This window comes from Niastella caeni (assembly GCF_004834005.1).
GTDB classification, from domain to species: Bacteria; Bacteroidota; Bacteroidia; order Chitinophagales; family Chitinophagaceae; genus Niastella; species Niastella caeni.
Genome location: NZ_STFF01000003.1, coordinates 115343 through 576715, shown reverse-complemented (window position 1 = coordinate 576715; position 461373 = coordinate 115343). Strand labels below are relative to the sequence as shown.

Here is a 461373-nt window from a genome sequence, read left to right as displayed (position 1 = left end):
TACTGGTAGTGCCAACAAAATATAAACCACTGGATAAGCTTGTTTTACTGTATGATGGACAACCCTCATCGGTGCATGCTATCAGAACTTTCAGCAGTCTTTTTCCTGAATTGAAATACCTCGAAACTGAAGTTATTTCGGTAAGAGAATCAAAGGGTAACCAGCATGTGCCAGATAACCGCCTGATGAAAGAATTTATGAAACGACATTTTCCTCAGGCTTACTACACTGTATTACAGGGCTATGCCGACACCGAAATACCCCAAAAGCTGAAAACGCAGGAAGGCAACATCCTGGTTGTGCTTGGAGCTTATGAAAGAAGCAGGGTCTCCCGTTGGTTCAGGGAAAGCCTGGCAGATATACTGATGCAGGAAATAGATGCACCATTGTTCATTGCCCATAGCAGGTGATAAGGCAGAAAAGACGACCGGTGGCTCTTCGCAATGATGCAATGCGCACTTCCTGTAATAAGCAACTTACCGGATTGTTATTTTAATACCGGGTGATCAATGCCAGCCGGCGGGCATATTCCTGTTCATCTCATTTATCCCTGAAGCAGATAGAAAATTTTGAATATCAATTCTTTTTAAAAGACGCAGGTTTTTATTCCTCAAAACTAATGGCCGGCACGAGCGGGTTTAATGGCTACCATTGCCGGGTATGATTCTGAACAAATGACTATTAAGTGTTATTTGATCGGAGTCAATCATTTTTTTCATAACTTACTTCTAACTTTGTAGTGCCGTTTCTGCTATGAAATTTTACAACAATAATTTCTAAGACCATTACAATGAAACGGATATTATTGGTTGAGGACAATAACGCGATCCGCGAAAATACTTGTGAACTCCTTGAATTGGCCAATTACACAGTGCTTTCCGCGTGCAATGGAAAGGAAGGGCTCGATATGGCGTTAAAAGAAAAGCCCGATCTGATCATCTGCGATATTATGATGCCTGAAATCGACGGGTATCATCTTTTGGAAATACTTCGACGCGAATCGTTTTTTGAAAATACTCCTTTTGTTTTTTTTACTGCTTCAGCTGAAAAATCAGAGATCAAAAAGGGACTTGATGCAGGCGCTAATGACTACATCACCAAACCATTTGATGCTGATGATCTGGTGCAATTGATAGTTAAATATCTGGGCGAATAAGGCCGGATTGCATCAGGGCTCATATCACCTGCCATTATGATGGCGCTATATCCTATTGGTATATTCGAATTTCCAAACCTGTTGCTTTTGCCGCAAGAGGCGCCAAAGTAATTGTAGCAGGCTGGCTCGAGGATAAAGAGCAAACAACGTTAAACAGATCAAACAAGTTGGCGGACAAGGCCTCTTTTCTGCCTTTTTATTTTATTACTTAATTAATTCCCTGACTATTTAATGCTTAGCTGACCATAGCTGAATTTCCTGTATATATCTTCGTTGAATTGTACTATACCTGCGGAGTCTATCCAGGCGGTATTGTACAGTACAAACACCGGAGTGCGTTCTTTAATCGGTATGGGAAGCGGGGCCTGGTGGCGCAAACAGCCCTTCTCTTCGAGCGTATCAATCGCGATGGTGTTTTCCTTTAACAGGAAATGGGCCAGTTCTATCGCTTGTTGAACACGAATACAACCATGGCTGAAATAGCGTTTATTAAAATTGAATAACACCTTCCAGGGCGTGTCGTGTAAATAAACACCATATGGACTATAGAAATTGAGCTTTACAATACCCAGTGAGTTATCGCAACCGGTTGATTGCCGTAATATATACGGGAAATAGGAGGGTGATAGTTGACTCCAGTCAATTGTTAAGGGATCAACGATCTTTCCAGCTTTATTTAAAACCTGCATATTATTAGCCGGCAGATAACCAGGATTGCGCTGTATGAGGGGGAGCAATTCCCGGGTGGCTATTTTGTTGGGCACCATCCAATACGGGTATAATATAACATCTGTGATCACGCTGGCGAGGGTAGGCGTTGGGGTGGATCTTTTGCCAACAATTACTTTTGATTGCAGCAGTACTTTTCCTTTATGTATAACCAGCAGGTTGGCCGAAGGTATATTTACCACAAAAACCGGTGACTGCATGCTGGCGCAACGGAGCCACCGGAACGTATTCATGGCTGCTTTCAATTCCTGTATGCGTATTGCCAGTGATGTATTTAGCGCTTCAATAGTAAGTTTGTTTAAAATTCCATCGGTTGGTAAATTAAAAAGCCGTTGGGCCGATCTAAGTTTCGCCTTTATTACTGCATCGGTAAGCTTACCATTCAATGAATCAATAATACCCAGGTGGTAAAGCCTGTTCACCAATGGTTTATTGGAACCGCTAATACTGATGGACGAAATTTTAATTTCTTTGTATAAGCTGTCGTTTATACTTTGATAAAATACGGCAAGCCAGTCTTTAACAGTTTGATATCCTGCAATATCCGGTTCCAGCTCTTTTATAAGGTTTGGTAACCGATTGTCTGCGATGGCAGTGGCCAGTAGTGTCGGAATATTAAAGCAATCGGGAATATAATTTATTCCATTAAATCCAATGGAAGGTTTACGATTCCCATAGGCTACATCCCTGAAGAAATGGATGGCTGCATCAGTGAGACGAATCTCTGTCATTAACGAATCGTGATGAGTAGGCCTGACGAAATAGTTGTTCCTGAAAAATTGAATAAAATTGAACTGATAGTCTGCTTCCTGTAATCCTACATCTGACGCAGACCCCAGTAACTGCAACAGGTTTTGTGTGTTGTTATGATGGTTGAGCCAAACATAACTGTACTGGTTTATTTTGTAAAATTCCTTTATGTGTTCCGGGTATTGTAAAGGGATCTCTGTTCGGCTAACTTTTATTATCAACTGTATTTCATCATTATTTATTTGTGCGGTAACAGTTAGTGCAATGAATGCCTGGATAAGTGTAATAATTATTTTAATGCGCATTATTGCCTGTTTTAATCATAAGGAACATTGTTGCAATCAGTGTAATAATCCGGCCAAAGACCTGATCCTTGGATATTCTTTTGTGTTGATCTTGTTCAGCAGCAAGTATTCTATTATGTGGTTCAGGTTCACAACACCAATGAAATGGCTGTTATCCATTACCGGAAAAATTCGTTCGTCATTGCGGGCCAGATTTTCCAATACCGTATCGATCTCTTTATCACCATTCAGGTATTCCAGTTTCTCCTTTACCAGGTTTTTTAGCGATTCAGTATAATTCATGTCGGCAAGCGCTTTTATGATCTCCATCCGGTTAATGGCGCCAACCGGATTTATGCCATCCATCAGGATGAAATATTTACTATGATTGCTGTTTAAAATGTTGGAGGCTTCCTGTACAGTCATGTTTGCCTGCAGGCTGTTATAATCGTACATCAACACTTCATTTAGTTTTATTCCCTTTACCAAAGATTTCAATCGCAGGTAATATTCTTCGGCGCCTGCAGAGAAGATAATGAAGACCCCTATGATGGGTAAAAAAGGGTTGATGAATACTATCCCCGCTATAATGAACAGGATGGCAATGATCTTTCCCACAGTGGCTGCTATGGTAGTAGCCTGAATGTAATTCAGCTTAAATCCGAGGAGGGCCCGCAATATTCTTCCGCCATCCATGGGAAAGGCGGGAATTAAATTAAATACAGCCAATGCAATATTTACGATCCGCAGGTTATATAAAAAATCGTGGCCATGCATGATAGTCATATGAGGTTCACGCGCTATCAATGACATGTTTGGTATGAATAACCACAATAAACCGGCTATAACAAGGTTAACCAGAGGGCCTGCAATGCTGATGGCGAGTTCCTGGCGGGGGGTATCGGGGAATTTTTCTATACTGGCTATACCGCCAATTGGCAGCAGTACGATCTCTTTTGCCTGAATACCAAAGCGGGCCGCCATCAGTGCGTGCCCAAATTCATGCAGGGTAACGCATACAAAAACCGCTAAAAGAAACAATACCGACCAACTGATCTGTTCAATATTGTTACCAGCTGTTGCATTAACCAGTAACACCCACCCGATCAACAGCAGGAATGTCCAGTGTATGTGTAAACTGATTCCCCGGACGGTCAGTATTTTATATGATCCACGCATAAGGTATTTTTTAATTGTATAAAGGTCCCGCCCAACCACGAAGCGGGACCCCCTGAATAAAAGACCACTTCCTATTTTACCGTAATGTGCTTTGATAAAGCTGCTTTCTTCGCTTGTTCTGTTTTGGGCAATGTTATACGCAACACGCCGTCTTCGTAAACCGCTTCAATTTTGTCTTTAATCACTTCTTCAGGTAATGTAAAGCTGCGGCTAAAAGAAGAATAGCTGTACTCCTTACGGGTAAAGCGTTCATCCTTTTCTTCTTTCCTTTCTTCTTTTTCACTGCTAATGGTCAACATATTATCTTCAATATCAATGTTGAAGTCACTTTTTTTCAGCCCGGGTGCAGCAACCGATACTTCAAAATGATTTTTATTTTCAGTGATGTTCACTGCGGGTGTTGTCAACGCCCGTCCCATGCCCATCCATTCATTCCAGGGTTTGAAAAAGTCATCAAAGAAAGCAGGGAATAATTCACTTCGTTTTGTTAATTCTTTTGTAGACATATGTCCTCCAATTTTTATGGTTATTAAATAATGATATATCGAATTTAGCATGAGCCGGTGTTCAGATAAAGGACCGTGATCATAAGGAGGAATGAGAATTGTCAGTATAACCGGCTGTTTAATGTTTATGGCTGATGAATGTTTTTCCGGGTTTGAAGCGATGGGTTTTATAAACTTCAAACCAGCCAACACTTAATAATGCAATATTTACGCATAGAAAAAGTTTAATTGCCTGCACAGGCGCTAATCCGAAAATTTCACGAACCGGAGGTATAAGATGAAGAGCTGCCAAAAAAAGCACAGAGATCAGTAATAGCCAACGGGCCAGCCTGTTTTTATACCGTATGGTTTTGATAATATTTTCGGTAAAAGACCGGTTGGCAAATGTTAAAAATACATTGCTGATTATAAGCGTTGTAAAAACCATTGTCCTGGTTTCATTTATCGAGTCGCCTGAATACATGGAAAGATAATAAACCAATAGTACGCCACTGGTTATTATCAGGCCCTGCATAATGCTTAGCAGCAATTCACCCTGTTGAAACAGGCTCAGGCTCCGTTTCCGGGGTGACTGCGACATAAGCTGCTCTTCAACCGGTTCCCGTTCAAAGAAAACGGAACAGGTGGGCCCCATGATCAGTTCAAGGAAAATAACATGAATAGGGGTGAAAATATTGGGATACTTCCAACCCAACAATAAGGGCACAGATGCGGTAAGGATAATGGGAATATGAATAGAGATAATATACCGGATGGCTTTTTTTAAGTTATTGAAAATCTTTCTGCCCTGCTTTAAAGCTTCCGCAACTTTCTCAAGATCATCATCCGTAACGATAAGATCTGCAGCCTGCCTGGCCATTTCCGTACCCTTTTTCCCCAGGGCAATACCAATATCCGAAGCTTTGAGGGCGGGGGCATCGTTAACGCCATCACCAGTCATGGCCACAATATGCCCATTTGATTTTAAAGCGTTAACCACTTTCTGTTTGGCCTCCGGGAACATCCTTACGAACAAACTAATCTCCTCAACCGTTTTCTTTAATTCATTTTCATGCATTTGCAATACCTGGTCTCCGGTAACATATTTCAGATACCCCGTTATGCCCACCTGCTGGCAGATGTTGATAGCTGTTTCAGCAAAGTCGCCGGTCAATAATTTGATATCTATTTGTGCATCGTAAAATTGCTTAAGTACCTGTGCAATATTTTCCCGTGGCGGATCATATAAACATAACAACCCTTTAAATTTCCAGTTGAAATCATCCTGCCTGTTCGGGAATTCGTTTTCTGTATGAACGGCGCTGGCAACACCAATGACCCGGTAACCTTTTTGAGCCTGCTGCCTGGCTTGTTCAATGATTTTAGCCGCATTGTCGTCATTCAACCGGCAGGCCTTTATTATTCTTTCCGGAGCTCCTTTGGCTGCTGCCACGTAAGTTTCATTCTCATAAAAAATATGGGTCATCATAGGAGGATTGCCTGCTAAGGGATATTCGTAAACCTGTTTGGGAAAATTGGTTAAATCATGGTCAGCATATAATGCGAGTGTTTCGAGAATGGCTTTTTCCATAGCGTCGAACGGATTTTGTTCACTGGCCATAGCAGCAAAGCGTAGTGCGCCCGATTTTCTTAATTTTTCACCGGCATCAATTAATGCATCCTGCTCAAAATCATAAATGGTTTTTACGGTCATTTTGTTTTCTGTGATGGTGCCGGTTTTGTCAAGGCATATCACATTTACGGCGCCAAGGTTTTCAATAGTTTGTGGTTGCCGCGTGATGATGCCGAGCTTGCTCATTTGCCAGGCGCCCAAAGCCAGGAAAGATGAAAACGCTACCGGTATTTCTTCCGGAACAGCAGCCATAGCCAGCGTTAGGGCAAACAGCAGGCTTTGAATAGGCAACCCGTTTTTGAGGTAATTGACCATCCAGATCAGCAGGAAGGCGCTAATGCCAAAGATCGCCAGTTGGCGAACAAAGCGGTTTACCTGGGTTTGTAACAGCGTTTTCGGCGCTGTTATCATACTAACGGTTTTGCCTAGCTTGCCCAATATGGTATTGCTGCCGGTGGCCGTTACAGCCGCATAGCACTTTCCTGTATTTATTGTAGTGCCCTGATAAAGCACGTTCTTTCCACTGGCCTCATCTTTGTCTGCCGGCATCGATTCGCCTGTAATGACAGACTCGTTTACCGAAAGGTCGTTTTCCTGTAAAATTGTGGCATCTGCAGGAACTTTATTGCCTTCTTCCAGGATGATCACATCCCCCGGCACCAGTTCTTCGGAGCGGATCTTTTTTTCAACGCCATCCCTGATCACGGTTACTTCCGGTTCTGTGAATTGTTTTAATGCCTGCAGTGCGCGGGTGCTTCGCACATCCTGGTATAATGATATGGCTGTTACAAAACATATCGCTACCAACATCATTATTCCTTCCGTTGACTGACCGAGTATAAAGTAAGCGATACAGGCGATCATTAGCAGGATAAACATAGGCTCCCTGATTATATCAGTCAGTATATGTAATAGCTGCCGTGGTTTTTCCAGTTGGAAGGAGTTTTTTCCATGTTGTTGCTGCAGGGCAGGGATATCTTTTTCAGCCAGCCCCTGTATATTTTCTATCAATGTCACTTTGCCTGGCATATAAAGGGCTAATTATATAATTCCTGCTCTTCTTTTAATTGCATTTGTGCTTCCCAGGTCAGCAGCAATGACCGGATATTTTCTATACAGGTTTTTGTTTCTTCCGTGCACATTATAAGTGCCTGCAGGTAATCTGCCATATAGTTTGTTGCCTGAACGCCTTTGCCATTAGTAGCTTCATATTGCCAGGTGGCAGTAAAGTAATTATAATAAGTTGATAGGTTATTCAGGTAAAAGTCTGTCAGTTCAATAACCGGTATTAAAGAAGCGCATTCAGGGGCAAGATTGGCTGAAGATCCATGTACATAATATGTAGCCAACTGGCCGCATACTTTTTCACCAAAATCAACCTTGAAAGCATGGAGGAAATTTGAGAAAGAATCAAGCATGCCTGTTAAATCACTATAATAACAGGCTGTATAATGTTCATTGAGAAGATATGCTTTGCCAATGTTTTTAAGCGTTATTGCCATGTTGAATAATTTCCCGGCAGCCGGAAAACCTTCATTTTTAAGGGTTAGAATGATTTGGGATATCACTTCGGTATTAAAGAATTTTTCGGTAAGTCTTTCTCCTATAACGGCCATTTCTGCTTTGTTGCCCTCAAAATGCTTTATAAGCAGGTTGCCATATTGATATTCCTGTGTAGGAGCGTACAACTCGCATTTGCTCCTGAACTTTTTTGCAAAGTCTTTGCTGAAATAATGATTCGACATACATAACGCTTTTAAGATTAGCCAATGAAAACCACATTTCAATTTACCTCTTGCGAATGCCTGTTTCATATGACCAGTCTCAAAATGAAGTCTGATTTGTGGCTGATGCGCCTCCTGAAGCTAATCATGCAGGGCAATGATAAGGATCATCGATTTATCTGAATTAAAGATTCAATTTTAATAATAACATAATAAAATGGGTAGCATGCAGCCAGATAAAAAAAAGGAAAAAAAGGCGCCAACGCCGTCATCACCCAAAAGATTTCCCCTGATATGGCTTTGGCTGGTGATCGGGGGCATTTTACTGCTGCCTTTATTGTATAAATGGGCGGGGAGTTCTGTTCAGGAAATTAACTGGATTGAGTTTGAAGCAAAAATTCTAAACAAAGGCGCCGTAGAGAAATTAACCATTGTGAACCAGGATTATGTTGAAATCTATTTAAAGCCGGCATTTATAAGTGACACAACCTTTGCAAAAGCTTTTAAACCCCTGATAGGCAATAAACCCAATCCCGGCCCTCATTATTTAATGACCATTGGGTCAATTGAAAGTTTTGAGCGGAAACTGGATGCTGCCGCCGAACAAAAAAGTTTCGAGAAAAGAATAATCCCAATAACCTATGTGAAAAAAACAGATGTTTTTTGGGGGATTATTGGCTGGATAATACCTTTCCTTGTACTATTCATAGTATTGCAATATGGATATCGGAAAAATGCCGGCGGTTCTTCTCTTTTCAATTTTGGTAAATCAACTGCAACACTGCTCGATAAAGAAAATAAAAGTACTATCACATTTGATGAAGTAGCCGGATTGGATGAAGCTGAGCTGGAAGTAAAAGAGATTGTTGATTTCTTAAAGAACCCAGAGGCATTTACCCGGCTGGGGGCGAAGATACCCAAAGGAGTGATCCTTGTTGGCCCGCCCGGCACCGGAAAAACATTATTGGCCAAAGCTGTGGCAGGGGAGGCGCAGGTGCCATTTTTCAGTATCTCCGGTTCTGAATTTGTTGAAATGTATGTGGGTGTTGGGGCATCCCGGGTACGGGATCTGTTTAAAAAAGCCAAGGAAAAAACACCCTGTATTGTTTTTATTGATGAGATTGACGCTATTGGCCGATCGAGAAGCCGGAATGCCTTTTTTTCCGGCGCCAATGATGAACGGGAGAGCACGCTGAACCAGTTACTTACCGAAATGGATGGGTTTGGAACGAACACCGGCGTAATTGTTCTGGCTGCCACCAACCGTGCCGATATGCTTGATCCTGCATTACTGCGTCCGGGCAGGTTCGACAGGCATATATACCTTGAACTGCCTAATTTAAAAGAACGCGAAGCTATTTTCAAAGTTCATATTCGATCACTTGTACTGGATGATACTATTGATCTGCATTTCCTGGCTGCGCAAACCCCGGGCTTTTCCGGGGCAGACATTGCTAATATTTGTAACGAGGCAGCACTTATTGCCGCCCGTAAAAAAAAGGAACAGATCGGAAAGGCCGATTTCCTGGATGCAATTGACCGGATTGTGGCCGGTCTTGAAAGAAAAAGCAAGATCATATCTCCGGCAGAAAAGAAAATAATCGCCTATCACGAAGCCGGACATGCGCTGGCAAGTTGGTTGTTGTGCAACGTTGATCCGCTGATTAAAGTTTCCATAATTCCAAGAGGTAAATCATTGGGCGCCGCCTGGTACCTTCCTGAGGAAAAGAACCTGAGGACAAGGACTGCTTTTCAAGAACATCTTTGTGCTACATTAGGTGGTCGTGCTGCAGAGGAAATTATCTTCGGAGAAGTTTCTTCCGGTGCGCTGGATGATCTGGAAAAAGTTACCAAAGAAGCTTATATGATGGTAGCTTATTATGGATTTAATGAAAAAGTGGGAAATGTCAGCTTTTATGATTCATCAGGTCAACGGGATGCAGGATTTCAAAAGCCGTACAGCGAAGAAACGGGTAAGCTTATCGATGAAGAAGTACGGAAACTGGCAGATAATGCCTATCAGCAAACAAAAACGCTTCTTTTACAAAACAAACAATACCTTATTAAAGTAGCTGAATTATTGCTACAAAAAGAAGTGATCTTTAAGGAGGACTTGGAAAGAATTATAGGCCGGCGGCATATTGATAATGAGTCCCGCCTTGAAGTTACAGAGCTTGTTTGATTTTTAATTACTCTCAAAAGCTGAGTTTATGGTACTCGCCGGGGGGCTCAATGGACGGTTGAAATGGCGCAGCATTTTTTGAACAAGGCAATTAGTGGCGTTTTGATCAATATCATTCTCATTACTGTTCAGGATCATCGATTTTTTTTTTAGGATCGGAATAACTTCATGGTGAAATTTTACATTATTATACCATTACAAAAATACTATGTCAAATGATAAAGATACTACTCGCCTTCGATGGCGCTCATTTCAGTGAAGGCGCCTTTGGCTTTGCCCGTAAACTGAATGAATCATCACCTATTCTTCTTACCGGAGTTTTCCTGCCGCAAATAGATTATGCAGCATTATGGAGTTATTCAGCCGCCGTTGGAGCGGGCATGGTAATGCCTTTAGCGGAAGAAGAAGATGCGGCTGCGGTTGAAAAGAATATTGAACGGTTTACCTCCTTATGTCAGTTGGCCAATATTGAATACCGGGTGCATAAAGATTTCACTGATTTTGCATTGCCCGGTTTAAAAAAGGAAACCCGGTTTGCCGATCTGTTAATATTAGGGAGTGAATCGTTTTATGAAAACATAGGCGTTAATGAGCCTAATTCCTATTTGAAAGAAGCCATCCATAATGCTGAATGCCCGGTGCTGGTAGTGCCAGAGCAGTTTGAATTTCCCGAAAAAAACATTCTTGCTTATGATGGAAGCGATTCTTCGGCGTATGCGATCAAACAATTTGCTTACCTGTTCCCTGAATTTACTGATAATAAAACGGTATTGATATATGCCAGGGCGAACGATGAAATTTCTTTCCCTGAGGAACAGAATATAGAGGAATTGTGTAGCCGGCATTTTCCCGATCTTACTTTCTTTAAACTGGGCATTGATCCAAAAAAATATTTTGCTTTGTGGAGTAGTGAAAAGAAGGGCAGCATTTTGGTGAGCGGAGCGTATGGCAGGTCCTCATTTTCTATGATGTTTAAAAGAAGCTTCGTTTCAGATGTTATCCGTGATCATAAGCTGCCGGTATTTATTGCAAACAGATAGTGATTTGTAAACTTAAAATTTGAAAAATTATGAAACACACTGTTTTAAGGATTGCCTTAATGGCTTTCACATTGGGTTATACCATTCCTGCGAGTACGCAGGAAGTTTTGCCTGAGGTCACTGTTAGAGCAACAAACTATAAGTATCTTAAATCGGTTGGCGGAAAGGAGGTGGCGCAGCCGGTTCAAGTGCTGCAACGTACAGCTGCCGAATATGATGTAAAGAAATCTGAGTATTATGAAGACGATTATGAATCATATTTTGTTTCCTTCTTCATTCCAGAGGGGCAAATTCTGGCAGCTTACGACAAAAACGGCAAGCTTATCCGTACTGCTGAAAAGTACGAAAATGTAAAATTGCCATCTGCGGTTACAAACGCGGTTGCAGGCAGGTTCCCGAACTGGAAGATTTCAAAGGATGTTTACAGGGTAACATATTATGATGAGAAGGGGTCTGATAAAAAATATAAATTGCTGTTAGAGAACGGAAATAAACGGGTAAAGGTGAAAGTTAATGACGCGGGTGAGTTTTTTTAAATAGCATAATCCATCTCCTGGTGTTTATTATTTAAACCGGTTCTTATAACCTTACCCTTTCATTGAGGATCGTTGCAATTGTTGGTCCCTGATTTTTTATTTGAGCCTGATGTTCATCGATATAATATTTGCATTCATCGCAATATTCTTGGTGTAGTGCCCATACCGCAATTCTATCATATTGAATCGCTGAACACCCAAAACGCCTTTCGGTGGCGTCAGCCGAATGCCTGCTCCCAGAAAATTGCTATTGAACTTCGACAGATCGTAGTTGCTCGTATAATACCCGCTTGTGCCCGTATGCTGCGCATATGGTGCAAAGTAATTTACTGCCGATTGGCTATAAAACCGGTAAAAGGGACTTATGGAAAAGAAGGATGTGATTTTCACCGGCACTTCCAGGTTTACTGTGTGTGATGAAATACCCCAGTCGTCTTTGTAAAAACGATAATAGGTTCGAATGATAAAATGGTCGCCCAGGAAATAGTTAGCCCTGAAGCCCAGCGGTATTTTAAACCGGCTGTCAGGTAGTTTCTCCTGGTGTACGCTGCCATCTGTAAAGTATACCCGATAAAAAGGAAGGCTTAGAAATCCCTGTTGTTGTACAAGATCGGCGAGGAACGACAACTGCAGGTTTTTATTAATGACCTGCGACCAGGATAAAGAAGCGGCAATGGTGGTGCGGTTGTCTGTTCCATTGTCTTTTGCCAAACCTGTGTTCCGTAATTCTTCCGGAGCTATCAGGCGAACCTGATCGAAATACGCCTGTAACCGGGCGGAAAACTCGCCATTTCTGTCTTTTGTTTTTTTCGCGAAACCAATATTGGCGCCGAGTGACTGGTAATCGAATTCGGTTGAAGATGATACGCCAGCGCTGATAGTTCGGCCTTTTTGTTCATTTTCCATACTCCAGGTAAGGGCGGGATAAATACGGGTGTCGGCATAAGAAGCAGATGTATTGGCTTTCAGATCTACTCTGTCAGAAGAAGCCGACGTATAATGGTCTATGCCAACCTCCAGGTCGAATACATGTTTCCGTAGCTTCCGGTCATACTTTACCAGTTTTATATCGAACACATTAGCTATATCGGTTAACTTCTGTGTTCCAATACCACCGGTAACTGCGGCATTATTTCCATTCTGGCCATAATAACTTGACACCAGGTTAATTTCATCTATTTTCAATTTCCTGGAGCCAAACCCTGTTGAGTCGGAAGGCTGCTGGGAAAAAGATTTCAGCAAACAGGCAATACCAAAAGCAGTTAAGAAAAATCTTTTCATACATTGGGGTTTAGAAGTTAATTACATCCGCAGCCGCCGCCGCTTTTACCGGCGTTGGCGCCTGAAGCGCCTTCGCGGTAAGCCTGAAAGCTCAATTCTGTTTTTTCTACTTTTCTGTTGCTCAGGCTCATTTCCGAATCGTTCAATTTACTTTTCTGATATTCCTTAACAGGTTTACACGAGGTTGCCAGTATTGCCAGTATTCCTGTTGCAATAATAATTTTTTGAGGTGTCATTTTACATGAATGTTTTTAGTTGAATAGATGTTGTTGTTGTCATCAACTATAACACATCCCAGGTAATGGATTTGGTTCATCAAATGAAGGCCAGCCTTTACGCCCATAACCATAACGGGCGTAGCCATGGCATCAGCGATCTCTGCATACGGGCTTATTATTGTAACACTTTTAATGCCTGTTACCGGTAAGCCTGTTTTGGGATTGATGGTGTGGGAGTATTTCTTTCCATCTATCACCACATACTTTTCATAATTACCGGAGGTGGCTATGGCGAGGTCAGAAATATTGAGCCATGAAAAAGCGGCACGGGCATTGTCAGGATGAGCAATGCCAATGGTCCATGGTTGCTGGTTGGCCTGCCGGCCCCACGTTATTAAATCTCCCGATGCATTTACAATACCACTTTGAACACCTTCCTGTGTAAGTACAGCTTTTGCCCTGTCGGCTGCATAGCCTTTGCCAATGCCGCCAAAGCCAATGCGCATACCTTTTTGTTTTAGCATCACCGTGCATTCCTGTTCATTCAGGATCACATGTCGATAATTGATCAGCCTCACCATGCTTCTGGCCATTTCGGCATCAGGCAAACGGGTCAGGGTGGCATCGAAATTCCATAAACGTTTATCTATTGATCCGTAGGTAATATCAAAAGCGCCATCGGTAACGGCGGAAATTTTCAGTGATCGTTTGATCAGGTCAAATACTTCCCTGTCAACCTTAACGGCGCCCACACCCGCCATCCGGTTAATCTGATTGGTTTGGCTGTTATCATCGAATGTGGTGAACAACTTTTCAATTCTCCTGACTTCAGCAATGGCCAGGGCAATCTTTTCATTTGCCTGGTCTTTATTGTCACACACCACAGTGAATTCAAACGTATTTCCCATCAGTCTTTCCACCTGTTTGTATTCAACAGGCTCTACATCAATTGCGGTTTGCATTGCAAGCGGATTTGATTTGCTCAATAAATTGAGCGCTGTTATTATTGGAATAACCTTCCCAGGCCTTTATGACCTTGCCCCCGGGGGTTAGGATCACTGTGTAAGGGAATTTGCCTAATGGATTATACTTATCGGCAAGCGCCTCATTGCTTTGCTGTAATGCTTTAGAGAGCTGGTTCTTTTTATTGCGGGGAAAATCAGCATTGTACAGGATCAATGATTGATCTGTCAACTCTTTGAATTCCTGGCTTTCAAATACTTCTTTGTGTAAACGGATGCAGGGGCCGCACCAGTCGGACCCGGAAAAATTTACCAAAATAAACTTGTTTGTCTCCCGGGCCAGTTTTTTTGCTGTTTCAAAGTCGGGTTGCCAGGGAACAAAAGACAGGCTTATACTACCCGCCAATAACAGGATTGCAAATTTCATAAGTGTTTTTATACAGGTTACGATAAATAAAGATCTAACGGTATGCCTTTTCAGGACATACATTAGTTCAGGATAAAATTTACATTGGATAACAGGGGTAGTGAAATTAATGGCCGTGGCCAGGCAAAGGTACCCAAAGCCTGGCTGCTATTTCCAGACTGTATAGGTAATTAACATCTCGATTACAAAAATTATTAAATCCTTGCACATTTGCCCGTTCAATAATTATTGCCACGAAAATGCGTGACTTCATCGGGACATGTATTGTCGTGAATCAGCAGGCGAATTGATTATAGTCATTGTTTAATCTTCACATTTGTTAAAACTTTATAAAAAAATAACATGGACCTTACTCATTTGCATTTAATGATCACACATTTGCCAATTTATGGTTCTATTCTTGGAGCCTTGGTGTTAACATATGGCTTGATCACTAAAAGCGAACATGTAAAAATGGCTGCCTGTTTTGTATTGTTTATTTCTGCATTGGGCGGCGTCATTGCCTTTAGTACCGGGGAAGCAGCAGAGGAAACGGTTGAAAATATACAGGGTATCAGCAAAAACCTAATTGAAGAGCATGAAGAATTCGCAGAAGTAACCTTTAGTGTTATTATAGCCCTAGGCATCGCATCGCTGGCTGGTCTATTGTTAATATGGAAGAAGTCGAAATTAACCAATGCAGTATCAGTTGTAGCTTTAATCCTGTCGTTGGTATGTGTTGGAATGTCTTCATGGACAGGTTATCTCGGAGGCAAGATCAGGCATACGGAGATCGCCAATGAAGCTATGCAGCGGCAAAATGCAGCGGAAACTCATGAGGATTAATATGCTTATGATTGCTCCTGTGAAGCATCAATGTTCAGTTGGTTCAGCTTATTGCCTGCTGTTTCTAAACACAGGAGAATTACCCGGAGCATAGAAGGGGGAATAACCATAGTAGCTGCTTCTGCTTACGCCAATGCTGCCGGAAATGGAAAATGTTCTTTCGTTGTTGATATACATCAGGCCCATATATGCAGCCGGGTTAACGTCAAAGTTGTTGGCGTTCATGAAACTGTTGTTCTTGTTAATTCCCGGTTGATAAAATGCACTGTTGAAATGGAAAAAAGCAGGCGCCGCAGAAATGCCCGCGAAAGCGTACAGGTTATTGTTTAATTGACGGTTAATTAGTACCCCCACCGGCGCCGATAAAAAGGTGCCGCTTCCTCCATTAAAAGCAATAAAGCCTGAAGAAATGCCCGCATATTTCGTAATAAACCATTTCTTGCGAAGGTTATTGGAGTCGGCCACCTGGTGAAAGTGCCTGAAGGCCGGTTGTATGCCATTCATAGTGCCAAATAAAGGCGTCTGTGCCTTCACAGCTACAGCAGATATTATTAGCGCGATAAAAAGAATTGAGCGTATCATCCCTATAAAGATAAGCTTCCTTTTTTATAAATACCAGTACTTTTCATCCCGTAACATTAACCCTGTTTGCTGGCTGTTTCCCTGGGTGTAAGTTTATAGTAAGCCGTCAATGAAAGCCGATAGGTAATCCATAATACCGAATAGGCAATCAGGCCCCTGAGGTTATATTTCACGTCTTCAGGATCATAACGGCCGTGTATTCGAACACGAAAGAACCTGTTGGAATATGCCTGTGCATGTTCTATTGAAATACTAAATACGTACAGTATAATAAAAATAAGAATGTGCCTGGTTAATTTTCCATTGGTAAACAGTACATTAAGGAAACCTGCCGCGAGAAAATAAAAGGCGGCGTGTAATTCCTTGTCATACCGCCTGAAACCGGAGGGCAATTTTATCATGAATCCATAAACGGAAGCTATCAGACATATAAAAACCAGCAATGCTTTGGTCCAATTATTAAATTTAAATGTCATTGGTTGTGGTCAGGTATTTATATGCGAATGTAATATCCTTTTTGCGAATAGTTAATTATTGCGCTTATATTGCCATGCCTGAAACGATGGAGAATAGATATTTACTGTTAAGTAGGAAACGGATGCCGGTTTCAATAACCCGGCTATCATAATCAGCTCATCCCATGAGATATCTGTAACATGCCTTCTTTTTTTAGTGAACGTCACCTCGTATCTGAATTCTTCATTTCTTAACGGATACCAATGAACCACACCCGAAAATGTAATGGTGCTGTCGCGGAATATTGATTTTATTTCCATTTGATCATCGAATGAATGGCCGCCGGGTACCGGGCTGGGCTTCGTTCTTAAGATCCCCAGTTCACGGTCTTTCATGTCGATATCATGGCCGCGATCGGTGAGTATTCTGGCCAGTTGTGTAAATAAGCCGGTGGTATCTTTAAAATGCAGGATGATGCGATTGCTTTTATTCAATACAGGCGTGGCTGTTTCCTGCGCCAGTACGGTGGTACCGATGGTTAGTAAAAAGCAGGATATGAAGTAAAGTTTTTTCATAATAAGGTATTCGAACAAATATAGCTTTCGATTTCTGAGGCAGCTTAAAACGTTTCGTTAAAGGTGGCCGTGGGTTACTTTTTTAACATCTAAGGAATACTTAAAAAATATCATATAATAATAAACCCCGACACAGACTGCCGGGGCTTTCTATTTACAAGTAGTTTTTGTTGGGCTTACCTATCCAGCAGTTTTCTTTCCTTTCGGCGGTGCAACAGCGCCTTTATCGATCCATAGTTTGAACTGGTTGAAGAACTCCGTATAGGAGAGTGGGGGGATGCTTCTGCCGGCGCCCGGCTTCCAACCCCATTTAACCAGGTCGGTCTTCATGTGTGCCATATTTGGTGCCTGTTAAATGAAGTTAGTGTACCAACGTCACGATCCGTTTATACAGTTCTGAAAATTCAAAGGGCTTGGTCATATAATCATTCATACCGGCATGCAGGCATTGCCATTGTTCATCTTTCATGGCAGTGGCCGTCATGGCAATGATGGGGGTGGTAAGGCGAAGGTTATGTCGAATGTAATAAGTGGTGGCATAGCCGTCCATCTTCGGCATTTGCAGGTCCATGATGATGAGATCGTAGCTGTTGTTTTGTTGTAAATGCTGAATGGCTTCCTCGCCATTGTTCGCAATGGTCACGTTTCCGCCGGCTTTGCGCAGCACAAATTCAATCAACTTCTGGTTAATTTCATTGTCTTCCGCCACCAGTACCTGTTTGCCTGCCAGTAACCAGTTGTATTCCTGCGTATGCTTATGGGCAGGAACTTCCGGCGCCATTTTATTGCTTAATCCAAACGGCAAGGTAAATTGAAAGGTAGAACCTTTGCCCACTGTGCTGCTAACCGTAATATCGCCGCCCTGTAATTGCAGCAATTGTTTGCAAATAGTTAGTCCGAGCCCGGTGCCGCCAAACCGCCGCGAAATATCCTGACCGGCTTGCGAAAAGCTGTCGAAAATATACGGTAAGTTTTCAGCGGGTATGCCTACGCCGGAATCCGTTATTGTAAATGATAAAACGATGCCATCGGTTGTTTGCTCCTTTACCTGCACCCGCATGTTTATTTGCCCCTGGTTGGTGAACTTGACGGCATTGCTGAGTAAATTGTTCAGGATCTGGTTCAGCCGGTGTGGGTCGCCAATAAGGCAATCGGGAATAGCGGGGTCGATGGTCACTTGCAATTGCAGTCCTTTGGTGTTGATGGAATGCGTAAAAAGCGACACTGTACTATTCAGTACTTCTTTCAGGCTGAGGTCGATCTTTTCTATATGCAATTTGCCGGCTTTTATCTTTGAAAAATCGAGAATATCGTTGATGATCACAAGCAGGGTATTGATAGACCGTTTTATCATGCCTGCCATGTCTTGTTGTTTTACGGTAAGCGGTGTTTCTAACAACAGGTCGGTCATGCCTTTGATGCCATTCATGGGGGTTCTTATTTCATGGCTCATGTTGGCCAGGAATTGTTCCTGCATTTGTTTGGCCTGTTGTGCATCCCTGATGGCTACAATCAGTTTTTGCTGCGTGGCTTTGTGTCGCGTAATGTCTTTGTTCAGCATTAATAATAGAATGACCACAAACACAAAAGCGGCCGCCCGGCCCATTATTAAGCCAAAGGCTGTACGCGTGTTGGCCGCTTCATTGGCTGCCTTTCTTTTCTTCAGTAATGTTTTTTCTTCCTGTAGCATATGTTGCAGCAGTTCCCTGGTTTCGGCTGCTGACCTTTTTGTTGCCACATAATTACGCAAAGTTGCCAGGTTTGCGTGGAGGTCGTTATTTCCTTTCGTAAGTTGTTGTATGGAATCGAACTGCCAGGCGGGAATAGTGCCGGTTTCAACAACCGCGGTAATGGTTGCCTGAACCATTTCAATGGTCTCGTAGGTTTGATTGATGCGGAAGTTGGTCTTGTCGATGTTCTTTTTACTGGTATAGATAAACCAGCTTGCCACGCCGAGCGTGATAAGGGAGAAAATTAATAACCATGTTATCTTTCTATGTATAACAATGCTACGCTTCAAAATAGACCCCCGGGTTTAAGCCATTTCTGGAAAGGGTTTGTGAATGGCCCTGCATTATAATGCAGTTTCCTCATATTTATTGTTTTTATATGAGAAATTGACCCAGGTTATGCGGGTAATGAAGGTTGGGGACGGGGAGGGGCTATCGAAAGTATGTCTTAATTTAATTGTAAACTAAGGAAACAACAGGGAAAAGAAGTAAGAAGCAGGTGGTAGGAAGATCGCGAATGTCTTACCTCTTACTTCTTACCTCCTATAGCTACGACCTCAAAGGTCATTCTTTTTTGTACTGCGTGTTAGAACTTCAAAGCCAAACCAAGTGTAAGATATGATACGCCATAACCTAATTCGGCAAAAGCGCCAATGTTGTTGGTAAACAGGTAACGGCCGCCTACATAAGCCGAAAAGCCAAGCGCATTGCCATAGCTTCCTGCACGGTAAGTGGAGGACGTTCCATTGTCACTGAACTTATAACTGAGGATGTTGTACGACAACATCAATCCACCATACACATCAAACTTTTCATTGTTGATGCCATTGTAATGATAGGCGCTTCGCACCCCGATGACGGTATAATTCCATTTTTCAGTATAATGATAAGAACCAGCGCTGCCGGAGTTTTTGTAGCTTTTCACGCCGGCATAGCCGCCCAGGCTGATCACACCGGGGCCGCCGGTTTCCCAGATCCCTTTTTCGTATTGTACACTGATGCCCGGTGTTTGCGAGCCATAAGTAAAGCTGCCGAAATGGCCGCCTAATCCTACGCCGGCGCTGATAACATTGGTGCCTTTTTCAAAGAATTGTGCCTGTGTGGTTGTTGCATAAAGAGCGGTTGCTAAAAGAACAAGAGCTAACTTTTTCATCTGATAATATTAATTGTCGTTTCGCCAGATGGATCTTACCATCCCGGTAGAATCGGGATGGACGATTCTATCCGATTATTAAAGTTTGAGTAGAAAGTTGAAGGTAAAGGGGCGTTCATTAAAATGAATGGCCCAGGCCGGGCAGCGTAAGCTCGCCGCTACTGCCTGCCGTGGCATTTGTTGTTTTAACCACATTGCCGTTGGAATAGATCTTCATCACAACGGTTTGCCCGGCGGCGCCCTGCGTGGTGGCTGCAGCGCCTATGCTAATTGCCGTCACCTTGTTGCTGTATGTGATCTCTTTCGACCATGGCAGCGAAACATTGTTGAGGGTTTGGCTGCCGCTTTCATTGTCGATGATGATAAGGGAAAATTTACCGGTAAAATTCCCCGTTAACTCATATTTCACGTTTCTGTTGGAAGGGGTGTTGTTGTTGTCTTTGTCTTTTTTGCAGCCTGGCAAAATGATAGCGAACAGGGCTAACGACAAAACCGACAAAAAGAAATGAGGGAGTGTTTTCATACCGTTTGTTTTTGATAAAATTTGATCAAAATTATAAAGGCATGAAAGCGCAACATATACCTGCCCCTGAGTAATTATAGCTACTGGTTTTCCGGTATTTTTCATTTTTTTAAGAAAGGCATGCTTATTCTTTTATTTTTGAAGTTTAATCAATTGGCAAAACGGGTACTGTAAATGAAAAAAGCGCTTAATACCATTCTTTTCTTTTTTATTGTGTCGCTGTGTTCCGCGCAACTTGTTTATTCGCTGGATGATGATGCGGCGTATATAGCGCGCATGGAAAAAGAAGTGGCTGCCGCTGTTACCGATAGCGCAAAAGCCTATGGGTATCTTAAATTATCTGCTATGTGCCGGCTGATCGGCGATACCGTAAAGATCAAAGATTACCTGAACCGCGGCATTGCATTAAGCAAACCTCATTCATTTACCGAAGCGGCTTCCTGGTTTTACAAAGCGCAAACTTTATATGCGGGCAGGAATATTCCCGCCATTGAAGCTTGCCTGCTGAAAGGCGATTCCCTGTTGCGTTCCTTTGCGCATAAAGAGGCTTACAGAGTAAGAGGGTATATTCTGCATGCATACGGCACGTGGCAGCAAATAAAAGGCAGTGAGAAAGATGCGATGGATGTTTTTGTGAACCGGGCCCTGCCGGTAGCGAAGCAATCGGGCGATGCCTTCCTGATCGGGAATATGGAAAAAGCCATTGCTACCGTATTTATGAATGCCGACCGGCGGGCCGATGCCGCGGCTTATTTGCTCAGGGCGATCAACAATATTGAACAATCGACGGTTGATAACCCGGTGCGCATTGAAACCCTGGTAGAAGTGTACGTGTATGCTGCCGAGAACTATGTGTACATGCATAAGCAGGATTCGGCAAAGCCAAACCTCGATAAGGCAAGCCGGATATTATCATCGAAAGCAAATTCGAACCTGAACCTGGCGTACTATTGTGCCGAAGGTATCTGGTTCCACAAGAATAAACAATACAGTGAAGCGGTGGCCAGTTTTGATAAGGGCATTGCCCTGGGAAAAGCAGAACCGCGGGCGCAATACTCCGTGAACCGGTTAAAAGGCGTCAAATACAAATCGCTGTTCAGTAAGAAAGATTATACCGCTGCTTTGGCGGTTATCCATGACCTGTTGAAAAGCCCGCTTGTGTTTACGCAGGATAAAAAGATGTATTACAAAGACCTGGCTGAGACCTATGCCGCAGCAGGCAATAAAGCGGAAGCTTATAAATGGGCAGATAAGTACATCGTAATAAGCGATAGTTTATACCAGGCAAAATTTCAAAACGACATAATAGAATTTGAGAAGAAATACAATAATGCCGAGAACCAGAAAAAGATCTCTTTGCTGCAGGCTGCCAACGAAAAAGCGGCATTGGTGGCCCGCAACCATAAACTGCTTGCCTGGTTACTGGGCGGCTTCAGTATTTTTCTGTTGGCGTTGGCCATCCTGGGTTGGCTCTATTACAGAAACAGCAGAAAGTTATCGGAGCAGCAGGAGTTGAGCTATCAGCAGCAATTAAAAGATATCAGTCAGCAGCAGCAACTGAAACTGGCGGCGGCATTATTGCAGGGGGAGGAGCGGGAGCGCAAACGGCTGGCAGGTGACCTGCACGATGGGCTGGGCGGTATGCTGGCCGGGGTTAAAATAAATCTGTCGAGGTTATCGCCAGTGGCGAAAGAAGAAGCGTTTACAAAAGAATTGCCGGTGATCATTAACCAGCTCGACAGATCGGTAAATGAATTACGCCGTATTGCGCGGAACATGATGCCGGAGTCGTTGTTGAATTCAGGATTGGAAATAGCCTTAAAGGAGATATGCGAGTCATTTACTACTGATGCATTGAAAGTGGATTTTCAGGCGTACAATATTGAAAAAGACATTGCGCAGGAAATGCAGGTGACCATATATCGCATAGTGCAGGAACTGCTTGCCAATGCGGTGCGCCATGCTGCGGCAACGGCTGTGCTGGTGCAATGCAGTCAGAATGAAAATACATTTTATATTACCGTAGAAGACAATGGCAGGGGCTTTTCTGCAGAACAGATCAATGGAGGCAAAGGGATCGGACTAACGAATGTAAAGAACCGTGTTGATTACCTGAAAGGCACGCTGGAAATTGAATCGGCGCCCGGTGCAGGCACTACCATAAATATTGAATTCCATGTTAGCTGATAAGAAAAAAATAACGATAGCTATAGTAGACGATCATCCGATTGTGCTTGAAGGATTGCAGAAGGTGTTGATGCAGGCGTATGATTATGTGAGCACGATCTGTTTTAATACGGGCGGAGAATTCCTGAATTTCATAAAGCAATCCGGTACCGGTACCGGTATTGTTTTAATAGATATTAACCTGCCAGATATCAATGGCATTGAGTTGTGCCGGCAGGTGAAAACCTTGTCGCCCGGCACTTGCGTGCTGGCGTTCAGCAATCACAATGAACGCAGTACCATTATGAAGATGTTACAAAATGGCGCCAGTGGCTACCTGCTCAAAAATTCATCGGCCGATGAAGTGGTAGCCTGTATAAACGAAGCCCTGGACGGGCAGATCGCGTTGAGCCGGGAAGCCAAAGAAATAATGGCGAAACCCTCAGCCCGGGATTGGCAGGAACTGCCGGCGCTCACCAAACGGGAAAAGGAGATCCTGAAGCACGTTGCCGATGGAAAAACCAGTGCCGCTATTGCTGCACAACTGCATGTAAGTCCACTCACCGTAGAGACCCACCGCCGCAACCTGATGCAAAAGTTCAATGTTAAAAGCATGACGGCTGCCGTTAAAGTGGCTATGGAGAACGGGTTGTTGTGAGCCTGTACGACTATTGCCCGGCTTGCAAGTGCCAGGCAAAAAGCTGATATTTATTGGCGAAAACAATTACAGGGGTGAAGAATATCATTAGATCCATTTTATTATTCTTATTGCTTCAAGGTGGTTATGCCTATGGCCAGGACTCATTGCAGGTTACCATGCAAATGGGCAATGATACGATCCGCGATTATAAAGATGTCTTTCTTACAGTTACAATTCAGTCAAATTATTCCCGCGAAGTGATGATCCCTTCTCTGTGCTATGGAGCGATTATGGATACGGTGAGGTATGTTTTTTATCATTTGCAGCGAAAAAATGGGAGAGAATATGAAGACGTAGCTCCTTACAGGGGTTGCCATGTTACAGTACCTTATTGGGAGGAAAAGCCAGAGGCATTGCCTGGTTTCCAACAAAAAGTCATCCAGAATCATCTATTCGGATATCATATCTGGAAAGGAAAGTACAGGATGCGGGTTATTTGTGCATACACCATTAACAACGTTCGTAAAGAGGTGAATTCAGCATATACTTATTTTTATTGCTCCAGGCATTTTCGAATGTGAATTAATAAGGGGCACTTCATTTCCGGGTATGAGCTACCCTTGCTGAAAAAAAATTAGCAGGCTTTTTTACGCTTTATCATCCCAATCTGCACGATTATCGCCCAAATCTGCACGAATATTGGCAAAACTGCACACTTATCAAAAAAGACAAATAATTGATTTTTGCATGCATGATGCTATCTATCTTCGTGCCACGTAAACCAAACAATCAGAGACCTGCGAGTGAGAAAACATCAGTTATCCCGACTGGTTATTTGTATGCGCATGCTATGCTATCAGGTAACCGTTGCCCAGGATTCAAAATCTGCAATTGATAATCTCATTGATTTACCTTCCTCTGCCGGCGGTTACCCAGTTCATTTATCAGAACAACTAAATATAACACCAACCAATTCTATTTATTTATGAGAATTCCTAAAATTCTTCTGACCTCTCTTTTTTCTTTTATTGTATTGTTTATTCATGCGCAGTCATGGACGCCTAGCAATCCGAATATTTATTTTACCGGCGGGAATGTAGGCATTGGTACCTCCACACCCGAAACCAATCTGCATGTTGCCGGACATTTGGCGGCTACCTATGGAGGTTTAAGCGGATTTACACAATTATGGGGTGATAATGCTATTATTTTTAAAGCCGGCAATACAAGCGGGTTACGATTTGGTTCAGCTACAACGTTAGGAGCTGCTGGTTGGTCTGAAAAAATGAGAATAAGCGACCAGGGCTTTTTAGGAATTGGTACCACTACGCCTGCATCAATGCTCGATATTGTGACTGGCGTAGGTGATGGCACAACAAACGAAGCGAATTGTCTTCGGCTGCGCCATACATCAACTACTAGTAATTCGCAGTTGCTTCAATTGGGGGTAAGTAATGTAGGTATTGGTGGAAATAATAACGGATACGGTTATATCAGTTCTGTATATTGGGGAGGAAGTGAAAACAATCCATTAGTGCTCAATCCCAAAGGCGGGCCTGTAGGCATTGGATTAACAAGTGGTGTTTTATGGAACACCACGGCCAAAGATGCGGTAGCTATTAGAGCTTCAGGGTCTGCGGCAAATAACAGCCTGATGGGTAAACTGGTATTTGCACATGGGGCATCTTATGGAGGTAACAGTAGTTTTATTGCCGGCGTGTATGATAAACCGGTATTTTCATCAGGGGCCGGCATGGTATTTCACACCATTTCCGGACCAGATATTTCCGGGGTTGATGGCGTTGAAAGAATGAGAATTAGTTCAGATGGCAATGTGGGTATTGGAACATCCAATCCCACTCAAAAGTTATCCATTCAGGCTATTACGGGTAATGCAGTGGATATGGCGCTTAGAAACCAGGATGGCACGCCTTTGCTTTCGTTAGCAGCAGATGGAAGTGCATACTCTTCCATTTCCTCTTACTATGGTCTTACGTTTAATTCTAATAACAGCCCATACTACTCATTTAAAATTGCCGGTACAGAACAATTTAAGATTGATGGATCTGGCAATGTTGGTATTGGTACATCGAACCCTCAGGCAAAACTGGCTGTAAATGGCGATATATTTTCCAAAAAAGTAAAAGTTACCCAAACTGGCTGGCCCGATTATGTTTTCCAAACCAACTACCGCTTACGCCCGCTCAGCGAAGTGGAACAATACATCAAACAATACAATCACCTGCCCGAAGTGCCAACAGCCGAAGAAGTGGCAAAGAATGGACTGGATGTGGGTGATAACCAGGCTACGCTTCTGAAGAAGATCGAGGAATTGACGTTGTATGTGATTGAGCAGAATAAGCAAATAAAAAAACTCACAGAAGAAAATAAGGAGTTGGAAGTGCTGAAAAAGGAAATGGAAGAGGTGAAAGCTGCCATCCGGCAAATAAAAAAGTAATGGTAGTTTATCAGCATTAGCGCATTAAACGACTTCTTCCCCAAACCGGTCAATATCGGTAAACAACCTGTTAGCCCGCTTAATCATAACCCACTGGCATTGCGTTAATTTTAACTTTTACTAACTTAAAATTAACGCAATGCTGCTTTACCGGGCAACCAGGCTAATTTTTCTATTGTTAATAGTGGGCTTTCACACTGCCGGGGCGCAATCGCTGCCATTTTATCAACCCTCGCGGCAGGAAGTGCTGACCGCCTACAAGAACGCTGCCCGGCTCGATTCCCTGGTAAAGAATTCCGTCTTAAAGAATAACGTCAGAGCACACTGGCAACCCGATAACAAAGGTTTCTGGTACAAGAACATCCTTGCAGATAGCGCCCTGGAATATTTCTATGTAGATGCCCGCACCGGTGTTAAAACCAGGATCACCGATACCTCTAAATTGGTTTCTACGAAAGACAATGGCTTTATCTCCGGCGGCATCAGAAGCCGCTGGGAACGCCAACGTCCTTCCGATAGCTGCTCGCCCGATAAACAATGGATCGCCACCATTAAAGCCGGTAATGTGTTCCTGCGCCCGGCACAGGGTGGGGAAGCGGTGCAATGCACCAGTAATGGCGATACTACTAACCCGTACGGACAAGTCCAATGGTCGCCCGACAGCAAACACTTCGTCGTGTACCATATCTTTCCCGTTGCTGAGAAACCGGTGTATTATGTGTTGTCGTCGGTAGATACTTCCACCCGTGGTATATTGAGGTCGCATGAGTATGCACAACCCGGCGATCCATTTACGGCCTACGAGATCTTCACCATTAATGTGGCCGATAAAAAGCTGGTGAAGGTGGATACCGAACTGTACGATTTTCTCGATTTCCCCTGGATCAACTGGCGCCAGAACGACAATAACTTTTTTACTTTCGAAAAGGCCGACCGCGGTCACCAGCGTTTCCGCATCATTGAAGTGAATGCCAACACCGGCGCTACCCGCAACCTCATCGAGGAAAAAACAAATACTTTTATTTACGAAAGCCGCATTTTTACCTGGTACACGGCCAAAACAAACGAGATCATCTGGAGCAGCGAAAAGGATGGCTATAATCATTTGTACCTGGTAGATGCCGTAAAGGGCGGCGTCAAAAACGCCATTACCAGCGGCAACTGGGTGGTGCGAAAAATAGACAGCATCGATGAAACCAAACGCGAGATCTGGTTCCTGGCCAGCGGCATGAACCCCGGTGAAGACCCCTACAATGCCCATCATTACCGCATCGGTTTTGATGGAAAGAACCTCGTGTCGCTTACGCCGGCGAATGCCAGTCACCTGTGCACGTTCTCGCCCGACCGGCAATATTACCTCGATAATTATTCCCGGCCTGATCTGCCGTCAGTAACGGAATTGCGTCGCACAAAAGATGGTAAACTGATTTCCGTAATAGAACGGGCTGATATAACCGCTTATGAAAAAAAACTGGGTATTCCCAAACCCGAAGTATTTGTGGCCAAAGGGCGCGACGGCCTCACCGATATCTGGGGCGTTGTTTGCCGCCCACCGAACTTCGACAGCACTAAAAAATACCCGGTCATCGAGAACATCTATGCAGGTCCGCAGGATGCGTTTACGCCCAAGCGTTTTTTTACCAATTGGGAAATGCAATCCATGGCGAACCTCGGTTTTATTGTGGTGCAATGCGATGGCATGGGCACCGCCAACAGGAGCAAAGCATTTCATGATGTGTGCTGGAAGAACCTCGCCGATGCAGGTTTGCCCGACAGGATCGTATGGATCAAAGCGCTGGCTAAAAAGTATCCCTATGTGGATACGTCGCGCGTGGGACTGTATGGTACTTCGGCCGGTGGACAAAATGCAGCCGGCGCCCTGTTATTCCATCCTGAATTTTACAAAGCGGCCGTGTCGGCCTGCGGTTGTCACGATAACCGCATTGATAAACAATGGTGGAATGAGCAGTGGATGGGATACCCGGTGGGACCGCATTATGCCGCGCAAAGCAATATCACCAATGCCGGTAAATTGCAGGGTGCGTTGCTGCTCATCGTAGGCGAGGCCGATACCAATGTGCCGCCGGAAAGTACCTTGCGGTTTGCCAGTGCGTTGATCAAGGCTGGCAAAGTGTTCGACCTGCTGGTGATCCCCGGCATGGGCCACAGCGACGGCGGACCCTATGGGAGGATTAAGAAAAGAGACTTTTTTGTTAAACATTTACTAGGTGTTGATCCACCCGATCGGAACAAGATGGTGAATGGTCAATGATGAATGGTCAATGGTCAATGGTGAATGATCTCACGTATTCCTGGCTTTCACTTTCTCATTTTTCATTTAACATTTTTCATTCTTAATTTCTTTGCCTTTCACTTCGATATTCGGCATTCCATATTCGATATTCAATATTTTAACAATGACCTTAAGAAACCTATTTATACTACTTTTCCCCCTCGCCACCTTTGCACAGTCCAAAGACTATCCCATCCAACCCGTATCATTTACCCAGGTAAAAGTAAACGATCATTTCTGGCAGCCTAAAATGAATATCAACGCCACTGTCACCATTCCTTACATTCTCAAAATGTGTAAAGAGCATGGACGCATCGACAATTTCCTGGCGGCGGCGGGAAAACGCGAGAACAAGGTCTGCTCCGAATTTACCTTTGATGATACCGACGTTTACAAATGGATCGAAGGCGCTTCCTATGCCTTGCAGGTAGCGCCCAATGCCACATTATCTAAATACCTCGATTCTTTGATCGACATCATCGGCCTGGCGCAGGAGCCCGATGGCTACCTGTTCACCTTTCGCACCATTAAACCTGCGAAACCGCACGATTGGGTCGGCGACAAACGCTGGGTAAAGGATTCCATCTTAAGCCATGAACTATATAATTCAGGTCATTTATACGAAGCTGCTTATGCACATCACAATGCCACCGGTAAAAAGAACCTGCTGAACATCGCGTTGAAGAATGCCGACCTGCTGTGCAAGGATTTTGGCTGGGGTAAGCTGGAGATCTATCCCGGTCACCAGATCGTGGAGATCGGACTGGCGAAACTCTATCGCATCACCGGCAACAAAAAATACCTGGACCTCGCCAAATTCTTTCTCGATGTGCGCGGTCCGCATGGGGATGCATACAACCAGGCCAATAAACGGGTGGTTGATCAAACCGAAGCGGTGGGCCACGCTGTACGGGCAGCCTATATGTACAGCGGCATGGCCGATATAGCCGCGCTCACCGGCGACACCGCCTATCTGAAAGCCATCGATGCCATCTGGAATGATGTGGTAACAAAGAAACTGTACATAACTGGCGGAATTGGCGCCACCAACAACGGCGAGGCGTTTGGCGATGCTTTTTACCTGCCCAATATGAGCGCCTATGCCGAAACCTGTGCCGCCATAGCGAACGTATACTGGAACAGCCGCATGTTCCTGTTGCATGGTGATGCCAAATATATCGATGTGTTGGAACGCACGCTGTACAATGGGCTTTTGTCGGGAATGTCGTTAAACGGCACGCGGTTCTTTTATCCCAATCCGCTCGCGTCGGTGGGGCAGCATGACCGCAGCGGCTGGTTCTCCTGCGCCTGCTGTATTTCCAATATGACACGCTTCCTGCCCTCCGTGCCTGGGTATGTGTATGCACAGAACAGGAACAATCTCTATGTGAACCTGTTCATGAGCAACAGCAGCGAAATTAAATTACCGGCAGGGAAAGTACAGCTCACGCAGAACACCAACTATCCGTGGAATGGCCGTGTAGAAATGAAAGTAGATGTAACCAAACCCACTGCCTTTGCCCTGCATATTCGCATCCCGGGCTGGGCGGAAGGAAAGCCGGTAACCGGTGAATTGTATTCCATTGCGGAAGAACCGAAAGCCATTGCCATTACTGTGAACGGCAAACCTTTCTCAATAAAAACAGTTAAAGGATACGCCGTGCTGCAACGCACCTGGCAAAAAGGCGACAGGATAACCGTTGAGCTGCCCATGCAACCGCAACACGTATACGCGAACCAGCAGGTAAAGGCAAATGAAGGGCGCTTCGCCATTCAATACGGACCGGTAGTATATTGCCTGGAAGGGTGGGACAATAAAGACAGCATCGTACAGAATATTGTGGTAGATAGGAACGCGCCAATGCAGGTGAGCTATAAAGGCGATCTCCTCAATGGCATCAACACCATTACCATGGCGGGCAGCAGCGCTAAACGCCAGCTCAATACCGCCGAATTAATTACCAGCAAACAGCAGGTTACTGCCATACCCTATTATGCCTGGGACAATCGCGGTGCGGGCGAAATGGAAGTGTGGATCCCGTATACCCAGGCCGCATCACGGCCGCAACCAGCGCCTACTGTTGCCTATACCAGCAAGGTAACGGCCAGCATCAGGTCGAGAAGCATCATGGCGGTGAACGACCAGTTTGAACCGGCCGATTCAAAAGACAACTCGGTGCCGTATTTTCATTGGTGGCCCAAAAAGAATACCACCGAATGGGTGCAGTATGATCTTAACAGCGAGCGTACCGTTTCTTCGTGCAAGGTCTATTGGTTCGATGATGGTCCCTGGGGCGGTTGCCGCATCCCGGCCAAATGGACCATCTATTACAGAAAGGACGGACAATGGGTACCGGTGAAGAACACGACCGACTATGAAATAGCCAAAGACAAATACAACTCTGTAACCTTTGAACCGGTGGCTACAACCGGGTTGAAGTTGGAAGTACAATTGCAAGTTGATTATGCTACGGGAATACATGAATGGATAGTTGAGTGAATTTGATAATGAGCTAATTTGAAAATTTGAAAATGGAACCCGTGACATCGAGTAACTTATAATTGTTCATAATCATTTTCAAATTCTCAAATCTTCAAATTCTGCAGGCGGATGGGGAGGCGGCGGAGATTACCATCCTGCGTGTGCACCCGGTAAAGCCGTAAAGTGGGGGAGAAGGACGTATCGTGCCTATTGACGGAATTGGCGCTTTTTTACCTGTAAGCGGGCGCGCCAGGCGTACAATATTCAGGTAAAAAATTTAGTAAATAAAATAGGGTGTTTTTCCCGTTTTTTATTATCAACCATAATTACATCTTTATTGAAATTTATTTTCATTGAAAGCGACACAGGTTCAAGGACTTAGTAAATCAGGCTGGCAGTTACCCGGAATAAGTTTTTGCAGAGGGAACAGATTGCTTTAATTTAGTAATGGTCCGGCTTTCTAACAGTTATACCTAATCTATTAATTTAAACAAGTTTTAATGACAAATCTTTACCCTGAATGATCCTTCTGAATATCCCTAAAATTACCAGCCCGGAAAAGAGCGAAACCAGAAATAGCAGATTCTGCGCGGATGAAAATGTAAGCTGGTTCAAATTTTGCATTCAAACGTAAACCTTAATTCAAAGTCGTTTTGTGAAAAGAGTAAGCTGCTCAGCTTTTTAAACTTTTATATAAACTGTTGATCCAATTATTTTCTACCGGTGAAGTTATGACGGAGATGATGTATGAAGTACGGTATGGTAAGCAATTAATTAAAGTGAGGCGGTAACCGGGGGGAACCCGGCTACCTTAACCTACACCTTAAATAATTACCCTGGTTTAAAAACCCGGGTAGTAGTGGGGGATTGCCCGATGTTAGTCCTTGATTAGACGGTAAATCAACACAAGAATTAACACATAAATGGCAAATACCCACCACGAATCTATGGACATCTTGATGGCCATAGGGCTGATAAGGAGAGGCAGAACCTTACAGGGGATGTTTCTCCTTTTTTTAGGCCTGTTCTCCCGGGGCATTTTTGATTTGTTTCGCTTTTGTCTCATTTTGGAGAGAATTTTCTTAAATGGAATGACGAGAGCAGAAAAGTGTAACATGATCAGTAACTCCGGTTTTAATTTCGGAGGCCCCTGGTGGCTCGTTCAATATGTTAAAGAACTTGCGGATAGTATATAGCATACCCATGGCATGGGTCAACTATTGACATTTGTACTGCGCCATAAAATTTTTTGGACCGCTGTCTTCGGCCGTTGCATACTAATCAGAGAGAAGAGACTTCTACGAACCTGAACTATGAACTAGTTAATCGGAGATTCTGTAACCATTTAACCAAGGACCTTTCAGTAGGGGAGAATTATTGGGAAATAATTATCAACGTTGTTGTAATTCGTTACACATTATCGGTTCAACAAGTTTCTGCAGCGAAATTACATTTCCGTAAAATATTTTTTGATACCATAATGTGGTCAGAAGAAAAAACTTAATCTTCGTCAACTCGATAATAAGATTTATCGAACGCACATTTATTTAAAAATGATAACCCGCCTTTTTTCTATTTCTAACCCGCCTGTTTAAAATTATTTATTGCCATTTTATTAATGCCGCTTGCCGAATACGAACACATTATTCGTGCAGGCGATTGCTGCATAAAAACCCAGGTAACGATCGTGTTTGGGATACGCATGCTTTCAGGCGAAGTGAAGTTTAGTGTCTGTGCAATTACGTTTGGGTTATGTTACGCGCCGGCCCGCTTTAAGGTGAGTACGGGCTATGCATACTACAGCGGTAATTATGGGGTTGAACACCAGGAACATGCCCGGCCGGTCGAAATTCCGGTGGAGTCCCAATTTCAACATTTGTCTTTTTGGATTTTTATGGGTTTTGCTTTCGGCTTTTTGACTTGGGCTTTCTGCTGCGTTTTCTATAACGATATAGAAACCTTATCCTTATCCGAAATCTATCATTCTGCTATTTTCCTCATCCAGCCATGCTAAATATTTTCTCTAACGCTATAGCTCAGTTGATATATTGGGCTACTGCTTATGCGTACCATTATCAGCCAGATTTTTCTTCGGGAATTTACCGGTATCTGCCCTGTATGGGGCCGGGTTTTGTTCGGGAATTCTTCGGGTTTTCCTTGGGGTGTGTTCGGGAGTTCCCTATAGCGTTCCGAACAATCTCCGAAGAAAGTCAAAGGAAAAACGGGAGCCAACCCGGCCGCGACCCGAACGTGAGGCCTGCAATTGGGGTACTGTCATTGTGCCAAACTGGTAGCCTGGTGGTAAGGATATGGCCTGGGCATTGTACCGGTATTGCCTACAGACCCTACAGGAACCCTGGTGCGCCAAGGCAATGCGTAGGCCTTCCCCAGGCCATGGCCAGGCAGTACGCAGGCTATAAGATTACCAGTTGAAGCATTTGTCCGGGATCCAATGAATAGTGGTGGATTTCTTCGCAAGTTCTTTTAGACTTCTTTTAGGATCCTCTTAGGCTTCTTCGCAAATTTGCGAAGAACTTGCGAAGGATTTGCGAAGAAGGGTAAGGGCTGTCTTTGCTCAGTCTCGAAGAAGGGCATATGCAATTTGCAATAAACGATCTTCAATAAGTGCTCATACCGTTCTTGACCAACATCAATCTTTTGGGAAAGCCCATTGTAATCAAAGGTAATTTTCTCAACTTGCTATTACCTATCCTGCCAAACCGTTTTTCCTTTTAAACTATGCTTCGTGAATCAGGTGTAATCTGTTTTTAACAAACTGAAAGTAAAATAATTGCAGCCCATGTGTATACCTGGACGCAATTGGTTAGTAGCATGTGTTTGAACAAAACCAACATTTTGTTTAAATAAATCATTGATATATTGAAAGCAGGGCAAAATTCTGATGAGTTGTTGGTAAGGCGATTCAATGAGGGGGACACCACGGCGCTCAAGAAGATCTACGACATGTACTTTACCCATCTGTATTATTTTGCTTACCGCATTACGCAGCATGCGGCGGAGGCGGAAGATATAGCGGTGGTAACGTTAGAGATCTTGTTGCGGCGCAATACCGATTTTGTGACCATGAATAACATCAAGGCCTTTCTGTTTATTACCGTTAGAAACAAGTGTTTGAAGTACCTGGATGCTGTGAAGCGGCACCGGCAATCGGAGCAGGAGCTCAGTACGTTAAGTGACGAGAAAGATGATTATGTGCTGGCGCAGATGGTGCGCAGTGAATTTTTGATGGAAGTGTACCGGGAGATAGAATGTTTACCGCCGGTGCGAAAGAATGTGTTCAAACTGTTTTATATAGACGGGCTGGATAGCCAGGCCATTGCCCGCAAATTAAAGATGACCCCTGCTGCGGTGTACAATAACAAGCTCAAAGCGTTGAAGCAGTTACGGAATGTGTTGATAGATAAAAAGCTGCTGCCGTTTATAGCGGGACTGTTCTGCATAAGAAAATTATTCACCGATTAACCCTGCTTCAAAATTGCCTTTATGCCTTGTTGCCTTTTTCATTGTGCTGTTGGTCGGTCACTACGGTCACTACGGAGATGTTGCGTGTAAAACCAGAAGGAAAGAAGGCCAGATCAAAGAAAGATGTGTGCTGTACATATCCCTGATTTTTTCAATAGTAATAGTAAATAGGGGAAGGTTGATTCAACCAGCTCAGGGTATGCATTAATTGATGTCGTACATAATCAGGCGGTGCTACCGGAAATACTTCACCTTCTAAGTACGGAGTGTTTTTTGCGCGGATATGTTTGTTTAGCGTATCGGCCGCTTTTAACGCTATGCGGTATAGTTCCATAAGGAGGATGTCGCGGTCTTTACTAATTTCAAAATAGCAGTGAGCAGTAGCTACTTCAAAGGGGTGTTTGCACATGAACAGGTTGAAAACGAAGGCCACATGCACCAGGAGTACCGGGTTGCCCTTAGCTGAGCTATATACCTGCATACAAAAAAGCACTTCATTGCTCTCTCTCAGCAAGGTACCTTCCGGCTCCCAGATCTCCGAGAACTCTGCCGCCCGAAGAATGACTTCCATCATGGTTTATTGGTTTAATGGTTATCCGAAGCGTTAATTTAGGAAGAACTTCGGTTGTGCATGTTTTTTTTATTTGGTTTGGGGGGAAGAAGTTGATGGAGGTCAAGGGGGGGAATTAAGCCTTAGGGATATCTTTAATTTAGCTGTTTTTTTTGTTAATTCAGGACTTACTTATGGTTGTCTCAAAGATTGATACTATTATAGGATTTGAAAATATTTTATCATGTATCAATATGGTTCAACTAGTAAAGGTTGTGCTGATAATCATTCGTTTAATTTTAAGAGGTTTAATAGGACAATAAACTTACTTTGAATAATGCTTTATATGTAGCCTGCTTTTTGTGCAAGGCGGCCAACCAATATTTTATTCTTTAGCTGGCCGGCTTGATTAGTAATACTATTTATAACTACATGACGTATGGTGATTTACTCATCATTTGCCTTGAAGTACGATGAATTAGTACAAGTTCTATTTTGGCAGGGACTTCCGTTTGAAGTCGTATAACAATAAAAGGGCTTATTGAAATCGTCTGTATTTGTAGAGTTTTCCATAACTACATCCGTGCAGGTTAATGGACGTGGTGCTCCAGTAGGTCCATTATATGAACAAGTTCCGTTCAATGTAGTTGTAGTACAATACTCTTCAACAAATTTGGCTTTAAAAGCTAGTGCGCCACCTACAACAGCTATAAGCGCAAGAGAAAACAGCATGATTTTTATTTTTTTCATAATTTAAGTGCTTTTTTATCAAAAAGCTAAACTTTGGTTTTAATTTTCCGCCTAAGTGAGATTTATCTGCCGGCAGCGGGTTAACTCGGCAAAATAATGTTGAAGCTGTTCATTAAATCTCTACCGTCTTCGCATGCATCGACTGTAGCAAAAGCAAAAATATTTACTCAATATTTAAATGCAATCTACTTTATGTGAATTTTAATAAAAAGTGTTTTTTAATCATAGTTTGCAATATCTGATCATAAATTGATTTGCTAATTACTTATTACACGCAGAGTTGTAAAAACTAAGTGAAGCATGAGAGATATCAGTTGCATGCAATATGTCTTTGTAACCGGATGTCGGTCTTATTTCCTTTCTTCGATAGCTTATGCCTTTCTTGTTTTAAAATTTGTTACTTTTTGCGGTTAGGTTTTTTGTCAATCAGGGTTTTAAATTGGTGGGAATCTAAAAAAGATTTCCATTTTAATATTGTATAGTTAATCGATAATATAATAATCTATGTTTTTGAAAAGATTTATTACCATTGATTGAATGAAAATAAATATGAAGCGATTAATATTATTTTTTTTGTTAGGTATTAATTTAGATGTTTTGTGGGCACAGCATAATGATATGCTGATTAATAAAAGTATACAAGTAAAGGGAGATGAACGCTGGAACCTGGATAAATTTGTTTGGAGCCATACGCATCAGTTATCATCCAAGCCTGGCAAACCGATACTTGATTTTAATGCCATTGATAATTGGATGAGTTTCCCTGTTGGCAAAAATGTAACTATCAGCCGTAATGGGCAATATATCATTTATGGCATCTCGACTAACAGATTAGGTGAGGTCGATAGTGTTGTGCTGCAATCAACTGTAAGTGAATGGCGGCAAGCAATTGTTGGATCAAATGCAGGTTTTTTTTCTGCAGATAGCAAACTGTATTTTTTTCAGGATAAGGAAGAACTTTGTTTTATGACTTTGGGCAGCGACCAGAACCGAAAGGTGAAAGACGTTTTAAGTTTTAATGTTCCATTGAATGGTAATTTGTCTGGTAAGAATGAGTGGATAGCATATCAATTAAAAAATAAGGACGTGGTTTTGCAAAACCTGCTTACCGGCAAGGAAAAGCGTTTTGAGGGAGTCATTAATTATGGTTTTGATAGAACTGGTAAATGGCTGACCTATCAGTTAGGCAATGATAAAGAGTTGGTAGTTTATAATTTAAGTTTTGGATCTGAATTCACGTTTTCGTCTGTAAATGGATATAGTTTTGATGGTAATGGCAGTGTTTTATTGCTTAAAACCTCAAGCTCATCGGTTAATCGAAGTGGATTGCAATATGTAGATTTATCTGATGGAAAAGCAATTTCGATCTGGGAGACGAGTGATAATGATAATACAATTAGCGATTTGCAACTGGACGGTGCTGGTAAACAGGTTGTTTTTGTAGTTCAAGATAGTTCAAGGAAAAATTCAATATGGTATTGGCGGGAAGGGATGGAAAAAGCGGTGATGAAGCTAAAAGACAATTCAGTCGGGATAGCAGTTGGGTTATTAATACAAGGAAAAGCCTCTTTTACAGATAATAACCACTATATCCAATTTTATTTAGCACCTCAAATAAAAGAGGAGAAAGGAATAGATACTGATGCAGTTCAGGTTGATGTGTGGAACTACAAGGACACTATTCTTCAGTCAACCCAGCCCTACCTGCTCAAGGAGCAGGCAAAGTTTACTGCTGTGTTGGATCTTGCTAATGGGATGGTTATCCAACTGGAAAAAGAGAACGAGAAGCTAATAATCAGGGGTATATCGGGTGATGTCGCAATTGTGCAAACAAAATCCGATAATGACCGTTTTTGGGAAAAGGAGAATGGCAATAATAGAACATTTGTGGTGTTTTTTAATGATGGTAGCCGTAAGCCATTAACTGAGAAAGTTGGAGTTCCCAGTGTACGATTTTCGCCCGATGGTAATTATTTTATTTTTTTTAATGGCGATAAGATCGGTAACTATTTTAGTTATAACCTGCGCAATGGTAAACTGGTCAATATATCCGCCAGAGTTCCCTCAGGTCAATTCGGTATACGAAGTGAAGATCCCTCACTGACGTATATTACAGTGGATCAAATGATCGGTTGGCTGGGAGAAAAGGGATTGCTGGTGGCTGATAATTATGATATCTGGCAGCTAGATCTTGATGGGAAAAAGCCGCCGGTAAATTTTACCAAAGGCTATGGCAGGCAACATAAAACCATATTTCGGATAAGTGGCGAAGCAGGGATGGGCGTTTACAGCAATAAAGACACACTGCTACTAAAAGCATTTAACCAGCGAACCAAGTTCAATGGTTATTATCGCATGGTCTTGGGCGTGCCAGGGAATCCTGAGAAGTTATACATGGGACCATGTTTTATGGAAAACCTGAATGGTATCAGTGGATCGGGTAGTGGAATGTTTCCCATGAAAGCAGCCGATGCAAGTATATGGATCGTGCAGCGGCAAACAGCTACTGAAGCGCCTAATTATTTTGTGACAAGGGATTTTAAAGATTATAAACCTCTAACTCATCTACAACCGCAAAAAAACTACAACTGGCTTACAACGGAGTTGCATTCTTATAGACATTTAGATGGTACTTTGGGCAAAGGTGTCTTGTACAGGCCGGAAAATTTTGATCCCACAAAAAAGTATCCGGTGGTTATTTCTTTTTATGCAGCTTTATCCGACCAGTTGTATCAATTTCTTCCCCCCAATTATATAAGCTCTCCGGTTATATTTGCAAGACCCGCCTGGATGGTGAGCCATGGATACCTGGTATTCGTACCAGATATACGTTTCATCCCGGGCAACTGGGGCCTCAGCACTATGAACAGCATTGAGGGGGCTGCAAGGTATCTCAAAACTCTTTCCTATGTTGATGGTGAGCGTATGGGGGCGGCAGGTCATAGTAATTCCGGAAGATTTGGCTACTATTTGTTTACGCATTCGAAATCTTTTGCGGCCATGTCGATGGGGGGAGGAGCTCCGAATCTATTGAGTTCTGCTTTATTACTTCAATCAAGAGGCAAAGAAGAGAGTAATTTAGAATGGCATGAATGTAGCGCCTATGGATCGGGAGGGCTTGGCAATCTTTGGCAAAACAAGGATTTGTGGATGGATCATACAGCTGTTTTGCATATCGATAAGGCGATTAGTCCTTTATTGATTTTTCAAAATAAAAAAGACAATGCTTTATTAAGTTCAGTTCAAATGTACATAGCCTTGCGCCGTCTTGCAAAACCGGCGTGGTGGTTACAGTATGATGATGAAGGCCATACCATAAGTAAGGTTAAGGATTTAAGGGATTTTACTATTAGATATACTCAATTTTTTGATCATTTCTTGAAGAGTGCACCAGCGCCGCGTTGGATGACTGAAGGTATTCCTTATAGGCTTAAAGGTATTGAGAGTCGTTATGAGCTAGATTGGGAAGGTTCTTGTGGAAAAAAATGTATGGTATGCAAAAAAAGTAGTAGGGAGTTCAAACAGTAATAATTTTGTGCTGATAATCAATTGTATTGCTTTTAAGAAGGTTAATATACAATAAACTTACTTTGAATAATGCTTTGTGGATAGCTTACCTCTTGTACAAAGCGGCCAACTAATATTTTATTTTTTAGCTGGCCGTCTTGATTGATGAATAGTATAATTTTATTACTATGTTTAACTACCATATGTATACTGGTTAATTATTTTTCACGAAGAGAGATGGGAATGTACAAGGCTAACTTGGCAAAGATTTCCATTGAAGGTTGTATAGCAATAAAAAGGCTTTGATCTGTCGTTTGTAGTTGTATTGTTTTCTAATTTTACGGTCGTGGTCCAGAAGGTCCATCATACGAACAACTTCAATTCAACGTCTCTGTTGTATAATAATGTCCAACAAATTTGACTTGCAATGCATTATGATTTGTACCGGATTTCGGTAGATAAAGTTTTTCTTGTATTATTTTTTACTATTTACGGTTAGTTTTTTTGCCAATCAGGGTTTTTTATTTGGAAAGATATATTGAAACTGTTTGTATAATTGAATTAAAGAAAACAAGAGTGCAACAGGGAGTAAATTGTTAAGATTCAATCAAGCCTCACGGTAATCCCATTTTGTGAAATATTTACGTTTTTTTAAAAGGTAACTTGAGTAATTTCTATTCTTTTCAAAATAGTATAGTTAAATGATCATATGGTCAACTATATATTTGGAAAGATTTATTATTATTGGTTGAAAAAAAATAGTATGAATCGATTGATTTTATTTTTTTTGTTAGGTATTAATTCAAATGTATTGGCGCAGAATAATGCTATTTTGGTAAACAAGAATGTTCAAGGGAAGGCCGACGAGCGCTGGAACCTGGGTAGATTTGTTTGGAGTCATACACATCAATTATCCTCCCAGCTTGGGAAACCGATACTTGATTTTAATGCTATTGATAATTGGGTGAGTTTTCCGGTTGGTAAAAACGTAACTATTAGTCCGGATGGACAATATATTGCATACGGTGTTTCGACTAACAGATTAGGTGAGGTTGACAGTATTGTGCTGCAATCAACCATAAGTGGATGGCGGCAATCATTAGGTGGATCAGTTAATGGTTTTTTTTCTGCAGATAGCAAGCTGTACTTCTGTCAGGATAAAGAAGAGCTTTGTTTTATGGCCTTGGGCAACGACAGGCCCCGCAAGGTGAAGGATGTTTTAAGTTACCATGTTCCGCTGAATGGTAACTTGTCTGGTAAAAATGAGTGGATAGCATACCAATTAAAAAATAAGGACGTGGTTTTGCAAAACCTGCTAACCGGCATTGAAAAGCGTTTTTCGGGAGTTGTCGATTATGGTTTTGATAGAACCGGCAAATGTCTGGCTTATCAGTTAAGTAATGATAAAGAGTTGGTAGTTTATTGTTTAAGCACAGGAATCGCTTATCGGTTTTCATTTGTAATTGGTTATAGATTTAGTGTTAGCGGGAGTGCATTATCACTTATAATCTCAAACTCATCAACTAATCAAAGTGGTTTACTGTATGTGGATTTGTCTGATGGAAAGGCCATTCCAATATGGCAAGCGAGTAGTAATAATAGTACGATAAGTGATTTGCAATTGGACGACAGTGGTAAACAGTTGGTTTTTGTGGTGCAAGACAGTTCAAAGAAAAACTCAATATGGTACTGGCGGGTAGGTTTGGAAAAAGCGGAAATGTTGTTAAAGGACAATTCAATCGGAATCGAGGATGGGTTATTGATACAAGGAATGGCTTCTTTTACAGATAATAACCAATATATCCAGTTTTCGTTAGCACCACTCACAAAAGAAAAGAAAGTAACAGATCCTGATGCTGTTCAGGTTGATGTGTGGAGCTACATGGATACCATTCTTCAATCGACCCAACCTTACCTGCTCGATAAGGCTGTAAAGTTTACTGCCGTGCTAAATCCAGAGAACATGAAGGTTATTCAATTGGAAAGCGAGAACGAAAAGATAATAACCCGAGGTATATCAGGTGATGTTGCCGTTGTGCAAACCATATCCAATAATGACCGTTTTTGGGAAAGGGAGAGCGGTAATAATAAAACATTTGTGGTATCGCTTAAAGATGGTAGCCGCAAGTCATTAACTGAGAAAGTTGGAGCTCCCAGCGTACAATTTTCGCCCAACGGTGAATATCTGGTTTTCTTTAATGGGGATAAGATCGGTAATTATTTTAGTTACAATCTGCGTAGTGGGAAGCTGGTTAATATATCAGGAAGAGTTCCCTCTGTTCAATTCGGAGTACGAAGTGAAGATACAAATCGGACATATAATACGGTAGATCGAATGATAGGTTGGCTGGAAGATGAAGGATGTGTGTTAGTAGCTGATAATTATGATATCTGGCAACTTGATCTTTATGGGAATAAGCCACCGGTAAATTGCACCAATGGCTATGGCCGGCAACATAATATCATAATACGGGTAAGTGGTGAAGGAAAGATGGGGATTTACAAGAGTAAAGACACCCTGTTACTAAAAGCATTTAACCGGCAAAGCAAGTTCAATGGCTATTATCGCATGGTCTTGGGAGTGCCAGGTAAGCCAGAAAAGTTATACATGGGGCCATGCTTTATGGAAAATCTGAATGGTATCGGTGGGTCAGGGAGTGGAATGTATCCCGTGAAAGCAGCCGATGCAAATATCTGGATCGTACAACGGCAAACAGCTACTGAAGCACCTAATTATTATGTGACTAAGGATTTTAAAAATTATCATCCATTAACTCACTTGCAACCGCAAAAAAACTATAACTGGTTTACAACAGAATTGCATTCTTATAAACATTTAGATGGTATAATGGGGCAGGGGGTATTATACAAGCCGGAAAATTTTGATTCCACAAAAAAATACCCGGTGATTATAACATTTTACGCATCTTTATCTGATCAGCTTTATCAATTTCTTCCCCCGAATTATATAAGCTCACCAGTTATATTTGCAAAGCCCGCTTGGATGGTGAGTCATGGATACTTAGTATTTGTACCAGATATACGTTTCATCCCGGGGAACTGGGGGCTTAGCACCATGAACAGTATTGAGGGGGCAGCCCGTTATCTTAAAACCCTTTCCTATGTTGATGGGGAGCATATGGGCGCGGCAGGGCATAGCAATTCAGGAAGATTTGGGTACTATTTGTTTACGCATTCTAATTCTTTTGCTGCTATGTCTATCGGAGCAGGTACTACTAATATTATAAATCTTTCGTTGTCCCTTGCGCGTGATAACTTAGGTAGCAGGTTAGAATGGGGAGAGCTTGATTCTTATGGGACTGGGCTAGGTAATCTTTGGTTGAATAAAATTTCCTGGATGGATCATACATCAGTTTTATCTGCAGATAAGGTAGTATCACCATTGCTTCAATTTCACAGTAAGAAGGATGGAGCACCAGTGGAACAGGCAGTTCAAATGTATATTGCGTTGCGCCGTCTTGAAAAGCCAGTTTGGTGGTTGCAGTATGATGAAGAAGGCCATACCATAGGTAAGGTAAAAGATTTACGGGATTTTACAATTAGATACACTCAGTTTTTTGATCATTACCTGAAGAATGCACCTGCACCGCGTTGGATGACTGAAGGTATACCTTACAAACTAAAAGGGATTGAGAGCCGTTTTGAACTGGATTCAAAAAGTTATTGTAGGAAAAAATGCTCAGTTTGCAAAAAAAATAACATGGAGTAAAAATATTGTCCTTCTAATCATTCTTATTGAGGTTTTAGAAATTTGCAATGTGAATAAACTAACTTTGAATAATGCTTTTTGAATAGCCTTACTCTGAGATTAAGGCAGCCAACTAATATTGTATTTTTAAGCTGGCTGCTTTGATTAATAATTACTCTTTTTAAACATATTTGTATTGGTTATTGATTTGCCTTGAAGTACGATGAAAAAGTACAAGTTCTATTTTCGCAGGGGATACCGTTATAAGTTGTGTAACAATAAAATGGATTTGGGTTAGCCTCTGTAGTAGTATGGTTTTCTAATACTATGTTTGTACAAGTTATTGCCTTTGGATTCCATAGAGGGCCATACGAACAGGATAGAACGAACAAGAAAGTATTCGGGGTTGTTGTACAATACCTTTCGACAAATTTTGTTTTAAAAGCCAGTGCGCCACCAATAATAGCAATAAGGGTAAGGGAAAGAGCATGAATTTTATTTTTTTCATAATTAAGTGATTTTTAATCAAAAAGCTAAATTTGGTTTTGAATTCCTTAATTGGAATATGCGTCTGATGCAGCGGATTATCCTGAAGTAGAGTTGTAAAGCTTATGGCCGATTTTAATTTGATAGCAACAGAATTTAAATTATTGTAAACATCTACTTCTGGTAGCATTTATTCGTTATAAGGAATTAATAATGTTTTCTTTAAAAATTTTCTACGAAGTACGATGAAAAAGTACAAGTCCTGTTTTGACATGGACTGCCGTTTGCAGTAGTATAACAATAAAAGGGTTTATCCGGATTGTCTGTAGTTGTAGAGTTTTCCAGCATTACATCTGTACAAGTAATTGGTCGTGGCGCACCAGTAGGGCCATTATACGAACATGTTCCATTTAATGTAGTTGTAGTACAATATTCTTCCCTGAATTTAGCTTTAGAAGCCAGTGAACCACTTATAATACCAATAAGAGTGAGGGAAAACAGCATGGATTTTATTTTTTTCATAATTTAAGTGCTTTTTTATCAAAAAGCTAAATTTTGGTTTTGGAATTCCGCTTAAGCGGGATATGTATTTTCTCGATTGGCCTAGTCTCATCATTTCATACTTTTTGTAAAATCTTCTTTATAGGTTTTCAATGATTTAAGTAGTCATATGCAATCTACAATTAGTATATCCTAATAAAAAGTCCTTTTTGATCATAATTTGCAATATATGGTCATAAGTTGATCTTGTTGCTATCATACATGGTAGAGTTGTAAAACTATGGATTGTTATTCTGGCATTTTCTATTCTTAATCCCATTAATATTTATTTGAAATAAGATTTATTATTTTTTAGCGGTTAGTTTTCTAAAAATTCAGGGTTTATATCAGTGAGATTTTACTAAAAGAACGCTTTCATAATTAATGATGAGAATGGTTTGCATTAAGATTTAAAGAATTCTAAAGGATCAGCCTATAATAACTATGCTTTATATGAAAATAATATTGTTTTTAATAATGTCTATATTTTGGTTGGAGAATTTATTTGCACAATCTGAATCTTCTACCACAGCCTCGGCACTTGATCGGCAAGTTGTTAATATAGTTAATATAATTGACCAAACTACTTCGAAAAATATAACCAGGCAAGGTATTCAATGGGAGGAAAACTCAAGTTGGGAAGAAATTAAAACTAAAGCGCTAAAGGATAATAAGTATATTTTTCTGGATTGTTTTACTACATGGTGTGGTCCATGTAAGATGATGGATGCACAAGTGTACTCGAATGAAACTGTAGGCAATTACTTTAATCAAAACTTTATATCAGTTAAAGTTCAAATGGATAGAACAAAAAATGATGATGAACAAGTTCGGCGCTGGTATGATGCCGCAAAATCTATTAGTATACAATATCATATAGAGGCATATCCAACTTTTGTTTTCCTTTCACCAAACGGCACTGTTTTAGATCAACAAATGGGGTTTAAAACAGTAAAGGAATTTATTTCTATTGCAGAGCAGGCTGTAAAACCTGGAAGAGTATACATGAATCCTTATAAGGAGTATGAGCAGTTAATGGCTACACATAAGAAAGGCGAAAGGAATTATGATAAATATCCTTTAATGATAAATACGGCTTTTAAATTAGGAGATACTGTTTATAATGAACTTATGAAGGAGCTAAGCAAATACATGGCAACTCTAAAACGTGAAGATAGATATACAAAGGATAGAATTGAGGTATGGAAGGATTTAATTCCTGCAAGTACAACCCGAATTTTTAGTTTTTTTTATGAGGATGGGGATATGATTGATAAAGTGATGAACGAAAAAGGTTATTCTGAAAAGGTGGTTGATAAGACTATACAGGCAGAAATGGTAATGTCTTTTTATGTCGAGCAAAACAAGAACCCCAAAATTGTTTTGTCAGGAATGTATATGGGAGGCGGTTCGCCGCAACCCATCGACTATAGTGAGGCTGACTGGAATAAATTGGAGCGTCTGATTCTGAAAAAATATGGTGCTTCTTTTGCAAAAAGAAATGTATTGACAGCAAAATTGGAATGGTATGCCCGTCATAACAATTTAAAGCAATACGTAAAGTATGGGATACTTAAATTGAATAAATATCCACCTGATATAAAGAGTCGTGAAGACGGATTTATGGTTAATCATTATTGTTGGATCGCTTTCTTGGCTTCAACAGAGAAAAGATTACTAGAGAAATATAGTAAATGGATGGAGAAATATGTTAAAAAATATCCAGACCCTTATTATGGGTGGATTGATACTTACGCAAATTTATTGTATAAATGTGGAAGAAAAGAAGAAGCCATTTTTTGGGAGAAAAGAGCATCAGAGCTAACACAAGGAAAGAAATTTGCATCCATAATAGAACAGATGATGCGCGGTGAACCTACTTATGTGAAAGAAGGCGCCATCTGGACAAGTAATTGAGAATTTTTTGTTGCCGTAGGGCTGTTAAAGTTTTTTCTTTTTTGCGGTTAGATTTCCTGCTACTTAAGGTTTTACTTAAACAGACAATACCAAAAATAGTAACTCATGACTGATAAGGCAGGTGACATATCTATGTTGATTCGGAAGCATTTACTGGGCGAATTGACCGGGGAAGAAAGAAGTATAATGAACAGTTGGATCAGTGAATCGGATGAAAACAGGAAGGTTTTTAATGAACTTACCAATGAAGAGGGATTGCAACGTGCTTTGCAGGATCTGTATCAGTTTCAACAAACGCATAATATAAATCAACCCGCATCTGTTGTTGATCTGTACCATGCCAAAACTAAGTGGTTAAAATATATAGCTGTTGTCGCAAGTGCAATAGCAGTGGTATGCATGGTATGGTTATTAGTTATTAATAATCGGAGGGATAAACGACCGGCTGTTACCGAGACAGCAACAAAAAAAACAAACCAGGATATTGCACCGGGGGGTAATAAAGCGGTGCTGACTCTGGCCGATGGTTCCAATATTGTTTTAGACAATATTGCGAACGGGACAATCAGCAAGCAGGGGAGCACTAACGTGGTAAAGCAGGCAGATGGAGAATTGGCATATAATACGTCTCAATCTACATCCCCTAGTAGCCACTCGCCACTAGCTACTAGCTATAATACCGTGACTACCCCACGAGGCGGACAATACCAGCTCACTTTGCCCGATGGAAGCAAAGTATGGTTGAATGCCGCCAGTTCATTGAAATTTCCCGTGAGTTTTTCAGGGAAAGAGCGCGTGGTACAGTTGACCGGTGAGGCCTATTTTGAAGTAGCCCATGTAACGATGCCGGGAAGTGCAGAAAGAATGCCTTTTGAAGTGGAGGTGAATAATGGGATGAAGGTAGAGGTACTGGGTACGCATTTTAATGTCATGGCTTATGAAGATGAAAAAGAATCAAAGACCACCCTATTGCAAGGTAAGGTGAAAGTAATAGTGAAAACACCGGCTTCGGTTCTTCTGAAACCCGGACAACAAGCTTTGTTAACAAAGGCCAATGAAAAAGTACGGGTAGATAAAGACGCTAATGTAGAAGAGGCAGTGGCCTGGAAAAATGGCAAATTTAAATTCGTACGTACCGATCTGAAAACAGTGATGCGGCAATTGGCGCGATGGTACGATGTACAGGTAGAATATGATAAAAACCTGCCGGAGAAATTTTTTACCGGTGAAATCCCCCGCCGGTTGAATGCCTCGGAAGTGTTAAGTGTAATAGAGTTTGCAGGCGTTCACTGCCGTATTGAAGGAAAAAAAATAATTGTGATACCATAGTAGTACCCTATTTATACTCCCCATGTTGGGTGGGAGGTTAGAGGTTGCACTTATCTATATCCCTTAACCAATGCATTTACTTCACAATGCGGTTAGCTATGAAAAGCCCTTGGTGAAGAGCAAAGAGGGCTTTTCATTTTGCCAAAGATACTCCACAAAAAGTTTGGCCTTTAGGCTAAGCCAATCCCTAAGACAACCAACGCGCATATTTTCAATCTGCTACATCTACTTATCCGATCAACCATTAAACCGTGAGCGGTTAACAAAATAAAAACCGTTCCGTGAATCAGACGGAACGGCTAATATTTGGGTTAACCCAATGAACAAATTTCTCTGCTAGAAACTGCTTTATTGTTAAACCCAAACTATTCCAAAGTTATGGAAATAACTGCTTATTGTCACCGGTTGGCCGTTTTCGCAGCAATGAAACAAAGTCAACGGGTGCTAACCAAAAAAATGCTGATGGTTATGAAACTGACTGCCATCATTCTATTAGCCGCCTTTTTACATGTAAGCGCCCGTGGGTTATCACAGATGCTCACAATTACGCTTAAAAATGCTCCGCTCGAGAAAGTCTTCAGCGAAATTCAAAAACAAACTGGTTATTCCTTCTTTTACGAAGACGGCTTGTTAAAGAATGCCAAGCCGGTCGACATAACAGTTGTAAAAGCCAGTATAGTTCAAGTGCTGGATATATGTTTTGCCAACCAGCCATTTACCTATAAAATAGTAAATAACGCAATATCTGTTAAAAAGAAAGAGCTGGCTATAGAATCAGCCATGCAATTGCCACCTGCTTCGAGCGACCCAGTTACCATAAGTGGTAAAGTTACAGATCCACAAGGTAATCCATTAGTCGGCGCCAATGTGAAAGTGAAAGGAACCAACATTGGTACAACTACTGATAATCAGGGCCGGTTCACCCTGGATAATCTTGATGAAAATGCGATTTTGGAAATTTCGTTTGTTGGTCATGATCCTCAAACATTTCAAATTAAGGGCAAACCTTTTTTAACTATTTCGTTAAACCAAAAGCAGTCGATATTGGATGAAACGGTAGTGATTGCATATGGTACTAGTTCACGGCGTGTCACAACCGGTAATATAGCAACGGTGAAGGCGGCGGATATTGAAAAGCAACCTGTGCAGAACCCTTTGTTGTCTTTACAAGGCAGGGTCCCAGGTATTGAAATCAGGCAACTATCAGGTATGAATGGTGGAGGAGTTACAGTGCGAATACAGGGGCGCAACAGTTTTAGGTTTAACGGTCTCGAACCATTCATCGTAATAGATGGAGTGCCCTATCCATACCAACAGTTCACTACACCTTCGCCATCTCCAATGGAAACAATAGTGCAAGGGGGCAGTCCATTAAATTACATTAATCCAGCCGATATTGAGTCAATAGAAATTCTCAAGGATGCTGATGCAACGGCAATTTATGGAAGTAGAGCTGGTAATGGTGCGATTTTAATTACTACCAAAAAAGGGAAAGCGGGCAAGACCAAGATGAGTATTAATGTTCAGCAAGGCTGGGGAAAAATTATCCGGCGAGCAGATATGATGAATACTAAGCAATATCTGGATATGCGTAATGAGGCATTAAAAAATGATGGTTTGAAACCATCATCTGTTCCAAATGCAACCGCTCCTAATTTGTATGCGCCTGATCTCACTATATGGGATACTACAAGATATACAGATTGGCAAAAGGAATTAATTGGCGAAACAGCTAAATATACTAACATTAACACAAGTATTTCTGGAGGAACCTCTGCCGTACAATATTTGATTGGAGCTACCTATAACCGACAAACAACGGTGTTTCCGGGTGATTTTGATGATAAAAAGTCAGGGCTTCATTTTACTTTAAACAGTTCTTCTGTTAATTCAAAATTCCGGGTCCAATTGTCTGGTAATTACATGTATAACCAAAATCATTTGCCTGGTGTTGATCTTACACAAAGCGCCGTGTTGTTAGAACCGAATGCACCACCATTATATAATGAAAACGGTACACTAAACTGGGCCCCTAATGCAGCAGGCAGGAGTACTTGGATCAACCCATTGGCAACCACTTATAGTCGAGATTTTACAAATGACACTAAGAACCTTGTTACTAATGTTAACCTTTCTTATAGCATTTTTCCTGGTTTGGATATAGGTAGCAGCTTGGGATATACGAATTTACAAAATGATCTGTATATGCCTTCACGAGTGGAACGTACTCCGCCAGAAGATAGAGCAACAAGTAACAGGATTTCACAATTTGGGAAAAGAAATATGAGCAGTTGGGTAATTGAGCCCCAGCTAACCTATAAACGAAATATAGGTAATATAAAAATGGAAGGGCTATTCGGTGCCTCCTGGCAAAAGAGTAACAATGAATTCTTACAAGTAACAGGTTTCGGATACTCGAATGATCAATTAATGAAATCCCCGTTGGCAGCAACTACTAAAACTATATCTGCAGCCGGATCAGCTCAGTACAAGTATAATGCTGTTTTTGGTCGGCTCAATGGTAACTGGAGTGATAGGTATTTAATGAATCTTACTTTAAGGCGGGATGGTAGTAGCCGCTTCGGCGACAAAAACAAATTTCATAATTTTGGAAGTATCGGATTAGGTTGGATATTTAGTGAAGAGCGTTTTATTAAACAAAGAATGCCTTTTCTTAGTTTTGGGAAATTGCGCGGTAGTTTAGGAACAACCGGTAATGACCAAATTGGTGATTATGCATATATAAGTACGTATTCCATTAGTAACCTCCCTATTCCATATCAAAATGGAACTGGCCTACAGGTTTTAAGTTTACCAAACCCGCAACTGCAATGGGAAGAAACACTTAAATGGCAAGGGGGGATTGATCTTGGTTTTATAAAGGATCGCATTATTTTAGGTGTTGTTTATGCGCAAAACAGATCTTCAAATCAAATTATATTAAATGTTTTACCTTCTATAACTGGTTTTTCAGGCGTTACTCAAAATATTGAAGCCACAATACGTAATTTAAGTTGGGAGTTTACATTAAACACAGTGAACATCAAGGGAAGAAATTTTACATGGACTAGTAACATAAATTTGACTATACCTCAGAATAGAGTTGTTAAATTTCCTGGTATAGAAAAGACAGCTTTTGTTTCTGGTGATTATGGAGTTATTATTGGTCATCCGGTTGATGTACTTAAATTATATCGATATGCTAGTGTTGATCCAGCTTCTGGTAAATATATGGTATTTGATAAATCTGGTAATCCAACTTTTGATCCGGACTATGAGGCAGACAGAACTGCCCTTGTTTCTAATGTTTCTAAATTCTATGGAGGATTTTTAAATAGTATCAGTTTTAAGAGATTTCAACTTGATTTTCTTTTTCAATTTGTAAATCAAAATGGGATACGAGACTTTTTCTATTGGAATGGTAGTACTGTGCCGGGTCGGTTTTCAAGTGGAATTAGTAACCAGCCGATATCAGTGCTGAATCGATGGCAGAAGCAGCAGGATAATAAACCAATTGGACGGTTTACAAATAATATAGGTAACCTTCCAATGTGGCCGGTGGAAAGTGATGTTTATTATATGTCTGATGCTTCATATATAAGACTGAAGAATTTATCTCTTAGCTGGCAATTACCGCCACAATGGCTGCAAAAAGCAAAATTGCAGGGTTGCCTTTTGTATTTTCGCGGAGAAAATCTCGTAACTATTACAAATTATTCAGGAATGGATCCTGAGACGCAGAGTAGTACAACAATGCCTCCCTTGCAGATGTGGACAGTGGGAATAAAACTTGACTTATAAAAATACTTATTGTCATTTTTATTTGGATTATGACTGTAACTATTTAAAATGATTGCCATGATTTTAAGATTTATAAAAATAAAAGCAAGTATGCCTAAGGATATAACTTGGATTATGTTTATTCTTATATTTCCTCTATTTATACTTCAAAGCGCTTGCAAAAAATTTGTTGAGGTACCGCCGCCTGCCGGCATCATAACTGAAAATTCGGTTTATACTACAAATGCAACGGCTACTTCTGTATTGACTGCGTTATATGGGGCAATGAATAGTAGTCTCATTCAAGGCGGAGGGAGCATTTCTTTCTTTGCTGGTCTTAGTGCAGATGAATATACGTTGAATGGAGGAATTACTATAGCTAGCTATTTAAGTTATTATAAGAATGCATTATCTCAAATAGACCCAACAAAGGCCACAGGAGCTGAGCACTGGTCTCCGCTTTATAACTTTGTATTTAAATGTAATGCCGCTATAGAGGGTTTAAATGCTTCATCTGGCCTAACACCAATAGTCAAAGCACAATTATTGGGAGAATCAAAGTTCTTGCGAGCTTTTTTTTATTTTTATCTTGTAAATGAATTTGGTGATGTCCCCTTAGCTTTAACTGCTGATCCAATAGTCAATACGTTTCTTTCCCGGTCACCCAGAGAAGAGGTTTACAAACAGATTATTCTTGATCTACAAGATGCCATTAGTCTGTTAAGTGAAACTTATGTAGATGTAACTTTATTAAGTTCAACTGTAGAAAGAACGCGTCCCAATAAATGGGCCGCCATAGCCTTGCTGTCAAGAGTTTATTTGTATTCCAACGATTATGCCAAGGCAGAAGAACAGGCTTCTGCTGTTATTAGTAATACAACCTTGTTTGATCTATTACCAAATTTAAATGATGTTTACATAAAAAACAGCCGTGAAGCTATATGGCAACTGCAGCCTACTTCCTTAGCATTCAATACTATTGACGCACAATTGTTAATAATTCCACCAGCAGGGCCTTCTACCGGAAATTCTGGTGCCAATCCCATTTATTTGAGTAAACAGTTGCTTCAAAGTTTTGAAGCTGGCGATAAACGGGCTGAATATGGTAATTGGGTAGATACAACGATTTATAAACTCACTGCCACAAAGAATGATACGGTATCATATCCTAATAAGTACAAGATCAATCTTCCTAATCCAACAATAACCGCAACTACAAATACTTTGAATATGAAGGAGTATTTTATGGTATTAAGAATTGGGGAACAGTATTTGATTAGGGCCGAGGCAAGAGCGCATCAAGGGAAAATTGGAGGGGCTCAAGTTGATCTAAATGCCATTAGAGCGAGAGCTGGACTACCCAATACTGCTGCTAATGATAAATCTACATTGCTTTCAGCAATTCTTCATGAAAGACAGGTAGAATTATTTTCTGAATGGGGGCATCGTTGGTTTGATCTGATACGTACTGAGAAAATTGATGAAATAATGAAGATAGTAACGCCTTTAAAAGCTAATGGGGGTGCCTGGCAAAGCTATAAACAGTTGTATCCTTTGCCAATGATAGAATTACAGAAAGCTCCCAATATATGGCAGAACGAGGGATACAACTAATGTAAATAGTAATGCGCCATTATTAGATGAGAGCCTAAGCCAAGGGAGTTTTCGGCTGGAACACGGTTGGTAATAGCAGATACGCCAATTCTCGACACTATAACAACACTAAGTCAGTTACACGTCTCGATTGAATAATGCAAAATATTAAATAATAACAGTCACATATAATGAGTAAAAAGGCTAGGTAGCGATACAATCACTGCCTAGCCTTTTAAAAATATTAAACCATTTTATGGTTTAATTGTCTGCCTTGAAATATGATGAGAACGTACATGTTCTATTTTGGCAGGCTGAACCGTTTGAAGTTGTATAGCAATAAAACGGCTTACTGACATCATCTGTAGTTGTAGAGTTTTCTATTATTACATCCGTGCAGGTTAATGGACGTGGTGCACCAGTAGGTCCATTATAGGAACAAGTTCCATTCAGTGTAGTTGTAGTGCAATACTCTTCAACAAATTTGGCTTTAAAAGCCAGTGCGCCACCTACAACAGCTATAAGCGCAAGAGAAAACAGCATGATTTTTATTTTTTTCATAATTAGAGCGCTTTTTTTATCAAAAAGCTAAACTTTGGTTTTTGAATTCCGCTAATTGAGATGTGTATCTGCCGGTAGCGGTTAACTCGGCAAATAGGTGAGTAACTGTTCATTAAATCTATACAGCCTTCGCATGCATCAGCTGGAAAAGCTAAAATGAACTTTGTTCGCTATTGTCCCTGCAGGGTTAAGCTAACATATTTCAAAGGCCGGATATATCAAGACAAACCGAATGCTTGATCAGGGCAATCAGTTATTGCGAAATAAATTATTCTTCAGCTACTTTTTTTAGCTGACCAAAAGTGATCTTCCCTTTAAAAGCGTGGTTTAACTTTTTGTCTTTACTATAAATAGCTATATAAGGTATGCCCGTAATTTCAAAATAATTTCCTAAAGCCTGTTGTGGATCAATGGCTATAGTGATATTAGAATATTTGGCCAATTGGTACGCTTTTTTAAAATCTTTAAGCGTTGATGGAGGAAAGCTGGTAACAAAATAAAATTGTATATTTTTTAATTCGTCTATTTCCTCAATAATCTCCAGTGTCTGGTCTCTGCAATAAGGGCAATACGGACTAAAAAAGAATAACGCAATAGGGTTGCCTGTTGGAATATCGCGAGTATTCACCCACGTAACACTATCCATTAATAAAAGTTTAAATTCAGGCAATGGGGTGCCTTCTTTACCTGTTTTTTGAGGCTCTTTCCCAAAACAACCGGCTAGGCAGGCAAGTATAAAAAATGCACTGATTTTTTTCATATCTTGAGAGTTTTGAAATATATTTTTCAATGATAGATATTCATTTCCTTATTGATTGAAGATTGGTTCATGTGATACTTTGTTTTACATAGCTGTTTCTGAAATTAGTGCTACTTGTTTTTTGTTGGTCTCTGATTCTTGACTTAGTGACATTATTAGTGATGAAATGAACAACGTGCTAAATGACAGAGTAATAACAAATGGAAATAATTGGTAGCGTAATTCAATAGGGGCAGATAGTACACTAAAAAAAGCGTTGCTAAACCAAACCAGTCCCATACAGGAAACTATCCTTTTACTAATTTTGTTACATCTTCTAAAACTTTTGGAACCTACAAATGCGATTGTACTAATAAGAAAGAGTGGATTAAGGATTGCTAACAGGTTTGGGAATATATTCGCAATACGGATATCTCTGTTCTTTGCACGGGTTGGTAATTGATTATTTGTCCAGTCAAACCACGTAACTACGATAGGATCAACTTGTTTATTTCCCAGGTTATACTTTTCCATAAAAAAGGCTGGTGGCGCATAATACCTTACAAGGTTAGGCCATATAAAATGTTTAATAAATGACCATGGATGTTTCGCTATTAGCCAGCGGCCATATGATGCATAGTAAGGCGCCATAGTAGCCCACTGCTCAAAAAAAGACGGTGGAGCTGTGGTTATTTTCCAGCTCTTAACTGGATACACTCGTAATGGAGATTTGAAATTCCATAAGTAATAGACGCCGATTTTCTGGTCTGGTCGGATAACCAGGTGATCCAATGAATCCATGTGATGATTAACAAGGATGTGTAATTCTTTGTATTTCCAGGTTATCGATGTAGGATCATCCTGTTGTGAGTGGGCATACCCGTAGAGCGCATTAGCAGCCAATTGCCAACCTCCAAACGCAGCATACTGTACTGTGCCAGTTTTTACTTTATATTCATATTGTGTGCGACCAATAAAAAGAAATAACAGTAATGCAATGGCACCAATACCCACCCATTTTATTCTTCGAGGAATGTTTGTTAAAGCAATAAGTACAATACTAAAAAAAGGATACCAGACGGCTGTAAAACGAACCATAAATGCTAGTAATAGAACGATTGCATGAAGCAATAATAGTTTTTGTTTTGGTTGATAAATGATCCATAGTAATTGTGTAAACCACGTAAGGCTCAATGCTACAAACAAACAATCACTTGAAACAAAATTGGCGATGTGTGGTAGTAAAGGGTTGATAATACTTATTGTCAACAACGCCCTGAAAAGCCACTTTCCCGGTGATAATAGGTATCGGATGGAAAATAAAAAGTACAATACACTGCCCATTAATAGGAGATATTGAAGTATCACCAATACGAAATGAGAACGCGAAAAAATGCTTATTAACCGTAAAAATTTTGAGTATCCAATTGGCCAAATGCTAATGAAGTCATTATTGTTTGCCGCTTCCAGGTAATTATTGGAATCAGGAGGAATAAAGTTAGGGAATGGATAAACGTACTTTAGCCAAGCAAAGGATATTATCATTATAATTATAGAAAACCAAAGTAATTGTTTGTTTTCTTTGTCTTGCCAAATCCATTGTTTAAATGGCATATTTGATATGATGTTATGGAATAACATACTTAGAATTGGGGATTGGTGATTGAGTATTGGTTTGTCCAGTTTAGTTTTTGTACTTTATTTTCTCGTCTTTGCAATAGTATGGCCCACACAGATAATAATATATATGCGGTGTTAAAAGCAATGTGTTGTGGCCAGGTAAGTTGTTGCAATACTCCTCCACAGCTACAGGGTAAGTTTTTGTCAAAAAGCAAAATGCCAGTCACATATCCAGTGAATACAATCATTAGTATCAAGGACGCATAAAGTCCTTTCAATCGCCATCTTGGAATGATAAGCATTAGAGTAACCAAAAATTCCACCCAAGGCAGTCCCCATGCAATCGGCGTTGCAACAGGGGCTAGTATTGGGGAGTGGGCAATGCTTTCTTTAAATACAGTATAATCAATAAGCTTACTTATGCCGGTATATAATAAAAGGATGGCGTATAAAAAAATAATGCTTTCTATGATAGTGGTTCGTTTCATATGTTTATGATTAAATCGAAATTCTATATAGTATACCGCGCTCAGGCAATTGCTTGAGGGAGTTGTTCATTTATCGCCTCCTGCTTGTTCTGTTCCTGCTTCATGGTTCTCATCAATTGTGCCATCCAGTCAACAAGCAGTAGTGCAAATGTGGTCGTTAGTATGATCGGGAATGATTGAAATCGTAAAGCTGCAGAAGATGCGAATATTGTGAACCCCGCATTGATCAACCATACAGCGCCAGCTAAAATAAGTGTCTTGTTAAAAGTGGTATTGTGTTGCCATCCTTTGAGTAGCAAATAGTATAATAATCCGAACAGCATTACACCGTTTATGATGCCTGATAAGATGGGATAAAAGTCCAATATCCATACATTATTATCTAGCATTCTGGTCTTTATTTTGGTACTTTTATAACCAAACCATGTTTTTGCCTGATCATTTACATGTTTTTTTCCTGAATTATATTCATCCAAAAATTCTACTGGGGGCGCATAATATTTATGACTGTTGGGCCATACAAAATGACGTAAAAAGTGAAATGGATATTGACGTATGATGTATATTCCATAATCTTTATATAATGGTCCCATACTAGCCCATTTTTTAAATTCAAAATCTGAGCTTGCATATTTTGTATTTTTAAACAGGCTGTCCCGATAGTCCATCAGCGGCATGCCTCGGCTCCACATATAGAAGGTGCTTGTTTGTTCTTTTTCTTTTGGATCCATTAGCAAATGGCGGGTTCTGGCGTTAAAATCCCGTATCATATTGTCCAATGCCTGGTACTTCTGAGGCACTGGCTTCCATTCGGCACTATCTACGTAGCGATATGCATACATGGCGTTGTTGGCAAATTGCCAGCCACTAAAGGGAGAATACTGCCAGTAGTCTGTAAGTTTTTTGTACCTCCACATGGTAAAGCCTGCAAATAATCCGCACAATACTAAGCCGAGTCCCAATCCTGCAATTTTATTTCTTACAGATAGGTTGGAGAGGCAGAATGCTAGTCCAGCAATAAGGGGATATATCAATGCATTATATCTCACGGTAAATGCTATAAATAATACGATAGCATGATAGATAATGATCTTTTTGCTGGGTTGGTGTATAATCCATAACAACAAAGCAAACCAGATGCAACTAAGACTCAGGAAAAAGCCATCACTGCTAATCATATTGGATAGGTGCAGAAATAGCGGGTTGAACACAATGAAGATCAAGAGAATTGTTTGTATAACTCTGCCTGGTTTATAAAAGTAGAAAATGGTAAACAATAAGTAGAGTACACTACACTGAATGAATAAGTATTGAAAGGCCACCAGTATATAATCTGGTTTAGCAATAATGCTAAATAGCCGGAGGAATTTTGAATATCCAACGAGATATGTATTTATGGTTAGGTTTTTATCAGCGGCATTGAGATACGAAAAAGAATCCCCATGGATATAACTGGCAAAGGGATATAGGTATTTGAAAATGGCAAACTGGATGACAATGGCTGCCGCGGCCACGCAAAAGACAATCCTGTTACGACGATTATTGAACAGGAAATCCTTAAAGGAGAGGTGACAAGCCGGTGTGTTTTGTGTAGTATTCATATATTCATATTTAACTTCATGCTTTACATGTTCATTACTGCTTTCAATTTCCTGTATTGTAATGGCGTTATTTTTTTAAGTCGTAAAAATTGCCGGTGAAAATAAGCGACGGTATTATAACCACTCTCATAGCCGATGTCTGTGACTGGTTTGTCGGTTTGTAATAACTGGTGGCAGGCATAACCTATGCGGACTTCGTTTAAGTAGGTGATATAAGTTTTTTGGGTGCGGCGTTTAAAGTAATGACAAAAAGAAGGTACACTTTTACAAGCGATGGCCGCCACATCTGATAAAGAAACCGGTTCATGAAAAGTGTTAGACGTGTATTTATATATCCGATCAATACAATCCTTATCTGAATGATTAACGTTATGTATCTCCTTTGACGAGAGTATGGCAAAGGGCTTTGCCGAAGCCATTAATTGCAGACATTGTAACAATAAAATTATACGGTTGCCATCAATAGCTGTTTCCAGAGATTTGATCAATAGGTGTAGCTGGTGTGTGGTGGTGTCGGTTATTTGTAAGCCATGAGTCGAAATGTCAAGCAGTTGTTTTATAAGGTGACATTCCGGTAAATTTAAAAAATCCTTTCCCCAACAATCGTCTTCAAAATGAATAATTATAGCGCTGATTTGGGATTTGTCTTTTTGCTGGAATTGGTGTGGGAGATTGCTACCTAGGAAATATATATCACCGGTTTTAAAATTTCCTACATGCTTTCCTATTCGAACATGGCCTTGACCTTCGGTGAAAAGTATCAGTTCATGGGCCATATGTTGGTGCCAACCCGTTTCAAAATTTGGGCTACGGAAAGTAGCGGCAACAAATGATTTATTTGATTTTAACGGTAATTTTTGAACAATGGGTTTCATCTTGCTCTATTTAATATTCATTGATTCTCTATTCGTAATAGATGCTAACGGAGGTTCGGGTATAACTATAATCGATTTTTCTTTAGCGGTTATATTATTTGTTTTTTGATATAGGCGTTTCATTATTGGTTTTTCAACTAATTTGTAAAAGACTAGAGCGATGGCAACCGCAATAATTACTTGTAGCCAAATCATGGCATCGGCAGGAAGGAAAACACCTACTTGTTTATACAAGATTGTAAACAGTGTTAGTACAATCAGGTGTACCAGATATATGGAATAGGAAGCATCGCCCAATAGCATAATCCATTTATTATTAAATAATCGAGTCAGGTAGGCATTTTTTTCCAGGATAACACAACCCGCCACTAAACTACTACTGGGGATGCCCCATAATAGAAAGCGGTCTAAGCTTTGGGTGCCATTTATGGTATTCAGATAATACCAGACACCGCCAAACCCAAATCTTATTAGCAATCCGTAAGATGTAAGGCCGATTATTAAACAGATAATTCCAATAATCACCGGTATTTTTTGGCTACATATATATAATTGGCATACTATAATACCTAGTACAAATTCCAGTATAATAGGATTGGTAATAAATTGTAGTCTAAGATCATCAGTGTTTAGTAACATTCCTATTATAACTAATAATAAAATAAAGACTGGTAGGAGTATTATTTTGTTCTTTGCATTACAAATGATCAAGGAGAAAAATAATATATAAAACAGCCATTCAAAGCATAGGGTCCAACCTACAGATAATAAGGGTTTAAAAACTTGAATATCCCCGGAAACTGGAACGATCAATAATGTATTAAAGAAAGAACCTATCATTTTGATTAATGATGAATACGTATCACCTTTAAAGACCCAGGATTGTATTAATAAAATTGCGAAATAGAACAATGAGGCAATATAGTATACAGGGTTAATGCGGTAAAAGCGTTTTTCTAAAAAAGGCCAACCTTTATCGGGGCCTCTTAAATTATTAGCTATATACATTATGATAAATCCGGAGATAACAAAGAATAGATCTACTCCAATACAACCAAAATTATTTAGATGATAGAAGTTTTGTTGCCAGGATGTGTTGTACTTCATTTGCATATCCATTGAGTGCTCATATACTACCAGCAAAGCAGCCACAGCTCGCAAAAATTGTATGGAGTTGAGTTTCATTGTGAATGTTGAAGCGTTAATCCGCCTTTTCTATAGTTTCGGCGGACAAGTGGTAAATTAAGTTACAAGCTTCAAGTTGTAATATGCAAACGAGTATGATTAGTAACAAGTTGCATCTTTAGTGCTAAGTACTCAGTACTTTCTCCCCCTTCCCCACAAACACCTTATTATTAAACAAAGAATATTTCATTATACAATAAATCGCCCTGAACCCATCCTTCCAGCCAATCTTCTTGCCTTCGGAAAATGTTCTTCCGTAATAACTTATCCCAACCTCATAAATACGTATTCCTGGTACCATAGAAATTTTAGCGGTCACTTCCGGTTCAAATCCGAATCGCTTTTCGTGTAAGTAAATGCGTTGGATGATGTCGGTGCGGAAGAGTTTGTAACCTGTTTCCATATCAGTGAGGTTCAGGTTGCCAAACAGGTTACTTAGGAATGTAAGAAATTTGTTGCCGATCGAATGCCAGAAGAACAGGATGCGGTGTGGATTGCCGCCCATAAATCGGGAGCCGTATACCACATCTGCCGAGCCGAGTACAATGGGTTTCAGCAACGTATTGTATTCGCCCGGATCGTATTCCAGGTCAGCATCCTGTACCAATAAGTATTCGCCGGTTGCCTGGGCAATACCCGTATGGATAGCCGCACCCTTTCCCTGGTTTATATCATGCTTTATATATTTGAAGTAGTTGATGGTCAGGTTGGCATTGCTGCCTATATAGTTCTGGATAACGGCCTCCGTATTGTCGGTACTGCAATCATTTACAATGATCACTTCCTTCTCAATATTGCGTATCAGCTTTACCGCATTGATACGATCCAATATCAAAGTGATGTACTTTTCTTCGTTGTAAGCAGGAATGATGATAGATAATTTCTTGATAGGAGATGCTACGCTGGTGTCGGTTTCGGTAATGAGCTGGCTGTTAGCCGGGTCATTGACCGCAGGCCTGAATAAGGTTTCCATAATAGTTCTAAGTTTTTAGTTCTTAGTTCTAAGTTGTGTTTTGCGTGCAGCCTGTAGCTTGCAGCGTGAAGCTGGCTTTCTGCTTTCGGCTGTTCCTCGAAGATACAATGTGGATGAAGCGATTCCTAACAGTTTCTGGTCATAATTGGCAATACATAGTCATAAAATGACGTGTTTATTACCGTTATACTACGCATTCAACGAATTAGCAAACTCCGTAGGCGTAACGCCATAATAGTTCTTGAACGCCGTGCTGAATGCTCGGGCCTTGGTGTAGTGTAAGGTCAGTGCTACTTCTTTTACATCTTTACCAGCCTCTAATAAGAAACGGGCGCGCTCCATGCGTTGTTTCAGCTTGTAGTCGCGGATGCCGATGCCGTAAATGTGTTTAAAGCCTTGTTGTAATACGTTTCTGCTAATGCCGAACTGGGCGGAGAGATGTTGGGCGGTGTCGCCATTGGCGCAGTGGTTGTCAAGCTCCTGTTTGAAGGAGTAGATGGCATGTATTACATGCTTCTTGAATCTCTTTATTTTTCCTTGCTTCATGGCAGGTCGGTTTAATGGTAAATGGTAAGGGCTTACGGGGTTCATCCTTCCTTGAGCAGGAACTGGCCTTGTGTATATTCCAAAAACTGCTGTGGCGTTTTAAATACCACGCCCAGCTCATGCTCCCGGTCGTAATCATCGCGTACGATCATGGTATTGTTTTTCGTCAGGCGGAAATACAGCGCATAGAAGATGATCTTCACAACAATAGTACAGTAGATCTCGGCCTTGCCTTCATGGTACATCGTCCATAGGTGGGCCGGTGTTAACGCTTTTAGTTCCCGGGGGCCGGCAAATTGAAAGTCGTGCACAAAGGTGTCGAACGGATTGCTGGGATAAATCAAACCAAAATCTACATATGGTTCAGGGGGTGGGTTCAGGGGATGGATCACAAAGACCGAATCATCCAGGTTCATACAAAATTCCAGTCCCTGGGGGTTGTCGTACAAACCCAGGTGATTGTCTAGAAAGGCATATATGTGTTTGCCCGCCCTGGTCATAATGATGATATTACAGATTACCGGGAACTGGTTTCACGTTTGCCGATTGCCGTTTGCCGATTCAAGCTACATATTACTTATATACGTTCTCATATAATCAAAAAAATCCGCCGGCTCGTCAAAATTATTCCCTGTTATCACCACCCGTTTATCCTCTTCTTCATTATACACACAAACCTCCCCGTTGCTCTTCCTGAAACTCAGCTCGCAATAAAATTCGGGCTTATCCGCCATACAAAAAACCGTGGCAACGCCTTCGTGAAAAAGCTCTATCAGCCGGTGCGGACTAACAAAATGTAACTGCTCTACCGTCTTGATCCCCGATAATTTGCTGAATTGTTCTACCGTAACGTCTTCTAAAACGATCTCCAGCGTATATTCCGGTTTCTTGGGAAGATCGGGCCATTTGGCGGCTATATCAAACATCCCGAATTCATCGAGGGTAGTCTCCACCAAAAATGGATTGATATAATGACCCATATTGGCCCGTAGGTATTGTGCGATGGCGTTTCTGGTTGGCCTCATGTGCAATAGTTTAATAGTGGTAAGTATTACCGGTTGTTGCATCATGAGCTACAAATCTGCCGGCCCAATAGCCGGAACCAAGCTTTTATTTTACAACCCAATTTACAACGATACCGGGGTACTATAATTGACTTTTATATTATGATTTGCCCTTTTTGCTCACATTTAGCCCTGTTTGTTAGCGTTATACCCGCCATCCTGCAACCATTCCGAAGCGCTGATGTTGTAAAAGTTACTGAAGGCATTACTGAACGAACTGGGCGAGGCGTAATTTAGAATAAAGGCTACTTCCTTGATCGACTTACCGGCTTTTAATAGTTGCCGGGCTTCTTCCATGCGTAGTTGTAACTTGTATTGCCCAATCGGTTGGTGGTACTTTTCTTTAAACACTTCCTGCAGCGCGTTTCTGCTAATGCCATGCTCCGTGGCCAGGGTGGCCGTGCTCTTGCCATTAGCGGGGTTCGCATCGATAATCTTTTTTATCTGTGCCACCACTGCAACAATCCCCCGCTTATAATTCCTTTTTGGCATACACGCCTGTTTAAATGAATAGTGGTAAATGAATAAAAAGCGCGTCCTGGGCCACATTCATTCAGCATTGTGTTGCCAATTAGTTTCTAACAGCCAACTACAATAGTAATTGTATTAATAAAAACTGCAGGTAAATACGCTGCGTTTCAACAATACAATCACATGAGCGTGCGAAAGTCGCTACAGGATCAGGCCGGTCACCTGGACCCGGTGTTGTTCTCTTTTGTATGCAAGTTACTGAGAGTGTTTTTATTTTCAATTATCTATCAGTTCATGTTTTGCCCACTTCGGTTGTACTTTCACCGTTTTGGCAAAATTCTGAGTAAGGCATTTATTATATTTCCTACCAAATTACCAGACTAATATTTCTGTGGCAATTGAAAAAAAACGTTTTATATATGCTGATACATTGGTTTCGTTCACCTTTATCGAAAAGTAAAATATTTTTTTATTGGGCGGCTTCAATTATATATTTGTGAAATTAGGTGCCCACAGAACGTCTACATAACGAAAAAGCGCTCCTGGAGCAGGTTGCGCATGGGGATGAAAGTGCATTTCGCATCGTTTTCGATCATTATCGCGATGCGATCTATGCTTTTGCGCTCAAAGTACTCCACCACGATACCATCGCCGAAGAGATCGTACAGGATGTGTTCCTGAACGATCTGGATCAACCGCTCGGGCTTATCTGTTGTTCGCAGCTTTGCCGATTTCCTGTACATCATAGCCCGGAACCATACTTTTAATGCCCTGCGCCGGCTGGCCCGGGAAAAGAAGCTGGTCAACGCTTCCTCCGAACAACCCGATATAGCGGGCGTATCGGCTGAGGCCATTATTTTACAACTTGATTACGATCGCCTCCTGCATCAGGCCGTAGCGCTATTACAACCCGACTGGAATATTTGTTTCAACGGTATCTCAACAAAGCGGCATCCGGCGACGAACTCCGGGAGCTGATGGAACTGTTGCAACAATCCACCCATTATTCCGGGATCAAAGCGCTGCTCGACAGCGCCTGGAACAACCTTGCCATAGAATACCATTTGCCTGCGGCTAAAACCGATGCGGTGTTTAACGCTATCCTGGCCGCTGACCGGGCCACCGATGCAGCAGCCGCAATGCCATACCGCCCGGCCCGGCGCGTGTTTATATTGAAACGCCTTGTTGTTGCTGCGGCCATCCTGTTACTGCTCACGGCCGGCTGGTGGTTCTTCTATTTTAATAAACCAACGCCGCCGGCAACTAAAGAAACGCAACAGCCCGGCTATTACGCGGTTTGCGAATATCTCCGCCGTGTTGAGTATGCTGGAGAAAACGGGGAAAGGCAACGAGGCAACAAGACAACAAGGCAACGAAGCATAAAGGCAACGAGGCATAAAGGCAACACGCTGCATGAGTAATGGTTAATGGGTAATCGGGAGCCGTGAATCGTGAATCGGCAACCGGCAACTGGTAACCGGTAACTGGTAACCTGCAACTGCATTATAATCCACAAACCCGTAATAATCCGTAATCCTTTGAATTGCTAGTTCATACATCAGATGTTTAAAGAAAATGCAGCTTCTCTGAAATATGGGAGGCTGTGTTTTTTAAACCCTGAGCCGAAAAACATATCTCAGTAAGCAGGTAACCAGGAGCCAAATCAGCTTTATGCTGTATTTGCTTACAGCTTACGGCTTACGGCTTACAGCTTACCGCTTACGGCTTACAGCTTACGGCTTACAGCTTACAGCTTACAGCTTACGGCTTACAGCTTACCGCTTACGGCTTTCAGCTTGCAGCTTACAGCTTACAGCTTTGTATTCAGCGTGCTTTAAGCATTTAGCTTTTGATTTTCAGCTTTTAAGCTGTATTTGCTTGTGGCTTGCAGCTAATAGCTTTGTATTCAGCAGGAAGCGGGCAACGTGCAGCGTGCGGCCCTCATTAGGATAAGAGTTTCTATTGATTTATGTCAATTTGATGGGCTATTGCTCAAATTCTAATCCGATTATTATTTATCGTGTGTTATTTTTACGCCCAACATCCAGAGAAGCATATTTTTCATAAAAAAGTGATCAGGCCGGTTACAAAACCAGGTCCGGCGTTTACTATTAATATCGGAGCATGATAAAAGGCAACTTGTTTTCTGATACGGAACTAATTGCTGCGATCGGACGAGGAGATGAACTGAATAGCGCCATATTTTTTATTTATCAGCAGTATTCCACTACAATTCAGTCTTTTATTTTAGCCAACAACGGAACTCCACCCGATGCGGAAGATATTTTCCAGGAAACGGTGGTCACCTTCATTGACCTGGTAAAAAAAGACAAATTCAGGGGAGAAGCCAGTGTAAAAACTTTTCTTACCGCCATTGCCCGCAACCTGTGGTTGAATGAGTTGAAGAAAAGAGCGCGGAGCGATGTACGGGAGAAAGCGTTTGAGCACAGCCGCGAATCAAGCGAGTTGGATGTAAGCCAGCATATGGCCGACCGCGAAGTGAAGCAACAGTTTTTGAGCGTGTTGAATCAACTGGGGGAGTCCTGTAAAAAATTACTCACCCTGTTCTATTACGAGAATCTATCAATGAAAGATATTTTGCATCACCTGCCATACGAAAATGAACAGGTGGTCCGTAATAAAAAATATAAATGCCTGCAGTCGCTGACGGAACTGGTGAAACAAAACCCCGTCATTGCCGGGCTGGTAAACCAACAGGTAAAATAATTTTATGGAAGGCCGTAATGAACATTTACTGATCAATTATCTCGACAGGACCCTGGAGGAAAAGGAAATGCGGGAAATGGAAGCGTTGATCAACAACGATCTGGAAACGCGCAAACAATGGCAATACCTGCAACTGGCAGTGGAAGCGGTTGAATATGCAGCATTGTACGATCAGGTGGCGGCGGTAAAAGAGCAATATAAAACCATTCAGCCGGCAGAAGTATTGCAAGCGCCACAAAAACAGGCAGTAAGAATTCGTATGCGCCGCGCGTTTAGTGTGGCCGCGGGTTTATTGTTGTGCGTGATTGGATTAGGTGCATATAAATATTTTACGGTCAGCGCAACACAAGTTTATGAAAAAGCGTTTGTACAATATACACTATCAACTACCAGAAGCGGCGCAACTGTCAATGAGTTAGAGCAGGCGTTTCGAAATAAGAACTGGAACACTGTCATTGCCGCGCTTAACCGTTCTTCCTTAACAGATAATAAAGCCTTATTCCTGGCCGGTATGGCCCATCTGCAATTACAACAGTATGCAGAATCCAACATGTTGTTTGAACAGGTGCTGGCCAACAATGCCCAAACAGGGGATGATTATTTCCAGGACGAAGCCGAGTTTTATGCGGCAATGAGCAACCTGGCCGGGCATAAAACCCGGGAGGCCATTCGCCTCTTAAAGAAGATAAAGGCAGATAAAGACCACCTTTACAACAAACAGGCGTCGCAGATTGGAAATATCGATCTTAAGATATTGACACTCAAGGCCGGCAAGTAATTAGAAATAATTTTTATAAAAAAGATTGATTTCGCGGTTACGTTCTCTTTGCCAGCTTTTACTAATTAATAGAACCAGCTCTTTAAATATTTCCCTTGCACGTTCGTGAGGATTTGAATCATAATATCGGAAACCTGATCCCGGCTTGCCGGTGAGACAGAGAAACCTGGATGGTTCCTTCTTCACGAATATCCCTACACATTCGTGAGGATTTGAATCATAATATCGGAAACCTGATCCCGGCCTGCCGGTGAGACAGAGAAACCTGTATGGTTCCATCTTCACGGATATTAGCTTCGCATTCGTGAGGATCTGAATCATAATATCGGAAACCTGATCCCGGCTTGCCGGTGAGACAGAGAAACCTGGATGGTTCCTTCTTCACGGATATTAGCTTCAAATTCGTGAAGACCAGATCATGATATCGGAAACCTGATCCCGGCCTGCCGGTGAGACAGAGAAACCTGGATGGTCTCCTCTTCACGAATATTTTTTTGGTTCGTTTGGGCGGATCTATATCCGCCAGCTGGCAGATTCAGTCACATACATTTATTTTTACGCTGAACGCAAAACGCGTAACGCATAATGCGGAACGTCCTTAAAGAGATCTCAGGCTTTGGGCGTTTAGCTTTCGGCGTTAAGCTTTTTGCATTCCTAAACCCTAATGTTGATAGCACCCCTTGAAAAACAATGTTACGACCTGATTTAATGATTTTGTTTTCAGTCGGTAATCGGGCGGCCCAGCAATGGAGCCCGGTTACCTTCTTTTATGCTAAATGCAGAACGCTGAACGCTGAACGTAGCATGCTCTTTGTAAATGATCTCAGGCTTTAGGTAGTAGCCTTGAGCCTTCAGCATTATCATACATTATTCATTCGTGACCACGGATGGAACTAATAAAAAGTCGACGTTATTGACCTCAAAGGATAACGCAGCACATGCTGTAGTCCGGAGTACACACATCAGAGCAATTTTTTAATCCGTATTTCTATGTAAACCACGTCGACTTTTTTTTCCTTTAAGCAGTATTATTCCCACCAACACCACTGCGGCCATTCCGCTCAATACAAGCAACCACCAGTTACCTATACCTGCTTTTACCAATGGCTGCGTATCGCCGGTAATAATTAAATGCGCCCAGTAGTTGGGTGTTTTGTGCAAGGCATTGCTGTGCAGGTAATCGAGTTTGGCCTGTCGCAATGCTTTTGATTTGGTATATCCCTTTTGCAGATAAATATGAAATTGACGCAGGATAGCGGCGGTAGCCTCGTCATCGGCTTTCCACAAACTGTTTACGATGCTGGCGCAACCGGCGTAGGCAAAACCGCGCGTAAGGCTCAGCACGCCTTCGCTGTTCACTAATTGTCCGTGCCCCGTTTCGCAGGCGCTGATGATGAGCAGTCGGGTTGCATCCATATTAAGGCCATACAATTCTTCCAGGTACAGGGCATCGTTGTTGGGTTGTTGGGTAGTGGGGTAGAAGGCAATGAACGATGCGGCGGGATTGCCGGTATCGGCAATGGCATGTGTGGCCAAATGCACAATGGGGTATTGGTTCAGGTTAGTTACGAACTGGTGTTTGGTGGCCTGCTGGTCGGTAAAAGACCGTCCGGGTAATTGCGCAATTTCCTGCGCTGATGCGGGCAGTTGTTGCAGGTAATTGTATTCGTGATGCGGGAAGGTGATGCCGTTTTTGGCAAACGGTGCAAAGGCCAGGGTTTGCAAAGAAGCAGCGGGCGATGCTTTGGCTGCATTCGTTACAATAAACTGCGAAGAGAATTGATAACTGATCTCGTTGGTTTCGAGTAATGGCTTTGCATCATTGCCTGCCGAAGCGGGCAACGATTCAAAAGGCAGGTAATACAATAAGTTGTCGGGAATGATGATCCACTCGGTTTTGTCGCCGGCAATGGATTGCAGTGGTTGTACCAGTTGTTTATACAGCAGGGCGCCCCAGTGAGCGCCTTTGAACCGCCGGCCATTTTCTTCGCTTTGCAAAGCGGCGAGCCATTGCCTGATGTTTTGTTGAATGGCAGCAAAGGGATCGATGGCGATCTGTTTAAAGCCCCACTTTGTGATCACAAATACATTCAGCGTGTTGCCCGTTGCATAAAAACTGATGACGGCTTGTTGCGAGGTTATGTATTGCTGAATGGTGTCGGGGTGGGGATACGATTCGCTGTATTTGAGTTTATAGTAAACGCTGTTCTGCTCAATGGCGTGTTGCACCTGCGCCAGTTGTATTTCAAAGGCTGCTTTTTGGCTGGTGAGCGAAGCGAGGGCGGTGCTGTCGGTCGTTTGATCGCTTTTAATACTTAACCGCGCGAGGTTGTATTTGATATTCCGTTCCTGCTGTATCAGCGAGGGATCAATGCCGGGCAATTTGCGAAAGCCTTTTTCTGTAAGCCCGCTGTACATGACCGATGCCTTGTTTCGTTCGGCGATCACAAAGGCCTGTTGCTGGTAGCCTGCCCCGGGATGCAATTGTTGTAATTGCAAACACATGCCAACCGCATATTGGTACACCTGCTGGTTGTTGTTCTTCAAAAACAATTTGGCGTCATCGGTGTCGCAGCTTTTTTCAATGTAGCGTAATAAAGCAATAGCGCTGGTATACGTGGCCAGTGCCGCTGTTGCATGGGCTTCGTTGTGGTTGGCCTTGTACAGCGCTTCGAACGTACTTCCTTTTTTAAGCAGGGCGTCGAACAACCGGTACGAGGTAAAGGTGCCGGTAAAGCTGGCAGGGTTGGCGTTGGGATCGGTATCGCGGAAATGCCCGCTGAATACAACGATGGCTTGCTGGTAAGCCTGTAAAGCTGCTTCGTATTGTTGTTGCTGTACCAGCAGATCACCGCGGTACAGGAAGTTCATTCCGGTGTAAGTGGTGTTGTGCTTTGCTTTATGCGCGGCCAGTTGGTGTTGATAGCGGTTCAGGTAATAGTTGGCCGAATCGGGTTGGTTTAACTGCAGGTGCGTATGCGCCAGCTCGTTGTAAACGCGTGGCATTGCAACGGCATTCACCTTATGTAACCATTCCAATGCTTTTGGGTAATTGCCCATGGCCTTATAGGCCACGCCCATATTCAGAAAGATGTGGTTATTATATACTTTTTGGTTACAGATGGTTTTATATATGGCAATGGCCTGTTGGTACAATCCCAGTTTATTGCAGGCGGCCGCAATGTTGATCTCCACGTACACAATGGAAGCCGCGTCTTTGGTTGGGTTCTTATTAATGATCTCCAACGCATGGGTGAAATAATTGCGGCTTTGTAAATAGTTGCCGTTCTCGTAATACAACACGCCGAGGTCGTTGTACAGCCGTTCTATTACGGGGATGCCGGGAAAGCGTTGGGCCAGGGCTTCTGCCTGCAGTAAATAATAGCTGGCCGAGTCAAAATTGTTGAGGTGATAATATACCGATCCGGTCAACTCTGCTACTTCATACGACAACGAATCGCTCCATTGGGAATTGCGTTTTTTAATGTGTTGCGCGTGCCGGTAAGCTTCGAGAGCCTGCGCGAAGTTGGCGCGGTTATCGAGCAAAATGCCTTTGCGCAAATGGGCAAAGAACAGGAGGGAATCGGGGGCCGTGCCTTGTTGTACTGCCAGATCGATCACCTGTTGAAAGGTGGCCAGCGCCAGGCTATCGGTAGCATCGGTGGGATTGTCGAGCTTAAAAAGGTGGCTGGCCTTTTTGTAAAGGGCCTGGATGGTAGTGGGGTTCACCGGGTTGCCGACGTTATAGGAACACATCAGCCAGCAGGCCAGCAGCAGCCAGCCTTTCCATGCAATACACCGTAATGTGGTCCTCACCATTTTTCCCATGGGTTGGCGAAGATAAGGTGATTGGGTATATGAGATGAATGGCGGTCAATTGCCGGAAGCAAGTGACCGCTGTAAGTTTTAGTAAGACAAGCCTGCAATGACCAGGAACGGCGGCCGCGGTTTTTCAGCCACGAGCCTGTACTCGAACATGTTCTGCCGTTTGGTACGTACTTCCTGTTGTAAGGAAGCAGGGATGCTCGATACCTTGTCGTAATAGATCATCTCTACCGTGATCTGTTGCTTTGCTTTTTTGCTGCCGTCGTTCAGCCGGTAAGAGAACTTTATTCTTTTACTGTCGCCGTTTTTGACATTGGGGCCAAAGAGGCCGTCGCGCAGTGATTTTTTCAGGTTAATAACGCCGCTTTTACTGCGCACACGCAGTTTCTTGCCATTGGCGCTTTCCGACGGGTCATCATCGAACGCGCATTTGTTGTTACCGCCGTTGTTGAGGCTGTCGGGGTAGTCGGTATCGTCGCTCACATCGCAGATGGATGGTGCATTGGGGTCGGCATTGAAAATGGGCATGGCGAGGGTATCATGCTGAGAAAGTACATAGATGCTGTCCATGTACGTCATACCGGCAAGGATCAATTGGCTTATGCAGGTATCCTGGGTGCCTTTCTTAACAAAGCCAATCTTATAGCGTACGCCGGTCTCGCTTTTGGCGAGGTTGATAGTACCATTGTTTTTGTTGATATCGAGCCCTTCGGGCCAGGACAAATAAGTACCCTGGATGCCGGTATTATTCAAGGGTTGAACCTTGTGATCGGCGCCATTACTTTGCGTTTGCAGGTAAATGATACTGTCCCCGTAATTGGGGGCGTTAGGGCATTGGCCTGTACTACTTGTTGTGAAGGTGTTTGCATTCTCAGACGTATTTTCTGGCTCAGCTTTGGCATTATCTGCTTTGTTGCAGGCAACAAACACCAATAGTAATACGAATGGCAGCAAAAGACAAATACACTGTTTGCTTTTCATCTAAGTTTCGGTTTTTAACGGGGGATCTCAATTTCAGGAAAGGTTAGGTCATGTACCAGCGTGTTTTCACCGTATTTGAACGGATATGAGATAACAAATATTCGATTTTTGGGTTATAATACACGAATATATATAATGCTGCTATTTACGATACTGGTTTTCAGAAACTTACAAGTTAGTGATTTTCATTAGTTTAATTGAGGAACGGAAGGAATGACAACTTATGGTTTGTAGTTTATGGTTTATTGTTTGTAGTTGCTGCCGCGCTTTGAAAAGCTTTATTATTTCTAAAACCCAGTTATGCCAGCACGCAGCGAGTTTCCGCCGACAAAAAATAACTGCCCGAATAAATAAACCACAAACCACAAACCACAAACAACAAACAACAAACAACAAACAACAAACAACAAACTGCAACATTATTGCTCTGTTTCAATAACCGGAATTGCATCCTGTTTTTGTATGGTCTTCATCTTATACAAATGAAATGCCGGCAACAGCACGGTATAATTGACCAGGTTGAAAGCGCCAACCAGCCAAAGGGAAATGTTGAATTCATTGAGAGGGGACCTGGACCAGGGTTGCTCCCTGGTATATGCATGCATGGCGATATAAGCCAATACCAGGAATACGATAAAACCTGCGGCGCCAATGGCCAGGATCAAATAATAACCTGTTACGGCAGTGGCATACCAGATCAGCAAACACAATTCCAACGACCAGAACACCCAGTATAGGGAGGAGCCGTTTTGGGCCGGACTGAACAATAAGCCAACCAGGTGCAGCACTATCATTACCGCCAGGATCTGATATGGTTTCTGATAATACAGATTATCATTGAAATAAAAGCGGCCTCTGTCTTCTTCCGAATTGGTTGAACTGCTAATTAATACTATTACCGGAAATATCAGCAGCCCTACCAGGGGTATATTGACGATCCAGTACAGCCAGGAAGTTTTTTGCCGTACGCTGATGAAGTATTCTACCAGGAATTTTCGGTAGTACAATACCACGGCTATCAGGCACAGGAGGCCGGAGGCTATGGTAATGATAAGCATAAATACCGATTGGTCGGAGTAAATTAAAGGTATGGCGGTATGAAAGTAAGTGAGCGGATAAACGTATAACGCTATTACCAGCAAATTGATGCTCAATCGTAAGACGTAAAACAGGCAAATGGCTCCCGGCCCGGTATAGTTGTGTGCAAAATCAATGCGGAATATTTTTTTGAAACTTTTATTTTGAGCGGCGGCGTAAAAACATTCACCCGCAATGATAAATACCATGCACACCGAGGCAATCAGGTACAGGTAGGTGAGGATGGTGAGGCTGCCGGGGCGGTCACCTGAGATCTGTATGCTAAAAAGGTCGTCGAGCTTCAGCGAGCGGTACCAGGTATTGTAGGGTGAATAATTATGAAAGGCGCTGCCCTGGAACAAAAGGGGAAGGGCAAACGTAAACAGGGCCAGAGGTAAGAAATACAGCAGTCCACGTTTGCCGAAACACAGAAAGCCAAATACCAGGGAAGGCAAAAAAGTAGGATTGAGCAATGCCGACTTCAGCACGCGCAGGAACAGATATTCCCTCATGAACGCCGCTTTGTTCAGGAAATAAACAACAACAATGGTGAGCAGTACGATACTAAAAGCGATGGCGGCCTGTTTCCATTTTTTGAATACCCAGCCGATGCCTGCCCATAACAACCCGTTTCTTACAATGAAAGCCGGCATCTCCATTATAAATGCTTTATTGTAATCGTTGGGATAGAAGCTAAAGAGCCTGTAATCGTGGTACAACTGCAGGGCTGCGGTAACAACACCGGCCAAAAAGATCAGTGGCAACACTTTTATATAGGAGCTACGGATATCATTCATAGAAGAAGAGGATTAATGGGGCAAAATACTATGGATGTGGTAGAAATGCAAATAGTACAGGTGACTAACGCCGCCTACAGGTTTTTCCTTTTTGTATTATCTTCAGCGTTCATTAACCAAAAATCTTTTTTTATGAAATTAAAAGCATGTTCGCTTTTTGCGTCCCTCTTTTTTGCGCTCAGTAGTACCGCATTTTCAGCCAACATTCCCATTACCGGTGAACAGATCGTGACTGGCGAAACCGACTGGACCTTTTATGCCACGCCGGTTGCAGCGGGCGCTACGTATAGCTGGCATGTATATTCAGGCACTATCGTGGCGCAAAACACAGATCCGGCTGCAGGCCCTTTGTATGTTACGATCCATTGGTATCAGCCCGGGCTGTATCAGGACTATGTCGAGATATCTGACAACCAAGGGAATTCAGGGATATTTGATGTGTATGTGGGCGTAAACTCCTTTACTACCCACGAGACAATGTCTACCCTTCGACTGCCGCTTAGGGCGGGGGAGAATGTTATGACAGTCCCTATGTATGTAAGGCTTGAGGCTATACGCTACATAGAAGAAAAGCGAAAGAAAGTAGCTTAAAATTGAAAGCAGAAAAATGAAGGTTGATCTTCTCTTTCATCCTTCAACCTTCATTTTTTTCTCACAGATATAAATAGTAATCTTTCAATAATTCCACAAACTCCGGCGTATAGGAGCCATCTTCCTGCTGAATGGTGAGTTCGAACGTGGGTGCAAAATGATCGGGCGTTCTGCAATAATGCAATATGGCCCTGAAAAAGGAATGCCGCGGGCTTTGTTTGATGAACAGCTTTTCGATGAGCGAAAAGTTATGGTAAGCGGCCAGGTTATTGAAATACTCCCAGCGATGGTAGGGGAGCAGGATGCCGAAAGACCCGTGGGGTTGCAGGTTATTACTGATCACGGGCAGCAGTTCATCGAGCGTGAGCAGCTTGCTGTGTTTGGCTATTTGTTCTCCCTCGCTGGCCGATTGCAGGTCGTCTTCAAAGAACGGCGGGTTGCTGATGATGAAATCGTATTTCAGGGGGAACCGGAAGCTGCGGGCGTCGCCGGGGAATGCCTTCAGGCGCTCTTTCCAGCCGTTCTGGCCGATGTTCTCCTTTAGTTGCTTGAATGCCCCTAGGTCAATTTCAATTCCGTGTATTTCGGCCTCAGCGCGTTGAGCGAGCATCATCATAAGCAGGCCGGTGCCGCTGCCAATATCAAGTACCGTGGAATACTGCGGGATCTTGGCCGCGAACCAGGCGCCAAGGGTACAGGCATCGGTACAAACCTTCATCGCGCACTGGTCCTGGTGGATGGTGAATTGTTTGAATTGGAAATAGGAGTTAGCCATGAATCTGTTTGTGGTTTGTGGTTTGTTGTTTATGGTTTGTGGTTTTTCATTCGGGCGGTCATTTTTGTCGGCGACCTGCCGCATGCTGGCAAATCCGGGGACCAAAAAAAATAATAAAGCTTTTCAAAGCGCGGCAGCAACCACAAACCTCAAACTACAAACTTTTTAAAATTCCGCTCTCGCCGTAGGGCTCACCGAAAGTTCACTAAAATCACCATTGAGATACTTATAATACCCTGTCATAGCGATCATGGCGGCATTGTCGGTACAGTATTGAAAGGCGGGAATGAAGGTCTGCCAGTTGTTCTTCTGGCCTAATTCCGTAAACGCTTTGCGCAAGCCGCTGTTGGCAGATACGCCGCCGGCGATGCAGAGGTGTTTGATGCCCGTGGTACGGGCGGCGGCTTTTACCTTGTTCAGCAAAATACTCACGATGCGGTGCTGAATGGACGCGCAGATGTCGGCCAGGTTCTCCTCTATGAAGCGGTTGTTGGCGGCCGTGTTTTCCTGCAAAAAATACAGGATGGCGGTTTTAAGTCCGCTGAAGCTGAAGTTCAGTCCGGGTATTTGCGGCTCAGGAAATTTAAACCGGTTGGGGTTGCCCTGTTGGGCGTATTTATCTATCAGCGGTCCGCCCGGGTAGGGCAGGCCTAAAAGTTTGGCTGATTTATCGAAGGCTTCACCGGCCGCATCGTCCATGGTTTCCCCGATCACTTTGAGCGAGAGCGGCGATTCGCAGAGCACGATCTGGGTATGGCCACCGCTTACAGTTAAGCAGAGGAAGGGGAAATCGGGTTTCGGGTCTTCAATGAGGTTGGCGAGCACATGCGCCTGCATATGGTGAACGGCAATGAGCGGCACGTTCAGGGCCAGCGCCAGGGATTTGGCGAATTGGGCGCCCACCAGTAACGAACCGATCAGTCCGGGCGCCTGGGTAAAGGCGATGGCATTTACGGTTTGCAACAGGCTGTGAATGGAGGCTTCGTCTGCACCCTGAGCGATAGTCGAAGGAGACGCCGCTTTTTGTAACGCGGCATGCACTACGGGCACTATATTTTGCATATGGGCGCGTGAGGCCAGTTCGGGCACTACGCCGCCGTATGATTCATGAATGGATTGATTGGCGATAAAATTGGAAAGGATGACGCCATCGCGGCAGATTGCGGCCGCTGTTTCATCGCAGGAAGATTCGATTGCTAGGATGGTAATACTCACGCAGCAAAGATAGTTACTGTAGTGAATTATTGGTACCGTGGTTTCTTATAAAACAGTTTGTAGTTTGAGGTTTGTAGTTTGAGGTTGCTGCCGCGCTTTAAGAAGTGAATATATATTTTTAGATTAAAAAACTTCTGGAATGGCAGAGGTTCCCGCACAATAATGACTGCACGAATTAAAGAACCATAAACCATAAACTGCTATTTGCTTCTAATAGCAACTACCGGGTCCATTTTAGCAGCTATTGACGCCGGAATAATGCCCGCCATTACGCCCACAATGATACAGATGGTGATTGCCAGGATCAAAATTCTTGGGGCAATAAATACCGCGAAGCCAAAGATGGCATTGGAAGCCAGTGTTAAGATGAAAACAAGGGAGAGCCCAAGCAGGCCGCCCATGATACAGAGGAAGGCGCTTTCGAGCAAAAATTCAGTAAGGATGACAGAGCGTTTGGCGCCGATGGCTTTCTTCAAACCTATTTGTGAGGTCCGTTCGCGCACGGTCACGAACATGATATTGGCCACACCGAACATACCTACTACCAGGCTCAGGATGGCAATAAACCAACCGCCCATATTGATGCCGCCAAAGATCTCGCTGGCGAAACTGCTGAAGGCATCGATATCGTTGAGGGCAAAATCATCTTCCTGCGTAGGTTTTAATTTGCGGATGGAACGCATGGCGCCGGTGAGCTCATCGCGCAGTTGCTCCATGGGCACCGCATCTTTACCCTGCACCATGATAATGGGGTTGCAGTTCTTCTCGCGCATAAATTCTTTCATAAAACCCACAGGCATCAGAATGCTGTTATCGTATTCCCAACCCCCTACAAAGCTTTTGCCCTGTTTTTTGATGAGGCCTACCACAAGGGCGCGTTTGCCCGATTTCAGAACGACGTTCTTGCCAACCGCTTTTTCGGCTTTGCCAAACAGGGTTTCGGCAATGGTGTAACCCATTACCACCACGTTGGCGGCAAAGTCGTAATCGGCGGGTTGCAGGTAACGGCCGAGTTCAATATCTACCGGTTGTATATGGATGAATTCGTCGGAAATGCCGTAATAGTTGATGCTGTTGATCACATCATTTTCGTACCCTACATAACTGTTATTGCTGATATTGAAAGCAACATTGGCAGCGGCCGGCACTTTTTGTTTTACCAGTTGCATCTCTTCGTAGGTAGGCGAAGGACGTTTCACATAGCGCCACCAGGGATAGTCAGGACCACCGGTGTACACCCATTTATCGATGTAAACGGTGTTGGTGCCAAGGGCTTTGATGTCTTTCTGCACCTGGTATTCGAGGCTGTCGACCGTTGCGAGTACGCTGATGATGCAAAAAATGCCGAAGGCCACCCCGGTCAGCGACAGCAAGGTGCGAATTTTGTGCGATTTAAATTCCTGCCAGGTTAAATTGAGGCTACTGCCCAGTATTTCCAGAACACGGCGCATAACCTAAAAATAATATGAATCACCTGATTGTTGAACCATCTGTGTGTTAAATGGTTGCTTTGGGTGAAGGATGGAAGTTAATTAGCAAATCAGCAAATGGGAAAATGGGCAAATGGAAAGGCAGGAAAAGGCAAAATTAGCAAATTAGCAAATGGGAAAATGTGCAAATGGAAAGGCAGGAAAAGGCGGAATTAGCAAATTAGCAAATGGGAAAATGGGCAAATGGAAAGACAGGTAAAGGCGGCAATCGCACTTCGGCGTTGGACATTGGACATTTGATATTCGACATTACTGTCTTCCCTTTCTCATTCCTTATTTCTAATTTTTAATTCCTCATTTCCCCTAAAAGAGAGTGATTGTCCATGTGCGCGTAAACGACCCGCCTGGTTCCAGCTTATTTATGCCTTCTTTCCCGGGCAATTGCTGATTGGTAGCAACGCTATCGGCTATGCCGCACCAGGGTTCTATACAAACAAAATCGGCGTTTTTGGCGGCCCAGATGCCGAGGAAGGGAAATCCGGGGTAATCGAACCGGAAACCATGCCCGGTTTTATCAGAAGCCAGCGTAACAATGGTTGAGCTCATGCCTTTCAGCACCAGCGCATCTTTCTGAAACAGGTCTTTCGACAGGTTCAACCGGTTGGTAGCCTGCAATAAGGGGATGGGTGATTGTTCTATTAAACCATCGGGAGAAATAGGCCAGCGGGGCGCGGTCTCCGATTGATTGAACTGCAAATAATAATCGGTATACGTGGTGCCCGGCACCAGCGGAATTTTGAACGCCGGGTGAGCGCCTACCGAAAAATACATGGTTTCCTTGCCGCAGTTCACAACTTCGTAGGTAACGGCCAGGGAGTTTTGGAACAGGGTGTACCTGATGCGGAACTCAAAGGCAAAGGGAAAGATGGTGAGGGTTTCAGCATCGTTGCGCAGCAAAAATGTAATGGTGTCACCGGTATGGTCTTCCACTGCAAACTGTTTGTCGCGGGCGAAACCATGCCGCGGAAGCTGGTATGATTGTAAGTTATGATAGTAGGTATTATTTTTTAATGTTCCTACAATAGGGAACAATACCGGCGAATGTTTGCCCCATACTGCGGGATCGCCCTGCCACATATAATCGAGCTGATGTTCTTTATGCACCAGGCTGGTCAATTCGGCGCCTTTGGCATTGATAACTGCTTTGATCTGTGCGTTTTCTATGGTAAACATGGCGGAAAGATACTGAAGAAAGGCAACAAGCAACCAGGTGGTGTTCTTCAACTTACTGCAAACACTTATAACTTATCAGTCAAATGGAAAACCTTGAGGTAATTGTAAAACTTTTGATCGCGGTATTGATAGGCGGCATTATTGGCGCTGAACGGGAATACCATAATAAATCGGCGGGGTTGCGCACGCTGATGCTGATCTGTTTGGGTTCAACCCTGTTCACCATGTTCTCCATGGAAATTGGCAAGGAGGCATCTCCCGACCGTATTGCCGGTGGCATAGTGGCCGGCATTGGTTTTGTAGGCGCGGGCGTCATCTTCAGGGGCGGCGCCGGCATCAACGGCGTTACCACCGCCGCCACCATTTGGGTAACGGCCGCACTGGGCATGGGCGTGGGGGCCGGGCACCAGTACGCTGCCCTGATGGGCTGTATTATCCTGGTGGGCATTCTGTATGCGTTTACTGTTATTGAAACCTGGATAGATCGCATTAACCGTTCACACACCTACAAAATTACCTGTGCCTACCGCGAAAAGGTATTTGAACATTACGAGGCACTGATGAAGCAGCACCGGTTAAAGTTTATAAGAGGGCCGCAATGCCGCGACAATCAAACGGTTTCGGGCACCTGGGAAGCGGAAGGTTCAAAGAAATCGCATGATGCATTTATACACCTGATGCTGGCGGATGTTGGGGTGCAGAAGTTTGAGTTTTGAGGCGTGAAACGGGAGACGGCAAACGTGAAAGGCTCGCGTGTTTTGAGGGGGTGAATGGTCAATGGTGAATGCTTGCCCGCTGAAGCCTTGGCGTAAGCTAATTGCCGGGTGCCTGAGCGCCATCCCGAATGTAGGAAACCCTTTCACGTTTGCCGTTTGCCGATTGCCGATTCACTCCATTTGTGTTACCTTTGCGGTCCTAAAAGGCCATGAGTAGGAAGGCACAACTCGATATAAAACAATGAAATACAACAACGAAATTCATAAACGACGCACTTTTGCCATTATTTCGCACCCTGACGCCGGTAAAACCACCCTTACCGAAAAGTTTTTGCTGTTCGGTGGCGCCATTCAAACGGCAGGCGCGGTAAAAAGCAACAAGATCAAAAAGCACGCTACCAGCGACTTTATGGAAATTGAGCGTCAGCGTGGTATCTCGGTAGCTACGTCGGTAATGAGTTTTGAATACAAAAATATCCTCATCAACCTGCTGGATACGCCTGGTCACAAGGACTTTGCAGAAGATACGTACCGCACCCTTACGGCCGTTGACAGTGTTATCCTGGTTGTAGACAGCGTGAACGGGGTAGAGGACCAGACCCGCCGCCTGATGGAAGTATGCCGCATGCGCGATACCCCGGTGATCGTGTTCATCAATAAAATGGACCGCGACGGCAAGAACCGGTTCGACCTGCTGGAAGAAATAGAAAATGAACTGAAGATTTCCCTGCACCCCATGACCTGGCCTATTAACAGCGGTAAAGATTTTAAAGGAGTGTACAACCTGCACGATAAAAACCTGCTGCTCTTCACCGCCAATACCAAGGCTGCAGATGATGATGTTGTGCAGATCTCGGACCTGAGCCTTCCCCTGCTCGATGAAAAGGTTGGTGAGAAAGATGCCTCCATATTACGCGAAGATGCCGAACTGATAGAAGGGGTGTATGGCGAACTGCCCGTGAACAATTACCTCAGCGGCAAAGTAGCGCCCGTGTTCTTTGGCAGCGCCATCAACAACTTCGGGGTAAAGGAAATGCTGGATACGTTTATTCGCATTGCGCCTATTCCTCGTCCGCGTCCTACTTCGGCGCGCGATATTGCGCCAACGGAAGACAAGTTCTCCGGCTTCATCTTTAAAATTCACGCCAACCTCGATCCCAAGCACCGCGACCGCATCGCCTTTTTGCGCGTGTGCAGCGGCCGGTTCGAGCGTAATAAATACTTTCATCACGTACGGCTCGACAAAGATGTACGGTTCAGCAACCCCTATACCTTCATGGCCCGCGATAAGGATGTGATAGAAGAAGCCTTCGCCGGCGACGTGGTGGGTTTGTTCGATACCGGTAACTTCAAGATCGGCGATACGCTCACCGAAGGAGACAATTTCTTCTTTACCGGCATTCCTTCCTTTTCGCCTGAAATATTTAAAGAGGTGATCAATAAAGATCCAATGAAAACCAAGCAATTGGAAAAGGGTCTGTTGCAGCTTACCGACGAAGGCGTGGCACAGTTATTTACCCAGTTCGGGGGAAATAAAAAGATCATTGGTTGCGTAGGTGACCTGCAGTTTGAAGTAATTCAATACCGCCTGTTACAGGAGTATGGCGCGTCGTGCGAGTTCAGGGCAATGCCTTATTACAAAGCCTGCTGGATCACCAGTGCCGATCCTAAAAAGCTGGATGATTTCACCCGCTTTAAATCGAATAACATAGCTACCGATAAAGACGGCCACCTGGTATACCTGGCCCAAAGTGAATGGTTCCTGAATACCGAGCGTAGCAATAATCCGGATATTGAGTTTCACTTTACGAGTGAGATACATAAAGAAGCAGTTTAGGGTTTGTTGTTTGTGGTTTGTAATTTGTAAGAGTCAGTTTATAGTTTATTGTTTATGGTTTATTGTTATTGCAATGCCGCAGTGACGCGAGGTTGGCAACTGATCGAGTTACGGAATATGAAGAACCATAAACGATAAACCAAAAACCATAAACTATGGTAGTTTTCGAAACCGATCGTTTAGTCATCCGTCGCTATACATTAGAAGATGAAGAGAACTTCTTTCGCCTGAACGGTGATGAGGAAGTGATGCGGTATATCCGGGCGCCCAAGGACCGCCAGGAATGCGCCCTCTTCTTAAAACGGAACCTGGCCTTTTACGAGCAATTTCCGTTGCTGGGCCGCTGGGCCATGATAGAAAAATCGGCCGACACGTTTGTTGGTTCCTTTGCCATAATTCCCGTTGAAACCACTGATCACAGCCGGCATGCCGAAATTCAGTTAGGGTATGCTTTATTGAAAGAATATTGGGGGAAAGGCTATGCCACGGAGAGTACCCTGGCGGGCCGTCAGTACGCTTTTGACGTAATGAAGCTGCCCATGATCGTTGCCATTACCGAAACAGAGAACATCGCCTCACAAAAAGTATTGCTGCGAAGCGGATTTATACAACAGCCCAACATAAAGGAAGGCAATAAAGACCTTTGTTATTTTACCAGCGTGAACCCCAATGCCATTGAAACGGAACGGCTTCATTTATTTCCACTTACATTGCCGCAATTGGAATTGTACCTGAAAGCCAATGACGAACTGGAACAGGCCCTGGGACTAACGCCATTCGGCCGCACCATAGCGCCGCAGGTACGCGACCGGGTTACAAAATTCACGCTGCGGGAAATGCAACAGGCTAACGGCTACGATTACATTTTCCATACGTTCTGGCTGGTGGTTGATAAGCAAAGTAAAATGATCGTTGCGGAGCTGGGGTTCAAAGGTCCGCCCAAAGAAGGCGGCCAGGTAGAGATCGGGTATGGCACCATGCCGGCCATGCAGGGCAAAGGGTATATGACCGAAGCGGTGAAGGGCCTGTTACAATGGGCTACCGCTCATGCCGATATTAACGTAGTGCTAGCCGAAACGCATGTTTCTAATTTACCTTCTATTAAGGTGGTGCAGAAGAATGGATTTCTACAATTTGATAAGAGAGGAGAGATGATTTGGTGGAAGAAGTTTCTCTGAGTATATAGGAATCAGACTTCAGGAAATGAGAAATTAAAAATGAGAAACAGAGAAATGAAAAAGGCAAATACAAAATGTCGAATATTGAATGTCCAATATCGAATGTCGAAGTAAAGGAAAAATGAATTTAACTTTCTAATTCCTCATTTTTTATTTTTCATTCTTCATTTCTTGCCTTCACTTCTACATTCAACATTCAATATTTAACATTCGATATTTTAAAACTCCGGATTAACCCCTGTATAGTTCTGCGGCGTTATCTTCTTCAATTCTTTCTTTACAGCCGGGCTTACTTTTAGTCCGTCAATGAACTCGTGAATGGTTTCCTGGTTGATGCCATTCTTGCCACGGGTCAGTTCTTTCAGGGCCTCGTATGGCTTGGGATAATTTTCGCGGCGTAAAATGGTTTGAATACCTTCGGTCACCACCGCCCAGTTGTCTTCCAGGTCGGTATTGATGGCGCCGGAGTTCAACACCAGTTTGCTTAATCCTTTTTCAATAGATTTTATAGCGAGTATGATGTGGGCAAATGGAACGCCGATGTTGCGCAATACGGTTGAATCGGTAAGGTCGCGTTGCAGGCGGCTCACCGGTAATTTGGCAGCCAGGTGTTCGAGCAGCGCATTGGCGATACCGAGGTTGCCTTCGGCATTCTCAAAATCAATGGGGTTTACTTTATGCGGCATGGCGCTGGAGCCAATTTCTCCTTTCACCGTGCGCTGTTTAAAGTATTCCATGGAAATGTAGGTCCAGATATCGCGACAAAGGTCAATAAGAATATTGTTGATGCGCTTCATGGCATCAAAGTGCGCAGCCAGGTTATCGTAGTGCTCAATTTGCGTGGTGAACTGCTGGCGTTGTAAACCCAGCACGCCTTCTACGAATTCGTTGCCGAATTGGATCCAGTTCTTCTCGGGGAATGCAACGGCATGGGCATTGAAGTTACCGGTAGCGCCGCCGAATTTAGCGGTAAAAGGTACCTGTATCACCTGCTCGATCTGGTTGCCGAGGCGTTCTACAAATACCATGATCTCCTTGCCCAGGCGGGTGGGGCTGGCAGGCTGTCCGTGCGTATGCGCCAGCATGGGCACTTCTTTCCAATCGGTGGCCAGTATTTCCAGCTGGCGGTTAAAGTTCAGCAGGGCAGGAAGGTATTCAATTTCAATGGCATGTTTCCACGAAAGGGGAATGGCCGTGTTATTGATATCCTGCGAAGTGAGGCCAAAATGCACCCATTCCTGGATGGCTTCGGCGTCGAGCGCCGCTAATTTTTCTTTCAGAAAATATTCCACGGCTTTTACGTCGTGGTTGGTGATCTTTTCGGTGTCTTTTATTTTTTTGGCGTCTTCAACCGAGAAGTTATCGCACACCTCCTGCAGGGCTTTCTTTTGAGGCGCCGTAAGGTCGAAAAACTTTTTATCGGCCAGGAACCGCACATACTCTACTTCTACCAGCACGCGGTATTTAATGAGGGCAAATTCAGAAAAATATTCATCTAAATGTTGAACCTGGTGGCGGTAGCGTCCGTCAACCGGTGAAATGGCCGTAAGTGCGTTTAGTTCCATGAACAATTGTTGTTTATTAGGGCTCGTCAAGTACCTTTGTGTCCGCAAAATTAAATCAATTGAATAAGATTAAGGTTGGAATTGTTAATTATCTCAATACGAAGCCTTTAATTTATGGAATTCAGCATTCGGCGGTGGCGGAAAGGTTGCTATTGATACAGGATTACCCGGCCAATGTGGCGCGGATGCTGATGGAGGGAACAATTGATGTGGGCCTGGTGCCGGTGGCGGTGATCCCGCATTTGCAGGAGCATCATATTATTACCGACTATTGTATCGGCTGTACCGGTGCGGTGGCGTCGGTAGGTATCTTTAGTGAAGTTCCTATTGATAAGATCGAAAAAGTACTGCTCGATTACCAGAGCCGTACTTCTGTGGCGCTGGCCAAAGTGTTGCTGCGTGAATACTGGCAAATAGACCCGGAACTGGTAGATACCAAATCGGACTACCGCGGTGCTATCAAAGGCACTACTGCCGGGGTGGTTATTGGCGACCGGGCGCTGGAACAACGCAAAGTGTCGCCCTATATTTATGACCTGGGCGAAGCCTGGATAGACCTTACCGGTTTGCCGTTTGTATTTGCCGCCTGGGTGAGCAACAAACCTTTGCCGGACGATTTTATTTCGGCATTCAATTCGGCCAATAAACTGGGACTGGAAAATATTGAAAAAGCGGTTGCCGAAAATCCTTACCGCGTTTTTGATCTGCACAAATATTATACGGCGCATATCAGTTATGAGCTGACGGCAGAAAAAAGAAAGGGGCTGAAAATGTTTTTATCATTTATTACAGAACAAAGAGCTGTAATAAGCAATACGCCCTGATATACTGTGATAATGAGATGATCCCGACTAAAGTCGGGACAAGTTGTGATAATGAAAGGCAGCCATGGCAATTGCTACGCGTGAACTTCCTGTTGCTGTTACCTTTTTTCAATCTCATACCTGATCTCCAGCCGGGGCTTTAATGCATCGTTGGGCGCCTGGCTCGAATAAAAGATCATGCTGTTATAATATTCTTCTACCTGCAGTCGCAACAACATGCCATGGTTCTGTGCGGGGTTTTTAACCCAGTATCGTACAAAGTCGGTTATGTCAATCGCATAGCTCTGCGTCTTCGACTTACTTTGCGGCAACAGTTTTTGCCTTTCCGGTGCTACCCGCGGCTGGTTCTCCCAACCGGTGCCCGCCATTTTCCAGGGGGTTGTTACCCGTTGCAGTAATGCCTTGTTGTTTTCACCATACGTGGGCTGGCCTTTAATTCCATTAATGTTATTGGTTTTGGCATACAGGAATAGTTTGGCGCTGATAATATTGGCGTTGGCAGGAACTTCCTTTACCTCGTACCGGAACAGGGACCGCACATTACAGGTAGGGTACCCAATGCCATCACAGGTCCAGGCGGCGGCTCCCAGTTCGGGGTGGGTGCTATCAGCTTTATAAGGCACATTGCTGTTCAGGAATAGCTGTTTGAATTGGCCGCTGGTTTTGTCGCCCCTAATGATCAATATTTTACTTTCCTTCATTACCGGCCGGGGTGCGACCGCAGGTGGTGGGGCTGGCTCCGACACCGTGGTAGTATCCTCCGCCACTGGCTTTGCTGCTGCCGGAAAACAGATCTCGAGGCGGGGCCTTAATGCAGCCGGCGCTTTGCCTGAATTAAACACCAGGCTGTTGTAATGTTTTTCAACCTGTAACCGTAACAGCATACCGAAATTGCTATCGGGTTTATTGATCCACGATTGCACAAAGTCGGTCACGTCTATCTCGTAGTTTTGAATTGTACTGGCGCTTTGTGGTAATATTTTTTGGTTAGAAGTGGCCACCGCAGGTTGTGCATTCCAGCTTACGCTTGCCGGCTTCCAACTCGTGGTTATTCTTTGTAAAAAGGCTGTATTGTTGGTACCATAGGTTGGTCTGCCCTTGTTTCCATTGATGTTGTCGGTTTTGGCGTACAAGTACAGTTTGGCGCCGGTTATTACGGTATTGGCCGGAATGGAACTTACATCGAACCGTAACAACGACCTGAAGTCGCACAGCTCCTTTTCCTGGGCCACGCAGGTCCACGCTGCAGCTACCAATTCCATGCGGCTTTGATCGGCGGCATTAGGGGTAGCGGTGCTTATAAGCGCTTCCTGGTAACTTTCACCGGTTGGCGTTGCTTTTATATAGGTGCAATTGGGAGTTTGTGCCTGGCTGTTAAAAGAAAACGCAAGAAGTAAGGATAACAAGGATAACGGGTTAAATTTTCTCATAGTAGGAAACAAGATATAACATCATTTTCTTTTTTCATAGGCGGGGTTTATAAGCGCTCACCGTCATTAATAAAAAAAATCCCGGTCGCTGGTAACGGCCGGGATCTTTTTATTGCGAAATATAGGGTTACAATACCATTATCTTAAACGTCCTTACCTCGCTTCCTACCCAGATCTTCACGTAGTATTGACCTGCAGGAACGCTGATCCTGTTAATATAGAAGGTCACTACATTCACTCCTGCATAGAAGTTGATAGAAGGCCGGAGCACTTGTTTCAGGTTACCACGAAGGTCGTACAGGCTGGCCGAGCCTTTTTGTGCTTCGCTGGTGAACACCCATGCCAGTAATGGTCCGGTGGTTGGGTTGGGATACAGTTTAACCTCCACTTTGTTGCTATCTGCGTTATCAGCCTGATAGCATATTTCCAACCGTGGCTTTAATGAATCGGGCGCCGAACCTGAATTGAAGATAAGGCTGTTGTAATATTGTTCAGATTGCAAACGGAGCAACATACCATTGTTCTGTTCAGGATGTTTCACCCAGGTTTGTACGAAATCTGTTACATCTATTACATAATTCTGAGCCGTTGAACTGCTGCGTGCTAATTGCTTTTGTCTTTCGGTAGTGGTAGTTGGTTGATTGTTCCAACCGGTACCACCTGTTTTCCACGGAGCAGTTACCTGTTGCAGTAAGCCTGCATTGTTGCTGCCATAAGTGGGAGCGCCGCTGTAACCGTTGATGTTATTGGTTTTGGCGTACAGGTACAGTTTAGCGCTGGTAATTCTTGTATTGGTTGGAAGGCTGCCCAGTTCATACCGGAACAGCGATCTGAAATTACAGGTAGGATAGCCACCGGCATTACAGGTCCAGGCTGCTGCACCCATTTCAGGTTGGGTGGTATCGCTCTGGAACGGTGCATTGCTATCGAGCCATAACTGTTTGAACTTACCACTGGTCCTGTCGCCACGCACGATCAGCGTTTTGCTATCTGCACAGGTTGGCGTAGTAGACGGAGTTCCAAAAACAGTGATCGTTCTGCATCTGCTGGCTACACAGCCGCCATCATATTTAATGGTAACGCATACATTGTAGTTGCCATGTTTTGGATAGGTATGGGTTATGCTGTAATTGGCGCTTGCATTCGTATAGTTGATGCAGGTGTCTTTTCCGTCACCAAAGTTCCAGCAAATTTGTACCGGTTTTTTATTGGCGGCGTTCCATGGACTGGCGATGAATAATTTACGCAGCGGGTTATTATCACTGATGGAATCAATGAAATTCGCGCGGCAACTATCCGTGCCCGGTGTAGGAACTGTATAACAGATCTCCAGGCGGGGCTTCAATGAATCGGCCGCCTGACCTGAGTTAAATACCATGCTGTTATAATAGCTCTCGGTTTGCAAACGCAACAGCATACCGTAGTTGCTATCAGGTTTGTTCACCCACGACTGCACAAAGTCGGTTATCTCTACCACATAATTTTGGCGGGTATTGGTGCTTTTTGCCAGTATTTTCTGTGTGGCGGTTGATACCGATGGTTGTGTATTCCAACCGATGGTTGCATTGTTCCAGGACGATGTTGCTTTTTGTAACAGGGCCGTGTTGTTGGAGCCGTACGTTGGATTGCCATAATTACCATTGATGTTATTGGTTTTGGCATACAGGTACAGTTTGGCGTCTGTAATAACGGCATTTGCAGGAATGCTGCTTACATCATAGCGCAACATGGTTCTAAAATCGCAGGTAGGAAAGCCGCTGGCGTTACACGTCCAGGCGGCTGCTACAATTTCGGGCTGGGCTGTATCAGATGCGACCTTATTAATGGTACCCATCAGCGCTGCTTTGAACTTGCCGTCGGTTGGGTTGCCTTTAATAACCAGTGAATTGTTGCAAACCACAGGAGGTTGCGGAGCTATAACGGTAATTGATTTACACTTTTGAGCTATGCAACCACCTTCATAAGTGATCTTCACACAAGCTGTAAAGGTGCCTGCTGTTTTGTACGTATGTGATACTGAATAAACATTATAAGTACTGGATGAACTATAGTTGATGCAGGTGTCTGTACCATCGCCAAACGTCCAGCAAACCTGAACAGGTTTTTTGTTATTGTTATGCCACGGAATTGCGGTCAGCAGGTGGCTGGCCGAATTGCTGGACGAGGCCGTGTCTTTAAAGTCTGCTTTACAGCTATCCGCGCTGGTGAGTGTGTAGCAGATCTCAAGGCGGGGCCTTAATGAATCCACTGCCTGGCCCGAGTTAAAGACCATACTGTTGTAATAGGTCTCGTTTTGCAAGCGCAGCATCACACCATAGTTGCTGTCGGGCTTGTTCACCCACGACTGCACGAAGTCAGTTACATCTACCACATAGTTTTGTTTTGTGCTGGTGCTTTGCGGTAATATTTTCTGCGAAACGGTGGTTACCGCTGGTTGTAAATTCCAACCTACGGTTGACAAATTCCAGGGTGAAACCGCTTTTTGCAGCAGCGCCGTATTCGCTGTACCAAATGTGGGGTTGCCATAATTACCATTAATGTTATTGGTTTTGGCATACAGGTACAGTTTGGCATTGGTGATAACGGCATTGGCAGGGATGCTGCTAACGTCATAGCGCAACATGCTTCTGAAGTCGCAGGTTGGCTGGCCGATGGCGTTACACGTCCAGGCGGCCGCTACAATTTCAGTCTGGGCGGTATCAGACCCGTTGGGGCCCCAGGTGCCCATCAGGGCCTGCTGGTATTTACCGCTAAACGGATTGCCGCTTATCACCAGTGAATTATTGCACACAGGAGGGGGTGGTGGCGGAGCAACAACGGTAATTGTCTTGCACATGTTAGCCACGCATCCACCTGCATAGGTGATCTTTGCACAAACCGTATAGGCGCCTGGTGTATTGTAAGTATGATAGGTTGTATAAAAATTGTTTATGGTTGAATCATAGGTGATGCAGGTATCTTTTCCATCACCGAACGTCCAGCAAACCCGAACCGGTTTTTTATTAAGGTTATGTTTCGGAATGGCGGTCAGGATGTGCGTAGCCGGATAGTTTGTGGTGGTTGAGTCTTTAAAGTCTGCTCCACAGGTATCTGCAGGCGGGGGCGGGGTGGTAGGGATGCTGTAGCAGATCTCGAGGCGGGGCCTTAATGAATCCACTGCCTGACCTGAGTTAAAGACCATGCTGTTGTAATAGGTCTCGGTTTGCAAGCGTAACATCACCCCGTAGTTGCTGTCGGGCTTGTTCACCCACGACTGCACAAAGTCGGTTACATCTACCACATAGTTTTGTTTCGTGCTGGTGCTTTGCGGTAATATTTTCTGCGTAGCGGTTGATACCGTGGGCTGTGTGTTCCAGCCAATGGTTGCATTATTCCATGGTGAAATGGCTTTTTGCAGCAAGGCTGTATTCGCAGTACCAAATGTGGGGTTGCCATAATTACCATTGATGTTATTGGTTTTGGCATACAAATACAGTTTGGCATCTGTAATAACTGCATGGGCAGGAATGCTGCTTACATCATAGCGCAACATGGTTCTAAAATCGCAGGTAGGGAAGCCACTGGCGTTACACGTCCAGGCGGCTGCTACAATTTCGGGCTGGGCTGTATCAGATGCGACCTTATTAATGGTACCCATCAGCGCTGCTTTGAACTTTCCGTCGGTTGGGTTGCCTTTTATGATCAATGAATTGGTGCAGGTGGTTGGCGGTGGTATGGTGTAGCAGATCTCGAGCTTAGGCCGTAAGGTAGAATCGGTGGCCGATCCCGAATTAAAGATCATGCTGTTGTAATAGCTTTCCGTTTGCAGGCGCATCAGCATCCCGAAATTGCTGTCGGGTTTATTCACCCAGCCCTGCACAAAGTCGGTTACATCTATTACATAGTTTTGGGCTGTGCTGCTACTTTGCGCCAGCGTTTTTTGATTGGCGGTAGTGGCTGGTGGTTGATTCGCCCAGCCGGTGCCGGCTACCGTCCATTTGGCCGTGATCTTTTGCAACAGGCTGGTATTGTTGCTGCCATAGGTAGGGGAGCCCGTGTAACCGTTGATGTTATTGGTCTTGGCGTATACATACAGCCTGGCGCTCGTAACCACTGCATTGGCAGGTATACTGCTTACATCATAGCGGAATGCGCTTCTCATGTTACAGGTAGGGTATCCAACGGCATTACAGGTCCAGGCGGCAGTACCCATTTCGGGTTGTGCCGTATCGCAATGATAGGGCGCGTTACTATCCAGCCATAACTGACTGAATTTACCGCTGGTTCGATCTCCTCTTATCGTTATACAGTTGGTTGTTTGTGAAATACCTTTAATGCAGAATGCAAGAAGGCTTAATAACAGGTAGACATTTTTCATGCTATAAGGGTTTGTTGCTACGTACATTTTGGCAGGGCAAGATAAAAAGTATTCCAGCGACTTCTTGGTAAAACTAATAAGTGTGCGTTTTTTGCCAAAAACCGTGTTGTTTTGAAGCATAAACGTGTAGGAATATAGGCTATAAACCGGGCGATGAACGGGCTGCCTGCAATTGGTATTCATTTTACAGGCTACTTAATTATAAATCAATATTTTTGGGCTTTAGTAATATGGCTGCTATAGTATCGATAATAATCCCATGTTATAACCAGGGGCATTTTATACAAGAAACACTTGATAGCGTAAGTAATTGTAAATCAGATTTGTATGAAGTGATTATTGTTAACGATGGTTCAACGGATCAAAATACCATTGATTGTCTCAACAAGCTGAGAACAGCGGGTTACCAGGTTATTTTTCAACAGAACCAGGGTTTGCCGGCTGCCCGGAACACAGGCATAAGGGCAGCTACCGGAAAATACATTTTACCACTCGATGCTGATAATAAGATCCGTCCGGCTTACCTTACCCGGGCGATAGAAATAATGGAAGCCGACCCCGCTGTAGCGGTTGTATACGGAAATGCCGCCTATTTTGGCGATCGATCGGGCGAGTGGAAAGTGGGTGACTATAATATGCAAAAACTGATGATCGCCAACTATATTGATGCATGTGCGGTGATCAGAAGGTCAGTGCTGGATAAAGTTGGTTTGTATGATACAAATTTGAATAAGGGCGGGTTCGAGGATTGGGAAATGTGGTTACGCATCTCCTTTGCCGGTTATGAATTCAGGTATGTTGATGAAGTGTTGTTCGATTACAGGGTAGCGGGCAACTCCATGTCGCAGAATTTCAACAGGAATTATGCGAATGCCAATAACATGGAAAATTATATTCATGAAAAACATGCCGGCAGAATGGGGCATCAATGGATCATGAATAACTGGGTAAGGCGATTTAAAAAATCGCCCGTGCTGTTCATTACCAAATTGATCTTAATGTCTTATTTCCCTTCCTATTATAAAAAATTATTAAAACAAAATAAGATCAGAAACGGATTGTAAGAATACCTATGATAGAATCAAAGCATTACGACGCCGACTTTTATTTAGGTCATCAGGATGGGTCTTACCTGTCTGCAAAGAAAGTATTGCCTATTGTCGCAGAAATATTTCATCCTGCATCGGTCATTGATGTTGGTTGCGGAATAGGGTCCTGGCTGAAGGTATGGAAGGAAGATCTGCAGGTGAAGGAGATCAGGGGCATAGAAGGACCTTATGTATCGCCTTCCATGTTAAAGGTTGAAAAGGAGTTAGTTCATTTTCAGGACCTGAAGGAACCAATAAAGGTCGATCAGAAATTCGATCTGGCCATGTCGTTGGAAGTAGCGGAACATTTACCCGCAAGCCATGCAGAGCGGTTTGTGGAATCGTTAACTGCTTTAAGTGACGTGGTGTTGTTTTCGGCCGCCATCATTGGCCAGGAAGGAACGTACCACATCAATGAACAAATGCCGGAGTACTGGTGCAAGCTGTTTGAAAAATTTGGTTATGTGCCGGTCGATTACGTGCGGCCCCTGGTATGGAACGATAACCAGGTGGAGTGGTGGTACCAACAGAACATCCTGTTTTACATTCGTAAGTCCAATTTGCAAAAGTATCCTCAATTGAAAACGGCTTACGAAAACACCAACCCGGCGTCATTGCTCAGGATCCATCCGGTATTATATAACATAAAAATAGAGCGGTTGAATAAAACGAACACCTGGATCGGCTATGTTCGTTGGAAATTATACCCGTTAAAGAAAAGCATTCAAAAAATGTTTAATAAAAAAGGCGTATGAGGGAAGAGGGGCTGGCCAGGTTAAGCGATGTGCACATACCACGGAATAATGCAGATTATATTGTAATGCATTACCTCATTGACGCTTTAAAAATGGCGATCAATAAATATGCAAAGGGCAATGTACTCGATATTGGATGTGGTAATAAACCCTATGAACTTTTTTTTAAAGATAAGATCTACAGTTATACAGGGTGCGATGTAATTCAAAGCGATAAGAACAAGGTAGATGTAATTTGTGAGGCAACCAAGCTTGCATTTGCCGATGAAAAATTCGACACTGTTTTTTCAACGCAGGTGATCGAACATGTGAGCGATCCATTTAAAATGCTGCAGGAAGCGAACCGGGTTTTAAAGAATGACGGACTGATAATTGTGTCGGCCCCGTTTTGCTGGGAACTGCATGAGGAACCCTACGACTTTTACAGGTATTCCAAATACGGGTTGAAGGCCATGTTCGAACAAAAGGGGTTCGAGGTTTTGGAAATAACAGCAAACGGTGGAAAATGGGCTGCTATTTTTCAAATGAACATCAATATGGTGTATTCCACTTTTAAAACAAGGAAATGGCCGATCCGGATCCTGAAAGGGATCTTTATCAACCTTCATTTTACGGCGTTGTTAAACAGGTTCGCCTTATGGGCCGATAAACGCTTTCACGACGAGCTGTTAACATTAAACTATGTGGTTATTGCCAGGAAAATAAAAAATGTCTGATCCAATATTAATTTCAATTTGTATCCCTGCCTATAAACGGGTAGATTTTCTGGAGCGGCTGTTACAGTCGGTTACAATACAAACATTTCGCGATTTTGAAGTGGTGGTAACCGATGATAGTCCGGATGACAGTGTAAAAAAGCTCTGTGAGCAATACCAGGAACTTTTTCCATTGAAGTATTTCCGCAATCCATCTGCCCTTGGAACGCCTGAAAACTGGAACGAAGCCATCAGGCGTGCAACCGGCAAATGGATAAAATTGATACATGACGATGACTGGCTGGTGAATGAACACAGTTTGCAGCAATATGTAAACGCCATCAACAAACATCCGCACGCCACTTTCTTTTTTAGCGCTTACCGCAATTTCTGGTTACACAGCGGCCGGCAACAGGATGTATTTGTCAATTCATCGCGCTATAAACAATTGCTAAAACAACGGGCCACCCTGTGTGCGGGCAACGTCATAGGGCCCCCGAGTGTAGTGTTGCATCTCAACGATAAACAGTTCTTTTACGATAATAAGGTAAAGTGGGTGGTGGATATCGAATTTTATATTCGTTATTTAAAAACAGGCCAACCGGTATATATTCCCGAAGTATTAATAAATGTAGGAATCGGCGAATACCAGGTTACCCAGGAAACTTTCCGTAAGCGCGAAGTGGAAATACCGGAAAATTTTTACCTGCTTAACAAAACAGGAATAGCTGCGTTGAAAAATAGGCTGGTGTATGATGCCTGGTGGCGATTAATGCGCAACCTGAATATACTTTCCGTAGAAGATCTTCGCACAGCAGGCTATAGCGGTGCTGTGCACCCGGTATTGCGTTCCATGATCGCCTGGCAAAAGAATACCCCGCGGTCCCTGTTAACCAACGGCGTTTTTTCCAAGACCATAATGTTTGTGCATTATCTGTTGAACCGTAACCGGCTAAGGCAGTAAGAGCCCGGTTACTAAGCAAGTTGCAATACCTGCCGGTACGATTTGCAGAATTCCTCTTTACTAAAGCGCTCGATAGCAATAACACGGCCCCTTTTACCGAAGGAGACCCGCATGGGTTTATTATTCAATAACTCTTCAACATATTGGCAACCTTCCGCTACTATTTCCTCCTCATCTGTTGCCTGTATCAACAGGCCATTCTCTCTATGGTGAATATAGTTGGGAATACCATTAACCGCTGTTGAGATGATGGGTTTTCCCCTGGCCATCATTTCCATTACTACAATGGGTAGCCCTTCATAAGCGGAAGTAAGGATCAGTACATCGGCCTGCTCATATATTTTTCTCATCTGGGCATCATCCTTTACATTGCCGTAAAATTTACAATACGGATAGTTGGATGGATCGATGACATTATCGACATCTCCCACGAAATTGAATTTTACCGGCAGCTGTTTGCTGTTTATTTTTTCAGCGATCGCAGCTACCAGGTGAACTCTTTTTTGCGGGGCGCCCCGGCCTATAAAATAAACTTCTAAATTGTTATTATCAGTTTGAAGATATTCAGGAATTTCAATGGCATTATCTATAAAACAAAGCTTTTTAAAATAATGTTCCGGCAGCTTGTTTTCCCTGTATTGTTCCGCTACCTGCTCTTTCAACCTTTCTGTACTGAATAACCGGGTAGTGATGCGATCGATAAACCCGATACTGTAAGGCAGCCAGGTAGCCAGGTGACAAACTTCCACACATTTGATCTCTTTACTAAGGTGTGGAATTACTTTATAGAAAAACAGGCTTTCACCGCCAAGTACTGTAGCGCCTTTTTGCTTGTTTATCCAGGTTGCCAATAATCCGCGGTAAAAGAAATTAACGAAATGAAATAGTTTGTTATCGATGAGGCGGTGAAGGTCCAGTGTTCTTACGCCTTCCATGATATATTTATCTTTAAAAAGGCCGTTTTGAGGTTTTTTGGAAAAGATAATGAGTGGCCGTTGGTCTTTTACGCAAGCGGTTATATCTATGTTCACCCGTGGAGCGCCCCCGATATCGGTATTTGGAAAAAAGAGAAAAATATTGTGACTGGTTTTCAGGGGGAAGATATGTCCGCAAATTTTTCCCAGCAGCACAAAAGGGAACATGCCAATTCGCTCTATAAAAAATTTTCTTTTTGCTTCTTTATACGTCATTCTTAAATAAAATATTTGCGTAATAACCCTGGCAAATATAATTCATTAAAAGTGATATTCAGTTCGTTGAAAAAGGGCTCAATGGCCGTTGTGTCTATGAGCGGGCTGCTGCCTTTTTCTGCAAAAGTGTAAATGCCTTTGGTGTGAAAGTGGTTTTCTATAGCTGCGATGATAGTAGTAACCGGGTAGTTTACCGGGTTGGCGATATTTACCACACTGTTTGTAAAAAGCTTCTTTTTAAGCAGGTGATCGCATATGGCATACATATCATCTATGTCGAGTAAATTTCTGGAGGCATTTTTCCAGATAGCGAATGGCGTTTTCTCCTGAATATGCTGAATAAAGAAATTAAATACTGTGTGCGTATTGCTCGTTCTGCCTATGGGATTAGATACCCTGAAGATGAGATAATTTTTTGCGTTTGCGGTAATGACCGCTTCCATTTTTAACTTATGTAACACATAAGCAGATTGGCGCATGGAGGGATCGTAGATACTGCAGGTGCTGAAATAAACCAGCGTTTTTTCAGGGTTTGCCTGGATGCTCTTCGTTAACAGGTTCTCTTCTCTTGAAAAAGCTTCAGGTGCTGTTGTGGTGGAATCAGAAACGCCGGAGGCAAAGATGATATAGTCATTGTTTGTGCTATAGTCCTCAAATCTTTTTGCGATCATACCATTTCCAATAACCATGCGTCTGATTTAAATGTTCTGCTCCATACCGGGGGCTTCCATTTCCCCTGTATATGCTGTGGTTTTTCTTAAAAAGTTAGGCAAAATAATGCAATTTTACAGCAACTGGCAAAGTTGCTGTATTTTTCATCCGTAATCCATATAAATAACCATGCAGACCGATGAGTTGGAAAATGATGGGCAGAACCCTTTTCAAACCAGGATCACTTTAAACTATCTGGTTGTATGATTCGTAGGCGACCATCTTTTTTATTGGTTTTTTTATTTCTGTACGCATGGCCGGTTTATGTATGGTGCCAGGAATATAGTTATACCCGGTATGATAGTAAAGATGGGCTGGGCAGCTCTACCGTGAATTGCATGACCCAGGATAAAGAGGTGGTATGGCATGCAACCCGGGAAACATTTTTAAACTCTCCTACGCTACCTTCCGGCGATTACCAGTTGCAGGCCATTAATAAATTCGATGTTCACAGCAAAATACTTACGGCCTGGTTTACGATCGACAAATTGTTGTACGAAAAAAACAGGTTCCGGCTACTGATCGGGCTGGCATTTTTAACAATAACCGGCTTGCTGGTATGGGTGATCATAAAACGTGTGCGCCAGTCGAAAGGGTTATCCCTGACGGCTGACCGTATTACGATGTTCAATAAGGAGCATGAATAAAAAATCACTTTGCAAATAGATGACCTGGAAGATGAATGTCAAGTTGCAGGAAGAACCAGGGTAACCATTTGTTTTCCGGTGATATAATAAAAAATTGTATGAGGTTTTTTTTAATTATGGTGCTGTTTTGGGGTGTAGGCCCGGCTGTTTTTGGCCAGGAATACGGCTATACGCATTACAACAGCAGGGACGGGCTGGCAGGGTCAACGGTATACTGTATAGTGCAGGACAAAGACGGGTTTATATGGCTGGGTACGGAAACGGGTTTAAGCCGGTTTGATGGTACCCATTTCAGGAATTTCACTAAACGCGACGGGTTGCCTGATAATGAGATCATCCAATTGTTTGCCGATTCAAAAGGCCGGGTATGGATAGCGCCGTTTAAAAAAGCGGTTTGTTATTATTATAAAGGGAAGTTTTATACCCCCGATAACGATCCGGTCTTACAACGTATTCGCGTTGACGATTATGTTATCCGGTTTGCTGAAGATAAAGCCGGCAATATTCTTTTGCAGGAAATCAATAAGCTGCACCTGGTTGACACAAATGGCAAGGTTACAGTAATTGATTCATTCAATGGACAACGGATCGGACCATTCAGCGCCATCACCGCCCACCCCAGGGATGGGTTTATGGTAGTATCGGGAAACAGGTTGCTCGATTTCAGGAATAACCGGTTCCAGGTAAAAAAAACCATCCCTACGCTGGATTATCATCATAGTTATTTCGCCTTTAATTCCCGTATGTTAATGTGGCATTCGGGTCCAAATGAAACGAAAGTGGAGAATTTCGCACTGCATAAATCAGTTTCATTTCCTTATAACCGGTTTAATAATATCAATTGCAGCCTTATTGACGATACCCTGGTGGGGCAAACTTTAACGAGCGGCGCTCTTCTTTATAATATCAACCAGCCCGATAGCCCGCTGCACTTTTTGCCCGGTATACCTGTGAGCAATATGTTAAAGGATGCGGAAGGTAACATCTGGTTCACAACAATGGGGCATGGACTTTACAGATTAAGCTCCCCGTTTGTTTTAAATCTTAAGCTCAGGAAAGATAGTTCCCCGGCCCAGGTATTTTCATTTGCGAAGTTCAGGGAAACCATCCTGGTGAGCTCAGAGTTAAATTTTCTGTACCGGTTAAACCCGAAAACGGGAAGGCCGGATAAAGAAAAAATAAAGCTTGACAAAAAAGTAGGTTTTGATCCTGTATATGCGTTGAGTACCTACAACGAAAAAATGATCGTGTACGGCAGCGGATTCTCGCTGGTTAAATCGGGGATTGATTTTAAAAAAGGGCCGGAAATATTGCGGGTAGTGGTGAAGGGTATTTTTCAATATAAGGACAAAATGTATGTGGCTACAAGAACTAACGTTTTTGTTGTTGATCCGGAAACATTTAAAATAACAGACACTATCTGGCATGAACGATCGACTTCTGTATTTGTAAGCAACGATACCGCTTATATTGGAACTTTAGGCGGGTTATATTGCAGTTTGCCCGACAGATCGATCCAGTTCCTGGGCGACAAAGCGCCGGCATTAAAAAACCGTATTACATGCATTCGAAAAGATAACGCAGGTATTTTATGGGTAGGTACGTATGGTGATGGCCTCATTGGATATAAGAACGGCCGGGTGGTAGCCGCCATTGACCAGCGCAACGGATTAACAAGCGATGTTTGCCGCGTACTTGAACTGTGTGGAAATACGCTCTGGGTGGGTACCGATAAAGGACTCAACAAGATCGATGTAACAAAGCCCGGGTATCCCATTACAAAATATACTACCGGCGACGGACTGGCTTCTGATATTATCAACGCTTTGTATGTAGACAACAGTAAAGTATTTGTTGGTACGCCCGAGGGGGTTACTTTTTTCGATGAAGAAAAAGTGATCAGCCAATCGCGGTGCGATCTGTACTTTACCGACATTACCGTTGGCCGCGAAACGTGGCATTCAGATAGTATACCTGCCATTATAGCCCATGCAAGAAATAATGTGCGTTTCGATTATGTAGGCATTTCCTTTAAATCAACCGGTGATGTGCGTTACCAGTACCGGCTACTGGGGCTCGACAGCGCCTGGCATGAGACCCGGGAAACCTTTTTAAGTTATCCTACATTACCCTCAGGCGATTATCAATTGCAGTTGCAGGCCATTAATAAGTTCGATGTGCACAGCAAACTGCTTACCGCCCGGTTTACCATTGAAAAGCTGTTATACGAAAAGACCTGGTTCCAGGTATTGATCGGCTTCATATTCCTGGCGGCTGTTGGTTTACTGGTAACGGTGATCATTCGCCGGATCAGGAAACGGGAACAGGAAAAAACAGCTTTCAGCAAACGGATCAGCGAGTTGGAACAACTGTCGCGCAAGGCGCAGATGAACCCGCATTTTATTTTCAACAGCCTTAACTCCATTCAGCATTATGTGATGGAAGCAGATGTGGTGGGCGCCAATAAATTCATTTCAGGGTTTTCCCGCCTGATCAGGCAAACCCTTGATTTTTCTTCAAAACCGGAAATAAGCCTGGAAGAAGAACTGGATTACCTGACCAACTACCTCGACCTGGAGAAGACCCGGTTAGAGGATGCGTTCTCCTGGTCGGTGAGTATTGATAAAGCGGTGAAACCTGCGGAGTATTACATTCCGCCAATGATCCTGCAGCCTTTTGTAGAGAACAGTGTGCGGCATGGGCTTCGCTTTCGCCGAGATAAGAACGGAATGGTAACCATTACCGTAAAACGGGAAAACGGTAATTTAATAATTATACTGGAAGACAATGGCATAGGCAGAAAGGCCGCTATGCAGTACAAAAGTATTTCTCCTATTAACTATCAGTCTAAGGGATTGTCCCTTACGGCCGACAGGATAGACATATTCAATAAAGAGCATGAGCAAAAAATTACTATGCATATAGATGATCTTGAGGATGAAGGGCGGTTGGCATTGGGTACAAGAGTGACGATAAGTTTTCCGGTTCTATAATCGTTATTTTTATAAGAGTGTATGAAATTATTTGTACTTACTGTACTGTTTTGGTTTGTATATCCGCTGGCTGTTTTTAGCCAGGAATACGGCTATACGCATTACGACAACAAGGAGGGGCTGGCCGGATCTACCGTGTATTGCATGGCGAAGGATAAAGACGGATTTTTATGGTTTGGCACCGAAGGCGGCTTAAGCCGTTTTGATGGCACGCATTTCAAAAATTTCACCCGGGAAGACGGGTTGCCGGATAATGAAGTGATAAAATTATTTGTCGACTCCAAAGGCCGGGTCTGGATGGCTCCATTTAAAAAAACGATTTGCTATTATTACAAAGGAAAAATTTATACCCCGGACAATGACCCGGTTTTACAACGTATTCGTGTCAGCGATTTTGTTATTCAGTTTGCTGAGGATAAAGCCGGCAACATGCTGCTAATGGAATCTAAAAAGCTGCAACTGGTTGATACAACCGGCCATGTTACTGTAATCGATAGTATCAATGGGGCGCCGATCATTCAGTTAATAAGTGGTATAAGCGCCAACGCGGAAGGAGGATTTATGGTAATATACGAGGGCAACTTGTATAATTACAGAAATAACCGGTTTCAACAAAGAAAAGCAATTCCATCCTTTAGTTTTCATTCAAACATTTTTGCCATGAATTCCAAATTATTGGTAAGGTTGAGGGATGCTGAAACTACGGAGGTGGTATCATTTGAGCAGGATAGATCGGTTGCTTTCCCTTTTAAAAATGTCCAGATCCTGTACAGCATTATCGATGATAGCCTGGTAGGGCGTTGTTTACAAAGCGGGGCTGTTATTTACAATATAAACGGATCTGATAGCCCCCGTTATTTTTTAAAAGACCTGCCTGTAAGCAGTATACTAAAGGATGCAGAGGACAATATCTGGTTCAGCACATTAGGGCATGGCGTGTATAAATTAAGCTCTCCTTTTGTTTTAAATGTAAAGCTCCGGAAAAATAATTCGCCTTCCCAGGCATTGGCATTTACAAGGTATAAACAAAACCTTCTGGCCAGTACAAACTTGCGTGTAATATATAGTGTAAGCAGAATAACCGGCAAGTTGCAAAGGGAGAATGCTTTTTTTGCGGATGGGCTGCTAAACCCAATTACCCAATTAAATGTCTACAAGGAAAAATATATTATTGCCGGAGCCGCAACAAGCCTGTTTAAACTGGGGCCTGATTTTAAAAAGCAAAAGGAAATTTACCCTGTTGTTGTTAAGGGAATTTTTCCATATAGAGATAAATTGTTTGTGGCTGCAAAGGATAATGTTTTGGTGGTTGATCCGGAAACGTTTAAAATAACAGATACCATCTGGCATGAACGATCAACTTCCGTATTTGTAAGCAACGATACCGTTTATATTGGAGCTCTGGGCGGATTGTATTGCAGCCTGCCCGATAAAACGAAACAATTTCTGGGGGAAAAAGTGCCGGCATTAAAGACCCGTATTACCACCATTCAAAAAGATTCAACAGGCGTTTTGTGGATAGGTACCTATGGGGACGGGTTAATAGGGTATAAGAACAATCGGATTGTTGCTTCCCTTAACCGGAGCAACGGCTTAACAAGTAATGTTTGCCGTACTCTTTATTTGCAGGGCAATTTTCTATGGGTAGGTACCGATAAGGGAATAAGTAAAATAAACATTACGCGGCCCGATTATCCTGTTACAAAATATACAACCAGCGACGGGCTTGCTTCAGATATTATCAACGCCATTTATGTAGACAGTAATAAAGTATTCGTTGGTACGTCCGAAGGATATACTTTTTTTGATGAAGCGAAGATCATCAGCCAGTCGCGTTGCGACCTGTTATTCACCGACATTACCATGGGCGGCGTGCACTACGGTGCTGATAGTATTCCTGCCGTTATAGCCCATGAAAAGAATAATGTCCGGTTCGATTATATAGGCATTTCTTACAAATCTGGCGGGGATATCCGCTACCGCTACCGGTTATTGGAGCTCGACAGCGCGTGGCATGAGACCCGGGAAACATTTTTAAGCTATCCGATACTTCCTTCCGGTAATTACCAGTTGCAGTTACAGGCCATTAATAAGTTCGATGTGCATAGTAAACTGCTTACCGCCCGGTTTGCCATTGAAAAGCTGTTATACGAAAAGACCTGGTTCCAGGTATTGATCGGCTTCATATTCCTGGCGGCTGTTGGTTTACTGATAACCGTGATCGTTCGCCGGATCAGGAAACGGGAACAGGAAAAAACAGCTTTCAGCAAACGGATCAGCGAGTTGGAACAACTGTCGCGCAAGGCGCAGATGAACCCGCATTTTATTTTCAACAGCCTTAACTCCATTCAGCATTATGTGATGGAAGCAGATGTGGTGGGCGCCAATAAATTCATTTCAGGGTTTTCCCGCCTGATCAGGCAAACCCTTGATTTTTCTTCAAAACCGGAAATAAGCCTCGAAGAAGAACTGGATTACCTGACCAATTACCTGGAGATAGAGAAGACCAGGCTCGAAAATGCGTTCTCGTGGTTTGTATCCATTGAAAAAGGGGTGGAGCCGGCAGAATATTATATTCCGCCCATGTTATTACAGCCTTTTGTAGAGAACAGTGTGCGGCATGGGCTTCGCTTTCGGCGGGATAAGGATGGGATAGTAACTATTACTGTAAAACAGGAAAATGATAATTTGATCGTTATACTGGAAGATAATGGCATAGGCAGAAAGGCCGCTATGCAGTACAAAAGTATTTCTCCTATTAACTATCAATCTAAGGGTTTATCCTTAACTGCCGACCGGATTGACATGTTTAATAAGGAGCATGAACGAAAAATTACGATGTATATAGACGACCTGGAAGATAATTTTCACAATTCCTTGGGGACCAGAGTGACAATAAGTTTCCCGATTTTTTAATATATTCATTTTCTTTGCTGTATGATTAACGCTTTAATAGTAGACGACGAACCAAAGAACATTCGCATTTTACAGGGGCTGCTGACCGATAGTTGTCCTGATGTACGGATCATCGGCGAAGCCGTTAGTGCTGAGACTGCTATGCCGATGATTGCTGAAAAACAACCCGACCTGGTATTCCTGGATATTGAAATGCCGCATGGTAATGCCTTTGACCTGCTCGACAAGATAATGCCGATCGATTTCGAAATTATTTTTATTACCGCCTTTGATGCATATACGCTTAAAGCATTTAAATATAGTGCGCTGGATTATTTATTAAAACCGGTGAGCATCGATGAATTGAAAACGGCGGTTCACAAAGCCAAAGAACGGATCAAGGCCAAGAACATTAACCTGCAGTTGCAGAACCTGATGTTCAACATTAGCAAGCCAAATTCTTCCCTGCAAAAAATTGCCCTGCCCAATAATGACGGACTGGTATTTATTCAGTTGTCGGATATCATTCGCTTTGAAGCCAAGGGCGGGTATACCTATGTGCATACGACGGATAACCAGAAATATGTATCATCGAGGATCATTAAGGAGTATGAGGAAATTTTACCTGCCGATATTTTCTTTCGCATTCATAACTCTCATATCATAAACCTGAATTTTGTAAAGAAATACCACAAGGGCAGGGGCGGGCTGATAGAAATGAGTGATAATGCCCTGATTGAAGTGGCTACCCGGCGGAAAGACGAATTTCTGGCCCGGTTTGGCATTAAGTAATAATGGATAGAGATATTATATTTCTATAAAGCGAATTGCTTTTTGCGCAATATTGTCCCAATAAAAGTGATCGTAAAAAGCTGGCGGAATATCTTTTTTGTTAGTGGCCAGTTGCATTATTTTTTCGACAAAGCCATGGGCGATGTCATCAGTTAATTGCAGCTTACCGTTACAGATACCCGCATCGACGCCTATAGCGCCATGACTGGTAGAAACCGCACTCAGATTAAAACCCAGTGCTTCTACCAGTTTTGTTTTTATACCCCCGCCTTCGGTAATGGGATTTAAAAAAATATCGGCGCCTTTAAAGTACACGGTAATGTCGTCGACAAAACCGGCAGTGATAAAATTGGGCAGGCTTAATTCACTAATGGCGGGTGGAATGTTTTTGCCACAAATGAGAATGGTATATTTGAACGAACCTTTTTTTTGCAATGCAGGAAGCACTACCTGAATGATCCGTTCAAGGGCATCCAGGTTTGGGGGGTAGTCAAAGGCCCCGTTGAAAAATAAAATGCAATGATCGGCAGGTATATTGTACCTGGCAAGGAGCGTGTTTCGGGCCGCTTCTTTCTCAGCGGGGGAGGGTGGTGTATTCCATTCAATACCAAACGTAATGGTTAAACACCGCTGTGGCTGTAATTTAAAATGCTCGATGGCATACAGCCGGTCGTCTTCATGTATAAAGAAGTTATAGTGCGCGTTTTTGTGCACCTGCTTTTCGTAAAGCCACATTATCTTCCACCACCATTTACCCAGCGTTTTCCATCGCAGCCCTTCTATATTATGCGAATGCACTACCAGTCGCACGCCTGTAAACCATTTTAACAACAGGGCCAGCCAGCCATAATAGGGATGCTCCAGCAAAAGATGGGTGATCTGCCGCTGACGGATGATCTTGCGGATGGTAAAGAAATAGAAAGGATTTATATAGCGCAGAGGGGAGTTAGACAAAATGTTCAATACCTCATATTCAGCAGCCTGTGGATCATTATTTCGGGTAGCGATACAGGTAAAGGATGCATGCCGGGAAATGTATTTATTGAACAGCGCTATTCCTTTTTGCCCGCCTAATACAGGCGGCAATATTTTATAGGAGACCAGTGATGCGAGCTTTACCTGTTTTGCTTTCATAAAAAAAGGGGACTTCCCCAAAAGGTTAGTCCCAGTAGTATTAAATTGGTTGATGGCTGAACCTGCCTTCCGGCAGGCTCAAACCATCAACCATTTCATTATGCCACTGTTTTTACAGATTTTTTCTTTTTCGTCTCAGACCAGGCAATCCAGCCGATATAAGCTACCAGCAGCAGCGTTATTATCCAGCCCGCAATGCTTGTAATGGTGCTGCCGGTGTAATAGACTTTGGGTTCAAACCTGAAATCAATATTGTGCTTACCGGCAGGTATAAGCAGGGCGCGCAGCACGTAATTGGCTTTTGCAATGGGCGCCGGCTTACCATCTATGTATGCTTTCCAGTCTTTATAATAAATTTCACTGAACACGGCGGTATGCGCTGCATTGCTGTTGCTTTCATATTTGATAGCATCATTATCGAAAGCAACCTGTTTAATGGTAGCCGCACTGTCTGCTGCAACCGCTCCGTTTAATTGAGATTTGAACGTATTGTCAACAATGGCTACTTCGGCCGGATTGAAGTTGTTCAACGCTTTCATTTCCTCAACTGGCCCGTTTACATATTTCACACTTTTTACAAACCAGCAGTTGCCCAGGGCGTTCGGGTTACGCGCTGCTTCCAGGGCGGGCTGTTGATTGGGTTGCGTTGGCTGACCCTGTTGTATAAAGTATTTTGTATTGAGCATATTGAGTACGGCCTGGTTCGTGTTGCTCATAAGCTGATAGGTCATCAGGTCATCATAGATGCCTAACCGCGCCGGGTGGTAACCACCAACAGATTTGTGATAATAAGAAGTGCGTGAATCGCCCTGGAACGGATCGCCTACGGTGGTATTCAATACCCGGAAATTGGGATCGGTATCTTTCAGAATAGCCTGGTCGGCGCCCGTTAAAGGAAACTCACTGGCTTCATAACTTTCCCTGCTGCCGAAACTGAAACTATTCAGGTAATTGCTATCCATGCTTAACAGGTCGATAAGCGTTAATAGCCCGATACCAGCCAGCAAAATAGTGGCGTTGATCTTCTTTTTTACAAAAAGGAATACAATGCCCATGGCAATGAGCACAAATACCAGTGAACGCAGGATGGTAGCGCCAAAGGCCTTTTGACGATCTGCGCGCAGGGCGGTCAACAACCCGCGTGCAATGTTAGCGTCGCCTTTGGTTTGGTAAAGAAAGTTTTCAAAAATGCGGTTGTCTGACTTGGCCTGAAACTGGCGGTTGATGGAATCCATTTTGGCCATTATGTTCGGGTCGTTTTGTCCCGCACTCATAACCTGGTTAATAGCCGTGGTGCGTTGCTTGTTCTCATTGCTGTAATCGGAAGTGAAATACAATCCCGCTGCCAGCACAAACACGGCGCCGGTGATAAGGGCCGCTAATTTCAGTTTTTTAAGGTCTACCACGGGATTGGCTATCAGTTTCTCTAATCCCAGGGCAACACCGATGGGCACAACCAGGCCGGTGATCTCAAGCGCCATGGTAGGCACCCGGAATTTATTATAAAACGGAAAGTGATCGAACATGAAATAATTAAAGGCGGCGAAATGTCTTCCCAGGGCCAGCAACACACCAAGTATGGCGGCTGTTAAGATCCACCATTTATGCGTTCCATCAAGGTATACCATGGCAAAAATGAACAGCAGGCAAACGATAGCGCCCAGGTAAATGGGGCCGGCGGTAAACGGCTGATCGCCCCAATATAAATTACCGCTTAACTGAAAAGCTACACTGGCAGACTGTTCTTCGGGGGTGTTTAATTTTTCACCCAGGTATTCAGAAACCTTGGAGCTGCCATCGAGCTTGGGAAACATGAACTGGTCCCCATCCCGTTCCGCATAATGCGCACCGTAGCCCATTACACCCGGGAACATCAGGGTCAGGGATTCCGTCCAGCCATAACTCCAGCCAAATGCATAGTCTTTGCTCAGTCCTTTTGTTTTATCATTCTTAACAACGTCGCTGGCGTTCTCTTTTTTATCCATCACCAGCTGGCCGCCCCGTTTCGATTCTTTTGAATAATCGTACACGGTTAACAAGCTCACTGCATTTACCATGATCCCCAAAATACTGGCTACTGCGATCAGGCCAATTGCTTTTAATGAATGGGCGGCTTTGCCGCTCCTGATACCCTGTACCGTAAAGAACAGCACCATAATACCGATCACCAGGAACATGTAATAGCTTATCTGCTGGTGACCCATCAAAATTTGTATACCGGTGAATAAAGCCGTTACTATAAATCCGCTGATGTATTTTTTATCGAATAACAAGATGACGCCACCCATTACAGCAGGGGTATAAGCCAGCGCCAGCATTTGCGTATCGTGACCGGCCGTTATAAAAATAGGGAAGGTGGTACTATAGGCAAACGCCAACCCGCCAATAACACCTACCCAGGGCCGAATACGCAGGCACATGCACAGGAAGTAAAAACAAATGCAGGCCAGGAAGAACATGTTGATGGGTTTGGGCAATCCCAGTTCCAGTACTTTCCCAATAATGCCAAGGGGATGCCATGGACCCTCCATCAAAATCTGGTATGCCGGCATGCCACCGTACATATTGGTTGCCCACAAAGGAACGTGGCCATGCTTTTCTTTATATTCAATCAACTGGTGGCTCATGCCCTGCCAGTTGGTAGCATCCCCTTGCCTCATCACGGTATCACTTTCCAGCGCCGGTTTACAAAAGAGCAGGGCTACTATTAAAAAAATAGCAGTGGATATCAGATGCGGCATTACCTGTTGCCAGAGTGTTTTCTTCATTATTGCAAATAATTATTAGTTGGGCAAAATAATGCAATTTTACAGCAAGTTAACTATATGCAAAGTTTAATATTTTTCAGTCGGGTGGCTTTTATTTGTAATGTTTGCTTTGTATTGGTGTGGGTTATGCGGTTCTATCCCATTTTGAAGGAAGGCCAGGCCGGCGAATTTGTTTCGCTTATCCTGATTTTAGGCATTTTGATCGCGTTTCTGTTGAATGTTGTGGTGAATTTGTTTGTGCTTGTTTTTATATGGCGGCGCAAAGCGGTGTGGAAACATTTTCCCCAATGGCTTATTATTGCTAATTTTCTTTTTTTATTGCCCCAGATAATACTTTTTATAAGATGATCCAATCTATTATCAAGGATAAACCGACCCGGCTGTTTGTATTTTTTGCCGCTTTTTTTGTTGCCAACGCGTTGATTGCGGAGAGCATTGGTACCAAGTTATTTTCCCTGGAAAAATTGTTAGGTGTTCCGCCTGCCAATTTTACCCTGTTCGGGCAATCGGGATTGACCTTTACCCTTACCTGTGGTGTTTTATTATGGCCGCTGGAGTTTGTGATGACCGATATTATCAATGAATATTATGGGCCCAGGGCAGTGCGCCGCATTAGTATTACTGCGGTGGTTCTTATTTCTTATGCATTCCTTATGTACTTCCTCGCAATTTGGATGCCGCCTGCTGATTTTTGGGTTAGTGGAAGTATAAAAGAGGGGGTGCCGGATATGCAAACAGCTTTTGGCAGTGTGTTTGGTCAGGGCATGCGGATCATCGTAGGCAGCCTGGTGGCTTTCCTGGTAAGCCAGTTAGTAGACGTATACGTGTTTCATAAAATAAAGCAACGCACCGGTGAAAAGCATGTGTGGCTGCGCGCGACCGGTTCAACTGTTGTTTCCCAATTAATAGATAGTTATATTGTTCTTTTTATTGCCTTCCTGGGAAAATATCCATGGCAGCAGTTGCTGGCAATAGGTGTTATGAACTATATATACAAATTCCTTATGGCGCTGCTATTGACACCCCTTATTTATTTTGTAGAATACCGGATTGAAAAATATTTTGGCCCTGAAACGACTAAGAAGATGAAACTGGCGGCGATGGGGAAAGAAAGTGAATAGAGAAATGAAGAATTAGAAATGAGAAACAGAGGAATGAAAAAGTGGAATACCGGAATGAATGGATTTTACTTTTTCATTTCTGATTTTTCATTCCTCATTTTTAATTTCCACTAACCAGCTTCTTTTCCATGACAAAGTCAATCATGAAGTAGCCATTCCCAATATCAATATCTTCTTCTTTAACAACTTTGAATCCCAGCTTTTCATAAAAGAAACGGGCTTTGTTCTGGCGGTTTACGTTCAGGCGTAACGTGTGCATGGATTGCGATCGCAGATGCTCCGTAATATGATCGATCAGTTGCTTGCCTACGCCTTTGCCCTGCGTATTTTGGTGAACGTATATCTTATGCAGTTTGCAAATGCCAGGCTCTATAGTTGAAAAAACGGCAAACGCCACAGGCTTTCCTTCCAGCTCAGCAATTAAAAATGTGTGATGCTGATTCAGCAACTGGTCGCGTAAAACGGCGTTGTTGTAAATAAGGTCGAGCATGTACGCCAGTTGTTCCGGCGACAGGATCTCTCCATAAGTAACAGGCCATATTTCCCGCGCCAGCCGTTCTATTGTTGGAAGGTCATCAACGTTTGCCAATCGAATAGTGATCATACCTCGCAAGATATTATACTTCTGAAAGTGTTTCGTTGTTTTTATGGAAGTTTTGTTTAGAATGCGATTCATGCAGCCGGATCGATTTTACAGACATGCGGATGGCAATGCCCCAGGCCGTCAGCGCGCCTCCGATCAACAATCCGTTCGATACATGTTGCTTTACCTGCTCGCTGTTTTGCAGCATCAGAAAGAAATCGAATGCGCCATGAAAGAACATCGCCAGCAATAATCCTTTTACTATATGCTGTATGGCGCGGGCCGGATCGAATTTCGCCAGGCCAACGTGATAGCCCATCAACACGGCAAAGGCGCCATGCAGGGGAACCGACAAAAACATGCGGATGATGCCTGTTTTAAAACCATAATTCAATACATAACCGATATTTTCCAAAGTGGCAAATCCCATGCTGATCATCACCGAATAAATAATGCCATCGAAGGGTTCGTTAAAGGCTTTGTTGCGATAGGCATAGAACCGCAACATAACGTACTTGCTGCCTTCTTCGCTAACAGCCACTACAATAAATGACAGTAAAAAATAATACCAGACGGTGAAGTCGGGAAACTGAAGGAATAACACCGGCTTTAAACTGGTTTGAATAAGAATGGCCGGAGCAGTTGCCACCATGCCCAGTAAAAAGGAGATCAGTAAGGGTTTCAGCGGCTCCCGGTCGTACTTATCTCTTGAATAGATATACAACGTAATAGCCGCTCCAGGCGCTATAGCCAGGGCTAATAAAGAAAGCATGATTTACTTAAATATGTTTTTACCCGACAAGGAATAACAGAACGTGGTACAGGGCATTGCAATCGGGCTCAAGATACATAAAATACAGCTACACGCCACACGCCACACACGGCAAGCAAATACAGGCCATAAGCTTTAAGCCATAAGCCATAAGCAAATACAGTTTGGCTTACAGCTTACCGCTTACGGCTACGAAACAAAAACATTCATTGTATATAGAAAAAAGGCTTTATTTTCAGTGTTACATAGTCCATTAGAATGAGAAAACTATTTCTTTTAATCTTTTGCTTACCGGTGGTTAGTGTATTGCAGGCCCAACAGTTTGGCGGTCATCCCCCTTCAACCAAATGGAACCAGATCAATAACGATACCCTGCGGGTAATTTTTCCCGCTCAATCAGGTTTGGAAAAGCAGGCTACAGACATTGCCGCTACCGTGCAACGCCTGGCCGTGCAAACAACGCCTACCATTGGCAGCCGCATGCGCAAGATCAATATCGTATTGCAGCCCCGCACCACTATCTCCAATGCGTATGTTGCATTGGGCCCCTGGCGCAGTGAGTTTTACCTGATGCCGCCGCAAAATCCGTTCGATTTAGGCACCACGCCCTGGTATCATATGCTGGCCCTGCACGAATACCGGCATGTGCAGCAGTTCAATAATTTTCGCAAAGGCTTGTCGAGGGTCGCTTACTATTTGTTCGGGCAGGAAGGACTGGCGATGGCCAACAGTGCGGCCATACCCAACTGGTTCTGGGAAGGAGATGCGGTGTACCAGGAAACGCTGAAAAGCCAGCAGGGCAGGGGCCGGTTACCTTTTTTCTTTAATGACTATCGCTCGTTGTGGCTGGCCAATAAAAATTATTCGTGGATGAAACTGCGCAATGGTTCGTTGCGTGATTTTGTGCCTGATCATTATCACCTTGGCTATATGCAGGTGGCTTATGGCCGCGAAAAGTACGGGCCCGATTTCTGGAAGAACGTTACCGATGATGCGGCCCGGTTTAACGGTGTGCTGTACCCGTTTCAACGAGCAATTAAAAAATACAGCCATACCAGTTATACTACTTTTCGAAATGAAGCAATGCAATATTTCAGGGTGTATGTTGATTCAGTTAAAAACGATGCGGTAAGCAATTGGGCGCAGCAACAAAAACATTTTTCGGGCGATGAGGAATTTCCGCAATGGATAGACGCTAATACGGTGGTGCTGGTAAAGAGCAGCTATAAAAAAATACCGGCGTTTTACCTCCGCAACCTGACCGCCGGTAGTGATACCCGCTTGCGAACAAAAGATATTTCGCTTGATAATTATTTCTCGTACCGCAACGGTAAAATTGTATATGCGGCTTATGAAGCCGACGTACGTTGGGCCTGGAAGGATTACAGTGTGCTGAAAGTGTTGGACGTGCATTCAGGCCAACAGCAAACGATCACCCATCATTCCAGGTATTTTGCGCCGGATATTTCTGCAGATGGTAAGCAGGTGGTGGCCGTTGATGTTCAAACAGGCGGCGCCGCTACACTGCATATTCTGGATGCCAGCTCAGGAGCTGTATTGAAAAAAGTGCCCAATCCGAAACAGTTGTACTACAGCCATCCCAAATTTTATAAGGAGAACACCGTGTTATCGGCCATTCGTACTACCACCGGCGCCAACACACTAGGGTTGGTGAATATCAATGACGGTTCGGTAGAGGAACTGTTGCCGTATTCCTTTCACGTCACCGGGTTCCCGTTGGTACATGGCGATACCATCACATTTACAGCGGCGTACCAGCAACGGGACGAACTGTTTGCCCTGGTGAATAAGCAATTGTACCGGTTACAAACGCCAGCCAATACGGGCACCGGCAATTACCAATGGAGCACGATGAACAACAAAGCCGTTTATTCGGCTTTTACGGCAGCAGGTTATCACCTGGTGCAACAACCTATTACCGCTGATAGCTGGAAGCCAATGGATGCCGATGCATTTTCCAGTTCCTTGTTTACCTATGAGCTGGGCTCATTGAAACAGGACCAGCCGTTGCCGGTTGATACCAGCAGGTCGTATCGCATCGGCCGCTACCGCAAAGCGTTTAACCTGATCAATTTTCACAGCTGGCGGCCTTATATTTCCGACCCGGATTATACGTTTTCGCTGATCGGGCAGAATGTGCTGAACACCCTGCAGACCGAAATTTATTTCAATTATAATACCGATGAAAAGTTCAAAGAGGTAGGCGCTTCTGCCGTTTATGGCGCCTGGTTCCCTTACTTCACATTAGGCGTTGCAGGCGCATTCGATCGACAGGAGAATGACAGTCCGGCTGTTAAAACCTGGAATGAGGTCAATGGCCGGTTGGGATTGCAGTTCCCCTTTACCTTTAATGGCGGCCGCTATTACCGCCGCTTAAGTTTCTCGGGCGGTATTAACACGCACCAGGTATATTATACCAATTTTGCCAAGACAAAATACGCCGATAAGCAATTTGAATTTGTAGATGGATCTGTGACGTTCACGATGCAATCGCAGGTGGCGCGGCAGCATATCTATCCGCGCTTCGGCATCAATTTGTTTTCCCGCTACAGAACGATCATTAATAACTACAGCGGATTTCAATGGCTTACCAGCGCCGCTTTGTACCTGCCTGGCGCCATGCCTACGCATAACCTGGTAATAACGGGCGCCTATCAAAAGCGGGATACCATTGGCGATTACGGTTTTTCCAACAGCTTTCCCATGTCGCGCGGTTACCTGGGATATAATTTTTACCGGTTGCCCGAGATGTACAAGTACGGCGTGAATTATCATTTCCCGCTGGTATATCCTGATTTTGGGATCGGCAACATCGTGTATTTCCAGCGTCTTCGGGCCAATGGTTTTTATGATTATACCGATGTGAGGTATTACCGGCAGAATCTGCATCTGGAGCTTCGGTCGGCCGGGGCGGAGTTGTTCTTCGATACCAAATGGTGGAACGAATATCCCGTCAGTTTCGGCATCCGGTACAGCCGGTTATTCGATGGGGAAGTACAGGGGTTAGGGCCGAATCAGTGGGAGTTTATTTTACCTATAAATCTTTTGGGGAGGTAATTTTGGTTAAGAGGATGTAGGTTGAGCTGTAAGCCGCAAGCTGCAAGCTGCAAGTCGCAAACTGCAAGCTGCAAGCGGAAAACCAAATGCTACATTGTATTTTGCTAGAAGCTTGTAGCTGTATTCGGCTTTTTCTTAAACAACCATTTATTCGCCTTATACATCAACCAGGCGCTGCCTGCGCCGATCACTGCTCCGGCCAGCACATCGCTGGGGTAATGCACGCCCAGGTACATTCTGCTATAACCAACTGCCGCGGCATAGGTAAATGCCGGAACGGCCACATACCATTTGGGGTAGGCCAGGTAAAGCGAGGTAGCCGAGGCAAATGCTACTGAAGTATGCCCGCTGGGAAAGGAAGGACTATTACCTGTACCGGCGGCAGAAAGCCCGTTAATCTTCATGTAAGGCCGCGAGCGCTTAAAGGAGTATTTCATCCCATAGGTAATAAATGTGGCTGCTGCAGCCGATTCCGCCAGGTACAAACCCTTTTTAAGGGTCATTTTATTATTGTCGATTAAACCAACCACTGTTACGGTGGCAGGAATGAGAAATGATATTTCCTGGGTGTAATCAGATATGCCCCGCATCACTTTGGTTGTGCCTTCCGTACGGCTCTCCATCATATTCACCAGGATCCGCTGGTCGAAATTCAGCTTTTGCGCTGAGCAGGGTTTAAAATAACAAAAGCATACCGCTGAAAGCAGTATGCTTTTTATTAATATGTTAGAAACCGGGGTTTGTTTATTAGAGGTTTGACAGGCTATCCTCAAGGACCTTGATCTTGGCTTCAGCATCCAGTTTTTTCTTTTGCTCTAATTGAACGACATCCGGCCTTGCAGATTGTACGAACCTTTCGTTACTTAACTTTTTATTAACTGATTCCAGGAACTTTTTCAGGTATTCCAGCTCTTTCAACAGCTCTTCTTTTTGCGCGCCGGTATCTACAGGGCGTTCAGTTTCAATGTAGAACTTGTCTTTACCAATTACGGCTGTAATCGTATTGGCCACCGTGTCGGCTGTAAAAGTTATTTGTTGAATATTTACCTGTTTCATCAGGATGGGCTCAATGGCTTTGTACAGTTCGCTGTTGCCCCCCTGTATGTACAGTTTAATGGGTTCTTTCGGCTTTATCTGGTTCTTCACCCGCACATCGCGTAAGCCGGTAATTACGTCTTTCAGTAATTGGCCTTCCTGCAATACAATGGCGTTGGTGGTTTGCAGCGGTGCAAACTGTTTTACGCACAGGTCTTCGGTGCGGGTAGTGAGCAAATGGTATATTTCTTCCGTAACGAACGGCATATAAGGATGCAGCAATTGCATGAGTTCGGTGAAGAACGAAACCGTTTTGTCGTACACGGCCTTGTCTATCGGCTGGTCCATGCCGGGTTTTACCCATTCCAGGTACCAACTGCAGAAGTCGTCCCAGATGAGCGAATAGATGGTTTTCAATCCTTCGCTGAGCTTAAAGTCTTTATGATGCTGCTCGATTTCTGCTTTAGCCTGTTGCAATCTGTTTTCAAACCATTGAATGGCAAAAGGAGTTTGTCCATTGCCTATTGTCGATTGCCCATTGGTTCTGCCTTCCCACATCTTTACCAGCTTCAGGGCATTCCAGATCTTGTTATTGAAGTTCCGGCCCTGTTCGGGAGAGGTTTCATCGAACAGCAGGTCGTTACCGGCGGGGGAGGAGATCATGATGCCAAAGCGAACCGCGTCGGCGCCGAACTTGTCGATCAGTTCCAGCAGGTCGGGCGAGTTGCCGAGGCTTTTGCTCATTTTTCTACCCTGCTTATCGCGCACCATACCGGTGAAGTATACATCGCTGAATGGCTTTACATCCATGTACTCCATGCCGGCCATGATCATGCGGGCTACCCAGAAGAATATGATGTCCTGTCCGGTTACGAGCACCGAAGTAGGATAGTAATAATTGATGTCGGGATTGCCGGGGTGCGTGATGCCCTTGAACACTTCAATAGGCCATAACCAGCTCGAGAACCAGGTGTCGAGCACGTCTACATCCTGGGAAAGCTGCAAGCTGTTAGCTGCAAGCTGTAAGCTGGCTGCATCGGCCTTTTTGTTTTCGGCTTTCAGCTTTTGGCTTGCGGCTTGAAGCCTGGCCTCATTTTCTGTTTCCGCCACATAGCAATTGCCATTATCATCGTACCATGCGGGTATCTGCTGTCCCCACCAGAGTTGGCGGCTGATACACCAGTCCTTTACATTTTCGAGCCAGTAGCGGTAGGTGGCCAGGAATTTATCGCCCGGGTGAATTCTTACTTCGCCGCTGTTAACGGCTGCCAGGGCTTTATCGGCCAGGGAACGCATGGCTACGAACCATTGGGTAGAGATGCGCGGTTCCACCACGGCCATACTGCGTTGAGAGAACCCAAGGCGGGTAGTGTATTCTTCCTCTTTAACCAGCAGCCCCTGCTCTTTAAGCATTTCAACCACCTTCTTACGCGCTGCAAAGCGGTCCATACCCACGCAAACTTCTGCGGCGGCATTCAGGGTGCCGTCTTCGTTGAGGGTGTCTATGATCCTGAGGTTGTGTTTCAGCCCCAGGTTATAGTCGTTGATATCATGCGCCGGGGTCACTTTCAGGGCGCCGGTACCAAACGCGGGATCAACATATTCGTCGAAGATCACCGGTACGGCCCGGTTAACCAGCGGAACGATCACCTTTTTGCCTTTCAGGTGGGCAAAGCGTTCATCGGTTGGGTTTACGCATACGCCCGAGTCACCCATGATGGTTTCGGGGCGCTGGGTAGCGATGGTGATGAAGTTTGTTGTTTGTGGTGTGTTGTTTGTGGTTCCAGCCTCGTCAACCACCAGGTACTTAACGTAATACAGTTTCCCCTGAACCTCTTTGTACTCCACTTCCTCATCGCTGAGGGCGGTTTTCGCGGCCGGGTCCCAGTTGATCATCCGGGCGCCGCGGTAGATCATTTTTTTATTATAGAGGTCAACAAAAACCTTCAGAACGGCTTTGTAATAATCGGGGTCCATGGTAAACGAAACCCGGTCCCAGTCAACACTACAGCCCAGCTTTTCTATCTGGTGATAGATGATGCCGCCGTATTTTTCTTTCCACTCAAAAGCATATTTCAGGAACTCTTCTCGGGTGAGATCGCTTTTTTTAATGCCTTTTTCCTTTTCCAGCATTTGAACCACCTTGCTTTCGGTAGCAATAGAGGCATGGTCGCTGCCGGGCACCCAGCAGGCGTTCAGTCCGCTCATGCGGGCTTTGCGCACCAGGATGTCTTGCACGGTTTCGTTGAGCGTATGGCCCATGTGTAATACCCCGGTAACGTTGGGCGGGGGTATCACCACCGTGAACGGTTTGCGCTCATCGGGGGTGCTGTTGAAATATCTTTTTGATTTCCAATGCTTACTCCATTTTTCCTCCACCGCTTCGGGTTGGTAATTCTTGCTTAGTTCCATAGATATTTAATCCGCTTTAAGGGAGGGCAAAGGTAGTAAGAAAAGGCAACAAGGCATAAAGGCAACCAGGCAACGAGCGGGGTAAATATTGAATATAGAATGATAAATGTGGAAGTGATGCCTGGAACGTGCTAATCCCGACTAAAGGCGGGACCGGATTTGGCATAAAAAAAGCACTTCACCTGCAGGCGAAATGCTTACAAAATAATTCTCTATCCAATATCATAGAAGGAGATACCGGAAATCTTTTGTGTTTCAGTGAGGTTGAGCCGTTAGCGATTAAGCATACCAATACAGGTACGATAAAAGCATAATGAAGCTAAGAAAACCAATTGCCATTAAAGCAACCTTACCGTTTTCGCCCAGATGGAAATGATGCGTTGATTTTTTCATACGCTACGTTTTTTTTAAAAGTTATAAAATCCGTAGTACGATCTTGCAATCAGTTTTCACAGGCTAACGAAATGTATATAGGGTATAAAAACTAAAGCCTTTGGTGATTCCAGGAAGGATATAAATCAGTTAAGGGTAAAAAGCCAGGCTAATATGAAGTCCACTACAAAGGTAATACACAGCCGTTAAAGCTGCAAATGTTACCATCATAAAAAAGTGAAAATACGGGATGGGACAGGGGAAAAGGATTGGCTATAAGGTATTAGGAGCGAAGGGGAACCGTTAAACCCGGGCTAACGTTAGGGGGCCAGGTTAATGAAGCTGGGCAACAAGTATAAAAGTTGACAAGTTAAAAGTGAGCAAGGAGTATAAAGTTGGGTGTTAGAAGAGGTAATTACAGCCCTTGAGTACAAATTTGGGAATTTTCTCAAAGTGGGCATTTCTGCAGAAAGAAAAGTATGAAGCACAAAGAAGGAGAGGCGTGTACGATTATGGCTTTTGTTAATCGTTGCAACTCGCGTCGGGGGCTAATTGCCAATCGTCAATTGCTTATTCCCAATTGATTCTCCTTTGCGCTTCATACTAAAGATTTTGAACTTCAGATGGTGGCAAAGCAGTTAGCTTTGGGTAAACCAGTAAGAAAACAGTACCAATGCAGTAAAGAATACAACGATCACTGCGATCATGGTCTTTTTTTCTCCTGCTTCATGCAAGTTGAATTTTTGCATAGACAACGGATTTTTTTGAGGTTTAACAATGAAGGGCGGATTAAACACTCATGGGGTAGGATTAATTTGAAGCAGGAAGTAAGATGTAAGAAGTAATCAGTGTATAAATGCTTTATACTCTGTGATTTACCTTAATGCCTCTGTTTAGGCATCGGACTTCAGACCTCAGACTTCGGACTTCTGGCTTCCGGTGGTTCTTTGTAACTTTACGATCAATCTATGTACGCTATCGTTGATATAGAAACTACCGGCGGGTACGCTGCAAATAACGATATAACAGAGATTGCTATTGTGTTACATGATGGACAATCTGTTATAAACCGCTTTGAAAGCCTGGTAAGACCGGTGCGTACCATACCCCATTATATTCAGGTGTTAACGGGTATTACCAATGATATGGTAGCCGATGCCCCCAGCTTTGAAGAACTGGCGCCGCAATTATTTGAGTTGTTGCACGGGAAGATCTTTATAGCCCACAATGTAAATTTTGATTACTCTTTCTTGAAGCATCACCTTGATGTGGTAGGGTATGAGCTGAACTGCCATAAGCTGTGCACCGTTCGCTTGTCAAAAAAGGTATTTCCCGGCATTCCTTCCTATAGCCTGGGCAACCTGTGCCGGTATTTTGGCATTCAGATCCAGAACAGGCACCGGGCCGGTGGAGACGCCGATGCTACCGTACGGTTGCTGGAACATTTACTGCAACATAACGCCGAACCACATATACAGCAGTTTATAAAACGCGGCGCCAAGGAACAATCGTTACCGCCCAACCTGCCCAAAGAGCAGGTTGACCAGTTGCCGTATACGCCGGGCGTATATTATTTCCATAACCAATCTGGTAAAGTGATCTATGTAGGGAAGGCAAAGAACCTCAAATACCGGGTAAGCAGTCACTTCACGCATAATGGCGCGGGTAAACAGCGGCAGGATTTTTTACGCAACATCTACAGCATTACTTATCAGTCGTGCAGTACCGAGTTAATGGCCTTTATACTGGAGAGCATAGAAATAAAACGGTTATGGCCTGAGTTCAATAGCAGCCAAAAGCGGTTCAGCCATTCGTACGGGTTATACATGTTCGAAGACAGCAGCGGCTATATGCGCCTGGCGATAGATAAAAAGAAGAAACACATGCAACCGCTGTATACCTTCAACCTGCTCATTGAAGGCCACCGGCTGGTGAATCAACTGATACAACGGTTTACTTTATGTCCCAGGTTGTGCTTTATGCAAACCGCGCCCGGGCCGTGCACCGGAACCGGTGAATCGGTTTGCCCCGGCGCCTGCGAGCACAAAGAGCCAGCCGCTGTGTATAACGAGCGGGTACAGGTGGCGTTGCAATGGCTGGAAGACTGGCTGCCCACGTTTGCCGTAGTGGATGCCGGTAACGATCGGGAAGAACAAAGCTGCATCTTAATGGAGAAAGGCAAGTTCTATGGAATGGGATACATTCCGGCAGGGGTGGGCATTACGAGCCGCGAAGAATTAAAGACCTATCTCACGCGTTATCCTGAGAATGATTATATAAGAGGGTTGGTGTATCAGTATGCGGAGCGGTACCCGAATAAGAAAGTTTCCCTATAGTGAAAGCTGCACGCGAAATACAAGCCTTAAGCTGTAAGCCATAAGCCATAAGCTTTAAGCAATACAGAAGTAGTTTGCATTTCTGCTTACAGCTTTCTGCTTACGGCTTACAGCCTGCTTTTACTTCAACATTGGACGTTCTACATTCAATATTTAACATTCCTCTTCCCCGTAATTACTGCATTATCTATGCGTAAATTCCCGCCCGGCGGGTGGGCGTTGCCGCGTTATTAAATGCTTAAGTCGGAACCGTTTGAAATAATTTGGTATTAAAGTTGTGAACATTTTGCGATATCTTTTTTTCAGGTAATTGATTTTCCATATTTTTTGTTCAAATAACCCACACTATGAAAAGACGCAATTTGTTACTTTGCTGTTTGCTCGCAGCAGGATGTCGTGAGACAACATCCAACCAAGGAGCCATCAAAGATCCGGTTGCAAAAGCTGATGCAACTGAGAAAACAACTCCCGCTATTAAAGCAGAACCGCCCGCAGCAAAAGTACCGGAATACCGTGAATCGGTGAACCCCGAACCGGTAGCCGAGTACAAGGAAAGAACGGACAACCCGTTAAACGATTGGTATTTCTCTATTAAGCTGTATGAAACGCCTAAAACTTTTCAGTACGTTATGAAATTAAAGTACGAAGAGATGGAAGGTGATGATACATTGAATCTGCCTAACGTAGGCACGCCGCCGCAACCCGTTATTCAAAAGGGGGAGGATAAGTATTCCTGTATCGTTGGTTTTATGGATAATCACAATCAGTTTCGTGAGTACAAGAAAGTGTATGTTAAGAATGATCAACTTAAAGTGACTTCCCTGAAACATTATTCGGCGTATACTTACAGTAAGTAGTTGCAGGTTCCAGGTTTCATGTTACAGGGAACAACAGGGGTAAGCTGTAACCTGTAACATGTAACCTGCATCTAAGGCACCAGCCTTTGTAGCAAATGAATAAATTCTTCCCGCGGAATCATCTGTGCGCCCAGGCTCTCCAAATGCTCGGTATATACCTGGCAATCGATGAGTTGAACATCTTCCTGTTGTAATTGCTGCACATAACTGATGAATGCATATTTGCTGGCATTGCTCACTTTACTGAACATGCTTTCGCCAAAGAAAACTTTCCCCAGTCTTATTCCATACAAACCACCCACCAGTTCATTGTTCAACCAAACTTCGGCGCTGTGCGCAAATCCCTCCCGGTGCAAACGAACGTAGGCCTCTTTCATGGAGTTGGTGATCCAGGTGCCGCTTTGCCCGGGCCGGTCAATGCTTTTGCAATTATTGATAACCTCAGAAAATGCTTTATTAATAGTGAAGGTAAATGCCTGCCTTTTTAACAACTGTTTCATGCTTTTGCTCACCTTTAAGGTAGCAGGCGTTAAAATGAAACGCGGGTTAGGGCACCACCACAAAATATGTTGCCCTTCGTACCAGGGGAAAATGCCCTGCCGGTAAGCCAATAATAAACGTTCGGTTGAAAGGTCGCCGCCAACCGCTAATAACCCATCCGGTTCAGCAAGGTGAACCGGCGGAAAAATTATTTCTTTGTCCAAAGCAAATAAAGGCATGCCGGGATGTGGTTGGTTGCCGTAAAAATAATTAAAAAGGAGAATGTATTCAGGGTAAGATTCCCGATAGCCATCGGGACGGCAGCAGTCAAAAGTTAGTGTATTACGTTGGCGTAATTTCTAGGTCAATACTTCAAGGGTAGCGCCAATACCACGGTCGGTAATGGCATCGCATTGGGGTTTCAGATCGTCGTAAGAGCCTTGTTTAACGGCATATTTTCCCTGGAAGTGGATGATATAAGCGCATTGTTCAGCCTGTTCGGTTGAATGACCGCACACTTCTACCAATGTTTCTATTACCCATTCAAAGGTATTTACTTCATCATTCCAAACAATAAGACTATAAGGCTCATCCAGTGTGGTAAGCACATCGGTTTCCTCTTCATATTGTGGTCGAACTGTTCCGCTGATAGCCATATACAATGGTTTATTCCGTTACAAATTTATAAAAATACCCTACGCGTAGCAAGCTCTTTTACCCCCTTTTTAATAAAGGGTGTTTTACACGTAAATAACTCATTCAGAAGGGGGTGGGTATGGAAAATGTTTATAAATATAGCGGAGAGCCGAAATATTTGGCACAACGAATGTTAGTGAGGTTATTCAAAAGTGATGGTGTTATTACTGTAATCGATGGAGATCTTTCCAAATTGTTCCAGGGCCGATTGACCAAATAATAGGGGGGCTACGGAATTATCAACAACCGAAGCCTGGATGTTATAAATAGTTCTGTTGCTGATTGAAACTTCTTTTAGTCTTATGATTGTACCAACTGAAATATCACCATTTGCATCTACAAAATTGGCTTCGCCCATAATATCATCAGCGGTTAGCTTTCCCTGTTTATACAAATAGGATGCTTCCACATTGGAAATGGAAATAAGCCCGGCGCCCGTATCAAAGATAAAAGTCATGTTGGCTCCATTGATGGTTACAGGGATCTTATAAACGCCGTTTTCTTTTTCCATTTTCACAACGGTTTTTCCACTAAACCTTTTTGGGTTCTCTTCACTCTTTTGAGAAGCGGTTACGTTCTGGCTTCTATTCCTTCTGCCAGATTTCGGGCAGCCTGTGCAGCCTTCCAGCATCAGCATGGCTGATATAAAGTAGAGGGGTAGTTGTTTCATTGAAAGTCTCCGATTTTAGGAAATATCTGTATAAGGAACCGCTGGTTATCTTCTTCATTATTCTGCAGGCGCCCAACGCCGCCCCATCCGTTACCGGATATTTGCAGGTCAATTAAACCATTATATTCAGGCGCTTCAAAGTCGATGCCTTTGGAGTACCAGTAATCTCGCAGATTTAATGCCCGCCAATAGCTTAATTCGTAATTGCGGTAAGCATCGTGGCCGATGCGGGAAGCGTACCCTGCAATTACAAGGATATAAGAAACATTTTTGAGCTTGGGGTTCACTTCCTTGGCCTTTTTCAGGTTATCGATGATCGATTTCAGTTTTTCGCCGGCTTTATCGATCTTATGAATGGTGGTGGGATATTGTTCCAGCGTACTATTGCTTAGCTTCGATTCACCGAGTTTGAATTTTACATCGAACGAGAGCTTGAACCGCTTATACTGCTCTTCATAAGTAAATAAGGACTGATCGCTTTTTAATGGTTTCAGGTTTTCCTCTACGGTTTCAATGATCGCCAGTTTTTCTTTCTGCAATTTGATGGTGGTATTCATTCGTACGTAGGTTAATACGTATAATACCAGCATGATGAAGAACAGGCTGGTCATGAGGTCGGTATAGCTGGTCCAGAAGGAATCTGTTTTATTGACTTTCATTAATGTTAATAGTGGTTCAGGTTGGTTGTATGCCTATATTGATTTTACCCAATCAAATAATTTTTTAAAACTGCTTTTACGGCTGCCACGGGTGAGGATCGCTTTTTGTATGTTGACCATATTGTCATTTAATGTCCGTACTTCATTGGCAACACTACCGATCTGTGCAGCGGTGCTCATCTTCATATCGGTAAGGTGTTTGTTCACTGTTTCCAGGAATGCCAGGTTGTCAAGCTTTTTCCATCTTTCAGGGTACTGGCTTTCCATCAGGTCTATTTCCTTTAATGTTATTTTCTGTACTTCGGTAATGCGATCCTGGGTGAACTCTTTTAATTTGACCAGGCTTTCGTCAAGCGTATTGCCAATGCCATTTACGGCTTGCGTTATTAGCTGATGACTTTCGTCTAATGCACTGTAATGGTTTTGCAGGAATTTGGCCAGTGCCTGGTTTTCTTCAAATACCGAAACGATCTTTTCGCCCAATAGATTCAGGTTGTCTGTTCGTTTCATCATCTCCTCCATCGACTGGGTAAACAGGGTAGCCTGATTAACCAGCTCAGTGGCATTGGTGAGGTATTGGTTAAACGTTTCAAACCGGCCGGTGGTTAACTTCAATTGATGAAGCACCTTTACATTAGCATCTGCATACGATAAAATATCTATTTTTTGCAGGGCATCCAGTATTTTTTCCTGTGCTATAATGGTGTCGTAATTTTTGCCCATTACCGACCCTAATTTGCCAACATTGGTTTTGAACTCTTCATTGAATTTGTGCAGGTTGCTTTGTAAAGAGAACAGGGTAGAGTTGATGTTCTGGTTCAATAGGGGCAGCAGGTCGGTTTGAATGAACGTATAGAAATCGTTCTTCTTTTCTTCTACCAGTGATTTAGCGCCTTTGAAGGTGTAGCCGCTATTGATCACCATAAACAAAAGCCCGGTAAAGCTGGCGATCATGGCTATTTTTACGCCATCCAGTAACAGGGATATGGCCGTGTTCAGCGCAGTTGTGTCGGCTGCGAAATCAACCCCCGCTATCTGGAAGAGCCCGAATACAATGCCCAGGAAAGTTCCAAGCAAACCAAGATACAACGGCAGGGAAACAGACTGGTTAATGTCTTCTTCTATAGCATCGGTATTTCTTTCCACTACATCTTTTATCAGATGAAAATCCGATGCAACGCCGCGGTTCCTGATAAGATACGTATTTATGGCATAAATGATCTTATTGGTAACCTTATTGCCGCCTTTCTTTTTGTTTATGAGATCAATGAAAATGCGATGGTCTTCCTCCTGTAATTTGAAACCGCCCATGCCTACAAATACGGGCTGGCTTACAGCGGGCATGCTTTCCTCTGCATATTTGTCTAAATGCGTAAGCAGCTCGGCGGGTTGTAATTCAAGGTATTGTTTCAACAGGCCGGGTTTAATAATTTCAAAACAATCTGCGTTCGGGAAAATGGTTCTGTAAACAGCGATCTGTTTTTTGGTTTTAAAGAAAATAACAAGCTGAAAGCAAATAATAATGCATACCCCAATAATCTCTGTGAACTGGAAATTATTCATAGTGTATTACGGCTTTGGTTTTAATGACCCATTTATCGCCTTCCAATATTGCGGTGCCTCTTTTCTTGGTTATGATGTTTTTGGTATTTAGATCGGGCAAATTGTCTTCATCACAGGCTGGTTTAATGTAGGATTCGATCCGTTTAACAATTTCACTTACCGGTGCGCCTGCCGTGTGGGTCTCAAAGCTGGCTTCCTGTTTGTTTTTACTAACGGTAAATTTGTACACCGTGCCTTCTTTCTTCAATGATTTAGCTGAATTGGGAAAATAATTGTTTACCGGCCCACTCATGTAAAAGATATCCATGGGGTCTGTTTTTCCCATCAAATGTTCAGAATTGTCATACATAGATCTATTGCCTTTATTGTTCTGGTCCAGTAATTTTTTCAATACTTTCACTTCGGCCGTTAAGGTTTGAAAACAATTACTGCCTTCAATGGTTTTCTCTATGTCTTCACCATTCAACGGGGCTTTATTGTTATTATTCAAAGAAGAAAGAAATTCATCTTTCCTTCGGCGACTGACGGTCTCTTTTTCGCTTTGTAGAAATTCATCAAACGGCTGTAACCTTTGTTCCATCTTACTTTTCTCCTTTCGCAGATATAAAAAGAGGGCGATCACAGCCAGGATCGAAACGAAATTTAATACCAGGTAAAGCATGTTAAAAGATTGTGGAGGTGGCGGATCATTTTGAGCGTTTACTATCTCCTTAGGAATGGTTTCAGTTGTTTCCTGTTCGCCAGGTGGGGGCGGCGTTTTTTCAACTAAATATTGAGCTACGGTTTTTGTTAATGCTTCCTGGTGTATAACAATTGCGTCGTATATGCCTGGGTAATGGGTTTTCAGTTCTTCAAAACATCTTTGTGTTAATTGATCGGCAGCATCTGCCGGCGGATAGGAGGCATATTGACGTACTTCAATATTGTTTATGGGATTGGTTATGTTGTCGAATGCTGTTTTGAATTTGACGCCTAATGTTTTTGACAACGTTTGAAAGTCAGTGACATTGTCAATGGTTATATTCCCGATTTCGGATTTTATTGAGTCAAGATCTTTTTCTTTTACAGCGTTCGCCTTTTTTCTTTCTACAAGGACCCAATAGGTAATTTTGTAATTAATATAATCCTTTGCTTTTTTCAGGGCAGGTTCATTCGTTTGCCGGGCAATACAACCAATGTTTGCAACAAGCACCATCAGCAGGAGCAGCAGCTTCTTCATATCATGGCGGTTTTTACTTGTAAATTATTGTGGATCTTATAAGCAAGCCTGTTAATGGCGCCCGCAACCGGGTAAAAGAATAAGGTTTCTTCAATATTAATGTCCACATTATCGTGGGTTTCTTTTAGCTTTTCTTTTATGCCGCTAATGAGATCTACCTTTATTTTGCTGGTTAGTAGATCCTTGTATTCCTGCTGGCCTTTCGGGTTGATACCGAAATTCTGGTAATAATTGAATTTTGTATTCCAACTGAAAAACCTGTCTATAAATGTGGCCACTTCCTTGTTTACCGAATTAATTACTTCCTGGTTTTCGATCTGCGTATAATGCAGGGAAACATCGGGAATAAGCTGTGGAGATTCTGATCCTATCAATACTGTTTTTATATCTTGTTCCAGTCTTTCGAACCGGCTAAAGTTGGTGCATTCCAATCCTCCTTTGCAGGTGATCTCTTTAGGGCTTTTGAAAAACCGGAATTCTATTGACGGGGATTTTGTTTCATATACATCTTCAAAAATAATTTTGGTATAATCCAGCAAAGACGAAAGATCTGAACCGCCGCCCGCCAGCTTTACGACCTTGGAACCATTGCCACTAAAAGTAATGTATTCAGGAACGGGCAAATGTTTTGCTTTCATGAGCCTGGCTACATGGTAAACGATAGCGGCATAGAAAAAGATAAACACCAGCTTCAGGTCATTGTCCTCAGCCAGCATATTTGAAAACGACAGGGGGATCTTGTTGTCTTTTATCAGTTTGTTATCTTCCAGCGAAAAGAAGAATTCGATCAGTTCTACTGAGCTGGAGTTCTTCTGCTTTAAATTGTCATATATATTGATCAATTGATTGGCAGAGGTGCCGGATAGTGCTTCTTTTATTTTGCCTTCGTATCGTTGTACAAAACCGTTATATGATGAGGTATTGCCATAACCGTCACCAAAGATGGCATTGGCTGCAAAGGTGAATGAGGTTAACGCGATAGGGTTTTCGCTATGATAAATGACGATATCCGTTGTGCCGCCGCCGATATCGATGCTTACTGCCGGCCGGTCGTGTGGCCTTACATTTTCTTTGTGATAATAATAATAGAAAGGTGCAAATGATTCCGACATTTTGTTCAGTTTGGCAGCATTGGGAAAATACCGGTGGTAATAACCTTCCCATGATTTCTGAAAGAAATCCCTTCTGAATTTCGGCATGCTCGATGGGTAGAACCATACAATTTCGGTGGCCGCCAAATCACCGCCGTTCAGGAGAACTTTATTACGGATCATCAGGAAAAGCTGTTTTAAAAAAGCTTTGGTCCTTCTGGCAAGCCTGGCATCGTTGCTGAAGTCGACCCACTTGAGGTTGGGTGTTATCTCACTGCTCAACCTAAGATCTTCTTTTAAATACCAGAAGGGGATATTAAAATCAGCCAGGGCAAAATTGGCTTCATTTGGATTAAAAGAGCCGTTGTCACCAATGATCGTTCGTTGCGGAAATTTATATTGGGTGCTCTGATTGATTATAAAAGGACAGAACTCTTCTTTTATTATGTTGATGATGTCATCGGCGCCGAATCCCAGTTTAGGATTCTTTAAATATATTTCTGTTTCTTCTGTTGGCGAATGCAGCGTGCCCACCTGTACGTCTTTTTCAGTGATATCAAATGGCTTGGCGTCTTCATTTATAACTTTATATTCAACATGCGTATTGGTGGTGCCGAAATCAATGGCAAACTTGAATGATTTTGCCGCAACGGGTTGCGCTTTGAATAAAGGGATCAGCAGGCCGGTGCTGTTATTATTACTAATTTCAATTAAGGAGAAATTGTTTTCGATAATATGGTATTTGGTGGTTACGCCCTGCGCCTGATCTTTACTGCTTCGTAACCGCGGTAACTGTAATTGCAGTGGCTTGCCCGGATTACTCTCGTCAAAAAAGTTTAAGGAGTAATGGTGGTGTTTGGTCAGGGGCTGAACATCCCTGTCTACAAGTAATACGCGGTAATGCGGGTTGATGCCAGGGTTAAGCTTTATGAACGGATAAATAGCCAGCGTAAACTGGTTCTCTGTTATTATACCCTGGTTTTCCTTTTCATTGGCTTTTTGAATTTTGTCGTGAAACTGGTTATAAGCATACAACCTGGTAAATTGAATATAGCGGTTGTTTTTAATGGGGATACGTAATACGGCTTTCACGCCTGCAGGCAGGGGTTGCAGCTCGAATCTTTTTTTGCCATCTGCCACGGTGCCCTGCAGGTCGGCGATCGTAAAGTATTCGAAGAAATTCTTTTTTACAGGTAATGCAAAGCCGTGATCTTTTTCGCTTGCCTTGAATTCATAATGCCCATTAAAAAATTTGCCATTGTCAATAGGGTAGGGCAGCCTGATGAGGTACGGCTCCAGCAAATCGCTTACGGTGAGGTAAGGATATTTTATATGGGTTTGATTGGGCAGCGTACGTTCCTGTAAGGGTCTGTCGTCGGCATAAGGTACATTTTCATGGTAGTTCCTTTGCCAGGTGCCGCCGGCATATTTCAGCGGTTCATTGAACGGCTCATTAGGTAATACACAAGGTGTTAGTCCTTCAACGATCCGCGAAGCTTCAATGATGAAATCATTATCATCGCCGGAGGGTATTACGCCGTAATTTTTTGTTCGGAGCTTGGTGCCCAGGATCTCTGCATTGTTCCCTTCTGCGTGTACAACAATTTCTACATACTCGCTTTGATAGTTCGTTTCATCCATTGCCCTGATGGTATCTTTCATGGCATCGTCAAGCATTTCAACGGTCAGGTCAAGGTAGGTATTGATATCCGGGAACACTTCTGAAAAGCGGGGAAAGGCTGCCCGGAATGAGTAAAAGAATTTAATAAAATCCCTGCCTCGTTTATACAGGGGAAAGTATTTGTTATCGAACACCCGGTCATTGGCAAACGAAATATCAACGAACGACAGATCGTTGGCTGAGGAAAAGAACAGGGTGGCCGGCGACGTGCCGCCAATGATGTTTATCAGTTCAGGACCATGCTTGTAGTTGAGTAAATAACAATGTTTGAGATCGGAAAAATTAAAAGCTTTCTGGTCCTGGAAAAGGAACATTTTTAGCGTTTCGCCTAACAGCTTATGTTTGGGGTTGGAAGAAAGGATCAACTTTCCCAGATCGCTGTTGGCTTCCACGTCGAGCTGCCCGCCATTAAGGGTAATGCCGGAGTTCCATTCCAGCACTTCTATTTTATCGTGGAGGGCATCGATATTGAAAAATATTTCTGCCACATCGAGGCAGTCAGATACCATGCGGTGGTAAATGGTAGTGCCATCGAGCTTTTTTTTGCTGTTCACATATTGAAAGGCGGTCCGCACAAGGTCCATGCGGGCAAAAGGAGAAGGGATCGAGGTGATCTGGGTATGTGCCGTAGAGCCCGCGGGATCATCAATTGAGTTGATGAACGTTTCTGTAAGGGCGCTGGTAATTGTTTGCCAGTGCTCGATGTTTTCACTGCTCCCGGTATGTAACCGAAATATTTTGCTCATACTTGAATAATTAAGATCAAAGTTTAATTTCCTGTAGTGTTACTTCTTCTGTTGCGTTTGAAAAGAGGGCCAGCAATTTCTGACTGCTTTTTAAATGATCATAATCGGGCTCCATTTTTGACAATACGCCCAGGAAATGATCGAGGCCTGATGCATCAAACACTTTTTTAAAGAATCCCTTTTTGGCGGGATTGCCGTTTACCAGGTTGTAGAAATCCTTGCCGTTTTTTGAATTATCGATGGCACTGAATGCAATGTTTGATGCAGCCATTTCATTTAACCAGTCGTCGAAGTGGGTATTGAACGAGTGTATGCTTGTTCTGAACCGGTTGTTCAGCACCTCTTTGGTTAACTTGTTATTGCCATGCGTGGCCCATGCTTCCCCGCTCGCCTTTGCATATTCTTCATAATGATTTTCCATAAAACTTTTAAACAGGGCGAACTGGGTAAGCGGCTTTGCTACCAGTTCTGCCGTTTCTTTCGCCAGGTCGTTAAAGACCACGGAAGTAGTTTCTTTTTGTAACCCAAATTCAAGGTACAGGGGATTAACAGCCTGCCCATTGTTGGTTACCATGTCTTCGTCGGGGATGCTCATAAAGTCAACAATGGAAAGGGCTGCGGCCAGTTCAATAAAATGGGCTTTGTTTTTTTGATCAGCAGCGCCATCGGCGCCTTTTTGTTCATTGGTTACTTTGTCGCCGATATAATAAAGGGTATTAATGGAGTTGTTGCCGGTTACATTGCGGTAATAGTAAGCAAGCGCCGCTTTTGTTTTTGAAATAAAGGTGTTGCTGTCGATGGTGGTCTGGTCATTTTTGTCTACCCCAAAGTAGGGCAGAATGGTGACGGCCCCAATACGTGCATTTTGTAAAAAGTGATGATGCGGTATTGGATGTTTGGCATCGCGGATGTTTTTCAGGATCAGTGGAAAGCCGGCTGCTCCGGTTCCGCCGAAAATAGAACTGATGATAAATACCCGGTCATCCTGTTCAAAATGCGAGGCAAATTTTCTGAAGAATTCAGAGTATTTGAACTTGTTCAACACTACACTACCTATGTTGGGGTTGCCTTTAAAACCAACTTCCATTTCTGCTTCCAGGTTGGCTTTTGAGAAAAGCAGCGTGGCAAAGGCTTTATTGTTTTTATCCAGTTCATTGTACCCGATAAAACCTTTAAAAAGCTGGTCTTTTACGCCGTCAATTTCGAACCTGAAATTGTCTGATACAAAGCCATTATCATCCAGTTCATCCAGCGAAGCAATCTTTGTTTTAAAGAACTGCGTTTGATCGGAATATGATTTTTCCCTGATATCCTTGTACAGTTTCAGTATTTCTACCGTTCTCGTAAGATCGCCGTTGGCGCTGTCGGGATCAATGATAATGGGAATGATCGTATCTGTATTATCTATTTTAACGCCGGAAGCCAGCAACATGGTAAGCGCTTTTACCACTCGTGATCCGGTTCCGCCTATTGCGAATAAGAATAATTTTGCCATAATTAAACAGGGACTTTTTTGTTGACACTACTTTTCCATTTGATCAAAAGGGTTAACAAGCAGCACCAGATAAATGAATAAATGGCCGCCGTTAAGCCAAAGCCAACACAATCGAGCTCTGAGATTTGAAGGTCTTTACAATAATTGCCGGTTATAAGATCATTGTTGGGATACATGAAGGCAACCGTGAAAATGATAGCGGTACCCGTTAGTACATTAATGAGCCACCACCACCAGCGGTTGAATGGTCGCCGGTTAAAGAGCCCATAGTAATAATTAATGATCACGAGCGAATTCACGGTAAACATCCAGATGAATACCATGTAGTATATCGACTTGCCTGTATAATCATTGCACTGCACATCCAGCCCCTGCAGGTGTTCACCCAGCCCGTTTTGCGATGAATACAGGTTCAGCGATTCGAAAAAAGCGATCAGCCAATCCATATTTTATTTTTTGTTTTTTATCCAGATAATGATTCCAAAAAGTGCTGCCAGTACTATTACGATCCACCAGGGGAAGCTGGATGTTTTACCATGCTCCGCATACTTGTTCTTGCTTATTTTTATGGTGATCGCCAATTGTTCTTTGCCTTCGTTATGATTGGCATAAGCTTCACTGATGCCTCGGGCCAGGTATTCGAACCCGAAAGTTTGCCGTTGTTGTGCAGAGTCGAATGGGTTGGAATCGTCGACCGTGGAAGACGCCTGCACCCAGGAGGGAAGCTTTGATTTCAGTCGGATCGATACTTCCTGCAATGGCTTCAGGTCGGAAGTTTTACAGGTGAACAGGTGTGTATAGCCTTTTAAGCTTTCATTGGTTTCGTCGGTATTCCTGGTAATAGAAGTAATGGTGTAGTTGTTGGAGACATTGTAGTTACCGGGATCGGTTATGTACGAGTCATCCATCTTCAGAAAATCGAGATTGGCAGCTAAGGAAAACTGAAAGACTTCCTCATCCCCATTTCTGCCACCGGTTTTGGCGTTATTGATCACCAGGTTGGTAGAAGGTTGTTCAATTTCGTAGTCGCCGATTTTATTATTGCGTACGATCTTGGCCGCGGGCCGGCTGCCGGCTGGCTTTAACAGGTAGTAACTGTTTTCAAAGCCTTTGTAATCATTGAAGTTTATTTTGGAAAGGAAATGCTCAAGCGGCGCCTGGTTGCCGAAAATAATAATGTAGTAGGGGCGCCTGATCTTTTTATTGGAAAGGTCAACCTTAAGCGGACGTTTGCTTTCCATATAGTAGAAGCCTTCAAACTGGGAGTTCAGTTTTAAAATGATCATGGAGATCTCCCGGTTTTTCAGGGCTTCCGACAGGTAAAGCTTTACCGTGTTCTTGGCTGCTTCGAGGTATTGGGTAGAAGCGCCCAGGCTGTCGGAAAAAATAAAATCCGAGATCAGGATGTTAACGTCATTGGTATTGGAGTTAACCGCTTTTTGAATGATCTCGGGAATGAAGGACGTGTGGGTGCCGCAACCCGAACGGTTTAAGCTGGCGGGGTTCAGGTGCGTAAAAAAGTATTCGATCTCATTGGGCATGGCACCCATTTTTTGCGGGCAAAGCTGTTGGTTGATGTAATAGATATTTATTACATCAGTGACATTCTTCGATCTGAGATCGGTAATAAGGCCGAATATAGCGTCTTTAAAATCGGAGCTTTGGGCAACGTAACCGTTCATGCTGCCGGAGTTCTCGATCAGTATGTTGTATTTGGCCCTGACGTAAGTTGGGGTAACAGCGACGGTTTTTCCCTTTTCCGGTAACTGTTTTTCGGTTCTGTTACGTTGTCTGCTTTTTACGGCATCGCTGCAACTAAAAAGCAATAGCATACCAATAACAGCCAACCGGGCTGATAGTGTTGTTAAGATGTAAGTTTTAGGCAAAGTGAAAAGGTTATTGTTTGGTTTAGGTAATTGATATAATACAAACAGGTAACCCAGGTATACGGAGATTTCGGGATTTTGAGATTTCGGTCCCGATCGGATCGGGATCAAAATCAGCAAGTAAACGAACGTTTACGCTTAATGCAACACTGGTTGGGGGAATCGCAATTATTGACTATCCGGGTGAAGAATAAACAGGCGGTTACCTGTTATGTTTGGCTGGGAAAATATGTATAGCGAACCGTAAGTGAACAAATATATAAAATAGAATCAAATATTTCAAAGGCTGCTTAAATTATTCGGAGCAGTTTATGTTGAACCGGTCGTCCAGTAGTTTAAGTCGAACCAGTTCTGCCGTGCCCCGATTATATATTGGAGTACTAAAAGTAATTTTACTCCAATCAGGTTCATTTGAGTTAAACTGAACTACTGTTTGTGGCGACTCGGCCCATGCAACCTGTAATTGGTTTTTAGATTGGTCATAAAACCATTTACCACATTCTGTAATCCGGTAGGTTCCATATATTATTACAGCCGTGCCGTCTTTTCTAAACAGGAATTCTGCTGTATTAGCATCTTCGCCACTTTGCCAGAAATATCCGTCAGCCGTTAGCTGGCGTTCAAAATCGCCCAATGATCTGTTGGTGTTGGCCTGGGTGGTATTATCCGAAGTGGGGAATATTCGGGGTTTTATTCGCGATTCACAACTTTGGCAACAAAATATTGTAACGGCTAAAGACAGGGTTACATACAAGGATGCATTTTTCATTTTGCTGGAAGTTTATAGGTGATTGCTTGGAGATGTGAGGTTACAAAGAATTGATAGAATAATAGCAGGTGTTTTTCACGTATTTTATGTGGGATGTTTAATTAATAACGTGAACAGGTAGGTTGGTTTTGGGCCATGTTGAATTGCAAAGCACTATTGTTGCGCAGTTTCGGTGCAAGGTTGCCTGTTTATTGATGATAGTTGGCTTGCAGCGCTATATTGTTAGTATGCAAGAAGGATTTACAGCTTGATTTTGTGGCCATGTTGAATTGCAAAGCACTATTGTTGCGCAGTTTCTGTGCAAGGTTGCCTGTTTTTGGGTCATTGCAGGCTTGCGAAGGGGCTATGTTGCTTTGTTTTCGCCCGATGTTACGTGTATTTTGGTGATTGTTATCAATATATGGTCATGGTTCTACTAAAAACCAACGTGTTACAGCAAACAGGCGTAATTTTTTTAAAGGAATTTCAAATTCCTTACAACTTTTGGGAATTCCTATAAGGTTTTCTGAATTCCTTAAAACTTTTCTGATTTCCTTCCAGATTTTGCGATTTCCTTGAAGGTTTTCTGATTTCCTGTAAGGTTTCGGAAATACCTTATATCTTTTGTGATGTCCTGTCAGGTTTTGTGAATTCCTTAAAAATGTATGGATTTCCTGCAAGAAATGATAAATTCTTTCGGGGAACTCTGATTTTGCAATAGGGGAGAAGTACTATTTTATCTCGGGGAAGTTTTCAGCTACTTCACTCAGTTGTTTCCGGTAGTCAAAAGGCGATACGCCGGTGAATTCTTTAAAAGAGCGAATAAAGTGCGATTGATCGGCATAACCATTTTCGTAGGCGATATCGGAAAGCTTTTGATAATTGTTTTTTCGAAGCTGGGAGAGGGCTTCCTGAAAACGACAAATGCGCGAGAAAAGTTTGGCGGAAATGCCTATTGATTGCTTGAACCGCCGTTCCAAAGTGCGTTCGGAGAGTTGCAGTTTTTTGTGCAGCGCTGGAAAGGAAATATCTCCTTTACCCTGGAGAATTTCAGCCATGGCAAATTGGGTGACGGTATCCTGCCGGTTACCCATATACTGCAGAGAATTAAACAAACTGGTGGATATGGTATTGATTTGCTCTTCAATGGAAGCGGCAGTCAGAAGTTTCTCGGACACATACCTTTCTTTTTTATGTTGTATCAGTCCCAGATCAACACAAGTACCGGTGAGCTCATTGGCATCGATACCAAAAACAGCCTGCAGGGCATTCGGGTGAAAACACACGCCCACGGTGTTGAGCTGACCGGTTAAATACAATTTGGTGGGTTGAACGGTTTGACCGTATAGGAAGCTACTGGACAATTGCCTGTTATCCTCGGTGTGGAAGGTACCTTTATCAGGCTGTTGGATCATGATGCCGGGGCAGCCATCAGCCAGCGGACTAAATATGATGGTGGAATTACCGGGATTGTTATTTTCCAGCACCCAGAAATACCGTACAACGGATCTCAAATTTTCAGGCGGAGAAAAAATACGATAGTCCATTTTGGCAGAATAATTAGGTAAGATTTAAAAAAGATCCGGTTTAGCGACCCATGCAATTTATCGATTTCCCGGGAGGCGGAATAATTTCAAAAAAAGAGAAAAAATATTCATAATCAATACAAAAAAAATTTGGGAGAAATCAATCAACCCTTATCTTTGCACTCCCAAAACGGAATAAGGGTAGCGAAAAAAGAAAGAAAGCGAGGAATTTGGGAAACAGATAGTTAGAAAATTGAATAAAAATTATAAGGGAGTTTAGCTCAGTTGGTTCAGAGCATCTGCCTTACAAGCAGAGGGTCGGCGGTTCGAGCCCGTCAACTCCCACAGCAGAAAGGTTCACAGCAATGTGAGCCTTTTTTTATTGGTAAAAGTTTGGCTGAGTTGGTTCAGCGCATCCCGTACTTCCTGCACGGGCCTGCGACCGGAATAACATGGTATAATTCAAATTCTATGCAATTCCTATGCACTTCCTATGCAATTACCAGGGGGCTTGTGAGCATCTGCGATACGCTCAACTACCACTACCAGTATACTCTACAGAAAAGTTTCCGGGGTTTAGCTTATTTTTCTCTTAGGCTGTCAATCGCTTCTTGTAAAAGTAAATTAAAACGGTCTGGTTTTTCAAGCATAGGGTAATGTCCTGTGGTTCCCATATTCAGGAGATGATAGTCAATTCCCTTTTTTTGAAACGCTAACGTGTCTGTAGGTGTTAAGTCGCTATTGATTAAATAAAGAGGTTTGTTTAGAGATTTTAGTTTTTGGGCAAATGGATATTTGTCGAGATTTTCCAAACACGTAACTGCAATAATTGTATCTGAATTTAAAATATCTTCTGTAACTCTTTTTTGTATAAGGCTATCAGTGGACGGTGCAAAGAGGGTATTAATGTCTTTAGAAACAGTTCTCTTAAAATCCTTCCTTGCGTTTGTATAGAAAACCGCCCATTCTTTTTCCAATTCAGGGGTAAGGGGGAGACCAATATCTTTTAAATTGTCAATTCCGATAACACAAATAATACGAGATGGATAATTTAATGCTGTTTCTACAATGATTGAACCACTCATTGAATGTCCAATAAGAATTACGTTTTTCAAATCCAATTGCGTTAAAATAGCATGTATGTCATCCGTATAATCTTTAACTGTCCAGGTTTTCCTGTTTTTGCCTGATTTTCCAAAGCCCGGTAAATCAATCGTAACCACTCTGAATCTTTTTGAAAAAAAAGAAACCTGATTTGTCCAATAAGTTTGATTTATTCCCCAGCCATGTATGAAAAGTAAAACGGTGTCACCTGTTTTACTGTCATTGTAATTTATTAAAACGCCCTTGTTGTGTATGTTCATTTTTTTATTTCTCCTATTCTCTGTACAGAAACATTGAAAGAACAATAGGAAAACAATTAAAAACTTTGCTTCTAGTCTCATTGAATTAGGAATTCTGTGTTATTTGTAGTTATCTAATTGCGAAAGGATATAAGCCGGTTGTCTTTGTTAACGATCAGCCTTGTTCCTAACTCGGTAGTGGAAACGCTGATTTACTATCAGGGTGGTTATTCTCTTGTCGAAAAAATCCAATATCCCCGGCATTGCCTTTAATCATTAGGAACTTCGGTTTTGCATAATTATAATTCATTCTTAAATATACAACAACCCTTTAACGTTCATTAAAACCAGCTATTGGCAGGGTAATTTATCTATCAATTGTTTCACAGAAAAAACACGCTTAAGAAATTCTTTTAATTGGTTCTGCAATCTGTCGGCAGACTCCACAGAAAGAAAAGGTTCCCTGGTTAGTGAGCCTTTATTTATGCCCTTTTACGTTTATATACTACATACACTTGGGCAAGTTGGAAGGGTGACCGAATAAAAAGAGGCTGTATCATTGATACAACCTCTTTCAATAAATATGATTTATTAAAGCACTAGTAAGTAAGACTGTCTTTGCTCGAAGTTAAGTTCTTGAGGGGAGGCGCGAACTTATTAAGATCGATACCCACTACGGCAGCTTTATATTCGTTCATATTAGGAATTCTTCCAAGGATTGCAGAAAGAACAACTACTGGTGTGGACGCAAGGAGGGACTCACCTTTTTTGCGCTCGGAATCTTCAACAACTCTTCCCTGGAAAAGACGGGTCGAGGTTGCCATTACAGTATCCCCTTTAGCTGCTTTTTCCTGGTTACCCATACAAAGGTTACAACCCGGGCGCTCGAGATACATCATGTTTTCGTATTCGGTACGTGCCGCGTTTTTCGGAGCATTGTCATTGAATTCAAAACCAGAATACTTCTGCAATATTTCCCAATCACCCTCGGCCTGAAGTTCATCAATGATATTGTAAGTTGGAGCTGCCACTACAAGCGGCGCACGGAACTCAACCTTACCTTGTTGCTTTTCCAGGTTCTTGAGCATTTGAGAAACAATTTTCAAATCGCCCTTGTGCACCATGCATGATCCTACGAAACCAAGATCTACTTTTTTCTCACCACCATAATAAGAGAGTGCGCGAATGGTATCGTGGGTATAGCGCTTGGAAACGTCTGCATTATTAACATCGGGGTCAGCGATCATTGGTTCAGCGATCACGTCCAGGTCAATCTCCACTTCAGCATAATACTTCGCATTCGCATCTGGTTTTAAAGCAGGTTTTTCGCCTGATTTAATTTCTGCGATCCGCTTATCGGCTTTATTGATCAATCCCTGAAGCACCTGTCTGTTGTTATCCATGCCCTTGTCGATCATGATCTGGATCCTGCCCTTCGCAATTTCCAGTGATTTGATCAGGGTGTCATCGTCAGAAATACAGATAGAAGCTTTGGCCTTCATCTCTGCCGTCCAGTCTGTAAAGGTAAACGCCTGGTCAGCAGGAAGCGTTCCAATGTGCACTTCAATAATTCTGCCCTGGAAAACGTTCTCGCCGCCAAATTTCTGAAGCATCTGCGCCTGGGTAGCATGTACCACATCACGGAAGTCCATGTGATCCTTCATTTCTCCTTTGAAGGTTACTTTCACTGATTCGGGAATGGGCATAGACGCTTCACCGGTAGCCAATGCCAGTGCAACGGTACCTGAGTCAGCGCCAAAAGCAACACCTTTCGACATTCTTGTGTGAGAATCACCACCAATGATGATCGCCCACTCATCTACCGTTATATCGTTGAGGACTTTGTGAATTACATCTGTCATGGAATGATATTCGCCTTTCGGGTCACGGGCGGTGATCAAGCCAAAATCATTCATGAACTTCATGAGTTTTGGAATGTTTGCCTGCGCCTTTTTATCCCATACCGAAGCGGTGTGACAACCTGACTGGTATGCACCGTCAACAATTGGGGAGATCACAGTAGCTGCCATAGACTCCAGTTCCTGAGCGGTCATCAGACCGGTCGTATCCTGAGAACCTACGATATTTACTTCAACACGAACGTCGGAACCTGCGTGTAATACTTTACCCGGAGTAGTGCCAACGGCATTTCTGTTAAAGATCTTTTCAACTGCTGTTAGACCCTGGCCTTCATTAGAAATTTCTTTTGACGGAGCAAATACAGGAGCAGGTTCAATACCTAAGAGCTTCGCTGCGATCGTCTGGATCTTTTTACCGAATACGATAGCGTATGACCCCCCGGCTCTGATAAATTCCTTTTTCTGAGGCGTAAGCGCCTTGGAAATGTCAATCAGTTCCCGGTCGCCATTATATAATTTTTTCGTTTTGGTGTTGATCGTAAGAACGGTGCCGGTGGCAACAGAGTATACTTCTTCAAGAATAGGTTCGCCATTTTCATTGCGAACGATCTTGCCATTTGCGTCCACCTTTTTCACCCAGTTTTTGAGGTCGATACCAATGCCGCCGGTAACGTCAACAGTAGTAAGGAAGATGGGTGAAATTCCGTTTGTGCCACCTACAATGGGGGCAATATTAACAAATGGAACATAGGGGCTAGCTTGTTTGCCTGTCCAAAGCGCCACGTTATTTACACCAGACATTCTTGATGAACCTACACCCATGGTGCCTTTCTCGGCAATCAACATCACGCTTTTGTCAGGATGTTGAGCCTGCAGCGCCCTGATCTCGGCTTGTGCCTTTGGTGTGATCATGCATTTACCATGCAATTCACGGTCTGACCGGGAGTGCGCCTGGTTACCCGGAGAGAGCAGGTCGGTAGAAATATCACCCTCGCCTGCAATGAACGTTACTATTTTAATTTCTTCAGGTACCTCGGGCAGTTTGGTGAAAAACTCAGCCTTTGCATAACTTTCAAGTATATCTTTTGCTATTGCATTTCCGTTTTTGAATGCCTCTTTCAGGCGGTCTGTGTCGGCATCATAGAGGAAAACCTGGGTTTTAAGAACTTTTGCGGCTTCTTTAGCAATGGAAGCATTATTACCCAGCGCCAGATCCAGCAACACTTCAATAGAAGGACCGCCCTTCATGTGTGATAACAGCTCAAAAGCAAAAGCAGGTGAAATTTCTTCTACTACAGATGTTCCAAGAATGATTTCTTTTAAAAAGGCAGCTTTCACACCAGCAGCACTCGTAGTTCCTGGCAATACATTATAAATAAAGAAATTGAGAGAATCTTTTCTGTGCACATTTTTGAGATCTTTTATTTGGGCAATGATCTCACTTAACAATTCGGCCCCATCAATTGGCTTCGGATGAAGTTCCTGTCCTCTTCTTTCTTCAATTTCCTTAAGGTACTCATTGTAACGGCTCATATGATTTTCTTTTTAGATGCTAAGCTGCAAATGTAATTAATGTCCATAATATTACACAGTGATCTAAATAAGATTCCATGTAAAAACAGATTGGACTTTAATGGAGCGTAAAAAAGACATTTATCCTTGTTAGTACTTTGGCAAGTACTTGTCTGTTAATAATTTAAGTGGCAAAATTCGTGTGAGCAGCAGGCTTATTGGGTTCTGCAATCAGATACCACTTTTGTAAACGCCAATTCAGGATTTTTTTGATGGCCTGTAAGGTAAAGCGTAAACCGGTCCCAATAAACCCGGAGAGGGGCATAAATACGGGATTCTTCATATATACAAGGTACATGCGCTGTTCCAAATAGCGAAAGGCGGGCTTTTTATTGCCACCCGTGTCGGTTTTCTTCTATTTTCCCTCCCGCAGCGCTTATAATTTTGGTTTCAATAATAACCGCCTTATTATGAACCGGATTATAACCATTGTCGTTTTGTTGCTTTCAGCTATTGTTGCTGCGGCGTACCTTCCGTACAGTCATCCCGGCGCCGTTAGGGGAAATGAAGGGAGTGTATTGCTGCCCCAAATCTCGGGTTATAAAATTTTTGTAGGCGATCCGGTGGCGCTTACTCCCGGCAATGGTTTTCATTTGTACGAACTGGCCACCTCTTTATTTACTGATCATGCCGAAAAACAACGGCTGATCAAAGTGCCCGCAGGTTCCAGGATCACCGCCGCAAACGATGGACTTCCCCAATATCCCGATGGCGCCATCCTGGTTAAGACCTTCTATTACTTTAACGATAAAAGAAATGTGTCAGCAGGTAAACGGCTTATAGAAACAAGAGTGCTGATCAAAAATAATGGCCAATGGTTGGCGGGCACCTATGTATGGAATGCGACACAAACCGACGCGATACTGGTTGCCGGCGGATCAAAGACCAGTGTCAACTGGATAGATGAAAAGGGAAACCGCAAAGCTATTTCCTATCGAATTCCATCTGCAAAAGATTGCGCTACCTGCCACAATGCCAATAACGCCATTATACCCATTGGAATGAAAGTAAGAAACCTGAATATTGAGGTTGACCGGAATAACAGGTCAATTAACCAGTTACAGCATTTGCAGAATGCCGGTATTATGGACCCGGTTAACCCGGACCAGTTTTCAAAATTACCCGCCTGGCAAAATAGAACATACTCAATCTCAGAAAGGGTACGTGCTTACCTTGATGTGAATTGCGCGCATTGCCATAGCGATGCAGGCTCCTGTGCCCGTTCCGCCGTACGCTTTGCCTGGGAAATACCGGTTGAAAATACCCGCATCACGGCCAGGAAGAACCGTATTATTAGTTTAATGTCGACCGGAAGAATGCCACGCATTGGCACTACGATGGTTGATGAAGAAGCACTGACGCTTATTAAAAAATATTTACAATCACAATAACTTAAAACAATAGTACATGACCTTTGCAAACATCGCGCTTCTGGCCGCTGCTTTTACTACAGCGCTTATTGCCGGACTTTTTTATGCCTATTCCTGTTCTGTAAACGGTGCATTGGGCCGCTTACCTGATGCCGGTTACCTCGCTGCCATGCAAGCGATCAACCGGGAAATTCTGAACCCCTTATTTTATATGAGCTTTATGGGCACGTTGATATTATTGCCGCTGAGTACCTGGTTGCACTACAGCCATCCCGCCTCGCTTCGTTTTTATTTCTTACTGGCTGCCACCCTGGTATATACTGTTGGCACTTTCGGGGTTACTATGGCAGGTAATGTTCCCCTGAATAATGCATTGGATAGTTTTAATTTACAAACCTCTGCAGAAGAACTTAACCGGCAACGGGCACTGTTTGAAAAACCCTGGAACAAATTGCATGGCATTCGCACCTTTTTCAATGCCATTGCTTTGATCCTGGTTTTACTGGCTTGCATCGTTAAGCAGGATGCTATTAAAGCAGAATGAAGATATATCAATGAATGTAAGTGTGCCACACTTCAAAGTGGAGGCAACGAGAGGGAGGGAACAGTGCTAAATAAAAAGTAGCAAAGGGAAAATAGAAACAAGCGCAAAGAAAAGGAAGGCGTAACGAGAGCGAGGATGGAGTGAATGCCGAATAAAAAGCAACAAAGGGCGATAAGGGAATAACGCAAAGAAAAAGGCATAAAGGAAGTAAAAAGCCTGGCTTTCTTTATGCCTTTATGCCTCGATGCCTTGTTGCCTTACTTCTTAGGAGGCATATTGCTGTTGCCGATGTCGCGGTAGATCTTCCAGCCGCCGCCTTCGGGTTTCCATACCACCACATATTTACCTTTATCGATTGTTTTATTGCCTTCACCAAGCATTTCATACGTACCCGTTTCGGCGAGAAGTTCTGCATTGCCAACCACATCAACGGTAGTCACTTTTATATCTTTCATGCCCATTCTGATTGCGCCGCCCCAGGCCGAAGCTATATCCCTTCCTTTAAAAGGTTCGCTGCCATTGAACATGGCCCAGCCGTCGGAAGCATAATGTGCCGCCAACGCATTGGAATCGCCTTTCTTTGCTTCTTCCATAAATTTTGCATTATCACTTTCTATCCATTCTCTCGCCTTCCCAAGGTCAAAGGCTGCAGCGCTGTCGGTAGTGGTTTTATCTGCCGCTTTATCGGTGGCTGTATTTTCACAGGAGGTAATAAAGAAGATACCGCCTGCGATCAATAAAAGAGAGCAATACTTTTTCATGTTGATGGTTTTGTACTAAGGTATGGGCTTTATACACCAAAAGGTGTTCAGTATCCCGATTTTGATTTTGATCAAATCGGCTGTGTGCTTTTATCGTTCAAACACTAACAGATAAGTGAAATAATGATTGTTGTCAGGGACCAGGGGAAAGTTGAAAGAAAATACAGGCTTCGCGCCTCACGCTGCACGCTTCACGTAAATACAGCCCAAAGCTGTAAGTCATAAGCCCAATACAGGCTCCGAGCTACCAATACAGCCAAAGCCTGTAAGCTGTAAGCCAAAAGCAATACGGGCTGCACGTTGTACGCTGCACGCTTTACGCAAATACAGCCGAAAGCCTAAAGCGGAAAGCTGAAAGCAGGTTCCCCAAAGCCAGGAACCGAGAACGCAGAACTCAGTAACTAACAAACTCAATAACTCAAAACTGGCTTTTTCGGGAAAATTTTTTATTTGATAAAAAAAGAATAACTTAACAGTATAATAGTTCTTAAAACGATTACCATGGATACGGTAAGAGATATACTGCAAATTAAAGGACATGTGGTATATACGGTAAATCCGGAGAGCTCCGTGTACGAAGCTTTAGAAACGCTGGAAACGAAAAATCTCGGTTCACTGGTTGTACTGGAAGAAAATGGTAAACTGGATGGAATTTTTACAGAACGTGACTACGCCCGCAAAGTAATATTAAAAGGTAGATCCTCAAAAGAGACCAAGGTACGGGATATAATGACCGAAGGCCCGGTGTTTGTTACTCCTGATACAAAGATCGAATACTGCATGCAATTGATGACTGATAAACATATCCGTCATTTACCTGTGCTCGAAGACAATGAATTAATTGGACTTGTTTCTATCGGTGACCTCGTAAAGTATATCATCGATCAGAAAGATTTCATTATTCAAAACCTCGAACATTACATTACGAGCTAATTTTAACCCTTGATCGTACTATTGTTGGCTGTATAGGTTAGTGCCGTTGGTTCACTTTGATGTGAAAGGACTGTAGTGGGCAGTTAAAAAAGCCCATCATGGAAGTATTTTGCTATGCCAGGAAATAATATTCATAGTATTCCTTTATGGCCTTTGCTATTATATGCAATTGCGGTAGTGATTTTGCTCCTTGCCATTCTCGCTCTGTCTTATTTATTAGGTCAGCATCACCGCGATCGTGCTACCGATAAACCTTACGAAGGCGGCATCGAACAAACCGGTTCAGCACGACTTCGTTTTTCTGCCCAATTTTACCTCGTTGCCATGTTGTTTGTGATCTTTGATGTAGAAGCTGTGTTCATTATTCTGTGGGCATTAGGCTTTTACGAACTCGGCTGGCCGGGTTACATTGGCGTTGCCATCTTCATTGGTCAGCTGGTTGTTGTGTTGATCTACGAATGGGGAATAGGCGCGCTGGATATTGGGTTAGATGGAAAGAAGATATTGAAGAAATATAAAGAGTTAAGGGGTTGAATATTGGTGTTTGAAGAAGCAGTTTATTGTTTGTGGTTTATGGTTTGTGGTTCTTTAAGCGCGAGGTCAGAATTAATTTCGAGCCTCAAAGCGCGGCAGCAACCATAAACTATAAATTATAAACCATAAACCATAGAAGCGCGAGTTCAAAAAATGATCTTGAGCTTTTAAGCGCGGCAGCAACTATAAACCATAAACTATAAACCATAAACAATGAAATGGTGGTTAAGCAAAGCAGGTGATAGTGCCGGTCATTTATCCGGTAACGGCAGCATGGAAGAGGCCGTTAAGCAAAGTATTATGCTTACCTCCGTACAAAGCCTCGTGGCCTGGGGAAGAAAAAATTCTATGTGGCCTTTCCATTTCGGATTAAGCTGCTGTTTTGTAGAGATGGCTACCAGCATTACCAGTAAATATGATGTGGCCCGGTTCGGCGCCGAGGTTATTCGCGGTACGCCGCGGGAAGCAGATGTAATGGTGATTGCCGGAACGGTATTTATTAAAATGGTGCCCATCATCAAACGATTACACGAACAAATGATGGAACCCCGCTGGGTGATCTCTATGGGCAGTTGTGCCAACAGCGGTGGTATGTATGATATTTATAGCGTAGTACAAGGCGTAGATAAATTTTTGCCGGTTGATGTGTATGTGCCCGGTTGTCCGCCCCGGCCCGATGCGTTTATGCAAGGGCTGATCCTATTGGCTGACTCAGTTGGAAAGGAAAAACGTCCGTTGAGTTGGGTCATCGGCGAACAGGGCGTAATTAAACCGGCGCTTTCTTCCATGAAAGATAAGAAGCGGGAAGAAAGAATGAATATGGTGAATTTTAAAGGAATAGACGAAATATAAACAGTTTGTGGTTTGTGGTTTTTGGTTTGTTGTTCTTTAATGCGCGAGTTCAAAATTTAATTTCGAGCCTCATAGCGCGGCAGCAGCAACCACAAACAACAAACAACAAACGACAAACAATAACATGCACGATGCGGATACCATATTACAGCATCTGCAACAACGCATAGGCGCTGAAGCATTGCATCAGCAAAAAACGGTTGATGAAATACTCACGGTGTGGGTATCAAAGGAGAAGATCGTTTCTGCCATACAGTTCCTGAAAATGGAAATTCCACAGCCTTTTAAAATGCTGTACGATCTGTGTGGTATCGATGAACGCAACCGGAATCGGTACAACGGTTTGCCAATGGCCGATTTTACGGTGGTATACGTGCTGTTCTCCTTTGAACAAAATTGTTTCATCAGGCTTAAAGTAGCACTGCGCGGCGAATTTCCCGCTGTTCCCTCCATTACTTCCATCTTTAAAAATGCCAATTGGTACGAACGCGAAGTGTACGATATGTTCGGCATTCGCTTCGAAGGGCATCCGCATTTAACCCGTATTTTAATGCCACTCACCTGGCAGGGCCATCCTTTGCGCAAGGAGCATCCGGCACGGGCAACCGAAATGGGACCTTTTCAGCTCTGGGACGAAAAGCAGGACCGTGAACAGGAAGCGCTTCGGTTTAAACCGGAAGAGTGGGGCATGCAGGAACACGGCGACGATGCCGATTTTATGTTCCTGAACATCGGTCCGCAACACCCCGGCACGCATGGCGTTTTGCGCATCATACTTCAATTGAATGGAGAAGACATTGTTGATGCCGTACCTGAAATTGGTTTTCATCACCGCGGCGCCGAAAAAATGGCCGAGCGTCAAAGCTGGCATACCTACATTCCCTATACTGATCGCATTGATTATCTGGGCGGCGTTATGAATAACCTGGCCTATTTGCTGGCAGTTGAAAAACTGGCGGGTATCGAACTGCCCGATCGTGCCATCGTGATCCGGGTAATGTTGTGCGAATTGTTCCGCATTGCCAGTCACCTTGTTTGGTTTGGCACGTTCGCACAGGACCTGGGCCAACTGTCACCAGTATTTTACATGTTCACCGACCGCGAAAAGATCTTCGATATTGTTGAAGCCATCTGCGGCGGCCGCATGCACCCCAACTGGTTCCGCATTGGCGGCGTAGCGCAGGACCTGCCTAATGGCTGGGATACTCTCGTAAAACGTTTTGTTGATCATTTCCCCGCCAGGCTCAGGGAATATGAAAAAATGGTCATCCGAAATAGTTTGTTTAAAGCGCGTACCAAAGGCATCGGCATTTATACCTTGGAAGAAGCCATTGAGTGGGGCGTAACCGGACCCGGATTAAGAGCATGTGGTTTGGAATGGGATTGGCGCAAGAAACAGCCGTATGGCGGGTACGAACGGTTCGATTTTGAGATCCCTATTGCGCAGAACGGCGATTGTTTCGATCGCGCGTTGGTACGGGTAGAAGAAATGCGGCAAAGTTTGCGCATTGTTGAACAGTGCCTGCAAAACATGCCTGCCGGTGATTATAAATCGAGCCACCCGTTGACCACGCCACCGATGAAGAAATATACCATGCAGGATATTGAAACGCTCATCACGCATTTCCTGAATGTAAGCTGGGGGCCGGTGATACCTGCGGGCGAAGCGATGAGTTGTATTGAAGCCACCAAAGGCGCCAACAGTTATTACTGCATCAGCGATGGGAATACAGCAGCGTACCGCGTGCGGATCAGGACTCCGTCATTTCCGCACATGCAAATGGTGCCCTATATCAGTAAAGGGTATACGGTAAGCGATCTGTTAAGCATTTTGGGAAGCATTGATTTTGTGCTGGCTGATATAGACCGGTAATGTAAAAAGCGAGTAGTAAGTAGTAAGTGGCGAGTAGGTAAAAGCAAGTAATGAAGCGAGGAAAGATTGAGGATAGTGAGTGCCGAATAAAGATCCTACTAGCTACTCACCACTAGCTACTAGCCAATTCTTATAAATGATAATGCAACAAATACATACAAAAGAAATTACTAAACCAGAATACCTCACAGATCTCGAGCGAAATGAGATCGATCATGAAGTAGCGCTGGTTCCGCATAAAAGCGCTGCGGTCATAGAAGCATTGAAAATAGTGCAGCACTACCGCGGCTGGATCAGTGATGACAGCGTGAACGCCATTGCCGCTTACCTGCAAATGAGCGCCGCTGAGGTGGACAGTGTGGCCACATTCTATAACCTCATTTTCCGAAAGCCGGTTGGCCGGCATGTGATCCTGGTGTGTGATAGTATTTCCTGTTATGTAATGAAGTATGGCGACATCTATAAAGCGCTGCAGGAAAAGCTGAAGATCCGGTTTGGGGAAACCACCGGCGATCAGTGTTTTACCTTGTTGCCAAACTGCTGCCTGGGTTGTTGCGATCATGCGCCGGCATTAATGATCGATAACGATCTGTACAAAGATGTGACCATTGACATGCTCGATCGCATTTTAACGAAATATACCTGATGTACCATGGAACGACCCCTGACACAATATATTCACCCCGGCTGTCCGCCATTCGATTTCAAGGAATATGAAATGACGGGCGGTTATTCGGCACTGCAAAAAGCGTTGAAAAGCATGACGCCGCAGGAAGTGCAAAAACTGGTACAGGACAGCGGACTGAAAGGCCGTGGCGGTGCTGGTTTCAATACCGGTATGAAATGGAGCTTTGTGCCGATGGGTGAAGATGCGCCGCATCCAAAATACCTGATCGCCAATGCCGACGAAATGGAGCCCGGCACTTTCAAAGATCGCCTGTTGCTCGAAGGCAATCCGCATCAACTGATAGAAGGAATGATACTGGCGGCATATGCCATTCAGGCCGATGTTTCGTACATCTTCTTACGCTGGGCGTACAAAAAAGCGGCGCAGTTGTTACGCAAGAGTATCCAGGAAGCGTATGCCGCCGGGGTACTGGGAAAAAATATCCTGGGCAGCGGGTTCAGCCTCGAAATGCATTTGCACACCGGTGTAGGCCGCTATATGTGTGGTGAAGAAACCGCCTTGTTAAATGCGCTGGAAGGAAAACGCGCAACGCCCCGGGCAAAACCGCCATTTCCGCAGATAAGCGGATTGTATGGCAAGCCCACCATCGTAAATAATGTAGAAACGCTTTGTTGTGTGCCGCATATTGTAAACAATGGCGCCGAGTGGTTTAAAGGATTAAGCAATAGTGAAGACAGCGGCACCAAATTATACGGTGTAAGTGGAAAAGTAAATAATCCCGGGTGCTGGGAGTTACCCATAGGCGTTACTATGCGTGAATTGATAGAAGAACATGCCCTTGGTATGAAGAACGGCTATCAATTAAAGGGCGTGCTGCCTGGTGGCGCTTCCACCGATTTTCTAACCACCGAACACCTCGATGTTAAAATGGACTTTGCGTCAGTTGCCGCTGCCGGCAGCCGGTTGGGTACGGGTACCATGGTGGTGATGGACGATGCTACCTGTCCGGTTGGCTTTGTACATAACCTGCAACATTTTTTTGCGCAGGAAAGTTGTGGCTGGTGTACGCCGTGCCGCGAAGGATTGCCCTGGGTAGAAAAAATGTTGTTGAGCCTGGAGCAGGGGAATGGAACGAATGAAGAACTGGAACTGTTGCAACTGCACACGCAATTGTTAGGACCCGGTAATACGTTTTGTGCATTAGCGCCCGGCGCCATGGAGCCATTGCAAAGTGCGTTGAAATATTTTAAAGAAGATTTTGAGATGCATGTTGCGTTACATAAATGTCCCTATGGGGAATGAGAAATGAAGAATGAAAAATTAAAAATGAGAAAGTGAAAGGCAGGGCTTAAAGCTATAAGCGGTAAGCCGTAAGCAGAAATGCACAAACTACTTCTGTATTGCTTATAGCTTATGGCTAAAAGCTTAAAGCTTGTAGTTGCTTGCAGCCTCATTCATGATTCACCATTCGAAGTTATTATTACGAATGACACTATGTCAACTATATACATCGATAACAAACCATTTGAAGTAAAAGCAGGCAAGAACCTGCTGGAGGCTTGTTTGAGCCTGGGCATCGATCTGCCCTATTTCTGCTGGCATCCCGCGCTGGGTAGCGTAGGCGCTTGCCGCCAATGCGCCGTAAAAGTTTTCAAAGATGAAAACGATACCCGCGGCAGGCTGGTGATGAGTTGCATGGAAAGCATTAAAGACGGTTTGCATTTATCGGTGTCAGACACAACCGCAAAAGCATTTCGCAGCCAGGTGATAGAATGGCTGATGACCAATCACCCGCACGATTGCCCCGTTTGTGATGAAGGCGGCAGTTGCCACCTGCAGGATATGACGGTGATGACGGGCCATGATTACCGCCGCTATCATTATAAAAAAAGGACGTACACCAATCAATACCTGGGGCCCTTCATTCACCATGAAATGAACCGCTGCATACAGTGTTATCGCTGTGTTCGGTATTATCATGATTATGCCGGGGGCAAAGACCTGAATGTATTTGCCGCACATAACCATGTTTATTTTGGCCGCGAGCAGAACGGGGTGCTGCAAAGCCCCTTCAGCGGTAATTTGACGGAGGTTTGTCCAACCGGTGTATTTACCGATAAAACACTGCGCGAACATTATACGCGTAAATGGGACCTCACCACGGCGCCCTCCGTATGCCACCACTGCAGTTTGGGTTGTAATACCATTGCCGGGGAGCGGTACGGAGCGTTGCGTTGTATTACCAATCGTTTTAACAGCCAGGTAAATGGTTATTTTCTGTGCGACCGGGGCCGATTTGGCTATGAGTTTGTAAACAGTGATAACCGAATTACACAACCGCTTATCCGCAACCGCGCCGTTGAAGCAGTGGATGAAACAGTGTTGATGGATCACTTACGAACATTAATAACTAATAATACAATCATTGGCATTGGATCGCCGCGGGCTTCTGTTGAAAGCAATGTGGCCCTGATGCAACTGGTAGGTAAAGAAAATTTTTACCAGGGGATCAGTGATAACCTGGGATTTATAGAAAAGCGTATAGTTGAAGTATTACAAACCGGCGTAGTGAAAACGGCTTCGCTGAACGATATCCAACAATCAGATGCCATTCTGGTATTGGGTGAAGATATCTGGAATACTGCTCCCGTAATGGCATTGGCCGTTCGCCAGGGCGTAATGCACACCGCTGCTGAACAGGCATTGCAGAACAGGGCATTGCCTGCCTGGCACGATGCGGCGGTGAGGGAATTGGTGCAGGAAGAAAAAGGGTTCCTGGCAAATTGTACCATTACAACCTCACCCCTCGATGAGATCAGCACTTCTGTAGTGCATGCTGCGCCGGACGAACTAGCCCGAATAGGTTTTGCGATTACGCAGCATTTGAATGCGTCTTTGTCGCCGGTACAGCTCGGCAACGATGCCATGACAAAAGTGGCGGCCATTGCTGCCGCGTTGCAGCGGGCAAAACGGCCGGTGATCATCAGCGGTACCAGTTGTTATAATGAAGCATTGATACGGGCTGCGTTTGATATTGCTGCTGCACTCAAAGCAACTGCGGACGAAGTGCACATAGCATATGTGCTGCCGGAATGCAACAGCATGGGATTGGCCATGATGGGTGCATCCAGTTTTGAGAATGCGGTGCTGCGGGTTAGTCGAAATACCAATGTCACTGCAATCCTGCTGGAAAATGATATCTACCGGAATATGCCGGCGCATATAGCCGATGTTTTCTTTGATAAATGCCAGCAATGCATTGTGCTCGATTCATTGAATAATCCTACCACGCAAAAGGCTGATGTGCTGATACCGGCCGCCACCTTTGCCGAAGCCGATGGCACCCTGGTGAATAATGAAGGGCGCGCGCAAAGGTTCTACCAGGTGTTTATTCCTGCTAATAAAAACATCCAGGAAAGTTGGAAATGGTTATTGAAGTTACAGGCACTAAAGAACGGAACAGGAAATGGTCAGGCGCATCATCCGGAAGACGTTTTAACGCTGTGCGAGCAGTTAATGCCGCAGTTTACAGGTATTGCCAGTGTAGCGCCACCGCATGATTTTAGAATACATGGACAATCGTTACCACGTGCACCACACCGTTACAGCGGGCGCACGGCCATGTTGTCGAACCTGGCGGTGAGTGAGCCCAAGCCGAAGCAGGATGGGGATTCGCCGTTCACGTTTACAATGGAAGGTTTTTCAGGTATGCCGCCATCACCACTAATTCCATTCTTCTGGTCGCCGGGTTGGAATTCAATACAATCAGTGAACAAATACCAACAGGAGCCGGGTGGCGCTTTGCGAAATGAACATGCCGGTCAACTGTTATTCCAATATAAACAAGAGGCAGCACCGGTTTATTTTAAAGATATGCCGGAAGCATTTGTTGCGCGCAATGAAAAGTGGTTATTGCTGCCGCAATATTACATAATGGGTTCTGAAGAATTGAGTTTCTATACCAGTGGTGTCGCTGAACTTTCACCGGACGTGTACATCGCTATATCAGAAAAGGATGCAGAGCCGTTAGGCGTTGTGAACGGATCGCTGATCTCGATAAAAGTATTTGAACAGACGTACGAATTACCGGTAAAAATTGAAGCTGCATTACAACGGGGCGTGGCATTAATGCCTGCAGGTTTGCCGGGTATACAGGTAATGCCCTGGAACGGGTACGTACAATTAGTAAGTGTAAAATTATAAGATCAATCTGGTTACCGGTTACCAGTTTCCGGTTGCCGGGCTTAAAGTAATGGCAGTTTTAAAATTGGCGGGCATCCCGCATTAAGGTCCTGGTAACTGGCAACCGGCACCCGGTAACAGAAACAATTAATTGGTAAGGTGCAAAGTTCACATTTGATACATGAATACAACAGAACACATATTAATCGTATTCGGCGTTTTATTCGTGCTGCTCAATATTGCAGCCGGACTTATTTGGGTAGAACGCCGTTTGCTTGCCTTATGGCAAGACAGGCTGGGACCGAACAGGGCTGGACCGCTGGGTATTTTTATTGTGTTGGCCGATACGCTCAAATTATTCTTCAAAGAAGACTGGGTCCCGCCTTTTGCCGATAAATGGGTGTTTATCACAGCGCCGGCTATTGTTGTCGCCAGTGTACTGATGAGCTTTGTGATCATTCCGTTTGCTCCGGGTATTGTTGTAGCTGATCTCAATATCGGGATCATTTTCTTTTTGGCTATGTCGTCGTTGGGCGTGTATAGCATTGTACTTGGTGGTTGGGCTTCCAATAATAAATATGCTTTGCTGGGCGCTTTGCGTGGCGCCTCTCAAATGATCGCGTACGAAGTGTTTATGGGTTTGTCATTGATGGGCGTAGTGATGTTGTCAGGGTCTTTTAACCTGGGTGAAATTGTTGCGGCGCAAAAGAATTTGTGGTTTGTGGTTACGCAGCCGGTGGGGTTTGTTGTTTTTTTGATTGCCGGTATAGCGGAAACGCATCGCCTGCCTTTTGATATTCCCGAAGCGGAGAGTGAACTTATTGCCGGTTATCATGCCGAATATTCAGGTATGAAGTTCGGTATGTTCTTTATCGGCGAGTACCTGGGTGTTACATTGATCTCCGCCATGATCGTGACGTTGTTCTTTGGCGGCTGGCTCGGGCCCGCGTTCTTACCGCCACTTGTCTGGTTCGTGATCAAACTGTTTTTCTTTATTGGCCTGTTCATTTTATTGCGCGCTTCGCTTCCCCGCCCGCGGTACGATCAGTTGATCTCCTACGGCTGGAAGATCTTGCTGCCGCTTGTACTGTTGAATGTGTTGGTCACGGGGGCGATTGCGTTGTATCTAAGGGGCTAGTGGCGAGTAGTAAGTAGCTAGTAGGGAAAGGCAAGTAGTGAGTAGCTAGTAGCGAGTAGCGAGTAAGAAATACAGGGGGTGGCAATTATATAGGGAGCTAAACATAAAGCCCCACTAGCTACTAGCCACTTACTACTAGCTTTAAACCAGTAACATTTGTAAGTAGGAATAAAACTTAATAACATGCTCAGTCATTTAAGAACAATGTGGTTGGTGTTTCTGCACCTGTTTCATAAAAAGGAAACGATCGAGTATCCCGAAGAGAAAGCGCCATTGCACCCGCGGTATCGCGGCCGGATCGTGCTTACAACTGACCCCGATGGTGGCGAACGGTGTGTGGGGTGCTATTTGTGCGCCGTGGCTTGTCCGGTTGATTGCATAGCACTGCAGGCAACGGAAGATGAAGAGGGGCGTCGCTACCCGGAATTCTTCCGGATCAATTTCTCGCGCTGTATTTTTTGTGGGTATTGCGAAGATGCTTGTCCAACCTACGCCATACAATTGATCCCCGATTTTGAAATGGCCGAATATAACCGGCAAAACCTGGTGTTTGAAAAGGAAGATCTGCTGATCAACAGCCAGGGAAAATATCCCGGTTATAATTTCTATCGTGTGGCGGGGTTGGAAGCGGGCGTAAAGAAAAAAGGGGAAGGGGTGAATGAGGAACCGCCGGTGGATGTACATAGTTTATTGCCATAGGCATTGTTAAGTGACTATTGAATAGTGGGAGGCATCAATGATCGTAGGTAAGCGTTGCCAGTTTCCGGTTACCGGTCGCCAGGCAAATCTGTCGATGCTCTTGTGTTTTTTCCGGTAACAGGGTACCGGTAACTGGTAACCATTCTGTTCTTTTTTTAATCATAAAACTTTCACTTTGTCTACACTCTTTTATATATCATCATTAGTCGCAATAGCATCAACCATCATGGTCATAACGCGGTATCATCCCGTACACGCCCTGTTGTTCCTCGCTGTTTCTTTTTTATCGGTGGGGATGATCTTCTTATCGCTGGGGGCGCCATTTGTTGCTGCGCTGGAAGTTATCGTTTATGCCGGCGCCATCATTGTGCTGTTCATATTTGTAGTGATGATGTTGAACCTGGGCCGGGAAACTGCCCAGCAGGAAAAAGAATGGTTAAAACCCAAAGTGTGGGTCGTGCCTTCCATACTTGTGTTGATCCTGCTTGCCGAAATGACCATCTTATTATTTCAGGGTCCTGACCAGGCGATGCAGGTATCGGTCGTAGATCCGCGTAAAGTAGCGCTGTCTTTATATGGTGAGTATATTATCGCTGTTGAATTGACCGGCTTCCTGTTAATGGCCGGCATCGTTGGTGCAGCGCATATTGGCAAGCACCAACGAAAAGAACTGCACCGGTTCTTACAGAATGGTGAAGAAGAGAAGGCAAGACAATTGCGGGAACCTGAATCTGTAACAAACGAACAAACTGTTTTACATGATTGAAAGTGCACATATGGTTTTACTGGTGGCCACGGTACTGTTTACCCTGGGACTAATTGGGGTGCTCACGCGCAAGAACGTGGTCTTTATGCTGATCTCTGTTGAGATCATGCTGAATGCGGCGGGACTGGCGTTTGTAGCCGCCGGTTCAAGATGGGAACAGCCCGATGGCCAGGTGATGTTCCTGTTCATTCTGGCCATGGCCGCTGCGGAAGTGTCGGTGGGGTTGGCGCTTGTGCTGCAAATTTATCATCAACATAAAACACTGGACGTGGAGAACCTTAAAGAGTTGAAGGATTAAAGTTATTAAGTTATTGAGTTTGTAAGTTCAACTAAAAACTCAATAACTAACGAACTCAATAACTAATGAACTGAAACATGGATCAATTACTAGCATACATACCAGCATTCCCATTATTGGGTTTTCTCATACTATCACTATTTGGCAGGAATTTACCAAAACAGCTCATTGGTGTCATTGGCGCGGGCACGGTATGTATAGCAGCATTGATTACAATAGTAGTGGGCATTGCCTTTTTGCAAACAACTCCGGAGGGCGGTGCATTCAGCCAATTGTTGTGGTCGTGGTTCAGGGTGGGTAATTTGTCAATTGATATTAGTCTGCGCGTGGATGCACTCACACTTGTTTTTATTTTTATTATCACTTTCGTTGGGGCGCTCATTCATATCTATTCGGCTTTCTTCATGTGGCACGACCGGGATTATGCCCGTTTTTTTGCCAGCATGAATTTATTCGTGTGCGCCATGCTGTTGCTGGTAATGGCCGATAACCTGGTACTGATGTACCTGGGTTGGGAGGGAGTTGGCTTATGCAGTTATTTGCTCATTGGGTTCTGGTACGAGGTGCCCTCCAATTGTCGCGCAGCCAATAAAGCCTTTCTCATTACCCGCATCGGCGATACCGCATTGCTGATCGGCCTGTTCCTGTTGTTCCAGGAACTGGGCACCTTGAACATCCCCGGTATTCTGCAACGGGCGCCGGATTATTTTGCTTCAGGAAGTAGCAATATAGAGCTCATCACAATATTATTACTGGTGGGCGGCATGGGTAAATCGGCGCAAATGCCATTACAAACCTGGCTGCCCGATGCGATGGCTGGCCCATCACCGGTAAGCGCCCTTATACATGCGGCCACCATGGTAACTGCCGGCGTTTATCTGATTGCCCGCATGCATGTATTGTTTCAGTTGTCGCCGGTAACAATGGCGATTGTTGCCATCATTGGCGCCATTACGTTATTAGTGGCCGGTTGCAGCGCGCTGGTGCAGACTGATATTAAAAGAATACTGGCATACTCAACTATCAGCCAGATAGGCTACATGTTCCTGGCATTGGGGATAGGTGCGTGGAGCGCCGCCATTTTTCATTTCTTCACCCATGCGTTTTTCAAAGCATTGCTATTCCTCGCGGCCGGCGTGGTGATCGAAGCCCTGCATCATGAACATAATATTTTTATGATGGGTGGGCTCCGTAAAAGAATGCCGGTTGTCTTTTTCACTTTTTTAGCCGGTGCAGCCGCATTGAGTGCTTTGCCGCTCGTGAGTGCAGGCTTCTTTAGTAAAGACGCTATTCTCTGGTATAGCTGGAGTGCAGCCAACGGAAATTCTTTTCTTTGGTTGATAGCGTTGGCCGGCGCTTTCATTACCGCCTTGTACAGTACGCGTTTAATGCTGGTTGTTTTTTGGGGTGAAATGAAAACGCCCATCCATGAGCAACCGGCGCAGGGTATGGTCATTCCATTGATCGTGCTTGCGTTCTTCTCCGTTGCAGCCGGTTTTATTGAATGGCCGCATAATATGGTCCATCTTACCCTGTTTTCAGACCACGTACAAAAGGTATTGCCTGAAACGGTAATGAAACAGGGGCTGCCGTCTGAATATTTATTCCAGGCTATTGCTGCGTTTATGACATTCGCAGGTGTTTATATGGGTTATATGATGTATTACGGTAAACCGGGCGTACGGTGGCAGCAGTCGCCGGGCTTATCAGCTACCCGCGAGTTTTTATTCAGTGGCTGGAAGTTCGATCAGTTGTACCAATTCCTCTTTGTAAAACCTTTTGTATTTATAACCCGCATTAATAAAAGTGACGTGATCGATAGAATGTACAATGGCATTGCTCAGGCCAGTTTGCGATTGAACAGTTGGTTCTCTATTTCGCAAAACGGCTCGCTGCGGTTGTATATCGTGGGCGTGCTGGCCGGTATCTTATTTATAATAACCCTTCAATTATTGTTATGATACTGGTATGGATGATAGGCATTTTACTCGTGGGCGGCATTGCCTGTTGGCTGGTGGCGCAACGCAATACATTTGTTTGCCGGTGGATCGCCCTGATCGCTGTCATAACGGCTTTTCTGATCCCTGTCGGCTGGTATGTGCAACATCAACCCGTAATTGTTGCCGGTGATAACTGGCTGGTGCATTTTCAGGCTGACTGGATCCCTGCCTTTGGTATCAGTTTCCATCTTGCCATGGATGGGCTCAGCTTTATTATGTTGCTGCTTACTTTCCTGCTGGGCGTGTTGGCGGTATTGTGTTCCTGGAATGAGATCAGGGAGAAAACAGGTTTTTATTTTTTCAATTTGTTATGGACGCTGGCCGGCATTGCAGGCGTTTTTGTCGCTATGGACCTTTTCCTTTTCTATTTCTTTTGGGAAGTGATGCTGGTGCCTATGTATTTTTTGATTGCCATCTGGGGCGATTTCAATCGCCGGTATGCGGCGTATAAATTTTTCATCTTCACCCAAACCGGTGGTCTATTGATGCTGCTGTCTATTCTGGCGCTGTACTTTATTCACGGCCAGCAAAGCGGGGGCAACTACACGTTCGATTATTTCGCTTTGTTGAATACTACGATGGTGGGCGCCACAGCCCGCTGGATCATGCTGGGGTTTCTCATTGCTTTTGTGATCAAGTTACCCATGGTGCCTCTGCACAACTGGTTGCCCGATGCACACAGCGAAGCGCCCACGGCAGGTAGTTTAATATTGGCGGGATTGTTATTAAAGACCGGCGCGTATGGTATCATCCGGTTTGTATTGCCGTTGTTCCCGCAGGCATCGTTCGATGTAGCCTGGTTTGCCATGTTAGTGGGCGTGGTGGGAATTGTGTACGGTGCGCTGCTGGCCTTTGCGCAAACCGATCTCAAACGGCTCATTGCATATACGTCGGTTAGCCATATGGGATTTGTGTTGCTGGGTGTTTTTGCTTTTCGCGAAATAGCATTGCAGGGGGTGGTGATGCAATTACTTACCCACGGCGTTAGCACCGGCGCCTTATTCGTGCTGGCCGGCATGTTAAAAGAAAGATTGCATACGCGCGATATCAATCAAATGGGCGGCTTGTGGACGGCCATGCCGCGAATGGGCGGAATTGCGATGGTGTTTGTAATGGCTTCATTGGGTTTGCCTTTCCTCGGCAGTTTTATTGCAGAGTTTTTGATCCTGATGGGCGCGTTCCCAGTGAGCCCGGTCCTCACCATCATTGCCAGTGGGGGATTGGTATTGTCGGCGTTGTATTCTTTGCGCATTGTACAGAAAGTATTTCTTGGACAGGCGCAGACAGTTGGCGAACCGCCCCGGGATCTGAGCGCCCGGGAATGGGTCATTATGGCCAGCCTCACTGCGGCGATCATCTTTCTGGGACTATATCCGCAGCCGGTGTTGGATATGGTGAGGAATGTGATAGGAGAGATGGTCGTGAGAAGATGAAAAATAAAGTAGGTAAGACAACAGAAGCGGGTAGCGAGTAGTAAGTAGTAAGTAGCGAGTAGGGGAAAGCAAGAATACGCAAAGATAGCCAGATGTAGTGAGCAACGAATAAAAGCCTTACTAGCCACTTACCACTAGCCTTTATCATACACGATTTATCAATTACAATATGACATATCAACAATACCTTGCCTTGCTTCCTTTTATAATACTGGCAACCGCAGCCATTGTGGTGATCCTGCTCATCGCCTTCAGGCAAAGTCATACCGTTATACAGGTGACAGGCTTTATGATGATGTGCGGTGTGGTGCTTGCCATGTGGTATGTGCGGGATACCTTGCCGCGTGAAATACCACCGTTGTTTGTGGTAGATGGGTTTGCTGCTTTGTTCACCGGCCTCATCATTTTCTCGGTGCTGGTGGTGGGTTTGCTTTCCTATATTTATTTTGAAGAACGCGAAGAGAATCCCAAAGAATATTACATCCTGTTATTTCTTGCTACATTAGGCGCAGCCGTATTGACCATCAGCCGCCATTTTATTTCGCTGTTCATTGGGTTGGAATTGCTGAGCGTAAGCCTGTATGCCCTCATCGCTTACCTGCGTAACCGGAACAATGCGGTTGAAGCAGGTGTAAAATACCTGGTGCTGGCGGCATTGTCGTCTGCCTTCCTGTTATTCGGCATGGCCCTGATCTATATGGAAACGGGCAGCATGGAGTTTTCAGCCATCGCCCGCGCGATCGATGCCGCAGGTATGTCAGTTTTATTTGTGATGGGCATCGGGTTGATCGTTGTAGCTATCGGATTTAAACTGGCCCTGGTGCCATTTCATTTGTGGGCCGCCGATGTATACCAGGGTGCGCCGGCGCCTGTGACGGCCTTTATTGCAACGGTTTCAAAAATTGGCGTGTTTGCCGTATTGGTACGTTTTGCAGAAGCGATCCACCTGGAAACATATCCGCTGGCGGTTACCATTTTTACTGTTATTGCCATCGCCTGTATGATCGTTGGTAATATACTGGCCCTGATGCAACAAAACGTCAAACGCCTGTTGGCGTATTCATCCATTGCGCATTTTGGTTATTTGCTGGTGGCGTTTTTGTCGGGCGAAGCCGGTGTTGGAGCTGCCGTTTTTTATCTGCTTGCCTATTCCATTACTTTATTATCTGCCTTTGGCATCATCACTTTATTATCTACCCAACGCAGAGATGCAGATGACCTGAGTGGTTACCGCGGATTGTTCTGGCGAAGCCCATTAATGGCGGCCATCTTTACCGTTGCGTTGTTATCATTAGCCGGTATTCCGTTAACAGCCGGGTTTCCGGCCAAATTCTTTATACTAACCGCCGGCGTACAACAAAATATGTGGTTGCTGGCCATTGTGCTGGTGCTCACGAGCGTTATTGGTTTATATTATTACCTGCGTATCATCAGCACCTTGTTTGCCGCACCGCCATTAACACCGGTAAAGGAACGCACCTTGCATCCGTTCTTTTATTTTGCAACCTATGCTTCGCTCGTCGTGCTGATGTGCCTGCTGGCTTGGATCGGGGTGTACCCGGGGTTCATTGTTGAGAACGTGCGTGAGTTTTTGTTGATTCATTAGATAAATAAGAAACAGTTTATAGTTTGTGGTTTATGGTTTGTGGTTCTTTAGTTCGAAAAGTCGTTAGTAATCGGCGGCCGCGCCTTTATGCAGGTAATTTTCAAAGCGCCAGAAAGTCAGTTTTAAAGGTATATGCTGGTTTTTTAACCGGTTTGTGTATTAAATCTCAAAATCCCGAAATCTCAAAATCTCGAAATACAATAATTAGCAATAGTTACTTTTTGAATGTTACGTAAACAGTATCTCCTTTGCTAACAAAGCAGGTATCTACTTTCACGGTAACCATACTATCGGGCAAGGCTACTTCTACTTCATAGCAGCTTCCGAGGAAAGCTACTTCCATTACTTTTCCGGCTACTGCCGTTTTGCTTTTTTTTGCTGAAAGCGTAAACGCTTCCGGCCGTATAAACAATTTCTTACCCTTACCATATATATTTGGTATTTCTCCAAATGCCGCTGCCTGCGTTTTGGTGAACGCATTGTATTTGCCGAATAGCCCGGCTGCATATTCATTAACAGGTTGCCGGTATATTTTTTCGGGTGTGCCTTGTTGTATGATCTGTCCGCTTTTCATGATCAGTATTTCATCGGCCCAGCTAAGCGCATCTGCCGGATCATGGGAAACGAGCAAACAGGTAATGCCCAGCTTTTCGCCCATCTTACGGATCACAGTCCGCAATGTATTTCTATGCAGTACGTCGAGGTTGGAAAACGGTTCATCCAGTAAAAAAAGGGAAGGAGCGCCTATGAGTAATCGCGCCATGGCAATGCGTTGTTTTTCACCGCCTGAAACCTGGTCGGTTTTGCGTTTCAATAGATGGCTGATATGACATATTTCATACAGGGTTTGTGCTTCCGCTTCGGGCAGGGTATTGGCGTATTCCAGTATCTCTTCTACCCGGTAATTGTTGCGTAGTTCAAAGTGTTGCGACAAATACGCCATTTTTGGATGGCCCGGGATTAGTTTTTCATTCGGGCCTTCTACGTGTTTGTTTTCAAACAATACTTCACCGCTGTCAGGTTGCACCAGTCCGCCAATGATCTTCAGCAGCGTGCTTTTGCCCGAGCCGGATTCGCCAACGATCGCCAGCTTTTGAAATTTCTTTTGCGTGAAAGAGATCTCCTGTAAAACAACATTTCCATTTATCTGTTTACTGACCGCTGAAACCTTTAATAACGCCATAGGCTCAAAAGTAATTCAAAAGCAGTTACCAGTTACCGGATTCCGGTTGCCCGGACCTTAGCGCAGGAATGCCCGCCAATAATAAGACTGCTATTGACGAAAGCCCGGCAACTGGAGTCTGGTAACTCATATCCCCATCCTGTGTTTCAGATCATGAAACCTCGGGTCTGCTTTTACTATTTTGTAGGGAGGGTATTCAATAAAACAGGCAACGGGTCCCATTCTTTTATCAATGCATTCATTGAGGTAATAAAAAACTTTGTCGAGGTCGCCAAGGCCCAGCCAAACGGCGGCCAGATCGCCATCGACTACAGAGTCAGGCTCTTCCTGCTGCCTTTGTTCCAGTTTATGCACGCATTCCATCGCTTTGTCGGTCATGCCCACGCGGCTGTAGGCAACACCGAGACCCATTAACCCTTTCAGCGGATGATTGGTAAGCCGGTGCACTTCTTTAAACAATTCAAGAGCGGTTTGCCAGTCGCCTTTCATCCCAATGGCCCAGGCCTTCATTTCAATACCACTACGCATTTCGGGGTTCATCTCCAGCAGTTTTTCTGCCTGGCGAATGGCATCATCGAACCGTTCTTCAAATATATACATCGTGCCGAGCGACTTGATAATCGCGGGCGAAAGAGGATCGATCTGTTCCGCTTCTTCCAGCGTTTTCACTGCCTGATCTTTTTGCGCCATGGCGATATAATAAAAACCAAGCAGGTCGTAGGCTGTGGTCTCTGCCGGGTTCAGTTCAATAGCTTTTTGCAGCGCTTTGTAGGCTTCCTGCCATTTCCATTCATAAAACAGATTGGGCATTGCCTTGGCAATATGGCCTTCTGCAACGGAGTCGTCGAGCTCCAGGGCTTTATCGGCATATTGATGGGCGATCTCAAAAGCGGTGTGCGGGATCATTTGTCCCATGGCACCAAGTGTGGCATATGTTTGCGCCACCATGGCATAAGCCTGCGCATAGCCGGGTTCAAGCGCAATAGCCTGTTTAAAACAGTCAATAGCCTTGCGATTGTCGGCCGGTGTAAGCTTATTTTTAAAATGTAAACCTTTCAGGTAATGCGTGTAGGCCGTAATATTTTTAATGCTTGATTTTATAGATGGCACCTGTTTCTGGCCGCCTGAAAGGTTTTCTTTTAATTTATTGGCGATAATACCGCTGATCTCGTCCTGCACTTCAAAAATATCATCGAGTTTGCGGTCGTAGGTTTCACTCCAGATGTGAAAGCCGTCTGCGGCATTGATGAGCTGGGCGGTAATGCGAACACGGTTGCCTGCTTTGCGCACGCTGCCTTCCAGGATCTTATCAACGTTCAATTGAATGGCAATGTCGCGAATGTCGTCGTTCTTTCCTTTAAAGGCAAAGGCCGAGGTGCGTGATGTTACCTGCAGGCCGTCGACCCGGGTAAGGGTGTTCAGCAGTTCTTCGGTAATGCCATCGCTGAAATATTCATTTTCAGGGTCGGCGCTCATGTTTACAAAGGGGAGCACCGCCAGCCGGTTTACCGGAGCGGCCGTTTTGCCCCGCACTTCATTGCGACCGGGCACCACGATGCCATTGTTGGCAATGGCAAAGACCCGAATGGGTTGTTTTATGTTTTTTAATTCAAAATATCCCAGTTCCCTGGTTTGAATATGTTGCTGATTGCGGACTTCGTCGTACACTTTTTCAGAAACAAAAACACCGCCGGGCACGGCCAGCGATTCGATGCGGGAGGCCAGGTTCACGCCGTCGCCATAAATGGATTCTTCTTCAATAATTACATCGCCGGTATGGATACCGATGCGCAGGTCAACCTGTGGAGCCTGTTGCAATTGCTGCTGGATATCAATGGCAGCGTGCACGCTATCGATTGCACTGTGGAAAATACTCAACGACCCGTCGCCATAATATTGTAAAATTTTACCATTGAACCGGGCGATAGTTGTTTCTAAAACTTCCTTGAGCCGCTGGCGCTTGTGGCGGGCCAGTTGCTCGTTTTCCTGCATAAGGGCGGTGTACCCTGTCATATCGGCAAATAAGATAGCTGCAAGTTGTCGCATACAGTATGCAATTTAAGTAATATGTGGAAAGTAGGAAGAGAAGTATATGACGAGTGGGGGAAAAGCTAGTGGTGAGTAGTAAGTGGCGAGTAGGGAAAGGCAAGAAATGCGTGAAGATTGCAGATATAGTGAGTGACGAATAAAAATCCTCTACTAGCCATTTACTACTAGCTACTGGCCAATGCACTATTGGCCATTCACGATAGTAGTATTTGATTTGTACACATTACAAGAGATGGTATAGTTCTTGGTATGATGGAGCAATTGTGAAAGTAAACCATCAGCAATGATCAGGAATATATTTAACAATAACATATATAAACAACCGATTAATGATCGCACATTGAAATGGGTTGTTTCGTTAATTATAATTGCCTGTGTGGCGCTGTTGCTGACGATTGCTATTCTCAGTATATCATTGCCCAATTCGCATATTAGCATATTAACACATTAGCTAATTAGCACATTGACTATCCCGGAGGCGTAGTGTATTCTCAAACCTTAGGGGTTTGGCCATTACAACCATTATCCTTTATAGCATAATAGCCATGAATGCATTGTAAGTCTGCTGCGGTGGACAGCTAAACGGAAAAGGACCCGTCATAAGGCGGGTTCTTTGCATTTGTAAACCAGACAACGATCGAACTTGTAAGCAATGGCGCTGTTTGGGTAAAATGGAAGTAAATAAAAAAGCCATGAATAACCCGTTCCGGCCTGGCCGGGGAGCGGGTTATTTGTTTTATTGACTATTATTATATGTACGGGGTTTTGGCGTTCCCTTGAATTCAGCTACTAAATCATGTGAAAATCAGGAAAATGCATGTTTAATTAATTTAAACTGATGCTTTGCTTTAATCATTATCCGACATTTAGTTGACTCCGTGTGCAATTGTGCCTAACTTGGTAATTAAAATATAACAGGAAATTTGCACGTCTGTCATTTGGTATTGTATATTTGCCTCATAGCAACACACTCCAAGGGAAAAAGTAGATCCATTTTTAAAACCCAACCAAACGCTGTTTATGATTTGTAACCAAAAAGCCCAGACTTGTCTTTTTACTGCTAATTATTCCAGTCATTCTAGTTGCTATAATAAGTCCCAACGTCTACCTATTGTTTTATTTGAATTATTATCGACTTAGGAATTCGGTTTAATCACTGTTACCCAATCCTTCTATTTTTTGGATTATATTATTCCTGTTATTGCTTATAATTATAGGTATAGGACAGGCATCTTCTGCTCAATTCGTAGATATATAAACTAAATAAGCTTCTTCTTGCGTAAGTGGATAGGGACCATATTGATTGTTTTGTGTAGCTGGTTAACGGCATTTAACCAGATAAAAACAGATTCATCTGCAGACCTGGAAAATGATGAGCCCACGACTTATTTCCTGGAGCACCGTGGTTGTAAAACGGTTGTCAGAATACCCGTCTATGCTTATGTATATGTTCCCGTGATGAAAGAACCCGTAAAGATGGTTGAGCCCGCAAAACCACAACGGATCCCATTCTTACAGGTGCATGGCAATGTCATGTACAACGTTAATTATTATTCTAATATAGATACACCTTTCAATGAGCAGCATGTTTACCAGCATACTATTCAAACGTACCTCGATATCACTGTAAAGGGGCAATATCCCATGCGGGTATACCTTACCAACCGGTTCAGCAATTCAAACCTGTTCCGGAATTTTTCTGATCTTAATTTGAACTATAACAATACACAGTTCACACAAAAGATCAAAACACAGGTGCGGGAAAAGTTCCTGGCTTCTTTACCATCACCCAAAGTTCCCGACAGCCTTCAGCACGAACTGGATCTTGCTATTAAGAAATTGAAGATGCTGGAGGGCTGGATAAAGAATCCCGGGCTGATACAAAAAATGGTAGAAGAAAGAGAACGGAAAATGCGGGATTCCCTGAAAGGTAAAATGGATAGCACTTTCAGGTTGCCCACAGTAGAAGTTCCAGCCGTTAAAGATTCTTTGCTGGCCCGGCTCGACCTGGATTCGAATTCCATTTACCAGCAATACACCCTGAAGAAGCAGCAGGCCGATTCATTGCGTAACCGGGTAGTGGTTTTACAGCAAATGATCAAAACGGCCAAGGGACAAACGCAGGAAGCGATACGCAAGGTGTGTAGTGATATTGAACAGGCAAAAAGCCCGGCTAAGCTGAAAGAGATCATGGCAGACCACCATATTGGGGATTCCATTTTGCCTAAAGGCTATAAAACTTTAATGGCTATTCGCTCTTTTGGCATAGGAAGAAGTGTGGTGAACTATTCTGAGTTATCTGCAAAGAATATTTCGGTGAACGGGTTTCAGGCAGAATACAATCCTGATGCCTATTATGCAGTAGCCACCGGCAGTGTTGATTATCGTTTTCGCGATTTTATTGTAAAAGGACCAAAGCAATCCGGCCAGTACCTGACCGTATTACGATATGGAAGAGGATTGAAGGACGGCAACAATATTATTTTTACCTGGTTCGGCGGCCGCCGGCAGCTATACAATGCCGGTACCGTAGATACATCACAGGGACCATCGCAACCTGTAGCGGTGCAAACGCCTTCTTCGGCCTTAATGGGTTTTACACTGGAAGGGACCTGCCGGCTTACCAAAAATATTATGTTGACGGCCGAAGTGGCCAAATCATCTTACCCGGTATATGCGCTGGACTCAGCAGGCAAAAGCAGTCTGCCATCGCAGATGCTGGAAATGAGCAACCGCCACAATGAGGCCTATTCATTGAAAGCGGATGGCTTCTTTCCGAAAACACAAACCACGGTGCGTGGTACCTTCAAAAGACTGGGCGCCAATTTTCAATCGTTCAGCACCTTCACCGATGGTTCTGCACAAACCGCCTGGAGCGCGCACGTGCAGCAATTGTTCTTTAAACGGCAATTGACATTGACATTGGGCGCCAATACCAATGATTTCAGTAATCCATTCATAGGTAGTCAATATAAAAGCACTACCGTTTTTAAAAGTGTGCAGGCAACGTGGCGCCGGGCGAAATGGCCGGTGGTTTCAGTAGGATATTTCCCCAGCAGCCAGATCACCAAACTGGGTGACGGGCAATACCAGGAAAATCTCTTTTATACATTGACCGGTAACGTTACACATTCTTATAACGTACGGCAGTTGATGATGAATTCTTCCCTGGTGTATACGCAGTTCTATAACCGGTCAACCGATTCGGGCTTTGTATATTTTAATACAAAGAATCTGTTGTTAAGCCAGTCTTTTTTCCTGCAACAGCTTACCCTGCAGGCCAATGCATCCGGCGCCTTCAACCAGGATTACAAACTGTACACGCTGGAAGGAAGAGCGCTGTATAACATCAACAAGTATATTTCATTGGGAGCAGGCATCAAATACAACCGGCAAACGGTTTTCAATATAGATCAGCTGGGTTATTCTGCTGAAACAACCTTGCAGATCCCCAAATTAGGCCAAATACAATTTTCAGCCGATAAAGGATTTATCCCGGGCATGAATAAACAACTCGTGCCGAATAATACCGGCAGGGCTACTTATTTTAAAACTTTTTGAACAGGCTCTTATGTATAGAAAATGGATGCTTTTTAGTTTACTGTTGGCAGGCGTGTTTACCTCTTATGCGCAGGTTAGCATGACGCTACAAGTACCACCTGCCGGTGTACTGATAAAAAATCAGTTATGGAACCTGGTGCTGGTGAATGCCGGTAATAATAGTCAGTTGGTAAAAGTGAACCTGGTGTTGCTGGATGTACAAACGAACCAACCCGTTATAACTGCAACTTCGGCGCCGGTATCATTGGGTAAAGGCGCCCGGCAATTGCAGGCGCGTGACCTGTCGCCTGTGCAGTATACCTACAGCATTCCGGCTGCCCGCGTTGATATGGATCCGAATGGTATGTTGCCCGCCGGCCGGTACCAGGCATGTTACACCGTGGTGGGCGTTGATAAAGGAAATATAACGCTGGTAGAGAATTGCATTCCTGTAAATGTAGATCCGTTAAGCCCGCCCTTGCTGAACACGCCGGCCAATGAAGATAAATTAATAACGCCTTATCCGCAGTTTACGTGGCTGCCGCCTACGCCGATCGGTCTTTTCAACGACCTGGGTTATGCAATGGTCCTGGTTGAAGTATTGCCTGGCCAGGGTAAAGCGGACGCCATTCAACAGAATATTCCTTTGAACGCTTCTGTATATACGAAAGACCTGTTCTGGAATTATCCGGCCTCATCGCGGTCGCTCGATACCGGCAGGATATATGCCTGGCGGGTGGTGGCCATGAACAGTGGTAAACCCGTTGCCCTTAGTGATATCTGGACATTCAAAGTGTCAAAAGTTAAACCCGGTTTGGTAACCGAGAAAGAAGTGCCGTATGTAGCAATGAAACGTACGCAGGATGCCGTCATTGCCACTGCCGGTAATGTATTGCGCATCACCTATGATAATGCAGCAGCAGATACAACTATAAAATATACCATCACCAGCATAGAGGAAGCCGGTAACCCGGTGGTGCAGGAAGGAGAACTGGCAGTGAAATACGGTCAAAACCAGTTGCAGGTGCCGTTGAGGAAGAATAACAGGCTACAATCTAATAAAGTATACCTGTTCCGGTTTGCCAGTAGCCGTAATGAAAACTGGAGCGTGAAGTTTACCGTGAATAGGCAATAAGCAACCCTTCGACTTCGCTCAGGGCCAATGGACAAAGCCAACAATAAAAAATAGTACCCACTTAATATACCCCAGCATTATGTTATTGAGTTTAGCTTTAAGGTATCAGAAACACATCGCCTTGTTCCTGTTGAGTATTTCATTTGTTCAGATAACCATCGCAGAAAGGATCAGCTATTGGTATGCACCACGAAGGTCAGCCGTTCGCTATTCTTCTGGTGGCGCGCTCAATGCTTTCACTGCTTTAAGTAATGTGGGGCGCAACGGTGCGCCAGTCGCAATTGTAAAGAGAGAAGGTGTTCCTGCTACCGGAAAAAATAAGGATGGCGTTTTCACCGGCGGCCCCACACAACCCGAGAGCCAGTCGTTTTCATCGGTTAACAGTAACAACATGGTTGACCTGTTCAGCGGTGATTTCAGTTATAATATTCCGTTGCTGGATGTTGGGGGTTATCCGGTGAATATTGCTTACCACAGTGGCATTACTATGGATGAAGATGCCAGTTGGGTAGGGCTTGGCTGGAATATCAACCCGGGTTCCATTACCCGCAACATGCGTGGCGTGCCCGATGATTTTAATGGAGGCACTGATACCATGAAGAAGGTGTCGTCAATAAAACCCAACAAGAATTTTGGCGTAACGGTAGGAGCAGATTTTGAATTGTTTGGTCTTCAGGCATTCAACAAAAATAACCAGATCGCTTTCGATACCGTTAGTAAGGGCATAACCATTGGCGCGAGTTTAGGCATCTTTCACAATACGTATAATGGCTGGGGAGTTGAGAAATCAATAAATGCTTCTATAAGTGCAGGTTCAAAATCGTTCGGTAACCTGAGTGCGGGCTTGTCTATAACCAATAATTCACAGACCGGCATCTCTATTAATCCCAGTTTATCTACCCAATACAAATGGCATAATAGCAATGATGATGGCGGCGGCGGTGGCGGCCTGGGGGGATTTGCTTCTTATAATTCAAGGACCGGTCTGAAAACTTTACAATTAGGACTTAATTCCAATGGATGGCAGAAAAAGAAAGGGGAGAATGGGGTCAGGAGTGCTTCCGCCGGCTTTGGCACTCACTCTTTTGCATGGCCTGCTTACTCGCCCATTATTACCATGCCCATGACCAATACGAATACCAGTGTTACGCTTAAAGTGGGTTATGAAGTAAAGGGGTCTCATCCTGAAGTTTTTGTCAATGGGTATGGAGGAAAAGAATATATAGCCTCTGGTGATACTTCAGTGGCTATTCCGGTGTTTGGCTACCTGAATTACCAGAACATGGTCGGTAACCGCAATGCATTGAGTGACTTTAACCGGGAAAAAGAATTATCCTACCGGGAAAAGCCGGCCATTCCACATATTGCAGTCCCTTCCTACACCTACGACGTATTTTCAATTTCGGGTGAAGGTACGGGTGGTGCATTCAGGCCATACCGCGGCGATATCGGTTTCGTCGCCGATCACCGCATCACCAGTAAAACAATTACCGATGCTGTGAGTCTTGATATTGGTTTAGGTGATGTGGTGCATGGTGGAACCGACATGAACAGTAATTATTCCTATACGCAAACGGGACCGTGGCAGTCGGAAAACGTTATGGGCGAAACGATCAATTTCCGTAATAGCCAGGGACTTTTTGAAGCGGCTTATTTTCGCAATCCTGCAGAAAAATCGATCAATACAACGGCTTTTTATGACGCTATCGGTGGCGATGACGTGGTAGCGCCCGCCTTATCGCACAGAAGCTGGAGTAGTCCTACAATTATTGCTTCCAATACCCTTAACCGGTATAACAAAAAGAAAAAGGTTGGCAGCATTGACCTGAATGCGGCGAATGCCGTTCGCAATACCCGCGACAAACGGTCGCAGGTAATTTCCTACCTCACGGCCGCCGAGGCTTCCGTAGTGGGTTTGGATAAATACATTTATCATCATACCATAAACAAATTCGGTTCGCGTCATTGTGATGATGTTTCGGTAGGCGATACGTTGGGTATTGGCACCGGCGTGCTGGGATATTATTATCCCAACAGATACTTAAAAGCACCTTACTGGCTTCCCATACAACATAACCGGAACGTTTTCTTTGACTGGGAGAAATGGACGCCTTACTGGCTTGATAAGGGGGGGTATCCGCAAATCAAGATTGACAGAAAATTTCCAAATGATAACTTTACCGTTCGCTGGCTGGGCCGTCTCAAAGCGCCCGTAACCGGTATTTATGATTTTGGCATCCGGGTTGACGACAGGTGCAGGTTATGGATGAATGATTCTATCCTGATTGACAATTGGCGGCCTGGTTCAGGACCGGATTGGACAACGGTGAAGGTAAACCTGGTAAAGGACCATTTTTACAACCTCCGCATCGAATATATAGAACTGGGCGGCGATGGCCATGCAATTATGCAGTTTGCCTGGAGAAGACCGGATCAACCCAATCGGCCATTTAACAGGGTCAATAAAGATACGGTTGATGGAAAATACCTGTATCCGCCGACATTCGTTGATACGGCCATTATAGATGAGGTTATTACCCGCGAAGACCGGGTAAATAATTTCCGCAAAAGCAGTCATATTTCCGAAGTGGATGTGTTAAACCCTGATGGCCGCCGGTACGTATATGGCATTCCGGTATATAATATAGTGCAGAAGGAAACAAGTTTTTCGGTGAACAAAGATGGCGAGGAAAATACCCAGACGGGCATGACTGCCTATTCCGGCACAGAAAACAGTACGCAGAATAACAGTGGTAAGCAGGGCTATTACAGCCGGCAGGAAACGCCGGCCTATGCCCACTCATTTTTGTTGACCGGCATTTTGTCGCCAGATTATGTAGATGTAACCGGCAATGGCATAAGCGACGATGACCTCGGAGATGCCGTAAAATTCAATTACGCAAAAAGCGCCGGTATTGCCAGTCCGTTTGAATGGCGGGCACCGTATAACGACAGCGCCAATTATAACGAAGGACTGAAAACCTATAACCGCGATGATAAAGCGCATTACATCAGTGGTAAAAAGGAAATGTGGTACCTGCATACCATAGAATCAAAGACCATGATCGCCACCTTTACCCTGCAGCACCGGGAAGACCTGCTGGAGATCAGTGAAAGCGGTATAAAGTCAAACAGGGATAAGGCATTTTGCCTGAAAAAGATTGACCTGTATTCCAAAGCAGATTTTTTAGCGCATGGAACAAGTGCAACGCCTGTTAAAACCGTTCATTTTGAATACAGCTATGAATTGTGCCGGGGTATTAACCGCTATGGTAATAATGCAGGCAACGATTCGGGCAAGTTAACCCTGAAAAAGATCTGGTTTACTTACAACGGTAATGATAAAGGGAAACTCAACCCATACATATTTTATTATCACAACAACAACCCGCGGTACACTACCAATGCTAACGATAAATGGGGTACTTATAAAGATCCGGCTCAAAATCCGGGTGCTACAACCGGCAATCCGTTAAATAATGCAGATTATCCGTATGCTTTACAGGACAGCTCCCTGGCTGCGTATAACGCTGCTGCCTGGACGTTGGATTCTATTAAACTTCCTTCCGGTGCACGAATTAAAGTGAAATATGAAAGCGACGATTACGCTTATATACAGAATAGAAGAGCAGCACAAATGATGGAGCTTGCCGGATTCGGGTCTAATACGGCTGGCCCTAATAGCGACAGATTGTATTCTCCCACAGACCTGTCGTTGGGAAATATCGATTACCGGTATGTGTATGTAAAAGTGCCGGTTGCAGTGAGCACAAAACAGGAATTGTTTGCCCGCTACCTCAACGGAATGAGCAAATTGTATTTCAGGTTGTTTATGAAAATGCCGCCTACTGATAAATATGGTACCGGTTCGGAATATGTGCCTTGTTATGCACAACCGGATACGGCTTCCGCTAACTGGTACGGGCTTACCAGTGATCCGAATGTTATCTATATCAAAATAGCCGGCGTGAACAATGATGGGGACGGCCCCGGGTCATTAAGTCCCCTGGCGCAGGCTGCTATCAATTATCTGCGGTTGAACCTGCCTTCCAAGGCTTATAAAGATTCAGAGCCCGGTGATAACCTGAACGCACTTGAAGTGGTGCGCATGATGGTGCCCCAGTTGGCTGACGTTAGTAACATGCTGCTTGGCTTTAATAAATCGGCCAGGTTGAAGAACTGGGTATCTCATACTACGCTTTCCCGTTCCTATGTACGACTGAACTGCCCTTCGCTTAAGAAATTGGGCGGTGGCTTACGGGTAAAAAGCATCCTGATCTATGATCACTGGAATGCCATGACGAAAAAGAAAGAAACAGTTTTCGGGCAGCAATACGATTATACCACCCTGCAATCAGTGAACGGAAAAGATACGCGCATTAGCAGTGGGGTGGCAGCCTGGGAACCGGTTATCGGCGCAGAAGAAAATCCATTCCATTTACCGATCGAATACCAGGAGAAGGTGTCTATGCTCGGCCCCGCTTCGGGTCAGTATAGTGAAGAGCCGCTGGGCGAAGCGTTCTTCCCCGGAGCTTCTGTGGGCTATAGCAAGGTGCGGGTAAGAAGCATACATACCGATAAAACCCGTTCTGCAAATGGTTATTCCGAAACAAGGTTCTATACAACATACGATTTTCCCACAACCTGGGACTGGTCGATGTTCGATGGCGATACCAAAAAGAGATATAAACCTGTATTGAGAAATTTCCTTCGGCTCGATGCCAAAAGCTTCCTGAGCATTTCACAGGGCTTTAAAGTGGAGTTGAATGATATGAATGGGAAATTGCGGTCAGAGGCTTCCTATGGGGAAACAGATCCTGTTCATCCGGTTTCGTATACCGAGAATTTTTACCGGGTTGATAACGGAAACGTAGCGTTCAAACATCTGAACAACGTGGTTACCACCATCGATCCTTATGGGAACATCGATACCGCGGCAACCATTGGGAAAGATATAGAATTGATGGCCGATATGCGTGACCAGACCTCTGTATCTATTGGCGCCAACATCCATTTAAACAGTGATATGTTTACAGTTGCCGCTTTACCGGCGGTGATCCCAACCCTGTTGAACCTGGCCCAGAAAGAAACAACCCGGTTCCGTTCGGCGGCAATGACTAAAGTAATTTACCGGTATGGTATTATAGACAGTGTAGTGCATATTGAAAAGGGCAGCAAGGTTTCTTCCGAAAACCTGGTGTACGATGCTGAAACCGGCGATCCGTTACTGATAAGAACACGAAATGAATTCAATGATTCAATGTATCAGTTCACCTACCCGGCGCATTGGGTATACAAAGGCGTGGAGCCTGCTTACAAAAATATCGGCGCCATCCTGAATCACCTGGAGGTGAGGAATGGTAAAATAATAAACGGTACCAACGGGAATGATTCCCTGTACCTGGCTGCAGGAGATGAATTACTGGTATACAGTAAAGAAACCATCAGCACAACAGGATGTACTACCAATGCTTTTGCAACCTTTCCCGATAGATATAAATTATGGGTAATTGATTCCAACAGCGTACGTGGTGGCGAACAACGCCTGTTCCTGGTTGATAAGAATGGAACGCCATTTTCAGGTAACGATATTACATTGAAAGTGGTCCGCTCAGGGCGTCGCAATATGAATGGCGCGGTTGGCTCTGTAGCATCGCTTAAAAGTCCATTAGTGCGTGATGGGGAAGGAAAGTACCGACTGGTGTTCGATACCGCTACGCGGGTGATCAGCGCCGGCGCCAGTGAAATGCAGCAATATTGGAAAGTGGCGGATAAAAGGAAATCTGATCTTACTAAGGATTGTGTTCCCACTTCCAGCGACAGCGCCAGGTTTGAAGCGGAAGCCTGCTCGTGCATGAAACCATTCTTTGATTACCTCATTACCTCGCAGCAATTATTTGTAAGAGGTTTTGGGCAACGCAAAACGATCGGGCAGTTGGTTAATGAAGCCAATCTTAATGTATCCGGTTGTCCCATTTTGCAGGAAAATCTGAACAGTTATTTCAGTCCGGTTTCAGCAGATCCCAATGGCTCCATCTATACCTGCCGCATTGGAAATGTAGAGCTTAACCTGGTGCGCCGCAGGGCTTCCATGGAATCCTTCTTTAATTTAACTTCCAGCAGTTGTACATCCGAAGGGGTGGTATTTAAAAATCCGAACGTAGTAATTCAGCAACCCGATACCGTGACCGTGCGTATTGCGCCTGATTTTTCAGCGAGCCTGCTTTCAATGCAAAATTGTCCAACGTTCAGAGATTCGCTTACGCTGACAGATTCAGTATCGGATCGCCTGCTGGTAGAAACCAATCTTGATCTGGGCGGATTCGAACGCAATGCCATTGCCATCATGCGATTTAATAACATCAGGCATCTTCCGGACGCTGCCAACATCTTATCGGCAAAATTGATCTTACAGGCCGATCAGCGTGGGCATCATACGCTTTGGCCCAATGCCAATTCGGTAAACCCGGTCGATACCCTGAGCATATCGCTGGCTACACCCGGCTGGTACCCTAAAGTGCCGATAGACACCTTTCATAGCGAAGCGCTTAACAGTGATTGGCATAAAGAAGTCGGCAGAACGGTCCCATTCCAGAATGATACTATAGATGTGAAAGAATACCTGGAGGGTTATCGCAATTATACGTATGCTTCGCGGTCGTTCATTTTAACACAGGGATCGCAGGATTTTCATAAAGATGTATCCGATACTGCCGGTATGCCCGGTTACCTGCAAAGTGGTTATGGTAATTATTATTCAACTTATTATTCGCAACGCCATGCAGACTCCGCCAAATGGCCGGTGATGGAAGTGACCTATGTGGTATTGCCGGCAGAACCAGACACCATGGGCGCTGTGCTACGGTATAATTCTACCTTACAATGTACTGATATCAACAGCGCTTTGTGCTATAGCGCTGTTACAGATACAACGGTGAATCCCTATCAGTATGGCATCCTGGGCAATTATCGTCCATTACGCAGTTATGTATATTATAGTCGTCGCATGGAATCAGATCCATTGCAGCCGGTCAACATCCGTACCAATGGCGCCATAAAAGATTTCGCTCCTTTCTGGATCTTGCAGGGCAATCGTTGGGCGCCATCATACGACACCACCCGCTGGGTATGGAACAGTGAGATCACCATGTTTAACCGAAAAGGATTTGAGCTGGAAAGTAAAGATCCGCTCGGCCGCTATAATGCAGGTATCTACGGTTATGGTTTATCAATGCCGGTGGCTGTGTTGCAAAACAGTCATTTCCAGGAAGGCGCTTATGAAGGTTTTGAGGATTATGGCTTTGAAACAAATAACTGTGATAACACCTGCCCGGTTGCCAGGTCGTTTGACTTCTCCGCTTACAAGTCATATTTGAGCACGGCTCAGGTGCATACCGGTTTATATAGTTTGAAAGTTGATAAGGATAGCCTGTATAGTATCTCTGCCAGTCTGCAACCGGCAGCAGATACCACGGAAGCTCAGTTAACTTCCGCGCTTGCGTCCGATGCCTGCGGTACAAAGTTCAAAGGCATGCTGGCATCAAAGAACACCATCCTGCCCAACTTTTCGCCAATACCTGGTAAACGGGTGATCGTGGGCGGATGGGTAAAAGAAGACAATAGCTGTTTGTGTAAAGGGTATACCCGCAATCACATCCTGGTAGGCTTTGTAGAAGGCGGCAATGTTACCAGCATTCAACTAACTCCTTCGGGTAACCTGGTAGAAGGCTGGCAGCGCTATGAAGCGGTGGTTGATATTCCTGCCAATGCTACACAAATGACGGTAACGCTGCAGGCATCCGATTCGGCCGCTACCTATTTCGACGACATCCGCATTCATCCCTATAATGCTCAAATGAGATCGTATGTCTACAATTCGGTAAACCTGCGACTGATGGCAGAGTTGGACGAAAATAACTATGCCTCATTTTATGAGTACGACGATGATGGTACGCTGGTACGGGTTAAAAAGGAAACGGAACGCGGTATACAAACTATTAAGGAAAGCAGGAGTGCGTTGTTGAAGGAAGAACAGTAATGAATGTTGAATATCGAATGTTGAATATTGAACCTGCCTGCCGGCAGGCAGGTGTTGAAGTAAGAAAAGTGTGGCGCATTTAATAATAGTATGAAACTTTAAATATGAAAAGGATCTTCTTATTGGTAATAATGGGTTGTACGTTGGTAAGTATACCTGCGTCTGCATCAGATACCACGAGTGCGGTAAAACAGTTGATGCTGAAAGTACAACAGTCGTACAAGTCGGCGGCTTACTTAAGCTTTCATGTGTTGTACCGGTATGCCAATAAAAACCAGCCGGATAAATACATTGATACCATGTCGGGTGAAGTGGCATTGGATAAGAACCGGATGCGGTTTTCCCTGCAAGACGTGGAAACCATTACGAACGATAAGTATACCATACAGGTAATGAAAGATGAAAAGCTCATCTACCTGTCAACGCCCCGGTCAGCACAGGTAACAGATCCGGTAGCTATACTCGATTCCCTACTGGCGAAATTAAATGGAGTAAGTGTGCAGGTAACCCATAAAAAAGACATCGCTACGTTGAATGTCAATTTCCCGCCCGGACAGACCTATAAAAATATTACGATGGTCATTAATGAATCAACGGGGTATTTTCAAAAGGTTGTGTATGAGCTGTCCACAGAAGGGCTGGTAGAAAAAGATCAACTGATGGAGCAGGGCAATAACGGCGAATACCAGTCTGAAGGACGCATAGAGATCGTATTCAGCCAATACCGGAAGGGACAATTTACCGATGCTTTGTTTAACGAAGCCCGGTATTTTACCCGGCTTGGCCAGGGGAAATATGAACCATCGGAACAATATAAAGACTACCAGATCTTTTTAGCATCACCAAAACTGTAACCTTTTCCAACGTTCTAAACCAGTACCGTAACCTTTTTCAGGTAATAAGAATTTGAGAAAGGATAAAATAAGATTCAAATGCAGACCCATTCCTTTTACCGCATATTACTACTGATCGGCTTTGTTTGTACCGCGGCTATGGCACGTGCTGGCGACGGCGGCGGCGTTGTGGCAAAGGCTATCCTCGATGGCAGCAAGAACCAGGTACGTGCAGATTCTTCCCGGACGGTAGAAGACTCGGCATTCTTTAATGCCGGCTCTATTGGCAACCTCGATACGGGATATTCGGTGCAGAATGTTGTTACGCTGAAAATAAATGAGGCATCGCCCAGGTATTTGCGAACAGCTTTTGCCGTTACAGTGCAGTTGCGGATCATTTACAGCAATGGGTCTGCAGTAGATTCAATAGATAAACCATTTACCATTAACTATGATTCGGCGCACAGCTATAATGCGCGCAGCAGCTTTGTGTTCTATGGCGGAAGGCGGGTAACGGTAAAGGTATTGTCGGTAGATTCAGGCAGCGCCACCTGGGATGTAACTTCGGTGCTATTGATCGAAAACCAGCTAACGGCCAAGCCCAAATATATTTTTTCCTGTACCAATACGGTTACCAATATTACGGTAAGTCCGTCAACTGATCCCAAGGCTGATGAATTGCCGGTAACCTGGACAGTTATACGAGGCGCCGATCAGTATGACCTGGAATGGACGTACATCGATTCCACCGCATTGGCTAATAATAAATATGGCAATCCGTTAAACCCGGCGCGGGTATTTTATAACAATGCTACCCGGGTAACTACAACCGGTAACGCCTATAATATCCCGCTTATTTATGATAACACTGGTACGCTCTTCATCAGGGTGCGACCGGTGCAGGTTGGAAAAGCCAGTTCGGTATTGGCCGCCATCTGGAGTACTGAGGCTACTCCGGCCGTTATGGGGCAATACCAGTTTACCGGCCATGAACGTTCGCTGAACTGGCAATCGAACATCAGCTTTGCCGAAGAAGGAAAACGAAAAGTAGTGGTGCAGTATTTCGACGGCAGCCTGCGCACCCGCCAAACCGTTACCAAAGACAATACTACCAATAACACGATCGTTGCAGAAACGTATTACGATTACCAGGGACGGCCAGCCATACAGGTAATGCCGGCCCCTTCGCCGAAAAACGTTATTCAATACGCCGCCGGTTTTAATGTTGGGATCAATAGTGCGGAATACAGCCAGCGTAATTTCGATACGCTCATCAGTGCCGACCAGTATTGTGAAGCGCATGCCGATGAAATGAGTACCGACTCGGGCGCCAGCCGGTATTATTCTCCCAACAACCCTAACAAGACCATTGGAATGAACCAGTTCATTCCCGATGCACAGAAATATCCCTTTACTGAAACAGAATATACCCAGGATAATACCGGCCGGATCAGCCGGCAGAGTGGCGTAGGCCCCGATCATCGCCTGGGAAGCGGCCATGAGACCAAGTATTATTATGGCACGCCCGACCAGCGGGAACTGGATGCCTTGTTTGGGACTAATGTGGGTGATGCCTCGCACTATTTTAAGAACATGGTGCGGGACGCCAACGGGCAATATAGTGTAAGCTATGTAGATATGCATGGCCGTACCATCGCCACCGCATTGGCAGGAAATGCGCCGGAAAAAATGGCGGCTTTGTCGTCGAATGTTCCAGGCTATATTATTGAAGATCTGGCTGGTGCAGGTACCCGGTACCTGGATAACCGGAGCATGATAAACCAGAAGTCGTTATTGGTGCCTGCCATCGGGAACTATACGTTTAAATATAGTTTAGATCCCGCTTCGCTGATAGAAAAAAATTGCGATACGCAGGATGTGTGCTATTCCTGCCTGTACGACCTGCAGATAACGATCACAGATAACTGTAATAACCAGTTGTTGCCGGGCAAAAAAGCCTTTGATACGGTGCTGCATAATTTTTCCCTGAATGCTATTGCGCCTGACTGCACCCCTTCGCCTATGAACCTGACGTTTACGTTGGTGCTGCCCGAGGGAAGCTACCAGGTTACCAAGAAGTTGACGATAAGCCAGGATGCTTATGGGTATTACCGCGATAGCATTTACCTGCCGAATAATACCTGCAGGTCTTTGCAGAATTTCATCAATGAGCAACGCACCCTTATTGCCGAATCCAATGATGATTGTGTGCCTGATTGCCAAACCTGCCGCACGAATGTGGGCACGCTGGAACAATTCAGGAGTAATTTTATAGAACAGGCAGGTATACCACCGGCCGAAGAAGCGGCCTATACCACACAAATAGCCGAAGCCTATAAAAATGCCGTAGAAGCCTGTAATACGTTGTGCGGCGATAGTGCATCGGTAGACAATGATGTTCGTGCAGCTATGTTGCAGGACCTAACCCCGCCTTATGGACAATATGCAGATACAACAAAAGAAGCGATCGGGGACAAATATTCAGTTTTTTATATTGATCCTAAGGATACGCTTACTTATGTGCCGGTATTCAGACTGCAGGACGTGAACTACCTGGATGCAAACGGCCAGCCCGACAAAGTGTATGATATGCAAAGTGACCTGATGGTGGATCCGGGCACGTTAAACATGGTGGAGTTTGCTCAAAACTTCCGCACCACCTGGGCAGAAGCATTATTGCCTTATCACCCCGAGTATTGCAAACTCAAAATGCTGGAATCATTAAAGGCAAGCAATGTGTGGGACCGAAAAATGGAAGCAACAGAAAATTTCCAGGATGCCCGGGCTGCGGGGTATTTGAATCCTACCGGTAATTCAGGCTATCCATACCAGATCAATACAGGTAATATTGACCCCTTAATTACATTATATCCGGCGAAAAAGGCAGCGCTCGAAAAGAAGTTGACTGAATACATGACCCTGAAAAAAGGGGCCATATCGAGGTTGGTGAATATGTGGAGCATGGCCAATATTATAACGAAATGTGATGATGCAAATACAGCATGCGTTGATTATTACAATACGAACCAAACACGCAATTTCGATACTACCTGGTGCGATGGCGACCTGGACAGGGCCTGGCAAAATTTCAGGCAATTGTATCTTTCAGCCAAGCAGGAGATCATCAATCAACTGGTGAATACGCCTGTTAATTGCACAACGGCTAACCCGGCTTATAATAAAATACCTACCCGTGCGGAACTGGTAAAAGCAGGGTACGAGCCACATTTTAATGAGGATTATAAAACCGTGATCAGTGAGAACGGCCTTGATTATGCCAATAATCCAGATCAGGCTACCCAGGCATCAACGGCTGCACAGCAGCAACTAAACGAGTTTTACGAAAATAACAGTAAAGCAATGGCTGCAAAATGGGCAGCCGAGTTATCGCCCTGTTCTTATACCGATGCCGCTTTACGTGATACCATTTTGCCCCTGTTGCAGGGACTCTGCCGTAAGGCCAGCGATATAGACCATCCTTTTGGGGCAAGTACCCTGCCTGCGGGTATTGACTACCAGGGCTATCATAGTTTCCAGGAGATCATTGCAGCCTACAATAACGCGCACAATATTACCAATGGACTGGATTGTAATGCCGAATTGATCACCGCGCCCGCGCCTTACGACAAGCAACCTGTTTATTCGGATAAGCCGGTGATCAGCAAACCAGGCGATTGTGAGTGCAGGCTTATTAATGAGCACTTTGCAAAATATATGGCTGGCAGGGTGCTGCGGGGAGATGCATCGTTTGCAGACTATATGCAAAGAACGCAGGGGGTTACCATGAGCAATGCTGATCTGAATGCATTGCGCCAATTGTGTAACAATGCGCCGGTTTCAGGAGAAGCAGGTGTTTCATGTTCTTATTTAAGCAAGCCCATTTACCTGCCACCTGCTTTGCAGTGTAATACGGGAGAAGTGTGCTCCTCATGCACGGTGGTCAATGGCTTGTACAATAATTATAAACAGCAATATCCCATTGATACGCCGCTGCTGGCCGATGCAGATGATACGGTACAAACAAAACGAAATATTCTCTTCCAGAATTACATGAATAACCGCCTGGGTTATTCGCTGCAAGCCTGGGAGTACTTGCAGTTCCTGAAGCAATGCGCCGATTCTGCCGGTAGTATCACCGAGGTAACAAAGTGCGTTGACCAGCATATCGGTAATATGTTTATGGCAGCAGTGCCTGGCAAACTGGAAGACGTGCAGGCTACACCGGATCATGGATTTATTATGGCCGGAAAAACAGGGTCGAATGCAGTATTAATAAAAAAAGACAGTACCGGCGCCATACAGTGGTCGAAACAATATGATGGCAGCAATGAAGATTACTTTAAAAGAGTAAGACGTACATCAGATAACGGCTACATCGCCATTGGAACGACGAAATCGGGCCACTACGCCACAGGCGCCATCATGGTGGTGAAAACAGATGCAGGCGGTAGCGTTACCTGGAAAAAGGCGATTGGGTTTGGAACGCCGTTGGGCGAACGCGGCTATGATATCATTGAAACATCCGGCGGCGGTTATGCAGCGCTGGGATTGTATAACCAGCATACCGGCCATGGAGAATTTGTGTTGACCAGCTTGCAAAGTGATGGAACTATTAACTGGACGCACCGTTTTGGCACCAGCCGTTTGCAAAACAACAGTTACGAGTGTTATACCCCTGGCGCCGATACGGTTACCTATGATGGATCACCTTCTTATGGATTGCTGCAACAGGAAGATACCTTATTAGTTACCGGCGCCGCCTATGACCTGAATATGGGCGGGAGATATTATGGCGCGGTATACCGGATAGATAAGAACGATGGAAGCTTGTTGGGATCATGGCATTATGCCGATAGCACCAGCGATACCAAGAGTGTTTGGTTCAGGGACATATATGCAACAGAGAACGGGTACCTGGTGCTGGCCAATAATGCGGAGAAACTGGGAACAACCAATGCACAGGTGGCTGTGGTGAACCTGACAAAAGCAGGGGAGGTAGTATCGTACAAGCGTTTCAATGTGCCTGCCGGCAGCAGTAAAATGGTAACATCCGCTGTATTTCCTACAACTGACGGCGGTTACATAGTGGCGCAAACCGGGAATAATGGAGCGCATATTGTATGGCAACGGATGGATGCAGCCGGATCGTTACTATGGGCGACAGAAACGGCATTGCCAGGTACACAAACTGTTGGCCGCATTTTACAAAACAATGATACCAGTTTTACCGTAGCAGGCGATAATAACAGCCAGTTGCTGGTGATGGTGATGAACCCCAGCCATGGCTGTTACGACAATGCAGTGACCCTGGGAACAACCGATCCAACATTGGGGCGTATAGGCTGGTCGTCGGAAAGCAGTCAGTTCGTATCACCGGTTTATACAGACGTTACATTATCCGGGTTGGCATTAACATTGACAAAAGATTCAAGCATAGCATGCCCGGGCAATGGCAATTGTTATAATATTTACGATGGCCCGGTATTGTGCGGCAAGTCACAGCCCGTGTTGCCACCTGTAATGGAGGATTATGCCGGCGCCTGTTCAGACAGTACCTTCTTTGCTGTTAGTAAGGGAACAGAGCTGCATAAAGTATACCTCGATTCATTGACCGGCGCATTTGAAAGGAACTATATAGAAAAGTGTTTGAGAGCTTACCAGTATGAATCATTTACTGTAACGCATACAAAGAATGAATATCATTATACTTTGTATTATTACGACCAGGCAGGAAACCTGGTGCAAACCGTACCACCAGCCGGGGTGCATGAAATAACCGATTCGGTGGAATTAGACCAGGTAAAGGCCGCCCGCGCCGCGGGAACAGAATTGGTGCCGGCCCATACGCTGGTAACCGATTACCGGTACAATACGCTGAACCAGGTAGTAGCGCAGCATACACCTGACGGCGGTACCAGCAATTTCTGGTACGACCGGTTGGGGAGATTAAGTGTGTCGCAGAATGCGAAGCAAAAGGACAGCACCCAATATAGCTATACCCAATATGATGTTTTAGGGAGAATTACCGAAGTGGGACAGCTTACAAGCAGTACAGCCATTACGGATACTATCAGCCGCGGTCAGTCAACATTGGCGCAATGGTTAACCAATGCGGCGTCTACCGTAGAGCAGGTAACTAAGACAACTTACGATGTTGAATACACTCCGATACAACCAGTGCTGACAGCCCGAAATCTGCGTAACCGGGTATCGTGGACGGCATTGTTCAATACTGCGACCGATCTGGCTGGTAATAACTTTGCTACAGCATCATTTTACACTTATGACATTTTGGGCAATGTAGATACGTTGTTGCAGGATTACAAGCGGGGAGCTATGGCTGATAACAGCAACCGCTTTAAGAAAATTGCCTACGACTTTGACCTGGTAAGCGGCAAGGTAAACCAGGTAAGTTATCAACCGGGGCAGCCGGATGCATTCTATCACCGGTATGTGTATGATGCAGAGAACCGAATTACGCATGTGCTTACCAGTGCCGACAGCATCAATTGGGATAATGATGCCTTCTACCAGTATTATGATCACGGACCATTGGCCCGCACTATTATAGGCGAGCAGCAGGTACAAGGGGTTAATTACGCCTATAACCTGCAGGGCTGGATGAAGTCGATGAACCCGGATGTATACAACGGAAGCGGATATACCCTAAAAGCCGATGGCAGCACGGGTAGTGTAGTAGGAAAGCCGGCATATAATGTAATGTTGAACTACTTCAATGGGGATTACAAGTCCATTAGCGGTGCCACACCACAGGATGCATCGGTGAATACGACATTGGGTAGTGAATATCGCCCGCTGTATAATGGTAATATCAGCAGCATGGCGGTGAATATTGAGAAGCTCAATAATCCATTGTTGTATAATTACCAATATGATCAATTGAATCGTTTGGTAGCAATGGATGCCTGGCACAAGACGGGCAGTGCATGGAGTAACATTACCAAATTAAGCGATTTTCAAGAGCGAGTGAGTTATGATGCCAATGGAAACATCTTGGGTTACAAGCGGAATGGAAACAACAACTTTGCCAGCAAACCGCTGGGTATGGATAGCCTGACCTACAAATATGTGATGGGAACCAACAGGCTCGATCATGTGAAGGATAGTGTGTCAGCCGCCAACTACGATGTGGATATCGACAACCAGATTGCCGGCAACTATGCGTACGATTCCATAGGTAATTTAATAAAAGACAATGCGGAAGGTATCACCAGCATCAGTTGGACGGTATATGGAAAGATCAGCCGGATTATTAAAAGCGATGGTACCAATATATCGTATACGTACGATGCCGGTGGTAATCGTATCAGCAAAGCGGTTATTAAAACATCACCAGCTTCAGCCGATACCACCTGGTATGTACGGGATGCGCAAGGAAATGTGATGAGCGTATATGCATCGGGTAATGATTCCCTAAATGATGGTCACCTGACTCAAACCGAGCTGCATTTGTATGGCAGCAGCCGGGTAGGTTTGTTGAGACGTGTTGTTGACGTGGCCATTGATTATAATCCGGCCGATACATCGATGCCGTTGCTGGGTACAGGGTATAGTCTTATCTTTGGTAGAGGTAACAAGCTCTTTGAACTGAGTAACCATTTAGGCAATGTTCTTGCCACCATATCGGATAGAAAATTTGGCGTACCTTCCGGCAGCAGTTCTTTGATAGATCACTATGAGCCGCATATAGTGACAGCCCAGGATTACTATCCGTTTGGAATGCTTTCTCGTGTTGCGCTTCCTAATAGTAATGTACCTTATAAGTTTGGATTTAATGGACAGGAGATGAACAATGAAGTGAAAGGGCTGGGAAATAGTTATACAGCACAGTTTTGGGAGTATGATTCGAGGATTGGAAGGAGGTGGAACGTGGATCCTAAAATAAAACATTATGAAAGCTCATATTCTGCATTTGCAAATAATCCTGTATGGATTAAGGATCCTAATGGGGCTGATTCGATTTTTTACAATAAAGATGGGACTGAGAATAGACGTTTTAAGATGAAGGGTGATCATACCTACTGGCTGCAGCATGAGAAGGGTAATATATTAATCGGAGGACAAACGTATTTTCAAGGCAATTCTTATTATTCTTTTTTTGGAGATGCGGACAGATTTGATGCACCGACACTCTTTGAAAACGTTGATAAGGAGACTCTTCCAGATTCTAAGTTAGAAACGATTGATGCTCTTGTAAAGCAAATTTACAAGGGGGAGTCGTATTTTGAAGTTTTCTTTGGTGTAGATAAGCATGTTGCAAAAGGGAAGTTTGACTACAAGAATGGAAAAATTTTTAATAAGAATTGGCAGAATCAAAACGTAGAACCAAGTAATCTATATACAGCATACCTTATAGATGGTAAGCTTTATAACCGAAACGAGGCAGGCTTATTATTGTGGGGTGCGACAATAGGAAAGACAAGTGTTGGATATACTGGGGTGTATTTAGATAATAAAATAGCCCATAAGGCTACAGAAGGAAACGATGATGAACTTAATGAGATGAACTCTTGGAGAAAAGGAATGTTGATAATGCAGAAAGCTAAGAATGTAGAAAAATACACAAACACGTTTATGTATGGTGTTTTTGGGATACACTATGATTATAAGACGAATGGCGTTGATCCCACAAATCCGGCTTCCTCTTCAGATTTGAAAATTAATTATAAAAAATACAAGTTTAAATAAGATGTTTAAAAGACTGTTTTTTTATCTGTTTCTGTTAATAATTTTGGGGTGTAAATCAGGCAGAAGTAAAGGCTTGCTGATCAAAGATGATTTCTTTAAGCATAAGAAATTGTTTGCTGATATTCAAAAACAGGCTTGTAAGATAAGTGCTGAAGATAGTATTAAATCGATTATGAAAGAGAATGAATTAGGTATAAATAAAGGCCGGTTTTGGATTAATTTTAGTTCAGATAGCAGCTTGTTGTATGATTCAATTCAAAATATAAATCTGGTAAAAAAAAACAGAGTAAAGCCACTTTTAAGTTTTTTGGAATCTCGTGATATTGATTATTTGAGTTGCACTGATTCTGTTTTTGTATTGGGATATTTTGATATAAGTGCTAGGTCTGAGATTTATTTATACTACACTCATAAAATTGATAGTATATATGATGGAAATCCTGGAGTTTTAAATATATCGGAATTGTTGGTAAGTAAAGATGAGGATGAATGGGCTGAGAAGCTGGATGCTAGTTGGTATTTGGTGTCGGTGAAAAAAAATTTATAAGATCGTTATGGGTAATGTTTTGCAACCCCAAAAAACTTTACATAATAAGGCGCCGTGCAACTTCCATGAACTTTACACAATAAAGCGTTCGGATATCCGAACAGTATTAATAATAGAGAGCTGTCCATCCAACGGTTAACAAGTACGGCTAAAAGCAAGGGAAATAAAGTCGGGGGGGTATCAATTTTTATAAAATCAAGTGTTGTTTATCAGAAAACTGACGCCAGCGGCCAATGTAGAAACCTGGCATCGGAGCTTGTTTTTGCAATGTTGCACAAAATGGTTTGTGTAATTGAAATGAGTTTATTCCTAATGCCGATTGCATAAGTTGTGATAAAGCGTTTATTGCGATGATCCTGATCAGTGCTTTGTTGATCTGTATTAGTTTCTTGTTGTTGGAAACCTGCCTGAGTGTTTGAAATAATTGCTGGTTCTGACAGAACCAGTCATAACCAAAATAAGTTGATTTGCCTATGTGTTTCCAGTCGAGCCTTGTTAACCGGGGAGTGTATTGCAATACATCAGCAGGCAGGCATTTCAGATAAAAGGCTACGGTATAATGGCAGGGTGATAGGATGTTTTCATGAGGTAGAAATGCGGTGTAAAGTTACCGAACCCTTCATGATGCAGGCGAAAAAGTATAACAATGTGTGAATTCAATGCTACCTCGATGATACCTCTTTAGGTCCTCTTTGGGTCCTCTTTGCCTCCTCGGATTCCGAGGAGGCAAAGAGGTGGAACAGAGGAGGAGCCGAGGAGGCAAAGAGGAGGCTGTGTTTTTCATCACACGTTTTGAACTGTTCGTCACACCATTTATCGAACACCGTCCCAAAAAAAAGATGTTTTCGAGGAGAAAATGCTATTCATCACACCACTTTCCGAAGGCCGTCACATCTAAAACAAAACACCATCACATTTTTGAAAAAACGGCGTGGTGGCTGGTATACATTTGTGTTATCAATCACTGCCAGTGGCATTTTCGCTCAGAGCTATCGGGAAGATTAAAAAATAGATCAAAGCTCTTTGACATAATAAGTTGATTAGAATTACCGAACGTACAAGAGTGCGACGCAACCGGAGCTAAATAGTATTACAAAAGTTGAGTACAATAAGTAAGGCGCTCCTCTTTAGGGCCGGGGTATCGTTAATACGGTGTATGACCTTCCTTATACCGGCTTTGAAGGTATAGGGGATCAGCGGTTGGTGATAAGCCAGAAGAATTTGCACAACCGCGTGAGCTATACTACAATTACCGATACCGGCACAACCAATATGTATAATCAGGGGACATTTTACACCTATGATATATCCTGGGTAATGTAGAACACCTGTTGCAGGATTATGGCGGCAGCAGTTTTGCCACTTCTGGCAATGTGATGAACAAGGATGAGAGCCGGTGGAAGAAGGTCAGCTATCAATACGACCTGATCAGCGGGAAAGTGAATATGGTGAAATACCAGCATAGCTTTGACAGCCTTTCCCGCATGAATGAAAGTCTGAAAGAACGAATAGCGTACGATGGTAATGGAAATATCCTGAAGTACCTACGCCGGCAACTATGTTTACGATTCCATAGGCAATTTAATAAAAGACAATGCGGAAGGTATCACCAGCATCAGTTGGACAGTATATGGAAAGATTAACCGGATTATTAAAAGCGATGGCACCAATATATCGTATACGTACGATGCCGGTGGTAATCGTATCAGCAAAGCGATTGTTAAAACATCACCAGCTTCAGCCGATACTACCTGGTATGTACGGGATGCGCAGGGTAATGTGATGAGCGTTTATGCATCGGGTAATGATTCCCTAAATGAAGGCCATTTAACGCAAACTGAGTTGCATTTATACGGCAGCAGCCGGGTAGGTTTGTTGAGACGTGGCGTTGATGTGGCCATTGATTATAATCCGGCCGATACTTCTATGCCGTTGCTGGGTACAGGGTATAGTCTTACCTTTGGTAGAGGTAACAAGCTCTTTGAACTGAGTAACCATTTAGGGAACGTACTGGTAACCCTGAACGATAAAAAACTGGGGGTATCTTCAAACAATAATACGGTTGATTATTTCAACTCACAGATCGTAAGTGCGCAGGATTATTATCCTTTTGGGATGTTGCAGCCGGGAAGGGTATTTAATACGAGTGGGTATAGGTATGGGTTTAATGGGAAAGAGAATGATAATGAGGTGAAGGGAGAGGGTAATCAGCAGGATTATGGGATGAGGTTTTACGATCCGAGGTTGGGGAAGTTTTTGAGTGTGGATCCGTTGGCTAGTAATTTTCCTCATATCACTCCATATGCTGCTATGAATAACAATCCTTTGTTTTATGTCGACCCAACAGGGGCCGCAGCTGAAGATTGGGTAAAACACGATGGTAAAATGGAATATGATAGCAGAGTAACAGATCAAAAAAGTGCAGAGAGGATCTATGGTGGTAATGCAAAGTGGATTGATCCCAATAGCAAAGATGCTACTTATAAAGCTTCAACTGGAGAGACGATAACCTTAATGGAAGGTGGTTACTTTACAAGTAACGGAGTCCTTAAAAAATCTCGTGATCAAGCTCCAGGAGCTCCTAGCACAGCTTTCGTAGTTTCTTCTTTTTTAGTTGGGCAAGGTGATTTTGCAATGGGACAAATCGATAATGGTTTTGATCATGTTAATTACAAATCGACAACAGGAAAATTAATGCGAATCAGGCGAGCCGATGGTAGCTTCAGGTCGCCTAGAGCTTGAACGTTTGGATTGTATTCTTCTGGAATTAAAGGGACGGCATTTAGTTTGTCCGTCGCAAGTAATGTTTTTACAGCGGTTCAGGTTCATGACCAATATATGAAAGGAGGGGTTAAGAATATTAATCCCGTTGATGCGACTAGCTTGACTTTAGGAACAACTGGGGTGGTTGTAAATGGATTGGGTTTGCTAGGTTATGAAGGAGGCGCGGCATTATCAACTATAGGAAGGTTTGCTGGTTTTGGAGGATTGGCTATTACAGCTTACCAAAGCTGGTCAATGATATATCAACCAATATTTGACTTAGATAGATATTACCGTCCTACTACAGGGGACACAGAGGCTGATCAATTATTGGGATCTGAAAATGATAAAGGTATATATAATTGGACTGACTATTTTGATCAATAACACTTATGTTTGACAAAGATGTAATGTGTTTTTTTAGGAATTAATGTAATGTTATGATAGGATTATATTATAAAATTTGGGTTGATTGCATCACAAAAGGGAAGCAGAAACCTGGCAATGAATCAAAATGGCCAATTATTAGTATGATATGTATGTCTCTCTCTATGGCTTTTAATTTCCTTTTATTTATGACCATATTGGAGAGACATATATTAGGTAATTACTTTTATAAGTTTGATTTTCCATTTTTGAACAGCTATATAAATAACGTTTTGTCTTATCTGATCCTATTTATATTGCCTTGTGTGGTTGTAAATTATTTATTGATATTTCGTAATAGGAGGTATAAAAAGTTATTGAAAAAATATCCTTATTATAATGGTAAACTTTTTCTTGCCTATTTTTTAATGTCCATGTTTCTACCCATTTTGTTAATGTGGGGAGGTATTATTTATGTTTATTTAAGGAATTAAATACAACTTAATGAGAACGGAGATTAGAAGGATACCGTAGATAATTAATGTTCCCCCACGTTGCGTGTAAGCCTGCAGTGTGAATTAACCAAAGCGAGGCAGGTAGGGTGAAATTGGATTTGTATAAGTGAGGAATATAAATGCAACATGGATACTGCTAAATAATAAGATAATAAATTATCGATATGAGAGACTATTACATAAACATCCAATAATGGGATCGAGGTCTTTAATAATATCAAGACTACTTTAGTAAAAAAATAAGATAATCATAACGATAAGAATACTATTCTTTCTGGCAATGGTGTGTCTGGATAAGGCCCTGCGCGCACAACATCCCTTCATCTATCCCATCAAAGCCGATAGTGTAAAGATTACTAACACCTGCGATACGGCAGAACTCATCATTGAGAATCATACCCAGAACGTGCCTGGCTTATTGTATAAAAAAGGCAGGGAAGGACAAGGTTAGCAGAGGGTAAATGGATGATAGATTATATGGTATTGGTAGATGTCTAGGTTGTTGATTGCCTGGTACAGGGCAATAGGTTTGGATTAACAGTTAATATGGTATAATCGAAGCCCAAGAGGTTGGTAATAATAAAGTTCTTTGACATTAGAAAGCCGGGCAGATATACGGAAGCACAAGAGTGCGACGCAACCGGTGCATAATAGTAGCACAATAGCCGGGTACAAAAACAGGGAAACCGGCATGTATAGTATCGCTGAATTATTGAGAGACTGAACAATTCTTTGTTCTATAATTACCAATACGATCAATTGAATCGTTTGGTAGCAATGGATGCCTGGCACAAGACGGGCAGTGCATGGAGCAACATCACCAAGTTGACCGACTTCCAAGAGCGCATCAGTTACGATGCCAATGGAAACATCTTGGGGTACAAGCGGAATGGCAACAACAGCTTTGCCAGCAAACAACTGCTGCAAATAGTACAAATACAGGAGCAGCAAATGCAAATAAGTCAGGGGAAACTGTAACTATAACAAGAGTGCAAACTCAACATAAGTTATCTCAAAGAATTTCAGTAAGTAATAATGGAGATATCACCATAACAGGAAACACAAAATTATATATCACAATTGATGACCAAAATCATGTTAATTATTATTATAACAAAAAGGGAGGGTCGGAGGGAGGTGCTTCAGTTGTCTCATTTCAAGTGGCAAAGGAAGTTGCAGATGAAATTAGAAATATGGCTGTCCCGCAGGCTAAGGCTCAATCATATCCAAATAGACCAGAGATTTCAGACCCTACAAAATCAAAAGGCGCGTTTGGGTTACCTGCAAATTATATTGAAAAGTTAAGAAAGGGAGCAATAAAAGGAACTGGAAAAATCGAAACACCATTATGATTGATAAAATACAAGAAAACATTGATAACAGTTTTTTGCTTGGCTGTGTGAAGTATAAGAATAATTTATCATTTTATTTAATGCCAATAGCTTATTGGATATTAAATTATGCCCAATATGATCCTTATTATAATCCAGAAGATTGGAAAGATGGAATTGTGTTTAGGAATGACATTCTAAATGTTAATGATGAAAGCATAGGGTCGTTTATTGAAGCTATTCAGGATTATAAAATTGATTTAGATTCTATTGACATTAAGAAATATAATTTTAATGATATCTTTTATTTTTTTATAGATTTTCATTCAAAAACGTTCATTAGTTATTTTGATGACATAGAAATTGAAAAATACCTTCCAGATGAAAAATGGGTTGGGATATTTGATACTCCTTTAAAATATTTGCCACAAGAACTAAGCGTTTATTTTTTTTAACATGCCCTGCAACGTCTATGATCTTTGCACAATAAGGCGTTAGGATATTTAGTAATATAACAGAAGCACATAAACTAAAGTTGGTGGCTTTTTTCTTATAATCAATTTCAGGAGATCAACACATGGCTTCCTTTTTTTATTTCACCCCTAAACGCTTTTACATGACCATGGCAATAAACACAGAAAACCGGGAGTGTATCCCTGACAATATGATCAACTAAATTTTTGGCTTCTGGGTGGCTTTAAAATAGAAGGACTGGAAAGAATGTGTGTAACCCTCAAAGTAGAATACAAACAGGTAGCAGTACGGCAAAACCTTGATCTGTACAACAATGAAAGCCTGGATAAACTGGTAAGGCGCTGGTTGGAAAAACTGAAGCTCCTGGAAAAAGAAAAAGAACCGGTAAAGCAGTTAACTGAACTTGAAAGGAAGGAAGCTGAACAGTTTCTACATCAGCCTGATCTTTTACAACGAACCAATGTACTGATTGGGCAAAGTGGGGTAATAGGTGAAGAGAACAACAGGCTACTGATGTACCTTGTGTTTACCAGAAGGAAAAGGGAAGAACCATTGCATGTGATAAGCCGGGGTCCATCAGGGACAGGTCAAACACATTTACAATTAGGGGTAGGAGAACTAAGGCCACCTGAAGATGTAATAAAGACCACCAGCTTATAAGAAAACGCTTTTGTTATTGATGAATAAAGGGATGCCTTATGATAAGGCTCACAAAAGCATTAGAAATGGATATGCAGGAAGCTTTGGACGCCTCCGATGGAGAATTGAGTAAAGAAATTAATCGTAGATGAGATAATAATAAAAATCAATTTAAAATGAAGGAGAAAGATGAAGTTTATGTCGCGTTATTAATAATTAATTTAGGTGGTACATTTTCCAACTCTTATGGTATGTGTAGATTGCTTGATAGGAAATTTGATATTTATAATTGCGTTAGAGTTGTTAGTGATTTAATTAATGAAAGTTTAGTTGATTATGTTGAGAAGGATGGCGTTATTTATAAAACGGCTATTAATTTCAGAAGAGATCAAATAGTATAATAAATGAAGAAGTGTCTTAAATAAAATGATTGAATTAAATAAACAAAAAATAATAGTCAACAACTTTTAACAACCCGCAATCCCCAACCAAACAATATGAGAAAATTCTTATTCCTCCTTGTCCTCCTGTGCATTGAAAAATCTCTGCACGCCCAGCACCCCTTTATTTACTCCATCAAAGCCGATAGTGTAAAGATCACCAACACCTGCGATACGGCAGAGCTCATCATTGAGAATCATGCCCCGAACGTACCTGGCTTTTTGTATAATAAAGGAAGGGGAAGGACAAGGTTAGCAGAGGGTAAATGGATGATAGATTATATGGTATTGGAAGATGTTTAGGTTGTTGATTGCCTGGTACAGGGCAATAGGCTTGATTAACAGTTAATATGGTATAATCGAACCCCAAAAAGGTTGGTAATAATAAAGTTCTTTGACATTAGGAAGCCGCGCAGACATACGGAAGTACAAGAGTGCGACGCAACCGGTGCATAATAGTAGCACAATAGCCGGGTACAAAAACAGGGAAACCGGCATGTATAGTATTGCTGAATTATTGAGAGACTGAACAATTCTTTGTTCTATAATTACCAATACGATCAATTGAATCGTTTGGTAGCAATGGATGCCTGGCACAAGACGGGCAGTGCATGGAGCAACATCACCAAGTTGACCGACTTCCAAGAGCGCATCAGTTACGATGCCAATGGAAACATCTTGGGGTACAAGCGGAATGGCAACAACAGCTTTGCCAGCAAGCCGCTGGGCATGGATAGCCTGACCTACAAATATGTAATGGGAACCAACAGGCTCGATCATGTAAAAGATAGTGTGTCTGCCGCCAATTACGATGTGGATATTGACAACCAGACCGCCGGTAACTATGTTTACGATTCCATAGGCAATTTAATTAAAGACAATGCGGAAGGGATTACCAGCATCAGTTGGACAGTTTATGGAAAGATCAGCCGGATCATCAAAACAGATGGCACCAACATCTCGTATACATATGATGCCGGTGGAAACCGTATCAGCAAAGCGATAGTAAAAACATCACCAGCTTCAGCCGATACCACCTGGTATGTGTGGGATGCGCAAGGAAATGTGATGAGCGTTTATGCATCGGGTAATGATTCAGTAAACGATGGTCACCTGACCCAGACTGAGCTGCATATGTACGGCAGCAGCCGGGTTGGTTTGTTGAGACGTGGCGTTGACGTAGCCATTGATTATCATCCGGCCGACACTTCTATGCCGTTGCTGGGTACAGGGTATAGTCTTACCTTTGGCAGAGGTAACAAGCTCTTTGAACTGAGTAACCGTTTAGGGAACGTACTGGTAACCCTGAACGATAAAAAGCTGGGGGTATCTTCAAACAATAATACGGTTGATTATTTCAACCCACAGATGGCTCTAAGCTTAATGTCATTAGTGCCTGATGCCGACTTTGTTACAAAACCTTTGAAGTTTGCAGGTAAGTATGCCGATGAGGATGCTACCCTTGTTAAGCAATCTGGAATAATCCCTGGTAAAAGGGAAATTATGACAGTTACTAAAACAGGTCTTCGTACTGATGCATATAAGGTTGCATCGGCTGCGATTGGGGACTTAGGTGATGATGCTATTCCTTTAATGGGCAAATCCACTTCCAAGTATCCAGATGCAAATAAAATTGTAGTAGGCATGCAATCTGCAGATGGTAGTAGAGGATGGCGAATTGACTTTGATCCTGAAAAAGGTGCTCATTATAATTGGTTTAATAATAACACAGGAGAGAGGGGCGCAGTTTTCTTTGAAGGAACAGCAGATCAGGTTCACTATTTGAAACAGCAAATGACAAAAACATATTAAATGAGAAAATTTTGGTTATTGGAGAAGCATAAGCAAGAAATAGAATACACAGAGCTTGATAGTAAGGCTTTGCGATTTAAAATAGATGCTGACACAGAGTTTAAATTCAGAACATCAGATAATAACCCATACAACACTGTATTTGATTGGGATCGTATAAAGCCATCTTATAGCTTTTTCTTTGATTTTGACAATAATGAAGATATTATTAAGAAGAAATTAGATGAAAGCAAGTTGAAAAATTCATCTTTTGTTTACATTGAAACCTTGTCTGATATTCCAATAATAAGAACCAGAACTGAATACTTTATAGCAAACTGGATTGATTTTGTTAATGCTAACGCCGGACAAGGTTCTATTTGTATTACAGATGATTTTAAACTATTAATGGAGTTTACAGATGATTTTAAGTATTATTTGTTTAGCAACTTCATAATTACCCCATGATGGTCCCGCACTGAAAAAAGTTTGCAGGGCTGGATATGCGGTTAACGTACTTGTTTTATATAACCTACAGAAACCTTTACTCCGAACTGGCGCAAGCATGCCAGGATTATTATCCGTTCGGGATGTTGCAGCCGGGAAGGGTGTTTAATACGAGTGGGTATAGGTATGGGTTTAATGGAAAGGAGAATGATAATGAGGTGAAGGGAGAGGGGGAGCAGCAGGATTATGGAATGCGGTATTATTATCCGAGGTTGGGGAAGTTTTTGAGTGTGGATCCGATTACAAAAAATTATCTGTGGTATACTCCTTATCAGTTTGCGGGAAATACACCAATAATGGCCATAGATTTGGATGGGCTTGAAGAATGGAAAGTAAATGGTGGGGGAACTGTGACTGGTCCATATGCGAATCAGGAGGCTGCTCAAAATGCTGCTATTAAAAACCCAAGTATAGTTAAATTCTATAAGGCTTTGCCAGAAATTACTGTTACCCCTGTGAGTATTAAAACATTGTTAAAGAAATATCCACATAGGTTACCAATGGCACTATCGGGAGCATATTCAACAGCATTAAGTATGTATTCGGGGAGTTATAGCACCGATGCTTCAGTAAGCTCAGACGTGATGAACAATCTTTCAGAAGAGCAAAAGCAAAAGGATTTTCTAACGAATGCACCAAAGACTAACGGCATCTTGATTTGGGAATATTTGACAGGGACCGGCAAATATTTAAGACAATTTGATGAAAGACACCCGGTAACTGAAGAAATAAAGTACTCTCTGTCAACAGAACGGGCAATTGCTGCTTTTGTTAGAGACTTTCAAAAGGGTATATTTAAAGACGGTGATACGCGGTATTACTACGCATCATCGAGTCCTGATAAAACTGACAAATTAGGTTCATTAAAAGCCCATGCTAGAGGGTATATGTCAAATGTCTCAGTTTTTTTAAGAGGTGGGATGGAATATTATCAAACCAAACATGGAAATAATGTTTCGGTAAGAGTAGTAGATGCATATACGGTAGCTTCAATGATAACTAGAGATGATTCAGACAATATAAAAAGGCGAAATAATAAAGTAACGCCATTGGGTACAACAAGGACAGAATGGAGTTTCACGCTTGAGAATATAGATTTTAATTACAACTTCAAAAAATAGTTTATGCGATTTGTAGGAATTATAATTGTATGGGTGTTTTTGTTCTTCGGTTGCAACTTTGATCATGATGATAATACGCAGGTTCCTGTTGTAAATAATTATTATCTGAACTTTACTCCCTCGTCAAGTATATTAGTGTACAAAGAATCTGGTGCAAATACTGATCATGTTGTAATCCACCAATCAATAGATAGTATAAGTTATAATGATAAATACATCTTTGCTCTAACTAGTCAGGGTAAATTTTTGATTATTGATGTTGATTCAGTAAAGAGTATGGAAGAGTATTCTTCAAGAAGTGAGTTTGATGCATTTCTTAATAGGCTAAGTATTAAAAAGGTTCCCTTGAAGAAGGTTGATAATGTTTATTTTTAGTGTCTCTTGCGTTCAGGTATTTAATGAATATTAGAATATATGAAACTTTGTAATCTCCATGGACTTTATATAATAAGTCCTCCACGCCCAGCATCAGTACATCTACACCATCAACGCCGATAGTGTAAAGAATACCAATGCCTACGATATTACGAAGTTGATCTATTGAAGAGAATATTTAGCAACGATAAAGGGTTCTGAGCAAAAAATAAGCGTATATGGAAATGAGATAGGAAAGGATTCCATAGGAGAATAATTAATATAAATGAAGAAGTGTTATAGATAAAAAACAATTGAATTAAATAAGCAAAAAATAATAGGCAACAACTTATAACAACCCGCAATCCCAACCAAACAGTATATGAGAAAATTCCTTTTCCTCCTTGCCCTCTTGTGCATCAAAAAATCGCTGCACGCCCAACAACCCTTCATTTACTCCATCAAAGCCGATAGTGTAAAGATCACGAACACCTGCGATACGGCTGAGCTCGTCATTGAGAACCATACCCAGAACGTGCCTGGCTTTTTATTTAATAAAGGAAGGGGGAGAACAGAGTTTAGAAAAGTTGTTAAACTTAATGATTCCACACTGATTATAGGAGGAGATACAATAATAATACAGGGAAATGTGTCAGCCGCAAATGGTTTGCAATTGGTGAATAAACAAGTACAGTTAGGCGGGCCACTTACTCAATCTGTTACAACTATTAATGGTAATGGAAATAAAATGGTTGTACTCGATAGCCTGTCGTTGTTTTCAGTTAATTCCGATTCCAAAATAGGAAAGTTAGGCGTTAATATCGATCCTTCTTCTTTAGGATCAGCGGTATTTGGAGCAAAAGCCAATAGCAGCAACAATGCTTTTTTCCGATTTTATAATACGCTTGGTGGAACGAGATTCGCTCTTGACCTGGTAAACGATGAAGGTAGATTTGATATGCAAGACAATAATGGTATTACCAATATCAGACTGCAAGCTAATGGTACATCCTATTTTAAGAGCGGTTATGTAGGAATAGGTACCAACTCTCCTGAAGACAGGCTGCACATATCAGGCACGGCAAGGATTACAGATACATTGAAAATGCCGAATGTGATAACAAAATCCGATACCTCAAGCTATAAACCTATGATAGTTGACGCCAATGGTAACGTATTTAAAATGAATAGCTGGAACATTTCCTCAACCCGCAAAAGCGCCACCGTTACCGGCAGCAGCTATACTGTTCCTGCCGATATTGATGTGGTGTTTGTTAACTATACCGGCGGACAAGCAACCATTACATTGCCAACAGGTACGTTAGACCGGGAAATAACTATCAAAAATTTACATACCAGCAATACGGTTATTATATCCGGATTGGATACCAGCGAATCTAATTCCATTGCCACCCGCGGTGCTATCACAGTAAAGTATACCGGTAGTGTGTGGGTGGGAATAAGTAAATATTAATTAAAGTAGTAACCGAATATTATAACATAAAACCATTCGAAGTTTATGAGAAAGTTCCTGATTATCGTTATTCTCTTGTGCATCGAAAAATCTCTTCACGCCCAACAACCTTTCATTTACTCCATCAAAGCCGATAGTGTAAAGATCACCAACACCTGCGATACGGCGGAGCTGATCATTGAGAATCATACGCAGAACGTGCCTGGCTTTTTGTATAATAAAGGCAGGGGAAGAACGGAGTTCAGACGAGCGGTAAAGCTGAACGATTCAACCCTGGTGTTGGGCGATGATACAATAATTATTCAGGGTAATATAATAGCTGATAATGGACTGAGTATAGATGGAAAATCAGTACAATTAGGGCAATCTGTTGGTGCAATAAATGATCCGGCTGCACTGAAGTCAAACAGAGAAATTCCAATGGAAGGGTTTGATGTTCGATTCAAAAATATTAATGATACGGGTTGTTTAAAATTGTATACAAGCCCAACTAAAACAGTGACCTCGCCAATAATTCAATTTTTGGATGGATATGGTACTGAATTGGGAAGGATTAGTTTTTTCGACACTGCTAATAATGCCAATATGATGATTGGCCGGAAAGCCGGTAGCGCTCAAATAGCAGGAGCAATTCGAAATACATTTATAGGATTTGAGGCAGGGAAGAGTGTTACTTCTGGTTCAAGAAATACCGCAGTTGGTCATAGGGCATTAACGCTTGCAACAACTGGTAGTGGAAATGTTGCGGTAGGAGGATTTACGTTGGAATCGTTGACTACAGGTTCAAATAATTTTGCATTTGGATACACCTCTGCCACAAGTCTTACTACAGGCTCAAATAATATTTGCATTGGAGGAAGCCAGGTTGTAACCTCCGCGCTTCAAAAATTGAAAACAGGGAATAACAACCTTGCCATAGGGATTGGCGCCCTTGCAGAAGCAGGTGTTACCACATCCAACTTTTCAGATAATATTGGAATTGGTTTCAAATGTTTTTATAGTAATACATTAGGCAACAGGAATATTGGAATTGGGGATTCTTTGTGTACCAACAGCCTGGTTGGGGCCGATAATGTTTTATTAGGGTCAAAGTCGATAAGTAATGGATCGCAGGTTGGTAATGCGAATGTTATTATGGGGGCAGGTCTTATCAGTAGCGGAGGTGCTATTGGCAATAATAATATTATTTTAGGGGCTAATTTCACAACAACATCTTCTGTAACAAATACAGTAATTATTGGTCAGGGAATAACAAATAACCAAAGCAATATTGTTAGATTAGGTAAAAGCGACCAGAATGTAATAATCGGTGCCACGTCAAATCAAACAGATAATGGTAACAGGGTACAAATCCTTGGCACCGCTTTCATCAGCGATACCCTGAAAATGCCAAATATTGTTGCTCAGACTGATACTGCAAACTGTAAGCCCGTGGTTGTTGACGCTAATGGTAATGTATTTAAAATGGCAGGCTGGAACCTTCCTCAAATTACCCGTACACCCGTAAACGATGCTGGTTATTCCGCGCTTGCTTCGGATTACCTGATTGCTTTTACTGCACTGACTGCTGCCCGGACAGTAACCCTGCCGGCTGCCTCTTCTATGACAAATCGCATAATGATCATTAAAGATGAAAGCGGCGCTGCAACAACATATAACATAACCATAAACGTAACCGCTGGCGGTACTATTGATGGTGCATCTTCCAAAACAATCTCAGTTAATTATGGTTCGATAGAAGTATACAGTAACGGCTCTCAGTGGTTTACAAAATAATTTTTAATAGAATCAATTCCCGATCAAAACAGTTAAAAAGGAACTCATGCTTTTGAGTGGAGAAAATCTATTTACCGGGTTTGGTTCTTCTTCTCGACTTGAAATGCAGATGACCCAAAATGCTTCTGCAGTGAGAGCAGCAGAAAGGGCACTACAGCATCAACAGCTAAGCAAACACCAAGTGCTAAAGGGTATAATAGAGAGCTGTCCATCCAACGGTTAACAAGTACGGCCAAAAGCAAGGGAAATAAAGTCGGGGGAGTATCAATTTTTATAAAATCAAGTATTGATTATCAGAAAACTGACGCAAGTGGCCAATGTAGAAACCTGGCATTGCAGGGTGATAGGATGTTTTCATGATGTAGAAATGCGGTGTAAAGTTACCGAACCCTTCATAATGCAGGCGAAAAAGTATAACAATGTGTGAGCTCAATGCTACCTCGATGATACCTCTTTAGGTCCTCATTGGGTCCTCTTTGCCTCCTCGGATTCCGAGGAGGCAAAGAGGTGGAACAGAGGAGGAGCCGAGGAGGCAAAGAGGAGGCTGTGTTTTTCATCACACGTTTTGAACTGTTCGTCACACCATTTATCGAACACCGTCCCAAAAAAAAGATGTTTTCGAGGAGAAAATGCTATTCATCACACCACTTTCCGAAGGCCGTCACATCTAAAACAAAACACCATCACATTTTTGAAAAAACGGCGTGGTGGCTGGTATACATTTGTGTTATCAGTCACTGCCAGTGGTATTTTCGCTCAGAGCTATCGGGAAGATTAAAAAATAGATCAAAGCTCTTTGACATAATAAGTTGATTAGAATTACCGAAAGTACAAGAGTGCGACGCAACCGGAGCTAAATAGTATTACAAAAGTTGAGTACAAATAAGTAAGGCGCTCCTCTTTAGGGCCGGGGTATCGTTAATACGGTGTATGACCTTCCTTATACCGGCTTTGAAGGTATAGGGGATCAGCGGTTGGTGATAAGCCAGAAGAATTTGCACAACTGCGTGAGCTATACTACAATTACCGATACCGGCACAACCAATATGTATAATCAGGGGACATTTTTCAGGCACAGGTCTATGATGAAAATAGCCAGGGATCTTCTTAAAAAACTGGGGTTGTATGAATATTTCCTGTATTCCTGTTTGCTGTTTATACCAGGTTGTTTAAACCACAGGTGATCCGTGATCATAATAAAGAGGTTAATTTCTACATGTCATTCTTCCGGTTCGTTATATACCTTTTTGTTTGAATTTTACAATTTATTAACCTTCCATTCGTCTGCCCCTTTAGGCGCAGCAGGGGCCGCTTTATTTTAAAAAGAAAGGGCATAAGTGTGAACCTGTCATGTAATATTTGGGTAGGCATTGCTACAAACGGTCGTTATTTGCATGGCTGTATATGATTATTGCATTATATGTGCAAAATGTGCTATAAAAAAGATTCTTTAAAAAAATTATTACAACCCAATAGGGGTGAATAGTATCCCCGTTGTCTAATTTTCTCAAACCACAATTTTTATGATTCGACAGTTGATGCGTTTTTCTGTTACTTGTTTTATCCTATTATTCGCCCTGGGGGCTTTGCAGGCACAAACCGGCAAATACACCATAAATGGGTATATTAAAGATGGATCCAGTGGTGAAGTACTGATCAATGCTACCATCACCCTTCAGCCTTCCGGCGTAGCAGTTATGACCAATTCATATGGTTATTACTCCATTACCCTGCCGGCCGGTAAGTATACCATGCTGGTCACCTATTCAGGGTTTAAAGCGTATCAAAAAGAAATTGAATTAAAAGGCAATACCACTATCGATGCTTCACTGGCCACTGCCGGCAAAGACATGCAGGAAGTAGTGATCACCGGCGAAAAAAGATTGCGCCGTACCAATACGGTAGGTATGGGTATTCAACAATTAAGCGCCGCTCAAATAAAAAAGATCCCGGCATTCATGGGCGAACCTGATGTGGTAAAAGCCCTGCTTACCTTACCTGGTATTACCACTGTAGGGGAGGGTTCTGCCGGTTTTAATGTGCGTGGTGGTAATGTTGATGAAAACCTCATCATCATGGATGAAGCGCCTGTTTACAACTCTTCACACTTATTGGGTTTCTTCTCTGTGTTCAACCCCGATGCGGTAAAGAACGTGACCATGTATAAAAGCGCTTTTCCTGCTGAATATGGCGGCCGTACTTCTTCGGTGCTGGATATCCGTATGAAGGAAGGAAATAACCAGAAGTTTGCGGTGAATGGCGGTATTGGTAATGTGTTCAGCCGTATAGCTGTGGAAGGCCCGCTGCAAAAAGACCGCTCTTCCTTTGTGGTGGCAGCCCGCCGTTCTTATATAGATGTGCTGGCTAAACCCTTCCTGAAGGCGGAAGACCGCAACAGCACAATGTATTTTTATGACCTCACTGCCAAAATGAATTATCAATTGAATGAAAAGAACACCATTTACCTGAGTGGTTATTTTGGTCGTGATGTATTTGGCTTTGGCGAACAGGTGAAATTCAAATGGGGTAATACCACCGGTACTTTCCGTTGGAACCATTTGTTCAATCGCAAATTGTTTTTAAATACCAGCGTATATTATTCTAAATACGATTACAGCCTGAAGTTTAAATCGGATGATGAAATTCCGCAGGGGTACGACTGGACCTCAGATATTCAAACCTACGGTATAAAACCGTCGCTTACCTGGTATGCAAGCAATAAGCACACGATCAAGACCGGTGTGAATGTGATCTATTACGATTTCTTCCCCGGTAAAGGCGTAGCTACCAGCGATGGTGCAAAAAATGAGATCTCATTAAAGCGCCGCTTTGGAGCAGAGACCGCTGCTTTTTTGGAAGATACCTGGAAGGTGAATTCCAAATTGCAGTTACAGGCCGGCGTTCGACTGAACCGCTATGCTTACCTGGGCAATACATCTGTTTTCTATTTCAGAGATACCACTGCCAATATTCGCAAACCGCTCGATAAGGTTGAAGAAGTGAGCAGCAAAAAGCCGGTGGAAGAATGGTTTTTCTTTGAACCACGCGTTTCATTGAAGTATGAGTTAAAAAAGAATACCTTCCTTAAAGCTGGCTATACCCGCTCTACGCAATATATTCACCTGTTGTCGAATACAGCTTCGCCCACACCGGTTGACTTATATTTCCCCAGCACCAACAACATCAAACCTTCTATGACCGACCAGTATTCTGTTGGGTTTGTTACTCTGCCCGAAGGATGGCCGGTAGAGCTTTCTGTTGAAACTTTCTATAAGAAGATGAATGATCTGCTTGATTATATTGATAATGCTAACCTCGATCTGAACCAGTTTGTTGAAGCCGACCTGCTCACCGGTAAAGGAAAATCGTATGGCGCCGAGCTGGAAGTGAAAAAAGAAACCGGTAAATGGCAGGGATGGGTGAACTATACCTGGTCGAGATCATTGCGCAAAACGCCGGGCATCAGCAATAATGACTGGTATTTGAGCCGCTACGACCGTACGAATGTGATCAATGCCTGTGTAATACACCACCTGAATGATAAATGGGAGTTCTCTGGTAATTTCACGTATGGTTCCGGAACGCCTTCCACTTTCCCCGATGCCCGTTTAGATATTCAGGGCTTGGCCATTCCTTACAACAGCTCTAACAAACGCAACGATTTCAGGTTGCCGGCTTACCATCGCCTCGACGTTTCGGCTACCATGAAAGGACGCCAGGGCAAAAAAATGAAACAGGAGTGGGTGTTTGGTATTTACAACTTATATGCACGCCAGAACGCATACAGCATCTATTTCCGGCAAAACCAGGACGAGCCTGAAAAGAAAGAAGCTGTCCGTTTATCCATCATAGGATCACTGATACCTTCTGTAACCTGGAATTTCAAGTTCTGAGCGGAGTCGAAGAATTGAGCGGAGTCGAAGAATTGAGCGGAGTCGAAGAATTGAGCGGAGTCGAAGAATTGAGCGGAGCCGAAGAATTGAGCGGAGCCGAAGAATTGGCGGAAAAGCACCGAGCGAAGCCGAGGTGCATAAGATAAATGATAAAATAATAACACAATGCGTAACTCAATAATCAAATATATTTCAATAGTATTATTAGGAGCTTCTTTTACCGCCTGCGAGCGGGTCATTGACCTCGATCTGCCCAATGGCGAAGACCTGCCTTATGTTGATGCCTGGATCACCAATCAGCCGGGTGTTCAAACCATTAAATTTTTGAAGGCTACCGATTATCTGAGCTCGAATGCAGCGGAAGTGATTTCCGATGCACAGATCACCGTGACAGACATTACGGCAGGTAAATCGTATCCGTTCACGTATCAGAACGGCGCTTATCACTATGATGCCGGTAGCAATCCCATTGGTGTAGTAGGCCATTCGTATAAATTAAGTATTAACTGGAAGGGCGAGCAGTTTGAGGCAACCGATGATCTGAAACGCAATACCACCATCGATTCCCTGACGTCTGCGTTTAAAGAAGCAGATGGAGAAGATGAAGAAGGCTATTACGTAAAACTGTATGTGCGCGATTTGATCGGTGCTGTTGATTATTACTGGATCCGGACTTATCGCAATGGAGCACTTAATTATCATGTTGGTGAAATGCTTAGTGTCGACGGATCATTTGGTGGCGATGAAGGGATCACCGATGGTTTTGCCTTTATTCCTCCGTTCCGTGATGGCGTTACATCGGGCGAAAAACCATACGAAAAAGGCGACAATGTAAAAGTGTTGATCCGTTCTATGTCGGAACCATCGTATGAGTTTATGGAACAGGTGCAGGCGCAGTTAACCAATGATGGTTTATTTGGAAAAGTATTGCATAACGTTCCGGCCAACCTGAAGAACCTGCAATCAACCAGCAAAACAAAGATCTACGGTTGGTTTGGTACTGTTGCTGAAACATCGGCTACCAGGAAAGTAGAGTAAGGTTGATAATCTGGTAATTTAATAAGTTGAAAAGGTCAGTGGTCTGTTTGTCCGGACTACTGGCCTTTTCATTTTGCCTAGTTACCATACCCTTTTTTCAACTTTTTATGCTACCTTAGGCACAGCGATACATCAATTGCTTTCTGGTTAGGTTAGGCTCACCTTCATCACATTCCCATAGTTATATTAGTAGCATTTTAATTGGTTATTGTATTTACTATACAGTAATAAAACCTTTGTCATGAAACAGGTAGCCGAATTCTTCAGGAAATTATTAGATACATCAGATTGGCCTCCACGCTGGCATTGTGGTAAATGGACTGAATTTCATGGATGGTTGTACATCATAAGCGATATGCTGGTGTGGTCTGCTTACTTTGCCATTCCCCTCATCATTATCCGGTACATTTCTAAAAAGCATGACGCCCGGTTCATTCGTATTTACTTTTTATTTGCCGGTTTTATTCTCGCCTGTGGCGCTACTCACTTTTTTGATGCCGTAACTTTTTGGTTTCCCCTATACCGCGTGAATGCGCTGGTGCGGGCATTTACCGGTATTTTAAGCTGGACAACCGTTTTTTACCTGATCAAAGTATTGCCGGTGGCTTTTACCTTACGGTCGTCGGCCGAACTGGAGGCAGAAGTAGAGCAGCGTAAAAAGGCGGAAGAAAAATTCAGGAACCTGCTTGAATCGGCGCCCGATTCCATGGTGATCGTGAACGAAGATGGGATCATTCAACTGGTAAATGCGCAAACGGTAAAAATGTTTGGTTATACCCGCGAAGAAATGATCGGTGAGAAAGTAAACAGGTTGATGCCCTTGCAGTACGACGATTTCAAACAAATACAAAATACCGGTTTAAAGCCCATAACAGAGAGAGAAGAATTGGTTGGCATTCGTAAAGAAGGGGAACAATTTCCGATAGAGATCACGCTTAGCCCATTGGTGACGGAAGAAGGCTTATTGATCTCGGCCGCCATTCGCGACATTTCCGAAAAAAAGCTAATGGAGAAAACCATTCGCGAGGCCAATATTAATTTGGAAAGAAAGGTACAGCAACGTACAGCAGAACTGGAAAGAAAGAACAAAGAACTGGAACAGTTTGCGTATGTAGCGTCGCACGACCTGCAGGAACCGCTGCAAACCACGTCGGGCTTTGTTCAGTTATTGCGTAAACAATACCAGGGCCGTTTGGACCCTTCGGCCGATCAATACATTGATTATGTTGTTCAGGCTTCGGGCAGAATGAAAACCCTGATCAAAGACCTGCTTGATTATTCCCGTATTGGCCGCGAAAAAGAGTGCCGCCAGGTCGATTGCAATGTGATCGTAAAGGAAGTGCTGGCAGATCTGCATACAATGATCGAAGAGAATGAGGCTATTATTAAGACGGGCGCATTACCGGTTCTTTGCAATGCTTATCCCACCGAATTGAAATCTCTTTTTCAGAACCTGGTAAGTAATTCAATCAAGTTCAGAAAGCCTGACCTGAAACCGGTATTGTATATCGATGCCCTGCAAACCAATGGGGGATGGCAATTTTCTGTACGCGACAATGGCATTGGTATCGAAGACCAATACCTGGAAAGGATCTTTGTAATTTTTCAGCGCTTGCATAACCGGGCAATGTATGATGGATCGGGAATAGGCCTCGCGCACTGCAAAAAAATTGCAGAATTGCATGGTGGAAAGATCTGGGTGCAATCAGAACCCGGGGTAGGGAGTACGTTCTATTTCACTATTGCAGATAGCGCGCTTTAAAGATTTCGGATTTTGAGATTTAGGGATTGGGGGATTGGGAAATATAGAAATCACAAAATCCCGCAATCCCGAAATCAGCAATTATGGACTGGTTTCCTGACGTAAAAACGCTTTAGTGCATGTAACGTATAAGTGAAAACGTATACATGGGGAATTAATTATATTTTAATTCGCGTTTATATTTTACCTTTATTCGGTTCACAATTGACCAGTAAGCCAGTAACCCTACGAAAATTATACGGGCATAAAGAAACTGCGGTTTCCTGATTTTACCCAGAGATGTTCGTGAATTAGTCATCGGAAACTGCGTCCAACATCCCCCGCTTCGTATTGATTTTTTTTTTGAACAGGTTACTGTTTAAATTTAGCAGGCTGTCGTAATGCCATTGTACACAACTGGCTGGTTTGTAGTGCAACGACCTGCAGTCCTATAAGTATGTTTAAACGTTGACTCTTTTATTAAATTCCCATTTTAACTTATACTGAAAGCATCTTTGTTATGAAGGTGAAATTAAATTGCATTTTATTAGTTGATGATGATGAACCTACTAACTTTTTAAATAAGATAGCTGTTGAAGAGTTGGAGTGTACCCATCATATTAAGATCATTCCTGGCGCCCGCGAAGCATTAGACTATCTTTCCTGCGCCGGTCAGCCCGCACCCCTGAACAAAAATTGTCCCACCCCGGAAATTATCTTCCTGGATATTAATATGCCGGCCATGGATGGGTGGGAATTCTTACAACGGTATGAAGCGCTGCCGGAAGAACATAAAAGCAGTATCATTGTCATTATGCTCACCACTTCCTTTAATCCTGAAGATGAATTGAAAGCCCGCAAAATACCATCGGTAAAGGAGTTCAGGAATAAACCGCTAACAAGTGCATTGTTACAGGATATATTGCAGCGATATTTTCCGGATAATTACAAATAGAGATGCTATTAAGAAGCAGTTTGTTGTTTGTGGTTTATGGTTTGTTGTTCTTTTATGGCGGGAGTTCAAATTTAATTTTGAGCCTCAAAACGCGGCAGCAACCACAAACGATAAACTACAAACCATAAACGGTATTATTGGAAACCAAAAATTCCAAGCCAATCGATAGAAACTTTCTACCCCGGTATTTCAATCCTCAACGTGCATCCCTTCCCTGGGGAACTGATGATCTCCATTTTACCATTTTGCATTTCAACCCGGCTGATGATATTGTTCAGCCCGATGCCCCTGTTCTTTTTGCGGGTATCAAACCCAACCCCATTGTCCTTGATATTCAGGTGAAGCCAGTTGCGCTGGGTCTTTAATTCAATTAAGGCTTCCGTAGCCCCCGAATGTTTTAATATGTTGTTCAACTGCTCCTGTACAATGCGGTACATAATGAGCTTCTTGTTGTTCGACATATTTTCAATATGCTGGTCGTTGGCTTTTATTCTTATTTTTAGTTCGGGCGAGATCGTTAGGTTTTCTATGAGCTCTATCAGCGCTTCTTTTAAGCCAATGTCGCCAAGCGATGGTGGCACCAGTGTTTTGGATAGAATGCGAATTTCATTAATGGCCTTGGTGATATTTTCGTAACTCTTGCTCAGCAGTTCTTTGCGAAGGTCCTCTTCGTTTAACGCCATATCAACGCATAGTTTGGCGGTGGCAAGAATTTGATTGATGTTATCATGCAATTCGCGGCCAATTTCCCGCCGTTCCTGTTCCTGGGTTTGAATGGTAACCTGCGTAATGAGTTTTTGCGTTTCGATCTGGTTGCGCACTATCTCTTCCTGCATTTTCTTCCGCTCGGTAATATCCATCATGGCGCCCAGAATGCGATAGGGTTTGTTGTGTTCTGTCTTTAAGATGTAACCCCGGTCATAAACAAACTTGTAAACGCCATTGGCCGATTTATACCGGTATTCTTCCTGCCAGTGGTCCCTTCCTTCGCGCATACACTCGTCAATGGTTTGTAATATTCTTTCGCGATCGTCAGGGTGAATGTTTTGATGATGCCATTCAATATTATTCTCTACGTCGGCCTGATCAAAACCAAATATAGATAAGATGCCTTCGTTCCAAAGTACATCGTTGTTGCGAAGGTCCCAGTCCCAAATAGTATCGCTGGTGGCTTTAATAAGCGTGTTATACCGTTCGAAGTTCTCCACTACTTTTTGCAGGATCTTTTTACGTTCAATACTGTACTGAATGGCTTTGGCCAACAGCTTATCGTCATATTCTCCTTTTACCAGGTAATCCTGCGCACCGAGGGAAATGGTGTTCAGCGCAACCTGTCGGTCTGACAGGCCAGATAGCACAATAATAGAGATGTGCCGGGCTTCTTCATTGAGCCGTATAAAGGAATTGATGCCATCACTATCAGGGAGGCTCAGGTCAAGAAAAATAAGATCGGGCTGATGTTCGTGTATTAACTGTAAAGCCTCGCCGAGGCGTTCGGCGCGAAATATATTTTTAGTGGGAAGCTGACTCAGCTTGATGTATTCACAAAAAAGTACGAAATCACTTTCATTATCTTCTACCACCAAGATATTCAAAGGAGGACTAGTTGACAGCATAGCAAAATTTTGAGCAGTGTATTTAATTAATATACTACCCCAGAGCTTTTAACCATGTTTTCCTGTAGGTGAATTTATATTAATTATTGCATTTATTCAATAAAATTAATACCACTCCACCGGCTACTGTTAACCGGATGTAATCTACTCCATTTGGGCAAATTATTTCGCATAATCATTCGATATTCATATAGGGAAGCACTTATTGAATGCAAAAAATCGATAATTTGTTTATGTCTTATAAACGCGACCCCCAAATCACTACATTTGTGGCTTATGGAAAAACCTTCTAGCTACTGCGAAGCTGTTTGGCAAATGGAAGCCGGTAATGTGCATATTCATTATCATGATAAAGAATACGGTTTCCCCATACAAAACGATAATGAGTTATTTGCCCGGCTTATCCTGGAAATTAACCAGGCGGGGTTAAGCTGGACGACCATCTTAAAGAAAAAAGACAACTTTTTTAAGGCTTTTGATGATTTCGAAATTCAGAAAGTAGCGCGGTACAGCGATAAAAAGGTAGAAAAACTGATGCAGGATGCCGGTATTATACGAAACCGGCTAAAGATAGAAGCGACCATTGAGAACGCTAAACGCATATTGCAGATACAAAAGGAGCATGGTTCCTTTAAGAACTGGCTCGATGCCCACCATCCGTTAACGAAAGAAGAATGGGTAAAGCTGTTCAGGAAAACCTTCCGGTTTACCGGGGGAGAAATAGTGGGTGAGTTCCTGCAAAGTACCGGTTACCTGCCCGGAGCGCATATCGATTCTTGTCCGGTTTATAAGGTTGTTTTGAAACACAAACCGGCGTGGCATATGAAGAAAAGTTAATGAGTTCATGAGTTAGTCAGTTATTAAGTTTGAATACAGAAACTAAATAACTGAACAACTGAATAACTTGTACGTTTTAGACTGGGGGGATTACAAATTCCACTCAATAACTTTATTCACCCATTCAGCCTTATACGGCGCCACTACCTTGATGTAGTTATCGGTATAGCCTTCCATCATGCCGCTTTTTTCGTTTTCTTCAAACAACACTTTGCGGGTTTGGCCGGCAAACTGCTGGTTAAAATACTGCTGCTTCATGTAGGAGAGATTGCGCAGGGTTTTATTGCGTTCATGCCTTACGTGTACGGGCACAACGGGCCCCAATGTTAAGGCGTGGGTATTATCTCTTTCGGAGTAGGTAAATACGTGCAGATAGGTAATATCGAGTTCGTGCAGGAAATCGAATGTTTGCTGAAAATCTTCATCCGTTTCGCCGGGAAAACCAACAATTACGTCAACACCGATAGCCGCATGCGGCATCAGGGTTTTGATCAGTTTCACCCGCTCGGCGTACAACTCGCGACGGTACCGCCTTCTCATTAAACCCAGAATGCGGTTGCTGCCGCTTTGCAGGGGAATATGAAAATGCGGCATGAAGGTATTGCTGTTGGCCACCAGCTCAATAATGGCGTTGGTGAGCAGGTTCGGTTCAATGGAAGAAATGCGGAATCGTTCTATGCCTTCCTGTTGGTCGAGCGCGCAGGCCAGCTTGTAAAAGTTCTCTTCCCCCTCTCCAAAATCGCCCAGGTTCACACCTGTCAGCACGATCTCTTTTACTCCGTTAACCGCCAGTTGTTTAACGTTCTCAACTACACCTGCTATTAAATCGCTGCGGCTTTTACCCCGTGCCATGGGAATGGTGCAGAAAGAACAATTATAATCGCAGCCGTCCTGTACTTTCAAAAAGGTACGGGTACGGTCGTGGATGGAGAAGGAAGAATGGAAGCCGCTCACTTCTTCAATATCGCAACTGCAAATTTTGGTGGCATCGCCTTTGGTCAGTTCCTTTAAATGCTGGGCTATGTTGAATTTTTCGGCAGCGCCTAAGACCATATCCACCCCGGGAATGGAGGCAATTTCTTTGGGCTTTAACTGGGCATAACAGCCCGTGATCACCACCAGGCTTTCGGGCGCTTTGCGCTGGATCCGGCGTACCAGTTGGCGGCATTCTTTATCGGCATTATCGGTTACAGAACAGGTGTTGATAACATACACATCTGCATGATTATCAAAGGCTGTCTTTTCAAACCCTTCATTTTCAAGCATGCGCGAAAGGGTAGAGGTTTCAGAAAAGTTCAGCTTACAACCCAATGTATGAAATGCCACTGTTTTTTTTGAGCCCATAGAGGCCGCAAAGATAATATATAGTTTGTGGTTTCTGGTTTAAGGTTTGTGGTTGCTGCCGCACTTTGAGGCTCGAAATTAAATTTGAACTCCCGCATTAAAGAACAACAAACCACAAACAACAAACCACAAACAACAAACCACAAACAACAAACCACAAACAACAAACCATAAACTGTAAATTGCCTTTCTTTTAGTTCATTATGAAGAATATACTATTCCGAGTATTCATTTTCACTTTAACCATTTTAGTAGCCTGTCAGGGAAACCCGGGTAATCGGGGGAGCCAGGATAATGTGGCCACCGAAAATGATGTAATTGACCGCCACCCCAACAAACTCATTTACACCAAACACGCCCGCTGTCGCATGGATTGCCGCCATATTGATGAGGCCGAAGTACAGGAAATTCTTCAGGAAGGCCGCATCAATTACCGCAAAAGTGAGCCCGCCGGCCGGCCCGATCCCAAATATGCGTTGGAAGGAACTACCCATGACGGTCAGCAGGTTCGGATCATTTTCGCGCCCGCCAAGCGGGGTATGGTAGTTATAACCGTCATTGACCTCGGTACCGACTGGAGCTGTAATTGTAAATAAAACTCCAATCACCAAATTCCAAGAACCAAATTCCAGGCACCCAAAACCATAAAGTAAAGTTTGAAGGTTTATTTGTGATTTTCGGATTTGAGTTTTATTTGGTTCTTGTGATTTGAGACTTGTGATTTGCGATTTAAAATTGATCCGGCTCAAGAGTTTTTTTTATTTAACTGTCCACTTTCTTAAGATGTAGTATATATGTAGTATTTTCCTAAATTATTAGTTCCGTTCACCTATTGATACACATCCATGAGATTCTTCCGATTGTTCTATTGCTTTTACGCATTGGGTACTTTTATCCTTTGCATGTTACTGGTCATTCCCCCGGTAGTGGTCGCTTCCTTTTTTGGAAAAGTGCGCGGTGGCAATTTTATTTACCGTGTTTGCACGCTTTGGGCCGATGTATGGTTCCTGCTGATCGGCATCCGTCACCGTAACCAGTACGAGTATCCCCACGATAAAAACAAACAATACATTTTCGTCGCCAATCACATTTCCTATCTCGATGCGCCGGTCATTGTAAAAACCCTTCGCCAGAAGGTGCGGGTATTGGGCAAGGTAGAAGTGTCGAAAGTTCCCCTGTTCGGGTTTATTTACCGCAATACCGTGGTAACCGTAGATCGCAGCAGTGCTACGCAACGGGCCAACAGCGTACGTATTTTGAAGTCGGTGATCAGGAAAGGCATTTCTATTTTTATTTTTCCCGAAGGCACTTTTAATGAAACCCATAAACCGCTCAAGGAATTATACGATGGCGCTTTTCGCATAGCCATTGAAACGCAAACGCCCATTAAGCCGTTGTTGTTTTTAGATTCCTGGCATCGCATGCATTATCGTAGTGTGTTCAGCCTGAACCCCGGCCGCTCGCGAACGGTATTTTTAAAGGAAATACCGGTTGATGGACTAACGGGCAAGGATGTGGAGGCGTTGAAACAGCAAGTGGCTAAGGTTATGGAGCAAAAGTTGATGGAATACAAAGCTGGTTGGATAAATACCAGTTATTAAGTTCATGAGTTGTAAGTTCGTGAGTTGATCAGGTTGAATAATACCACGAAACTCAATAACTTAATAACTAACGAACTAATGAACTATCTTGGTGGTGAAATGAGTAGCCCCGTTTTGTTTGCAGAAGTTATTATTCCCCTGGCGTTGCCAAAGAACTATACCTGGTCGGTGCCCGAATTGTTGCGGGAACAGGTAAAGGTAGGCGCCCGTGTAGAAGTGGTGTTGGGCAAGAACAAAAAATACGCCGGCGTGGTAAAACGGCTTCATACGGAAGCCCCGCCGTTCGAAGCCAAGGATATCCTCAACATCCTGGATGCGGAACCTGTTATTTTTGAACAACAACTGAAATTGTGGGAGTGGATCGGCCGGTATTACATGTGCAGCGAAGGCGAAGTGATGGCCGCTGCCTTGCCCGCCCATTTTAAATTAAGCAGCGAAACAATACTGGTATACAATGAAGAGTTTGGTGAAGACTTTTCTACCCTCGATCACGATGAATACCTGGTAGGCGAAGCCCTGTTGCTTAAAAAAGAATTGAAACTGGCCGAGGTGCAACAGGTCCTCGATTCGCACCGGGTATACCCTGTTATAAAACGGTTGATCGAAAAGAAAGTGTGCTTTGTTTGGGAAGCCCTGAAAGAAACCTGGTCGCCCAAGAAAGAAACGTTTGTTTTACTGAACGCCAAATACGACAATGAAGAATCGCTGGCGTCTTTATTAAATGATGATAAAAAACTGCAACGCGCCGAAAAACAACTGGAGCTGCTGCTCAGCTACCTGCACCTGGTAAAAACAGCAGGCGAGGTAACCAAACCCGAACTACTGAAAAAAAGCGGCGCTTCGGATGCACAGTTAAAAGGACTCGTTGATAAAAACATCTTGTGGCTGGAGAAACGACAGGTGGATCGCCTGCAATATCTGCCCCGCAACATCTCTATAGATTTTGATTTAACGCCCGCCCAGCAACGGGCATTCGATTCCATCACCGAACAGCTGGTAAGCAAACCCGTTTGCCTGCTGCATGGGGTAACAGCCAGCGGTAAAACACAGGTTTATATCAAGGTTATTGAACGATACATCAGGCAGGGAAAACAGGTGCTGTACCTGTTGCCGGAGATTGCCCTGACCTCCCAGGTCATTCGCCGCTTGCAAAAGCATTTTGGCGGGTATATCGGCATCTATCACAGTAAATTCAACCAGAATGAGCGGGTAGAGATCTGGAACAAAGTAAAGACCGGTGAACTGAAAGTAGTGCTGGGCGCCCGTTCTTCCATATTTTTACCTTTTACCGATCTGGGATTGATCGTGGTGGATGAAGAACATGATACCTCCTATAAGCAGCAGGACCCTGCGCCGCGCTACCATGCCCGTGATGGCGCTATTTATTATGCCTCATTATTCAGGGCGAATGTGTTGCTGGGCAGCGCTACGCCATCGGTAGAAAGTTACTTTAATGCACAATCGCAAAAGTATGGACTGGCCATCCTGGGCGAACGGTTTGGCGGTGTGCAGTTGCCGGCCATCGACATCGTCGACACCAAAAAAATGTATGGGGCCGATAAAAACAAGATCATCATTACACCGCCTTTAAAATCGGCGATTGACCAATCGCTGGAACAGAATAAACAGGTTATTCTTTTTCAGAACCGGCGTGGCTATTCGCCTTACCAGGTTTGCCAGGTTTGCGGATGGATACCGCATTGCAAGTATTGCGACGTTACCCTTACATTTCATAAGAACACGCATAAACTGCATTGCCATTATTGCGGTACCGTGTATCCGCCGGTGCACAGTTGTATGGCTTGTGGCAGCGATAAATTCACACAACGCAATTTTGGTACGGAACGCATCGAAGAACAACTGGAAGAATTGTTTCCGAAAGCCCGCATTGCCAGGATGGATATTGACAGCGTTCGCGGAAAAACGGCGCATGATAACCTGATTCAGCAATTTGAGCAGGGCCGCCTCGATATACTCGTAGGCACGCAAATGGTAGTAAAAGGCCTCGATTTTGAAAATGTGATCCTGGTGGGCATTCTCGATGCAGACAGTTTGCTGAGCTTTGCCGATTTCAGGGTGAATGAACGGGCTTTTCAATTAATGGAGCAGGTGAGTGGTCGCGCAGGCCGAAAGGATAAACAGGGCAGGGTATTTATTCAGGTGTCAAACACCCAGCACCCGGTGCTGTATTTTGTGCAACAGCACGATTACGGTTTGTTTTACCAGCAGGAAATAGAAGGCCGCAAAATGTTCTTCTATCCACCTTTCTCCCGCGTTATACAGCTCACCTTTAAACACAAACAAAAAGAAGTGGCTGATGCAGCCGCACAGCTTATGGCATTCGCTTTAAAAATTGATTATGGTAAATACCTGGTTGGTCCGGCGGAGCCGGTGGTGAACCGGGTGCGTAACCAGTTTTTGATGGAATTGCTGGTGAAATTGCCTAAAGACGGCGAGTTGATACAACGATGCAAACGGTATATTCAGGAGCAGGTAGCCATTTTACACAACGATAAACGGTTCAGAAGTGTGGTAGTGATAGCAGATGTGGACGCGGTTTAATTTGAAAATTTGATAATTTGATAATTTGATAATGAAATGCCACATAAAAAATGTGCTAACTGAGTAGCAGGTTGCAGGGAAATCCACCTGAAGCCTTGGCCTTTCGGGAAAGGCGTTAGGCGTTTCGCGTTCTGCATTCCGCAATTCAATTAGCACATTATCACATCAGCTAATTATCATATTAAATTAACCGGGCAATGGTTCGCCTCCGCCGCCATTATCTTCCGGACATATTAAAAATCCTTTATTGGTAGTGCCATCAACGAAATTCTCATTGATCGAAGAAGCAGTTTCATTGATCTGCTGAGGCGTGTACTGCGTGCTGCAGCCTCCTAATACCTGTTCTCCTATTACAAGGAAATCCGCTACTGTATAACCAGCGAACGTACCGCTGCCAATGATCATACTACCTAAAGAAACAGCCGATTCACCAAAGTTGGCATTTGCGGCGTCGAATGTAACCGACAATTTCAGGGCTACCAGTTGTCCTGCCAATACATTTTTGAGCGAAGCAGGATTGGTATAGCTGGCCGTTAATGCAGAAGCTTTTCCGCCAACAGGCAACAGGTTGGTAACGGCTTGTGCAGAAGTTAGCTTAACGTAAAAGTTGTCTGGATAACAACCTACCGTTAAATACTCCCCAAAAGCAGCCTGAAAATTCGCATGTAAATAGGTCCCGGGGTTGTTTCCGGATGGTTCAGAACCCCAGCCGCCCTGAGTTTGGGTACGAAACATGCCACATTCCGTTGGAAAAAAATAAGTAGTTGACGATGTAGATTCCAGGCTGGTTAATTCAGTTCTGTTTTTGTTTGCCATCTCTTTTTGGCAGGCAAAAAGAACGCTGGCAACCAGTACGGCTGCCGAAAAACGCAAGATCGTTTTTTTCATAATTAAATGATTGTTCAGAGGGTAAGTGATTTATTTACAATAACAAAAACATAATGAATTAGAAATATAAATACTTCTAATTATTAAATTTTATGACAATATAATAGCGATTTTTAGTACTTGCAATCGTATTATATGCAATGTGAATAAGTAGTATACAATGTGAAAATCAGCAAATTAGCAAATGTGCAAATGGAATAAAATTTATCTCATTTTAGTATTAAAAGCGAGGACCACATTTAAAGCATTTTCACATTAACTCTTTCATTTCATCAAATTCATACAAATGCACTCCGGCTATTTCTTTATTGGCGGCGGCCACCATGGCTTTGGCTACATCGGCAGCCGCTATGGGCCGGTATTTGCGCCAGGCGCCAATGAGCAGGAAAGAAATGGCGTTCATAAACCCCTTGCCAATGTTTTCTCCCGTTCGGAATTCTTTTCTTTTACCCAGCAAGATCGACGGCCTGAAAATATGGATGCTTTCGAAGGGGAGGGCGGTCACATCTTCTTCGATGCAACCTTTTAATTGGAGATAAAAATTGGCGGCCATGGGATTGGCGCCAATGGCAGAAACCAGCAGGAATTGATTAAAGCCATGCTGAATGCCCAGGCGGGCGGTAATGATGGGAATATCATAGTCAACTTTGCGGTATTCGGTCTTATTTCCTTTTACTTTTTTGCGGGTGGTACCAATGCAGCAAAAGATCACGTCCCCTATATCGATTTTCGCTGCAATGTCTTTTTCATCGTTAAAATTAACCACCTGTATGTCGGCTTTGGGATGATTCAATGAAATCGGTCTGCGTACCAGTATTCTTACCTTGCTAAAAAATTCGTTGTGTAACAGTTCCTGTACCAGGTGCTGACCAATTAATCCGGTCGCGCCCAGCACAACGGCGGTTTTTCGATGCATAATTTGTTATTTTGCCCTGCTGATGACGCAAATTCAACAAAATATTCCGCTTAGGCAATACAACACACTGGGTATTCATGCAATAGCCAGGTTCTTTGCCAATTTTACTTCGGTTGATGAATTGGGTGAATTGATCGAAAATAATCCCGCAAAAGGAGTAAATCCCCTCATTTTAGGCGGGGGAAGTAATATTCTTTTTAAAAATAATTTGAATGGTCTGGTGTTGAAAAATGATATCCCGGGTTTGGATATCGTTAAAGAAGATGCCAATCATATTTATGTAAAGGCCGGTGCCGGGGTGAACTGGCATAGCTTTGTACAGCATTGCCTGCAGCGGAATTGGGCCGGGGTCGAAAACCTTTCGCTCATACCCGGATGTGTAGGCGCCAGTCCCATGCAAAACATAGGCGCTTACGGCGTAGAGATCAAAGAAGTGTTTGAAGAGCTGGAGGCCTGGCACCTACATGACAAAAAAATACATGTATTCAGCGCCAATGATTGCGATTTTGGTTATCGCGAAAGTGTGTTCAAGGGAAAGTACCGCAATCAGTATATTATTTTGAATGTTACCTACCGGTTGAATAAAAAGCCGCGGTTCAATACCAGTTATGGCGCCATTGAACAGGAACTGGAGCGCATGGGCGTACAACAGTTAAGTATACAGGCTATATCGCAGGCGGTGATCAATATCCGCACTTCCAAATTGCCCGACCCGGCAAAGATTGGCAATGCCGGCAGCTTTTTCAAAAATCCATCTGTAGCGGCGAATGTATATGAACAGTTGAAGGATCAGTTTCCCTCTATAGTTGGCTATCCCAATGCCGATGGAACCATTAAACTGGCTGCTGGTTGGTTGATAGAACAAAGCGGCTGGAAGGGCTATCGGCGTGGTGATGCCGGCGTGCATGAAAAACAAGCCCTCGTACTTGTAAATTATGGCAATGCTACGGGCAATGACATTTACAGCCTGAGCGAAGACGTTATGAAAAGCGTTCACGCCAAATTTGGTGTTAGGTTGGAACGGGAGGTGAATGTGGTGTAAAGAAAGTAATTTGTAGTTACTACGCTAACATATAATTGAGATTAGTAATTTCTTTTCTTTGCCGGAAATTGCTGTATGACGCTTGCTCATTATGACTACCTGGTTAGTGAGGATTTTTTGAGTTATGAGTTTTTCAGTGAAGGCCCGAAGGGAAAGATTAGAAAAGTTGTTTTATTTTCCAGGGTAAACCTTTATGGGAAATTTTACTTCAATTTAGCATTTGGTGATTTTAATGAAGCGGGCAACTTCAATGATTTAGTTATAAGTAATAACCAGGATGCGGAAAAGGTTTTAGCAACAGTAGCCCAGGCAGTAATTAAATTTACGAATGTATATCCTGAGGCGCTTATAGTTGCCGAGGGAAGCACACCCTCAAGAACTCGTCGCTATCAAATGGGAATCAATAAGTTCTTGAAAGAGATTGAACTGGATTTTAAGGTATTTGGGCTTTTAAATAATGGCGGGTTTGAACCTTTCAGGTCTGGTGAAAATTATAAGGCCTTTGCTGTTACAAGAAAAAATATTAATTTTATTTAATAATACTTGAATATGCCGGGTAAGAAAAAAAAATATAAAAAGGTAAGTGAGATAAGTGATAAAGTTATGTATCTTACCGTGAGGGACTATACTAAAGATCCTTTTGTTCTCAAAAAGATAGAATCTTCAAAAAAACTAATCGAAAAATACGGCTTACCAAAAATCTGATTAACGGGTAATACATGATCAATTTTATATAAAATGCTCATTTGTAAATATACAGGTGAGCTTTTTTATTTTGTAGAATATGTTGCTCCCTTCAATTCCCCTCCACCACTTTCTTTAACGCCACCAGAATAGGTTTGAGCGTGGCAGGCGTAAAGCCGAATGGCCGGTTGTCTTCCTGAATGAGTTCAACTTTTGTTTGCCCATTATCAGTTGAAAGTATATAGCTGGTTACATTATAGTTTTCTATTTTGTCTTCAATGCCCGGCGTGGGTGTAAACAAATTATATTTTATCAATTCATTGGTACGCATTTCTAAAATCGTTCCCCATTGCTCCAATACTTTTCCTTCGCTTTCTGCAATAAATTTAATGGCATGACCGGCCTGCCAGTCTGATTGTACCCTTCTTCCAAATTGCCATAAACTTACCAGCTCAGGCTGGGTAAGCGCCTCAAATACTTTTTGTGCATCGGCATCGATGAGAACAGATGTGGTGTGGATAGCCATTGTGATGGATTTTAGTTTACTATAATGCTTAACCGGTAAAATGGTTCATTAGAATGGCGTTTTTTTTTCCGCCTAATTCACCAACGCATATACCGCAAAACTGGCCAGCCAGTGTTCGCCGCCATAATGGCCGCTGGCTATGTGGGGCAGACTGCTACTTATTAACCGGTTCGCTGCTTTGAGTAGCATTGCGCGGCGTTTATCTGTTTTAGGCAGCGCATTTGCCAACCCCTTTAAACACCAACTGCGACTGAAACACAATCCATCGAGATGAACGATCTGCAGATCAGTACGGTCACTCACCACCGGTATCTTCATTACATTTTGTAACCCGTTTTCAGGCATATATTGGTTGAACCATTTCATGAATGCAACAGGTTCCAATACCCGGCGCATAAGATCAACTTCTTCGAGCGAAGGTGACAGGAAATCTGAGCCATCGGGCTCCCAACGAATGGGCGCCTGTACATCTTTTCCAAATACATTGATGGCTGTTTTTATAATAGCCTGTTCAAAGTTTTTATTGCCGGCTGCCCTTGCATAATCCAACGCAAACACCAGCCCGAATGCAGTATTGGGATGAACGCCGGTGCGGTTAGGGTAGGTGAGCTTGGGCAGGTAAGCCGTCCACAGTTCAACGATCTTTTGCGTGAGGGGTTGTAATGTGGCATGCCATTGCTGCGCTTTTTCGTCTTTCCATTCCAACAGTTCCTGGTCGAGCCTGAGCAACCAGGCCCAGCCATACGTACGCTCCCACGATTTTGATAATGGGGCGGTAAAATAGGCTACTTCAACAGCTATTTTTTCCGGCGTAATATTTTCGTTAAATACTTTTTCTATGTCGGTCTTTTGCTTAAGATCGGGAAACTTTTTTAACAGGCGGGCCAGCATCCAGTAACCGTGTACACAACTGTGCCAGTCAAAGCATCCATAAAAAACAGGATGCAATTGCCTGGGCGTTAACACCTGGTCGCTGTCGCCGCTGGCGGTATGACCGGTTTTATTGGGATATTCCTGGTAAATGCATTTTAGCGGTAAAGAGGCGAGGTGAGCCACTCCTTCAGCGGTTAAGGAAAACTGCGTGCTGTCGGCGCTCATGGTGTAAAAGGTTGGCTGTTGTGCCCTGACTGTTAAACAGAAACAAATGGATATAAGTGAAGCTAGAATTGCTCTCATAGACCTAAAAATAACGAATATCGAATAATGAATGTCGAATGTAGAAGTGAAAACCCGGTGCGCGGCAATTACTTCAACACCTGCCTGCCGGCAGGCAGGTTCGACATTGGATATTCAACATTCGATATTCGATATTACTAGTTAAAATCATCGCTTTCCAATTCATCGTCGGTGAACGACGTAGCATTGCCAAGCATAGATCCCATGAGGTCTTTAAATTCAATACGGCTTTCGAGTATTTTTTTGCTGATCATGGAGAAGGCTGCCAATCCGTGCAGTACAAACTCCATCAACAACGCGGCTTCTTTTTCATTAGCCTGTTTAAAATACTTTTTCACCAGCGCATGCAGTCCATCCACTTTATACAATTGCTGAATTTTATCTGCATCTTTTGTATGAAAAAGCAGGTTCAGCGAATTGCCTTTATCGAACCAGGATTGTATGGAGCGATAGGGGTTTTCTTCGGCAGCCTGCTGATTGCGTTTTTTCTTCAGCGTTTCAGGATTGGGAAAATACTGGATGAACTGCGACCGGATGGCTTTATCCAACAGGTTCATGGCTACCTGGTACGGGCCTTCCTGTTCGCCTTCATATACCAGTTCTATTTTTCCGGTGATAGATGGAATGAGGCCGATCATATCGCTGATCCATACCTGTGTGGCATTTTCTTTATTGATGATAGCCCGGCGTTCGGCAGAGCTGATGGCATTTTCAAATGCTGAAATGCTTAAACGGGCGGAAACGCCGCTTTTCTTATCAACCAGCTCACTGGCGCGGGCTTCAAAGGAGATCTGCTCTATCAGCCGTTTTACCAGGTCGCTTATTTGCACTTTGCTCTTTTGATCGTGCAGAATGTCGGCTTCCTGTTCGGTAATGGTGAGCGCCGTATCGATGGTTTTGGGATAGTGCGTTAAGATCTGGCTCTCGATGCGGTCTTTTAATGGCGTAACGATAGAACCACGATTGGTATAATCTTCGGGGTTAGCCGTGAATACAAACACAATATCCAATGGCATGCGTAGTTTAAAACCACGGATCTGCACATCGCCTTCTTCCAGAATATTAAACAACGCCACCTGTATGCGGGCCTGTAGGTCGGGAATTTCATTGATCACAAAGATGCCGCGGTTGCTGCGTGGAATGATGCCATAGTGGATCACCCGTTCATCGGCAAAGTTCAAACGCAGATTGGCTGCTTTAATGGGATCGATATCGCCAATGAGGTCGGCTACGCTTACATCGGGCGTGGCGAGTTTTTCGCCATAGCGTTCGCTGCGATGGATCCAGTTAATAGGGGTGGCGTCACCGTATTCCGCCAGTATGTCTTTGGCATGGCGGGAAATGGGATTCAACGGATCGTCGTTGATCTCACTGCCTTCAATGACCGGTACATATTCATCGAGCAATTCGATCATCTGCCGGGCCATCCGGGTTTTCGCTTGTCCGCGCAAACCAAGAAATAAAATGTTATGGCGTGAAAGCAGGGCTCTTTCAACATCGGGTATCACGGTTTCTTCATAGCCAATGATGCCGTTGAAAGTGCTTTCGTTCTTTTGCAATTTGCAGATAAGGTTTTTTCTGATCTCGTCCTTTACTGATTTTGGTTGATAGCCGCTCTTCTTTAGTTCACCCAGGGTTTTTATTTTTGGTATACTCATATCTTATTTTAAAATTTCGGGATTTTGAGATTTCGGGATTTATTGATTTGATCGAAAGCAGAAATTATAAAAATCTCAAAATCAAAAAATCTCAAAATCAGCAATAAATTAATATACTGTCTTTCTTTTCCCATTTTCAAAATCACGGAATATGAAGGCGCCGAGCCGGTCGAGCGAGGCGAAGAAAGCCTTGCCGCTGTTGGTTTCGGTAAATTCCTGTACAAACCGTTGCAGGTAAGGATCGGTAGCGATCATGAACGTGGTAATAGGCACTTTTAATTTTTTGCATTGCGCTGCCAGGTTCAGGCAACGGTTGGTTATGCGACGGTCTAACCCGAAACTGTTCTTATAATACCGTTTGCCAATTTTTAAACAGGTAGGTTTACCGTCGGTGATCATGAAGATCTGTTTATTGGGATTTTTACGGCGGCGCAAAATATCCATGGCCATTTCCAAACCGGCTACGGTATTGGTATGGTAGGGGCCTACCTGTAAATAAGGCAGGTCTTTAATTTCAACCGGCCAGGCGTCGTTGCCGAATACCACAATATCGAGCGTGTCTTTGGGATATTTGGTGGTGATCAATTCGCTGAGCGCCATGGCTACCTTTTTCGCCGGTGTAATGCGGTCTTCTCCATACAGGATCATCGAGTGCGAAATATCGATCATCAGCACGGTAGAGGTTTGCGATTTAAAGTCGGTTTCGCGAATGGCCAGGTCGTCTTCCTGCATGCTGAAGCTATCAATGCCATGATTGATCTGTGCATTGCGGATAGATGTGGTGAAATCGATCTGCTCCAGTGTATCGCCGAATTGAAAGGGCCTGGTTTCCGGATTGATCTCATCGCCGGAGCCGGGTTTAAACGTATGGTGATCGCCTTGTTTGGTTTTCTTTAGCTTACCGAATATTTCTTCAAGCGACCTTTTCCTAATGCCCTGTTCGGTTTTTGAAGTGATCTTTATTTCTCCGCTTACCTGGTTCTCCTGGATGTAACCCTTTTCTTTCAACTCTTCAATGAAATCGCCCATGCCGTATTCTCCGTTCGTAAGCTCATACTCTTTATCGAGCTGGTTCATCCAGTTCAACGCTTCGCTTACATCGCCATTGGTATAGGTAAGCAATTGCATGAACACATCGAGCAACTGCTCGAATTTCGTTTTACCCTGTTGACGGGGATCGAATCTGGTGAAATGATGTCCTATCACTGCTAATCTGTTTTTTTAATAATAAGATCAGGTTCCTGGTCCTTCGCGACTTCGCTCAGGATCCGTATCAAACCCCTTCCACTCTGCTCGGGGTTTACCCAATTTAAGCATTATAATTCATTCAGGAGTACAACAAAGATTGGGAGGAATTGTTGGGGGCGCCCTTTAAAACAGGGAGCTGACTAAAAAGTCTGGCCCCGCCTCTTTTTCATGGTTAGATGGATTGATTGAATACAAAAATAAAGGGGCTAACCTTTTTGGTCAGCCCCTGCATATATTTTTGATATATACTTGTTTACTTCACTGTATCTACCGTTTTGGGTGAATCGGCCGCGGGCAGGGTAGCCGGTGCATTCTCTATGGCACTTTTGCCATTTCCAACACCACCACCATATTGTTTTTCCCAATCAGCCATTTGCATTAACATCTGGAACGAGGAAACAATATCCTGTGCAAACACTTCCTGCTTTTCTGACAGCACGCCGCCCTTGTTGTTCAGGTAATTGGCAGCTTGCATAGCCAGTGCTTCGTTGTTCGATCCTTCATCGCCCAGTGAGCGGTAATATTTCATTTGCTGCTCCAGGTCTGTTTTTGCAGACTGATGTACCCGCTTCGCCAGCTCCATATCGCCACTGCGATAAGCGGCATACAGGAACGTCATGGTAACCCGGTTATGGAAGTTGCCGCGGTTGCTCGTCATACCATAAGGCACGTTGCTTTCCAGCACCTGGCTATCATATTTACGTAACTCCTTGCGGGCTGAATCTTTTTTGTTTGCATCAACCAGCGCCATTCCCAGGAACGCATGCGTTTGGCGAATGCTGTTTATGTGGCGGCGATTTTCTTCATCAAAGTAAACAGATGGTTTGTTGGCATTGCCGTAACCAAATTTCTCCATGATGTTTTTGTAAGCCACATCAATTTGTACGTTGGTGCCTTCCACTGGAACCAGGCGATAGGAGAGGCCTTCCATCCGCACATATTTTTCCAGGCCCAGGTCTTCCAACTCTTGTGTCGACGTAAAGTAAATAGGCCGTTTCCATTTGTTGCCGGCAATAATGGCCAGAACAGCGAGGTCGTTCTTTTGCAGGTAACCTCTCTTGATATCCAGTTTCAGCTCGCTTACCACGCTGTCGCCGGGGTTGAGCGGCATGTTTTTCTTTATCCACTCCACATCAACCGGAACGCTTACTTTGTTAACCGGCAGAATATTGCCCATGTCTTCATCGTTCAACGGCACGGTGTATTTAGGATCGTCGCTGGCGGTTACATTTTTCAACAGGTCGTACAAATCGTAATATTTATTTTGGTCGTACCCTGCCAAAGGCGCACTGTAGTTGGCGCGGCCGAGGTAAGAACCGGTAAATACAACATTTCTTTTATCACCTTCAATTTGTTGCGGTGTAAAGATCACGTCTGTTGGTGCGCTTTCATTTACTTTATAACGCAGCTCATTGATGTACCAGTCGGTGCCCAGCAGGCTATAGTTGATCACGCGGAGATCAGGACGTATTTTTTCTACTTCCTGCGAATACCACAGCGGATAGGTATCGTTATCGCCGAAGGAGATGAGGATACCATCTTTGGCGCAGCTTTCCAGGTAATCTTTACCAATGTCGCGGGCCAGTGTTTTTTTGCTACGGTCATGGTCGTCCCATTCCTGCGAAGCCATGAGTACCGGTACGGCCAGCAGGCACAACCCAAATGCTGCGTAGTCTGGCACTGCGCCTTTTACGTATCGGCTCAGTTGTTCTCTCACCCAAATTACGCCAAGGCCGATCCAAACAGCGAATGCATAGAAAGAACCAACGTATGCATAGTCACGTTCACGTGGCTGTTGGCCCGATTGGTTGAGGTAAACCACAATTGCCAAACCGGTAAAGAAGAATAACAGGAAGTTGATAAGCCAGTCGCGTTTATTGCGGTTTAAATGGAAGATAAAACCGGCAATACCTAACAGGAATGGCAGGAAGAATAATTTGTTATTGGCTTTGTTGGCAGAACCGGCCGTTACGGGCAATTCTTCGGGGGTACTATGCCCGAATGCTTTATCAACAAAATTGATACCGCTGTTCCAGTTTCCATCGCGGCGGTTGCCAAAACCTTGCAGGTCGTTTTGTTTACCGGCAAAATTCCACATGAAATAGCGCCAGTACATCCAACGGAATTGGTAGTCGAGGAAGTAACGGATGTTATTTCCGAATCCCGGTTGTTCCTCGGCGTTCAAACCTCCAAACGTGCGATATACATACTCCTGGTTACGCTCGTTGCCATTATCCCACATGCGCGGAAAAATGTGCGGTCCAATCTTGTCTACGTTCCAGTCAGGGTGTTGTTGTGCCAGCCCTGCTTTATCTTCTTCAGAAGGAGGCGCGCTGAAATTTTGTTTACGGGTTTTACCGGCCGTTACGTATTTGTCTTCGCCTTTTACATACAATTCGCCGGTAGTTTCAAAGGGCGAGCGGTATACGAAGTCAGGACCGTACAGAATTGGCCAGTCGCCATACTGTTCACGGCTTAAGTAACCAACCAGGCTCACCGGGTTGTCAACATTGTACATGTCTACCGAAGGATTGGCAGATGACCGCACCAGGGTAGTGAAATAGGTTGAATAACCGAGGATGAGGAAGATGGTTGACCAAAGACCGATCTTCAGGAAAGAGATAATATTATTTTTTGCATAGTAGCAAATGGCAATAAGAACACCCAGTCCTAGCAACAACGCAATAAAAGTTCCCGCGGAATGAATGAAGGGGAAACAGAATAATAAGATAATGGCCGATAACCAAACCGGGAAAACGGTAAACTTGCGGACCTGGGCATCGGTGAACAGCAGACCCACGATCAACAGGGCGCTGAGCAGTAAGAAGTAAGTGCCAAATCCAACGAAGAATGGCGTACCCAGGTTATTGACAAAGAAAATATCGAATAAGCCGGCGCCTTTAATTGACCATTGGATGATGGCAACCTGTACCAGGCCGGTGATCACACAACCGATAAAGAAGGCGGCTACGGTTCCCCACCGGGTTACTTTATAGCGTTTGAAATAATACACCATTACGATGGCGGGAATGGTCAACAGGTTCAACAGGTGCACGCCGATCGACAAACCCATCATATAAAAAATAAATATCAGCCAGCGGTCGGCCCGGGAGAATTTATGGCCGTCGGTTTTGCTTTCCTGGTCAACTTCGTGTTCCCATTTAAGGATGGCCCAGAAAACCACAGCGGTGAACAGGGACGACAGGGCGTACACCTCACCTTCTACGGCGCTGTACCAGAACGAATCGGAGAAAGTATAGGCCAGGGCGCCAATAGCACCGGCACTCATTACAGTGAACAGTTGCTGTTTGTTTAAGTCGGCGCCATCCACTTTTACCAGTTTGCGGGCAAAATGGGTGATGGTCCAGAAGAGGAATAATATGGTGAAGCCACTGGCGATGGCGTTCATGAAGTTTACGCCGAGTGCGGCATTGGCGGGATTATCGCCAAATAAAACGATAAAAAAGCGGCCCAGCAAAACGAATAGAGGCGCTCCGGGCGGGTGGGGGATCTGGAGTTTAAAGGCACTGGAGACAAATTCGCCGCAGTCCCAAAAACTGCCGGTTGGTTCCATAGTGAGTACGTACACGCTGCAAGCAATCAGGCACACGACCCAACCCACTATGTTGTTCACTCGGTTAAAATTCATAAAGTGTTGGTTTAAAAGAATGGGCAAATATAAGTTCTAAGTTTTAAGTTTTGAGGTCAAAGTTTATGTTAACTATTAGATTGTTTGGGGGTTAGAACGGGTTGCCGGTTGCCGGGTACCAGTTTGGAACCGGTAGGGGCCGGGGATGGGGTGAATAATGGCAGGGTAAATAAAACTGGTTGAAAATGCGGGAAATATTGTAGAATTTACATGAAAAGCTTAATCTTTGCCGTTTTGTATCTAATATAAATAATAAAGATTATACCCTATTTAAAATAGCCAGCCTGTATGATTAAAAACCGGTTCCTTAGAAAGTTGTACGTATGGTATCGCGAACGGTATTTCTGGAAATTAAAAAAGAAAAAGGTAGAAGAGATCTTTTCCGACGTTTATAAAAATAATGAGTGGGGCGGAACACCCGGAACATTTCATTCCGGAGAAGGTACCCATAATCCTAATTTTTTGGTATACGTAGAAAATGTGGCTGCATTTATCAATGAGCATAAGGTGAAATCTGTTCTTGATATTGGCTGTGGCGACTTTAAAGTAATGTCGAAAATTCTGGAAAAGGTAGACGTCAATTATACCGGTGGCGATGTAGTTAAAGAATTGATAGAACATCATCAACAACACTACGCAACTGACAAAACCAGGTTTATTTCTTTGAATGCGATTGAGGATGATCTTCCCGATGCGGAAATGGTAACAATAAGGCAGGTTTTGCAACATTTAAGTAATGACCAGATCCTTAAGATCTTAAGTAAATTATCAAAATTCAGGTATGTGCTGATCACTGAGCATATGCTACTCGGGGACCTTGTTGCTCCTAATATTGATAAAATTCCCGGCCCGCATATCAGAACCAGGGTGTTCTCAAGCGTTGTTATTGATGCTCCTCCATTTAATGTGAAAAATGCAAAAGTTCTATTTGAATATCGATTCGATGAGAAGATAAAATCCAGGTTATACCCCGCGGTGATCAGGGCTTACCTGGTGACGAATAAATAAAAGAGTAGGATCAATTCAAATACCGGGAGCGTACAGAAGGAAAGCGAAGCGTTCTTTCAACATCAGTACGGCTATAGTATGCCTATGGTACAGCTGATCTGGATATTTCACCCAAAAAGGATTTTCACCGTTTGGTAGAATAACCGGCTTTGGAGATGTTGCGCCTGTTCGGTAAAGCCCTGCAGGCCGAACAAGCCGGCGGCATTACCCTTATTGATGGCTATTTCAAGGTAACCTGCCGCATTGAAGAGAGCCAGCTTTTCCCCTTCAGACACATCGGCGTACGTTTCGCCAATTTTATCGATCACTTCATTGCGTTTAAAAACGATGCGAAAAGGCCGTCCTTTGCGATGTTCTTCAAACTGGTCGCGGGTAATATTCACGACGATATTCTCGAAATGATCTATAAAGATGATCTGTCCTTCCATCCAGTTCTCGCCCAACAACGGACGTAAATGGTTCTTTTCAATAAAAGGCACATCCGGAATGCCAATATCCTGTAACCGGGCGCCGCCGTGCAGTTGTTGAATGGCGTCACCCATAACCTGTGTGAGGTACAACGTATTCTTTATAGCCTTGGGATCAAGCGGCAGACCAATGATCATTTCCGGTTTGTCTTCCAGGATCATGGTGAGCAAACCATTGTCGGCGCATAAAATATATTGCTCCTGGTGCCAGGCCAGTAAAAGTTGCTCGGGTTTCTTTTCAAACAAATTGAGCAGCAGCAAATGAAAAGTGTGGGAAGGGAACTGCTTTATGGCATTGCGACAAACATATGCTGCCTGCGGATAATTGAATGGGGAGATGGTATGCGAAACATCAACCAGCGTAAACGCCGGATTGAGTTGCAATAACCGGCCTTTTACCGCACCCACCAGGTAGTCTTGCATACCAAAATCAGAAGTGAGGGTTAGTAAAGGCATTCGAGGAATTAAAAATTAAAAATTAGAAATGAGAAATGAAAAAGGTAAAGCAAGACCTGCAGTTCGTTATTTAGTTAATTCGTTGTTTTTAAAAAAGAATTTGTACACCAGCTTATCTGTTAGCGAAGGAAAGAGTTTATTCATAAAGATGGTTCTTTTACCATTAAAGGTAAGCACCAGCGTACGCTTACGGTGTTCTATGGCTTTTAAAATTTCACGGGAGCATTCTTCAGCACTCATCAAACTGGCTTCATCGAGCGGGGATTCGCCTTGCGGGATACCCTGTTCATTAAGGGCTGCATTGCGAATATTAGAAGCAGTAAAACCCGGGCACACCCACATAACATGTACACCGGTATGTAATAATTCGGTACGAATGGCTTCCAGCCAACCCTGCAGGGCAAATTTAGAAGCAGAATAGGCGGCGCGGCCCGGTAATCCCCGGTAACCGGCAATGGAAGAAACGCCTACGATGGTTCCCTTTCTTTCTAAAATGGAGGGTAATGCATATTTGGTGCAATACACGGAACCAAAAAAGTTAACATCCATTACTTTTTTGATCACTTCAATATCGGCATCGTTAAATAAAGCGCGCATGCTGATACCGGCATTGTTGATGAGGATATCGATTCCGCCGAACGTTTTAATAGTAGATTCAATAAAGCGCTGGCAATCGGCCTCTTTGCTCACATCGCAGGTAATGGTATGCAACATGACGTTGGCGTGCTGTAATTGCAGTGTATATAATTTATCATAATTGCGCGCACAGGTAGCCACTTTTGCACCTGCGGCGATACAAGCGTCAACCAAAGCCTTTCCGATCCCATCGCTTCCACCCGTAATAGCTACAACCTTATCTTTTAAAAATGACATAGCGTTACATTTGTAATTACAAAAATAGCGGAGTTAACCCGCTGAAAAAATACAAGTTGAGAAAATAGTTCATGATTTTTTTTCAAAAAATTTGGTGGGATTTGATTTTCCCCTATTTTTGCACTCCCAAAATAAACGCACCGATACAAAAACGGTCAGAAGAAAAAGAAAATGAAGGAGTTGGAAAGAAATTTTGGGTAAGATCTTACAGGAAAAAGTAATAAAAAGTTTATCTTGCGGCTCAATTGAAAAACATTGAGATCTAAAGTTAATCTTAAAGGTTATAAAAGTTTTTAGGTTGATCTCGTAGCTCAGTTGGTAGAGCACAACACTTTTAATGTTGGGGTCCTGGGTTCGAGTCCCAGCGGGATCACAGAAATGGTAAGAGGCTATCAAATTTGGTAGCCTCTTTTTTTATGCCTTGTATGTACATGCTATAGGATCAAATTGAACTTTTTTTTCACATGGAAAAAAGATAAAAGAGCCCTGCCTACGAAATACAACTCTCGACAAAATTGTATGCCCTCTGTGCAGATGCGATAATCCCCAGCTTATAATCCTTCTTCAACCTCTTCGTTACTACTGTAGCTTCCAACCCCGCCTTTTATCAATACTTTGCCTCAGCCTTTAAATAGATCTTTTTCTTTTCTGCCTGCTTTTGAATGCTTTTATATATTTTATTTGTAAAAGAGCTATCTACTTCTGTTGCTTTACGACCTTTCAGGTCCTTTTCAATAAATTCCTGTCTTTGTTTTGTAAACTTCCTCAACTCATTATGTAAGCTATCCCGCTGAGTAATTTTTTGTTCAATGAATTTTATCCGCTGGGCAGATGTCATGTTTTTCATAACATCTGGTAATTCTTCGCTTTTGATCGTATCTGGATTGACTGACTTTTCTTTATAACTTTCCAATAATTCCTTCTTCCCGTAATATGCTTCTTTCCCGGTTTTGGTTGAATTAAACTCTGCCCGTTGCGCCTTAATATTTACTTTAACGGCGCCACTTATCGATTTGCTCTTGGCTATTTTTTCAGCGGAAAGGAATTTCTCCGCTGCATTGCCATAATAAAGCCTTGTTTCATCCAACTTATCAGATATGTCAGCAATCGCAGAATCATAAGGAGTAGTTACAACTATATCATTGGCGTTCATGCCCACTTGTGTATAGCTGCCCTGATTGCATAATGCAATTTCCTTCCAAACACGCATTGCCAGCTGATCATTGCCCATCAGGATTGTATTTAATACAATGTCCTTTTGTTTAGCCATAGAACAACTAACAGGATATTTTACATCATTCCGGTAGTCCATATGCGGAGGGCAATCTCCTACAAGAAATACCGTTTTATATGTATGGGTAGAACTATCCCACTTAAATTTTGTAATCGATTCATGTAATGCCTGATTAACACTTTCCGGAGTATCTCCTCCACCATCGGCGTTTATCTGCATCAATTTTTCATATACATCATCTATGTCACTGGACAGTGCAACCTGCCTGGTTACAAACACATCCCCTCTGTCGCGATAAAATAGGAGCCCAATCTCAATAACAGGAGCAGGATCAGCCTGGGCAAGGCTTCCGGCTATTGACCATATTTTTTCCTTGGCAGCACCTATCAGGCCGCTCATGCTTCCTGTAGCATCTAAGGCAAATACGACCTGTATCCTTGATTGAACCGAATCTGGCTTGTCTGAAACTTTGTCAGATTTTATCTGCTCTGGTCGCTGGTCTCCATTCTTAAATGCATAAAAGCATAGGGCCCCTATACACAATGAAGCACTAAAAAATGTTATAACAGAAAAGAAAGATCTTTGATTCATGGGCGGTTAATTTTAGGTGATGCCTGATAGGATCCCCAAAAAAACTGTTTCCATAAAACGGATTGTTAAGTAAAATATAAAAGGCGCAGGTATAGGCGGTTTCTAAAAAATAACACCGGGTAATAACTGTCTTAAAAAAAATCCAGACCTTTGCCTTTCCATTTTAAAATACGAATGATGAAAGCAGCGTTTCCGATGGCCTTTGCTCACTAAGTTGTACCAGGATCTTTTCGCTGCATTCCATATGTAGCCCGCTCCGATCCGAATAGCACTCCCGGAATTCACCAGGAGAAACCCAATTTATTTACTTTTCATTTGTTAGGAGATGCCCAATCCATATATCTCATTATTACAGACCGCCTGGCATTATGCCCGCCATGAACAAAAGAAATATGTACTTGTATATACGTTATTTTTTTTCTCCAATGTGATCTTCTCTATGAACCCCATTCTTTTTGGCTGGTTCGTAGGGAAAATTCAGCAGGATACCCGGCAGGTTTTTTATTATGCCTTTATATACGCCATTACCTATTTTGGAATGAAGCTCGTACAATGGAGCTTCCACGGCCCTGCGCGCATTATGGAGCGTAAGCTGGCCTTCAACCTCAGCCGGAACTTCCTGATGGAGCGTTATCACCAGGCCCTGCACCTGCCGGTAAAATGGCACCAGGACCATCACAGTGGTTCCACCATCAATCGTATCCGGAAAGCCTATGAAGCCCTGAAAGAATTTTTTGACCAGGGATTCATGTACATCCACGCGCTGGCAAAGCTGGTGTTTTCGGTGATCGCCATGCTGTATTTCTCTCCGCTTTTTGGCAGCATCGGAATACTGCTCGGTATTTTCACCATTTGGGTGATCATGAAATTCGACAAACCTTTTATTAAAACACTCGATGAAGTGAATGAGCGGGAACACGTTGTTTCTTCCACGCTGTTCGACAGCCTGTCGAACATAATGACCGTGATCACGCTTCGTCTTGAAAAAAGCATGGAAAGCGGATTGTTGAGCAAAGTGCAGTTGATTGCACGGCCATTCAGAAAGAATGCTGCCATCAATGAATGGAAATGGTTTGTAGCCGATATGCTGGTTACCATTATTTATGTTGTGATCGCTGCGGGGTATGTATACCAGAACTGGGAATCGGGTAAAGTGTTCCCGGTGGCTGGACTTGTTACCCTGCTGGGCTTTGTTAACCAGTTCACCACCGTATTCCACGATGTTGCGTGGCAATACACTCAAATTGTACAGTATAACACACATGTTGAAACGGCCCGGAATATTGAAAAGGCTTACGAGGAACAGCACCGCCCCGACCAGCACATCGATTTGCCAGCTAACTGGCAAACCATTGAGATCAGCAATCTCAATTTCTCGCACCGTACCGGGTACGACAGCGAACACGCCCCGCAAAGCCTGCATAAACTGCACCTTACCATAGGCCGCGGAAAAAAGATTGCCCTGATCGGTGAAAGCGGTAGCGGCAAGAGTACCTTGTTGGCTTTATTAAGAGGGCTGTACAATCCCGAAGCGGGTATGCAGTTACTGGTAGATGGCAAACCTTTTTCACTGGCCACCATCAATGAAACCGTAACGCTGTTCCCACAGGAGCCGGAGATCTTTGAAAATACCATTGCATACAATATTACACTTGGACTTCCCTTTGCCAACGAAGACATAATGGACGTTAGCGAAAGCGCCCATTTCACTGATGTGATCCACCATTTGCCCAAAGGATTGGAATCGGACATCCGGGAAAAAGGGGTAAACCTGTCTGGAGGACAGAAACAGCGGCTGGCATTGGCCCGCGGTATTCTGGCAGCCCGTGAAAGCGAAGTGGTGTTATTGGATGAGCCTACCAGCAGCGTTGATCCGAAAACGGAAGCAATGATATACCAGAAAATGTTTAGCGCTTTTGAAAACAAGGTGCTCATTTCCTCCATGCATCGCCTGCACCTGTTGTATCAGTTCGATTATATTTATGTGCTGAAGCAGGGGAGGGTTGCCGCGGAAGGAACGTTTGAATACCTGCGCGAACACAGTCCCATTTTCCAGGAACTGTGGAAGCATCAGAAGGATGTGGTTAAATAAGGGTAAATGACATCAGGGATGTAAATAGTATGAAATAAAGACACTATTTACTTTGTCGCTTTTTTATTGTTTTTACTTCAAGATCAAATACCAGCGGGGTAAACGGAGGAAACATTGAATTACCTGTTTCTCCATAGGCCAGTGCCGATGGTATGATCAATGTAACACAGGCACCCGCGGGAAAACGTAACAACGCTTCGTCGATTGCCGGGATGGTTTTGGGCAAACCTGCTATTGAACTATCTGGCCTGTAACTGCGAACTTCATCATATATGCCTGCCTTAATGGCTGTATCCTTGTTACTGGTATCAAAGATCTTACCGGTAATATACCTGCCTGTATACTCAAATTGCACAGTGTCGCCCGGCGTGGACGGTGGTCCGTTCCCTTTTTTTGAAACAACGTAGTATAAGCCTGACGCAGTTTTATCAGGTGTTAGTTTGTTAGAGGAAAGGTACCTGTTAATTTTTACCGGTTCCTGCAACCTGCCATTGGCAGCCTCCGCCGCCAGAAATTGCTGAACTACCTTTTGAAATGTGCTGTCAGTCATATTATTCCGGGGAATGACCTTTTCTACTTTAACGGTAAATAACAGGTATTTCCCTTTGGCATGCGCGGGCCGGGGCACATTCAATATGATTTGCATAGAATCAAAGTTGAGCATGAACGTAGCGCTGTCACCCTCGCTCAATAACCCGAGCCCGGCAAAGATATCACCTGCAAAAAAGGGCTTTTGTTGTTCAAGAAATACCGGATGCCCGGTTTCATAAGAGCTGGCCAGGAATGCACCATTCTGTGTACGATGGATAAAGTGAACCGATAGATAGTCGCCGTTTTGTATATGTGCACCAGGGTGGTCGTTATGAATAATATACTGCATGTCTGCCGGTCCTTTTTTATAACCTGTGCAACCGGCAAGTAGAATAACAATGCCTGTTAAAAGGTGCATGATCTGATTCATAAACAAATATTTATTTAACAAAAGCCACCTTTGGGAAAGGGTGGCTTCTTGTCAGGAGGCTTGCGGTTTAGTTATACGCCATCGCGTTGCATGGCTCCTACAATGCGTGCATTGCGCTGACCATTAACGGTACTCCATTCATTGTTATAATTTAATCCATATGGCCAGAAAGAATGTCCGTCGGCGCTTAATGTGGAAGCAGGGCTTTCGCCTACCATGCTTCTAAGCATAGCCAGGGCATAGGCTCCTGTGTACTTACCGTTTACAACCAGTTGGTTCCAGCGGCTTGTTGTGCCAATGCCCTGGGTATGTGCTATTTCGTGCATGGCTGTACGCTGGTTCATATACGACCTGTTAGCCCCGAAACGGATAGTGCCATTCACGTTTCCATCTGCTGTAGGAACCCCGGTATTGTATTCTACCCGAAGGTTGCCGCTGCAATAGGTGGTTTGTTGGTTATACATGGTTACCGCGGCGTTCATGGCTGCTGTGATCCTGTTATAGGCGTCTAACTGGTCGGCAGTGGGGTTGGCAGCCCTTACCAGGTACCAGGTGATGGTGGCCTCTGTAGCAGGAGTGGGTGTGGTTGTTACCGTATTTTCTGTTGCAGGATCGGGAGAGGTTACTGCTTTATTACAACCTGTATTGCTTGCGATCGCTATAAATAAAAGCAAGATGCTTGTAATTCGTATTGGCAAGGCAAATCGATTCATAGTTGAAAAGTTTAATAATTAATGAATAAAAACCAATTCAAGCCTCCTGATGGAAGAGCACAATGAATGAGCTTGGGTAATTAAATTACGAAGCAGGAGAATATAACCCGGAGGGGTAATTGGTTTTTAAAGGGGGACATTTTAGGATTTTGGCCTAAAATCAGGTCCGCATCATTTAATAGAGGTAGAAAGTAAATCATCCAAAACTTGTCTCGGTTCCTCGCGATTACTGAAAACAATTATTCCTTCTTTATTAATTAAAAAGACAGATGGAATTGAATTGCCGCCAAATTTCCTGTAAATATCTCTTGAGCGGTCTAAGAGGGTCGTCCAGGTTATGTTATTGGCTGCCATAGCTTTTTTAAAGGCAATGGAATCAGAATCGATACTTATGCTTATTACTTGTAATTTATCTGTACTGTGAGATTCACGGATCTTTTTGATATGAGGCATTTCATCCAGGCAGGGACCGCACCAGGAAGCCCAGAATTGCAGCAGCACATATTTCCCCTTATAATTGCTTAAATGAATGGTTGCGCCTGAAACATCTTTTGCTGTAAAATCGAGTGCTTTGCATCCTTTCCTGCAGTGCATGGCGCCTTCCATAGTATTAAGGATCTCTTTTCCCTCAAAACTATTTTTTAAAGCAGCAGGAAATGATGCGAATACTATTTTCAGGGTGTCATAATATTTTTGGATAAATGCAGGCCACATGAAGTGACGTTTAAATTGCCAGAAATAATAATAGCTGTCATTGTTCTGGCTTACAAATTCAAGGCGTTTTTTAACTATATTGCTCCATTTGGCATTTATAAGTTGTAGTAACGAATCTTTATATTTTCCTTCTGTGGCGCTTGCATATTTTTCATTCAGCTCCTCCTCTTCTGCGGTTTCCTTTTGTGTAAACAAGTGAAATTTTTTGTGTTCCGGAATACGCCTGATCTCAATGGCATTTGACAGTTTGAAACTATCAAAAGGAAAAGCCAGCGAATCACCCTTTCTGCACTCCGAAAAAACAAGGGAGGAATGTCCTTCCTTCAAAAAAAACTCATTGCTGTGAAAGGTGCTTTCTGTTTTGGGGTATAGCACCGCCAGTGTTACATACTTTGAATAAAAGACGCCGGAAATGGTGGTTTTATTTTTAATAAGCGCTTGGGGCACAGGGTACATCGTTTTACCATCTTCATATAGTATTTTAACTTTTCGGGTGTCGATGCTTTCCGGAAAGCGGATCAGGGTAGTGAATTGCTTTTGAGCATGGCAAACCTGGGCAAACAAAACCAAAATAGAAATTATACACCTTGTCATTGTGTAGTGTTTTAAATTTCCGCTTTTCTGGTTTGTTCGAACGTTTTTAAAGATAAGATATGTTAGTGGATAATTGAAGCCAGCTAGGTTTTTATTTCCGGCTGGGCTTTATCTGTTTCTATTTCTAATTTTTTCAAAGCTACGGCATAATCATTCGGCTGCAGGGAAGAGCCTTTATGGGCGCTCCAGGCTTTTGCAAATTCAGCGCCCAGGTATAAAATGATCGCAGAATAATAAACCCATAATAATAAAATGACAAGTGACCCGGCTGCCCCGTATGTAGTGCCAATTTTACTTTTTCCAATGTAAAAGGATACCCCGAATTTCCCCACCATAAATAAAATGCTTGATGCCAGCGCTCCTGGTAATACATCTTTCCATTTTGTTTTTGCATCGGGAAGAACTTTAAAGATCAGCAAAAACAAAGCGGTGATAACTATAAAGGAAATAACTAAATTCAAAATATAGAATAATACAACAGTTACATCAGGTAAACTTGCTTTCAATCTATTACTCAATCCTTCAACAACACTTGTGATCGCCAAAGAAACGAGTAATAAAAAGCCCAGGCTAATTATAACTGAAAAAGATAAAAACCGGCTTCTGAAGATCTTCCATATCCCTTTTTGGGGTTTGGCCTTAAACCCCCATATGGTATTTATTGAATCCTGTATTTCGGCAAACACAGCCGTTGCGCTAAACAGCAGCGTTGCAATTCCGATTACCGCAGCCATTGTTTCCTTTCCGCTCAAAGAGGCGTTTTTAATTATTACCTGAAGCTGCTTCGCTGCATCCGCACCAACAAATGCCTGCATCTGGTTATCTATTGTTCCCTGTATAGCTTCCTCACCTAAAAAGAAGCTACATAAAAAGATAATTACAACCAGTAATGGCCCGAATGAAAAAATAGTGGTGTAAGCAAGCGAGGCGCTCAGTTTGGGGATCTTATCTTCGGCAAAGTTTTTAAAAGATTGCACAAGTACTTTCCATATAGCTTTTAGTTGTTTCATTTTTTAAACGGCTTATGGTTTCAGCTTTGTACTATCGCTTCATTTAATTTCACTAAAATAATCATACCATAACCGGTAAATTGCTTACCTGTTTATGTTCTTTGATTGCGTTCAGTTTACCAATTGCCGGCTTATATCTCTGGCTGGGTAAAACAAGAAAAAAGAAACGCGAATAGGGAAAATCTTTATGTGACGGGCGAAATCTTTCCCGTCAATGCTCCGGCCCGAAGTGTTCCTCAGGTAATGCTATTTCCCGGAGGTATCTTAGTGTCTGTTGAATGCATTGCGCTTTTGTAGTCATTAAGGGGCAATGACTTTACCCGCTTCAAAGACATGATGCTGAATGAATTTTATACTTTGTGCGAATAGTTCCTCACCAATCACAACGACACCTGTATTACCAATTACTGGGCCAACCGGAACCTGTGTAATTTGGCGGCCATCCTTTCGATCGGGGTACCGCTTTGTGGCGGCTCCGGTTTTATTAATTGTTTGATAATGAAATCCTTTGCGAATGGTCATGAAAAAATATTGAAAAAACTGGTTACGCATATAAAGTGAATTGTACATTTATATTGAAACCGGGATTAACTGAATGTTGCTGCTTTAGTGCTTGCGTATGAAAAAAGGAATTGTCAGAACGATTGTTTTGTTGTGTTTACTCTTTATTAATCTGTTCAGCCCTCTGTACGCTACAGATTACCCTATAACTTCTTACCTGGGTATAGAACAGGGCTTATCGAACAATTCGGTACGTTGCATTTACCAGGACCAAAAAGGATTTTTATGGTTTGGCACCTACGATGGGTTAAACCGGTACGATGCATATACCTTCAAAGTATTCCGCAATAATTTCAACAACCCGCTTTCCCTGCCCAATAATTTTATCAATGCCATTGATGAAGACAATAATGGCAATATCTGGGTGGGAACCAGGCAGGGCGCCGCTGTGTATTGTAGTCTGGCTAATAATTTTACTGCAGTTTATTATAAAGCGTCAACCGGCGCGCTTGTTAAATTAACCCAGGTGATCCGCGATCTCGAACGGGATGCAGATGGCAATATGCTGATCGGTACTTCTGATATAGGGGTGGTGTTTTGTGCAGCCGGCGACAGTATTGGAATTCGAATTCCTATTGAAGGGGAGGTGGCCGGGCAGGTCCTCGATATTGCATCGATCAAAAAAGGAGCCGATAAAACGGTATGGGTCTTTGTAAGGGCAAAAGGGCTGTATAGGTATGATGCAGCCGCGAAAAAACTCCGGTTGGTAAATGCTACTGTTACCAATGCCAGTTGCCTTGAAATAAAAGGAGACATGATCTGGGTTGGCAGCAGCAGAGGTATGAACCGGTATAGTATTAAGCAGAATTTATACGATAAGTATTATAGTGAAGAGAATGGATTATGCCAGAATGATGTGATCGCACTCACGGCAGACAGAAATAACAAATTGTGGATTGCCACCAATGCCGGTATTACCATATTAGATCTGGCAAACGACCGGTCAATAAATTATCTGCAAACCGGCCGGCAACGGTATTCATTGAGCAGTAATGCAATCACTTCCATCCTTGAAGACCGCGATGGCAGAATGTGGATCGGCTGTTTGCGGGGCGGCATCAATGTCATTGATACAAGAAAGCAATTGTTTGGCAAAGTGGACGCAGACCCTCTCGCTGCCAATACGCTTATCAGCAATTATATTTTTACATTTTACGAAGAACCAGACGGTAAGTTATGGGTGGGGACCGATGGCAACGGGTTGAGTATCTGGGACCGTAAATCGAATACATTCCGAAATTACCAGCACAACGTTGCGGATGCGAGCTCACTCAGTAACGATTACATTACTGCAATCACGGGCGATTATGAAAATAAGATCTGGGTCGCCACTTACAGGGGCGGTGTGAACCGGTATAATAAAGCGGCTGGTAATTTTGAACATTTCCGGTTTGTACAGGTTGCTCCTTTCAGGGAATTTGTGAATGCCCTCACGTATACAATGTTTGAGGACAAACAAAAAAGGTTATGGTTAGGTACGCTGCAATATGGTCTTTTTGCATTGAACCGCCAGACAAACATCTTCGAGTTGTTCGATAATAAACTGAAAGACCTTTTTATTATTAGTGAAGATAAAGCCGGGAAAATGTGGGGTGGTACTTTGGCGCAACTGATAGCGATCGATGCCGTGAATAAACAACATCAATTTTATCAAATTGGAAAACCGGTGCGTTCGCTGCAGGAAGACAAAGACGGCAATTTCTGGGTGGGAACCGAAGGCGGCGGCCTCTTATTGTTCGATCGCAAAAGCGGAACGATCGTAAAGCGTTACACGACCGACGAAGGGCTTTGCAGCAATTCTGTTTTAAATATCCTCAATGACAACCAGGGCAATTTGTGGATCAGCACCTTCAATGGACTCTCGAAATTCAATCTGAAAGATAAACAGTTTACCAACTATTACCAGAATGATGGCTTGCAAAGCAATCAATTCAATTATAATGCAGCCCTTGCATTGAGAACGGGTGAGATGGTGTTTGGCGGCTTAAAGGGATTCAATATTTTTCACCCCGCCAATATTATTGAATTCAAAAATACCCGCCCTATTCTTTTTACCGATATTAAAATTAACAACACGCCTATTGAGCAGGAGAATTCAGTAATTGAAAAAAGTACGGGAAACAGCATTGATGCCATTAAGGTGCCATTTGATAAAGCCATTCTTTCTTTTGAATTTGCGTCGTTAGACTATTCGGCGCCTGATAAAGTTCAATATGCTTATTTCCTCGAAGGGTGGGACAGGGGATGGAATTATGCGAACAATTCGAGAACAGCTGTGTACACCCACCTTTCTGAAGGTACTTATACCTTGCGGGTAAAAAGCACCAGCGCTCCCGGAAGATGGGATGGAAAAGAATTGCAATTGCGCATTATTGTTCTGCCGCCCTGGTACCGGTCTGTATGGGCTTACGGATTATACGCACTTATTATTGGAGCGATCATCTATGCTTACAACCGGTACCGTATAAACCAGACCCACCTGAAATACGAGGTGAAGATTGCCAAACTGAATGCTGAAAACGAACGGGCCGAAAAACAGCGAAGCCTTGCTGAACGGGAAAAGGAAATTACTTACTTTACCACTATAGCACATGAATTCAGAACCCCGCTTACTTTGATCATTAATCCATTGAAAGATCTGTTCAGGAAACGGGAGGAAAGTCAGGCAAGGCCAGACAGCGAATTGGGCATCGTTTACCGCAATGCCCGCCGCATGCTTAGCCTGGCCGATCAACTGCTCCTGTTCCGTAAAGCCGAAAGCGGATTGGATACTATTAAACCTTCTAAACAGAATTTGCACCACCTGGCCTGGGACGTTTACCTTTGCTTCGTTCAACAAGCCAGGTTGCAACATATCAACTATACTTTTACCTGTGCCAATGACTCATTGGAAATTTATGCTGATAAGGAAAAACTGGGGATCATAATTTACAACCTGCTTTCAAACGCTTTTAAATATACGCCTGCGCAGGGCACCATTACAGTTACGGTGACCGAGCAGGATGAACATGTGCAGATTGAAATTGCAGATACCGGCGCAGGTATTCCCGGACAAATAGGCGATAAACTGTTCGAGAAGTTTTACCAGGCCGAAAGAACTGTTACGGGCTCAAAAACCGGTTTCGGCATCGGGCTGTATTTGGTAAAACATTTTACCGAACAACACAAAGGACAAATTTCATACACGAGTGAAGAAGGAAAAGGCGCCACGTTTTTCCTGACGCTCCTGAAAGGTCCCTATCATTTTAACGGTATCCCTATTGTTTCCGAACATGAGTCAGGGCCGGTGTTTTTGCAAGCCCTGCAGGAGGAGCATTTCGTTGAAAACGAAAAACAGATAGATGAGAAACTGCCTACCGCCGATGTGGTTACTGATAAACAAACCATTTTGCTGGTCGATGATGATGAACAGATCAGGAACTATCTTGCGCAGTTGTTTAAAGACACTTACATCATTTATCAGGCAGCCAACGGCGTAGCGGGATTAAATGCGGCGCTCACTTATTTGCCCGACCTCATCATTTCTGATGTGCATATGCAGGAGATGAATGGAATTGAGTTGTGCAAACAGGTAAAGGAAAACGATTCCATCAATCATATTCCCGTAATATTGCTCACCGCCAGTACTTCAAATGAATATAAATTGAAGGGGGTAGAAGGCGGAGCTGATGACTATATCACCAAACCGTTCGATAATACCCTTTTACTGGCCAGGGTGGCGAGCCTGCTTAAAAACAGGACCACGTTGCAGCGGTATTTTTATAATGAAATTACCCTCAATAAGAATAATCAACGCATCTCCCAGGAATACAAGGATTTTTTAGAGAAATGTATTGCTGTTGTGGAGAGCCACCTCGATGACGACGGCTTTAGTGTGAAGACCCTGATGGCCGAAATGGGAATGAGCCATTCCAACCTTTTCAGAAAGGTGAAATCTGTTTCAGGACAATCGGTGAATATTTTTATCCGGTTTATAAGGCTACGCAAAGCAGCGGAACTCTTCATCAATACTAATTATAATGTAAATGAAACGGCCAATATGGTCGGTATCAACGATAGCAAATATTTCCGCGAGCAGTTCAATAAACTGTTTGGCATGAACCCTTCTGAATATATCCGGCGCTACCGGAAAGTGCATGGGAAGAAGTATACTATCGACAAGGACAGTATTAATCCGGATAATAAGGAATAGATGTTGAAATATTGAATATCGAATAACGAATGTCGAAGAGAAATGCATGGATGGCTGTCTCTTTACTTCGACATTGGATATTCTTTGGTTCGATATTGCATTGCTTATTGCTAATTGACCAATTTACCCCTGTTTTTCGGCATCTAACCCCCGCCTCCTTCGTAATTGGCGTATTTATTTTTGCCTCGTTAATAACGAAGTATGAAGTATAGCCCATGCATACCCCGATTGGTGCAGTTTGTTTTACTTGTCATCCTGCTCCTGAAAGGAACAACTGCTTTTTCTTTTAAATACGAACCGCAGGTTTTAACGGTTTATCCCGCGCCGGCAGGCGCTGTTTTGAATAATGATTTTACCGTGAAGGTGCGTCAAGGCGGAAAAGCCTGGAAATTGGTGCCGGTTTATATGGTAAAGGTCGACAAGGTGAATAATGGCGGCCACACTACAGAAAAGGCTTCTATGGGTTATTTTGATTTTTCCGGGACAGTAGAAGTGGCGGTAACATATAATAAAGGACCAGTTAAGCATTCACGGATCCGGCCGCTTTCTTATAACATTCCGCATTCCATTAATGGCAGAACGATCCTGTTCAAACTTTCCAGGCCCGCCAACCTGTCGGTAGAAGTGAACGGGGATATTTTTCACAACCTGCACCTTTTTGCCAACCCCATCGACAATTTTAAACCCGATTTGCGAGATACGAACCTGATCTATTTCGGACCTGGTGTGCATGAAATAAAAGATACAACATTATATGTTCCATCGGGGAAAACAGTTTACCTCGCCGGTGGGGCCATTCTGAAGGGACGGGTCCTGATCAAAAATGCGGAGAACGTACGGGTGCTTGGAAGGGGAATGGTTGATCAGTCGGTAAAACTGGGTGTTCGCATTGCAAATTCAAAGAACGTTGAAGTCAGCGGTATCTTCTGTACCCAATGTTTTACCGGCGGCTCCGATAGTGTAGTCATTCGCAATGTGAAATCGATGAGTTATTATGGATGGGGCGATGGCATGAACGTTATCAGCAGCAGTAATGTATTGATCGATGGCATATTCAACCGGAATTCAGATGATTGTACAACCGTGTACGGTACCCGCCTGGGTTTTACCGGCGGATGCAAAAATATTACCGTGCAGCATGCAGCATTGTGGGCAGATGTAGCGCACCCTATTCTGATAGGCACCCATGGTAATACGCCAGAGCCTGATGTGCTGGAAGACCTGACTTACATTGATATTGATATTCTTGATCACAAGGAAGCGCAGATCGACTATCAGGGTTGCCTGAGCATTGATGCCGGCGACAATAACCTGGTGCGCAATGTTCGTTTTGAAAATATCAGGATAGAAGATTTCCGGCAGGGCCAGTTGTTTAATATCCGTGTTTTCTTTAACAGCAAATATTGTACATCACCGGGAAGGGGCGTAGAGAACGTGTTATTCAAAGACATCGCATATAACGGTAAGAATGCGGTGATGTCGATCATTGGCGGATATAATGAAGAAAGAAAAGTAAAGAACATTATGTTTGAAAACCTTGTCATTAACGGCCGGCTTATTACAGATGATATGAAGGGAAAACCAACCTGGTATAAAACATCCGATATGGCCAATGTATTTGTTGGGGAACATGTAGAAGGCGTGGTGTTTCGGAGTAAATAGAATCATTTAGTTGGCTAATGCTAAATCTTTATTCCAAAAATGGGATCGTGATTTTTTTTGCGCAAAACGTCCAATTCTTACCCTTATTTTTTTGTTTGTATTGAATAAATATCTTTAATTTTGAGATGGTTTTTTTAGAGACCGCATTATCATTATTCCTCTTTCGTGCTTGTTTTTCTATCCATTATTCGTGTTAATACTTAAGCTATCCATTATCCATAAATAGTGCACCTTTTTTGTTTAATCCTTTATATGGGATTATGATAGGCGAAGCCTTATAATCTATTCTTCTTCATTCTGATTTTTTATTGTCCCGTAATTTTTCTCAACCCGTTATCTACTGTAATAATGGTGTTGGTTTTTTTTATCTGATCCAATTAAAATGGGATTATGATTGGCGGAGCCATTTGTTCAAACGGCAATGAGGCAACGAAAAGCAGTTAAAAAACAAACCAGGATCATATAAAAATACTTGCATTATGTTTTAAATGTAATTATCTTCAAAGTATCAATGCCAAATTAACCTTTGAGTCTCATCAGCGTAATAAAAGTAATTCTCTCCCTTTGTTACAATGTAATCTGTTCCTGTTGATGCATTTGCCTCCATTAATATGTAATTTATTTTAGCGCCCTTCTTCTTTCGTGCTTGTTTATTCCAATCCATTATTCTTGCTAATTCTTTCGTTATCCATTATCCCATTAGTAGTGGTATAATTTTTTTTATCTAAATCCTGATTGCATGGGATTATTGGCGGAGCTATGGTGGTCCGCGCAGGGAACGAATTTTTGTAAAAGAGCTAATGGCGCTCGCAATTTCCATCCATTATTCATGCTAATTCTTTTGTAATCCATTATCCGCTTCTGGCGTCAATTTTTAACTAAGACCAATAAAAATGGGATTATGATGGGCGGAGCCTGTTCGCGTAGCAATGAAGACTTTAGAACTGTGAAAAAGTGGTATGCTGTTTACACGCATGCCAAGTGGGAGAAAAAAGTGGCATCCTTATTTACGCGTAAAAACATAGAAAATTATTGTCCCCTGAACAAAGTGTTGCGACAATGGAGCGACCGGAAAAAAGTTGTTTATGAGCCATTGTTTACCTGTTATGTCTTTGCCAGAATAAGTGATAAAGAACGGTTAAGTGTGTTGCAAACAGACGGCGTTCTTAATTACGTGAGCTGGAAGGGTAAGCCTGCCGTAATACGCGACTCGGAAATTGAGTTGATCAAAAAGTTCCTGCTGGAATATTCAAGTGTAAGGTTGGAAAAAATAGACATCGACGTTGATGATACAGTACGCATAAAGTGCGGATTGTTTATGGAGCAGGAGGGTAAAGTGATAGAGGTGCTGGGGAAAACAGTCAGGGTTTCATTACCGTCGCTCGGTTATGTAATGCTGGCCGAAATACCTAAGTCTCATGTAGAAGTAATTAATAACAAAAGCAGGAGCAGGGGGGATTGCTGAGCATTTATTTCATCCTCAATAATTATCATCGTGAAATCACTAAAAAACAAAAAGCCGTATGCTTATAACAGGCTTTATACCGTGCTATTATTAGGGGTTTTATTCTCCGCCTGTACCGATATGAGAAAGGTGGTATATCTGAATAATATTAGTGATACGGAAATTAGTAATGCCGTTGATAACCTGGAGCCGGTTATTCAAAAGAACGATCTGCTTAGCATTACCGTCAGCAGCCCGAATGCAATAGCCAGCCAGCCATTCAATACGGCTGTAACCGTTTCAACGCAGTCAATAGGATATACTTCTACACAAGCCTCCGGCTACCTGGTCGATCAGGACGGGTTTATTGATATGCCTATGCTCGGCCGGATAAAAGCTGCGGGGCTCACAAAGAATGGATTGAAAGAAAGTATAACCAAGATCATTGTTGACAACAAATTCTTGCTATATCCAGTAGTGAGCGTCCGTTACCTGAATTTTAAAGTAACCGTGTTGGGCGAAGTTGCACGGCCAATGGTGATCAACGTGCCGGATGAAAAAATAAACATATTGGAAGCCTTGGGTTTTGCAGGCGATATGACCATTTATGCCCGGAGAGATAATGTTACGCTGGTTCGGGAAGAAAAAGGAAAGCGAATAGTGAAGCGACTCGACCTGAATTCAGAGAAGCTGCTCTCTTCGCCCTTTTATTATCTCAAGTCGAACGATATCATTTATGTAGAACCCAACAAAGCGAGAGTCTCCGCCGCAAGCAATACCCGCAACTGGTTGCCGGCTATTTTGAGCGGTTTGTCTTTAGCTGCAGTTATTATTGACCGTTTAACCAGGTAATTATGCAAACAAATAAGAAAACGGGCAATGAAATGAATATCGTTTCAGTTGCCATCAACTGGTACTTGCCTTACTGGCCACTCTTCCTGATATTAATTGTGCTCGGCCTCGCAGGTGCATGGGCTTACCTGAAATATTTTTCTACACCAGTTTATGAAACCTATGCCACCATCATGGTAAAGGATGAAAAAAAGGGAGTAGATGAATCTGGTGTGTTGGAAGCGCTGCAAATTTATCCCACAAAAAATATTGTTGAAAATGAAATGGAGGTTATTCATTCCAGGAAACTGATGGAAAAAGTGGTGGAGCAGCTTCAATTATACGCCCCGGTATATGAAGCGCCGGATTATAAACAAGGAAAAATACACGCAACTTCTGCTTATACCAGTTCACCCATAACCATAACTGCCAGAAAACCCGATGACCTGAAAGAGACTGGTGAAGTGGATGTACAGTTTACTGTTAATTATTTTTCTGACAATAACGGGGGCGAGTTCAGGGATGTAATTAAAAAAGTTAGGGAGATAGTCATTGGTGAGAAAATTTATCCAATTAAAAAATGGGTTTCCACGCCATGGGGGGAATTGAAGTTTGAGCACAATGACAGGCAATTGTCAATGGCCGAAGGTCCGCTGTTTTTCCGCTTGTACAAACCCAAAAATATAGCACCGGGTTTTATTAGCAACCTAGGCGTAAAATCTGCCAGTAAGCTGTCTACTACCATTAACCTTACCTTCCGCGATGAAGTGCCCGAACGGGGAGAAGATATTTTAAACAAATTACTGGTGGCCTATAACCGGTTATCAATAGAAGAAAAAAAAGGAACAGCAGCCAACACCCTCGAATTTATTGAGACCCGGCTGGGGAGGGTTGAAAAAGAACTGGATTCCATAGAACATATTATACAGTCGTTCCGCACAGATAAAGGGGTAGTAAACCTGGGCGAGCAAAGCAGGCAGTATCTTGAAAATGTTGGCAGCAATGACCGGAAAATCGCTGACCTGAGTATGCAGTTAGCCGCTTTGGGCGAAATGGAACGCTATGTTAATTCAAATGAGAATAATGGGAACATTGTTCCCGCTACTTTAGGCATTTCAGATCCGGTGCTGAGCGAATTGATGCAAAAGATGTACAACGCCAAGGTGGAATATGAGAAGCTGATGAAATCTACCGGGGAAAACAATCCGTTTGCTATTGCCGTGGCAAAAGAAATTGAGCAGCTTCGTCCGTTAATAGCAGAAAAATTGAGGAGTCACCGAATTAATCTGGAAGCCGGTAAAAAAGACCTGACGTCCATCAGTGGCGGTTATAATTCCATGCTGCGCACCATTCCCCAAAAGGAGCGGGAGCTTATGGATATCAGCCGTGAGCAAGTTATAAAGAACAGCATCTATAATTATTTGCTGGAAAAACGCGAGCAAACGGCCCTTGCAAGTTCCTCGGCTAATTCAGACAGCAAGATCGTTGATATGGCGAAATCTTCTGTGGACCCTGTAAGTCCCAAAAAGTCGCTTATTTATTTTGCCGTGTTGGCTTGTTCAATAGGGTTAGCCATCGGGGTGGTTTCAGCCAAAGAAATGCTGAACAAAAAGATCCTGTTCAGGTCGGAAATAGAATCACTTACCGTAACGCCTGTTATTGCAGAAATTTCAGCCAATAAGGAAGAAGAATCACTATTGAAGACCGGTTCAAAGGTTTCTGTTGTTGCCGAGCAATTCCGGCACTTGCGGGCTGCCATTGGATTGATCGGCCGGCAAAAAGATATCAAAATAAAAAGGATCCTGGTTACCTCCAGTATTTCTTCAGAAGGTAAAACCTATATCAGCACCAACCTGGCCAGAAGCCTGGCTTTGGCAGGAAACAAAGTGGTGTTGGTTGACCTTGATATCCGTAAACCTAAAACATCCTCCATATTGGGCGTAATTGATAATGCAGGTGTTGCTGAATTCCTGGAAGGGTCAAAGATGCCTGAGGAGATCGTCAGCGAGTCTATGGATGAAAATTTATACATTATCGGCGCAGGCGGTGGAAAAGATAATTCCAGGGAACTTATATTGAGCGGCAAACTGGGTAGCCTGCTTTCTTATCTCAACGCAAAATTCGACTACATCATATTGGATGCTTCCCCCATCGATCCGGTTTCGGATTCATATATATTCTCCGATTACTGCGATGTTACCCTGTTTGTTATGCGCCATGGCCGTACGCCAAAAGCAATGGTGCAAATACTTGACAATAATAACAAATTCAGGGCATTGAAAAATCCTCATATTGTATTCAACGGCATAAGATCAAGAGGCATAATGCAAGGTATGTATGGTTACAGCTACGGCTATGGTTATGAAAATGTGTATCGTGAAAAGCAGCGTAGAAAATCAAAACTGCAACGGGTTTAAAATTTCCTTCTTCAAACATTCGGGTATGAAACCTTTGATGATCAAAATTTGATCATCAAAGGTTCCCTCTGGCCAAAAATCAATAAATAATTTCAGATGAAAATTCTGGTTACAGGAAGCGCCGGTTTTATTGGTTTCTTTCTTACCAAAAAACTGCTGGAACGAGGCGATGAAGTAATAGGCCTTGATAATATCAATGAGTATTACGATGTTAATTTAAAGTATGCCCGTCTGGCTGAAAATGGAATTGACAGGGGAGGTATAAGATGGAATGCAGCAGTGACAAGTAATAAATTCAGCAATTACCGGTTTGTTAAACTGAACCTGGAAGATAAACGAGAGATCCTGCAGCTTTTTAAAAAGGAAAAATTCGATATGGTGGCTCACCTCGCTGCCCAGGCAGGGGTGAGATATTCCATCACCAACCCGGATGTTTACATTCAATCAAATGTTACCGGGTTCCTGAATATTTTAGAAGCCTGCCGTCAAAACAAAGTAGGCCACCTGGTATATGCCAGTTCTTCAAGTGTGTATGGTTTAAATGAGCAGATGCCGTTTTCGGTTACTCATAATGCTGATCACCCGGTTTCCTTATATGCCGCTACAAAAAAATCAAATGAATTGATGGCGCATGTATACAGCTATTTATTTGGTTTGCCCACAACCGGATTGCGTTTTTTCACTGTGTACGGACCCTGGGGCCGGCCCGACATGGCTTATTTTCTCTTTACCGATGCCATTTTGAAGGAGCAACCCATTATCGTTTATAACCAGGGTAAGATGCAACGGGATTTTACTTACGTAGATGATATTGTAGAAGGTATTGTACATGTATTGGATGAACCGGCAACCCCGGCTTTAACATGGAGCGGGTTGAATCCCGATCCTTCCTGCTCACCGGCTCCCTGGCGCGTTTATAATATCGGAAATGATAACCCGGTGGAGCTAATGGATTTTATTAGAGAGTTAGAAAAGAATTGCGGTAAAGAAGCAAAAATTGAAATGAAAGACCAGGAACGCAGCGATGTATTATCAACCTGGGCAGATATAAATGAACTGATGACTAACTTTTATTATAAACCCACTACACCTATACAAACGGGGTTAAGCAAATTCGTACAATGGTTCAAGGAATTTTATTCCATTAAACAGTTGGAAGTAAGCCATGTGACTAATGTTTATTAATGACAAAGCAATGATTGAAAAACCAATAATAGAAAAACCCTCTGAAGATATTGGCGGTCAAAAGAACGGCGTAGGCAAAAAGGAAAACCTGAAGCAACGAGCCTATCTCAACACTGTATCCAGTATGATGGATTACACAGCAAACCGGCTTACCGGTTTGTTTGTAAATCCATTTGTTATCGAAGGCCTGGGAACTTCTTTGTTTGGCATCTGGCAAATGCTCGGTCAGTTTACCGGTTATGTGAACATTGCCGATACCCGATCATCACAAGTGCTGAAATGGACGGTTGCGCAAAAAAAGGACGTAGCTTCTGTAGAAGAATTAAGAAAAGATGCTGGAGCGGCATTTGTAGTGATGTTATTAGTAATGCCGGTGATCTTAATTGCTGGCAGCTTTATCGCCTGGTACGCGCCCTATATTACGCATGCAGAAAAGGCGCATTATGATTTGATCAGGATCACTTGCTCCCTGCTTATCTTTTCAGTACTTGTCTTCAAGTTTTTTGAATTGTTTGAAGCAGTGCTGCGGGGAATGAACCTTACCTTCAAACGGATGGGTGTACGCGCAATAATTGTGATCCTTGGCGGAGGATTGAAAGTGTTGGCAATTATCCGTGGCTATGGCCTCATAGGCCTTGCGGTTGTTCAGCTATTCGACACCCTGCTGATCGGCACTTCTTATTATATTGTTGTAAAAAGAAATGTGGAATGGTTCGGGTTCGCCAAACCCAATCGTTCCAACATTTTCCGGTTCGGTAAATTGAGCGCATGGTACCTGGCAGATGCAGGCGCTAATATGGTGAACACGAACAGTGACAAGATCTTGCTGGGTATCATTGCCGGACCGGTTACGGTAGCCTATTACACACTGACGAAATTTATACCCGCCGCTTTGCAGGGCCTCATAAACAGGGTGATACTGGGAATAATGCCCGGAATAGGAAAACTGCTGGGCTTGAAAGAATATGACAAAGTAAACAGGGTAAGAAAAAAAATAAACAGTGTCTCCCTGTTGCTGACGACCGCTTTCGGGGTAACTGTTATCATTTTCAACCAATCGTTTTTGAACGCCTGGGTAGGGAAGGAACATTTTGCAGGTCATACCGCCAATGCATTAATAATGATCATGACCATCCAGGATACATTCGTTAAGAATGATGCCTATATCATCAGCGCTACATTGGATATTAAAAAGAAAGTTTTTTTAACCCTCATCTCGGGCGTATTGTTTGCCGGCTTTGGCGTTGTGCTGGTAAGTAAAATGGGCGTTGCCGGGCTGTGCCTCAGCTTTATGATAAGCAGATTGTTTTTATTTATCGGACAACGAAGAGTACTGGCCGCTTTAATGAAGACTGAAACGCAGACTGCCTTCAACATCAACTATCGTCCTTTTGTAACGGCTATATTGATGCTGGGCATTGCCATGTGGCTGGCCACAAAAACAGGATCAATTGGAATATACCAGGTGATCTTATTTGCCCCGGCTGTTTTTGTCATCTCATTACCCTTGTTTTACTTTTCTGGGTTGAGCAAAGCAGAGCGGCTGGAATTGCAGCAAATTATTACTTCGATAAAATTCTTTAAATCGGATAGCGGATTTAGTAAGAATTAAATGAAAAATAAAAAATGAAGAATGTTAAATGAAAAAGTAAGAAGACTGCAGTTCGGGTTCCAACTTTCTTATTCTTTATTCCTCATTTTTCATTTTTAATTTCTTTAGAAGAATTAAGAATTAATTATATGAAGATCTTATTCGTGGCCCCTCGTTTTCATACCAACCAGGTTCAGTTAATAAAGAAACTACAGGAAAAAAAGCATGAGGTGTTTTTTCATGTTGCATGTATCGGACCAACTGAAGACCATAGTCTGATCACCCCGCTGCAATTTAAGAAAAGCAAACTCTCTGGCCTGATCGAAATGGTGTTTGGAAAAGGAGGGGTGAATAGAAAATTTTATTTTCCGCAACTGGCCAGTTACTGGAGGGCATTCAAGCAGATGAAGCCCGATTTTATTGTTATTCGCGATCCGTATAAATTGTTTTCATTGATGGCGGCTTTTTATGCGCGTTTGATAAAAACAAAGATCATTTTTTATACACAGGAAGATCTGTTCAGATATAGATCAAAGAGAACGTTGTTGAAACAAAAGCTGACCATTCGTTTTTTTAAGGCTGCCTGGATGACCCCGGTAAAAGGCAGTGATGCGCCCGAAAGTAGCGGTGAGTTGAAATATATGTATTATGTTCCTTTGCCTGTTATTGTTTCATCTGCAGAGGTCCGCAGCAACGATATTTCCAGCGAAGGCCCAAGAATACTGATGGTTGGCAAGTATCACCAGGCAAGAAAAAAGCACCTCTTGTTCTTGCAGGCGCTGGGTAAACTGAAAAGCCGGTACCGGTTCACGGTAACTATTGCAGGAGAATGTGCAACAGCGGAACAAGAACTCAATTTGAAAGTGATCAGGCATGAGGCCAATAGTTTGCAATTAGCCGGCCTGGTTAATTTTAAACAGAATGTTCCTTATAGCCAGATGGCGGAATTATATGCATCGCATCACATTTTTGTGCTGCCTGCCATAAATGAACAGTATGGTGTGTCGGTGAACGAAGCATTGGGTTATGCGCTTCCGGTAATTTGCACTGATACCTGCGGCGCTAAATTCAATATCACCAACGGAAATAACGGATTTGTTGTTAAATCCAATAGTCTTGATGAACTCATTGCCGCATTGGAAAGACTTATTTCCGATTATCAGAAGCTACATCAAATGCGACAACAATCATTGCAATATGCCCGCGAAAACCTGTCGGCCGATGTTTTTTACTCAAAGTTTGCCCGTTTAACGCAGGAACGTTTCTCTGTATTAATGAATTGAATGAGATTAAATTCCAAAAAACAAAATACAAGAACCAAATCGCAAGAACCAAAAAAAATTAAAATCGTACTTATGTGGGACTTGACTTTTAATTTTTAGTGTTTGGTTTTTCAAATTATTCAGTTGTATTCTTTTGGTGCTTACTGCTTGAATTTTGATGCTTTTCTTTGGTTCTTGTTATTTGCAATTTGAGTTTTAATTATTTGGAGCTTGGTATTTGATATTTGTAATTTTTCCTGATATGACAACTTTTTTATTAATTATCGAATATATATTCTTCTTCGGTCTTGCCATTTATTGCATTCTCAAAAAGAATGAGCTGAGTATTTTCTATTTGCCGGTATTGTTCTTTGTAGATAAAATAGTTAGTGTGCACCACCCGGCCTTCCTGTATTATGGATTGGTTTGCCTGCTCATTTTAATGCTTATGAAGAAGAATGGCTTTTTTTTCCGGAACAATATCTGGGCTTTATTCCTGATCATTTATTTCCTTATTTTATTGACCAAGTCAAGCGATCTTGGCCTGATACGGCCTTATGTATTTTCTGTTACCTGGTTGTTTCTACTGATTGCGTTAATTCCCAATATCTACAAAAAATATCCGGCAGCGGTGGTATTTAAAGAGTTAAGCAATGCTTCGTTACTGATACTTGTACTTTTTATTGTGAATGCCCTGGCCGCTACTTTTTATAAGTTCTCGCCAACAGAAATGTACGGCATTACATCTGGTATTTTATTTGGCAATCTTTGGGCTGCGGCTTTTAATACGTTACCAATAGCCCTCTTTGTTGCATTCCTGTATGGTGTCAGCGAAAAAAAGCCGGTGCATGTGATCATTTCAGTTGTTTCATTTTTCTTCATTATGCTCACGTTGCGACGTACAGTTATTGCGCTAAGCCTTTTGGGTATTGTTATCAGTCTGATGACAATGCTGACCCGGCAAAAAGCAAAAATGCTCTTTGTTACCGGTGGACTGATAGTTGTAATTGGTTATTTGATCTATGCCAATACCAGCTTTATGTCGGAGTTCAAAGAAAGAGTGGAATTGCGGAAACTGGATGAACGGGAACTGGCGGAAGAAAAACGCTTCTTTGAGTATTCCCTCTTATATGACGATATGTTCATTTACCATGCTTATAGCCCGTGGTTTGGATTTGAATTGTTTAACAGTGGCGGAAATTATGGCAAGGGTGTTCTGGCCGACAGAAGCCTGCATGGAGACATACCTAACCTGTTGCATTCAAGCGGCATAGTTGGAGTGATATTGTATCTCTTAATGATTGGCACCGCATTCTGGCAAGCCCTTCGGGCGGCCGTACGTTACCAGGATAAATTAGTATTTCTTTTTTGTGGCATATCATTCCTGGTTTACACCATATCGGGCCGGTATACCGAGGTGGCCGCAACGCTGTTGATATTCCTGGTATTGCTGTCGCCAATAGCGCAACAGGAAGAACCGGCGGTTGACGTTGACGAATCAAAAGCAGTTTAAAAAAGTTGCCTTATGATTATAACTGATAAACCTTTTATTGCCATTTCTGACAGCCATGCAGCCGTTCAGGAATGCAACGTGACCCGTGAATCTGTTGAATTGCTGGCCGACCTGCGGCGGGAGAATATCCGGTTTGCCCATTGGAAAGGGAACTCTCACCTGTTGTTGTCACTGGAAGGAAAGACAGATCTGGAGATCCTGGTACATCCCGAAGACCGCCTGCTGTTCGAGATGATTGTAAAGAAACGATTTTATAAAAAGCTGATTGCTCAACCCTGGAATGCTTATCCTTCTAATGAAGATTGGATCGGGTTTGATTTTACTACCGGTAACCTGTTGCATTTGCATACCCATTATGACCTGGTTACCGGCATCGATTATGGAAAGTACCTGCATTTGCCCTGGCGGGAGCAATTTTTCCGGAACCTGAAAATTGATAAGCTAACAGGATGGCCCATCCCAATTCCTGAAATGGAAGCTCTCGTACTGTTGATACGCATCCAGGCGAATGCGATTCATAAAAAGAAAGCGATATCAGAGTCGAAACAAAACGAACTACGGCAATTGGTAAGCCAGGTACAGGTTCAGCGATTCCGGGACCTGTGCCAGGAATTGCAGTTGAACGTGCCTGGAGATCTGGACTTCGAAATAAGGAGGATCGTACAGGATAACAGCCTGCCGGCCATGATCCATCTTTCCTCGTTCTTTTATCACCAGCCTGTTGACTGTGTAAAAGCAAAATGGACATCGATAAAGACGGTTTATTATAAATATTTTTTCAAGGCTATCCGGGTGGCAGGCCGGTATTTGAAGCTTGTTCAATTAAAGAAAACAATGGCTGAAGGCGGTAAGATCATTGCTTTTGTGGGTAGTGACGGCGCAGGAAAAAGCACCTTATGCAAAGATGTGATCAAATGGCTGACCTTTAAGATAGACGCCCATTATTTTTACTTTGGAAAACGGCCTTTCATCAAGAGCAATGATAAGCAGCTTTTTTCCAAAACAGATTTTCTTTTCAACAATGGAATTTTTTCCCGGTACTTCAGAAAAATGGCAGGCAGTTTTTATTACCTCCTGCTGACAAATAAAAAAATAAACATGCTGCGGCTGGGTAAACAGGTAAGCAAAAAGAGCAGCCTGGTGATCTGTGACCGGTTTCCGCAAAAAGATATAATGGGTTTTTTCGACGGCCCGAAATTACAGACCGAAAAAAGATCCTGGCTCTCCGGTTTTGAAATGAAGCAATTCCAAAAACTTTTTTTAACAGGAAATGATGTGGTTTTCCGATTGAATTTATCAGCAGAAGTGGCGGCCCGGCGTAAACCAGATCATGATTACAAATTGATTGAACAGAAGTGTATTAATCTTTCCTCCATAACCTACGGGAGCGCAAAAGTGATTGATGTGGATGCCGAAAAGCCCTACGGGCAGGTGTTGTTGGAAATAAAAAGGAGAATATGGGAAAATCTTTAAACCCAATACTGCACCATGAATTCTAAAATCATTGAAATAATCGGTCCGCCGGGAGTTGGTAAATCAACTATATACAAATCGCTCTGTAAAATTTGGAAACCCGGCTCGCAATGGGTGTACCCTGATGTGCTTATGGCAATACCCCCACCTGTTTCTTCATTCAAAAAATGGTTGGTATATCACCTGCGTTTGCTGATGCGTAAAAAGTTAACAAAAAGTATCCCGGTTGATTATGGGCTGCGATTTGACGGGCAGCAACAGAAACTCGCGGAGTTTTGCTGGAAGCATCTGTCAGATACGCAACTCAATGGAGACAAAGAGATCAATAAACGTTTCAGATCAGCCTACTTTTTATTCGCCACCTTTTGCATTTACCAGGCGATCCTGGAAAAGGCGCCTGAGAAACCCTGCGTTATTGAAGAAGGTTTTTTGCAAAAGTCATTCTTTATAAGGGCTGATGAAAAGGACGATCAACTTACAAATGATCTGTTGAATAACTATTTACACCTGGTGCCGTTGCCCTATGCCATCATCTATATCGATACGCCTGATACCAATGAGATTGTAAAGCGGCTGCGCGGCCGTAAAAAGACCATTGCTTCCCATATGGAAAAAGATGATGAGGCTTTGCGCCGGGATATAGAAAGATGGAAGCATACACAAAATTTCATACTTGAAAAGCTGAAGAACGCCGGTGTACTGATCTTAAGAATAAATGGCAAACAGCCGGTAAAGGAAAACGTTTCTGCAATAATTGAACTGCTTAAAAAAGTAGCGCGTATGCGGGAAACCGGTCATGCGAATATTTCGAACGAGTCGAGCCTGAATCCTTTCATAATAGGTGAAACCGACCCAACAGTAAATTAATTCTTGTTCACAACCATTATACAATATGGCAAGATTTTTATTTTACGATGATAAGCTCATCAACCTGATGATGCAGGACGAAAAGCCTTGCGGCGGTGCCGCTGTTCAAACATATGGCTGGATCAGGGGCCTTATGGAAGAAGGGCAGGAGGTATATGTAATGACCGATGTAAACGGGAAAGGGGTGTTAAAGGAAGAATGCCGCAATATTAAACTGGTACCTATGTACGAACGCAACCGCGGTGTTCGGTGGCTGCGGTGGCTTTATTACCGGCTGCCTTATAACTATAAAAAAATGAAAGCTATAAAACCGGATTATCTCTATGTGAGTATACCCGGCTGGACTTCCTTCCTCATCGGGATCATCTGCCACCTGTTAAAGATCAAATTCATTCAACGAATATCCAACGACAATCAATTGGATAAACGGTTCCGGAAAGACCATTCTGTTGTACATCAATTTCTTTTGTTTTGTGGCTTCAGGCTTTCTGATCATATTTTATGTCAGAATAATTTTCAGTTACTGAATATTAAAAAAAAGTTTCCCGGCAAGTCAGCCATAAAATTATTCAACCCGCTATATGTAAATCATGAAACGCCTGTTGAAGGAGACCATTCAGGGCATTACATCGCCTGGCTGGGCATTTACCGGCGCCAGAAAAATCTTAAGCTTTTATACCAGATCGCCAGTTTATTAAAGAAGGAGCAATTTCTTATTGCCGGGAAAGAAGGAGCGCATTGTGATGAAGAAACCAGCTTTTACCTGGAAAAATTAAAGCAATTGCCGAATGTAAAATTCTCCGGGTTTCTTCATCGCACAGAGGTGATCCCTTTTTTAGCGAATGCCCGGTTTTTATTGAACACTTCGTATTATGAAGGCTTCAGCAATACATTTTTGGAAGCATTGTCGGTGGGCACCCCGGTGTTATCGAATATAAATGTTAATCCCGACGGAATTATTTCGAAAAACAATCTTGGGATAATATATAATGATGTGTTTGACCTATGCAGGCAACACGCTGCGATAACCCCCGAATTACATCAGCTAATGTCGGAGAACGCCAGGGAGTATGTTGCCCATAACCACGGTTACAGGTTACTCTCCAGGAGGTTGCTCCGGTATCTTTCAGAAGCCGACGTGACCAAAGCCCGCCGCAGGAAGAGACGCCTTGCACAACTAACTGATCAAACCACACAAGAATAATTCCCGTTTACATGAAGACGAATAATCAAAAAATAAACCTGCTTTTCTTTATCGGCAGTTTTAAGGGTGGAGGAAAAGAGCGCCGGTTGATCGAGTTGCTTTCTTATCTGGCAGCCAAAGATTGCTATGAGTTAATGGTGGTAGTAACCGATCCGATAATCGATTTTCCTGCTTTTTATGACCTTAAGATCACATACCATATCATTCCGAAGAAATGGAATAGGAACGATCTTACGGTGTTTTATAAGTTTTATCAGATCTGCCGGCAATTCAAACCAGACATCATTCATACCTGGGGCCGGGTGCAATCGTTTTATGCACTGCCGGCTGTTATAGGATTGAGAATACCATTGGTAAACGGACAAATTACCTCTGCCCCGCCAAGCGCAGCCAGGTTGTCGCTGAAAAGAATGATTGACCGGATCAATTTTAGTTTTTCAACCGTTATACTGTCCAACTCCCGCGCAGGCGTAACTGCATACAAACCGCCACAAAAAAAGATAAAAGTAATTTATAACGGGATCAGCCTTCACCGTTTTGATAACCTGCCTGCCCCGGAACAGGTACGATCAAAATATGGCATCACTACCCCGTTTTCAGTGGTAATGGTGGCCTCCTTTAGCAGTAATAAGAATTATGAACTGTTTTTTAGAATTGCAGAGAAAGTTACCAGCGTAAGAGATGATATTACTTTTATTGCTGTAGGGGATAGTTGCAATGGTAAACCGGCAGCAGTCAAATTATATGGTAAACTGGCCGACCGGAACCCAAGAATAAAACTTACCGGAAGGATAAGTGATGTGGAGGCCGTGATAAATAGCTGTACCCTGGGTGTGCTGTTTTCAAACAGCGCGGTACATGGTGAAGGTATTTCAAATGCCATTATAGAATATATGAGCCTTGGCAGGCCGGTCATGGCAAATGATGCCGGTGGTACAAAAGAAATAGTGTACAACAACGTGAATGGTTACCTGGTTACCCGGCAAACAGATGATGAAATTGCCGGGCTGATCACCAGCCTGATCGATGACCCGGAAAAATGCAAGGCATTTGGAAAAGCCGGACGAAAGATCATTGAAGCCTGTTTTTTGATCGACAAAATGGGGAAAGATTTTGAGGAAACCTACCAGGATATTTTGGAGGGAAGATTGAAGAATAAGTTGTCAACTTTTCAACCGGATAGCTCTTTGAGCAGTCAAACATTTTAAAGCAGCATTTTATGAAAGTACTATTCGTTTGTAGCGGCAACAGTAAAAATTTTTCGATCATTCCTTTCATTAAAGAACAGGGGGAGTCGCTAAAAAGCGCAGGAATAGAGCTGGAATATTATACGGTTGTGGGGAAAGGTTTAATGGGCTATGTAAGATCCGGTTTACAACTTCGCAAATTCCTGAAAAGAAATAAGTATGATCTTATTCATGCACACTTTACTTATTCCGGCTGGACGGCTCTTATAGGAGCTGGTAGAAAAATGCCCGTTGTATTGTCATTAATGGGCACGGATGCTACTGGAGAATACATAGGGAAAAATAAGGTGAATTTGCATAGCAGGATCCTGACCTTCCTGACCTGGATGATACAACCTTTTGTAAAGGCCATCATTTCCAAATCACCCAATATCGAGGCATCAGTGTACCGGAAGCATAAGTCTTTCATCATTCCCAATGGGGTGAATATGCAAAAATTCAGTCCCAATTTGCTACAAGCAAATAAGAACGGTTCACCGGTAAACGGAAAAAAGAAAGTATTGTTCCTGGGAAATAAAGACAGCCCGGGAAAGAACTTTCCCCTGGCGCAGGCGGCTATTCAGCAATTGGAAAATGTTGAGCTGCTTTGTCCGTATCCTGTGGCTCATAACGATGTGCCACTGTATTTGAATGAAGCGGATGTGTTGGTGCTCCCTTCTTTCATGGAGGGCTCTCCTAATGTGATTAAAGAAGCGATGGCCTGTAATTGTCCCATTGTATCAACGGATGTGGGCGATGTAAAATGGGTGATCGGGGAAACAATAGGATGCTATCTGGCTTCATTTGATGTAAAAGATTTTGCGAATAAAATACAACTGGCAATAAATACTCCGCAGGCTAATGGCAGAACCAACGGAAGACAACGGATAATGGAACTTGGTCTCGATATGGAAACAGTAGCGAAACGGCTTATGGAGGTATATCAAAAATCCTTGGATAATTAAAAAGTAAAGGTTTATGCAGAAAAGTGTAAGAAACCTGCTTGGTTACCTGGTAGCGAATATATTTATAATGGCAGGATTAGTAAAGTATGCAACAAAGAGAGCATTGAATACAAAATGTATCCTTGCCCTTTATTTTCACAAACCCGGTAAAAAGGAGTTTGAGTTTTGTGTGCGGTGGCTGAAAAAGAAGGGATTCACCTTTTTAAGCCCCGCCGATGTTGAACGGATAATAAAAGAGGAAATACCATTTCCCAGGGGTGGGGTGTTGCTCACGATAGACGATGGATGGCAATCTAATGTTACCAATGTGGTGGAGGTGGCAAACAGGTATGAAGTGCCTGTAACCATTTTTGTTTCCACCACGCCTGTTGAAGAAGGTGCGTATTGGTGGTCGTATGTGCAACAGGCAAAACGGCAGGGGCTAATACGGTTCTCCAAAAAGGACCTGAAGAAAATGCCGGAGCAAAACCGGCTCGGCATTTTGCAGGAAATAAAGAAGAAGATTGTTATCGGCAGGGACGCCATGACGGTTGAACAGGTTAAATCGGTTTCAACGTCTCCTTATGTTACTATCGGTTCCCATACCCAAACGCATCCGATCCTTATCAACTGCCCCGAGAAGCAGGTGTATGAAGAATTAAAGATCTCGCGCCAAAAGCTGGAGTCGTGGACGGGAAAGGAAGTGGTGTATTTTGCTTATCCGAATGGTGATTTTAGCCGGCGAGAAGTAGAAAAGCTGAGCGCATTGAATTACCGGCTGGCATTTTCATCTCAACCCAAATACCTGACGCCGGAATTATTATTGAAGGAAGGTTTTACCCTGCCGAGGTTCGGTTTCCTGGAAGGCGCTTCTATGGCTGAAAATATTTGCCGCATCACCGGTGTCTGGCAATTGATCATGTTCAAATTACCGCACCATGGTTTTTTAAAATCGAAAAATAAGAAAAGATGGAATGCAGGATGGTTGGATGGGTTGATGGTTGAAGCTCACAACCCGGAGTCTCCGACCAACAGGTAGGAATTATAAATATTTCAAGCTAACAAGCAAACTATAAAACAATCAAGCCCTGGTTTTCTTCCATGAAAATCCTGTTTGATATAAAGCATCCGGTTCAGGTCAATCTTTTCAAAGGGCTTTCAAATGAGTTACGGGAAGAAAACTGGGAAGTAACAATTTGTTACCTCCAAAGGGGCAAATTGCCTGACCTTATTAAAAGGGAATATGTCGGGTTTAATACGATTCCGGTGGGAAGCAGTAAGGGAACCAGGTGGTCGATAATCTGGGATGGTAATATCAAACGGATATTGACTTTTTTGGACCTTATCAGAAAAGGTAATTACAATATTTGTGTAACGGCCAGCAGCATACCATTGGCGTTGGCCTGCAAACTTACCGGCATTCCTGTTATACAGTTTTATGATGATCTCGAAGTGCCATGGATTAATCAAATAAATGCCGGCCTTTCCACTCAATTGTTTTTTCCACCAATCGTTGAAAAGAATCATAAAATATCAGTTTTTAACTGCCTGCATGAGTGGAGTTATTTGAGCCCTAAACGGTTTATACCAGATGAAAAGATATACAGGTATTATGGATTGAAACCACATGAATATATTTTCGTCAGGGAAGTCAGTAATAAATCGTTTAATTATTATCGCCAGCAGGATGGAATTATCAGTTGTTTCGCCGGTAAAATATGTTCAGGTACAAATGCGGTATTGTCGCTGGAAGATAAAAGTTACGCTGACAGGTATCCCAGGCATTGGATCATTTTGCAGGAGCCGGTTGAAGATATTCACTCCCTCATTTATTTTTCCAGGTTAGTCATCTCATCGGGCGACAGTATGGCAAGGGAAGGCGCCTTGCTGGGAGTGCCGAGCGTATACTGCGGGGTCAGAAAAATGAAGGTTAATGAATTGCTGATAAATGCCGGCATCCTGGAACATTGGCCGGGCGACAGCGCATTGCCTTTTATCAACAGGGCCATTGAGGTAAAATTTGATAAAGAGAAACAAAATGGAACCAGAAACCAACTGCTTGAACAATGGAGTGATATGACAGCATTCATGAAAGAGCAGATCCACCGTTATAAATTGTAGTTACTCACCGGTGTCTGGCATTTCCAAATTAGTAACCCAACCATAGCTGTTCTGTATGAAAATTCTATTTGACATTAAACATCCCGCCCAGTTGAATCTTTTTAAAGGGATCTCCAATGAGTTACGGGATGAAAACTGGGAAGTAACCATTTGCTACCTGCAGAGAGGCAAATTGCCGGGCATTATTAATAAGGAGTATGCCGGGTTTAATATAGTGCCGGTAGGAAGCAGCAATGGCACCAGGTGGTCAATACTCTGGGATGGCAATATCAAACGTACGTTGGCATTTCTGGAGCTGATCAAAAGAGAGAACTACAACATTTGTGTGGCGGCAAGCAGTATCCCATTGGCATTGGCCTGCAAAATTGCCGGCATTCCGGTAATCCAATTTTATGATGATCCTGAACGGACGCAGATCAATCGCATAAACGCCAGCCTTTCCAGCCAGTTGTTTTTTCCGCCCATCGTTAAAGAGAACCATAAAATATCCGTGTTCAATTGCCTGAAAGAATGGAGTTATCTGAGTTCTAAACGGTTTCAACCCAATGAGAAAATACTCCGGCAATATGCACTGGCGCCTCATGAATATGTTTTTGTACGCGAGGTCAGTAACAAATCTTTTAATTACTATAACCAGCAGGATGGAATTGTAAGTGGTTTTGCCAACAGGATAAATGCCAACGCAAAGGTGATCTTATCGCTTGAAGATAAAAGTTATACAGACTGCTTCCCACAGCATTGGACCATTTTACAGGAGCCGGTGGAAGACATTCATTCCCTCATTTATTATTCCAAACTGGTGATTTCATCGGGCGACAGCATGGCAAGGGAAGGCGCCATGCTGGGTGTGCCAAGCGTATATTGCGGCACCCGGGAAATGAAGGCCAATGAATTGTTGATACAGTTGGGCATTTTGGAACATTTGCCCGGCGACAGCGCGCTGGCTTTTATTAACAGTACCATTGATAAAAAATTCGATGAAGAAAAGCAAACCGGCACCAGGGGCCAATTGCTTGAACAATGGGACGACATGACGGTATTTATGAAAGAGCAGATTAATCGTTACAAAACTTAGTATACAATGAAAATATCAATTTTTGGATTAGGATATGTAGGATGTGTTAGTCTTGGCTGCCTGGCAAAGAACGGGCATGAGGTAATGGGCGTTGATGTAAGCAGTTTCAAAGTTGATCTTATCAACAACGGACACCCTACGATACAGGAAAAAGACATTAACGACATTATTTGGCAGGGTTTTGCCAATGGCCGTATTTCAGCTACCACCTGCGCCGAAGAAGCCGTGCATAGTACTGAGCTAAGTATTATTTGTGTGGGCACCCCGCCTTCTACGAACGGGCATTTGAATCTGTCGTATATCTTCAAAACGGCAGAACAAATAGGAACGGCGCTGAAAACAAAGGAAAGCTTTCATACGGTGGTCATTCGCAGTACGGTGGTACCGGGAACCAACCAGCGTTATGGGGAGATCATAGAAGAGTTTTCAGGCAGGAAAAGAGGCGAGCATTTTTCCGTGGTCTCAAATCCTGAATTCTTGCGCGAGGGGTCGGCTGTTCATGACTATTATCATCCGGCCGTTACGGTGGTAGGTGGAGACAATACCTGCGCTATGGAGAAAGTAGCTTCTTTATACCGTTGCCTGGATGCACCGATTGAAATAACAGATATTAAAGTAGCTGAGATCATTAAATACGTTAATAATTCATTTCATGCCCTCAAAATTGCTTTTGCAAATGAAGTAGGAAATATCTGCAAAGCGTTGCACATTGACCCGTTCAAGGTAATGGAACTGTTTTGTAAAGACACCCGGCTGAATATTTCCACGGCTTATTTGAAACCGGGTTTCGTTTACGGCGGTTCCTGCCTGCCCAAAGACCTGAAAGGCCTGGTGACGTTAGGCCACGATAATTATCTCGATACTCCGGTGCTATCCATGATCAAATCATCGAACGAGCAGCACAAAAGGAAAGCATTTGAGCTGGTAGACAATACCGGAAAGAAAAATGTTTGCCTCGTTGGGCTGAGTTTTAAAGAAGGTACAGATGATCTGCGGTTCAGCCCATTTGTTGAACTGGCCGAAACGCTGATCGGGAAAGGGTATCACGTAACTATTTACGATGAATACGTTTGTTTATCAAAACTGATCGGCGCCAATAAAGCCTATATTAATGAACATTTGCCGCATTTATCAGAGCATATCAGCAACAACCTAGAAGCGGCCATTGCCAATAATGATGTAGTGATCATCAGTCACCGGAACTTTGATGTAAAACATTATCGGCATTTGTTGAAAGAAAAAGCGGCAATCATTGACCTGGTAAGGATTCATGACCTGGAGGAATTACCCAATTATGAAGGCATCTGCTGGTAGCGCATAAAAAGCTGAAAGCGGAATACTGACACCTGATTTGACCTGAGAAAAAGGAGAGAGCGTAGTTAAGTATTTAGTAATTAAAGCTTTTATCATGGCACAGAAAATTGCAACCGACTTTTTTGACCTTGCAGTCCGCCGGAAAATGTATTCCGGCAAATCAAATCTCAAATTTTATCTCAACAACTTTTTTGAAAACGTTGACCTTTCGCAGAAAGAAGTTTTGGATGTAGGTGGAGGCAAAGGCCTGCTGTCGTTTTATGCGGCAGTTAAAGGGGCCAAAAATGTCGTATGCCTTGAACCGGAAAAAGATGGATCGAGGACTGGGATGATAAAAGGATATAATGAGCTGCGGAATGAATTACCCGAATCCCTGCCGGTGAAACTGATCGCTCTCCGATTACAGGAATTTTTGCAACAAACTATCCCCGCAACGTATGATGTAGTGATCATGCATAATTCAATTAATCACCTCGATGAGGATGCCTGTATTCATTTATTGGATAATGAAGACAGCTACAAGCGGTATTTAACCGTTTTCAAAAATGTTTACAGGGTAATGAAGAAAAAGGCCGTACTGATTGCGACTGATGTTTCCTGTAATAATTTCTTTAACGATATCGGAATGAAAAACATTTTCGTGCCCAGTATTGAATGGTATAAACACCAGAAACCCGATACCTGGATCTCACTGCTCAAAGCTGCCGGCTTTAAAAACCCGATTGTAAAATGGCTCACGCCCAACCGGCTCGGAAAGCCCGGCAGGCTCTTGCTGGGTAATTACTTCATGAGTTACCTCACGAGAAGTTTTTTTAAAGTAACAATGGAAAAGTAACCCGGGAAAACAAATGCTACCTTCTGACGTGGATTTAATTTTTTAACTTCTAAAGCGTGGTTGTATGCATGGTCAAAAGCAGAAACGTGAACTCCCTTCCCTGGCTATAGATTTGCTCCCCCTTATTTTTATTTTTATTGCTGCACTTTACTGTTACAGGGATTTCAGATTTTCAAAAAGGGATTTGATAGCATTATTCGTTTTTATTATCCTGTGGTGTATTGGGGAATACATTAGAAAACATCGTTATTCCGATTTGTCGTTGCAATGGCAGAAACGGATCTTCAGTCATATAAAGGCGTATTGCAGCCTTATCATACTTGAGTTCGTAGTGCTGTTGTATTTGCCTGTTCCTGTCATTTTCTGGAAACAGTTGATCACGTTTACATTTGGGATCGTGGCGCTGGATTTTTTGATCAAATTTTTGAACATTGATGTATTGACAAGGGATGTCGGAACCCCGAAACATGTTATTGTAGCCGGCACAGGAAGTAAAGCAAAGATCATTGAAGACCAGGTGTTGACAAGTCATAACCACGAATATCAGTTGAAAGGATTTATAAGTTGTGACAACCAGGATGTGTGCATGATCGAAAGTAAAAAGGTTTTGGGCGATCTGGACAATATCAATCAATACCTGCAGTCCAATGACGTTGATGAAATTGTTATTGCATTGCCCGATGAACAGAAAAAGAACATTCAAAGGGTTTTAACAGTGGCCGATTATCATGGCATAAGGGTGAAATACGTATTGGACTATCATGAGTTGTTCGGCAACCATTACAAGATCACCCGGTTTGGCCAGGTGGATGCTGTTAACATCAGGGAATTGCCGATTGACGGAAAGTTTGCCGGGTTTTTAAAAAATAGTTTTGATAAGGTATTTGCAGTGGCAGCGCTTATCTTCTTATTACCGCTATTTTTAATTATTGCCCTGTTAATTAAACTGGAATCGCCCGGCCCTGTTTTTTATTGTCCCATTCGCATCGGGAAAGGAGGGAAGGCTTTCAAAGTGTTTAAGTTCAGAAGCATGCGGCAAAACGATGATTCTGCTGCCGGTACGCAGTCCACGAAAGTAAATGATCCCCGCATTACCCGGGTTGGAAAGTTTCTTAGAAAATACAGCATTGATGAATTGCCGCAGTTTATCAATGTTGTTTCAGGTACCATGAGCGTAGTGGGCCCCCGCCCGCACAGAAGGTACCTGAATCGTCAATTACAGGAGAATGTTTACCATTACATGCTCAGGCAATACGTAAAGCCCGGTATAACCGGTTGGGCGCAGGTGAATGGCTGGCGGGGCCCCACCGATACAGAAGAACAAAAAAGGCAACGTACCCTGCATGATCTCTGGTATATAGAAAACTGGTCATTCCGGCTCGATATGAAGATCATCTTCCTGACCTTATTCAGTCAAAAGGCGCATACTTCAGCTTTTTGATCTGCATGCTACCCTTTTAATAAATTCAAAAAATATCTCTAACACCATTCGCCATGAAGAGGATATCCTTGTTCTGGTTATGCATGTTGCTGGCCGGACAAACAATATATGCGCAATCTCCAATATTTACATATGGTTCCGGTTGGTTATACCTTGATAACGGTACTGATCAGGGTACTGCCTGGCGGTCGCTTTCTTACAATGATAGTTCCTGGAAAACCGGGAATGGTAAATTCGGTTATGGGCTCAGCGGGTTAACGACCATAGTAAGTTATGGCCCCAATCCCAGTCAGAAATACATTACCACTTACTTCCGGAAAAAAATAAATATCACCAACCCTGCCAACTTCACGTCTTTTGCAGCCGGTGTTTTGAGAGACGATGGCATAGTGGTGTATGTGAATGGCGTGGAAGTTTACCGAAATAAAATGCCCACCGGCAGCATAAACTATTTGACGTTCGGTAAAGACGCCGAGGATAATGGCTCGGTTACCCAGGCATTTACTATTAATAAAACCGCTTTTGTGAGTGGCAATAATGTGATCGCCGTCGAGATACATCAGAAAACGGTCACCAATGCCGACCTGGCTTTCGATATGCAATTGTCGGGGAATGGCGCCATAATAGATCTTACGCCACCCATTGTTACCAGCATCCGGCGGCAGGTTCCTGCATCTCAGTTGACCAGCGATACAACCGTTACTTTCCGCTCCACTTTTTCAGAGAAAGTAAGAGGCGTGGATACTGGCGATTTCATCCTGACCACGGTTTCCGGAACTGCAAGCGGTGTGCTGGCTGAAAGTGCCGTGGTTGGAACGGATAGCCTTACGTATGATATAACGGTCAATAATATCCTGGGTAACGGTACTTTGCGGTTAGATCTGAAGGGGAGCGGGACCGGCATTACAGACACGGCAGACAATGAGATGACCACTGGTTTTACCAATGGGGAAACTTATTTTATTGAGCAAAGTGGCGCGCCCATAGTAACGAGCATTAACCGGCAATTACCCGCCAGCGAACAAACTGATACCAACGCGGTAACGTTTCGTGTTGTTTTTTCCAAAAAAGTAAAAGGGGTGGATGCCGCAGATTTCAACACCTTTACTTCGGGGGGCAACGTGCGGGGAACATTGACCAAAGTGGGGCTCACGGCCATTAACTCCTCACTGCCCGATGCAGTGAAAATGGTGGGTACAGATAGCACCACCTACGATGTTACGGTAAGGGCAATAGCCGGAAGCGGTACCATTCGGTTAGACGTGAAGGACCACAATACAGGCATTACGGATGCTGCCGGGACCGCGCTTGCCGGTGGATTTACCAATGGACAAACTTATACAGTTAATATTACTCCTTCCCTGGGCTTTAGTTCCTTCCAGGACATTACTCCGATGAATATTGGCAGTGCAACCAGGGTAACACCACAGGCTAAAGTATGGAACTATGCAGGGAAATGGTGGGCCGTTTTAACTAATTCGGACGGAACAAAGGTTTTTCGGCTGGATGGCTCCGTATGGACAGATGTATTAACGCTTGTGAGTGCTACCAACTCCAGGGCCGATTGCCGTGTAGTGGGCAACCTGGCTCATGTATTGCTGCTCAGGGGCGCTGGCAGTGCTTCTTATTTCATTTCTTTGGAATATGACCCTGCTTTACAACGCTATAAACGCTGGACACAAAGAACATCGACAGTAAACATCGTTTTTGAGTCGGGAAACACAACGGCTACGCTGGATATTGATTCTACCAGCAGGATCTGGATTGCGTCTAACAGTAATGGTAATATGCTGGTGCGTTGGAGCGATCCTCCTTATTCAACTTTTAGTGCTCCAATAACCATAGCGTCTGGAGCTACAAACAATGATATTTGTGCGGTGACTGCGTTACCTGGAAGGATCGGAGTACTATGGTCGAATCAGAACACCCGGTTGTTTGGCTTTAAAACGCATGTTGACGGCGCCAGCCCCACCACATGGTCGGCAGATGAGGCGCCTGCTTCTCAATCGGCCCTGAATGTAGGCGATGGAATGGGCGATTTTCAAATGAATTTAGTGGCTGCCAGTGACAGTACTTTGTACTGTGCGGTAAAAACAGCTTATGATAAAAATGGCTATCCTACCATAGCGTTATTGGTGCGCCGCCCGAACAATACCTGGGATAATCTCCATCCGGTCACTTCATCAAAGGAAGGCGACAGGCCGTTTGTCGTTCTGAATGAGGCAGCCGGTAAAGTAAAGGTTTTTTACACTACCCACCTCTCCAATGAAGATGGTTCCCGCAGCGGGGATATTATGTACAGGGAATCATCCACGGCCACCATTTCATTCGGTGCTCCGGTCACCTTCATGAGCGGGAACGGGATCAATAGCCTTATATATACCAGCAGCACCCATCAAACATACAATCCTTCCATTGTGGTCATTACCACGAATGAATCCTTAAACCCGAGTAAGGCATTAGGCGTATTGGCCACCGATCCGGTTCCGCCTGAGAACCTTGCAAGGGCGGCGTCATCTCCTGTGTTGCCAATGGCTTTACCGGATAATGAAATGAATGGGGACAGCTATAAAGTAAAATGGCTGGTGCGCCCGAATCCGTTTGCGGGCAATGCCATCGTTGATTTTAGCCTTCCACTGTCTGGCAGGTATAGTATAATGCTATACGACAGCAAGGGAAGCATGATCAGGGTGATCAGGCAGGCGTACGCTGAAGCCGGTGTACGCAACATAATTAGTTTCGACGGTTCCTGCCTGGCCGCGGGACTCTACCTGGTAAAGATCCAAACAGAATGGCAGGTGCAGACAATGAAATTGCTTAAGAAGTAAACCAGGGCAATGAGGCATAAAGGCAATGAGGCATAAAGGCAACGAGGCATAAAGGTAACAAGGCAACGAGGAAGAACCCAACTATAAAATATGAACTATTAAGCGTAAAAATTTTAAAAAGTATGTAACTATGAAATTAACAACCAAACAAGCTGCAGAGATCTTCTCCTCCTCATTCCTGGTTACCGGCGGGGCCGGTTTTATCGGATCGCACATCGCTGAATTTTTATTGACTGCCGGCGCGCGCAAAGTTCGCGTATTGGATAACCTGGCAACAGGCCATTTTCGCAACATCGCGCCAACTGCCAATCATCCCCGGTTCGAATTTATGAAGGGCGATATCCGTGATGTGGATGTTTGTAAAGCTGCCTGCAAAGGAATGGATTATGTGTTTCACCTGGCAGCGTTAGGGGCCGTTTCAGGATCAATAAATGATTCCCAGACTGTCAATAACGTCAATACTTCAGGTTTTTTAAACATGTTGTTGGTGGCCCAGGAAGCCAAAGTAAAACGCTTTGTGTATGCTTCCGGTTGCCCCATTTACGGCGATATGAACCAGTTGCCCAAGACAGGAAGCGCGCCTTATGCAGCTAATAAATATGTCAATGAACTATATGCAGATGTATTCGCAAGGATCTACGGCATGGAAACCATCGGCCTGCGGTATTTCAATGTGTTTGGTCAGCGGCACGACCCTCAAAGCGAATATGCATCGGTGATCCCAAAATATGTGATGCAATTGATCAGGTATGAATCGCCGGTTATCAATGAAGCTGACGGGTTCTCTTACGGGTTCAATTATGTTGAAAATGTGGTGGATGCAAATATGCTGGCCGCTCTTACAACCGATCCTGAAGCAGTAAACCAGGTGTATAATATTGCTTTTGAAGAAAACACTTCTTTATATCAACTCGCCGGCTACCTGAAAGAATATTTGAGTGCCTTTGATGAACGCATTGCCCGTATAGAGATTGTTGATGGAGTTAATAATAATGGCAGCCACCCGCAGCATCCGGTTGTGTTTGCAGAAAAAGCAAAGGAGCTATTGGGCTATCAGCCTCGCTATTCATTGCAGATGGGCCTGCTGAAGTCAACAAGCTGGTATTGGGCATACCTGCCGCAATTTGAAGAAGAGGCGGCAGAAAGAGAACATCGGAAATTAGAAATAACGAATTCAATATCGTTTAGTTAATGGGGCCTCGGCCCTGAGCGAAGTCGAAGGGTCATTTTTCATTCTTCATTTTTCATTTATGTTATCGCGACGTCTTTCTATCTGGCCTACATTGCCACTCAACGTTTATTTCCGGGAATCGTCATCGTGGCTTCCTTATCCGCTGAGTGACTCCGGATGCCGGGTATTTTCCCGGGCACGCCATGCTATCTGGAATGCCTGCCGAACCCTGGGACTGGGAAGTAAGGATATTGTGCTGGTGCCGGCGTATCATCATGGCTGTGAGATCGAGGCATTATTGCAGGCAGGTGTAAGTATCCGTTATTACGAAGTGACGGAATTGTTGGAACCTGATCCCGTAAGCCTGCAATCCCTGCTCACACCCAATGTGCGGGTGTTATACATCATTCACTATCTTGGCTTTCCCCAGAATGCTGTACGATGGCGCCAATGGTGCGATGAGCGCAACCTGTTGCTTTTTGAAGATGCGGCCCAGGCATTTCTCGCTGAAATAAATAACCGGCCGGTTGGCACATTTGGCCATGTGGGTGTTTTTTGCTTATATAAAACGTATGGTGTACCCGATGGTGGCGCTGTGACCATGAAAGCGCCGCCTGCCCGGCCAACAGCTGCACTGCAGTCGGGCCGATGGCGTGTTTTTAAACGACACGTTAATTGGGTAGCAGAACGCTCAGGCGTTATAGGTTCGCTTCATCTTGGCATTAAGCCCATGGTGAAATTGCTGAAGAAAAAGAACCACAACCCGCATAAAGAGTTTGAACTGGGCGACCCCTTCACGCCACCTTCAGCCATGACCATGCGCTTGCTTTCAAAGCTAGTAGATAGAACAACTGCCGAACGGCGTAGAGAGAATTACAGGTTTTTACTAGACCATCACCGGCACCTGGTGCCTCGTCCGTTCTTATCGCTGCCCGAGGGCGCCTGTCCTTTTGCATTTCCTATAGAATCAAATAATGCCGATGATGTGCTCAAAAAATTACGCCGCTTTGGCATTGAAGGCCTTCTTTTTTGGCGGAACGCGCATCCCTCGCTTCCTGCCAATGATTTCCCCCTGAGCATGGCATTCAGGAACCGGGTATTTGCCGTACCGGTTCACCAGGAATTGACCCAATCTGAACTGTATCAAATTGCAGAAGCGGTACACCTGTCCACTATACAGGTAAAACACAAGAACCAAATCGCAAGAACCAAATAACAAAAGTAAAAACAAGTCATTGGAGTTTAAAAACTGTATTTGTTTGGAGCTTGAGTTTTGAGATTTGGGATTTCATATTGGAGCTTGGTATTTGAATTTTGGAATTTAAAATAGATCCATTGACAACATCAGTTACTAAAATTAAAACCACAACCACTTTTTATCAGGGTGGTACCACCTCAACTGAGGTACTGGTGGGGGAGAAAGTATTAAAGCTGCTTGAAGATCCCCGGTTCATTAACGAATGGGACCAACTCTGTAACGCCTGTACCTGGGCTACCGTGTTTCAAAGTCCTGCTTTTGTGGCAACGTGGTATCGTTTATATGGAGCTGCATTTCTTCCCATCCTGATCAAAGCCGAACAGGCCGGAAAATTAACGGGATTGCTTACGCTGGTAAAAGATAAAAATGGACTGATAACCGGAGCCGGCCTGAACCAGGCCGAATACCAGGTATGGCTTACTGCAGACGCTTCAGATGAAACTTTTATCAGGAACGCATTGCATGCCCTCAACCGGTGCTTCCCTCGAAATAAGGTCCTGCTCAAATATATCCCTGCAGGCGTTTCACTGGGCTTCACCAAAAAGGACCCAAACTGGAACAAACGATGTTTTGTAAAAGTATCGCCACAGCCATTGATGATCATTAACGATGATCATCTTACCAGTGAATTGAGAAAGAAGAACAGAAAGGAAAAGATCAACAGGCTGAAAAGGCTGGGCGCATTAAAGTTTGAACGGATCGTCGATTATCAGGCATTCGTTGGTGTCTTTGATGAATTGGCGCTGCAATCTGATTTCAGAAAAGGCGCTTTATACAATAAAGTGGTTTTTGAAACCGATGCATTAAGAAAGCCATTTTTGCTGGCTTTGTTCGAGCAAAACAGGTTACATGCAACTGTTTTAAAGATCAACGATAAAATAATTGCTTCCAATGTTAGTTTTTGGGGAAACGGACAGCTTCATTTGCAGGGCATCAATTCCTTTGATGCAACGTATGCCCGGTATTCGCCCGGTATTATTCATTTTTTGATGCTTGGCAAATTGCTGGCAGAAGAAGGCGTGGCCATTTTTGATCTTACACCCGGCGCAGATGCTTATAAAGAAATACTGGCAACGGATCATGCAGAGGCCTATACACTTAGTATTGGTAATAGCTTTCACCGCTTTACAAACAGGTTACATGCAGGGCTGAACCGTAATTTCAAAAAAGCCGCCGCCGTTATTGGCATAAAACCAGACGCATTAAAAAAACAGAAGCGGACAATTGAACTTTATAAGGAAAAATACAGGTATGTGGCCAGGCAGGGATTTACTTCCCTGTTTGCCAGTTTCTTTGATCATTTAAAAAGGCAAAGAAAGACTACGATATGCTGGGTCGTTCAAAAGAATAGTTCGGGTTCAACGGCCGGCTTATTGCACATTCAAAAAGACAATCTTCGGCACCTGCTCGATTTTGACAAACGGGATATCAGGTACAGCCGGCAGGAGTTTTTAGCCGATGCCATGACTCGCCTGGAAGAAGGAGCGCATTGTTATACCTGGGCTGAGGATGGACGGCTGTTGGGGTGTGCATGGCTGGCAAGCGAGCAATCCCCAATGGATAAATACAATACAGAAGGGTTTATCATTTCTTTGTCCGGGGTTTATTGTCATTCAAAAGGCCTCAGGCAGTTCTCCGCTTTTCTACAATCGATAGCGAATGAACTGGCAATTGATAACCCCCATGATAAATTCTATATAGTTACTGACTGTAATGACCCGGCGTTTACCAAGGCCGGTTTTCAACGATTGAAGTGACCAACCAAAACTGAAAATAATAAATGTGACTTTATGAATATTGCTGTAGATCACGAAAACGAATTACATGAGCCTCCGGTTCCCGAATTAAAAAATAAAACACCGATAGAGGCCGGAACCAAACCCAACGACGGTTATTCCATTGAGGTAGTTACCGGACCTGCCGTTATTACCTTTCTCAACGATCCCGGGGTTCAAAAAAGCTGGGACCTGCTTTTTGACTCCTGTTCCTGGGCCACTGTTTTTCAGGGCCGGCAATTTATAGCAGCCTGGTACCTGGCTTACAGTGAAGAACACTTGCCCATTCTTATTACAGCCGTAGAGAGAGGCCAGCTCAAGGGAGCGCTGCCGCTGGTTTTATTGAACTCCAAAGCAGATGATGAAGATGGCGCCGGTAAAGGAAAGATCACCGGGGCCGGACATTATGATGGGTTGTACCAGGCCTGGCTGACCAACCCTTCAGACGGCAATGTATTCATTAAAAAAGCTTTGGCTGAATGCATGAAAAAATTTCCGGGACATCCCATCTCATTGCGCTTCCTTCCACCCGGAACTCCGCTCAACTGGACAAAAGATGATAAACAATGGCGCCAATACAGTATAGTGCAACCCCATGCACGGCCATTGATACTTTTAAACGGCACGGAAGAAGAAAAAATATTTCAGCGAAGAAAACATTTCAAACACAAACTGAACCGGTTGAAAAGGGCCGGGGAAGTGAGTTTTGAAACCGTTCGGGACGTGGAAACTTTTAAAAGCAGCCTGCATGCAATGGCCATTATGTACGATTTTCGGCATAGTGCGCTGTTTAATAAAAATCCTTTCAATGAAGATCCGGTAAAGAAAGATTTTCTGCTGGAATTATTTCGCTTGCAACTGCTTCATGTAACCGTATTAAAAGTGGATGGGAAAATAATAGGGGGAATGGTTGCGGTTACAGATAAGGGCTGGGTGTCACTGGCTGCCATCAATTGCCATTCGCCTGTTAAAGCCAGGTGGCATTCGCCGGGTTTTTTACACTTTGTATTGGCGTCGAAACAATTTGAAGAAGAAGGCTTTCGCTATTTCGACCTTACGCCGGGGTATGATGCATATAAAGAAGAACTGGCCAATGGGCATGATGAAGTAATAGAACTGGTGATCAGCAGCGAGTTTACTTTCCGGATAAAAAGAAAAATAAAAAAATGGCTCCATGGCCGCTTCATTGCGTCGGGCATCAGGCCTATGACGGTAGAGCTTAACATAAAAAGATACCTCTACCTTATGCGGCGCCGGACTGCCATGTCGGTAATAAAAATACTGGCCAAACGCTTCCATAAAAAAAGAAAACCACAACTTTACCAGGTGCCATCCTATACGTTACCAACTCCTGCGAAAATATCGTTGCATAAAGACAACCTGACCGATCTTATGCAATACAACTTCGGCAGAGGAACTGATGCAACGAAATGGGAATTCCTGGGAGATGCCATGTTCCGCCTGGAGAGAAGCCAGCATTGTTATACATGGATCGAAAATGGCCGGTTGATGGGTTGTGCCTGGTTCGGTTACCCGGAACCTTCAAATGAAAAAAAAGAGAATAACAACCCGGAAGCTGGTAATACGATCGAATTCCAACATATTTATTGTCATTCGGCAGCAAAGGACCGGTTGAGTGATTTTTTAAAGGGAGTGATAGATGCTGCAGTAAATAAAGAAGGAAAAAATCGTATTCTCACCAGTGACCCATTGTTAAGCCAGGCGCTGGAAGCAGCGGGGTTCTCAAATATGCTGGTTTGTCAATGACAAAGTGCTGTAACAATAAGATATATGTTACCAGTTGCCAGTTACCAGGAATACAGATTCCTTTTTGCCAGCATTGGGTGACGGAAACATAAATCAGTGATTACAAATTTCAAACCCGGGACCCGGGAACCGGCAACTGATCTTAATTGGCCAAGAGTATTTCTTCACTCAACATGACCTGTCATATCTGCATACTCCGCATGTTCATCGCCAATTTTTATAGCATCAAAATATAAAACTCTTTTGCTGGCTTTGGTAACAGTTGAACCGTTCCAGTCAGCTTTGTAAATGCCCAGTTTAAATTTAGGGGTATGATATATACCTGAGTTAAGCTCGTACATGTTGGCGCCGGAACGGGTAACTAATTTTTTGCCATCGCGCCAGATCTCAACCAGGCCATCCTCCTGGGATGAATGCTTTACATGCACCACATAATACTGCCATACATTCCTTTCTATGGCGCCGAGGTCTATCCATTTTTTACTGTTGGCACGGGGAACTATACGAAGTTTTATGCGATCGGCTTTTGTTCTGAAGCATAAGGAAGGCGTAGCCTTGCCGCCCTGGTGCCATTGGCAGATCACTTCATCGCTGGTATCAGGCTCAAAATTGTTGGTTGGGAAAAATACTGCAAATGCATACCATCGCTCTGGTTTAATTGTATTATCTGTTCCGGGAAATGCGATCTCGGCCCTTGTTCCATTACTGTTTTCAGGGTCACTATCTCTTAATTCAAATCGGGCCGCTTTCTTTCCTTCGTAAACCGGGGTTTCCACTGTTTGTAAGCCATAGGGTGTTGCTGTTTGTATTTTTAAAAAAGAAGGGAAGGAATTATTTTCTTCAAAATTGACATGGTAAAGGATATGGGCCAGTTTCGTTTGAGCCAAAAGGTTGGCATTGCCGGAAAAATTTTCTTTATGGCTGTAAACCATTGTTCCTGATAATAAGACCGATGCTAGTATGATTTTTTTTTGGGTGATCACATTGGCTTGTTTTGGTTATGCTCAACGCCCAACGCTTAACGCCGAATGCCAATACAATATATGAAAAAAAAAGGGCTTTTGCATTTCGCGTTTCGCGTTCAGCGTTTAGCATTCAGCGTAGCAAAAAAAAAGGCGGCCCGCCAACGCGGAACCGCCCTCTTATCATTAACAATAACCCTCAACTAATTTTTGATAGTGAAAGTAATTGTCTTAGCCGTGCCAACTGTTCCTTTCAGGTCATCATCTGTGTAAGGAGTAGCTTTTAAGGTATACGTTCCCAAAGCAGGTGGGTTCCAGTTACCATAATAGTAATTGCCATTTCCATCATCTCCATGCAATGCATAAGGCGCCTTGTTATCATAAGAGGTTTTGCTTTGCAGGCCACTTAACTCAAACTTTACGCTTCCCAGGGTAGCAGGATTTGTATTTGCTCGGATGTTGCATTTGGTAATTCCCAGTGCGCTCAGGCTAATGGTTTGCCCATCAGTAATAGTGATCACATCCTTTTCTGTTGCCGAGTTAACCAAAGTAAAGCTCACCACACTCTGTCCGGAAGTGGTAGGCGAAGTCGGCGTAGGGGTAGGGGTAGGTTCTGTTGGTGTTGGGGCAGGTTCAGTTGGTGTGGTTGTTGTACCGCCAGAAGGCACCATATCATTATAAGTAGCATTTTCGTTGCCAATTTTTATGTCATCGAAATAAAGCACCCTGATCTTGGTATCGGTAGTACCGCTGCCATTCCAGTTCGATTTGTAAATACCCAGTTTCATGTTTGGCATGTGATAGGTGCTTCCTACGGTATACGCATTAGCGCCCGATTTGGTGAAGACCTTTACACCATCGATCCAGAACTCCAATAAACCATCTGAACCGGAAGAGTGTTTCGCATGCAATATATACGTATGCCATTTGTCTTTGAGGAAAGGTCCAAGATCGGTCCATGTTCCCAACACTCTGATCCAAAGATGATCTCTTCTTACACGCAGGCAAAGAGCCGGAGTAGCGCCGCCGCCCTGGTGGAATTGGGTGATCACATCGTCATCAGAATCGTATTGGAACTGGGCGCTGGGTACATACAACGCATAGGAATACCAGCGGTGCATGTTGGTAGCGTCGGGATAAGAAAATTCGGCCCTTGTACCACTCTGCACTTCAGGGTCTGTATCCCTTAATTCAAAACGAACTGATTTGGTACCGTTGTAGTACTGAGCTGTTGAAGCGGTAAGGCCATAAGAAGTAGCTACATGTTGCTTCGGATAGGTACTGAAGCTCGATAGATCGGCCGTCTCATTGTAAATAAGATTACCAATTGCTCTTGTAGAAACAGACAATGTTGTGTCTTCTACCATGTTGTTTTCAGCGGACGGTTCCATAACTCCTTTTTTGCAGGAGTAAATTGAGGCCAGTAATAAGGATACGGCGAGCACGCGCTGATTCTTACGAAAGAAGTTTCCTGTTTTACGCATTTTAGATGTTTTCATTTTAGGTTATTAATTAATGAACGTTTAAATACAGCATCTCACTTTGCCGCCATGGCTAACATAACATTCATGCACAAGGGTTCCCCGATCGCATCACAAGGCTGTTTTAAAACCGGTGATGCGTTAACCATGATGGCATATAGGATAAACTCTCAAACGGGGAAATAAACTAGCTGTAGATAAGGCTTTTTCATAAGGATAATGATAACAGGATAATTAGTAATCACACTGCTTCATTTTTTCGTAATGACAGGGTACTCAAACAGCTTTGAATTTGTGCGTATTCAAACCTGTTCCGGGAATTATTGGCTATGCAATACTTCTAATTTGCCCCACGGCAGTTGGTACAATTCGGTACTATAACTTCCCTGAGGAAATTTTATATAGTGCTGTAACCGTACAAATGTGTTGCAGTGAAAAATGAATGACCGTGCAGATGAGACCGTTTTCGAAGGCGCGAAAATGTATTTGGGCGCGCCATTACGAGGACAGGTACGGATTTCTTTTTTCCAGCCTTTGGTTGAAGTATCAACCAGATCCCGGTTGCAAATAAAGATGCATCCCGGAATAGTTTCCTTTGTGTGGTAGTGTTCATCACAGGGATATTTACGTTTTCTAAAAGAGTATTTCGCCGTATTTTTTGCAAATATGTTGCCAGAAATGAATATGAGAAAGAAGCAATGTTTGTGATTAGTAAATTTTCCATAAAGCAGGCTAAGGGTTTATGCTTATCGAAAATTACCTATTTACTGGTTCACAGAAAGATAGAAAAATTGAAAAAAAATGAAGCGGGGGCGATATAAGTGTATAGCAAACGTTTGTAGGTATATAATAAACTAAAACGTGCCACACCGCAAAGGTGTGGCACGTTTATCTGCTGATCGCCATCAGGATTTTTATTTGGAGTTGTTCTAATACGGTGCTGTAACTAATTTATATACCTTGCCGGTGCTGCCCTGGGGGCCAGGCATGGAAGATACGGCGAGGTATATTTCACCATGATCGTCTTCCCCGAAACCTCTTAAATAATAACCTAAATTATCGGGATGGCCTTTCAACGAAATTTCTTCATAAGACCACTGATTTCCTGTGCTGAATTGCGGCGTTGCTATAAAAAGTTCTCCATCGGCTGTTGTAGGTGTTTGCGAAAAGGTGCCAAAAATATATTTACCCTGCCATTTTTTAATTTTATCGCCGCGGTAAACATGACCCCCTATAATTGTAGTTGCTTTGCCTCCCAATGGGTTTTGCCAGTTGTTGATCTCTATGACCGGATCAAGCAATTGCTTGCCTCTGTTATCAACGGAAGGACATGATGCTAATTCCTTCGAGCTATCAGTTGTGCTGAAGCAATGGAAACCTTCCTTTACATTCCATCCATAATTGCCGCCTTTATTTACGACATTCACTTCTTCCCACAAAACCTGGCCTGCGTCAGCCACAATTAACTGATGCTCTTCTGCTCTATCAAATGACATGCGGTAAGGGTTACGAAATCCAAAGGCAAAGATCTCATCTAAACCCGGTTTACCTACAAACGGATTACTGGCAGGTATGCCATAAGGGTTACCGGCATCTACATCGATGCGTAAAATTTTACCAAAGAAATTGGCTTCAATATTCTGCGCGTTGCCACCGGTATTAACGGTATACCAATCGTCAACATGCCCCGGCCCTGCATCATTAGCGCCGCCACCGTCGCCAATGGAAATGTATAAATAATGGTCATGGCCAAACACCAGGGTGCCGCCATTGTGATTGAATTGCGGATCGTCCCATTCTAGCAGCACTTTTTCTGAGCTCATATCTGCTCTGAGCACTTCCGGTAAAACTTTGAATTCTGAAATGCGGCTGAGGTTATTCCAGGTACCGCCGGGAATTGGACCGCCTGCACGGGGAGGCAACTGATAATAGACAAAAAAGCGACCGTTCGCTTTGAATTCGGGGTGCAAGACAAAACCTAATAAACCACGCTCATCAAACGCAGGATTAAGGGTTACCAGTTTGCTGCTTATGTCGAGGAAAGGGGTAGGGCGCTTATAACCATTTCTATCAATGACCCACACTTTCCCGATCTGATCAACTACATATCGGCGTTCGCTGTTGTGTGAAGATACAACCTGGATGGGCGAGACAAAGTCCTCGGCTATCAGTTGCATCTCTACAGTACTAAGATCAGGAGCGTAATTTTTTTGACAGCTCTGCAATAATATGATGCTTAGAAATACGATTGTGCTCAGTTTGGTAAATGCAGGGATAGCATGGCTGGTAAAAGAGGGGCGATTGAATCTCATAACGCGTAATTTAAATGGTTGAAATAATTCGAACAGGCAAAACACAACAATCCGTAAAAGCATTACAGTATTACATCGCTTCGGGAATGCTGGCATTCATGCGGGATATTGTTTCAACTTTAAAGACGTGTTTTTTAGGATAAATCAAAACGGGAAGGTGTTTCTGAGGATATTCTTTTTGTATGAACGACCGAATCAGGCGGAAAAATACAAGGGGAAATAATGATGATTTACATCAGGAGTTTTAAGAGTAATGGTACTTGAAAGTTACAACAGTTTCTTCGTTTATAGACCAAGTTATGAAGAAAAAAGTTGCTTGATTATAAACATATGCAGGGCTGAATTTATGCACAATATTTTTTGTGCGCTACAGCAAAAGATGATAGGAATTTATTGAGGGACCAAGCTGACTCATTCAAAACTGACCGTCGCCGGTTCGGTTTACCGAAGCGACAGGATGAAAATATTAATGTGATTTTCCCTTGCCGGTTTCATCCAGGGCAACTCTTAAACCTTTGGCAAGTTGTTCGGCATTTCCCACGCCCCAATAATGCAGGAAGAAAATGCGGGGCTTTTCGTATACCATATGGTTATGCACAGCTACTACTTCAATCCCGTTTTCAACCAGTGCTTTAATAACAGGTTCTACTTCATTTTCCAGCATGGTAAAATCGCCACATACGGCTGCTTTTTCCGGTGAGCCCTGCCAGGCCGCCCAGGTATTAAAACCTAAGAAAGTGCTTACCGGTATACCATGTTCCTGCAACTGTACATCAGGACGGCCAATGGTGTATTTATACACGCCTTTGGCCATTTCTCCTTTTGATCCAATAATAGAATCCAGCATGGCGATATTGAGCATATTTTTAACACTGTCTGCTTTGCCTGCTTTGGGGTCTTTGCCTCTTACAGCTTTTACTTTTTCAAATATTGCCCTTACATTGGCTGCCAGCTTATCTATTGTTCCTTTGCCATCAATGTGCATGTACATCACATTAGGCCTGTTTCTTATAAAATGATTATGGATTGCCGTTACAGTTAAACCCTGATTTATCACTTCCTGTTGCACCGGCCGCAGGTCGGTTTCTGTTACTATTATGTCGCCCATTACCATAGCAGTATCTCCGCAAGGTGTAAAGGCGGCCCAGCTACCCAAACCCATAGGCGGAATAATTTTAAAACCATCAACTACAACATTCAGATCGTTTTGCGGAACAGTGATCTTGTATTCACCATTTTTCTCAGCACCTTTCATGCCGGTGATCTGCTCAATCTTTTGAATATCTAACTTGCTGCTGCCGGGCGGACATGAAATAGTATCGGTTTTTGATTCGCCTTTTACAAGTGTACTTTCCTTTACAGAAGAATTATTACAGGCTGCAAGAAAACAGAATATGCTGATCGCTAAAAAGGCGTTTTGTTTCATTATTATCAATTTTCAATTGTAAGATACAATTCATAGGCCTGCTAAGCTAAAAAAGAAATTTTGGAGAAATACTGTTCTTTGGCTGTTTACAGGTTCCTGATCAATAAACCAAGTAATGCTGCAACAACAATTATAATTGGCTCCTGTACCTTTTTAAATTTCAGCAGAATTAAAATGGTAACCACTGCGATCACACAGGAGATAATATCTGTTAATTGTCTTTTGGCCAGTACACATACAGCGCCTGTTATGGCGCCTATAGCTGCGGCCGTTACGCCGTCAACAAAAGCCTTGATGCCGGGGTGTTTCCCGTATTTCTTGAAATAAGGAGCAGGAAGAATGGTGAATAGATAACAGGGCAGGAAGGTGGCCAGTGCAGCAACACAAGCTCCGGGTATTCCGGCTACCAGGTAACCAATAAAGCCTACCGTAATTACAACGGGTCCCGGTGTTATCATTGCAACCGCAACTGCGTCTAAAAATTGTTGTTCATTCAACCATTGGTACTCTTTTACAACGCCACCATATAAAAAAGGAACGATGGCCAGTCCGCTGCCAAATACAAAAGCGCCGGCTTTAAAAAAGAACCAGCCGATTTGTGTAAGTTTATCGTTCATCCAAATAGCGTCTGCCTGCAATAAAATAGGAAATAGAAAAACACCATTGACCGCCTTGCTTAATTTAGGCGGTGATTTGTATAACCACACAATAATTCCTGCCGCCAGGATCAGCCATAGAATTTCTTTTTCGGTTATAAAGGTTGTAATTGCCAGTATAAGAGCAATACCCCATAACAACCAGTCTTTTCCCAGGCTTTTCTTCGATAGCTTATAACTGCTGATGGCAATGATGCCGATAACGGCTGCGCCAATGCCATAAAAAACGGCCTGCATCCAGGGCAGCCCGCCGGCTTTTACGTAAGCGTAACCAAGCCCTAACACCATTAGGAAAGAAGGCAACACAAATGCAAGCCCGGCCAGTGTTGCCCCGATAATTCTGTAATGCACGTAGCCCAGGTATATGGAAAGTTGTGCGGCCATTGGACCAGGCGCCAATTGCGCCAGCGCTAATCCTTCTTTGTAATCTTCTTCCGTTATCCATTTGCGTTGCTCCACCAGGTCGCGATGCATATAACCAACCAACGCAACCGGACCGCCGAAACCAATGGTGCCCAGCTTCAGAAAGTATACGGTCAGTTGCTGTAATGTATAGTTGGGGGTATTCATTATATAAAATTTCTATTTTAAAAGGTCAGGATTCCACGTATGTCTTTCCGCCTGTACATATTTTGCCCAGCTATACAGGGCATCATACATTTTCATGCCGATGGCCAGCATTTCATGATCGTCTTTAAAATTGTGTGAAAGGCCTGCGGAAATAGCCCACAAACCGGCTGCCTGAGGAGCTAACTGAAAACTATCAGTGTCGGCAGCTCTTACAATTGTTGCTATTTGCAGCAAGGCCGGGTCTGTGATGGAATGCTTCCTGATAATGTAATCGAATGTGCATTCTTCGCCAATATGTGTGTATTCTGCACCGGGAATATCATAAGGAATGGCCGGTAGTTCCCTGGCTTTATCAAACACCTGTTCTTTGGGAACATAAATGAATTCAGCCTCTTTGTCAACAAAATTTTTGATCAGCCAGGGACAGGCGATCCGGTCGATCTTTGGACGTTCGCGGGTTATCCATTTCATAAAAAACATTTTTGAAATGAGAAGATAAAGAAGCCCATCAAAATGCAATTCCAAACTGAAAACCTAAAGTAAAGCTTGCATCATGGTTATTGCCAAACCGGAAAGGAAGCGGAATGGCCACAAAATAACCACTGTTCTTATTTTTCTTTACGATCTTGTTTATAACAGGAGTAAATCCATACCGGCCACTGGTTTCAAAGGCGGCACGGCCGGCAAATGTCCATCCCCTGCCTAATGCTACCAGTATGCCCGGATGGAACAGGAAATTATTCATTTTACTGCCGGTTGAATCTGCCTTTACAAATGGTACAAACTCTGCCGAAAACCCTATTTTTTTACTTTTCCAGATATTGATGCCGGTAGGCATACCCACTATGTAATAATTTTTGAAATTAGTGACGGTTTCGTTCTTGCTAAAAGTAACTATGGGATGTATAATACCTACATACCCGGCGATCTTTGGATAGGTTTCCATTGGTTGCTGCGCCTTGCTGCTGTAAAAAGCCGATAAGAACAGTAGAGTAACCAGGCATGCGTTTAAAGCCATTTTTGTCATAAAGTGCAGATGATTTTCCGGCAATATTACGGGAACCCAATTGCTGCAAATTGTACAGAAATGCACTCTTTGTACATAAATTACTTTTTGGGTAATTTTTTCCGGTATTCCGAGGGGTTTTGCCCGGTATGTTTCTTAAAGATGCGGTTAAAATGACTTTGATCTGAAAAACCGGTGAGGTAGGCAACTTCAGTGAGTGAATAGGAGGGGTTTTGCATTAATTCTATGGCTTTCTCAATACGCTGTTTACGGATGTATTCGCCAAAAGACATATTCTCAAAATACCTGGAGAATTCTCTTGACAGATAGGAAGGGTTCACATCAAGTCCTTTGGAAAGCTCTTTCAGGCTCAGGTTGGTATCTATATGGTCCTGGATGATGTCTTTGAGCTCCTGCGCCCAGGCCGGTACTTTTTTCTTAGAGCCCGGTTTGTTTTTAAGATACCTGTTCAATACCGACACCAGCAGGTCTTCAAATGGCTGTTGGGTATGTTTTACGTTTTGTAGGTGTTTTGCCCAACTGTATAACGCATCGTAGATCAGCATTCCCTTTTCGAGCAATTCATGATCATTGGTATAATTATATGCCAGTCCGGCGGAGATGGCCCACAAGCCGGCGGATTGTACAGCTATATCATGCCGGTCTGTGTCGGCCCCTCTCACGATGACGGCCATGGTATGAATGGCTTTGTCTTCAATGTTATATTCGGTAACCAATGCATCAAATGTGCAATGGTCGCCTGCATGGGTAAACTTCACGTTCGGCACATCAAAAGGAATGGCATCCTGCTTCGCAGCTTCTGTCATTACCCGATCGTAAGGAACATAAATAAATATGGCTTCTTTATCAATGAACCGTTTTATCAGCCAGGGACAGGCGATGCGATCAATTTTGGGACGTTCTCTTGTGATCCATTTCATATAGTTCACTCATGATTTTAAAAGATTCTCTTAACTGTAAACATCCCCTCATAATTGTCTGCTATGTCATTGGCTAACTGGCCGGGAGAATGGCAGGCCGGATTTTTTGCAATGCTTATGGAATGGACCCGGCTGAACCAGGTATTTACATCGGCATTAACTGTAATGTTGTGAGAAGTGTTTTTTGCCACCACCAGGCTTACAGGTAGGGGTAATTGAATTTGCCGGATGGTTATATACGGAGTTTTAAAGCCGCCAATATGCAGGGAGAAGGCCTGGCCGCTTAATGGTGAAACCGGTGAATGGCCTTCCAGCTTTGCCATTACATATCCAGACGACCAGGTCCAGAACATGCCATGGGTTGGGTCGAGAGCACCTGTCTGAGCTCCGCTTACGTTTCTCGCACTGTCAACACCCAATGTATAAATGATGCTGGTAAAGGTATCAGCGGGCGCGTTGAGGGTAATTACGCTGCTCGCGGCATTTTCATGATCTACCAAAAAATAACCGGTTGACAGGGAAGTGGCCTTATTCTTATTGTTCACCAATTTGATGTCATGCACATAGTATTTAAACCTGTCAACTGTAAAATTTTCTCCCAGATCATTTGTATAATTCTGCCCAAATACCAATTGATTATTTTTTACAGAATGTTCGAAAGATAAAGTGATTTTCCCCTCGGGACTGGTGTTATCCCGGGAGCTTTTTTCCTTTTGGCAGCCGGATAATACGCAGGCGATCATCAAAGTAATTAACAGCCGGGCATCTCTTCTCATAGTAAACAATTTAAAGATCCTACGTCCCTGTTCAGGAAAATAGCATCTTCAAATTTCGTAAAAAAAGTAAATCTTTCTGGTATTTTGTTAGGCTGAACCTGTACGTGCAGGAAGTTGAGGATCATCCCGGTTTTCCGTGCTTTCGCTTTAAAATGTCACTCAGTCGGTTAAAAAAACGGTCTTTTTGCTCCTTCAGGAAATTAGAAGAGTAGTTCCTGAACAAATAAGGTACTACTATTTTCGTAAACCATCCTGCTCTGGCCAAAATGATCTTTTTTAAGAGCGTATTGGCAATAAGGTCAGAACTGATAGCGAGAATAAAACTGGTTTTGTCTCTTGTCGTGAACTTCTTTACGTGACCGGCCATTTCGTACATAGGGTTTAATTGAAGTTTCAATTGCCGCACATGAAGTTTGATCAATTCTTTTTTATTATGCAACATCACCTGCAGTTGCTTTTGTTCGTTGAGTAACTCTTTGTATGTTTCAATCTGCTTGTTCATAAACCTTTTTTGTAAGGACGTTTCTTAAAAACGGAAGAATTACTTTCTTTCTCATTATAACAATGGCCACTATTATTACAATATATAACCCGGCCACTAAAAAGAAACCAACCGCCCGGTCATTAACCAGGTTACCAAGCCACCAGCCAAGGCCTAGCGAGATCAAACCGAAACTGAATAATCCCAATATGGTCAGAATAACTGCGTTGATAGCCCCTGAAGCGATGTTGATCCCTTTTTGGGCCACTGTTACCGTAATGAGCCGATAATAGGTGTCCAGGTAATCCGTTACATTGTCTAACAGGTCTTTTGTATCTTCTTTAATGGCGGCTATTTTGGATTTTGTTTCTTCCATTGGTTAAGCTTAAGGGGTATAATAATGTAATTAAATTGTGCGGGCAGCATTGGGCTGATAAGAATCACCTGTTTTTACTTGTGATTTTGCTTTTTTGATACTTGTGGTAAAAAGATCTTTCAGTTTTTCCGCCCAGTCGGAGGTTGTTTCTGCAACCCTTTTTCTTGTTTCACTTCCTTTTGCTGGAGCAATCAGCAAACCGATGCATATTCCGGCAGCAACGCCGCCAAGGAGAACAAAAAACGTCTTCATAAAAATTTGTTTTAAATAAGTAAATATTGCAATTAATCAGCTAAAAGAATTATACCATAAGTTGCAATAGCGAAAATCGATCTTATAATCAGTTGGGTGGAAATTGTTATAATGAACCGGATTAAAAACCAGCCAGGCATTGTAGACTTTTATCTACGTTATTAAGAATAAAAGTAAATAACCATGTATGGTCACATTGATTCCTGTCAATTACTTGAAAGCCCTCTTGCATCCTAAAAAAATGGGTTCTACTTTTACTCAAGCATTCCAATCCATATTCTTCGAAAGTGCCATAAAAACGCAAGCACAACACTCACTTCCTACAACGCAGTAAGACCTAATCTTTATTTTAATTAAAGGGATACATCTATTCCACCATCCTCTGAGACACCATTCTATTTAATTCATCTTAAACCACAATTGAAATGAAAAAGATCTACTCTTTCCTCATGGTGTCTGCTATTGCCCTCACCGCAAATGCACAGTTAGTTATTAATGAAAATTTTTCCGGTTATTCAAACCCACTGGGCACTCAAGGTGGCTGGGTGCAAAATGGTTCAGGTAACGATGTACAGGTAAATAACTTTAACCCGCTCACCCGCGTTGGTTATACGAGCGGCGGCAATTATATGTCTGTTGCTTCTCTTAATGGAACAGATCCTCATAAGCCTTTCTCTGTTAATGTGAATACGGCCGGCGGTCAAAGCATCTTTATGTCTTTTGTGGTGCGGGTTTCAGCCGCCCCTGAGCGCAACGCAGGTCCGCAATTTTCTATTTCTCTTGCCAATTCAACGAATTCAACGTTCCCAGCCCAGTTATATATAGCAGAAGATAATGGCTCCAGCACCGACATTGAGTTTGGTGTTGCCGTTGGAAGTTCCGCCCCTAATTACACCAGTCTTAATCTCGTGTACGGAACTACCTACCTCGTGGTTATTCGTTACGATGCGGTAGCAGGTGGAGGCAATGATGATATATATTTATGGGTAAATCCTTCCCTTACTGCCGAACCTACAACAGGTACTGCCAATGCATCACAGACCAATAGTGGAGAAGTTGGATATGCAGACCTGCTGAATGCCATGAAGGTTTCTCAAAGCTCTGATAATGCTTCTCCCGATGCCGATTATGATGGCTTCCGCGTATCCGCCGCCGCCACATCAGCCATTGCCTGGTCTAATCTGACCCCTGCAGGCGCTCCGCTTCCTGTACAACTGACCAGCTTTAACGCCAACGAAGAAGGACTGAACACGAAACTGGTTTGGAACACTGTAGAAGAAAGCGGCATCACCAGCTATGTAGTTGAAAAAAGCGCTGATGGCAGAATTTTTACAGCTATCGGTTCGGTAAAAGCTGCCAATTTAAAAACCTATAGCTATACCGATATACAACCTGCTTCGGAGTTTAGCTACTACAGGCTGAAAATGGTTGAAATGGATGGATCTTACAAATACAGCTATGTAATAAGTGTGAAGAGCAAATTAACCATGAATATTTCCCTGTCGCCCAACCCGGTTAAAAATATACTAACGGTTCAGCATCCGAAAGCCGGCGTAGCAGGACATGTTCAAATCATAAGCGCAAACGGACAAACATTAAAAGACATCCGGTTGTCGGCCAATGCGGTTATTTCAACTATTGATATGAGTGGTTTTACAAGCGGCCTTTACCATATTGTTTACAGAAGTGGTTCTGATGTGTTCAGCAAAACAGTTTTAAAACAGTAGACGGTATATATTTTGTTTTTGATGAGAAAGACCGCCGGAGTAAGATCCGGCGGCTTTTTTGTTAAATACACAGGGATAATATTTTGATTTTTGTAATGCAACTGGTGGTATAACATTTGCATGTTAGCCCAAAGGCTCTGCAATGGATACCCGTTTACAACATCTTACTGCCATACAGCTTAGAAGCATAATCATTACTGAAATGAGAAAATTTGCGCTTGCCCTTGAATACGGCTCTACCGTCAGCGACCTGCAGGAAATACGGGAACAGATCAGGTTGCTTACCGATGCGCTTGCTATTAAAGAAAAAGAAGATATGCAGAAGCAAATTGTAGAAAGTGCTCCCCATTCAAATTTAGCGCTGTAGCCTGATCAATAACAATAACCAGATTCATTAAGGGGGTGATGAGAAAATAATAAAGCTACAATCAGGGCCTTAACCAGACCGCAGTGTTTTCACACCCGGTTTCCTCTTTCTTTCATTTTGACTGTTATGTACTTATTATTTTTTGTGAATTATTACTGATGCGCTGGTACCAGTTTATACACTTTGCCTGTATTACCCTGTGGGCCAACCATGGAGGATACAGTTAGATAAATTTCTCCTTCGTTGTCCTGACCAAATCCTCTCAGATAATAACCTACATCATCAGGATTGCTTTTAAGCGACACTTCTTCATGATGCCAGTTGCCGACCGGTCCATGCGGGGTGGCTATAAATAGTTCACCATCGGCTGTTGTGGGGGTTTGTGAAAAAGTTCCAAATACGTATTTACCTTCCCAGCCTTTAATAGCATGTCCGCGATAAACATGACCGCCAACTACAGTAGTAGCCTTTCCGCCTGCCGGATTTTGCCAGTTATTCAATTCAATTACCGGATCGATCAATGGATTGCCCATAGTATCTACCGAAGGACAGGAAGCTAACACTGTATCATTATTTGCTGCGTTAAAACAATGCCTTCCTTCCTTTACATTCCATCCATAATTACCGCCTTTTGTTACCACACTTACTTCTTCCCACAAAACCTGTCCGGCATCACCCGCAATTAGCCAGTGCGCTCCACCCATATCAAACGAGAACCGATAGGGATTGCGAAAACCAAATGCATAGATCTCATCTCTGCCCGGTTTATTTACAAATGGGTTATCTGCCGGTATGCCATAAGGTTCACCCGAGTTTACATCAATACGTAAAATATCACCGAATAAATTAGCTTCAATATCCTGTCCGTTTCCTCCGGCATTGGCCGCATACCAGTCTTCCACATGTGCCGGGGCTACATCATTAGCGGCGCCACCATCACCTATAGAGATATATAGATACCCATCCGGTCCAAAAGCCAGCGTTCCGCCATTGTGATTGAATTGGGGATCGTCCCATTCAAGGAGTACTGTTTCAGAGGCCATGTTGGCTACCAGTGCATCTGCTGCAACAGTGAATTCTGAAATACGGCTTAGGTTGTTCCATAAAACGCCAGTAGTTGGTCCGCCTGCCCGTGGCGGTAGCTGATAATAAACAAAAAAGCGACCGTTCACTTTAAAATCAGGGTGAAAGGCGAGGCCCAATAAACCGCGTTCATCAAAGGCAGGATTCAATGTTACCAGTTTACTGGTGAGATCGAGAAAAGGAGTGGTGCGCTTATTACCATCTTTATCAATGACCCATACCAATCCGATCTGGTCAACTACATAAAGGCGTTCGCTGTTGCGTGAAGCAACAACCTGTATAGGCGATACAAAATTATCGGCTACCAGTTGTATATCAACTGCTTTCATTTTGGGTACGTCATGTTTTTTACAGTGCAATAATAGTGTGCTTAACAATACAATAACGGCCAGCCCGGTGAATGTAGAAATCAAACGGCTGGCAAGGTTAGGTAGGTTGCTCCTCATAACAATAAATTTATTAGTTAAAATAAAACAATACAGTAGAACCCCATCTTCCGGTATACCGGCATTCAGGCGGGATATTGCTTAACAATATCAAAAAGGTTTTTTTAAGGATAACTCATAATGAGGTGGGTAAAATCCTCCATGATCTTCCTTGCTTCATGGGGAACAACGGGTAGAAATAAAAAGGCTATTTATTAGTTGTGTGGAGATTGGTTTAATAGATATGCAAAATTTGTTCCTGTTACATTGTTGTAATTTAAATCAACTGTTGGGAACAGGTTTTGCTTAATATGGTTTTTCACATAAAAATAGTTACCATGAAAAGAATGATTTTGTTTCTGATGTCAACCTTTCTGACCGTAAGCGTGTTGCAGGCACAAAAACCAGAAGTTATTACAAAGGACAAAGCAGGCTGGCAAAAGATAGGGGATGCGAAAGTTGATTTTAAAACAGACAGGGATAAGTTTATTATAATTGGAAAAGACAAGTTTAAATCACTGAAGGTAAAAGCCAAGGATGCGCCTGTTGTTATTGAAAGTATGCAGGTGGAATATGAAGGGGACGTGAAAGAGGAAATTGCTTTAGCTTCTGAGCTTAAAGCCGCAACAGAGAGCAAGGTAATTGAACTTAAGAACAGTTATTCAGGAATAAAGAATGTAACCTTCGTTTATCGCACCGTCCCGAGTTCAGGTGTTACAAAGGCAGAAATTGAATTGTGGGGATTGAAATAATAATGAGTTCTATGGGGCTCTCTTTATGATAAAGCGTGTGTTATACATTCACAGGGCAATAGCAGCTTCCAGGTTGGTAGCTGCTATTTTTTTAAGGGAGTTTAATGTAGAAATAAATGCGCAAAAAAGTAAAGTGGCGCTTACTCTCAATTCGCCTGTTGGAAAAGCCCCTGAAAAAAAATATTTTAAAAAAAAGTTGGCGTGAAATATAAATATCGTAATATTGCGATAGATATGGGAATTACAAAATCGGAAATATTTACTGATAAACAGAATAAGCTGGCTCAAATGATGAAGGCATTAGCTCATCCGGCACGTATTGCCATTCTACAGCATTTAATAAAAGCGCAGGCATGCATTTGCGGCGATCTGGTAGATGAGTTAGGGCTTGCGCAGGCAACTATTTCCCAACATTTGAAAGAACTGAAAAATGTAGGGTTAATTCAGGGAACTATAGAAGGAACGAGTGTATGTTACTGTATTGATCCAAAAGTATGGAAGCAATACAAAGCCGCTTTCGAGACGTTCTTCATTGCTTACGAAAACGGCGGGTCCTGCTGTTAAATTTTTTTGTTTATATCTATCGCAATATTGCAATAAACCAATAAACATTTTTTATGACAACTGATCAGGAATTAAAAGATATTGTAAGGCAGAAATATAGTGAGATCGCATTGCAGGATAAGGAAACCAATCAATCATCCTGCTGCGGTTCCGGTTGTTGCTCAGGGGAAGTATACAACATCATGACAGATGATTATAGCAAGCTGGAAGGGTATAATCCCGATGCTGACCTGGGTTTAGGCTGTGGGCTGCCTACGCAGTTTGCAAAAATAAAAAAGGGCGATGTTGTAATTGATCTGGGTTCCGGAGCAGGAAATGATGCATTTATTGCCAGGGCAGAAACCGGTGAAACGGGAAAAGTGATCGGCATTGATTTTACACCTGCCATGATCGCTAAAGCCAGGGAAAATGCAGAAAAGTTAGGTTTTCATAATGTAGAATTCAGGCAGGGCGATATTGAAAGTATGCCGGTTACTTCCAATATAGCCGATGTAATTGTAAGTAATTGCGTGCTTAACCTGGTGCCGAATAAGGATAATGTATTTAAAGAAATATTTCGGGCATTGAAAGCAGGTGGGCATTTCAGTATTTCTGATATCGTGCTTGAAGGAACATTGCCCGCCAATATTCAGCAGGCAGCGGAAATGTATGCCGGATGCGTTTCTGGCGCCATTCAAAAGCAGGTATACCTGGAGTTGATCAAACAAAATGGATTTGAGAATATTACTATTCAGAAGGAAAAGGCAATACACATTCCCGATGATATATTATTAAACTATTTATCTGAAGCCGGGGTGCAACAATTTAGAAACAGCAATATAGGTGTTTTTAGTATTACGGTATATGCAGAAAAGCCGGTACTTGCAAAATCGTGCTGTGGTCCGGAGTGCTGCAATTAATAATTATAAAAATCATTATTATGAAGATTATCCAGGCAAATCAAACGCACCGGTTAGCGATCATTGAATTACTTAAAGGGGAGAAGTTACCAGTAGAAGATTTGCCTGGTAATCTTGATCATTTTTTTGTTGCCTTAAATGGGGGGGAAGTGGTTGGCGCCATAGGGTTGGAACACTACCCGCCATTTGGGCTCCTGCGCTCAATGGTGGTTCGGAAAGATCACCGCAATCAAAAGGTTGCAGCCGCATTGGTTGAAATTCTGGAAAAACATGCAGCTGACTTAAAAATTGATAGGGTCTATCTGCTAACAGAAACCGCATCAGCTTATTTTGATAAAAAGAACTATCAGCGGGTAGAACGTACAGACGTACCTGACGAAATAAAACGATCTACCGAATTTAGCAGTGTATGTCCGGTAAGTGCTATAGCCATGAAAAAAACTTTATAACATCAAAATTATTGCTACTAATGAGTGCAGATAATTGTAATCTGGTAGTTGAACGAAAAAAACTTAGCTTTCTGGACCGGTATCTTACGGTATGGATTTTCTCTGCAATGGCTTTAGGGATCGCTGCAGGATTTTTTATTCCGTCCATGCCATCAGTAATCAACAGTTATTCCAGTGGTACAACCAATATTCCGCTTGCCATTGGGCTTATTCTGATGATGTACCCGCCGCTGGCTAAAGTACGGTATGAAAAAATGGGTGAAGTATTTAAGAATACTAAAATACTGGGTACTTCACTCTTACTGAACTGGGTGATCGGCCCAGTGCTAATGTTCTTTCTGGCTATATTGTTTTTAAATGGATTTCCTGAGTATATGATTGGCCTGATATTGATCGGGCTGGCTCGCTGTATAGCGATGGTTATTGTATGGAATGAATTGGCCGAAGGTAACCGGGAATACGCTGCCGGTCTGGTGGCGTTAAACAGCATATTCCAGGTCGTTTTCTTTAGTGTTTATGCATATGTTTTTATCACTGTATTACCACCTTTATTTGGTCTTAAAGGGTTAGAGGTAAATATTACCATAGGTCAAATTGCCGAAAGTGTTGCCATATACCTGGGTATACCGTTTGTGGCCGGCGTTATTTCCAGACTTGTATTATTAAAGATAAAAGGGGAGACCTGGTATCAAACCCGCTTTATACCAGTTATTTCTCCCATTACGCTGATAGCTCTTTTGTTTACCATCATTGTCATGTTCAGTCTGAAAGGAGAACTTATTTTGCGAATTCCAATGGACGTGCTGCGGATTGCAATTCCCCTGGTTATTTATTTTGCCATTATGTTTTTGGTAAGTTTCTTTTTGGGAAAAGCATTGGGGGCAGACTATTCAAAAAACGCATCAATAGCATTTACTGCGGCAGGAAATAATTTCGAGTTAGCTATTGCAGTGGCCATTGGTGTTTTTGGAATAAACAGTGGTCAGGCATTTGCCGGAGTGATCGGGCCTCTGGTAGAAGTGCCAGCTTTGATTGCTCTGGTGAACGTAGCATTTTGGTTGCGTAGGAAGTATTATAATTCTTCCACCGATTTACAAACAATATGATCTGATAAAAAGTATTAATTCTATAATTATACACGTATGAAGTTGTTTTCTGCATTCTTAAGCTTATTCACCTTATTTCTTTTTTGCTCGTTTATGACCAACAAACCAAAAGCTAACCGGGAACTTTCTCCTGTACTCAATGACTACATTGAAAATGCCAAAAAGGACTTTGATAAGATTCCGGCCGATAGAAAGGAGCAGCTTAAAAAAATAGCCTCGTATGTACAAGCAAAATTGAATGCTGAAAAAAAGGCTGGTTTGATTTTTATTTGTACGCATAATAGCAGAAGAAGCCATATGGGACAGTTATGGGCGTATGCTGCTGCTAACTATTATGGAATTAAAGGCATTTCCAGCTTCTCTGGAGGTACAGAAGCTACAGCATTCCATCCAAATGCAATAAAAGCATTGACTAATGCAGGATTTTCTATTACTAAAAAAGGAGAAGGTTCCAATCCAAAGTATGAAGTAAAGTATGCCGCCGATGCACCTGCGGTAACCGTGTTTTCAAAAAAGTATATGGATGCGCCTAACCCAACTACCAATTTTGTAGCTATCATGACTTGTTCTCAGGCAAATGAGGCCTGTCCGGTTGTTCATGGAGCATCTGTCAAAATTGCTATCCCTTATGAAGATCCTAAGCAGGCAGACGGTAAGCCTAATCAGGATGACGTTTATAATGAACGCTGCAGGCAGATCGCTACGGAAATCCTTTATGCATTCTCTTTAGTAAAAGATACGAATTGAGAAGTCTCATATATTAATATCAGAAAACCAGAGAAATGAAAATTGCCCTTTTTTCAGACATACATGCCAATCTGCCTGCATTGGAATCCTTTTTTAAAGACCTTGACAGCAAATCACCAGACGCGGTATATTGCCTGGGTGATCTGGTAGGTTATAATATATGGCCTAACGAAGTAATAGATGAAATACGCAAAAGAAATATTCCAACAATAGCCGGTAATTATGATTTTGGCATAGGCAGGAGCATTGATGATTGTGGTTGCGCTTATAAAACGGATGAAGAAAAAGCCAATGGCGCAATCTCTATTTCCTTTACCAACCAGATTGTAAAAGAAGAACAGCGGAAATATTTACGCACTTTGCCTGCCCATCTCAAAGTTGAGTTTCAGTTAAACAACGATAAATTAAACCTGCTGTTAGTGCATGGTAGCCCTCGTAAAATAAACGAATACCTGTTTGAGGACCGGGAGGAAAAAAGCATGTTGCGCATTATGCAGGATGCGGATGCCGATATTATGTGCTTTGGTCATACACATAAACCATATCATCGGGTTTTAGCAATTAATGAAGATGGAAAAGAACGTTACAGGCATGCCATTAACATCGGGTCGGTAGGAAAACCAAAAGACGCTGATCCAAGAGGCGGTTATGTTCTGTTGCATATAAATGACCATAGCAGTATACACGAAAAAGATTCCATAAAAGTGGAGTTTAGCCGCTTTGAATACGATGTAGAAAGAGCGGCAAAGGCGATAGAAGATAGTCTTTTACCGAATGCTTATGCAGAAAGTTTGAGAAAAGGGGTTTAAAAAATTCTCTTAAAATGAAAGTGTATGTAAGTCAGCAGCATGCCAAAAAATATTAAGATGCCTGCGAGCCAGGTTAAATTATCCTGGGTGTCTCTCACTATTCTTACAATATGAAAGGCGAGCACGCCCCAAAGTGCAGCGGCAAATACGATAAATGCAGCTTTGAACAATTTGCTTTTAAAAAATAAAAAAAATGCAAGCTGGTACACTGCGATTATAATACCCAGTGCAATTGCCAGCAACCAGCCAATTTTTACCGTATTGTGTAGATTGAAATACCTGATAACGCCAATGGCTGTAATTATTGCCAATGCAAAGAATTCAGTAAGTACAGGGATTTTTTTTCTTTCAAAAAGGTCTGCCATGGGATAATAAAATTGGTTACCAGCCAAACGCTTCCCAAATATATAGTTCAGCCTTAATGAACCAGTATAGCTGTAAAGAACATATTAGCCAGCTAAATACTACTACTTAGTAGCGTTAGGAACTATTGCTGATTTATTGGGTGTTGGGTTTTATTCTATTTAACGCCAGGATGCTGGTTTTGGTATGGCCTTAATTTCATGAGAAGCAGTATTGGGGAGTGAGTGGCGCGGTTTATCTAAATGACCTTTCCATTTCCAGCAGCTTTTTTTTGCGCCAGATGCCGCCGCCATAGCCTGTTAGTTCGCCATTGCTGCCAATTACCCGGTGGCAGGGAATAATAATAGAAATTTTGTTCATGCCGTTCGCATGGGCAACGGCTCTTATTGCGCTGTGGACTCCCAGGATCCCGGCTTGTTGTTTATAGCTTCTTGTTTCACCAAAAGGAATTTTTTGCAATGCGGTCCAGGCCTTTTGCTGAAACTCAGAACCAGGTGTGCATAACGGAACGGTAAAGGTTTTTCGGCGGCCCTCAAAATATTCGCCCAGTTCTTTTTCTAAAATGGAAAAATGCCTGTTGTTGCCTTGAACAATAGTAGCGTTGAATTTCCCGCAGAGGTCTTTAAATTCTGTTTCCAGCATTTTTCTATCTGTGAACTCCAGGAGGCAAATGCCTTCCTCAACAGCGCAGGCATACATAGTGCCCAAAGGCGTTTCCAGCCTTTTCAGGTCTATTATTCTTTTGGTCTTACTGTTTTTAGGGGAAACACCAAACAGCGTCTTAAAAGAGTCGCCAAAGCCGCTGAGGGAGTCGTATCCGGTATCGAAGGCAGTATCGGTAACGGTTTGCCCATCCTGGATCTTTTTAAAAGCGGTATTGATGCGTAGCATACGTTGGTAGGCGTGAAAGGTTAGGCCATAGTTTTTCATGAACCAGCGCCTTACCTGGCTCGGCTCCAGTTGTCTTTGCCGCAGGTCGTGGTCTTTGAACTTACGGGCAGGGTTGTTATACAGGTCATCCATCAGTTGTTTGATGGCAGGCGGGGTTTCATTCAGTTTTTCCATGGGGTTGCAGACCTTGCAGGGACGATATCCTTTCAGGATGGCTTCCTTGGCCGTAGTGAAAAACTCCACGTTTTCTCTTTTGGGTTTCCGGGCCCTGCAGGAAGGGCGGCAAAAGATGCCGGTAGTCTTTACTGCCGTAAAAAAAACACCTTCGAACGAAGTGTCTTTATTCACGATGGCTTCGTACATGATGTCTGCTGAAAGTTCCATGACATATCTTATTTACGGTGTAAAATTATTGATACGGCTTCCGGCAAACAACCGGAAAATGAACAAGTATTTTTGGGGTAAACTACAATTTTAGATTTTACTTGATTTATTACAATTTTTTGTAAAGCTGTTTAGTAAATAACCAATTGAACTAATTAATTACAGTAAAAATGCAACTATTACTGCCGTTTTAATAATTTGATAATAAGCACTGTGCTTCATTCCAAATTAAATTTGTCCCGATTTTTAAATTCACATATTTTTTTATAAAATTTGCGGTAAGTGTGATGCTTTACAGAGCCGTTTTGCTCTATCCTGATCCTTTATAACCAACCTTGTCTCACCTAAGGTTTTGTACCAGCAATCCAATGGGGGGATGCACAAAGCCAACACCTTACCACTAATTGCTCTACCTTTTATAGCCACAACCTGGAGTTTGTAGCTTGATTTTATATTCATATTTATTTTAATGTTTTAATGAAACCGGCCCGCTATTCTGAAGATAAGCTGATAAAGCAATTTAACAAGGGAGACCGTCAGGCGCTCACCAGGGTGTATGACATGTGGTTCTCGAACCTGTGTTATTTTGCTTACCGGGTTACCGGCGATATGGCCGAAGCGGAAGATATTACGGTAACAACTATGCAGTCGTTACTGAGCAGGCATGAACGTTTTGAAACGATGTCGAACATCAAGGCCTTTTTATATATAACTGCAAGGAATAAGTGCCTGAAGTATCTTCAGTCGGAACAAAAGCAAAAAGCCTCACATAAAGAGATGTATGAATTACATGGAGAGGCTGATGAATATGTGCTTGCGCAAATGATAAAGGCGGAGATGATGAAGGAGATCTATAAAGAAATAGAAAATCTTCCGCCCAATAGAAAAGATGTTTTCAAGCTGTTTTATATTGAAGGTTTGGATGTAAGCGAGATTGCAGACAAGCTGAAAATGACACCAGGCGCGGTAAGTACCGCCAAGTTCAGGGCATTGGAACAATTGCGAAATATTATTTACGATAAAAAGCTCCTTCCTGCCATAGGGATCATCCTGGTTATAAGAGAAGTATTTTTTTAAATTTCCTCATTACTTTCTGTTCATAATTTCTTAACACACGTGCTGTTTTTAACGTGCTTGCGCTGTATTTACAATCAACATTTCTTCAGTTATCCACAATTATAAAAATATTCCGGTTTACCTGTAAGATTCGATCGTGATTAGGGTTTCTATGTATGAAGGGCATTTGGTAAGCCCTTTAAATGAATAACCAGGTTGAAATTAATTACTGTTAAAAACAAGGTATAGTGCATGCATGAGAAGGCTGATGATATTATTTTAATGGAAAGGGTAGAAGAGGTTGCCACCCTTTTACATAAGTTTCTAAAGGATGAATTATCTCCGGAAGAGAAAACACGTCTCGATTCCTGGGTAAACCAGTCTACACTAAACAGGGCGATCTTCCAGGAAGTATCAGATAAAGATACAATGACCGCAGCCGTCAGGGAATATTACCAACTCCTGCAACAAATAGAAGAAATTCGCAAACGACATTCAGCAGAACGAGCCAGGGTTATTGACATGTTTTCAAAAAAAACAGTATGGCCCCGGTATGTAGCGGCAGCATCTATTATTTTATTAATTACCCTCGGTGGTTACTTTTACATTAATAAAGAGAAACCGCAACAGGAGGCTGCTACTGCATCTACAACACCTTCGGGTAATAACGATATACCACCCGCCGGCAATAAAGCTACACTTACACTTGCTAATGGATCGCAGATCGTATTGACCGATGCTGATAACGGCGTGGTTGCCCATGAGGGAAAAACCACGATCAATAAAAATCAGGATGGTCAGTTGGAATATAATGCTGCGTTTGCCGGTGAACCAACACTTGCCTACAATACGGTTACTACACCCAAAGGGGGCAAGTACCAACTGATACTGCCAGATGGAAGTAAGGTATGGCTGAATGCCGCCTCCTCATTACGATTTCCAATAGCATTTACGGGAGAAAAACGGACCGTTGAATTAACGGGAGAGGCTTATTTTGAAATAGCACCCCTAACCCCTAAAGGGGAATCTAAAAAAATGCCATTTATAGTAAAGATCAATACAACTACCGGGGATGGGGGCGAAGTGGAGGTTTTGGGAACACATTTTAATATCAATGCGTATAGCGATGAAAAACGCGTGAAAACAACGCTGCTGGAAGGAAGTGTGAAAGTCACTTCTTCCGGTAGCGTAAAAGCCAAAATGCTACAACCCGGGCAGCAGGCAATACTCAACACAGCATTGAACGATATAAATGTAATTAATAAAGAGAATGCTGAATCGGCCATTTCATGGATCAGGGGAAAATTTGCTTTTGAAAGTGCGTCATTCAATAGCATGATGCAGGAGCTTTCGAGATGGTATGATGTGCAGGTAAAGTATGAAGGGGCCGTTCCCGGGAATACGATTACGGGAGAGGTAGACAGGACGATCCCGCTCACCGAGTTGCTTTCTATTTTGGAAAAGATGGGAAATACGCGGTTTAAAATTGAAGGCAGGACTGTTAAAGTAATGCCGGAATAACAATAGAACGTTTTGATATAGCATAATAGACTGCCTTTGGGCAACTAAAGCCTTATCCGGTTGAAGGGTACCGATAACCCTTCGAATAAGGTTAAACCAATCCTAACAACATTAGTTGCTGCCACGATTGAAAAAGTTCCATTCCATTAAACTAGTCCACCAATGGGTAACTGATTGCCTTTTTTCTCCTTCCCCTTTAGGGGGAGGCTGGGAGGGGGTAAAAAAGCCGGAAGTGTTGGAAGCACTACCGGCCGGTAATAAAGGTTAACCAAAATGGAAGTTGTTGTTATTATTTAATTAACCTAAACTAAGCAAAACTATGCAAGTTTTTGCACAGGGCAAAGTCTGTCCCGCCAGCAGCGGGAGTGAACCAAAACCGCTTAACAAGGCTGCAACAAAAATTATGCGGATCATGAAACTGACTGTTATTTTACTGACCGTAGCTATGCTGCAGGTAAATGCAAATGGTTTCTCACAAACCATTACCTTTTCCGGTAAAAATGTGCCGCTCGAAAAGATCTTTTCCATTATCAAGACCCAGGCAGGATTTGGCTTTTTTTATTTTGATGAACAATTGAAGGATGCCAAAAAAGTTACCATCAATGTAAAGAATGCCGCAGTAGAAGAAGTGCTTTCGATCTGTATGAAAGATCAACCTTACGACTACACGATAAAAGGAAAGACCATCTTCATTATTAATAAGCAGAAGAAAGAAAAAACCAGCGCAAGCGCCATCACCAACGAACAAGGCGATAAACGTATAAACATCAGCGGGAGAGTAACCGGCGAACAGGGCGAGCCGGTCATTGGTGCTACCATTACAATAAAAGGCACAGAGGTAGCCACCACTACCAATGAGAGAGGACAATTTACTTTAAACGATGTAGACGAAGATGCAGTGTTGATAATTACAAATGTGAGCTATCAAAGTCAGGAGATAGCTTTAAGGGGTAGGAGTAGTGTGGAGGTGCGGATGCGGGTGAATGCGGGGAATTTGGACGAGGCGGTGGTTGTGGCTTATAATACTACTACGCAGCGGAAGAATGTGGGAGCGGTGACGGTGGTGAAGGGGGAGCAGATTGCTACGTTGCCGAATCGGTCATTTGATAAGAGTTTGCAGGGGTTAGTGCCGGGGTTGTTGGTGACATCGGGTACTAGTTTGCCGGGTGGTGGTGTAGGCAATTTTATCTTACGTGGTATTGCCACAGCGGCCGATCCTATAAATGGATCAACGGTGCGCAATCCATTAATTGTAGTTGACGGTGTTCCTATTTCTCAAGATCAGTTTCAAACTTTTATAGAAGGACCTAATGTACCAATTTCTAACCCCCTGGCCCAACTGAACACTTCGGATATAGAAACGATATCTGTGCTGAAAGATGCATCGGCAATCGCATTATACGGTTCAAGAGCAAGTAATGGTGTAATTGTAATTACTACTAAAAGAGGAAAAGCAGGTAAAACTAATTTTAGCTTCAGGCATCAAACAGATCTTGCATCAAGATATATGGGTAAAACCAAAATGCTTAACCAGCAGGAATATCTTGACTTATTATTTGAATCATACAGAAATTTAAATTCTCCCGATTATCCTGATGATGCTTCTATTTATGCCGATTTAAGAAAGAAATTTCCAGTTATTGTAAATGCCCCAGGCGATACCAGCTTTTATCCTCAGGCAGATTGGTATGGTGAATTGTTTCGCAAAACTGCACTGACTTTTTCCAATGAACTTTCAATGTCGGGTGGTAGCGAGAAAAGTAATTTTTACCTGAACCTTGAATACACTAAACAAAATGGTATTGTAAAGGCAACAGGATATGACCGTAAATCATTACGTTTTAATTTTGAGAACCGTCCTGCTACCTGGCTTAAGCTGGGAATAAACAGTACTTTATCTTATAACGTACAAGACTATGGAGGCTCCAATCGTAGCTATAATGGAACCGTTGTGAATCATTTATCTCCACTTAATCCCATACGCGATACCGACGGTAATTATGTGTTAAATTACCGTGCAGGTGGCGGCCCTTCGAATGCTTCCCTTTTCGCTAATCCTGCTGCCCAAGCTGAATTTAATACTAACCGAAATACAGCTTACCGGGGGCTTACTAATCTTAATGGTGAAATTAGTTTTCTGAAATATTTTAAGTTCAATACAATTGCTGGTGTTGATTTTATGTTGACAGAAGCAAAAGAAAAGGCTGATCCGAGAATGGTAGATATTGGTGGCGATCAGACAACAATATCGGGAATAGGCCGGGTGGAAGAACAGAGTTTAAGAAGAATAAACCTGATCTCTACCAATATGATGCGCTATATCAGAACTTTCCACAATGATCATGCAATCAATTTACTGATAGGTCAGGAAGCGCAGATACAAACTCAGAAGCATAGTTTAATTGCTGTAAAGAGATTAAGCTTGCCCTATTATGACCAAATCAACAGCAACGGGGTATTGCCATTGCGGCAATCAGTAGGTAATTTCAAAGAAACGCTTTTATCATTTTTTGGACAGGCTAATTATGGGTTTAAAAATAAATATTTTTTATCTGGAAGTGTACGTAAAGATGGTTCGTCAAGGTTTGGAAAAGACAAACAATATGGCACCTATTGGTCGGCAGGAGCTGGTTGGGTTGTTACCGGAGAAGAATTTATGAAAGGCAGTTCTTCCTGGCTTAATTATCTGAAGTTGAGAGGTAGTGTAGGGGCTGCCGGAAACGCAGGGGCCATCAATGCTGTTACAAAGTTTGATGAGATGAATTCTTTGGTTTTTTTAGGCGGTACAGCCATGACGGCCTCAGACAGGCCCGGTAACCCAGATATAAAATGGGAGCAAACCTTTTCCTGGGATGCGGGGTTAGAGACGCGACTATGGAAGGAAAGGATAAGCTTTACTGCCGATGTGTACAAGCGCAAGACAAAAGACCTTATTTATTTAATACCCCTGGTGGCAAGTACCGGGTATACAGACGTGCTGCAAAATATTGGTGAGATTGAAAATCACGGCGTTGAATTGTCGCTTTCTGTCAATGTCATCAAAAATAGAAATTGGAGTTGGATAATTGATGCCAATTGGAGTACCAACCAAAATAAACTGGTTAAAGCAAATGTTCCTGTTGCTAGTTTGTTTTTAAGCACCATAGGTAACAAGGAAGGGGAGAATTTCAATTCTTTTTATATGCCAATATGGGCAGGCGTAAATGCAGCCGATGGAAGTCCTCAATGGCTCGACTCCGCAGGTAATGTCGTTACTGCATATCCAGGCGCAATTAAGCATAGGAAATTCGTTGGTAAACCACAACCCGATGGTTTTGGTGGTGTGTCAACAAGATTGATATATAAAGCTTTCGAATTTTCAGCCAGATTTTATTACCAATACGGTTATCAGCTGATGATCCAGGATGACCTGGTAAGTGATGGGGCTATTCCTTATATTAACCAGGATAGAAGAGCGCTTGATCGTTGGCAAAAACCAGGCGACAATGCTACAAATCCCAAGCGTATACTCAATAATCCAAGCGGCTCAGCAACATACCGACCATCTACCCGCTATTTGTTCGACGGCGATCATATCCGTTTGCAGAATGTAACTATAACCTACAACGTTCCAAAAGCAATAGTAGAGCGTTTGCATATGACTGGGATACGGCTGCTTGTACAGGGAAATAATCTTGGGTTGCGGACCAAATATCCAGGAATGGATCCTGATTTAGTGAATACTATTGGCGGAACAGACATCAGCTTGTTTCCTTCACAGCGCTCTTTTTCGTTTGGAATAAATGCAAATTTTTAGTTGAAAAAAGTTGAAATAATTAATCTATGAAATGTCTCAAATATATATTCACGGTGATGGTACTAAATGCCATCATGCCTTCCTGTAAGAAGGACTTCCTCACTGTGCCCAACAAAAATGTTATTTTACGCCAGGCATATGTTGTTGATCTTAAAACGACTGGTGATTATCTTAATGGGGTGTATACCCGGCTCCCAGCTTTTTTTGATTGGGGGGGGATAAATTATCCGGAAATGGTTGCTGACAACATTAAGCCTATGACAGGCCTTGGTTTATTAGAGCCGTATTATCTGTGGAGTCAACAAGCCAATGATTCGAGAGGCCGCTCATTTGATATAATGGGAGTAAATGCTAACGGAGGTTGGATAGTAGGAATTAATATAGCACAAGCGTGCAGTTTTGTATTGGAAAACGTGGATAAGTATAAGGAGCAGAATCCCCAGTTAGCTGATAATTTTAAAGGGCAGGCTTATGCATTAAGGGCTTTGGTCCATTTTGCAATGGTAAATATATTTGCCCAATCTTATTTTTTTACGCCCGATGCCTCTCATCCGGGAATACCTTATGTTAATTCCTCTGATTGGGCCGAGCCCGCCACCCGTGCAAGTGTAGCAAAGGTTTACGAACAAATAATTGCTGATCTGAACAATGCCATAACATTATTGCCTGTTCAGCAGTCAGCTCCTGAAGATTTTAAGCATTCACTATTTGGCAAATTTGCTGCTAAAGCGCTATTAGCAAGAGTACACCTTTTTAAGGGTGATTGGATGGTATCTAAAAACCTGGCGGTGGAAGTAGCTTCTGCAGTTCCGGTTATGAGCATAAATGAAGGTTATCCATCCCGGTTGTTCACCAACTCAGAAACTGAAGCCTTGTTTCAATTGCCACCTTCTGATCGTTCTGTCTCGAAAAGTGCAGGCACCTATTTTACTGCTTTTAGCGCTACTTTATATGGGGGAGATTATCATGTACTATTTGCTACAAACGATATTGCTTCAATTATAAAAGAAAATCCATTGGATGCAAGAAATAGCTGGGTTCAACGAAGTGGCTCAGACTGGAATATTAAAAAATTCCCTAAAAATGTGATACCCGGGTTTCCTCAACCTGAGGGCTCTTATTTTCAGACTTTGTTACGATCCTCGGAGATGTATCTAACTGTCGCAGAGGCTTCGGCAAAATTAGGAGATGAAGTAACTGCAAGAGCATACCTGGATAACATCAGGCAAAGGGCATTGCCAACAGGAGCGCCTACTACAGCTACAGGATCAGCCCTGCTTGATTCTATTTATAAAGAGCGTCGTAAGGAACTTGCATTTGAAGGAATAAGGATGTTTGATATCCAGCGTTTGAAGCAAGCGGTAAAAAGAGTAGATGCTCCTCTTAGCGTTCAAAACCTGCCTTTTGGAAGTAATAAAGCTATTGCTCCTATTCCTACATCGGATGTAGAAAAGGGGGGGATGCCGCAAAATCCAGGGTACTAATAGTGATAACAAAAAGTAAAATGAAAATGAAGAGTGTAGCATTGGTAATATCAATGACATTATTATGTGTACATGTACATGCTATAGCACAGATTAAGCCAGGAAATATTACTGTAGCAATGAATAATAATTCCGCTGGATCAAACGATTCGATACAGGCTAATTTTGCACCTATAACTCCCATAGGTACAAGGCTTGAATGGAATTCCTATAAACAGAAGCTCTCGGGCGGGAAAGCAACATGGATCTATAAAACAGCGCAATACGTTTATATTGTATTGCCTTTTTTAACAGGTCCAAATCAATTTTGGGTGGCGGAGCCTGGAGATAGCATTATTATATCGATTAATAACCATAATGTTCAGTTCTCTGGTAAAAGCGCTGATTTGTTTAATTTACAGCACGAACTTTTTTCTATTAAAGAAAAGATGAAAGCGCCTACCAAAGAGCCGATATTGATTTACCCATTAACCGCTGCACAATATTTTGAATGGATAAGTTGGTTGGATGAATATGAGCAACGATTCACCGGCTTAATTAATTCTTATGAAGGCCGAGTGTCGAAGGGAATGTTAACCTTTCTTAAAGAAAGATATTTGGATAGGATTGTAACGCGGTTTGAAGATCTTTTTACTAAACTCGAGAGATTTGCAAAAAAAGATAGTCTTCAAACTATCACTAAAAATGATCTTAGTGTTATATATGATTCCACCATTGCGCATAAAATAAATAAATGGTTTCCTTATACTACTGATGGTTTCGTGGGTGAGTGGTCAATTTTTAAGAAGAGCATTGCGAGAAAATATAATTTTCAATTCGATAAAGATCCGCTTAATTCTGAGACAAAACGTAAAATGTTGTATTATGAAAAAGGACTAAGTTTATATAAAAATAAGCCTTTGTCACGCCAGCAATTCCTGGCAAGGTTCCTGGTTGAAGACATGATGCATGATGTAAAATTCGGTCCTGAATTAAAGGAAATGCTTGATAAATATTATGCTGAGCCCGGGTATCCAAAATACAAAGCCTATGTGAAGGAATATGAGACGAAGGGCCGGAAAGTTAGAACAGGCAAACGGCCATCTGAGTTTATATTAACCGACACAGAAGGTAAAGTATTTTCAAGCGAACAGTTAAAAGGCAAAATCGTACTAATTGATTTCTGGTTCACCGGGTGCCTCGGTTGTGTAGAATTGACTCCCGTTCTTAAAAAAATAGAAAACGAGTTTGCAGATACCAATATTGTGTTCCTGAGCATTTCCGCAGATAAGGAAAAAGCAAAATGGTTAAAGAGTATTAAAGAGAAAAAATATACTACCGGCCAGGGAATTAATTTGTATACCAATGGTAAAGGGATGGACGATATTATGTTGTATGATTTTGGAATAAATTCTTATCCTACACTTTTTTTGTTAGACGATCAGTTTAGAATAGTTGAAAATCCTTTACCAAATCCCCGCCGGGATGATGGTAAATATCTCATTGAGTTGATTCGCCGCCAGCGGGCAGAGATGAACGACGGTCCTTATGTGTTCTATGGAAAAGATGCGACTACATCTTATTCATTCAATAGTTCGGAGGTTGTTGTAAAGTCTTTTAAAGATGTAATGCCGCAGTTTCCTGTTCAAACAGATGGTAAAAAAATTTTCAATGTACAATTGAAAGATGAGTTAAAAATAGAAGAATCAGAATTTTCACGTCCTGAAAAACTGTTTGTGCTTTCCGATATAGAAGGAAATTTTATGGCGCTAAGAAATTTGCTTCAATCCAATAAAATCATAGATGAAAACTATAACTGGACTTTCGGGAATGGGCATCTTGTTTTCAACGGTGATATGTTCGACCGTGGAGATCAGGTTACCGAATGTTTGTGGCTTATCTATTCTTTAGAGGAACAAGCAAAAGCAGCAGGGGGGTATGTGCATTTTATTTTAGGTAACCACGAGATCATGAACCTTAGTGGCCGGGACAGTTATGTTAAGCCAAAGTATAAGGATAACGCGGCGAAACTGGGAAAAACCTATTCGGAATTATTTAGTTCAGACACAGAATTGGGCAGGTGGTTAAGAACAAAAAACATTATTGAAAAAATCGGCGACTTGTTATTTGTTCATGCAGGTATTAGTCCCGAAGTGAATGAGCTGAAATTATCAGTTAAACAGATGAACGACCTGGCGAGACCATATTATGATAAAGACAGCGTAGCGAGGAAATCTACAGATAAAAGTTTAGCCTTGCTATATAATACGGAGAATAGCTTGTCACCATTTTGGTATCGATTGTATTATTTGGAAAGCGAACGAAAAATTACCATGGGAGGAGATAAGGGAGGGTATGATACGCTATATAAGACACCATCGGCAATAATCGATCAGGTGCTGGAAAATTATCAGGTATCAAAAATTATTACCGGTCACACCATTGTTGAACCAAACAATACCTTGTCCGTACAATATAATAACAGAGTGATTAATACTGATACTCCTCATGCAAATGGTATATCGGAGGGATTATTAATTGTTGGCAAAAATTTCTACCGGGTAAATGACAAAGGACAACAAAATTTCTTATTTAGCGATTCAAGCCAGTCGGAAAATATTTCAGTACGCCTTCCAACAAAATAAGACTCTATACTGCAGTCGAATAATTGGGCAGCATAATTTAAAATTGCGATGCAAATAATCTGCACTGCGAGTTTCTAATTTTAGTATGGTAATTGTCTTGGCCGAGACATTCATTAACCATATTAAAACATTTATTTTATGCAAAAAGTAACATTTAAGAAGCTGTCCATTCTTGGATTGGTTTTAATGGCTGCCTCTGCAGTAACTGCCGCCATTCTTCCTAATTCAAAACCTGCGCAGACAGCATTTTCGCTTTCTGCCCAAACTGCCGATGGTGCTGCATCTACAGAATCTTGCATGCCCACTGATGCTGCAGAACTGGATCCATGCCAGGATGATAGCGCTACAGCTGGCTTGGCGTCGGGTTCAACAGACGAAGATGCTCAAGGTTCTGATGGTGCAACCACAGTTTAAGGCTGGAGTTGATCGTTTTAGATTGTAATATTAAACAACTTTCCATTGGTATAAATGGAAAGTTGTTTGATGTTTTATAAATTCATTCAATTTTTTATTGCAAAAAGTATCATTTTAAAAAGCTGTCCATCCTTGGATTCTTTTTAATGCTTGTTTCTGCTGCAGTAACTGTAGACATTCTTCTTGCTGCAAAATCTGTTCTGAGAATATTTATTCTCTCTTTGCTTTTTCCTCAGGCTTACGTATTAATGAGCGGATTTGGACTGGCCAAGCCTATCATTCGTGTGCAAATAAATTGCACTACTGCAATTTAATTTTATTCACATAACTGTCAAAGCAAGATTCGCCATAAAAACCATTGAGACCTTTATTTTATGCAAAAAGTGACAATTAAGAAATTGTCTCTCCTTAGTTTGATTTTGATGGCTGCTTCCGCATTATCCGCTGCCATTCTACCTGCTGTAAAATCAGAAAAACAGCAATTTTCACTATCCATTGAGACAAAAGACGGAAATGAGTCTTCTGCATCATGTATGGCTACTATTTCTGCAGAAAGCGATCCGTGTGAAGATGACAGCGATACTGATGGCGATCGTTCGGGTTCAACAGATGAAGATGTTGATGGCAGTGATGGCCCAACCACAGCTGCTTAATATTGGAGTTGAGTATGAATCAAAGTTTGTTTTAATATTAGAACCACATAAATTTTTATTATATGCAAAAAAAAACTATTAAAAAACTGTCCATCCTTGGATTGGTTTTGATGGTTGCCTCAGCAGTTACGGCTGCTATTTTTCCAGCTTCAAAGGAAGATAGACAAGAGGATATATTCTCCATTTCAAATCAATCCTATGATGACATTTCAACTTATTCATGTAACCCTACTGTTGACTTATTACCTGGTGATACTGTATGTCAGGATGACAGTAAAACATTAGAAGCCAATTCTGGTTCAACTTCTCAATGGTTATCGTCAGATGGTGTAACAACATTAGGTGCTTAAATCTGGAGTTGAGAGTTTCTGATTTGTAATTCTTAAATAACCTTCCATTAACACAAATAGAAAGGTTGTTTTTATCCAAACTGGTTGGAGCTTAACGTTGTGCAAATAGATTGCACGATTGCAATTTAATTTTATTCCAATGACAAGTTGTTTTAACATTTTTCCGTCTTCAACTGAAATATTGTACATGCAGAGAATATGTCATAAAGCAAATGGCTACCATGTTCTGTTATCCATTTTTCTGTGTTTGTTTTTCGTCGCGATCTCATCCTGTTCTGGCTGGCACAGCGAGCCTGATTATCCTTCGCCGGTTCACAAATACATTCCCCCACAATCCGACCTCGTACAATTGAAAGTTGCTGAAGATACCCTGCATTTCCCATTAGATGACAACGCTTACAACTCATTGAAATCGTTCAATCTTTTTACTGAAAATGATAGGGAGTTTATGTGCTTTTTCGATGAACGCTCCATGGCGGTTAGTATTTACGATCTTGCAAATCAGCAGAAGGTAAAAACCATTTCTATAAAGTCGGCCTTAAAAGACCGTAAAATATACAAGCCGACAGTTTTCATAAACAGTTTTGACAGTATTTTCGTCAATAACAACAAAGCCGTTTACCTGATCGACAGTGCTGGCGCAATCAAAAACAAGATACCCTTTCTCGAAAATCCCGGGTTTTCCTGGGCGATTTTTAATAATGATACTCCTCCAATTTTAAGGGATGGTTCCTTGTTTGCTGCTGTCCGTCCCTACGTGAACGATGAATCATTGTCTGCACTCAAAGAATGGAAAGTGTTGTACGAATTTGACTTTCAAAACAAGACGGCGAAACTACATTATCCTTTGCCTGCAATTCTCCGGGAGCAATATTATGGATCTCGTTTCCTTGATCATAGCTATTGTTATAACGACCGGGATCATTTCGTCTTCAGTTTCCCTGCTGACTCAGCAATCTATGAAACAGATTTGGCAAATTTCCACATGGCTTATTCAGGAAAAAGTATGTTCCAGCTTGGGGGAATACCTCCACTGAGTAAGCAGGAAGTGAGTGAAGATGGCTCCAAAAACTTTATGCTCAGAGATTCGTACGGGGCAATTTATTTTGATCCTACTAAAAAGCGTTACTTACGGGTTGCCATGAGTAAGATCAATGAGCAGGAATATGAAGCAAAAAAAACAAAAGATCAGCGTATCATAATTTTTGACGACCAATTTAGGATCATTGGAGAATCCCCAATCCACAATAGTATCTTATTAAAATCACTAATTATTACCAGTACCGGAAATATATACGCCCGCGTAATGCGAAAAGATGAATACGCGATTCATTTTATTCGTTTATCCTACATTGAAAAAAATAATGAACTTAATAAAATTGCAAAACATGCTGGCAATCCAATTCCATAGGATGATCGTTGTATCATGTGTTGTTATTCCCTTATTGTCTGCCTGCAACAACCGTAAAGATGTAAGTATTGAATTTGTTACCGGAACCCAGGCGCAGGATTCTATTTTCAGGAATCTGATACATCTAACGCAAGGTGCTTTGACTGAAGAAGTGCAGAACGATTCCCTCGCATTTTTAATACTACCTGTACAGGCAAGTTGCCCCAGTTGCAGGAACAAGACGATTGACAGTATCGCAAAATACGCAGCAAACCTCCCAGCACATCATTTTATCATTATTTCTGCCAATGGAGGGCGCAAAACGATCGGTGGATTTTTCAGGGAAAGGAACAAAGAACTTCCGGTCATTCAGGGAAGGTTGTTCCTGGATTCTCTTAACCAAGCGAATCAATTCAAGTTGTATGAAGAGAAACCGACCATATACTACACCGCCGAAAAGAAAGCCTATAAAAAAGTAGCTGCTATTCCAACTACTGTAAAAGAGGACTTGAGAGAATTTTTTTCTGGTCACCGGAATGACAAAAACAAACAGCTATGAGAGGTAACCCGAAGTTCGCACTAGTCATGCCCAGTACGAATAAACCCAATAAGCATTTTTCTGTGAAGTTAAAGGAGCGTGTTGTAGTGGAAAAGTCAGACTATAGGCGTCCTAATAAACTTTTTGTTCTATCTGGTATAGAGGGAAATCTGCGTCAGCTTTGCAAGCTATTAATGAGGGCAAAAGTGGTTGACAAATACCTTCACTGGACTTTCGAAGACAATCATCTAGTTCTGATAGGAAATTGCTTTAATTCCGGAGATGAAATTACAGAATGCCTTTGGCTTGTCTACTCATTGGAAGAAAAGGCAAAAAGGGAAGGTGGGCATGTTCACTTTATTTTGGGTAACAACGAAATTATGGGTATTAACGGCAACTGGCGTCATCTTCATCCTCATTATGCTGTACGCAAGAACGGCTCCAGTACCGCCTTGTATGATGGTAATAACCAATTATGGAAATGGTTATGCACGAAGAATATTATTGAGAGAATAGGCGATATGTTGTTTGTTTATGGAGGTATGGCAAAGGAAGTTTTACACCTTAACTTATCTGTTAAACAGATAAATGATCTCACACGGCCTCACTATACTCAGGCCCGTAACAACTTTTCGGACCCTGTATTATCCTTGCTTTTCGGAAATGATACATCGCCATTCGGATATCGGGGATATTGTCTTGGCACAGCGTCTGAAGAGCTGGTAGATGCCACTTTACAACACTTCGATGTACAAACAATTATAACAGGCCATCCGCTTATCAACCGTATAAACACTTTCTATAATGGTAAAGTCTTTAATGTAAACATGAATCACACATCTGGTATTTCAGAAGGCCTATTGATCAGCAAGGACAGGTTTTATAGAGTGGCTATTGACAAAAAAAGGGAAAGAATTAAATAGTTTAAAGTTTGAGGATTTTTAATCCTCTGCTTACCAGAGACTTTATCAGGATCGGACTTAAATGATAAAAGTTGTAGCCTGTGATAAATAAAGAGAAGTATAGAATAGAAATGCCTTGTTCCCGAGAGCATGAAAATTTTTCCTTTTGTGTAAGATCAAACTTAAAAAATGAACCTGGGCAGTATGATGCGCCGGCTAAAATGTTATTATTATCAGACATTGAAGGTAATTTTCTCCCGTTTCGACGTCTGCTTATTAAATGCGGGGTAATTGATTCCAGACACAATTGGATTTTTGAGAAAGGTCATCTGGTGATTGCAGGTGATTGTTTTGACCGTGGAAACCAGGTAATTGAATGTTTGTGGTTAATCTATTCTTTGGAAGAAAAGGCGAAGTTGGCAGGAGGTTATGTGCATTTTATTCTTGGTAACCATGAAATCATGAACCTGAATGGTGATTGGCGATACATTCATCCCAAATATGCAAATCCGGTTGATGATAAAAAAACTTTCACAGCTTTATACGATGGGAATATCACTTTATGGCAGTGGCTCCTTACCAAAAATATCATTGAAAAAATTGGAGATATTCTGGTAGTACACGGAGGTATATCGCCGGAGATGAACTTTTTTCCTTATTCGGTATCGGAAATCAATACTAAGGCGCGTCCCTTTTATACTTTTGCTACACAAATATTTGATGACCCACTATTATATCTCATCTTTAACAGTAACCAATCTCCTTTTTGGTACCGTGGTTATTATCATGGAAATGCAAATGAAGCTCAGGTTGATGCGACATTAGCTCATTTTGGTATTCATACAATAATAACTGGCCATACAATTGTTAGCAGAGTGAGTACTTTTTTTAATGGAAAAGTTATTAATGTCAATACTGATCACGCCGCTGGTAATTCCGAAGCCTTATTGATTAAGAATAGCAAGTTTTATAGGGTAAGTGGTGCGGGCAAGCATGAAAGAATTAAATGAGTCTACAATTCCGGCATTAGAGGAAATCCTATCTTATCAGTATAATAATACCGGAGTAGGAAGTGTAGAACCCCACTATTGCCTGCCATAAAATTTGCAACTGGTTGTCGTTCGCTTTCCACAAGCCAATAGGTTCCATACTTCGGATGTTGTTTCTTCAACTGCAAAATTATTTGTGCAATCCAATTCGCCCGCTCTAACCATTCTTCTGTTTTGAAAACTTTATATGCTTCAAGATATACTTCACCTAGACCACTCAATCCTTTTCTTTGACCAATATTCCCATCTATAATATCAGCAGGTATACCATATAATGCCATTTCTGCATACTTCCTGTAAATCAGCTCGCCCGTATATTGGTAGGCCCTTATAAAACACAATGCAATGCCTGCAATTCCATTCGACAAATCGTAATTCAGGTCTTTGTCTTTTGATGTAAGCCAATGAATGTTTCCATTTTTGTGGTGTGCTTTTTTAATTAACCATCTCAATCCCTGTTGTGCGGCATTGATACTCTCTGCATGCTTATACCAGTAGCCATATTCCAACAGGAAACAGATAATGCCTGCCAAACCATCTGCAAATCCTTTAGTTACTTTTTTCCTTTTTCTTTTGGTGAACTTCTGCCTGTAATATCCATTTACCCAACTTCCATCAGGCTCTTGTTTACTTATTAGTAAGTAAGCATAATTTTGAAGTCGTTGAATTAAGTGTTCCGAACTTAGAAAAGATTTGCAGGCCAGATTTGAAAGCCCCTGGCCTGCCAATCCTGAGACTATATTTTCTTGCTGGCTGGCTTTTTGTAATAATAAATCGATCCATTCAAAATGATCAGAAGGTTCTATTAATCGTTCTCTGATAGCAGTTGAAAGTACTGCTGCAATACCGTCGGAACCGAAATGTAAACCCGCTTTTGCCTGATTAATTCGGTCAATGTATTTCAGTTTTATCAAGTCAAGTCCTTTTTGAACAAAAGGGAGAGTTATGTCTGTATCTAAACCAATACGTTTTGCCAGAGCGAGTAAGTAGATCACACCGCTTACCCCGTGGCTATAACTGGCATACCACACTTTACGGAGTTTATGCTTGTCATCGTTGGAAGCCGGTTTCATGTCATCGGAAAACCAACCTTTTTCTTCGTCCGCCAGGAGAGGAGTAGCTAAGGTTGCAATGCCTTCTTTTATAGTTGCCAATATCTGCTCACGTGAAAAAGACAAAGGTTGGTTAACCGGCCTCGACACGTTTCTTTTCAGATCTGTTTTGTATTGTTTCAACACTTCCAGGATTTTCGTGGCATTGGGCCGCAGGTCATCTTCCGGCAACAAACATTGGGTTACAAGATGGGCCACTTGCTGATCGGGAATGAAAAAGGTTATTTTTTGTGTTAATTCAGCAATAGGTTCATTGGTAAGTTTCCCTGGTGAAACACCACTCCATATGTGAAGCATAATAGCGCCCAAGGCAAAAATGTCTTCTGCAGTAGTAGGTGTTGAAATAGCTTCCTGCTGCTTCGACATGTAGCCATAAGTTCCCAACGCAAATGCTGGTGTGGGAAATTTAGTTTTTACAGAATAACACATTTCCATATCAATCAACGTTACCTTTCCATCGGAAGAGATCATATAATTATTGGGGGTAGCATCCCGGTGCACAATCTGCTGGCTATGTAGTGTTTCCAGAATGCCGGCAATCTGTATCAGATAATCAAGGAAGCGCATGCCTAACTTACCACCTTGAATGATGGATTGCCTCAATTCCTTTCGCTTTTCCGAGCATACTTTATATAATGATTTTCCTTTTATAAGCTCAATCACCAAATAATAATTACCCCGTTCCTCGAAATAGCCCAATAGTTTTGGTATAGGCAACTTGTCCTGCAACTGTTCATGCAACTGCTTTTGCCACTTCAACCGATCTATTATATCTCGGCCATGCTTGTCTTTAGTGTCACCATAGCTACCTTCTTTAATAACACAAAACCCAAAATCAGCCAGGCTCTTGATATACAGGCATTTCACCACATCATTTTTTTGGCTTTCTTTATAACTTTTTACTATGATATAATTATATCCGACCCGCTTGCCTGCTTTTTTTTCAACCTTCCCTTTACTTTCTGACTCGGTTAAGCTTTGGGTAATACTTTCTGTAATGGCTGGTTTCATAACAAGTATTGCAATTAGTAATTGATCAATTTTTTATTTTCATAGTTTTCTATTCGCTTGAAGTAAAAAGATACTTTGAAGTAACCTTCTTCATCATAATAATAGCTTCCTCTAAACTGATCAAACTTTATTGGAGCTCCTTTTTCTTTCATTTCATTAAGAAGGTTGTAAACACTTCTTCTTGAAATGCCTAGTTTTTCTGCCAGTTCACTGGCAGTGCCGGTTCCCTTAATTCTGATAAGCCGATCTATCCGCTCAATTCTACTAAATGATTCTCTGGTCATGGTGATAAGGTATAATGGTTATACTAATTATTATTTAAGGTCATATTCTTACTCATCTGCTCAATCAACTCTCCCATACTTATAAACGATAGCCTGATTTTATCCGATACTGATTTTTCTGAAAACGAAAACGCACAAATAAAACTTCCCTCAAGTGTATAGTAATAAGTTTTGGTCAGCGTGTTAAATGCAATGGGAGCGCCAAGGTTCTTCATTAATCGGATGTACTTGTAAATGGTCCTTTCAGAAACACCTACTGTTCCTGCCAACTCCGATGGTGTGCCTGTCTTATGCTCCTGAATGAGCGTATCTATGTGTTGAAACCGTTCTATAATTTCGTTGATCATACTTCTCCGTTTTTTAAACAGATTCAGTTGCCATAAGGCAAAAGCATTTTCCCAATGGTTTTGCAACCATTGCAGTTGGTTAGTCTATAATTGCTTGGGATTATGACTTACCGGGTATTCCCCCGAAAGGGAATGGTAAGTATGCGTAGCGTAGTTACAAAAAATGTTTCTTTTTCATAAATGGATAGGTTTATGGTTGTTGACCTGGTTTTCTATTTTGCCCTACCTATCCCCGGTATTTTTAACCCGACGTATACCGGAGACAGGATCAGGCAAATAATGTTGGCAAGCAGTGATAGCATTTATCATTAAGGAAAAAGTTGCAATAAAAACAGGTTGCCTTTATGCTTCTTTGTTATCTTAATGTTATCGATATACAAGTTAGAAACATTAATTGTTCCATTTGGTGCCATTTTTGTTCCAATCGGTGCTTTTTTCTTAACATACGGCTTTAGCTAAACGGCCCTGTCTAACCGCTGATAATTTAATTTCCATTCTCCGGGCGTAACCCCAACCACCTTCTTGAAAGTCTTCGATAAACCACTTTCACTTTTAAACCCGGTTGCCTTTGGAATGGCCTTCAACGGCTTGTCTTGTATGAGCATCGCTTTTACTTTTTCCAATCTGAGATATCGCAAATACGCATGCACACCCATCTCGAATTCCTCTTTAAAACCTTGCTTGAGTTTTTTTTCTGAAAGCAAAACGATCCCCGCCAGGTCCTTAATGGTAATGTTTTGGCTCAGGTACTTCGCTAATATTTGAGCTGCCTCCTGAACCCGTTTAATATCATGACCGCTTAATGTCCCATTTTTTTTCATGGCTGATTCAATTAATACCTACTCCTATAAAAACGTTATTTAATATGTTCGGGGTAGCGGAAAATACCTGAAATTATTCCGCATGACTGCAGTTAAACTGCAGTCAATATTAAATTTTGGTTTAAGTGCGGAACGTGAACATTTTGTGGGCCAGGCGCCAAATAAGGCTTATGAATAGTGTTTTGTATACGCCTTTAGTGAATGGATACTTTTTAGGAAATGCGCTTTATATAGGGGATATGGTAAGGATATCCTAAGGATAACCTGCGTTCAAACAGGGAGTACCCTTACTTTATCTGTAAAGAATGTGCTGTATAAGTGCGAAGTTAGAACGGCAATGGACCTGCTTTGATAAATGTCAAAATTAACGTACATGCATATCTGGCTGGTTTTTAATAAGTAACTTTGTTACATGGCCGAATTTTTTGCACCATTCCTTATTAACCGAACCATCGGTAAGCTTACATTTTACCAAATGGAAGGCAAAAACTTTGTGCGCAAAAAAAGTTCGCTCACCAGGAAACGGGTGCTCCATTCCCCTCAATTTGCACGCACCCGCCACTATGCCGGGTTGATGGCTAAAGCATCCAGGATCGGCTCCCTGGTATATAACGCATTGCCGGAATACTGGCGGCAGGGCTGGATGTACCGGTCTTTTACCGGCGAAGCGCTTACCATGCTTAAAGCAGGGAAAAACGAAACAGAAATACAACAAGTGTTGTGGCTGCGATATGTAGAATCCCTGGTCAATAAACAACCTAAGAAACATAATATTGTTCCTTTACCTGTCCCGCCTAAGCGGGCGTACCAAAAAAAGAACAGCGCCTACTGGGAAAATAAAACAATTAAGAGCGCCCGGCGAAAAGCCCGAAAGCAGCAAGCGTTATATTATGCCGGCCTGCTGGCACGGGCATCCAAAATAGGGTCGAAATTATATGCTGCTATCCCGTGTAAATACAGAAGCCGTAGTTGTTTTCAACAATTAACTGCTTTTGCCATGCAATTATTGAAAGATGAATGGGACGAATCAGAAATCGTAGCTGAACTGTTACCAACATTGCCACAGGAGCAATCTGATAAGTGCCTACAATTAACTCCTAAAATGATTATAGCCGGTTTAGTACACCAGCCAAAGGGACAATACTATTTTATTACTTCCCTGCACAAACGCCCCGGCCTTACACCGGCCAGGGCGATTTTTATCAGGTGCATATTGTGTTAGAAGGTATATCCAACGTTAAACATGAAATTTCGTGGCGTTCCGGGGCCTACCATGTTGGGGTTAGCCTGTGATACTACATACTTTTTGTTTTCAATATTATTAAGGTTCACAGATAGCTTGATCTGTTTTACCTGGTAGTATAATGCGGCATCAAAAACAGTATAACCTGGTAAAATAAAATAGGTTAACCGCGTCCTTTGACTCGATGCAAAATTGGCTCCGGCGCCAATACCCAATCCTCTCGCCAACCCATTCAGCAAAGTATATTTTGCCCAAAATCCACCCTGGTTAAAAGGCGCTGCTTCCTTCCATAGCCCGATCTCAGTATCAATTTTACTTTTTGAGATCCGGGAATCATTGTAAGCATAGTTCGCATTAACCGATAAGTTAGGGAGAATATTACCGGTAACTTCCACTTCTATTCCTTTTGAAGTTTCCTGCCCGCGCTCTTCAAGCAATTGCGGGTTGGTGGTGCTTTGTGCGTTAACTAAAATATTATTCTGCTCTATTTTATAAGCTGCGATTGTTACGGCAAGCCTTTTGTCGAACCACTCACTTTTTGTGCCCACTTCAACCATTTTGCTCGTTAGTGGATCGAATGGACCTCCATATATTTCCGGCGCTCCTATAGTGCCGGCACTTTGTGGTTGAAAACCCTCAACGTAGGTAGCATAAACATTTATTTGTGACGTGAGGCTATACACCAGGCCAACCCGGGGAATAAGCGCTGTTTGATTTACCTTTTCCTGGGTTGAAGTTTTGAAGTTGAGAAAATCGGTATAAAACTCTTTTCTTAACCCTATGAGCAATTGCAGCTTTCTCCATTTAATGAAATCCTGTACGTAAACGCTTTGTGAATAATATTTGGTTGGCGCAGTTACTGTTCTTGTAGTAAAATAATTATTGGTATTGGCCGCCGAATAATCTGGCTTATCCAGGTTATAAAAAGGAACATTGGGTACAGGGTTGCCTTTTGCATCTAATAAGTACTGGTCCTTTTTGTTTTTGTCGTACGTTGCTATGGAGCCGGTATTGGCTTTATTTCTATAACCAGTGGCGCTGTTATTGGTTCCGCCGGCAGGCACAAGGCTTTGAATATAATCAGACCCGACTACTATTTTATGGTTTATCTCGCCTGTGTATACATCGAAATTCAAATAGGTAGTTAAGTTGTCATCATACCTGGTGCGTTTCCGCTCAATAGTGCTTTGTAAAACCAGGTTGGGTAATTCATTGCCCGCGCTATCCAGGGCATAGGCATTACCGCCACGGTGTTCAAACTGGTCTTCAAAAAATTTATACTTTAAATAAGAAACATTCCAGGAAAGGTTAGAACTGAATTGATGGTTCATGATAGCTGACAGGTAAAAAGTTCTTTCTTTCAGGTAATCACTCGCCCTCGACATGCTTTGAGATATAGGAGTAGTAAACAAGCGGCTGGCGCCTTCGGTAGATGGGCCATATAAAGGCTGACCTCTTTCTGTTCTTCCATTGATAATGCTATAAACAAAATCTACATCAATTCTTGTTTTTTCATTAGGCACAAATGCCAGGGTAGGGGCAATGGATACATCTTCTCTTTCCTGCAGGTCCCGAAAAGTGGCGCTGTTTTGGTAAGCCGTGTTCAGGCGATACAGGATCGTTTTTTCTTTATTCAACGGCCCGGTAAAATCGGTATACACTCTAAGCGTTTGAAAACTGCCGGTTGAAATATTAGCCGAATGCCTGTTTATTGGTAATGCCTTTTTGGTAACGTTATTTATTGAACCACCCGGTTCTGTATTACCATATAATGCAGAGGCTGGGCCCTTCATTACCTCAATACGCTCCAGGTTATTTACGATCAGTGAGTTAAACGATCTGCCGCTTACCCGTAGCCCATTGATAAACTGATAACTGTTACCGGCTACGCCACGTAGTGTAAACCGGTTTTCAAAATTATTAAGGCTTACACCACTTATGTTTTTTAAAATATCATTTACGCGAAAAGCCTGCCGGTCAATGATCAGTTCTTTGGTTACATAACTTACAGATTGCGGTAATTCCTTAAGCGGTACAGACGATTTTGCGGCTGCGATCGACATTTCATTTCTGTAAGTCCGCTCCCGGTAGCCGGAAACCACCACTTCGTCTAATTTGCCAATGCCTTCTACAACAATGAAGTCAAAAACATATACTTCCTTTCCTTTGGAAATTATTATTGAATCGCTTTTCTTTTGTATGCCGATCCCGCTTACCGTAAGCGTATAGATGCCCGGATTTACATTTTCTATTTTATATTCACCGGTTTCATCGCTAACCGCTCCTTTATTGGTTCCCTGTAAAACAACATTCGCAAATTCAGCGGGTTTCCCGGAAGTGTTTTTAATTTTTCCTTTTAATGTGGCGTTCTGCGCCATCGAAAAGCTATTAATCAGGAGCATGGTGATAATGCTCAAATGCAGTTTGTTCATTTGGGTTCCTGTTTTTCAATCAATACCGCAAAATTATTTTCCGGGATCAGGATACACTATAACAATGCGGAAATTCATTTACGAAATAAGGAAACTGTTAACTATATGTAGAAACTGCACCCCTTTTATTTACTCTTGATAAACCTGATGTCCCTGATGTAAATATCCCTTGAAAGCCCAGCCGCTAACTTTACGATTATATCATGCTGGCCTGAAACATTTTTAATTGTTGCTTTGAATGTTCTCCGGGTATTTTTATTGCCTGTTGACGTCACCGGTACAACGGCTATCATTTGACCCTCTTTCAGATCATCCAGCCAGATCTCCAGTTTCCCGCCGTTGGTAGCGGAAGCAGTGATCTCTACGGCTGCAGTTGGATTTTTTTCTGTACCTAATTCAACACCAGCAATCATAAACCATCCGCCGTATGTAGAATTGTTGGTCACGGTTAATTCTGAACCTTGCTTTATTTTTTCAACCCCATAGTAATTGCTGTAACCGGCAGCCGGTAACCAGGAAGTGCCATCCTTGCAAACAAACAGGTCGAAGTCGGCCGGTTTTCCTTCTGCAAACAAGCCAACACTTGTTCCTACCCAGGAGTTGTAATTGGGTTGTACTTTGTCGATACCAACCGCACTGATGGGTGCGCCGAGTGCCGTCCAGGTTTTTCCGTCACCACTACAGAATGCTGTCAGGTCGTGCTCCATTCTTACCAGTTTCAACCAAACAGTATTACCATACCGGTTGGGAATGCTGCGGATGGCGGTGTCGAGTTTGAAAATAATTTTCTTTCCATTATCGTATCCGCTGTACAATTGCGCGAAGACCTGTTGATTTCCATTGGTCAGGTAAATGCCTGCTTTGGTAAAATTATCAGCAGCATTTACTTCAACACGGGTAAGTGCAGTGTAGTAGTGGTCCGTTTCTTTTTGAACAAGATGAATGCGGGCAGTATCGGGTGTAAGGCGTATCCAGCCTTTTCTGGCAGATAAAGAATAATGACTGGCCATTTTTCTGCTTAAAAAATGCCACCAGGTTTTCAGTGAATCGCTCTCAAAATAATCGGTGTGAACACTTCGCCAGCGGATCCCTGATTTTGGCAAATTGGGTTTTACGACCGGTGTGCTTACCGGCGCCACGCCCCAGGGACGATCGCCTTCCCAAATCACCTGGTACAAGGAGGTTTGCCGTCCCATGCCCGACCAGTCGTTACTGCCAACACGTTCATAACTTTGACCGATCGTCCACCAGGTGCCATCTTCCAGTTGAACAGGGGCAGCTATATGGTTGGGACTTCTGAAACTGACATTTGGATCTGTAATGGGTTTGAAGAAATTACCCAGTCGTTCCCATTTGGTTGAATCGCTTGTTAAAGCGGTTCCTCTTAACGCGTATTGTCCGCCCGCCACATCTCCTGCAGGAAAATAATAATAGTAGCCATTGCGTTTGCACATCACTGGTCCTTCTGCCCAGCTGTATTGCAGTTTGGCATTTATCCAGTCGAGATTGATGACGGTATCGGTCAATTGTCCGTCGCGGCCAAGCGCCTGAATGCGGTTCACCTTTTGCCCATTTTTGATGACCATATAGGGCTTGCCATCATCGTCTACGAAAATAGAATTGTCATAGCCGAGAGAACCGGTGGCAGGATTTGTTTTCACTTGTACAGGATCACTCCAGGGACCTGCCGGTGCGCTGGCTTTGGAAAACCATTGTCCATTGGAGGAAAAATAGATCCAGTATGAACCATAAAAATAAGTGATAGCCCCCTGCCATATTCCACCCGATGGTTTGTCTGCTACCCAATTTGACTTTGATGGAGGAACCACCCGGCTGATCACCTGCCAGTGTACCATGTCTTTTGAATGATAAATGGGCAAATAAGGAGTAAAATGAAAGCTTGACCCGCAGTGATAAAAATCATTGCCCACCCGTAACAGCGTTGGGTCTGGATGATCGCCGGGCAGCACCGGGTTTACATAGGTGTTCACTTCGTTGTAAAAATCAGGATTGTCGGGCAAGCCACTCTGGGCATGAACGGTTGATATATGTAATAGTATGCAGCCAATGAACAGGCTGGTCCATTGAAGAAAGCATTTCGTGGTTTTCATCAGGTAAAACTCGTGGAAATGGTTTTTCCTGCATGCTACATTTCAACAATTCTATGTATCAAATGTTCAACCGGGTAATTTGTCAAAAATTCGGATCAAAATTAAAGTAGATGGGGTTCGACAGCGCCACCATATTCCCTGTCAACGCCATCGATTCGGGGACCTGTGGATAGGCGTTAGGCCTTCCTTCCACCACCACGCGATACCAGGTACGGCCAGTAGCTGCCGGCGTATCAGTGAATTCTATCGTGGGTGTTTTGCCGGAAATTTTATAAGTGCCGAATTCGGAACCGTTCTTCACCACGCGAACGGTGTAGGTGGAGTCTGCATCGGTTTTCCCTGATAATAGTATGCGGAATTTTGCCGGCTTGCCGGTTCCTTTGGCGTTATCACCCATCATCATATCTGCTTTGCCATCCTGGTCAAGGTCGGCATAAAATTCAACGCGGGGTGAATATGGATTGGCGCTGACAGATACCCGGCCGTTCGTGAGCGCATCTACTACAGCCTGCGCAGATCGTGTTGTTGCAAATACCCAGGTGGTTGGGGTACCCACATAATTTGACTTCCTGGTGGGGGTGTTTGCCGTTGCTTTATCGGGCGAATCCGGCGTGCCATGGTGTGCATCGCTGCCGCCTCTGCCGGTTAGCTTGCGACCTGAGGAAAGCATGTCGTCCCAGATCATAATGGCATTGGCATTTTTCGACCAGAGCGAAGAGTTCCACACTTCAATGGAATTGACTATGTCGTAGGAATAACCGAAATTATCTTTACCGCTTGGGTGATTGGCCGATAAATGGATGCCGAGCCCTTTCTTCACAGCGCCTACCACCACGTCGCGCTGATCACGAACATCAAACAGGCGTTGGTGATCGTATGGCGTGGCCGAAAATGCATTGCCATGACCGCGGGTGGTTGTCCACTCAGCGCCATATAACAGCACCAATGAATCTGATCTGAATTCCGGATCTACCCAGGTATTATGGGCAACATCGCCATCAACATGATTGTCGTGGTCGGTGATGCAGATAAAGCCGAAGCCGACTGATTTGGCATAACTGAGGATCTTCGCAACAGCATTGTTCGACGATTCCTTGCTGTGCCGGGAATGTACGTGCAGGTCGCCTTTCAGCCATACGCCATCGGTGACACTGGCAATGGGCGGCAGCTTTACGGGATCTATGGGCGCCCAGGGGTTGCTGTGTGCCGATTGACCTGATGAAGTGTTACTGATACAAGTCATTATGCCCATCAGCAATCCGCCGTGGATAATATTTTTGAGTTGAGTGATTTTTTTCATCCTGTATTTATTGGGGTCGAAAATAATCATTTCCTCTTCATATGCAAGCGTGGCCCGGTGCTACAAAGAAAATGTCGGATTTGAATAAAACAAAGTCTTATTCATTGAATTTTGGAAAACCCACTGCTGTTAACTTTGTTGACAATTGACCTTTCCGTTCCGGAATAAGCCAGGCGGATATCGTTAAAATTTTTTTCCATAAAAAAGCCATATGAACAGAAGAACGCTTGTAAAACAACTCGGTCTTTCCCTTCCTGCTTATCTCTTATCGAAACACGTGAACGCTTCTTTGTTGGAGAAGCTGGAAGCGCAATATGCGCAGGCGCCTTTTAAAGCCACCTGGGAGTCTTTGCAGGGCTACGCCGTGCCAGAATGGTATCGCAATGCCAAGTTTGGGATCTGGGCGCACTGGGGGCCGCAATGTGCACCCGAGTATGGCGACTGGTATGCCCGCAGTATGTACGAGGAAGGAAGTCAACAATACAAATATCACCTGGAGAAATATGGGCATCCCTCCACATTCGGGTTCAAAGATGTGATCCATCAATGGAAAGCCGATGAGTGGGACCCCGAACACCTTGTTGCTTTATACAAACGGGTAGGCGCTAAATATTTCTTCGCCATGGCTAATCACCACGACAATTTTGATCTGTGGGATTCAAAACACCAGCCCTGGAATGCTGTGAAAATAGGCCCTAAAAAAGACCTTATTGGCGGATGGGCCAAAGCTGCTAAAAATAATGGATTGCCTTTCGGCGTAAGTGTGCATGCGGCCCATGCCTGGACGTGGTTTGAAGTAGCACAGGGCGCAGATAAGAACGGGCCGTTTGCCGGCAAGCCTTATGATGGAAATCTTACGAAGGCAAATGGCAAAGGTACCTGGTGGGAAGGCCTCGACCCGCAGGCGTTGTATGCGCAGGGCCATCCGCGCAGCGAAAATCCTACAGACAATGGAATGATCCATAAGCAATGGGAATGGGGCGGCGGTGCGTCGATACCGTCAAAAGCGTATTGCGATAAATTCCTGAAAAGGACTATTGAACTTATAGATAAGTATCAGCCGGAACTGATCTATTTTGATGATACCGTATTGCCTTTGCACCCATTTAGTGATGTAGGACTGAAGATAGCAGCGCATCATTACAACCAAAGCATTAAACGCAACAAAGGGCAGCTGCAGGCGGTGTTGAATGGCAAGATCCTCAATGAAATGCAGCGCAAATGCATGGTGTGGGACATTGAAAGAGGGCAAAGCAATGTAATAGAACCGTTCACCTGGCAAACAGATACCTGTATCGGCGGATGGCACTATGATAAAAGAGTGTATGAAAACAAGAGGTATAAGACCGCCAAAACCGTAGTGCAAACACTGGTTGATGTAGTAAGCAAGAACGGTAACCTGCTGCTTAATATACCGGTAAAAAGCAATGGCACCATCGACGACCAGGAAACAGCCATTTTGGAAGAAGTAGGAGCCTGGATGAAGATAAATGCCGAATGTATCTATGATACAAGGCCCTGGAAAGTGTTTGGCGAAGGTCCGGCTATGGAAGGCGCCGCGCAACTAACTGCACAGGGATTCAATGAAGGCAAAGGAAAACCTTTGGGGCCTGGTGATATGCGTTTTACAGCCAAGGGCGATACGTTGTACACGATTTTATTGGGCTGGCCTGAAGAAGGGAAAATAAAGATCAAAAGCCTCTCAGAAGGAAATAAATTCCGGCCCGGCGCCATTAATAAAATAGAAATGTTGGGCGGCGGTGAGCTGCGTTTTCAAAGAAATGCAGAAGCATTGGAAGTTACGCTGCCGGAAAACAGGCCTGCATACCAGTATGCAGTAGTTTTGAAGATCAATTAATAAGCAAGGATATATGAAGGATGAGATCGTGCTGCCTAAGGTGGTTTTCGGAACAAGTGGCTTAGGCAATTTGTATGTAGCATTGAGTGAAGCCGACAAATGCGCCATTGTAAAAGAATGTATACAGCATTCAACCAGGCCGGCAGTATTTGATACCGCCGGAAAATATGGCGCAGGCCTTTCCCTGGAGTCGTTGGGAAAATGCCTGCAACAATTACAGGTGAAACCGGAAGATGTTTTGATCAGTAACAAACTGGGGTGGTACCGCATTCCGCTCACTACACCCGAACCTACTTTTGAACCGGGCGTTTGGAAAGATCTTCAATACGACGCAGAACAACGGATCAGTTATGAAGGCATACTGCAATGTTTTGAACAGGGCAATGAATTGTTGAATGGCTACCATGCACAACTGGTATCTGTACATGATCCGGATGAATACCTGGCCGCGGCAACAGATGAAACCGATCGGGTAAAAAGATTTGAACATATCAAAGACGCATACCGCGCATTGTTCGAACTGAAAGCCGCCGGTAAAGTAAAAGCGGTAGGCGTAGGGGCGAAAAACTGGAAGGTCATTCAGCAAATCACTGACCAGGTACCACTCGATTGGGTGATGATCGCCAATAGCATGACGCTGCATTCACATCCCAATGACCTGCTGCAATACATGCAGCAGTTAAAAGAAAAGAATACCCTGATCATCAATTCGGCTGTATTCAACGGTGGATTTTTAACCGGCGGTGATTATTACAATTACAAATTAGTAGAAGCAGGCAACCATGCGCACGATGAATTGCTGCAATGGCGAAAGGATTTTTTTGCTTTGTGCAATGAATATGGCGTACAATCTGCACATGCCTGCATACAATTCGGCATACAGGCGCCCGGTGTTACCAGCATTGCTTTAAGTACTTCCAAGCCATCGAAAGTAAAAGGCAATGTAGATATGGCTACTATACACATGCCCGCTGGTTTTTGGGAGGAGCTAAAGAAGCGGCGGTTACTAAAGGCTCGAGTCAATCTAATATAAAACAAACACAAAACCCTCATGGCAAAACATGAGGGTTTTATTTTTATAATTCATCTTTCCTCTTTTTCTTTTACCGGTTACCAGCTCCGCCTGATACGGAACCTGGTACACTGCTTCCTGTATTCAAAGAGTAGGAATAGGGCGGCGAAAATACCGATGAATTGGGGGCCCAGGTAGGAATACTTGTACCTGAAAATACATTTCCGCTGTTCCAGTTTATTCTGCCCTGTGCACTGCCTGAACTGTAATTGGCCCAGGCCCTTGATTGGTTCTGGAAATAACAGTTTTCAACCCTGATCTGGCTTTCGTTGCCAACACCAATGCAATAATTGCTGCCGGAAGCGGCATAATAATTATTGTAAACATGCACCTGGCCAAAACGTACGCGCGGCATTCTTTCTACGCAGCCTGCATCGTACCAGTTATGGTGCATGGTTACGCGCAATTTGCCTCGGTCGCCGGTTGCGCCGTCACTATTACCGATCAGGTTAACAAACTTGTGCGAAGTTTGACCTGCAAACCGGAAACGGCACCAGGATACAGTAACATTATCTGCAGCACGTACAATATCCAATTCCCCATCTGCACAATCGGTAAATGTGCATTTGTGAATGAATACCCTCGTACTTCCGGAAACCTCAACGCCATCCCCGGTGCCAACACCTGAAGGATTGGTGATATTAAGGTTTTGAATAATTACATTGCTTACGCCTGAAAGCCTGAGACAACCAATGACACCGGCGCTGGAGTTGGCGCCAATGATCGTTTTGTTCGACTTAACATTGATCTGGCCTGATCCCAGGTTGATATTACCGGAAACCGTAATGACCATGCTGGAGCTGGATTCGGCGGCAGACTTGAATGCCGCCTGGGTGCTAACTGTTACGGATGAACCACCGGCCCCACCTGTAGTTCCGGCAGCAAAACCATTGGCTGTAGCTACTGTAAATTCTGTTGAGGCTATTCTGTCTCCTTCGTCTGTATCCTGTTGATCGTCTGTTTTATCGTTTTTACTACAGCTTGCAATTAATAAGGCAATAGAAAGGGTAGCGCCGGCAAAGACGGCGCCAAATGGCAGAATCGTTTTTTTCATACTGGCAATTGTGTTTAATGGTGATGTAAATGTTTATGTTATAGCGCTATAAACATCAGAAAAAAGACCCGTAAATGATAGGGGCGAATTAAGCGTAAAATTGAATGGTTGAACTTGCTTTTGGGATATGGTGGGATGGTGATATAAAGTTACTTTCGTTTTTTCGTTAGCGTGATGGCAGAAGTATTTTTATTTACGCAATCGTTCCCGGAATGGATGAGGAGTTTTGATAATCTGAATTTAACTGACGGATTCTTTATTGTATTTGCCTTTATAATCAAGAGGGGAGAGACCGGTTATTTTTTTAAATACTTCTCTGAAGGTTTTGTCATCTGAATAGCCTACTTCATTCATTACTTCAAAAATGCTTTTCCTTCCTCTTTCCAATGCTTTTTTAGCAAACTCCACTTTTACGCGCTGTAAATATTCCACCGGTGTATTGCCGGTAGCTTTAATAAAGCGCCGGTCAAAGTTGCGCCTGCTGACTGCCAGTTTTGAAGCCAGTTCTTCGAAAGAGATCTTTTGACTTAAATTTTCTTCGATATAGGTTTGCGCCTGATCAATTAATTCATCACCATGATTCCGCTGCGCCTGAAAAATGTGAAAAGGCGATTGCGATGTTCTTTCAATTTCTATTTGAAAAACTTTTGAGCAGAAGATAGCCGTCTGCCTGTCGAAATATTTTTCAACCAGGAAAAGCATCAGGTTTAAAAAGGAATAGGCGCCACCGTTGGTATATAAACCCGGTTCAACCGTAATTAGTTTATCTATCTGCAGGTTAACGTTCGGGAACAGCCGTTTGAAATCGTTAGCGGCGCTCCAATGCGTGGAGCAGGTTTTGCCTTCCAGCAAGCCTGTAGCGGCCAGTAAAAAGGCGCCTGTACAAATGCTCGCAATTTCGGCTCCTCTTTTATATTGTTCTTTGATCCAGGCTATAAGCGCGGGATTGTTTTTAAGTGTATTGTCGTAATCGTGTAAAAGCGAAGGTATAATTACCAGGTCGGTTTTTTTGACGTCTGCAATATCTACAGGATATACCGAAAAGAAGCCTATGTCAGATTTCAATTCAGCTACCGATCCCACCACCCGTACTTCCATCATTGGTTTGTTACCGAGCTTTACCCAATAGCCATTTGCACGGTTCAATATTTCTAAAGACCCTGCTATGCTGCTCAGGTGCGCGTTCCCCGTTGGGGCAACAATAGTCACTTGCTTCATCGCAAAAATTTTAGATAAAATCGATTAACATTCCTTCCTATTTGTCAAATATATTTTATTATTACGGAATTGTTTATGACGATACCCCCAAATTACGATTGCAACGATCTGTTATGTAAGGTTGTAAACGTCGTAAGCCAAACCAACACGTAATAGAAATCATATGAAAGAAAAAATCATTTTGCTTGCTTCCGCCCTGGCTGCCATAGCCAGTTGCCAGGACGCTGGTTCCGGCAAAACGCCTGCAACAGATTCAGCCGAAGTAAAAACCGGTACTGAAAAAAGTAAATACGTATCCCAACCACTGGTCTCCCATATTTATACCGCGGATCCTTCAGCCCACGTTTTTAATGGGCGGATATACATTTATCCGTCGCACGATACTGCCACCGGAACGCCGGAAAATGATAATGGCGATCATTTCAATATGATGGATTATCATATTCTTTCCATGGATTCGGTAGGCGGAAAAGTGACCGATCATGGGGTAGCCTTGCACATAAAAGATATTCCCTGGGCCGGCAGGCAATTATGGGCGCCCGATGCGGCTTTTGCCAATGGCACCTACTACCTGTACTTTCCTTTGAAAGACAAACAGGATGTATTCAGAATAGGTGTAGCTACGTCAAAAGCGCCGGAAGGGCCATTTGTACCGGAAAAAGAGCCGATCAAAGGCAGCTACAGCATTGACCCCTGTGTGTTCAAAGATGATAATGGTTCACATTACATTTATTTTGGCGGCATCTGGGGCGGCCAGTTACAACGCTGGAACAATAACAAGTACGATAGCGCCGGCCAATTGCGGAAAGCCGATGAACTGGCTATTTTGCCACGTGTAGCCAAACTGGGAGCCGATATGAAAAGCTTTGCAGAACCGGTAAAGGAGATCAAGATCGTGGATGCCGGCGGCAACCTGTTTAAAGAGAAGGATAATGACAAACGATTTTTCGAAGCTGCCTGGATGCACAAGTACAAAGGCAGGTACTATTTCTCTTATTCCACCGGCGATACCCATAACATCAATTATGCCATTGGCGATAGTCCGTATGGCCCGTTTACCTATATAGGTGTATTGCTGGCGCCTGTAGAAGGCTGGACCAATCACCATTCTATTATTGAAAAGGATGGCAAATGGTTTTTGTTCTATCATGATATTGAATTGTCGGGCAAAACGCATTTACGCAATGTAAAAGTGGCTCCGTTGATTTATAATGAAGATGGGACCATTCAGACCATTCATTCGCAGAAATAATTGTTCGATGGTTAGATGGTTTGATTGCCGGAGTATTGGGTTGTTGAATCACTATTTAAATTTCAGACTATAACAATCAAACAACCGGGCAATCCAACCATCTCCCTTGAACTAATTAATGCCAGCCTCCGCCGAGGCCTCTGTAAATATTGATCACCGCACTCAACTGTTGTTGTTTGGTGTCTATCAGCTCAAGCTTTGCTTCCAGCGCATCCCGCTGCGTCATCAGCACTTCCAGGTAATCGGCCCGGGCATTCCTGAACAGATCATTGGAAATGTCGATAGACCTTGTCAATGCATCTACCTGTTTCCTCTTCAGGTCATAATTCTTTTCCAGGTTACTGATATTAGATAGTTGGGTAGAAACCTCGAGGTACGCATTCAGGATGGTTCGTTCATAGTTATACATTGCCTGCAATTGCCGTGCATTGGCATTGTTGAACTCCGCCTTGATCGCATTCCGGTTGATTAATGGTCCGGCCAGATCGCCTGCCAGCGAATACAAAATCGATTCCGGTAACTTCACCAGGTAGGTAGGATTAAATGCCTGCAGCCCTACAGCGGCTGAAATACCCGGCGACGGGTAAAATTCTGCCCGCGCGACTTTTACGTCTAATTTGGCAGCCGCTAATTCCAGTTCTGCCTGTTTTATATCGGGCCGGTTAGCCAATAATTGCGAAGGAATGCCGGAACTAACCTCCGGCGGCAAAGCATTTACAAAATTGCTATTGTCGCGGGTTATTGGCTGTGGGAACCGGCCTAACAGGAAGTTGATCCGGTTCTCCGTTTCCTTTATCTTTTGCATGACCTCGTATTCCATGCTTTGAGACTTCAATACCTCCGCTTCAAATTTTTGTACAGCCAGTTCGGTTACCCGGGTGGCTTCTTTCTGGATCTTTACAATCTCCAATGCATTCTTTTGCAGCCCGATGTTTTGTCGTACGATCACCAGTTGGTTATCGAGCGCCTGTAATTCGTAATAGGAGTTTGCGACTTCCGCGATCAGGTTGGTGAGTACAAAATTTTTACCTTCTACCGTTGATAGATACCTGGTAACAGCGGCTTTTTTAGCATTACGCAGTTTCTTCCAAATGTCTGCTTCCCAATTCGCAAAAACAGCTACGGTAAAATCTCCCAACGGATCGGGCATTTCCTTGCCGGGTTTGATCTCCGTTGATGCGTCACCAGCGCCCTGGCTGGTATACCGGCCCACTTTTTCAACGCCAACACCAGCCCTGGCGCCAACGGTTGGTAGCAACGGCCCCTGTTTGAACCGGATATCATTTCTTGCTATTTCCACTTCCTGCAACGTGGTCAACAGTTCCTGGTTATTTTTTAACGCTGTATCTATCAGGTTCACCAGGTTCTTGTCAGTGAAGAATGTACGCCAGGGAATGGTTCCGGTATTCGTAGTATTCTTGCTGTTATCATAGGAGGCAGGCACCAACCTGTTCTCTATCGCGGTCGTAGCCTCCGGTGCTTTGCAGCCTGCTGCTGCTAAAAACAGGCACAGCAGGCCAATGCATGTATGTATGCTGAATTTAAACATGGTGATCGATTTCTTCGGTTAACGGATTTTCTTCTTCGTTTTTAATAAGCGTATGTTTTTCTGCGATCTTGCCGAATATGTAATACAACCCGGGGATGATCAGCACACCGAATACAGTTCCGAAAAGCATACCGCCTGCTGCTGCAGTACCAATGGTCCTGTTACCCAAAGCACCAGGGCCATGAGCAAAGACCAGTGGGATCAAACCTGCAATGAAGGCGAATGATGTCATGAGAATTGGACGGAACCGCACCCGCGAACCTTCCATAGCCGCTTTCAATACGCTTGCGCCTGATTGGTGCCGCTGAACGGCAAACTCCACGATCAACACCGCATTCTTACCCAACAAACCGATCAGCATCACCATAGCTACCTGTGCATAGATGTTATTTTCGAGGCCCAACCATTTCAGTAACAGGAATGCGCCAAAAACGCCGGTGGGTAAGGAGAGGATCACTGCTAAAGGAAGAATAAAGCTTTCATATTGTGCCGACAGGATCAGGTAAACGAAACCAAGGCAGATAAGGAAGATATAAATAGCCTGGTTGCCCTGCGCCACCTCATCCTTGGAGATCCCGGCCCAGTCTATCCCAAAGCCCCGTGGCAGGGTTTTCTGAGCCACTTCGTTGATGGCCTTAATGGCGTCCCCGCTGCTGTAACCCGGCGCGGCGGCACCGCTTATTTCCGATGCGTTGTACATATTATGCCGCGTGATCTCTGACAAACCATATACCTTTTCCATTTTCATGAATGCCGAGAAGGGTACCATCTCATCCTTATTATTCTTTACATACAGCTTCAGGATATCTTCAGGCAATGCCCTGTACTGCGGAGCCGCCTGCACCATCACCTTATACGGCCGTCCGAATTGAATAAAGCTGATCTCGTAGTTACTGCCCACCAGCGTGGAAAGCGTGTTCATGGCATTATCAATGGTAACGCCTTTTTGCTGTGCAATGTCATTGTCAATTTTAAGAATGTATTGCGGAAAGCTGGCGCTGTAAAAACTGAACACCGATGACAGCTCTTTGCGTTTACGTAGTTCCTGCAAAAATTCATTGCTCACCGTTTCCATTTTTTTGTAATCGCCTGAACCCGCTTTATCCAGCAAACGCAATTCGAAACCACCGGCCGCTCCATAGCCCGGTACCGCAGGCGGTTGAAAGAATTCTATATTGGCGCCTGAGATGTCTTTTGATTTCTCTTCCAGTTCATGAATAATTTCCTGCACAGAATGTTTTCGTTCTTCCCAGCTTTTCAGGTTGATCAAACAGGTGCCCGAATTGGACCCGGTCCCTTCTGTAAGGATCTCATAACCTGCCAGCGCAGAAACGGATTGTATTCCATCAATACCTTCGGCTATTTTTTGCAGTCTTTCTGCTATCTCGTCTGTTCTTTCCAATGAAGAGCCCGGTGGCGTTTGAATAATGGCATAGAACATCCCCTGATCTTCATTCGGGATAAAGCCGGAAGGTACTTTGCCGTTCAGGTACCAGGTGCCGGCGCAAAAAGCGCCTAAAACGATAAACGTGATCAATCTTCTATTAACAATTCGACCCAGCAATTCCTGGTACTTTCCCTGGCCGCGGTTGAACGTGTTGTTGAAGCCGTTCAGGAATTTATTTATGAGGTTTTTCTTTTTGTGTTTTCCGTGCGTATTCTTCAGGATCATAGCACACAACGCCGGTGTTAGCGTAAGCGCTACCACACCCGAAAGAATAATGGCGGTGGCCATGGTAATGGAAAACTGTCGGTAGAAGATGCCCACTGGTCCACTCATAAACGCTACCGGGATGAATACCGCTGCCATTAAGAAGGTAATAGCTACGATGGCCCCGCTGATCTCATGCATGGCTTTTTTGGTAGCCTTCAATGGTGACAAATGTTCTTCTTCCATTTTGGCGTGAACTGCTTCAATGACCACTATGGCATCATCTACCACCACACCGATGGCCATTACCAGCGCAAAGAGGGTAATGAGGTTGAGCGTGATGCCAAAGAATTGCATGAAGGCGAATGTTCCGATCAAAGAAACCGGTACGGCTATGGCCGGGATGAGGGTAGAACGCCAGTCGCCAAGGAACAGGAATACCACCAGGCCCACCAGGATGAATGCCTCCACCAGGGTGTGCACTACTTTTTCAATAGAGGCGTCCAGGAATTTAGACACATCATAACTGATCTCGTAATCCATACCCTTGGGAAAAGTGCTCTCTTTGATCTCCTTCAGCTTTGCCTTTACATTCTTGATTACCTGGCTGGCATTACTGCCGTACGATTGCTTCAACACGATGGCCGCCGACGGTTTACCATTCATGTTAGAATAAATATCGTACATCGAACTGCCGAACTCAATATCTGCAACGTCTTTCAGGCGAAGTATTTCACCATTAGCGCTTGACCGTAAAATCACATTTTCGTATTGCTCTTTTGTATTGAACCTGCCTGAATACTTCAATACATATTCAAACGATTGCGATCGTTTTCCCGAGCTTTCACCGGTTTTACCAGGGGATGCTTCCAGGCTTTGATCGCTCAGCGCTTTCATTACTACGTCGGCAGAGATCTTATACGCCAGCATGCGGTCGGGCTTTAGCCAGATGCGCATGGAATATTCGCGGTTACCGAGGATGTCAGCAAATCCAACACCATCAACGCGCTTCAGTTCCGATAACACGTTGATGTCGGCGAAGTTGAAAAGGAATTTCTGGTCTGCATTGGGGTCAGTGCTGTACAGGTTCACATACATAAGCATGTTAGATTCCTCCCGGGTGATCTTTACACCTTCACGCACCACAAGCGGCGGCAGTTTATTCACCACCGATGCAACCCGGTTCTGTACGTTTAACGATGCTACGTTGGGATCGGTACCGAGGTTAAATACCACCTGGATGTTAGCCTCACCATCATTGCCCGCATCCGATGCCATGTATTTCATGCCCGGAACGCCGTTGATGGCTCTCTCGAGTGGAATGATCACCGATTTGATCATTAATTCCCCATTGGCGCCGGGATATTCTGCTGTTACGTTCACCTTGGGTGGTGAGATAGACGGAAATTGCGTTACCGGTAATCCCGTAATGGCCAACACTCCCAGGAAAACAATGATAAGGGAAATGACTATCGACAGGACCGGTCGCTGTATAAATTTATTAAACATTGATGTCGCTATTAGGATTTACAACTTATTCTGCTTTCAATCGCAAATGATGGATAACTTCTTCCGGTTTTTGGTATTCAAAAGCGATCCTGTCATCGTCTTTTACTTTCTGAACACCTTCAAGCAGAATCCTTTCATTGTCTGAAAGGCCACTTGCCACTACATACAGGTCGGGCATTTCGCCGCTGACAGTAATGTTCCTAGATCTTACCATGTTGTTTTTGTCAACGACAAAAACGTACTTCTTGTCCTGAATTTCGTATGTTGCTTTCTGTGGAATGATCATGGCGTTCTTAACCGGAAGTGTCAACTGTACCTTACCGGTTTCACCATGTTTTAATAGCTTATCGGGATTGGGGAATCTGGCGCGGAAGGCAATGTTTCCTGTTTCATTATCGAATTCGCTTTCGATGGTTTCTACAACGCCTTTATATTGAAGGGGTGTGTTATTGGCTAACAGCAGGCCTACTTTAGTATACCCGCGGCCTTTTGTATTGGTTTCATAGTCGAGGTATTCCGGTTCAGATACATTAAAATAGGCGTACATCTGGCTGTTATCTGAAAGGCTGGTGAGCAATTCACCTTCATCGATCAGGCTGCCCAGTTTCTTGGGTAAGCGGTCGATAGTACCATCGAATGGCGCCCTGATATCTGTGAATGAAAGGTGTAATTTCGCCAGCGACATTTCGGCTTTTGCCTGGTCTACTTTTGCCTGTGCAATTGCCTGTTCATTTTTAGAGACTATATTTTTTTCGGCCAGGGTGGTGGCATTTTGCAATTCTATTTCAGCCGCTTTGGCTTCGGCTTCGGCTTTCAGTAATTCAGCCTCATACATTTTCGGCATGATCTTGAATAACAACTGGCCGGCTTTTACGAACTGGCCTTCATCAACGTAAATATTTTGCAGGAAACCCTTTTCCTGTGCCCTGATCTCGATGTTCCTGACAGACTTTATCTGCGAAACATATTCCTTCGTAAATGAAGTGTCAATTCTAACCGGACTGGTAACAATATATTTACCAGCTTCTTCTTTTTCTTCTTTTGCAGGCTTACAGCTTGTTAAATATACTACAGTGAACAAGCTGGCGAACAAGATAGTTCTTTTCATGACAATAAATGGGTGGTTATACGTTATCGGTTTCAGCTCGCATCAGGACAAAACTAATGACTAGTTTCTGCGGGAAGAATTTATGAAGGGCCCTTAACAAGTCGTTTGCAAAAAGCTAATAAAAAGATCAGCCAGGAAATTGAGTACTGACTGGTTGCCAACATATAACGTGAAAAAATACCGGTACGATTGCGTAAGGAATTGTGAAAATACCCGGGATGTAGTAAATAATTAATAATTTGTGCAGTCGGGAAGGCGTTAGGGAATAAGCATTACACCTAAAAAATATGATCCGACTAATATCAACCTTGCTGGTTTGCCACCTGGCGCTTCATTCATTTGGGCAAATTGAAGAAAAAACATACGCTGTTTTAAAAAGAAGGGATTTCAATGCTTTTAAGCAATTTGCAGGCAGGTTTACTAATGAAAAGGATAAACTTTATTTTTTTGAGAGCAACACGCGTGACCTGGTAGAAGGGTACCAGGAGTCAATTTTTTATATTAAAAAATCATATCCTTTCGACTCCGTAGTGTCTGCTAGTCTTGATCTTCGGATCAACATTATTGCAAACGGGAATTTGATCATCCAATTTTATTTGGAAAGCCAGGAGTTTATAAACTTTCCCGCCAGTTATGATACAAAAGACACCTCGTATACTTTTAGTGATACTGCCAGGCTTGCTGCTTTGAAAGCCAGGTTTCAAAAAAACTTTTTTGCTCCATTGAATGAAAAAGAGTTGTTTGTTGATAGTATATTCTACGGTATAAAATGCGGGCGTTACAAGCAAGAAAGGATAACCGTTCAACAAGCGCAAATAAGGGACTGGGTAAAAAACAGGGATACGACTAATTTGTTTACCTGGTTGCAGTCAACCAATACAGAGAAACAAGTTTATGCGGTTCAGGGATTTCATTCACTCACTCTAATGGGGGTAAAAATAAGTGACAAGGCAAAAAAGCTCATCGAGATTATTTTAAAAAAGAAAGGAACTATAAATACCTGCGGAAGCTGTACAGCAGATTCAATAAAGATCTCGGTTGTTGTTTCTGAGTTCACACAACTATTGGTTGAAAAAACCTTCCCGCATTCTCCATAGTGTGTGAAGGTGGGAAGGTTTTCCTTTAGATTATATAGCCTAATTAGCAGCAGGTGCTGCAGGTTTGGAAAGCAGATCATCGTTGTTCACACCTTTCTTTTTCGATACGTTTTCAGTGAGCTTGCCAAAATTCCAGGTGAGCGCTAATACGCCGGCACGCCTGATGGGCGTATGGATGTTTGTGTTGTAAAAATTCCTGTCTTTCGTAATGCTTTTGAAGTCACGCGTTTTTTCGTAATAGTTCACTGCTCTGAGTGAGATCAGGAGTTTGTCTTTAAATATCTTGTAATTGAATGCCACATTGTGCCAGATATTGAAGGGATACGTTGTTTGAATACTGCGCGGGTCCTGCCATATACCCAAATAACTGCCCACCGTAAATTTTTCGGTGAACTTGTAGCTTGTGCTCAGATTTAAATTGCCCCCTAAACCGCTATTGGATTGCGATGCATCCGCATTGTTTTTAACCGTATTGTAACGGAGTGAACCATTCACGTACACATTCCATCTGGGCGTGATCTTCGTGCTGAAATTCAAGCCAACGCTCCATTGATATTCCTTACCAATATTCAGGCTGGTTGTTTTGGTAATGCCTGTTTGCTGATCAAAAAATGCATACCGCAGTATCTTATTGCCACTGTAACTTCCTTCTACATTGATGCCGGCAAATGTATTTCCGTTGCCATACCGCATTTGCGTGGAAACAGCATGCAACGTTTGCGGGCCCAGATCGGGGTTGCCGGTTGTAATGTTCAGGGAGTCGTTGTTGTAAACAAACGGATTGAGGTCATTGATATAAGGCCGCTGCAATCTTTTGGTATAGGAAACTACCAGGGTGGCGGCTTTGCTCAACTTGTTGGTGAATTGAATGTTTGGCAGTAATGTGGTATAGCTGTTTTCTACATATGTTTTTGATACCACAAAATCTCCCTTTACTTTGGTATGTTCAACCCGGGCGCCAAAACGAAAACTCGATTTCTTTAATTTGAAGTTGTACATGCTGTAAGCGCTGAGCACATCCTGGTTATATTTAAAATAATCTGTGTTGGCAACATTCGGTTTAAACTCGTCTGTTTCGCCATATTTGATCAGGCTTTGGAAGTCGGAGCTGGCGCGGCGCAGAATGGCTTTCAACCCGCCTTCCAGTTTGTCGCTTTTACTGAGCGGTAAAATGTTATCCATCTGAATGGTGTACTGGTTATTGATGGCATAACTGTTATTGATCAAATAACGGTCTGTGCCGGGGTTATCCTGGAAGCTGGTAAGCTGGTTGTCTTGTTTGCCGAACTCGCCCAGAAAGCGCAGGGTGAATTCCTTTTCTTTATTGTTCTTAAAATGTTTTATATAATCGCTCCCTACGTTCACACCGGGATTTTTGCTGGTGTTGTTGAGGCTAAAATAGCTCACTGATGAAGGGGCCGCTTCAAACTCGGTAGTGATGGTTTGATCAGTTACCCTTTTATTCGACCAGCTATCAATATTCGTATACACACTGACCGTATTGAGGCTATCCATTTCAACACTCAATTCTGCATTGCCAAAGCTCCAGGTTTCACTGTTGTATTGTCCGCCGTCAAGCGTTCTTTTGGTGTAAATGTTTTGCGTTGTGGGGATCGTTATATTGGAATTATGCTGTAATACAGGATCGGAAAACCCTTTGTTCATAAAAACGCTAAGGCCGAATTTGCCCAATTTTGCATTCCCGTTCAGGGTAAAGTTATTTATTTTGTCGCTCGTTCTTGAGAAAGTAGAAAGGGTGCCATTATAACCTTTTACTTTTTTCCTGGTAATGATATTGATAAGGCCGCCTATTCCTTCGCCGTCGTATTTGGCGGAAGGCGTTGTTATCACTTCTATTTTTGAAATAAGCGCACCGGGAAATCCTCTCAGCGCCTCTTTTATATTCCGGGCGAACATGGAAGTTTCCCGCCCATTGAGCAACACTTTGAAATTTGATTTTCCGTTTACTTTAATATTATCTTCTCCATCCACCGTTATAAAAGGGGTTTTCCGCAGAATGTCGATAGCCGTTTCTGTTTTGTTAGCCGGGTCATCTTCCACGTTTAATACGGTTTTATCATCCGATTGTTCCACCATCGGTCGCTGGGAAGTGACCACCACTTCTTTCATCATACCAGTTACTTTGGATAGTTGAACCGGATCTATTTGCATATCGCCGGTTGTTGTTGTAACTGTTATTTTGACCTTTTTTTCAGTATACCCCGTATGGGTGAATGAAAGCACATAATTTCCGGTATCCGGTTTGGTAAATTGAAAACGTCCCTGCTCGTTCGATAGAACTGTTTGCAGGGGGTTCGTATTATTAATTTTAAACAGGCGTATTGTTGCCAAAGTTAGTGGCTTACTGCTGTCTGAAACCGTTCCTGATAACTTTAAAGGTGTTTGTGAAAATAATTGCCCGGGCAGCGTAAAGAGAACTGCCTTTAGAATAATAAAGGGAATCAAATTTTTCATGGCTGCTTGGTTGCTGAAGGTTGGGTTCTTGACCTGCAAGATTAACGAATATATTCGTAGGTATTGGATTTATATGATGAACGGCATTTTACGAATAACTTCAATCGGCATTTTCTTAACCTTAGAATTCATCAGCGTACTGGTGATTTATTATATTGTCCCCCCTTTTTAACCAATTACACCCCGGTGTTTCAATCTTCATCTGATTATTTTCATACTATTCATTTACTTAAATTCAAACCTAGTATGAGAATCAGATTGCTTAGTCTACGTTCATTAGCGTTAGTCCTGCTACTTCCTATGTTGTTTTTTGCCAGTTGCAAAAAAGATGTTATACCAGAAAATGCAACAACTGATGCAACCAATTCTTCAGGAGACAGGAAAAACGACAACCTGACAACCGCAAGAGTGCCCGCCTCAGAAACATTGCAAACTTTAGCCAATGGTACATTCATAATTGTTAACCGTAAAAGCGGTATGGCGCTCGATGTTGCCTCGGCTGCAACTGCCAATGGGTCGAACGTGCTGCAATGGGGCGCAACAGGCGGCACCAATCAACGGTGGACACTTACCGAACTCTCCGGCGGGTATTACTCTATTATTGGGGTACAAAGCGGAAGAGCGCTGCAGGTGTACAATGCCGGTACTGCTGATGGCGACAACGTGGATATCCATGATTATTCAGGCGCCAACAACCAGCAATGGCAATTCATTAGCGTGGGCAACGGTTATTACCGTATTGTTAACCGGAACAGCGGCAAAGACCTGGATGTTACCGGTCAATCTGAATCGCCGGGCGCCGATGTTGCCCAATGGGGTTACTGGGGTGGAGAAAATCAGCAATGGGGGTTGTTGAAAATTACGCACAGCGGGCAACTGACCTGGACGTTGACAACCACCGGTGTTCCGGCTGATGTGCAAACCCGGATCACCAATGCCATGAATGCGGCATGCGCCCGTTATAATGCCGGCGCAAACTGGCCCGCCCGTACGTTGACGGTTGAATATAACACGGGTGTTCCTACCGCTGATGGCAGCACCAATGGAAACATTCGGTTTGGGGCGAACACCAGCTATCAGGCAGTGCGCACCGCTATGCATGAAATAGCGCATACATATGGTGTTGGTATTTCGTCTGGCTGGTCTTCGAATATTTCAGGCGGACTTTTTATAGGAACAACCGCTGTGGATGCTATAAGGTCATTTGATGGACCAAGCGCGGTTATCAATACCGGCGGCGGTCACTTCTGGCCGTATGGGCTCAATTATGATAGCGAGTGGTCGGAGGCAGGCGCTTACCGCCATGTGAAAATAGTATGGGCGATGCGGGCTGATGGGATGTAGAAAAATAGCTGGTAGCTAGTAGTGAGTGGCGGGTAGGGGAATACATGGTCAACCAGTTTGAGTTTCATATATAATAGCGAGTCTCAAATAAAATCCTACAAGCTACTTACCACTAGCCACCAGCCATTATTTTTGCTGATGCTTCAATTTGAGATATTGTGCTTCTATCTCTGCTAATATTTTATCATACCCCGCGCGATCGGCAAATGCGTCCGGATTGTAAGCATCGCCTTGTTTTCTTTTTTTGTGCAAACCAAACTGGCTGGCATGCGATGCTACCCACAGATCAAATTGAACTTTTTTCATTGCATCCAGGGTATAAGCAAAATCTTTACTGATCTCAGGATAGCCGGGCATACCAGACATTTTCGTGTCAGTCAGGATCGTAGGCATATTGGCGATTAACACGGTATAACTTTTCTTTTCATCTTTCACCGTTACCAGGTAACTGCAGGAGCCCTGGGTATGGCCCGGATGATGCAACAGTACGAGCTGCGTTCCGCCCAGGCTGATAGTTTCGTGATCCTTTAATAGCCTATCTGCTTTTACCGGCAGGTACATTGGCCCATGGCCTCCCATGTAGTAGTCGGAATTACCGCCATCTGCCAACACTCTGGCATCCTTTTCATCCACCATCATTTTGGCGCCCGTTTGTTTTTTTATAGCCGCCATTCCCGCCACATGATCAAAGTGCGCCTGCGTGGTCAACAGGATCTTTATATCTGAAAATTTGAAACCTAACTGCGCCATATTCTTTTTGATCATGGGCACCGATTCGGCCAGGCCGGTATTGATAAGGATATGTCCTTTAGGCGTAGTGAGCAAATAACAACCCAGATCATAAGTGCCAACATAATACAGGTTCCCGGCTATGCGAAATGGTTCGGTTGAATCGGACCACGCCTTATCATTGAAGGGTAGCGGCGTTAATTTTTGCGCCAGAAGGGAAGTATGGATGCTTAGTAATACGAGTACAGATATTAGAACTTTTTTTTTCATTTGACTAGTGTTTTCGATCATAAATGTAAATGGAAAATTGGAAAGAGATCGTAAAGTGGATATTAAACAAAAAACCCCGACAGTACTGTCAGGGCTTTGCTATAAGGACGGATCTCTTAAAGGGTAGGACCTCCGCTAGCTGGCGGAGCGTTCACTTAATTAAGCTTCACGGTCACGGGTTCCAATCCGGGTGATGCTATTGTTATTTCATAGGCGTTGCTTTTTACCGGCGGTCGTACATATACGATCAACCGGCCGTTTCTCGCTTTCCTGGTGCTGGCCTGGTAATCACCTACATCATGCGCATCACTGTTTTCCAATCCCAGCAGGGTAGCGGGGCCTGTAATGCTTACAGTTATATCGTTGTCGGCATCATATACATATTGGCCTTTTTCATCAACCAGCAATACTTCTAACTGTTGTACACCTGTGCGTTCATTGATCAACGCATCTTTGTATACAGTTGCTTTTATGGCAGACGCCTTGCCGGTTGTGTTCAGGGTGTATTGCGCCGCTTCTTTCCCTTCATTATATCCTTTCACCACCAGTTCACCGGGATGATACATTGTGTTCCACCACAAGGTCCTGTTCCTGGCATCGGCCATTTTTCTTCTGCCCAATGACTGGCCATTTAAAAACAATTCAGCTTCCTCGCAATTGGTGAAACAGTTTACGCGGATGGAATCTCCATCTGTACCATTCCATTTTGGCGCCGCCTGTTTGTGACTCCAGATGCCATTATCCTCTGATTTTGGAATGCGGGCAGTGCCCATGTAGATCATCGGTTTGGTCGTCCAGATACTTTGTCTGAAATAATATTCGGTTTTGGGAAAACCACCGAGGTCTATCAACCCGGCCTGGTTGCTGCGGTTCGGCCATTTACCTGCTTCGCCAAGGTAATCAACGCCCGTCCATAAATATTGCCCTGCCACATAACTATTGTTGTTAACCGCATTCCAGGCACTTAGCCGCATGCCATTTTCACTATCATAAATTACCCGGTTGGGATATTTTTGATGGTCTTCTGCAAAACGGTATTCCTGGTAATTATAGCCTACAATATCCAGGTTGCCGGGATAGCTGGTGGTGTTCGACATCACCACACCAGCCAGCGCCGCGGTAACAGGGCGGGTGGTATCATATTGTTTCGCAACCTGCACCAATTGTTTTGAGATCTCGCCCAGCCTGGTCGCCGGCGGATGCGTGGTATCGTAACCTCTTCCATAGATCTGCGGATTATTGCCAGAGTTAAGTACCGGATGCGTATAGGGATCATTGGGATAATCTATTTCATTGCCGATGCTCCACATTATAATAGACGGACGGTTGCGATTGCGCAGGATCATATCCCGCAGATCTTTATTCGCCCATTCTTTAAAATAAGTATTGTAACCATCTTTACCTGGTTGGCCATTATTCCAACCTTTGATCCATTTGTTCTTTCCTGTTTCCCATTCATCGAACGCTTCATCCATTACAGTGAAACCCATTTCATCGCATAGTCTGTAAATATAATCCGCATGCGGATTATGGCTCAGGCGGATCGAATTGCAACCTGCTGCTTTCAGTGTGCGAAATCTTCTGATCCATACTTCTTCCGGTACCGCCACACCCAACACGCCGGCGTCGTCATGTATACATACGCCCAGCAGTTTGGAGTTTACGCCATTGAGGTAAAATCCTTTCTCCGGATCAAATCGAATGGAACGGATGCCTACTTTGTCAGTCCACTCATCAATTTTTTTTCCGGCCGAAATAACGTTCACCTGTAACGTATACAGGTATGGATTGTCTGTAGACCATAGGGTAGGGTTGGCAACGGTAAAAGCACAGTCGGCCTGCGTTGTGGCATTGGGCGTAGCCAAAATATTTTTTTGTGCGGCGGCCACCTGTTTACCACTTTTGTCAAGGAGCAGGCATTGTACGGTTACCGGTCTGTTTCCTTTGGTGCTGTTGGCTATCGCTACCTGAACGCGGGCATTGGCACGGGTGGTTGACACGGCCGGTGTGGTGAAGGCGACGCCCCATTGATCAATGTGCACCGGGTCTGTTGCTATGAGGTATACATTGCGATATATGCCTGAACCGGTATACCATCTTGAATCGGCAAACGTGGTATGATCAACTTTTACGGCAATGGAATTTTTTAAACCGGGTAGAAGGTATTTTGTTAACTCATATTGAAAAGCAATGAATCCGTTGGGGCGTTTTCCCAGGTAATGGCCATTGACCCACACTTCACTGTTCTTATATACCCCATCGAAGTAAATGAAGACCTGCCTGCCTTTAAATTGCGGCGGTATGGTAAATGTTTTCCGGTACCAGCCAGTACCGCCCGGCAAATAACCTGTGCCGCTTGCCCATTCATTGCTGAAAGGGCCTTCAACCGACCAGTCGTGTGGCAGGTTCACCATTCGCCAGGCTGCATCATTGAAAGAATTTTTTTCAGCATTCGCCTGCTCGCCTTTATGAAACTTCCAGTCTGCATTGAATAATATCTGTTGCCTGGTTTTCTGGGCAAACAGGACCACCGGCAGGGCAAAAAGCAGCAGCGTAAAAAAATGACGGTTCCAGTTCATATCATGATTTAAAAAAATCCAAATCTCAAATCGCAAGAACCCAAAAAGACAAATCCCAAAGCTCAATGTATACTATGGAGCTTTGGGATTTGATTCTTTATGCTTATAATTTTTTAGTTCTTGAATTAGTAACCGCTGTTCTGTGTAATCTTGTTATTGCTGGCTTGTATTTCAGCACGTGGTATGGGCAACCAGTAATGTTTGGTCTCAAACTTACGGCCATCCAATGCCACTTTGGGTGTGTAAGTAAGGGTGCTTCCACTTTTGGTAACGGTGATACCGCCGGCTGGTTTGTTCTCTGTTACGTCGGCAATCTTCCATCTTCTTACATCATAGAAGCGGTGCTCTTCAAACGCCAGTTCAACGCGACGTTCGTACCGGATAGCATCGCGCATTTGCGATTGCGATAAACCGGATGCCAGTGCTGGCATGCCTACGCCTGTTCTTTGACGAACAAGATTAACGGCTGTGCGGGCAGATAAAGTTGAACCGGGAGGCACTACATCTGCACCATAGGCTTCGTTAGCTGCTTCAGCAAAGTTCAACAATACTTCCGCATAACGAATATAGTACCAGGGTTGAAAACCTGCATTGCCCCATGGGTTCTGTAAAGGATAAGCGTCGTTCATGAACTTTTTAAGGTAGTAACCGGTTTTAGAGGTATTCCAGTTATCCGGACCGTCTTTACTGTCTTTACCACCGGGCGTAAACGTTTCAATGGTACTGCCGCGATAGCTGGCGCCATTGTATAATACGGTAGCATAAAGACGTTTGTCGCGGTTTACATATGGGTTGTTAGCATCATAACCTGAAGTGCCATCGGTAATGGGTTTACCATTATCCATTTGATAATCGTCGACCAGGTTTTGCAAGGGCAGGTTACCGCCCCAGCCGCCATAGCTGTTAGGCCCGTTCGCAATTTCAAGGTGCGTATGGCCGGCATTTTTTGTATACAACCGTTCGAAGATGGCTTCGCTGTTGTCGCCATTTAAGAACAGGTTGCCGTAGCCGCCGGTATAAAGGCTGTATTTGTTAAGACTGATAACAGCCTGTGCTGCGGTTGCTGCCGCCTGCCAGGTGCCTGTAGCGTATAACGGGCTTGCTGCATATAATAACAACCTTGCTTTAAGCGCTAATGCGGCGCCTTTGGTAGCACGGCCCAGCAGCCAGTTACCGTCATTGTTCAGGGGTAATGCAGCCGCTGCTTCATCCAGTTGGGCAACAGCGTAATCAATAGATTCTTTCAATGAAGCTCTTGTAAATAAGGCTTCGTCCTGTAAATTATCACCCAGGTTGTATACTTTGTCGCCCATCAATATCACGCCACCATAGTTCCTGATGAGGTCGTGGTACCGGAATGCCCTGATGAATTTCAATTCGCCCAGCAGCTTGTCTTTGTGCGGCTGGCTCATTGTTACTTTCTCTATATTGGTAATAGCGAAATTACACTCCCTGATGCTGCGATAGCTACGTCCCCAGATAGTGCCGGCAATACCTGTATTTTCCGGCGCCAGCAATCCTCTTTGAACCAGCCACGTATTATCATCATTGTTATAAATGGATTCATCGGTGAGCGAGCTCCACATGGCGTATTCGAAACCACGGCCAAAACCGGGGTTGGTGCCATCGCCTTCTTTGTCCTGAAGCCTTATACCCACATACCGGGCATAAACAAAATCTTCAAACAGAAGGGAGTCGCCAAAGATGGCCGCTTCTGAAACGCGATCTGTTGGCGTAACAGTAAGAAAATCTTTCTTGCACGATGTGATCGCTGTTGCGATAACCGTTGTATATAAAATATTTCGAAATGTTGTTTTCATTTGCTCACAATTGAATGTTTAGAATCTTAATCCGATACCTACGTTAATGATCCGTTGCTGTGGATAGAACTGGCCGCTGTAATTGTCGCCTTCCGGGTCATAATCTTTTACTTTGGTAATAGTGAACAGGTTGAAAGCGCTCACGTATAACCGAAGCGACTGCATTTTCATTCTTGTAAGTAACTGGCTGGTAACATTATAACCTAATTGTACGTTTTTCAGCCGGAGGAAAGCTGCATTGTTCAGCCAGAATGTGCTGGGATAACGGCCGCCGTTCACAGAAGCTGAAGTTCTTGTATCAACCCTGGGGAATGAACCGCCCGGGTTGCTGGGGCTCCAGCGGTTATCGGCCCAACTGCTGTAGAAGTTACCTACAGTACCGGCTTCGGGTAATACGAACTGGCTTACCTGTGCCTGGCCGGCAAAAACGATCGAGATGTCAAATGATTTATAATCGGCGAACATGTTGATGCCATAAGTGATCTGCGGAACATTGCCGTATTTGGTTCTTACCGCGTCATCGGCAGTGATGCTGCCATCTTTGTTGTAGTCTTCCAATATCAGATCGCCGGGTTGCGCGCCGTTCAGGTGCGGGTATTTGGCAATTTCATCAGCCGTACGGAAGATGCCCAGTGAATTATACAATAAGGATGTATTTAAAGGACGGCCGGTTTGCTTTTGGTGAGGCAATACGCCCGCGGCTTCATCCATGAAGATGATCTTGCTTTTGGCAAACGTGAAATTACCGCCGGCGCCGTAGTGGAATTTTCCTTTGCGGTTATAATAACCCAGGGTAGCTTCCATACCGTTGCTGTTTACTTTAGCGATGTTTTCATCTGGCACCAATGGGTCTTGCTGGAAGCCGTTCACGATACCTGATACAGCGGGGATAGAGGCGTTACGGGGTGCAAGAATGTTGCTTCTTTTCTGTTGGAAGTAAATTACTTCAAAAAAGATATTATTCATGATAACCCCTTCGATCGCAACGTCTGTCTTACGCGCTACTTCCCAACGAATGTTGGCATTGGCCAGTTTGGTAAGGTCTATACCCGGAACGATACTGGAACCCAAAACTACCTGGCTGTTCAATGAATAGTTGTTAAAGTATTGGAACGGGTTTACGTTGTCGTTACCCAGGGTACCGAATGATGCCCGCAGTTTCAGATCGGTTAAGAAAGAGATGTCCCTCATGAACGATTCGTTCGAGATACGCCAGCCGGCAGAAAAAGAAGGGAAATAGCCGAACCGGTTACCGGGAGGGAACGTAGTAGATCCGTCAATACGCATCTGCGCATCGAACAGGTACCTTTCATCGTAGTTATAGGAAACTTTTCCCAAATAACTTTTACGGGTGAACCGGTAACTGCCGCCATAGTTAGCCAGGTCGGTGGCCGCTGTTCCGCCCTGTGATAATTCGGGCGTTTGCGTGGTTGGGAAGTTTATGCGGGAAGTGCCAAACGTTTCGCGCCGCAATTCGCTTTGTTCATAAGCCACGAATGAGTTGACGTTGTGTTTGCCAAAACTGTTCGCATAGTTCAGCCTGAGGTGAGAGGTGATCTGTGTAAAGTTCTCCTGGCTTTCGCTCAGCATGGCCGCGTTGTTAGAACCGCCTACGATCCTTGGATTGTAGGTATTGGCGTTTTTGTCGTACGAATATAATAAGTAAGGTGTTGAAAATGTTTTGTTGAAAAACCATGATTTATCTATAGCTACCCATCCTTCTAAAGACAATCCTTTCACCGCAGCAATATTGTAATTGCCTTTCAGGATACCATTAAATACCGATCCGGGATTTTTGTTCAACCCGCCGGCGTTGGTTGCCATCATGGCCGGGTTCATACCTTCAATACCGGTAGAAGGCAGGCCATTGGGATAGAAGGCCGGAATGATTGGGTAGGCACGATAAATAGAGCGGAAGATGGTACCAGCCGATGAGGTGGGGAATTGGCGGTCTTCCTGGCGGCCCGATAAATATACGCCTACTTTAAAGTCCTTGGTAACCGTAGCATCGAGATTAGCGCGGAAGTTGTATTGATTATACTTGGCCGCGCCATTTTTATATAAACCATCCTGGCTCAGCAGGCCTGCGCCCACATAATAGCGAACGTTCTCTGATCCGCCTGCTAAGGAAATATTTAAATTGTCCTGACCTGTTGAGTTTTTCAATGTGGCCTTTGCCCAATCTGTATTGGGAAAATTCAACGGATCGGAGCCATCGGCGAATTTTTGAATGTCAGCGGCAGAATATTGCTGGTTCATGCCACCCGCCTGGTTATTGTAATAAGCAATTTCATTGGCGATGGCTGCATAGGTAGGCGCATCAGCCATATCTGGTAAGCGCGTAGGAGAGGAGAAACCATGATCGTAGGTCACAGAAAAAGAGGATTTTCCTGCTTTTCCCCGTTTGGTAGTTACCAGAATAACCCCGTTGGCAGCGCGGCTTCCATAAATAGCGGCCGATGCATCTTTCAATACGGAGATATTATCGATATCCATCGGGTTCAATCTTTCCAAACCGCCTATTTGTCCGGGCACCCCATCTACCACGATGAGCACATCATTATTGCGCATAGTGGCCAAACCGCGAATTCGGATAGATGAACCATCATAACCCGGCTCACCACTGCGGTTGTTGATCATAACACCGGAAAAACGGCCGGCCAAAGAGTTTGAAACGTTCACTGCCGGGCTTTTTACCAGGTCGGCGCCTTTTACTACAGAAATTGAACCGGTAACGGTTGCTTTCTTTTGGGTGTTATAACCAACCACTACTACTTCCGACAGGTCAATTTTGGAATTTTGTAAGGTTATTTCCATGTCGCCGCCTGCCAGCATTTCCAGGGTTGCGAAGTTTACATGGGTAATTACCAGGGTGGCTTTTTCAGGCGCCTGAATGGAGAATTTTCCATCTGCATCGGTCACTGCTGATGTGGCGGTACCTTTAATTGTCACGGTAGCACCGGCTATGGGACCCTCTGCCGATATTACCCTGCCGCGAACTTGCGTCTGGGCAAAAAGCGATAAACTAATGAGATGAAAAAAACCAATGAGAAGAAGCTGTGGGGTTAACCTGTAAAGAAGCTTACAGATTGCCCTGTTTTTCAGATGCAATTGTCTCATACGAACAAGCACGTTAGGTTAAAAAAATAAGTCATTAGGCAGCCGCATAAATCAGCTAGTGGTTAGTATAAGCGGCGAGTTGGGATTCCTCCGCCTCTTACTTCAGAACAGTTGTTATACAGGCTGATTACATATGCAAAGTAGCCTTCCCACAGGGGGGCGAGAGGGGGTAAATCACTAAAAGATGGGGGGTAAATTATAGAAATTGACGTTGATTAAAATGGTTTTGAAAGGAAGTTGAATGTCCTATAGCCATCTCCATAGCTTTATGAAGTAGGAAGTAAGAGGTAGGAAAGAAGTTAACAGGTTGATGGAGTTGACTTCCTGCTTCTTACTTCGGGCATTTAAAATCTCACGAGTTAGTTTTAATCACATTATGGTCCCTGTTAAAGGAATTCCGGTACTTCTTTATGTACTCCGATGGGGTCATATGGAAGACCTTTACAAACTGTTCCCTGAAATAGCGCACATCATTAATACCAACCTGCAGGGCCGCCTGCCTGATATTCATATTCTCCGTTAACATAAGAACGGCCGCCCTTCTTAGCCTGATAGACCTGATAAACGCATTCAGCGACTGGCCCGAAATAGATTTTACTTTATTATATAAAGCCGGGTGGCTCATGCCCATGGCCTGCGAGAACTTCTTAATGGTGAAGCTGTCTGTGTCAATATTCTGTTCAATCACCGAAATGCATTTCCGCAGGAACTCCTGGTATTCGGCTGGTACTTTGGAGGAGGTTTCCTTTAAAGTGATGCTATCGAAGAAAAACCGCTGTAACAGGTTCCGGTTCCGCAAAATGGTTTCCACCTTGGCCTGCAGCAAGGTTTTATCAAATGGCTTGGTAATGTAATCATCTGCACCGCCCTCAATACCCTTTAATTTCATATCGATTGCCGAGGAAGCGGTCAGCAGGATAACAGGAATGTGGCCCAGGGTTTCGGATTGTTTTAAGGCAGTACACAATTCAAGGCCGTCCATTCCTTCCATATTAATATCGCTGATAACGAGGTCGGGAATATGTTGCAGCGCCAGCTTGTACCCGTCATCGCCATTATCAGCCACGTATACCAGGTAATTGTTTTCGAAGATCTGCTGCAGGTATTGGGTTATTTCCCTGTTATCGTCTATCAGCAGGATCGATTTTTTCTGCGTTACTACTTCTTCCGCCTGTTTGCCATCCTGCATTACTACGGGCATGGTTTCATTTTCTTCCTCCGGCTGTTGTTCTACTTCGGCGGCCAGCTCTTGCAGCAACTTGTTTTTCTCATTCAGATCGCCGGTTACGTAATCATAACCAGCCCCTGATTGCAGGTGGGCGATGCCCTTGAATAAAGTAATGGTGAATGTAGTGCCTTCGTTCAACACGCTGGTACAAATAACGGATCCTTTATGGTTTTCGATAAACTGTTTAACCAGGAAGAGCCCGATGCCAAAACCCGTTTGCCGTTTGCCATGGCCGGCCTGTTGAAATTTTTCAAAAATGCGCTGGCTGTCGGCCGGCTCAATGCCGCAGCCGGTATCCCTGATTGACAGGATTACCGTATTATTTGTTTCCTTAACACTAAAAATGATGGACCCGTTTTCTGGCGTGAACTTAAACGCGTTCGACAACAGGTTGAACAGGGCGATCTCTACCTTTTCGTAGTCGGCGTAAATGGTCAGCGAAGGGGTAGTGGTTGAAAACCGGTAATCGATATGTTTTGTTTTGGCCTGGTGCACGAAACACTGGAAAACTTCATCGCAAAGTTGAATAATGTCGATGGCGGAAATTTTAGTGGTGTCGGACCCATTATCTGCTTTTCTGAAAAGCAATAACTGATCAACCAGGCTCAGCAAGCGGCGTGCATTGCGCCAGGCTATTTTCAGGTCGTTGCGAAGCGTATGTTTTTCGGTATGCAGCGCTTCGCGGAGCGGATTAATAATAAGCGATAATGGCGTTCTGAATTCATGCGAGATGTTGGTGAAGAAGGTCAGTTTCTTTTCCATCAACTCTTTTTCCTTCTCATTTTCAATATGCGCCAGTTTTATTTCATACCGTAACCGTTCCTGTGTTCTGGTGTATCTTATATATATATAAATACCGCCGGCAAAACATAATACGTACAGCAAATACGCCCACCAGGTCCTGTACCAGGGCGGCAGCACAATGATCTGCAGCAATTGGGTTTCGTTGCCCCACGTACCGTCGGGGTTCATGATCTTTACTTTGAACAGGTAATTCCCTTCCTGTAGTCTTGAGTAGTTCGCCGTTCTGATCCGGTTCACATAATTCCAGTCTTTATCCCACCCCTGTAAAAAGTATGCGTAATTGATCTTATCGGCGCCTGAATATTCCAGTGCCAGAAAATCGAGCGACAAAACCGCCTGGTCAAAAGGAATGGTAACCTGGTTAATGTGCTCAAGCGTTCTTGCTGTAACGTACTGATCATCTCCTTCTACAGAAGTGTTATTGATCTTAAGGCCGGTTAAAAAGATGGCCGGTTGTTCGGTTTCGTCCTGTAAGCTATCGGGGTAAAAAATATTAAACCCTTTGATGCCGCCGAAGAGGAATTCACCCGATGCCAGCGCCAGACCGGCGTTGAAGCTGAACTGATTGCTTTGCAATCCATCGGACTGGGAAAAATTACGGCAGGTTTTTGTTTGCGGGTTGAACCGGCACAAACCGTTGTAGGTGCTTAACCATAAATTGCCGGCATCATCTTCCAGCAATCGCAGAATGGTATTGCCGGGCAGGCCATCGGCAGTAGTGAACCGTTTATATTTTCCGGTATGGCGGTCAAATAGCAATAAGCCGCCATCCTGGGTGCCGATCCAGAAGCTTTGTTTTTTGTCTTCAAGAATACACCGCACCGTATGCCCTAAATTATACCGGCGATGGTTGTTGCCGGTGCGATCGATCTTGATGAGGGTAGAATAATTGCCACCCCAAAAACCGCCCTGCCGGTCTTCGGAAAGGCATTGCAGGTTGGTAATGTCTTTATCGTAAAGGTCGAAACGATCAGCCTGCCGGTTAAACAAATACAGGCTGCCCTCATTGGTAGCGCTGGCCCAAAGCCGGTTTTGCGCATCCTGGTACAGCAGCCAGACATTGTTTTCTTTTTCGCGGGTGGCCGGGTTATAACAATCGTAGCGGGTAAAAGTGCCAGACGCTTTATTAAAACGGTTGATGGCGCCCAGCCAGGTAGAAACCCAGATCTCATTGTTATGATCTTTCACTATACTGGTGATAAAATTGCTGCTGATGGAGTTATTACCGGGACTGTTATTGGTGTATTGCGTAAATGTATTCTTCCTGCGGTCCCAGTAACGGAGTCCGGCCCCATCGGTTCCCACCCACACGTTGTTTTTTTCATCTTCGCAAAACGACAAAATGAAATTGTTGACGAGGTTGTCGTTTCCCGGCGGATTATACGTGATATGCGTGAAGGAACTCGTTTTCGATTCAATCATATTGATACCGCCGCGCAGGGTGCCGATCCATTTACGGCCATCGGCATCTTCATAAATGGCGTACACTGCATTACTATTCACCAATGACCTGCCCGATGCTGAAACAAAGGAGGCCGCTTTTGACGCGCCGGGTGGCAGTTGCAGCAGTCCATCCCCGTCGGAGCCAATCCAAAGCACTTCTTTTTTATCGAAGTACAGGTTTACAATTTTGCTGCGGTAGGGAATGAAGTTTTCGGAAAAACTATTGGTGGAAAGATCGAACCGGTATAAGCCGTTTTCATTACCCAGCCACAGGTTGCCCTGCTTATCAGCTTTTAAGCAATTGGCTTGCTTAATGGTGTTGGTGATGAGTTGCAGGCTCTTTTTGGCGTGGTTGTATTTGCATAACCCTACCTGTTGAATGAATACCCAAACGGTATTATGGCGGGCATCGGGTTCAATAGCTGTAACATCGTAATTGGCATCCAGGGAGATATCGTGCTGAACCGGAATTTGAATACCGGGTTTCCCTTTATTTTCAAAAACCAGCAACCCGCTTTGCTGGGTACCGATGAGCATGTACCCGCCGCTCGCGGCTTTTATAGTGTGGATGTTATCCTGCACATATTGCCAGCCCGCATTTTTCCATAGTTTGTATTGTAAGCGGGAGAATTTCGATTTCACGGGATCGAAAACACAGGCGCCTTTGAGGCCGCCCACCCAAATGTTGTGGTCTGCATCGCCTTCAATGGTGTAAATGGTATTGTTATTCAGGGAAGTGCTGTCGCCAATGACATTGCGGAAGATCTTGAACCCATAACCATCGTAACGGTTCAGGCCATCGTAGGTGCCGAACCACATAAAGCCTTTATAATCCTGGTAAATATTGATAACGACGTTGTTGGACAGACCTTGCTCGATACCCAGGTATTTGACCGGGTAATTATCAGCAAGTACGCGCAGTGTTAACAGAAGCAAAAAACAAAATGTTCCAATAGCTTTCAATCTCATGTAATTCCCCACTTTTCAGGTAATCGTTAGGGGTTAAAAATAAGAAAAATGGGGGGAAGTTGGAAGGCAGTAATATAGGCATGTAAAATATTGAGCAGCCTAATTTTATGACGTGTAAGTTGTTAATTAGCATCTTTAGGTTTAAGATGCCTTGCGGTATAAAAGGTGTCAGATTCCAGGTGCTGGGTTGCAAAATCTATATTCCAGTATTTTACGGCCAGCGACGAGTCCAGCTTTAGCCACCCTATAGGAATGATATTGACAGCAATGAATCCATTGTCTTTAACAAATCCAAATTTTATGGCCATTTTAATTTGCCTGGAAGGGTCAATGTTTAATGATGGATAGTCTAACGATTGAAAATCTATTGGTTGAATAATATCTCTGTACACCTGTTGCCCGGGCGTTAAAACAACCGGGTCATAATCGTCTCTCCTGGTGATCTCAGGTTTTGTTGCTGAAAAGTAAAATCCTTTTGCTTCTATGTCGGTTGAATCCTGATAGAAGTATATGGTGTTCTGAACAATTGTTGAATGCTGGTTTCCTTTATTATGGTAAACGACTTTTGTAATTAAGGTGGAGTCGTTTTCGAAGGTGCCGTCAATTACGTTGGCAATTAAATAATATTTTTCATAAAAAAATTGGAAGTAAAGTGAGAGTAAGGAAATGCCGATGGCAATGATTGAAATTACTAATGATGTTTTTTCAGAACTATTGGGTTTGCTATTTACCTGTTCTTTCTTATTATTTGAAGCTATCATTCTGGCCAGGCCTGTATACCCCGGGTGTCGTGGATGTTTTTTCATGTAAAGGATTAAAGCCTACATGATACAGTATTTTGATCTGCTATAAATGGGTGTTTTTCACGTTTTTTGATTGGTGCACATAGTAAATACGTGAAAAACACCCAATTTTATTTCCACCAATTGTTGTAGCCTTACACGGTTTATTAACTAAAACTATCATGTATGAAAAGGATGATGAATTTGACGGTCGCGGCATCGCTTGCAGCTTTATTATTTATGACCGGTTGCGGCAATTCGGAACAGGAGGTAACTCAAACTGAAAATGCTTCCGCTGCTGAAAATACCACTGAAAAGAAACTGGAACCCATTATTGATCTTAAACTAATAGGTAGCAAAACACTGGCTGAGGTAGAGGCGGTGCTTGGTAAAGCTGAAAGTACCGAAAAAGTGAAAGGGTTTCCTTGCGAACAATCCGATTGTCAACGGGCATTTTTTAAAAACGGGCAATTTGAGGTCATTTTCAAATCGGGAAGTGCTGATAGAATTACAATTAATAACACGCCCGATCTAACGGATAATGATGATGCCATACAAACACTGGGATTGCCTGCTTCAAAACCTACATTCAAAAACGGAAAGATTGTAACCCGCTGGAATAATGTAGAAAACATAAATGAGATCAATTTCTTCCCCAGTTATGTTTTAATTCAAATAACCAAACCGGACTAAAATTTTGGTTTTGAAACTTTTTATCGAAGGGACTGTCACTGACGGTCCTTTTTTTCTGAAAGTTTAGCCAAAGAGTAAGCGAAAGCGCATTCGTGTGCTTTAATAGTATAAATTTCTCTTTATAGATCAATTCCTCTGTTAGTTAAACAAGCCTGTTGCCTGTTTAAGTACACTCGCTTGCATTAAAAGTATATTCCTAGCCATTATAAGTTATAAGACCTTTTTTTTATTTTCTACACTCCTCTATAAGTACTTTTTTCCCGGTGTTAAGTTATAAAGCAAGCGAGATAATTACTTTTTCTTGATTATAAGTTAAAATCAACCCTCCCAAAGCTATTTTTCAGAAAAAAATAAATAATGAGGAAAAAGTATCTATGACCGGGAAAAATAATTTATAATGAACCGTATTGAATCTATCACCGGAGAAAAAGTAACTATCTCACCCGACAAAGTATTTATTTCTGACAAAAATGAGCTATAATTGAAAAGATCTAATTTATCTCACCTGAAAAAGTATCTATCGCCCAGGAAAAAGAAGCTATAACCGGAGAAAAAGCAATTATCCTTCAGAAAAATAATTTATAACCTGAGAACAAGCAACTATCGCTGCCGGAAAAGAGATCATCTGTTACAAGAAAGTGATCATCTCCCCAAAAAAGTAATTTTAGCCAGGCTTTTTTCCGTTATCTCCGGAAAAAAGCAATAAGGACCTTAAATGATAGAGCATCCCCCGGGAATTTGACTTGATCCGAATGGAGTTTAATTTTTTCTACGTGCTCAAAGGCAACAACTATTGGTTCATATAGATTATTCCCATATGAGAAGTGTACCGGAACTAAACCTGTACTATAGTTGAAGAGTGCATTTCGTACATAGATAAGCGTTCAGCCCCGGGATATCTATTCCAGGTAAAATGTTTGTCACTAACTCCTGTATTTCCATGCATTTACTTTTATACTCAGAATGGAAAGGTTACATTTTTTTAAACAAAATTATTATAACGGTAATGCAACCTTCCAGAAAAAAATCTGCTCTTAGTAATGAAAATTTTTACACAAATATTGGTTGGAAAGACTGGAAGGTGTAATTTTGACAATTATTAATACTTGCCATCCCTGATAATCACTCCCCGATTGCAGGAATATACAGTTTGCCTAAGAAAATTTTTAATTACATCTGCAAAACGCTTGTCATTTCTGAACAGGAACGATAAGATGCCATTGTTTTCAGAAAAACAGTTGTTGTTTGTCCCTAACGGCTTGAGAAAATAAAGGATAACCGCCTTTATTAATTACTATTAGCGAAGCTTCAGTCCGGAAGAAAAACTGAATGGCGCATGCTATGCGGCTATATGGCCCCGTACGTGCGTACCATACTGAATAATTACGTAGTCTATAAAAACTATAATACAAAACGAGATGAAGTACAAAGTTCTGCTCCCTTTATTAGTATCTGGTGTGTTTTTTAATGCATGTTCTAAAGAAGATGATAAAATGAATACTCCGGGAGACAAAATTCTGGAAACCTATTATCCTGGCTCCACAATGGAAATAAACGAACTGGCTATTTATACCAGCAATGGAGTTATTTCTGATCCTGCTGTGATTCAGGATTTCCTTGACCGCAATGTTAGTACTGAAACCAAAAACTATTTTTATGTTAACCAATCTTCGGTTAATATAAATGCCAACAACACGGTGCTGTATTTTCTTGAAAAGAACAGGGTTCACATTAATGGTACAAATATGGAAATTGTAGCGCAGAAAGATTCTTTGATGATCGTTTCTGAATACACTTCTACGCCTGTGCCTGAAAATAATTCTACCTGTAGCGCTTTAGCCGGCAAAGTTCCTGAATTTTCATCCTACTACGATTGCCCGGATGGAAGCTGCGCAAGCTATCGCAGAACATATCCTATAATTAAATCTGGGATCAATTACTATATACCTATGTTAACCTATGCCTCAGTAACCAAAGATTGCGCCATGGCGCCAATCGAAATACCTGCGATCAATATTAAGAATCATAGTCTGCAATCAAAACTGGTTGAGGGTGATTCAGTATTGATCCAGTATGCAAAATTGCCTTTAGTTAAAAAGACGGTATCAAATTAGTGTTCTGAAATAAAAGTGAATCAAGGGCTGCTGCAACTTTATTGCATGCAGCCTTTTGTTTTTTTACCCCCAACAAACGTTCATCTACATACAAAAAAGCAACACTCACCCAATTTGTTATGACATGCATATAATTTTTTATATATTTGGCCGTTTCTTAAAACCACATTTAACCCAAAATCAGTATCATGAAAATTTTGTCCAGATCTCTTGGTTTTTTTGTTGCCGTATTAGCCCTTACCACAGTTACCTCCTGTAACAAGTTAAAAGATGTCATTAAAATAAATGTACCGCTGGAAACTGCAGATATTCAGTTTTCCATTGCGCCTCAACCTGCAGGTACACAACAACTGACCGCTTTTCAATTTGGGATCAACATCGATAGCTTGTTAAAAATTGAAAATTCAAGCCTTGGTACCAGCAATATCAAACAGGTAAAAGTGAAAAGCATCACCCTGCAATTGAATAATGCCACCCAGAATGATAATTGGGGTGCTTTATCAGCTTGCGAAGCCGGCCTGGCTTCCAACAACATACCTTCCTATACTGTATTTGCCGGTTTAACTTCTAATCCGGATGCTTATGCTACCACTTTGAACATTCCGGTAAAAGATGTTGATCTGAAGAATTATTTCAATTCAACCGTTTTGTATTACAAAGTTTCAGGTACCACACGTCGTGCTACAACTACCACACTTACCGGTACTGCTACTATTGTGTTTGATATTGAAGCCGGACTTTAATATTGACTATTGTAGATTGGATCTTGTAAAACAGTGATCTAATTCAATTGAAGTTATATAATGGAGACCTTGTTATTTCATTGTAAATAGCAGGGTCTTTTTTTTCCAGATTTTGGGATTTAGAGATTTTGGGATTTGAAAGGCAAAAACCAAATTTCAAATAACAGGGACCCAAAAAGCAAATCACAAAAGCCTAAACCCAGTGGGAAGGGTAGGTGACTGTTGGAAAAACGCCGTCTACGCATAAGAACCATCTTCCATAGCTTGCCGAAGGTGCACCATATTCCAGGAAGGTTGTTGTAAAATTCAGGTCGTAAACCATCGATACCAATGTGGATAACATGCGATCCCTGTGTTATAAGTGTCTATTCGACAACCATAAAGCTGCAAGCAGCTAAAAGTAATTTCTTCATATTATATATTACGAAATTAGAAGGTTCGTGAGCGTTGATGATTAAAAATTATGTTACATTTTAATGTTTAAAGTATAGACGTTTAAAATAGTTGCATGGTACTATCTTAAAATAGTTTTTTTAATTGAGGATTATTTTTTATTATCGCATATTCCATTGACTGTTTTTCAATCCTGTTATCTCTCCACCAGAATGCTTTTTGTTTAAAGCAGATTTCTTGCTTGCACTAAACTTTAAGGGAATGATTGCCGCAACCTCCTTGCCATAGAGCAACAGGACTGTATTGAATTTAGAACCTCTGAACTAACTGAACATGAGAACTACTATTATCCTATTGTATTTACTATTACCTGCTATTGGACTGGCCTCGCCCGGACAAACTGATTATTTAGCCGTTTTGCAAAAGGCGGCGCCTAAAGACAGGCTGACCATTGCCCGCAAGATCTATAACGATCAGATCATTCACCTTGATTCTGCACAGGCACTCGCGGCCCTGAACCGGATACATCGTTGGGCCACTTCTATTCACGACATACCGTTGAAAGTATTCTCGGTTATTGCTATGGGCGATTTCCACAAAGAATATTTTAACCACCCCGATGAGAAGGCGCTTCATTTTTTTACCACTGCGCTGACCCTTGCTTTGGAATATAACATGAAAGAATCTGAAGCGGAGATCTATAATAATATGGGGTGGTTGTATTATAAACAGGATAAATTTCCCCAGGCCTTTGAGTATATGATAAAGGCCAATAATATTATCCAGAAAATAGGATATGCCAATTATCCATTTTCAAGCCGCTATTTATATGATCTGGGTTATATGTACTGCGATTTCGGTAATTACGAAAAAGCGAAATTCTATTTAGTACAAGCGATAAAGTATCCGTACAATAACGCTACTTATGCTATTCGCACCCTCAATACTTTGGGCCTGGCGTATAGAGAATTGCAACAGCACGATAGCGCCATTCTGTATTTTAAAATGGGATTGGATACGGCGAATGTAGTGCGTAACATGCCCTGGATTGGCATTCTTTCAGGTAACCTCGGTTCTGTATATTATTTTTTGAAACAATATGACCAGGCGGTTCCCTTGCTGAAAATAGATTATGCACTAAGTATGCAAAGTAGAGAATGGTCAAGCGCTGCTAATACTATTTGCATGTTGGCCGATCTTGACCTGGATAATGATAAACTGCAGGAAGCTGCGTTTAAACTGGAGGAGGCCCGGGAAGTTTTGAACAGGCAGGATGACCTTCGCCCGTTTGTATATTATGCCTTGCAGAAAGCAAGGTTGTTTAAACTACTAAAGCGGTACGACAGCGCGTTTGTTTACCTGGATACAGCGCGGCGGGCAGTGAATAAACTGGAATACCGACGCGATGCACTGGTATTCAGCCAGGCTGAACAAAAAGTAGCGGTTGAATTGCATTTGTCGGAAATGAAATTGCTGGAGAGTGAAAAAAGCAAAAGTGAACTGGTGCGCAATTTTATCATTGTAGTGATATTGTTGGTGCTGGTGATCGCCACTCAGCTTATTTTCAGGCAGCAGTTAAAGCAAAAGAAAAATAAAGAGTTGTTGAATAATGCTGTGCTACAGCTAAATTATTATATAGAAAGTGTGCGGGAGAAGAACCAGTTGATCGACCAGTTTAAACAGGAGATTGAACATTTGAATACCCTGCCCGAACAAAACATGCTGTCGCAGGAAAAAGAAGAAATTGCCGGTAAACTGCGGCAATACTCCATATTAACAGAAGAAGACTGGACCGAATTCAGGAGCTTATTTGAAAAAGTACAAATAGGATTTTTCGATAAACTAAAACAACAATTCCCCGACTTAACTCCCTCAGAGCAACGTTTACTCGCCTTAATGAAGTTAAAATTATCGAAACGGGAAATGGCCGGCATGTTAGGCATTGCGCCGGACTCCATCAAAAAAACACGACAGCGAATTCGAAAAAAGATCAATGTACAGGACGATGCTGCGCTGGAAGACCTGGTAGCCGCTTTATAAGAAATGCAGAACGCGTTACGCAAAACACTGAATGATAACGCAAGCCCTTATTCATGGGATGTTATAGGTTTCAGATGCCCGGTAACAGGCAACTGGCAACCGGTAACAGCAACATTGATCATTTACATCGCTTTTTAAGTTAAACTTTTAAGCCTTATTATTAAGTGGATACACGTAAAAAGAGATTAAAAATTGTGGATAAAACCGGTTGTCCCGTTGTTGTCCCGGTGTTGAGACCGTCTTGTCTCCCCCTTTTTATAGTCGCTTAACGTAATAATAATAATAAAGTAATCGTACCCGGTGGAAAATTGATTAAAGCCTGTCTACCATCAAACGGCAGGTTGAGATTGCTGGAAAGGATTTTTTTAAAAGTTCGTCAACCAAAATCAACTGTAACAAATGAGATATTTTGTACGGGCGTGCGTTTTATATTTATTACTGGTTTCTTTATTTTCTGCAAAAGGTTTAGCCAACCCCGGCGACACTACCTGGGTACAGGCTCAAAATGATGTTCAACTCGATTACTACAACGACTTCGACGCCGCTGTAACTTTTCCCTCCGGCACTGTTTCATATCGTAAAATAATAATGGTATTCACGCTGGGTAAATACCAATGCCCCGCAGGCACGCAGTATTGCGGTGACTGGGATTATACAGTTCAGAATTATTTAATGACACCTACTGATACGTTCGAATTATCGCGGCTCATTACTCCCTATGCCAATGCTTCTTATCCGAGAACCGGTTGGAACTGGAAACAACGATATTATTTCGATGTTACAGATTTTTACCCGGTCTTAAAAAATGCGGCTACCATCCGCCTGAGCTATCATAATTATTCCGGTGGTTTTACCGGCAACATAAAATTTGCATTTATAGAAGGAACGCCACCCCGAAGTGTCACCGGTATTAAAAGATTATGGCATGGCGCTTTTCCTTTTGGCCGTTCAACTGATCCCATCGAGAACTACCTGCCAGCTATCAACGCTTTGGCGCCTGCCAATACCCAGCAGGCCGAAATGAATTTTACCGTTACCGGTCATGGCAGCGATAACACCGGCTGTTCAGAGTTCTGCAGCAAATACTACCAGGTATATGCGAACAGTAGTTTGAAAGAAACAAAAACTATTTGGAAAGACAATTGCGGCAGCAATAATTTATATCCCCAGTCAGGTACCTGGATCTATAACCGCGCCGGCTGGTGTCCCGGTGAACAGGTAAATCCAAATGTACATAAGTTAGGTGCTGTAACCGCCGGCAACTCCATAAACGCAGATGTTAATTTTCAATCATATACCGGTAATGGAAGTGCGTCTTATATTATTGAATCGGCTTTGTTCTTTTATGGGGCCTACAACCAAAACCTGGATGCATCCGTTGAAAGCATTATTGCGCCCAATGACTATGAAGGTCATTTTCGGGCAAATCCCATTTGCGGTAACCCGGTAGTGGTTATAAAGAACACCGGTGCTACTACCATCAATTCCGTTGCGTTGCAATATGGGGTGGCAGGACAGACATTGCAAACTTATACTGTGTCGGGCCTGACCATTGCGTCTTCAAAGGACACGACCATTAAGTTACCCAGCTTGTCGGCGCTTGCCACATTAGCAGCTGGTTCAATAAACAAATTTGTGGTAACCATTCAGCAAATAAATGGGAATGCCGATGGATATGCTCTTAATAATAGTATGCAATCTTCTTTTGTAGCAGCGCCGGAGTGGCCCGGCCGGTTTACAATGGTAATCAAAAGTAACAATGGGGCCACGCAAACCAAATGGCGGATCGAAGACCTGAACAGTACCGTTTACAAACAACGCAATCCAACAGCTACGCAGACGGTGTATACCGATTCTGTAGAATTACCCGATGGCTGCTACCGGCTGGTAGTAACCGATGCCAATTGCGATGGGCTGTATTGGTGGGCTAACAGTGGCGCCGGCAGGGGATACGTGTATGCTGCAAAAAAGGATGGTACTGTAATTCCCTTTACCAACGGGCTGCCTGCTTATCCTGCTTCGCTGGCGCCTGATTTTGGCTGCGGGTTTACCCAATATTTTCGTGTTTCCAGCACCCTGGCTGCTGATCAATTGTTGTTGAGCGGGGAAGCGAAAGAAGCGAACAACCTGTTGTCGTGGGAAACATCCAAAGAAGTTAATACCGAGCGTTTTGCTCTGGAGTATTCTGTCAACGATACTACTTATACTGCTGTTGCCGAGGTAAAAGCAAATGGCAACACATCTTCCAAATCAACTTACAGTTCAACACATATACCAACAGTACATTCCGCATTTTACTATTACCGGTTGAAACTGTATTACACAGACGGCTCCTGGAAATACAGTAACAAAGTGACCCTATCGCCGGTTGCCAGTAGTGAATTTGCCGTGGATGTACGCCCAAGTCCATTTAACGATGAAATAAAAGTACGCATTACAGCTCCCCGTTCCCAAACGGCCAGTATCACCTTGTTCGATATGCAGGGGCGCATACTGCTAAACAGGAACAGCAATTTGTCAACGGGATTGAATGTGATCTCTATTGATGGAAATAGCTTCGCTGCTGGTGTGTACACGATCGTTATTCGTTCAGATGGACAAAAGCTTGCCAGGAAAATTATTAAGCTTTAAAGAAAAAACCTGGTACACATTTATATGAAACAATTATTTTTTTTAAACCTGTTCCGATAGTTAATTAAAAAATACATTTTATGAAGAGCCCTGATTCTAAGTTAGTAGTTAAAATGCGGGCAGGCGACGTGTCGGCCTTTGATAGTTTGTATTGGCGGTATTACCAGGTGGTTTACCGAAATATTTTAAAGCTCACAAAAGATCCATTGGTTGCTGAGGATATTTTGCAGGAAGTTTTCATCAGGCTTTGGGAAAAACGACAGACCATCAATTTCGAACAGCCGGTTGTTAACTGGATCTTTGTCATCAGTTTTAATTTGTCTATTGATTATACCCGTAAAAAACTTCGGGAACAGGAACTGCATCGCAAATTGCTCGCAGTTAGCGATGCCATTTCGCAAAACCCATCTGCATATGAAGATTATTACCAATTGTTGAAACGTGCAATAGAACAACTGTCTCCACAAAAACAAAAGATCGTAAAGCTGTGTAAGCTGGAAGGAAAAACATATGAAGAAGCCGCAGCCGAATTAAAGATCTCGCGCCATACGGTGAAGGAATATTTGTCGGCAGCTATGGCCAGCTTAAGCGAATATGTTCGCCAGCATGCGCATACTATTTCGGGGTTGGGATGCGTGGTTTGAAAGCCTCAAGCTGCAAACTACAAGCTTAAAGCCATCTCCTGTATTTGCTTGCGGCTTTCAGCTTGAAGCTTGAAGCTTGCGGCCGGCTTTAATAGTCACGGGGTACAAGCCAGAAAAAAGATACAAGAATATTACACCATATCCCCCCGAAACTTACAGTAAACCGTGTTTATAATATATAAAACCTTAACTGGTGAAAGACAGACAGGAATATTTGAAATACTTGTTAGCACAGAAGAAATTGACCAGTGAAGAAGAAGAATGGTTGCTTAATTATCTGAACGATCAGGATATTTCAGATATTCAAAAAATTGCGGCTGAAGATTTTGAGACGGATATTACATACATGAAGAAGAGCCTTGACAGGAAGCAGTCTGAGGAGATACTGGAAAAAATTCACAGCCGCATGTATGTCCCAACCCCAACATTTACACAGGTTATCCGGTTGCATCAATTGAAAATAGCTATTGCAGCCATGATCATTATTATAGCAGGTGCAGGATACTGGTGTATGGAAAACGGTGTGTTATTGGTGCCGGCACAGAAGGAGATCATCACTACAGGTAAAAGAAAAACAGTCAAATTGCCTGATGGTTCATTGATAACTCTGGAGCCTGATAGCAGGCTGGGATATCCGAGAAAGTTCACCGGTAATACAAGAGAGATAACATTGACTGGTGAAGCTTTTTTTGAAGTGAAACCCAATCCCGAAAAACCATTCATTGTGCATACGCCCTATGTGATGGCCACCGTATTGGGAACTTCATTTAATATAGAGGCATATCCCAATGGAATAGCCAGGGTGGTGGTAGCATCGGGTCGCGTGAAGGTGGAGACTATTAACGCCACCAATGAGTTGCAGGCAGTGATCATTACGGCGAATCAAAGCGTAACGTATAATATTACGATCAATGAAATTGAGAAGCGAAATGTGCCGGAAGACGCCGTTTATTACAAACAAAGGCATAGTGGTAAATTCAGTTATGCAGGCGCGCCTATTACAAAAGTGATACAGGAAATGGAACGGTATTATCATACTTCAGTGACGTTGGAAGGAAATATGAGCGGTTGCGTGTTCTATGGATATTTCCAGGTGAATGATAATATCGACAGAGCGTTGAGCCTGGTTGCCTTGTCGCTGAACGCAAAAGTTAAGAAGAACATTAACAATAAAGGATATCTTATTACCGGCGGTAACTGCCGGTGATCCTGGAAAAACCAATCTAACGCTTAGGGAAATCAAGCCTTAACCGGTATAGACCAGACAGGCACAATGCTCCTGTACACATCTGAAACCAGTTGATCCCGCCCAAGCGTGCCTAGTTTATTCAAAAGTATACTTGCCATTTAATGTTACGGTAGCATATGGTTGTACGGTTATAAACCGGCGACAGGGCTGCCTATTACTTAAAATCAACCCAATAACGGTATGTACAAAACTATACCACATGCATCTTATTGCCCTGCCGGGAAAAATGTAAAGTCTCTACTGCTGGTGCTCCTGCTATTTTGTAGTTCTGCAGCGCACCTGGTGGCTGGCGGCGTTAATACAAAAAAGCGGCAGAATATCCTGGATAAAGTAATATCCATTGAATTAAAGAATGTGGTGTTGAAAGAAGCCCTGGAAAAGATCGGCAACACTGCAAAAGTATTTTTCGTTCATACCAACAATGAGATACTGCTTAAGAATAAAATAAGTTTATCAGCGTACAAGCAAACCGTTGGGGATGTTCTAAAAAAAATACTTACTCCCTATGCACTATCTTATATCGTTATTGATGACCGGATTATTGTTCGGCCTGAAAATAATGTACCTGTGCGGCCGGTATCAAATGCTACCGGCAACCCGGCCCAAACAACAAATGATATCACTGTAAAAGGAGTTGTGACCTCCGAAAAGGGGGCGCCCCTGGCAGGTGTTTCGATCATTGTAAGGGGAACATCCCGGGGTGTTGCCACGAATGAGAAAGGTGAGTTCGAATTAAAAAATATCAGCAGCGACGCGGTGCTGGTATTTACTGTTACAGGATATGCTACCGAAGAGGTTAAAGTAAGTAATTATAAGGATGGTTTTATTCAGTTAAAGCTGAAAGAAGAAGCTACCAATATGGACCAGGTGGTGGTAATGGGTTATCAGAATGTAGATAAGAATAAGTTTTCAGGTTCTTCTGTACGCCTGAAAATGGACGACATAAAAATGGATGGTACAACCGATGTGAGCCGGATGCTGGAAGGCCGGGCTGCCGGTGTATCGGTTCAAAACGTATCGGGCACATTTGGTGCTGCTCCTAAAGTGCGCGTACGTGGCGCAACCTCTATCAATGGCGATAATAAACCTTTATGGGTGGTAGATGGCGTTGTGCTGGAAGATATCGTGAATATTTCAAACGATCAGTTATCGAGTGGTGACCCTACCACGTTGTTAGGTTCTGCTGTTGCCGGTTTGAATGCCAATGATATTGAAAGCTTCGATATCTTAAAAGATGCGGCCGCTACCGCTTTATACGGAGCGCGGGCAATGAATGGGGTAGTGGTGATCACTACCAAAAAGGGCCGGGCGGGGAAAACATCGGTTGCCTATACCGGTAACTACAGTACCCAGTTAAAACCTACTTACAACGACTATAATATTATGAATTCGGCCCAGCAAATGAGCGTGCTGGCTGAACTGGAACGCAAAGGTATTCTTTCTTCCGACCTGCTCGACCGTTCTGATATTGGCGTGTATGGTAAAATGTATGGGAAACTGAGCGAGCTGGATGCCAATGGCAACTTCGTACTGATGAATACGCCGGCTGCTAAAAAAGCCTTCCTCTTACGATATGCTAAAGCCAATACCGATTGGTTCGATCTGTTGTTCCGCAATAACTTTATGCAGGAGCATTCTGTAAGCATTTCCTCCGGGACCGATAAAACACAATCTTATTTTTCTACCAGCTTTTACGGCGATAACGGCTGGACCATCGCCGATAAAGTAAGCCGCTATACCCTGAACTATCGCAACAATTATAAATTCAACGACAAGCTGAGCGGTGGTTTTGCAACTGTAGGTTCTGTTCGCCAGCAAAAAGCCCCGGGATCGCTTTCCCGCAGTGGTAATCCCGTTGAAGGCAAGTATGATCGTGATTTTGATATCAACCCCTTCAGCTATGCCTTGAACACCAGTCGTACCCTTACAGCATATGATGAAAAAGGCAACCTGGAATATTTCAGAAGGAACTATGCAGACTTTAATGTTCTTTCTGAATTAAAGAACAACTATCTCGACCTCAATATCATTGACCTGCGGTTACAGGGAGATCTGGCATATAAGTTTGCTAAGAACTTCCGCTATGAGTTTGTGGGCGCCATGCGTTATGTAAAATCAACCCGCGAACACCAGATCACCGAGAACTCAAATATGGCCAATGCCTACCGGGCAGCGGAAACCTCAACGATCCGGTCGGGCAATAAATTCTTGTACACTAATCCGGATGATCCGGAAGCATTGCCGGAAGTGGTATTGCCCTATGGCGGGTTCTACAACCGCACTGAAGATGCCCTGGTGAATTTTGATATCCGAAACAGTTTGAACTATACAAAAACCATTTCAGGTAAACACTTTGTGAATGCATTGGTGGGGCAGCAGGTAAAATATGCCGACAGGCAGCATTTCTCCAATACCGGTTATGGCTACCAGTATGAAAATGGCGGTGTTCCTTTTACCGATTACCGCATTTTGAAACAAACGATCGAATCTAATTTTCCTTACTATGAAATGAGCAAAGAATATGACCGCTTTGTGGCTTTATATGCATCCGGTACTTATACCTATGATTCAAAATACAATTTTACCGGTACTGTTCGGTACGACGGTTCTAATCGCCTGGGAAAGTCTCCCAAAGCCCGCTGGCTGCCTACCTGGAGTGTTGCCGGTTCATGGAATGTAGACCAGGAAGCTTTTATGCAGAAATTTGGCTGGGTTGATTTCCTGACAGTGCGCGGTACGTATGGGTTAACAGCCAGTATGGGGCCTGCTACCAATTCAAGCATTGTATTAAGAAATGCAACTACCCGACGTCCATATGCAAACGAAACAGAATCGGTGATTCAATTGATCAACCTGGAGAACAGCGATCTTACCTGGGAGAAATTATATACCACCAACCTGGGTATTGACGGAGGATTTTTGAACAAGCGGATCAATGTAAGCCTGGATGTTTACCAGCGGAGAAGTTTTGATTTGATCAGCACCATTAAAACCTCTGGCATTGGTGGTGAGCCTTATAAAGCGGCCAACTATGCCGATATGGATTCCAAAGGCCTGGAAGTATTGGTAGGTGGTCAGATAATTCGTAAAAAAGACTGGGGTTGGAAAACGACATTAACGTTTGGTTATAACACCACAAAGATCACCAACGCCAAAAACGAACCCAACATCTTCAACCTCGTAAGCGCTGAAGGTGGCAATAAAGAAGGGTATGCCGTTCGGGGTTTGTTCTCCATAAAATACAAAGGGTTGGAACCATTCTCAGGATACCCGCTGTTTGTTGATGAAGAAGGAAAGACCAGTTCAAACGTATACATGCAGTCTGAATCAACAAACAACCTGCAGTATGAAGGCCCGGTTGATCCTACCATCACCGGTGGCTTTTCGAATACCTTCCACTACAAAGCATTTTCACTGAATGTGTTCATTACGTACCAGGCAGGAAACACGATCAGGTTGTATCCCGCTTTCAGAAGCAGTTATTCTGACCTGGATGCAATGCCCAAAGAGTTCTACGACCGATGGAGTATGCCTGGTGATGAAAAATATACCAACGTTCCCTCTATACTGGATGCATTTGCGCAATCGCAAATGGGCGGGGCATACCCTTATAACAACTACAATTATTCAACACAACGGGTAGCTAAAGGCGACCTGGTGCGATTAAAGACCGTATCGCTGGCCTATCAGCTTCCCAATGACATAGTAAGAAAGTACGGATTGAACAACGCTTCTTTAACGGCAGCTGCTACTAACCCCTGGTTGATATATAGCGATGAAAAACTACGTGGACAAGACCCTGAGTTCTTCAATTCCGGGGGTGTGGCGCAGCCAGTTCAAAGGCAGATCACATTGGCTTTGAAAGTTGGTCTGTAAGAAAAGCAACGAGGCAACAACGAATAGAGGCTACGAGAAAAAACCAAGAACTAACACGTAACAAAAGCGAACATGCATAAAATAGTAACATACACTTCTTTTGTTCTACTACTGGGAACTGTCACTGGTTGCAAAAAATTCCTGGAAAAAAATCCTGATAACCGGGCGTCGCTCGAAAGTCCGGAGCAGGTGGCACAGTTGCTGGGCACTGCTTACCCCCAAAACAATTACATGGCATTTACTGAATCCATTTCAGATAATGTATCAGATAAAGGAACCGGCGGTCTCGATCTTACTGCATTGCAACCATATTTTTTTAAAGATGTAACGGAGAATGAACAGGATTCACCGGAGGGATATTGGTCTGCCTGTTATGCGGCCATTGCTGTTGCCAACCAGGCCCTGGAAGCTTGTACTTCAGCTTCCGATACAGCGAAGTATTCTTCTCAAAAAGGAGAAGCGCTCGTATGCCGTGCCTACGCCCATTTCATGCTGGTTACTTTGTTTGCAAAAACTTATAACCCGAATACCGCAGCAAGCGATGCGGGGATCCCTTATGTAACTACTCCTGAGAAAGTGGTATTTAAAAACTATTCCAGGAAAACGGTGAGCTATGTATATGAGATGATCGAAAAAGACCTGGTAGCTGGTTTGCCGTTGCTGGATGATACACGCTATACCGTGCCCCGTTATCATTTTACGAAAGCTGCCGCCAACGCATTTGCTTCCCGCTTTTATTTGTTCAAACAGGATTATACAAAAGCGCTCGCTTATGCAAATGCAGTGTTCTCTACCACCAATGTGTCGGCCAGCTTACGTCCCTGGAACAGCACGTACCTCACCCTTACCTACAGGGAATTGTGGGCCCGTTATGCCAAAGCTTCTGAGCCGGCTAACCTGTTATTGGTTGAAACATCTTCATTGTGGGGAAGAAATTATTACAACCAGCGCTATGGCATGGATGCCGACAAAAGAACGGAGATCTTAAACTCGAATGTAACCGGCGGCCAATATGCCTTCACCCGCCAAACCTATACCGCAGGTACCAATAATTACATGCTGCCCAAGGTCAATGAATACTTTGTGCGCTTGTCGGTAAATGCTACCATTGGTTATCCTTATGTAATGGTACCACTGTTTACTACGGAAGAAGTGCTGTTTAACAGAATAGAAGCCAACATTTATCTTAACAATATCCCTGCGGCGGTAGAAGACCTGAACGCCTATGCCGCCACACGTATTTTTAACTATAACGCAGCCAGTCATACGATCACGACCAGCAAAATGCAAACCTATTATGGGAACAGCGATCCAGGGATAGCAGCTTTGTTGACCCTGCTTGATTTTAAACGGGCAGAGTTTGTTCAGGAAGGTATGCGTTGGTTTGATCTGTTACGCTATAACATACCGGTAACGCATACAACTACAGAAGGCCAAACCATGACGCTGGAAGCTGACGATAAACGCCGGGTATTTCAAATACCTGAATCGGCAAAACTGTCTGGTCTGGAATTAAATCCACGTTAAACCCTGTTGCAATGATGAATGAAATACATAACAAAAGACAAGTAACAGCCAAAGTGATACCCATATCTATTGCCAGTGGCCGGAGAAATGTATTACAGTCGTACGACGATATGATCATCGATAAGCGGGTGCCCGGCTGGTTGGTTCCCTTGCTGGAGCGGTTAAAACAATTAAAAAATATACTGGTGAATAATACACAAAAAATAGTGTTCTTCTTCTGCCTGCTGTCACTGGTGTCCTGCAAAAAGGAATCACTGGACAACGTAGAAGATATTCCGGGGCTTGGTGGCGATACCTGGGCAAGTACGCCTATTGATAAATGGGTGTTCGACAGTTTGACTGTACCCTTCAACATAGCTGTAAAATATAAGTGGGACCAATTTGAGTTGAGCGTGAACAAGACGCTGGTTCCGCCCAAAGAAGAAAAGATCATTCCGGTATTAAGCGCCGTGAAAAAAGTGTGGATCGATACCTATATCGCTGAAACCGATTCGCTGTTCATGAAGAAGTATGTTCCCAAGTTCTTCGCATTGGCCGGTAGCGCCAGTTGGAACACCGATGGAACCATTACGCTGGGTACGGCGGAAGGTGGTCGTAAAGTGGTGTTGTATGTGTTGAATGATTTCAGAACGAAAGGCATGACCGGTTATGTGCCTTCGGATTCTTTTGGCATCAAGCGAATGTTCCACACCATTGAGCATGAGTTCGGGCATATTCTTCACCAGACCATCATGTACCCGCTGGATTACAAATCTATTTCTGTAGGGTTCTATACCTCCAACTGGAATAATGTATCGGATGCGCAAGCGAACCGCGACGGATTTGTATCAGCCTATGCAGAGTCTTCACCCGATGAGGATTTTGTGGAAATGATCAGTATGATGTTGGTAGAAGGCAAGGCTGGTTTTAATGCCATCGTGAATAGCATACCGGCCGGTACCAGCGACAATAACGTAACGCAGGCGCAGGCAATAAGCCGCTTACGCCAGAAAGAAGCCATCGTGGTTTCGTATTTCAAAGATACCTGGGGTATTGACTTTTATAGTCTGCAAACGAGAGTGAGAGCGCAGGTGGAGAAGCTGATTAAGTAGCTGGTAGCTTAAGAGCTAGTAGTGAGTAGCGAGTGGCGAGTAGGAAAGCCAAAAGAAAGCAGCGAGTTACGAATGAAAGCCCTACTAGTCACTAGCCACTGACCACTAGCTTACAATGATTCATATTTCACGTAAAAAACAAGCAATGAAAAAGTTATTTATATATACAGTAGCTGCAATCATCGGTTTCTATGGTTGTAATAAAAAAAGCGATGATGCTTTTGATAAGTCGCCCGATGAGCGGCTTAATGAAACCCTGGCAACCTATCAATCTGCGTTGGTTGGCGCGCAATATGGTTGGAAGGGCCTGATCTATCCGGCCGGCCTGGATGGTGGAGTAGTGGGGTTCTATTTCAAGTTCAATGAGGGCAATCGCGTAGAAATGTTCTCTGATTTCAATGCAGCCTCTGCTGTTACGCCAATGACGGCCAGCTATCGGCTGAAAGCATTACAACAGCCAGCCTTATTGTTCGATACTTATTCCTATGTGCATGTATTGGCTGATCCCGATAGGGCAGTCAATGGCGGCAACTATGGTGATGGTTTGAAGTCTGATTTTGAGTTTGCCATAGATGGCATTTCCGGCGACACTGTGAAATTGACCGGCCGCTTCAATGGCAGCAAAGCCATCCTGGTAAAAGCTACGCAACAGGAAGCGCAAAATTATTATGACAAGAAGTATGCTAACCGCCTGTTCTCGAATATCAGCAATTATATAACGTATTTCAAAAGGCTGGTTGTAGGCAGCACGCAATACGAAATAAAGGTTAATCAGTCAACCCGTACCATTACATTTACCTGGGTAGATGGAAATGGAAACGTGCATACGTTTACCACCGGCTATTATTATACGGCAGATGGCATTGCCTTGTCGCCGGCATTTAATGATGGTTCCACAACCATTTCGGCTTTCAATAACATTGCATGGAACGGTTCTACCACAACTATGACCTTTACTGTTAATGGCACCTCTTCTTCTATTATCGGATCAGGACAGCCGATAAAAGTTGACCTGGACGCGCCGCGCCGCTGGTGGCAATATGCAATTGACCAGGACGGTTATTGGATTTCTCTGCAAGGTTTCCACGTGAATGGTGTAGATGACGCTTATGGCGTTACAAGAACTACCAATTTTTATTTCATGTTGTACTGGCCGCAGTATGGAACAAGTGGTGGTATTGCATATGATGTAGTAGGTAATGTAAAACTGGTCAACAACTCATTGACATTACCCTATGGACTGGGTTACCGCCCGCCAAATTTTACAACAGATGGCCGGATCTCATTCCCTTATTTAGGATCGCTCGGTACAGTAACTGCGGCTGATTCTGTAGCCGTAGCCAGGACCCGCATCCAGTTTGCAGAGACAAGCGGTTATTACCTGGTTCGCACCGATTCCACTACTTACGATATGGTGAGTGCAAAAGATGGTAAAGCCTGGATCACCTGGGAATATCCTGATTGATTGCCTGTATGCAACTATAAGATATTAAACAGAAAAACCACCCAAATTATACGGCCCTATGAAACTAACATTTGATATATAAAAAGATCTGTGCCCCATCAATAAATAATTAAATAAGAACTGCTATGGTAAGACTAAATATCAGGCTGTTGACGCTGTTGATGCTTTTTACCGGTTCCGGCAAGGCGCTGCAGGCGCAGGTAGATCCGCATTTTACCCAGTATTATGTATATCCTTCCTGGTTGAACCCGGCGTTGACCGGCTCATTCGATGGCGACTATCGCGTGTCGGGCATCTATCGTAATCAGTGGGGCAATATCAGTAAACCTTTTTCTACGGTTGGCCTAGGCGGTGAGTTTGTTACCAGTAACAATGTGAATGTCGGGATTAATCTGCTGAACCAGACTGCTGGTGATGGCGGCTATTATTATACTACAGGATATGCCAACCTGGCGTATACGGGCGTTCGTTTCGGTGCTGCCGAAAACCATCGTATTGTAATGGGCCTGCAGCTCGGGATGATCTTCCGGGGCTTTAACGCTTCCAAATTCACGTTCGGTGATCAGTGGGACCCTATTACCGGCTATAACCCCGGTTCCTCCACTGATGGCTTCAATAAAACGAAAACTTCTTCATTCGATGCCGGTGCAGGTATCTTATACTTTGATGCGGCGCCTGGCAAAAAAGCCAATGTATACGCAGGCTTTTCCGTATCGCATCTTACCAAACCAAAAGATTATTTCAGCAGCGATGGCAATGCCAAATTACCGATGCGCTATACCGGGCATGCCGGTGTACGGCTTACTTTATCAGAAATGATGAGCATTACGCCTAATGTGTTGTATGCAAAGCAGGGTACGGCCGAAGAAAAAATGGCCGGCGCGTATGTTCAGTTAAATGCTGCACCTGGTACGGATGTAATGTTGGGCGCCAACTATCGTATTAACGACGCAGTATCGCCATTTATTGGCTTTACGCATAAAAATATAGTGCTGGGAGTAAGTTATGATGTGAATACCAGTGACCTGGGTAAAATGGCGCGGGGATCGAACAGTTTTGAAATATCACTATCCTTTACCGGTAGAAAGACAGTAAAAACGCCTGAAGGGAATTTCATTTGTCCAAGATTGTAGCTGTATTCTCATTCACCATTCACTATTGACCATTCACGACAAAAGAACTACGATGAAAAAAATAATTCTCATACTGGGTGTAGTACCCGCCTTTATAATGGCGCGGGGCCAGTTTGTGCAAGATTATCTGAAAGCTGCTGACAATTATTATAAAAAAGGGGACTATTACTCTGCCGCCCTGTATTACGAAAAATACCTGGGCACAAAAGGATCAAAAGCGAGCAGGGCGGATTATAATCCTTATAACGTTAAACCGGCATCAGGCGTTGTGAAAGCAGTTACATCCAGTGCGCAACTGGCTGTATACAACCTGGCGGAAAGCTATCGCCTGTTGAATTTCCCGGTGAAGGCGGTTGCTTATTATGAACAGGCGCTCAGTTATAAAAACAGTCAGTTGCCGTTGGCTCAATATTATTATGCCAGCACCCTGCGTGCATTGGGCAAGTATGATGAGGCGGAAAAAGCATTTCAACTGTTTTTGGATAATTATAAAGCGGATGACGTATATACGAATTCTGCCAGGAGCGAAGTGCTGAACCTGCATTTCATCAGGGAGCAATTGCGCAGAACAGATCTGCCATTATTTACTGTAGAAAAGCAAGGCGCGACTATTAACCCAGGTGGCGCCAACTATTCACCGGTATGGTTGAATAAGAACACATTGCTTTTTACTTCTACCCGGCCTGAAGGCGATGCAAAAGATAAGCCTTTCTTCAACCGCCTGTTTGAAGCGGTGTATGATAAAGGTGCTGTAAAAAATGTAAATAAGGTAGAAATACCCCAGGGCGCCGGCATTCATCAGGGTGTAGTGAGCAGTACGCCCGACGGCAAAGTCCTGTTCCTGACCCGTTGGTCGATCGTTAACGGAAAGAAAACATCGGCTATTTATACCAGCAAAAAGCATGGTAAAGCCTGGAGCGAACCGGTATTGGTAGATGCCCTTGTGAATGCACCCGGTTATAATTCACAGCAACCCTTTGTAATGCCCGATGGAAAGTCGCTATTGTTCGCCAGCGATAAACCCGGCGGCAGTGGCGGATTTGATCTGTGGTGCGCCACATTAGGTGCCAATGGCAAGCCGGAAAAAGTGGTTAACCTCGGCAATACCATCAATACCCTCAATGATGAACAAGCGCCGTACTATCATGAGGCCTCCGGTACGCTGGTGTTCTCCTGCAATGGCCGCATTGGCATGGGTGGCTTCGATTTCTTTTACAGCAAAGGCGCAATGAATGCCTGGGCCATTCCCGTCAACTTTGGTTACCCCGTTAACTCTATAAAAGACGATATCTATTTTACCAGTCGCGGTACCGCTAAAAACATTTTGGAAGATGTAATAATAAGCTCTGACCGGTTGGCTGAATGCTGCCTGGAATTATTCTCCCTCAAAAAGAAGAGATCGCCTAAGCAGATAAATGGATTGATCGCGGCCTGCAGTGACCGTTCCCTGCTGTCTGGTGTTAGTGTAAGCATTATTGATACAATAAATAATAAAACAGTTTATACCACCACTACCGGGGCTGATGGAAGTTATGCTTTTGCAATGGAAGAATTCCAGCCATTGAAAGCAGTAGCAACATTGCCCGGTTTTAAAAGCGACTCCCTGCAATTTAATATGCCCGATGAAGGTGCTGATAAAGACAGCCTGACCAACCCGGTTATTTGCCTGGTTAGAGAACAGCCGCCTGTAGAAGCAGTGATCGTCATGGATAATGTGTACTACGATTTTGATAAATCCTCGCTGCGCCAGGAATCATTCCCGGCTTTGGATAAACTGATTGGACTGCTGAATGAATATCCCACCATGGTGATCGAGATCAGGGCGCATACAGATGACAGGGGTACAGAAACCTATAACATGAACCTCTCTGAAGCACGGGCCGCGAAGGTGGTGGCATATCTCGTAAGCAAAGGCATTGATAAAGGCCGTTTGCAAAGCAAAGGATACGGAGCAACTCTGCCGGTAGCGCCAAACAAACATGAAGATGGATCCGACGATGCGGAAGGAAGGCAGCGGAATAGGAGAACTGAGTTTAAGGTGTTGGGGAAGTAGGAGGTAAGTTGACAAGTTAATTGGTGAATTTGCCATTTCACGTTTGCCGTTTCACGATTTACAAAACGCAGCACATGAAGAAGATAATAACACTTTGTATCATAGTGGCCACCTGTATACAGGCACAAGCCCAGCAGAAGCCCCACTATACACAATACATCCTGAATCAGTATATCATTAATCCGGCGATTACCGGTATTGAGAACTATACAGATATTAAGGTAAGTCACCGGCATCAGTGGACGGGGATCGACGGCGCTCCTGTTACTACTTACCTTACTGCTCATACGCCATTAGGTAAAAAAGATTATCGCACTACGCCTACCTCTTTTGCTATGCCGGGTGAAAATCCCAGAGGGCAGCGTTACTGGGAAGATTATACGGCTGCAACACCACACCATGGCATTGGCTTGCAGGTGATCAATGATAAAACAGGCCCGTTAGGACTGTTCTCTGCATATGCTACGTATGCGTATCACATCGGTATCAGTCCGCGCACCAGTCTGGCGGCGGGATTTGGCGCCGGGTTTTCCAGAATAAGCTTGCAGACCGATAAACTGCAATTCGCAGTACCGGTTGATCCGGCTGTTTATACCAGCGGCGCCATCAACAAATTCAAACCCGATCTGATGGCTGGCCTGTACCTGTATTCAGCAGATTATTTTGTTGGGTTGTCTGCTCAACAGATCATTCCTCAAAAAATTGATTTTACAGATAATACGGTGAAGCAAACCGGTGGCCGGCTTGTTCCTCATGTGTTCGTAAGTTCCGGCTATCGGTTTCTTTTGACCGAAGATTTTAATCTCATTCCTTCTGTACTCGTAAAATATATCAATCCATTACCGGTACAGGTAGATGTAAATGCAAAACTGCTTTACCAGGATTTCCTTTGGCTGGGCGCCAGCTACCGGATGAAATACGGCTTTGCCGCTATGTTGGGTATGAATATTTCCAATGCCGTGCATGTTGGGTATTCATATGATTATACCACCTCGGCTTTGAATAACTATAGTCGCGGTACCCATGAATTTTTAGTTGGCTTTACCATCGGCAACAAATACGATGATGGTTGTCCGAGAAATGTATGGTAACAAACGAAATAGTATCCATTAGAAAAAAACTGAAATCACTTAAAATGCTTTTAAAAAGATATGGTTGTGTAGCGGTATTGCTGATGATGCAGGGATTCCTATTCCGTTCAATGGCGCAGGACATGCCTGTGCGTCGCTGTGCAACCATGGAAGTTCTCAAAAATTCCCTTGAGAAAGACGAGGCCCTGAAAGAAAGATTTGAAAAGGACATGTTGCGTATACAACAGTTGGCCGTTGAGCGGGAAAACAATCCGCAGGCGCGTGAAATGGCCACCCCGGTGTATATACCTGTGGTATTTCATATTGTATTGCCCGATCCTGCAATGGTAACCGATAAAATGATAGAAGATCAGTTGAAAGTGTTGAATACTGATTTTGCGGGAATGAATGCCGATTCTGTAAATATTCCTGCGGCGTTCAAACCATTGTTTGGAAAGTCAAAGATCCAGTTTGTGCTGGCGAAACGTACACCTGGTAATTTACCTACTAACGGTATAGAACGGATCGTCACCACGCAAACTTCTTTTAGTGCTGCCAATAATAATGTAAAGCATGCTGCTACCGGCGGAGCGAATGCCTGGAATTCTTCCCGGTTCTTAAATATCTGGGTGTGTAACCTGGCAGGTGGCGTATTGGGTTATTCCACATTCCCTACCAGCGCTTCGGCAGCAGAACAGGGCATTGTTATTTACGATGTAACCCTGCCCGGTGGTTCGCTTGCAGGGTACAATGATGGTCGTACCCTTACCCATGAAGCCGGCCATTTCTTTTTCCTGTATCATATCTGGGGCGACGATGATGGCGCCTGTAACGGCAGCGATGGTGTGAGCGATACGCCGAACCAGGCTGATGCCAGTGCCGGCTGTCACACAGGAGTGGTAAAGGATGCCTGCAATAACACTGCTGCGGGTATCATGTACCAGAATTATATGGACTACAGCAGCGATGGTTGCATGGCCATGTTCACCTTATTGCAGGTGGCCCGCATGGAAACGGCATTGACCAATTTCCGGTCATCGCTTACTACTTCAAACGGGGCCATATCACCGCTGAAAGACCTCGATGCCCAGGTGATGAGCATCGATAACCCATATAACCGCGTGTGCGATACAAAATTTTCACCGGTCATTACAATACGTAATTATGGCTCACAGCCATTGACCTCTGTTATAATAAATGCAAGTGTTGATGGCGGCACACCTGTACAAACCCAATGGACGGGATCATTAGCCAGTCTTGAAACTGTATCCGTTGCTTTAAATACAAGTACTGCTGGTGCTACCGGTACGCATTCCTTAAAAATACAACTAACCTCGCCCAATGGTGGTACTGATCAGGGGTTGGCGAACGATACACTGAGCAAGGCCTTTGTATATCCTGTAGCTATTGCACCACCGTTGACGGAAGGTTTTGAGTTGGAAACGTTTCCGCCAGCCAATTGGGATCTCATCAATGCCGATGGTTCCTTAACCTGGGAAAGAGTGCCCGGCGTTGCTAAAACAGGCAGCGCGGCTATGGTAGTGCGTAACTATACCTATACGCAAAACCGACAAATAGATTATCTGCGCCTGCCACAGGTTTCCATCGCAGATGCTGACTCTGCATTTCTAACCTTCCAGGTAGCGGCAGCTATAAAAACCAATCCGGGTACTTTGTTGAACAACTGGGATACGCTGCAAGTGCTTGTCAGCACAGACTGTGGAATCACCTTCACCAGCCTGTATAAAAAATGGGGTGGCTCGCTGATAACGCGTAACGGCATTACTACAACCTCATTTGTACCTGCCGCCAGTGAATGGAGAAAGGATTCTGTTAGCCTGACACCTTACATCAATAAAGGACCGGTGATGATCGCTTTTGCCAATTCAACCGGTAACGAGAACAATGTTTACATCGACGATATCAACCTGTACAAAAAAATAAGCAATCCCAACCTGGAAAAGAATGGATGGTTGATCACACCCAATCCATCGAACGGGCCCGTTACCGTGCAGTTCAAGACCACGCCGGTCAACCTGAAAGGGATCAGCGTGTTCAGTAGCACCGGACAAAAAGTAGCAGAAAAAATTATCAATAATAATGCGCCGGCAACTATTTACTCTTTCAACCTGGGTAGGTATGCTAACGGGGTATATTTAATCAGGTTAGTATATAGTGATCGTACGGTTTCGAAAAAGATCATTAAAAAATAATTCACCCTTCACTACAAACAAAACACATTGGTAAATAAGCACACATACGAGATCTGTTTACGGGTATTGCACCCTGGATTCAGTAAGGCTGTTGCTACCTGTGTGTTTTTATGTATGATGATGATGGGGGACGCGCAAACACCTGGCGGTGTTTCGGGAAATCTTACTTCGTGGTTTAAAGCAAATTCACAGGTGGGCGGTAACATCTTACCCAATACTACCCATAATACGCGGATCAATGAATGGAAAAGTGAGCTGGGTAATTTGAGTGTTACCCAGGCCATAACGAACAACATGCCGTTGTTCCTGGCCAATTATACCGCTGCTGCCAATTTTAATTTTAATCCATCCCTGCAGTTTGCTTCTTCGCAAATAAGGGGATTGACAAATACGTCTGCCACAGCACCTGAGTTGTTAGGTAATAATGGAACCTATTTCCTGGTGCTGAACACTACCCGCGAAACCGGCTTTACCTCCAGTACCTGTTTCTCGTATAATTCAAACAGTACAGGCGCAAGGTACCAGGCAAAAGCCGATTTCAGGATCCAAACCGGTATAGCAAGCTTTGGCTACATTGCCGACCTGGACCCGGCTTCTACAGGACTGAATCCGGCAGGCATTCCTGCCATCACGTATCCACGGTCATCGGCGGTGGTGCTTACTTCCCGTTCTGCCGGACCAACTTTCAGGGCCAGACGAAATGCAGATACCACGATCCTGGGTTCCGGCGCTGTTTATTACCCGGCCATTGGCTCGGGGTTGGGTATTGGCTTTAATTCACCCGGCGGTAGCGAAGCTTCTTCTTCCGCTATTGCAGAAGTAATTACTTATGATACGTATTTGTCGGATGCTGATGTAAATAAGGTAGAATCATATCTCGCGGTGAAGTATGGCATTACGCTTAGCCAAAGCAACACATTCACAGTACCTGCCACGCCTACCAATTATTCATCTGCTGGTGGCACAATTATATGGAATGGAGTGGCTAATACGGGTTATGGAAAGTGTATTACAGGTATTGGCCGGGATGATGTTTCGGCTCTCATGCAAAAGCAATCCAAATCGGTTCATGATAGTTCTTTGGTATACCTGTACAATGGAAATGTAGCAGGTAGTTTTCCTGCCATGAATGCTAACAATATTTCTTCTTTCTCCACCAATAACAGTTTCTTACTATTTGGCGATAATGGCCTGAGCAGAAACCTGACTGCCTGTGTATACAGTGGCAAGATCAGCAGTATGCAACGGGTATGGAAGGTGCAAAAGACCGGAACGATAGGCGCCGTTTCTCTGGCTGTTGACGCAACGGCAGTTAATGCTTCTGTAAAAAATCTGTTGGTCTCAAATGATCCATTGTTTCCTGAAGGAGCAACTACTATTTATCCGTTATCTGCGGCCAGCGGAAAATTATATACTACGGTAACCTTAAACAGTAATCAATATTTCACGTTTGCCAGCGATTCGCTGAAAGTAGTGATGGCTGTAACGCAACCAACCTGTACCGCAGGTAATGGCGGAGGGGTAACTACTGCTGTAACCGGTGGCGTTATGCCATACACCTATAGCTGGAATACAACACCGGTGCAAACGACCGCTAATGCTACCGGCTTAAAAGGCGGTAATTACCAATTGACGGTAAAAACCGGATCGGGTTGTTCGGTGGTTTATCCGGTTACTTTAGTTACACCGGTCTTCCCGGTTATTTCAGCGACTACTGCACAACCCGTTATCTGTCAGGGCGAAAATGTTACGCTGACGGCATCGGTTATTTCGGGTACAGTGACTGGTTATACCTGGATGCCTGGTAACGCCACCGGAGCTTCCATTAATGTGACGCCGACTGATACAACTACCTATCGGGTAATAGGGAATGATGGCGCAGGTTGCACCGATACGGCTTTTGTGACCGTCCATGTAATACCCGAACCAGTAGCTGCCTTCACCCCGAACGTAACTATCGGCTGTCCACCCCTGGCAGTTACATTCAATAACCAATCACAAAATACCGATGCCTGGAAATGGACTTTTGGCGATGGTGGTACAGCTACCAGCGCCAATCCGGTATACACGTACAACAACGCAGGAGATTATACGGTAACGCTCATGGTCTCTTCACAAGGGAAATGTTTCGATACCCTGGTAAAAACGAATTTGATACAGTTAAAGCCCAGCCCGGTTGCAGCCTTCACCAGTACAGGCGCAGAAAATGTTCCGGTGGAAATGCACCTGGCCAGCTTCATTTTCAATAATGGTTCGCAACATGCGAACAGCTATACATGGGATTTTGGTGATGGCGATTCTTCATCAACAACCAGTCCTTCCCATAAATACAGGGATGCAGGTAATTATATAGTGACGTTACATGCCATGAATGATATTGGTTGTGTTGATTCTGCTATGCGAAAATACTATATGGTTATACCCGATAACGTATTGGTTGTTCCGAATGCATTTAGTCCGAATGGCGATGGCATAAATGATAGGTGGGAAATAGCCGGACTGCGAAATGTTACTAATTGTTATGTTGAAATATTCAACCGGTGGGGACAATCCATTTACAGGAGTACGGGCTATGCCAATCCATGGGATGGCACCTTTAAAGGGAAAGCGGCGCCGGTTGCCACCTATTACTACATTATAAAAACGGCTACCCGCAATTATAATGGTTGGGTAGCATTGATAAGATAGAATGGAGCAGGCAGAATGAAAATGAAGAAGACAAAAATGTTCTGAAAAATATTATAAAAGCAAAGTCTTGACTGATGAACACACTGAGGAGTAAAAAAATATTTTCAAATAACAGCAGTAAGCATGTGCGTTTACTAAAAGGAAGAAGGAGAGGCGTTCTTTGTATAGGCCTGTTACTTGGTTTGCTGATCACTCAAAGCGATAGCCACGGGCAAACGACATATACGCCTATTACGGTAACCGGTTTTCATCACGATATAGTGGCTGAGACAGGAACCAGTGTTTTAGCGACAACCACTACTATGATAGATGGTAGTCCTTTTGTAGCCCGGCACGTTGTATATACAGAAGCGTTTGCTACTGCTAATAGTTTAGCCGGTGGTATGGTTGACAACGGTACGATCGTAAATGGTACCCGAACTTATCAGTTGGCGTCGTATGCCGATAAGAATGCGTTGTATTTGTCGAGGAATGGTACGGTTGACAGTACGGTGAACGATGGTACACTTACCCTCTCAACGCCCGGTCATTATGCCCGGTTAAGTCTTTTGTTATTCTCAACAGAAGGCTCCAGCAGAATAAATGTAAACCTGAATTATACAGATGGTACCACAGAACGCGCGGTAACAAATGCCAATGTGCAGGACTGGTATTATGGCGCTAATGCGATCTATGCAAATTTCGGTCGAATTCAACGCGATACTACGGGACCATTCACAGTAGATGGAGTTGGTTCCAATCCCCGGTTTTATGCGCAGGATATGTTTGTGCACTGCGATAACCAGAACCGGCTATTGCAATCAATTACCGTTTCTGATACCAGTACTTCAACCGGTGCCCGGGTGCTTGTACTGGCTGTATCCGGTGAGGCTATTCAACCGTATAGCATTACGCCTACCGTATTACCGGCCCGTTGCGGAGTTACTGACAATGGATATATTTCATTGGCAGTATCCGGCGGCGTAAAACCCTTTACATATGCATGGAACACGAACCCGGTGCAAACAACTTCTTTTGCTTCCGGGCTTCCCGCCGGAACGTATACCTGTAATGTAACGGATTCAAACGGCTGTGTGCGAACTTATACCGGCACGGTTACGCTGGTAACACCGGCGCCTGTGGTTGCTAAGGCTACCAACGCATCGGTTTGCGCTGGTACGTCAACTACCTTGTACGCAGATACTGCCTATGTTGTACCAAGCACCTATACCTGGAACCCCGGTGGTATTACCGGCTCTGCCATTGTTGTTTCGCCCACTGTTACTACCAGCTATATTGTTGGTGCAGAAGATATGTATGGATGTACTTCCGCAGATACGATCCTGATAACTGTAAAACCGTTGCCTACCGCTTCCTTTACAGTTGATCCTAATCCTGTTTGTCCCAATACACCACAAACAGTTACCTACACAGGCAATGCACCTTATGGCGCAACGTATAACTGGAATGGCTTTGCCGGCGCTACGGTGTATGGCGGCAGCGGTCAGGGCCCATACAATATTTTGTTTAGCAATAGCGGTACTTATACCTTGCAATTACAGGTAACCATGAATGGTTGCTCAGGTACTGCTACCAAACAAGTGATCGTAAATGCGCCGCTGGCAACACCAGTTGTTACAGTAGCTACGGTCACCAGCAGTACCATTACCTTTAGCTGGCAACCGGTACCAGGCGCCACGGGTTATATTGTTTCTGTAAATGGCAGCCCATACATCACTCCTACATCGGGCAGCCTGGGTACTACGCATAATATTATCAATCTGCAACCGGTGGAGAAGATCACTATCCATGTCATTGCGCTGGGGGTAGAAGCCTGCCGCAACAGCGCCATTGGAACTGCAACCGGTACTACGCTTACCGACCAGGTATTTATTCCCAACTCCTTTACGCCGAATGGCGATGGGAAGAATGATTTCTTCAGGGCGTATGGAAATGTGATCGCGGGTATCAATATGAAAATATTCAATCAGTGGGGTGAACTGATCTATGATGGCAGTGATGTAAGCTCAGGCTGGGATGGTAAACAAAAAGGTTCGGTACAACCAATGGGCGTTTACTTCTATGTGATCAAAATAAAATTCACCAATGGCACAGAAAGCATCAGGAAGGGGGCTGTTAACCTGTTGCATTAATAACGCTGAACGCAAAACGCTTAACGCTGAGCGCGAAATGCAAATATCACCAAGGACCAGCGTTAAGTGTTTTGCATTAAGCATAAGCGTATTCGACCGGGAAGCTGGAGCAATACATCATTAATACAAAAAGAGATGAGTAAGATCGGAAAATATATCGCCCTGTTGATTGGTGGGTTGGTTATTGCAACTGGTTCCCTGGCACAAACCTATTCCCCCATACCTGTTACCGGCTTTAACCAGGATGGCATTGCCGAGTCGGGTATTGATGCTACCGCTGTAACAACTACAGCGCTTGATTTGTCGAGCTACATTATGTATTCGACTACGTTCGCCGCGATCAATGGCTTGTTGGCCGGGTTGCCCAACAGCGGTACTATTGTGAGTGGCACCCGTACCTGGCAATTACAACCTTATACGGGCAATAATGTGTTATATCTCTCTGCCGGAGGTGCGCAGGTAAACACCGCAGCATCGGGCAATATAACATTGACAACGCCGGCCATGTATTCAGCGGTGAACCTGTTGCTGTTTGCAACTGAAGATCACGCCAACATTAATGTAGTTATGAATTTTACGGATGGAACTACTTTTAATGCCGGTAATTTTAATATCCTCGACTGGTTTGGCGGAGCCGGCGCTGTATATGCTGCATATGGAAGAACAACCCGGTTAAATGCGCCGCCTTATACTACGTTTGGTGTTGGGACCGGCGATCCCCGGTTTTACCAGTTGAACCTCCCTTTAAGTTGCGTCAACAAGAACAAATTACTGCAATCACTTACTATAAGTTATTTAAATGGTAATACGACTTTCGGAAGATTGGTCGTGCTGGCATTATCTGGTGTCGGGTATACACCGCCCACCATTACACCGGTAATTACGCAGGCTACCTGCGGTAATGCCAATGGAAGTATTGGGTTGACAGTTACAGGTGGTACTGCTCCGTATACGTATGCCTGGAATACCACGCCGGTGAAAACAACGGCGTTGGCAAATAACCTGGGGGCTGGTAGCTACACCTGTACGATCAGGGAGGCTGATAATTGCACGGTCACTTATTCGGGTACAGTGCCTTCGTCGCCAGTAGCCATACTAACGCCTACGGCAACCCCAAGCACGGTTTGTGCCGGTGAAGCAGTGAATTTATCGGTAAGTGCAACCGGAGGAACGGTGTCTACTTACACCTGGAATCCTGGTAATGTAACGGGTAATAATGTTTCAGTTGCTCCAACTGCTACTACCACTTATACAGTAAGTGGTACAGATAACAATGGCTGTGCTGTTTCAGCTTCAGTGCCGGTTACGGTAAGAACACTGCCTGCATCTACATTCATTATTACGCCGGCAAATGTTTGTTTAGGTACACCGCAAATAATTACCTACACGGGCAATGCCTCCGGCACCGCTACTTATGATTGGTTTGGATTTGCAGGCGCTACTGTGCAAAGCGGCAGTGGACAAGGTCCGTACACAATACTATTTAACAATCCCGCAACCTATAACCTGCAATTGCAGGTGACAGATAACGGTTGCGTGTCAACAATAACAACGAACCCTGTTATTATTTCCACCCCGGTGTCATCAGCCTTTTCCGTAAGTGATTCAGTAATATGTGCCGGTTCAACCATTACGGCCACATATACAGGTAGTGGGGCGGGTTATGCCACTGCTACCTGGGGTTGGGGCGGGGGAACGGTACAATCCGGAAGTGGCTTTGGGCCTTATACCGTCAAATACAACAGAAGCGGCATTATTAACTTAACAGTAAGAGATGGTGCCTGTGTATCGGTAGCGCGTTCCAGGCTCATTAATGTATTACCCTCGCCGGTAGCGGCCTTTACGCCGGATACAAAGGCAGGCTGTACACCCTATAAGGTTACATTCAACAACCAGTCGCAAAATACCGATGCCTGGAAGTGGACCTTCGGCGATGGCGGTACTTCTACCAGTGTAAGCCCATCCTACACTTATAACAATACGGGTGTATATACGGTAACGTTGATCGTTTCGTCGCAAGGCAAATGTTCCGATACACTGGTTCAAACCAATTTGATAAACGTAAAAGAATACCCTGAGGCTTCCTTTACGGTTTCACCGGTGGAGAATGTGCCCATAGAAATGCACCTGGCCAATTTTGCATTTGCCAACACTTCTAAAGGCGCAACTACTTATAAATGGGATTTTGGTGATGGCTCTTATTTTCCGTCGACCGCTAATGCTTCTCATCAGTACCAGTATCCCGGCAATTACACAGTGACCTTACATGCTATCAATGATATTGGTTGTGAAGACACCGCCGTACGTAAATTCTTAATGGTTATACCAGATAAAGTCTTGATCGTTCCCAATGTATTCAGTCCAAACGGTGACGGCATTAACGACAAATGGGAGATAGCCGGATTGCGTGGTGTTACTAATTGCAGCGTGGAGATCTTCAACCGCTGGGGACAATCCATTTATAATAGTAACGGGTATAGTACTCCGTGGGATGGCTCCTGGAAAGGAAAGCCCGTGCCCATAGCTACCTATTACTACGTGATAAAAACGGCCACCCGTAATTACAATGGCTGGGTGGCTATAGTCAGGTAAGAAATGAAGTCAATAAATAATAGAAAAACAAGACGCAATGAAGAAGGCTTTCATATATAACACCCAAAGAATGCAGCGCTTCCTGGTATGTACAGTGGTGGTCTGCCTTTGTAATACTCTTATATATGCACAATCGCCCGGGGGGGTATCCACTGGGTTGACCAGTTGGTTCAAGGCCAATTCTTCTGTTGCTGGTAATGTTGATACGGCTGTTGGTTCTACTTCTGTAGCCAACTGGAAAAGCGAGCTGGGTAATTTCCAGGTTAGCCAGCCTACAGTAAGCCGCCAACCCACATTTCAGGCTACTGCCACCACTATCGGGAGTTTTAACTTCAACCCCTTCCTGCAATTTTCAAAAGCAGGTAATACGGTGTTATATAACACGGCCACAACACCCGACCTGGCAGGCAATAATGGAAGCCTGTTCATGGTGGTGAATACGTATAATGGGGTAACTGATGGCAATCCTTCGGGATTAACTTATAAAGCCAATACGTATGCGTATCAGTTTAAACCTTCTTTCCGGGTACAATCCGGTGATGGCATTGCGGGTGGTACCGGTGACTTTTATAACTGGGCGCCATTTCCTTCCGGTGTTCCCGGCTATGCTGAAAAAGCAGGGATCATCTTGTCGTGCAAAGGAGTTGATAAAAGTACGGCTGATCTTTTTTTCGATGCCCGGCGCAACGGTGATTCCATAGCTGTCAGCCATCGGTATAACCAGCCTGCTGATGGTTACAGTTATACACCCATAATTCCAACTGGGTTGTATATGGGAAGCGATGGCGCTGCTGCCGGTGGACAGAACATGAGTTGCGGATTAGCAGAAGTGATTTCTTATGACACCTATTTAACTGAAGAAGATCAGAATAAAGTAGAAACCTACCTGGCTGTTAAATATGGCATTACTTTAACGCGTGGTCAATCAACTACTGCGCGTGATTATGCGGCAACAAATGGCAGCACTATCTGGAATGCCACTGCCAATGCAGGCTATTCATTCAACATCACCGGTATTGGCCGGGATGATAATTCAGTACTGTTGCAGAAGCAATCCCTGTCTGCGCATAACAATGCCCTTGTTTATATATATAATGGAACTGCCGGTGGCAACTTTCCTGCTGCCAATGCTGATAACACTATAGGGATAAGCAGTGATCTGTCTTATTTATTGATTGGGGATAATGGACTGGCCAATACGTTGTCGGATTGTGCTGGCAATGGTTATCTGAATCGCATGCCCAGGACCTGGAAAGTACAGAAAACCGGAACGGGCATTTCAACCGTAACCATTGCTGTTGATACGGGTGTGTTATCGGCCAATACAAAACGATTGCTTGTTTCGGCAGATGCCGGTTTCAGCACTTTTAATTCTTACCCGCTTACAATTGCCAACGGGAAGTTGTATGCAGAAGTAACACTTAACAACAACGAGTTCTTCACTTTCGCTACCGATTCATTGCAGGTTGCTTTTACTATGGTAGCGCCTGTTTGCACCAGCACCTCCAATGGCAGCATTACGACGGTTGTAACCGGTGGCAATGCGCCTTATGTTTATGCATGGTCGCCTTCCGGTGAAACAACAGCCAATATTACTGGTAAGCCAGCCGGCACCTATACAGTAACCATTATGCATGGTGGTTGCCAGATAACCCGGAGCGTTACATTGGCAGCTCCTGCACCGCCTTTAGGTCCGGTGGCCACAGGGGCAACTGTTTGCCCGGGCGAGACGGCTACTTTAACAATACAAAACCCCAATGCCGCTTATACTTATAACTGGTATACGCAATCGACTGGTGGAACACCACAAGTAACCGGTTCAACAGTTACAGTGGCTACTACTACGTTACCGGCTACCTGGTATGCCGAAGTACAACATGGCAGTTGCACCAGCACCCGTACACCAGTGGTGATCTCGCAGCCGGCAGCGCTGGCTACGCCATTAGTCATTCCTGTTACGGTAACGCCAGGCAGTGTAACCTTTCAATGGCAGGCAGTTGCCGGAGCTACAGGTTACCAGGTTTCAATAAATGGCGGCGCGTATATAAGTCCTTCTTCCGGCAGCATGGGCACTACCCATACTGTTTCAGGATTGCAACCATTGACTACTGTTACAATACATGTGATAGCACTGGGCGCTAAAAGTTGTCAGAACAGTACGCCTGGTAAGGCGACTGCCAAAACATTGACCGATGAAATTTTCATTCCTAATACATTCACGCCAAATGGTGATGGAAAAAATGAATTGTTTAAGGTGTATGGTAATGTGATCGCCGGGTTAACAATGAAAGTGTTTAACCAATGGGGTGAGGCAATTTATGAAACCAATAGCATCACTGCCGGGTGGGATGGTACCCATAAAGGGAAGCTGCAGCCGATAGGCGTTTACTATTATGTTATACGCATCAGGCTGACTGATGGTACAGAGGTTACCCGTAAAGGATCGGTGAACCTGTTGCATTAATAGAATAGAAATACAATAAACATTTTATAAAAATCAAACTTTCAATTATGAAACACATGTTTGTGAGGTGCACTTCTGTTATGATGTTATCTGCTGTTTTATTATTCACTGCCTGTAAAAAAGGCGATACAGGTCCGGCAGGAGAAAAAGGAGACACAGGTGCTACCGGGGCTACAGGCGCAACGGGGGCTACTGGTAAACCCGGAACTGCCAATGTTATTTATTCTGCCTGGTTAGATGTTGCATTTCAGGGAGTGGATTCAGTAACTGCTGCAGGCGTTATTGACGCGCCTAAAATTGTTGATAGTATCATACAAAAAGGTGAAGTGAAAGTGTATTGGAATATAAACACTGCCAGCAATCCTACCATTGTATCATTGCCCTACCATGATGCAGGTGTAGTGCTCGGTGCTCCTAATCTGGCCCTTATTCCATTGGTTAAAGCAGGGACCATTTACCTGTATTCAAATTATGACCTCAGCACCCGTACAACTTCTTCCGGCGAAAAAGCATTTCAGTATCGCTATATAATTATACCTGGTGGTGTAACTGCGCGTTCTGCTGTAAACTGGAACGACTATACGCAGGTGAAAAGCTACCTCGGGTTGAAGGACTAAAAATGGTTAACTGGTACCAGTTGCCTGTTGCCGGGCTGAAAATACGGACTGTGTAATTTTTGGCAGACACGCCTGAATTTCAGTCCTGCTAGCCGGTGTCAGGTAACCGGTAACCTGCATTACAGCAACAGTCGGGAATAACTTCCCGATTGTTTCATAAAATGTAAATCGGGTTGCCTCTTCTGGGGCGGCCCCTTGTTTAAAAAACAGCGACAAGCTTCAGGCTGCAAGCTGTAAGCCAAAAGACAAAAGCCGGAAAGGCAGGGAATAACTTGAAGCACTCAAACCTAAACACCATTCACAATACTGTATTATGAGACATTCTGCGTCAATGAGCCGGAAGGTTAATGCGGGGTTATCAAACCTGGTTTATAAAAATAATTTGATCGGCAGGCCCGGTTTAATAGGGATCATGCTAATGCTGTTGTCGTTGGTCGGCAAAGCACAAACAGTGAGTCCTGTTACAGTTACCGGGTTTACTGCTGATGTAATAGCCAATGGGGCTACATTCGCCGGTTCTGTTACCGCCGATGTAGATGGCGCCGGCTATTATTTCCTTAATCAGAGTTTTACTGCATTCGGTACGCCTACCTATTATCTTCCTACTACGGGCATCATCAATAGTGCAGCTACCAGCCTGGTCAGCTTTCAACTGGCAGATGCATCGGCCAATAACTCGCTGCGGCTGGCTGCTACCAATGCTTCCGGAACATTGACACTGGCTACGCCTCAAACAGCCGGTGTGGTGTACTTACTCGCTACATCGGGTAGTGGAGCGGCTACTATTTCTGCTACTTTAAATTTTTCAGACAACACTTCTCAAACGGTTACCGGAATAAGCGTACCTGACTGGTATGGTGGTGCAAACTATGCTATTCAGGGCATTGGCCGAACTTCAGGCACCGCCCTTGATAATGGCGGTGGTACAATAAATCCCAGGTTATACCAGGTGTCCCTGGCAGTGAGTGGCGCTAATTATTCAAAACCTGTTACGTCAATTACAATCACCCGTACAAGTACCGCAGGAGTTGTGCAGGTGATGGCGGTGAGTATGATGAATGCCTGCGTGGCGCCGGTGGCGCAACCTACGGGTCTTTTATTGAATGCTGCATCTCCCGGCAATATTACAGGTTCTTTTACTGCCGCTTCCCCTGCGGCAGATGGATACATCGTTGTTCGCTATCCGGCTGGTGCAACGCCGGTAGCGCCGGTGAATGGTACTACCTACAGTGCGGGTCTTGCCCTTGGTTCCGGCTTAGTAATTCAAACCGGTGCATCTACTTCTTTTAGTGCTACCGGCTTAACCGGTGGTACTGCCTATGATTTTTATGTATATGGTTACAATAATACCAATTGTATTGGCCCGGTATATAATACAACATCGCCGTTAACAGGAACGCAATCAACCAATGTTTGTAGCGGTCCCAGTGGTGTTATACCGGTAGGTCCAACGGGAACATTTCCCACATTAACAGCCGCGCTGGCTGCTTTGAATGGTGGTGTCGGTGGTTCGGTGGTGCTCGAATTACAAAGCGGTTATACCAGTGCGGGTGAAACCTTTCCTATAACGCTTGCTTCCAATGCCTGCTTCAATGCTACGCGCACGTTAACTATTCGTCCGGAGGCCGGCGCTAATGGGCTTGTTATTACCAGCTCCATTGCTGGTGCTACCATTGATTTTGCAGGAGCGAATTATGTGACCATCGATGGTCGTCCGGGTGGTATAGGCACTGCTATCTCAGTTACGGCTGCCGGTACTTTAAATTCAACAAATCTGAATATCATTAACACCAACGCATCGGGTGCGGCGATCAAACTCGATAATGGTGCTTCCAATAATACAATAAAATATTGCGACTTACAGGGACAAAGTACCACCACTGCCAATTTGCCTAATTTAATGGCCGGGGTTGTTTACTTTGGTCGCGTCGGTTCAAACGGAAATGATAACAATACGATCGATCATTGTAACATTCATAGTACGGGAACCGGCAATGTAAAACCATCAATAGGTATTTACTCATTGGGGTATGACAATGCAAGCGCAGTTGCGGCTTACGTACCTCAATTCAACGACAATAACGCTGTTACCGCCTGTAATATCTATGATTATTATGCGGCCTCCAACTCGGTTGGTGTAGAGGTCAATTATGGCAATACCGGTTGGAAAATAGAAGGGAACAGCTTTTTTCAAACGGAAACTATTTCAGTTACATCGGCTGCAACTTCATTTAACAGGGCTATATGGATCGCTCCTTACAAAACAACTTTTGCCGGTGAAGTGGGCAACGGGTTTATCATTACTTCCAATTATATAGGTGGTAGTGCGCCCAATTGCGCCGGTACGCCTTATACGATGGCCAGCGGCTCTACTGGTTACTTCGAAGGGATAAGGCTCGAAGTGGCGGATGCCGCAACGCCGCAAGCCGGTACTTCTGTACAGGGAAATACCATTCGTAATATCTTTATTACCACCAGCAGTTCGAACGACGCCTTTCATGCCCTGAACATTACCAGCGGCAGAGGCAATGTAGATGTAGGTTCGGTTACCGGCAATACCATTGGGTCGGCTACCGGCGTGAACGGGTATACCGATGGCGGCATTACCATTACTGCTACCGGTTCTGTGCCCAATCACATGATCCTGATCGGCGGAACGTATACCATCAATGTAAAGAACAATACCATTGGTAACGTATTGCTGACTGCAGTTGGTAACTATTTCTCCGGCATTTTTGCAAATACTGCCATCACGGGAAATTTCAGCAACAATACCATTACCAATATTACGGCCTCCAATACCGGTACCACAACAGGAAGGTATGTGAACGGTATCCAGGTAGGATCGGGGAGCCCGGTATTGACCATTACGAATAATATTATCCAGAACCTGAAAAGCAATTATGCAACCACAGGTACGGCTGCATCGCAGGTAGTGGGCATCAACATCGCTACCTCTGCAGCAAATGTAAGCGGTGGTATAACCGGTAATATCATTCGCAACCTGTCGAATGCTACCCAAAGTACGGCCACGGGGGCCAGCAGCGCCATTATTGGCATCTGCATGGCCAGCACCAATGCCGCAGGTTGTAACCTGAGTGGCAATACTATAGATTCGCTGGTGTTGACCGGAACAGCTACGGCGGCTGCAGTGAATGTGATCGGGTTATATTATAGCGCTACAGCTTCGGTGACCAATACAGTTGCTAAAAACTTCATTCATAGTTTTGATGCTACGGCTGCCAATACCAGCGCTGTATTCACCGGCATACAGATCTTTAATGGTACTACGGTTTATGCCAATAACATGATCCGGTTAGGGATCAGGCCAGATGGCACATCCCTTACAACGGCACAAACCATTAACGGTATTTTGTCATCCACTACAGCAACGAATAGTTTTTACCATAACAGCATTTATATTGGTGGAAGCGGGGTAGGTACGAATGCGGCCAATACCTGCGCTTTCATCAGGACGGCAGCATCAGGTACCTATGACCTGCGGAATAATATCTTCGCGAATAACCGTTCCAATGCAACCGGTGGCGGTAAACACTTCTGTTTATATTTTACTACGGCCAATACCGGTGCAACGGTTAATTACAACGTGTACCAATACTCTGGCGCCGGCGGTAAATTTGCTTTTGGCGGAACTACCGAGATTGTCAATTACGCCAATGGCGGTACGCCTACCGGAGGCTGGATCAGCGGCGATGTGAACAGTGTGGCGGGCGATCCTAATTTTATGAACCCAACCGGCAACGCATCAACCGTAAACCTGCATCTCAATGCCAGCGGCGCCTCAGTGGCCGAAGGTACTGGTACGGCAATTGCGACTATTACAGACGATTACGACAGTGAGGCCCGCAGCGGCTTAACGCCAAACGATATAGGCGCCGATGCCGGTAATTATATGGCGGCGCCCGCTACCTGCGCCACACCAGATGCGCCAACCACCCTGGTGTTGACCGCTGTTTCATCATCACAAATTGATGGCGCCTTCACTGCTTCAGCCAGTGGCGCCAATGGGTATATCATTGTGCGGTACCTGGCAGGTGCAACGCCGGTAGCGCCTGTTAATGGGGTGATTTACTCAGTTGGCAGTACACTAGGCACAGGAACGGTTATAGCTACAGGTACTTCCCTAAGCTTTACCAATCCAGGACTAACGGCCAGTACAACCTATGATTATTATGTATATGCATTTAATAATTCATGTGTAAGCGCGCTTAAATACAGTGCAGCACTTACCGGTGCAAAAGCAACCAGCGGTTGTAGCGGCCCCAGTGGTTTAATTACGGTTGGGCCTTCCGGTACGTATCCAACTTTAACTGCAGCGTTGGCCACTTTATCAGGTGGTATCAGCGGTGCGGTGATCGTGGAGCTGCAAAGCGATTATACCAGCGCAGGTGAAACGTTCCCGATTACATTTGGCCCCAGTTCATGTTTTAGTCCGGTCAATACCATTACTATTCGTCCTGCCGCCAACGCAAACGGGTTGGTGATCACCAGTTCGAACGCTGGTCCTACTATTGATTTCAGCGGTGGTACATATGTTACCATCGATGGCAGACCAGGCGGTGTTGGTTCAGCCATTACAGTAACTGCTGCCGGCAGCTTACATGCGACTAACCTGAACATTATAAATACCAGCGCTATCGGGGCAGCCATCCGGTTCGATAACCAGGCTTCCCGCAACTGTGTAAAGTATTGCGATCTGCAAGGGCAGAACGCTGTTGGCGCCAATGTGCCAACTACGTTAGCCGGTGTGGTATACTTCGGTAATAATGGCGTGTTGGGTAACGACAATAATATTATTGATCATTGTAACATTCACTCGGCAGGTACCGGCGCTTCCATGCCATCTATTGGGGTATATTCGTTAGGTGCTAACAATACCGGGGCGAATACAAACTTCAACGACAACGATACCATTTCCAATTGTAATATTTATGACTACTTCCTGGCGGGTGGTAACTCGGTGGGTGTGGAGTTGAATCAGGGTGTTAGTGCCTGGGCCATTACAGGCAACCACTTTTTCCAGACCAGCACACGCACTTATACCGCTGCAGGATACAATCGCGCTATCTGGGTGGCTTCGAACCGGAATACCGGTAGCGTAGGGAATGGATTTATCATCACAGATAACTACATCGGCGGTTCTGCACCAGCGGCTGCCGGTACGCCTTATACGCTGGCTGCATTTGCCAATTATTTTGATGGCATCCGCCTGGAGATTGCAGATGGCTTCCCGGTTAGTGCCAGCTCCATACAGGGAAATACCATAACCAATATAGCTATCACCAGTACCATTACCACAGCCAACGATGTGTTTCATGGTATTGCAGTTACCGGTTCAAACGGTAATGTGAACATTGGTACGGTTACCGGTAATTTGGTTGGAGCGGCTACGGGCAACAATGCGATCACCATTGCAGCCGGAAGCGGTTCTCATACGATCCCTTATTTCATTTCCAACAACGCCGGTGGTAATTCAGTGATCAATTTGAAGCAGAACATAGCAGGTGGTATTACGCTAAGCAATGCAGGTAATAACTTCTCTGGTATATTCGACAACCAGGTGGGAACGGTGAATATTGATGGCAACCAGATCGGTAGTCTTGTTACGGCTAACAGTATCAATGCTGCCAATACCAGCACCACCAGCTTATTTGTAAGAGGCATCAGCATTCCTTCCGGTGCCGGTACGTTCACTATTACCAATAATACGATTGCTAATCTTTCAAATAACACAACGGCAACCACTACAAGCAGCCAGGCTGCTGGTATCAATATCGGGTCAACTACGGCCATCGTATCCGCTGTTTCCGGTAATACCATCCGCAACCTGTATTGCGCTGCTCAATCTACAGCAGGAAGTGGCAGTGCCGCCCTGTTGGGTATTTATATGGGCGCTTCTACTGCCAATGCGGTAACGGTTTCCAATAATACCATTCATAGCTTAACAACAGGCGCTACTACTGCCGGGGTGTATATGGAAGGGATCTTCTTCTGGGGAAATAATTCTGCCACTATAACTAATACAGTATCGAAGAACAAGGTGCATAGTTTTGATATTGCTACAGCTACCAACACGGCTGTAAATATTCGCGGTATAGAAATTAACCAGGGCAAAGCGAATGTATATAATAATATGGTTCGCCTGGGAATCCGGCCCGATGGTACAAGCCTTACCAACGCGGTACGAATGGACGGTATCATGAAGGGATCTGGACAGAACAGTAACATTTTTTACAATAGTGTATATATTGGTGGCACCGATGTTGGGGCCACTGTGAGGCATACTGCTGCCATCCGGAAAGAAACCACTGCGGGCGCTGATGATATACGGAACAACATCTTTATCAACAACCGCTCAAACGCCACAACAGGTGGTATCCACAATGCTATGTGGGTAGATGGCCTTGCTGGATTTACGTTTGAACATAATATTTATGGTTATGGTGGAACGGGCGGCAACCTGGTATCAACCAGTACAGCAAGCACTCCGTTCGCTGCTACGTATACCAGCGGATGGAATTTGGGTGGCGACACCACCAGCCTGGCGGCCGACCCCTTGTTTGTAGATGCTACCGGCTCTGCTGCTACGGTTGATCTGCATATTACCACCTCTGTATTTTCTCCCGCCAATGGAGCCGCTATACCGGTTACAGGGGTAACAGATGATCTTGAAGGGGAAGTAAGAGATGCGGTTACACCTGATATCGGCGCCGATGAATTCACACAATCGAACGGAATAGATATGCAGGCCGTTTCACTGGAATCACCGGCGATCGGCAAAGGATGTTATGGTAAAGAAGTGCTTGCCATTAAAGTGAGGAACAACAGTTCGGTAGCTATTGACTTTGCCGTAAACCCGGTAACGTTAACCGTGAATGTAACAGGTGCTGCTACCGCAACGATCAATTCAACACTCAATACAGGTACACTGGCCGGCGGCGCTACATTGGATGTAACCTTGTCTGCGGCTACAGATACGGTTGATATGCGTGCTGCGGGTACTTATATCTTTGCAGCTAAAACAACCGTGGCTGGTGATATTAAAGTCTCCAACGATGCCATGTCGGTTGTTACGCGAACACGCGTTGCGTTGGTGACCGGTAACATCAGCGCCTCTGCAACCGATTATTGTTTCACTGGTGCTCCGGTGTTAACAGTTACCGGCGCCAATGGGTACTCCGGTATTCAATGGCAACAAAGCACCGATTCTGCTACCTATAACGATATTACCAATGCTACCACGTCGTCATATACTACAACAGCGGCTACCACAACTTTGTATTACCGGTTGGCCGCTGCTTGTATAACCGATACCCTGTATACACCTGCGGTAAAAGTGGTGGTGCGCAACCCACAGGTAACAGGTACTATGCCAGGCGCGCGTTGCGGCACGGGTTTGGTGAACCTGCAGGCTGCCGCTTCGGCTGGAGCTACCCTGTACTGGTACGACGATGCTGCTTCCACAACACCGGTAAACATTGGCTCTTCTTATACCACGCCGTCCATTACTGATACAACTACTTATTACGTAGTGGCTGTTGAAGGTGTTTGTGAGTCTCCGCGTACGGCCATAGTGGCTACTGTGAACGACAGAATAGCCGTAACAACACAACCAATAGGTCAGAGTGTATGTATGGGCAGCGCGGTTACGTTTAATATTGCGGCAACGGGTTCGGCGCTTACTTATCAATGGAGAAAAGATGGTGTGAATATTCCCGGCGCCACCACTGACGCATACACTATAGCCAATGCAACTGGTGCCGATGCGGGTGATTACGATGTGGTGATCAAAAACCCTTGTGGTATTATTGTTTCAAGTGTTGCTATATTGTCGGTAAGATCTTCAAACAACTGGGTGGGCACAGTAAGCAGCGATTGGAATACGGCTGCCAACTGGTGCGGTGGTGTGCCCGTGTCAACTACAGATGTTATGATCAATAGCGGTACGCCGTTTAGTCCGGTGGTGAATGGTACAGCCAATGCGCGTACGCTCGCTATTGGCAGTGGCGCTACCGTTACGGTAAATGCAGGTGGTACGCTGAACCTGTATGGCAACTTTGTAAGCATCGGAACATTCAATGCTGCTTCAGGAACGGTTGCTTTCCGTGGTACGGCTAACCAAGTGATAGCAGCCATGTCTGCCGGTACGGTGATCATGAACGGTGCAGGCGTTACCCTGAATGGTAATATGACTGTCAACAATACGCTTGCCCTCACCAATGGAAACATTTCACTCGGTTCTTATAATATCTACTTGTCAAATTCGGCTACAGGCAGTGTTGCCAGCCATCTCATAACTAATGGAACAGGTTCTGCGATCTGTACCAATGTGACCAGCACGATCACTGTTCCTGTTGGCCCATCGGTTACCAGCTATAACCCGGTTACTATTGGTAATGGTCAGGGCATGACCTACACCGTGCGGGTAAGGGAAGGATTAATTGCGCCGGTGATTGATAACAGCAAAGCTATCAATCGTACCTGGACGGTTACTACCACCACTACACCTGCCACACCGGTGAATATTACCTTGCAGTATGCAGATGCGGATGCAAACGCAGGTTGTATCCCAACAGCTACCATGGATGCCGGTGTATACAATGGCGTAACCTGGGCGTTGATCACTCCAGCAACTGGTGTTACGCCTACAGGGACTTCAACAGCCAGACAGGTTGCTTTATCAAACACGCAACTGGGATCGATTGTGGTAACTAATCAGGGCATGTTAAAAGCACCGGTGTATGATAACAATATTCAATTATTGCCTACGGTAGTTACCGGCAACAACGCCAAATTGCGGATCAGCAGTTCCCGCACCATGGCAATAAACTGGGCGGTGATGGACGCTACAGGCAAAATGGTTAAGAAATTTGCTACTTCAGTTTCGTCTGGCTTAAATGATATCGATGTGTCACTGACAGGTTTGGCAAGCGGTGTGTATACGCTGCATGGAGTGAAAGATGATGGCACCAAACAAGTGATCCGTTTTGTAATAAAGCATTAAAGAGTTGATCGGTCTACTAGAATAACGCCCTAGATGTGATCATGATGCGAGCGTTTTTGCAAGCATACGAGTCCCGCTTTTGCGGGACTCTTTTTTTGTTCTGCGCGATCACGCTACTCCTGCGCTACTTCATGCATGCATCATCAGCGTTGAATAGTCGATCTTCCCATTAGGGGTAAGCGGCATAGTTGGGATGTACTTGACCTGAACCGATACCGGATTTATTTGTAATTTTTCCTGTAAAACCTTTTTGATCGTGGCTTCTTCCAGCTGGTCATTGACATGCGATACCAGCAGGTATTTGTCGTTAATGCCGGTGCACACAACGGTTTGCCCGCCCAATGCATTTTTTAAGATGAGCTCTACTTCATCGAGGTTCAGGCGCGTGCCAAACAGCTTGATTATGCGTTTGATTCTGCCTGTTATGTAATAGTATCCATCCTCATCCTGGCGGGCCACATCGCCGGTATACAATTTATTCGTCTCGTGCCAGCTGCTCAGGTCGTCAGGGGTATTGGCATAACCGCCAAACACATTAGGGCCATAATAGATCAGCTCGCTTGTTTGTTCATCAATTTCAAACCGCCCGTTCTTGATGGGCTGGCCAATGGAGGCTGCTTTCGTTAACAGATCTTCCTGCGGAAGATAGGCCATACGGCCTGCGGCTTCCGTTTGTCCGTATTGCGCAAAGAATTGTTTATTGTACGTAGAAATGTACTTCACAATCTCATTGCGTAACGCCTGGTTGAGGATGCCGCCTGTTTGGGTCATGTACCGCAGCGAGGGATGGTTTTTTCTGAAGAAACCAATCCGGTGCAACATTTCATATACATACGGCACACCGCCAATGGTACTGCAATTGTATTTTGTAAAGTCGCTCCAGAAGGCGGGTTGCAGCATATCGTTATTGGTACAAACAATAGTTCCGGCGGCCATACAGTTGGTGGTAAAGATGGATAACCCATATACAAATACAACAGGCACATTCAAGGGTACTACATCGTCGCTTTGTATAGGCATGTAATCAAGAATAGACCAGGCGTTCTGTACTAAATTATCATCTGATAATTTTACAAATTTGGGTGAGCCCGTAGTGCCGGAAGTGCTGAGCAACATTTTAATGTTGGAATGAATGTAATATTCCGGCAAGGTCTTTCTTTTCATTAATTGAATAGATAAAGACGTAGCGATTGTATTGTATCCAAAAATGGCCGTACGGCCCGGATCATAAATGTAATAAGGCGTATACAGCGCTTCCAGGTTTTGTTTGAAGGAAGGATGTAATTGCGCGCTTAACAGCACGATAGTAAACCGGCTGTTCATAAAGTTCAGCAATACTTCAACTGATCCTATCAGGTTGTCGTTGTAAATAAACACCAGTCCCTGCCGGTCGTCTATTGGCAGGGATTGGTGAAATGATTTGATTGAAACAGCATGGCCTGTTTGCGCATCAATAAAAAACAGGTTGCTGTTCTTTTGTATAAGATCGTATAGTGACATTTGTTAATGGTTAATGGTGCTCGACTCAGGCAACCTGTTCAACGTTATATTTTTTCAGTAACTCTTTTACTTTGGCAACACTGCCCATGGTCAATACATCTTCCATTTCGATGCTGATGCCATAGGCTGTTTCCAGTTCTGTTACCAATACCAGGTGCGATACAGAATCCCATTCGGGGATGCTTTGGTATTCCAGTTCGTCGGTAATGTCGTTGGGGGTAATGCCAAATGCTTTGGCGATCACTTCTTCTACTTGTTGTTGTGTGTGCATAATGATTTGTTTATTGGTTAATAGGTTGAATGAAGCCTCCTCCGCTTCCCTCCGGTGGAGGGGGAGAAAGAAGCATGATATTTGTACCTTATCTATTTATACTTTTATCTGTTTCCATTTTCCCTTTCTGAAAACGGTAATGCAGGCTATGGCGAGCACCAGTTCCGAAATAAGAATAGCGATGAAAATGCCTTTCGGCCCCAGGTTAAGCACGATGCCCAGCAGCCAGGCCAGCGGTAATTGCGTTATGTAAAACATCAGGATGTATAACAGCGATACCTGTTTTATATCGCCGGCGGCATTCAATGACCGGGAGATCACCATGGTATAACCCAGCAGGATGTAAGCCATTGAAATAAACTGAATATACATGATGCTGTAGGTGATCACTTCCGGTACATTGGAAAAAAGGCTCACGATGGGTCGGGCGGCAAATAGCCAGCATACCGCCACCAATATCAGAAAACCCATATTTACCGAGCCGGCTTTCCATACAGTTTGCACGGCCCGCTCGGGTTGTCTGGCGCCCAGGTTCTGTCCGGTCAATACCCCCGCAGCGTTACCAATACCCCAGGCTGGCATGGTAGCCACGGAAGCCACGCGTTGAGCAATGATATAACCGGCAAGGGCATTTGCACCAAAGTGCGATACGATCTTGATCATGAACATCCAGCTCGATGCGGGTATCATATACTGCAACGTGCCGCCCGTAGCTTGCTTCACGATCTTTTTAATAATGGCTGGAACCAATAATAGCTGCGACTTGCCAATGGTAATGATCGTTTTGCCTTTCAGCAAATACCATGATTGATATGCTACGCCTGCTATTCTTGCAATGGCCGTTGCCAATGCTGCGCCGGTTAACCCAAATGCCGGTACAGGGCCCCAGCCAAATATCAGGATAGGGCAGAGGGCAATGTTGATACCATTCGACAACCAGAGCGTGCGCATGGCCATTGCCGCGTCGCCTGAGCCGCGGAAAATACCATTGATGGCAATACGTACGATGATGAACAATGTGCTGCCGAACATGAGCTTACAAAATAAGCTTCCTTCATTGATGAGGTCGGTTGTTAAACCCATCCATTGCAATATTTCGCTGTAAAACACGCATGAAACAATACTTATTACCAACGAAATGGCAAGGCCGGTATAGATCACCTGCATGGCAGTAAGTCCTGCTGTTTTTGGTTTTTTCTCGCCAATACGCCGGGAGATGATGCTGGAAGCCGAAACGCTTAAGCCTATCGCAACAGAATACGCAAATGTTATCACTGATTCGGTAGCGCCTGCAATGGAAATCGCATTCGCGCCGAGTCTGCTTACAAAAAACAGGTTGACGCATACAAACAACGATTCCATCACCAACTCCAGCACCATGGGCACGGCCAGTAAAACAATGGCCCTGTTGATGCTGCCCGTTGTGAATTTTTTCTCCTTGCCCGAGATAGCCAGTTTTAACAGGTCTATACAGTACACGCTGTAAGCAACTACCGCTTTTATTTTTTGTTTGTATAATTTCATTGTTTGTTCCTGATCATTAGTTTGATTCGCTTAGTGCCTGCTGCCTGATGTGTGCGAGCGGATTTTGCAACGTGCCGCCTTTGCGCGGAATTGCAAAACTGGTCTTTTCTTCATAGGCATTGCCTAGCAGTCGCACGCTGTTGATGTAAAACCGTTTAAACTCCGGAACAAACAGGTTGTATTTTTCGAATTTATTGGCGAGCGCGGGATGAGCTGCCTGGTATTCGAGAATGACATCGTATACCTGTTGCCAGAACTCGTTTTCGTTATACCCGGCATATGTATGCAACGCATTGCTGAGGTACCGGAAAAAAGCGTCAAAAACGCCTAGCAGAATAAACAACGGTACATTGTCTTTATTGGAAGAAGCGATCATGCCTTCCACTAATTCCTCAGGCAATTTTTCTTTAGCTTCTTCTGTGAGCACAATATCATCTACAAAATCCTTGATGATAATGCGTACGGGTACATCGTCCTTCAATACCAGGATGATGTTTTCGCCATGTGGTGTTACGCACAAAGAATGCTGGTAATAGATCTGCAGCAACGGTTTCAGGTAGGCTTGCAGGTAGGCCTGTAGCCAGGCTTCCATGGTAAGGCCTGAACGTTTTACCAGCTCGCCAACAAAGCTTTTGCCTGCATCATCTACATATAACAGCGATGCCATGGTAACGATGCGTTCGCCTGGTTGCAAATATTTTTCCGCGCTTTCCCGCCATAATACACCGAGGAATTCCTTGTATTGATAGGGCGGATCAACAATGGAATGATAATATGGATGGGTATAGCTGACTGTGGCCACTTCACCCAACAATACCAAACCCAGGCTTTGTAAATAAGCATCTTCCTGCAGCATGTTCATTACCCAGCTTGTTACACGTGGCGCAATGGCCATTTGCCTGGGCGAAAGGCCCCGGATGTTGCCGGTGCTCAGTATGGAAATGGCTGTCTTTACATAATACTTATGTGGTTGGCTGGCATTATAAAAAGTGCGGATGCTTTGCTGTGGTGAATACATGTCTTCGCCTGATCCTAATGGGATCAGCCATTTATTGGCAATTTCTGTGGCATATTGCACCAGCAATTGGTTGTTCCATTGCCAGGGATGCACCGGCATGAATGTATAATCAGCAGGGTTAGCGTCTTTATCGGCAATGATCTTTTTAAAAGTGTCGATGGTTTCCTGGCCTAATTCGGCTGCAAAGAATGATTGTTCTTCAATATGCTCCAGGCTGCGAAATGCAGCCCGGTTTTTATGCACGGCAATCCAGCTTAACTGTATTTGTTGATTGGCTTCCGGCGCGTATTGCATGTAATCTTCATAATTAAAACCAAGCCGGCTTTTGTTGACGATCACCCAGGGGTGGCCGTCCATTTGGTGTTCTACACACTGGTAATCGGCTTTGGCCAGTTGGCTGGCGCTAAAACGACCTTGAGCATGCATATAAGCATCTGCATACAAAGTATGTAACAGCTCTTCTACATAATGCGCGAGGGTGAACGGCCTGATGCCAAAGGTGTTTTGCAACTCAACAAAGAACAACGGTGCATCGGTGGCGGGCCTCCCCCCAACTCTCCCGACCTGTCGGGACAAGCTCTCCGGTTGGAGGGAGAGATTTTCATCATTGTTGTGTCGTTGTATGCTCTGCGGTTCTATATGCCAGTAATCCAACTGGCGTTTATAACCTGAAAACGTATAGTGAATATGCGCATGATCGGTTGCTAAATGAAAATTTGTGCGGCCATCGTTATCTTCCGAAACGATGGTTGGTAAAGCAACCTGTTCATGCATAAGTTCAGCAATGCTTTTGGCCAGCAGCCTGGTATTCACTTTTTGCCAAATGGCTATATCCAGCGGCTGTGTTCCCCCAAGTGGTTGAATCATTGTATTATTTTTTCTTTCCTGCTCAAATAGTGTTACTGTATACCGGCTCAGCGAGCCCTGAGCGTAGTCGAAGGGGCGCTGTTCCAAATGTTTGGAAGGCGATGCGTTTTTCGATGTGGTACACTTCCCGTCCGATTACTTTGTTTATGATGTGCGCATTGCGATAGGCGCCCATACCCAGATCGGGCGTTACAAACCCATGGGTGTGCAATTCTACATTTTGTACAAATAGCTCATCGCCATTTACATCGATGGTATAATCGCGCTGCACCTGGAACAATCCATCCGGCTGCCTGTTGATGCGTTCGGCTATGCCTTGCAGGAATGCCGGTTCCTTGTATTTGTAACCGGTGGCCAGCACTACATGGTTTGCCTGGCATTGATATGGTTCCTGCTGTTCGGTTTCGGTAAAATACAGGTTATACAGGTTGTCATCGGCAGGTGATATGTTTTCCAGTCGCATATTGGAGCGAATGTTAACCGGCAGGGCAACATTGTCAACACTCATTTCGTACAACTGGTCGAAGATGTCGTTAATGAGATCATAGTTGATGCCTTTGTACAAGGAGTTTTGTTTCTGCAGGAGTTTTTTTCTTTTGTCTTCAGGCAGGTTATAGAAATAATCTACATACTCCGGCGAGGTTAATTCCAGTGTCAGCTTCGAATATTCCATTGGATAAAAGCGGGGTGATCGAGTGAACCAGCTCAACTGTAATCCTTGTTGGGTGGCAGGCAGCAGATCCTGGAATATTTCTGCAGCGCTTTGTCCCGACCCGATCACGGCCACTGAACCACTGTTGAACAGCTTTTCTTTATGGTGCAGGTATTGGGAAGTATGAATAACTCCTGGTGCCTGGTTGCGATCAATAAAGGCGGGCAAATAAGGCTGTGTGCCGGTGCCTAATACCAGCTTCTCTGCATAATACGTTTCGGTTTTGCCGCTTTTTACGCACCGAACCGATACTTCGTACAGGTTGTTGTTATACTCAATGGCTATGACTTCATACCCAAACCGGCAATTGCTTAATTGGGTAGCCACCCATTGGCAATAACTGTTATACTCTTTGCGCAGAATGTTGAAATTTTCCCTGATGTAAAAGGGATAGATCCTGCTTGTTTGTTTACAAAAATTCAGGAAGCTGTATTTGTTGGTAGGGTCGGCCAGGGTGACCAGGTCGGCCATGAACGGCACCTGTAAGGTTGCGTTAGGCAACATTAATCCCGGATGCCAGTCGAAAGATTCTGACTGGTCGAAGAATACGGCGCTTGCCTCCGCAATCGGTTCTATCAGGGCCGCCAGTCCCAAATTAAATGGGCCAATGCCAATGCCTATGAGTGAATATGTTTGTTTTGATTGCATTTATAGTGCTTTTTTGAATGATTGTCATTTCGTGAGCGGAAAGCTAAACGCGGAATGCAAACGCCCGCAATAGGTGTATTTGGCGTTAAGCATTCGGCGTTATGATAATGTTTTTGTTTTGTGGAAATTTGGCCCAGTACCATTCGCGGTAACAAAAGTTCAGGTTGGCTTTTTTGTGCGGCATTTCTATCACCTTTTCAATTTTAAAGCCTACGTGCAACTTGTTCATCAGCGATGCCAGCGAATCAACCGATCCTTCGCCTACCATTTTGCCAACCTGTGGTTGGGCAAAAACATAATCCACCATGCATTGGGTAGAAGGCGAGACGTATTTCTTTTTGGGATCAATCGATGCGATGTATTGATGCGTACCATAATCGGTTGGTAGCACGTCATAGTACTCGCCAACCAGGTCGCGGATGGCCCAGTACACTTCAAAATAGAAAGAGGGCTCGCCATTGGCTTCGCCGATGTAGGCGTACAACATATCACCGGGCAATAGCGTACGGTAATAGGTTTCCAATTTGCTGATGGGCCAGTTCATCTGCCAGATCTTAAGGGCATGTTCGCGATGAAACCATTCATGCAGCATCTCCAGGTCGCGGTCAAGGTCCATTGGCCGTACACTGATGGTCACATTTTCCTTGGAGAAATAGCGGCTGTATAAGGTCTCTTTTGAAGCTGGATTGATCAGCGTATTGCTAAAGAAATATTTATTCAATGGATTGTAGTACGTGCGATACACGGCGGGATTTGTCCGCGGCGCGCTGGCTTCATCCATATTGTTAAGGCTGGTAAGCAGGTTGCCTTTGGTGTTCAGTTTGCTGCTGGTCAAAAAATGATTTACCAATCCTGTTGTATCCGTTTCCCGCAATGATGATAACAATTCATAAGTCATCCGTAACAGCGTCACTTCATCGGCCAGTTTGTTTTTGCCTAATGCATTCACCAGTCCAAACAGGTTGTTTGAGATCAGGTAATGGTCCCAATACCGGTACATACGTTCCTCTGGAATGAACGACCGGCTGTTGTTGCCAAAATCAGGGATCACCTGCAGTAACTCATTCACCTTGCCTTCGCGGAAAAAGAAGCCCTGGTTATCGCGGAAATATATTTTAGCCGGGAACAGGTTAGCGTCCATTTCAAGCAGGATGTTCTGTTGGTGGTATTCGCTGCCCAGGCCAAACTGGTTAAAAATACCGATCAATGGTTTTACACACACGTTCAGGTATTGCGTAAACCAGTCGAGCGCTGTTTCGGGAACAGGTCGATCCCGGCGTTTGGCTGCCTGGCGGATGATATTTACTATACGCGGCGTATTGCCGGCAATTCCATCCTGGCACAGCGCTGCTACCAGCGATACATTCTTTTGCGCGTTGCTTCCTTTAAAAACATTCTTGCGAATACTGGTGGTGAACCCGTCGATCACAGCGCCATTCCAGGTTACCATAATGCAGGCGGGATCGGTAATGAATTCCACTTCAGGAAACGATTGTTGTAAAGCCTTGCCCCAACTGGTTTTCATCAACCGCGCTGCATCATGACCGCGATACAACTCATGCGGATAGTTTACGCGGTACGAGTTGGTGATCTTTACATGCAACGACAGCTTGTACATCCAGTCGCTTTGTTCATTGTAAACGGTGCGGACAGACGATGTTGGCGCATAAGCAGCGCCGGCTTCCCCCAGGCTGAATAACAATCCCTTTGCCTGCATTTCCTGCACTTCTGGTTGTTGCAAGAGGTAACGTGCTTCCCAGGGATGCGTAGGTACGATCTTGTAATCGTAATATTCCCGCAGAATTGTTTTGATAGAAGGTGAAAGTTCGCCTGCCATCAATTCCTGTTTCAGGCAATCGCAGGGTAGGGTAGCTTCCGTGCTTTTCTCTATCACATACTCCGGGTGAATTAAGAAGTAATACAAGGGAAAGCGGGCCTGTGTTTCAGGTGAATACTGTAACAGGTCGTCAGTCGTAAATCCTTCCCTTGTTTTTGTGAGCGGATGCAAACTATGTCCTAACAACAAGGATTGCTCCGCTTCTATAAAGGTTTGTTGCGCATTATCAATGGCAGGTTGATTTGATTCGAACCTGTCGAGGTAAATGCCAAGGTTATCGATGCTGTTTTGCATCAGGTGGGCCGTACGGGTTGCTTTTGCCTCCGGGTAGTTGGTTTGCGCATATTGTGTAACCAGATCCAGGAAACGGAACGGGCTTATTTCCTGAATGCTATTGGTGGCCAGCTCTCTTTCCGCCACCGGAAAATAAAAACTATGGATACCGGTTTCAGAATAGTATTGTAAAGGAATATATACTTCAGATCCTATCGACGTAAAGTCAATGCGCACATGCATGGTATGACCGGTATCATGAAACCAGTCGGCCAGCACATCATCATACCTGGGAATGCCCTGGTACCGGCTCCAGTTGCTGAACTCGCGGCAATAGCTGTTGATGAGCGCCGTATAATTAATTTGTTCCGCTGTGTGCCGGTGTGTGGCGGCGTTGCTCATAATCTTTTCCATGCTTCTTTATTATTGTTAAAATGTTTTGAATGTGTTTAATAGTCGTGAGCGGATTCAGGATGGTGAATTTTAGATAGAATTGTCCGTTCACCCTGGTGCTGGCCACCAGCACTTCACCGTTGAAGAACATTGTTTGTTTTATATACAGGTTCATGGCGCATACATCAATAGCTGGTACGAGTTGCGGTACGTACCGGAATACCAGTACGCCAAGGTCGGAATGGCTCAACAGGTCAAAATGATTGGATGATTCTATCAGGCAGGCCGCTTGCTCCGTGGTGTCAATGATCCTGTCTGTATACTGACCCAACTTTTGCTTGCCCATTAACCGCAATGTGAACCAGAGTTTCAACGCGTCGAACCGGCGGGTGCTTTGCGTAATGGATTTATTGATCTGGGCGGGCAATTCATCATAATCCTGCTCTTTGGGGTTCAGGTAATCAGCATGGTGCCTGATGATGTTGAGGTGTAATTTATTCTTCACCAGGAAAGCGCTGCTGCTGATGGGTTGAAAGAAAGATTTATGATAGTCGATCGTTACCGAATCTGCCTGTTCAATACCATTCAACAGGTAGCGGTATTTTTCCGACAATAATAACCCGCAACCATATGCAGCGTCTATGTGGAACCACAGGTTGTATCGTTCAGCGATGCGACCTATCTCCTGCAACGGGTCGATATTCCCGAAATCGGTAGTACCTGCCGTTCCAACGATGGCAATAGGAATGTTGCCTTGTTCTATCTCCAACTGGATCGCCTGTTCCAGTAGTGCTGCATCCATGCGGAAACGTTCATCCGTAGCAATTTTTACGATCGACTGTTCGCCGAGGCCCATCAGCGAGGCGTTTTTATGATTGCTGAAATGCGCCTTTTCCGACACAAATATTCTGAACTTATTTGCGTTTGCCGGGTGACCCTGTAATTTGATATTGTGATTTAAATAGGTAAGTGCGTAATAATCGCGGGCCAGCAGCAGGCCCATCAGGTTGCTTTGCGAGCCGCCGCCGGTAAACACGCCATCGCATTGTTCATTGTACCCGATCTGTTGACCAGTCCAGTCAATAAGGCGGCGTTCAATAAAAGTACCGCCGGCGCTCTGGTCGTATGTATCCTGCGACGAGTTGATAGCGCTGATGATCACTTCGGCAGCCAGCGCTGGTATTACCACCGGGCAATTGAGATGCGCAATGTATTGCGGCAAATGAAAAGCTGTGGCATGCTTGATGTATAAAGCATTCACTTCATCAAACAGGCTTTTATAATCAGGCAGTGGATTATCAAGGCTGATGTCTTCAAATTCTTCTAATAAAGTAGCCGGCTTAATACCGCTGAACGGCTTCTTTGTATTTTTTAAGAACCCCGATACCTGTTCGGCCGCCGCTCTGATGGCCAGCCGGTATTCGGTTTCTGTGTTTTCATGAAAAATATCATTACAGGCATTGTCATCGGTTTCGTGCCCGGGTAGTTCCGTGGCGTATAGAGAGATCAAGGTTTGTTTTTCCATTGTTGTCGTCTGTTATTTGTGTGAGGGATCGGTGTGAAAAAGCTTTCCATAGTGCTCTTCCATAATGAAATATGGGTCATCGGTGTGCGTAACCGAACTGATGTTGATGAGGCTGGTTTTGCTCATCATGCGCAACATGAGCCGGCGTTCGCATTTCACCAATTGTCCATTTTCGTTGCGGTAGCCGGCAACAAAAGAGTTTCTGCCGTGAGCGCACAGGTGATTGTTTACAAAAATGAGATCGCCCGATTCGGGAATGAAACTATTATAGATGAGTTGCTTGGCCTCATCCCAAAAACGTACGAGGTTGTTCATGGCCTCCGGCGTTTGTCCGGCTTTTTCATTATAGATCTGTTCAGCGGCATCAAAGCGAATGAAAGGTCTTTTCCGATTGCCATATAATATAGAAGTAGTCACTTCTTCTTCGCCATTTTCTTCATCGGCATAATTGGCATCTTTCGGACATTTATAAATTGGCTTGAACAATTCCTCCATGACCTCATTCGTATCGCCGTGCGAGCGGATGGAATATAAAGTAGAAGGCACCTGTTCTTCATTGCGCAGGAAAAGGAAGCTCAGGAAGTCGGCCTGGTTAAATAAGAAAGCATCTTCGGTATGCACAAACAGATCAGTGCGGGAACCGGAGCCGGTTTGGGTATGGCTCATTTTCTCATCGGGTATAACGGCATGCAATAGACCGCCGCCCTTTCGTTGTGCATAATACTGTACCGGTTTTGACGGTATGGCGCCATGCAGCAGGGAGCAAATAAATCCATATTTGACCAGTTTGCTATAATCGGTTTCTTTCCAGGAAGGGGGCGTAGGGCCCAGGGTGTCCTGGTCAACCTCCGTGAGCCCTCTTAATACGAGTGCGCCATATTGGTTGCGTGAGAAATCAGTACCAAAACGGCTTAAGAGACCTGCAACGCGCTCAGGCAATAATTGAAACGCATTCAGGTGTAATGATGAAATATAATCGGGGTGTTCATAATGACCAAATGCTTTCGCCAGTATATTGGCCACATTTGAAATAGCAGTTCGTTCTTTGGGTGTAACGTCAATGATCAATGGACTCATAGGCGGTGGCAATACGCCGGGACCCGTAATAACCTGTCCCGCCTTGGTGGGATGCGCCGGCGTAGCAACCTGTTGTCGCGCAGATGCGGTGATCGTTTCCATGTTTGATGACTTTTTAATAGTTAATGGTTTTATATTTAATGAATCCTCAACGCTGAACGCTAAAGTCATAACGCTGAATGCCTGAATACTGGCAATAAGTGGTCCTTTGCGTTGCTTTATTCGTTTTACGTTTAAGGCAATACAATTCCAGTACGCTGCATGGCATACTATTTTCGCCTCAGGCTTTTCGTTTGGGCACAGAGGCGCTCATACGCTGTAAGCGGTTTTATGCCGCTAGGCGTTTCGCGTTAAGCTTTTTGCGTGAATTATAAATTTTAACAGTGAAATCAGGTATAAACCAATAATAGCATATCATTCGCGGTTGGAAAACTGCAAACAATATCCGTATGCAGCCAGAGAGTTGCTGGTACTGCTTACGGTTTACTTTTCAATAAAACCGGATTATTACAAATGTTCTGCGTATGCAAACATTTGGTGATCGGAAGGAGAAGAAAAAATGCGGGTGCAATATAAATACTAAATCAATTATCCGGTTACGCGATAAGGAAATTGTTAGTCACGTTTACACAAATGTTACAATAGGATTACAAAAAGATAAATCCGACCTGTAAGATAGACTTGTACTGCTTATTTATTTAAGGAACTGATTTTATTTTGCAGAACATATATAAAAAACAAACGGCCCGGGTATAAACCCAGGCCATTAAACGATGCATCACATGGAAGATAACAACTAGAATTTAACAGTAACATTTGCTGTGAAGCTGCGAGGCATTTGAGGGCTCAATACGCCCTGCCCCACGAAATATGTTTCATTAGTAGCATTATCTAGTTTAACACCTAAACGATACCAGCGAGCGTCATAGAACACGGTTCCATTTAATAAAGTGTAAGAAGGCAGTGTAAATATGCCGGTAGCAGCAGAGTTGGCCGTAAGGTGTTTGTCAACATAATTACCGCCAAAGCCTATACCCAGTCCTTTTAAATTACCTGTGGGTAATGTATAGCTGATCCATGCATTGGCCAGGTTGACAGGACCGGCAGAAGGCGGACGTCTTCCTTGTACGGCAGCGGTTGCCTTCGTTAATTTGCTGTCGTTATAACTATAACCCAGTAAAATGTTCAACCCGGTGACAGGGGTCGCCTGTACTTCCAGTTCAAATCCTTTGCTTTTTTGGGTGCCATCCTGAACAGTGATATTATAAGGTGTAGAGTCTTTTATAAGAACATCAGCCCGGCTCATATTGGTTACTTTGATGTTGTAATAGCTGGCGGTTATGTTTAACTTATTATCAAACAGGTCCAGCTTTACACCCGCTTCCTTTTGGTTGGCTTGCTGGGGCTTTAGTACAGGTGAGATGCCTGAACCGCCCTGGTTTACCGGAGCTACGTTGCTGAAGCCGTTCATGTAGTTGGCAAACAACGACACTTTGTTTTTTACCACCTGGTATACCAATCCGAACTTAGGCGACACTGCAGTTTGATTATATTCACTAAAAGCCAGTAATGTATCTGCTATATGATTGCGCGTGCCTTTGCTGATGAAGCGGTCTACGCGAACGCTCAGCATTGCCATGAACTCATCGGTTATGTTCACCACGTCTGATGCATAAGCGCTATATATTTCCTGAGTGGTATGATTGCGGGTAGGAGCGAGGGTGCTGGCGGCTATTTTCTGGTCTACCGCATAGCGCGATATTTTCGAATAGTTCCGGTCATCATAAAACTGACCATTCACAAAGTCAAAAACAATATAGGGAGAATTGTCGTTGTTCACTTTCAGTCTTACATAATCAACCCCAAGTAATAACCGGTGTTTCAACGGACCGGTAATGAAATGGCCTGTAAAATTCTGCTGTACATCTAAAGCGGTGTTGATCGTATTCTGGATGGTGATGTTACGCTCGAGGGAGTCATCAGTAGCTTTGCGAATAAACTCATACTGATAATAACCGTCTGATTTACGCGTATTGCTGCTGAGAATGGTTTGTGAAGCCCAGTCCTTGCTTATTTTATAAGTAGCCACGGCCCGCATATTGGTTGTGGGCGTTTTCATGGTAAGGTCGTTCGTGGTATAGGAACGCTTCCAGTTAAATTTTAATTCATCAGGTGTACGGGCAACGAATTGCCGGGTACGGTTCAGGAAAACAACCGAAGGGCTGGTCATTTCTGCATTATAGAACTCGGCGTTCAGGTTTATTTTGAATCTATGGTTGGCTCGGATCTCAAAGGCTGGTGCGATCAGCAATGATTTTCTAAAACCGGCATCCTGGAAGCTCTGTTGATTCTGGTAAGCGGCGTTTAACCTGAACAACAGGTTGCCTTCTTTGTTAGCCGGACCATATACATCTGCGGTTACGCGGCTCAGGCCATAGCTGCCTGCAAAATAAGAGATCTCGCCGCCGGGTGTTTCAGTGGGCTTTTTGGAAACAACATTAATAAGACCACCGAATGAAGTTACGGCGCCACCGTACAAAGTAGCCGAAGGGCCTTTCAGCACTTCAATTCTTTCCACATTAATGGGGTCCATTTCGCCATTTGATTGAGAAGGCACGCCATCGATCAGCGACACTTCAGTACGGAAACCACGCAATGAATAATAAGTTGCACCGTCGGAATTAATACCGCGGTTACCTTGTATTTTATATAAACCAGGTGTGTTTTTAAGGGCATTTCCGAAATCGGTAATGATCTGTTCCCTGATCAGGTCTTTCGAAATTGTTGTATATGCCTGGGGATTCTCGAGGCGGGCCAGCGGCATTTTGGCAACAGTTTCACTGCCGTTGGAATAAGGTTTGTTTTTGCCTGCGGCAATTACTACTTCCTGCAGATAAGCGTGATTTTCGGTCAAAACAAAATCGGTTACAATGATCTCACCTTCATTAATGGTGATTGCTTTATCAACTTGTTGCAGGCCTACAGCAGTAACACGGATTGTATAGCTGCCGGGTTTTATACCGGTCAGTTTGTATTCGCCCTGTTGGTTGGTAGCTGTGGCTAACTTTTTATTAGCGAGCCCAACTGTAATACCTTCTGCCGGTTTACCATCAGCGGTGGTAACTTTTCCCTGCAGAACGCCTTGTTGCTGCGCCACCAGGACAGTATGTAAACCGGATACAAAAAATAATAACAGCGCGAAACGAAGTGTGATTTTCATTGTTTTTCATTTAATAAAATGCGATGTGCTATATAGTATAGTTATTTTAAGCAATGGATGATTTCGGCGGGGAGCACCTGTATCAATAAAAAGAAACCTGTTTAGGCATACGCTACACTGTATTTGGTTCTCCTTCCGTTACAGCGCAGGTACGATAAACAGGTAAATAGTTGGAAAAGGTCTTAACAGTTTAAAGTGTGCATACCGGTCACTCAGCACCAGTCATTAACAAATGGTATGCGTTATGGTAAAGCGAACACTTATAACAATTGTTTACCATGTACAATTTGTTATTTTGGAAGGAGAATGAAATTGTGGTGCAAAGAAAAGACCAGGACGCAACAACCTGCTTACGCAATCAGGAAAATGATTTACGATTTGAGTAACATAACGTATAAACGAAAAATCAACTACGGTTAAGCGCTGATGCATAGGTTTTAGTACCTGATTAGTACCTGATTGCCGCAGCTTGCAATTAGTTTTCATATTCTTTATAGTATGTAATGATCGACGATGGCTGAAACCGGGAGGGAAATAGCTTGCTGCCGATAGATATGCAACTTTGTTGCAAATGTGAAAACTTTCCTTACATTTGCGATATTCTATCAGATGAAAATTAAATACTATGGCAGGCAAAATGTACGATGTAATTATTATAGGCGGCAGCTATGCAGGATTATCCGCAGCGATGGCATTAGGCAGGAGTTTACGAAAGGTGCTTATAATAGACAGCGGTTTGCCCTGTAACCGGCAAACGCCGCATTCGCATAATTTCATAACACACGACGGCAAAACGCCAAAAGCGATAGCGATGGAGGCGAAGGAACAGGTACTTAAATACGATACGGTAACTTTTCATAACGGACTTGCCGTTTCAGGTGCAAAACATGACCAGGGATTTGACATTACAACGGCTGCAGGCGAGGTGTTTTCAGCGAAGAAGCTTTTATTTGCGACCGGTATTAAAGACCAGATGCCGGCTATTGAAGGGTTTGCTGAATGCTGGGGAATTACGGCCATTCATTGTCCATATTGCCATGGTTACGAAGTTCGGCATGAAAAAACGGGCGTTATGGCCAATGGCGACATAGGGTTTGAATTTGCCAAACTGATCAGCAACTGGACTGCGGACCTCACCCTTTTTACAAATGGAAAATCAACCTTAACTTTAGTGCAAACGGAGAAGCTGCATCAGCATAATATCCCGGTCATTGAAACGGAGATCACCGCATTTGAACACACGAACGGACAATTGAATCAGGTACGGTTCAAAGACGGTTCTACTATAGCTTTGAAAGCTGTATATTCGAAGATTCCCTTTGTGCAGCATTGCGAGATACCCATGCAACTGGGATGTGCTTTAACGGAACAGGGATATTTGTCTGTTGATAATATGTATAAGACAACTGTGCCGGGTGTGTATGCCGCCGGTGACAATACGGTTATGATGCGTGCGGTGTCATTGGCAATAGGGGGCGGCGGTTTTGCGGGCGCTGCTCTTAACAAAGAACTTATTGACGAATCATTTTAATATGGAAATAATTGCCAACATCCTGGTGGGCCTGGTAGCCCTGGAGCATTTGTATATTTTATACCTGGAAATGTTTGCCTGGGAAACATTAGGGAAGAAGACCTTCAAAGGATCTTTACGTCCGGAGTTATTTGCGCCTACTAAAACGTTGGCGGCCAACCAGGGCCTGTACAACGGCTTCCTCGCCGCAGGGCTGATCTGGTCATTCTTCATAACTGATAAAGCGTGGAGCACCAATGTGGCGGTATTCTTTCTCTCCTGCGTAATTGTCGCCGGTATCTATGGCGCTGTTACCGCCAGTAAAAAGATATTTTTCATTCAGGCTTTGCCCGCATTGATGGCGTTGGGGGCGGTGCTGGGTTCGCGTGGGTGAATAGTTTTATCGTCTTGAAGCTGTACCGCCGCCTCCAAGAATGCCTAATCCAATAATAAAACCCACCCAATAAAAGAAGCCGGAATTATTTTGTGCATATAAACCTATGTCTGCACCAAATAATTTACCTATTAATGCAAAAAAGAACACAATGCCATGCAGTATGCCTGAGAAAAAGCCATACTCTTTGTAAGTGTTTCCTTCAGGTGCGCATGAAACCAGATTGCACATTATGAAGAATAATACAATGGCAACTAACAGATTATTTTTCACTTTATTTTGACTTTGACGTATTGCCATTTTTCATATTAGTTTGATCATGTTGTATTCTTGAATTTTCGAGATTACATAATTTATGCGTTATAAAAACAGGTGTTTTTCACGTTTTTTATTTGGCTAATTCAGCAGTCTTATGCAATTATGTGTTTTGTGGTTGAAATGGCTGGGGCGAGTCTATTTCGTCACGCCAACAATTACGCCGAAGTCTCCTAATATAATCTTTGCGAACCCAGGTTTTTAAATTTTCAATGCTTTTGAAATTAGGCGCGTTCAAAACAGGTGTTCTTACTACATTTGTTAATTGATATTTAACCCTGATTGTATGATAACAATAATTGCCGTAACCCTGTTCCTGGTCTTCCTGTTTTTGGCTTCCATGCATATTATACCGGCGTAGGGGAGCAGGCTATTTAGCGGTGAGTTGTATTTGATAAATATGCGGCCATAATTTACCGGTTACATATATGAAATCGGTTGTGGAATCATAGGCTATGCCATTTAGCACATCACAATCAGGCCTCAACAGCATGGCTTTAAATGCCAACTGGCTCAGATCGAGTTTACCTACCACTTTACCATCTGCCGGATTGATCTTTACGATATTGTTTGTGAGCCAGATATTAGCATAAATGTATCCCCTAATATATTCAAGTTCATTAAGACTATCGCGAGCGACTCCATTTTCTGTTACACTTATTTTTCTGGCAGGCTTCAGGTCATTGGGGTTCAAATAAGTTAAGGAGTCGGTGCCATCGCTCATGATAAGGTTCGTTCCATCTGTAGTGAAACCCCATCCTTCTTTATTGCTGTTTTTGAACTGGCCGATCTCTTTATACGTTTTTGCATCGTAAATAAACCCTACCTGGTTTTTATAAGTTAGCTGATACAGTTTGTCTTTAAAAAATACAATGCCTTCGCCGAAATGATCCTTATTGGCCAGCTCAACTTTTTTAATGAAGTTGCCTGTTTTCAGATCATTTATACCAATTAATGATCTCCTGGTAATATCTGGCGAACCTGTACTTTCAAATAATTGTCCTTCGTGTACCAACAAACCCTCTGTAAACAAAGTGGTGTCATGTAGAAAATAGTTTACTTCTTTATACTTTATGGCGGGGGTAACAGGCGCTGAAGGGCCATTCTCCTCTTCTGTTGAATTGCAGCTATATAGTATTAATATGCTTATAATTGTGAATAAGGCGGGCTTCATTTCGAAAATTTGGGGTCAATAATACCATTATTCGTGCCTGCATCAAAAAAATATTAACTTCATGAAAGTTTTTAATGTCCTGGTTCGTTTATTATAGTGCCCTATGCTGCCATATTTGAAATCTTTTATTAAAAACGGGGTTGCGCTGCCTGTTTGTTTCTTTTTTGCGAGCCTGTTGTATGGGCAGCAACCCGATTCATATCATTTTACTCACCTCGATTTTAACCAGGGCCTCTCTCATAACCAGGTAAATTGTATTTATAAGGACAAAAAAGGGTTTATATGGTTTGGTACCATGAGTGGACTGAACCGCTACGATGGTTATGCATTTAAAATTTTCCGGCATTCGATAAATGATACCAGCTCCCTGAATGATGATTACATTTCAAAGATTGTAGCTGGCCCCTATAACAAATTATGGATGCAGTCACGCAGCGGTTTTAATTTGTACGATCCATCGACAGAAAAATTTGACCGCCGGGCTGATAAATATTTGCAGAAGCTGGGCTTACCCGGGTATGGGCTCACTGATATTGTTCCTTCAGGAAAAGGATTCTTATTTGTATATGAGGACCTCGGTATCTATTATCTTGAAAATGATCAGCCGGCAATTCCTGTTATAAAGAACCCCACGTCGCAAACCGGTTTCATTGCCGATGTTAAAACGGATTTGAAGAATAATGTCTGGATACTCTATAGCAATGGTTTGATTGAACAGGTGGATGTGTTCACAAAAAAAGTAATTGCCCGTGCCGATATTCTGCAACAGAAAAAGGGCGCTAATAAATTAGACTACCAGCTTTTTATCGATACACAGAACGATCTGTGGATTTATGGCGTCGGCATTATCAACGGGATATTCAGGGTGAATATCAAATACAATACCCTGCAGCAAATTTCCAACAATGAAGGCACGCCCATACTCAGCAGCAACATTATTGTAAAATTGGTAGAAGATGACAGGGGGTTATTGTGGATCGCGACAGATCATGGCGGGCTTAATATTCTCAATAAGAAGGACATGACAGTACAGGTGTTGCTGAATAAGCCGGGTGATGAAAGCAGTCTTGCGCAGAACAGCCTTACAGAAATGTACAAAGATGATCTGGGTATTATCTGGGTAGGAACCTTCAAGCAGGGAATTAATTATTACCACGAAGGCGTTATAAAATTTCCATTGTTCCGGCACGAAACTTCCGATAAAACCAGCCTGCCATTTAATGATGTCAACAGGTTTGTAGAAGATGCAAAAGGAAATATCTGGATCGGCACCAATGGGGGCGGGCTTATTTATTTCGACCGCGCCAATAACACCTATAAACAATTCAGGCATGATCCTGCCAATGACAATAGTCTTACCAACGATGTAGTTGTAAGTCTTTGTATAGATCATACCAACACTTTATGGATCGGGACGTATTATGGCGGGCTCGATAGTTATAATGGTAAAACCTTTACGCATCATCGACACAGTGTGAAAGACAGCACCAGCCTTTCTGATAACCGCGTTTGGGAAATATATGAGGACCGGAATAAAAACCTCTGGATCGGAACGCTGGAATTTGGATTGGAATGGTACGACCGTGCCACCAACCGGTTTACACATTACAAACCTTTGGCGCCAAATTCTGTGCATTCCGGCTATATTGCTGCCATTACAGAAGACAATGCCGGCAACTTGTGGATTGGTACTTCCTATGGCATTGATGTGCGGGATAAAAATACCGGCGTCTTTAAACAATTTGTAAGCAGGGATACCAAACTGAGCAATGACAATATTATAACCATTTACAATGATAGCCGGGGTTTAACTTGGGTTGGCACCCGCGATGGGTTGAATATTTTCAACCCGCATAACAACAGCTTTCAGGTTTTTCGAAAAGAAGATGGCCTGCCCGACAATGCTATTCTTAACATTTTAGAAGATAAAACGCATGACCTGTGGGTTAGTACGGCCAATGGCATCAGCCGGGTAACATATACAGGTACGCTAAAAGACAGCATTCGCATCAGTTGCATTAACTACGACCGGTTCGATGGTTTGCAGGGGGCAGCATTCAACGAAAATGCGGCGTTAAGAACAGGTAGGGGAGAAATTGTTTTCGGCGGCCCTAATGGGTTCAACCTGTTCGATCCCGTTAAATTAAAGATCAATACCAATGCGCCGCCTGTTGTATTGACCGCCTTGCAGGTATTTAATCGGAATGTTGAAGCAGGCGACAAGATCAACAACCAGGTCATATTGCAGAAAGCGATAACAGAAACTGAGGCCATAACGCTGCGATATGATGAAAATATTTTCTCTCTTGAATTTGCTGCACTGGGGTATATCAATACCCGGAAAAATAAATATGCCTATCGCCTGAAAGGCTTTAACGATAACTGGTTGTATACCGATGGCAGTTCGCGCAAAGTAACCTATACCAATCTTGATCCCGGGAAATATACGTTTTATGTAAAAGCCGCCAACGACCAGGGTGTATGGAATGAAAAGGGCATCGCCGTAAACATTGTTGTGCTGCCCCCTTTCTGGAAAACACCAGTGGCATATGCGTTGTATCTGCTGACAGCGCTGGCCATTTTGTTTTTTGCACGACGTATGATCATTCAACGAACTGAGATGCGGATTGCCCTGGAACAGGAAAGAAAGGAAGCAAAACGCATGTGTGAGCTGGATATGATGAAGACCCGTTTCTTTACTAATATGAGCCATGAATTCCGGACCCCGCTGTCACTCATCTTAACGCCGCTGGAAAGAATGATCAGGGCTGCAGAAGTACCTGCCCAGCGTTCGCAATACCAGTTGATCCACCGCAATGCGCGGCGATTGTTGAACCTGGTGAATCAACTACTCGATTTCCGCAAAATGGAAGTGCATGAATTAAAATTGCATCCTGCCGAAGGTGATATCGCTCAATTCATCAAAGAAACAGTATGCTCATTTAATGATATCGCTGAAAAGAAGCAGATCCGGTTTTCCTATACCGCTTCGCTGGAAAGCATGTTTACCAAATTCGACCACGACAAACTGGAACGGATCATCTTCAACCTGCTTTCCAATGCGTTTAAGTTCACTTCAGAAAATGGTACGGTTTCCGTGGAGGTAAGCGCCACTAAAATGGCCGATGAAACAGTACTGGAAATAAAAATAAAAGACACCGGCATTGGAATTCCTCCCAACCGGCACGAAAAAATATTTGAACGTTTCTTTCAGCATGATGTGCCTGGTAACATGGTAAACCAGGGTAGTGGAATTGGCCTGGTCATTACCAAAGAGTTTGTGAACCTGCTCGAAGGCACTATCAGTGTGGAAAGCGAGGAGTTTAAAGGTTCCACCTTTACGGTTTTATTACCGGTAAAAGAAATAACGCCTGCTGTTATTGATACTATAGTGATGGAAGAGGTTACTGAAGCCAATGAAAAAATTATGGTGAGCGATCCGGTTACCGCCGGTAAAAAAGAATTTACCATACTGCTGGTGGAAGACAATGAAGACTTCTTGTTCTATCTGAAAGACAACCTGCGCGAATGTTTCAATATTGTTGAAGCTGTGAATGGGCGGGAAGGTTGGCAAAAAACATTATCAGCGCATCCGGATATTATTGTGAGCGATATCAATATGCCTGAGATGAATGGTATTGAATTGTGTAAGAAGATAAAACTGGACCAGCGTACCAGGCATATTCCTGTTGTATTATTAACAGCGCTCACCGGTGAAGAACAAAAGTTACGCAGTATTGAAACCGGTGCAGCCGATTACATGACAAAACCTTTCAATTTTGAAATACTGGTAAGCAGAATAAAGAACCTGTTACGGCAACAGCAATCTTTGAAACAAACATTTACCAAACAGATAGCGGTAAAAACTACAGATGTACAGATCACTTCGCCCGATGAAAAATTTGTGCAGGATGCATTGACTATAGTAGAGAAAAATATTTCCAATGCTGAATTTACCGTAGAGGAATTAAGCCGTGCGCTGTTATTGAGCCGGGCCGCTGTTTACAAACGGTTGTTTGTTTTGACTGGTAAAACGCCTATCGAATTTATACGATCCGTACGCCTGCAACGCGCTGCTCAACTACTCGAAAAATCCAATATGTCAATCGCTGAAGTTGCGTATGAAACCGGTTTTAATAACCCCAAATATTTCTCCAAATACTTCAAAACAGAGTTTGGAAAAGTGCCCTCTGCCTACCAGGCTGACAATAAAAAAAGCGGCAATTGACAAATCATACCCAATAAATACGCATTATACTACCAACAGGCAACATTTGGATACCCTAATATAAACGCTTCACTACCGTAGGTATTGGCAAGGAATATTAATTTCACGTCGTCAAAATTGATTGATCGAAAATAAAGTATAATATAATTCGGCTGTTGGCTCAGCCAATAGCCTGGTAACGATCTATGCGGGTAGTCACATCAACATTGGAAGGTACAGGAATTTAAGAAAACTAAGGATCAATTTGTTCTGAAAACAAGCCGCCTGGTTGCAACCGTGGTCCCCGACTATGGTCGGTACGGGGGCGGTTTTGTTTTTAGACACGTTAACGTGAAACGTGAGACGTTAAACGTGAAAGGTGAGCCTTATCTTTGGTTTTCGCAACGAGCGATAATACCATTCGTGTTAATATAAAGAAGGGCGAAGACGAACAACTGAATTTCGAATTTTAGGATTATGTGAATGAAGAGAGGCATCCCGCAATCGCGGGGTGCCTTTTGTTAAAGGCAGAACGCAAAACGCAAAACGCCGAACGCTGAAGGCGGAAAACTGATGAATGCTGCATTCATTTGAGCCACTCACCACTTACCACTCACCATTCCCCATTTGAAATTGATAATAGTCAATAAATTATTAATTGATTAAGTTCATATATATTTCGTAATTTCAACCAGCCCAACAGGTTACATGGCTTATACTTTTAAGATTCTGATTAAGTACACTCGCATTTAGGATTCCTGATTAGAAGATTGTCTTACGCCGATGAAAGTAGGATACTATCGGCGTAAAAAACTGTACAGGTTAAGTCTGTCGTAGCAATTTTTATACCTGCAGCCATTACAGGTGTAATGCTGCATAATTGCATATTGCTATGAAATTTATCAGAAATCTGTCAATCAGGAACAAATTACTGCTCGTTTCTCTCATCCCTTTAGCAACCTTACTGTATTTTTTAACGGCTGATATAACTGATAAGCTCTCTAAAAAGCAAAATATTCTGCGGGTTTATAACGATGTGCTGGAAATTGAAAAGATCTCCGATATAATTCATAACCTGCTGGAGGAACGCGGGTATTCGATCAGTTATGTAGCCAGTGGCGGAAAGGAAGAAAAGGCCGAGTTGCTCGTACAGCGAATGGAAACCGACAAGGCTATTGCCGCCTTGAAGCAATTGCTTATAGAGCAGAAAAAGAACAAGAAAATAACCTCACTCACAGCATTGGCGGATTTACGTACCGGCGTTAATCAACTAACGGCTGATATTGACACCATGGCCAGATCGTATTCCATTATGAGCATCCTGTTGATAGATGATGGGAACATTACCTACCGTAATGTGCAGGACCCCGAGATCAGGAACCTCGTTGAAACACACCTGTATTTGCTAAACGCAGAAGGATATTTGGGCCAGTTACGTATGCGGTTGCATCTCGCTCTTGGGAACAAAGGGTTTCGAAAAGGTGAATTTGCTGAATTTGCCAGGCTGAAAGGAAAATTTGAGAACAATATTGACCGGTATTATAAAAATACGACCCCCGAGCAACTAATGGCTTTTAATGTACTACTGAACAGTCCGGCCACTGTATTAACAAGAAGGTTGATTGATTCGGTAATTAATGATCCGGCTGTTGTCTCCACTCTTCCTGTTAACCAATGGCGTATCAACGCGACTGCCTACCTGAACGGATTAAAAGAGCTGGAAGATCAGTCCATCATCAATACCCGCGAGCTGACCAAAGAAAAGCAGGCAGCTATTTCAAAAGCATTGATCAGCGGGGTTATTATCGTATTGGTCGTTATCATCATTATTGCGCTATTATTGTTCTATGTTATCCGTACCATTGTTAATTCGTTGCAGGTGATAAAAAACGCGGCCGATCGTATAGCCCTGGGAGAAACGGATCTTACAGTTCCGATGACGTCCAAAGATGAAATAGGTGATCTGGCGGTTTCTTTTAACAAGCTGATACAGATTTCCAAAGAATATACGGTAATTGCCGATACCATTGCCCGGGGCGATTATTCTCCTGTGATATTAGTACGCGGTAAAGACGATCTCCTGAGCCAGGCGTTGGTAAACATGAAAAACAACCTGCTAAAGTTGTCGGAGGAAAACGAGATCCGCACCTGGCTGTTAACGGGCACCACGCAGCTGAATGATATTTTACGCGGCGAAAAAGGGGTGAAAGACCTGGCCCAGCAGGTGATCAATTTGCTTACTTCTTATTTAAAAGCACAGGTGGGCGCCATTTATGTGGTTGAAAACGATCAGTTGATGTTGGTTGGCAGTTATGCATTTTCTCATCGGAAAGGAAATACAAACCAGGTTCAAATAGGAGAGGGCCTGGTAGGACAGGCTGCGCTTGAAAAAAAGCCTATTGTATTTGCCGATGTCCCCGATGATTACATGAAAGTGAATTCAGGCCTGGGGCAAATAACGCCGCGGAATATTTTTGTTCACCCGTTTCTGTATGACGACAATGTAAAAGGCGTGATAGAAATAGGCGCGACGCGCGAAATATCTGACCTGGATATGCAGTTATTGAAGATTGTTTCAGAAAGTATTGGAATTGCCTTCAACTCGTCTCAATCAAGAGCCCAGCTAAAAGAGCTGCTGGAAGAAACGCAACGCCAGGCGGAAGAATTGGAAGCGCAACAGGAAGAACTGAAGCAAACCAATGAAGAACTGGAGGAAAAAACGAAGTTGCTCGAACGGTCGGAAGGTGAACTGAAAGCCCAGCAGGAAGAGTTGCAGCAAACCAATGAAGAGCTCGAAGAAAAAGCCAACCTGCTCGAAGAACAAAAGGAAAAGCTGGAATTGGCCAAAATAGATGTGGAAACCAAGGCCCGCGAATTGGAAGCTACCAGTAAATACAAATCGGAGTTCCTGGCCAATATGTCGCACGAATTGCGCACACCGCTCAACAGTATTCTGATACTGGCCCAACTGTTATCTGAAAACAAAAACAAATCGCTTTCCCAAAAGGATATTGAGTTTGCCACGAATATCCATAATTCCGGCACCGACCTGCTGAACCTCATTAATGAAATATTGGATCTGTCGAAAGTGGAAGCCGGTAAAATTGAAATTGAGATCGAAGAAGTGCCGGTTAGCGATCTCTGCCACAGCCTGAACCAGCTTTTCGGCGAAATTGCCAGGAATAAGCATATTGAATTTAATATAAACTGTAAGGAAGCACATTTTCAATCATCCCTGTTCACCGACAAACAACGGCTCGAACAAATCTTGCGCAACCTGCTCTCGAACGCCTTTAAGTTTACCGATAAAGAGGGAACAATTGACGTTACCATCGATGTACAACCGCCTAATGCATCCCTCCGGAATGGCAAACTGCGTGGCTTACCTGAAGTGATCGTTTTTTCGGTGACCGACTCAGGCATAGGCATTCCCGAAAGCAAGCAGGGTATTATTTTTGAAGCATTTCAACAGGCCGATGGGTCTACCAAACGAAAATTTGGCGGCACCGGCCTGGGCTTATCCATCAGCCGCGAACTGGCCGGGGCCTTAGGCGGAGAAATACACCTGGTAAGCGAAGAAGGCAAGGGCAGCACCTTTACCCTGTACATGCCGTTAAAATTTGATGCGGCTATTGTTACAAAAGGGGAGAAGAGTATTGAGATCCGAAAACCTGCCGCAAAAAAGGAACTTCCCGCCCTGCCGGTAATTCCAGCGCATGTGCCTACCCCACACCTGGATGCGGAGGATGACCGTTACAGCATAAGGGATAACGATAAAACCATCCTTATCATCGAAGATGATGTGTCTTTTTCACATGTGCTCCTGGATATTGCCCGTGAAAAAGGTTACAAGGGCATAATCGCCCACCAGGGCAACACTGGTTTAAGTCTCGCGCGGTATTACCGCCCCGACGCGATTATACTGGATATGAAGCTGCCGGTGCTGGATGGTTCGGAAGTGTTGCGGTTGTTGAAAAATGATCCCGAATTGCGGCATATACCCGTACAGATCATGTCGGGGTACGACAGGCGAAAAGAAGGCATGGAACTCGGCGCTTTTGATTTTATCCGCAAACCACTTACGCACGATGCCGTACAGAGCGCCTTCGACCGCATCCAGGACTTTATGAACCGCAAACTGAAAAAATTGCTGGTAGTGGAAGATAACCCGCAACAAAACAAAGCCATTCGTGAGCTTATAGGTAATGGCGATATAAAATCCTTTGCGGCTTATACGGGGCAGGAAGCATATACCATGTTGCAGGATGAACGATTCGATTGCATTATTATCGACCTGGGTTTACCTGATATGAGCGGGTTTGAACTGATGGAGAAAATAAAAGAAAGTGAAATGCTGAACAAGATCCCCATTATCGTATATACCGGTCGCGATATGAACAAGGACGAAGCACGGCAACTGGAGAAACTGGCCAATACCGTGGTGCTGAAAACGTCTAACTCAAAAGAACGGTTGCTGGATGAAACCGCGCTGTTCCTGCACCGGGTTGAATCGAAACTACCGAAAGAAAAGCAGCAGATCATTCGCAAACTCCATCGTACCGAAGAAATTCTGAAGAATAAAAAAGTACTGCTCGTAGATGACGACATGCGTAACATCTATTCGCTCAGTAATGTACTGGAAGAAGAAGGCATGAAGTGTTTTGTAGCAGAGAACGGCAGGGTTGCGTTGGACGTATTGAACCAACAACAGGATATTGATATAGTGTTAATGGATATTATGATGCCCGAAATGGATGGGTATGAGGCCACCGTGGCTATCCGTAAAATGAACGCTTATAATAAGCTGCCTATCATTGCGCTGACAGCAAAAGCCATGAAAGGCGACCGTGAAAAATGCCTGGAAGCAGGAATGAGCGATTACGTTTCAAAGCCGGTGAACATTGAGCAGTTGCTGTCGCTGATGCGGGTATGGCTGTACCAATAAAAACCGAATTGAATGATTGATAACGAAGAGTACCGGCAGTTCCTGGAATCTGTTCGGTTTGTGTATGGTTACGATTTTACCGATTATGCCGAGGCGTCAGTAATAAGACGGATCCGGGCTTTCATGGAAAGCAAAAGGGTAGGAAGTTTAAAAGACCTGGGCCGGATGGTGTTGAAAGACGAAGCGGCGTTCGAACATTTTATACAGGACATCACCGTGAACGTGACCGAAATGTTCCGCGATCCGTTCTTTTACAAAAGCCTGCGTAAAAATGTGATCAACCGGCTGGCAACGTATCCGTTCATAAAAGTATGGATTGCCGGTTGTTCCACTGGTGAAGAAGTGTATTCCATGGCGATCCTGTTTCGCGAAGAAGGCTTGCTGGAAAGAACGGTGATCTATGCTACCGACATTAACCAGGATGCTTTACAAAAGGCGCGGGAGGGTATTTCTTCCATCAATAACATGAAAAGTTATACCGAAAACTATTTGAAAGCTGGTGGTCAGCATTCCTTTTCCGATTACTATAAGGCTAAATACAATTCGGTGCTTTGGGATAAATCGTTGCGGCAGAATATTGTTTTTTCAGTGCATAACCTGGCCATGGATAAATCGTTCAACGAGTTTCAATTGATCCTTTGCCGCAATGTGCTCATCTATTTCAACCAGGCCTTGCAAAGCAAGGTGATCGGTCTGTTCTATGAAAGTTTATGTTCGTTTGGTTTTTTATGTTTAGGCAATAAAGAATCGTTACTCTTTGCTGATAAGCGTACCTGTTTTGAGGAAATTGACAAAAAGGAAAAAATATTTATGAAAACGAAATAGTTCTGGCAAAGATGGATCAAAATAAAACGTTCGATGCAATTGTAATTGGCGCTTCTGCCGGTGGGTTATATGCAATGATCAACATTTTTAAGCAGTTACCGGCCAATTATCCTATACCGATCATTGTTGTGCAGCATCGGTCGAAGGATGAACGGTCCCTGCTGGAAGAAGTGCTGCAACAGAAGTGCAGCGTATGCATTAAACAAGCCGATGAAAAAGAGGTGATAGCAGGCGGCTGCGTATACTTTGCGCCTCCCGATTATCATTTGCTGGTAGAGAACGATGGCACGTTTTCATTAAGCTTCGATCCCCCGGTCAATTATAGCCGGCCATCGATCGATGTATTGTTTGAAACAGCGGCCGACGTATTTAAGGAACGCCTGTTGGCCATAATACTTACCGGGGCCAATGCAGACGGCGCCCGGGGAATGAAAAAAATAAGGAAGTTGGGGGGTACCACCATTGCGCAGCAACCCGATACAGCCGATTATCCTGAAATGCCGAAGGCGGCTATTAATACCGGCGCCATACAGCATATTTTAACGCCGGATGCCATTGGTAGCTTTTTGCGGGAATGTATGAAAAACAATACCGTATGGTAAAACAGGTGAAAGACCATATTTTAATTGTAGACGATAAGATCAATAATATTTATGCGCTGGAACAGATCCTGGGCCAGCCTGATCGTAATTTGATCAGCGTTACCAATGGAAATGAAGCATTGAAAATAGCCCTGAACCAGGAAATTGACCTGATCATACTCGATGTGCAAATGCCCGGCATGGATGGATTTGAAGTGGCGCAGATTTTAAAGTCGAATAAAAGAACGAGCGAAACGCCAATCATTTTTGTAACTGCCGAATTAAAAGACCACAAATTTGTAATGAAGGGGTTTGAAGAAGGCGCCATCGACTACCTCTATAAACCGCTCAATCCCGATATTACCGAGGCGAAAGTGTCGGTGCTGTTGCAATTGCACCGCCAGCAACGGGAACTGATGGAGAAAAACCAACGGCTTGAAAATTATGCCCTCCTCATTAATAATTCGGCTGATCTTATTTGCATCATTAATGGCTTTTCACTCCGGTTCGAAGAAGTGAATGATGCCGTGCATTCCCTGCTCGGCTATACCGCAAATGAAATGAAAGGATCTTCATTGCTCGATTATGTATCAGAAGAAGATCGACCTAAGATTAAGCAACTGGCCAAAGAATACCAGCCAATATTTTCTTTTGAAACTTTATTCTATACCAAAACCAGGGAGCCACGGTATTTTAGCTGGAACATCGTGCATAAGCATAATTTATGGTTTGCCAATGGCCGCGATATTACCCGGCAAAAGAAAGCAGACTTCGAAATAAACCAACTGAATTTAAACCTGGAAAGGAATGTTGCCCAGTTGCAATTAACCAACAGGGAGCTGGAATCTTTTTCCTATTCCGTATCGCACGACCTGAGGGCGCCCCTTCGCAGCATCAATGGCTATGCGCAGATGATACAGGATGACCATGCCCACCAGTTTAACGACGAAGCCAAACGCATGTTGAATGTGATCAGGAACAACGCCAAAAAAATGGGTATCCTCATTGATGATCTGCTGGCTTTTTCCCGCATGGGCCGTAAGGAAATTTCACGGTTGCCCATTGAATTCAATAAGCTGGTTGAACCTATTATTGCCGACCTGAAACAAACCGCGCCCGACAAAATCCATATAATTGTGCATCCATTGCATAATACACAGGGCGATCCTGCGCTGCTATCGCAGGTATACATGAACCTTGTTTCCAACGCCATAAAATATTCTGCAAAAAAAGAAAAACCTGAAGTTGAAATAGGCTCAGAAGAAAAGGAAGATGAATTTGTGTATTATGTAAAAGACAACGGGGCCGGGTTCGATATGCAGTATGCGCATAAGTTATTTGGCGTATTTCAACGGTTGCATAGTAATGAAGAATTTGAAGGGACCGGCGTAGGGCTGGCCATTGTTCAGCGGATAGTAGTTAAACATGGTGGAAAAGTGTGGGCTGAAGCAAAGATCGAAGAAGGCGCTACTTTTTATTTTTCCTTACCCAAAATCAATAACCCTCCTATATGATAGAAAATCCAGGCAACGGAAAAATTGATATAGTCCTTTGTGAAGATAATGTAGACGATGCTGAGTTAACCATTCGTGCCCTTTCAAAAGAAGGCCTTGTGAACTCGCTTGTGCATTTGAAAGATGGCGAAGAATTACTGCACTACATTTTTTGTACCGGCGCCTATGCCGGGCGTAATGCTGCAGCGTTACCCAGGTTGATCATCCTTGACCTGAAAATGCCAAAAGTAGATGGACTGGAAGTGATCCGTAAACTGAAAGCAGACGAACGTACCAGTATGATCCCAATTGTTTTGCTTTCTTCTTCAAAAGAAGAAAAAGATATTAAAGAAAGTTATATGATGGGCGTAAACAGCTATATCGTAAAGCCTGTAGAGTTTGAAGGATATATAAAGGCTGTTGGCACCATCGGCCTGTACTGGTTAATATTAAATCAACCGTATCAATCGTAAGTTATGGCAACTGTGAAAAGTATAAAATTGTTGATCCTCGAACATGATGAAAACGACCTTGAATTGCTGTTGTATGAGTTGAAGAAAGGTGCATTGGATTTTGTAACGAAGATTGTTGAAACCAAAGATCAGTTCAGCAATTCATTGGTTGATTTTTGTCCGGATATTATTTTATCCGACTATTCGCTGCCGGGCTTTGATGGCGTTACTGCTTTCAATATCAAACAGCAGATCTGTCCCGATGTGCCGTTCATCATTGTATCGGGCACTATCGGGGAAGAAAATGCCGTAGAACTGATCAAGAACGGCGTAACTGACTATGCATTGAAAGATAAATTGTTCACCGTAATACCCAAAGTAAAACGGGCACTTAAAGAAACCAGAGAACGGCTCGAAAAAGCTATTGCAGAACAAAACCTGCGTAAAAGCGAACGGCAGTTGGCAGAAGCCCAGATCATTTCCAAAATAGGTAGTTGGGAAATTGGTGAGCAGGGCGAGCTCATTGCGTGCTCAGATGAATTATACCGCATATTGGATGTTGATAACAATACGCCTTTGTCGTATGAAATATTTGTGGGGTTTGTACACCCGGAGGATAAGCCCATTGTATTTAAGGCGCAGGAACTGGCTGTTGAAACAGGAACGTTTGAACCTGTTCACTTCCGCATTATTAGTCATACCGGCGTTACAAAATATATTGAAGGAAGAGGCTCGCAGCGCAGGGATGGAAAACACATAACCTTTATCGGCACTTGCCAGGATATTACGGAAAAAATAAAAGCAGAAGAGCAACTGGCAAAGTATTCTGAGCAGATCAACAAAGAACGGGTAGAGCACCAACGCAAGCTGGTGCGTGCTTCCATTGAAAGCCAGGAACGCGAGCGGGCAGAGATCGGTCGTGAATTACATGATAACATCAACCAGATCCTGGCTGTTACCAAAGCGTATATTGAGGCTTCCATGCAGGAAGATGAGATGAAAGAGGAATTGTTGCATCGTAGCATAAAGAACCTGCAAATGGCCATTAATGAGATCAGGAAGATCTCAAAGTCGCTGGTGCCGCCGGTGATGGATAAAAACGGACTGGTAGACTCTGTACAGGACCTGATCGAGAACATTCAGTTGGTAAATCCTTTTGCGATCAATTTCAAGTGCGAAAAGGAACAGCTTATAAATGTAAGTCCGAAACAACAACTGGCATTGTACCGCATTGTACAGGAGCAGTTCAATAACATCATAAAGCACGCACAGGCGCATAATGTGTACATTGGGCTATCGGAAGATAATAATTACATTGACCTGTGGATAAAGGATGATGGAAAAGGGTTTGATCCCAAAGAAAGAAGAAAGGGCGTGGGGCTAAGCAATATCCTTAGCCGTATAGAGTTATTTGATGGTAAACTGGAAGTGATCTCTTCTAAAGGACAGGGCTGTACGTTAAAAATTCATTTGCCGAAAGAGAGCAGGGAAGTAGCTTAAAACTCATTGCTGATTTCGGGATTTAGAGATTTAGGGATTTGATTAAATCCAAGATCTCTAAATAATGATATCTCAAAAATCCCAAAATCCCAAAATCAGAAACTCTCAAAATTTCATAAATCCTTCAATCATCCCCTTCAACAACTCCACATTCACCTGCTCAAAAAGATGAGGGGTGCCGGGTAAAACACCTAATTGCGCATTGGGTAATTGTTTGTAAACGGCTATGGTTTCATCGAGAGTCACCATTTTATCCCGGTCGCCCAACAACACCATACAGGGAATAGTGATGCTCGCATAATCTTCTACATTCAACGTATTTTGTTTTCCAAGACCAGTTAATAATTGAGCGGTTTTCTCCAAAAGCAACAGCCAATCATTAGGTGCATGCCGTTGTTGCAATTGTGCGGCAAAAGCCGGCACTTTCTCCTGAATGGTTTTCCCGTCCAGCATTTTCACTTCTTTGGCGGCTGTTTTTTCATCCCAATAAAATTTGGTGGCCAGGGTGATCAGTTTGTTGATCTTTTCAGGGTGATGTTTTGCCAGATACATCGCTGCATACCCGCCCATGCTGTATCCAAAAATGTTTGCTTGTTCAATTCCTGTTTCCTGCATATATTCCGCAATCTGTTCACTAAAAAATGGAATGGAAAATGCTGTATCGGAAAAAGGCCGTCCGCCATGGCCGCTGAAATTGAATGTGTGTACCTGGAATGAATGTTCCAATTTCGCGGCCAATGGTTTAAAATAGTCTTTACTGCCTAAGGCGCCGTGTAACAATATGAGGTGTTGCATGTGTAGTTATTATAAATTTCAAATATAAAAAATCAATCACAAGTGTAAACACATAAAAGTAACATATGATAAAGAAGCATATGCAATACAGCGCTATTCATTAAAAATTACTAATCAGGATGTTTTATGTGACGGGTTCTTTTCATGTGGGAACACTAATTTTGAAATTCTTTTGTCAAATCAATTAGTGCGTTGTTTAATATAATAAAGGGATTCTGTTTTGTTGTGTGGGGGTAAATAGTTTGCTACATTGACAGATGCGCTAACCCGAGTTATAGTACCGTGTGCCAATAGGTGTGTAGCCTATATTGTACTTCCTTCATACGTATTTCCCTGTAAGCACGTAAAATAATCCACGTTGCCGTATGTGATCTTTAGCTTTTGCCCTATCGCTGGCTGAAATGCTTTCCCGTTGCCCCTTTTATTGTGATTGCATATTGCAATCAGAAAAAATACTGTAACTGTGTTGGTACAACGCCGTTCAGATGAGAAATGTCTATTATTTTACACTATAAAAACCGATTCAATTATGAAAAAGATGATCGCCATTTTCGTGTTAGCATGTACGTTCACTGTTGCCAATGCCGATGCTAATGTTAAAACCAAAGCTAATGTCAATGCCTTTGTTCAGGCATTCGATCAATCTTATGCCTTAACAGGAAACTATCTTTGGTTTACCGACATCGACCTCACTAACCCAACCGGATCTTATTGCGACATTTGGTATGAAATGCAAAGGCTGCGTAACTCGTTCCCTGGTTATTCCTTTTCGCATGTTCATTATGCCGGATTAAATGAATTTGAATTCGGTTTCAGTGCACCGCTTTACTTTGCGACTATTTACAGCGACCTGGATTAGTAAGCGGCCAGGTATTAATTGTAACCCTCATTTTGTGTTAGCGAAGGATTACGTATTATTTCAGAATTAGGTATCGGCCAAAGGACAGCCGTTGTTTTCCAGGTAGCAGGCCGCAAGGCGTTCATTACTTCATCTATTCTTTTTTCGTCGGGATGAGTAGGTGTAATGGCAGGCCAGCGTTTCAAATCAAACCAGCGATGGCCCCATTCCGCAAAGAGTTCCATGCGTCGCTCCTGTTCTACCGCTACAAGTGCCTGGGTTTGGGTAGTTATATTAGTCAGATCTGGCAACCCCGCTCTTTTCCTGACCGTGTTCAAATCATTTACGGCGTCAGGCAATTGACCCTGCATGGCCCGGGCCTCCGCACGAATACAATATTGTTCTGCCAACCGCAGAACCATATTGTATTCTTCCCGCGGAGTACCTGTATTCAGTTTGTATTTGTAAGGCGAATTGTATTGTTTGCCACCAACAGTCACCGTTCTTACCCATGCTTTGCGTTTATCAAGGGGGTCCATATATTTTAATATGGAATCACAGAGGATGATAGCTGGTCTTCCGTTAGGCACTATAGGTACGAACATACTGCCTTCTGCCGTATTATAAGCATTACTCACCGGCATAAATTGCAATATGGCTTCTTTGCTATCGTAACGAAAGGATTGCTGCACGTTTGTTTCCAACTGGTAACTGTCCGATTGAATGACTTCGGTTGCTGAACCTGCTGCATTGGCCCATTCCCCACGGTATAAATAAATTCTTGCCATCAAGGCTTTTACTGCCAGCCTGTTCACCCGAACGCGGGCAGTAGGATAATCCGGTGTAGTAACATACTCATTTGTTAACAGGTCTTGTGCGGCCTTAAGATCATCGATCATTTGTTTGTAAACGTCATCAATCGGTGTTCTGGGAATCCTGGCGCTTTGGGAATAATTGGTGGTTAACACCAATGGAACATCACCATACAGGTTCACCAGGTAAAAATAGCTGAAGGCCCTGAGGAAATAGGCTTCCCCCAATAGCTGGTTGCGCAGGGCCGGGGTAATGGAATTGGGGCCGGTAAGCCCTTCTACCACGTCATTACACTGGTATATATAGCCGTAAGTATTTGTCCAGATAAACCATATCGTTAGATTGTTTGAAGGAATTGTATTCGTTAAAAATGGTTGGTCCTGCTCTATGGTGTTGGTGCGAAATAATTCATCGCAGGAAAACCCGGGAAAGCGGCTCATGTAGCCGTTATGCGGACCAAAGTTTTCCATCATTTTAAAATAGATACCGATCAACGCGGCTTGCGCCAGGGAATCGCTTTTGTATACTTGTGGGGTAATAACCTTGTTGGGCGGCGACCCTGCATCCAGTAACTTATCACAACCTGTTATCAGGGGCAACCATGTAACAAACAGTGCTGCAATAGCCCATTTGTAAAATATCCTGAACAGATCCATACTATACTATTTATAATGTTACTTGTAAACCGATCGTAAACGTTCTTTGCAATGGCAAACTAAACGGTGTCTGTAATTCCGGATCAGCCCCTTTGAATGGGGTGATCGTAAAAAGGTTCTCTGCATTGGCATATACACTGGCCGCTTTTATAAATCTTTTCTTGCAAAACCCGTCGGGAAGTGTAAACGCCAACTGCACATTTTTCATTCGTAAATAGGACGCATCCACCAATTGTGCATCGGAATTCACCCAGTTACCAATGGCGTTTTTTACAGTGCTGCTAGTAAGCGTACTTACTTTTTGCCAGGTTGCTTCATCGCCTTGCTGGCGCCAGCGGTTCTCCAATTCAACCGGCTGGTTAGTGTAAAAATCAATATTGGTTTGACCCGGTGACAAGTTGCTGTTGCTATATATGTAAGACATAAAGTGAGGTGCTTTTTGCCGGCGGAATTCCAGGTAGGTGGTTAATTCAACCTGCTTAAACCGGAATGAGTTTCGAAAACCACCGAAAAATACAGGGTCTAAATTGATGGCCAGTCGCTCTTCCGGGTCAGCGATCGTGAATAACCCGGTATTTCCATCAACTCCGGCAAAACGCTGTACTATTCCAATATTAAGCGGTTTACCTATCATCAGATATTTGGCATAACCCGAGTTTTCCAGGTCATCGAAACGGATCAGTTTGTTTTGCGGAATGGCCAGGGTTAGCTTATTGCACCAGGAGAAATTACCCCATGTCTTTTTGTACGCTATATCCGCTTCTATACCGGTGTTTTGTATAATAGCAGGGAAATTCTTTACTATGTTTCCAAATCCTACCTGGCCTGGCAGTAAAAAGTTCATCACCTGGTTCTTGCTGCGGTTACGGTACCCGGTAATTATAGCGCTCAGGTTGTCGTTCAGGTGTAATTCAACGCCTGCTTCCAGTTTGCGGGTAACTTCCCATTGATAATAAGGGTTAGCCAACCCGGTAGGATAAATTCCCGGTAATCCCTGGTAATATTGAGCGGCTGTATTCCAGGTATTCAAATACGCATAATCGCCAATCTGGTCATTACCGGTAGAACCGAAACTACCCCTGAGTTTGGCAAAACTGGTCTTGTTGGCGTTTTCCCAGAAGATCCAGCCGGCGCCAATGGCGCCAAAATTGGCATACCGGTTTTCGGGGCCAAAGCGCGAGGAACCATCCCGGCGCACTATTAAACTAAGAAAGTATATGTTTTTATAATTGAGCTTAAGCCGGGCGAAGGTGGAAAGGAACAGGTACCTCGATTTATCGGAGAAATAGTTAGAGCCTTGTGCATCTTCGGGGATGCCCAGTAATCCATCATTCGTATAGCCGGTATAAGATCTTCGCCACCGGTCGTTCTCCTGAGAGGACCATGATGCGCCCAACAACCCCTGTACCTGAACCTTCTTCAGGATGGTATCAGTATAATGTAAGCCCGGTTCAACGATCCAGGTGGTAAACCGGTTTTGGGCTTCATTATAAATGCCGGTAGGAGTGGGATCAGGGTTTTGCGCACTGATCGGAAATTTATTTTCCTCTTCTACATTGATCTGCTGGTAACCCACCGAAGTTTCAAATCGTAACTTCGGCAATATTTTATATTGAAGATAGGTATGGAATAATGCATTGCCGGTGTGAATGAAATCGGTATTGCGAAAATAGCTTAAGGGATTACGGAAGGGAACACCTTTGTCTTTCCAGTTCAGGTTCCCCGCACTGTCGGTCAAATAAGGTGCATTAGGCGCTAATAAGGTAGCGAACATAACGTTATCGCTTAGCCACTTGTTTTCCGAGGTGGAAACATAAGCTGTTATCCCGGTTTTTATTTTCCTGTTCTTTGACCTGAAGGAAAAGTCAGACAGCAACGACCATCTTTTACCATAAATGTTGGAAGGCAAAGCGGAGGTTTGGCTGCTGAAACCACCATTCAATAAAAACTGGAACAACGAATCGCCCTGCGAAAAAGAAAAATGCTCATTCAGGTTATTGGCAGTACCGCTCAGCAGCAGCTTATTATAGTCCATGTAGCGGGTGGTGTCCCATAGCAACAGATCAGGCGCCCGGGCAGGTGTAGGGGTAATATTATCGTTCCTGAATGCCTCCCTTCGCATAGCAAGGTATTGGCTGGTATTCATTAACGACATGGCCGGCAAAGAATAGCCCACGCCATAAGAAGCCGATACAACCAGGCGAGGTTTTTTGGATGTTGACTTTTTAGTAGTGATAATAATAACGCCATTTGCGCCACGGGCGCCATAAATGGCTGTGGCTTCCGCATCTTTTAAAACCGTGATGGATTCAATATCCAACGGGTTGATGGTAAAGAACGGGTCGAAGCCGGTAGCACCAACTCCGGGGGCCGAGGGTACGCCTACCATCGTTGTCAACTGGTTTACCGGACGCAGCGATGGCGCCCAGGGTATACCATTTACAATAAACAACGGACTGTTGGAAGGCCGGTAGTTTAATTCTACTATAGCTCCTAACGAGGTGGGCCCCCTGAATTGAAATTTATGCGTAGTACCTGGTAATCCGCTCGAAGGTGGTGCAAAAACGCCCGGGATATTTTCGTGAATGATCTTCAATACATCTGTATTGGGAAAATTTCCAACTTTTACTTGCGAACCACCCGCAGTACTTCCTTTTTCTCTTGAAAAATAACCAGTAGTAATGGCTACCGGCGGCATAGGGTCTTTCAGTACCAACTGCACGTTAATTGATTTGCCGGTACCTTTCCATGCCAGTGAAACAGGTTTATAATTTACGTGGGTGATATCGAGCGTATCGCCGGCGCTCCATACAATACTAAAATTGCCCAGGCTGTCTGTAGCAACGCCGTATCGCCTGGAACGCAATTGCACCGACGCGTCTTGCACCGGGCTCGATGCATCAGTAAGCACGATGCCGTTGACCTTGCGTTCAAAATGAGCGCGGCTGCTTTCAATTTCTGCATCTGTTTTACGTGAAATAGCCAGCCTGTTGGCAATGAGGTTATATTTCAGGTATGGTTGTTCTGCAAATATTCGTTGTAGTAAGCTATCGTCTGCTATATCTAAAGGCACATAAACCGGCTCTGCCAGTTTCATGAGGCGTTTATCGGTCACTACATCTTTAAAAAGACCTTTTGATTTTAATACCTTTAAAGCCTTTTCTAAAGAATGCCCCTGCCTCCCGGGAACTTCATCCTGGCCTTTTACGACACTAATACAGCATACCATCACCAAATAACCAAGGACTTTCTTCATACGGTGTATTATTCTGGTATAGATGTTCGTTAATAATACAGGGTTACCGTCATCACTACCAGGAAAATACGAAAGTAATAAAAAGTAATATGCCCCTGGTCGTGGAAGAGTAACTGATACCTGCTGGTTAGATATCAGTTATGAAGTTATAAAAATGATGGTTTTTTAACGTTTCTTTTTTCGTGTTATACCTATAAACATTTAATCGTACACGTTTACACATACAAGTAGGTTTTTTCATTGTAAAGTAAATGAACAAAGCCCGCATTGCCGGAAATCACTTTCCGACCTTTGCAGGCGATAAGGTTTGCAAATTAACTTTATGCAAGCTGCTTTATTGGCAGCCACCGGGCGGGAACCCCGTTGTAATGTGTGGTATAAAGAGGAATGCTGTGTAGCTTTGAAACTACACAGCTTCGATTCATTGACTCAAAGGTGGTTTAATGGCGTCTAATGGTATTCTTTGCGAAGTACAGCCTGGACATTACTTTTAATTTTTATATTTCGATTTCTATTTCATTTATGTTTTAAGGTTAGTTATTTTTTTCTTTAGCTATCACTGTGTGACCCTGAAGCGTAAACTGCACGCTTACATTCGTATTTAACAGCTCCAGCACTACTTTTAACGGTGTTGTTCTTTCAATGGTACCAGTTAATGTGGTTTCAGGGGTGCCTTGTTCAATTTTGGTATCAACATTATACCAGCGGTGAATCTGGTCCAGGATAGCTTGTACTGATTCGCCTTCCAGGTTGATCAGTCCATTCTTCCACGCAAGCACCCGGGCCATTTCTTCTTTGCTTTTGTTTTTGATCTCTATATTATCTCCTGACACAATGGCCTGTTGTCCTGGTTTAATATTTTTGAGCGAGGCGCCATGTTGCACAGCCACCGACCCATTTACCAACGTGGTGGTTACCTGGTTTTCTGAATCGTATGCCTTTACGTTAAATTTGGTACCCATCACTTTAACTTCGGTGCCATGGGCAAAAACGCGGAAAGGTTTTGATTTATCTTCTGCTACTTCAAAATATCCTTCGCCTATAATTTCAACCGCGCGGTCATTGCCTTTAAATGCGGCCGGATATCGGAGTGAGGAACCGGCATTCAGCCAAACCTTTGAACCGTCGGCCAATGTAACTTTATACTCGCCGCCGTACGGAGTGGTTAAACTGTTGTTCAATACTTTGGTGCCTGATTTATGGTTGTCCGAAATTTTGTATACGATCTGGTTATCTTTTTGCTTGCTGATCTCCATTTGGTCCTCATAGGCAATTATGCCTGCAGGTATGGTGTCAAGGTTTATTTGCCTGTTGTCGGCCAGAGTTAGCGTAGCTCTTTCTCTTCCGGGTTCAATCGGTTGGGCCACAACAGGTATATTATTATTTGCCGGTACTATATTCTTATCGGCATTGATAACTTTATACAGGCTATAAACACCCAGAACACTTCCTGTTAATATAGCCGCAGCGAGCATCCAGGTACGTTTTCCTATCCTGCTTGTTTGCGGTTCCATAACAACTACGTCTTGCTGGGCCGGCAGCGTTAAGGCATGCGCAGCTTCAATGCTTTCCCAGATCTCGTTCTTTTTATTTTGCAGTTTATCATAAAGACCTGCGAATTCTAAAAGCCGAGGGTCGGCTGCATCAACTTTCATAATTTCCAATGCTTTTCCTGAAGTCCATTCCTCACAAATTTCCTGTTCATCACGCGTTAATGGCGTATCCTCAGTTTTCCCCAATGCAAGTTGGGTTATATTGCCAGGTAGTGCGTTCATTTTGTAAGGTTTTTGGTAATAAGGTTTAATTTCTTACTGTAGCTGCCCCCGGAAAATCAGCATGTAGTCTTCTATATAATTAAACAACGAACACCAGCCGGACATTAAGAAATAATGGAAATATTTTTACAGGTTAGCGAAAATAGAGTTTACACAAAATAGCCAATAGGATAATTACGACGGGAATGCCGTATTTGCTACCGTTTTCCTCTATGAATGTGCGTAAACGCGCTATTCCTTTTGATTTTTGCGTGTATACCTGGTTTGGACTAATATTCAGGGTTTTAGCTATTTCATCAGGTTGTTTGTTTAGCATGGTAAGCCTGATAACAGCGGCGCATTGTTTTTCCAACTTACCAAGTCCGGCCTCGATCAGTTTGCGCATATGGTCCATTTCGTATTTCTTATTAACGACCGGCTCCTCCGAAACAGGCATCTGGTCCTGTAAGAGTTTACGGAAGGGATCTTCTTTTTGGGCTGACCTTAAATAATTAAGCGCTCCGTTTCTAACAGAAATATAGAGGTAGGCTTTTAATTGCTCCACAGCCTTGAAGGTGAGATCTTTGTTGCTTAATAGTTTTCTAATAGCGGAAATGGCAATATCTTCCGATTCGTCCTCGTCATTGATCATGCGGTATACAAATACCGTTAGATCGGCAAATGTTGTTTTGAACAATTCCTCATGAGCAGTTGGATCATTATTATTGAATCTAGCAAGAAGATCGTTCGTGATACGCATTAGTATTCATTTTTAAAATTGCCCGGTAAAGGGATAAAAATGGTACCCGAAAGAAATGATCTCTCGGTTAAAAGCAACCTGGCTTTCACGCAGAAGAAGTACACGAACTTTTTGGGGGAGAATAAGGTTTGGCGATGCAAGATTAAATAATAATCCTGGCAAATGCAAACAGCTGTTCGTATAGTTTTAATTTTAAAGTGTGACGACGGTCACCTAATGGTAAATAACTGGCTTCCGGCTAAGGAGTTTCCCTTAATTGAGATCACTTCCCACTTAGCAGTACCGTTGTGGCCGTTTCAAACAGGTCGCGTTCTTTTGCCAGCAATTTAACAGGAACGGCTTCTAATTCTAGTAAATGGTTTTCGCGGGAAATAATAACTGCTTGCGGTTGTGTGGTGATCACTTCGTTCACCTGCGCCGGACTTTCTAAAACTTTTATGGAATTATTCAGATAGAAATTATACGCCGGGTTATAGATCTTATATGCATAAACGGTTGAGTTCTTAGGTAACAGATGCAGGGTTTTCGTAACGGGGTTATGCTGGTAAATGGCCGGATAGCCTATGGCCAGGAATAGAAAATTAAATACCGAATAGCCTGCTATGATCACATGCATCGCTTTCTTCAGGCCTTCTTTTTTAAAGAACCACCAACTGCCGGCTGTGGTAATGACGGGAATTGCGAACAACAAAGCCCAGCCGCGAAACGGTTGGGTAGCGGTTTCCAATCCCAGCCCAACCCAGGCAGCAGTGAACAATAATACATTCAGGAGCAATAACAGCCACAACGGATATTGTTTTACCGGTATTTGACCAGTTATCACTTTATTGATGAAATAACCCAGCAGTACGGCCATAAACGGATAGCAGGGCATGGGATAATTGGGTAGTTTGGTACCCGACACACTAAAGAATACAATGAACACGGCCACTACATACATGCACAGCCTGATAAAATTGTTTCTATGGTACAGGCGAACTTTTTTGACCAGCTCGCCGGTAAATACCGATACCGGCAATAAGCCCAGCAAAACAAACAACGGCACCATAATAAAAAGACCGCCATGTCCTTCCATCGGTTCGCCAAAGCGATTGAAATTATGTTCAAAGAAAAATACCCGGGTAAATTCACCATGGGTTGCCTGGTGAACAATAACATACCAGGGTAGGGCAACAAGGACAATAACAGCAGCATACAACAATAGATGCCACGAAAACAACAGCTCGTATTTCTTTAGCGAAAGTACCCACCAAACCAATACCAGCGCAGGCAATGCCAACGCTACCGGGCCCTTGGCCAGTGTAGCCAGCGCAGCAGCTACTGCTGAGCAGATCAGCCATTTTAAAGTGCGTTCCTGGGTATATGCATAAAAACAAAAAATGCCGGCTGTAATAAAGAAGATCAGATAAGGATCGGGTACCGACATGCGGAATTCAAACAAAAAATGTGTGCTCACCAGCAATACGGCAACGGCCCAAATTGCAGTGCCATAGCTTACAAAACGCCTGGTGAAGAACCAGGTGATCCATATCGTTAACCAGCCAAAAACGGCTGAAAAGAACCGGGTGCTAAAAGCATTCATGCCAAACACGCGATAAGCGATCTGCATGAAATAATAATGCAAAGGCGGTTTATGCGCCCGCAGTTCTCCGTTAAAGGTGGGAACGATCCAATCGTTACGCTCCATCATTTCCCGCGCTGCCTGGGCATTACGGGCCTCATCCAGTATATACATTGGCGTGGAACCAATACCAGTAAATAGCAAAATAGCAGCAATGATGAATAACCAGGTTATTTTATTGGTGCGCAATTGCAAAAGAATATTATTCCATTGTTGTGGCTGTTGTAACATATGGCTGTGGCGCCCGTTTTGGCGTATTGGGTTTTAAGGGATCAATAAAAATAAAAGGCAATCCGGGCAGGGAAGAGGCAACGGTGGCGCCATAAAAAAGTAAGCTGGCCATTACGGAAACGGTGTTGTCTAATCCAAAAATATGCGCGCCCCATAAAAACACTACTTCCCGCGCACCGAGTCCGCCAATGGTAAATGGTAAAACGGCCACTACTGATGAAATCAAAAAAATGAGCATGTATTGTTCAATATGTGTGTGAATATGCAGCGCATGTAAAATGCAGTACATGCAGGCTACCTGAAACAACTGTACAGCAATGCCCCAGCCGAGGGTAGGAAAAAAGCCGGGCAGAAAATACGGGAACAATAGTTTTACCAGGAAGTGGAAGACCGGGATGGTAATGAGCGTGCCGATCATTAACCAGGTACTATAGTAACCGCCTTTAAAGGCGATCGTCCAGAAAATGCCCAGCAGTAATCCCAACGCCAGCAAACCACTGAACCGGTCGAGCAAAACGGCAGCCGTTGTTTTTTTATATGCAACATTATAATCTTTGGTAAGCCTTACTACTTTATACGCATCGCCGCTGATGGACCCGGGCAGGAATAAATTGTAGAACATGCCCAGCCAGTACAGCCGGATGTTTTTCCATTCAGAGAGTTGTATGTCGATATTGCGGAAGTAAATATTCAATCTTATAGAAGAAAACAATTTGGATGTTATAAAAGACCCAATGGCCAGTATGATCCATACCGGACTGGCAACAGTAAGAACGCCAGACAATTTCTTCAGATCTATTTTGTGGGAAATATACCAGATACACAACGCCGTGATCACGATCTTGATCAGCAGTTTTGCGAATTTTCGCAGCTTTTCAGACGGCATACGGAATGTAAGTATCATGAAACGATGTTTAATTTATTATTGAAATTGCAGGTGGCTTTCTTTGTTTGCACCAATCCATTCAATTCTTACCTGGCGCAAATACCAGTACACCAGTAATGCCGACAGCACGCCAATCAGCGCACCAGCCACTACATCGGCGAGGAAGTGTTGTCCCAGATAAATTCTCGAATACCCGGTAATGATAGCGGTGATCAAATAGATCAGTGAGATCCGTTTATCAGACGTGTTCAACGCAAGCAAGGCAGCCAGGGCAAAAACGGAGGTCGTATGACCTGAGGGAAAACTCGTCATACCGGTATTTGTAATGCCCTCAATGAAATAAGGATACTCAAGATGGGAGATAATGGCATGCGGCCGCGGTGCATGCACCGCATGTTTTAATATTTGTGACATAATTCCTGAAAACAGGTAGCCTGTGATCACTTGCATAGCCAATGCAGTTCGCTCTGCCAGTAAAAGGATCAAAAAAATAGCAATGGAAACAACCCCATCGCCTAACAACGTATAGTTCTGAAAAAATGTATCCAGGTATAGGGTATGGATCGTATTGAGTTTGAAAAAAATGTCTTTGGCAGAAAAGATGGCAAGACTTACACCACTGGCGGTGAGCATGATCAGCAATACACTCCAGAAAACAGGATCGGCCTTATAAATTCGAATAAACCCTTTCACCGGTTTTTGACAAAGCTATCGTGTGTATGCTACCTGAATGTTACAGCAAGGTTACGAGTTTGTTACGAGGTAAATTACAACGCAAGGGCTAACATACCAGGTTGTATGGTTGCGATCACAAAATAATCTAAGGCCTTTTCTCTTGTATTAACATTGAGGAACCTGCCAGTAACCTGGCTGATATGAAAATGAGGGAATGATCGTATGATCCGTACCTGGTAGCCCATATGTTGCAATGCGTCGGTCTTTTCCTTCGATGTATATACGACAATGTCATTTTGCAGATCATTCAATTCATGGGGATCTATTTTTTTTATAGACCCTTCATAATAAAATTGAAAGGCATACTCGGCAGATACATCATTGAACATATGCACCGGGTGCTGTATTTGTTTGTTTAAAAATGCAGCCGCTTCATTGCCTGACTGATACTTGAATAATGCCGGATAAAATAACGTATTCAGAAAAAGATTCACGACCATGATCACAGCAAATGACCTGGCCAGTATATGTTGCAGGCCATTGCCTGAAAAAATCAGGGTGATTGCAGTTGCAAAAGCGGCGAGTATAACAATTGCGGGAATTGCATAAGGCAATCTCATTACCAGGGCCAGCGATATACAGGCGCCAAAAAGCAGGAAAAATAAAATATGCTGACTGTAGGTTACTGTTTTCAGCAATGGTTTGTTTTTTAAATTGAGCAACCAGTTTGCAACGATAATCGCAAAGAAAGGATACAGGATATTTAAGTAATGCGGCAACTGGAACCGCGATAAAGAAAAGACCAGGAAGCCTGCAATGCCAATGCCGCCGCAGACATAATTACCGGTTGCTGAAAGCGTGGTTTTAAAATTTTTTATGCTGGCGCCTACCATAACAAACAGGATAACAGACCAAGGGAGGAAAGCCCAAAGCAAAGTATGCACGTAAAACAGCTTGCTGCCCGTACCTTTAATAGGACCGGTATTGAAAAAACGGCCAAACTGGCTATCCCAGAAAAAGAAGCGGATGCCCGACACCTTATGTTGCCCGAAGACCAGCTTTTCCGGATGCTGGTCAAATTGTAGATACAAACTGATCAGTTCAGGCATAATAAATAACAGCACCAGCAACATGCTTACACTCCAGCGATAATTAAGGAATTGTTTCCATTCTTTTTTGATGGTCCATTCAATAACAAAACCAGCCATTACCATACACCCAATGAATATGCCTTTGGTCATAATGGCAAACGCCAGTAACAGGGAACCCACAATATAATGCTTCCATTTATTGTTCTTATAAGCCAGGTAATAATAATGGGCCGCGCCGATCATCAATCCGGTTAAATAAGGTTCCGCCCGTACATCGTTATTGGAAAGGATCAAATGCTCAACTGAAATATAAATAAGCACTGCCCATTGTGCGGTTTGCTTATTGTATAATTTGTTGGCGAATGCATAAGTATACCACGCGCCGGCCAGCCAGAAAAGCAACCCGGGAAATTTATAGGCAAATGAATTTATTCCGAAAAGTTTAAAGCTGAATGCGGTTATCCAGAAAGGGAAGTGCGGTTTATCGAGCCAGTCATTGCCTTCGAACATCAGTTTCACATAATCGCCGGTAAGCGCCATGTTTTTGGCAATAGTAGCGTACAAAGCGCCATCGGGTTCAAGAATGGGCAGGAATAACCCACTGGCATTTACTATTGTGCCAACAATAGTTAGCCAGGTAAACCAGGTGTTAAATGAGTAAGCGGATCTTTTATGCAGGTTTGCGGGTTGTACCAATTCCATAATGTTCATTAAAAGCTAGGGCAAACTTAACGAAGGATTTTTCAAATACTTATTATAATCCCGTTTAACCCAGCCTTCAAATAATTTAAAGAGGCTTAACCCGGTAAGAATACCCAATGCAGCGCCACCCACTATGTCTAATGGAAAATGTTTGCCAACATACACCTGGGCAAGTCCGATCATACATGCCCAGATCCACAACCAATACCATTTTTGTTTGGTAACGTGCAGTATTGTGAAGAACCAGAATGTTGACAGCCCAAAATGATTGGCGGCATGCGAAGAAGGGAAGGAGTATTTGCCGCCACACCCAATAATACCACGAATAACTCCGGTAAGGTCATCATCAAAGCAGGGCCGCAACCGCTCAAAATGTATTTTTAATATACTGGCGCTGGTGTAGTCAGTAATAGCAAAGCATACTATAGTTAAGCAAATAAATTTTAAACCCGTTGGCCTGTCGAGCCGTAAAGTCCAGTAAAGTATAAACGCATACACCGGTATCCAGGTGTACTGGTTGCGCAGTAACAACATGATGACATCGAGCCAGCGCACGCTCATGTCCCGGTGAATAAAAGTAAAAACGATCTTGTCAATATGGTCGAGCCAGTCAAACAAATACATTACTGCTGTGTTTTGAAGATAAAAATAGCAGGGACATATGATGTTAATTTTATCCCTGTATTAATTGTATATGATCATGTATGTGCCACCCTTTTAAGAAGTGGCACGTCTTATCTTCGTAACTAATAACAATACGTACTATGGTATTAAAGAAAATTACATCTTTGATGATTGCGTTTTTTTGCATGGCCTTTGTATTTAGCCAGTCGCTTATTGTTGGTTCATTTAATTTACGGTACGACAATCCGCGCGATACCGGTAACTTATGGGTGGACCGTGCACCTATCGTAGCCTCCTTAATTCAGTTTCATGATTTCGATGTGCTGGGAACGCAGGAAGGATTACGCAATCAACTCGATGACATAAAAAATGCAATGCCTGCGTATACTTATTATGGTGCAGGTCGTGATGATGGTAAAGCCAAAGGCGAACATTCCGCCATTTTTTACAAGACTGCTAAATATATTTTGCTAAAGAGCGGCGACTTCTGGCTGTCAATCACACCTCATAAACCAGGACCCGGCTGGGATGCTCATCTGAATCGCATTTGTTCCTGGGTGCAATTGCAGGATAAGAAAACAAGAAAGAAATTCTACTTCTTTAATGTACATTACGATCACCAGGGGGTGCAGGCCCGCCGCGAAAGCAGTTTGCTGATACTGCAAAAGATAAAAGAAATTGCAGGTAAGGAACCCGTGGTGTTCACCGGCGATTTAAATGGCGGTCATAACAGCGAATGGTATCAAAGCCTCAATAATTCAGGTTGGTTGAAAGATACCTATAAACAAGTAGCACATCCATATGCCAATAATGGTTCATTTAATAATTTCGGTAATTCTTTGCAACGTATAGAAATAATCGATCACATTTTTGTTACTGCGCCTTTCATCGCACAGAAATGGGGGATATTGTCTGATCATTATCATGGCAAATTTCCATCAGATCACTATCCTATACTTGCTGTTATTACTCTCTAAGCGTTTTGTAATTGATCATTGACCCTTATCTTTTCTCTCTATCTTCAGGTGCTACATGATCCCGCATTTTACCTGCGTATATATTGTAGTATATATAGTATAGCACAAGTAAACAATTAATGTTTTCATAAAATATCCCTAACGCAGGCTTTACAGTGCCTTGATAATTTTGTGGCCGTAAAAAATTCCGCTCTCCTCATCCAAAAAACTATTTATGGGGCCACACCTTGTTAAAAAAGCCGCGGCTTTTTTATGGTTACTTGTATTTCCTTTTTTAGTTCATGCACAACGATCAATTTCCGGAAAAGTGGTATCTGGTAAAGACAACCAACCGCTTGCCGGCATTTCTGTTTTTATTAAAGCCAGTTCAATTGGCACATCTACCAGTGCAGATGGCAGCTTTGTTATCAATGCAAAAGAAGGCAATGTGCTGGTGATAAGCGGAGTGGGTTATGAAATGAAAGAGATCACCATCACCGGCGACGATAATGTAACAATATCCTTGAACGAATCGTCGACCGGATTGAGTGAAGTAGTGGTAACGGCCCTTGGTGTAAAGAAAGAAGTTAAAAAGATCGGTTATGCTGTACAGGAAGTAAAAGGCGAGGACCTGGTGAAAGCCCGCGATCAAAACCCTATCACCGGGTTAACCGGTAAAGTGGCCGGTTTATCTGTAGGCCCATCTCCTGAAATGTTACGTAAACCCACCGTGTTGTTACGTGGTAATGAAATTACTTTATATGTGGTAGATGGTATCCCCATCAGCACCGATACCTGGAACATCAGTCCGGATGATATTGAATCGTATACTATTCTTAAAGGACCTGCCGCTGCTGCTTTGTATGGCAGCCGTGCACAATATGGCGCTATCCTGATCACTACTAAAAAAGGTAATAAAGCCAGGAGAGGATTTACGGTAGAATTCAATTCAACCAATTCGATCGATAAAGGTTTTCTCGCTTTCCCGCGCTTGCAGGATGAGTACGGCCCCGGCGCCAATGCTACCTATGCGTTTGGCAATGGAAAGGGGGGTGGAAAAAACGATAATGATTATGATGTATGGGGACCCCGCTTCGAAGGTCAGTTGATACCACAATACGATGGTGTATACGATCCCACACAAACCTACACTACAACATTCCCCGGCGGCAACAGCCAGAACTATACAGGAAATATAAAACCAACGCCCTGGGTTGCCCGCGGAAAAAATAACCTGGATCGGTTCCTGCGTACCGGTTTTCAATCAACCAACAATATTGCGTTGAATGCTACCGGTGAGAATTATAACATGCGCTTCTCATTATCGCATTCTTACCAGCAAAGTTTTATTCCCAATATGGATTTGAATATTACCAACTTCAATATGTATGGTTCTTTCAATCCTTCTCCCAAATTAAAGATAGAAGCCAACCTGAACTATAATCGCCAGTACACGCCTAATTTTCCCGATGTGGATTACGGCCCCAATAGTTTAATTTATAACGTTGGTATCTGGACCGGCGCCGACTGGGATGTTAATGCGCCTGACATAAAGGCCATCTGGAAACCCGGTAAAGTAGGTACGCAATCAGTATTTGCCGAATACCAGCGTTATCACAATCCCTGGTTTATGGTATATGAATGGTTGCGCGCACATTATAAGAACGATCTGTATGGATATGTATCGGCAAATTACAAGATCAACAGCAATATAAATGTAACAGCGCGTACCCAGGCTTCAACATACAATTTGTTGCGTACAGAACAAATGCCTTTCTCCGCGCATCCATACGGCCGCGAAGGCGCACTGGGTGATTATCGCGAAGATCATCGCAACCTATTTGAGAATAACACCGAAGTACAATTGGCCTATAATTACAACGTGTGCAAGTTTCTGAACCTCGCTGGTTTTGTAGGCGGTAATATCAGGTCATTTGCCTATAACTCAAACTTTACCTCCACCGACTACATGAATGTGCCGGGTGTTTATAGCTTCAGCAATTCCCTCAATCCGGTACAGGCCAGCAGCTTTGCATCTGACATGCGGGTATTCAGCGCCTATTATTCACTCGATGCCTCGCTTGATAGATATGCGACTTTTTCTGTTACCGGTCGCGTTGATAAATCATCGGCCCTGCCCAAAAATCGCAACAGCTATTTTTATCCGTCCGTTGCTGTATCATCTGTGTTATCAGATTATATACAACTGCCGGCCGCTATCACTTTCCTGAAAGTAAGAGGCTCATTTGCAACAGTGCATGGAGATGCTACCTCTTCCACTGTTGGTATGGCGCCATTCTCTACCATCTCTGCTTTAGGTAGTAAACCATCTGGTAATTCTTTATACGATTACCCCCTTGGTTATGGAAATAACTACCAGTCGCCCTATGGCGGACCCGACTATTCGCTCATTGCGGTGTATTCAACCAGTAAGCCGTATAATAACCAAACGGCGGCTGTATATTCCAATAACATGTACGACCCCGGCATAAAAACATTCAACCGCGTGAACTATGAAGAAGGATTTGATGTGCGGTTGCTGAAAAACCGGTTAGGCATAAGTGCAACAGCCTTTCAATATATAGATGGACCCCGTATTCTTCAAAACCCCGCATCTTCAGCCACCGGCTACAATTATTATTATCTAAATGCATTGAAAACACAAAAGACCGGGTATGAAGTAACATTGACCGGTACGCCGCTTAAGAAGCCGGGTGGATTGTTCTGGGATGTGATGGTGAACTGGTCAAAATTCCAGGATATATATAAGGAATTGCCGCCCGGTCAAACAGTGTATGCTACTTACTACAGAAAAGGAGACCGTGTAGATAAATTATATACAAGCGCCTTTGTAAAAGCAACCGATGGTAAGATCATTCATGATGCGGCCGGTAAACCATTGGCTAACCCCGTAGCCCAATTCCTGGGTTATCTGAATGCCGATTATCAATGGAGTATTTACAACAAGATCGGGTACAAAGGAATTACCCTCGGATTCCAGTTTGATGGTAGCGTAGGCGGCCATACAACCGATTACCTGCATAATAAAACCATGCGTGGCGGCCGTAATATTGAAACAGTGCAGGGCGCCCTGGGTGTTGCCCGCAAAGCAGACCACGACCGTGCCGGGGACGCCAGCTTTACAGGTATCTATGTAGGTGATGGCGTAGTGGTTTCCAATAGCGTTCCTATTAATTACGATAACGATGGCAATATCATCAACTATAAAGACCTGCAGTTCGCGCCCAATAAAACAACAACCCATGTGCAGGATTATGTAAGTAAGTATTATGGAATTGATGAAGCCAACCTGATGAGTAAATCCTATGCCAAACTGCGGGAAGTTACCCTTACGTACGACCTTCCGGCTACCTTGTTAAAAAGATCATTTATTAACCGGGCCAGCATCTCGCTCATCGGCCGTAACCTGATCTATTTCTATAAAGACAAACGGTTTAAAGATGTAGACCTTGACCAATATAATTATGGATTGGGTGCTACCGGATTACAATCACCAACTACCCGTCGTTACGGCGTGAACCTGAATATTGTGTTTTAATAATGATCAATTAAAAATTGTACAAAATGAAACTTACGCAATATATTCCTGTACTGGCAGTCGCTTTACTGGCTGTTACCGGTTGCAAGAAGTCGTTTGACGACATGAACAAAAATGAGAACAAACCAATTTCGGTACCGGCTTCTTTGTTGTTGAACGGTATCTTATACAATATGTACGAAGGGCCATCGGGTATGAAAGAGCGCTGGTGCCAGTACTATTGCTGTAACTATGACTATTATGGTAACAATCGTTATGATTTTGGGGCTGGAGATAACAACTATATCACGCTGAAGAATGTGGTAAAAATGCAGGAAGAAGCAAACAAAGGCGGAGCGGCTGAATTGAATCCCTATGCAGCGCTGGCAAAATTCTTCAAAGCGTATTTCTTTACAAAAATGAGCCTGGCTATGGGCGATATGCCTATGGCAGAAGCGTTGCTGGGTGCAAAAAATCTTACCCCGGTGTATGATGCGCAGAAAAATGTTTTCCTGCAATCATTACAGTTGCTCGACAGCGCCAATACCGACCTGGGCAAATTAATAGCCGCCAATGACGCCACCCTGGATGGTGATTTTTATTATGACAACAAATTAACCAAATGGCAAAAGCTGGTGAACACCTATCGCCTGCGTTTATTGATCCATTTAAGTAAAAGAACCGATGATGCAGACCTGAACGTGAAACAGCAGTTTGCTACCATCCTTTCTAACAAATTGAAATACCCGTTGATGGAAGATGCCAGTGATAATCTGCAATTCACGTATGTGCATCCTACAAATGATTATCCAATGAGCCCCGATAATTTTGGGTTCGATGCATTGCGTTATAATATGTCTGCTACCTATGTAGACTTGCTTACCCAGTTAAAAGACCCACGGGTGTTTGTAACTGCAGAACCTGCTGCTGCTTTGGTATCGGCGGGGAAAAGTCCAGCCAGCCATGACGCCTATGTAGGCGCCAGTCCCGGCGAAGACATTGGCGCTATGTATATCAAAGCCAACGGCGGACAATACTCGCTCATCAACCGCAGGCATTTTTATGAAACGTATACGGCGGAGCCATCGATCCAGATCGGGTTTGCAGAAATGTGTTTCAATATTGCAGAAGCCATTAACAGAGGCTGGGTAAGTTCAGGCCCATTGGGAACCGCAGAAGATCATTATAAAGCAGGCATAAAAACATCTTTAGCTTTTTACAATATACCGGAAAACGGCACTTTCGATGCCTTCTTTTTGAAATCAGGAAGCCCCGGCAGCGCCAATGTGGTGTACGACAAATACGCCATAACGGCAAACTTCAATACTTATTACACGCAAACTGCCGTTGCCTATGCTGGTAATAACGCAACCGGTTTAACGCAGATCCTCAACCAGCGTTACCTGGCCTTGTTCCGTCATTCCGGACTGGAATCCTATTTCACGTATCGCCGCACCGGAGTACCCAATTTTACAACAGGGCCCGGAACCGGTAACAGTGCGCGTATTGCCCTGCGTTTCCAGTATCCGTCTTCCGAAAAAACAGCCAATACAATCAACTACAACCAGGCGCTGAAAAACCAGTTCAGCGGAAATGACGATATCAATGGCGTAATGTGGATCATAAAATAAATGGGATGGAATGCACATTCGCAACCCTGTTATATAACAATTTGCGGCGTAGGGAAAGGCGACACAATAGAACCCAAGGTACTGGCGGCCATTCTGGCCGCCTTTCTTTTTCTCAATGGAGATAGTCACTTGATTGAAGCACCAGAACCGGGGGTATATATCATCAACGGTTTGGGAGGGGCTGGTATGAACCCTGTCGTTTGGACTGGCGGAAGAAGTAACGGCGCCATTATAATTTATTCAGCCACAGCAAGTTTCTCTTTCTTCACCGCTTTCTTTTTGGTGGCGGTTTTGTCGCTTTTGGGTGTTTCTTTTTTGTACAGCTTTACGATGTCAGCAGCCAGGCGCCTGCTAACCTTTTCTAACCGGTTTTCCAGCTTCTTTTCTTTTAACTGAAAGTCGGTAAGGCTACCGGAAAGCTTTTCAAATACTAGTTTGGACAGTTCTTTTTTTGTAGGTTTTTCTGCAGGTACTTGTTGCTTTTTTGCTTTACTCATGGAAGAAATTGTTTATTTATGGAATTAATATAAAGGTAATAATAGCTTAACATTCCCAATGTTAAGTTTTGCGGTTTGCCAAAAAGATAACATTGAAATAATTCGACTGTATTATAGTTATGTATACCTTGCCGCGGTTTTGGCCGATTAAATTAACTGCGCATGAAGTGGAACCTGATTAGTAACGCATCGCCCGGCATAAAAGAATATCATCTGATACAAGATGGTCTTGTATTGATAGTGATGAAGTATAGCCTGGAACAGCAATCGGTACGGATAACATATGAAGGAGGGCGCCAGGCGTTCTTTATGGAAAATGCCGGCAATACAAACCGGCTCACCTTCAAAAATGTGTATGGTGTTGACCAGGGAAAATTTTCACATAACAACCGCAGCAATACCGGTCGCCTCGAGATCAACAATGAAGTGTACGATTATCATATCGTAGATAACAACCAGCCCAGACTGATCATTCACCAACACAACAAACGGGAGCCATTGGCTGTATGTCAAATACCGGCGATCCCTGTACGACATGCCTCCATTCATGAACAGGCGGGTATTGTGCTGAGCATATGTTGGTTTGCTGTAAATGCACATCAGTGAGCGCACTATATGTGGCTGTGATAATATCCTTCCGCTTTCCCGTTTAAGAAAGTTTCCGGGAAATAAAACGCCGTCAGGCGTCTTTCGCTAAAGAAACCGTCTTATGCGTCAGGAGAGTATTGTTTCGCTGAGATTTTGCTTTACTTCCTCTTCTTCGAGGTGTACATAATTGGCAAATTCTCTTATGGATACATAATCCTTTTTCCGCCGGCCCAATGATTCGCGGATCGTTTGCAACAGCCGCTGGGCAGTGCGGATATTTATACCTAAAATTTTCGTGATATCATCTGTATGTATCACTAACCGTTTGAGTGGTTGTTTTGCTGAAGCGGGCGCTTTTTTGGCAGTTTTCTTCTTTCTACCTGCAACTTTCTTTTTGGGAGCTGTTGCCTTCTTTTTTACTTGAACGGTGTTTTTGGCAGCAACGCGTTTCTTTTTGGCCATGCTGTACTATACATTTAATGGTTAAGCCAATAGTGGCAGTTGGCTTACTAATCGGAGCATCGTGTACAAAACTTCCAAAGTACCTAAACCTGGAAGACTATTGATCTGGCCGTGTAAATTAAAATGAATTTTGAAATCAGGCAAATAAAAATGCAGAATACAGCTTTACGCTCCACGCCCCACGCGAATACAGCTATAAGCCAAAAGCTGTAAGCTGAAAGCCAATACAGTTTGCGCTAAGCGCTGTATTCCATTAGCACATTATCACATTGGCTGAACACCAATTCACCAGCAGCAATTCCCAGGTGGTAGCCACTTGCGAAAACTCATCGTCAATGCAATCGAAAGAGGGCAGGCATAAATGTGTAATATAGCCATTATCTACAGTGCCGTAATATTCGTAATTGTCTGATTGCAGGGCAAACCCGTTTTCAATAAAACGGTTACCCTTTAGCCGGAGATTCCCTATTTTTTGGGGCTTTATGGCGGCGCAAAAAGCGTCAAACGGGATGTTTGCACCCAGGTTGGCAGTCTGGTTGCGTATATGCATGGAATCATATCCCAGTAATGGATTAGAACCGCTTTCGGTTAAAAGAATGGGATCTATCAGGGCAAGTTCTTCCTGTATTTGTGGTAATGCGGATACGGGCAGAAACTCCATTTGCAGCCAGTCGTCCTGTGATATTTCCAATGTATAATCATGGTAGAGCAGATTAGTGGTCATCGCCGGTTGCAGCATGTGTTGTGTTGGCACATTATAACCTAACGGTGCGTCTTTTAATTGTTCATTATCCAGCACATGCAGGGTTAATTTTTTAAATATGGAAAAATCGTCGGCCCTCACAGGGTTGGCCTGCACCACCCGCCATACATGACCGGCAATTTCCAGTGTAACAGGTTTATCAAACGCAGAAGGTAATTGTTCAAGGCCAATTTTATATTTCCCGACCATTTTGCCCGTAATACCGTTGATGCAGGTTACATTGATCTTTCGGGGGAATAACTGCAGGGCAGCGTCTAATACTTTTGCGTAGTTCATTGAATAATTTGAAAATGTGAAAATTTGAAAATGTGAAAATGAAATACAGGATGCTGCTTTAGGCCACTCGCTACAAATTCCGAGCAGGAGATGCAGCCATTATATTGTATGTCCATGCAGCTTGAAGCTGTTTGCTACTTTCTTATTTCTCTGTTTATTATTTTTCATTTCCTGAATAATCTTCCATCAACGGCTTTAATTTGTCTTTGGAAAAGAACGCGATTACAAAAAAGCCATCTTCTTCATAAAAATAACTTTCGCGGTAGCTGTCGAATTTAATAGGGCAACCCAGGCCTTTCATAAAATTGATGTAATCGTAAACGCTTCTTTCAGATAGATTTAATCGTTCAGCTAATTGGGCCGGTGTGCCGGTACCCCTGATACGGATAAGATGATCCAGTTGGGAGAGCCGGTTAATAATATCACGTTGCATATCGGGTGTATTTGTGTGGCGTGGTTTAAGCGCCACCGGATAAGGAATCGGTTTCTGGTCGTTACATCAGGGACGTAAGGGGCCTTTCCGATAATTGTAATTAACAGTGATAGAAGGTGATTTATGCCAGTGCAGGTAAATTCGCCGACGTTCGTCGCTTTTTTCGTTGCAGGTAAATGCCGTACCCTGATAGCACGACAAATGCGCTATTGAATACTATATGCGCATTCCACGACATGTTCTCCAGAATGCCGCCACAGGAGCAGGGAATGTCGCTGCCCGAGAGCAGCATGGCCGCTATGTATACGGTGAATGAAGCCATTAATACAAAGGAAGCATACAACCCCATTAGTCGTAATGCCGGTATCAACAACATTCCGGTGATGAGCAATTCACTGGCCGGTACTGCCCAGGCCAGTATACCGGCAATGGGTGCAATAAAAGGAGATTCTGTAAGTCCGAAATGAAAATTGTAATAGTCGAGCAATTTTGTAGTAGCTGCGTACACGAACAGGATAATGATCAGGATGCAAATGATCATAATAGCCGCGTTACTCTTTTTCATAGCATTGCAGGTTCTTAATGTTGAGGAATAAGGTTATTATCCCCGTTGTACAACGGGTTATATAGCTACAATCATTCTTCCTTAAATAATTATTACGGTTTCAGGTTGTTCATCAGGACGGAATACAATAGATGACCGGTACATTCCAATGTGAGATGGAATGGTATTTAAAAAATTACTAACCGGATGCAAATGGGAGGTTAAAAGGAGTGTCGGGAGCTGGCCTTAACCTCTTCAAGCTTATTACTCCATAATAAAATTACTAAGAAATGTCATTTTCCAATGTTAAGTTTTTTGCCTGAATATGCGTTTATGTATATGTGTTCATATTTAATTAACAGTACAATTTTATCACGTTACTATAATTTGCACCTCACTGTTATAGTTATGTGGAAGGATCGACCATCTACACCAGAAACCGGTTCCTCCAATCCTGATGAACAGGTATTTAATGAATTATATCATCAGCATTGGGAGTTATTATTCAAGCTGGCCTGTAAAAAAACAGGTTCGGCCGAGGATGCCTATGATATTGTGCATGACCTGTTCGCCGATATCTGGCGTGCCATGCCTGCGCTGCCGGATGCTACTGGTGCCAGGTCTTATCTTGTTGCCTGCTTATATAATAAAATATTTAATTATTTCCGTTCAAAAGGTCTGCGGGAGAAACATTACAAAAACCTGGAAGTATTTTTAACGCAACAGACTATTGCCGATCCCAACAACGTGCTGATGCAGCAGGAACAGGAACAGGAAAATATGCACCAGGCAATTGAAAAAGAAATTACCGGCATGCCAGATAAAATGAAAAGGATCTTTATCAGGAATTATTATCACGATCAAACCATCGCCCAGATAGCCGGTGATCTGTCACTCTCCAGGCAAACGGTAAAAAATCAACTTCACATCGCTTCAAAGCGCTTGCGAAGGGTTGTTAAACAGCTTGCCATACAGGTGTTCTTTTTTCTGTAATTGGGTATATATATTGGTGACAAAAACAGTATATTGCCATAAAGAACTGGCATGAAATACTCCATCAACGACGGATTTCCTTACTACATTGAATTGTTAGGTGATAAAGATTATAACCAATTATTTGTTTCAAAAGAAAATCTCAACCTGCTCAAATCCCTTACAGAAGAGAAAGCGGCATACCGCTATGCGCCGGGCAAATGGAGTATTAAACAAATAATAGGGCATATGACCGATCACGAACGCATTATGACCTACCGGGCGCTTCGCTTTAGCCGGAAAGATAAAACCGCTTTACCTGGTTATGACCAAAACACCTTCGTTGACAATAGCCGTTTTGATGAACAACCGGTTAGCCAGCTAATAACCGATTTTGAAAACGTCAGGAACGCCTCTCTCAGTTTCATCAAGTCATTATCCAAAGAACAATTGGCGCTTACGGGAACTGCCTGGAAATATGAGTTGACCGTGGAAGAATTTTTGAAAGCCACTATTGGTCATGAGGTGCATCATATGGAGATCATTAAACAAAAGTATTTATCCTGAATCTAAAGCAAGTAATATTTCTGTTTTTTCTGTTGGTTTAAGGTTCAATAAATAATTGTAACGGAGAAATTATTCTACCGCTACAGAAAATAAATTTCGATTAATAATCCAACCAGCAGAATTAAGTATGGTCAGGCTTTTCGTCTTTCAAACTATGCTTATTGGCTTCCAGCTACATTTTTTCTACACACTTATCGCCCAAATCTACACGCTTATTGGCAAAACAGCACGTTTATTAAATTGGTTGGTGGTATTTTATAATCTGACATACATTCGTGTCGCCACAACCAAAACAACCAAGGCCTGCATTTATGAGAGTGCTTCAATGTCTCCAGCTTATTTGTATGTGCGTGCTGTGCAACCTAATAACCGTTGCCCAGAATTCAAAACCCACTGTTGATAGTCTCATTGATTTACCTTCCTCTTATTTTTCCAGGGTCCAAAATAAATATGCCAACCTGGATGACCGGTTGACCAAACAAACGGAAAAGTACCTCCAGCGGCTGTTCAATCGCGAGAAAAGAATACAACGAAAATTAGCCAAAATAGATTCCACCGGTGCGCAGCAATTGTTTGCCAACTCTGAAAAGCAATATGCGCAATTGACCGGTAAAATAAAGTCTGTGGGAAATAAATTGCCGGGTGGCAGTGGCGCCTACTTACCCATGCTAGATTCAGTAAAAACCAGCCTGTCGTTCCTTGAGCAAAACAGCGGATTACTATCTAAATCGAAAGACGTACAGGAAAAAGTAAAAGGGTCGCTTACCCAGGTAACCCAGTTGCAGTCGAAGCTGCAGCAAACGGAGCAGGTAAAAGCCTTTATTCAGCAGCGTAAGCAGCAACTTAAAGAATCATTGAGCAAATATACCAACCTGCCCAAAGGGATAGCTAATGAGGTGGCCGATTTCAATAAACAGGCCTATTACTACAGCGCACAGCTCAAAGAGTATAAAGAAATGCTGAACGACCCCGATAAGATGGTCCAGAAAGGATTGTCGTTGCTCAATAAGCTGCCGGCGTTTACCCAGTTCATGAAACAGCATAGTGAGTTGGCCAGTTTGTTCAGGCTGCCTGACAATTATGGTACGCCGCAAAGCCTGGCCGGACTGCAAACCAGGGCGCAGGTAAATCAGCAAATTCAAACCCAATTGGCCGGCGCCGGTCCGAATGCGCAGCAATATCTGCAACAAAATCTGCAGGCGGCACAAACGCAGTTAAATCAGTTAAAAGATAAAATAAACAAGCTGGGCGGCAGTGGCAGTGGTGATATGGAAATGCCCGACTTCAAGCCCAACAGACAAAAGACAAAATCTTTCTGGCAACGCCTTGAATATGGCACCAACTTTCAAACAGCAAAGAATAATTTTTTTCCCACCACTACCGACATGGGTTTATCGCTAGGGTATAAGTTAAACGATAAAAGCACTGTAGGCATCGGCGCCAGTTACAAAATGGGATGGGGGCAGGATATTAAACATATTGCCATCACGCACCAGGGTATGGGACTGCGTTCATTCCTGGATATAAAGTTAAAAGGCAGCTTCTTTGCCAGTGGTGGATTTGAATATAATTACCAGCCATTAAAAGCCGATAGTTTATCCACTCCCTCTGCCGGAGTGCATTGGGATGAGATCTCCAACTGGCAGAAGAGTGGCCTGGTTGGCATCAGCAAGATCATTTCTATAAAGAGCAAATTCTTCAAGAAGACAAAGTTGCAGTTGCTGTGGGATTTTTTGAGCTACGATCAGGTGCCGCGCACACAGCCTTTGAAGTTCAGGGTAGGCTATAATTTTTAGAATAGGTAAAGACAATGTGCTGGCTATTGAATAGTACATGCCAAATGAGCTGGGTATTGATGCTACACTGGCAAACAACAAATGAAAAATTAATAGTTTTTATATAGCATGGTTTTTAATAAATGCGTAATTAATTTCTTATTTATACCTGGTAAAATGAAAAAGGCAAGACTGGTTTTATTATCATGTTTATTATTTGGCGCCGGTACCAAAGCCATTTCTCAAGCGGCGGCAGATGCCATAGCACACCCAACCGTTATTCCGCCTTCACCCGAGGCGCAGGCGTTTGCGAAGTATGGGGAGTATCCTGTTGATTACAGCACGGGGGTTCCGAAAATTGATCTGCCAATATATGAGATCAAAAGCGGTAAACTAAGTTTGCCCATTTCCATTTCCTATCATGCTTCGGGTATACGCGTTAACGATGTTGCCAGTGTGGTTGGGCTGGGTTGGCGCTTAAATGCCGGCGGGGGCCTAACCCGTACGGTGAAAGGACGGCCTGATGAAAATTCAGAAGGTATTTTGCGGCATTTACACCCTACTAAAACTCAAATCGATAACACTACCCCGAGCTCAATCATGTTTTATGATTTGCTTAGGTCGTCAAGAGGTGCAAAGGATAACGAATCGGATAATTATTTTTATTCGGCTGGTAACAACCTCTCCGGCCAGTTTGTATATGATCATTTGCTGAATTTAACAGCGCTTTCTGCTTCCGATGATGAAATTATCCGGCACGACAATCCTGGTAACCTTCCCCCCGGATATTGGTATGAGGTAGTGGGATCCGATGGCACCAGGTATATATTTGATCGTAGAGAAGCTACGATATTTGATGCAGAATCATATCCATCAACCTGGTGGCTTTCGAAAATTGTATCTGCAGATGGTACGGATATTATTACTTTCGAATACGAAACTTCAATAAATTATTATAACGATAAACAGATTAGCCATTCATGGCAGTATGATATCAATTCCGCAAATGGCGGATCGTCGGGTTCGATGATTAGCGCCTCTTCCAGCATTAATTATCCTGTATATCTTAAAAAGATAAAATTCAAAGAAGGGTACATTAGTTTTGATTATGCGGAAGACAGGTTGGATGTACGTGATACCAGGTTGGCCGCTATCAGCATTTATAAAGGTACAGAAGTTGCCCCTTTAAAAAAATACCAGTTTGTGCAATCTTACTTTTATTCGGGCTATGCGAATAATAAATACAATTACAGGCTGAAATTAGACGCATTGAACGTATATGATGCCAACGGGGTCTTATCAGGTTATAATACTTTTTCTTATAACGAGGATAAGATATTGCCGCCATATTTTGGTGGTACAGATGCTTTCCAGCACCCGTCTTATGCCGTTGATTTTTGGGGATATTATAACGGTCAACTGCAAAATCACCATCTTATTCCCTACCTGCGTTCTCCTGATATTGCCGCTAACAGAACACCCAATGAGACCTTCGCGAAAGCATGTATATTGAATAAAATTACCTATCCCACGGGTGGTTATACTTCTTTTGAGTATAAAAGCAATGTTACAGGTGAGCAATTCGGCGCCCCCGAAATATCAGGCGGGCTTAGGATTTATCGCATTATATCAAAGGCTGATGACGCTTCAACACCGGTGATCAAGCGATATGAATACACGAATGATATGTTGTATATTGATATGGATGCTTATGGAAAGTACAGCTATCTGCAGAATATTACCTGGGTAAATACTTCGAACTGTATCTCATATATGTCTAATTCTACAATTTATGTAAGCAATCCCATAGTGTCTTTGCAAAACCATAATGGCAGCCCGGTGCTTTACCAGATCGTAGATGAGTATACCGATGGCATTGCGGGAAGCCTTAAAACAACTTATACTTATGAAGCACAGCGGGATATCGTTTATCCGGTAATCTCTGAAAGATATCAGAATCAACATTTTCTGGACAGGTCATGGCGAAGAGGGCTTTTAGGTGGCGTATTTCATTATAAGTTGGTGAACGGAAAATATGAACTGGTAAAATCTACCTCCAATGTATACGATGATTACCGTGCCAAGAGAATCGTAACGGGAACGCTGGTGCAGGAAAAGAATCAGCGACCCTCCACTGCATGTGGTGGTGACGGGTATGCCCTGGGCGCTCCTATGAGTTCCTATTTCTATTATTTCGATGACTCCATAGAGGTCGGCGCCATGAAATTGGTCCGTGAGTATAACGTGGAAAAAGATAAAGATGGTAACGTAATTGTAACTACTAAGAATTTCACTTATTCATCACCCGATCACGGATTTCCGACTGATGTTTATTATAATAATAGTCATGGAGATGAACGAAAGACCCAAATGAAATACCCGCATGATTTTGCCGGCATTGCAGTATATGATGCAATGATTGGCAAACACATTATTTCGCCGGTAATTGAACAGCAGAAATATAAGAACAATAGCTTTCTCGAATCTACAAAAACCAATTATAATTTCTGGGGAACTTCACTAATTGAACCACAAACTGTTGAAACCAAAACATTCAATAATGCCGGGGAAATCAGGCTTCGGTTCCACTCTTACGATAATGAAGGGAATATAACATCTGTATCAAAAGAGAATGATGTGAAAATAGTGTATGTATGGGGGTATAATAATACGTACCCCGTAGCGGAGGTAACAGGTGCATCATATAATGACGTAATAGGTGTATTGAACCAAAGTATTCTTCAGAACCCTTCCGATGATCAGGCCTTAAGGACTGAGCTGAACAAAATACGGGTGAATTTCCCGATAGCCCTTGTTAAAACTTTTACTTACAAGCCATTAATTGGTATAACCAGCCAAACGGATGCCGGAAACCATACTACATATTATGAATATGATGCGTTTGGCCGGTTGGTTTTAGTTCGTGACCAGGATGGAAATGCAATAAAAAAAATATGCTATAATTATGCAGGTCAACCAGAGAATTGTACAGGCGCCCCTATTTACATAAATGCGGCTACTGTAGGCAGATTTACTAAACAAGGTTGCAGTACCGGTTATTCAGGGAGTGTTGTATCCTATGGAGTAGCGCCGGGAAAGTATACTTCAACTATTAGCCAGGCAGACGCAGACCAAAAAGCGATGGATGAAGTGAACGCCAACGGTCAGTCGCATGCAAATGCAGTTGGTACATGTACGCCCACAGTATATTATAATGTAGCCAAATCTGGTTACTTTGTACGACAAAACTGTGGAGCAGGTTATACGGGCGGTGGATATGTATATTCTGTGCCCGCCGAAAAATACAGCTCTCTTATTAGTCAGGCATATGTAGATCAACTAGCGCAAAACGAAGTAGATGCCAATGGTCAGGCCGGTGCTAATCAGTATGGTGCCTGCAATCCTATTCCTACAATAGTTGATGTTAAAAACAGCAACTTTACTTCGAAAACATTTACGGCAACCTTTACCAATACGTCTACTGGCACCGTTTATCAATATACGTTGGGGCCTTCCGGCGGAGGCGTACTGTTAGGACAGATCCCTGTAGGTACGTATAACATAACCATAAATGTTACACCTGCCGGCGGAAGTGAATTGTATGAGTTCTATATCGGAAGCGCACACCAGGCTGGAATACATTCTTTTTCAGCATCTGATGTATACCTCGATTACAGCGGAACTATAGAAATATCTGACTATTAGTAACCACCTTTTCCTAAATAACTAGTTATGTTTAAAATTCCGGCTTTTCATATTGCGATTGGAGTTGTATTTGTTATTGGCAGCCATTGCGCATTTGCTCAACAACAAAATCGTCCGGTTGCGCCTGTTGCTTTTACGCCAAATGTAGCCCCGGTTCCTGTTTATGCGGGAGGAATAAAGGTGAACTATATACGTACCTGGGAAGCCAAGGGGCCTGTTACAGATCCTAATAGCCTGGTGAATGCAACCTATCAGGATGCAAAGCAAACCACGCAATATGTTGATGGACTAGGGCGCCCATTGCAAACCGTAAGCCGGCAAATTACCCCACAGGCAAAAGACATGGTGGCGCCTGTAGTGTATGATGATTTTGGACGAGAATCATTCAAGTACCTGCCGTATGTATCCACTGATAATAACGGCCTTTTCAAAATGGATCCGTTTAATGCACAAAAGGCATTCATGCAAGTGCAGTATGCCGATGAGCAGGTATATTATGGTAAGATCGATTATGAAGCATCCCCGTTAAACCGGGTGGTTAAAACTATGACGCCTGGTGATGCCTGGGCCGGTAGCAACAGGGGTATAGCTATAGATTATCAGGTGAACACGGCGGCTGATGCCGTGCGCATCTGGAATATTGCCAGTGATCCGTTAACCTATAGCCAGCATGATATATCTACGAACATTCCGTTTATTTCTACTAATTATGGGGCAGGGGAGCTATTTAAAACTATTACCACCAATGAAGCGGGTAATAAGGTGATAGAATATAAAGATAAGGATGGGCTGGTGGTGTTAAAAAAAGTGGAGTCAGGTGATAATA

The 461373-nt window shown here is 43.5% G+C and carries 327 protein-coding genes, 2 tRNA genes and 1 pseudogene (2 of these 330 only partly in view); 183 read left to right on the top strand and 147 right to left on the bottom strand.

The annotated features are described in order from the left end of the window. Positions 1-410, top strand: partial view of a universal stress protein gene (locus FAM09_RS13610; RefSeq protein WP_136577667.1) — the 3' end only. The gene continues 433 nt to the left of window position 1, outside the view; only the last 410 of its 843 coding nucleotides appear in the window; its start codon lies beyond the left edge, outside the window; it ends in the stop codon at positions 408-410. 380 nt (positions 411-790) lie between these two features. Beyond that, complete coding sequence (locus tag FAM09_RS13605) at positions 791-1156, top strand: response regulator (protein ID WP_136577666.1); 366 nt, start codon at positions 791-793, stop codon at positions 1154-1156. Positions 1157-1380: 224 nt separating this feature from the next. Here the strand turns inward: FAM09_RS13605 and FAM09_RS13600 are convergent, their stop codons facing one another. From FAM09_RS13600 to FAM09_RS13580, 5 genes are all read right to left on the bottom strand, one after another. After that, on the bottom strand, positions 1381-2940 hold the full coding sequence (locus tag FAM09_RS13600; protein WP_136577665.1) for a L,D-transpeptidase family protein: 1560 nt from the start codon (positions 2938-2940) through the stop codon (positions 1381-1383). 36 nt (positions 2941-2976) lie between these two features. Beyond that, the gene (locus FAM09_RS13595; protein ID WP_136577664.1) at positions 2977-4098 is read right to left on the bottom strand and encodes a site-2 protease family protein; all 1122 of its coding nucleotides are present in this window, start codon (positions 4096-4098) and stop codon (positions 2977-2979) included. A gap of 71 nt (positions 4099-4169) precedes the next feature. Continuing rightward, on the bottom strand, positions 4170-4604 hold the full coding sequence (locus FAM09_RS13590) for an Hsp20/alpha crystallin family protein (protein ID WP_136577663.1): 435 nt from the start codon (positions 4602-4604) through the stop codon (positions 4170-4172). A gap of 118 nt (positions 4605-4722) precedes the next feature. After that, positions 4723-7245: a cation-translocating P-type ATPase gene (locus tag FAM09_RS13585; RefSeq protein WP_136577662.1), complete on the bottom strand. Its 2523-nt coding sequence runs from the start codon at positions 7243-7245 to the stop codon at positions 4723-4725. 8 nt (positions 7246-7253) lie between these two features. Next, positions 7254-7961: a hypothetical protein gene (locus FAM09_RS13580; RefSeq protein ID WP_136577661.1), complete on the bottom strand. Its 708-nt coding sequence runs from the start codon at positions 7959-7961 to the stop codon at positions 7254-7256. Positions 7962-8166: 205 nt separating this feature from the next. On the opposite strand from FAM09_RS13580, the gene ftsH reads away from it, so the two are divergent. The 3 genes from ftsH (at position 8167) to FAM09_RS13565 (ending at position 11698) form a co-directional block, all read left to right on the top strand. Continuing rightward, the gene (ftsH, locus tag FAM09_RS13575; protein ID WP_136577660.1) at positions 8167-10122 is read left to right on the top strand and encodes an ATP-dependent zinc metalloprotease FtsH; all 1956 of its coding nucleotides are present in this window, start codon (positions 8167-8169) and stop codon (positions 10120-10122) included. Between the two features lie 215 nt (positions 10123-10337). Continuing rightward, positions 10338-11162, top strand: a complete 825-nt coding sequence (locus FAM09_RS13570; RefSeq protein WP_136577659.1) for an adenine nucleotide alpha hydrolase family protein — start codon at positions 10338-10340, stop codon at positions 11160-11162. 29 nt (positions 11163-11191) lie between these two features. Beyond that, entirely contained in the window at positions 11192-11698 is a 507-nt protein-coding gene (locus FAM09_RS13565) for a nicotinate-nucleotide adenylyltransferase (RefSeq protein ID WP_136577658.1), read from the top strand. Positions 11699-11794: 96 nt separating this feature from the next. Here the strand turns inward: FAM09_RS13565 and FAM09_RS13560 are convergent, their stop codons facing one another. The 4 genes from FAM09_RS13560 to FAM09_RS13545 are packed head-to-tail and all read right to left on the bottom strand — an operon-like array spanning position 11795 to position 14586. Next, complete coding sequence (locus FAM09_RS13560; RefSeq protein WP_136577657.1) at positions 11795-12979, bottom strand: DUF3570 domain-containing protein; 1185 nt, start codon at positions 12977-12979, stop codon at positions 11795-11797. A 17-nt stretch (positions 12980-12996) separates the two neighbouring features. Continuing rightward, a complete protein-coding gene (locus FAM09_RS13555; protein ID WP_136577656.1) occupies positions 12997-13215 on the bottom strand; it encodes a DUF4266 domain-containing protein in 219 nt (72 codons plus the stop codon). Then, complete coding sequence (locus FAM09_RS13550; RefSeq protein ID WP_136577655.1) at positions 13212-14159, bottom strand: FAD:protein FMN transferase; 948 nt, start codon at positions 14157-14159, stop codon at positions 13212-13214. Before FAM09_RS13550 ends, FAM09_RS13555 begins: the two co-directional genes overlap by 4 nt. Then, on the bottom strand, positions 14143-14586 hold the full coding sequence (locus FAM09_RS13545) for a thioredoxin family protein (RefSeq protein ID WP_136577654.1): 444 nt from the start codon (positions 14584-14586) through the stop codon (positions 14143-14145). The genes FAM09_RS13550 and FAM09_RS13545 overlap by 17 nt, the downstream gene beginning before the upstream one ends. 366 nt (positions 14587-14952) lie before the next feature. Between FAM09_RS13545 and FAM09_RS13540 the strand changes: the two genes are divergently transcribed. Next, on the top strand, positions 14953-15411 hold the full coding sequence (locus tag FAM09_RS13540; RefSeq protein ID WP_243751666.1) for a DUF2231 domain-containing protein: 459 nt from the start codon (positions 14953-14955) through the stop codon (positions 15409-15411). Positions 15412-15459: 48 nt separating this feature from the next. Here FAM09_RS13540 and FAM09_RS13535 read toward each other — a convergent pair whose 3' ends face one another. The 7 genes from FAM09_RS13535 to FAM09_RS13510 form a co-directional block, all read right to left on the bottom strand. After that, positions 15460-15945 (bottom strand): hypothetical protein, encoded by a 486-nt coding sequence (locus FAM09_RS13535; protein WP_166437135.1) that lies wholly within the window; start codon positions 15943-15945, stop codon positions 15460-15462. A gap of 104 nt (positions 15946-16049) precedes the next feature. Next, on the bottom strand, positions 16050-16469 hold the full coding sequence (locus FAM09_RS13530; protein ID WP_136577651.1) for a hypothetical protein: 420 nt from the start codon (positions 16467-16469) through the stop codon (positions 16050-16052). A 51-nt stretch (positions 16470-16520) separates the two neighbouring features. Further along, positions 16521-17024: a glycosyltransferase family 1 protein gene (locus FAM09_RS13525; RefSeq protein ID WP_136577650.1), complete on the bottom strand. Its 504-nt coding sequence runs from the start codon at positions 17022-17024 to the stop codon at positions 16521-16523. A 180-nt stretch (positions 17025-17204) separates the two neighbouring features. Then, a complete protein-coding gene (locus tag FAM09_RS30885) occupies positions 17205-17363 on the bottom strand; it encodes a hypothetical protein (protein ID WP_208025557.1) in 159 nt (52 codons plus the stop codon). A gap of 22 nt (positions 17364-17385) precedes the next feature. Then, complete coding sequence (locus tag FAM09_RS13520) at positions 17386-19044, bottom strand: ATP-binding protein (protein ID WP_136577649.1); 1659 nt, start codon at positions 19042-19044, stop codon at positions 17386-17388. A 296-nt stretch (positions 19045-19340) separates the two neighbouring features. Continuing rightward, the gene (locus FAM09_RS13515; protein WP_136577648.1) at positions 19341-19907 is read right to left on the bottom strand and encodes a hypothetical protein; all 567 of its coding nucleotides are present in this window, start codon (positions 19905-19907) and stop codon (positions 19341-19343) included. Between the two features lie 118 nt (positions 19908-20025). Continuing rightward, positions 20026-20430, bottom strand: a complete 405-nt coding sequence (locus FAM09_RS13510; RefSeq protein WP_166437134.1) for an MmpS family transport accessory protein — start codon at positions 20428-20430, stop codon at positions 20026-20028. A 174-nt stretch (positions 20431-20604) separates the two neighbouring features. Here FAM09_RS13510 and FAM09_RS13505 point away from each other — a divergent pair, with 174 nt between their 5' ends. The 7 genes from FAM09_RS13505 to FAM09_RS13475 all read left to right on the top strand — a co-directional run bounded on the left by FAM09_RS13505 (position 20605) and on the right by FAM09_RS13475 (position 33952). After that, positions 20605-22617: a sensor histidine kinase gene (locus FAM09_RS13505; RefSeq protein WP_136577646.1), complete on the top strand. Its 2013-nt coding sequence runs from the start codon at positions 20605-20607 to the stop codon at positions 22615-22617. Further along, positions 22607-23254, top strand: a complete 648-nt coding sequence (locus FAM09_RS13500) for a response regulator transcription factor (RefSeq protein ID WP_136577645.1) — start codon at positions 22607-22609, stop codon at positions 23252-23254. Before FAM09_RS13505 ends, FAM09_RS13500 begins: the two co-directional genes overlap by 11 nt. 74 nt (positions 23255-23328) lie before the next feature. Then, the gene (locus FAM09_RS13495) at positions 23329-23817 is read left to right on the top strand and encodes a hypothetical protein (RefSeq protein WP_136577644.1); all 489 of its coding nucleotides are present in this window, start codon (positions 23329-23331) and stop codon (positions 23815-23817) included. 404 nt (positions 23818-24221) lie between these two features. After that, positions 24222-25694 carry a hypothetical protein gene (locus FAM09_RS13490; protein WP_136577643.1) on the top strand — a complete coding sequence of 491 codons (1473 nt, stop codon included), beginning with the start codon at positions 24222-24224 and terminating at the stop codon, positions 25692-25694. A gap of 139 nt (positions 25695-25833) precedes the next feature. Next, a complete protein-coding gene (locus FAM09_RS13485) occupies positions 25834-27966 on the top strand; it encodes a S9 family peptidase (protein ID WP_136577642.1) in 2133 nt (710 codons plus the stop codon). 145 nt (positions 27967-28111) lie between these two features. After that, the gene (locus FAM09_RS13480; RefSeq protein WP_136577641.1) at positions 28112-30487 is read left to right on the top strand and encodes a glycoside hydrolase family 127 protein; all 2376 of its coding nucleotides are present in this window, start codon (positions 28112-28114) and stop codon (positions 30485-30487) included. A 2862-nt stretch (positions 30488-33349) separates the two neighbouring features. Next, a complete protein-coding gene (locus FAM09_RS13475) occupies positions 33350-33952 on the top strand; it encodes an RNA polymerase sigma factor (protein ID WP_136577640.1) in 603 nt (200 codons plus the stop codon). A gap of 151 nt (positions 33953-34103) precedes the next feature. Here FAM09_RS13475 and FAM09_RS13470 read toward each other — a convergent pair whose 3' ends face one another. Together FAM09_RS13470 and FAM09_RS13465 are read right to left on the bottom strand one after the other, a co-directional pair. After that, positions 34104-34526 carry a hypothetical protein gene (locus tag FAM09_RS13470; RefSeq protein ID WP_136577639.1) on the bottom strand — a complete coding sequence of 141 codons (423 nt, stop codon included), beginning with the start codon at positions 34524-34526 and terminating at the stop codon, positions 34104-34106. A 423-nt stretch (positions 34527-34949) separates the two neighbouring features. Further along, complete coding sequence (locus FAM09_RS13465; RefSeq protein ID WP_136577638.1) at positions 34950-35252, bottom strand: hypothetical protein; 303 nt, start codon at positions 35250-35252, stop codon at positions 34950-34952. Positions 35253-35801: 549 nt separating this feature from the next. Here FAM09_RS13465 and FAM09_RS13460 point away from each other — a divergent pair. Beyond that, positions 35802-38780, top strand: coding sequence for a S9 family peptidase (locus FAM09_RS13460; protein WP_166437133.1), 2979 nt, complete (start codon positions 35802-35804; stop codon positions 38778-38780). Positions 38781-39522: 742 nt separating this feature from the next. Beyond that, positions 39523-42489 (top strand): alpha/beta hydrolase family protein, encoded by a 2967-nt coding sequence (locus tag FAM09_RS13455; protein ID WP_166437132.1) that lies wholly within the window; start codon positions 39523-39525, stop codon positions 42487-42489. A 687-nt stretch (positions 42490-43176) separates the two neighbouring features. On the opposite strand, the gene FAM09_RS13450 is transcribed toward FAM09_RS13455, so the two are convergent. Continuing rightward, positions 43177-43476, bottom strand: a complete 300-nt coding sequence (locus FAM09_RS13450) for a hypothetical protein (protein WP_136577635.1) — start codon at positions 43474-43476, stop codon at positions 43177-43179. Between the two features lie 471 nt (positions 43477-43947). Here FAM09_RS13450 and FAM09_RS13445 point away from each other — a divergent pair, with 471 nt between their 5' ends. From FAM09_RS13445 to FAM09_RS13430, 4 genes are all read left to right on the top strand, one after another. Next, positions 43948-45411 carry a thioredoxin family protein gene (locus FAM09_RS13445; protein ID WP_166437131.1) on the top strand — a complete coding sequence of 488 codons (1464 nt, stop codon included), beginning with the start codon at positions 43948-43950 and terminating at the stop codon, positions 45409-45411. Positions 45412-45516: 105 nt separating this feature from the next. After that, on the top strand, positions 45517-46740 hold the full coding sequence (locus tag FAM09_RS13440; protein ID WP_136577633.1) for a FecR family protein: 1224 nt from the start codon (positions 45517-45519) through the stop codon (positions 46738-46740). A gap of 378 nt (positions 46741-47118) precedes the next feature. Next, positions 47119-50541 (top strand): SusC/RagA family TonB-linked outer membrane protein, encoded by a 3423-nt coding sequence (locus FAM09_RS13435; RefSeq protein WP_136577632.1) that lies wholly within the window; start codon positions 47119-47121, stop codon positions 50539-50541. A 48-nt stretch (positions 50542-50589) separates the two neighbouring features. Continuing rightward, positions 50590-52134, top strand: coding sequence for a RagB/SusD family nutrient uptake outer membrane protein (locus FAM09_RS13430; RefSeq protein WP_136577631.1), 1545 nt, complete (start codon positions 50590-50592; stop codon positions 52132-52134). A 240-nt stretch (positions 52135-52374) separates the two neighbouring features. Here the strand turns inward: FAM09_RS13430 and FAM09_RS13425 are convergent, their stop codons facing one another. From FAM09_RS13425 to FAM09_RS13365, 13 genes are all read right to left on the bottom strand, one after another. Further along, on the bottom strand, positions 52375-52674 hold the full coding sequence (locus FAM09_RS13425) for a hypothetical protein (protein WP_136577630.1): 300 nt from the start codon (positions 52672-52674) through the stop codon (positions 52375-52377). Between the two features lie 268 nt (positions 52675-52942). Next, positions 52943-53434, bottom strand: coding sequence for a TlpA family protein disulfide reductase (locus tag FAM09_RS13420; protein WP_136577629.1), 492 nt, complete (start codon positions 53432-53434; stop codon positions 52943-52945). An 84-nt stretch (positions 53435-53518) separates the two neighbouring features. After that, entirely contained in the window at positions 53519-55027 is a 1509-nt protein-coding gene (locus FAM09_RS13415) for a hypothetical protein (RefSeq protein WP_136577628.1), read from the bottom strand. A gap of 29 nt (positions 55028-55056) precedes the next feature. After that, complete coding sequence (locus tag FAM09_RS13410) at positions 55057-55521, bottom strand: MauE/DoxX family redox-associated membrane protein (protein ID WP_136577627.1); 465 nt, start codon at positions 55519-55521, stop codon at positions 55057-55059. Positions 55522-55562: 41 nt separating this feature from the next. Beyond that, positions 55563-56570 carry a hypothetical protein gene (locus FAM09_RS13405; RefSeq protein WP_136577626.1) on the bottom strand — a complete coding sequence of 336 codons (1008 nt, stop codon included), beginning with the start codon at positions 56568-56570 and terminating at the stop codon, positions 55563-55565. A 575-nt stretch (positions 56571-57145) separates the two neighbouring features. Next, a complete protein-coding gene (locus tag FAM09_RS13400; RefSeq protein WP_136577625.1) occupies positions 57146-57997 on the bottom strand; it encodes an AraC family transcriptional regulator in 852 nt (283 codons plus the stop codon). 6 nt (positions 57998-58003) lie between these two features. Continuing rightward, complete coding sequence (locus tag FAM09_RS13395; RefSeq protein ID WP_136577624.1) at positions 58004-59182, bottom strand: acyltransferase family protein; 1179 nt, start codon at positions 59180-59182, stop codon at positions 58004-58006. A gap of 124 nt (positions 59183-59306) precedes the next feature. Beyond that, positions 59307-60155 carry a glycosyltransferase family 2 protein gene (locus tag FAM09_RS13390; protein WP_136577623.1) on the bottom strand — a complete coding sequence of 283 codons (849 nt, stop codon included), beginning with the start codon at positions 60153-60155 and terminating at the stop codon, positions 59307-59309. 189 nt (positions 60156-60344) lie between these two features. Beyond that, a complete protein-coding gene (locus tag FAM09_RS13385; RefSeq protein ID WP_166437130.1) occupies positions 60345-60701 on the bottom strand; it encodes a helix-turn-helix transcriptional regulator in 357 nt (118 codons plus the stop codon). A gap of 41 nt (positions 60702-60742) precedes the next feature. Continuing rightward, positions 60743-61201: a hypothetical protein gene (locus FAM09_RS13380; protein WP_136577621.1), complete on the bottom strand. Its 459-nt coding sequence runs from the start codon at positions 61199-61201 to the stop codon at positions 60743-60745. 66 nt (positions 61202-61267) lie between these two features. After that, entirely contained in the window at positions 61268-61726 is a 459-nt protein-coding gene (locus FAM09_RS13375; RefSeq protein WP_136577620.1) for a hypothetical protein, read from the bottom strand. 165 nt (positions 61727-61891) lie between these two features. Next, positions 61892-62257: a helix-turn-helix domain-containing protein gene (locus FAM09_RS13370; RefSeq protein ID WP_166437129.1), complete on the bottom strand. Its 366-nt coding sequence runs from the start codon at positions 62255-62257 to the stop codon at positions 61892-61894. Between the two features lie 500 nt (positions 62258-62757). Next, complete coding sequence (locus tag FAM09_RS13365) at positions 62758-63090, bottom strand: hypothetical protein (RefSeq protein WP_136577618.1); 333 nt, start codon at positions 63088-63090, stop codon at positions 62758-62760. A 69-nt stretch (positions 63091-63159) separates the two neighbouring features. Between FAM09_RS13365 and FAM09_RS13360 the strand changes: the two genes are divergently transcribed. The 3 genes from FAM09_RS13360 to FAM09_RS13350 all read left to right on the top strand — a co-directional run bounded on the left by FAM09_RS13360 (position 63160) and on the right by FAM09_RS13350 (position 65741). Then, positions 63160-63657 carry a hypothetical protein gene (locus tag FAM09_RS13360; protein ID WP_136577617.1) on the top strand — a complete coding sequence of 166 codons (498 nt, stop codon included), beginning with the start codon at positions 63160-63162 and terminating at the stop codon, positions 63655-63657. A gap of 703 nt (positions 63658-64360) precedes the next feature. Beyond that, positions 64361-64963, top strand: coding sequence for an RNA polymerase sigma factor (locus FAM09_RS13355; RefSeq protein WP_136577616.1), 603 nt, complete (start codon positions 64361-64363; stop codon positions 64961-64963). Positions 64964-64967: 4 nt separating this feature from the next. Beyond that, positions 64968-65741: a hypothetical protein gene (locus tag FAM09_RS13350; protein ID WP_136577615.1), complete on the top strand. Its 774-nt coding sequence runs from the start codon at positions 64968-64970 to the stop codon at positions 65739-65741. 720 nt (positions 65742-66461) lie between these two features. On the opposite strand, the gene FAM09_RS30690 is transcribed toward FAM09_RS13350, so the two are convergent. The 4 genes from FAM09_RS30690 to FAM09_RS13330 all read right to left on the bottom strand — a co-directional run bounded on the left by FAM09_RS30690 (position 66462) and on the right by FAM09_RS13330 (position 72421). Beyond that, positions 66462-66599, bottom strand: a complete 138-nt coding sequence (locus FAM09_RS30690) for a hypothetical protein (RefSeq protein ID WP_153825452.1) — start codon at positions 66597-66599, stop codon at positions 66462-66464. A gap of 117 nt (positions 66600-66716) precedes the next feature. Continuing rightward, positions 66717-69569, bottom strand: a complete 2853-nt coding sequence (locus FAM09_RS13345; RefSeq protein WP_136577614.1) for a CHAT domain-containing protein — start codon at positions 69567-69569, stop codon at positions 66717-66719. 78 nt (positions 69570-69647) lie between these two features. Next, the gene (locus tag FAM09_RS13340) at positions 69648-70547 is read right to left on the bottom strand and encodes a hypothetical protein (protein WP_136577613.1); all 900 of its coding nucleotides are present in this window, start codon (positions 70545-70547) and stop codon (positions 69648-69650) included. 419 nt (positions 70548-70966) lie between these two features. After that, positions 70967-72421 carry a hypothetical protein gene (locus FAM09_RS13330; RefSeq protein ID WP_136577611.1) on the bottom strand — a complete coding sequence of 485 codons (1455 nt, stop codon included), beginning with the start codon at positions 72419-72421 and terminating at the stop codon, positions 70967-70969. A gap of 132 nt (positions 72422-72553) precedes the next feature. Here FAM09_RS13330 and FAM09_RS13325 point away from each other — a divergent pair, with 132 nt between their 5' ends. After that, positions 72554-73012 (top strand): hypothetical protein, encoded by a 459-nt coding sequence (locus FAM09_RS13325; protein ID WP_136577610.1) that lies wholly within the window; start codon positions 72554-72556, stop codon positions 73010-73012. 61 nt (positions 73013-73073) lie between these two features. Here the strand turns inward: FAM09_RS13325 and FAM09_RS13320 are convergent, their stop codons facing one another. The 4 genes from FAM09_RS13320 to FAM09_RS13305 all read right to left on the bottom strand — a co-directional run bounded on the left by FAM09_RS13320 (position 73074) and on the right by FAM09_RS13305 (position 77665). Further along, positions 73074-73787: a tRNA1(Val) (adenine(37)-N6)-methyltransferase gene (locus FAM09_RS13320; protein WP_166437128.1), complete on the bottom strand. Its 714-nt coding sequence runs from the start codon at positions 73785-73787 to the stop codon at positions 73074-73076. A gap of 165 nt (positions 73788-73952) precedes the next feature. Next, positions 73953-75002: a tRNA (adenosine(37)-N6)-threonylcarbamoyltransferase complex transferase subunit TsaD gene (gene tsaD / locus FAM09_RS13315; protein ID WP_208025556.1), complete on the bottom strand. Its 1050-nt coding sequence runs from the start codon at positions 75000-75002 to the stop codon at positions 73953-73955. A 200-nt stretch (positions 75003-75202) separates the two neighbouring features. After that, complete coding sequence (locus tag FAM09_RS13310) at positions 75203-76453, bottom strand: ABC transporter permease (RefSeq protein WP_136577608.1); 1251 nt, start codon at positions 76451-76453, stop codon at positions 75203-75205. A gap of 342 nt (positions 76454-76795) precedes the next feature. Further along, positions 76796-77665: an aldose 1-epimerase family protein gene (locus FAM09_RS13305; protein WP_136577607.1), complete on the bottom strand. Its 870-nt coding sequence runs from the start codon at positions 77663-77665 to the stop codon at positions 76796-76798. A gap of 83 nt (positions 77666-77748) precedes the next feature. Here FAM09_RS13305 and FAM09_RS13300 point away from each other — a divergent pair, with 83 nt between their 5' ends. The 3 genes from FAM09_RS13300 to FAM09_RS13290 all read left to right on the top strand — a co-directional run bounded on the left by FAM09_RS13300 (position 77749) and on the right by FAM09_RS13290 (position 81396). Beyond that, positions 77749-78381 (top strand): MgtC/SapB family protein, encoded by a 633-nt coding sequence (locus tag FAM09_RS13300; protein ID WP_136577606.1) that lies wholly within the window; start codon positions 77749-77751, stop codon positions 78379-78381. Between the two features lie 241 nt (positions 78382-78622). Then, on the top strand, positions 78623-80218 hold the full coding sequence (locus FAM09_RS13295; RefSeq protein WP_136577605.1) for a peptide chain release factor 3: 1596 nt from the start codon (positions 78623-78625) through the stop codon (positions 80216-80218). A gap of 155 nt (positions 80219-80373) precedes the next feature. Then, positions 80374-81396, top strand: coding sequence for a GNAT family N-acetyltransferase (locus tag FAM09_RS13290; protein WP_136577604.1), 1023 nt, complete (start codon positions 80374-80376; stop codon positions 81394-81396). Positions 81397-81614: 218 nt separating this feature from the next. On the opposite strand, the gene purB is transcribed toward FAM09_RS13290, so the two are convergent. Continuing rightward, on the bottom strand, positions 81615-82961 hold the full coding sequence (purB, locus tag FAM09_RS13285; RefSeq protein WP_136577603.1) for an adenylosuccinate lyase: 1347 nt from the start codon (positions 82959-82961) through the stop codon (positions 81615-81617). Positions 82962-83020: 59 nt separating this feature from the next. Here purB and FAM09_RS13280 point away from each other — a divergent pair, with 59 nt between their 5' ends. Further along, positions 83021-83785, top strand: coding sequence for a menaquinone biosynthetic enzyme MqnA/MqnD family protein (locus tag FAM09_RS13280; protein WP_243751665.1), 765 nt, complete (start codon positions 83021-83023; stop codon positions 83783-83785). 98 nt (positions 83786-83883) lie between these two features. Here FAM09_RS13280 and FAM09_RS13275 read toward each other — a convergent pair whose 3' ends face one another. Both FAM09_RS13275 and FAM09_RS13270 read right to left on the bottom strand, forming a co-directional pair. After that, positions 83884-85215 (bottom strand): DNRLRE domain-containing protein, encoded by a 1332-nt coding sequence (locus tag FAM09_RS13275; protein ID WP_136577601.1) that lies wholly within the window; start codon positions 85213-85215, stop codon positions 83884-83886. Positions 85216-85342: 127 nt separating this feature from the next. Continuing rightward, a complete protein-coding gene (locus FAM09_RS13270) occupies positions 85343-89572 on the bottom strand; it encodes a DNRLRE domain-containing protein (RefSeq protein WP_166437127.1) in 4230 nt (1409 codons plus the stop codon). 230 nt (positions 89573-89802) lie between these two features. Between FAM09_RS13270 and FAM09_RS13265 the strand changes: the two genes are divergently transcribed. The 4 genes from FAM09_RS13265 to FAM09_RS13250 are packed head-to-tail and all read left to right on the top strand — an operon-like array spanning position 89803 to position 93074. Then, on the top strand, positions 89803-90636 hold the full coding sequence (locus tag FAM09_RS13265; protein ID WP_136577599.1) for a glycosyltransferase family 2 protein: 834 nt from the start codon (positions 89803-89805) through the stop codon (positions 90634-90636). 8 nt (positions 90637-90644) lie between these two features. Beyond that, positions 90645-91415 (top strand): methyltransferase domain-containing protein, encoded by a 771-nt coding sequence (locus tag FAM09_RS13260; RefSeq protein ID WP_136577598.1) that lies wholly within the window; start codon positions 90645-90647, stop codon positions 91413-91415. Beyond that, positions 91412-92131, top strand: a complete 720-nt coding sequence (locus FAM09_RS13255; RefSeq protein WP_136577597.1) for a class I SAM-dependent methyltransferase — start codon at positions 91412-91414, stop codon at positions 92129-92131. Before FAM09_RS13260 ends, FAM09_RS13255 begins: the two co-directional genes overlap by 4 nt. Further along, a complete protein-coding gene (locus FAM09_RS13250; RefSeq protein WP_136577596.1) occupies positions 92124-93074 on the top strand; it encodes a glycosyltransferase family 2 protein in 951 nt (316 codons plus the stop codon). Before FAM09_RS13255 ends, FAM09_RS13250 begins: the two co-directional genes overlap by 8 nt. Before the next feature lie 11 nt (positions 93075-93085). Here FAM09_RS13250 and FAM09_RS13245 read toward each other — a convergent pair whose 3' ends face one another. Next, a complete protein-coding gene (locus FAM09_RS13245) occupies positions 93086-94264 on the bottom strand; it encodes a glycosyltransferase family 4 protein (RefSeq protein WP_136577595.1) in 1179 nt (392 codons plus the stop codon). A gap of 2 nt (positions 94265-94266) precedes the next feature. After that, entirely contained in the window at positions 94267-94953 is a 687-nt protein-coding gene (locus FAM09_RS13240; RefSeq protein ID WP_136577594.1) for an NAD-dependent epimerase/dehydratase family protein, read from the bottom strand. Positions 94954-95178: 225 nt separating this feature from the next. Here FAM09_RS13240 and FAM09_RS13235 point away from each other — a divergent pair, with 225 nt between their 5' ends. The 4 genes from FAM09_RS13235 to FAM09_RS13220 all read left to right on the top strand — a co-directional run bounded on the left by FAM09_RS13235 (position 95179) and on the right by FAM09_RS13220 (position 102302). Next, positions 95179-95622 (top strand): hypothetical protein, encoded by a 444-nt coding sequence (locus FAM09_RS13235; RefSeq protein ID WP_136577593.1) that lies wholly within the window; start codon positions 95179-95181, stop codon positions 95620-95622. Between the two features lie 98 nt (positions 95623-95720). Further along, complete coding sequence (locus FAM09_RS13230) at positions 95721-98615, top strand: sensor histidine kinase (protein WP_136577592.1); 2895 nt, start codon at positions 95721-95723, stop codon at positions 98613-98615. A 21-nt stretch (positions 98616-98636) separates the two neighbouring features. Beyond that, entirely contained in the window at positions 98637-101531 is a 2895-nt protein-coding gene (locus FAM09_RS13225; protein ID WP_136577591.1) for a sensor histidine kinase, read from the top strand. A 21-nt stretch (positions 101532-101552) separates the two neighbouring features. Continuing rightward, positions 101553-102302: a LytR/AlgR family response regulator transcription factor gene (locus FAM09_RS13220; RefSeq protein WP_136577590.1), complete on the top strand. Its 750-nt coding sequence runs from the start codon at positions 101553-101555 to the stop codon at positions 102300-102302. Positions 102303-102317: 15 nt separating this feature from the next. Here FAM09_RS13220 and FAM09_RS13215 read toward each other — a convergent pair whose 3' ends face one another. Both FAM09_RS13215 and FAM09_RS13210 read right to left on the bottom strand, forming a co-directional pair. After that, on the bottom strand, positions 102318-103436 hold the full coding sequence (locus tag FAM09_RS13215; protein ID WP_136577589.1) for a glycosyltransferase: 1119 nt from the start codon (positions 103434-103436) through the stop codon (positions 102318-102320). 98 nt (positions 103437-103534) lie between these two features. Beyond that, positions 103535-106204 carry a YfhO family protein gene (locus tag FAM09_RS13210; protein WP_136577588.1) on the bottom strand — a complete coding sequence of 890 codons (2670 nt, stop codon included), beginning with the start codon at positions 106202-106204 and terminating at the stop codon, positions 103535-103537. A 344-nt stretch (positions 106205-106548) separates the two neighbouring features. Between FAM09_RS13210 and FAM09_RS13205 the strand changes: the two genes are divergently transcribed. Then, positions 106549-107325 carry a queuosine precursor transporter gene (locus FAM09_RS13205; protein ID WP_136577587.1) on the top strand — a complete coding sequence of 259 codons (777 nt, stop codon included), beginning with the start codon at positions 106549-106551 and terminating at the stop codon, positions 107323-107325. Between the two features lie 100 nt (positions 107326-107425). Here FAM09_RS13205 and FAM09_RS13200 read toward each other — a convergent pair whose 3' ends face one another. Next, positions 107426-107929 carry a GNAT family N-acetyltransferase gene (locus FAM09_RS13200; RefSeq protein WP_136577586.1) on the bottom strand — a complete coding sequence of 168 codons (504 nt, stop codon included), beginning with the start codon at positions 107927-107929 and terminating at the stop codon, positions 107426-107428. Between the two features lie 13 nt (positions 107930-107942). Continuing rightward, on the bottom strand, positions 107943-108680 hold the full coding sequence (locus tag FAM09_RS13195; protein WP_136577585.1) for a PrsW family intramembrane metalloprotease: 738 nt from the start codon (positions 108678-108680) through the stop codon (positions 107943-107945). Positions 108681-108938: 258 nt separating this feature from the next. Between FAM09_RS13195 and FAM09_RS13190 the strand changes: the two genes are divergently transcribed. Beyond that, entirely contained in the window at positions 108939-111758 is a 2820-nt protein-coding gene (locus FAM09_RS13190; protein WP_136577584.1) for a TolB-like translocation protein, read from the top strand. Positions 111759-111862: 104 nt separating this feature from the next. On the opposite strand, the gene FAM09_RS13185 is transcribed toward FAM09_RS13190, so the two are convergent. After that, a complete protein-coding gene (locus FAM09_RS13185; RefSeq protein WP_243751664.1) occupies positions 111863-112531 on the bottom strand; it encodes a phosphatase PAP2 family protein in 669 nt (222 codons plus the stop codon). Then, positions 112506-115205, bottom strand: coding sequence for a valine--tRNA ligase (locus FAM09_RS13180; RefSeq protein ID WP_136577583.1), 2700 nt, complete (start codon positions 115203-115205; stop codon positions 112506-112508). Before FAM09_RS13180 ends, FAM09_RS13185 begins: the two co-directional genes overlap by 26 nt. Positions 115206-116545: 1340 nt before the next feature. Here FAM09_RS13180 and FAM09_RS13175 point away from each other — a divergent pair. Both FAM09_RS13175 and FAM09_RS13170 read left to right on the top strand, forming a co-directional pair. Continuing rightward, positions 116546-117913, top strand: a complete 1368-nt coding sequence (locus tag FAM09_RS13175) for an exonuclease domain-containing protein (RefSeq protein ID WP_136577582.1) — start codon at positions 116546-116548, stop codon at positions 117911-117913. A 347-nt stretch (positions 117914-118260) separates the two neighbouring features. Further along, positions 118261-118770: a hypothetical protein gene (locus tag FAM09_RS13170; protein ID WP_136577581.1), complete on the top strand. Its 510-nt coding sequence runs from the start codon at positions 118261-118263 to the stop codon at positions 118768-118770. Positions 118771-118841: 71 nt separating this feature from the next. On the opposite strand, the gene aat is transcribed toward FAM09_RS13170, so the two are convergent. The 12 genes from aat to FAM09_RS13110 form a co-directional block, all read right to left on the bottom strand. Next, on the bottom strand, positions 118842-119489 hold the full coding sequence (aat, locus tag FAM09_RS13165) for a leucyl/phenylalanyl-tRNA--protein transferase (protein WP_136577580.1): 648 nt from the start codon (positions 119487-119489) through the stop codon (positions 118842-118844). 120 nt (positions 119490-119609) lie between these two features. Next, positions 119610-119906, bottom strand: coding sequence for an ATP-dependent Clp protease adaptor ClpS (locus FAM09_RS13160; RefSeq protein WP_136577579.1), 297 nt, complete (start codon positions 119904-119906; stop codon positions 119610-119612). A 182-nt stretch (positions 119907-120088) separates the two neighbouring features. Next, positions 120089-120616 (bottom strand): retropepsin-like aspartic protease family protein, encoded by a 528-nt coding sequence (locus FAM09_RS13155; protein ID WP_136577578.1) that lies wholly within the window; start codon positions 120614-120616, stop codon positions 120089-120091. Beyond that, positions 120613-121275 (bottom strand): OmpA family protein, encoded by a 663-nt coding sequence (locus FAM09_RS13150; protein WP_136577577.1) that lies wholly within the window; start codon positions 121273-121275, stop codon positions 120613-120615. The genes FAM09_RS13155 and FAM09_RS13150 overlap by 4 nt, the downstream gene beginning before the upstream one ends. A gap of 33 nt (positions 121276-121308) precedes the next feature. Continuing rightward, positions 121309-122688, bottom strand: coding sequence for a hypothetical protein (locus FAM09_RS13145; RefSeq protein ID WP_136577576.1), 1380 nt, complete (start codon positions 122686-122688; stop codon positions 121309-121311). Between the two features lie 142 nt (positions 122689-122830). Then, positions 122831-124057 (bottom strand): hypothetical protein, encoded by a 1227-nt coding sequence (locus FAM09_RS13140; protein ID WP_136577575.1) that lies wholly within the window; start codon positions 124055-124057, stop codon positions 122831-122833. Then, complete coding sequence (locus tag FAM09_RS13135; protein ID WP_136577574.1) at positions 124054-127575, bottom strand: hypothetical protein; 3522 nt, start codon at positions 127573-127575, stop codon at positions 124054-124056. The genes FAM09_RS13140 and FAM09_RS13135 overlap by 4 nt, the downstream gene beginning before the upstream one ends. 16 nt (positions 127576-127591) lie before the next feature. Continuing rightward, positions 127592-129070: a hypothetical protein gene (locus tag FAM09_RS13130; protein ID WP_136577573.1), complete on the bottom strand. Its 1479-nt coding sequence runs from the start codon at positions 129068-129070 to the stop codon at positions 127592-127594. Positions 129071-129072: 2 nt separating this feature from the next. Further along, on the bottom strand, positions 129073-129516 hold the full coding sequence (locus FAM09_RS13125; protein WP_136577572.1) for a hypothetical protein: 444 nt from the start codon (positions 129514-129516) through the stop codon (positions 129073-129075). 3 nt (positions 129517-129519) lie between these two features. After that, positions 129520-130956, bottom strand: a complete 1437-nt coding sequence (locus FAM09_RS13120; protein WP_136577571.1) for a hypothetical protein — start codon at positions 130954-130956, stop codon at positions 129520-129522. A gap of 295 nt (positions 130957-131251) precedes the next feature. Next, complete coding sequence (locus FAM09_RS13115) at positions 131252-131725, bottom strand: hypothetical protein (RefSeq protein ID WP_136577570.1); 474 nt, start codon at positions 131723-131725, stop codon at positions 131252-131254. A gap of 710 nt (positions 131726-132435) precedes the next feature. Then, entirely contained in the window at positions 132436-133251 is an 816-nt protein-coding gene (locus FAM09_RS13110; RefSeq protein WP_136577569.1) for a helix-turn-helix domain-containing protein, read from the bottom strand. A gap of 249 nt (positions 133252-133500) precedes the next feature. Here FAM09_RS13110 and FAM09_RS13105 point away from each other — a divergent pair. Further along, positions 133501-133575 (top strand) — tRNA-Val (locus FAM09_RS13105). Between the two features lie 236 nt (positions 133576-133811). Here the strand turns inward: FAM09_RS13105 and FAM09_RS13100 are convergent. After that, complete coding sequence (locus tag FAM09_RS13100) at positions 133812-134594, bottom strand: alpha/beta fold hydrolase (protein WP_166437125.1); 783 nt, start codon at positions 134592-134594, stop codon at positions 133812-133814. A gap of 578 nt (positions 134595-135172) precedes the next feature. Further along, complete coding sequence (locus FAM09_RS13095; protein ID WP_136577567.1) at positions 135173-137965, bottom strand: bifunctional aconitate hydratase 2/2-methylisocitrate dehydratase; 2793 nt, start codon at positions 137963-137965, stop codon at positions 135173-135175. Between the two features lie 449 nt (positions 137966-138414). On the opposite strand from FAM09_RS13095, the gene FAM09_RS13090 reads away from it, so the two are divergent. Continuing rightward, positions 138415-139395: a hypothetical protein gene (locus FAM09_RS13090; protein WP_136577566.1), complete on the top strand. Its 981-nt coding sequence runs from the start codon at positions 138415-138417 to the stop codon at positions 139393-139395. A gap of 16 nt (positions 139396-139411) precedes the next feature. Continuing rightward, positions 139412-139918, top strand: a complete 507-nt coding sequence (locus tag FAM09_RS13085; RefSeq protein ID WP_136577565.1) for an anthrone oxygenase family protein — start codon at positions 139412-139414, stop codon at positions 139916-139918. A 257-nt stretch (positions 139919-140175) separates the two neighbouring features. Here FAM09_RS13085 and FAM09_RS13080 read toward each other — a convergent pair whose 3' ends face one another. Next, a complete protein-coding gene (locus tag FAM09_RS13080) occupies positions 140176-140679 on the bottom strand; it encodes a YybH family protein (RefSeq protein ID WP_136577564.1) in 504 nt (167 codons plus the stop codon). A 501-nt stretch (positions 140680-141180) separates the two neighbouring features. Here FAM09_RS13080 and FAM09_RS13075 point away from each other — a divergent pair. From FAM09_RS13075 to nuoI, 9 genes and pseudogenes are all read left to right on the top strand, one after another. Next, a complete protein-coding gene (locus FAM09_RS13075) occupies positions 141181-141612 on the top strand; it encodes a CBS domain-containing protein (protein ID WP_136577563.1) in 432 nt (143 codons plus the stop codon). A gap of 114 nt (positions 141613-141726) precedes the next feature. Beyond that, a complete protein-coding gene (locus FAM09_RS13070; RefSeq protein ID WP_136577562.1) occupies positions 141727-142146 on the top strand; it encodes an NADH-quinone oxidoreductase subunit A in 420 nt (139 codons plus the stop codon). Between the two features lie 213 nt (positions 142147-142359). Continuing rightward, positions 142360-142998, top strand: a complete 639-nt coding sequence (nuoB, locus tag FAM09_RS13065; RefSeq protein WP_136577561.1) for an NADH-quinone oxidoreductase subunit NuoB — start codon at positions 142360-142362, stop codon at positions 142996-142998. Between the two features lie 100 nt (positions 142999-143098). Next, positions 143099-144871, top strand: a pseudogene (gene nuoC, locus FAM09_RS13060) (NADH-quinone oxidoreductase subunit C/D); the annotation flags it as partial. Between the two features lie 142 nt (positions 144872-145013). Further along, positions 145014-145517 carry an NADH-quinone oxidoreductase subunit NuoE gene (gene nuoE / locus FAM09_RS13055; RefSeq protein WP_243751663.1) on the top strand — a complete coding sequence of 168 codons (504 nt, stop codon included), beginning with the start codon at positions 145014-145016 and terminating at the stop codon, positions 145515-145517. Between the two features lie 6 nt (positions 145518-145523). After that, positions 145524-146801, top strand: coding sequence for an NADH-quinone oxidoreductase subunit NuoF (nuoF, locus tag FAM09_RS13050; protein ID WP_136577558.1), 1278 nt, complete (start codon positions 145524-145526; stop codon positions 146799-146801). 192 nt (positions 146802-146993) lie between these two features. Then, complete coding sequence (gene nuoG / locus FAM09_RS13045; protein WP_136577557.1) at positions 146994-149702, top strand: NADH-quinone oxidoreductase subunit NuoG; 2709 nt, start codon at positions 146994-146996, stop codon at positions 149700-149702. 160 nt (positions 149703-149862) lie between these two features. After that, a complete protein-coding gene (gene nuoH / locus FAM09_RS13040) occupies positions 149863-150819 on the top strand; it encodes an NADH-quinone oxidoreductase subunit NuoH (protein WP_136577556.1) in 957 nt (318 codons plus the stop codon). 183 nt (positions 150820-151002) lie between these two features. Further along, the gene (nuoI, locus tag FAM09_RS13035; RefSeq protein ID WP_136577555.1) at positions 151003-151518 is read left to right on the top strand and encodes an NADH-quinone oxidoreductase subunit NuoI; all 516 of its coding nucleotides are present in this window, start codon (positions 151003-151005) and stop codon (positions 151516-151518) included. Positions 151519-151552: 34 nt separating this feature from the next. Here the strand turns inward: nuoI and FAM09_RS31410 are convergent, their stop codons facing one another. Next, positions 151553-151681, bottom strand: a complete 129-nt coding sequence (locus FAM09_RS31410; RefSeq protein WP_262711657.1) for a hypothetical protein — start codon at positions 151679-151681, stop codon at positions 151553-151555. A 12-nt stretch (positions 151682-151693) separates the two neighbouring features. Between FAM09_RS31410 and nuoJ the strand changes: the two genes are divergently transcribed. From nuoJ to FAM09_RS13010, 5 genes are all read left to right on the top strand, one after another. Then, complete coding sequence (nuoJ, locus tag FAM09_RS13030) at positions 151694-152284, top strand: NADH-quinone oxidoreductase subunit J (RefSeq protein ID WP_136577554.1); 591 nt, start codon at positions 151694-151696, stop codon at positions 152282-152284. Next, entirely contained in the window at positions 152277-152582 is a 306-nt protein-coding gene (gene nuoK, locus FAM09_RS13025) for an NADH-quinone oxidoreductase subunit NuoK (RefSeq protein ID WP_136577553.1), read from the top strand. The genes nuoJ and nuoK overlap by 8 nt, the downstream gene beginning before the upstream one ends. A gap of 77 nt (positions 152583-152659) precedes the next feature. Further along, positions 152660-154543 carry an NADH-quinone oxidoreductase subunit L gene (gene nuoL, locus FAM09_RS13020; RefSeq protein WP_136577552.1) on the top strand — a complete coding sequence of 628 codons (1884 nt, stop codon included), beginning with the start codon at positions 152660-152662 and terminating at the stop codon, positions 154541-154543. Continuing rightward, positions 154540-156015 (top strand): complex I subunit 4 family protein, encoded by a 1476-nt coding sequence (locus FAM09_RS13015; protein WP_136577551.1) that lies wholly within the window; start codon positions 154540-154542, stop codon positions 156013-156015. The genes nuoL and FAM09_RS13015 overlap by 4 nt, the downstream gene beginning before the upstream one ends. Before the next feature lie 169 nt (positions 156016-156184). Further along, positions 156185-157621, top strand: a complete 1437-nt coding sequence (locus FAM09_RS13010; RefSeq protein WP_136577550.1) for an NADH-quinone oxidoreductase subunit N — start codon at positions 156185-156187, stop codon at positions 157619-157621. 214 nt (positions 157622-157835) lie between these two features. Here the strand turns inward: FAM09_RS13010 and FAM09_RS13005 are convergent, their stop codons facing one another. Both FAM09_RS13005 and FAM09_RS13000 read right to left on the bottom strand, forming a co-directional pair. Beyond that, positions 157836-158804, bottom strand: a complete 969-nt coding sequence (locus FAM09_RS13005) for an ABC transporter ATP-binding protein (RefSeq protein ID WP_136577549.1) — start codon at positions 158802-158804, stop codon at positions 157836-157838. A 126-nt stretch (positions 158805-158930) separates the two neighbouring features. Continuing rightward, positions 158931-160850 (bottom strand): adenylate/guanylate cyclase domain-containing protein, encoded by a 1920-nt coding sequence (locus tag FAM09_RS13000; RefSeq protein ID WP_136577548.1) that lies wholly within the window; start codon positions 160848-160850, stop codon positions 158931-158933. 1278 nt (positions 160851-162128) lie between these two features. Here FAM09_RS13000 and FAM09_RS12995 point away from each other — a divergent pair. The 26 genes from FAM09_RS12995 (at position 162129) to FAM09_RS12870 (ending at position 204833) form a co-directional block, all read left to right on the top strand. Further along, positions 162129-164414, top strand: coding sequence for a hypothetical protein (locus FAM09_RS12995; RefSeq protein WP_136577547.1), 2286 nt, complete (start codon positions 162129-162131; stop codon positions 164412-164414). A 10-nt stretch (positions 164415-164424) separates the two neighbouring features. Next, on the top strand, positions 164425-165528 hold the full coding sequence (locus FAM09_RS12990) for a hypothetical protein (RefSeq protein ID WP_136577546.1): 1104 nt from the start codon (positions 164425-164427) through the stop codon (positions 165526-165528). 79 nt (positions 165529-165607) lie between these two features. After that, positions 165608-173566 carry a PA14 domain-containing protein gene (locus FAM09_RS12985; RefSeq protein WP_136577545.1) on the top strand — a complete coding sequence of 2653 codons (7959 nt, stop codon included), beginning with the start codon at positions 165608-165610 and terminating at the stop codon, positions 173564-173566. Positions 173567-173670: 104 nt separating this feature from the next. Then, on the top strand, positions 173671-174420 hold the full coding sequence (locus FAM09_RS12980) for a hypothetical protein (protein ID WP_136577544.1): 750 nt from the start codon (positions 173671-173673) through the stop codon (positions 174418-174420). Positions 174421-174498: 78 nt separating this feature from the next. Continuing rightward, the gene (locus tag FAM09_RS12975; protein WP_136577543.1) at positions 174499-183108 is read left to right on the top strand and encodes a DUF6443 domain-containing protein; all 8610 of its coding nucleotides are present in this window, start codon (positions 174499-174501) and stop codon (positions 183106-183108) included. A 1-nt stretch (position 183109) separates the two neighbouring features. Continuing rightward, complete coding sequence (locus FAM09_RS12970) at positions 183110-183655, top strand: hypothetical protein (protein WP_136577542.1); 546 nt, start codon at positions 183110-183112, stop codon at positions 183653-183655. A gap of 1331 nt (positions 183656-184986) precedes the next feature. Then, on the top strand, positions 184987-185298 hold the full coding sequence (locus FAM09_RS12965) for a hypothetical protein (protein WP_136577541.1): 312 nt from the start codon (positions 184987-184989) through the stop codon (positions 185296-185298). Between the two features lie 139 nt (positions 185299-185437). Next, positions 185438-186397 (top strand): RHS repeat domain-containing protein, encoded by a 960-nt coding sequence (locus tag FAM09_RS12960; RefSeq protein ID WP_136577540.1) that lies wholly within the window; start codon positions 185438-185440, stop codon positions 186395-186397. 9 nt (positions 186398-186406) lie between these two features. Further along, positions 186407-186805, top strand: a complete 399-nt coding sequence (locus FAM09_RS12955) for a hypothetical protein (RefSeq protein WP_136577539.1) — start codon at positions 186407-186409, stop codon at positions 186803-186805. A 774-nt stretch (positions 186806-187579) separates the two neighbouring features. After that, on the top strand, positions 187580-187750 hold the full coding sequence (locus tag FAM09_RS30880) for a hypothetical protein (RefSeq protein ID WP_166437108.1): 171 nt from the start codon (positions 187580-187582) through the stop codon (positions 187748-187750). A gap of 308 nt (positions 187751-188058) precedes the next feature. Next, positions 188059-188277, top strand: a complete 219-nt coding sequence (locus FAM09_RS12950; RefSeq protein WP_166437124.1) for a hypothetical protein — start codon at positions 188059-188061, stop codon at positions 188275-188277. 11 nt (positions 188278-188288) lie between these two features. Next, the gene (locus FAM09_RS12945; RefSeq protein WP_136577537.1) at positions 188289-188651 is read left to right on the top strand and encodes a hypothetical protein; all 363 of its coding nucleotides are present in this window, start codon (positions 188289-188291) and stop codon (positions 188649-188651) included. Further along, positions 188648-189085, top strand: a complete 438-nt coding sequence (locus FAM09_RS12940; RefSeq protein ID WP_136577536.1) for a hypothetical protein — start codon at positions 188648-188650, stop codon at positions 189083-189085. Before FAM09_RS12945 ends, FAM09_RS12940 begins: the two co-directional genes overlap by 4 nt. Positions 189086-189350: 265 nt before the next feature. Continuing rightward, on the top strand, positions 189351-189764 hold the full coding sequence (locus tag FAM09_RS12935; RefSeq protein ID WP_136577535.1) for a hypothetical protein: 414 nt from the start codon (positions 189351-189353) through the stop codon (positions 189762-189764). Between the two features lie 155 nt (positions 189765-189919). Continuing rightward, on the top strand, positions 189920-190144 hold the full coding sequence (locus FAM09_RS12930) for a hypothetical protein (RefSeq protein WP_136577534.1): 225 nt from the start codon (positions 189920-189922) through the stop codon (positions 190142-190144). A 96-nt stretch (positions 190145-190240) separates the two neighbouring features. Continuing rightward, complete coding sequence (locus tag FAM09_RS12925; protein WP_243751662.1) at positions 190241-190486, top strand: hypothetical protein; 246 nt, start codon at positions 190241-190243, stop codon at positions 190484-190486. A gap of 261 nt (positions 190487-190747) precedes the next feature. Continuing rightward, positions 190748-191995, top strand: a complete 1248-nt coding sequence (locus FAM09_RS12920) for a hypothetical protein (RefSeq protein WP_166437123.1) — start codon at positions 190748-190750, stop codon at positions 191993-191995. Continuing rightward, a complete protein-coding gene (locus FAM09_RS12915) occupies positions 191996-192442 on the top strand; it encodes a hypothetical protein (RefSeq protein WP_136577532.1) in 447 nt (148 codons plus the stop codon). It abuts the gene before it with no gap. A gap of 35 nt (positions 192443-192477) precedes the next feature. Further along, positions 192478-193602, top strand: coding sequence for an RHS repeat-associated core domain-containing protein (locus FAM09_RS12910; protein WP_136577531.1), 1125 nt, complete (start codon positions 192478-192480; stop codon positions 193600-193602). Positions 193603-193605: 3 nt separating this feature from the next. After that, entirely contained in the window at positions 193606-193977 is a 372-nt protein-coding gene (locus FAM09_RS12905; protein WP_136577530.1) for a hypothetical protein, read from the top strand. Positions 193978-194338: 361 nt separating this feature from the next. Beyond that, the gene (locus FAM09_RS31030; RefSeq protein ID WP_208025555.1) at positions 194339-195430 is read left to right on the top strand and encodes a hypothetical protein; all 1092 of its coding nucleotides are present in this window, start codon (positions 194339-194341) and stop codon (positions 195428-195430) included. Positions 195431-195475: 45 nt separating this feature from the next. Beyond that, complete coding sequence (locus FAM09_RS12895) at positions 195476-197206, top strand: autotransporter outer membrane beta-barrel domain-containing protein (RefSeq protein ID WP_136577529.1); 1731 nt, start codon at positions 195476-195478, stop codon at positions 197204-197206. A 1523-nt stretch (positions 197207-198729) separates the two neighbouring features. Further along, the gene (locus tag FAM09_RS12890) at positions 198730-201099 is read left to right on the top strand and encodes a TonB-dependent receptor (RefSeq protein WP_136577528.1); all 2370 of its coding nucleotides are present in this window, start codon (positions 198730-198732) and stop codon (positions 201097-201099) included. Between the two features lie 165 nt (positions 201100-201264). Further along, entirely contained in the window at positions 201265-202137 is an 873-nt protein-coding gene (locus FAM09_RS12880) for a DUF4249 domain-containing protein (RefSeq protein ID WP_136577526.1), read from the top strand. A gap of 241 nt (positions 202138-202378) precedes the next feature. Then, positions 202379-203899 carry a sensor histidine kinase gene (locus FAM09_RS12875; RefSeq protein ID WP_136577525.1) on the top strand — a complete coding sequence of 507 codons (1521 nt, stop codon included), beginning with the start codon at positions 202379-202381 and terminating at the stop codon, positions 203897-203899. A gap of 499 nt (positions 203900-204398) precedes the next feature. Next, entirely contained in the window at positions 204399-204833 is a 435-nt protein-coding gene (locus FAM09_RS12870; RefSeq protein WP_136577524.1) for a response regulator, read from the top strand. A 176-nt stretch (positions 204834-205009) separates the two neighbouring features. On the opposite strand, the gene FAM09_RS12865 is transcribed toward FAM09_RS12870, so the two are convergent. Then, positions 205010-206449, bottom strand: coding sequence for a PAS domain-containing protein (locus FAM09_RS12865; protein ID WP_136577523.1), 1440 nt, complete (start codon positions 206447-206449; stop codon positions 205010-205012). A gap of 276 nt (positions 206450-206725) precedes the next feature. On the opposite strand from FAM09_RS12865, the gene FAM09_RS12860 reads away from it, so the two are divergent. Further along, on the top strand, positions 206726-207286 hold the full coding sequence (locus FAM09_RS12860; protein WP_136577522.1) for a DNA-3-methyladenine glycosylase I: 561 nt from the start codon (positions 206726-206728) through the stop codon (positions 207284-207286). Between the two features lie 90 nt (positions 207287-207376). Here FAM09_RS12860 and mtaB read toward each other — a convergent pair whose 3' ends face one another. Further along, positions 207377-208630 carry a tRNA (N(6)-L-threonylcarbamoyladenosine(37)-C(2))-methylthiotransferase MtaB gene (mtaB, locus tag FAM09_RS12855; RefSeq protein WP_136577521.1) on the bottom strand — a complete coding sequence of 418 codons (1254 nt, stop codon included), beginning with the start codon at positions 208628-208630 and terminating at the stop codon, positions 207377-207379. 203 nt (positions 208631-208833) lie between these two features. On the opposite strand from mtaB, the gene FAM09_RS12850 reads away from it, so the two are divergent. The 3 genes from FAM09_RS12850 (at position 208834) to priA (ending at position 212793) form a co-directional block, all read left to right on the top strand. Continuing rightward, positions 208834-209226 carry a DUF4258 domain-containing protein gene (locus FAM09_RS12850; RefSeq protein WP_136577520.1) on the top strand — a complete coding sequence of 131 codons (393 nt, stop codon included), beginning with the start codon at positions 208834-208836 and terminating at the stop codon, positions 209224-209226. Between the two features lie 249 nt (positions 209227-209475). Further along, positions 209476-210231: a lysophospholipid acyltransferase family protein gene (locus FAM09_RS12845; RefSeq protein WP_136577519.1), complete on the top strand. Its 756-nt coding sequence runs from the start codon at positions 209476-209478 to the stop codon at positions 210229-210231. 78 nt (positions 210232-210309) lie between these two features. Next, positions 210310-212793 carry a replication restart helicase PriA gene (gene priA, locus FAM09_RS12840; protein ID WP_243751661.1) on the top strand — a complete coding sequence of 828 codons (2484 nt, stop codon included), beginning with the start codon at positions 210310-210312 and terminating at the stop codon, positions 212791-212793. A gap of 186 nt (positions 212794-212979) precedes the next feature. Here the strand turns inward: priA and FAM09_RS12835 are convergent, their stop codons facing one another. Both FAM09_RS12835 and FAM09_RS12830 read right to left on the bottom strand, forming a co-directional pair. Continuing rightward, positions 212980-213681, bottom strand: a complete 702-nt coding sequence (locus tag FAM09_RS12835) for a hypothetical protein (RefSeq protein WP_136577518.1) — start codon at positions 213679-213681, stop codon at positions 212980-212982. 250 nt (positions 213682-213931) lie between these two features. Continuing rightward, positions 213932-214597, bottom strand: a complete 666-nt coding sequence (locus tag FAM09_RS12830; protein WP_136577517.1) for an NAD(P)H-binding protein — start codon at positions 214595-214597, stop codon at positions 213932-213934. 22 nt (positions 214598-214619) lie between these two features. On the opposite strand from FAM09_RS12830, the gene murB reads away from it, so the two are divergent. Further along, a complete protein-coding gene (gene murB / locus FAM09_RS12825) occupies positions 214620-215639 on the top strand; it encodes a UDP-N-acetylmuramate dehydrogenase (protein WP_136577516.1) in 1020 nt (339 codons plus the stop codon). Between the two features lie 75 nt (positions 215640-215714). Continuing rightward, on the top strand, positions 215715-216176 hold the full coding sequence (locus FAM09_RS12820; RefSeq protein ID WP_136577515.1) for a DUF6934 family protein: 462 nt from the start codon (positions 215715-215717) through the stop codon (positions 216174-216176). A gap of 259 nt (positions 216177-216435) precedes the next feature. On the opposite strand, the gene FAM09_RS12815 is transcribed toward FAM09_RS12820, so the two are convergent. The 5 genes from FAM09_RS12815 to FAM09_RS12795 form a co-directional block, all read right to left on the bottom strand. After that, positions 216436-216849: an SRPBCC family protein gene (locus tag FAM09_RS12815; protein ID WP_136577514.1), complete on the bottom strand. Its 414-nt coding sequence runs from the start codon at positions 216847-216849 to the stop codon at positions 216436-216438. A gap of 72 nt (positions 216850-216921) precedes the next feature. Next, complete coding sequence (locus FAM09_RS12810) at positions 216922-218025, bottom strand: DUF2891 domain-containing protein (protein WP_136577513.1); 1104 nt, start codon at positions 218023-218025, stop codon at positions 216922-216924. 137 nt (positions 218026-218162) lie between these two features. Next, the gene (locus FAM09_RS12805; protein ID WP_136577512.1) at positions 218163-219683 is read right to left on the bottom strand and encodes a sigma 54-interacting transcriptional regulator; all 1521 of its coding nucleotides are present in this window, start codon (positions 219681-219683) and stop codon (positions 218163-218165) included. Positions 219684-219791: 108 nt separating this feature from the next. Next, positions 219792-220889: a vWA domain-containing protein gene (locus FAM09_RS12800; RefSeq protein ID WP_136577511.1), complete on the bottom strand. Its 1098-nt coding sequence runs from the start codon at positions 220887-220889 to the stop codon at positions 219792-219794. Positions 220890-221184: 295 nt separating this feature from the next. After that, positions 221185-224580 (bottom strand): glycosyltransferase family 117 protein, encoded by a 3396-nt coding sequence (locus FAM09_RS12795; RefSeq protein WP_136577510.1) that lies wholly within the window; start codon positions 224578-224580, stop codon positions 221185-221187. 288 nt (positions 224581-224868) lie between these two features. Between FAM09_RS12795 and FAM09_RS12790 the strand changes: the two genes are divergently transcribed. Next, positions 224869-225588 (top strand): class I SAM-dependent methyltransferase, encoded by a 720-nt coding sequence (locus FAM09_RS12790; RefSeq protein ID WP_136577509.1) that lies wholly within the window; start codon positions 224869-224871, stop codon positions 225586-225588. Between the two features lie 107 nt (positions 225589-225695). Here FAM09_RS12790 and FAM09_RS12785 read toward each other — a convergent pair whose 3' ends face one another. After that, positions 225696-226511, bottom strand: a complete 816-nt coding sequence (locus tag FAM09_RS12785) for an SAM hydrolase/SAM-dependent halogenase family protein (protein ID WP_136577508.1) — start codon at positions 226509-226511, stop codon at positions 225696-225698. 66 nt (positions 226512-226577) lie between these two features. Beyond that, positions 226578-227384, bottom strand: a complete 807-nt coding sequence (locus FAM09_RS12780; RefSeq protein WP_136577507.1) for an SDR family oxidoreductase — start codon at positions 227382-227384, stop codon at positions 226578-226580. 300 nt (positions 227385-227684) lie between these two features. Here FAM09_RS12780 and FAM09_RS12775 point away from each other — a divergent pair. Beyond that, a tRNA-Lys gene (locus tag FAM09_RS12775) sits at positions 227685-227757 on the top strand. Positions 227758-227991: 234 nt separating this feature from the next. On the opposite strand, the gene FAM09_RS12770 is transcribed toward FAM09_RS12775, so the two are convergent. Further along, on the bottom strand, positions 227992-229209 hold the full coding sequence (locus FAM09_RS12770) for a vWA domain-containing protein (RefSeq protein ID WP_136577506.1): 1218 nt from the start codon (positions 229207-229209) through the stop codon (positions 227992-227994). Between the two features lie 325 nt (positions 229210-229534). Here FAM09_RS12770 and FAM09_RS12765 point away from each other — a divergent pair, with 325 nt between their 5' ends. Beyond that, entirely contained in the window at positions 229535-231301 is a 1767-nt protein-coding gene (locus FAM09_RS12765; protein WP_136577505.1) for an ABC transporter ATP-binding protein, read from the top strand. Positions 231302-231344: 43 nt separating this feature from the next. Here FAM09_RS12765 and FAM09_RS12760 read toward each other — a convergent pair whose 3' ends face one another. From FAM09_RS12760 to FAM09_RS12740, 5 genes are all read right to left on the bottom strand, one after another. Further along, positions 231345-232262, bottom strand: a complete 918-nt coding sequence (locus tag FAM09_RS12760) for an FKBP-type peptidyl-prolyl cis-trans isomerase (RefSeq protein ID WP_136577504.1) — start codon at positions 232260-232262, stop codon at positions 231345-231347. A 71-nt stretch (positions 232263-232333) separates the two neighbouring features. After that, the gene (locus tag FAM09_RS12755) at positions 232334-232975 is read right to left on the bottom strand and encodes a hypothetical protein (protein WP_208025554.1); all 642 of its coding nucleotides are present in this window, start codon (positions 232973-232975) and stop codon (positions 232334-232336) included. Positions 232976-233146: 171 nt separating this feature from the next. Further along, the gene (locus FAM09_RS12750) at positions 233147-234283 is read right to left on the bottom strand and encodes a TlpA disulfide reductase family protein (protein ID WP_136577503.1); all 1137 of its coding nucleotides are present in this window, start codon (positions 234281-234283) and stop codon (positions 233147-233149) included. A gap of 83 nt (positions 234284-234366) precedes the next feature. Further along, a complete protein-coding gene (locus tag FAM09_RS12745) occupies positions 234367-235293 on the bottom strand; it encodes a YihY/virulence factor BrkB family protein (RefSeq protein WP_136577502.1) in 927 nt (308 codons plus the stop codon). A gap of 300 nt (positions 235294-235593) precedes the next feature. Then, on the bottom strand, positions 235594-235815 hold the full coding sequence (locus FAM09_RS12740; RefSeq protein ID WP_136577501.1) for a hypothetical protein: 222 nt from the start codon (positions 235813-235815) through the stop codon (positions 235594-235596). Between the two features lie 97 nt (positions 235816-235912). Here FAM09_RS12740 and FAM09_RS12735 point away from each other — a divergent pair, with 97 nt between their 5' ends. From FAM09_RS12735 to FAM09_RS12615, 25 genes are all read left to right on the top strand, one after another. Beyond that, positions 235913-240046 carry a hybrid sensor histidine kinase/response regulator transcription factor gene (locus FAM09_RS12735; RefSeq protein ID WP_136577500.1) on the top strand — a complete coding sequence of 1378 codons (4134 nt, stop codon included), beginning with the start codon at positions 235913-235915 and terminating at the stop codon, positions 240044-240046. 201 nt (positions 240047-240247) lie between these two features. Continuing rightward, complete coding sequence (locus FAM09_RS12730) at positions 240248-241708, top strand: glycosyl hydrolase family 28 protein (protein WP_136577499.1); 1461 nt, start codon at positions 240248-240250, stop codon at positions 241706-241708. Positions 241709-242609: 901 nt separating this feature from the next. Beyond that, positions 242610-243173: a UpxY family transcription antiterminator gene (locus FAM09_RS12725; RefSeq protein WP_243751660.1), complete on the top strand. Its 564-nt coding sequence runs from the start codon at positions 242610-242612 to the stop codon at positions 243171-243173. Between the two features lie 30 nt (positions 243174-243203). Then, entirely contained in the window at positions 243204-244004 is an 801-nt protein-coding gene (locus tag FAM09_RS12720) for a polysaccharide biosynthesis/export family protein (RefSeq protein WP_243751659.1), read from the top strand. Positions 244005-244006: 2 nt separating this feature from the next. After that, positions 244007-246400, top strand: a complete 2394-nt coding sequence (locus FAM09_RS12715; protein ID WP_136577498.1) for a GumC family protein — start codon at positions 244007-244009, stop codon at positions 246398-246400. A 96-nt stretch (positions 246401-246496) separates the two neighbouring features. Then, entirely contained in the window at positions 246497-247585 is a 1089-nt protein-coding gene (locus tag FAM09_RS12710; RefSeq protein WP_136577497.1) for an NAD-dependent epimerase, read from the top strand. Between the two features lie 10 nt (positions 247586-247595). Further along, the gene (locus FAM09_RS12705; protein ID WP_166437120.1) at positions 247596-249197 is read left to right on the top strand and encodes a lipopolysaccharide biosynthesis protein; all 1602 of its coding nucleotides are present in this window, start codon (positions 247596-247598) and stop codon (positions 249195-249197) included. Between the two features lie 128 nt (positions 249198-249325). Continuing rightward, complete coding sequence (locus FAM09_RS12700; RefSeq protein WP_136577495.1) at positions 249326-250459, top strand: glycosyltransferase family 4 protein; 1134 nt, start codon at positions 249326-249328, stop codon at positions 250457-250459. Positions 250460-250700: 241 nt separating this feature from the next. Continuing rightward, positions 250701-251951, top strand: coding sequence for a hypothetical protein (locus FAM09_RS12695; protein ID WP_136577494.1), 1251 nt, complete (start codon positions 250701-250703; stop codon positions 251949-251951). A gap of 12 nt (positions 251952-251963) precedes the next feature. After that, positions 251964-253424 (top strand): nucleoside/nucleotide kinase family protein, encoded by a 1461-nt coding sequence (locus FAM09_RS12690; protein WP_136577493.1) that lies wholly within the window; start codon positions 251964-251966, stop codon positions 253422-253424. Positions 253425-253439: 15 nt separating this feature from the next. Further along, the gene (locus tag FAM09_RS12685; protein ID WP_136577492.1) at positions 253440-254291 is read left to right on the top strand and encodes a hypothetical protein; all 852 of its coding nucleotides are present in this window, start codon (positions 253440-253442) and stop codon (positions 254289-254291) included. 25 nt (positions 254292-254316) lie between these two features. Further along, entirely contained in the window at positions 254317-255495 is a 1179-nt protein-coding gene (locus tag FAM09_RS12680; protein ID WP_136577491.1) for a glycosyltransferase family 4 protein, read from the top strand. A gap of 11 nt (positions 255496-255506) precedes the next feature. After that, entirely contained in the window at positions 255507-256703 is a 1197-nt protein-coding gene (locus FAM09_RS12675; protein WP_136577490.1) for a glycosyltransferase family 4 protein, read from the top strand. Between the two features lie 11 nt (positions 256704-256714). Beyond that, positions 256715-257686, top strand: a complete 972-nt coding sequence (locus FAM09_RS12670; RefSeq protein ID WP_136577489.1) for a glycosyltransferase family 4 protein — start codon at positions 256715-256717, stop codon at positions 257684-257686. 13 nt (positions 257687-257699) lie between these two features. Then, positions 257700-258704 (top strand): polysaccharide deacetylase family protein, encoded by a 1005-nt coding sequence (locus FAM09_RS12665; RefSeq protein ID WP_136577488.1) that lies wholly within the window; start codon positions 257700-257702, stop codon positions 258702-258704. A 62-nt stretch (positions 258705-258766) separates the two neighbouring features. Then, positions 258767-259786, top strand: coding sequence for a DUF354 domain-containing protein (locus FAM09_RS12660; RefSeq protein WP_136577487.1), 1020 nt, complete (start codon positions 258767-258769; stop codon positions 259784-259786). A 55-nt stretch (positions 259787-259841) separates the two neighbouring features. Further along, positions 259842-260861 carry a DUF354 domain-containing protein gene (locus FAM09_RS12655; protein ID WP_136577486.1) on the top strand — a complete coding sequence of 340 codons (1020 nt, stop codon included), beginning with the start codon at positions 259842-259844 and terminating at the stop codon, positions 260859-260861. Between the two features lie 6 nt (positions 260862-260867). After that, positions 260868-262175, top strand: a complete 1308-nt coding sequence (locus FAM09_RS12650) for a nucleotide sugar dehydrogenase (RefSeq protein ID WP_136577485.1) — start codon at positions 260868-260870, stop codon at positions 262173-262175. Between the two features lie 94 nt (positions 262176-262269). Next, positions 262270-263010 carry a class I SAM-dependent methyltransferase gene (locus FAM09_RS12645; RefSeq protein ID WP_136577484.1) on the top strand — a complete coding sequence of 247 codons (741 nt, stop codon included), beginning with the start codon at positions 262270-262272 and terminating at the stop codon, positions 263008-263010. Positions 263011-263074: 64 nt separating this feature from the next. After that, the gene (locus FAM09_RS12640) at positions 263075-264451 is read left to right on the top strand and encodes an exopolysaccharide biosynthesis polyprenyl glycosylphosphotransferase (protein ID WP_136577483.1); all 1377 of its coding nucleotides are present in this window, start codon (positions 263075-263077) and stop codon (positions 264449-264451) included. A 53-nt stretch (positions 264452-264504) separates the two neighbouring features. Then, on the top strand, positions 264505-267279 hold the full coding sequence (locus FAM09_RS12635; RefSeq protein WP_136577482.1) for a T9SS type A sorting domain-containing protein: 2775 nt from the start codon (positions 264505-264507) through the stop codon (positions 267277-267279). A gap of 130 nt (positions 267280-267409) precedes the next feature. Then, positions 267410-268471 (top strand): NAD-dependent epimerase/dehydratase family protein, encoded by a 1062-nt coding sequence (locus FAM09_RS12630; RefSeq protein ID WP_136577481.1) that lies wholly within the window; start codon positions 267410-267412, stop codon positions 268469-268471. A 58-nt stretch (positions 268472-268529) separates the two neighbouring features. Next, positions 268530-269666, top strand: coding sequence for a DegT/DnrJ/EryC1/StrS family aminotransferase (locus FAM09_RS12625; protein WP_136577480.1), 1137 nt, complete (start codon positions 268530-268532; stop codon positions 269664-269666). A 119-nt stretch (positions 269667-269785) separates the two neighbouring features. Further along, positions 269786-271465, top strand: a complete 1680-nt coding sequence (locus FAM09_RS12620; protein WP_136577479.1) for a GNAT family N-acetyltransferase — start codon at positions 269786-269788, stop codon at positions 271463-271465. A gap of 33 nt (positions 271466-271498) precedes the next feature. Beyond that, positions 271499-273250 carry a GNAT family N-acetyltransferase gene (locus FAM09_RS12615; protein WP_136577478.1) on the top strand — a complete coding sequence of 584 codons (1752 nt, stop codon included), beginning with the start codon at positions 271499-271501 and terminating at the stop codon, positions 273248-273250. A gap of 164 nt (positions 273251-273414) precedes the next feature. Here the strand turns inward: FAM09_RS12615 and FAM09_RS12610 are convergent, their stop codons facing one another. From FAM09_RS12610 to FAM09_RS12555, 12 genes are all read right to left on the bottom strand, one after another. Continuing rightward, positions 273415-274233, bottom strand: coding sequence for a polysaccharide lyase (locus FAM09_RS12610; RefSeq protein ID WP_136577477.1), 819 nt, complete (start codon positions 274231-274233; stop codon positions 273415-273417). Positions 274234-274415: 182 nt separating this feature from the next. Further along, the gene (locus tag FAM09_RS12605; RefSeq protein WP_136577476.1) at positions 274416-275711 is read right to left on the bottom strand and encodes a polysaccharide lyase; all 1296 of its coding nucleotides are present in this window, start codon (positions 275709-275711) and stop codon (positions 274416-274418) included. A gap of 911 nt (positions 275712-276622) precedes the next feature. After that, entirely contained in the window at positions 276623-278005 is a 1383-nt protein-coding gene (locus FAM09_RS12600; RefSeq protein ID WP_166437119.1) for a PQQ-dependent sugar dehydrogenase, read from the bottom strand. A 466-nt stretch (positions 278006-278471) separates the two neighbouring features. Next, positions 278472-279431, bottom strand: coding sequence for a DUF1259 domain-containing protein (locus FAM09_RS12595; RefSeq protein ID WP_136577474.1), 960 nt, complete (start codon positions 279429-279431; stop codon positions 278472-278474). An 86-nt stretch (positions 279432-279517) separates the two neighbouring features. Then, complete coding sequence (locus FAM09_RS12590) at positions 279518-280657, bottom strand: chromate transporter (RefSeq protein WP_136577473.1); 1140 nt, start codon at positions 280655-280657, stop codon at positions 279518-279520. A 12-nt stretch (positions 280658-280669) separates the two neighbouring features. After that, positions 280670-281128: a chromate resistance protein ChrB domain-containing protein gene (locus FAM09_RS12585; RefSeq protein WP_136577472.1), complete on the bottom strand. Its 459-nt coding sequence runs from the start codon at positions 281126-281128 to the stop codon at positions 280670-280672. 37 nt (positions 281129-281165) lie between these two features. Then, positions 281166-281684, bottom strand: a complete 519-nt coding sequence (locus tag FAM09_RS12580; protein ID WP_136577471.1) for a hypothetical protein — start codon at positions 281682-281684, stop codon at positions 281166-281168. An 80-nt stretch (positions 281685-281764) separates the two neighbouring features. Then, positions 281765-282604 (bottom strand): chromate resistance protein ChrB domain-containing protein, encoded by an 840-nt coding sequence (locus tag FAM09_RS12575; RefSeq protein WP_136577470.1) that lies wholly within the window; start codon positions 282602-282604, stop codon positions 281765-281767. Between the two features lie 17 nt (positions 282605-282621). Further along, entirely contained in the window at positions 282622-283380 is a 759-nt protein-coding gene (locus FAM09_RS12570; RefSeq protein ID WP_136577469.1) for an MbnP family protein, read from the bottom strand. A gap of 121 nt (positions 283381-283501) precedes the next feature. Beyond that, positions 283502-283882 carry a hypothetical protein gene (locus FAM09_RS12565; RefSeq protein ID WP_136577468.1) on the bottom strand — a complete coding sequence of 127 codons (381 nt, stop codon included), beginning with the start codon at positions 283880-283882 and terminating at the stop codon, positions 283502-283504. After that, positions 283866-284237 (bottom strand): phage holin family protein, encoded by a 372-nt coding sequence (locus tag FAM09_RS12560; protein WP_136577467.1) that lies wholly within the window; start codon positions 284235-284237, stop codon positions 283866-283868. Before FAM09_RS12560 ends, FAM09_RS12565 begins: the two co-directional genes overlap by 17 nt. Before the next feature lie 30 nt (positions 284238-284267). Next, the gene (locus FAM09_RS12555; RefSeq protein WP_136577466.1) at positions 284268-284489 is read right to left on the bottom strand and encodes a YtxH domain-containing protein; all 222 of its coding nucleotides are present in this window, start codon (positions 284487-284489) and stop codon (positions 284268-284270) included. Between the two features lie 425 nt (positions 284490-284914). Here FAM09_RS12555 and FAM09_RS12550 point away from each other — a divergent pair, with 425 nt between their 5' ends. Together FAM09_RS12550 and FAM09_RS30685 are read left to right on the top strand one after the other, a co-directional pair. Further along, positions 284915-286216 (top strand): T9SS type A sorting domain-containing protein, encoded by a 1302-nt coding sequence (locus tag FAM09_RS12550; RefSeq protein ID WP_136577465.1) that lies wholly within the window; start codon positions 284915-284917, stop codon positions 286214-286216. A 202-nt stretch (positions 286217-286418) separates the two neighbouring features. After that, the gene (locus tag FAM09_RS30685) at positions 286419-286583 is read left to right on the top strand and encodes a hypothetical protein (RefSeq protein WP_153825451.1); all 165 of its coding nucleotides are present in this window, start codon (positions 286419-286421) and stop codon (positions 286581-286583) included. Positions 286584-286735: 152 nt separating this feature from the next. Here FAM09_RS30685 and FAM09_RS12545 read toward each other — a convergent pair whose 3' ends face one another. Then, positions 286736-288112, bottom strand: a complete 1377-nt coding sequence (locus tag FAM09_RS12545; protein WP_208025553.1) for a PQQ-dependent sugar dehydrogenase — start codon at positions 288110-288112, stop codon at positions 286736-286738. A 317-nt stretch (positions 288113-288429) separates the two neighbouring features. On the opposite strand from FAM09_RS12545, the gene FAM09_RS12540 reads away from it, so the two are divergent. From FAM09_RS12540 to FAM09_RS12510, 7 genes are all read left to right on the top strand, one after another. Then, entirely contained in the window at positions 288430-288843 is a 414-nt protein-coding gene (locus tag FAM09_RS12540) for a hypothetical protein (protein WP_136577464.1), read from the top strand. Positions 288844-289044: 201 nt separating this feature from the next. Beyond that, positions 289045-289407, top strand: coding sequence for an ArsR/SmtB family transcription factor (locus FAM09_RS12535; RefSeq protein ID WP_449406773.1), 363 nt, complete (start codon positions 289045-289047; stop codon positions 289405-289407). Between the two features lie 53 nt (positions 289408-289460). Further along, complete coding sequence (locus FAM09_RS12530; RefSeq protein ID WP_136577463.1) at positions 289461-290306, top strand: arsenite methyltransferase; 846 nt, start codon at positions 289461-289463, stop codon at positions 290304-290306. Then, the gene (gene arsN2, locus FAM09_RS12525; RefSeq protein ID WP_136577462.1) at positions 290294-290755 is read left to right on the top strand and encodes an arsenic resistance N-acetyltransferase ArsN2; all 462 of its coding nucleotides are present in this window, start codon (positions 290294-290296) and stop codon (positions 290753-290755) included. Before FAM09_RS12530 ends, arsN2 begins: the two co-directional genes overlap by 13 nt. Positions 290756-290775: 20 nt before the next feature. Further along, positions 290776-291861, top strand: a complete 1086-nt coding sequence (gene arsB, locus FAM09_RS12520) for an ACR3 family arsenite efflux transporter (RefSeq protein ID WP_136577461.1) — start codon at positions 290776-290778, stop codon at positions 291859-291861. Between the two features lie 36 nt (positions 291862-291897). Further along, positions 291898-292608 (top strand): low molecular weight phosphatase family protein, encoded by a 711-nt coding sequence (locus tag FAM09_RS12515; RefSeq protein WP_208025551.1) that lies wholly within the window; start codon positions 291898-291900, stop codon positions 292606-292608. A gap of 35 nt (positions 292609-292643) precedes the next feature. After that, on the top strand, positions 292644-293417 hold the full coding sequence (locus FAM09_RS12510; protein WP_136577460.1) for a metallophosphoesterase family protein: 774 nt from the start codon (positions 292644-292646) through the stop codon (positions 293415-293417). Here FAM09_RS12510 and FAM09_RS12505 read toward each other — a convergent pair. Both FAM09_RS12505 and FAM09_RS12500 read right to left on the bottom strand, forming a co-directional pair. Beyond that, positions 293414-293782 (bottom strand): hypothetical protein, encoded by a 369-nt coding sequence (locus FAM09_RS12505; RefSeq protein ID WP_136577459.1) that lies wholly within the window; start codon positions 293780-293782, stop codon positions 293414-293416. The two genes, FAM09_RS12510 and FAM09_RS12505, sit on opposite strands and share 4 nt — an antisense overlap. A gap of 232 nt (positions 293783-294014) precedes the next feature. After that, positions 294015-295055, bottom strand: a complete 1041-nt coding sequence (locus FAM09_RS12500) for a bifunctional transcriptional activator/DNA repair enzyme AdaA (RefSeq protein ID WP_136577458.1) — start codon at positions 295053-295055, stop codon at positions 294015-294017. Between the two features lie 477 nt (positions 295056-295532). Between FAM09_RS12500 and FAM09_RS12495 the strand changes: the two genes are divergently transcribed. The 12 genes from FAM09_RS12495 (at position 295533) to FAM09_RS12440 (ending at position 310793) form a co-directional block, all read left to right on the top strand. Then, a complete protein-coding gene (locus FAM09_RS12495; RefSeq protein ID WP_136577457.1) occupies positions 295533-296132 on the top strand; it encodes an RNA polymerase sigma factor in 600 nt (199 codons plus the stop codon). 231 nt (positions 296133-296363) lie between these two features. Next, complete coding sequence (locus tag FAM09_RS12490) at positions 296364-297632, top strand: FecR family protein (protein ID WP_136577456.1); 1269 nt, start codon at positions 296364-296366, stop codon at positions 297630-297632. A 412-nt stretch (positions 297633-298044) separates the two neighbouring features. Then, the gene (locus FAM09_RS12485) at positions 298045-301428 is read left to right on the top strand and encodes a SusC/RagA family TonB-linked outer membrane protein (RefSeq protein WP_166437118.1); all 3384 of its coding nucleotides are present in this window, start codon (positions 298045-298047) and stop codon (positions 301426-301428) included. Positions 301429-301454: 26 nt separating this feature from the next. Further along, complete coding sequence (locus FAM09_RS12480; protein WP_136577454.1) at positions 301455-302912, top strand: RagB/SusD family nutrient uptake outer membrane protein; 1458 nt, start codon at positions 301455-301457, stop codon at positions 302910-302912. 20 nt (positions 302913-302932) lie between these two features. Continuing rightward, a complete protein-coding gene (locus FAM09_RS12475; RefSeq protein ID WP_136577453.1) occupies positions 302933-305536 on the top strand; it encodes a metallophosphoesterase in 2604 nt (867 codons plus the stop codon). 138 nt (positions 305537-305674) lie between these two features. After that, the gene (locus tag FAM09_RS12470) at positions 305675-305950 is read left to right on the top strand and encodes a hypothetical protein (RefSeq protein ID WP_136577452.1); all 276 of its coding nucleotides are present in this window, start codon (positions 305675-305677) and stop codon (positions 305948-305950) included. A 374-nt stretch (positions 305951-306324) separates the two neighbouring features. Further along, positions 306325-306603, top strand: a complete 279-nt coding sequence (locus tag FAM09_RS12465) for a hypothetical protein (protein ID WP_136577451.1) — start codon at positions 306325-306327, stop codon at positions 306601-306603. Positions 306604-306665: 62 nt separating this feature from the next. Next, on the top strand, positions 306666-306953 hold the full coding sequence (locus FAM09_RS12460; protein ID WP_136577450.1) for a hypothetical protein: 288 nt from the start codon (positions 306666-306668) through the stop codon (positions 306951-306953). A 187-nt stretch (positions 306954-307140) separates the two neighbouring features. Next, positions 307141-308364, top strand: a complete 1224-nt coding sequence (locus FAM09_RS12455; RefSeq protein ID WP_166437117.1) for a DUF4221 family protein — start codon at positions 307141-307143, stop codon at positions 308362-308364. Then, on the top strand, positions 308342-308902 hold the full coding sequence (locus FAM09_RS12450; RefSeq protein ID WP_136577448.1) for a hypothetical protein: 561 nt from the start codon (positions 308342-308344) through the stop codon (positions 308900-308902). Before FAM09_RS12455 ends, FAM09_RS12450 begins: the two co-directional genes overlap by 23 nt. After that, positions 308899-309804 (top strand): metallophosphoesterase, encoded by a 906-nt coding sequence (locus FAM09_RS12445; protein WP_136577447.1) that lies wholly within the window; start codon positions 308899-308901, stop codon positions 309802-309804. Before FAM09_RS12450 ends, FAM09_RS12445 begins: the two co-directional genes overlap by 4 nt. Before the next feature lie 80 nt (positions 309805-309884). Continuing rightward, entirely contained in the window at positions 309885-310793 is a 909-nt protein-coding gene (locus FAM09_RS12440; RefSeq protein WP_136577446.1) for a metallophosphoesterase, read from the top strand. 2 nt (positions 310794-310795) lie between these two features. Here FAM09_RS12440 and FAM09_RS12435 read toward each other — a convergent pair whose 3' ends face one another. From FAM09_RS12435 to FAM09_RS12420, 4 genes are all read right to left on the bottom strand, one after another. Then, the gene (locus FAM09_RS12435) at positions 310796-312955 is read right to left on the bottom strand and encodes a lanthionine synthetase LanC family protein (protein ID WP_136577445.1); all 2160 of its coding nucleotides are present in this window, start codon (positions 312953-312955) and stop codon (positions 310796-310798) included. A 14-nt stretch (positions 312956-312969) separates the two neighbouring features. After that, positions 312970-313239 carry an HTH domain-containing protein gene (locus FAM09_RS12430; protein WP_136577444.1) on the bottom strand — a complete coding sequence of 90 codons (270 nt, stop codon included), beginning with the start codon at positions 313237-313239 and terminating at the stop codon, positions 312970-312972. A 23-nt stretch (positions 313240-313262) separates the two neighbouring features. Continuing rightward, complete coding sequence (locus tag FAM09_RS12425) at positions 313263-313586, bottom strand: HTH domain-containing protein (RefSeq protein WP_136577443.1); 324 nt, start codon at positions 313584-313586, stop codon at positions 313263-313265. A gap of 455 nt (positions 313587-314041) precedes the next feature. Beyond that, positions 314042-314407: a helix-turn-helix domain-containing protein gene (locus FAM09_RS12420; protein ID WP_136577442.1), complete on the bottom strand. Its 366-nt coding sequence runs from the start codon at positions 314405-314407 to the stop codon at positions 314042-314044. Positions 314408-314819: 412 nt separating this feature from the next. On the opposite strand from FAM09_RS12420, the gene FAM09_RS12415 reads away from it, so the two are divergent. Next, a complete protein-coding gene (locus FAM09_RS12415; protein ID WP_136577441.1) occupies positions 314820-315629 on the top strand; it encodes a hypothetical protein in 810 nt (269 codons plus the stop codon). On the opposite strand, the gene FAM09_RS12410 is transcribed toward FAM09_RS12415, so the two are convergent. The 3 genes from FAM09_RS12410 to FAM09_RS12400 form a co-directional block, all read right to left on the bottom strand. Continuing rightward, a complete protein-coding gene (locus FAM09_RS12410) occupies positions 315626-318082 on the bottom strand; it encodes a TonB-dependent receptor (protein ID WP_136577440.1) in 2457 nt (818 codons plus the stop codon). The two genes, FAM09_RS12415 and FAM09_RS12410, sit on opposite strands and share 4 nt — an antisense overlap. Before the next feature lie 125 nt (positions 318083-318207). Further along, positions 318208-320193 (bottom strand): family 43 glycosylhydrolase, encoded by a 1986-nt coding sequence (locus tag FAM09_RS12405; protein WP_136577439.1) that lies wholly within the window; start codon positions 320191-320193, stop codon positions 318208-318210. 82 nt (positions 320194-320275) lie between these two features. After that, positions 320276-321493: a CehA/McbA family metallohydrolase gene (locus FAM09_RS12400; RefSeq protein WP_136577438.1), complete on the bottom strand. Its 1218-nt coding sequence runs from the start codon at positions 321491-321493 to the stop codon at positions 320276-320278. A 211-nt stretch (positions 321494-321704) separates the two neighbouring features. Here FAM09_RS12400 and FAM09_RS12395 point away from each other — a divergent pair, with 211 nt between their 5' ends. Then, positions 321705-323351, top strand: a complete 1647-nt coding sequence (locus FAM09_RS12395; RefSeq protein WP_136577437.1) for an alpha-L-fucosidase — start codon at positions 321705-321707, stop codon at positions 323349-323351. 13 nt (positions 323352-323364) lie between these two features. Further along, the gene (locus FAM09_RS12390) at positions 323365-324384 is read left to right on the top strand and encodes an aldo/keto reductase (protein WP_136577436.1); all 1020 of its coding nucleotides are present in this window, start codon (positions 323365-323367) and stop codon (positions 324382-324384) included. Between the two features lie 70 nt (positions 324385-324454). Here the strand turns inward: FAM09_RS12390 and FAM09_RS12385 are convergent, their stop codons facing one another. Together FAM09_RS12385 and FAM09_RS12380 are read right to left on the bottom strand one after the other, a co-directional pair. Beyond that, a complete protein-coding gene (locus FAM09_RS12385; protein ID WP_136577435.1) occupies positions 324455-325477 on the bottom strand; it encodes a pectate lyase family protein in 1023 nt (340 codons plus the stop codon). A gap of 240 nt (positions 325478-325717) precedes the next feature. Beyond that, entirely contained in the window at positions 325718-326695 is a 978-nt protein-coding gene (locus tag FAM09_RS12380) for a GlxA family transcriptional regulator (RefSeq protein ID WP_136577434.1), read from the bottom strand. Between the two features lie 163 nt (positions 326696-326858). On the opposite strand from FAM09_RS12380, the gene FAM09_RS12375 reads away from it, so the two are divergent. Further along, positions 326859-327947 carry a glycoside hydrolase family 43 protein gene (locus tag FAM09_RS12375; RefSeq protein ID WP_136577433.1) on the top strand — a complete coding sequence of 363 codons (1089 nt, stop codon included), beginning with the start codon at positions 326859-326861 and terminating at the stop codon, positions 327945-327947. Between the two features lie 115 nt (positions 327948-328062). On the opposite strand, the gene FAM09_RS12370 is transcribed toward FAM09_RS12375, so the two are convergent. The 3 genes from FAM09_RS12370 to FAM09_RS12360 are packed head-to-tail and all read right to left on the bottom strand — an operon-like array spanning position 328063 to position 333764. Further along, positions 328063-329496 (bottom strand): TolC family protein, encoded by a 1434-nt coding sequence (locus FAM09_RS12370; protein WP_136577432.1) that lies wholly within the window; start codon positions 329494-329496, stop codon positions 328063-328065. Continuing rightward, positions 329489-332656, bottom strand: a complete 3168-nt coding sequence (locus tag FAM09_RS12365; protein ID WP_136577431.1) for an efflux RND transporter permease subunit — start codon at positions 332654-332656, stop codon at positions 329489-329491. Before FAM09_RS12365 ends, FAM09_RS12370 begins: the two co-directional genes overlap by 8 nt. Before the next feature lie 25 nt (positions 332657-332681). Then, entirely contained in the window at positions 332682-333764 is a 1083-nt protein-coding gene (locus FAM09_RS12360; RefSeq protein WP_136577430.1) for an efflux RND transporter periplasmic adaptor subunit, read from the bottom strand. Positions 333765-334051: 287 nt separating this feature from the next. On the opposite strand from FAM09_RS12360, the gene FAM09_RS12355 reads away from it, so the two are divergent. After that, positions 334052-334861, top strand: coding sequence for a hypothetical protein (locus FAM09_RS12355; protein WP_136577429.1), 810 nt, complete (start codon positions 334052-334054; stop codon positions 334859-334861). Between the two features lie 39 nt (positions 334862-334900). On the opposite strand, the gene FAM09_RS12350 is transcribed toward FAM09_RS12355, so the two are convergent. Beyond that, on the bottom strand, positions 334901-337336 hold the full coding sequence (locus FAM09_RS12350) for an outer membrane beta-barrel family protein (protein WP_136577428.1): 2436 nt from the start codon (positions 337334-337336) through the stop codon (positions 334901-334903). A gap of 246 nt (positions 337337-337582) precedes the next feature. Between FAM09_RS12350 and FAM09_RS12345 the strand changes: the two genes are divergently transcribed. After that, positions 337583-338680, top strand: a complete 1098-nt coding sequence (locus tag FAM09_RS12345; protein WP_136577427.1) for an RICIN domain-containing protein — start codon at positions 337583-337585, stop codon at positions 338678-338680. A 126-nt stretch (positions 338681-338806) separates the two neighbouring features. On the opposite strand, the gene bla is transcribed toward FAM09_RS12345, so the two are convergent. From bla to FAM09_RS12315, 6 genes are all read right to left on the bottom strand, one after another. Then, positions 338807-339679, bottom strand: coding sequence for a subclass B3 metallo-beta-lactamase (gene bla / locus FAM09_RS12340; RefSeq protein ID WP_136577426.1), 873 nt, complete (start codon positions 339677-339679; stop codon positions 338807-338809). 155 nt (positions 339680-339834) lie between these two features. Continuing rightward, positions 339835-342258 carry a sugar-binding domain-containing protein gene (locus FAM09_RS12335; protein WP_136577425.1) on the bottom strand — a complete coding sequence of 808 codons (2424 nt, stop codon included), beginning with the start codon at positions 342256-342258 and terminating at the stop codon, positions 339835-339837. 125 nt (positions 342259-342383) lie between these two features. Then, on the bottom strand, positions 342384-344078 hold the full coding sequence (locus FAM09_RS12330; RefSeq protein WP_136577424.1) for a RagB/SusD family nutrient uptake outer membrane protein: 1695 nt from the start codon (positions 344076-344078) through the stop codon (positions 342384-342386). An 18-nt stretch (positions 344079-344096) separates the two neighbouring features. After that, complete coding sequence (locus FAM09_RS12325; RefSeq protein ID WP_136577423.1) at positions 344097-347198, bottom strand: SusC/RagA family TonB-linked outer membrane protein; 3102 nt, start codon at positions 347196-347198, stop codon at positions 344097-344099. A 352-nt stretch (positions 347199-347550) separates the two neighbouring features. Then, the gene (locus FAM09_RS12320; RefSeq protein ID WP_243751657.1) at positions 347551-351609 is read right to left on the bottom strand and encodes a two-component regulator propeller domain-containing protein; all 4059 of its coding nucleotides are present in this window, start codon (positions 351607-351609) and stop codon (positions 347551-347553) included. A 155-nt stretch (positions 351610-351764) separates the two neighbouring features. Continuing rightward, a complete protein-coding gene (locus FAM09_RS12315) occupies positions 351765-352448 on the bottom strand; it encodes a hypothetical protein (protein WP_136577421.1) in 684 nt (227 codons plus the stop codon). Between the two features lie 162 nt (positions 352449-352610). On the opposite strand from FAM09_RS12315, the gene FAM09_RS12310 reads away from it, so the two are divergent. From FAM09_RS12310 to FAM09_RS12300, 3 genes are all read left to right on the top strand, one after another. Then, complete coding sequence (locus FAM09_RS12310; protein WP_136577420.1) at positions 352611-353117, top strand: hypothetical protein; 507 nt, start codon at positions 352611-352613, stop codon at positions 353115-353117. 1418 nt (positions 353118-354535) lie between these two features. Continuing rightward, a complete protein-coding gene (locus FAM09_RS12305; RefSeq protein WP_136577419.1) occupies positions 354536-355231 on the top strand; it encodes a hypothetical protein in 696 nt (231 codons plus the stop codon). A gap of 188 nt (positions 355232-355419) precedes the next feature. Beyond that, on the top strand, positions 355420-355974 hold the full coding sequence (locus FAM09_RS12300) for a hypothetical protein (RefSeq protein WP_136577418.1): 555 nt from the start codon (positions 355420-355422) through the stop codon (positions 355972-355974). A 193-nt stretch (positions 355975-356167) separates the two neighbouring features. On the opposite strand, the gene FAM09_RS30680 is transcribed toward FAM09_RS12300, so the two are convergent. Then, positions 356168-356317, bottom strand: a complete 150-nt coding sequence (locus tag FAM09_RS30680; protein ID WP_153825450.1) for a hypothetical protein — start codon at positions 356315-356317, stop codon at positions 356168-356170. A gap of 383 nt (positions 356318-356700) precedes the next feature. Here FAM09_RS30680 and FAM09_RS12295 point away from each other — a divergent pair, with 383 nt between their 5' ends. The 18 genes from FAM09_RS12295 (at position 356701) to FAM09_RS12210 (ending at position 396877) form a co-directional block, all read left to right on the top strand. Next, positions 356701-358407 carry a tetratricopeptide repeat protein gene (locus tag FAM09_RS12295; RefSeq protein WP_136577417.1) on the top strand — a complete coding sequence of 569 codons (1707 nt, stop codon included), beginning with the start codon at positions 356701-356703 and terminating at the stop codon, positions 358405-358407. A 399-nt stretch (positions 358408-358806) separates the two neighbouring features. Beyond that, on the top strand, positions 358807-361038 hold the full coding sequence (locus FAM09_RS12290; RefSeq protein ID WP_136577416.1) for a T9SS type A sorting domain-containing protein: 2232 nt from the start codon (positions 358807-358809) through the stop codon (positions 361036-361038). Positions 361039-361118: 80 nt separating this feature from the next. Beyond that, entirely contained in the window at positions 361119-361682 is a 564-nt protein-coding gene (locus tag FAM09_RS12285; protein WP_136577415.1) for an RNA polymerase sigma factor, read from the top strand. A gap of 193 nt (positions 361683-361875) precedes the next feature. Next, positions 361876-362889 carry a FecR family protein gene (locus FAM09_RS12280; RefSeq protein WP_136577414.1) on the top strand — a complete coding sequence of 338 codons (1014 nt, stop codon included), beginning with the start codon at positions 361876-361878 and terminating at the stop codon, positions 362887-362889. A gap of 222 nt (positions 362890-363111) precedes the next feature. Then, on the top strand, positions 363112-366807 hold the full coding sequence (locus FAM09_RS12275) for a SusC/RagA family TonB-linked outer membrane protein (protein WP_136577413.1): 3696 nt from the start codon (positions 363112-363114) through the stop codon (positions 366805-366807). Positions 366808-366879: 72 nt separating this feature from the next. Further along, the gene (locus FAM09_RS12270; protein WP_136577412.1) at positions 366880-368334 is read left to right on the top strand and encodes a RagB/SusD family nutrient uptake outer membrane protein; all 1455 of its coding nucleotides are present in this window, start codon (positions 366880-366882) and stop codon (positions 368332-368334) included. A gap of 11 nt (positions 368335-368345) precedes the next feature. Then, positions 368346-369425 (top strand): zinc-binding metallopeptidase, encoded by a 1080-nt coding sequence (locus FAM09_RS12265; protein WP_243751656.1) that lies wholly within the window; start codon positions 368346-368348, stop codon positions 369423-369425. Between the two features lie 145 nt (positions 369426-369570). Continuing rightward, entirely contained in the window at positions 369571-370890 is a 1320-nt protein-coding gene (locus tag FAM09_RS12260; protein ID WP_136577411.1) for a DUF4302 domain-containing protein, read from the top strand. Positions 370891-371015: 125 nt separating this feature from the next. Next, on the top strand, positions 371016-372023 hold the full coding sequence (locus FAM09_RS12255) for a PorP/SprF family type IX secretion system membrane protein (RefSeq protein ID WP_136577410.1): 1008 nt from the start codon (positions 371016-371018) through the stop codon (positions 372021-372023). 52 nt (positions 372024-372075) lie between these two features. Further along, positions 372076-374076, top strand: a complete 2001-nt coding sequence (locus FAM09_RS12250; RefSeq protein ID WP_136577409.1) for an OmpA family protein — start codon at positions 372076-372078, stop codon at positions 374074-374076. Positions 374077-374150: 74 nt separating this feature from the next. Beyond that, a complete protein-coding gene (locus tag FAM09_RS12245) occupies positions 374151-375167 on the top strand; it encodes a PorP/SprF family type IX secretion system membrane protein (RefSeq protein ID WP_136577408.1) in 1017 nt (338 codons plus the stop codon). Between the two features lie 44 nt (positions 375168-375211). After that, positions 375212-377359 carry a M43 family zinc metalloprotease gene (locus tag FAM09_RS12240; protein WP_166437116.1) on the top strand — a complete coding sequence of 716 codons (2148 nt, stop codon included), beginning with the start codon at positions 375212-375214 and terminating at the stop codon, positions 377357-377359. Positions 377360-377386: 27 nt separating this feature from the next. After that, entirely contained in the window at positions 377387-380047 is a 2661-nt protein-coding gene (locus FAM09_RS12235) for a PKD domain-containing protein (protein WP_136577406.1), read from the top strand. 74 nt (positions 380048-380121) lie between these two features. Next, entirely contained in the window at positions 380122-382179 is a 2058-nt protein-coding gene (locus tag FAM09_RS12230) for a gliding motility-associated C-terminal domain-containing protein (protein WP_136577405.1), read from the top strand. 135 nt (positions 382180-382314) lie between these two features. Next, positions 382315-384771, top strand: coding sequence for a gliding motility-associated C-terminal domain-containing protein (locus tag FAM09_RS12225; protein ID WP_136577404.1), 2457 nt, complete (start codon positions 382315-382317; stop codon positions 384769-384771). A gap of 37 nt (positions 384772-384808) precedes the next feature. Further along, positions 384809-387235: a T9SS type B sorting domain-containing protein gene (locus tag FAM09_RS12220; RefSeq protein WP_136577403.1), complete on the top strand. Its 2427-nt coding sequence runs from the start codon at positions 384809-384811 to the stop codon at positions 387233-387235. A 47-nt stretch (positions 387236-387282) separates the two neighbouring features. Next, positions 387283-387852, top strand: coding sequence for a hypothetical protein (locus tag FAM09_RS12215; protein ID WP_136577402.1), 570 nt, complete (start codon positions 387283-387285; stop codon positions 387850-387852). Positions 387853-388165: 313 nt separating this feature from the next. Continuing rightward, entirely contained in the window at positions 388166-396877 is an 8712-nt protein-coding gene (locus tag FAM09_RS12210) for an Ig-like domain-containing protein (RefSeq protein WP_136577401.1), read from the top strand. A 129-nt stretch (positions 396878-397006) separates the two neighbouring features. Here the strand turns inward: FAM09_RS12210 and FAM09_RS12205 are convergent, their stop codons facing one another. The 9 genes from FAM09_RS12205 to FAM09_RS12165 form a co-directional block, all read right to left on the bottom strand. Continuing rightward, positions 397007-398377, bottom strand: a complete 1371-nt coding sequence (locus FAM09_RS12205) for an AMP-binding protein (RefSeq protein ID WP_136577400.1) — start codon at positions 398375-398377, stop codon at positions 397007-397009. A gap of 25 nt (positions 398378-398402) precedes the next feature. Next, positions 398403-398648: an acyl carrier protein gene (locus FAM09_RS12200; protein WP_136577399.1), complete on the bottom strand. Its 246-nt coding sequence runs from the start codon at positions 398646-398648 to the stop codon at positions 398403-398405. 96 nt (positions 398649-398744) lie between these two features. Continuing rightward, on the bottom strand, positions 398745-400172 hold the full coding sequence (locus FAM09_RS12195; RefSeq protein WP_136577398.1) for an MATE family efflux transporter: 1428 nt from the start codon (positions 400170-400172) through the stop codon (positions 398745-398747). 16 nt (positions 400173-400188) lie between these two features. After that, the gene (locus tag FAM09_RS12190) at positions 400189-402057 is read right to left on the bottom strand and encodes an IucA/IucC family protein (protein ID WP_136577397.1); all 1869 of its coding nucleotides are present in this window, start codon (positions 402055-402057) and stop codon (positions 400189-400191) included. A gap of 22 nt (positions 402058-402079) precedes the next feature. Continuing rightward, complete coding sequence (locus FAM09_RS12185; RefSeq protein ID WP_136577396.1) at positions 402080-403417, bottom strand: lysine N(6)-hydroxylase/L-ornithine N(5)-oxygenase family protein; 1338 nt, start codon at positions 403415-403417, stop codon at positions 402080-402082. A gap of 85 nt (positions 403418-403502) precedes the next feature. Further along, positions 403503-405941: a GNAT family N-acetyltransferase gene (locus FAM09_RS12180; RefSeq protein ID WP_136577395.1), complete on the bottom strand. Its 2439-nt coding sequence runs from the start codon at positions 405939-405941 to the stop codon at positions 403503-403505. After that, the gene (locus FAM09_RS12175) at positions 405886-407445 is read right to left on the bottom strand and encodes a pyridoxal phosphate-dependent decarboxylase family protein (RefSeq protein WP_136577394.1); all 1560 of its coding nucleotides are present in this window, start codon (positions 407443-407445) and stop codon (positions 405886-405888) included. Before FAM09_RS12175 ends, FAM09_RS12180 begins: the two co-directional genes overlap by 56 nt. 12 nt (positions 407446-407457) lie before the next feature. Beyond that, entirely contained in the window at positions 407458-408624 is a 1167-nt protein-coding gene (locus tag FAM09_RS12170; RefSeq protein ID WP_243751655.1) for a Fe(II)-2OG oxygenase family protein, read from the bottom strand. 694 nt (positions 408625-409318) lie between these two features. Then, positions 409319-411742, bottom strand: a complete 2424-nt coding sequence (locus FAM09_RS12165) for a TonB-dependent receptor (protein ID WP_136577393.1) — start codon at positions 411740-411742, stop codon at positions 409319-409321. 625 nt (positions 411743-412367) lie between these two features. Between FAM09_RS12165 and FAM09_RS12160 the strand changes: the two genes are divergently transcribed. Both FAM09_RS12160 and FAM09_RS12155 read left to right on the top strand, forming a co-directional pair. After that, positions 412368-413273, top strand: a complete 906-nt coding sequence (locus FAM09_RS12160; protein ID WP_136577392.1) for an NAD(P)/FAD-dependent oxidoreductase — start codon at positions 412368-412370, stop codon at positions 413271-413273. Between the two features lies 1 nt (position 413274). Beyond that, a complete protein-coding gene (locus tag FAM09_RS12155) occupies positions 413275-413646 on the top strand; it encodes a DUF1304 domain-containing protein (RefSeq protein WP_136577391.1) in 372 nt (123 codons plus the stop codon). Between the two features lie 6 nt (positions 413647-413652). Here FAM09_RS12155 and FAM09_RS12150 read toward each other — a convergent pair whose 3' ends face one another. Both FAM09_RS12150 and FAM09_RS12145 read right to left on the bottom strand, forming a co-directional pair. Then, positions 413653-413946 carry a hypothetical protein gene (locus FAM09_RS12150; RefSeq protein WP_136577390.1) on the bottom strand — a complete coding sequence of 98 codons (294 nt, stop codon included), beginning with the start codon at positions 413944-413946 and terminating at the stop codon, positions 413653-413655. A gap of 385 nt (positions 413947-414331) precedes the next feature. After that, a complete protein-coding gene (locus FAM09_RS12145) occupies positions 414332-415135 on the bottom strand; it encodes a glutaminyl-peptide cyclotransferase (protein ID WP_136577389.1) in 804 nt (267 codons plus the stop codon). Positions 415136-415250: 115 nt separating this feature from the next. Between FAM09_RS12145 and FAM09_RS12140 the strand changes: the two genes are divergently transcribed. The 7 genes from FAM09_RS12140 to FAM09_RS12110 all read left to right on the top strand — a co-directional run bounded on the left by FAM09_RS12140 (position 415251) and on the right by FAM09_RS12110 (position 429138). Then, a complete protein-coding gene (locus tag FAM09_RS12140) occupies positions 415251-419363 on the top strand; it encodes a hybrid sensor histidine kinase/response regulator transcription factor (RefSeq protein WP_243751654.1) in 4113 nt (1370 codons plus the stop codon). An 871-nt stretch (positions 419364-420234) separates the two neighbouring features. Next, positions 420235-424287, top strand: a complete 4053-nt coding sequence (locus tag FAM09_RS12135; protein WP_136577387.1) for a response regulator — start codon at positions 420235-420237, stop codon at positions 424285-424287. Between the two features lie 12 nt (positions 424288-424299). After that, positions 424300-425112: a CheR family methyltransferase gene (locus FAM09_RS12130; RefSeq protein ID WP_136577386.1), complete on the top strand. Its 813-nt coding sequence runs from the start codon at positions 424300-424302 to the stop codon at positions 425110-425112. A gap of 11 nt (positions 425113-425123) precedes the next feature. Then, entirely contained in the window at positions 425124-425714 is a 591-nt protein-coding gene (locus FAM09_RS12125) for a chemotaxis protein CheB (RefSeq protein ID WP_136577385.1), read from the top strand. After that, positions 425708-427207: a hybrid sensor histidine kinase/response regulator gene (locus FAM09_RS12120; RefSeq protein WP_136577384.1), complete on the top strand. Its 1500-nt coding sequence runs from the start codon at positions 425708-425710 to the stop codon at positions 427205-427207. Before FAM09_RS12125 ends, FAM09_RS12120 begins: the two co-directional genes overlap by 7 nt. Further along, entirely contained in the window at positions 427204-427659 is a 456-nt protein-coding gene (locus FAM09_RS12115; RefSeq protein ID WP_136577383.1) for a response regulator, read from the top strand. Before FAM09_RS12120 ends, FAM09_RS12115 begins: the two co-directional genes overlap by 4 nt. Positions 427660-427662: 3 nt before the next feature. Beyond that, entirely contained in the window at positions 427663-429138 is a 1476-nt protein-coding gene (locus FAM09_RS12110; RefSeq protein WP_136577382.1) for a hybrid sensor histidine kinase/response regulator, read from the top strand. A 105-nt stretch (positions 429139-429243) separates the two neighbouring features. On the opposite strand, the gene FAM09_RS12105 is transcribed toward FAM09_RS12110, so the two are convergent. After that, positions 429244-429933 carry an alpha/beta fold hydrolase gene (locus FAM09_RS12105; protein WP_136577381.1) on the bottom strand — a complete coding sequence of 230 codons (690 nt, stop codon included), beginning with the start codon at positions 429931-429933 and terminating at the stop codon, positions 429244-429246. Positions 429934-430462: 529 nt separating this feature from the next. Here FAM09_RS12105 and FAM09_RS12100 point away from each other — a divergent pair. Beyond that, positions 430463-430792 (top strand): hypothetical protein, encoded by a 330-nt coding sequence (locus tag FAM09_RS12100; RefSeq protein ID WP_136577380.1) that lies wholly within the window; start codon positions 430463-430465, stop codon positions 430790-430792. Positions 430793-430806: 14 nt separating this feature from the next. Here the strand turns inward: FAM09_RS12100 and FAM09_RS12095 are convergent, their stop codons facing one another. The 9 genes from FAM09_RS12095 to FAM09_RS12055 form a co-directional block, all read right to left on the bottom strand. Then, positions 430807-432240 carry a RagB/SusD family nutrient uptake outer membrane protein gene (locus tag FAM09_RS12095; protein ID WP_136577379.1) on the bottom strand — a complete coding sequence of 478 codons (1434 nt, stop codon included), beginning with the start codon at positions 432238-432240 and terminating at the stop codon, positions 430807-430809. Positions 432241-432250: 10 nt separating this feature from the next. Next, positions 432251-435496 (bottom strand): SusC/RagA family TonB-linked outer membrane protein, encoded by a 3246-nt coding sequence (locus FAM09_RS12090; protein ID WP_136577378.1) that lies wholly within the window; start codon positions 435494-435496, stop codon positions 432251-432253. 533 nt (positions 435497-436029) lie between these two features. Continuing rightward, positions 436030-437271 (bottom strand): FecR family protein, encoded by a 1242-nt coding sequence (locus tag FAM09_RS12085; RefSeq protein WP_136577377.1) that lies wholly within the window; start codon positions 437269-437271, stop codon positions 436030-436032. A gap of 133 nt (positions 437272-437404) precedes the next feature. Further along, complete coding sequence (locus FAM09_RS12080) at positions 437405-438010, bottom strand: RNA polymerase sigma factor (protein ID WP_136577376.1); 606 nt, start codon at positions 438008-438010, stop codon at positions 437405-437407. 262 nt (positions 438011-438272) lie between these two features. Further along, positions 438273-439862, bottom strand: coding sequence for an ArnT family glycosyltransferase (locus tag FAM09_RS12075; protein WP_136577375.1), 1590 nt, complete (start codon positions 439860-439862; stop codon positions 438273-438275). Continuing rightward, positions 439834-440766, bottom strand: coding sequence for a lysylphosphatidylglycerol synthase transmembrane domain-containing protein (locus FAM09_RS12070; protein WP_136577374.1), 933 nt, complete (start codon positions 440764-440766; stop codon positions 439834-439836). The genes FAM09_RS12075 and FAM09_RS12070 overlap by 29 nt, the downstream gene beginning before the upstream one ends. Positions 440767-440784: 18 nt before the next feature. Beyond that, positions 440785-441441, bottom strand: a complete 657-nt coding sequence (locus FAM09_RS12065) for a phosphatase PAP2 family protein (RefSeq protein ID WP_136577373.1) — start codon at positions 441439-441441, stop codon at positions 440785-440787. A 74-nt stretch (positions 441442-441515) separates the two neighbouring features. Then, the gene (locus FAM09_RS12060; RefSeq protein WP_166437115.1) at positions 441516-443216 is read right to left on the bottom strand and encodes an ArnT family glycosyltransferase; all 1701 of its coding nucleotides are present in this window, start codon (positions 443214-443216) and stop codon (positions 441516-441518) included. A 15-nt stretch (positions 443217-443231) separates the two neighbouring features. Beyond that, on the bottom strand, positions 443232-443840 hold the full coding sequence (locus FAM09_RS12055; RefSeq protein WP_136577371.1) for a phosphatase PAP2 family protein: 609 nt from the start codon (positions 443838-443840) through the stop codon (positions 443232-443234). Between the two features lie 167 nt (positions 443841-444007). On the opposite strand from FAM09_RS12055, the gene FAM09_RS12050 reads away from it, so the two are divergent. The 3 genes from FAM09_RS12050 (at position 444008) to FAM09_RS12040 (ending at position 449965) form a co-directional block, all read left to right on the top strand. Then, positions 444008-444817: an endonuclease/exonuclease/phosphatase family protein gene (locus tag FAM09_RS12050; RefSeq protein ID WP_136577370.1), complete on the top strand. Its 810-nt coding sequence runs from the start codon at positions 444008-444010 to the stop codon at positions 444815-444817. Positions 444818-445031: 214 nt separating this feature from the next. Then, positions 445032-448355, top strand: a complete 3324-nt coding sequence (locus FAM09_RS12045; RefSeq protein ID WP_136577369.1) for a SusC/RagA family TonB-linked outer membrane protein — start codon at positions 445032-445034, stop codon at positions 448353-448355. Positions 448356-448381: 26 nt separating this feature from the next. Next, positions 448382-449965, top strand: a complete 1584-nt coding sequence (locus FAM09_RS12040; protein WP_136577368.1) for a SusD/RagB family nutrient-binding outer membrane lipoprotein — start codon at positions 448382-448384, stop codon at positions 449963-449965. A gap of 236 nt (positions 449966-450201) precedes the next feature. Here the strand turns inward: FAM09_RS12040 and FAM09_RS12035 are convergent, their stop codons facing one another. Next, complete coding sequence (locus FAM09_RS12035; protein ID WP_136577367.1) at positions 450202-450462, bottom strand: hypothetical protein; 261 nt, start codon at positions 450460-450462, stop codon at positions 450202-450204. A 162-nt stretch (positions 450463-450624) separates the two neighbouring features. Between FAM09_RS12035 and FAM09_RS12030 the strand changes: the two genes are divergently transcribed. Continuing rightward, positions 450625-451068, top strand: coding sequence for a hypothetical protein (locus FAM09_RS12030; RefSeq protein WP_136577366.1), 444 nt, complete (start codon positions 450625-450627; stop codon positions 451066-451068). A 108-nt stretch (positions 451069-451176) separates the two neighbouring features. Here the strand turns inward: FAM09_RS12030 and FAM09_RS12025 are convergent, their stop codons facing one another. The 4 genes from FAM09_RS12025 to FAM09_RS12010 all read right to left on the bottom strand — a co-directional run bounded on the left by FAM09_RS12025 (position 451177) and on the right by FAM09_RS12010 (position 453549). Continuing rightward, positions 451177-451512 carry a hypothetical protein gene (locus FAM09_RS12025; RefSeq protein WP_136577365.1) on the bottom strand — a complete coding sequence of 112 codons (336 nt, stop codon included), beginning with the start codon at positions 451510-451512 and terminating at the stop codon, positions 451177-451179. 253 nt (positions 451513-451765) lie between these two features. Then, positions 451766-452551, bottom strand: coding sequence for a hypothetical protein (locus FAM09_RS12020; RefSeq protein ID WP_136577364.1), 786 nt, complete (start codon positions 452549-452551; stop codon positions 451766-451768). A gap of 157 nt (positions 452552-452708) precedes the next feature. Continuing rightward, positions 452709-452984 carry an HTH domain-containing protein gene (locus FAM09_RS12015; RefSeq protein ID WP_136577363.1) on the bottom strand — a complete coding sequence of 92 codons (276 nt, stop codon included), beginning with the start codon at positions 452982-452984 and terminating at the stop codon, positions 452709-452711. Positions 452985-453105: 121 nt separating this feature from the next. Further along, positions 453106-453549 carry a MauE/DoxX family redox-associated membrane protein gene (locus FAM09_RS12010; protein WP_136577362.1) on the bottom strand — a complete coding sequence of 148 codons (444 nt, stop codon included), beginning with the start codon at positions 453547-453549 and terminating at the stop codon, positions 453106-453108. A gap of 387 nt (positions 453550-453936) precedes the next feature. On the opposite strand from FAM09_RS12010, the gene FAM09_RS12005 reads away from it, so the two are divergent. The 5 genes from FAM09_RS12005 to FAM09_RS11985 all read left to right on the top strand — a co-directional run. Further along, positions 453937-454521 (top strand): RNA polymerase sigma factor, encoded by a 585-nt coding sequence (locus FAM09_RS12005; protein WP_166437114.1) that lies wholly within the window; start codon positions 453937-453939, stop codon positions 454519-454521. A gap of 51 nt (positions 454522-454572) precedes the next feature. Beyond that, positions 454573-455067: a DinB family protein gene (locus FAM09_RS12000; RefSeq protein ID WP_136577360.1), complete on the top strand. Its 495-nt coding sequence runs from the start codon at positions 454573-454575 to the stop codon at positions 455065-455067. Between the two features lie 311 nt (positions 455068-455378). After that, the gene (locus FAM09_RS11995; RefSeq protein ID WP_136577359.1) at positions 455379-456863 is read left to right on the top strand and encodes a hypothetical protein; all 1485 of its coding nucleotides are present in this window, start codon (positions 455379-455381) and stop codon (positions 456861-456863) included. A gap of 156 nt (positions 456864-457019) precedes the next feature. Continuing rightward, the gene (locus tag FAM09_RS11990; protein WP_166437113.1) at positions 457020-460547 is read left to right on the top strand and encodes a DUF5977 domain-containing protein; all 3528 of its coding nucleotides are present in this window, start codon (positions 457020-457022) and stop codon (positions 460545-460547) included. A 27-nt stretch (positions 460548-460574) separates the two neighbouring features. Next, positions 460575-461373, top strand: partial view of a DUF6443 domain-containing protein gene (locus tag FAM09_RS11985; RefSeq protein ID WP_208025550.1) — the 5' portion only. 3830 nt of this gene lie beyond the right edge of the window; 799 of the gene's 4629 nt are visible here — the first part of the coding sequence; it begins with the start codon at positions 460575-460577; its stop codon lies beyond the right edge, outside the window.

Coding starts and splice junctions, on each gene's coding strand:
- FAM09_RS13555 (WP_136577656.1), bottom strand. CDS start 13,215: ATGACACCTCAAAAAATTATTATTGCAACAGGAATACTGGCAATACTG.
- FAM09_RS13245 (WP_136577595.1), bottom strand. CDS start 94,264: ATGACGTATAAAGAAGCAAAAAGAAAATTTTTTATAGAGCGAATTGGC.
- FAM09_RS13515 (WP_136577648.1), bottom strand. CDS start 19,907: ATGAAAAAGTTAGCTCTTGTTCTTTTAGCAACCGCTCTTTATGCAACA.
- FAM09_RS12665 (WP_136577488.1), top strand. CDS start 257,700: ATGCAGAAAAGTGTAAGAAACCTGCTTGGTTACCTGGTAGCGAATATA.
- FAM09_RS12640 (WP_136577483.1), top strand. CDS start 263,075: ATGCATGGTCAAAAGCAGAAACGTGAACTCCCTTCCCTGGCTATAGAT.
- FAM09_RS12780 (WP_136577507.1), bottom strand. CDS start 227,384: ATGTCATTTTTAAAAGATAAGGTTGTAGCTATTACGGGTGGAAGCGAT.
- FAM09_RS13000 (WP_136577548.1), bottom strand. CDS start 160,850: ATGCGACAACTTGCAGCTATCTTATTTGCCGATATGACAGGGTACACC.
- FAM09_RS13230 (WP_136577592.1), top strand. CDS start 95,721: ATGAGGTTTTTTTTAATTATGGTGCTGTTTTGGGGTGTAGGCCCGGCT.
- FAM09_RS12355 (WP_136577429.1), top strand. CDS start 334,052: ATGATCCGACTAATATCAACCTTGCTGGTTTGCCACCTGGCGCTTCAT.
- FAM09_RS13540 (WP_243751666.1), top strand. CDS start 14,953: ATGATCACACATTTGCCAATTTATGGTTCTATTCTTGGAGCCTTGGTG.
- FAM09_RS12185 (WP_136577396.1), bottom strand. CDS start 403,417: ATGCAATCAAAACAAACATATTCACTCATAGGCATTGGCATTGGCCCA.
- FAM09_RS12570 (WP_136577469.1), bottom strand. CDS start 283,380: ATGAGAAGAGATGCCCGGCTGTTAATTACTTTGATGATCGCCTGCGTA.
- FAM09_RS12865 (WP_136577523.1), bottom strand. CDS start 206,449: ATGCTGTCAACTAGTCCTCCTTTGAATATCTTGGTGGTAGAAGATAAT.
- FAM09_RS12715 (WP_136577498.1), top strand. CDS start 244,007: ATGCAAACAAATAAGAAAACGGGCAATGAAATGAATATCGTTTCAGTT.
- FAM09_RS12390 (WP_136577436.1), top strand. CDS start 323,365: ATGAAGGATGAGATCGTGCTGCCTAAGGTGGTTTTCGGAACAAGTGGC.
- FAM09_RS12450 (WP_136577448.1), top strand. CDS start 308,342: ATGCTGGCAATCCAATTCCATAGGATGATCGTTGTATCATGTGTTGTT.
- FAM09_RS13365 (WP_136577618.1), bottom strand. CDS start 63,090: ATGGCCTCAGCCGATACGCCCGCTATATCGGGTTGTTCGGAGGAAGCG.
- FAM09_RS13310 (WP_136577608.1), bottom strand. CDS start 76,453: ATGCGCCGTGTTCTGGAAATACTGGGCAGTAGCCTCAATTTAACCTGG.
- FAM09_RS12165 (WP_136577393.1), bottom strand. CDS start 411,742: ATGAAAATCACACTTCGTTTCGCGCTGTTATTATTTTTTGTATCCGGT.
- FAM09_RS12095 (WP_136577379.1), bottom strand. CDS start 432,240: ATGGATCTGTTCAGGATATTTTACAAATGGGCTATTGCAGCACTGTTT.
- FAM09_RS12690 (WP_136577493.1), top strand. CDS start 251,964: ATGATTATAACTGATAAACCTTTTATTGCCATTTCTGACAGCCATGCA.
- FAM09_RS13590 (WP_136577663.1), bottom strand. CDS start 4,604: ATGTCTACAAAAGAATTAACAAAACGAAGTGAATTATTCCCTGCTTTC.
- FAM09_RS13240 (WP_136577594.1), bottom strand. CDS start 94,953: ATGGTTATTGGAAATGGTATGATCGCAAAAAGATTTGAGGACTATAGC.
- FAM09_RS12370 (WP_136577432.1), bottom strand. CDS start 329,496: ATGTTTAAATTCAGCATACATACATGCATTGGCCTGCTGTGCCTGTTT.
- FAM09_RS12515 (WP_208025551.1), top strand. CDS start 291,898: ATGAAGTTGTTTTCTGCATTCTTAAGCTTATTCACCTTATTTCTTTTT.
- nuoF (WP_136577558.1), top strand. CDS start 145,524: ATGGAACGACCCCTGACACAATATATTCACCCCGGCTGTCCGCCATTC.
- nuoI (WP_136577555.1), top strand. CDS start 151,003: ATGCTCAGTCATTTAAGAACAATGTGGTTGGTGTTTCTGCACCTGTTT.
- FAM09_RS12470 (WP_136577452.1), top strand. CDS start 305,675: ATGCAAAAAGTAACATTTAAGAAGCTGTCCATTCTTGGATTGGTTTTA.
- FAM09_RS12680 (WP_136577491.1), top strand. CDS start 254,317: ATGGCAAGATTTTTATTTTACGATGATAAGCTCATCAACCTGATGATG.
- FAM09_RS12970 (WP_136577542.1), top strand. CDS start 183,110: ATGTTTAAAAGACTGTTTTTTTATCTGTTTCTGTTAATAATTTTGGGG.
- FAM09_RS13525 (WP_136577650.1), bottom strand. CDS start 17,024: ATGAAAAAACTTTACTTCATATCCTGCTTTTTACTAACCATCGGTACC.
- FAM09_RS12055 (WP_136577371.1), bottom strand. CDS start 443,840: ATGTATTTGTTTGACTGGCTCGACCATATTGACAAGATCGTTTTTACT.
- FAM09_RS12220 (WP_136577403.1), top strand. CDS start 384,809: ATGAAGAAGGCTTTCATATATAACACCCAAAGAATGCAGCGCTTCCTG.
- FAM09_RS30880 (WP_166437108.1), top strand. CDS start 187,580: ATGGTGTGTCTGGATAAGGCCCTGCGCGCACAACATCCCTTCATCTAT.
- FAM09_RS12880 (WP_136577526.1), top strand. CDS start 201,265: ATGCGTAACTCAATAATCAAATATATTTCAATAGTATTATTAGGAGCT.
- FAM09_RS12540 (WP_136577464.1), top strand. CDS start 288,430: ATGAAAAGAATGATTTTGTTTCTGATGTCAACCTTTCTGACCGTAAGC.
- FAM09_RS12990 (WP_136577546.1), top strand. CDS start 164,425: ATGTATAGAAAATGGATGCTTTTTAGTTTACTGTTGGCAGGCGTGTTT.
- FAM09_RS12595 (WP_136577474.1), bottom strand. CDS start 279,431: ATGAAACAAAACGCCTTTTTAGCGATCAGCATATTCTGTTTTCTTGCA.
- FAM09_RS12240 (WP_166437116.1), top strand. CDS start 375,212: ATGCTTTTAAAAAGATATGGTTGTGTAGCGGTATTGCTGATGATGCAG.
- FAM09_RS12170 (WP_243751655.1), bottom strand. CDS start 408,624: ATGGAAACGATCACCGCATCTGCGCGACAACAGGTTGCTACGCCGGCG.
- FAM09_RS12175 (WP_136577394.1), bottom strand. CDS start 407,445: ATGGAAAAACAAACCTTGATCTCTCTATACGCCACGGAACTACCCGGG.
- FAM09_RS12000 (WP_136577360.1), top strand. CDS start 454,573: ATGAAATACTCCATCAACGACGGATTTCCTTACTACATTGAATTGTTA.
- FAM09_RS12830 (WP_136577517.1), bottom strand. CDS start 214,597: ATGCATCGAAAAACCGCCGTTGTGCTGGGCGCGACCGGATTAATTGGT.
- FAM09_RS12705 (WP_166437120.1), top strand. CDS start 247,596: ATGATTGAAAAACCAATAATAGAAAAACCCTCTGAAGATATTGGCGGT.
- FAM09_RS13435 (WP_136577632.1), top strand. CDS start 47,119: ATGGAAATAACTGCTTATTGTCACCGGTTGGCCGTTTTCGCAGCAATG.
- FAM09_RS12695 (WP_136577494.1), top strand. CDS start 250,701: ATGACAACTTTTTTATTAATTATCGAATATATATTCTTCTTCGGTCTT.
- FAM09_RS12485 (WP_166437118.1), top strand. CDS start 298,045: ATGAAACTGACTGTTATTTTACTGACCGTAGCTATGCTGCAGGTAAAT.
- FAM09_RS13595 (WP_136577664.1), bottom strand. CDS start 4,098: ATGCGTGGATCATATAAAATACTGACCGTCCGGGGAATCAGTTTACAC.
- FAM09_RS13110 (WP_136577569.1), bottom strand. CDS start 133,251: ATGGACTATCGTATTTTTTCTCCGCCTGAAAATTTGAGATCCGTTGTA.
- FAM09_RS12300 (WP_136577418.1), top strand. CDS start 355,420: ATGAAAATTTTGTCCAGATCTCTTGGTTTTTTTGTTGCCGTATTAGCC.
- FAM09_RS12075 (WP_136577375.1), bottom strand. CDS start 439,862: ATGTTACAACAGCCACAACAATGGAATAATATTCTTTTGCAATTGCGC.
- nuoB (WP_136577561.1), top strand. CDS start 142,360: ATGAAATGGTGGTTAAGCAAAGCAGGTGATAGTGCCGGTCATTTATCC.
- FAM09_RS12015 (WP_136577363.1), bottom strand. CDS start 452,984: ATGCAACGTGATATTATTAACCGGCTCTCCCAACTGGATCATCTTATC.
- FAM09_RS12265 (WP_243751656.1), top strand. CDS start 368,346: ATGATGAATGAAATACATAACAAAAGACAAGTAACAGCCAAAGTGATA.
- FAM09_RS13295 (WP_136577605.1), top strand. CDS start 78,623: ATGAAATACAACAACGAAATTCATAAACGACGCACTTTTGCCATTATT.
- FAM09_RS12560 (WP_136577467.1), bottom strand. CDS start 284,237: ATGGAAGAAACAAAATCCAAAATAGCCGCCATTAAAGAAGATACAAAA.
- FAM09_RS12360 (WP_136577430.1), bottom strand. CDS start 333,764: ATGAAAAGAACTATCTTGTTCGCCAGCTTGTTCACTGTAGTATATTTA.
- FAM09_RS13255 (WP_136577597.1), top strand. CDS start 91,412: ATGAGGGAAGAGGGGCTGGCCAGGTTAAGCGATGTGCACATACCACGG.
- FAM09_RS13510 (WP_166437134.1), bottom strand. CDS start 20,430: ATGAAAACACTCCCTCATTTCTTTTTGTCGGTTTTGTCGTTAGCCCTG.
- FAM09_RS13220 (WP_136577590.1), top strand. CDS start 101,553: ATGATTAACGCTTTAATAGTAGACGACGAACCAAAGAACATTCGCATT.
- FAM09_RS13580 (WP_136577661.1), bottom strand. CDS start 7,961: ATGTCGAATCATTATTTCAGCAAAGACTTTGCAAAAAAGTTCAGGAGC.
- FAM09_RS13380 (WP_136577621.1), bottom strand. CDS start 61,201: ATGACCAGGGCGGGCAAACACATATATGCCTTTCTAGACAATCACCTG.
- FAM09_RS13015 (WP_136577551.1), top strand. CDS start 154,540: ATGATACTGGTATGGATGATAGGCATTTTACTCGTGGGCGGCATTGCC.
- FAM09_RS12285 (WP_136577415.1), top strand. CDS start 361,119: ATGAAGAGCCCTGATTCTAAGTTAGTAGTTAAAATGCGGGCAGGCGAC.
- FAM09_RS12295 (WP_136577417.1), top strand. CDS start 356,701: ATGAGAACTACTATTATCCTATTGTATTTACTATTACCTGCTATTGGA.
- FAM09_RS31410 (WP_262711657.1), bottom strand. CDS start 151,681: ATGATTAAAAAAAGAACAGAATGGTTACCAGTTACCGGTACCCTGTTA.
- FAM09_RS13140 (WP_136577575.1), bottom strand. CDS start 124,057: ATGAAGAAGCTGCTGCTCCTGCTGATGGTGCTTGTTGCAAACATTGGT.
- purB (WP_136577603.1), bottom strand. CDS start 82,961: ATGGAACTAAACGCACTTACGGCCATTTCACCGGTTGACGGACGCTAC.
- FAM09_RS13480 (WP_136577641.1), top strand. CDS start 28,112: ATGACCTTAAGAAACCTATTTATACTACTTTTCCCCCTCGCCACCTTT.
- FAM09_RS12795 (WP_136577510.1), bottom strand. CDS start 224,580: ATGAATTTTAACCGAGTGAACAACATAGTGGGTTGGGTCGTGTGCCTG.
- FAM09_RS13385 (WP_166437130.1), bottom strand. CDS start 60,701: ATGAAGCAAGGAAAAATAAAGAGATTCAAGAAGCATGTAATACATGCC.
- FAM09_RS12805 (WP_136577512.1), bottom strand. CDS start 219,683: ATGAGTATACCAAAAATAAAAACCCTGGGTGAACTAAAGAAGAGCGGC.
- FAM09_RS12205 (WP_136577400.1), bottom strand. CDS start 398,377: ATGTCACTATACGATCTTATACAAAAGAACAGCAACCTGTTTTTTATT.
- FAM09_RS12160 (WP_136577392.1), top strand. CDS start 412,368: ATGGCAGGCAAAATGTACGATGTAATTATTATAGGCGGCAGCTATGCA.
- FAM09_RS13170 (WP_136577581.1), top strand. CDS start 118,261: ATGAAAAGACGCAATTTGTTACTTTGCTGTTTGCTCGCAGCAGGATGT.
- FAM09_RS12410 (WP_136577440.1), bottom strand. CDS start 318,082: ATGAACAAACTGCATTTGAGCATTATCACCATGCTCCTGATTAATAGC.
- FAM09_RS12150 (WP_136577390.1), bottom strand. CDS start 413,946: ATGGCAATACGTCAAAGTCAAAATAAAGTGAAAAATAATCTGTTAGTT.
- FAM09_RS12155 (WP_136577391.1), top strand. CDS start 413,275: ATGGAAATAATTGCCAACATCCTGGTGGGCCTGGTAGCCCTGGAGCAT.
- FAM09_RS13400 (WP_136577625.1), bottom strand. CDS start 57,997: ATGAAACCCATTGTTCAAAAATTACCGTTAAAATCAAATAAATCATTT.
- FAM09_RS12890 (WP_136577528.1), top strand. CDS start 198,730: ATGATTCGACAGTTGATGCGTTTTTCTGTTACTTGTTTTATCCTATTA.
- FAM09_RS13345 (WP_136577614.1), bottom strand. CDS start 69,569: ATGGGAAAAATGGTGAGGACCACATTACGGTGTATTGCATGGAAAGGC.
- FAM09_RS12435 (WP_136577445.1), bottom strand. CDS start 312,955: ATGAAACCAGCCATTACAGAAAGTATTACCCAAAGCTTAACCGAGTCA.
- FAM09_RS12330 (WP_136577424.1), bottom strand. CDS start 344,078: ATGAAAACAACATTTCGAAATATTTTATATACAACGGTTATCGCAACA.
- FAM09_RS12860 (WP_136577522.1), top strand. CDS start 206,726: ATGGAAAAACCTTCTAGCTACTGCGAAGCTGTTTGGCAAATGGAAGCC.
- FAM09_RS13440 (WP_136577633.1), top strand. CDS start 45,517: ATGACTGATAAGGCAGGTGACATATCTATGTTGATTCGGAAGCATTTA.
- FAM09_RS30680 (WP_153825450.1), bottom strand. CDS start 356,317: ATGTTATCCACATTGGTATCGATGGTTTACGACCTGAATTTTACAACA.
- FAM09_RS12625 (WP_136577480.1), top strand. CDS start 268,530: ATGTTATCGCGACGTCTTTCTATCTGGCCTACATTGCCACTCAACGTT.
- FAM09_RS12910 (WP_136577531.1), top strand. CDS start 192,478: ATGCGGTTAACGTACTTGTTTTATATAACCTACAGAAACCTTTACTCC.
- FAM09_RS13075 (WP_136577563.1), top strand. CDS start 141,181: ATGGATACGGTAAGAGATATACTGCAAATTAAAGGACATGTGGTATAT.
- FAM09_RS12500 (WP_136577458.1), bottom strand. CDS start 295,055: ATGGAACTTTCAGCAGACATCATGTACGAAGCCATCGTGAATAAAGAC.
- FAM09_RS12045 (WP_136577369.1), top strand. CDS start 445,032: ATGGGGCCACACCTTGTTAAAAAAGCCGCGGCTTTTTTATGGTTACTT.
- FAM09_RS13505 (WP_136577646.1), top strand. CDS start 20,605: ATGAAAAAAGCGCTTAATACCATTCTTTTCTTTTTTATTGTGTCGCTG.
- FAM09_RS12190 (WP_136577397.1), bottom strand. CDS start 402,057: ATGATTCAACCACTTGGGGGAACACAGCCGCTGGATATAGCCATTTGG.
- FAM09_RS13205 (WP_136577587.1), top strand. CDS start 106,549: ATGATCCAATCTATTATCAAGGATAAACCGACCCGGCTGTTTGTATTT.
- FAM09_RS12760 (WP_136577504.1), bottom strand. CDS start 232,262: ATGAATCAGATCATGCACCTTTTAACAGGCATTGTTATTCTACTTGCC.
- FAM09_RS12020 (WP_136577364.1), bottom strand. CDS start 452,551: ATGAACTACGCAAAAGTATTAGACGCTGCCCTGCAGTTATTCCCCCGA.
- FAM09_RS12650 (WP_136577485.1), top strand. CDS start 260,868: ATGAAAATATCAATTTTTGGATTAGGATATGTAGGATGTGTTAGTCTT.
- FAM09_RS12430 (WP_136577444.1), bottom strand. CDS start 313,239: ATGACCAGAGAATCATTTAGTAGAATTGAGCGGATAGATCGGCTTATC.
- FAM09_RS13200 (WP_136577586.1), bottom strand. CDS start 107,929: ATGATCACTATTCGATTGGCAAACGTTGATGACCTTCCAACAATAGAA.
- FAM09_RS13215 (WP_136577589.1), bottom strand. CDS start 103,436: ATGAAAGCAAAACAGGTAAAGCTCGCATCACTGGTCTCCTATAAAATA.
- FAM09_RS12730 (WP_136577499.1), top strand. CDS start 240,248: ATGAAGTATAGCCCATGCATACCCCGATTGGTGCAGTTTGTTTTACTT.
- FAM09_RS13550 (WP_136577655.1), bottom strand. CDS start 14,159: ATGCAAACCGCAATTGATGTAGAGCCTGTTGAATACAAACAGGTGGAA.
- FAM09_RS13070 (WP_136577562.1), top strand. CDS start 141,727: ATGCCAGGAAATAATATTCATAGTATTCCTTTATGGCCTTTGCTATTA.
- FAM09_RS12425 (WP_136577443.1), bottom strand. CDS start 313,586: ATGATCAACGAAATTATAGAACGGTTTCAACACATAGATACGCTCATT.
- FAM09_RS12675 (WP_136577490.1), top strand. CDS start 255,507: ATGAAGACGAATAATCAAAAAATAAACCTGCTTTTCTTTATCGGCAGT.
- FAM09_RS12260 (WP_136577411.1), top strand. CDS start 369,571: ATGAAAAAGTTATTTATATATACAGTAGCTGCAATCATCGGTTTCTAT.
- FAM09_RS12335 (WP_136577425.1), bottom strand. CDS start 342,258: ATGAACTGGAACCGTCATTTTTTTACGCTGCTGCTTTTTGCCCTGCCG.
- FAM09_RS13350 (WP_136577615.1), top strand. CDS start 64,968: ATGGAAGGCCGTAATGAACATTTACTGATCAATTATCTCGACAGGACC.
- FAM09_RS12810 (WP_136577513.1), bottom strand. CDS start 218,025: ATGAGAGCAATTCTAGCTTCACTTATATCCATTTGTTTCTGTTTAACA.
- FAM09_RS12925 (WP_243751662.1), top strand. CDS start 190,241: ATGAGAAAATTCTTATTCCTCCTTGTCCTCCTGTGCATTGAAAAATCT.
- FAM09_RS12530 (WP_136577463.1), top strand. CDS start 289,461: ATGACAACTGATCAGGAATTAAAAGATATTGTAAGGCAGAAATATAGT.
- FAM09_RS13340 (WP_136577613.1), bottom strand. CDS start 70,547: ATGAAAAGCAAACAGTGTATTTGTCTTTTGCTGCCATTCGTATTACTA.
- FAM09_RS13265 (WP_136577599.1), top strand. CDS start 89,803: ATGGCTGCTATAGTATCGATAATAATCCCATGTTATAACCAGGGGCAT.
- FAM09_RS13370 (WP_166437129.1), bottom strand. CDS start 62,257: ATGCCAAAAAGGAATTATAAGCGGGGGATTGTTGCAGTGGTGGCACAG.
- FAM09_RS12125 (WP_136577385.1), top strand. CDS start 425,124: ATGGATCAAAATAAAACGTTCGATGCAATTGTAATTGGCGCTTCTGCC.
- FAM09_RS12615 (WP_136577478.1), top strand. CDS start 271,499: ATGAATATTGCTGTAGATCACGAAAACGAATTACATGAGCCTCCGGTT.
- FAM09_RS13115 (WP_136577570.1), bottom strand. CDS start 131,725: ATGAAAAATGCATCCTTGTATGTAACCCTGTCTTTAGCCGTTACAATA.
- FAM09_RS12455 (WP_166437117.1), top strand. CDS start 307,141: ATGCAGAGAATATGTCATAAAGCAAATGGCTACCATGTTCTGTTATCC.
- FAM09_RS12790 (WP_136577509.1), top strand. CDS start 224,869: ATGATTAAAAACCGGTTCCTTAGAAAGTTGTACGTATGGTATCGCGAA.
- FAM09_RS13090 (WP_136577566.1), top strand. CDS start 138,415: ATGAACCGGATTATAACCATTGTCGTTTTGTTGCTTTCAGCTATTGTT.
- FAM09_RS12465 (WP_136577451.1), top strand. CDS start 306,325: ATGCAAAAAGTGACAATTAAGAAATTGTCTCTCCTTAGTTTGATTTTG.
- FAM09_RS13500 (WP_136577645.1), top strand. CDS start 22,607: ATGTTAGCTGATAAGAAAAAAATAACGATAGCTATAGTAGACGATCAT.
- FAM09_RS12575 (WP_136577470.1), bottom strand. CDS start 282,604: ATGAAATGGATCACAAGAGAACGTCCCAAAATTGATCGCATCGCCTGT.
- FAM09_RS13600 (WP_136577665.1), bottom strand. CDS start 2,940: ATGCGCATTAAAATAATTATTACACTTATCCAGGCATTCATTGCACTA.
- FAM09_RS13470 (WP_136577639.1), bottom strand. CDS start 34,526: ATGATGGAAGTCATTCTTCGGGCGGCAGAGTTCTCGGAGATCTGGGAG.
- FAM09_RS12735 (WP_136577500.1), top strand. CDS start 235,913: ATGAAAAAAGGAATTGTCAGAACGATTGTTTTGTTGTGTTTACTCTTT.
- FAM09_RS12490 (WP_136577456.1), top strand. CDS start 296,364: ATGCATGAGAAGGCTGATGATATTATTTTAATGGAAAGGGTAGAAGAG.
- FAM09_RS13325 (WP_136577610.1), top strand. CDS start 72,554: ATGAAATTAAAAGCATGTTCGCTTTTTGCGTCCCTCTTTTTTGCGCTC.
- FAM09_RS12905 (WP_136577530.1), top strand. CDS start 193,606: ATGCGATTTGTAGGAATTATAATTGTATGGGTGTTTTTGTTCTTCGGT.
- FAM09_RS13560 (WP_136577657.1), bottom strand. CDS start 12,979: ATGAAAAGATTTTTCTTAACTGCTTTTGGTATTGCCTGTTTGCTGAAA.
- FAM09_RS12120 (WP_136577384.1), top strand. CDS start 425,708: ATGGTAAAACAGGTGAAAGACCATATTTTAATTGTAGACGATAAGATC.
- FAM09_RS12785 (WP_136577508.1), bottom strand. CDS start 226,511: ATGCCTTTACTAACCCTCACTTCTGATTTTGGTATGCAAGACTACCTG.
- FAM09_RS13260 (WP_136577598.1), top strand. CDS start 90,645: ATGATAGAATCAAAGCATTACGACGCCGACTTTTATTTAGGTCATCAG.
- ftsH (WP_136577660.1), top strand. CDS start 8,167: ATGCAGCCAGATAAAAAAAAGGAAAAAAAGGCGCCAACGCCGTCATCA.
- FAM09_RS12180 (WP_136577395.1), bottom strand. CDS start 405,941: ATGGAAAAGATTATGAGCAACGCCGCCACACACCGGCACACAGCGGAA.
- FAM09_RS12545 (WP_208025553.1), bottom strand. CDS start 288,112: ATGAGGAGCAACCTACCTAACCTTGCCAGCCGTTTGATTTCTACATTC.
- FAM09_RS13585 (WP_136577662.1), bottom strand. CDS start 7,245: ATGCCAGGCAAAGTGACATTGATAGAAAATATACAGGGGCTGGCTGAA.
- FAM09_RS12815 (WP_136577514.1), bottom strand. CDS start 216,849: ATGGCTATCCACACCACATCTGTTCTCATCGATGCCGATGCACAAAAA.
- FAM09_RS13465 (WP_136577638.1), bottom strand. CDS start 35,252: ATGAAAAAAATAAAAATCATGCTGTTTTCTCTTGCGCTTATAGCTGTT.
- FAM09_RS13420 (WP_136577629.1), bottom strand. CDS start 53,434: ATGAAAAAAATCAGTGCATTTTTTATACTTGCCTGCCTAGCCGGTTGT.
- FAM09_RS12145 (WP_136577389.1), bottom strand. CDS start 415,135: ATGAAGCCCGCCTTATTCACAATTATAAGCATATTAATACTATATAGC.
- FAM09_RS12290 (WP_136577416.1), top strand. CDS start 358,807: ATGAGATATTTTGTACGGGCGTGCGTTTTATATTTATTACTGGTTTCT.
- FAM09_RS13150 (WP_136577577.1), bottom strand. CDS start 121,275: ATGAAAGTCAATAAAACAGATTCCTTCTGGACCAGCTATACCGACCTC.
- FAM09_RS13455 (WP_166437132.1), top strand. CDS start 39,523: ATGAATCGATTGATTTTATTTTTTTTGTTAGGTATTAATTCAAATGTA.
- FAM09_RS12580 (WP_136577471.1), bottom strand. CDS start 281,684: ATGACAAAAATGGCTTTAAACGCATGCCTGGTTACTCTACTGTTCTTA.
- FAM09_RS12670 (WP_136577489.1), top strand. CDS start 256,715: ATGAAAGTACTATTCGTTTGTAGCGGCAACAGTAAAAATTTTTCGATC.
- arsB (WP_136577461.1), top strand. CDS start 290,776: ATGAGTGCAGATAATTGTAATCTGGTAGTTGAACGAAAAAAACTTAGC.
- FAM09_RS12400 (WP_136577438.1), bottom strand. CDS start 321,493: ATGAAAAAAATCACTCAACTCAAAAATATTATCCACGGCGGATTGCTG.
- FAM09_RS13570 (WP_136577659.1), top strand. CDS start 10,338: ATGATAAAGATACTACTCGCCTTCGATGGCGCTCATTTCAGTGAAGGC.
- FAM09_RS13270 (WP_166437127.1), bottom strand. CDS start 89,572: ATGAAAAATGTCTACCTGTTATTAAGCCTTCTTGCATTCTGCATTAAA.
- FAM09_RS12050 (WP_136577370.1), top strand. CDS start 444,008: ATGATTGCGTTTTTTTGCATGGCCTTTGTATTTAGCCAGTCGCTTATT.
- FAM09_RS12110 (WP_136577382.1), top strand. CDS start 427,663: ATGGCAACTGTGAAAAGTATAAAATTGTTGATCCTCGAACATGATGAA.
- FAM09_RS12230 (WP_136577405.1), top strand. CDS start 380,122: ATGAACACACTGAGGAGTAAAAAAATATTTTCAAATAACAGCAGTAAG.
- FAM09_RS12630 (WP_136577481.1), top strand. CDS start 267,410: ATGAAATTAACAACCAAACAAGCTGCAGAGATCTTCTCCTCCTCATTC.
- FAM09_RS12395 (WP_136577437.1), top strand. CDS start 321,705: ATGAACAGAAGAACGCTTGTAAAACAACTCGGTCTTTCCCTTCCTGCT.
- FAM09_RS30690 (WP_153825452.1), bottom strand. CDS start 66,599: ATGCTGAAGGCTCAAGGCTACTACCTAAAGCCTGAGATCATTTACAAA.
- FAM09_RS13425 (WP_136577630.1), bottom strand. CDS start 52,674: ATGAAAAAAATAAAAATCATGCTGTTTTCTCTTGCGCTTATAGCTGTT.
- FAM09_RS12645 (WP_136577484.1), top strand. CDS start 262,270: ATGGCACAGAAAATTGCAACCGACTTTTTTGACCTTGCAGTCCGCCGG.
- FAM09_RS12495 (WP_136577457.1), top strand. CDS start 295,533: ATGAAACCGGCCCGCTATTCTGAAGATAAGCTGATAAAGCAATTTAAC.
- FAM09_RS13155 (WP_136577578.1), bottom strand. CDS start 120,616: ATGAAACAACTACCCCTCTACTTTATATCAGCCATGCTGATGCTGGAA.
- FAM09_RS13190 (WP_136577584.1), top strand. CDS start 108,939: ATGAGAAAACTATTTCTTTTAATCTTTTGCTTACCGGTGGTTAGTGTA.
- FAM09_RS12135 (WP_136577387.1), top strand. CDS start 420,235: ATGAAATTTATCAGAAATCTGTCAATCAGGAACAAATTACTGCTCGTT.
- FAM09_RS13390 (WP_136577623.1), bottom strand. CDS start 60,155: ATGGAAACCTTATTCAGGCCTGCGGTCAATGACCCGGCTAACAGCCAG.
- FAM09_RS13085 (WP_136577565.1), top strand. CDS start 139,412: ATGACCTTTGCAAACATCGCGCTTCTGGCCGCTGCTTTTACTACAGCG.
- nuoL (WP_136577552.1), top strand. CDS start 152,660: ATGGATCAATTACTAGCATACATACCAGCATTCCCATTATTGGGTTTT.
- FAM09_RS12345 (WP_136577427.1), top strand. CDS start 337,583: ATGAGAATCAGATTGCTTAGTCTACGTTCATTAGCGTTAGTCCTGCTA.
- FAM09_RS13290 (WP_136577604.1), top strand. CDS start 80,374: ATGGTAGTTTTCGAAACCGATCGTTTAGTCATCCGTCGCTATACATTA.
- FAM09_RS12875 (WP_136577525.1), top strand. CDS start 202,379: ATGAAACAGGTAGCCGAATTCTTCAGGAAATTATTAGATACATCAGAT.
- FAM09_RS13300 (WP_136577606.1), top strand. CDS start 77,749: ATGGAAAACCTTGAGGTAATTGTAAAACTTTTGATCGCGGTATTGATA.
- FAM09_RS13080 (WP_136577564.1), bottom strand. CDS start 140,679: ATGAAAAAGTATTGCTCTCTTTTATTGATCGCAGGCGGTATCTTCTTT.
- FAM09_RS12445 (WP_136577447.1), top strand. CDS start 308,899: ATGAGAGGTAACCCGAAGTTCGCACTAGTCATGCCCAGTACGAATAAA.
- FAM09_RS12765 (WP_136577505.1), top strand. CDS start 229,535: ATGCCCAATCCATATATCTCATTATTACAGACCGCCTGGCATTATGCC.
- FAM09_RS12030 (WP_136577366.1), top strand. CDS start 450,625: ATGAAGTGGAACCTGATTAGTAACGCATCGCCCGGCATAAAAGAATAT.
- FAM09_RS12325 (WP_136577423.1), bottom strand. CDS start 347,198: ATGAGACAATTGCATCTGAAAAACAGGGCAATCTGTAAGCTTCTTTAC.
- FAM09_RS13530 (WP_136577651.1), bottom strand. CDS start 16,469: ATGACATTTAAATTTAATAATTGGACCAAAGCATTGCTGGTTTTTATA.
- FAM09_RS12750 (WP_136577503.1), bottom strand. CDS start 234,283: ATGACAAGGTGTATAATTTCTATTTTGGTTTTGTTTGCCCAGGTTTGC.
- FAM09_RS13135 (WP_136577574.1), bottom strand. CDS start 127,575: ATGAGCAAAATATTTCGGTTACATACCGGGAGCAGTGAAAACATCGAG.
- FAM09_RS12210 (WP_136577401.1), top strand. CDS start 388,166: ATGAGACATTCTGCGTCAATGAGCCGGAAGGTTAATGCGGGGTTATCA.
- FAM09_RS13565 (WP_136577658.1), top strand. CDS start 11,192: ATGAAACACACTGTTTTAAGGATTGCCTTAATGGCTTTCACATTGGGT.
- FAM09_RS12935 (WP_136577535.1), top strand. CDS start 189,351: ATGTGTGTAACCCTCAAAGTAGAATACAAACAGGTAGCAGTACGGCAA.
- FAM09_RS12505 (WP_136577459.1), bottom strand. CDS start 293,782: ATGGCAGACCTTTTTGAAAGAAAAAAAATCCCTGTACTTACTGAATTC.
- FAM09_RS12555 (WP_136577466.1), bottom strand. CDS start 284,489: ATGAAGACGTTTTTTGTTCTCCTTGGCGGCGTTGCTGCCGGAATATGC.
- FAM09_RS13100 (WP_166437125.1), bottom strand. CDS start 134,594: ATGAACATACACAACAAGGGCGTTTTAATAAATTACAATGACAGTAAA.
- FAM09_RS12195 (WP_136577398.1), bottom strand. CDS start 400,172: ATGAAATTATACAAACAAAAAATAAAAGCGGTAGTTGCTTACAGCGTG.
- FAM09_RS12985 (WP_136577545.1), top strand. CDS start 165,608: ATGTTATTGAGTTTAGCTTTAAGGTATCAGAAACACATCGCCTTGTTC.
- FAM09_RS13195 (WP_136577585.1), bottom strand. CDS start 108,680: ATGCTTTCTTTATTAGCCCTGGCTATAGCGCCTGGAGCGGCTATTACG.
- FAM09_RS12710 (WP_136577497.1), top strand. CDS start 246,497: ATGAAAATTCTGGTTACAGGAAGCGCCGGTTTTATTGGTTTCTTTCTT.
- FAM09_RS12745 (WP_136577502.1), bottom strand. CDS start 235,293: ATGAAACAACTAAAAGCTATATGGAAAGTACTTGTGCAATCTTTTAAA.
- FAM09_RS12085 (WP_136577377.1), bottom strand. CDS start 437,271: ATGAACGCACTACCTGGCAATATAACCCAACTTGCATTGGGGAAAACT.
- FAM09_RS13460 (WP_166437133.1), top strand. CDS start 35,802: ATGAAGCGATTAATATTATTTTTTTTGTTAGGTATTAATTTAGATGTT.
- FAM09_RS12975 (WP_136577543.1), top strand. CDS start 174,499: ATGCAGACCCATTCCTTTTACCGCATATTACTACTGATCGGCTTTGTT.
- FAM09_RS12655 (WP_136577486.1), top strand. CDS start 259,842: ATGAAAATTCTATTTGACATTAAACATCCCGCCCAGTTGAATCTTTTT.
- FAM09_RS12870 (WP_136577524.1), top strand. CDS start 204,399: ATGAAGGTGAAATTAAATTGCATTTTATTAGTTGATGATGATGAACCT.
- FAM09_RS12660 (WP_136577487.1), top strand. CDS start 258,767: ATGAAAATCCTGTTTGATATAAAGCATCCGGTTCAGGTCAATCTTTTC.
- FAM09_RS12420 (WP_136577442.1), bottom strand. CDS start 314,407: ATGAAAAAAAATGGGACATTAAGCGGTCATGATATTAAACGGGTTCAG.
- FAM09_RS12350 (WP_136577428.1), bottom strand. CDS start 337,336: ATGAAAAATTTGATTCCCTTTATTATTCTAAAGGCAGTTCTCTTTACG.
- FAM09_RS12060 (WP_166437115.1), bottom strand. CDS start 443,216: ATGGAATTGGTACAACCCGCAAACCTGCATAAAAGATCCGCTTACTCA.
- FAM09_RS12940 (WP_136577536.1), top strand. CDS start 188,648: ATGATTGATAAAATACAAGAAAACATTGATAACAGTTTTTTGCTTGGC.
- FAM09_RS30685 (WP_153825451.1), top strand. CDS start 286,419: ATGAGAAAATTTGCGCTTGCCCTTGAATACGGCTCTACCGTCAGCGAC.
- FAM09_RS12385 (WP_136577435.1), bottom strand. CDS start 325,477: ATGAAAAAAACGATTCTGCCATTTGGCGCCGTCTTTGCCGGCGCTACC.
- FAM09_RS13005 (WP_136577549.1), bottom strand. CDS start 158,804: ATGGCGTTATTAAAGGTTTCAGCGGTCAGTAAACAGATAAATGGAAAT.
- FAM09_RS12585 (WP_136577472.1), bottom strand. CDS start 281,128: ATGAAATGGATAACCCGCGAACGTCCAAAGATCGACCGGATCGCCTGT.
- FAM09_RS13225 (WP_136577591.1), top strand. CDS start 98,637: ATGAAATTATTTGTACTTACTGTACTGTTTTGGTTTGTATATCCGCTG.
- FAM09_RS13010 (WP_136577550.1), top strand. CDS start 156,185: ATGACATATCAACAATACCTTGCCTTGCTTCCTTTTATAATACTGGCA.
- FAM09_RS12305 (WP_136577419.1), top strand. CDS start 354,536: ATGAAGTACAAAGTTCTGCTCCCTTTATTAGTATCTGGTGTGTTTTTT.
- FAM09_RS12275 (WP_136577413.1), top strand. CDS start 363,112: ATGTACAAAACTATACCACATGCATCTTATTGCCCTGCCGGGAAAAAT.
- FAM09_RS13330 (WP_136577611.1), bottom strand. CDS start 72,421: ATGAATGATATCCGTAGCTCCTATATAAAAGTGTTGCCACTGATCTTT.
- FAM09_RS12375 (WP_136577433.1), top strand. CDS start 326,859: ATGAAAGAAAAAATCATTTTGCTTGCTTCCGCCCTGGCTGCCATAGCC.
- FAM09_RS12245 (WP_136577408.1), top strand. CDS start 374,151: ATGAAGAAGATAATAACACTTTGTATCATAGTGGCCACCTGTATACAG.
- FAM09_RS13490 (WP_136577643.1), top strand. CDS start 24,222: ATGAGAATTCCTAAAATTCTTCTGACCTCTCTTTTTTCTTTTATTGTA.
- FAM09_RS13250 (WP_136577596.1), top strand. CDS start 92,124: ATGTCTGATCCAATATTAATTTCAATTTGTATCCCTGCCTATAAACGG.
- FAM09_RS11990 (WP_166437113.1), top strand. CDS start 457,020: ATGAAAAAGGCAAGACTGGTTTTATTATCATGTTTATTATTTGGCGCC.
- FAM09_RS12755 (WP_208025554.1), bottom strand. CDS start 232,975: ATGAATCGATTTGCCTTGCCAATACGAATTACAAGCATCTTGCTTTTA.
- FAM09_RS13210 (WP_136577588.1), bottom strand. CDS start 106,204: ATGAAGAAAACACTCTGGCAACAGGTAATGCCGCATCTGATATCCACT.
- FAM09_RS13485 (WP_136577642.1), top strand. CDS start 25,834: ATGCTGCTTTACCGGGCAACCAGGCTAATTTTTCTATTGTTAATAGTG.
- FAM09_RS13180 (WP_136577583.1), bottom strand. CDS start 115,205: ATGGAACTAAGCAAGAATTACCAACCCGAAGCGGTGGAGGAAAAATGG.
- FAM09_RS12070 (WP_136577374.1), bottom strand. CDS start 440,766: ATGATACTTACATTCCGTATGCCGTCTGAAAAGCTGCGAAAATTCGCA.
- FAM09_RS12895 (WP_136577529.1), top strand. CDS start 195,476: ATGAGAAAGTTCCTGATTATCGTTATTCTCTTGTGCATCGAAAAATCT.
- FAM09_RS12200 (WP_136577399.1), bottom strand. CDS start 398,648: ATGCACACACAACAACAAGTAGAAGAAGTGATCGCCAAAGCATTTGGC.
- FAM09_RS12510 (WP_136577460.1), top strand. CDS start 292,644: ATGAAAATTGCCCTTTTTTCAGACATACATGCCAATCTGCCTGCATTG.
- FAM09_RS13375 (WP_136577620.1), bottom strand. CDS start 61,726: ATGAGGCCAACCAGAAACGCCATCGCACAATACCTACGGGCCAATATG.
- FAM09_RS13175 (WP_136577582.1), top strand. CDS start 116,546: ATGTACGCTATCGTTGATATAGAAACTACCGGCGGGTACGCTGCAAAT.
- FAM09_RS13095 (WP_136577567.1), bottom strand. CDS start 137,965: ATGAGCCGTTACAATGAGTACCTTAAGGAAATTGAAGAAAGAAGAGGA.
- FAM09_RS12105 (WP_136577381.1), bottom strand. CDS start 429,933: ATGCAACACCTCATATTGTTACACGGCGCCTTAGGCAGTAAAGACTAT.
- FAM09_RS12480 (WP_136577454.1), top strand. CDS start 301,455: ATGAAATGTCTCAAATATATATTCACGGTGATGGTACTAAATGCCATC.
- FAM09_RS12960 (WP_136577540.1), top strand. CDS start 185,438: ATGAGCGTTTATGCATCGGGTAATGATTCCCTAAATGAAGGCCATTTA.
- FAM09_RS12600 (WP_166437119.1), bottom strand. CDS start 278,005: ATGAGATTCAATCGCCCCTCTTTTACCAGCCATGCTATCCCTGCATTT.
- nuoH (WP_136577556.1), top strand. CDS start 149,863: ATGAATACAACAGAACACATATTAATCGTATTCGGCGTTTTATTCGTG.
- FAM09_RS12550 (WP_136577465.1), top strand. CDS start 284,915: ATGAAAAAGATCTACTCTTTCCTCATGGTGTCTGCTATTGCCCTCACC.
- FAM09_RS12090 (WP_136577378.1), bottom strand. CDS start 435,496: ATGAAGAAAGTCCTTGGTTATTTGGTGATGGTATGCTGTATTAGTGTC.
- FAM09_RS13415 (WP_136577628.1), bottom strand. CDS start 55,027: ATGCCATTTAAACAATGGATTTGGCAAGACAAAGAAAACAAACAATTA.
- nuoE (WP_243751663.1), top strand. CDS start 145,014: ATGCAACAAATACATACAAAAGAAATTACTAAACCAGAATACCTCACA.
- murB (WP_136577516.1), top strand. CDS start 214,620: ATGACGCAAATTCAACAAAATATTCCGCTTAGGCAATACAACACACTG.
- FAM09_RS13410 (WP_136577627.1), bottom strand. CDS start 55,521: ATGAAACGAACCACTATCATAGAAAGCATTATTTTTTTATACGCCATC.
- FAM09_RS12250 (WP_136577409.1), top strand. CDS start 372,076: ATGAAAAAAATAATTCTCATACTGGGTGTAGTACCCGCCTTTATAATG.
- mtaB (WP_136577521.1), bottom strand. CDS start 208,630: ATGGGCTCAAAAAAAACAGTGGCATTTCATACATTGGGTTGTAAGCTG.
- FAM09_RS13545 (WP_136577654.1), bottom strand. CDS start 14,586: ATGAAATTTGCAATCCTGTTATTGGCGGGTAGTATAAGCCTGTCTTTT.
- FAM09_RS12130 (WP_136577386.1), top strand. CDS start 424,300: ATGATTGATAACGAAGAGTACCGGCAGTTCCTGGAATCTGTTCGGTTT.
- FAM09_RS12565 (WP_136577468.1), bottom strand. CDS start 283,882: ATGAACAAGCAGATTGAAACATACAAAGAGTTACTCAACGAACAAAAG.
- FAM09_RS12025 (WP_136577365.1), bottom strand. CDS start 451,512: ATGGCCAAAAAGAAACGCGTTGCTGCCAAAAACACCGTTCAAGTAAAA.
- FAM09_RS12635 (WP_136577482.1), top strand. CDS start 264,505: ATGAAGAGGATATCCTTGTTCTGGTTATGCATGTTGCTGGCCGGACAA.
- FAM09_RS12310 (WP_136577420.1), top strand. CDS start 352,611: ATGAAAAGGATGATGAATTTGACGGTCGCGGCATCGCTTGCAGCTTTA.
- FAM09_RS12915 (WP_136577532.1), top strand. CDS start 191,996: ATGAGAAAATTTTGGTTATTGGAGAAGCATAAGCAAGAAATAGAATAC.
- FAM09_RS12010 (WP_136577362.1), bottom strand. CDS start 453,549: ATGAAAAAGAGTAACGCGGCTATTATGATCATTTGCATCCTGATCATT.
- FAM09_RS13275 (WP_136577601.1), bottom strand. CDS start 85,215: ATGAGAAAATTTAACCCGTTATCCTTGTTATCCTTACTTCTTGCGTTT.
- FAM09_RS12100 (WP_136577380.1), top strand. CDS start 430,463: ATGAAAAAGATGATCGCCATTTTCGTGTTAGCATGTACGTTCACTGTT.
- FAM09_RS13305 (WP_136577607.1), bottom strand. CDS start 77,665: ATGTTTACCATAGAAAACGCACAGATCAAAGCAGTTATCAATGCCAAA.
- FAM09_RS12215 (WP_136577402.1), top strand. CDS start 387,283: ATGAAACACATGTTTGTGAGGTGCACTTCTGTTATGATGTTATCTGCT.
- FAM09_RS13235 (WP_136577593.1), top strand. CDS start 95,179: ATGATTCGTAGGCGACCATCTTTTTTATTGGTTTTTTTATTTCTGTAC.
- FAM09_RS12725 (WP_243751660.1), top strand. CDS start 242,610: ATGATGGGCGGAGCCTGTTCGCGTAGCAATGAAGACTTTAGAACTGTG.
- FAM09_RS12005 (WP_166437114.1), top strand. CDS start 453,937: ATGTGGAAGGATCGACCATCTACACCAGAAACCGGTTCCTCCAATCCT.
- FAM09_RS12365 (WP_136577431.1), bottom strand. CDS start 332,656: ATGTTTAATAAATTTATACAGCGACCGGTCCTGTCGATAGTCATTTCC.
- FAM09_RS12460 (WP_136577450.1), top strand. CDS start 306,666: ATGCAAAAAAAAACTATTAAAAAACTGTCCATCCTTGGATTGGTTTTG.
- FAM09_RS13605 (WP_136577666.1), top strand. CDS start 791: ATGAAACGGATATTATTGGTTGAGGACAATAACGCGATCCGCGAAAAT.
- FAM09_RS13355 (WP_136577616.1), top strand. CDS start 64,361: ATGATAAAAGGCAACTTGTTTTCTGATACGGAACTAATTGCTGCGATC.
- FAM09_RS13160 (WP_136577579.1), bottom strand. CDS start 119,906: ATGGCTATCAGCGGAACAGTTCGACCACAATATGAAGAGGAAACCGAT.
- FAM09_RS12845 (WP_136577519.1), top strand. CDS start 209,476: ATGAGATTCTTCCGATTGTTCTATTGCTTTTACGCATTGGGTACTTTT.
- FAM09_RS12225 (WP_136577404.1), top strand. CDS start 382,315: ATGAGTAAGATCGGAAAATATATCGCCCTGTTGATTGGTGGGTTGGTT.
- nuoK (WP_136577553.1), top strand. CDS start 152,277: ATGATTGAAAGTGCACATATGGTTTTACTGGTGGCCACGGTACTGTTT.
- FAM09_RS12930 (WP_136577534.1), top strand. CDS start 189,920: ATGAAGGAGAAAGATGAAGTTTATGTCGCGTTATTAATAATTAATTTA.
- FAM09_RS13430 (WP_136577631.1), top strand. CDS start 50,590: ATGATTGCCATGATTTTAAGATTTATAAAAATAAAAGCAAGTATGCCT.
- FAM09_RS12700 (WP_136577495.1), top strand. CDS start 249,326: ATGAAGATCTTATTCGTGGCCCCTCGTTTTCATACCAACCAGGTTCAG.
- FAM09_RS11995 (WP_136577359.1), top strand. CDS start 455,379: ATGAGAGTGCTTCAATGTCTCCAGCTTATTTGTATGTGCGTGCTGTGC.
- FAM09_RS12115 (WP_136577383.1), top strand. CDS start 427,204: ATGATAGAAAATCCAGGCAACGGAAAAATTGATATAGTCCTTTGTGAA.
- FAM09_RS13125 (WP_136577572.1), bottom strand. CDS start 129,516: ATGGATTGGCTGATCGCTTTTTTCGAATCGCTGAACCTGTATTCATCG.
- FAM09_RS31030 (WP_208025555.1), top strand. CDS start 194,339: ATGAGAAAATTCCTTTTCCTCCTTGCCCTCTTGTGCATCAAAAAATCG.
- FAM09_RS12035 (WP_136577367.1), bottom strand. CDS start 450,462: ATGAGTAAAGCAAAAAAGCAACAAGTACCTGCAGAAAAACCTACAAAA.
- FAM09_RS12405 (WP_136577439.1), bottom strand. CDS start 320,193: ATGAAAACCACGAAATGCTTTCTTCAATGGACCAGCCTGTTCATTGGC.
- FAM09_RS13450 (WP_136577635.1), bottom strand. CDS start 43,476: ATGAAAAAAATAAAATCCATGCTGTTTTCCCTCACTCTTATTGGTATT.
- FAM09_RS12475 (WP_136577453.1), top strand. CDS start 302,933: ATGAAAATGAAGAGTGTAGCATTGGTAATATCAATGACATTATTATGT.
- FAM09_RS12040 (WP_136577368.1), top strand. CDS start 448,382: ATGAAACTTACGCAATATATTCCTGTACTGGCAGTCGCTTTACTGGCT.
- FAM09_RS13395 (WP_136577624.1), bottom strand. CDS start 59,182: ATGAAACTCAACTCCATACAATTTTTGCGAGCTGTGGCTGCTTTGCTG.
- priA (WP_243751661.1), top strand. CDS start 210,310: ATGAACTATCTTGGTGGTGAAATGAGTAGCCCCGTTTTGTTTGCAGAA.
- FAM09_RS13130 (WP_136577573.1), bottom strand. CDS start 129,070: ATGGCAAAATTATTCTTATTCGCAATAGGCGGAACCGGATCACGAGTG.
- FAM09_RS12685 (WP_136577492.1), top strand. CDS start 253,440: ATGAATTCTAAAATCATTGAAATAATCGGTCCGCCGGGAGTTGGTAAA.
- aat (WP_136577580.1), bottom strand. CDS start 119,489: ATGCCTTTATTTGCTTTGGACAAAGAAATAATTTTTCCGCCGGTTCAC.
- FAM09_RS12590 (WP_136577473.1), bottom strand. CDS start 280,657: ATGAATACCCCCAACTATACATTACAGCAACTGACCGTATACTTTCTG.
- FAM09_RS12835 (WP_136577518.1), bottom strand. CDS start 213,681: ATGAAAAAAACGATCTTGCGTTTTTCGGCAGCCGTACTGGTTGCCAGC.
- bla (WP_136577426.1), bottom strand. CDS start 339,679: ATGAAAAAAAAAGTTCTAATATCTGTACTCGTATTACTAAGCATCCAT.
- FAM09_RS12605 (WP_136577476.1), bottom strand. CDS start 275,711: ATGAAAACATCTAAAATGCGTAAAACAGGAAACTTCTTTCGTAAGAAT.
- FAM09_RS12415 (WP_136577441.1), top strand. CDS start 314,820: ATGGCCGAATTTTTTGCACCATTCCTTATTAACCGAACCATCGGTAAG.
- FAM09_RS12380 (WP_136577434.1), bottom strand. CDS start 326,695: ATGAAGCAAGTGACTATTGTTGCCCCAACGGGGAACGCGCACCTGAGC.
- FAM09_RS12740 (WP_136577501.1), bottom strand. CDS start 235,815: ATGACCATTCGCAAAGGATTTCATTATCAAACAATTAATAAAACCGGA.
- FAM09_RS30885 (WP_208025557.1), bottom strand. CDS start 17,363: ATGGCACACATGAAGACCGACCTGGTTAAATGGGGTTGGAAGCCGGGC.
- nuoG (WP_136577557.1), top strand. CDS start 146,994: ATGTCAACTATATACATCGATAACAAACCATTTGAAGTAAAAGCAGGC.
- FAM09_RS12820 (WP_136577515.1), top strand. CDS start 215,715: ATGACGCTTGCTCATTATGACTACCTGGTTAGTGAGGATTTTTTGAGT.
- FAM09_RS12850 (WP_136577520.1), top strand. CDS start 208,834: ATGAAGAATATACTATTCCGAGTATTCATTTTCACTTTAACCATTTTA.
- FAM09_RS12080 (WP_136577376.1), bottom strand. CDS start 438,010: ATGCGTATCACGAACGATCTTCTTGCTAGATTCAATAATAATGATCCA.
- FAM09_RS12255 (WP_136577410.1), top strand. CDS start 371,016: ATGGTAAGACTAAATATCAGGCTGTTGACGCTGTTGATGCTTTTTACC.
- FAM09_RS13445 (WP_166437131.1), top strand. CDS start 43,948: ATGAAAATAATATTGTTTTTAATAATGTCTATATTTTGGTTGGAGAAT.
- FAM09_RS12315 (WP_136577421.1), bottom strand. CDS start 352,448: ATGAAAAAACATCCACGACACCCGGGGTATACAGGCCTGGCCAGAATG.
- FAM09_RS12770 (WP_136577506.1), bottom strand. CDS start 229,209: ATGAATCAAAGATCTTTCTTTTCTGTTATAACATTTTTTAGTGCTTCA.
- FAM09_RS13320 (WP_166437128.1), bottom strand. CDS start 73,787: ATGGCTAACTCCTATTTCCAATTCAAACAATTCACCATCCACCAGGAC.
- FAM09_RS12270 (WP_136577412.1), top strand. CDS start 366,880: ATGCATAAAATAGTAACATACACTTCTTTTGTTCTACTACTGGGAACT.
- FAM09_RS12980 (WP_136577544.1), top strand. CDS start 173,671: ATGAAAAGGATCTTCTTATTGGTAATAATGGGTTGTACGTTGGTAAGT.